At 71.0% G+C, this 452,069-nt stretch carries 421 protein-coding genes and 30 pseudogenes (1 of these 451 running past the window's edge); 157 read left to right on the top strand and 294 right to left on the bottom strand.

Annotated features, from left to right (window positions below):
- Window positions 1-144 precede the first annotated feature (144 nt).
- Together C6376_RS40290 and C6376_RS40285 are read left to right on the top strand one after the other, a co-directional pair.
- Window positions 145-1,518: an FAD-binding oxidoreductase gene (locus tag C6376_RS40290; protein ID WP_107448108.1), complete on the top strand. Its 1,374-nt coding sequence runs from the start codon at window positions 145-147 to the stop codon at window positions 1,516-1,518.
- A gap of 66 nt (window positions 1,519-1,584) precedes the next feature.
- Window positions 1,585-3,159, top strand: coding sequence for an acetolactate synthase large subunit (locus C6376_RS40285; RefSeq protein ID WP_107448106.1), 1,575 nt, complete (start codon window positions 1,585-1,587; stop codon window positions 3,157-3,159).
- 370 nt (window positions 3,160-3,529) lie between these two features.
- On the opposite strand, the gene C6376_RS40280 is transcribed toward C6376_RS40285, so the two are convergent.
- Window positions 3,530-4,276, bottom strand: coding sequence for an IclR family transcriptional regulator (locus C6376_RS40280; RefSeq protein WP_107449452.1), 747 nt, complete (start codon window positions 4,274-4,276; stop codon window positions 3,530-3,532).
- Window positions 4,277-4,475: 199 nt separating this feature from the next.
- On the opposite strand from C6376_RS40280, the gene C6376_RS46010 reads away from it, so the two are divergent.
- Both C6376_RS46010 and C6376_RS40270 read left to right on the top strand, forming a co-directional pair.
- Window positions 4,476-5,267, top strand: coding sequence for a respiratory nitrate reductase subunit gamma (locus tag C6376_RS46010; protein WP_367881076.1), 792 nt, complete (start codon window positions 4,476-4,478; stop codon window positions 5,265-5,267).
- A gap of 346 nt (window positions 5,268-5,613) precedes the next feature.
- The gene (locus tag C6376_RS40270) at window positions 5,614-7,065 is read left to right on the top strand and encodes a nitronate monooxygenase (RefSeq protein ID WP_107448104.1); all 1,452 of its coding nucleotides are present in this window, start codon (window positions 5,614-5,616) and stop codon (window positions 7,063-7,065) included.
- 218 nt (window positions 7,066-7,283) lie between these two features.
- Here the strand turns inward: C6376_RS40270 and C6376_RS46005 are convergent.
- The 7 genes and pseudogenes from C6376_RS46005 to C6376_RS40240 form a co-directional block, all read right to left on the bottom strand.
- A pseudogene (locus C6376_RS46005) lies at window positions 7,284-7,754 on the bottom strand (MarR family winged helix-turn-helix transcriptional regulator); the annotation flags it as partial.
- A 264-nt stretch (window positions 7,755-8,018) separates the two neighbouring features.
- A pseudogene (locus C6376_RS46000) lies at window positions 8,019-8,423 on the bottom strand (hemerythrin domain-containing protein); the annotation flags it as partial.
- Window positions 8,424-8,811: 388 nt separating this feature from the next.
- On the bottom strand, window positions 8,812-9,078 hold the full coding sequence (locus C6376_RS40260; RefSeq protein WP_107448101.1) for a hypothetical protein: 267 nt from the start codon (window positions 9,076-9,078) through the stop codon (window positions 8,812-8,814).
- A gap of 460 nt (window positions 9,079-9,538) precedes the next feature.
- Window positions 9,539-10,819: a phosphatase PAP2 family protein gene (locus C6376_RS40255; RefSeq protein WP_107448099.1), complete on the bottom strand. Its 1,281-nt coding sequence runs from the start codon at window positions 10,817-10,819 to the stop codon at window positions 9,539-9,541.
- Between the two features lie 74 nt (window positions 10,820-10,893).
- A complete protein-coding gene (locus tag C6376_RS44885; RefSeq protein ID WP_216825661.1) occupies window positions 10,894-11,052 on the bottom strand; it encodes a hypothetical protein in 159 nt (52 codons plus the stop codon).
- Between the two features lie 664 nt (window positions 11,053-11,716).
- Window positions 11,717-11,911: a hypothetical protein gene (locus C6376_RS40245; protein WP_107448097.1), complete on the bottom strand. Its 195-nt coding sequence runs from the start codon at window positions 11,909-11,911 to the stop codon at window positions 11,717-11,719.
- 336 nt (window positions 11,912-12,247) lie between these two features.
- Entirely contained in the window at window positions 12,248-12,976 is a 729-nt protein-coding gene (locus C6376_RS40240; protein ID WP_107448096.1) for a thioredoxin domain-containing protein, read from the bottom strand.
- A 126-nt stretch (window positions 12,977-13,102) separates the two neighbouring features.
- Here C6376_RS40240 and C6376_RS45995 point away from each other — a divergent pair.
- The 3 genes and pseudogenes from C6376_RS45995 to istB form a co-directional block, all read left to right on the top strand.
- A pseudogene (locus C6376_RS45995) lies at window positions 13,103-13,244 on the top strand (IS256 family transposase); the annotation flags it as partial.
- Between the two features lie 13 nt (window positions 13,245-13,257).
- A pseudogene (locus tag C6376_RS40230) lies at window positions 13,258-13,641 on the top strand (IS21 family transposase); the annotation flags it as partial.
- On the top strand, window positions 13,638-14,399 hold the full coding sequence (gene istB / locus C6376_RS40225; RefSeq protein WP_107448094.1) for an IS21-like element helper ATPase IstB: 762 nt from the start codon (window positions 13,638-13,640) through the stop codon (window positions 14,397-14,399). The pseudogene C6376_RS40230 and the gene istB, both read left to right, overlap by 4 nt.
- Before the next feature lie 73 nt (window positions 14,400-14,472).
- Here the strand turns inward: istB and C6376_RS40220 are convergent, their stop codons facing one another.
- Entirely contained in the window at window positions 14,473-14,823 is a 351-nt protein-coding gene (locus C6376_RS40220; RefSeq protein WP_107448092.1) for a hypothetical protein, read from the bottom strand.
- A gap of 127 nt (window positions 14,824-14,950) precedes the next feature.
- On the opposite strand from C6376_RS40220, the pseudogene C6376_RS40215 reads away from it, so the two are divergent.
- Window positions 14,951-15,614: pseudogene (locus C6376_RS40215) on the top strand (transposase); the annotation flags it as partial.
- A gap of 10 nt (window positions 15,615-15,624) precedes the next feature.
- Here the strand turns inward: C6376_RS40215 and C6376_RS40210 are convergent.
- Window positions 15,625-16,287: a maleylpyruvate isomerase N-terminal domain-containing protein gene (locus C6376_RS40210; protein WP_159083420.1), complete on the bottom strand. Its 663-nt coding sequence runs from the start codon at window positions 16,285-16,287 to the stop codon at window positions 15,625-15,627.
- Between the two features lie 145 nt (window positions 16,288-16,432).
- A pseudogene (locus C6376_RS40205) lies at window positions 16,433-16,573 on the bottom strand (IS110 family transposase); the annotation flags it as partial.
- Between the two features lie 1,424 nt (window positions 16,574-17,997).
- Between C6376_RS40205 and C6376_RS40200 the strand changes: the two are divergent.
- Entirely contained in the window at window positions 17,998-18,342 is a 345-nt protein-coding gene (locus tag C6376_RS40200) for a hypothetical protein (RefSeq protein ID WP_159083419.1), read from the top strand.
- Window positions 18,343-18,417: 75 nt separating this feature from the next.
- On the top strand, window positions 18,418-19,182 hold the full coding sequence (locus C6376_RS40195; RefSeq protein WP_107448087.1) for a helix-turn-helix transcriptional regulator: 765 nt from the start codon (window positions 18,418-18,420) through the stop codon (window positions 19,180-19,182).
- A gap of 268 nt (window positions 19,183-19,450) precedes the next feature.
- Here the strand turns inward: C6376_RS40195 and C6376_RS40190 are convergent.
- From C6376_RS40190 to C6376_RS40180, 3 genes and pseudogenes are all read right to left on the bottom strand, one after another.
- Window positions 19,451-19,606 (bottom strand): annotated as a pseudogene (locus C6376_RS40190) (transposase); the annotation flags it as partial.
- A 52-nt stretch (window positions 19,607-19,658) separates the two neighbouring features.
- Window positions 19,659-20,672, bottom strand: coding sequence for an ABC transporter permease (locus tag C6376_RS40185; RefSeq protein WP_173985822.1), 1,014 nt, complete (start codon window positions 20,670-20,672; stop codon window positions 19,659-19,661).
- Window positions 20,673-20,712: 40 nt separating this feature from the next.
- Window positions 20,713-21,747: a substrate-binding domain-containing protein gene (locus tag C6376_RS40180; RefSeq protein ID WP_173985821.1), complete on the bottom strand. Its 1,035-nt coding sequence runs from the start codon at window positions 21,745-21,747 to the stop codon at window positions 20,713-20,715.
- Window positions 21,748-22,044: 297 nt separating this feature from the next.
- On the opposite strand from C6376_RS40180, the gene C6376_RS40175 reads away from it, so the two are divergent.
- From C6376_RS40175 to C6376_RS40145, 6 genes and pseudogenes are all read left to right on the top strand, one after another.
- A complete protein-coding gene (locus C6376_RS40175) occupies window positions 22,045-22,812 on the top strand; it encodes an ATP-binding cassette domain-containing protein (RefSeq protein WP_107448086.1) in 768 nt (255 codons plus the stop codon).
- A gap of 599 nt (window positions 22,813-23,411) precedes the next feature.
- Window positions 23,412-23,789, top strand: coding sequence for a DUF302 domain-containing protein (locus C6376_RS40170; RefSeq protein ID WP_254076453.1), 378 nt, complete (start codon window positions 23,412-23,414; stop codon window positions 23,787-23,789).
- Window positions 23,790-24,097: 308 nt separating this feature from the next.
- Window positions 24,098-26,254 (top strand): MMPL family transporter, encoded by a 2,157-nt coding sequence (locus C6376_RS40160; RefSeq protein ID WP_107448083.1) that lies wholly within the window; start codon window positions 24,098-24,100, stop codon window positions 26,252-26,254.
- A gap of 85 nt (window positions 26,255-26,339) precedes the next feature.
- The gene (locus C6376_RS40155) at window positions 26,340-27,596 is read left to right on the top strand and encodes an SDR family NAD(P)-dependent oxidoreductase (protein ID WP_367881075.1); all 1,257 of its coding nucleotides are present in this window, start codon (window positions 26,340-26,342) and stop codon (window positions 27,594-27,596) included.
- Between the two features lie 502 nt (window positions 27,597-28,098).
- Window positions 28,099-28,770, top strand: a pseudogene (locus C6376_RS40150) (amidase family protein); the annotation flags it as partial.
- 86 nt (window positions 28,771-28,856) lie between these two features.
- The gene (locus C6376_RS40145) at window positions 28,857-30,101 is read left to right on the top strand and encodes an NADH:flavin oxidoreductase/NADH oxidase family protein (protein WP_107448080.1); all 1,245 of its coding nucleotides are present in this window, start codon (window positions 28,857-28,859) and stop codon (window positions 30,099-30,101) included.
- Between the two features lie 352 nt (window positions 30,102-30,453).
- Here C6376_RS40145 and C6376_RS40140 read toward each other — a convergent pair whose 3' ends face one another.
- Complete coding sequence (locus C6376_RS40140; RefSeq protein WP_107448079.1) at window positions 30,454-32,403, bottom strand: hypothetical protein; 1,950 nt, start codon at window positions 32,401-32,403, stop codon at window positions 30,454-30,456.
- 217 nt (window positions 32,404-32,620) lie between these two features.
- Here C6376_RS40140 and C6376_RS44225 point away from each other — a divergent pair, with 217 nt between their 5' ends.
- Window positions 32,621-33,322 carry a histone-like nucleoid-structuring protein Lsr2 gene (locus C6376_RS44225; protein ID WP_159083418.1) on the top strand — a complete coding sequence of 234 codons (702 nt, stop codon included), beginning with the start codon at window positions 32,621-32,623 and terminating at the stop codon, window positions 33,320-33,322.
- A 334-nt stretch (window positions 33,323-33,656) separates the two neighbouring features.
- On the opposite strand, the gene C6376_RS40130 is transcribed toward C6376_RS44225, so the two are convergent.
- From C6376_RS40130 to C6376_RS40115, 3 genes are all read right to left on the bottom strand, one after another.
- Entirely contained in the window at window positions 33,657-34,103 is a 447-nt protein-coding gene (locus tag C6376_RS40130) for an Ig-like domain-containing protein (protein WP_107448078.1), read from the bottom strand.
- 480 nt (window positions 34,104-34,583) lie between these two features.
- The gene (locus C6376_RS40125; RefSeq protein ID WP_159083417.1) at window positions 34,584-34,856 is read right to left on the bottom strand and encodes a hypothetical protein; all 273 of its coding nucleotides are present in this window, start codon (window positions 34,854-34,856) and stop codon (window positions 34,584-34,586) included.
- A 612-nt stretch (window positions 34,857-35,468) separates the two neighbouring features.
- A complete protein-coding gene (locus C6376_RS40115) occupies window positions 35,469-36,275 on the bottom strand; it encodes an IPT/TIG domain-containing protein (RefSeq protein WP_107448075.1) in 807 nt (268 codons plus the stop codon).
- Window positions 36,276-37,021: 746 nt separating this feature from the next.
- On the opposite strand from C6376_RS40115, the gene ccrA reads away from it, so the two are divergent.
- Entirely contained in the window at window positions 37,022-38,356 is a 1,335-nt protein-coding gene (ccrA, locus tag C6376_RS40110; RefSeq protein WP_107448074.1) for a crotonyl-CoA carboxylase/reductase, read from the top strand.
- Window positions 38,357-38,393: 37 nt separating this feature from the next.
- Here ccrA and C6376_RS40105 read toward each other — a convergent pair whose 3' ends face one another.
- Together C6376_RS40105 and C6376_RS40100 are read right to left on the bottom strand one after the other, a co-directional pair.
- Complete coding sequence (locus tag C6376_RS40105; protein WP_107449448.1) at window positions 38,394-45,113, bottom strand: type I polyketide synthase; 6,720 nt, start codon at window positions 45,111-45,113, stop codon at window positions 38,394-38,396.
- Window positions 45,110-46,873 (bottom strand): fatty acyl-AMP ligase, encoded by a 1,764-nt coding sequence (locus tag C6376_RS40100; protein WP_301554731.1) that lies wholly within the window; start codon window positions 46,871-46,873, stop codon window positions 45,110-45,112. Before C6376_RS40100 ends, C6376_RS40105 begins: the two co-directional genes overlap by 4 nt.
- A 694-nt stretch (window positions 46,874-47,567) precedes the next feature.
- On the opposite strand from C6376_RS40100, the gene C6376_RS40095 reads away from it, so the two are divergent.
- A complete protein-coding gene (locus C6376_RS40095) occupies window positions 47,568-48,989 on the top strand; it encodes an MFS transporter (protein ID WP_107448072.1) in 1,422 nt (473 codons plus the stop codon).
- A 160-nt stretch (window positions 48,990-49,149) separates the two neighbouring features.
- On the opposite strand, the gene C6376_RS40090 is transcribed toward C6376_RS40095, so the two are convergent.
- From C6376_RS40090 to C6376_RS44215, 6 genes and pseudogenes are all read right to left on the bottom strand, one after another.
- On the bottom strand, window positions 49,150-49,653 hold the full coding sequence (locus C6376_RS40090) for an Ig-like domain-containing protein (protein ID WP_107449447.1): 504 nt from the start codon (window positions 49,651-49,653) through the stop codon (window positions 49,150-49,152).
- 42 nt (window positions 49,654-49,695) lie between these two features.
- Window positions 49,696-49,908 (bottom strand): annotated as a pseudogene (locus C6376_RS46630) (hypothetical protein); the annotation flags it as partial.
- On the bottom strand, window positions 49,805-52,570 hold the full coding sequence (locus C6376_RS40085) for an Ig-like domain repeat protein (RefSeq protein WP_159083416.1): 2,766 nt from the start codon (window positions 52,568-52,570) through the stop codon (window positions 49,805-49,807). The gene C6376_RS40085 and the pseudogene C6376_RS46630, both read right to left, overlap by 104 nt.
- A 130-nt stretch (window positions 52,571-52,700) precedes the next feature.
- The gene (locus tag C6376_RS40080; RefSeq protein ID WP_107448070.1) at window positions 52,701-53,447 is read right to left on the bottom strand and encodes an IPT/TIG domain-containing protein; all 747 of its coding nucleotides are present in this window, start codon (window positions 53,445-53,447) and stop codon (window positions 52,701-52,703) included.
- Between the two features lie 1,726 nt (window positions 53,448-55,173).
- Window positions 55,174-55,776 (bottom strand): ATP-binding protein, encoded by a 603-nt coding sequence (locus tag C6376_RS44220; RefSeq protein ID WP_254076266.1) that lies wholly within the window; start codon window positions 55,774-55,776, stop codon window positions 55,174-55,176.
- 260 nt (window positions 55,777-56,036) lie between these two features.
- Window positions 56,037-56,750, bottom strand: coding sequence for a hypothetical protein (locus tag C6376_RS44215; RefSeq protein ID WP_159083414.1), 714 nt, complete (start codon window positions 56,748-56,750; stop codon window positions 56,037-56,039).
- Window positions 56,751-59,436: 2,686 nt separating this feature from the next.
- On the opposite strand from C6376_RS44215, the gene C6376_RS40065 reads away from it, so the two are divergent.
- From C6376_RS40065 to C6376_RS40055, 3 genes are all read left to right on the top strand, one after another.
- Window positions 59,437-60,459, top strand: a complete 1,023-nt coding sequence (locus tag C6376_RS40065; RefSeq protein ID WP_107448066.1) for an IPT/TIG domain-containing protein — start codon at window positions 59,437-59,439, stop codon at window positions 60,457-60,459.
- Between the two features lie 711 nt (window positions 60,460-61,170).
- Window positions 61,171-62,190 (top strand): alpha/beta hydrolase family protein, encoded by a 1,020-nt coding sequence (locus tag C6376_RS40060; protein ID WP_159083413.1) that lies wholly within the window; start codon window positions 61,171-61,173, stop codon window positions 62,188-62,190.
- A gap of 43 nt (window positions 62,191-62,233) precedes the next feature.
- Window positions 62,234-63,505 (top strand): glycosyltransferase, encoded by a 1,272-nt coding sequence (locus C6376_RS40055; protein ID WP_107448062.1) that lies wholly within the window; start codon window positions 62,234-62,236, stop codon window positions 63,503-63,505.
- Window positions 63,506-63,811: 306 nt separating this feature from the next.
- Here the strand turns inward: C6376_RS40055 and C6376_RS40050 are convergent, their stop codons facing one another.
- The 4 genes from C6376_RS40050 to C6376_RS40035 are packed head-to-tail and all read right to left on the bottom strand — an operon-like array spanning window position 63,812 to window position 68,036.
- A complete protein-coding gene (locus tag C6376_RS40050; protein WP_107448060.1) occupies window positions 63,812-64,483 on the bottom strand; it encodes a response regulator transcription factor in 672 nt (223 codons plus the stop codon).
- Window positions 64,480-65,787, bottom strand: coding sequence for a sensor histidine kinase (locus tag C6376_RS40045; protein ID WP_107448059.1), 1,308 nt, complete (start codon window positions 65,785-65,787; stop codon window positions 64,480-64,482). Before C6376_RS40045 ends, C6376_RS40050 begins: the two co-directional genes overlap by 4 nt.
- 25 nt (window positions 65,788-65,812) lie before the next feature.
- A complete protein-coding gene (locus C6376_RS40040; protein ID WP_107448057.1) occupies window positions 65,813-67,042 on the bottom strand; it encodes an acyltransferase in 1,230 nt (409 codons plus the stop codon).
- Window positions 67,035-68,036: an alpha/beta fold hydrolase gene (locus C6376_RS40035; protein WP_107448055.1), complete on the bottom strand. Its 1,002-nt coding sequence runs from the start codon at window positions 68,034-68,036 to the stop codon at window positions 67,035-67,037. The genes C6376_RS40040 and C6376_RS40035 overlap by 8 nt, the downstream gene beginning before the upstream one ends.
- 454 nt (window positions 68,037-68,490) lie before the next feature.
- Between C6376_RS40035 and C6376_RS40030 the strand changes: the two genes are divergently transcribed.
- Window positions 68,491-69,111 (top strand): MBL fold metallo-hydrolase, encoded by a 621-nt coding sequence (locus tag C6376_RS40030; RefSeq protein ID WP_107448053.1) that lies wholly within the window; start codon window positions 68,491-68,493, stop codon window positions 69,109-69,111.
- A gap of 124 nt (window positions 69,112-69,235) precedes the next feature.
- Here C6376_RS40030 and C6376_RS40025 read toward each other — a convergent pair whose 3' ends face one another.
- Both C6376_RS40025 and C6376_RS40020 read right to left on the bottom strand, forming a co-directional pair.
- Complete coding sequence (locus C6376_RS40025) at window positions 69,236-69,676, bottom strand: hypothetical protein (protein ID WP_107448052.1); 441 nt, start codon at window positions 69,674-69,676, stop codon at window positions 69,236-69,238.
- A gap of 309 nt (window positions 69,677-69,985) precedes the next feature.
- On the bottom strand, window positions 69,986-70,471 hold the full coding sequence (locus C6376_RS40020) for a MarR family winged helix-turn-helix transcriptional regulator (RefSeq protein ID WP_107448050.1): 486 nt from the start codon (window positions 70,469-70,471) through the stop codon (window positions 69,986-69,988).
- A 134-nt stretch (window positions 70,472-70,605) separates the two neighbouring features.
- Between C6376_RS40020 and C6376_RS40015 the strand changes: the two genes are divergently transcribed.
- Together C6376_RS40015 and C6376_RS45990 are read left to right on the top strand one after the other, a co-directional pair.
- Window positions 70,606-72,045, top strand: a complete 1,440-nt coding sequence (locus tag C6376_RS40015) for a DHA2 family efflux MFS transporter permease subunit (RefSeq protein WP_107448048.1) — start codon at window positions 70,606-70,608, stop codon at window positions 72,043-72,045.
- A gap of 149 nt (window positions 72,046-72,194) precedes the next feature.
- A pseudogene (locus C6376_RS45990) lies at window positions 72,195-72,504 on the top strand (TIM barrel protein); the annotation flags it as partial.
- A gap of 114 nt (window positions 72,505-72,618) precedes the next feature.
- Here the strand turns inward: C6376_RS45990 and C6376_RS40005 are convergent.
- The 5 genes and pseudogenes from C6376_RS40005 to C6376_RS39985 all read right to left on the bottom strand — a co-directional run bounded on the left by C6376_RS40005 (window position 72,619) and on the right by C6376_RS39985 (window position 76,784).
- A pseudogene (locus C6376_RS40005) lies at window positions 72,619-73,242 on the bottom strand (hemolysin III family protein).
- Between the two features lie 276 nt (window positions 73,243-73,518).
- Window positions 73,519-73,803 (bottom strand): annotated as a pseudogene (locus C6376_RS45985) (MerR family transcriptional regulator); the annotation flags it as partial.
- 1,182 nt (window positions 73,804-74,985) lie between these two features.
- Window positions 74,986-75,081: a DUF6207 family protein gene (locus C6376_RS45980; RefSeq protein WP_254076265.1), complete on the bottom strand. Its 96-nt coding sequence runs from the start codon at window positions 75,079-75,081 to the stop codon at window positions 74,986-74,988.
- A 74-nt stretch (window positions 75,082-75,155) separates the two neighbouring features.
- A complete protein-coding gene (locus tag C6376_RS39990) occupies window positions 75,156-75,428 on the bottom strand; it encodes a hypothetical protein (protein ID WP_107448046.1) in 273 nt (90 codons plus the stop codon).
- 138 nt (window positions 75,429-75,566) lie between these two features.
- Window positions 75,567-76,784 (bottom strand): annotated as a pseudogene (locus C6376_RS39985) (RNA-guided endonuclease InsQ/TnpB family protein).
- A gap of 28 nt (window positions 76,785-76,812) precedes the next feature.
- Between C6376_RS39985 and C6376_RS39975 the strand changes: the two are divergent.
- Entirely contained in the window at window positions 76,813-76,971 is a 159-nt protein-coding gene (locus tag C6376_RS39975; protein WP_107448041.1) for an Arc family DNA-binding protein, read from the top strand.
- Window positions 76,972-77,269: 298 nt separating this feature from the next.
- On the opposite strand, the pseudogene C6376_RS45975 reads toward C6376_RS39975, so the two are convergent.
- From C6376_RS45975 to C6376_RS39955, 3 genes and pseudogenes are all read right to left on the bottom strand, one after another.
- A pseudogene (locus C6376_RS45975) lies at window positions 77,270-77,353 on the bottom strand (MerR family transcriptional regulator); the annotation flags it as partial.
- Window positions 77,354-77,728: 375 nt separating this feature from the next.
- Window positions 77,729-78,541, bottom strand: a pseudogene (locus tag C6376_RS39960) (transposase); the annotation flags it as partial.
- A 486-nt stretch (window positions 78,542-79,027) separates the two neighbouring features.
- A complete protein-coding gene (locus C6376_RS39955; protein ID WP_107448039.1) occupies window positions 79,028-80,404 on the bottom strand; it encodes a serine hydrolase in 1,377 nt (458 codons plus the stop codon).
- Between the two features lie 105 nt (window positions 80,405-80,509).
- On the opposite strand from C6376_RS39955, the gene C6376_RS39950 reads away from it, so the two are divergent.
- Window positions 80,510-81,205: a TetR/AcrR family transcriptional regulator gene (locus C6376_RS39950; protein ID WP_107448037.1), complete on the top strand. Its 696-nt coding sequence runs from the start codon at window positions 80,510-80,512 to the stop codon at window positions 81,203-81,205.
- Window positions 81,206-81,369: 164 nt separating this feature from the next.
- Here the strand turns inward: C6376_RS39950 and C6376_RS39945 are convergent, their stop codons facing one another.
- From C6376_RS39945 to C6376_RS39935, 3 genes are all read right to left on the bottom strand, one after another.
- The gene (locus tag C6376_RS39945) at window positions 81,370-81,924 is read right to left on the bottom strand and encodes a GNAT family N-acetyltransferase (RefSeq protein WP_107448035.1); all 555 of its coding nucleotides are present in this window, start codon (window positions 81,922-81,924) and stop codon (window positions 81,370-81,372) included.
- A 263-nt stretch (window positions 81,925-82,187) separates the two neighbouring features.
- Window positions 82,188-82,406 carry a hypothetical protein gene (locus tag C6376_RS39940; protein ID WP_107448033.1) on the bottom strand — a complete coding sequence of 73 codons (219 nt, stop codon included), beginning with the start codon at window positions 82,404-82,406 and terminating at the stop codon, window positions 82,188-82,190.
- A gap of 178 nt (window positions 82,407-82,584) precedes the next feature.
- Window positions 82,585-83,505 (bottom strand): hypothetical protein, encoded by a 921-nt coding sequence (locus C6376_RS39935; protein WP_159083411.1) that lies wholly within the window; start codon window positions 83,503-83,505, stop codon window positions 82,585-82,587.
- A 153-nt stretch (window positions 83,506-83,658) separates the two neighbouring features.
- Here C6376_RS39935 and C6376_RS39930 point away from each other — a divergent pair, with 153 nt between their 5' ends.
- The 4 genes and pseudogenes from C6376_RS39930 to C6376_RS46625 all read left to right on the top strand — a co-directional run.
- Window positions 83,659-83,988 carry a hypothetical protein gene (locus C6376_RS39930; protein WP_107448030.1) on the top strand — a complete coding sequence of 110 codons (330 nt, stop codon included), beginning with the start codon at window positions 83,659-83,661 and terminating at the stop codon, window positions 83,986-83,988.
- 32 nt (window positions 83,989-84,020) lie between these two features.
- A complete protein-coding gene (locus C6376_RS39925; protein WP_159083410.1) occupies window positions 84,021-85,196 on the top strand; it encodes a hypothetical protein in 1,176 nt (391 codons plus the stop codon).
- On the top strand, window positions 85,193-87,568 hold the full coding sequence (locus tag C6376_RS39920) for a lanthionine synthetase LanC family protein (RefSeq protein ID WP_159083409.1): 2,376 nt from the start codon (window positions 85,193-85,195) through the stop codon (window positions 87,566-87,568). The genes C6376_RS39925 and C6376_RS39920 overlap by 4 nt, the downstream gene beginning before the upstream one ends.
- A 69-nt stretch (window positions 87,569-87,637) precedes the next feature.
- Window positions 87,638-87,733, top strand: a pseudogene (locus tag C6376_RS46625) (helix-turn-helix domain-containing protein); the annotation flags it as partial.
- Window positions 87,734-87,759: 26 nt separating this feature from the next.
- Here the strand turns inward: C6376_RS46625 and C6376_RS39910 are convergent.
- Together C6376_RS39910 and C6376_RS39900 are read right to left on the bottom strand one after the other, a co-directional pair.
- Window positions 87,760-89,658, bottom strand: a complete 1,899-nt coding sequence (locus tag C6376_RS39910; RefSeq protein WP_107448024.1) for a hypothetical protein — start codon at window positions 89,656-89,658, stop codon at window positions 87,760-87,762.
- Window positions 89,659-90,266: 608 nt separating this feature from the next.
- Window positions 90,267-90,815 (bottom strand): ABATE domain-containing protein, encoded by a 549-nt coding sequence (locus C6376_RS39900; RefSeq protein ID WP_216825659.1) that lies wholly within the window; start codon window positions 90,813-90,815, stop codon window positions 90,267-90,269.
- 37 nt (window positions 90,816-90,852) lie between these two features.
- Here C6376_RS39900 and C6376_RS39895 point away from each other — a divergent pair, with 37 nt between their 5' ends.
- Window positions 90,853-91,800, top strand: a complete 948-nt coding sequence (locus C6376_RS39895) for an NAD(P)-dependent oxidoreductase (protein ID WP_107448019.1) — start codon at window positions 90,853-90,855, stop codon at window positions 91,798-91,800.
- 329 nt (window positions 91,801-92,129) lie between these two features.
- On the opposite strand, the pseudogene C6376_RS39890 reads toward C6376_RS39895, so the two are convergent.
- A pseudogene (locus C6376_RS39890) lies at window positions 92,130-92,378 on the bottom strand (transposase); the annotation flags it as partial.
- 11 nt (window positions 92,379-92,389) lie between these two features.
- On the opposite strand from C6376_RS39890, the gene C6376_RS39885 reads away from it, so the two are divergent.
- Window positions 92,390-92,581 (top strand): amidohydrolase family protein, encoded by a 192-nt coding sequence (locus C6376_RS39885; RefSeq protein ID WP_107449445.1) that lies wholly within the window; start codon window positions 92,390-92,392, stop codon window positions 92,579-92,581.
- A 95-nt stretch (window positions 92,582-92,676) separates the two neighbouring features.
- Window positions 92,677-93,519 (top strand): PhzF family phenazine biosynthesis protein, encoded by an 843-nt coding sequence (locus C6376_RS39880; RefSeq protein WP_107449444.1) that lies wholly within the window; start codon window positions 92,677-92,679, stop codon window positions 93,517-93,519.
- 10 nt (window positions 93,520-93,529) lie between these two features.
- Here the strand turns inward: C6376_RS39880 and C6376_RS39875 are convergent, their stop codons facing one another.
- Complete coding sequence (locus tag C6376_RS39875; protein WP_107448016.1) at window positions 93,530-93,973, bottom strand: Lrp/AsnC family transcriptional regulator; 444 nt, start codon at window positions 93,971-93,973, stop codon at window positions 93,530-93,532.
- 154 nt (window positions 93,974-94,127) lie between these two features.
- Between C6376_RS39875 and C6376_RS39870 the strand changes: the two genes are divergently transcribed.
- The 3 genes from C6376_RS39870 (at window position 94,128) to C6376_RS39860 (ending at window position 98,242) form a co-directional block, all read left to right on the top strand.
- Window positions 94,128-95,309, top strand: a complete 1,182-nt coding sequence (locus tag C6376_RS39870) for a PLP-dependent aspartate aminotransferase family protein (protein ID WP_107448014.1) — start codon at window positions 94,128-94,130, stop codon at window positions 95,307-95,309.
- Window positions 95,310-95,554: 245 nt separating this feature from the next.
- Complete coding sequence (locus tag C6376_RS39865; protein ID WP_254076451.1) at window positions 95,555-96,865, top strand: amino acid permease; 1,311 nt, start codon at window positions 95,555-95,557, stop codon at window positions 96,863-96,865.
- An 84-nt stretch (window positions 96,866-96,949) separates the two neighbouring features.
- Entirely contained in the window at window positions 96,950-98,242 is a 1,293-nt protein-coding gene (locus C6376_RS39860) for an amidohydrolase family protein (protein WP_107448012.1), read from the top strand.
- Between the two features lie 520 nt (window positions 98,243-98,762).
- Here C6376_RS39860 and C6376_RS39855 read toward each other — a convergent pair.
- The 5 genes and pseudogenes from C6376_RS39855 to C6376_RS39840 all read right to left on the bottom strand — a co-directional run bounded on the left by C6376_RS39855 (window position 98,763) and on the right by C6376_RS39840 (window position 101,735).
- Window positions 98,763-99,014 carry a hypothetical protein gene (locus tag C6376_RS39855; RefSeq protein WP_254076264.1) on the bottom strand — a complete coding sequence of 84 codons (252 nt, stop codon included), beginning with the start codon at window positions 99,012-99,014 and terminating at the stop codon, window positions 98,763-98,765.
- 113 nt (window positions 99,015-99,127) lie between these two features.
- Window positions 99,128-99,250 (bottom strand): annotated as a pseudogene (locus C6376_RS39850) (bifunctional 5,10-methylene-tetrahydrofolate dehydrogenase/5,10-methylene-tetrahydrofolate cyclohydrolase); the annotation flags it as partial.
- Window positions 99,251-99,580: 330 nt separating this feature from the next.
- Window positions 99,581-100,513: a 5,10-methylenetetrahydrofolate reductase gene (locus C6376_RS39845; protein ID WP_107448010.1), complete on the bottom strand. Its 933-nt coding sequence runs from the start codon at window positions 100,511-100,513 to the stop codon at window positions 99,581-99,583.
- A gap of 128 nt (window positions 100,514-100,641) precedes the next feature.
- Window positions 100,642-100,812, bottom strand: coding sequence for a hypothetical protein (locus tag C6376_RS44205; RefSeq protein ID WP_159083408.1), 171 nt, complete (start codon window positions 100,810-100,812; stop codon window positions 100,642-100,644).
- 89 nt (window positions 100,813-100,901) lie between these two features.
- Window positions 100,902-101,735 carry a DUF6308 family protein gene (locus tag C6376_RS39840; RefSeq protein ID WP_107448008.1) on the bottom strand — a complete coding sequence of 278 codons (834 nt, stop codon included), beginning with the start codon at window positions 101,733-101,735 and terminating at the stop codon, window positions 100,902-100,904.
- 186 nt (window positions 101,736-101,921) lie between these two features.
- Between C6376_RS39840 and C6376_RS39835 the strand changes: the two genes are divergently transcribed.
- From C6376_RS39835 to C6376_RS39820, 4 genes and pseudogenes are all read left to right on the top strand, one after another.
- Window positions 101,922-103,835, top strand: a complete 1,914-nt coding sequence (locus C6376_RS39835; protein ID WP_107448006.1) for a hypothetical protein — start codon at window positions 101,922-101,924, stop codon at window positions 103,833-103,835.
- Window positions 103,836-104,228: 393 nt separating this feature from the next.
- Window positions 104,229-104,630: pseudogene (locus C6376_RS39830) on the top strand (IS5/IS1182 family transposase); the annotation flags it as partial.
- Window positions 104,627-105,025, top strand: a complete 399-nt coding sequence (locus tag C6376_RS39825; protein ID WP_173985820.1) for a hypothetical protein — start codon at window positions 104,627-104,629, stop codon at window positions 105,023-105,025. The pseudogene C6376_RS39830 and the gene C6376_RS39825, both read left to right, overlap by 4 nt.
- A 307-nt stretch (window positions 105,026-105,332) precedes the next feature.
- A complete protein-coding gene (locus C6376_RS39820; protein WP_107448004.1) occupies window positions 105,333-106,094 on the top strand; it encodes a hypothetical protein in 762 nt (253 codons plus the stop codon).
- Between the two features lie 636 nt (window positions 106,095-106,730).
- Here C6376_RS39820 and C6376_RS44200 read toward each other — a convergent pair.
- Window positions 106,731-106,895, bottom strand: coding sequence for a hypothetical protein (locus tag C6376_RS44200; protein ID WP_159083407.1), 165 nt, complete (start codon window positions 106,893-106,895; stop codon window positions 106,731-106,733).
- A gap of 214 nt (window positions 106,896-107,109) precedes the next feature.
- On the opposite strand from C6376_RS44200, the gene C6376_RS39810 reads away from it, so the two are divergent.
- Window positions 107,110-107,505: a hypothetical protein gene (locus C6376_RS39810; RefSeq protein WP_107448002.1), complete on the top strand. Its 396-nt coding sequence runs from the start codon at window positions 107,110-107,112 to the stop codon at window positions 107,503-107,505.
- Here the strand turns inward: C6376_RS39810 and C6376_RS39805 are convergent.
- From C6376_RS39805 to C6376_RS44195, 3 genes and pseudogenes are all read right to left on the bottom strand, one after another.
- Window positions 107,502-107,984 (bottom strand): annotated as a pseudogene (locus C6376_RS39805) (transposase); the annotation flags it as partial. The gene C6376_RS39810 and the pseudogene C6376_RS39805 overlap by 4 nt on opposite strands.
- A gap of 334 nt (window positions 107,985-108,318) precedes the next feature.
- On the bottom strand, window positions 108,319-108,705 hold the full coding sequence (gene gcvH, locus C6376_RS39800; protein WP_107447997.1) for a glycine cleavage system protein GcvH: 387 nt from the start codon (window positions 108,703-108,705) through the stop codon (window positions 108,319-108,321).
- 89 nt (window positions 108,706-108,794) lie between these two features.
- Window positions 108,795-109,034 carry a hypothetical protein gene (locus C6376_RS44195; protein WP_159083406.1) on the bottom strand — a complete coding sequence of 80 codons (240 nt, stop codon included), beginning with the start codon at window positions 109,032-109,034 and terminating at the stop codon, window positions 108,795-108,797.
- Window positions 109,035-109,182: 148 nt separating this feature from the next.
- On the opposite strand from C6376_RS44195, the gene C6376_RS39790 reads away from it, so the two are divergent.
- Window positions 109,183-109,596, top strand: a complete 414-nt coding sequence (locus C6376_RS39790) for a hypothetical protein (protein ID WP_107447993.1) — start codon at window positions 109,183-109,185, stop codon at window positions 109,594-109,596.
- Between the two features lie 168 nt (window positions 109,597-109,764).
- Here the strand turns inward: C6376_RS39790 and C6376_RS39785 are convergent, their stop codons facing one another.
- Window positions 109,765-110,178, bottom strand: coding sequence for a hypothetical protein (locus C6376_RS39785; RefSeq protein WP_107447992.1), 414 nt, complete (start codon window positions 110,176-110,178; stop codon window positions 109,765-109,767).
- On the opposite strand from C6376_RS39785, the gene C6376_RS39780 reads away from it, so the two are divergent.
- Window positions 110,157-111,140 carry a hypothetical protein gene (locus tag C6376_RS39780; RefSeq protein WP_159083405.1) on the top strand — a complete coding sequence of 328 codons (984 nt, stop codon included), beginning with the start codon at window positions 110,157-110,159 and terminating at the stop codon, window positions 111,138-111,140. The two genes, C6376_RS39785 and C6376_RS39780, sit on opposite strands and share 22 nt — an antisense overlap.
- Before the next feature lie 451 nt (window positions 111,141-111,591).
- On the opposite strand, the gene C6376_RS44875 is transcribed toward C6376_RS39780, so the two are convergent.
- The 3 genes from C6376_RS44875 to C6376_RS39770 all read right to left on the bottom strand — a co-directional run bounded on the left by C6376_RS44875 (window position 111,592) and on the right by C6376_RS39770 (window position 112,743).
- Complete coding sequence (locus C6376_RS44875; protein WP_216825719.1) at window positions 111,592-111,744, bottom strand: hypothetical protein; 153 nt, start codon at window positions 111,742-111,744, stop codon at window positions 111,592-111,594.
- Between the two features lie 18 nt (window positions 111,745-111,762).
- On the bottom strand, window positions 111,763-112,119 hold the full coding sequence (locus tag C6376_RS39775) for a hypothetical protein (protein WP_216825718.1): 357 nt from the start codon (window positions 112,117-112,119) through the stop codon (window positions 111,763-111,765).
- A 138-nt stretch (window positions 112,120-112,257) separates the two neighbouring features.
- A complete protein-coding gene (locus tag C6376_RS39770; RefSeq protein ID WP_254076263.1) occupies window positions 112,258-112,743 on the bottom strand; it encodes a thioesterase II family protein in 486 nt (161 codons plus the stop codon).
- Between the two features lie 370 nt (window positions 112,744-113,113).
- Here C6376_RS39770 and C6376_RS39765 point away from each other — a divergent pair, with 370 nt between their 5' ends.
- A complete protein-coding gene (locus C6376_RS39765) occupies window positions 113,114-113,935 on the top strand; it encodes an IS5 family transposase (protein WP_254075816.1) in 822 nt (273 codons plus the stop codon).
- Here the strand turns inward: C6376_RS39765 and C6376_RS39760 are convergent.
- Window positions 113,862-114,419 carry a hypothetical protein gene (locus tag C6376_RS39760; protein WP_216825569.1) on the bottom strand — a complete coding sequence of 186 codons (558 nt, stop codon included), beginning with the start codon at window positions 114,417-114,419 and terminating at the stop codon, window positions 113,862-113,864. The genes C6376_RS39765 and C6376_RS39760 overlap by 74 nt on opposite strands.
- Before the next feature lie 606 nt (window positions 114,420-115,025).
- Here C6376_RS39760 and C6376_RS39755 point away from each other — a divergent pair.
- Window positions 115,026-115,241, top strand: a complete 216-nt coding sequence (locus C6376_RS39755; RefSeq protein ID WP_107447989.1) for a DUF5988 family protein — start codon at window positions 115,026-115,028, stop codon at window positions 115,239-115,241.
- Between the two features lie 358 nt (window positions 115,242-115,599).
- Here C6376_RS39755 and C6376_RS39750 read toward each other — a convergent pair whose 3' ends face one another.
- The 3 genes from C6376_RS39750 to C6376_RS39740 all read right to left on the bottom strand — a co-directional run bounded on the left by C6376_RS39750 (window position 115,600) and on the right by C6376_RS39740 (window position 117,567).
- On the bottom strand, window positions 115,600-115,995 hold the full coding sequence (locus C6376_RS39750) for a hypothetical protein (RefSeq protein ID WP_107447987.1): 396 nt from the start codon (window positions 115,993-115,995) through the stop codon (window positions 115,600-115,602).
- A gap of 1 nt (window position 115,996) precedes the next feature.
- Complete coding sequence (locus C6376_RS39745) at window positions 115,997-116,239, bottom strand: hypothetical protein (protein ID WP_107447986.1); 243 nt, start codon at window positions 116,237-116,239, stop codon at window positions 115,997-115,999.
- A 200-nt stretch (window positions 116,240-116,439) separates the two neighbouring features.
- Window positions 116,440-117,567, bottom strand: a complete 1,128-nt coding sequence (locus C6376_RS39740) for a phosphorylcholine phosphatase (RefSeq protein WP_107447984.1) — start codon at window positions 117,565-117,567, stop codon at window positions 116,440-116,442.
- 291 nt (window positions 117,568-117,858) lie between these two features.
- Between C6376_RS39740 and C6376_RS39735 the strand changes: the two genes are divergently transcribed.
- The 3 genes and pseudogenes from C6376_RS39735 to C6376_RS39715 form a co-directional block, all read left to right on the top strand.
- Window positions 117,859-118,080, top strand: coding sequence for a hypothetical protein (locus tag C6376_RS39735; protein ID WP_159083404.1), 222 nt, complete (start codon window positions 117,859-117,861; stop codon window positions 118,078-118,080).
- Window positions 118,081-119,431: 1,351 nt separating this feature from the next.
- A complete protein-coding gene (locus tag C6376_RS39720) occupies window positions 119,432-120,430 on the top strand; it encodes a serine protease (protein WP_107447974.1) in 999 nt (332 codons plus the stop codon).
- A gap of 363 nt (window positions 120,431-120,793) precedes the next feature.
- Window positions 120,794-121,772 (top strand): annotated as a pseudogene (locus C6376_RS39715) (aldehyde dehydrogenase family protein); the annotation flags it as partial.
- 325 nt (window positions 121,773-122,097) lie between these two features.
- On the opposite strand, the gene C6376_RS39705 reads toward C6376_RS39715, so the two are convergent.
- The 15 genes from C6376_RS39705 to C6376_RS39635 form a co-directional block, all read right to left on the bottom strand.
- Complete coding sequence (locus C6376_RS39705) at window positions 122,098-124,218, bottom strand: PQQ-dependent sugar dehydrogenase (protein WP_107447972.1); 2,121 nt, start codon at window positions 124,216-124,218, stop codon at window positions 122,098-122,100.
- 117 nt (window positions 124,219-124,335) lie between these two features.
- Window positions 124,336-125,499, bottom strand: coding sequence for a sugar phosphate isomerase/epimerase (locus C6376_RS39700; RefSeq protein ID WP_107447970.1), 1,164 nt, complete (start codon window positions 125,497-125,499; stop codon window positions 124,336-124,338).
- Between the two features lie 53 nt (window positions 125,500-125,552).
- A complete protein-coding gene (locus tag C6376_RS39695; RefSeq protein ID WP_107447968.1) occupies window positions 125,553-126,935 on the bottom strand; it encodes a nucleotide pyrophosphatase/phosphodiesterase family protein in 1,383 nt (460 codons plus the stop codon).
- Window positions 126,932-128,101 carry a metabolite traffic protein EboE gene (gene eboE / locus C6376_RS39690; RefSeq protein ID WP_107447966.1) on the bottom strand — a complete coding sequence of 390 codons (1,170 nt, stop codon included), beginning with the start codon at window positions 128,099-128,101 and terminating at the stop codon, window positions 126,932-126,934. The genes C6376_RS39695 and eboE overlap by 4 nt, the downstream gene beginning before the upstream one ends.
- 3 nt (window positions 128,102-128,104) lie before the next feature.
- Window positions 128,105-128,953, bottom strand: coding sequence for a TatD family hydrolase (locus tag C6376_RS39685; RefSeq protein WP_107447965.1), 849 nt, complete (start codon window positions 128,951-128,953; stop codon window positions 128,105-128,107).
- On the bottom strand, window positions 128,953-129,591 hold the full coding sequence (locus C6376_RS39680; protein ID WP_107447964.1) for an EboA domain-containing protein: 639 nt from the start codon (window positions 129,589-129,591) through the stop codon (window positions 128,953-128,955). Before C6376_RS39680 ends, C6376_RS39685 begins: the two co-directional genes overlap by 1 nt.
- Window positions 129,588-130,466, bottom strand: coding sequence for a sugar phosphate isomerase/epimerase (locus tag C6376_RS39675; protein WP_107447962.1), 879 nt, complete (start codon window positions 130,464-130,466; stop codon window positions 129,588-129,590). The genes C6376_RS39680 and C6376_RS39675 overlap by 4 nt, the downstream gene beginning before the upstream one ends.
- Window positions 130,463-131,344, bottom strand: coding sequence for an SCO3242 family prenyltransferase (locus C6376_RS39670; RefSeq protein WP_254076450.1), 882 nt, complete (start codon window positions 131,342-131,344; stop codon window positions 130,463-130,465). The genes C6376_RS39675 and C6376_RS39670 overlap by 4 nt, the downstream gene beginning before the upstream one ends.
- 101 nt (window positions 131,345-131,445) lie before the next feature.
- Entirely contained in the window at window positions 131,446-132,597 is a 1,152-nt protein-coding gene (locus C6376_RS39665; protein ID WP_254076262.1) for an inositol-3-phosphate synthase, read from the bottom strand.
- 503 nt (window positions 132,598-133,100) lie between these two features.
- A complete protein-coding gene (locus tag C6376_RS39660) occupies window positions 133,101-134,108 on the bottom strand; it encodes a sugar phosphate isomerase/epimerase (RefSeq protein WP_107447958.1) in 1,008 nt (335 codons plus the stop codon).
- 31 nt (window positions 134,109-134,139) lie between these two features.
- Entirely contained in the window at window positions 134,140-135,354 is a 1,215-nt protein-coding gene (locus C6376_RS39655; RefSeq protein ID WP_107447956.1) for a Gfo/Idh/MocA family protein, read from the bottom strand.
- 68 nt (window positions 135,355-135,422) lie between these two features.
- Window positions 135,423-136,472, bottom strand: a complete 1,050-nt coding sequence (locus tag C6376_RS39650; RefSeq protein ID WP_107447954.1) for a substrate-binding domain-containing protein — start codon at window positions 136,470-136,472, stop codon at window positions 135,423-135,425.
- 102 nt (window positions 136,473-136,574) lie between these two features.
- Window positions 136,575-137,603, bottom strand: coding sequence for an ABC transporter permease (locus C6376_RS39645; protein WP_107447953.1), 1,029 nt, complete (start codon window positions 137,601-137,603; stop codon window positions 136,575-136,577).
- Window positions 137,600-139,123 carry a sugar ABC transporter ATP-binding protein gene (locus tag C6376_RS39640; protein ID WP_107447951.1) on the bottom strand — a complete coding sequence of 508 codons (1,524 nt, stop codon included), beginning with the start codon at window positions 139,121-139,123 and terminating at the stop codon, window positions 137,600-137,602. Before C6376_RS39640 ends, C6376_RS39645 begins: the two co-directional genes overlap by 4 nt.
- Window positions 139,124-139,414: 291 nt before the next feature.
- Window positions 139,415-140,596 (bottom strand): ROK family transcriptional regulator, encoded by a 1,182-nt coding sequence (locus C6376_RS39635; RefSeq protein WP_107447950.1) that lies wholly within the window; start codon window positions 140,594-140,596, stop codon window positions 139,415-139,417.
- A gap of 745 nt (window positions 140,597-141,341) precedes the next feature.
- On the opposite strand from C6376_RS39635, the gene C6376_RS46620 reads away from it, so the two are divergent.
- A complete protein-coding gene (locus tag C6376_RS46620) occupies window positions 141,342-142,148 on the top strand; it encodes a helix-turn-helix domain-containing protein (protein WP_216825656.1) in 807 nt (268 codons plus the stop codon).
- Window positions 142,149-142,729: 581 nt separating this feature from the next.
- Here C6376_RS46620 and C6376_RS39620 read toward each other — a convergent pair.
- Window positions 142,730-143,332 (bottom strand): sugar O-acetyltransferase, encoded by a 603-nt coding sequence (locus tag C6376_RS39620; RefSeq protein ID WP_107447948.1) that lies wholly within the window; start codon window positions 143,330-143,332, stop codon window positions 142,730-142,732.
- Between the two features lie 319 nt (window positions 143,333-143,651).
- On the bottom strand, window positions 143,652-145,745 hold the full coding sequence (locus C6376_RS39615) for a HEAT repeat domain-containing protein (RefSeq protein WP_254076261.1): 2,094 nt from the start codon (window positions 145,743-145,745) through the stop codon (window positions 143,652-143,654).
- A gap of 734 nt (window positions 145,746-146,479) precedes the next feature.
- Here C6376_RS39615 and C6376_RS39610 point away from each other — a divergent pair.
- Window positions 146,480-146,638, top strand: coding sequence for a hypothetical protein (locus tag C6376_RS39610; protein ID WP_159083402.1), 159 nt, complete (start codon window positions 146,480-146,482; stop codon window positions 146,636-146,638).
- 173 nt (window positions 146,639-146,811) lie between these two features.
- Here C6376_RS39610 and C6376_RS39605 read toward each other — a convergent pair whose 3' ends face one another.
- Window positions 146,812-147,378, bottom strand: coding sequence for a class I SAM-dependent methyltransferase (locus C6376_RS39605; RefSeq protein WP_173985819.1), 567 nt, complete (start codon window positions 147,376-147,378; stop codon window positions 146,812-146,814).
- A gap of 132 nt (window positions 147,379-147,510) precedes the next feature.
- On the opposite strand from C6376_RS39605, the gene C6376_RS39600 reads away from it, so the two are divergent.
- The gene (locus C6376_RS39600) at window positions 147,511-148,791 is read left to right on the top strand and encodes a sensor histidine kinase (RefSeq protein WP_107447943.1); all 1,281 of its coding nucleotides are present in this window, start codon (window positions 147,511-147,513) and stop codon (window positions 148,789-148,791) included.
- Window positions 148,788-149,486, top strand: a complete 699-nt coding sequence (locus C6376_RS39595; RefSeq protein ID WP_107447941.1) for a response regulator transcription factor — start codon at window positions 148,788-148,790, stop codon at window positions 149,484-149,486. The genes C6376_RS39600 and C6376_RS39595 overlap by 4 nt, the downstream gene beginning before the upstream one ends.
- 192 nt (window positions 149,487-149,678) lie before the next feature.
- Here C6376_RS39595 and C6376_RS39590 read toward each other — a convergent pair whose 3' ends face one another.
- From C6376_RS39590 to C6376_RS39580, 3 genes are all read right to left on the bottom strand, one after another.
- On the bottom strand, window positions 149,679-150,419 hold the full coding sequence (locus C6376_RS39590; RefSeq protein ID WP_107447939.1) for a ferritin-like domain-containing protein: 741 nt from the start codon (window positions 150,417-150,419) through the stop codon (window positions 149,679-149,681).
- A gap of 319 nt (window positions 150,420-150,738) precedes the next feature.
- Window positions 150,739-151,440: an SMI1/KNR4 family protein gene (locus C6376_RS39585; RefSeq protein WP_107447937.1), complete on the bottom strand. Its 702-nt coding sequence runs from the start codon at window positions 151,438-151,440 to the stop codon at window positions 150,739-150,741.
- 176 nt (window positions 151,441-151,616) lie between these two features.
- Window positions 151,617-152,618 carry a YafY family protein gene (locus tag C6376_RS39580; protein WP_107447936.1) on the bottom strand — a complete coding sequence of 334 codons (1,002 nt, stop codon included), beginning with the start codon at window positions 152,616-152,618 and terminating at the stop codon, window positions 151,617-151,619.
- 101 nt (window positions 152,619-152,719) lie between these two features.
- Here C6376_RS39580 and C6376_RS39575 point away from each other — a divergent pair, with 101 nt between their 5' ends.
- Window positions 152,720-153,118, top strand: a complete 399-nt coding sequence (locus tag C6376_RS39575) for a VOC family protein (protein WP_107447935.1) — start codon at window positions 152,720-152,722, stop codon at window positions 153,116-153,118.
- A gap of 58 nt (window positions 153,119-153,176) precedes the next feature.
- Here the strand turns inward: C6376_RS39575 and C6376_RS39570 are convergent, their stop codons facing one another.
- Together C6376_RS39570 and C6376_RS39565 are read right to left on the bottom strand one after the other, a co-directional pair.
- A complete protein-coding gene (locus C6376_RS39570) occupies window positions 153,177-153,479 on the bottom strand; it encodes a hypothetical protein (protein ID WP_159083401.1) in 303 nt (100 codons plus the stop codon).
- Window positions 153,480-153,783: 304 nt separating this feature from the next.
- Window positions 153,784-154,413 (bottom strand): helix-turn-helix transcriptional regulator, encoded by a 630-nt coding sequence (locus tag C6376_RS39565; protein ID WP_107447931.1) that lies wholly within the window; start codon window positions 154,411-154,413, stop codon window positions 153,784-153,786.
- Window positions 154,414-154,555: 142 nt separating this feature from the next.
- Between C6376_RS39565 and C6376_RS39560 the strand changes: the two genes are divergently transcribed.
- Complete coding sequence (locus C6376_RS39560; RefSeq protein WP_107447929.1) at window positions 154,556-155,545, top strand: alpha/beta fold hydrolase; 990 nt, start codon at window positions 154,556-154,558, stop codon at window positions 155,543-155,545.
- 679 nt (window positions 155,546-156,224) lie between these two features.
- Here the strand turns inward: C6376_RS39560 and C6376_RS39555 are convergent.
- From C6376_RS39555 to C6376_RS39545, 3 genes are all read right to left on the bottom strand, one after another.
- A complete protein-coding gene (locus C6376_RS39555; protein WP_107447927.1) occupies window positions 156,225-156,944 on the bottom strand; it encodes a GDSL-type esterase/lipase family protein in 720 nt (239 codons plus the stop codon).
- Entirely contained in the window at window positions 156,941-157,414 is a 474-nt protein-coding gene (locus C6376_RS39550; RefSeq protein ID WP_107447925.1) for a cupin domain-containing protein, read from the bottom strand. The genes C6376_RS39555 and C6376_RS39550 overlap by 4 nt, the downstream gene beginning before the upstream one ends.
- 82 nt (window positions 157,415-157,496) lie before the next feature.
- Complete coding sequence (locus C6376_RS39545; RefSeq protein WP_173985962.1) at window positions 157,497-158,333, bottom strand: AraC family transcriptional regulator; 837 nt, start codon at window positions 158,331-158,333, stop codon at window positions 157,497-157,499.
- A gap of 151 nt (window positions 158,334-158,484) precedes the next feature.
- Between C6376_RS39545 and C6376_RS44185 the strand changes: the two genes are divergently transcribed.
- From C6376_RS44185 to C6376_RS39505, 9 genes and pseudogenes are all read left to right on the top strand, one after another.
- Window positions 158,485-158,646: a hypothetical protein gene (locus tag C6376_RS44185; protein ID WP_159083400.1), complete on the top strand. Its 162-nt coding sequence runs from the start codon at window positions 158,485-158,487 to the stop codon at window positions 158,644-158,646.
- Between the two features lie 210 nt (window positions 158,647-158,856).
- Complete coding sequence (locus tag C6376_RS39540; protein WP_107447924.1) at window positions 158,857-161,094, top strand: VCBS repeat-containing protein; 2,238 nt, start codon at window positions 158,857-158,859, stop codon at window positions 161,092-161,094.
- A gap of 158 nt (window positions 161,095-161,252) precedes the next feature.
- Complete coding sequence (locus C6376_RS45970) at window positions 161,253-161,984, top strand: hypothetical protein (RefSeq protein WP_254076260.1); 732 nt, start codon at window positions 161,253-161,255, stop codon at window positions 161,982-161,984.
- A gap of 82 nt (window positions 161,985-162,066) precedes the next feature.
- Window positions 162,067-163,260: a sensor histidine kinase gene (locus C6376_RS39530; RefSeq protein ID WP_107447922.1), complete on the top strand. Its 1,194-nt coding sequence runs from the start codon at window positions 162,067-162,069 to the stop codon at window positions 163,258-163,260.
- 13 nt (window positions 163,261-163,273) lie between these two features.
- A complete protein-coding gene (locus C6376_RS39525) occupies window positions 163,274-163,951 on the top strand; it encodes a response regulator transcription factor (RefSeq protein WP_107447920.1) in 678 nt (225 codons plus the stop codon).
- 449 nt (window positions 163,952-164,400) lie between these two features.
- A pseudogene (locus C6376_RS39520) lies at window positions 164,401-164,756 on the top strand (cellulose-binding protein); the annotation flags it as partial.
- Between the two features lie 89 nt (window positions 164,757-164,845).
- The gene (locus C6376_RS39515; protein ID WP_107447919.1) at window positions 164,846-166,144 is read left to right on the top strand and encodes a ricin-type beta-trefoil lectin domain protein; all 1,299 of its coding nucleotides are present in this window, start codon (window positions 164,846-164,848) and stop codon (window positions 166,142-166,144) included.
- A 466-nt stretch (window positions 166,145-166,610) separates the two neighbouring features.
- Window positions 166,611-167,258, top strand: a pseudogene (locus C6376_RS39510) (dihydrofolate reductase family protein).
- Window positions 167,259-167,495: 237 nt separating this feature from the next.
- Window positions 167,496-168,701: an alpha/beta fold hydrolase gene (locus C6376_RS39505; protein ID WP_107447917.1), complete on the top strand. Its 1,206-nt coding sequence runs from the start codon at window positions 167,496-167,498 to the stop codon at window positions 168,699-168,701.
- Between the two features lie 139 nt (window positions 168,702-168,840).
- Here C6376_RS39505 and C6376_RS39500 read toward each other — a convergent pair whose 3' ends face one another.
- Entirely contained in the window at window positions 168,841-169,314 is a 474-nt protein-coding gene (locus C6376_RS39500) for an NUDIX hydrolase (protein ID WP_107447915.1), read from the bottom strand.
- Window positions 169,315-169,387: 73 nt separating this feature from the next.
- Window positions 169,388-169,843, bottom strand: a complete 456-nt coding sequence (locus C6376_RS39495; RefSeq protein WP_107447913.1) for a MarR family winged helix-turn-helix transcriptional regulator — start codon at window positions 169,841-169,843, stop codon at window positions 169,388-169,390.
- 69 nt (window positions 169,844-169,912) lie between these two features.
- Here C6376_RS39495 and C6376_RS39490 point away from each other — a divergent pair, with 69 nt between their 5' ends.
- Window positions 169,913-170,740, top strand: coding sequence for an alpha/beta fold hydrolase (locus C6376_RS39490; protein WP_254076259.1), 828 nt, complete (start codon window positions 169,913-169,915; stop codon window positions 170,738-170,740).
- 105 nt (window positions 170,741-170,845) lie between these two features.
- On the opposite strand, the gene C6376_RS39485 is transcribed toward C6376_RS39490, so the two are convergent.
- Window positions 170,846-171,136, bottom strand: a complete 291-nt coding sequence (locus tag C6376_RS39485) for a hypothetical protein (RefSeq protein WP_107447910.1) — start codon at window positions 171,134-171,136, stop codon at window positions 170,846-170,848.
- A 137-nt stretch (window positions 171,137-171,273) separates the two neighbouring features.
- Entirely contained in the window at window positions 171,274-173,538 is a 2,265-nt protein-coding gene (locus tag C6376_RS39480; protein ID WP_159083399.1) for a fibronectin type III domain-containing protein, read from the bottom strand.
- Between the two features lie 501 nt (window positions 173,539-174,039).
- Between C6376_RS39480 and C6376_RS39475 the strand changes: the two genes are divergently transcribed.
- From C6376_RS39475 to C6376_RS39465, 3 genes are all read left to right on the top strand, one after another.
- Window positions 174,040-174,240, top strand: a complete 201-nt coding sequence (locus C6376_RS39475) for a hypothetical protein (protein ID WP_107447907.1) — start codon at window positions 174,040-174,042, stop codon at window positions 174,238-174,240.
- Window positions 174,241-174,362: 122 nt separating this feature from the next.
- A complete protein-coding gene (locus C6376_RS39470; protein ID WP_107447906.1) occupies window positions 174,363-174,911 on the top strand; it encodes a DUF4262 domain-containing protein in 549 nt (182 codons plus the stop codon).
- A gap of 247 nt (window positions 174,912-175,158) precedes the next feature.
- The gene (locus C6376_RS39465; protein ID WP_107447904.1) at window positions 175,159-175,746 is read left to right on the top strand and encodes a DinB family protein; all 588 of its coding nucleotides are present in this window, start codon (window positions 175,159-175,161) and stop codon (window positions 175,744-175,746) included.
- Between the two features lie 10 nt (window positions 175,747-175,756).
- Here the strand turns inward: C6376_RS39465 and C6376_RS39460 are convergent, their stop codons facing one another.
- A complete protein-coding gene (locus C6376_RS39460) occupies window positions 175,757-176,722 on the bottom strand; it encodes a YafY family protein (protein WP_107447902.1) in 966 nt (321 codons plus the stop codon).
- A gap of 92 nt (window positions 176,723-176,814) precedes the next feature.
- Between C6376_RS39460 and C6376_RS39455 the strand changes: the two genes are divergently transcribed.
- Window positions 176,815-177,183 (top strand): VOC family protein, encoded by a 369-nt coding sequence (locus C6376_RS39455; RefSeq protein WP_107447900.1) that lies wholly within the window; start codon window positions 176,815-176,817, stop codon window positions 177,181-177,183.
- A 116-nt stretch (window positions 177,184-177,299) separates the two neighbouring features.
- Window positions 177,300-177,731, top strand: coding sequence for a cupin domain-containing protein (locus tag C6376_RS39450; RefSeq protein ID WP_107447898.1), 432 nt, complete (start codon window positions 177,300-177,302; stop codon window positions 177,729-177,731).
- 73 nt (window positions 177,732-177,804) lie between these two features.
- On the opposite strand, the gene C6376_RS39445 is transcribed toward C6376_RS39450, so the two are convergent.
- Window positions 177,805-178,611, bottom strand: a complete 807-nt coding sequence (locus C6376_RS39445) for an MMPL family transporter (protein WP_254076258.1) — start codon at window positions 178,609-178,611, stop codon at window positions 177,805-177,807.
- Window positions 178,612-178,682: 71 nt separating this feature from the next.
- On the opposite strand from C6376_RS39445, the gene C6376_RS39440 reads away from it, so the two are divergent.
- Complete coding sequence (locus tag C6376_RS39440; protein WP_107447896.1) at window positions 178,683-179,489, top strand: maleylpyruvate isomerase family mycothiol-dependent enzyme; 807 nt, start codon at window positions 178,683-178,685, stop codon at window positions 179,487-179,489.
- Between the two features lie 90 nt (window positions 179,490-179,579).
- Here the strand turns inward: C6376_RS39440 and C6376_RS39435 are convergent, their stop codons facing one another.
- The 5 genes and pseudogenes from C6376_RS39435 to C6376_RS44180 all read right to left on the bottom strand — a co-directional run bounded on the left by C6376_RS39435 (window position 179,580) and on the right by C6376_RS44180 (window position 183,919).
- On the bottom strand, window positions 179,580-181,025 hold the full coding sequence (locus tag C6376_RS39435) for an amidase (protein ID WP_107447895.1): 1,446 nt from the start codon (window positions 181,023-181,025) through the stop codon (window positions 179,580-179,582).
- Window positions 181,022-181,246, bottom strand: a complete 225-nt coding sequence (locus C6376_RS39430) for a hypothetical protein (RefSeq protein WP_107447894.1) — start codon at window positions 181,244-181,246, stop codon at window positions 181,022-181,024. The genes C6376_RS39435 and C6376_RS39430 overlap by 4 nt, the downstream gene beginning before the upstream one ends.
- 206 nt (window positions 181,247-181,452) lie before the next feature.
- Window positions 181,453-182,197: pseudogene (locus C6376_RS39425) on the bottom strand (asparagine synthase-related protein); the annotation flags it as partial.
- A 166-nt stretch (window positions 182,198-182,363) separates the two neighbouring features.
- Window positions 182,364-183,590, bottom strand: a complete 1,227-nt coding sequence (locus C6376_RS39420) for an MFS transporter (protein ID WP_173985818.1) — start codon at window positions 183,588-183,590, stop codon at window positions 182,364-182,366.
- A 35-nt stretch (window positions 183,591-183,625) separates the two neighbouring features.
- Window positions 183,626-183,919: a hypothetical protein gene (locus C6376_RS44180; RefSeq protein ID WP_159083398.1), complete on the bottom strand. Its 294-nt coding sequence runs from the start codon at window positions 183,917-183,919 to the stop codon at window positions 183,626-183,628.
- Here C6376_RS44180 and C6376_RS39415 point away from each other — a divergent pair.
- A complete protein-coding gene (locus C6376_RS39415) occupies window positions 183,918-184,979 on the top strand; it encodes a helix-turn-helix domain-containing protein (RefSeq protein WP_319594806.1) in 1,062 nt (353 codons plus the stop codon). The genes C6376_RS44180 and C6376_RS39415 overlap by 2 nt on opposite strands.
- Here C6376_RS39415 and C6376_RS39410 read toward each other — a convergent pair.
- Together C6376_RS39410 and C6376_RS39405 are read right to left on the bottom strand one after the other, a co-directional pair.
- Entirely contained in the window at window positions 184,923-185,666 is a 744-nt protein-coding gene (locus tag C6376_RS39410) for a hypothetical protein (protein WP_159083397.1), read from the bottom strand. The two genes, C6376_RS39415 and C6376_RS39410, sit on opposite strands and share 57 nt — an antisense overlap.
- A gap of 183 nt (window positions 185,667-185,849) precedes the next feature.
- A complete protein-coding gene (locus C6376_RS39405; protein WP_107447890.1) occupies window positions 185,850-187,097 on the bottom strand; it encodes an MFS transporter in 1,248 nt (415 codons plus the stop codon).
- Between the two features lie 551 nt (window positions 187,098-187,648).
- On the opposite strand from C6376_RS39405, the gene C6376_RS39395 reads away from it, so the two are divergent.
- Window positions 187,649-190,177, top strand: coding sequence for a glycoside hydrolase family 32 protein (locus C6376_RS39395; RefSeq protein ID WP_107447887.1), 2,529 nt, complete (start codon window positions 187,649-187,651; stop codon window positions 190,175-190,177).
- An 89-nt stretch (window positions 190,178-190,266) separates the two neighbouring features.
- On the opposite strand, the pseudogene C6376_RS39390 reads toward C6376_RS39395, so the two are convergent.
- The 4 genes and pseudogenes from C6376_RS39390 to C6376_RS39375 form a co-directional block, all read right to left on the bottom strand.
- Window positions 190,267-191,057 (bottom strand): annotated as a pseudogene (locus C6376_RS39390) (class I SAM-dependent methyltransferase).
- 67 nt (window positions 191,058-191,124) lie between these two features.
- A complete protein-coding gene (locus tag C6376_RS39385) occupies window positions 191,125-192,087 on the bottom strand; it encodes a hypothetical protein (protein WP_107447885.1) in 963 nt (320 codons plus the stop codon).
- Window positions 192,088-192,270: 183 nt separating this feature from the next.
- Window positions 192,271-193,062 (bottom strand): maleylpyruvate isomerase family mycothiol-dependent enzyme, encoded by a 792-nt coding sequence (locus C6376_RS39380; RefSeq protein WP_107447883.1) that lies wholly within the window; start codon window positions 193,060-193,062, stop codon window positions 192,271-192,273.
- Between the two features lie 339 nt (window positions 193,063-193,401).
- A complete protein-coding gene (locus tag C6376_RS39375; RefSeq protein ID WP_254076257.1) occupies window positions 193,402-194,493 on the bottom strand; it encodes a PAS domain-containing protein in 1,092 nt (363 codons plus the stop codon).
- Between the two features lie 458 nt (window positions 194,494-194,951).
- Between C6376_RS39375 and C6376_RS39370 the strand changes: the two genes are divergently transcribed.
- Genes C6376_RS39370 through C6376_RS39360 form a run of 3 tightly spaced genes read left to right on the top strand, consistent with a single transcriptional unit; the run spans window position 194,952 to window position 199,833 of the window.
- On the top strand, window positions 194,952-196,325 hold the full coding sequence (locus C6376_RS39370; RefSeq protein WP_107447879.1) for an acetyl-CoA carboxylase biotin carboxylase subunit family protein: 1,374 nt from the start codon (window positions 194,952-194,954) through the stop codon (window positions 196,323-196,325).
- The gene (locus C6376_RS39365) at window positions 196,322-198,328 is read left to right on the top strand and encodes a PEP/pyruvate-binding domain-containing protein (protein ID WP_107447877.1); all 2,007 of its coding nucleotides are present in this window, start codon (window positions 196,322-196,324) and stop codon (window positions 198,326-198,328) included. Before C6376_RS39370 ends, C6376_RS39365 begins: the two co-directional genes overlap by 4 nt.
- Entirely contained in the window at window positions 198,325-199,833 is a 1,509-nt protein-coding gene (locus C6376_RS39360; protein WP_254076256.1) for an MFS transporter, read from the top strand. The genes C6376_RS39365 and C6376_RS39360 overlap by 4 nt, the downstream gene beginning before the upstream one ends.
- 80 nt (window positions 199,834-199,913) lie before the next feature.
- Here C6376_RS39360 and C6376_RS39355 read toward each other — a convergent pair whose 3' ends face one another.
- Together C6376_RS39355 and C6376_RS39350 are read right to left on the bottom strand one after the other, a co-directional pair.
- The gene (locus tag C6376_RS39355; protein WP_107447875.1) at window positions 199,914-200,552 is read right to left on the bottom strand and encodes a hypothetical protein; all 639 of its coding nucleotides are present in this window, start codon (window positions 200,550-200,552) and stop codon (window positions 199,914-199,916) included.
- Between the two features lie 313 nt (window positions 200,553-200,865).
- Window positions 200,866-201,564: a GAF and ANTAR domain-containing protein gene (locus C6376_RS39350; protein ID WP_107447873.1), complete on the bottom strand. Its 699-nt coding sequence runs from the start codon at window positions 201,562-201,564 to the stop codon at window positions 200,866-200,868.
- 318 nt (window positions 201,565-201,882) lie between these two features.
- Here C6376_RS39350 and C6376_RS39345 point away from each other — a divergent pair, with 318 nt between their 5' ends.
- The 4 genes from C6376_RS39345 (at window position 201,883) to C6376_RS39330 (ending at window position 205,227) form a co-directional block, all read left to right on the top strand.
- A complete protein-coding gene (locus tag C6376_RS39345) occupies window positions 201,883-202,113 on the top strand; it encodes a hypothetical protein (RefSeq protein ID WP_254076255.1) in 231 nt (76 codons plus the stop codon).
- A 52-nt stretch (window positions 202,114-202,165) separates the two neighbouring features.
- Window positions 202,166-202,813, top strand: a complete 648-nt coding sequence (locus C6376_RS39340; RefSeq protein ID WP_107449440.1) for a dihydrofolate reductase family protein — start codon at window positions 202,166-202,168, stop codon at window positions 202,811-202,813.
- Window positions 202,814-203,132: 319 nt separating this feature from the next.
- Window positions 203,133-203,495, top strand: a complete 363-nt coding sequence (locus tag C6376_RS39335) for a DUF1330 domain-containing protein (RefSeq protein WP_107447872.1) — start codon at window positions 203,133-203,135, stop codon at window positions 203,493-203,495.
- Window positions 203,496-204,261: 766 nt separating this feature from the next.
- A complete protein-coding gene (locus C6376_RS39330) occupies window positions 204,262-205,227 on the top strand; it encodes a hypothetical protein (RefSeq protein WP_107447871.1) in 966 nt (321 codons plus the stop codon).
- A gap of 221 nt (window positions 205,228-205,448) precedes the next feature.
- Here C6376_RS39330 and C6376_RS39325 read toward each other — a convergent pair whose 3' ends face one another.
- From C6376_RS39325 to C6376_RS39295, 6 genes are all read right to left on the bottom strand, one after another.
- Entirely contained in the window at window positions 205,449-205,835 is a 387-nt protein-coding gene (locus tag C6376_RS39325) for a DUF4440 domain-containing protein (RefSeq protein WP_107449439.1), read from the bottom strand.
- 258 nt (window positions 205,836-206,093) lie between these two features.
- A complete protein-coding gene (locus tag C6376_RS39320) occupies window positions 206,094-207,818 on the bottom strand; it encodes an acyl-CoA dehydrogenase family protein (protein ID WP_107447870.1) in 1,725 nt (574 codons plus the stop codon).
- A 72-nt stretch (window positions 207,819-207,890) separates the two neighbouring features.
- Window positions 207,891-208,448 (bottom strand): PadR family transcriptional regulator, encoded by a 558-nt coding sequence (locus C6376_RS39315; RefSeq protein WP_107447869.1) that lies wholly within the window; start codon window positions 208,446-208,448, stop codon window positions 207,891-207,893.
- A 401-nt stretch (window positions 208,449-208,849) separates the two neighbouring features.
- A complete protein-coding gene (locus C6376_RS39305) occupies window positions 208,850-209,386 on the bottom strand; it encodes a 2'-5' RNA ligase family protein (protein ID WP_107447868.1) in 537 nt (178 codons plus the stop codon).
- 358 nt (window positions 209,387-209,744) lie between these two features.
- The gene (locus tag C6376_RS39300) at window positions 209,745-210,317 is read right to left on the bottom strand and encodes a dihydrofolate reductase family protein (protein ID WP_107447867.1); all 573 of its coding nucleotides are present in this window, start codon (window positions 210,315-210,317) and stop codon (window positions 209,745-209,747) included.
- A 470-nt stretch (window positions 210,318-210,787) separates the two neighbouring features.
- Window positions 210,788-211,534, bottom strand: coding sequence for a class I SAM-dependent methyltransferase (locus C6376_RS39295; protein WP_107447865.1), 747 nt, complete (start codon window positions 211,532-211,534; stop codon window positions 210,788-210,790).
- Window positions 211,535-212,086: 552 nt separating this feature from the next.
- On the opposite strand from C6376_RS39295, the gene C6376_RS39290 reads away from it, so the two are divergent.
- On the top strand, window positions 212,087-213,847 hold the full coding sequence (locus C6376_RS39290; RefSeq protein ID WP_107447863.1) for a S8 family serine peptidase: 1,761 nt from the start codon (window positions 212,087-212,089) through the stop codon (window positions 213,845-213,847).
- Window positions 213,848-214,386: 539 nt separating this feature from the next.
- Here C6376_RS39290 and C6376_RS39285 read toward each other — a convergent pair.
- Complete coding sequence (locus C6376_RS39285; protein ID WP_173985961.1) at window positions 214,387-215,808, bottom strand: family 43 glycosylhydrolase; 1,422 nt, start codon at window positions 215,806-215,808, stop codon at window positions 214,387-214,389.
- A 300-nt stretch (window positions 215,809-216,108) separates the two neighbouring features.
- Here C6376_RS39285 and C6376_RS44865 point away from each other — a divergent pair.
- From C6376_RS44865 to C6376_RS39270, 3 genes and pseudogenes are all read left to right on the top strand, one after another.
- Window positions 216,109-216,297 (top strand): annotated as a pseudogene (locus tag C6376_RS44865) (SpoIIE family protein phosphatase); the annotation flags it as partial.
- A 327-nt stretch (window positions 216,298-216,624) separates the two neighbouring features.
- Complete coding sequence (locus C6376_RS39275) at window positions 216,625-217,974, top strand: glycoside hydrolase family 43 protein (RefSeq protein ID WP_107447862.1); 1,350 nt, start codon at window positions 216,625-216,627, stop codon at window positions 217,972-217,974.
- Between the two features lie 412 nt (window positions 217,975-218,386).
- Complete coding sequence (locus C6376_RS39270) at window positions 218,387-220,606, top strand: beta-L-arabinofuranosidase domain-containing protein (protein WP_254076254.1); 2,220 nt, start codon at window positions 218,387-218,389, stop codon at window positions 220,604-220,606.
- Here the strand turns inward: C6376_RS39270 and C6376_RS39265 are convergent.
- From C6376_RS39265 to C6376_RS39080, 43 genes are all read right to left on the bottom strand, one after another.
- Window positions 220,564-220,941, bottom strand: a complete 378-nt coding sequence (locus tag C6376_RS39265) for a hypothetical protein (protein ID WP_107447861.1) — start codon at window positions 220,939-220,941, stop codon at window positions 220,564-220,566. The two genes, C6376_RS39270 and C6376_RS39265, sit on opposite strands and share 43 nt — an antisense overlap.
- 111 nt (window positions 220,942-221,052) lie before the next feature.
- Window positions 221,053-221,496, bottom strand: a complete 444-nt coding sequence (locus tag C6376_RS39260; RefSeq protein ID WP_216825655.1) for a hypothetical protein — start codon at window positions 221,494-221,496, stop codon at window positions 221,053-221,055.
- Window positions 221,493-221,858 (bottom strand): hypothetical protein, encoded by a 366-nt coding sequence (locus C6376_RS39255; RefSeq protein ID WP_107447821.1) that lies wholly within the window; start codon window positions 221,856-221,858, stop codon window positions 221,493-221,495. Before C6376_RS39255 ends, C6376_RS39260 begins: the two co-directional genes overlap by 4 nt.
- Window positions 221,761-222,696 carry a phage major capsid protein gene (locus C6376_RS39250; protein ID WP_254076253.1) on the bottom strand — a complete coding sequence of 312 codons (936 nt, stop codon included), beginning with the start codon at window positions 222,694-222,696 and terminating at the stop codon, window positions 221,761-221,763. Before C6376_RS39250 ends, C6376_RS39255 begins: the two co-directional genes overlap by 98 nt.
- Window positions 222,636-223,382, bottom strand: coding sequence for a hypothetical protein (locus tag C6376_RS39245; protein ID WP_107447859.1), 747 nt, complete (start codon window positions 223,380-223,382; stop codon window positions 222,636-222,638). Before C6376_RS39245 ends, C6376_RS39250 begins: the two co-directional genes overlap by 61 nt.
- Complete coding sequence (locus tag C6376_RS39240; protein ID WP_107447819.1) at window positions 223,379-224,200, bottom strand: HK97 family phage prohead protease; 822 nt, start codon at window positions 224,198-224,200, stop codon at window positions 223,379-223,381. Before C6376_RS39240 ends, C6376_RS39245 begins: the two co-directional genes overlap by 4 nt.
- A gap of 1 nt (window position 224,201) precedes the next feature.
- Window positions 224,202-225,533, bottom strand: coding sequence for a phage portal protein (locus C6376_RS39235; RefSeq protein ID WP_107447818.1), 1,332 nt, complete (start codon window positions 225,531-225,533; stop codon window positions 224,202-224,204).
- Entirely contained in the window at window positions 225,530-225,775 is a 246-nt protein-coding gene (locus C6376_RS39230) for a hypothetical protein (protein WP_107447817.1), read from the bottom strand. The genes C6376_RS39235 and C6376_RS39230 overlap by 4 nt, the downstream gene beginning before the upstream one ends.
- Complete coding sequence (locus tag C6376_RS39225; RefSeq protein ID WP_159083394.1) at window positions 225,765-225,968, bottom strand: hypothetical protein; 204 nt, start codon at window positions 225,966-225,968, stop codon at window positions 225,765-225,767. The genes C6376_RS39230 and C6376_RS39225 overlap by 11 nt, the downstream gene beginning before the upstream one ends.
- Window positions 225,950-227,518, bottom strand: coding sequence for a terminase (locus C6376_RS39220; RefSeq protein WP_107447815.1), 1,569 nt, complete (start codon window positions 227,516-227,518; stop codon window positions 225,950-225,952). Before C6376_RS39220 ends, C6376_RS39225 begins: the two co-directional genes overlap by 19 nt.
- Window positions 227,515-227,820 carry a hypothetical protein gene (locus C6376_RS39215; protein WP_107447813.1) on the bottom strand — a complete coding sequence of 102 codons (306 nt, stop codon included), beginning with the start codon at window positions 227,818-227,820 and terminating at the stop codon, window positions 227,515-227,517. Before C6376_RS39215 ends, C6376_RS39220 begins: the two co-directional genes overlap by 4 nt.
- Window positions 227,821-228,133: 313 nt before the next feature.
- Complete coding sequence (locus C6376_RS39210) at window positions 228,134-228,574, bottom strand: AAA family ATPase (RefSeq protein ID WP_107447811.1); 441 nt, start codon at window positions 228,572-228,574, stop codon at window positions 228,134-228,136.
- A gap of 6 nt (window positions 228,575-228,580) precedes the next feature.
- Window positions 228,581-228,766: a hypothetical protein gene (locus C6376_RS39205; RefSeq protein ID WP_159083393.1), complete on the bottom strand. Its 186-nt coding sequence runs from the start codon at window positions 228,764-228,766 to the stop codon at window positions 228,581-228,583.
- A 19-nt stretch (window positions 228,767-228,785) separates the two neighbouring features.
- Window positions 228,786-229,124, bottom strand: a complete 339-nt coding sequence (locus tag C6376_RS39200) for a hypothetical protein (RefSeq protein ID WP_107447807.1) — start codon at window positions 229,122-229,124, stop codon at window positions 228,786-228,788.
- Window positions 229,125-229,126: 2 nt separating this feature from the next.
- The gene (locus C6376_RS39195; RefSeq protein ID WP_107447805.1) at window positions 229,127-229,378 is read right to left on the bottom strand and encodes a hypothetical protein; all 252 of its coding nucleotides are present in this window, start codon (window positions 229,376-229,378) and stop codon (window positions 229,127-229,129) included.
- Window positions 229,375-229,659: an HNH endonuclease gene (locus C6376_RS39190; RefSeq protein WP_107447803.1), complete on the bottom strand. Its 285-nt coding sequence runs from the start codon at window positions 229,657-229,659 to the stop codon at window positions 229,375-229,377. Before C6376_RS39190 ends, C6376_RS39195 begins: the two co-directional genes overlap by 4 nt.
- A gap of 14 nt (window positions 229,660-229,673) precedes the next feature.
- Window positions 229,674-229,928, bottom strand: coding sequence for a hypothetical protein (locus tag C6376_RS39185; RefSeq protein ID WP_107447801.1), 255 nt, complete (start codon window positions 229,926-229,928; stop codon window positions 229,674-229,676).
- Window positions 229,929-230,078: 150 nt separating this feature from the next.
- Complete coding sequence (locus C6376_RS39180; protein ID WP_107447799.1) at window positions 230,079-230,330, bottom strand: MerR family transcriptional regulator; 252 nt, start codon at window positions 230,328-230,330, stop codon at window positions 230,079-230,081.
- A gap of 87 nt (window positions 230,331-230,417) precedes the next feature.
- A complete protein-coding gene (locus tag C6376_RS39175) occupies window positions 230,418-231,158 on the bottom strand; it encodes a hypothetical protein (RefSeq protein WP_107447797.1) in 741 nt (246 codons plus the stop codon).
- Window positions 231,155-231,670: a hypothetical protein gene (locus C6376_RS39170; RefSeq protein WP_107447796.1), complete on the bottom strand. Its 516-nt coding sequence runs from the start codon at window positions 231,668-231,670 to the stop codon at window positions 231,155-231,157. Before C6376_RS39170 ends, C6376_RS39175 begins: the two co-directional genes overlap by 4 nt.
- The gene (locus C6376_RS39165) at window positions 231,667-231,978 is read right to left on the bottom strand and encodes a hypothetical protein (protein ID WP_107447794.1); all 312 of its coding nucleotides are present in this window, start codon (window positions 231,976-231,978) and stop codon (window positions 231,667-231,669) included. Before C6376_RS39165 ends, C6376_RS39170 begins: the two co-directional genes overlap by 4 nt.
- Entirely contained in the window at window positions 231,975-232,199 is a 225-nt protein-coding gene (locus C6376_RS44175) for a hypothetical protein (protein WP_159083392.1), read from the bottom strand. The genes C6376_RS39165 and C6376_RS44175 overlap by 4 nt, the downstream gene beginning before the upstream one ends.
- A 113-nt stretch (window positions 232,200-232,312) precedes the next feature.
- Window positions 232,313-232,798 (bottom strand): hypothetical protein, encoded by a 486-nt coding sequence (locus C6376_RS39160; protein ID WP_107447792.1) that lies wholly within the window; start codon window positions 232,796-232,798, stop codon window positions 232,313-232,315.
- 15 nt (window positions 232,799-232,813) lie between these two features.
- A complete protein-coding gene (locus tag C6376_RS39155; RefSeq protein WP_107447790.1) occupies window positions 232,814-233,329 on the bottom strand; it encodes a hypothetical protein in 516 nt (171 codons plus the stop codon).
- Window positions 233,326-233,601, bottom strand: coding sequence for a hypothetical protein (locus C6376_RS39150; protein ID WP_107447789.1), 276 nt, complete (start codon window positions 233,599-233,601; stop codon window positions 233,326-233,328). Before C6376_RS39150 ends, C6376_RS39155 begins: the two co-directional genes overlap by 4 nt.
- Entirely contained in the window at window positions 233,598-234,251 is a 654-nt protein-coding gene (locus tag C6376_RS39145) for a hypothetical protein (RefSeq protein WP_159083391.1), read from the bottom strand. The genes C6376_RS39150 and C6376_RS39145 overlap by 4 nt, the downstream gene beginning before the upstream one ends.
- Entirely contained in the window at window positions 234,239-234,592 is a 354-nt protein-coding gene (locus C6376_RS39140; protein WP_107447786.1) for a hypothetical protein, read from the bottom strand. Before C6376_RS39140 ends, C6376_RS39145 begins: the two co-directional genes overlap by 13 nt.
- Before the next feature lie 15 nt (window positions 234,593-234,607).
- Window positions 234,608-234,763: a hypothetical protein gene (locus tag C6376_RS44170; protein WP_159083390.1), complete on the bottom strand. Its 156-nt coding sequence runs from the start codon at window positions 234,761-234,763 to the stop codon at window positions 234,608-234,610.
- A gap of 43 nt (window positions 234,764-234,806) precedes the next feature.
- Window positions 234,807-236,240 (bottom strand): helix-turn-helix domain-containing protein, encoded by a 1,434-nt coding sequence (locus C6376_RS39135; protein WP_107447785.1) that lies wholly within the window; start codon window positions 236,238-236,240, stop codon window positions 234,807-234,809.
- Between the two features lie 6 nt (window positions 236,241-236,246).
- Window positions 236,247-236,489, bottom strand: coding sequence for a hypothetical protein (locus C6376_RS39130; protein WP_107447783.1), 243 nt, complete (start codon window positions 236,487-236,489; stop codon window positions 236,247-236,249).
- On the bottom strand, window positions 236,486-237,019 hold the full coding sequence (locus tag C6376_RS39125) for a hypothetical protein (protein WP_107447781.1): 534 nt from the start codon (window positions 237,017-237,019) through the stop codon (window positions 236,486-236,488). The genes C6376_RS39130 and C6376_RS39125 overlap by 4 nt, the downstream gene beginning before the upstream one ends.
- The gene (locus C6376_RS39120) at window positions 237,016-237,240 is read right to left on the bottom strand and encodes a hypothetical protein (RefSeq protein ID WP_107447779.1); all 225 of its coding nucleotides are present in this window, start codon (window positions 237,238-237,240) and stop codon (window positions 237,016-237,018) included. Before C6376_RS39120 ends, C6376_RS39125 begins: the two co-directional genes overlap by 4 nt.
- Window positions 237,241-237,246: 6 nt before the next feature.
- Window positions 237,247-237,375 carry a hypothetical protein gene (locus C6376_RS46285; protein ID WP_301554729.1) on the bottom strand — a complete coding sequence of 43 codons (129 nt, stop codon included), beginning with the start codon at window positions 237,373-237,375 and terminating at the stop codon, window positions 237,247-237,249.
- Window positions 237,376-237,460: 85 nt separating this feature from the next.
- Window positions 237,461-238,033, bottom strand: a complete 573-nt coding sequence (locus C6376_RS39115; protein WP_159083389.1) for an HTH domain-containing protein — start codon at window positions 238,031-238,033, stop codon at window positions 237,461-237,463.
- On the bottom strand, window positions 238,030-238,806 hold the full coding sequence (locus tag C6376_RS44165; RefSeq protein WP_159083388.1) for a hypothetical protein: 777 nt from the start codon (window positions 238,804-238,806) through the stop codon (window positions 238,030-238,032). The genes C6376_RS39115 and C6376_RS44165 overlap by 4 nt, the downstream gene beginning before the upstream one ends.
- The gene (locus C6376_RS39110; RefSeq protein WP_107447775.1) at window positions 238,803-239,417 is read right to left on the bottom strand and encodes a hypothetical protein; all 615 of its coding nucleotides are present in this window, start codon (window positions 239,415-239,417) and stop codon (window positions 238,803-238,805) included. The genes C6376_RS44165 and C6376_RS39110 overlap by 4 nt, the downstream gene beginning before the upstream one ends.
- An 87-nt stretch (window positions 239,418-239,504) precedes the next feature.
- Entirely contained in the window at window positions 239,505-239,726 is a 222-nt protein-coding gene (locus tag C6376_RS39105) for a hypothetical protein (RefSeq protein WP_159083387.1), read from the bottom strand.
- Window positions 239,723-240,244, bottom strand: a complete 522-nt coding sequence (locus C6376_RS39100) for a hypothetical protein (protein WP_107447772.1) — start codon at window positions 240,242-240,244, stop codon at window positions 239,723-239,725. Before C6376_RS39100 ends, C6376_RS39105 begins: the two co-directional genes overlap by 4 nt.
- Complete coding sequence (locus C6376_RS39095) at window positions 240,241-240,930, bottom strand: hypothetical protein (RefSeq protein ID WP_107447770.1); 690 nt, start codon at window positions 240,928-240,930, stop codon at window positions 240,241-240,243. The genes C6376_RS39100 and C6376_RS39095 overlap by 4 nt, the downstream gene beginning before the upstream one ends.
- Window positions 240,927-241,409, bottom strand: a complete 483-nt coding sequence (locus tag C6376_RS39090) for a hypothetical protein (protein ID WP_107447768.1) — start codon at window positions 241,407-241,409, stop codon at window positions 240,927-240,929. Before C6376_RS39090 ends, C6376_RS39095 begins: the two co-directional genes overlap by 4 nt.
- Window positions 241,406-242,614, bottom strand: coding sequence for a hypothetical protein (locus C6376_RS39085; RefSeq protein ID WP_107447767.1), 1,209 nt, complete (start codon window positions 242,612-242,614; stop codon window positions 241,406-241,408). Before C6376_RS39085 ends, C6376_RS39090 begins: the two co-directional genes overlap by 4 nt.
- Window positions 242,615-242,704: 90 nt before the next feature.
- Window positions 242,705-242,878: a hypothetical protein gene (locus tag C6376_RS44160; RefSeq protein ID WP_159083386.1), complete on the bottom strand. Its 174-nt coding sequence runs from the start codon at window positions 242,876-242,878 to the stop codon at window positions 242,705-242,707.
- Window positions 242,875-243,096: a helix-turn-helix domain-containing protein gene (locus C6376_RS39080; RefSeq protein ID WP_107447765.1), complete on the bottom strand. Its 222-nt coding sequence runs from the start codon at window positions 243,094-243,096 to the stop codon at window positions 242,875-242,877. Before C6376_RS39080 ends, C6376_RS44160 begins: the two co-directional genes overlap by 4 nt.
- Window positions 243,097-243,266: 170 nt before the next feature.
- Here C6376_RS39080 and C6376_RS39075 point away from each other — a divergent pair, with 170 nt between their 5' ends.
- Window positions 243,267-243,731 (top strand): hypothetical protein, encoded by a 465-nt coding sequence (locus C6376_RS39075; RefSeq protein WP_159083385.1) that lies wholly within the window; start codon window positions 243,267-243,269, stop codon window positions 243,729-243,731.
- A gap of 430 nt (window positions 243,732-244,161) precedes the next feature.
- On the opposite strand, the gene C6376_RS39065 is transcribed toward C6376_RS39075, so the two are convergent.
- From C6376_RS39065 to C6376_RS39055, 3 genes are all read right to left on the bottom strand, one after another.
- Window positions 244,162-245,673 carry a recombinase family protein gene (locus tag C6376_RS39065; RefSeq protein ID WP_107447759.1) on the bottom strand — a complete coding sequence of 504 codons (1,512 nt, stop codon included), beginning with the start codon at window positions 245,671-245,673 and terminating at the stop codon, window positions 244,162-244,164.
- Window positions 245,674-245,862: 189 nt separating this feature from the next.
- Entirely contained in the window at window positions 245,863-246,525 is a 663-nt protein-coding gene (locus C6376_RS39060; RefSeq protein WP_107447858.1) for a hypothetical protein, read from the bottom strand.
- A gap of 106 nt (window positions 246,526-246,631) precedes the next feature.
- The gene (locus tag C6376_RS39055) at window positions 246,632-247,195 is read right to left on the bottom strand and encodes a hypothetical protein (protein ID WP_107447856.1); all 564 of its coding nucleotides are present in this window, start codon (window positions 247,193-247,195) and stop codon (window positions 246,632-246,634) included.
- A 105-nt stretch (window positions 247,196-247,300) separates the two neighbouring features.
- Here C6376_RS39055 and C6376_RS39050 point away from each other — a divergent pair, with 105 nt between their 5' ends.
- A complete protein-coding gene (locus C6376_RS39050) occupies window positions 247,301-248,347 on the top strand; it encodes a helix-turn-helix transcriptional regulator (RefSeq protein WP_107447854.1) in 1,047 nt (348 codons plus the stop codon).
- Here the strand turns inward: C6376_RS39050 and C6376_RS39045 are convergent.
- The 59 genes from C6376_RS39045 to C6376_RS38785 form a co-directional block, all read right to left on the bottom strand.
- Window positions 248,344-248,799 (bottom strand): hypothetical protein, encoded by a 456-nt coding sequence (locus C6376_RS39045; RefSeq protein ID WP_107447852.1) that lies wholly within the window; start codon window positions 248,797-248,799, stop codon window positions 248,344-248,346. The two genes, C6376_RS39050 and C6376_RS39045, sit on opposite strands and share 4 nt — an antisense overlap.
- A 152-nt stretch (window positions 248,800-248,951) precedes the next feature.
- Complete coding sequence (locus tag C6376_RS39040; protein WP_107447850.1) at window positions 248,952-249,620, bottom strand: collagen-like protein; 669 nt, start codon at window positions 249,618-249,620, stop codon at window positions 248,952-248,954.
- Window positions 249,617-249,880 carry a hypothetical protein gene (locus tag C6376_RS39035; RefSeq protein WP_107447849.1) on the bottom strand — a complete coding sequence of 88 codons (264 nt, stop codon included), beginning with the start codon at window positions 249,878-249,880 and terminating at the stop codon, window positions 249,617-249,619. Before C6376_RS39035 ends, C6376_RS39040 begins: the two co-directional genes overlap by 4 nt.
- Window positions 249,881-249,909: 29 nt before the next feature.
- Window positions 249,910-250,233: a hypothetical protein gene (locus tag C6376_RS39030; RefSeq protein ID WP_107447847.1), complete on the bottom strand. Its 324-nt coding sequence runs from the start codon at window positions 250,231-250,233 to the stop codon at window positions 249,910-249,912.
- Window positions 250,234-250,247: 14 nt separating this feature from the next.
- Entirely contained in the window at window positions 250,248-251,330 is a 1,083-nt protein-coding gene (locus tag C6376_RS39025; protein ID WP_107447845.1) for a peptidoglycan-binding protein, read from the bottom strand.
- 64 nt (window positions 251,331-251,394) lie between these two features.
- Window positions 251,395-251,961, bottom strand: coding sequence for a hypothetical protein (locus C6376_RS39020; RefSeq protein ID WP_107447843.1), 567 nt, complete (start codon window positions 251,959-251,961; stop codon window positions 251,395-251,397).
- A gap of 9 nt (window positions 251,962-251,970) precedes the next feature.
- Entirely contained in the window at window positions 251,971-252,696 is a 726-nt protein-coding gene (locus tag C6376_RS39015; protein ID WP_107447841.1) for a hypothetical protein, read from the bottom strand.
- Window positions 252,696-253,505: a hypothetical protein gene (locus C6376_RS39010; RefSeq protein WP_107447840.1), complete on the bottom strand. Its 810-nt coding sequence runs from the start codon at window positions 253,503-253,505 to the stop codon at window positions 252,696-252,698. Before C6376_RS39010 ends, C6376_RS39015 begins: the two co-directional genes overlap by 1 nt.
- Window positions 253,498-254,571: a DUF5047 domain-containing protein gene (locus C6376_RS39005; protein WP_254076449.1), complete on the bottom strand. Its 1,074-nt coding sequence runs from the start codon at window positions 254,569-254,571 to the stop codon at window positions 253,498-253,500. Before C6376_RS39005 ends, C6376_RS39010 begins: the two co-directional genes overlap by 8 nt.
- Before the next feature lie 10 nt (window positions 254,572-254,581).
- The gene (locus C6376_RS39000) at window positions 254,582-256,057 is read right to left on the bottom strand and encodes a hypothetical protein (RefSeq protein WP_107447836.1); all 1,476 of its coding nucleotides are present in this window, start codon (window positions 256,055-256,057) and stop codon (window positions 254,582-254,584) included.
- Window positions 256,054-258,828, bottom strand: a complete 2,775-nt coding sequence (locus tag C6376_RS38995; RefSeq protein ID WP_107447834.1) for a hypothetical protein — start codon at window positions 258,826-258,828, stop codon at window positions 256,054-256,056. Before C6376_RS38995 ends, C6376_RS39000 begins: the two co-directional genes overlap by 4 nt.
- 136 nt (window positions 258,829-258,964) lie before the next feature.
- Complete coding sequence (locus tag C6376_RS38990) at window positions 258,965-259,408, bottom strand: hypothetical protein (RefSeq protein WP_107447832.1); 444 nt, start codon at window positions 259,406-259,408, stop codon at window positions 258,965-258,967.
- A gap of 13 nt (window positions 259,409-259,421) precedes the next feature.
- Complete coding sequence (locus tag C6376_RS38985; RefSeq protein WP_107447831.1) at window positions 259,422-259,928, bottom strand: hypothetical protein; 507 nt, start codon at window positions 259,926-259,928, stop codon at window positions 259,422-259,424.
- Window positions 259,929-259,930: 2 nt separating this feature from the next.
- Entirely contained in the window at window positions 259,931-260,416 is a 486-nt protein-coding gene (locus tag C6376_RS38980) for a hypothetical protein (RefSeq protein ID WP_107447830.1), read from the bottom strand.
- Window positions 260,416-260,577, bottom strand: coding sequence for a hypothetical protein (locus C6376_RS44155; RefSeq protein WP_159083396.1), 162 nt, complete (start codon window positions 260,575-260,577; stop codon window positions 260,416-260,418). The genes C6376_RS38980 and C6376_RS44155 overlap by 1 nt, the downstream gene beginning before the upstream one ends.
- Window positions 260,578-260,585: 8 nt before the next feature.
- Window positions 260,586-260,915 (bottom strand): hypothetical protein, encoded by a 330-nt coding sequence (locus C6376_RS38975; protein WP_107447828.1) that lies wholly within the window; start codon window positions 260,913-260,915, stop codon window positions 260,586-260,588.
- A gap of 12 nt (window positions 260,916-260,927) precedes the next feature.
- A complete protein-coding gene (locus C6376_RS38970) occupies window positions 260,928-261,386 on the bottom strand; it encodes a hypothetical protein (protein WP_159083395.1) in 459 nt (152 codons plus the stop codon).
- Window positions 261,387-261,944 (bottom strand): head-tail connector protein, encoded by a 558-nt coding sequence (locus tag C6376_RS38965; protein ID WP_107447824.1) that lies wholly within the window; start codon window positions 261,942-261,944, stop codon window positions 261,387-261,389. It abuts the gene before it with no gap.
- Between the two features lie 10 nt (window positions 261,945-261,954).
- On the bottom strand, window positions 261,955-262,377 hold the full coding sequence (locus C6376_RS38960) for a hypothetical protein (RefSeq protein WP_107447822.1): 423 nt from the start codon (window positions 262,375-262,377) through the stop codon (window positions 261,955-261,957).
- Entirely contained in the window at window positions 262,374-262,739 is a 366-nt protein-coding gene (locus C6376_RS38955; protein ID WP_107447821.1) for a hypothetical protein, read from the bottom strand. Before C6376_RS38955 ends, C6376_RS38960 begins: the two co-directional genes overlap by 4 nt.
- A gap of 65 nt (window positions 262,740-262,804) precedes the next feature.
- Window positions 262,805-264,262, bottom strand: a complete 1,458-nt coding sequence (locus C6376_RS38950; protein WP_107447820.1) for a phage major capsid protein — start codon at window positions 264,260-264,262, stop codon at window positions 262,805-262,807.
- On the bottom strand, window positions 264,259-265,080 hold the full coding sequence (locus C6376_RS38945) for an HK97 family phage prohead protease (protein ID WP_107447819.1): 822 nt from the start codon (window positions 265,078-265,080) through the stop codon (window positions 264,259-264,261). Before C6376_RS38945 ends, C6376_RS38950 begins: the two co-directional genes overlap by 4 nt.
- 1 nt (window position 265,081) lies before the next feature.
- Window positions 265,082-266,413 carry a phage portal protein gene (locus tag C6376_RS38940; RefSeq protein ID WP_107447818.1) on the bottom strand — a complete coding sequence of 444 codons (1,332 nt, stop codon included), beginning with the start codon at window positions 266,411-266,413 and terminating at the stop codon, window positions 265,082-265,084.
- Entirely contained in the window at window positions 266,410-266,655 is a 246-nt protein-coding gene (locus C6376_RS38935; RefSeq protein WP_107447817.1) for a hypothetical protein, read from the bottom strand. The genes C6376_RS38940 and C6376_RS38935 overlap by 4 nt, the downstream gene beginning before the upstream one ends.
- Entirely contained in the window at window positions 266,645-266,848 is a 204-nt protein-coding gene (locus tag C6376_RS38930) for a hypothetical protein (RefSeq protein ID WP_159083394.1), read from the bottom strand. Before C6376_RS38930 ends, C6376_RS38935 begins: the two co-directional genes overlap by 11 nt.
- On the bottom strand, window positions 266,830-268,398 hold the full coding sequence (locus tag C6376_RS38925) for a terminase (RefSeq protein ID WP_107447815.1): 1,569 nt from the start codon (window positions 268,396-268,398) through the stop codon (window positions 266,830-266,832). The genes C6376_RS38930 and C6376_RS38925 overlap by 19 nt, the downstream gene beginning before the upstream one ends.
- On the bottom strand, window positions 268,395-268,700 hold the full coding sequence (locus C6376_RS38920) for a hypothetical protein (protein ID WP_107447813.1): 306 nt from the start codon (window positions 268,698-268,700) through the stop codon (window positions 268,395-268,397). The genes C6376_RS38925 and C6376_RS38920 overlap by 4 nt, the downstream gene beginning before the upstream one ends.
- A 314-nt stretch (window positions 268,701-269,014) precedes the next feature.
- Window positions 269,015-269,455, bottom strand: a complete 441-nt coding sequence (locus C6376_RS38915) for an AAA family ATPase (RefSeq protein ID WP_107447811.1) — start codon at window positions 269,453-269,455, stop codon at window positions 269,015-269,017.
- Window positions 269,456-269,461: 6 nt separating this feature from the next.
- Complete coding sequence (locus C6376_RS38910) at window positions 269,462-269,647, bottom strand: hypothetical protein (RefSeq protein ID WP_159083393.1); 186 nt, start codon at window positions 269,645-269,647, stop codon at window positions 269,462-269,464.
- 19 nt (window positions 269,648-269,666) lie between these two features.
- Window positions 269,667-270,005: a hypothetical protein gene (locus C6376_RS38905; protein WP_107447807.1), complete on the bottom strand. Its 339-nt coding sequence runs from the start codon at window positions 270,003-270,005 to the stop codon at window positions 269,667-269,669.
- A 2-nt stretch (window positions 270,006-270,007) separates the two neighbouring features.
- Window positions 270,008-270,259: a hypothetical protein gene (locus tag C6376_RS38900; RefSeq protein ID WP_107447805.1), complete on the bottom strand. Its 252-nt coding sequence runs from the start codon at window positions 270,257-270,259 to the stop codon at window positions 270,008-270,010.
- Complete coding sequence (locus C6376_RS38895; RefSeq protein WP_107447803.1) at window positions 270,256-270,540, bottom strand: HNH endonuclease; 285 nt, start codon at window positions 270,538-270,540, stop codon at window positions 270,256-270,258. The genes C6376_RS38900 and C6376_RS38895 overlap by 4 nt, the downstream gene beginning before the upstream one ends.
- 14 nt (window positions 270,541-270,554) lie before the next feature.
- A complete protein-coding gene (locus tag C6376_RS38890) occupies window positions 270,555-270,809 on the bottom strand; it encodes a hypothetical protein (protein ID WP_107447801.1) in 255 nt (84 codons plus the stop codon).
- A 151-nt stretch (window positions 270,810-270,960) separates the two neighbouring features.
- Window positions 270,961-271,212, bottom strand: a complete 252-nt coding sequence (locus C6376_RS38885; RefSeq protein WP_107447799.1) for a MerR family transcriptional regulator — start codon at window positions 271,210-271,212, stop codon at window positions 270,961-270,963.
- Between the two features lie 87 nt (window positions 271,213-271,299).
- Window positions 271,300-272,040: a hypothetical protein gene (locus C6376_RS38880; protein ID WP_107447797.1), complete on the bottom strand. Its 741-nt coding sequence runs from the start codon at window positions 272,038-272,040 to the stop codon at window positions 271,300-271,302.
- Window positions 272,037-272,552 carry a hypothetical protein gene (locus C6376_RS38875; RefSeq protein WP_107447796.1) on the bottom strand — a complete coding sequence of 172 codons (516 nt, stop codon included), beginning with the start codon at window positions 272,550-272,552 and terminating at the stop codon, window positions 272,037-272,039. Before C6376_RS38875 ends, C6376_RS38880 begins: the two co-directional genes overlap by 4 nt.
- Window positions 272,549-272,860 (bottom strand): hypothetical protein, encoded by a 312-nt coding sequence (locus C6376_RS38870; protein ID WP_107447794.1) that lies wholly within the window; start codon window positions 272,858-272,860, stop codon window positions 272,549-272,551. Before C6376_RS38870 ends, C6376_RS38875 begins: the two co-directional genes overlap by 4 nt.
- A complete protein-coding gene (locus C6376_RS44150) occupies window positions 272,857-273,081 on the bottom strand; it encodes a hypothetical protein (RefSeq protein WP_159083392.1) in 225 nt (74 codons plus the stop codon). The genes C6376_RS38870 and C6376_RS44150 overlap by 4 nt, the downstream gene beginning before the upstream one ends.
- Window positions 273,082-273,194: 113 nt before the next feature.
- Window positions 273,195-273,680, bottom strand: a complete 486-nt coding sequence (locus tag C6376_RS38865) for a hypothetical protein (RefSeq protein WP_107447792.1) — start codon at window positions 273,678-273,680, stop codon at window positions 273,195-273,197.
- A 15-nt stretch (window positions 273,681-273,695) separates the two neighbouring features.
- Entirely contained in the window at window positions 273,696-274,211 is a 516-nt protein-coding gene (locus C6376_RS38860; RefSeq protein ID WP_107447790.1) for a hypothetical protein, read from the bottom strand.
- Complete coding sequence (locus C6376_RS38855) at window positions 274,208-274,483, bottom strand: hypothetical protein (protein ID WP_107447789.1); 276 nt, start codon at window positions 274,481-274,483, stop codon at window positions 274,208-274,210. The genes C6376_RS38860 and C6376_RS38855 overlap by 4 nt, the downstream gene beginning before the upstream one ends.
- On the bottom strand, window positions 274,480-275,133 hold the full coding sequence (locus C6376_RS38850) for a hypothetical protein (protein WP_159083391.1): 654 nt from the start codon (window positions 275,131-275,133) through the stop codon (window positions 274,480-274,482). Before C6376_RS38850 ends, C6376_RS38855 begins: the two co-directional genes overlap by 4 nt.
- Entirely contained in the window at window positions 275,121-275,474 is a 354-nt protein-coding gene (locus tag C6376_RS38845) for a hypothetical protein (protein ID WP_107447786.1), read from the bottom strand. Before C6376_RS38845 ends, C6376_RS38850 begins: the two co-directional genes overlap by 13 nt.
- A gap of 15 nt (window positions 275,475-275,489) precedes the next feature.
- The gene (locus C6376_RS44145; protein ID WP_159083390.1) at window positions 275,490-275,645 is read right to left on the bottom strand and encodes a hypothetical protein; all 156 of its coding nucleotides are present in this window, start codon (window positions 275,643-275,645) and stop codon (window positions 275,490-275,492) included.
- Window positions 275,646-275,688: 43 nt separating this feature from the next.
- Window positions 275,689-277,122: a helix-turn-helix domain-containing protein gene (locus C6376_RS38840; protein ID WP_107447785.1), complete on the bottom strand. Its 1,434-nt coding sequence runs from the start codon at window positions 277,120-277,122 to the stop codon at window positions 275,689-275,691.
- A 6-nt stretch (window positions 277,123-277,128) separates the two neighbouring features.
- On the bottom strand, window positions 277,129-277,371 hold the full coding sequence (locus tag C6376_RS38835; protein ID WP_107447783.1) for a hypothetical protein: 243 nt from the start codon (window positions 277,369-277,371) through the stop codon (window positions 277,129-277,131).
- Window positions 277,368-277,901, bottom strand: coding sequence for a hypothetical protein (locus C6376_RS38830; protein ID WP_107447781.1), 534 nt, complete (start codon window positions 277,899-277,901; stop codon window positions 277,368-277,370). The genes C6376_RS38835 and C6376_RS38830 overlap by 4 nt, the downstream gene beginning before the upstream one ends.
- A complete protein-coding gene (locus tag C6376_RS38825) occupies window positions 277,898-278,122 on the bottom strand; it encodes a hypothetical protein (RefSeq protein WP_107447779.1) in 225 nt (74 codons plus the stop codon). Before C6376_RS38825 ends, C6376_RS38830 begins: the two co-directional genes overlap by 4 nt.
- 6 nt (window positions 278,123-278,128) lie before the next feature.
- Window positions 278,129-278,257, bottom strand: a complete 129-nt coding sequence (locus C6376_RS46280) for a hypothetical protein (protein WP_301554729.1) — start codon at window positions 278,255-278,257, stop codon at window positions 278,129-278,131.
- Between the two features lie 85 nt (window positions 278,258-278,342).
- Entirely contained in the window at window positions 278,343-278,915 is a 573-nt protein-coding gene (locus tag C6376_RS38820) for an HTH domain-containing protein (protein ID WP_159083389.1), read from the bottom strand.
- A complete protein-coding gene (locus tag C6376_RS44140) occupies window positions 278,912-279,688 on the bottom strand; it encodes a hypothetical protein (protein WP_159083388.1) in 777 nt (258 codons plus the stop codon). The genes C6376_RS38820 and C6376_RS44140 overlap by 4 nt, the downstream gene beginning before the upstream one ends.
- On the bottom strand, window positions 279,685-280,299 hold the full coding sequence (locus C6376_RS38815; protein ID WP_107447775.1) for a hypothetical protein: 615 nt from the start codon (window positions 280,297-280,299) through the stop codon (window positions 279,685-279,687). Before C6376_RS38815 ends, C6376_RS44140 begins: the two co-directional genes overlap by 4 nt.
- 87 nt (window positions 280,300-280,386) lie before the next feature.
- Entirely contained in the window at window positions 280,387-280,608 is a 222-nt protein-coding gene (locus tag C6376_RS38810; protein ID WP_159083387.1) for a hypothetical protein, read from the bottom strand.
- The gene (locus C6376_RS38805; protein WP_107447772.1) at window positions 280,605-281,126 is read right to left on the bottom strand and encodes a hypothetical protein; all 522 of its coding nucleotides are present in this window, start codon (window positions 281,124-281,126) and stop codon (window positions 280,605-280,607) included. The genes C6376_RS38810 and C6376_RS38805 overlap by 4 nt, the downstream gene beginning before the upstream one ends.
- Window positions 281,123-281,812: a hypothetical protein gene (locus C6376_RS38800; RefSeq protein ID WP_107447770.1), complete on the bottom strand. Its 690-nt coding sequence runs from the start codon at window positions 281,810-281,812 to the stop codon at window positions 281,123-281,125. The genes C6376_RS38805 and C6376_RS38800 overlap by 4 nt, the downstream gene beginning before the upstream one ends.
- Window positions 281,809-282,291, bottom strand: coding sequence for a hypothetical protein (locus tag C6376_RS38795; protein ID WP_107447768.1), 483 nt, complete (start codon window positions 282,289-282,291; stop codon window positions 281,809-281,811). Before C6376_RS38795 ends, C6376_RS38800 begins: the two co-directional genes overlap by 4 nt.
- The gene (locus C6376_RS38790; RefSeq protein WP_107447767.1) at window positions 282,288-283,496 is read right to left on the bottom strand and encodes a hypothetical protein; all 1,209 of its coding nucleotides are present in this window, start codon (window positions 283,494-283,496) and stop codon (window positions 282,288-282,290) included. The genes C6376_RS38795 and C6376_RS38790 overlap by 4 nt, the downstream gene beginning before the upstream one ends.
- 90 nt (window positions 283,497-283,586) lie before the next feature.
- Window positions 283,587-283,760, bottom strand: a complete 174-nt coding sequence (locus tag C6376_RS44135; protein WP_159083386.1) for a hypothetical protein — start codon at window positions 283,758-283,760, stop codon at window positions 283,587-283,589.
- On the bottom strand, window positions 283,757-283,978 hold the full coding sequence (locus C6376_RS38785) for a helix-turn-helix domain-containing protein (RefSeq protein WP_107447765.1): 222 nt from the start codon (window positions 283,976-283,978) through the stop codon (window positions 283,757-283,759). Before C6376_RS38785 ends, C6376_RS44135 begins: the two co-directional genes overlap by 4 nt.
- 170 nt (window positions 283,979-284,148) lie before the next feature.
- Between C6376_RS38785 and C6376_RS38780 the strand changes: the two genes are divergently transcribed.
- Window positions 284,149-284,613 (top strand): hypothetical protein, encoded by a 465-nt coding sequence (locus C6376_RS38780; RefSeq protein WP_159083385.1) that lies wholly within the window; start codon window positions 284,149-284,151, stop codon window positions 284,611-284,613.
- 430 nt (window positions 284,614-285,043) lie between these two features.
- Here C6376_RS38780 and C6376_RS38770 read toward each other — a convergent pair whose 3' ends face one another.
- On the bottom strand, window positions 285,044-286,555 hold the full coding sequence (locus C6376_RS38770) for a recombinase family protein (RefSeq protein WP_107447759.1): 1,512 nt from the start codon (window positions 286,553-286,555) through the stop codon (window positions 285,044-285,046).
- Window positions 286,556-287,077: 522 nt separating this feature from the next.
- On the opposite strand from C6376_RS38770, the gene C6376_RS38765 reads away from it, so the two are divergent.
- From C6376_RS38765 to C6376_RS38755, 3 genes are all read left to right on the top strand, one after another.
- Window positions 287,078-287,947 carry a universal stress protein gene (locus C6376_RS38765; protein ID WP_107447757.1) on the top strand — a complete coding sequence of 290 codons (870 nt, stop codon included), beginning with the start codon at window positions 287,078-287,080 and terminating at the stop codon, window positions 287,945-287,947.
- Between the two features lie 719 nt (window positions 287,948-288,666).
- Complete coding sequence (locus C6376_RS38760) at window positions 288,667-289,311, top strand: DUF4142 domain-containing protein (RefSeq protein WP_107447755.1); 645 nt, start codon at window positions 288,667-288,669, stop codon at window positions 289,309-289,311.
- Window positions 289,312-289,585: 274 nt separating this feature from the next.
- Window positions 289,586-291,847, top strand: coding sequence for a fibronectin type III domain-containing protein (locus tag C6376_RS38755; protein ID WP_107447754.1), 2,262 nt, complete (start codon window positions 289,586-289,588; stop codon window positions 291,845-291,847).
- A 109-nt stretch (window positions 291,848-291,956) separates the two neighbouring features.
- Here the strand turns inward: C6376_RS38755 and C6376_RS38750 are convergent.
- From C6376_RS38750 to C6376_RS38740, 3 genes and pseudogenes are all read right to left on the bottom strand, one after another.
- Window positions 291,957-292,786, bottom strand: a pseudogene (locus tag C6376_RS38750) (IS5 family transposase).
- 44 nt (window positions 292,787-292,830) lie between these two features.
- A complete protein-coding gene (locus C6376_RS38745; protein ID WP_107447753.1) occupies window positions 292,831-294,009 on the bottom strand; it encodes an acyl-CoA dehydrogenase family protein in 1,179 nt (392 codons plus the stop codon).
- A 273-nt stretch (window positions 294,010-294,282) separates the two neighbouring features.
- The gene (locus tag C6376_RS38740) at window positions 294,283-294,657 is read right to left on the bottom strand and encodes a ferredoxin (RefSeq protein ID WP_107447751.1); all 375 of its coding nucleotides are present in this window, start codon (window positions 294,655-294,657) and stop codon (window positions 294,283-294,285) included.
- A 141-nt stretch (window positions 294,658-294,798) separates the two neighbouring features.
- On the opposite strand from C6376_RS38740, the gene C6376_RS38735 reads away from it, so the two are divergent.
- Complete coding sequence (locus C6376_RS38735; RefSeq protein WP_107447749.1) at window positions 294,799-295,164, top strand: DUF6479 family protein; 366 nt, start codon at window positions 294,799-294,801, stop codon at window positions 295,162-295,164.
- Window positions 295,165-295,276: 112 nt separating this feature from the next.
- Here C6376_RS38735 and C6376_RS38730 read toward each other — a convergent pair whose 3' ends face one another.
- The gene (locus C6376_RS38730) at window positions 295,277-297,658 is read right to left on the bottom strand and encodes an excinuclease ABC subunit UvrA (protein ID WP_173985959.1); all 2,382 of its coding nucleotides are present in this window, start codon (window positions 297,656-297,658) and stop codon (window positions 295,277-295,279) included.
- A 273-nt stretch (window positions 297,659-297,931) separates the two neighbouring features.
- Between C6376_RS38730 and C6376_RS38725 the strand changes: the two genes are divergently transcribed.
- A complete protein-coding gene (locus C6376_RS38725) occupies window positions 297,932-299,962 on the top strand; it encodes a PAS domain S-box protein (RefSeq protein WP_254076251.1) in 2,031 nt (676 codons plus the stop codon).
- Here C6376_RS38725 and C6376_RS38720 read toward each other — a convergent pair.
- The 4 genes and pseudogenes from C6376_RS38720 to C6376_RS38705 form a co-directional block, all read right to left on the bottom strand.
- The gene (locus C6376_RS38720) at window positions 299,946-300,923 is read right to left on the bottom strand and encodes a RimK family alpha-L-glutamate ligase (RefSeq protein ID WP_107447745.1); all 978 of its coding nucleotides are present in this window, start codon (window positions 300,921-300,923) and stop codon (window positions 299,946-299,948) included. The two genes, C6376_RS38725 and C6376_RS38720, sit on opposite strands and share 17 nt — an antisense overlap.
- 373 nt (window positions 300,924-301,296) lie before the next feature.
- Window positions 301,297-303,681, bottom strand: a complete 2,385-nt coding sequence (locus tag C6376_RS38715) for a phosphoketolase (protein ID WP_107447743.1) — start codon at window positions 303,679-303,681, stop codon at window positions 301,297-301,299.
- 343 nt (window positions 303,682-304,024) lie between these two features.
- A pseudogene (locus C6376_RS38710) lies at window positions 304,025-304,459 on the bottom strand (RpiB/LacA/LacB family sugar-phosphate isomerase); the annotation flags it as partial.
- A 232-nt stretch (window positions 304,460-304,691) separates the two neighbouring features.
- Window positions 304,692-305,588, bottom strand: coding sequence for a hypothetical protein (locus tag C6376_RS38705; protein WP_107449436.1), 897 nt, complete (start codon window positions 305,586-305,588; stop codon window positions 304,692-304,694).
- Between the two features lie 318 nt (window positions 305,589-305,906).
- Between C6376_RS38705 and C6376_RS38700 the strand changes: the two genes are divergently transcribed.
- Window positions 305,907-308,897, top strand: coding sequence for a glycosyl hydrolase 115 family protein (locus tag C6376_RS38700; protein ID WP_107447739.1), 2,991 nt, complete (start codon window positions 305,907-305,909; stop codon window positions 308,895-308,897).
- A gap of 268 nt (window positions 308,898-309,165) precedes the next feature.
- Entirely contained in the window at window positions 309,166-309,831 is a 666-nt protein-coding gene (locus C6376_RS38695) for a hypothetical protein (RefSeq protein WP_107447737.1), read from the top strand.
- Window positions 309,832-309,861: 30 nt separating this feature from the next.
- Here C6376_RS38695 and C6376_RS38690 read toward each other — a convergent pair whose 3' ends face one another.
- The gene (locus C6376_RS38690) at window positions 309,862-310,701 is read right to left on the bottom strand and encodes an NAD(P)H-binding protein (RefSeq protein WP_107447735.1); all 840 of its coding nucleotides are present in this window, start codon (window positions 310,699-310,701) and stop codon (window positions 309,862-309,864) included.
- Window positions 310,702-310,890: 189 nt separating this feature from the next.
- Between C6376_RS38690 and C6376_RS38685 the strand changes: the two genes are divergently transcribed.
- Both C6376_RS38685 and C6376_RS38680 read left to right on the top strand, forming a co-directional pair.
- Entirely contained in the window at window positions 310,891-311,568 is a 678-nt protein-coding gene (locus tag C6376_RS38685) for a TetR/AcrR family transcriptional regulator (protein ID WP_107447734.1), read from the top strand.
- A gap of 208 nt (window positions 311,569-311,776) precedes the next feature.
- A complete protein-coding gene (locus C6376_RS38680; protein ID WP_107447732.1) occupies window positions 311,777-312,295 on the top strand; it encodes a hypothetical protein in 519 nt (172 codons plus the stop codon).
- A gap of 163 nt (window positions 312,296-312,458) precedes the next feature.
- On the opposite strand, the gene C6376_RS38675 is transcribed toward C6376_RS38680, so the two are convergent.
- Window positions 312,459-313,022, bottom strand: a complete 564-nt coding sequence (locus C6376_RS38675; protein WP_107447730.1) for a hemerythrin domain-containing protein — start codon at window positions 313,020-313,022, stop codon at window positions 312,459-312,461.
- 475 nt (window positions 313,023-313,497) lie between these two features.
- On the opposite strand from C6376_RS38675, the gene C6376_RS38670 reads away from it, so the two are divergent.
- From C6376_RS38670 to C6376_RS38655, 4 genes are all read left to right on the top strand, one after another.
- Window positions 313,498-315,969 (top strand): Orn/Lys/Arg decarboxylase N-terminal domain-containing protein, encoded by a 2,472-nt coding sequence (locus tag C6376_RS38670; RefSeq protein ID WP_107447728.1) that lies wholly within the window; start codon window positions 313,498-313,500, stop codon window positions 315,967-315,969.
- A gap of 1,381 nt (window positions 315,970-317,350) precedes the next feature.
- Window positions 317,351-318,343 (top strand): dihydroxyacetone kinase subunit DhaK, encoded by a 993-nt coding sequence (gene dhaK / locus C6376_RS38665; RefSeq protein WP_107447726.1) that lies wholly within the window; start codon window positions 317,351-317,353, stop codon window positions 318,341-318,343.
- Window positions 318,344-318,389: 46 nt separating this feature from the next.
- On the top strand, window positions 318,390-318,989 hold the full coding sequence (dhaL, locus tag C6376_RS38660; RefSeq protein WP_107447724.1) for a dihydroxyacetone kinase subunit DhaL: 600 nt from the start codon (window positions 318,390-318,392) through the stop codon (window positions 318,987-318,989).
- A gap of 7 nt (window positions 318,990-318,996) precedes the next feature.
- Complete coding sequence (locus tag C6376_RS38655) at window positions 318,997-319,410, top strand: PTS fructose transporter subunit IIA (RefSeq protein WP_107447722.1); 414 nt, start codon at window positions 318,997-318,999, stop codon at window positions 319,408-319,410.
- Window positions 319,411-319,764: 354 nt separating this feature from the next.
- On the opposite strand, the pseudogene C6376_RS38650 reads toward C6376_RS38655, so the two are convergent.
- Window positions 319,765-320,457: pseudogene (locus tag C6376_RS38650) on the bottom strand (glycoside hydrolase family 75 protein); the annotation flags it as partial.
- Between the two features lie 426 nt (window positions 320,458-320,883).
- On the opposite strand from C6376_RS38650, the gene C6376_RS38645 reads away from it, so the two are divergent.
- Together C6376_RS38645 and C6376_RS38640 are read left to right on the top strand one after the other, a co-directional pair.
- Window positions 320,884-321,243 (top strand): fibronectin type III domain-containing protein, encoded by a 360-nt coding sequence (locus C6376_RS38645; RefSeq protein ID WP_107447718.1) that lies wholly within the window; start codon window positions 320,884-320,886, stop codon window positions 321,241-321,243.
- Between the two features lie 179 nt (window positions 321,244-321,422).
- Window positions 321,423-321,962, top strand: coding sequence for a hypothetical protein (locus C6376_RS38640; RefSeq protein ID WP_107447716.1), 540 nt, complete (start codon window positions 321,423-321,425; stop codon window positions 321,960-321,962).
- Between the two features lie 22 nt (window positions 321,963-321,984).
- Here C6376_RS38640 and C6376_RS38635 read toward each other — a convergent pair whose 3' ends face one another.
- The 4 genes from C6376_RS38635 to C6376_RS38620 form a co-directional block, all read right to left on the bottom strand.
- Window positions 321,985-322,536: a PadR family transcriptional regulator gene (locus C6376_RS38635; protein ID WP_107447714.1), complete on the bottom strand. Its 552-nt coding sequence runs from the start codon at window positions 322,534-322,536 to the stop codon at window positions 321,985-321,987.
- Between the two features lie 66 nt (window positions 322,537-322,602).
- The gene (locus C6376_RS38630; protein ID WP_107447712.1) at window positions 322,603-324,618 is read right to left on the bottom strand and encodes an NADPH-dependent 2,4-dienoyl-CoA reductase; all 2,016 of its coding nucleotides are present in this window, start codon (window positions 324,616-324,618) and stop codon (window positions 322,603-322,605) included.
- 143 nt (window positions 324,619-324,761) lie between these two features.
- A complete protein-coding gene (locus C6376_RS38625) occupies window positions 324,762-325,130 on the bottom strand; it encodes a hypothetical protein (protein WP_107447710.1) in 369 nt (122 codons plus the stop codon).
- Between the two features lie 123 nt (window positions 325,131-325,253).
- On the bottom strand, window positions 325,254-326,156 hold the full coding sequence (locus C6376_RS38620) for a hypothetical protein (protein WP_107447708.1): 903 nt from the start codon (window positions 326,154-326,156) through the stop codon (window positions 325,254-325,256).
- Window positions 326,157-326,399: 243 nt separating this feature from the next.
- Here C6376_RS38620 and C6376_RS38615 point away from each other — a divergent pair, with 243 nt between their 5' ends.
- A complete protein-coding gene (locus C6376_RS38615; protein WP_107447706.1) occupies window positions 326,400-328,463 on the top strand; it encodes a SpoIIE family protein phosphatase in 2,064 nt (687 codons plus the stop codon).
- A 152-nt stretch (window positions 328,464-328,615) separates the two neighbouring features.
- On the top strand, window positions 328,616-329,290 hold the full coding sequence (locus tag C6376_RS38610) for a hypothetical protein (RefSeq protein ID WP_107447704.1): 675 nt from the start codon (window positions 328,616-328,618) through the stop codon (window positions 329,288-329,290).
- On the opposite strand, the gene C6376_RS38605 is transcribed toward C6376_RS38610, so the two are convergent.
- Entirely contained in the window at window positions 329,283-330,119 is an 837-nt protein-coding gene (locus C6376_RS38605) for a putative protein N(5)-glutamine methyltransferase (protein ID WP_216825654.1), read from the bottom strand. The two genes, C6376_RS38610 and C6376_RS38605, sit on opposite strands and share 8 nt — an antisense overlap.
- A gap of 261 nt (window positions 330,120-330,380) precedes the next feature.
- Here C6376_RS38605 and C6376_RS38600 point away from each other — a divergent pair, with 261 nt between their 5' ends.
- The 4 genes from C6376_RS38600 to C6376_RS38585 all read left to right on the top strand — a co-directional run bounded on the left by C6376_RS38600 (window position 330,381) and on the right by C6376_RS38585 (window position 333,962).
- Window positions 330,381-330,836 carry a MarR family winged helix-turn-helix transcriptional regulator gene (locus C6376_RS38600; RefSeq protein ID WP_107447702.1) on the top strand — a complete coding sequence of 152 codons (456 nt, stop codon included), beginning with the start codon at window positions 330,381-330,383 and terminating at the stop codon, window positions 330,834-330,836.
- Window positions 330,837-330,972: 136 nt separating this feature from the next.
- The gene (locus C6376_RS38595; RefSeq protein WP_107447701.1) at window positions 330,973-331,560 is read left to right on the top strand and encodes a hypothetical protein; all 588 of its coding nucleotides are present in this window, start codon (window positions 330,973-330,975) and stop codon (window positions 331,558-331,560) included.
- A gap of 87 nt (window positions 331,561-331,647) precedes the next feature.
- Window positions 331,648-332,616, top strand: coding sequence for an acetylxylan esterase (locus tag C6376_RS38590; RefSeq protein WP_107447699.1), 969 nt, complete (start codon window positions 331,648-331,650; stop codon window positions 332,614-332,616).
- 179 nt (window positions 332,617-332,795) lie between these two features.
- Window positions 332,796-333,962 (top strand): serine hydrolase domain-containing protein, encoded by a 1,167-nt coding sequence (locus tag C6376_RS38585; protein ID WP_107447697.1) that lies wholly within the window; start codon window positions 332,796-332,798, stop codon window positions 333,960-333,962.
- Window positions 333,963-334,079: 117 nt separating this feature from the next.
- Here the strand turns inward: C6376_RS38585 and C6376_RS38580 are convergent, their stop codons facing one another.
- Both C6376_RS38580 and C6376_RS38575 read right to left on the bottom strand, forming a co-directional pair.
- Entirely contained in the window at window positions 334,080-334,850 is a 771-nt protein-coding gene (locus C6376_RS38580) for a class I SAM-dependent methyltransferase (RefSeq protein WP_107447696.1), read from the bottom strand.
- A 5-nt stretch (window positions 334,851-334,855) separates the two neighbouring features.
- The gene (locus C6376_RS38575) at window positions 334,856-335,419 is read right to left on the bottom strand and encodes a PadR family transcriptional regulator (protein WP_107447694.1); all 564 of its coding nucleotides are present in this window, start codon (window positions 335,417-335,419) and stop codon (window positions 334,856-334,858) included.
- 80 nt (window positions 335,420-335,499) lie between these two features.
- On the opposite strand from C6376_RS38575, the gene C6376_RS38570 reads away from it, so the two are divergent.
- Window positions 335,500-335,907, top strand: a complete 408-nt coding sequence (locus C6376_RS38570) for a nuclear transport factor 2 family protein (RefSeq protein WP_107447692.1) — start codon at window positions 335,500-335,502, stop codon at window positions 335,905-335,907.
- Between the two features lie 7 nt (window positions 335,908-335,914).
- Here C6376_RS38570 and C6376_RS38565 read toward each other — a convergent pair whose 3' ends face one another.
- Window positions 335,915-336,817, bottom strand: coding sequence for a hypothetical protein (locus tag C6376_RS38565; protein ID WP_173985815.1), 903 nt, complete (start codon window positions 336,815-336,817; stop codon window positions 335,915-335,917).
- A gap of 368 nt (window positions 336,818-337,185) precedes the next feature.
- Between C6376_RS38565 and rho the strand changes: the two genes are divergently transcribed.
- Window positions 337,186-338,331: a transcription termination factor Rho gene (gene rho, locus C6376_RS38560; RefSeq protein ID WP_107447690.1), complete on the top strand. Its 1,146-nt coding sequence runs from the start codon at window positions 337,186-337,188 to the stop codon at window positions 338,329-338,331.
- 86 nt (window positions 338,332-338,417) lie between these two features.
- Window positions 338,418-339,791 (top strand): D-alanyl-D-alanine carboxypeptidase family protein, encoded by a 1,374-nt coding sequence (locus C6376_RS38555; RefSeq protein ID WP_107447689.1) that lies wholly within the window; start codon window positions 338,418-338,420, stop codon window positions 339,789-339,791.
- A 213-nt stretch (window positions 339,792-340,004) separates the two neighbouring features.
- Here the strand turns inward: C6376_RS38555 and C6376_RS38550 are convergent, their stop codons facing one another.
- The 13 genes from C6376_RS38550 to C6376_RS38490 form a co-directional block, all read right to left on the bottom strand.
- A complete protein-coding gene (locus C6376_RS38550) occupies window positions 340,005-340,943 on the bottom strand; it encodes a glutaminase (RefSeq protein ID WP_107447687.1) in 939 nt (312 codons plus the stop codon).
- Window positions 340,944-341,047: 104 nt separating this feature from the next.
- Window positions 341,048-342,460: an aspartate ammonia-lyase gene (gene aspA, locus C6376_RS38545; RefSeq protein WP_107447685.1), complete on the bottom strand. Its 1,413-nt coding sequence runs from the start codon at window positions 342,458-342,460 to the stop codon at window positions 341,048-341,050.
- Window positions 342,461-342,717: 257 nt separating this feature from the next.
- A complete protein-coding gene (locus C6376_RS38540; protein ID WP_107447683.1) occupies window positions 342,718-343,734 on the bottom strand; it encodes an asparaginase in 1,017 nt (338 codons plus the stop codon).
- Between the two features lie 44 nt (window positions 343,735-343,778).
- Window positions 343,779-345,218 (bottom strand): amino acid permease, encoded by a 1,440-nt coding sequence (locus C6376_RS38535; protein ID WP_107447681.1) that lies wholly within the window; start codon window positions 345,216-345,218, stop codon window positions 343,779-343,781.
- Entirely contained in the window at window positions 345,215-345,892 is a 678-nt protein-coding gene (locus C6376_RS38530; RefSeq protein WP_107449434.1) for a FadR/GntR family transcriptional regulator, read from the bottom strand. The genes C6376_RS38535 and C6376_RS38530 overlap by 4 nt, the downstream gene beginning before the upstream one ends.
- Before the next feature lie 164 nt (window positions 345,893-346,056).
- Complete coding sequence (locus C6376_RS38525) at window positions 346,057-346,893, bottom strand: undecaprenyl-diphosphate phosphatase (protein ID WP_107447679.1); 837 nt, start codon at window positions 346,891-346,893, stop codon at window positions 346,057-346,059.
- Window positions 346,894-346,988: 95 nt separating this feature from the next.
- Window positions 346,989-347,354: a fluoride efflux transporter CrcB gene (gene crcB / locus C6376_RS38520; RefSeq protein WP_107447678.1), complete on the bottom strand. Its 366-nt coding sequence runs from the start codon at window positions 347,352-347,354 to the stop codon at window positions 346,989-346,991.
- Window positions 347,351-347,803, bottom strand: coding sequence for a DUF190 domain-containing protein (locus tag C6376_RS38515; RefSeq protein ID WP_107447676.1), 453 nt, complete (start codon window positions 347,801-347,803; stop codon window positions 347,351-347,353). Before C6376_RS38515 ends, crcB (C6376_RS38520) begins: the two co-directional genes overlap by 4 nt.
- A complete protein-coding gene (crcB, locus tag C6376_RS38510; RefSeq protein ID WP_107447675.1) occupies window positions 347,800-348,255 on the bottom strand; it encodes a fluoride efflux transporter CrcB in 456 nt (151 codons plus the stop codon). Before crcB (C6376_RS38510) ends, C6376_RS38515 begins: the two co-directional genes overlap by 4 nt.
- Before the next feature lie 326 nt (window positions 348,256-348,581).
- Window positions 348,582-349,553 (bottom strand): SMP-30/gluconolactonase/LRE family protein, encoded by a 972-nt coding sequence (locus C6376_RS38505; protein ID WP_107449433.1) that lies wholly within the window; start codon window positions 349,551-349,553, stop codon window positions 348,582-348,584.
- 152 nt (window positions 349,554-349,705) lie between these two features.
- Window positions 349,706-349,993, bottom strand: coding sequence for an ArsR family transcriptional regulator (locus tag C6376_RS38500; protein WP_107447673.1), 288 nt, complete (start codon window positions 349,991-349,993; stop codon window positions 349,706-349,708).
- 210 nt (window positions 349,994-350,203) lie between these two features.
- Window positions 350,204-351,772: an arabinogalactan endo-1,4-beta-galactosidase gene (locus tag C6376_RS38495; protein ID WP_107447671.1), complete on the bottom strand. Its 1,569-nt coding sequence runs from the start codon at window positions 351,770-351,772 to the stop codon at window positions 350,204-350,206.
- Between the two features lie 104 nt (window positions 351,773-351,876).
- The gene (locus tag C6376_RS38490) at window positions 351,877-353,913 is read right to left on the bottom strand and encodes a beta-galactosidase (protein ID WP_107447669.1); all 2,037 of its coding nucleotides are present in this window, start codon (window positions 353,911-353,913) and stop codon (window positions 351,877-351,879) included.
- A 159-nt stretch (window positions 353,914-354,072) separates the two neighbouring features.
- Between C6376_RS38490 and C6376_RS38485 the strand changes: the two genes are divergently transcribed.
- From C6376_RS38485 to C6376_RS38460, 6 genes are all read left to right on the top strand, one after another.
- Window positions 354,073-355,392 (top strand): ABC transporter substrate-binding protein, encoded by a 1,320-nt coding sequence (locus tag C6376_RS38485; protein ID WP_107447667.1) that lies wholly within the window; start codon window positions 354,073-354,075, stop codon window positions 355,390-355,392.
- Window positions 355,389-356,312, top strand: a complete 924-nt coding sequence (locus C6376_RS38480; RefSeq protein ID WP_107447666.1) for a carbohydrate ABC transporter permease — start codon at window positions 355,389-355,391, stop codon at window positions 356,310-356,312. Before C6376_RS38485 ends, C6376_RS38480 begins: the two co-directional genes overlap by 4 nt.
- Complete coding sequence (locus C6376_RS38475; RefSeq protein WP_107447664.1) at window positions 356,309-357,214, top strand: carbohydrate ABC transporter permease; 906 nt, start codon at window positions 356,309-356,311, stop codon at window positions 357,212-357,214. Before C6376_RS38480 ends, C6376_RS38475 begins: the two co-directional genes overlap by 4 nt.
- Window positions 357,211-358,251: a LacI family DNA-binding transcriptional regulator gene (locus C6376_RS38470; protein WP_107447662.1), complete on the top strand. Its 1,041-nt coding sequence runs from the start codon at window positions 357,211-357,213 to the stop codon at window positions 358,249-358,251. Before C6376_RS38475 ends, C6376_RS38470 begins: the two co-directional genes overlap by 4 nt.
- Before the next feature lie 461 nt (window positions 358,252-358,712).
- Window positions 358,713-359,060, top strand: coding sequence for a VOC family protein (locus C6376_RS38465; RefSeq protein WP_107447659.1), 348 nt, complete (start codon window positions 358,713-358,715; stop codon window positions 359,058-359,060).
- A gap of 81 nt (window positions 359,061-359,141) precedes the next feature.
- Window positions 359,142-359,534 carry a MarR family winged helix-turn-helix transcriptional regulator gene (locus C6376_RS38460; protein WP_107447658.1) on the top strand — a complete coding sequence of 131 codons (393 nt, stop codon included), beginning with the start codon at window positions 359,142-359,144 and terminating at the stop codon, window positions 359,532-359,534.
- Between the two features lie 49 nt (window positions 359,535-359,583).
- On the opposite strand, the gene C6376_RS38455 is transcribed toward C6376_RS38460, so the two are convergent.
- Complete coding sequence (locus C6376_RS38455) at window positions 359,584-359,982, bottom strand: SseB family protein (RefSeq protein ID WP_107447656.1); 399 nt, start codon at window positions 359,980-359,982, stop codon at window positions 359,584-359,586.
- A gap of 145 nt (window positions 359,983-360,127) precedes the next feature.
- Window positions 360,128-360,745, bottom strand: a complete 618-nt coding sequence (locus C6376_RS38450) for a MerR family transcriptional regulator (RefSeq protein ID WP_107447654.1) — start codon at window positions 360,743-360,745, stop codon at window positions 360,128-360,130.
- Between the two features lie 118 nt (window positions 360,746-360,863).
- Between C6376_RS38450 and C6376_RS38445 the strand changes: the two genes are divergently transcribed.
- The 7 genes from C6376_RS38445 (at window position 360,864) to C6376_RS38415 (ending at window position 368,083) form a co-directional block, all read left to right on the top strand.
- Window positions 360,864-361,265: a DUF3291 domain-containing protein gene (locus tag C6376_RS38445; RefSeq protein ID WP_107447653.1), complete on the top strand. Its 402-nt coding sequence runs from the start codon at window positions 360,864-360,866 to the stop codon at window positions 361,263-361,265.
- A 28-nt stretch (window positions 361,266-361,293) separates the two neighbouring features.
- Window positions 361,294-362,751 carry an MFS transporter gene (locus tag C6376_RS38440; protein WP_107447652.1) on the top strand — a complete coding sequence of 486 codons (1,458 nt, stop codon included), beginning with the start codon at window positions 361,294-361,296 and terminating at the stop codon, window positions 362,749-362,751.
- A gap of 172 nt (window positions 362,752-362,923) precedes the next feature.
- Window positions 362,924-364,369, top strand: a complete 1,446-nt coding sequence (locus tag C6376_RS38435; RefSeq protein ID WP_107447651.1) for a glyceraldehyde-3-phosphate dehydrogenase — start codon at window positions 362,924-362,926, stop codon at window positions 364,367-364,369.
- A 167-nt stretch (window positions 364,370-364,536) separates the two neighbouring features.
- Window positions 364,537-365,271 carry an NAD(P)/FAD-dependent oxidoreductase gene (locus tag C6376_RS38430; protein WP_254076250.1) on the top strand — a complete coding sequence of 245 codons (735 nt, stop codon included), beginning with the start codon at window positions 364,537-364,539 and terminating at the stop codon, window positions 365,269-365,271.
- Window positions 365,268-365,801, top strand: a complete 534-nt coding sequence (locus tag C6376_RS45955; protein WP_254076249.1) for a MaoC/PaaZ C-terminal domain-containing protein — start codon at window positions 365,268-365,270, stop codon at window positions 365,799-365,801. The genes C6376_RS38430 and C6376_RS45955 overlap by 4 nt, the downstream gene beginning before the upstream one ends.
- Before the next feature lie 30 nt (window positions 365,802-365,831).
- Complete coding sequence (locus C6376_RS38420; RefSeq protein WP_254076248.1) at window positions 365,832-366,572, top strand: cupin domain-containing protein; 741 nt, start codon at window positions 365,832-365,834, stop codon at window positions 366,570-366,572.
- A gap of 20 nt (window positions 366,573-366,592) precedes the next feature.
- Window positions 366,593-368,083: a glycoside hydrolase family 43 protein gene (locus C6376_RS38415; protein ID WP_107447650.1), complete on the top strand. Its 1,491-nt coding sequence runs from the start codon at window positions 366,593-366,595 to the stop codon at window positions 368,081-368,083.
- Between the two features lie 163 nt (window positions 368,084-368,246).
- Here C6376_RS38415 and C6376_RS38410 read toward each other — a convergent pair whose 3' ends face one another.
- Window positions 368,247-368,873: a TetR family transcriptional regulator gene (locus tag C6376_RS38410; protein ID WP_173985814.1), complete on the bottom strand. Its 627-nt coding sequence runs from the start codon at window positions 368,871-368,873 to the stop codon at window positions 368,247-368,249.
- A gap of 355 nt (window positions 368,874-369,228) precedes the next feature.
- Window positions 369,229-370,053 (bottom strand): SDR family oxidoreductase, encoded by an 825-nt coding sequence (locus C6376_RS38405; protein ID WP_216825653.1) that lies wholly within the window; start codon window positions 370,051-370,053, stop codon window positions 369,229-369,231.
- 140 nt (window positions 370,054-370,193) lie between these two features.
- Here C6376_RS38405 and C6376_RS38400 point away from each other — a divergent pair, with 140 nt between their 5' ends.
- Window positions 370,194-371,081, top strand: coding sequence for a helix-turn-helix domain-containing protein (locus tag C6376_RS38400; RefSeq protein WP_107447649.1), 888 nt, complete (start codon window positions 370,194-370,196; stop codon window positions 371,079-371,081).
- Between the two features lie 67 nt (window positions 371,082-371,148).
- On the opposite strand, the gene moaA is transcribed toward C6376_RS38400, so the two are convergent.
- The 8 genes from moaA to C6376_RS38360 form a co-directional block, all read right to left on the bottom strand.
- Window positions 371,149-372,150, bottom strand: coding sequence for a GTP 3',8-cyclase MoaA (gene moaA / locus C6376_RS38395; RefSeq protein WP_107447647.1), 1,002 nt, complete (start codon window positions 372,148-372,150; stop codon window positions 371,149-371,151).
- Window positions 372,147-373,301: an XdhC family protein gene (locus C6376_RS38390; RefSeq protein WP_107447646.1), complete on the bottom strand. Its 1,155-nt coding sequence runs from the start codon at window positions 373,299-373,301 to the stop codon at window positions 372,147-372,149. Before C6376_RS38390 ends, moaA begins: the two co-directional genes overlap by 4 nt.
- Before the next feature lie 133 nt (window positions 373,302-373,434).
- Complete coding sequence (locus tag C6376_RS38385; protein ID WP_107447644.1) at window positions 373,435-375,648, bottom strand: xanthine dehydrogenase family protein molybdopterin-binding subunit; 2,214 nt, start codon at window positions 375,646-375,648, stop codon at window positions 373,435-373,437.
- Window positions 375,645-376,625 carry a xanthine dehydrogenase family protein subunit M gene (locus C6376_RS38380; protein WP_107447642.1) on the bottom strand — a complete coding sequence of 327 codons (981 nt, stop codon included), beginning with the start codon at window positions 376,623-376,625 and terminating at the stop codon, window positions 375,645-375,647. The genes C6376_RS38385 and C6376_RS38380 overlap by 4 nt, the downstream gene beginning before the upstream one ends.
- 12 nt (window positions 376,626-376,637) lie before the next feature.
- Window positions 376,638-377,291, bottom strand: coding sequence for a (2Fe-2S)-binding protein (locus C6376_RS38375; protein ID WP_173985813.1), 654 nt, complete (start codon window positions 377,289-377,291; stop codon window positions 376,638-376,640).
- Window positions 377,292-378,022: 731 nt separating this feature from the next.
- Window positions 378,023-378,295 (bottom strand): hypothetical protein, encoded by a 273-nt coding sequence (locus tag C6376_RS38370; RefSeq protein WP_159083383.1) that lies wholly within the window; start codon window positions 378,293-378,295, stop codon window positions 378,023-378,025.
- 20 nt (window positions 378,296-378,315) lie between these two features.
- A complete protein-coding gene (locus C6376_RS38365) occupies window positions 378,316-378,855 on the bottom strand; it encodes a YbhB/YbcL family Raf kinase inhibitor-like protein (protein WP_107447638.1) in 540 nt (179 codons plus the stop codon).
- A gap of 121 nt (window positions 378,856-378,976) precedes the next feature.
- Window positions 378,977-379,612 carry a YbhB/YbcL family Raf kinase inhibitor-like protein gene (locus C6376_RS38360; protein WP_254076247.1) on the bottom strand — a complete coding sequence of 212 codons (636 nt, stop codon included), beginning with the start codon at window positions 379,610-379,612 and terminating at the stop codon, window positions 378,977-378,979.
- 130 nt (window positions 379,613-379,742) lie between these two features.
- Here C6376_RS38360 and C6376_RS38355 point away from each other — a divergent pair, with 130 nt between their 5' ends.
- The gene (locus C6376_RS38355; protein ID WP_107447636.1) at window positions 379,743-380,426 is read left to right on the top strand and encodes a GntR family transcriptional regulator; all 684 of its coding nucleotides are present in this window, start codon (window positions 379,743-379,745) and stop codon (window positions 380,424-380,426) included.
- A 228-nt stretch (window positions 380,427-380,654) separates the two neighbouring features.
- On the opposite strand, the gene C6376_RS38350 is transcribed toward C6376_RS38355, so the two are convergent.
- Window positions 380,655-382,874 (bottom strand): xanthine dehydrogenase family protein molybdopterin-binding subunit, encoded by a 2,220-nt coding sequence (locus C6376_RS38350; RefSeq protein ID WP_107447634.1) that lies wholly within the window; start codon window positions 382,872-382,874, stop codon window positions 380,655-380,657.
- Between the two features lie 1,069 nt (window positions 382,875-383,943).
- Here C6376_RS38350 and C6376_RS38340 point away from each other — a divergent pair.
- From C6376_RS38340 to C6376_RS38330, 3 genes are all read left to right on the top strand, one after another.
- The gene (locus tag C6376_RS38340; RefSeq protein ID WP_107447630.1) at window positions 383,944-386,148 is read left to right on the top strand and encodes an MMPL family transporter; all 2,205 of its coding nucleotides are present in this window, start codon (window positions 383,944-383,946) and stop codon (window positions 386,146-386,148) included.
- A 91-nt stretch (window positions 386,149-386,239) separates the two neighbouring features.
- Complete coding sequence (locus tag C6376_RS38335) at window positions 386,240-387,433, top strand: sensor histidine kinase (RefSeq protein ID WP_107447628.1); 1,194 nt, start codon at window positions 386,240-386,242, stop codon at window positions 387,431-387,433.
- Between the two features lie 14 nt (window positions 387,434-387,447).
- Window positions 387,448-388,125: a response regulator transcription factor gene (locus C6376_RS38330; protein ID WP_107447626.1), complete on the top strand. Its 678-nt coding sequence runs from the start codon at window positions 387,448-387,450 to the stop codon at window positions 388,123-388,125.
- A 164-nt stretch (window positions 388,126-388,289) separates the two neighbouring features.
- On the opposite strand, the gene gndA is transcribed toward C6376_RS38330, so the two are convergent.
- From gndA to C6376_RS38285, 9 genes are all read right to left on the bottom strand, one after another.
- Complete coding sequence (gene gndA, locus C6376_RS38325) at window positions 388,290-389,729, bottom strand: NADP-dependent phosphogluconate dehydrogenase (protein WP_107447624.1); 1,440 nt, start codon at window positions 389,727-389,729, stop codon at window positions 388,290-388,292.
- Between the two features lie 154 nt (window positions 389,730-389,883).
- On the bottom strand, window positions 389,884-390,390 hold the full coding sequence (locus C6376_RS38320; protein ID WP_107447622.1) for a MarR family winged helix-turn-helix transcriptional regulator: 507 nt from the start codon (window positions 390,388-390,390) through the stop codon (window positions 389,884-389,886).
- 239 nt (window positions 390,391-390,629) lie between these two features.
- Window positions 390,630-392,252: a cellulase family glycosylhydrolase gene (locus C6376_RS38315; protein WP_173985956.1), complete on the bottom strand. Its 1,623-nt coding sequence runs from the start codon at window positions 392,250-392,252 to the stop codon at window positions 390,630-390,632.
- A gap of 332 nt (window positions 392,253-392,584) precedes the next feature.
- On the bottom strand, window positions 392,585-393,157 hold the full coding sequence (locus C6376_RS38310; RefSeq protein WP_107447618.1) for a MarR family winged helix-turn-helix transcriptional regulator: 573 nt from the start codon (window positions 393,155-393,157) through the stop codon (window positions 392,585-392,587).
- A gap of 144 nt (window positions 393,158-393,301) precedes the next feature.
- Entirely contained in the window at window positions 393,302-394,243 is a 942-nt protein-coding gene (locus C6376_RS38305; RefSeq protein ID WP_107447617.1) for a TIGR03619 family F420-dependent LLM class oxidoreductase, read from the bottom strand.
- 30 nt (window positions 394,244-394,273) lie between these two features.
- Window positions 394,274-395,971 carry an amidohydrolase gene (locus C6376_RS38300; RefSeq protein ID WP_107447616.1) on the bottom strand — a complete coding sequence of 566 codons (1,698 nt, stop codon included), beginning with the start codon at window positions 395,969-395,971 and terminating at the stop codon, window positions 394,274-394,276.
- Between the two features lie 86 nt (window positions 395,972-396,057).
- Window positions 396,058-397,065, bottom strand: a complete 1,008-nt coding sequence (locus C6376_RS38295) for an ABC transporter permease (RefSeq protein WP_107447615.1) — start codon at window positions 397,063-397,065, stop codon at window positions 396,058-396,060.
- Window positions 397,062-398,786: a sugar ABC transporter ATP-binding protein gene (locus C6376_RS38290; RefSeq protein ID WP_107447614.1), complete on the bottom strand. Its 1,725-nt coding sequence runs from the start codon at window positions 398,784-398,786 to the stop codon at window positions 397,062-397,064. The genes C6376_RS38295 and C6376_RS38290 overlap by 4 nt, the downstream gene beginning before the upstream one ends.
- 11 nt (window positions 398,787-398,797) lie before the next feature.
- The gene (locus C6376_RS38285; RefSeq protein WP_107447613.1) at window positions 398,798-399,835 is read right to left on the bottom strand and encodes a sugar ABC transporter substrate-binding protein; all 1,038 of its coding nucleotides are present in this window, start codon (window positions 399,833-399,835) and stop codon (window positions 398,798-398,800) included.
- Between the two features lie 238 nt (window positions 399,836-400,073).
- Between C6376_RS38285 and C6376_RS38280 the strand changes: the two genes are divergently transcribed.
- Both C6376_RS38280 and C6376_RS38275 read left to right on the top strand, forming a co-directional pair.
- On the top strand, window positions 400,074-401,111 hold the full coding sequence (locus C6376_RS38280) for a LuxR C-terminal-related transcriptional regulator (RefSeq protein ID WP_107447612.1): 1,038 nt from the start codon (window positions 400,074-400,076) through the stop codon (window positions 401,109-401,111).
- A 282-nt stretch (window positions 401,112-401,393) separates the two neighbouring features.
- The gene (locus tag C6376_RS38275) at window positions 401,394-402,062 is read left to right on the top strand and encodes a YceI family protein (RefSeq protein ID WP_107447610.1); all 669 of its coding nucleotides are present in this window, start codon (window positions 401,394-401,396) and stop codon (window positions 402,060-402,062) included.
- A gap of 69 nt (window positions 402,063-402,131) precedes the next feature.
- Here the strand turns inward: C6376_RS38275 and C6376_RS38270 are convergent, their stop codons facing one another.
- Window positions 402,132-402,512 (bottom strand): helix-turn-helix domain-containing protein, encoded by a 381-nt coding sequence (locus C6376_RS38270; protein ID WP_107447608.1) that lies wholly within the window; start codon window positions 402,510-402,512, stop codon window positions 402,132-402,134.
- A gap of 132 nt (window positions 402,513-402,644) precedes the next feature.
- On the opposite strand from C6376_RS38270, the gene C6376_RS38265 reads away from it, so the two are divergent.
- Window positions 402,645-403,298, top strand: coding sequence for an FMN-dependent NADH-azoreductase (locus C6376_RS38265; protein WP_107447606.1), 654 nt, complete (start codon window positions 402,645-402,647; stop codon window positions 403,296-403,298).
- Between the two features lie 110 nt (window positions 403,299-403,408).
- Here C6376_RS38265 and C6376_RS38260 read toward each other — a convergent pair whose 3' ends face one another.
- Window positions 403,409-406,594 carry a glycoside hydrolase gene (locus tag C6376_RS38260; protein WP_254076246.1) on the bottom strand — a complete coding sequence of 1,062 codons (3,186 nt, stop codon included), beginning with the start codon at window positions 406,592-406,594 and terminating at the stop codon, window positions 403,409-403,411.
- A gap of 221 nt (window positions 406,595-406,815) precedes the next feature.
- On the opposite strand from C6376_RS38260, the gene C6376_RS38255 reads away from it, so the two are divergent.
- Both C6376_RS38255 and C6376_RS38250 read left to right on the top strand, forming a co-directional pair.
- Window positions 406,816-407,556: a class I SAM-dependent methyltransferase gene (locus C6376_RS38255; protein WP_107447604.1), complete on the top strand. Its 741-nt coding sequence runs from the start codon at window positions 406,816-406,818 to the stop codon at window positions 407,554-407,556.
- 207 nt (window positions 407,557-407,763) lie between these two features.
- A complete protein-coding gene (locus C6376_RS38250; protein ID WP_107447603.1) occupies window positions 407,764-409,926 on the top strand; it encodes a SpoIIE family protein phosphatase in 2,163 nt (720 codons plus the stop codon).
- A gap of 144 nt (window positions 409,927-410,070) precedes the next feature.
- On the opposite strand, the gene C6376_RS38245 is transcribed toward C6376_RS38250, so the two are convergent.
- Together C6376_RS38245 and C6376_RS38240 are read right to left on the bottom strand one after the other, a co-directional pair.
- Window positions 410,071-411,255, bottom strand: a complete 1,185-nt coding sequence (locus tag C6376_RS38245) for a polyketide synthase (protein WP_107447602.1) — start codon at window positions 411,253-411,255, stop codon at window positions 410,071-410,073.
- A 523-nt stretch (window positions 411,256-411,778) separates the two neighbouring features.
- A complete protein-coding gene (locus C6376_RS38240) occupies window positions 411,779-412,324 on the bottom strand; it encodes a TetR/AcrR family transcriptional regulator (RefSeq protein WP_254076245.1) in 546 nt (181 codons plus the stop codon).
- 107 nt (window positions 412,325-412,431) lie between these two features.
- Here C6376_RS38240 and C6376_RS38235 point away from each other — a divergent pair, with 107 nt between their 5' ends.
- The 3 genes and pseudogenes from C6376_RS38235 (at window position 412,432) to C6376_RS38225 (ending at window position 414,996) form a co-directional block, all read left to right on the top strand.
- The gene (locus tag C6376_RS38235; protein ID WP_107447599.1) at window positions 412,432-413,289 is read left to right on the top strand and encodes an alpha/beta fold hydrolase; all 858 of its coding nucleotides are present in this window, start codon (window positions 412,432-412,434) and stop codon (window positions 413,287-413,289) included.
- A 178-nt stretch (window positions 413,290-413,467) separates the two neighbouring features.
- Window positions 413,468-413,976 (top strand): annotated as a pseudogene (locus tag C6376_RS45950) (helix-turn-helix domain-containing protein); the annotation flags it as partial.
- A gap of 123 nt (window positions 413,977-414,099) precedes the next feature.
- Complete coding sequence (locus C6376_RS38225) at window positions 414,100-414,996, top strand: SDR family oxidoreductase (protein WP_107447597.1); 897 nt, start codon at window positions 414,100-414,102, stop codon at window positions 414,994-414,996.
- A gap of 34 nt (window positions 414,997-415,030) precedes the next feature.
- Here C6376_RS38225 and C6376_RS38220 read toward each other — a convergent pair whose 3' ends face one another.
- Entirely contained in the window at window positions 415,031-415,672 is a 642-nt protein-coding gene (locus C6376_RS38220) for a TetR/AcrR family transcriptional regulator (RefSeq protein ID WP_254076244.1), read from the bottom strand.
- A 282-nt stretch (window positions 415,673-415,954) separates the two neighbouring features.
- On the opposite strand from C6376_RS38220, the gene C6376_RS38215 reads away from it, so the two are divergent.
- The 4 genes from C6376_RS38215 to C6376_RS46615 all read left to right on the top strand — a co-directional run bounded on the left by C6376_RS38215 (window position 415,955) and on the right by C6376_RS46615 (window position 419,650).
- Window positions 415,955-416,914, top strand: coding sequence for an enoyl-CoA hydratase/isomerase family protein (locus C6376_RS38215; RefSeq protein WP_107447595.1), 960 nt, complete (start codon window positions 415,955-415,957; stop codon window positions 416,912-416,914).
- Window positions 416,915-416,921: 7 nt separating this feature from the next.
- Window positions 416,922-417,845: an alpha/beta hydrolase gene (locus tag C6376_RS38210; RefSeq protein ID WP_107447594.1), complete on the top strand. Its 924-nt coding sequence runs from the start codon at window positions 416,922-416,924 to the stop codon at window positions 417,843-417,845.
- Between the two features lie 35 nt (window positions 417,846-417,880).
- A complete protein-coding gene (locus C6376_RS38205) occupies window positions 417,881-419,356 on the top strand; it encodes a class I adenylate-forming enzyme family protein (RefSeq protein ID WP_107447593.1) in 1,476 nt (491 codons plus the stop codon).
- A gap of 111 nt (window positions 419,357-419,467) precedes the next feature.
- Window positions 419,468-419,650, top strand: coding sequence for a hypothetical protein (locus C6376_RS46615; protein WP_107447592.1), 183 nt, complete (start codon window positions 419,468-419,470; stop codon window positions 419,648-419,650).
- 359 nt (window positions 419,651-420,009) lie between these two features.
- Here C6376_RS46615 and C6376_RS38195 read toward each other — a convergent pair whose 3' ends face one another.
- Window positions 420,010-421,023 carry an NADP-dependent oxidoreductase gene (locus tag C6376_RS38195; RefSeq protein WP_107447591.1) on the bottom strand — a complete coding sequence of 338 codons (1,014 nt, stop codon included), beginning with the start codon at window positions 421,021-421,023 and terminating at the stop codon, window positions 420,010-420,012.
- A 434-nt stretch (window positions 421,024-421,457) separates the two neighbouring features.
- Window positions 421,458-421,976, bottom strand: a complete 519-nt coding sequence (locus C6376_RS38190) for a helix-turn-helix domain-containing protein (RefSeq protein WP_173985812.1) — start codon at window positions 421,974-421,976, stop codon at window positions 421,458-421,460.
- A gap of 120 nt (window positions 421,977-422,096) precedes the next feature.
- On the opposite strand from C6376_RS38190, the gene C6376_RS38185 reads away from it, so the two are divergent.
- The 5 genes from C6376_RS38185 to C6376_RS38165 all read left to right on the top strand — a co-directional run bounded on the left by C6376_RS38185 (window position 422,097) and on the right by C6376_RS38165 (window position 429,568).
- Window positions 422,097-423,008, top strand: a complete 912-nt coding sequence (locus C6376_RS38185) for an alpha/beta hydrolase fold domain-containing protein (protein ID WP_107447589.1) — start codon at window positions 422,097-422,099, stop codon at window positions 423,006-423,008.
- Window positions 423,009-423,185: 177 nt separating this feature from the next.
- A complete protein-coding gene (locus tag C6376_RS38180; RefSeq protein WP_107447587.1) occupies window positions 423,186-425,075 on the top strand; it encodes an AMP-binding protein in 1,890 nt (629 codons plus the stop codon).
- A gap of 283 nt (window positions 425,076-425,358) precedes the next feature.
- Window positions 425,359-426,972 (top strand): membrane-associated oxidoreductase, encoded by a 1,614-nt coding sequence (locus C6376_RS38175; RefSeq protein ID WP_107449425.1) that lies wholly within the window; start codon window positions 425,359-425,361, stop codon window positions 426,970-426,972.
- Between the two features lie 273 nt (window positions 426,973-427,245).
- The gene (locus tag C6376_RS38170) at window positions 427,246-428,463 is read left to right on the top strand and encodes an IS110 family transposase (protein WP_107442753.1); all 1,218 of its coding nucleotides are present in this window, start codon (window positions 427,246-427,248) and stop codon (window positions 428,461-428,463) included.
- A 532-nt stretch (window positions 428,464-428,995) separates the two neighbouring features.
- A complete protein-coding gene (locus C6376_RS38165) occupies window positions 428,996-429,568 on the top strand; it encodes a TetR/AcrR family transcriptional regulator (protein WP_107447586.1) in 573 nt (190 codons plus the stop codon).
- Window positions 429,569-429,981: 413 nt separating this feature from the next.
- Here C6376_RS38165 and C6376_RS38160 read toward each other — a convergent pair whose 3' ends face one another.
- On the bottom strand, window positions 429,982-430,851 hold the full coding sequence (locus tag C6376_RS38160) for an alpha/beta fold hydrolase (RefSeq protein WP_107449424.1): 870 nt from the start codon (window positions 430,849-430,851) through the stop codon (window positions 429,982-429,984).
- Window positions 430,852-431,679: 828 nt separating this feature from the next.
- Here C6376_RS38160 and C6376_RS38155 point away from each other — a divergent pair.
- On the top strand, window positions 431,680-432,306 hold the full coding sequence (locus C6376_RS38155; protein WP_107447584.1) for a TetR/AcrR family transcriptional regulator: 627 nt from the start codon (window positions 431,680-431,682) through the stop codon (window positions 432,304-432,306).
- Between the two features lie 91 nt (window positions 432,307-432,397).
- Here C6376_RS38155 and C6376_RS46275 read toward each other — a convergent pair whose 3' ends face one another.
- Both C6376_RS46275 and C6376_RS38145 read right to left on the bottom strand, forming a co-directional pair.
- Window positions 432,398-432,631, bottom strand: coding sequence for a hypothetical protein (locus C6376_RS46275; RefSeq protein WP_107447582.1), 234 nt, complete (start codon window positions 432,629-432,631; stop codon window positions 432,398-432,400).
- 143 nt (window positions 432,632-432,774) lie between these two features.
- Window positions 432,775-433,398 (bottom strand): TetR/AcrR family transcriptional regulator, encoded by a 624-nt coding sequence (locus C6376_RS38145; protein ID WP_107447580.1) that lies wholly within the window; start codon window positions 433,396-433,398, stop codon window positions 432,775-432,777.
- A gap of 392 nt (window positions 433,399-433,790) precedes the next feature.
- Here C6376_RS38145 and C6376_RS38140 point away from each other — a divergent pair, with 392 nt between their 5' ends.
- Window positions 433,791-434,627 (top strand): oxidoreductase, encoded by an 837-nt coding sequence (locus C6376_RS38140; RefSeq protein WP_107447579.1) that lies wholly within the window; start codon window positions 433,791-433,793, stop codon window positions 434,625-434,627.
- Window positions 434,628-434,660: 33 nt separating this feature from the next.
- Window positions 434,661-434,852: a hypothetical protein gene (locus C6376_RS38135; RefSeq protein ID WP_159083382.1), complete on the top strand. Its 192-nt coding sequence runs from the start codon at window positions 434,661-434,663 to the stop codon at window positions 434,850-434,852.
- 115 nt (window positions 434,853-434,967) lie between these two features.
- On the opposite strand, the gene C6376_RS38130 is transcribed toward C6376_RS38135, so the two are convergent.
- Window positions 434,968-436,461: a long-chain fatty acid--CoA ligase gene (locus C6376_RS38130; RefSeq protein ID WP_107447575.1), complete on the bottom strand. Its 1,494-nt coding sequence runs from the start codon at window positions 436,459-436,461 to the stop codon at window positions 434,968-434,970.
- 159 nt (window positions 436,462-436,620) lie between these two features.
- Here C6376_RS38130 and C6376_RS38125 point away from each other — a divergent pair, with 159 nt between their 5' ends.
- Both C6376_RS38125 and C6376_RS38120 read left to right on the top strand, forming a co-directional pair.
- Window positions 436,621-437,787, top strand: coding sequence for a CdaR family transcriptional regulator (locus C6376_RS38125; protein ID WP_254076243.1), 1,167 nt, complete (start codon window positions 436,621-436,623; stop codon window positions 437,785-437,787).
- A 311-nt stretch (window positions 437,788-438,098) separates the two neighbouring features.
- Entirely contained in the window at window positions 438,099-438,731 is a 633-nt protein-coding gene (locus tag C6376_RS38120) for a response regulator transcription factor (protein WP_107447573.1), read from the top strand.
- Window positions 438,732-438,878: 147 nt separating this feature from the next.
- On the opposite strand, the gene C6376_RS38115 is transcribed toward C6376_RS38120, so the two are convergent.
- The 4 genes from C6376_RS38115 to lnt form a co-directional block, all read right to left on the bottom strand.
- Window positions 438,879-439,694, bottom strand: a complete 816-nt coding sequence (locus C6376_RS38115; RefSeq protein ID WP_107447571.1) for a hypothetical protein — start codon at window positions 439,692-439,694, stop codon at window positions 438,879-438,881.
- Between the two features lie 64 nt (window positions 439,695-439,758).
- Complete coding sequence (locus C6376_RS38110) at window positions 439,759-440,487, bottom strand: hypothetical protein (RefSeq protein WP_107447570.1); 729 nt, start codon at window positions 440,485-440,487, stop codon at window positions 439,759-439,761.
- A gap of 1,011 nt (window positions 440,488-441,498) precedes the next feature.
- Window positions 441,499-441,978 (bottom strand): NUDIX domain-containing protein, encoded by a 480-nt coding sequence (locus tag C6376_RS38100; protein WP_107447566.1) that lies wholly within the window; start codon window positions 441,976-441,978, stop codon window positions 441,499-441,501.
- 26 nt (window positions 441,979-442,004) lie between these two features.
- On the bottom strand, window positions 442,005-443,618 hold the full coding sequence (gene lnt, locus C6376_RS38095) for an apolipoprotein N-acyltransferase (protein ID WP_107447564.1): 1,614 nt from the start codon (window positions 443,616-443,618) through the stop codon (window positions 442,005-442,007).
- A 299-nt stretch (window positions 443,619-443,917) separates the two neighbouring features.
- Between lnt and C6376_RS38090 the strand changes: the two genes are divergently transcribed.
- Window positions 443,918-444,946, top strand: a complete 1,029-nt coding sequence (locus C6376_RS38090) for an O-antigen ligase (protein ID WP_254076242.1) — start codon at window positions 443,918-443,920, stop codon at window positions 444,944-444,946.
- A gap of 35 nt (window positions 444,947-444,981) precedes the next feature.
- Here C6376_RS38090 and C6376_RS38085 read toward each other — a convergent pair whose 3' ends face one another.
- Both C6376_RS38085 and C6376_RS38080 read right to left on the bottom strand, forming a co-directional pair.
- Window positions 444,982-445,572 (bottom strand): hypothetical protein, encoded by a 591-nt coding sequence (locus tag C6376_RS38085; RefSeq protein WP_254076241.1) that lies wholly within the window; start codon window positions 445,570-445,572, stop codon window positions 444,982-444,984.
- Window positions 445,573-445,692: 120 nt separating this feature from the next.
- Window positions 445,693-446,478 (bottom strand): glutamate racemase, encoded by a 786-nt coding sequence (locus C6376_RS38080; RefSeq protein WP_173985955.1) that lies wholly within the window; start codon window positions 446,476-446,478, stop codon window positions 445,693-445,695.
- 39 nt (window positions 446,479-446,517) lie between these two features.
- Here C6376_RS38080 and C6376_RS38075 point away from each other — a divergent pair, with 39 nt between their 5' ends.
- Window positions 446,518-447,711: a glycosyltransferase gene (locus tag C6376_RS38075; protein WP_107447558.1), complete on the top strand. Its 1,194-nt coding sequence runs from the start codon at window positions 446,518-446,520 to the stop codon at window positions 447,709-447,711.
- A 26-nt stretch (window positions 447,712-447,737) separates the two neighbouring features.
- On the opposite strand, the gene C6376_RS38070 is transcribed toward C6376_RS38075, so the two are convergent.
- Window positions 447,738-449,069 (bottom strand): TerD family protein, encoded by a 1,332-nt coding sequence (locus C6376_RS38070; protein ID WP_107447556.1) that lies wholly within the window; start codon window positions 449,067-449,069, stop codon window positions 447,738-447,740.
- Window positions 449,070-449,369: 300 nt separating this feature from the next.
- Here C6376_RS38070 and C6376_RS38065 point away from each other — a divergent pair, with 300 nt between their 5' ends.
- The 4 genes from C6376_RS38065 to C6376_RS38050 all read left to right on the top strand — a co-directional run.
- Window positions 449,370-449,798 (top strand): DUF6643 family protein, encoded by a 429-nt coding sequence (locus C6376_RS38065; protein ID WP_107447555.1) that lies wholly within the window; start codon window positions 449,370-449,372, stop codon window positions 449,796-449,798.
- 42 nt (window positions 449,799-449,840) lie between these two features.
- Window positions 449,841-450,665, top strand: coding sequence for an MOSC domain-containing protein (locus C6376_RS38060; protein ID WP_107447554.1), 825 nt, complete (start codon window positions 449,841-449,843; stop codon window positions 450,663-450,665).
- Window positions 450,666-450,863: 198 nt separating this feature from the next.
- Window positions 450,864-451,469: a hypothetical protein gene (locus C6376_RS38055; RefSeq protein ID WP_107447553.1), complete on the top strand. Its 606-nt coding sequence runs from the start codon at window positions 450,864-450,866 to the stop codon at window positions 451,467-451,469.
- Window positions 451,470-451,576: 107 nt separating this feature from the next.
- Window positions 451,577-452,069 carry the 5' portion of a right-handed parallel beta-helix repeat-containing protein gene (locus C6376_RS38050; RefSeq protein ID WP_107447552.1) on the top strand. Its footprint extends 1,955 nt past the window's final position, so 493 of the gene's 2,448 nt are visible here — the first part of the coding sequence; its start codon is at window positions 451,577-451,579; its stop codon lies beyond the right edge, outside the window.

Genomic DNA, 452,069 nt, shown 5'->3' with positions numbered 1-452,069 from the left:
CGAGCCGTGTGGCGGGCGGACCCGGGCCCGCCCGAGTGGCGTCGCGGGGACCGTAGGGCCCTGGGGTGAGGGCCGGACGGCCCCCTCCCCCCGGGGAAGGTGCGCGGCCAGGATCGGCGTGGAACCCATGTCGAGGAGGGCGCGATGGCGGACGCGGAGGTGTTGTTGGCCAGGGCGGTCGGTGAACGGCACGTCCTGAGCGGGGATCAAGTCCCTGCCGAGTACGCCGGCGACGAGTCCCTGGCCACTGCCCGGCAGGCGCCCGCATACCTGGTGCGGCCCGCCGCGACTGCCGAAGTGGCGGAGGTACTGAGGATCGCCGGCGAGACCGGGATCCCGGTGACCGCCCGCGGATCGGGGACCGGGATGTCGGGAGGGTGCGTGCCCCGGCCGGGCGGGATCGTGGTCTCGTTCGAGCGGATGGACCGCATCCTGGACATCGACGCGGTCAACCACGTGGCCGTGGTGCAGCCCGGCGTCACGCTGGCCGATCTCGATCGCCGGGCGGCCGAGGCCGGACTGTGCTACCCAGTGCGGCTCGGCGAGCCCAGCGCCAGCGTCGGCGGCACCATCGCCACCAACGCCGGCGGCATGCACGCCGTCCGGCACGGGGTCACCCGTCATCACGTGCTCGGTGTCGAGGCGGTCCTGGCATCCGGCGCGACCGTGCGCAGCGGCGGCCGGTACGTCAAGACGTCCACCGGCTACGACCTGGCCCAACTGCTCGTCGGTTCCGAGGGCACGCTCGGCCTGGTCACCGAGGCGACCCTCCGGCTGCGGCCCCGGGCCGGCCACTCCACCACCGTGCTGGCGGCGTTCGAATCGGTCGAAGACATCTTCCGGGCGATTCCGTCGCTGGCGGGCAAAGGCCTGGAACCGGCCGCTCTGGAGTACGTCGATCTGCTGGCCATGGCGGCGATCGCGGACGACCACGGCATCGGGCTGGGCGTCCCCGAGGCCATGCGCGCTACCGCGCTCGGCTACCTGCTCGTCGTGCTGGAAGGCCACGTGGCGCAGCGGGTCGAGGAAGACGCCGAGGCGGTGGGCGAGCGGTTGCTGGGGCTCGGCGCGGCGGACGTGTTCGTGCTGCCCGCGGGTGTCGCGAGGAAGCTGGTCGAGGCCCGTGAGCGGGCCTTCTGGACGGCGAAGGCGGCCGGCGCCGACGACATCGTGGATATCGTCGTACCCCGTGGCGAGCTGTCCGGCCTGCTGAGCGCCGCCCACGCCGTCGCCGAGGGCACCGGGTCGCTGGTCACCGGTTGCGGTCACGCCGGCGACGGCAACGTGCACCTGTCGGTCTTCCAGCAGGATCCGGTCCTCCGCGACGAGGTGCTGCGTCATCTGTTCCGGGCGGGCCTGGACCGCGGCGGTGCGCTCTCCGGCGAACACGGGATCGGGCGGGCCAAGAAGCCGTACTTCCTACGGCTGGAGGACCCGGCCCGGGTCGAGCTGATGCGCCGGATCAAGCACGCCTTCGACCCCGGCGGCGTCCTCAACCCAGGTGTCCTCTTCGACTGAGGCCACCGGCCCCGGTTCTTCTCCCCCTGTCAGCATGACGATCACCACGCGAGAACGGGATGCGACATGAACGGTGCGGAAGCGGTCGTGGCCACCCTGCGGGCGTGCGGCGTGCAGGTGTACTTCGCCAACCCCGGCACATCCGAGATGCACCTGGTCGCCGCGCTGGACAAGGAGCCGACAGCCAGGGCTGTGCCCTGCCTGTTCGAGGGCGTCGCAACCGGGGCGGCCGACGGGTACGGCCGGATGACCGGCCGCCCCGCCGCCACCCTGCTGCACCTCGGCCCGGGCCTCGGCAACGGCCTGGCCAACCTGCACAACGCCCGTCGCGCGGCAAGCCCGCTGGTCAACCTGATCGGCGACCACGCCACGCACCACAGGGCGCTCGACGCCCCACTCGAGTCGGACATCGACGCGGTAGCAGGCACCGTGTCCGGCTGGGTGCGCCGCTGCACCGACCCGGCGGCCGCCAGCCACGACGCGGCCGCCGCGGTGGCCGCGGCCGCCCACGGCCAGGTGGCCACCCTGATCCTGCCCGCCGACGTCTCCTGGTCGCCGGGAGCGTCCCCGGCCTCGCCGCTGCCGTCCTGGCGACCCGCACCTGTGGCCGACGACGCCGTGTCCGCCGCAGCCACCGCCCTGCGCTCCGGCGAACCGGCCGCGATCCTGCTCGGCGGCCCGGCAACCCGCGCCCCGTCGCTGCGCACAGCGGCCCGCGTCGCCGCCGCCACCGGCGCCCGCCTGCTCTGCGAGACCTTCCCGTCCCGCCTGGAACGCGGCGCGGGCCTGCCCACCGTCGAGCGGCTCGGCTACCTGCCCGAGGGGGCGCGCGCCCAACTGCACGGCCTGCGGCACCTGATCCTCGTCGGAGCCCGCTCCCCCGTCTCGTTCTTCGCCTATCCCGGGCAGCCCGGTCGACTCGTCCCCCAGGAATGCCACGTCCACGTTCTGACCGAAGCGGGCGGCGCCCCCGAGGACGCCCTCGCCCATCTCGCGGATCTGCTGCCGCCCGCACAGCCGGCTCTCGCAGCCCTGGCCACGCCGGATCCGCCGACGGGCGAACTGACCGGTGAGACGGTCGCCGCCGCCGTCGGCGCGCTGCTTCCCGAGGGCGCGATCGTGGTGGACGAGGCCAACACCTCCGGCCTGTGGCTGCCCGCAGCCACCGCCGGCGCCCCGCTCCACGACTGGCTCACGCTCACCGGCGGTGCCATCGGGCAGGGCCTGCCGCTGGCCGCCGGAGCCGCGCTCGCCTGCCCCGGCCGGCCGGTGGTGTGCCTGGAGGCCGACGGCAGCGCCATGTACACCCTCCAGGCCCTGTGGACCATGGCCCGCGAGGACCTCGACATCACCACCGTCGTCCTCGCCAACCGCTCGTACTCCGTTCTGGAGATGGAGTACGACCGTCTGATCCCTGCGTCGACCGCGGCGGGCCATCGGCACGCCCGCCGGGACCTGCTGGACCTGTCCAGGCCCGGTCTGGACTTCGTCGGACTCGCCCAGGGCATGGGCGTGCCCGCCTCGCGCGCCACCAGCGCCGAGGACTTCACCACCCAGTTGGCCAAGGCCCTCGCCGAGCCCGGTCCCCACCTCGTCGAGGCCCGCGTACCCGCGCTCTTCGGCCCCGCACGCCCGACCTGACGGCCCTGCACGCGGCCCACGGCACCTCAAAGGCCACCCAGGCCCGCCCGCGGCTCCCACGATGCCGGTGAAACAACCGGCCATGCCGGCGGGGGTGGGCAGGGCCACCAAGGCGAAGACGGCGCCGCTGCCCGCGCCGAGGGCCGCCGCGGCCATGGGCAGGAAAGCCGGCACGGGAGGACTGGCGGGCCCTGAACCCCAGGTGGAGGACTCCGCCAGGAATCCTCGCCGGCTCGTCCTGCGGAATCAGAGTCGGCGCAGTCCCCGGTCGGCCTTCACAAAGAGCCGGGTCCTGTGGACCCCCTGATCGTCCAGCCCTGCGCCTCCGCACTGCAGGCCTTGGGCCTCCCCTCATGAGCCGATCGGACGCTCAACCCAGGTAGCCCATCCCGTGGCTGATCTCCTCCGCTGCCTTGAGCAGAAGCGGCGCGAGCTCGTGCATGCGCTCCTCGGTGAAGCGATACGCCGGCCCTGACGCGCTGAGCGCGGCGACGACCTCGCCATCTCGGGAGCGGACCGGGGCCGCCATAGCGTGCAGCCCGACCTCGAACTCCTCCAGTGTCACCGCGTAGCCGCGGTCCCGGGTCTCGGCGAGGTGCCTCTCCAACTCCCGCCGGTCGGTAAGAGTGTTCGGCGTCACCCATTCCATCTCGGACGCCGCGAGCAGCGCGGCGCGGTCCTCCCCCGGCAGGTGGGCCAGCAGGACCTTGCCACTGGAGGTGGCGTGCAACGGGGTGAGCTCGCCGACCCGGCCGTGCGTGCCGATCGCGGCCGGGCCACGGAGCACGTAGAGGTTGACCGCGTAGTGCTCCTGCAGGACGGCGACGCTGACGGTCTCACCGATCTCCCCGGTGAGCCGCTCGCACACCGGCCGGCCCTGCCGGGTGATGTCGAGGCGGTCCACGACCGCGCCCGCCAGGGGCACGAGCCCGAAGCCAAGCCGGTACTTGCCCCGCCTGGCCGTCTGTTCGACCAGGCCGCGCGCCTCCAGCGCCCCGAGCAGACGGAACGCGGTCGACTTGTGGACGCCGAGCTCCGCGGCCGCCTCGCCGGCTCCCGCCTCGCCGCGCTGAGCAAGGATTTCCAGGACGCTGACGGCACGGTCGACGGACTGCACCCCGTTCGCCACGCGACCTGCTGTCGAATCCTGTGACATATGGCTCCCATCGCGCAGGTCAGCCGCTGTTCAGGCTGGGGAAGGAGGCGGCCGGGCACGTCAGCGCAACGGTGAGTGCGGCCGGGGCCGACCGCCCGGGGGCACACTCACGGGATCGCAGCGCCCCCGAACGGCACCGGTCCCGCCGCCTGAGGACACGGTGGATGAGACAGGCGGCCGGACAGCGACCGACTCGAGCGGTACGCAACGTACGCCACGCCTGGCTGGGCCGGAGACGGGGGAATGCGCCGACCCACGACGTGGCGGAATCGTCGGGTACCGCCGGTTCGATCGCCGCCAGCATGAAACACCGACCGCGTCGGTTTCCTCGGCCGATCGGCCCCGGTATCGGGACCATTGGTCCCTGTTACCGCGCTGCACAGTGGGCCGAAAGGTCACCCGGTGGGGACCGCAGGCCTCAGGTGCCCGTGGCCGTGCCCGCCTAGCGTTCCGAACCCATGGCGAACAACCAGCCGCCACCGAGGCGATCACCGGCGCCCCGCTGCTGTTCCGACTGCGCGCCGGCGCCGCCCGATTGCTCTTCGCCACCCGGCCGTTCACCCGACTCGTCCACGTCTGGAGCACCTCATCGGCTACCTCGTCCGGCCCTACCTGGTCCACCGACGCCGCACCACGACGCCCGTACCGGCGCGGCGCGGCACCTCGGCGGCCGATCCGCTACCCGTCACGCCGAATGAGAACGACCCCGTGTGCCGGTGCCGGACGCCTGTTGCTGACGGTCACCGGCTTCATCGGCCGGCTCGCCGCCTTCCGACTCACCGTCGACGACTGGCGTCGGCTCAAGGACCCAGCCTGTCAACCGGCGTGCAACATCAGCCCGGTGGTCAGCTGCGCCGGCGTCATGTCCGGTCGGGCCTCGGGTCCAGCCGGCAGGGCAGCCTGTTCGGCTTCCCCAGCATGCTGCCCGGGCTGGGATCCTTGGCCTCGGTGACCGTGCTCGGTATGACGCCGGCCGCGGGAGCACTTGCCGGCTTTCCGCTCGTGCACTCGCTGATCCGCCGGTCGCTTCTACGACCCGGCCCGGATCTGCCCGTACTACGTCGTCGTGTGGGTCATCTGCTTCGCCCTGTTCTGGTACGTGACGCTCCGCAACTTCCACCACAGTGCCGTCTCGCCGCCACGTCGCCCTTACTGGAGCAGCCCGCTCCGACGCAACAGGCCTACTGCGCCCGCAGATCGACCGGACCAGGACGTTCTGCAGCATCCACGTACGCCACCGTAGGTTACGGAACCGGAAGTTCGCGTGCCGGATCCGGCGACAACCCTTGCGAGGTCCCATGAGCACATCCCGGACGACAACGAAGCTGCCGTGGCTGATCCAGGGCGGGATGGGCGTGGGGGTGTCCGGCTGGCGCCTTGCCCGGGCCGTCGCCCGCACCGGCCAACTGGGGGTGGTGTCCGGTACCGCCGTGGACACGCTGCTGATCCGGGTGCTGCAGAGCGGTGACCCCGGCGGTCACCTGAGGCGGGCGCTGGCGGCCTTCCCCGTACCGGAACTCGCCGATGCCATACGGGAGCGCTACTTCGTCGAGGGCGGGATCGGAGCCGGCGAGCGGTTCGCAGCCACGCCCCGGCTGACGGCCGACGAAGCCTGCCCGGCCCGGTCACTGACCGTCGTGGGCAACTTCTGCGAGGTGTGGCTCGCCAAGGAAGGCCACGGCGGACCGGTCGGCGTCAATTTCCTGGAGAAGGTCCAGCTCGCCACAGTCCCCGCCATGTTCGGGGCAATCCTGGCCGACGTGGACTACGTCCTGGTCGGTGCGGGCATCCCCGCACAGATCCCCCAGATCGCCACCCGGCTCGCCCGACTCGAGCCCGTCACCGCACGGTTGGATGCCGAGGGCGACGACAGGCCGGTCGCGCTGCGTTTCAACCCTGCCTCGCTCCTGGGCGAATCCCAGCCCGGGCGCCTGCGCCGCCCCGCCGTCCTGGCCGTCATCTCGCTGCCGGCGCTCGCCTCGTACCTGGGCCGTTCCGCGCAGACCACGCCGGACGGCTTTGTCGTCGAGGGCCATCGCGCAGGCGGCCACAGCGCGCCGCCGCGCGGGCCAATGCACCTGGACGAGCGGGGCGATCCCGTCTACGGCTGCCGGGACATCCCTGATTTCGCGAAGATGGCGGCCCTCGGTCTGCCGTTCTGGATCGCCGGCGGCCAGTGCGATCCCGAACACCTGCGTCAAGCCCGGGCCGTGGGCGCAGCCGGCGTCCAGCTCGGCAGCGTCTTCGCGCTCTGCGAGGAGTCGGGCCTTGAGCCACGCCTGCGGCGTGAACTGGTCGAGCGCGAGCTTCGATCCGAGCTGACGGTGCGCAACGACCCTGCGGCCTCCCCGACCGCCTTCCCGTTCAAGGTCGCTGATCTGCCCGGCACGCTGGCCGACCCGGACGTGAGCTCTGCTCGCAGCAGGGTCTGCGACCTGGGCTATCTGCGCACCCCGTATCGCACCGAGCGCGGCGCCATCGGCTATCGCTGCCCGGCGGAACCCGACGCGATGTACCTCCGCAAGGGCGGCGCCGCCGAGGAGACCCAAGGGCGCAAGTGTCTGTGCAACGGGCTGCTGGCCGCCGTCGGGCTCGGCCAGCGCCGCCCTCATGGCGTGGTGGAACCTCCCGTCGTCACCATCGGCCAGGACCTCGGTTTCCTCCGGCAGATCACCCCCGAAGGCAGGCCGTACAGCGCGGAAGCTGTGGTGCGCTGGCTCTCCGAGGGCCTGGCGGAGGCGTCGGCGTGAGCGCCGCGCCGTGTCCCGAACGACCGGGAGCCTGGCGGCGATCCAGTGGGGTGCGACTCTTCGCGGGCGGTTCAACAGATTGAGGGAGTGTTGACTTTATCCGTCCTGCGGCGGACTGCAGACGTCAAGGCCGCAGGGCGGCCCGTGTCCGTTCCCTTCGCACGACGTGCTGCCCTTGCCTGCCCAATCCGACGGCAAGGCCCCTCAGAACGCCGTCCTCACGTCTTCCGCCGTCGTCCGCCCCGGCGCGGAGCCGGCGGGGCGCCGGCCAACAGGGCGCGGCGGCGTTGCGCACCCTGCTCCTCGACCTGGAGCACCACCTGGCGCAGCCCGTCCACGAGGCTCCGGCATTCCTCGTCACTGAGCCGCGCGGCCACGAACGTCTCCTCCTGGTCGAACGCCGGGAACAGCCGCCGCATCAGTGCCTCGCCCTCCTCGGTCAGGCTCAGCAGCACCAGCCTGCCGTCGCCGGGGTGCGCGGAACGCCTGATCAGCGCTTTCCGCTCCAGCGTCCGCGAGACTCCGGTGAGCGTCCCCTTGGAGATCCCCGCCCCCTGCGCGACATGGCGTGTCTCCGACTCACCCCGGGCCCAGACGACCCAGAGCACCACGAATGCCGTCCAGGTCAGATCGGCGCCGCGCAGTACGGAGTTCTCCAGGTGCTGCCGGATCACCGAGGCGGCGCGATGGGTGGTGGCGACGAAGGCAGTCTGGGCCCCGAAGACCGTGCCGTGGTGCATTTCCCACTCGTCCGGTTCGCGCACGCCGTGCTCGGCCGCGCCGCCGCACGCACATCCTCCGCTCTCCTGGTGGTGGGCCGCGCCCTGTTCCCCCTTGCCGCGCCGGATACCGTCGCCGCAAACCAAGTCCATGTTCTGCGCAACCCGGTGTTCCAGGTCCGTGAGCAGCGTGGTCAGGGAGACATCGGGCGCTGCGGCGAGCAGGGGGAGCACGAAGCCGCGGTCCTTGGCCAGGTGCTCCACGAGGCACACCTGCAGAGCCCGGGCATCGGCTGCCGCCCGAGCGGGGGTGGACGCTCCGCGCAGGGCGTCGACGAGCACGGCCAGGCAGCCGTGTTCGTCGACCAGGCTCTCGACGAGCAGGCGAGCCTCGGGCACGGCATGCGCGGCGCGATAGAGCGTCCGCTCTTCCGCGGCCACGTGGGGAAGGAGTTCACGGTCGCAGAAGGCCACAAGGTCGGCGCGAACGCTCTCGGTAGCGCTCGGGGCGTCCTCCACCGCGCTGAGCAGCGCCTCCACTCGCTCGGTCAACACCCCGGCCAGATGGGCGTGGTGGGCCGCTGCGGCTTCGACAGCCGTGGCCTCGTCGGGGATCGCCAGGTGAGTGGGCGCGCTCATGTGCAGTGTCTCCCATGGGTCATGGCCGGCCGGGGCAGCCGGTACGGCCGTGTCTGGGGGTCGGCCGAGTACCTGCACGTCGGGCACCTCCACCAGTAGGCCGGTGCTGTCGAGAGTGAACGGGCTGGGAGGACGCCGCGCCCATTGCGCGCCACGGCACGCACGTCGTGGTCGAGCAGTCGACGCAGCGCTCCCTTGGCGCCTGCAGTCCGGCCACAGGCCAGCATGGTGACACCCCTCGCACCCGGGCCTGGGCCCAATGGGCTCCGTTGAACGGCCTGTTGGTCCTGTTTCAGCCGCCTCACCCAGGGCCGAACGGCCGTACGAGAGTGGCTGGGCATGACCAGCCTGTCAGCGCCGAGTGGGTGCTGTATGTTCCGGCAGGGCGTCACCGGACGATAGGACCAGCCAGGCGGAACAGGACCCGGGCGTACACGAGGGTCGCCGCCGTGATGATCGTCGGGATGACCGCCAGCGCGAGTATGCCCACCAGCGCGCGGCCGCCTTCGGCGGGTTCGAAGTGTCCCCGGTCGTCGTCCAGCAGGAACCGGTAGCCGAACCACGCCCACAGTGCCAGGGACAGCAGCATCCACCCGACCGCCCACTTCTCGATCCGGTGCCCGTCCTGGCGGAGCTGCTCTGCGCCTGCCGTCATCTTTCCCCCTGTTTCGCCGGTGATCCGTAGCCCGTTCATCACAACGCGCGAGTGCCGAACGGACGCCGACCCTTTGAGGTGTTTCGGCCGAATCACTTCCTGCACTCGCGTTCGGAGCGGGTGATGTCCACCAAGTGGTTCGGTCGAACCGGTTCCTGTACTCCCGTTCGGGACGACGTGCCGCACCGCAGGGGGCGCGGGAGCACGCGCGCTCTGTCCTCGCGCACGCGAGCTGGGCTGCACAGCGCCGGCCGCCATGGCCCGATCTGCCGACGCCTCCCGCATCGACGAGGTCCCCCTTGGCTCGCACGCAAGGGGGGTGCCGCCGGCGGCGCGCCATGCCGGCGGCGGCATCGTGAGGCCCTCGGCATCGGCGACAGGTGCGTCAGCGCGCCTCGCCACCCAGGTTGACCTGCACAGCCGGTGGTGCCCTGTCTCGCTCCACCGGTCGCACATCGGATCAGACCGGTTCGGGCTGCGGTTCGCGTCGCGGTTCCGGGTGGGCCGGTACCGCCGTCCGTTGCGACAGCCTGGTGATCCGTGCATAGCCGTAGACCACCGAGGCCGTTGCCAGCATGAGCAACGGGCCGAACACCCACGGATGGGCGGCCATCTGAGTCGAGAGACAGCGGTACGACGCCAAGAACGCGGTGAAGACCGCCGCGCCGTAGACGACGAACCGCTTCGCCGACCGGTCCCAGCCACGGTCGAACGAGCGCAGCGCCATATCGATCGTGAGGGTGAACACCACACCGGCGATGATGTCCGCGCCGTAGTGGTAGCCGAAGCCCAGCGTCGCGCCCAGCGTGGCGATCAGCCAGAACGCGCCTGCGAACCGCAGCACCCACGGGCCCTTGAGGGCATGGATGAAGATCGCGGTGGCCCATGCCGTGTGCAGACTGGGCATGCAGTTGCGCGGGGTGACCCCGTCGAAAGGCACCGGCTGCGGAGTGCCGACCGGCGGCGGCGTGTGCGGCCACAGGTTGGCCACGGCCCAGTGTCCTCCGTCGGCACCGTAGGCGAAGACCGGTCCGACCACCGGGAAGATCATGTAGATGCCGGGTCCCAGCAGGCCGATGACCAGGAAGGTGCGCACCAGATGATGGCCCGGGAAGCGGCGCTCGACCGCCACATGGCGCAGTTGGTACAGCGTGACCGCGACCGCCGCGACCGCGAGCTGGATGTAGACCCATTCGAGAATGTGGGCGCCGACCGTGCCGGTGGCCGCGACGATCCGGCCCGCCAGCCACGACGGGTTGCCCAAGGCGTGATCGGCGGTGGCCACGTACTGGTCCAGCACCGTCGGGCGGGTCTTCGACGTGATCAGCAGCCAGGCGAAGCCGGTCTTGCGGCCGGCCACCAGTAGCAGGGCCAGTCCCACGCCCTTCAGCAGCAGGACACGGTCCCGGCCGGTTCGGCGCGTGACGGCGATGACACCGCAGGCCAACGTCACCCACAGTGCGCCGTTGCCGAACATCATCTCGGCGTCGACAGCCCGTCGCACGAGCCAGAAGACGACGTCGATACCGACCGCCGCACCGAGCGCGATGAACCGCTGGCGCCAGGTGAGCACCACCATCATCAACGTCATGCTGGCGTACAGCACGGTCCCTGATCTGGGTGCGAAGATCACCTCTCGCGCCTGGTCGGTGATCGGCCCCCGCTCGCCGTATCGACGCGAGGCGATCTCCAGCGCGATGAGGAATCCGAGGCCCACCACGGTCACCGCGGCCCACAGCATGCTGCGTGGTTGACGCCATGGAACCGCCCGAAGGCTACCGCTTATTCGCGAGGACCCTTGTACTATCCGAGATATCAATTTTTCAGCCGATTGTCATATTTCAACATAATTGCTGCGAGCTCGAATATGTTAGCGGAGCGGGCGGCTTCGCTGATCCCGGTACGCCGAATACAGCGATCGGCGCCATCCGCCCGCGACTCGAAGGTGACCGGACCGCCCACCGCGTCCGTCATGTCCGAGGGATACCGCCGAACACGTTCCACGCGATCAGCCGCGTTCCCGAACCGGTGAGCGACACAATCACACGGCGGTGCAGCCGAGTTGAACTCCGCCGGCGCGAGCACGTACAACCGCGGCGACAGGGTCTCCTGGATCTCGGTTGGCTTCGCAACCCCGAGCCACCAAGAGGCCCTGCCCTGCCTTCATGCCCGCGGCCGGTGGCGATCGCCCGATCGAGACTCCCGATCGATGCACAACCCTCAAGATCGGAACGACAACAGCTACTGAGGTGCTGAAGTCCGCGCGACGGCCCGCGAACCGGGGTGAGCCTGAGCTCGCGCCGCTGCCGGTCGAAAAGCGTCGTCAGCCGTTGGTCCGGTGCGTCATGCGGGCATCGCGTCCCAGCAAACGTTTCGGTCAGCCCGCCCACCGGGAGTCGAGTGCGACGGCCTGCAGGCGGCCGAGTGTGAGCGGGGGCTGCGTTCGCGTCACCGGACCGCTTTCGGCGTAGGAGTTCACTTCCTGGACGATGACCCGGCGGCCGTCGCGGTGGAGGGTGTCGACACGGTGTCCGGTCGGCGGGCCTGCGCGGCCTTCAGGTGCTGCTGGGACAGGAGACGGGACGCGCTTGGCCAAACGGGCACCCCGTCCGGCGTGCTCCGCCTCGTCCCGCTTCGCTCAGGAAACGGGCTCGGGAACTTCGCCCGGCCTGACCTGCACGATCTCGACGCGGGTGCAGCCCACCGCTTTCAGCTCGGTGCGGCGATGCTTCGCCGACCGTTTGTCGTACCTGCCGGCCGACGCCTGCGGGGTGCCGTCCGGGTCGGTCCACAGGAGACCGTAGTACTGCATCACGCTCGTCATGGAGATCATCACTTCCCCTCCCGCGACGGCGGTAAGCACGCCGCAAGGTGGCCGTGGACGACCCCGCGGCTGCCGATGCCTCAAGAGCGGCCCCAACCCGGCCACCGCTTCAGGGGTGCGGAGCGGAACCGGCCGTGCTCGGCCGTTCGCCAGGCGCTCCCATCGCTTCATGCTGCGCGCCGTGCAGGGTCCGGAGGTGCTGTGCGCGGAGTGAGGCAGGCGCTGATGCGGCGGCACAAATGGTGGGTCACCAGTGCCGGCAGCGCCGCCGGCACCTCGTCGCCCCTCCGGGCGCGGGGCGGGTTCGACCGTGCGCAGAGATTTGCGGCGCATGGCCCGGTGGTTTCAAAGCTTGGTGTCCTGCCACTCTCCGGGCTCGTCGTGGATCTCCTGCAGCAGTTCGGCGAAAGCGTCGCTCTCCAGGAGCAGGGCGTTGTACTCCAACGGGATCCGCTTGCCGTTGATCACCGCGGTGGGCGTACCGGGGCCTTCGGGCTCCTGTGTTCCCCCGGCCTTCTCGTAGGCCTTCTGAGAGGAAGTCACGAAGGAGCGGTATTTCATGGATTTCACGGCTGCATCGAATTCCGGGCCGCGCAGGCCCTCCACCTGGCCGGCCAGCTCCAGCAGGTAGGCGTCGGTGTAGCCATCGACGCTCTCATCGGGCTGGTTGGCGTACAGCACCTCGTGGTACTCCACGAACTTGCCTTCCTCCAGCGCGGCGCGCAGCGCGTTGACCGCCTTCTTCGACCCGGTGCCGCCGACCCGGTCGTCCAGGAAGGAGGCGAGAGTGTATTCGACTCTGGCCCAGCGGTCGAGCATTGCCTTCTGCAGGTGCGCACTGCCGCCGGTGGTCTCGAACTCCTCGCAGTACGGGCAGCGGGGGTCCTCATACAGGTGCACTGTCACCGGCGCGTCGGGATCACCGACCGTGATGGTGATGCCGTTCGTACCGAGCTTTTCCGGCAGTTCCTCGGCGCTGGTGTAGTCAGGGCCGTACTGCGCCTGGCGCTGCCCGCACCCCACCACCAGTAAGGCAGCCGCGCACACGACAGCCCATCGGCCCATACGCCCCATGCGTCATCCCCTCCCCTGAGAACAGCGCGAGGCTAGATCATCCGTACGACGACCGCATCACCAAATCCTTCACGGACCCGCCCGCAGACGTGTCGTCAGCCCGTTCGCCGGCCGGGCGCGGCCCTGGTCACTCGCGGCGCTGGCAGCCCCGCCGCGCTTGCGATGGTGTTCAAGCTCGTCGAGTCCGCCCAGACCCGCCGGCGGGTGATCACCGGAGCCCACCTGGCGCCTGGTCCGCGATGGCGCCCGGTTTGAGAACGGCGTCCTCGCCGGGCGAGCAGAGGACGCCGATCTGGTGCCGCGGCCAGGCATCCCAGGTCGGGGACGCCTGCCGGGAGGTGATCGACCAGCTCCTGGAGGTCAACGCCCTCTACCGGCTCCGGGCCGCCCAGGGGGTGCTCGGGCTGCGGAAGAAGTACGGCGACACCCGCCCGGAGGCCGCCTGCCGCAAGGCGATCGCGGTCGGCGACCCGTCCTACCGCACCGTCAAGGGCATCCTGGTCGCCGGCACCGAGACCGACCCGGAACCCGAGACCGGCGACGCCGGAGCCTCGGCCTTCCTGCACGGACCCGAGGGCCTGTTCGCCGCTACCGTCCCCGCCCAGATCCCCGGCAGCGTCCACGACGACCAGGGTCACGATGACGCCGAGGAGGCTGCCCGATGAGCGTGATGGCCACCGCCCTGCGCGACTCCCTCAAGACCCTGCGGCTGTCCGGGATGCTCGAAACCCTCGACGCCCGCCTCACCCAGGCCCAGAACGGCGAACTGGGACACCTCGACTTCCTCCAGGTCCTCTGCCACGACGAGATCCCCCGGCGTGAGTTTGTCGCGCTCGAACGCCGCCTGCGCAAGGCCAAGTTCGAGCAGCAAGCCACCCTGGAGGGCTTCGACTTCAACGCCGCCCCGAAGCTGCCCGCCGCCCAGATCCGCGACCTCGCGGCCCCGCGCTGGCTCCACTCCGGCAAGTCCGTCATTCTGTTCGGTCCCGTCGGCGTCGGGAAGACACACGTCGCCCAGGCCCTCGGCCACCAGGCTGTCCGCCAGGGCGCAGGCGTCCGCTTCGCCAAGACCGGCCGCATCCTCGCCGAACTCGCCGGCGGCCACGCGGACCGCACCTGGGACAAGCGCATGCGCGAACTCATCCGCCCCGACCTGCTCATCCTCGACGACTTCGCCATGCGCCAGCTGTCCGCATCCCAGGCCGACGGCCTCTACGAACTTGTCTCCGAGCGGCAGGGCCGGTCCCTGATCATCACCAGCAACAGGGCGCCGAGCGACTGGTATCCCCTCTTCCCCAACCCCGTCGTCGCCGAGTCGCTCCTGGACCGGCTGATCAACTCCAGCCGCCAAGTCATCATGAACGGCCCCGGCTACCGGCCCGACAAGCGGCCGAAGGGAACCACCGAGCCCCCGGCCAAGTAGGCGAACCCACCCCAGGAGCTGGGGGATTACGCGACCACAGCTCCTGGAGAAGACGCCGTCGACACGCTCTGGCTCACAGCCACCGCTTGGCTGCTTCGACGCTGTCGCCGCCGCTCGTGTTGAACGCGATCGCCGCCTTCGGCGCGTGACGGCGGACCAGATTCACCACCTGCTCAAAGAGCGGCAGAAGCGGTTCCGGCTTGCGGATCCCACCCCCAATGACAACGACGTCCCAGCTGTGCTCGGACAGTGCTGCAACGATCGCCGGCTCGGCCGACTCATCCAGCTCGATCAGCGTCATGGACGCATCGATGGCATGTTCGCCGAATCGGGCCAGTTCCTGACCGAGGGCCGCTCGAAGGGCGTCTCCGTCCATACCGGGCACTGCACGCGGGTCGATTCCAAGAACGAGAACACGGGGCATGCCCAAGAAGACGATCAGCCGTCAAGCCAAGTTCCCGAGGCGCGAGGTCGGCGTCCGACAGGAGGAGCGACGCACTGGGGAATTAGCTGAACACGGAGGGTGGGGAATTGTTTGACCGTCGACAGGCTCCCGCGACCCCGACTACGCGGCCAGGAAGGCCCGGGTCGAACACCTCTGCGCGATCGCCGACGGTGAGGTCATACCCGAGGAAGGCGAGCCCGAAGTCATCCTCTGCATGGATGAGTTCGGGCCGCTCAACCTCCATCCGCACCCCGGCCGGCATTGGGCCGAACGCGGCGGCAGACACCAGGACCCCGACCGCGATCCCCGGCCCCCTCCGCCGGGCGAACTACACCCGCCCGCACGGAGTCCGCCACCTGTTCGCCGCCTACGACCTGGCCAAAGACAAGCTCTACGGGCACATCAAGAAGATCAAGAACAGGTCGAAGTTCCTGGAGTTCTGCCGCTACCTGCGCTCGCTGCACCCGGCGAGCGTGCGCATCGCCATCGTCTGCGACAACTACTCACCGCACCTGACGACGAAGCGGTGCCAGCGGGTCGGGACGTGGGCGGCGGCGAACAACGTGGAAATCGCCTGCACCCCGACCAACAGCTCATGGCTCGACCGGATCGAGGCCCAGTTCACCGCCCTACGCTACGTCGCTCTCGACGGCACCGACCATGCCAGCCACAAGGAGCAGGGCAGCATGATCCGCCGCTACATCATCTGGCGGAACAAGCACGCCACAGACGACCGCCTCCGCGAGGTCGTGTACAGGGCGAACGCTGCCTGGTGCGGCACTAGAAAGCTGCGATCGGATCGGTGGAGCGTTCACGGCGGGCCAGGGTGCGCATCACCGGAAGGACGCCGTGACGAGCCACGGCGATGCGGGTGAGGCAGGCGATGACCGCGTCGGTGGCCTCGACGGGCACCGACGGCGTGGGTGCCGCCAGGCTGACGGCCAGGTCGTCGAGGTGGACGACGAGTTCCACGAGCCGGGTGAGCAGACACTGATCGAGCGGCAGTACGTGGGCGAACACGCCGACATGCCGGTCGAGCGGCATGGTCGGCAACTGTGCTGCGAGCCGGGCGCGAGCGGCGTCGAACGCCTCGACCAGGACGGCAGGCCCACCGGCCGCCTCCTGCTCGCCCACCTCGCGGATTCGACGCGGAACGGCATTCTCCAGATGCGGCGCCGGGCCGGTGCCGGACAGGAAGTACACGACAGCATCGATGGGTGTCCCGCCCGCCTGCGGCGGCTCGGCCAGCCAACGCTCGACGTTGAAGACCGCTCGGGCAAGATGCCCGGCTAGACCGCTGACCCGGAACTGAGCCAGCGCGCTCGGCTGTTCCCAACGTTCGGCCAGCACTGGCGAACGCAGCAGCCGGGATGTGACCTCGGCTGTGTCGAGAAAAGCGGCGATCACACCGGGAGGCTGGCGGCCATCCTGCTGCGTTGCCATCCACTGTCCGAGATCACCACGGCGCCACCGTCCGGCTCTGCGCATGATCTGCCGGACAGGCCCTGATCACGAGGCACACGATCCACAACTCTTGACCATGACCCGTGATCGGCACCGGCCCCCTGAGCTCCACGCCCACGGCCGCGAGTCTGCGGCGACCGGCCTTTCGCAAGCCGGCTGGGGATCCGTAGCGTTCCTGCAGCCGGGTCACGGCCCGGCGGTCCAGGCGCGGGCCGAGGAGGCGCTCCGGGCTGGGGTGGAACTGGGTGAGCAGGCCACGGAGCTGCGCGACGGTTTCGTCCGGATACCGGGCCGAAGCGGCCGGGGTGCTGCGCTGCACGGACGGTGCGGCTGCCGGCCTGTCCGGGCAGCAACGGCCATCCGGGCGCAGACCAACGACGCCGCCTCGACGCGGTGCGCAAGGCCACGCGGCCGACGCCGTCGCCGCTCTCCCTCCCGCCACCGGGTCCCTCGCGGTGCCGCACGTGAAGGAGCCCGCCGACCTGGTGGTCGGCGGGCTCCTGAGGACGATGGATGTGATGCCCCCCGCACAGCCCCAGGGGCTGAGCACTTCGTCGACTCGCGGTCGGGCGGTCGCGCCCCGCCGCACTGCCGGCGCAAGCAGTTACGCGTGGGGAGATCCGCTCCGTCGCCGCGTGCAGCCCAAAGTCGGCCGAACGACAGCGCCCCGCGTGTCCTGCCCGCCTGAGCAGCATGGACCACCAGATGGTGGCAGCAGGAACGTCACACCGTCGGTAGCGCCGTAACGCCACTCAACGAGCTGCTCGAACCCTGCCGACGTGGGCACCGGAGCACGGGTTACGAGCAGTTCCACCGTCTACCTCCTCAAGCTGGGCGCGGCACGCAGGAACCCCCACGCACCGCGTTGTCCCGAGGCCGCGGCAACGGCCGGATAGGACGGGATACCTGCCTGGGTCAGAGACAAGGCACCTCTCGGCCGCCCCCCGAGGAGTCCCCTCCCCGAAGAGCTGCCAGGTTGAGTGTGCCCAGACCTGGCCTCGCATACCACCCGACCAGTCCTTTTTGTCACAGCGCCGTATGCCTTTGGAAAACCCGTCCCGCCCGGCGGCCCTGACCTCGGGATTCCGGTTGTCTTTTCTCTCGACATTTCGATCTTTAGCGCACCGGGAACTATCTTTTCACGTCCCCTTCCGCCCAGGATAGCCGGTAATTAACCGAGAGACTCGAGTTCTGAATGCACGACCACCCAATCCCTTCACGCGCAACCCCTATCCGACGGTCATTCCCGGCACAAAAGACCCCCAGCGTCGCCATGAACGAATGTTCGCACATGGCGCATGCGTTCACCTTACCTTCCGGTCAGTATGCATCTCCTGGTCCGAACCAATCCCAACTCTGCTTACCCGTACCGCCACCAGGCGGGCCCGCCGGCAATGATCACCCTGACTTAGGGCTGCCTATGTGTATTCCTTAAGAAAATAGACGTGCATGATCCGGGCTTGGAGGGTGATTAGTCTTCGGACGAGTGCCTGACCCGACTCGTGGTTCCTGTGGTAAAGCGCAGGAATATCTTCGCTTGATGACGCGCGTCGCGTAGGGCATTCTTTCTAAATCCGGGCGGCAACCCGGATGCGTTTGCAGCACCAGCACCACCAGCACCACCAGGACGGAAAAACAGCCTGGGTCACATGCACCACGAGACAAGGCACTTCTTAGAAAGGTTCAAAGATGAACCGGTTTTCTCGCCTCGGGCCCGAGGGCCCTTTCGGCCCGGGCTGCGTGGTCTCCCCGCAGCAGAGCGGATCCTTCGGGCTCCAGGCAGGCCCGCTGCCCGCTCCCGGCGGCGTGCGCCGTTCCACGGGCCTGAGCAGGATCAGGCTGAATCTCGCCGCCTTCACGATCGCCGCGGGCGCGACGTTCGGCTTCATCCAGACCGGCTGCGACGCTCCCACCGCGGCAAGCGTCTCCCTGTCCTGCACCCTCGCCGCCGAGCGGCTCGTCTCCGGGATGGCCTCCCGTAAGCCGGGTCCCTCGCGCGCCGCGGCGGCCGACGCCCAGGAGACGCAGGGCTGACCGCGCCCTGGGCGGGGGGGGAGGCTGCCCGCCTCCCCCCGCCCAGGCGCAGCGGGGCCCGGAAGGGAGACCGTCATGAATCACCGGGAGCCCGGCCGGCCGACCACGCAGGTCGACCCGAGCAAGGGCGCACTCGAACAGCTCGCCGTGGACCTTCTGCGGCTGCGCAAGTACAGGGAGCTGACGCTCGAGCAGTTCTCCGACGTGTCCGGCCTGTCGCGGGCGACCCTCTCAGCTGCGACGCAGGGAACCAAGTGCCCGTCCTGGGACACCATGAAGCGCTACCTGGCCGCGGCCGGCGAGGACCCTTCCGCCTGGCGTCCGCGCTGGGAGATGATCGCCGACCCCAAACAGCGTGAAGCAGCCGGACTCCCCGATGCTCCTGAACAGCGGGCCGCGGTCAAACGGCTCCTGCCCTGCGAGGTCATGACTGTCCAGGCGTTCGCCGTAGCCCTGCGCCAGCTCAAGGTGTGGCAGCGCAACCCGACGTACCAGAAGATCGCGAATGTGTCCGCGCGGCACAACCTGGCCGTGGGCCAGACAACGATCTGCAACGTCTTCCGGGGAGCCAAGCTCCCCACCGAGAACGCGCTCATGGGGGTACTCATCGGCATGGGGCTCTCACCACGAGATCCGGAGTTCTCCGAGTGGGTCGAGAAACGCCGCGAGCTTGAAGCCGCTCGCGTCGAAAGCTCCCTGGATCCGCCGCCCAGCGACGACACCTCGCACACGGGCGGCTTCACTCCCCTGCACAAGAAACGGGCCCCCATCCCGAGACAGCGGCCCCACGGAAGCCGCAACCGTCTGCTGCACCGCCGCCGGGAACAGATCATTTCCTGAAGCAGGACCGGTACCTTGCAGGTCAGCCCCGGTCGGGACAGCAGTTCGTGGTGCTCGATGCGGCGTTGCACCGCGAGGGGCCCGCACGCCCCTCGCTCCGGGCCCGCGCGGCTTCCCCCGATCCCCCGTCACCATGCGTGGTCGCGCGTTGACATGCTCCTCGGGCTGAAGCCCGAGGATTCCGCCGCCGTCCCCACCTGTTGCTGTGCCGCTACGCGGCACGGCTTTCGACAGGGATTCCGTGGCTTCCTGTTTCGAACTGGGCCCGCCCCGCATCGTGCACGCTCTTGGCCGGCCGGGTGCGCGCGAGTCCGGATACCGCCAGGTCCTCCACCGCAATGGCTTGGTTGTCGCGGATCAACCGGGTGGAGAGCTGGTGGTGGAACTCCTTGCGCGCATCAGCCACACCCGCGTGAGCGCGGGCGGGGACGGACGGCCGGGCCGGGGCTCACCCGGTGGGCGGTCGTTCGTCGGTGTCAGCGTGTGCCGCCTCTGCGCAGGACCTTGTCCATGCCGACCGCGACGATGACGAGGGTCCCGGTCGCGATGTCCTGGTAGAGGCTGTCGATACCCGCCTGGGTGAGTCCGGAGCGGAGCACGTTGACGATGAGCGCTCCGATCAGTGTTCCGACGACGCTTCCCCGGCCGCCGAAGAGGCTGGTCCCGCCGATGACGACGGCGGTGATGCTCTCCAGGTTCGCCGTCTGGTACGAGTTGGGGTCGGCGTTGGGGATGCGGCCGAGGGCCTGCCAGGCGGCGATGCCGTACAGGAGACCGGCGATGACGTAGACCGACAGGACGGTGCGCCGGACGTTGATGCCGGTCAGGCGGGCGGACTCGGGTGCGTTGCCGACAGCGTAGATGTGCCGTCCCCAGCCCGTCTTGGTGAGCACGTACCAGAAGAACGCGTACAGCCCCAGGAGCAGGAACGTTCCCCAGGTGACGAGTACGCCGCCGAGGTGGACGCCGTGCCCCCAGAAGTCGAGCAGATCACTGGTCACGGGATAGCTGCGGGAGTCGGAGTAGAGCCTGCTCGCGGCGTAGACGACGCTCAGTGCGCCGAGGGTGACGATGAAGGGGGGCAGGCCCAGACGGGCCACGAGCACGCCGTTGACGAACCCGAGGAAGGTCGCCACGACCAGGCCGAGCAGCAGCGCCCCCGCAGGGCTGCCTCCCTCGAAGACGAGCTTGGCCATGACGATCGTGCCGAGGACCGCGATGGCCCCGTTCGCCAGGTCGATGCCCGCGGTGAGGATGATCAGGGACTGCCCCAGCGCCAGGGTGCCGATCACGATGGTCTGCTGCAGCACCAGGGAGAGGTTCCGCGGCGTCATGAACGTGTCCGTCGTCAGGGAGAAGACCAGTACGGCGACGGCCAGCGCGACGAGGGGGCCGACCGTCGGTGTGCGCAGGACGTAGCGCAGCGCCTCCCGCAACGGGGCGCCCTGCTCTGTCTCGGCGGTGGCGCCGGTGGTGCCGGGAGGTCTCATGATCCTTTGCCGGTCCCTTCCACCGGTCGGCGCCCCGGGGTCATCCCCAGCAATGCCGGAGTCCCCAGTCCGTGTCGTGGGACGCCAGTGCCCGCACCGGCTTGTCGGTGATGAGGTCGGTGCCGGTGTCGGTGAAGCCGGACGGTTTCTTCCCGCTCCTGGCGAACTCCATGACCGCGGCCACGCCCCGGTCGGCCATCCTGACCGGGAACTGCATGACGGTGGCCGCGTACCTCCCGGCTTGGACGGCCCGCACGCCGTCGCATCCGCCGTCGATGGTGCCGATGGTCACCTGCCCGGTGAGGCCGCGTTCGGCGATGGCCGTGGAGGCGCCGTCGGCCACCGGTTCGTTGATGGTGTAGACCGAGTTCACTTCGGTCGTGCGCTGCAACAGGTTCTCCGTCGCGGTCTGCGCAAGGTTGCGGTCGCCGTTGGCGTTCGCCCGCCCGCGGATCGCGGGTGAGTCGTTCTTGATCCCGAAGCCGGCGAGGAACCCGTCGTGACGCTGCCGGCTGACCGAGGAGCCCTCCGTGCCGTCCAGCATGAGCAGCTCGGGGGCCTGGCCCGCGAGCACGGCTCTGACGTAGGCGCCCTGGAGGCGTCCGGCCTTGAAGTTGTCGGTCGCGTACGTGGCGTCCACGGCGTCTTCGGGGTCCGTGGCGCTGTCCAGCGCGATCACCAGGATGCCCTGCCGCCGGGCTTCCGCGATGGCGCCCAGGACTCCTGTCGTGTTCGACGGCGTGATCAGGATTCCCTGCACGTCGCGGGCCACGAGGCTCTCCACCGCGGCGACCTGGCCCTCGTTGTCGCCGTCGAACTTGCCGGACAGCGCGATGAGCTCGGCGCCGTCCTTCTTCGCAGCGTCCGCGGCGGCCTTGCGCATGGTCACGAAGAACGGATTGGTCTCGGTCTTGGTCACCAGACCGATCGTGACCTTCCGCGTCCCGCCGCCCGCGGAGTCCTGACTCCCGCCACAGGCGGCGGCGAGCACCAACGTGCCCGCCAGAAGCAGCACGGCCCCCTGCCTGGGGTGCCGTCGCCGGCTGTGCTTGCGGACGGTGTGATGGTGCGCCATCGGTGACGCCCTCCTCCGGCCGGGTCCAGTGTGTTTCCGCGATCCAGATATATGTCCGTATTGTTAATAAATATCGCATCCCATGCTCCGGAGCCCGCAGTGTGGCGCGCTGCCTTGGAGCACGCGGTGCGGTGTCGGCCGCACCGGAACCGGCCGAGGGTTTGCGTTCGTCCCGGGAGGAGCGAAAGATGGTGATCCGGTACACGGAGTCCTGATCGTGCCAGGGGGTGCGCTCCCCCGCGGTCAAGGGATCCACCGAGGCGGTGCGGCGTCACCGCGATCGGCGGAGAGGGTGAGATGCGCGTGACTGGGCCGCCCTTGCTGTCACTGCGCGGCGTCTCCAAGCGATTCGGTGCCGTCCAGGCCCTCAGGGATGTGGACCTCGAGCTCCGCAGCGGCGAGGTCGTCGCCCTTCTGGGCGACAACGGCGCCGGCAAGTCCACCCTCATCAAGGTCATCGCGGGGGTCGACCCCGCCGACAAGGGCGTCATCGAGTGGGAAGGCCAGGTCGTCCACATCAAGACCCCCCGGGTCGCCCGGCGCCTGGGCATCGCGACCGTGTACCAGAGCCTGGCCCTGTGCGACGACCTCGATGTCGCCGAGAACCTCTTCCTGGGACGGGAACGGCGGTGCCCGGGGGTCCGGGGGCGCCTGTTCCGGCTGATGGACGACAGCCGCATGCGCGGGGAGGCGCGACGGCAGCTCGACGCCCTGGGCATCCGTGTTCCCGACGTGTGCGCCCCGGTCGCCTCCCTGTCCGCGGGCCAGCGGCAGACCGTAGCGATCTCCCGCGCGCTTCTCGGCCGGCCGAAGGCCGTTCTCCTGGACGAGCCCACCGCAGCGCTGGGCGGCCCCCAGACCGGCCATGTCCTCGACCTCGTCGACGAGCTCCGCGAACAGGACATCGGGGTGATTCTCATCAGCCACAACCTGGGAGACGTCAAGGCCGTGGCGGACGAGGCGGCGGTGCTGCGGCTGGGCCGCAACAACGGCTTCTTCCATGTGCCGACCACAACGCAGGACAGGATCTTCTCCTCCATCGTCGGCGCCACGGGCAGCGACTGACCCGCGGGGGTCGGGCAGGTCGGCGGCGGCGGCCGGTATCGCCTCGGCCGCCGACCGCGGGCATCACGCCGCACCGAACGCGTCCTCACGGACCACGCCGGGGATCCCCGCTCGGCGGCGTCGTCCTGGACGGCGTACGCGGACTTGAGCCTTTTCCCCGCCACGGGCCGACGCCGCACGCGAACGGCGGCCTCCCGGACATCCGCTTGCGCTCGGCACGGGCCGGCACGCCGAGCGGGAGGAGACCTCCTGCCGCACGGCCGGGCAATGGCGTACGGGCCGGAACGGGCCGCGCGACCGCCAGGCCGAGAACGGCGACCCGCGGACGCGATCGCCTCCGGAGCTCTCGCGGGACGCTCACCGCCGGGCCGTACCCGAGAAGCGGGGAAGCCGCCGGGGAGCAGGCCGGTCGGGGTGATCGCGCCCTTCAGCCGGCCCTCCGCACCCGCCGCCGAGCCGGGACCCACCGGCCGACTCGATACCCCCCATGGTATGTTCAATACCCCTGGGGGTATCCCGGGTGTCCGATGGAGGAGGAAGTGATGTCGACGAGTCCGGGACTGTCGCGCGCGTACGCCGGCAAGCCGTTCGACGAGGTGATGGAGGGGACGCGGGCCGCTTTGGCGCAGTGCGGGTTCGGGGTGCTGACCGAGATCGACATGCAGGCGACGCTGCGGGAGAAGCTCGGCGTCGCGTGGGAGCGGTACGTGATTCTGGGGGCGTGCAATCCGCCTCTGGCCCACCGTGCGCTGGAGGCGACCCGGCAGATCGGACTGCTGCTGCCGTGCAACGTGGTGGTCCGGCAGGACGCTGCGGATCCCTCGGTGACCGTGGTCGAGGCGGTCGATCCGGCTGTCATGGCCGAAGTCACCGACGCCACCGGCGTGGCGGCCGTCGCGCAGGAGGCCGCGGAACGCCTGGAGGCCGCTCTGGCGCTGCTGGACGAGGAACTCGGGTGCGGGACGGGTGAGTTCTGATGTGCCAGGCGAAGAAGTGCCGCACCTGCGGCAAGACCACCTGGGCCGGATGCGGGATGCACGTGGACCAGGTCAAGGCAGCCGTACCGGCCGGTCAGTGGTGTGACGGCCATCCACGGCAAGCCCGGTCCGACTCCGTGCGGTGGTGGCCGTGGAAGTCCCGCAGCACCCGCCCTTGACCCCCCAAGCCCCTGCCGTTCCCTCCCGGGCGTTCCCGCCCGTACCTGCGGCGGCGCGCGGACGGACCACCACGTCGGCGAGACGTGTGTCCGGCGTGCCGGCAACGATGAAAGGCTGACAGCTCTGTCATGGTGACCTCACCCGAAACCGTCCGGCACACGTCTCCTCCTCCTCGTCCCCCGGGCGGGCTGCTCGGCCGCTGGGGCGTCGCGATGGCCACCCGTGCCCGCTGGGTGTTCCTGGCGTGGGGCATCGTCGTCATCGCGCTGGGCTCCCTGGCGCCCAGCGCTTTCTCCTCACTGGCGGGGGCCGGCTGGCAGGCCGACGGCTCCGAGTCGGTGAAGGTGCGTGAACTGGCCCGCGAGCACTTCGGCGGCCAGGGGTCCACCGCGCTGCAAGTCGTCGTCCACTCCGACCGGTTCACCGCCGACGACCCCGCCCTGCGCGAGGTGACCGCCGAGGTGACCCGGGTGCTCCGCCAGGACGAGCGCATCGCCTCGGTGGTTCCGCCTCAGCCGGGGGCGTCGATCAGCCGGGACGGCCACACCGCCATCGTGCTCGGCGGGGCGGCCGGCGACAGTGATGCGATGGTCCGCGCGGTGGACGATCTCAAGGACCGTCTCACCGGCCTGTCCACCCACGACGTCCAGGTCAGCCCGACCGGCGCCTCCGCGCTGTGGAGCGACTTCAACGAGGCCAACCACGACGCGATGATCAAAGCCGAGATGCTGTCCTGGCCGGTGACGCTGGCCGTCATGGTCCTCGCGTTCGGCTCCCTGGTCGCCGCCGGCCTTCCTCTGCTGCTCACTCTGGCCGGTCTGGTCGCCTCGGCTGGCGGGCTGGTCCTGCTGAACGAGGTCACGCCCATCTCGGTATGGGCGATGAACTTCGCCATGATGTTCGCCCTCGCCCTGGGCATCGACTACGCCCTGTTCCTCGTCGTACGTTTCCGCGCCGGCCTGCGCCGCCACGGCGACCCGCTGGCGGCCGTCGCCGAGACCTTGCAGACCGCGGGCAAAGCGGTCCTGCTGTCCGGGCTGACCGTGCTGGTGAGCCTGTCGGCGGTACTCCTCGTACCGGCGCCCGCGGTACGGACGATGGCGGTGGGCATCATGCTCGCGGTGGTCTTCGTCCTGGCCGCGACCCTCACCCTGCTGCCGGTGGTGCTGGCCAGGCTCGGGCACCGCGTGAACGCGGCCTCCCTGCCCTGGTCCAGGAAGCAGGAGCACCGTTCCCCGGCCTTCGCCCGCTGGGGCGAACTGCTCCACCGCAGGCCCTGGCCCTTCGCCGCCGGCGCCTTGGCCGTGCTGGTGCTCCTGAGCGTGCCGGTCTTCGGACTGAAGGTGGGCATGCCCTCCATCCAGGTCCTCCCCGAGGACGCACCCGTACGCCAGGGCTACGCGACCGTCCAGCAGGCGATGGGCAGGGGCGCCCCGGGCATGCTGCAGATCGTCACCCCGAGCGAGGCCGCCGGCCCCGTGCTGCGTACGGCCCGGGACACTCCGGGCGTGGCCGCGGTGATGCCGGCACAGCCCGCCGCCGACCACAGCGGCTACAGCATGATCCAGGTCATGCCCGCCGACGACCCCTCCAGCCCCCGCCTGGCACACACCCTCGACCGGCTCCGCACCGGCCTGCCCTCCGGGGCGCTGGTCGGCGGAGCCGCCGCGGAGAACCTCGACCTGCAGACCACGCTCGACGACTACCTCCCCCTGGTCGTCGGCGTCGTCCTGACCCTGGGCTTCCTGCTCCTGCTCGTCGCACTGCAGGCGCCGCTGATCGCCCTGCTCGGCACAGTGGTCAGCCTGCTGTCCACGACCGCGGCGTTCGGCACCGCCAAGCTGATCTTCCAGGACGGGCACGGGGCCGGTCTGCTCGGCTTCACCCCGCAGGGGTTCCTCGACGGCTGGGCACCGGTGTTCTTCTTCGCGATGATCTTCGCCATCGCCATGGACTACACCGTCTTCCTCCTCTCGGCCGCCAAGGAGCACTACGAGACCACCGGCACACCGCGTGCGGCGCACGTCGAGGGCCTCGCCCACTCCGGCCGGGTGATCCTGGCCGCCGCCGGCGTCATGGTCGCCGTGTTCTTCACCTTCGCCCTCGCCGACCCCCTGCCGCCCAAGGAAATGGGGATCATCCTCGGTATCGCCGTCCTGCTCGACGCACTGCTGATCCGCCTGGTACTGCTGCCGGTCCTGCTCCGGATCACCGGACACAGCGCCTGGCGCAGCCCGGTCTGGCTGCGCCGGATCCTCCCCCGCATCAGCTTCTCGCACGACTGAACCCGCCGGGGCACGGCGATGACAGCCGGGGCCCGGTATACCCACCGGGTATGCCGACCGCAGGCATCGAGCAAGGAGCGCCGGCATGATCGGCGACCACGTGGGCTCGCCCGCCTCCCGCGATCTCCGAGCCGGCCGCCCGGCCGGGCAGCCGTGCCGGGCAGCCGCGGGCCGAGCGCAGGCGCGCCCCCTCGGCGGCGCGGCGCCCTTCGCGGCGGGCGGGGCCGGCCCCGAGGGCCCCGCCGGCGCGGCTTCGGCACAGCGCAGGACCGGACCGCGGGCACAGAAGCCTCTGCGCCGCCGCCGGCCGCCGCTCCGCTCCGGCCGGCGTGGAGATGGTCCCCCGCCGGCACAGCCGCTCCGGCCGCCGCGCCCCCTCTGGCCAATGCCTTACGTTCATAATATTATGCCCGGGAGAAGGCTCGGCCGGCCCGTCGGCGTTTCGCCCCAGGGTCTGGACAAGGATGTTCAGGAGGGCGCTATGGCAGGGACGCGGCGGAACGCCTCGACAGCGGGGAAGGTCGCACTCGTGACGGGCGGCTCAAGGGGGTTGGGCGCTGCGACCGCACGCCGCCTGGCCGACGAGGGCGCCCGGGTCTTCGTCGCCGATCTCCACCCCCCGGGCGCCGGCCACGGCATCGACGAGAGGATCACCGTGCTGCGCGGCGATGTCACCGACCTTGCCGACATGTCACGGATCGTCGAGGAGGTGGCGGGGAAGGAGGGCCGCCTCGACATCGTGATCGCGAATGCGGGAGTGGCGGCCCGGGGGGCGACGCTTCGGGCTTCGTCGCCCCCCAGGATCGATCAGCTCTTCGATGTCAATGTTCGCGGTGTGCTCAACACCATCCATGCCTCGCTGCCGCGCGTCATCGAGAGCAAGGGCCGCCTCGTGCTGCTGTCATCGGTGTTCGCCTATGTCAACGGCACGGAGACGATCCCCTACGCGATGAGCAAGGCGGCTGTCGAGCAGCTCGGCAGGGGACTGCGAGTCGAACTCGCCGCCCATGGGGTCAGTGTCACGACGGCTTACTTCGCAATGATCAACACGGACATGATCCGGCAGAGCGTCGATGAGGATCCCGCGGCGCGAGCACTGCTCAACGGCCTGCCGAAGGTACTCCACAAGCGAATCAGCCCCGAGGAGGCGGCGCGCGCCATCGTCGCCGGACTGCGCCGCGGGGACGCACGCGTCGTCCGCCCGCGCCGGTGGTCCGCGGTCTCAGCCCTGCGAGGCGTCCTGGCCCCCGTGATGGACTCCCGCATGGCCGGCGACGGCAAGGTCCAAAGGATCGTCGCAAGCCTCGACGCCCGCGAAGGCGAAGACCTCTTGACCTCCTGAGGGCGGCCGCACGTTCCGCGCCGGGCCGCTGCCGGCCGCCGGCGCCGGAGACGGGCGCCCCGAGCAGGCATGTGCCGGCCACCGGCGCCGGCCCGCCCAGGATGCCCGCGGCGGGGGCGGCCGCCCCGGCAAGGCGCTCACCACGGATGGCCCCCTCCCCGCAGGAGGGCGAGGCGGCGCCGGTCACCTCCACGCCCCGCCGGCCGGAGCGCCGCCGGGCCGGCGGCATCCGGTGGCGGTTGCCGCGAGGACGGGGTTGAAGATTGACGTATGCTCGTAATATTATTTTCATACGTCAATGGTGGGGGCGCGACCGATTACCCACCTGAACCCCTCCGACCAGCGCGTACAGAAATGAGGCTCTCCGTGCGTGACCTCCCGTTCCAGTCAGCCGCGGACCAGTTGAGTGCGCTGGCCTCGGGTGAGATTTCGAGCGCGGAGCTGCTCGAGGTCTACCTGAGCCGGATCGGCGCCCACAACGACCGGCTGCGACTTCCGGGTCGCGGTGTGGACCGAGGATGCGCTGTGTCCCGTCGACCACGATGTCGAAGCCGCGGTGGACGACGCCCTGACCGCCCTCAAGGCGGCGGGCGCGAAGGTCCAGCGGCAGCCCGCCGGCCTCCCCGTCTCCCTGGCGACCAGTCACGACGTCTTCCTGCGCCTGCTGTTCGGGGCGTTCACCTACGACCGGTCCGGGCTGACGGCGGCCTCCAACGCCGCGCTCCTCGCGCGCGTCGCCCGGCGTCCCCGCGGGGAAGCGCTGTATGCCTTGCGAGGAACCTTCCAGTCGCACTGCAGCTGGCTGCAGGCGGACGTCGCACGCCATGAGATCCGGGAGCGATGGGTGGAGTTCTTCCGGGAGTTCGATGTCGTACTCATGCCGGTCACGCCGACCACGGCACCGGCCCATCACAACGAACCGATCGACAGGTTCGGGCGTCGGATCCGGGTCAACGGGCAGTCCCGGCCCTACTGGGACCAGGTCAAGTGGAGCGCTGTCGCCAATGCGGCCGGCTCTCCGGCGACGACCGTCCCGGTCCGAACGGCACGCGACGGTCTGCCCGTCGGGCTGCAGGTGATGGGTCCCGGCGGCGGCGACCTCACCACGATCAAGTTCGCCGAGCTCCTCGGCCGGGAGCTCGAGGGCTACCGGCCCCCGCCGAACTGCGCATGAGGGTCCACGGCCTGTGCCGCCCCGCACCCGAGCCGGCGGGCAAACCCTGCCCGGCGCCGACCACACATCCAAGGAACAAGTCCCCGATGAACACCCTGGACACCCCCCTCACCCTCCCGAACGGCCAGGTGCTGCCCAACCGTCTGATGAAGTCGGCGCTGAGCGAGACGCTGGGTGACAGGAACAACGCGCCCGACGATCGGCTCGGCCGTCTGTACTCGACGTGGAGCCGTGGCGGGTACGGCCTCCTGATCACCGGCAACGTCATGGTCGATGGAGCCCACCTGGGTGAACCGGGCAACATCGTCATCGAGGACGAGCACCACGTCGACGCGCTCTCACGCTGGGCCAGGACAGCCCAGGACGCCGGTGTCCCGATCTGGGCGCAGCTCAACCACCCCGGGCGCCAGACCAATCCCCTGGCGCTCGGACACACGCCGGTGGCCCCCAGCCCGGTCGCACCGAAGCTGCCCGGAGCCAAGACGCCCCGCGAGCTGCGACCGGCGGAGATCGAGGAGATCATCGAGCGTTTCGCGACGGCCGCGGCCGTGTGCGAGCGGGCCGGTTTCAACGGAGTGCAGGTGCAAGGAGCCCACGGGTACCTCATCTCACAGTTCCTGTCACCGCTGTCCAACCGGCGCGACGACGACTGGGGCGGCGACCCCGGGCGGCGGATGCGTTTCGTCCTCGAGGTCGTCCGGCGCATCCGGGCCCGCGTCGCACCCGGCTTCGCGGTGGCCGTCAAGCTCAACTCCGCGGACTTCCAGCGCGGCGGCTTCAGCGAGGACGAATCCCGTGCCGTACTTTCCGCGCTGGCTCGCGAAGGCATCGACCTCATCGAGGTCAGCGGCGGCAGTTACGAGTCCAGGGCCATGAGCGGCGAGGCGGCACCCAGCACCAGGGCACGCGAGGCGTACTTCTTGGAGTACGCCCGTACCGTGCGTGAACTCGTGGGCGGCATCCCGCTCGCCGTCACCGGCGGATTCCGCACCCGCGACGGCATGCGGCAAGCCGTACGGGCCGGTGAGTGCGACGTGGTCGGCATCGGCCGGCCGGCGATCACCACGCCGGACGCCGCCCGGCTCATCCTCGAGGGGCGCGCCGAGATGCTCACCGCACACCGGATGCGCTACGGCATGAGAAGCCTGCTCGGCAGAATCGCCGACATCAAGGCACTCGACGGGGCGCTGGACCTGAGTTGGCACACGGACCAGATGCATCGCCTCGGCGACGGCCTGCTCCCCGACCTGAGGCGCGGTCAACTCGCCACCACCATCGCGATGGTGCGCAGAAACGGCCGTACCTCGTTGCGCTCCAAGCGAGGCGCGTGAGGACCTTCTGCCGCCGCCAGGCGGCCCGGTGCCGCGCCGGCTGCACGGCAACGGTCCCCGAGAGGCAGGAGAGGGGGAGGATGCACAGGTCGATCCGGGGACGTGTCCCGGCTGCCGGCCGGCTCCGGATCCCGGTATCCGGAGCGCACGGCTGCCATTCTCGGTGGGAAGGCGCGGAGCCGACGCACCGCGGGATGTGCGGGCACGTGCGCGCCGGCACCCCTGTGTTCGAGGCCGACCCGCAGCGCCCCGGCGCCTGGCTGTGCGTCGTAGGGTCCGGGAAGGGGAACCCCGCGTCGGATCGACCGCACTGCCGGCGGTGAAGTGCGTCCCTTCCCCCCGGGGGCCTGCGTCAGTCCAGCCGGAGGTTGCCGTGCGCGTCGAGGCGGGCCGCGTCCAGGAGCGGTCGTACCGAGCCGTCGCCGGCGAACCGGAAGCTGAGTGCCCACTTGCTCAGCTCGCTGGTCACGGGGTCGGGGTGATGCTCCAGTCGGCCCAGCAGGACCTGAGCGAAGTCCGGCTCTGCGGGGCGGCCGGCCTGTGCGGTGAACGTCAGCAGATAGGCGGCGGCCCGGGCGGCCGGCCAGGTCGGTTCGTCGGCGAGGAGTCCTCCTTCGACCAGCTTCTCCAACGTGGACCGTAGGGGCTCGCGCACCTGCCGCGCGAGGTCTTCCGCGCCGCGGGCGCCGAAGCAGTCGCCCACGGCGAAGAGCGCGGCGTGCAGTTCGGTGACCATCGCGGGACTCTGCTCCTGGGGCTCGGCGACGGACAGCCTGTGCGCGGCCCGCAGGCACGCCTCGACGAGGGCATCTCGTACGTACCTGTTGCGGCACTGCAGGAATCCCAGGGCGAACAGGGCCCGTATCCGCAGCCAGGACTCCCCCCGTTCGTGCTTGAGGACTTCGCTCAGCGCGTGGGCGACCTGATCGGCCCAGCCCGCGGCGACGATCGTGTCGATCGCCTGGCGGCGCGGGACACCGGCGTTCTGGAGCAGCGCGTGCTCGAACAGTTTCCTCGTGGCCGACCGTACGTGCGCGGGTATCGTCACGTCCTCGCCCAGGTCGCGGGCGGCATCCATGACGGTGGCGAACCACGCTTCCCCGTTCTCGGGCCAGGCGTTGCACACCTCCACGTCCTCGGCGATGACGGCCCTCAGGGTGGCCGCGGTCCAGTGCAGTCCGGTGGCTACGTCGGGACGGTTCTCGGCAGCCTCGAACTCGTCGATCAGTTCCTGCAGCTGGACTTTGACGGTGTCCTTGTCCCGGCCTTTTCCCTGGACGGCGCGCTGCCACAGTCCGTGCGCGGCGGTGGCGCGCTCCCGGAGGGTGGCGGAGTCGCTCTGGGCCCGCTCCAGCAGCACCTCATAGACCCAGTCGCCCTGCTCGTCGGTGGGTGCGGACCAGGCCCCCGGCAGGGCGATGGCCAGTTCGAGGTCGAGGGAACGGCCGGGGTAGAGGCTCTTGTCGCGCAGTGTCCCGGCGTCCTTCAGCAAGCGCCGCACGCTCACCCGGAGGGAGTTGATCGTGGCCCGGTCGGTCCTGATCTCCTTTCCCCTGGCCGGTTTCACCGTGTTCAGCAGCACGCTCTTGGTGACCGCCCGCCAGACGCGGAAGCCGAGCGGGGTGGTGCGCACCGCCTCGACCAGCTGGTCCTGCATCTGGTCGAACGCGTAGCCGGAGAGGGTGCCCAGCCAGATCAGCGCCTCGACGTTGCGCTGGGTGGGCGGCGCGGCGCCGATCAGGATCAGCCTGCTGACCACCCGGTTGATCTCGTTGCTTCGCGCAGACGGCTCCGAGCGGCCCAGCCGGGAGGCGAGCCGCAACCGCGAGACGAGCGCGTCGGCTTGGAGCAGCACGGTGTCCTCGTCGTTGGAGAGGCGGCGCAGCAGCTCCTCGTGGGTACTGGCCGGCGAGTGCGGGTCCACCGCGCGGCTCTCCGCGTCGTGCGCGCCCCGCAGCCGGACCGCCAGGGCCCGCAGGCCGCCCGCGTGGTCCAGGCCGAGCACGGACATGATCAGGTCGAACCGCTTGAGATGCGCGTCGTCGAACGGGGCGGTGCCGTCGCCGAGGGCATGGGAGAACGCGGACTCGGCCATGCCCATCTCCTTGGCCACGGCTTTCTGGTTGAGGCTGAGGCTCGTCCCCAGGCGGCCCCACTGGGAGGCGACGGCGTAGCGGATCAGGTCGCGTGAATTGCTGATGTCGGTCAGCTCGTGAATGTGCGGTGGCGGCGCCATCGTGTGAACGTAGCAGCTCTTCTTGAGGGCGGTGCCCCTCTTCTTGTAATTGCGTTTGCCATTCATGCATCGATCAAGAAAGAAAGTCTCTCACCTGCGAAAACAATCAAAGAATCAAGGCGGTGCAACTTGCTTCGCAATCATTCGTTCCGCCATTCTTGGCGCAGTTGAAGTAATCGACCCCCTGATATGAGGTCAGGGGGTCGATTGCGAGAGAAGAAGACGAGTCCGAGTCGCATTCGGTCTCGATCTTGAAACCACTGAGCGTGCAAAGGACGCTGACATGGCTCTCTCCTGGTTCAAGGGTACGCGCGCGGAGGGCTGGGCCGTGCCCATTCCGTGGTGGCAGGACAGCAACGGCAAGCCGAACAGCTGGTGCGGCCGGCGTCCGAGCTGGCACGGCATGATCTTCTTCGTGGCCGCGGCGGGTCCCACCCGCGCCCTTCTCAACATCGTCGCTCCGGCCGGCCCGCTCTGGTACGGCGTCGGGTACGGCGTCTGCCTCGCGGTCGGCCTGGTGATCGGCCACGCGATCCGCGTCAGGGCGGACGACGAGCTGTCCCGCAAGTGCAGCGCAACCCTCGGTGTCACCGGTGTCGCCCTCACCGGGATCATCGTCGTGACCTCCACGGCGCACGCCCCGGCGGCCACGCAGCCGATGGCGGGCTACGCTCCGCTGGCGGCCAGCGCGTTCCTGCTGCTGCTCACCCTGGGCGGCACGCTGCTGGCCCGGCTGTTCCCGCACCGTGCCGTTCCCTGCGCGCAGGAGCTGGAGACCCGGATCGAGGAGCTGACCGGGCAGTTGCACAGGGCCCACGAGCAGCGTTCGGCGCTCGGGCAGGGCTCCGCGGCCGAGGCCCACGGGCACAGTCCCAAAGCCGTACGGGCCTGGGCCCTGCGGTCCGGGTACAGCGTGCCCGCCCGCGGCCGTATCCCCGTCCACATCCTCGAGGCGTGGCGGGCGGCAGGCGGCCCGACGTCCTGACCGGGACCGTCGCCCCGGCCGGCCGCTCGCCCCCTTCGCATTCGGCCCCCGCCGGCTCGCCGCGGGGCCCGCCGCCGGACCGGCCGGCCACCGCGGGACCGTCGGCGTGGCCGCCGAAGTCCTCACCGGCCTTGCCGCCACCGGGTGCGGGCCCCGCGGCGAGCGCGGCACAGCGGTGCTCGTGAGGCGCCGGCCGGGCCGGTGCGGCGCGCTGCCGCCTCGAGGACGGGCGGCCGTGCGGGAATGCCGCACCGGCGGGGGCCGGCCGGGACGGTACGGCCCTGCCGGCCCCCGCCGGTGCGCGACGCCGGTTTGCGGGCCGGCGCCCGTATGCCTAGGCGCCGAAGTTGTTGTTGATGTTGCCGACGGAGAAGTTGACGAGGGCCCCTGCGCACAGGAGGAAGCAAGCCCCGTTTCCCGCAGGGGGGGTCGGCGAGGCGGACACCTGAACCGCGGCCGTGCCGTTCGAAGCGCTGCAGTTGTCGTTGCCGTTGTAGGCGCCTGTGATCGAGTGTGTGCCGGGCGCCGTGAACGTGGCGTAGTAGTGCGCGGTGCCGTCAGCAGCGACGGGAACGGTGTCCAGCAGGGTGGCGCCATCGAAGAATGTCACGCCCAGGCCGCCTGCAGGGCCGGCCCCGCACGTCACTGTTGCCGTCAGGTGCACCAGTTCGCCGGTGCCTGCCGAGGAAGGCGCTGCCTGGACCGACGTCGTCGAGGCCTCCGCAGCAGCCGCCGGAGAAGCGAAGGCCCCGGCCGCGGCCAGTGCCGCGGGGACGACCATGAACCATGCTTTCCATCCTTGCTGACGTAGCACTGCCGCTCCTCATGGATTGATCGTTGGACTGGTCCACCCCGACCCGATTAGAACATCACATGTTTCACGAAATGCTCCTTTCTTTTGCTGTTTGCCTCTTATGCACTAATGGGTGTCGGGAATGCGCCCGGAACGGGGTGCCGTCCGTGCCGGTCGCGGCGCCGGGGTCTGCCGGGCGGCGGCCGCGGGGCGGGCCGGCTGTGTGAAGCGTCTGCGGGCGGGGCGGCGCGGGCGCGAAAGCGCGGGGGCGGGCCCGTCCCGGTGCGGGAGGGCCCGGCGGTGCGCTTGCACAGACGGCCACGCCGTCACGCGTCCGTGTGAGATCCGCCGCAGCGGCGGCTCTGCGCGGGGTGAAGGCCGCCCGCTTTCACCCCGCGCGCAGGCCCTGTCGTGACCGAGTCCGGTCGGCGGCAGTCACGCTCGTGATCAATGCCTTCGGTGCCGCTCCTACTCGGCAACGCGCTGCAGGCGCAGGCTGCGCAAGATCCTGCGCACCTCGGCGTCCATCACCGACCACGAGGCGAACCGCCAGTCCGGGTCCGCGGCGCCGGGCAGTACCGCGCCTCGCGCCTCCCACTCGCGGGCCAGCGCCGCATACAGCGGTGTGAGATGCAGGTCCGCGAAGGGACGCGGGGCGGCGTGGCGGGGCGCGGTGGGCCGTCGGCAGGGCAGCGGTGGCAGCGGCTCTGCCGCCGTCGGCTCGCTTCGCGGGCCGGGCACTGTCACGTCCTTGCCGTCCCAGTGCGCGGTCCCGACCAATGCCCCCCAACTCTCAGACGTAGCGGCGCTGTCAGCCGAAGGCATCGGACGGAGATTCATGCACTGGGAACGAAGGACTCATGCCGAGAGACACTCCGAACCGTAAGCCCGTTGGGCCACTGGAGTGAGCGGGGTGCACGACCTCACGGCCCTGCGTGAGCCGCGGCCGCAACAGGCGCGGCCGGCCGCGCACGGAGGAAAGGGGCCGACGGTGGACGCCGGCACGGATCGGGGCCGGTGAGCGGTGGGATCCGTGTCCGGCGTGCACACGGCCGAGGAGCCGCTGGAGCACGAGCGGTGGTCCTGCCCTCAAGGTGCCGCGACGGGATGCGGCCGGGTGTGCACGTCGTGCGGCGGCACGGACAAGGCGGCTCGTCCTTCGGGGACGAGCCGCCTTGTCCCCGAAGGCGCCGCTGGGCACGAGCGGTGCGGCCCGGCGGGACGGGGCGCGCGATCGCGGCGGGGCCGGCGCACGTGCCGCCGGGCCGGCACCGGGGGGTGCGTCTTCGCGGCGTTCTGCGCACCCGGGCGGGCCCGGACCGCTCACGCCGTCCGGGCCCGCCCGCGCGTCGATCAGACGTAGGTGAATCCGCCGCTGACGGTCACGCTCCCCGCGGGAGTCGTCACGACGACCTCCGCGTTTCCGACCGCTCCTGCGGGAGTGACGGCTGCCAGCACCGTGCCGGTGACGTCGACGACCACGCCGGTCGCCGGGACTCCGCCGATGGTCACGGTGGCCCCGGCGAGGTTGGTGCCGATGATGGCGATCGGCGTGCCGCCGACGGCGGCGCCGACCGCCGGGGTGATGGAGACTGCCGTGGGCAGGGGCAGGCCGACGTAGGTGTATCCGCCTGCCACGGAGGCGCTGCCGGAGGCGGTGGTCACGACGACGGCGACATTGCCGGCCGCGTGCGGCGGCGTGACGCCGGTCAGTACCACGCCCGCGATGACGTTCACTCCGACGGCGGGTACGCCGTCGAAGGTGACGCTCGCGCCGGTGAGGTTGGTGCCCACGATCGTGAAGGGGGTGCCGCCGGCCGTCGGCCCGGAGGGCGGACTGAAGGCGAGGACGCTCGGGGGTGCGGGCACCACAGGTCCCACGTAGGTGTAGTTCGCCGGGTTGCTGGCGCCGGCCGCGGTGGTCACCACGACGGGCACGTTGCCGGCGGCGTGCGGCGGCGCGACCACGGTGATCAGGAGGCCGAAGAGGTCCTGGGAGACGATGGTGGCGGGCGTGCCCGCGAACGTGACCGAGGTGGCGCCGCCGAGGTTGGCGCCGAGGAGCAGGACGGAGTTGCCGCCGGTGGTCGGCCCGAAGCCGGGGACCGCACCGATCAGCGTGGGCTGCGTCAGGACGGGAAGCAGAGCGGTTTCAGACATGGGTGTCCTCCTGGACTTCGTTGCTGTCGTGTGAGAGGCGTCAGCCTTTGGCCGCGGGCGCGTGGCGCGGCTCGTGTCGAGACCGCACGACGGCACCGGCGGGGGGGTGACCCGGATGTGGCCGTGGACGGTCACAGTGCCGGGAGGAATCGCGGGGTCTTCGGCCGACTCCGGCGGACTGCCGGGGACCTGTGGTGCAACTCTCGCCATGGGCGGCGGCCGAGCTGCATGTGCCGCTGATGTGCACCGGAGGAGTTCGCGAGCGCCGGCTCTGTGCGCTACCAGAAGGGATGGGCCGCCTACCGGTATTTCCATTGATCCATACGGGTGACGGGATGACAAGAGGCCTTGCGGAACATCACCCGTGTGGGGGGCGCGAACAGCTTTCGCGCCGGGCTGCTCCCCCGGGTCTCGCGGTTGCTGCGATGTGCGGTGCGGCACGTGTACGCCCGCGCCCGTGCGGGCGCATGACGTGCCGTCACGACGCCGGCCGGCCCGTCGCCGGCACCGGTCGGGCGATTACTCCCTATGGTCGACGCCGTGTTCCGTGTGCGTAGTGCTCACACGTCTGACCTGCACGCCTTCAGCGATCGAGGAGGGTGCGGTGTTCGTGCGGTTGCGAAGCACGCGGCGGCAAAGCTTGCTTGATACAGACGTCCCGAGAGGTTTGGTGTCAGGCGTCTGGGGCGGCCTGATCCATGACGGCACAGGTCGCCTTCCATGACCGAGCAGGAGGCCAGTCACCTATGAACAGCACCTTGTCGGAGGCCGTGGTCGCTGGAGCAGACGCACAGGACCTCAAGGCCCTGCCCGTCCCCGAATCCTTCACGGCAGCCGTGGTGCGTGCCTGCGACGTCGGCATGTTCGAGGGTGTCGAGGACAAGGACGTACGCAAGTCCTTGTTCGTCGAAGAGGTGCCGATGCCGGAACTGGCCCCCGATGAGGCACTGGTCGCCGTCATGGCGAGTGCGATCAATTACAACACGGTGTGGACGGCGATGTTCGAACCGCTGCCGACGTTTCAGTTCCTGAAGCAGATGGGGAGGGCCGGCGGGTGGGAGTCCCGCCACGACCTGCCCTATCAGGTGGTGGGATCGGATGCGTCGGGCGTGATCGTACGCACCGGTTCTTCGGTGCGCAGGTGGAAAGTCGGGGACCATGTGGTCGTCGCCCCCGCCTACGTCGATGAGCAGGATCCCGACACCCACCGCGACGGCATGCTGGGAGCCGGGCAAAAGGCGTGGGGCTTCGAGACGAACTTCGGCGGCCTGGCCCACTACGCGGTCGTGCGGGCGAGCCAGCTGATGCCCAAGCCGGCCGTGCTGACGTGGGAGGAGGCCGCCGCCAACCCGCTGTGTGCCAGCACCGCCTACCGCATGCTGGTCAGCGAACGCGGGGCGCGGATGAAGCAGGGCGATGTCGTCCTGGTGTGGGGGGCGACCGGTGGCCTCGGCTCGTACGCCGTCCAGTTGGTGCTCAACGGCGGCGGCATTCCGGTCGGCGTGGTCAATTCCGAGGAGAAGGCCGCCGTGTTGCGGTCGCTGGGCTGCCAGGCGGTCATCAACCGCTCCGACATCGAAGACGGCGCCCCGGGCGCACTCGAGCGGCCCGACGGGTGGAAGAAGCTCGGTGCCGCCATCCGTGACGCGGTGGGTGAGGACCCGCACATCGTGTTCGAGCACACCGGACGCAAGACGTTCGGTGCGTCGGTCTTCCTCGCCCGTCGCGGAGGCACCGTCATCACCTGCGGCTCCAGCACCGGATACGAGCACACCTACGACAACCGCTACCTGTGGATGCGTCTCAAGCGGATCATCGGAAGTCACGGCGCCAACCTGCACGAACAGTGCGAGGTGAACCGGCTGTTCAGCCTGGGCCGTCTCGTGCCGGCGCTGTCCAGGACGTACACCCTGCGCGAGGTGGGGGCGGCCACCAGGAGCGTGCAGACCAATCAGCACATCGGCAAGGTCGGTGTGCTGTGCCTCGCGCCGAGCCCCGGGCAGGGCGTGACGGACCCGCAGGCCCGGGCGAAGGTGGGCGAGGACCGGCTGCGGGTCTTCCGCAGACGAGCCGGCCGCTGACCGGTCCGGCGCCGCCGCCGTTCGCGGCGCCGGGCCGTCAGCCGCTGCCTGCTTCGAGGGCCTGGGTGAGGTGCTCGGCGATGACTTCGACCTGGGGCGGGTCGATCAGCGACAGATGATCGCCCTGGACGGGGACGACCTCGAGCGAGGGGCACAGCGGCGCCCATCCCAGGTCCGCCTCGGAGCGCAGATAGCGGGGGTCCAGGGCCGTCGTCAGCGCCTGCGCCTCCTGCGCCCGGTAGAGCACCACGTGCCCTTCGTAGGGCCTGGGCCGGTAGCGCTCCCCCACCCGTGCGTCGATGTACGAGGTCCGCTGATGCTCGAGGATGCCCTGGCTCATGCTGATGCCGGCCTCGGTCAGCAGCCGCATGACGACGTCGATCTGTTCCTCGTCGGCGGTGCCGGCGAGTTCCTCGTAGGGAAGTTCCAGCCGGTGTCCGTAGGTGTGCTCGATGTATTCGACGAATCGGCCGAAGCGCTCGAGCAGCATCTGTGAGTCCAGGCCGGGCAGCGCCGCGGGCAGGATGGTGTCGATCAGTCCCAGGAAGCCCACCTCCTGGCCCTGTTCGCGGAGCTGACAGGCCACTTCGTAGGCCAGGCAGCCTCCGAAGGACCAGCCCAGCAGACGGTAGGGGCCTTCGGGCTGAAGGTCTTTGATGATCCCCAGGTACCGGGTGGCCTTCTCCTCCAGCGAGGCGGCCTCGTCGACGCGCTCGAAGCCGTAGACGCTCTGATCGGCGCGGAGCAGCTGGACCAGGGGGCGGTAGACCGAGGTGGGCCCGCCGGCGGGGTGGAAGGTGAACAGGGGCGGGCGGCGGCTGCCCTGCGGGGCCTGGCGAAGCGTGCGCACGATCAGGTTGCCGGTGCCGTTGACCGCGGGCCGGATGAGGTCTGCGATGGCGGCGACGGTGGGACCGTCCAGGACCTGTTCCTCGGTAAGGGCGACGTCGGTGTCGCCCAGGCGCCGGCGGATGCCCTCGGTGAGGGCGCGCACCGCGTGCGGGCCGCCGCATACGGCGACGAAGTCGTCGTCGACGCTGTCGGGGCGAACGCCCAGGACGTGACCCCACACACTCGCCACGAGGCGTTCGGCTGCGTCCCGGGGGCCGATGGCGGTGGGCAGCGGCGGAGGGGTGCCGTGGGCGGCAGGGCGCGGCCGGTCCTGGGCCGCGGGGGGCGGCTGTGCGGGCGACGCCGGGCCGGCAGGCCGCAGTTGGAGTTCGCTGAGCACCGCGGCACCGAGGTCGCGCAGAGTCGCCCCGCGCAGCAAGAGCGTCGGGGGTACTTCCACCGCGAAGTCGTGGCGGGCCGCGTTCTGGATACGCACCGTCATCAGGGAGTCCAGGCCGAGGTCCGTCAGCGCGACGTCGTCGTTCAGGTCGTGTGCCGCGAATCCCATGACCGCCGCCGTGCGTTCGGCCAGCCGTTCCAGGACTCTTCGGGCGGCTGCGTCGCCGAGTCCGGCGATGCCCTGGGGGCCGACCCAGTCCTCGCCGGGGCCGGCCTCGTCCGACAGCACGTCGGCGAAGAACGGCAGGGCTTGCAGGCCGGGGAAGGCCTGGAGGGCCTGGAGGGCGTCGAGGTGAACCACGCCCGTGTAGGGCCGCCCGCAGGTGAGCAGTGCCTGCAGGGCGTCCAGCCCCTCGGCCAGGCCGATGGGTTCCAGCGGCAGTGCCGGGTTGTCCGGGGCGCCACCGACCTGCGCCCACGGCCCCCACGCGATGGCGGTCGCGGGGCGGCCGGCGGCTCGCCGCCGGTGCGCCATGGCGTCCAGCCAGGCGTTGGCCGCCGCGTAGGCCGCCTGTCCGGGCGAGCCGAACAGGGCGGCAGCGGAGCTGTAGGAGAGCCACCAGTCGAGGTCGTGATCGTCTGTAGCGGCTTCGAGCCGCAGCGCGCCGATGACTTTGGGCCTGAAGACCTCGGCGATGTCGCGGGGCTGCAGGTCGGTGACAATGCGGTCGTGAAGGACGCCGGCGGCGTGGGCGACGCCCCGCAGCACGTGGCCGTCGGCCTCAGCGGCCGCCACCAGGCGTGGTGCCACGTCGAGGTCGGCGATATCGCCCTGGACGACGCTCACCGAGGTGCCCAGGTCGGCCAGTTCCCTCAGGGCCTGTTCGGCCTGCGGACCGGGGGCGCGGCGGCCGTTGAGCACGATACGGCCTGCTCCGTGTTCGGCCAGCCGCCTGGCCGTGGCCAGGCCCAGCCCGGTGAGTCCGCCGGTGAGGATGTAGGCGCCGTCGGGACGGGCGAAGGGCACGTTGTCGTACGGTTCGCTCAGGTCGGCCGGTGACAGGCGGGCCACGAGGCGGGTTCCGGCACGCCAGGCGACCTCGTCGGCGTCGCCGTCGGCGAGGAGTTCTTGGACGAGGTCGTCCACCAGGGCGTCCACCAGGGCGGGCTGCGCGGCGATGTCGACCAGGCAGGCCCGGAGTTCGGGGCGTTCAAGGGCCATGGCGCGAATGAGGCCGCGCAGACAGGCCTGGTCGGGATGCGGTGCTTCGCCCGGTGCCGCGCAGACGGCATTGCGGGTCACCAGCCACAGGCGGGGAGGCGGTGTCTGCGGCGGCGCCGAGAGCAGAAGGCGTGCCACGTGTGCGGCCGCCTGCACTTCGTGCAATGTCGTCTCGGATGCCGGCGGGCGGCTGTTGAAGAGCATGGCGACGGCTGTCCGGCCGGTGCCGGCCCGGTGCCGCCAGTCGTCCAGGAGGGCGGCGATCGTGTCGTCGTGGTACTCGCCGGTGGTGACGTTCATGTCTTTGGCGTCGAGGGCTGCCGCGAGGGGGGCGGCGAGCTGATGGCGATCGGCGTCCCGGGGGTCGGTCAACAGCAGGAGGGAGTGCGGCGGGCGCGGTACGCCGGCGCCGGTCTTCGTCCACTGGATGTCATAGGTGATGTGGTCCAGGGGGGCCGGCACTTCGCTGCGCTGGACGGGCCGCATCTGCACCCCGCGGGCCTCGATGTCCGCCTGGCCCGACCCGCTTGCCGCCCGGATGTCCCAGCAGCCGTCCTGGGGGTGGGGGTCGTGTTCGTCATCTGCGGGGCCCTGGCCGGATGCCGAGAGCTCGCACCGGATGTGGTACTCGTCGTCGACCGCGGTGCGCTGCAGCTGCAGCGATCGCAGTGAGGAGGGAGCGTGCTCGCCGGCCGGTACCGGCTCGCGGGGATTGCGGTCCGCTGCGGCCGGCTCCATGGCGGCCGGTGCGTGCAGCAGGACGTCGAGGAGGTGTGCCAGCGCACGCCGGCCCGGCGCCGGCTGCGCGTCGGTGCCGGCCTGCCAGTGAAGAGGGGGCGCGGTGTCCGCGTCGTGGGGGCGGTCGTCTTCGAGGCGGTGCGGTGCGCTCACCACGCGAGCCGAGGCGTGGCACAGCCACGTGCCCGCGGCGGACCGGGAGTGGATGGAAACGGCTGCCCGGTGGGGGCCGGCCGGCTGCCACACGGTCGTGATGGGGGTGCTGGCGGACAGCGCCAGCCACCGGTGCACGACGAGGTCTTCGATGCGCACCGCCGTCAGATCGCTGCGGCTCATGTCCACGGCCGCGGCGAACAGCAACTGCGCGCAGTCCGACAGGCTCAGTACGGGCCGTCCGTGCAGCTTTCGGGGCTGCTGCCGGTCCTGGGCGGTACCCACGTCCCCGTGCCACAGGGTCCGTGCGGTCACCGGGTCGTCCACCCGCAGGCCGATCAGTGCGTGGCCGCCGCGGGCGGGCGTGCCGCTGGACGCTCTGCCGGCGGTGAACCAGTGTCTGACGTGGCGCCACGGCGGGGTGGGCACCGGTGCGCGCTTGCCGCTGGGCCACAGTGCCTGGCCCGGACCGGTGACACCGGCGAGGTGGAGCCGGGTCAGTGCGGTGAACAGGCTGACCGTGTCGTCGCCGTTCTTGTGCAGGGTGGGCACCACGAGGGCGTCGTGCGGGGATACGGCGGCGAGGGTTTCGGCGAGCGGGACGGCCGCGACGGGTTGCGGGGCGATCTCGACGAAGAGATCGTGGCCGTCCGCGGCAGCGGCCGTCACCGCCTGCTCGAAACGCACGGGCCGGCGTGCGTTGGCGCACCAGTAGTCCGCGTCGGGGCGGACCGGCGCGCGGGGGTCGTCGAGCACGGTGCTGTACCAGGCGAGGGCGGGTGTACGCGCCTCAAGGGGGCCGAGGGCTTCGCGCAGCGCCGGCAGGATGGGGTCGACGGCGCGGGAGTGGCCGGCTCCGCCCACGGCGAGCAGGCGGGCCAGTCGCCCGTGCGCCGTGAGGTCTTCGGTCAGCTGCCGGACGGGGCCGCTCGGCCCGGCGACGGTGCACCGGCGGGGTGAGGCGTGCACCGCGATGTCGACGCCGGGGTAGCGGCTGAGGACTTCGGCGCGTTCGTCGTCGGGCAGTTCGATCGCTGCCATGGCGCCTGCGTGTTCCTCGTCGATGCCGGTGAGGTGCAGCGAGCGGTGATGCATCACCCGCAGGCCGTCGCGCAGCGTCAGTGCGCCGGCGATGACGGCCGCGCCGACCTCTCCCATCGAGTGGCCGATCACTGCGGCCGGTGTGACGCCGTGCGCGCGCAGGGTGTCGGCGAGCGCGATCTGCAGTCCGAACAGGAGCGGCTGGACGCGGTCCACGCTGGTGCTCTGTTCCTGCGTGATCAGGTCGGTGAGGGAGGTGCCCAGCTCCGCTGCGAAGGCAGGGTCCATCCGGGTCACGGAGGCGGCGAAGGCCTGTTCGTCCTGCAGCAGGCGGCGTCCCATGCCGCTCCACTGGGAGCCGTAGCCGGAGAAGACGAAGACCGCACGGCGCGAGCCGGGCCGCTGGGCCCTCGTGCCGGCCTCGATGACGCCGGGCACGGACTCCTCCCGTACGAGTGCGGCCAGCGCGCCCACCAGGTCACCGGTGGTTCTTCCCACGACGGCCGCGCTGACGGGGCCGCGGCCGAGGTGCGCGAGGGTGTGGGCGAGGTCGGTGAGAGGGGGTGCGTCCTTGGACGCCAGCCGGTGTGCGAGGCTCGTGGCGACGTCGCGCAGGCGGTCCTTGGAGCGCGCGGTGACGAGCAGGACGTGGGGAGCGGCGCTGTCAGCGGTTTCGTCGTGCGCGGTCGGGTTCTCGTCACGCGCTGTCATGGCCTGTGGTGGTGCCTGTTCCAGGACGACGTGTGCGTTGGTGCCTCCGAATCCGAAGGCGGACACTCCGGCCAGGGCCGGCCGGTGCGGGCGGTGGGGCCAGGGCGTCGGCTCGGTGACGACGCGCAGTGCCAGGGCTGTGAAGTCGATGTGCGGGTTGGGGCGGTGGAAGTGCAGGGTGGCGGGCAGTCGGCCGTGGTGGAGGGAGAGCACGGTCTTGATCAGGCCGACGATGCCTGCCGCGCCTTCGAGGTGTCCGAGGTTGCTCTTGACGGATCCGATCAGCAGCGGACGGTCGCTCGTGCGTCCCTGTCCCAGCACGTCGCCGAGGGCGTCCGCCTCGATGGGGTCGCCCAGGAGGGTGCCGGTGCCGTGGGCCTCGACGTAGTCGACGTCGGCCGCCTGGACCCGGGCGTCGCGCAGGGCGCTGCGCAGCAGGGCGCGCTGGGCGTGGGGGTTGGGGGCCATGAGTCCGGCCGAGCGGCCGTCGGAGTTGACGGCGCTGCCGCGGATGACGGCGAGGATGCGGTCACCGTCGCGGTGGGCGTCGGGCAGTCTCTTCAGGACGACGACGCCGCAGCCTTCTCCTCTCGTGATGCCGTCGGCGCCGGCGTCGAAGGGTTTGCATCTGCCGTCGGCGGCCAGTGCGCCGGCCTGGTCGAAGGTGGCGGTGGTGGCCGGGGACAGCATCACGTTGATGCCCGCGGCCAGCGCCGTGTGGCTCTCTGCGCTGCGCAGGCTGCGACACGCCTGGTGAACGGCGACCAGGGACGACGAGCAGGCGGAATCGATGGTCATGCTCGGCCCGCGCAGGTCCAGCAGGTAGGACATGCGGTTGGCGACGATGCTGCCTGCTGCTCCGGTGCTGGTCCAGGCCGTGACGCGGCGGACGTCCGCGGTGGTCAGCTGCCCGTATTCCAGTGCGCTGATGCCGACGAAGACGCCGGTGGCGGTGCCTTGCAGGGTTTCGGCGCCGATCCCCGCGTGGTCGAGGGCCTCGCAGCCCACCTCGAGCAGGAGGCGCTGCTGGGGATCCATGACTTCGGCTTCGCGCGGGGTGATGCCGAAGAAGTCGGCGTCGAAGCCTTCGACGTCGTCCAGGAATCCCCCCCATCGGCAGGTGCGTTCCAGTACGGCGGCGGTGTCGGCTGTGCCGTTGTCGAAGTCCCGCCAGCGGCGGTCGGGAACCCGGCCCACCGCGTCGGTGCCGGCGAGCAGCTGCTGCCAGAACGCCTCAGGGCCGTTGATCTTGCCGGGAAGGCGGCATCCGATGCCCACCACCGCGATCGGTACGGCATCGGCGGCCGGTGTGTCGTCCTCGGGCGCGGTCCGCCGGTCCTGGCCCGGTTCTTGCGGTGGGGCCAGGTGGTGAAGGAGTGCTTCGATGGTGGGGTTCTCCCACAGCAGCGTGGTGGGAAGCGAGGTGTTCAGTAAGTCTTCGAGACGGCCGCTGAGGTCGACCGCGTCGCGTGAGGTGAGGCCGTACTCGGGCAGCGGGCGTGTGTCCTGGAGTTCGCCGGCCGGCACGCCGCACATGCTCGCGACGAGTTCGCGCAGCACGACGCGCAGCTCTGCCGGGTCGGGTGGGGTGTGGGGGGTGCCGGCGCCGGGAAGCGCAACGTGTGCCGCCGGGGTGTCGTCCTGTCGACCTGCTGCGGTCATGCGCCGTCGGTTCCCTTCCGCTGTGCCGGCTTCGCCGGCCACTGGCCTCGCAGGTACCTTTCGCGGCAGGCCGGGCGGGCGACCTTGCCGCTGGTCGTGTGCGGCACGGTGTCGGGTGCCGCGAACACGAAGTCGTGGACGGCGATCGCGTGGCTGCGGGCGACGGCTGCGCGCACGGCGCGGGCGACTTCCGCGCGCACGGAGTCGGGGTCGGTGAGGTCGCGCGCGTGCTCGGCGACGATGACGAGCTTTTCTGTCTCGTCGGTACTGACGGCGAAGGCCGCGCAGTGGTGGCGGCGGATGGCGGTGTGCGCGTTCTGCACGGTTTCCTCGATGTCGTGCGGGTAGTGGTTGGTGCCGTCGATGATCACCAGGTCCTTGGTGCGGCCCGTCACATAGAGCTGCTTGTCGTGCCACAGTCCCAAGTCGCCGCTGCGAAGCCAGTGTTGGTCCGGCCGGTACGGGTCGTCTCCGTCCAGAACGGCGTGGAAGATCTCGCCGGTCTCCTTGGGGCGGCCCCAGTATCCGCGTCCGACGTTGGGCCCTTTGATCCAGATCTCGCCGACCGTGCCGTCTTCCTGGCGGCGGCATGTCACGGGGTCGACGATGGCGATGTCCTGAGTGACCGGCCGGCCGCAGGCGACCAGCTCGCTGGTGGGCGAGCCTTGTGCGGGCTCGACGACACGGGCCGTGCCCTGCGCCAGCATGTTGCGGTCGAAGACGGTGACCGTGGGCTCTTCCTCCTGGGGAGAGGTGGAGACGAACACCGTCGCCTCCGCCAGGCCGTAGGAGGGGCGCATGATCACGGTGCGCATGCCGTGGGGGCCGAAGGCCTCCTGGAAGCGGGCCAGCGTCCGGCTGCGGATCGGTTCGCTGCCGTTGACCATCGCGGCCACGGACCCCAGGGACAGGCCGGCGCGCTCGCTGTCGGGTACGCGCTGCACGCAGTAGTCGTAGGCGAAGTTCGGCGCCGCCGTCAGGGCGCCGCTGTGCCGGGTGAGCAGGCGCAGCCAGCGGACAGGCTGCTGGACGAATGCCGCCGGATCCATGAGGACCGAGGAAACACCGCCGATCACCGGCAGCACGACCATCAGTACCAGGCCCATGTCGTGGTAGAGCGGCAGCCATCCGACGGTGCAGTTGCGGTGGGGGCGGATGTCGTAGGCTTCCAGCGCCTGGCGGGCATTGGCGCAGACGTTGGCGTGTGTGATCTCCACCCCGGACGGGATGCGTGTCGATCCCGACGTGTACTGCAGGTAGGCGCAGTCCTCGGGTCCGACGGGCGGGTGCGGCTCCTGCCCGCCGTCGGCGGCGTATTCCTGAAGGTCCGACAGGGTCGTGATGTGCATGCCTGGGGGGACGCTGTGCTCGGCGCCGAACGCTTCGACCGAGGCGCGCTGCTCCTGGGTGCACAGGGTCAGCATGGGAGCGGCGTCGTTCAGGGAGGAGGCCAGCTTTTCGCTGTGCCCGGGCAGGGAGGGCGGGAACAGGGGGACCGCGATCGCTCCGGCGCAGGCAGCCGCGAGGAAGCCGACGACGTAGTCCAAACCCTGGGGGGCGACGATGGCCACTCGCTCACCGGCCGCCCCCATGTGACGCAGACCCTTCGCGGTTGCCCGGACCTTGTCCTCGAGCTGTCTCCATGTCAGCTCGTGTGCAGTGCCGTCCCTGTCGGCGCTGAAGTCCACGAAGGTGAAGGCCGTCATGTTGGGCGCCTGCGCTGCCGACTGAGCCAGAGAGTGGCTGAGCGTATCTCCCACAAATGACGGCACTGAGTCACCAAGCCTTCGTTGTGTCGGACAGGAGCGAAGGATGTCTGGTCGGCCCCGGGGCAGACATGCATCTGCGAGGTGCTTGCACGAGCCGGCCGTACGAGTCGCGGTCCACACCTACCTGCAGCGGTCGCGCGTAAAGATCAGGGAAACACACCCGTGAGCCGGGACCCGGGTGACACGCCACAGGGGCGCAGCGAGCACCTGTCATTCCGTCGCTGCCCTCGTGGGGTGCGGTTTTCCTCCGTGTCGGGTCGATTGCCGGTCGGCCGGTCCTGCCGGCTGGGGCCGGGGGTCCGGCCGGGGTGAGGGGCCTGTTCGCGACAGGCGTCGGCAGCGGCCGGAAGATGAGCACAGGTGTGCTCCGGCATCCGCCGGGTCAGTGCTCCTGGCCGCCGGCGCACATGCTGCCCGGGCTCTCGCGGCAGCTGCCACCCGGGCGCGTAGCGGTTGCCTGTGCTGTCACCGGATTTCACTGCCCCGGGCCGGGGCCGGCCGGTCGGGGGGCAGGCGCGGGACGGGGGGTGTCCGACGGCTTCTCACTGGCGGGTGGCGTCGGACGCGGGCACGGTCTTCGGCGTGTCGGTTTTGAGGGCCGGTGATCTCTCACCGAGGATCGACTGCACCGGTTGAGCTGCGGCGATCGTCGTCATCGGGCCGGGCCGACTCACGGGGCTGATCAATGAGCCGACTGCGCCATATCGGCATGCTTGCGGCCGTCGTCCTGCCCTCGTTCATGACGGCCCTGGACAGCACGGTCGTCAACGTCGCCCTGCCGCAGATCCAGAGGGAATTGGGCCTGGACGAGTCGGGTCTGAAGTGGGTGGCGGCTGTCTACCCGCTCACGTATGCCAGTTCTCTTCTGTTCGGAGGTCATCTGACGGACAGGCGAGGCCGCCGGCTGACCCTGATCGTCGGCGTGGCCGTTTTCACGCTGTCGTCGGCGGTGTGCAGCGTGGCGGAGCATGCGGGGGCGCTGATCGCGGGCCGGGGGTTGCAGGGGGTGGGAGCCGCTTTGGTTTCACCGGCGTCCCTGGCCGTGCTGTCGCACGACCTTGCGCCGCGTTCCAGAAGCGGCGGCATCGCCGCTCTCACGGTCGCTCTGGCCTCAGCTCTGGCGAGCGGTCCCATCCTGTCCGGACTGATCACGGAGCGGCTGGGATGGAACTGGCTGTTCGCGATCAACATTCCCGTCGGGGTCGTGTGTGTGCTCTTCGCCGTCGTGTGGGTGCCTTCGCTGTCGTCTTCTTCGACGGGGCCGGCCGTTGACGTGCCTGCCACTCCTTTGCGTATGGTGGCGCTGTTCTGTCTCCCCCTCGGCGGACTGTCCTACTGCCTGATCGAGGGGCCCCGTGACGGGTTCACCGCTCCCCGTGTCGCCATCGTCGGCGTGCTGTCCGTCCTGTCGTTGCTTCTGCTCGGGTTGAAGCCGTCGTCTCACCGGCGGTCCACCGTCAAAGTGCTGTTCGGCCGGCGCGCCTTCACCGGCGGCATCATCAGCCAGCTGCTCTGGGGGTTAGGGGTCAGCGGCGTCTATTTTTTCACCACACTGTTCATTCAAAATGTGCTGCGCCTGAGCCCCACATCCGCCGGGCTGCTGTTCACGCCGGTGGCTCTGGCTCTGTTGGTGACCGCTCCGTTCGTCACTCGGCTGGCTCGCCGCTGGGGGGACGGGCGGGTGTCCGCCGCGGGTCTCTTCTTCGTCTCCGCGGGACTGCTGCTGGTGGCGCTGGGGAGCGGGCGCCGCGACGCCGTGGCGCTCCTTCCCGGGCTGGCGGCGATCGGCGTCGGCTCGGCCCTGGCCGTTCCGCTGACCACCCGGGCTCTGGAGGCCTCTCCGGAAGGCCTTTCCGGGATCGCCGCCGGACTGTTCAGCGCCACACGTGAGGCCTCGGGGGTCTTCGGCATCGCCGCGGTCGGTCTGATCGTGACGTTGGTGCAGCGTTCGGTGTCGTCGACCAGCGTTGACGCCGAGCACGCCTTCCTGACGGGTTATCAGGCAGGGCTGTGCACCGCTGCGGCACTCGTGGCCACCGGGGTGCCGGTCGCCCTGTGGGCACTGCGCAGACAGGTATGCCCGCGGCACGGCTGCTCCACGGCGTGAGTGCGGCCGTCCCGGCGGCGGGGCCGGCCGGTGCGGCTCGGCGGCCGCTTCGTTGATCGGGGTGCGGTTCAGGGGGTGACGGTGTGGGTGTCGGTGCCGGTGGACGTGGCGAAGTCGGCGCTGCCGGTGTAGGCGACGGTGATGGGGTGGGTGCCGACGTTCAGGGGGTGATGGTGGTGCTGGCGGCCCCGTTGACGAGAGGGAGGGTGAGCGGGGTGCGGTTGCCGATGGTGAAGCTGACGGAGCCGGTGGGGGTGCCCGCTCCCGGCGAAACGGCGGTGACGGTCGCCGTCGCGGTCGCGTTGTGTCCGGGGCGTGAGGGGTCCGGGGAGGAGACGACCGTGGTGGCTGACAGTGCCCGGTGCACGGTGTGGGGGCCGGTTGTGCTGGACCCGGCGAAGCTGTTGCTGGCGTTGTAGGCGGCGGTGACGGTGAACAGGCCGCTGGATCTGGTGGTGTAGGGGCGGGTGACGGTGGCGGTGCCGTTGATGAGGGGGGCGGTGAGCGGGGTGGCGGCGTCACCGAAGTCGAAGGTGACGGTGCCGGTGGGGGTGCCGGCCCCGGCGGTGACGGGGGTGACGGTGGCGGTGAAGGTGACCGGCTGGCCCACCACGGACGGATCCGGCGACGAACCCAGCGCCGTCAGGGTCGGCGCCCGGTTCACGGTGTGCGTGTCCGTGCCGCTGGAGCCCGCGAAGTCGGTGTCTGCGCCGTAGGTCGCGGTGAGGGTGTAGGGGGCGTCGTTTCGGTCGGTGTAGGGGCGGGTGACGGTGGCGGTGCCGTTGGTGAGGGGGGCGGTGAGCGGGGCGGCGGCGTCACCGAAGTCGAAGGTGACGGTGCCGGTGGGGGTGCCCCCCCCCGGCGGTGACGGGGGTGACGGTGGCGGTGAAGGTGACCGGCTGGCCCACCACGGACGGATCCGGTGCGGAGACCACCTCGATCGTGGTCGGTGCCTGTTGCACGGTGTGGGTGGCCGTCGTGGTGGAGCCGGCGAAGTTGTCCCCGTCGTCGAAGGCGGCGGTGACCGTGTACGGGCCGCCGCTGGCGGTGTAGGCGTGGACGATCACGGCCGTGCCGTCGTGGACGGGGGCGGTGGCCGGCGCCGTACCGTCCCCGAAGTCGAAGATCACGTTGCCGGTCGGCAGGTCCGCCCCGGCGGTGTCCGGTGTGACGGTCGCGGTGAAGGTGACCGGCTGGCCCGTCACGGACGGCTGGGGTGAGGAGCCGAGCACGGTGGTGGTGGGGGCCTGGCCGACCGTCTGCAGGGCGTGCCCCGTGGAGGAGCTGAACGCTGCGTCGTCGCTGGTGTAGAGGGCGATGACCGGGTAGGGGCTGCCGGTCGCGGAGGTGTAGGTGTGGCTGACGGCGGCGGTCTGGTCCGCCACGGGTACCTGCACGGTGGGTGTGCCGTCGCCGAAGTCGAAGGTGACGGTGCCGGTGGGGGTGCCCGCCCCGGCGGTGACGGGGGTGACGGTGGCGGTGAAGGTCACCGGCTGCCAGGCCGTCGGGGTGTCGGGGGCGGCCACGACGGTCGTGGTGGTGGCCTGGACGTCGGCGCGCACCCGGTGGGTGTGGACGTCGCTGGAGGGGGCGTAGTCGGTGTCTCCGCTGTAGGAGGCGGTGATCGTGTAGGTGGCCTCGGTGGCGGGGTAGGTGTGGGTGACGGTGGCCAGGCCGTTCACCACCGGCTCGACGGCGGCCGGGGTGCCGTCGCCGAAGTCGACGCTCACCGTGCCGGTGGGCTGCCCGGCGCCGGGGGCGGCCACGATGACCTGTGTGGTGAGGGAAGCCGGCGTGTCGGGGCTGGAGGGTTCCGGGGAGGACAGGACGGTCGTCGCGGTCGTCGCCTGCGCCACGGTCTGCTCGGCGGTGTCCGACGAGGGGGCGAAGTCGTCGTCGCCCCGGTACGCGGCGGTGACCGTGTACGGGCTGCCGCCGGTGGTGGTGTAGGTGTGCCTCGCCTCTGCCAGCCCGTCCACCGCCACGGCGGTGACCGGGACGGTGCCGTCGCCGAAGTCGAACCAGAGCGTGCCCGTGGGTGTGCCGGTCTGGGGAGCGACGGGAGCGACGGCCGCGGTGAAGACGACCGGCTCACCGACGACGGGCAGCGCCGGGGAGGAACTCAGCACCGTGGTGGTGGGCGGATCGAGGTAGGTGTAGGCGGGGCCGGTGGCGATGCCGCCCAGGGTGGTCACCACGGCCGGAGCACTGATGGTGCGCCCGGGCGGGGCGGGCGGCGCGGGGGGCGCGGGGGGTGCGGTGAGGACGAGCCGGGCGTCGGAGACGACGGTCGGGTACACGCTGACGGGTCCGATCCGCACCTCTTGGGTGGTGTACAGGCCGATACCGGTGACGGTGACGGTGTTGCCGCCCTCGTTGGGCCCGGTGGTCGGGGAGATGGCCCGGATCCGTGGGGGGAGCAGGTAGAAGAACGTCCCGATCGTGTGGGCGACGCCGGCGAGGGTGACGGTGACCGCGACGGCACCGGTGCCGGCGGGGGGGACGGCGGTGATGGTGAAGTCGTCCACCACCGAGAACGATGCGGCCGGGCGGCCACCGAAACGCACGTGGGTGGTGCCGGTGAAACCGCGTCCGCTGAACAGGACCGTGATGCCGCCTCCGGTGGGCCCCTGGTCGGGTGAGACAGCCACCGGATTGTTCAGGACGGCGACCGTGTCGCTGTCGCTGTCGGCCACGTAGATGTGGCGGCTGTCGCGCGTGACGGCGATTGCGCCGGGCCGGCCGAGCCCGGTGACGGTGGCGGCGCGGGCGTTGGTGGCCAGGTTGATCGCCGTGACCGAGCCGGAGCCGCTCTCGGTGACGTAGGCCAGCGCGCCGCGGGGGCCGACGGCCAGGGAGACGGGAGCGTTGAACCCGCTGATGGTGGTGGCCGTCCGGTATGTGGTGGTGTCCACGACGTGGACCAGGCCGCTGCCGCGGTCAGCGACGTACAGCCGCTGCCCGTCGGGGGTGACGGCCACACCCTGCGGCTGGGCGAACCCTTCGATGGTGGCTGCGGCCGTGTGGGTGCCGGTGTCGACGACGGTGACCGTGCCGTCACCGGCATTGCTGACGTAGGCGTAGGGGGCGTCCGGGGAAAGCGCGACCTGGTAGGGAGTGCTGCCCACCGCCAAAGACGCGACGGCCGTGCCCGTGGCGGTGTCCAGCACCACCAGGCTGTCGGTGTCCTGGCTGACGACGTAGGCGCGGGTGCCGTCCGCGGAGAAGGCGATGCCCGCCGGTGCGGAGATGCCGCCGATCGTGGCGGTGACGGTCTGCGTCGCGGTGTCGATCACACTGACCGTCCCGGAGACGGAGTTGCCCGCATACGCCTGCGTGCCGGCGGGGTTGACGGCTACTGCCCACGGGCCGGAGCCCACGGTGACGGTGGCGGTGACGGAGCGGGTGACGGTGTCCAGGGCGCTGACCGTGCCGGAGCCGAAGTTCGTCACGTATCCGGTGCGCCCCAGGCGGGCGAGGGCGATCCCGGTGGGGCTGTCACCCACGGGGATGGCGGCGATCGGGGCGGCGGCGGCTTCGGCGCTCGCAGCACGCGGCCGCGCAGGCAGATCGACGGACACGGGCAACTGCCTTCCTTCGGCGGAGGAGACCTGGGACCTTGAGGTTCGCGCGGATCGCCGGGCGGGCCGCTGACGCGGGTCCCGCCCGCCACCCGGCGGTGGCGTGCGGGACCCGTGACCGCGGGGCGGATCAGATACCGGGGCCGGCGACGTAGGTGAACGCCCCGACCGCCGTGTCCGACCCGGCAGGGTTGGTGACGACCACGTCGACCGCCCCTGCCGTGCCGGGCGGGGTGACCGCCGACAGGGTGGTGGAGTTGATCACCGAGAACGGAGCGGGGGTGCCGTCGAAGGTGACCGATTCGGTGGTGTCGAGGTTGGTGCCGGTGACGGTCACCGCGGTGCCGCCCGAGGTCGGACCGGAGGTGGGGGTGAGGGAGACGACCGTCGGGACGTCGACGTAGGTGTACGTCAGGCCGTTGTTGGTGCCGCCCGCGGTGGTCACGCTGACCCCGACCGGACCGGCCGCGGCACCGGCCGGGACGGTGACGCTCAGGGAACTGTCGGAACTCACCGTCGGGGTGGCGGTCACTCCGCCGAAGGACACACTGGTGGCCGTGGACAGGCCGGTTCCGCTCAGGGTGATGGTGTTGCCGCCGGCCAGCGGCCCGGAGCTGGTGCCGAGGGAGGACTTGAACGGGGCGCCGACGTAGAAGAAGGACACCGGGTTGCTGGTCCCGCCGGGCGTGGTCACCGTGACTCCGACCGTGCCGGTCCCCGACGGGGATACGGCGGTGACCTGGGTCGGGGAGACCTGGGTGACGGTCGTGGCCGACTTGCTGCCGAACTTCACCGCGCTGGTGTTGGACAGGTTCACGCCGGTGATGGTCACCAGCGTGCCGCCGCCGGTGGAACCCTGATTGGGAGAGATGGGCATGGCAGTACTCCTCGTTGCGCTCAAAGGGACGTGACGAGGAACCGGACAGGACCGACCAGCAGGCACCAGGGTCATGAAGACACGACCATCACGGGGTTCAGGCTGCCGGTTTCGAGGAGGGGAACAGAGGCGGTGCGCGGCCACAGACAGGGGCCGAGCACTCAGCAACACTCCCGGCGTCTCCTCTGGGCAAAGAGAAAGCCGGCAACAGCTGCCCGTCTGCATGTCCCCCGGCACGGGATGGGCAGCCCGCCGGTTCGCACTCTCAGTGACCCACACACCCAATCGGGTGACAAGAGCCCCATCGTCTCAATCACCCGAAAGAAGTAGCCACCCCGTCGCGCCGCACCTCGACGCCGGCCCGCGCAGCACCCGCGAACCGGCCGTGACCTGCGAAAAAGCCTCTGGGAAAGCCCGGTTGCCCGTTCCGTCGCCGAATAACGATCGTCACGCAGAAGCGTCACGAAGAACGGCAGGGCCGCATCCACGGCGGGACACGGACGCGCAGGCACCTGACAGCACTCCGGCCCGGGGAGCCCGCGCCGCCCCTTTCCGGCTCCCCCGGGACCGCGCCCGCCGGAGCCGGCCCGGGCCACCGGGCACACCCGGAGCCGCGCAGACCCTCCCCCTGCAACGCCCATGACGCAGTCCCGCTGCAGGCCGGCGGCGCCCATCAGCCCGGCAGGCGGGGGCGGCGGGGCCGGCAGGCGGGGTCAGCGGGACCACAGGCGGGCCGGCAGGCCCGGCAGGCGGGGGCGGCGGGGCCGGCAGGCGGGGGCGGCGGGGCCGGCAGGCGGGGGCGGCGGGACCACAGGCGAGCGCGCGTGCCCGCAGGCGGGGCAGCGGGCCGACAGGCGAGCGCGGCATGCCCGCAGGCGAGCGCGGCATGCCCGCAGGCGAGCGCGGCATGCCCGCAGGCGAGCGCGGCATGCCCGCAGGCGGGGGCGGCGGGCGCGCAGCTCGCCGAGGCGGCGGGCCCTCACCCTTCGGGGCGCCGTCGGCGAACGTCCAGCACCAGCCTCCAGGGCCTCGGGCAGGCGTGCGGTGGGCGGGCGGGCCGTGCGGTGCCTCCGGCCCGGCGATCTGGCCGCGGCGCCACCCCGCACGGCTGCGGAGCGGGCACAGCCCGATCCGCCCGTCGTGCGCACGGAACCGGGCGAAGCCACGCCCGGCGACCCGGCGCCGCCGGGAGACACGCCGGGGGAAATCTCCGCCGCGCGGCCGGCCTCTGCTGCCCCTCAGGGCGAGTGCGGAGCCCGTCCGGGGACCGGCCGGCCGGGCAGCGGTGGAAACGTCGTGCCGGAAGCGGCAAGGGCCGCAGGCCCAGCGGGCCGACCTCCCGGCAAAGGAAGCCGCCGAGATCACGGAGCGTTGCGGCCCCCGCACCGTGGCCTGCCCGGGTGGACGCGCCACACGCGGCTGACGGCGGACGGGACGTCCATGGGCCCGGGGCCGGCCGCCGCTACGCCGTGGCGGGCCCGCTCGCCCGGGCCCGCCACGGCGTAGCGGCGGCCGGCGGCCCGGAGAGAACCCTCTGGAGATGCTCACGCGCACAGACGGCCGGCAGCGTGGTCCCGTACAGCCTGTGCAGGGCGCTGCCCGCGCTACGTGCCCGTCCGCTACCGGTCCGTGCCGCCGCTCCGGGCGCTCCGGGCCGCTCCCGGGCCGTGCGAGGGCCTCACCCGGCGTGTGTCCGGGCCCGGCCCCGGGCCGCGCGGGGGACGGATCATCCGGTGCTTCCCGCTGCCGTGACGAGGGCGCCGCCGACGCGCGAGGGTTCGGGCAGGCCCACCTCGCACCAGACCACCTTTCCGGTGCAAACCCTTCGGGCTCCCCAACGCACCCCGCAGAACTGGATGATTTTCATGCCTCTTCCAGTCTCCGCATACTCATGGGCTTCGACGTCCACCGGCAGGCGGCGTTCTTCGTCGTACACCTCGACACGCACATGCTTCGCCGTCAAGCAGACCGCCAGATCGAAGTGCCTGAGGTGATCATCTCGTTGCGGCGGCAGATGTCGCCCGACGGAATGCCGTACAGCATTCGTGACCAGCTCGGAGACCACAAGCGCGATCGTATCGGTCACCGGCGGGGCGATCCGCCATGACGACGTCAGTTCACGCGTGTACCGCCGCGAGGCGGGAACCGCCGCCGGTACGCAGGGCAACCGAAGGATGAGCGCTTCGCTTTCATAATCCCGCGGGGGCGGGCGGCGCCGGCTGCAGAAGTGGACAGGCCGGCAGCCGAAGGACGGGAGAGGGCAATTCCTTGCGCTTGAGCGGCAGCCGCGAAAATTTTCTTCATTCACTGGGATTCCCGATGCATTCATCGCCCGCCAGTCATTTACCGGCGGGAGAGACCCGTCGCCGACGAGCAGCCTGACCGTACCCGGGGAACACGCAGAAGGAAGAGCGGAACCGGGGAGTCCTTCAGGGGCACAGAGGGGGCGGAAATGATCAGCCATTTCTCTGCAAAGCCTCAGTGCGCTCCACGGAGGAGTGGATTTTCACGCATGGCGTTGACACGGCCGGGTGCGGTTCGTCGGCGTGCACCGGCAGGCACGGCCGCCGCCGCACGGGCGGGCCTGGGTCACCGGAGCGGCCCGGCAGCTGCCGGGCCGCTGTTCCCCGTCTGCGCGGTGGGTGCGTGCCTGGCCTCGCATCGCCCCGGGGAGAGCAGAAGGATGCAGGTGAGGGCCGCCAGAGGGGGAAGTCCCGCGGTGACGAACCCGGCCGGTGTCCTGGGGGCGCCGATCAGGCACAGCACCACGGTGAGACCTGTGAAGACCAGCAGGACGCACCACCCCGCTGTTCTTCGGGCGGGCAGACCGCGGCAGGAAATCGCCAGAACTCCCGTCAGCCAGGGGCCGAAAACAAGGAAGGGCCACCAAAGCGCCAGGCCGTGCGCGGCCGGGGTGGCCAGGCGCCGGAGCGGCTCGTAACTGAGCATGCCGCTGAGCGTGCTCACCACGGCGAAAACAGCCAGGGACACCAAGCGGTTAAGGGCAGCAGCAAACACATTCCACCAGTGGACGCCGGCAGGCCGCTTGCACGCATGACGTCGCCCCACCGGGCCGCGCCGCGGTGCATGGGCCGATGTCTCCTCAGCGGCTCCTGAAGCAGCCTGCCCCAGGAGAATACTGAGTTCCTGATCGAGGACATCACCGGAGAAACCCGCGGCAACAGAAGGCGACACCTGCCCCACCCAGGGCGGGTCGGCCTGCTGCCAGGGAAAATCACTCGCGGCCGGACAGGACCCTTCCCTTTTCCATTGCGGTTCAAAAATCTGGCCGTACTCGTTCATCCGACCACGCCGTCCCAGCGTGCATCAAGATCCGTCTTGATCTCCTGCAGCCTGGAGAGAAGATCGTCGAGAGGGTTTTCCGGCCACGTCCTCACGATCGAAGCGGCCGGACCCCAAAGGGTCCGGAGGCTGAGGGCGCCGACGATTTGATGGTCCCCGAGTGAGCGATTCAGCACATATCCACTTGGTTTATCCACGTCGGTACAACGACACCAGGGGCCGTCCAGAGCAAGGCCGAACGGGTGAATTATAATGCGCCTTATCCGAAGGTGATCCTTTCCCGTCCTCAGCCCGAGCCCGTCACCGCGCCGGACGGCGTCCTGCGGCGCGTCCTGCGCATGCCGCACGAAGGGACACAAGCCCTGCGAACCCGACGCACGCACCCCCCTCCTGCGACGATGACCTGGCCACCGCTCCCCCAGAACAACCGCCGCCCGCCCCGGGAACCTCAGCACCGGCACGGCACACCCCCTGACAACCGCAGAGCCCTCCAACAGCCCGCCCCGCACACACCGCCACCACCCACCCACCGCCCACCCACCGCCCACCGACGGACACCGACGGACAGACCCCGGCACTCACCTGACCCGCCCCGCCCCTCCGGCGGACCGCCCGCCCCGCCGGACACATGAACGCATCGGGCCCGGCACGGCGGCCGCCCCACCGCCCCGCACCCTCCCGCACCGCACCGCCGCACCGCCGCCCCGCCGCCCCGCCGCCCCGCCGCCCCGCCGCCCCGCCGCCCCGCACCGACGCGATACCGCACACACCGCGTCCGCGGCCCGTCCCGCTCTGACGCGATACCGCACGCACCGCGTCCGCGGCCCGTGCCGGCTGTCCGCCGCTGTCCGAGGCCCGGGAAGCGCGCCCCTCGGTGCGCCCCGCCGATCGGGTGACTAAGAGTCACATCCCTTGCGGCATATGCCACATTCCTGCCTCACTGGAGATATCCAACCGGTGGGCAGCCCAGCCTCTCGGGGGGCACGGTCTTCGGTGTAGCCGCTGCCTGCCCTGCGCGCAGGGCAGGGCCAGCGACGAGCCCGATGCCGCGATGGGCACCCCTGAGAGGAGTGGATCCCCCAGCCGGCGCCTCCATGGCGCCGGCTGGGCGGTTGCCGGACCCTGTCCTGTCACGGCCGTTCAGCCCGGCGCACACCGGCAGCACACCTCGGCACCACGCTCCGCGCACTCTCACGGGCCGGTCCGCACAACTGCGGCCGGGCCAGGGGACGCCCGCTCAGGTCACCAGGCCCCCGTACCCGCTCACCGGGCCCACCCGGACACGGGCCCGTGGGTGACGACACCCCGCGCAAGCCCCCCGGAACCGCCGGCTCACACCGGCCCGCCCCCCGCCGTCAGCCGGCGCCCGCCCCCAGCACAGGCCCCGCTCCAGCAGCCGATCCTGCAACGGCCCCGGTGCAAGCCGAACCGGACGGCGTCACCCCCCGCGTGCTACCGCCGCGTGCTCACCCTGAAGGCGATACCGGAAGAGAGCGCAGCCGGTGGTGAACGAACCGGGTGAGGAACACAGGCCCCGAACCGGGAGGGCACCGGGAGATCGCGCCCGGGCAGCGGGCTCCGCGCGGCGGCCGTCCTGCGTGTGTTCACCCCTTCGGGTGACACCCGACAATGACGCCTTGTCAGCAGTAGGCCTTTGTGGGTCACTCTACATAGCGAACCGGTGGGCCGCCCATCCCCACCCGGGGGATCGTGATAGAGGCGGCGCCTGCCGGTCGTTTGCTGTGCGCACGAACTCCGGTCGCGTCCGGGAGCGCGCTCTCGCCGCCCGTCCGGCCAGGCCAGGACGACGACCACGGCCAGCAGGACTGACGTCGCCCTCTCCCCCACAGCCGTCGCGGGCATACACCGCCCGGCGGGGCCCGCCGGCTCGATGTGTCCCTATCCCCTCAGCAAGGAGCGTGGTCATGCCGGCCTGCGCGCACCCCCGACGTTTCACCAGCGGCGCCCCGTTCGTGACCGCCACGGACACGAACCTGCCAAGGACCAGCACGGCGACCTCCGGCAGCACCTCCGCAACCGACGACTGCCCCGCGCAGGTCACCGCGGCAGGGCCCCACGGCTCCGCCACCGCGCCCTGCCGCACCGGCCGCCCCGTTCCGCAGGCGCACGCCTGCGGAACGGGACCGCCCGCGCCCGCCCGCGCCGCCTGCCGGCGGAGGCGAGGGCGATGCCCCGGACGGGCGGCTCCACCACGCCCGCGCCCTGCCGCACCGGCCGCTCCTGCAGGGATGCGCGACGCCGAGCCGAGTGCCACCGCGCCCGCACGCCCGCACGCCCGGCCGGCCGGCGTGAACACGGCAACGGCCGGCGGTCCACGCACCGGTGCCGTCACCGGCGGTCAGCTGCACGACACTGCCGGCGAACACTGCCGCACCTCGCCGGAGCCGGCGGCGTGCACGTCACCCACACACCGGTACCCGGCACCGCCCGAAAAACCCCCTCCTGCCCCGCGGGCCCCCACAGGTGACGGCCGCACCCCGGCCTCCGCACGGGCATCCACACCCGCCCCTTCTCCCAGCACACCTGCTGCCCGTGCCGGCCCGCGACACCCGGCGGCACGACCCGCAGGAAGGAACACCACCCCTCATCACCCCCCTCGCACCAGCAGTCCCCCTCAGCCGGCCGAACCGGCCGAGCGCCACGCCAGTTGTCATAGGAGCACTCCATGGCCCCCACGGTCAGCACCGTCAGCCCCTCGCAAGGCCTCACAACCGGCGGGAACACCGTCACCATCACCGGGGCCGGCCTGGCCGGTGCCACGGCCGTGCGCTTCGGCACCACCCCGGCCGCCTCGTACACCGTGAACTCCAGCACGCAGATCACCGCCGTCGCCCCCGCCCACAGCGCAGGCCCGGCACCCGTGACGGTGATCAGCCCCACAGGCACCAGCAACGCGGTCTCCTACACCTTCATCACGGCCGCGCTGCCCACGATCACAGCAGTCACCCCCTCCAACGGACCGGCCTCCGGAGGCACCACCGCCACCCTGACCGGAACGGGGCTCACAGGCACGACAGCAGTGACATTCGACGGCACACCCGCCTCGTCGTTCACCGTCAACTCAGCCACCCTCATCACAGCAGTCACTCCCGCGGGCAAGGCCGGAGCCGCCGCCGTTGCAGTCACCACCCCGAGCGGCCAAAGCGCCACCTCACCGAGCGCGTACTTCTTCTACGCAGCACCCCCCCAGCTGCACAGCGCCACCGCCACCGCCGGCCCCACAACCGGCGGCCTCACCCTGACCCTGACCGGCAGCAACCTGCTCAACACCTCCGCCGTCCTGTTCGGCCCGACCAACGCCACCGCCTACACCGTGGTATCCGACACCCAGATCAACACCACCGCGCCCGCCGGCACCGGAACAGCACCGATCACCGTCATCACCCCCGGAGGAACCAGCAACCCCCTGCCCTTCGCCTACATCCCACCCCCCACCCTCAGCACACTGGCCCCCACCACCGGACCCACCTCCCCCGGCACCCTCATCACCCTGACCGGAACCGCACTCACGACAGCCTCAACCCTCCGATTCGCCACCAGCGCCGCACCGTTCACCGTCATCTCCGACACACAGATCACCACAACCGCCCCGAACGGCCCCACAGGACCCGTGACCGTCACCGTCACCACCCAAGGAGGAACCAGCAACGCCCTGACCTACACCCGCACCCCGCAACCCACCATCTGACCCCCCACCCCCGCAGGTCCCGCACCACGCAGACACCACCACTCCGTCGCACCCTGCAAGCCCAGCTCCCACTCCCACCCCTCCAAGAACCCACCCCAGACACCCCCACCACTTCCAGCTAAACGCGCACCGCCCAGCCCAGCATCCGGCCCCCTGAGCCCTGCGGGTGCAGCGCCGGACTCATGCCCGCACGAACGGCTTCCCCCTACCCGGCCGTCCACGACATTGACAGGCCGCCCACACCGCAATCGGACCCCACCACCTAGCACTTCCCCACCCACACAGCCACCCCCCACACCACGCGCATTACAGAACAAAACGGTGTGTCGCCTGGCACTTTTATCTCCGCCTCGGCATCGTCGACCCCGTCCAACCCGATCTCACTCATGCAAGCACGCGGAAGGAGCAACCGTGCCCGCACCCCGCACAACACCCCGCTGAATTCGACGCCCTCCGTGCCGAGAACCCCCGAGGGCCCGAGTGCAGCCCAGGCCCCTCACCGCGAGTTCGCCGTAACCGCCGGGCACCACGGCGCCGGCTCGCCACCCCCCAGCCCGGCCGCACCAGTCACCCGCTCGATCGTCGAGACGAGCCTGCCGCGTAGCGCACCACCGCACATCACCACGGTCGAAGGTCGACACACGGTGCCCGATGCGGGAGCACCGCTCCGCTCCCGGGCCTGCCGCCTCGCTAAGGAGAACCCCGCAGCTCATGTCATCTCTCCACATTTCCGCTTCGACCGGCCGCGCGCGGCGCATCCGACGCGGCCGGCTTTCGGCCTGCTCCCTGCTGCTGGTCACGGCGATGCTCGGGGCCACGAACGCGCATGCCCGCGCGGGCGACGCGGCGCGTTCCGGCGACAGCAGCGCCACGATCACCGCTGTGCGGCAAATCGACGCCCGCACCCGGGATCTGACGGTCAGCTCGCCTGCGATGCACCAATCGATTCCGGTCAGGGTCATTCTGCCCAAGAACTGGACAACACACCGGCGGGCCACCTTCCCCGTGCTGTACATGCTGCACGGCGGGGACGACGACTACACCTCCTGGACACGGGAGACAGACGTCGAGGCCCTGGCCAAGAATTCCGACGTTCTGGTGGTGATGCCCGACGGCGGCAGAGCCGGCTACTACACCGACTGGAAAACCGGCGCCCCCCGCTGGGAAACCTTCCACACCCGCGAACTGGTCCGGCTCATGGAGAAGAGCTACCGGGCCAGCTCCTCCAGAGCGATCATGGGTCTGTCCATGGGCGGATTCGGCGCACTCAACTACGCCGCACGCCACAAGGGCATGTTCCGCTACGTGGCGTCCATGAGTTCCTACGTCGACCTCAACGACGGCGCGGCGCGTCTGGCTCTGGCACTCGGCGCCAACAGGGAAGGCACCGACCTGCGAAAGGTGTGGGGTGACCCAGGCACGGACGCTCGCATCTGGCAGGCTCACAATCCCGCCGCGATGCCGGCCGCCTTCCGCGGAACAAAGGTCCACCTGTCCGCGGGCGACGGAACGCCCGGCCCCCTGGACACAACCCACACACTCGATGTCGTGCTTGTCGGTGCCCTGGCCGAAGCGGCACTGCCGCAGTCGATGAAGAAATTCGCGGGGGCCCTGCGCTCCTCAGGCGTCCAGACGACTACCCACTTCTACCGGCCCGGCACACACTCGTGGCCGTACTGGAACCGCGAACTGCACACGCTGTGGCCCGCCGTTCAACGCGCCCTGAAGTGAACCAACCAGCCCCGGCATGCACCGACGGCAGAAAGGCGCTGCCATGGGCCGCACCGTGATGATCTTCGCGGCAGGATCCCGCGGGGACGTCCAGCCCTGCCTGGCACTCGGCCACGCACTCACCCAGCAGGGCGACACCGTACGCCTACTCGCCAGCACCCGCTACCAACACCTCGACCACAGTTCGGCAGTGGACTTTCACCCCCTGTCCGCCGACCCGGCCGAGATCATGGAATCCAGCCAGGGCCAACAGCTCCTGGCCAGCCGCCGCAACCCGGCCGCGTTCATTCGCGGCCTCAACCGCGTCCTGCGCCCCCGCATCACGCAAGTCCTCGAGGAGACCCGAGCCGCGGCCGAAGGCGCAGACCTGGTCCTTGCCCCCACTTTCGGATTCCTCGGGCTCCACCTGAGCCAGTACCTGCACGTGCCCCACGCCGTCATCCACTTCCAGCCCAGTCAACCCACCACCGCATTTCCCCACCCCATGACGCCCGCAACGCGCCTCCTGGGAAGACTCGGCAACCGCCTCAGCTTCGACGCCGTCGACGCCGGATCCTGGCTCATGTGCCGGCCCTTCATCAACCAGTGGCGCCGCGAACACCTCGGCCTGCCACCCCTGTCCCCCCTCGGCCCCTTCCGCCACATCCGCCGCGCCCCCATCCTGTGCGCATTCAGCCCCACCATCGTCCCCCGGCCACCCGACTGGGGACCCAACGTTCACCTCACCGGCTTCTGGCAGCATCAACAGCCCTCGTGGAAACCACCACAGCGACTCCTCGACTTCCTCGCCGACGGCCCCCCACCCGTCTACATCGGCTTCGGCAGCATGAAACCCCCCGACCCCCAGGCCACCGACCACGTCATCCGCACCGCCCTCAAACACGCCGGACTACGAGGCGTCATCGCCGCGGACCCCGCCACCAGCGAAAGAAACATCCTCGCCATCAACGACACCCCCCACGACCAACTCTTCCCCCACATGGCTGCCATCGTCCACCACGGCGGCGCCGGCACCACCGCCACCGCACTACGCGCCGGCAAACCCTCCCTGATCTGCCCCTTCTTCGGCGACCAGACCTACTGGGCCTCACGCGTCCACCAACTCGGCGCCGGCCCCCCACCCCTGCCCTTCCGCCAACTCACACTCTCCACCCTCACCCAACGTCTACACCAACTCACCCAACACCCCACCTACACCACCGCCACCCGCCAACTCGCACACGCACTCAGGAACGAACACGGCGTCACCCACGCATGCCACATCATCAACCGGGTCGGTGAAACGAAGGGCGCAACCGGAGTTGACCTTTCCTGACGGGCTGCGGATCCACCGACCTTGCCGGCGTGACAACCCCGCCTCGCGCACGGCCGCCTCTTCCGCGTGACGCCGCGCGACACGTTCGGCCACGGCGCGCCCTTACCCGGAGAGATCATCAAGGTGAACCGTTCCGGGTTTGATCGAGACTCTAGGTGCTGCCCATCCTGCGCGTCGTCCACGGCGCGTCCCGGCACGGCTTCGTCTGCCTCGCGGTCGGCTCCTTCGGCTTCGGCGGTCACAACGCGGTCGTGGTCCCTCGGCGGTGTCTGCCGCGGCGTCCGGCCGCGGCGTCCGGCCGCGGCCTCAGTAGCCGGCCGGACGCACCAGACCCGTCTCGTACGCGTAGATCGCGGCCTGTGTCCGGTCGCGCAGGTTCAGCTTGACCAGGATCCGGCCGACATGCGTCTTGACGGTCTGCTCCGCCACCACCAGCCGCTGTGCTATCTCCCCGTTCGCCAGGCCCTGCGCAATCAGTGACAGGACCTCCGTCTCACGCTCGGTCAGATTGCCGTTCCGGCCCTTGAGCGGTGTGTGCGGAGAGTCGGTCACCCGGGAGAACTCGGCGATGAGGCGCTTGGTGATGTTCGGTGCGAGCAGGGCCTCGCCCTCCCCCACCACCCTTACGGCGTGGGCGAGTTCCGTGGCGGACGCGTCCTTCAGCAGGAAACCGGACGCGCCGGCGCGCAGCGCCTCGTACACGTACTCGTCGAGGTCGAAGGTGGTCAGGACGAGGACCTTGGTGGTGGCTTCCGGCGGTGCCGTGATGCGGCGCGTCGCCTCGATGCCGCCGAGCCCGGGCATCCGGATGTCCATCAGGACGACGTCGGGGTCCAGTTCGCCGACCTTGGCCACCGCGTCATTACCGTCCACGGCCTGCCCGACGACTTCGATGCCTGGTTCGGCGTTGAGCAACACCGTGAATCCCTGGCGGACCATCATCTGGTCGTCGGCGATCAGCACGCGGATGGTCGTCATGCGGTGTCCTCCACAAGGTCGGCCTGTTGAGCGGGGAGTTTCGCGGGCAGCTCCGCGATCACTTCGTACCCCCCGTCGGGGGTGGCGCCGAAAGCGAGCGTGCCGCCCAGCATCGCGGTGCGCTCGCGCATGCCCAGCAGACCGTGGCCGGCGCCCGGCGAGGGCGGGGTGGGCCGGTCCGGTGCGGTGTTGGCGACCCTGATCCTGACGGCGGTCGGCCGGTGGTCGATGTCCACGCGTACCTCCGCTCCCGGCGCATGCCGCATCGCGTTGCTCAGTGCCTCCTGGATGATACGGAATGCCGACAGCTCGATGCCCGAGGTCAGGCGGCCCCGCTCCCCCGTGGTGTGCGTGGTCACGGTGAGCCCGGCACCGCGTACATTGCCGACGAGTTCGTCCATCCGGTCGAGGGTGGGCTGCGGGGCGTGCCGCTCGTTCTCCGGTACGAGGTGCTCGGAGCGCAGTACGCCGAGCACCTGACGCAGTTCCGTCAGCGCCTCCTTGGCGTTCTCCCGGATGCTCGCCAGGTTCTCCTTCAGCTCGTCGGACGGGTTCTCGACCAGGTGCGGGGCCACCTGCGCCTGGATCGAGATGACCGACATGTGGTGGGCGACCACGTCGTGCAGTTCTCGGGCGATCCGGTTGCGCTCCTCCAGGAGCGTGCGCCGGGCCCGCTCCTCGGCGGTGAGTTCCTCCAGCTCGACCAGTTGGGTACGGGCCACCTGGCGGCCGCGCAGCAAGGCGCCGACGACCGTGGCGATCACGAGGACCGAACCGGTGAGGGGGGCTCGGTCGCCGTTGCCGGTGGCGAACGCGAAAGCCAGACCCGGCACCGCCCCGATCACCAGCGTCTCCACCGCCGTTCTGGGGCGGGTTCGCAGCGCGACGAGGAACAGCACCCATGCCTGGAGGACGAGTTCGGATCCGGTCCAAGGGAACATTCTGCCGCCGGCGATGTCGGCCAGCTCGAACCACGCGACCAGGAGCGCCAGCTGAATCATCGTCGACCCCCACCAGGCGGGGATCGGGCGGTACAACGCGACGACGAGCATCGCCGCCTGGGCAACGGCGAGTACGTAGCCGAGTTCGCCCAACTGGTAGCCCCGGGCGTACTTGTTGCCGTCGGACGCGATGACGGCCGCGCCCAGCAGCACCGCCACCGTCGCCGCGAGTCCCCGCTGCCACCGCGAACCCCCGGCTGTGGGCCTCAGCTCGGTGGTCCCCGTCCAGAGGTCCTCCTGCAGTGCGCGCGGCAGCGCCCGCAGGCCCGCCGCGAACCGCTGTGCCCTTTCCGAGGTCGTCATGCCCGACACAGTAGGACGTGTCTGCTCAAGTCGTGTCTCCCCAGGGGGTGTCCGGCGCAGGGTGCCGGACTCGCGATGCCCCATGGGCGCTCCGCGAGAGCTTCGCCGGGTCCGGGCGTCCCTCGCGAACGATCAGGCCGCTCTTCAGTGCCTTTGCGGGCCGGCCTCGTTCGTACGTGTGGAACGCGGCCACGCAGATCGCCAGCGCCATCGCGAACACGGGCAGCCAGGCGAGCCTCGCGAGCACCCAGCCGCCGCCGTCCGGCACCGTGTGCAGTCCCGGCAGCGCCCTGCCCGCCGCGACGCCGGTCGCGGTCACCATCAACATCGCGGTCTGGTGCCACAGGAAAACGGTCATGGCACAGAGGTTCACCAGCGCCACCGCTGCCCAGGCGACGGGCCGCTCCAGCACCCGTCGCAGCGGGTCAAGCAGCAGGAGGGCCGCCCCGCACTGGGCGAGGCCGAACGTGACCGCCGCCAGGTTGGGCGGGTCCAGGTTGGAGATCCTCGTCCCGGGCACGCCGACCATGGAAGCCGGATAGCCGGCCCACAGGATCAGCCCCGCGGCGGTGACGGCCCCGCCGAGCAGCAGCGACCAGCGCGTCGCGCGGCTGCGCAGACCGCCGCGGGACCAGGCCGCGCCGAGGCAGTACGGGACCAGCCAGCCGGCCACGACGTTGACCGAGGAGAGCCAGTCCGGGCCCTGCAGCCCGAACCGGATCACGTCGATGTGCAGCACGACGGCGAGCGGCCAGAGTGGATGGAGCTTCGCCACCAGCGGGGTCATCGCCGTGAGCGCCGCGAACACCAGCAGGAACCAGAGCGGAGACCACACGAGCTTGAACAGTGCGCGCACCGTCTTCTCGTCCACTCCGGCGCCGAGCATCGCGACGGCCGCCACGGCCCACACCAGCAACACGACGGCGGCCGGCCGGAACAGTCTGATCATGCGGGCGCCGACCCACTCCCGGTATGTCGTGCCGCGCGCCTGGGCGGAGGCGTACCCCCTCGCCCCCACCATCCCACCCACCAGGAAGAACACCGCGAGTGTCTGGAACACCCATGATACGGGGGCAAGTTGGGGCATGAACGTGAGCGGACTGGCGCCCCGCAGGGTGCCGCTGTCCTCGATCAGGGCGGTCACAAGCCAGTGGCCGAGCACCACGCCCACGATGGCGAAGGCGCGCAGGGCGTCGACGGCGCGGTCGCGGTCGGGAGGGGTCGAGGATTCGACGCGCCGGACGAAGTCACGCATGACGGCCTCCCGATGTGCTTGTGGACGGATCTTCGGGGTCTTGTCCGCAGACGATCCGGGCGATGTTCTTCAGCGGTACGGAGCCCGGCTTCAGATAGTCGCTGTGGCCGCCGTCGCCCGCCGGGAACCGCTTGGCGCCGAACTCCTCCGACATCGGATCGGTCCCGAACCCGATTTCGGTGACGAGCAATGGGACTTGCAGGTGCGGCGTATCGGCGATCCAGTCGCCGGAGCTGCGTCCCGCCCATACAGTGGCCCGGGTCTTCAGCGCTGCTGCGTTGTCATAGCCGGTGCCGGGGCTGCCGAACAGGACGACGTCGGCGAGCCCCGGGGTGGAGGCGGCGCGGGCGCAGACGACGCTGCCGTAGGAGTGGCAGACGAGGGAGACCCGGGCAGCGGGCTTGAGCTTCTCCAACTCCGCGAGGAACTTACGGAGTTCGTGAGCAGCGCTGTCGGCACGCCCCGAGGTCGCCGCCGCCAGGCTGACCGTGGGCGGCGTTTCGTAGCCGAGCCAGGCGACGACGGCGGACCGGTCGCCCAGCTCCCTGTGCAGCGCTCTCGCGCCGCCCGACAAGCGCCAGTAGTTGTCGACGAGCACACCGGCGCCCGGCACCACCACGGCGATCCGTTCGGCGCGGGCGAGGTCGCCGACGACCTCGACGGTCCGGCCTCCCTCACGGCCGTCGAAGGACAGGAACTGGCGTGCCGGATGCGCCATGACGCGCAACGCGTCTGCCCGCTTGCGATCGCCGTGGTCGGCGGCCATGCGCCGGGCCGCCCCTATGTCGCGGCGCGACGCGGCGTACCGCTCGGCGAGCGCGGTCGGGGTGGCGGCCGCCGGCGGTCCGGAGACGGTCGGCGCGGGCGCCGGGACGCTCGCGGGACGCGCCGCGCCCGCTATCGGAACGGCCACCGAGGCGGCCACCAGGGTGGCGACCAGGGCGCGGCGCAGACGACCTCTGCGAGTACGGCCTCTGCGGGTACGGAGCGCCATGGCAGACGGTGTTCCTTCCGTGCCGGATGTCTGTCGTTCTTGCCGCACCGAAGCTACGGACCACGCCTTGTCGCCTGCGTCCCGCCAGGGAGTGAACCGTCCCTGTAGCTCTGAAGTACTACGGGTAGGGGGTGGGTTGGCGTCCTCTCGGCGCCAACCCCCTTGACCGAGGGCCGGTTCGTCCCCGATCGGCCTCGGCACACCCCCGAGCCGCCCGCCGGGAGCCTGCAGACGGCGAAGCCCCTCGGTGAGTGGCCGTGGTGACGCCACAGCCGCCTGCCGTGAACGGTCAGCCGGGCACTCCGGCGGGCACGAAGACCTTCGCGCGATGTGCTCCCAGAGGTCCCAGTGCTCCAGCCGTAGATCGTGATCTTGGCTGCGAGCCAGGCCGGGCGGAAACGCGGTGACAGCTCAGGGCGTGGATTCACCCGGCGTTGCTCGATAGGTTGATCGAATGCGTCTGACGAAGTTTGGCCATGCCTGCGTCCGCCTCGAAGCCGGTGATCGTGCGCTGGTGATCGATCCCGGCACGTTTTCGGAGATGGAGGCCCTGTCCGGCGTCGCGGCCGTTCTCATCACCCATGAGCACGAAGATCACATCGATGTCGACAAGCTGAAGGCTGCCCGTGACGGCAATCCTCAGCTGACTGTCCATACCCACGCCGCGCTGGCCTTGGCTCTGGGCGACGGTGTGGCAGGGGTGGCACCTGGCGACACCTTCACCGCGGCAGGGTTCACGGTGGACGTCGTCGGCGGCGAGCACGCCGAGATCATCGACGGTCTGCCGGGCTGTCCCAACATCGGCTTCATCGTGGACGGCGTCTACCATCCCGGCGATTCACTGGTCGTTCCCGAGCAAGCTGTCGATACGCTGCTGGTCCCGGCGTCCGGTCCGTGGCTGAAGACCGGCGAGGCCATCGAGTTCGTCCGGGCGGTCCGCCCGGTTCGGGTATTTCCCATCCACGACGCGAACCTCAGTGAGCTGGGGCAGGAGAACTTCGACAGCTGGCTGGAGGACGAGGCCGGGATCGACTACGCGCGCATCCCCCTGGGCACATCCGTCGATCTGCACTAGTCAGGGGTGAAGCGGCACCCTTCCCGTTCGAGCGCCGGCTTGCCTGCGGTGGTGACAGGTACGAGCCCGGTCTTGGCGGCGGCGACGGTTCGGCTCGACGCGAGGTTACGCTGGTGCGCTCCGGTCAGCGGCGACCGGTGGCCAGGATGACGAGGAACTGGCCGCCGCCCGCCTCGATGTCGGCGGTCACCGGCAGTCCCGGTACCAGTCGGGAGAAACGGTCCACCAGCCACTCCGCCGCTTCCTGGGCGTCCTGCCTGGTCGGACAACGGCCCACCATCTCCCGGCCGCCCTTGCGCTCCAGCCTCCCGGCAACGGTGATCAGCGGCGCGGGTTCGACCACGTACAGGCGATCCGGCCAGGCGATGACCGCCTTGACCGCACCCTTGCGGGTGTTGCACCCGCGGTGCGCGAGCCGCTCGGCGACCTTGGCCTTCCGATCGGCGGTCCGACTGTCAACGCTGGGCCCCAGCGGGTCGTTCACCGACTTGTCGGGGTCGACCGGTTCGTCGCACACCCAGCACCGCCAGCCGTCGCGTTCAGCCACATCATCGAGAAGACTCATCCGGCCAAACTAGCCTGCCGGGACGCCACTCCGTGCACCAAGGGCTCGGCATCGGGTGAATCGTGGTCCATCTGGTTGGGCGGACGACATGAGAACGATCAAGAAGCTCCGGCCGCCTTCATCGGCCTGTAGCGGGTGGGCAGGATGACGGAGAGGGCCGTGTCGCGCACAACACGTCTGCTCTGCGAGGCCACCGGGAACGGGAGCCGGTGCCGGTGCCGTCGGCGGTGCCGGACGCATCCATGCCGGGGCCCCAGGACGGCCAGAACGCCTTGAGGATGTCGGCGAACATGCCTGCGCGGGGCGAGGTCAGTGCGGCGCCTGCGGAGCCGTGTCGCGGGTGCGGGCGCGGGCCGAGGTGCGCGGTGAGAGGTGGCGGGCCAGTACCTCCAGGGCGTCCGCGACCTCCTTGCGGTCCTCGGGTGTGCTGTCGCTCAGGGCGGCGGCGAGCGCGTCCTCGATCGTGCCGGCTCTGACCTCCCTTACGCGGGCGGAGAGTTCGGGTGCCTGGCGGACGAGGAGGCGGCGACGGTCCGCGGGGTCGGGGGTGGTGATGACGGCGCCGGCTTCCTTGAGCCGTGCGACGGAGGTGGACACCTGGCTCTGGGGCAGGCCGGTGCGGGCGGCGATCTCCCCCACGGCGCTGTCCGGGTGGGCGGCGACGTCGCTGGCGACGATGAGTACGGCGCGGGTGCTGCCACCGTACCGGCCGCCGCCACCCTCGGGTTCGGGCATCGAGGCTTCGCCGATCTTCATCAGGGTGCGTCCGAGAAGGAAGAGGTCGACTCCGTTCATGGTCGCAGGCTACCTCAGATACATCGCGAAGGATGCATCGCTACTCGATGTATCACTATTGATGTATCGAGAATGATTGGTTACCTTCGTTGCAGGCACCCGGAGACCGCCGGGCCGAGAAGAGGAGCAGGACCGTGCGAAAGTGGCGAGCGAACCCCTGGGCCGTGCTGGTGACGCTGTCACTCGGGTTCTTCATGACCCTGCTGGATCTCACCATCGTGAACATCGCGATCCCGGACATGATGGACGGCCTCGGCGCCACGCTCGGCCAGACCCTGTGGACGGTCAGCGGTTACGCGCTGACTCTCTCGGCCCTGATCATCACGGCCAGCCGGCTCGGCGACCTGCACGGACCACGGAACCTGTTCGCGGCCGGCCTCGCCGTCTTCACCCTGGCCAGCCTCGCCTGCGGCCTCGCCCCCACTCCGACGGCCCTGATCGCCGCCCGCGTCGTCCAGGGCATCGGCGCGGCCCTCCTCACCCCGCAGACGATGACGCTGATCGTCGCGGTCTTCCCGGCCGAACGGCGCGGCACCGCCATGGGCGTCTGGGGCACGGTCGCCGGTCTCGCCACCCTGTCCGGGCCGACGCTGGGCGGCTTCCTGGTCTCCGCCCTCGACTGGCGCTGGATCTTCTTCGTCAACCTGCCGATCGGGGTCGCCGCCCTCGTCCTGACCTTTCTTGTCGTGCCCGACATCCGGCCCGGCCGGGCCCACCGCTTCGACCTCACCGGCGTGGTGCTCGCCACCGGCGCCCTGTTCTGCCTCGCCTTCGGCCTGCAGGAGGGCGAGAACTACCACTGGGGCGCCGGGATCTGGGCGCTGCTCGCCGCCGGGGCCACGCTCGCCACCGCCTTCCTGCTCCACCAGCGTCGGCACCAGGACCGCGAACCGCTCGTCCCCTTCGCCCTGTTCCGCGACCGCAACTTCACCTCGATGACCGTCCTGGTCGGTCTGGTCTCCGTCGCGATGCTCGGGCTGGTCCTGCCCTTCAACCTCTATCTGCAGTCGGTGCTCCACCTCAGCGCGGTCAAGGCCGGCCTGGTGCTCGCGCCGTCGTCGCTGGTGTCCATGACCGTCGGCCCGTTCGCCGGGCGCCTCGCCGACCGGATCGGCGGCAAATACGTCCTGCTCACCGGGCTCGTCTGCTATGCCGCCGGGATCGTCGCCATCGCCTGCATCGCCGCACCGGGCACCGCCTGGTTCGCGTTCGTACCCGCCACCTTGCTGACCGGCCTGGGCGTCGGCTGCATCATCGCCCCCATGTCCACCGAAGCCATGCGGAACGTGCCGCGCCACCTCGCAGGCGGCGCCTCCGGCGTGAACAACACGGTGCGGCAGACCGGTTCGGTGATCGGCGCCGCCGCGGTCGGCGCGCTGGTGCAGGGCCGCCTCGCGGCCGAGCTCGCCACCGGCAAGACCTACGCCGCAGCCTTCACCGCCACCCTGCACACCACCGCGATCCTGCCGGTGGCCGTCCTGGTCGTCGGCGCCCTGGTCTGCCTCCTGCTGCCCCGCACCGCCCGCCCCGCCGCCGCCCCGGCCCCCGCCGCGCAGCCCGCCACCACAGCCTGACCCGCACCCCCCTCCCCGGACGGGCCGGTGCCCGACGCCCACGACAGGCGTCGAGCACCGGCCCGTACATGTTCCGCGCCCTGCCGATCGACGACATGGTGCGCACGGTGGCCGAACTCGACTACGAACAGGCCGAGTTGTCACGGACGGACCCAACAGCGGACATCGCGGCGATGATGCGCCACGCGGGCGACAAGCTCCAGCACGTGCACATCGCGGACTCCTTCAACCACAAGGGATCCAGCGGCCTGCGCCACATCCTCGACCCGCCCGGCACCCCGGCCCGTATCCACCAACCTCGACATCGGCCAGGGCGAGGTCGGCTGGGGCACCGTCTTCGGCACCCTGCGCGAACTGGACTTCGACGGCGTCGCCACCGCCTGCGTCCTCGCCTGGGAGGAACGCGCCAAGGGGTCCTCGCCCTCCATGCTGAACCGCATGAGGAAGGAACTGGCCTCGTCACAGGCGCGCGGTTCGTGGCCGGCAGCCCCGTGGGACGCCCTCCCCGGGCTGCCCGGGTTCGACCCCACTCGGCCGAGTCTTCCCCGTGCGCCCTGCGCGGGAGCATCCGCGTCAGGTGGCTGCCAGGAGAATGGCGGTGTTGTGCGCGGTGAAGGCGGTGATGGTCAGGGCGTGGAAGACCTCGTGGAATCCGAATCAACGCGGAAGGGGGTCAGGGCGTTTGAGTCCGTAGACGACGGCGCCCGCGGTGTAGAGCAGACCACCGGTGATGACGAGGACGACGACCGCGGCGCCGCCGGCTCGCGCGAAGTCGGGCAGGTTGAGGACCGCTGCCCAGCCCAGAGCGATGTAGCACAGGGTGTAGAGCCAGCACGGTGCCGTGATCCACCAGACGCGGAAGGCGATGCCGGCCACCGCCCCGGCCACACCAGCATCAGGAGGACCGCATGCTGACGCGCCGACAGCAGCAGCACCGCCAGAGGCGTGTACGTGCCGGCGATGATCAGGAAGATGTTCGCGTGGTCCAGCAGGCGCAGCACGGCTTCGCCTCGCGGGCCCCAGACCCCGCGGTGGTACACCGCGCTCGTGCCGAACAGCAGCAACGACCGACACCGCATACACGGAGCACGCGACGGCGATGGCGGCCGAGTGTGCAAGGGCGACCAGGATGACGCCGCCGGCCCGTGCGAGCGGGAACATGCCCGCGTGCAGCCACCCGCGCATCGCCGGTTTCATCAAGGCCACCGCGCGCTCCACCCCGCCGCCCGGACCGGCCGCGGGGCCGTCCGCCGGTCCGGTGAACCCGCGGCCGGACCACCGTCGCTACCGGGGAGAACGTCGGACGTGGTCTCGCTGCCCAGCTGTGTTTCCTGGCCGAGTGCCGGTGACTGAGCGTCTTTGGCGATCATGCGCACATATTACGAGAATCGATGCAGAATATGCCAAATCGCCCGCCCAGAAAGGATGTTCAGGCGGTAGCCCGGTCGCGAGCCGGGAAGGGCGCAGCGTTTCGTTCAGGCGCTGGACTTCTTCGAGTTGGTCTTCGAGGGGACGACGCGGCAGACAGCCTCAATGGAGGGTCCCTGGTCGGCAAGTTCCCGGGCCCGGGCCGCGGCGCGCAGGCGCTAACGGAAGTAGCGGGCGTTGTCCGCCTCCGGAGCGCAGCGGGGTGACGAGGCGGACTTCGCCGAAGGCGCGCAGGAAGTTCCGGGTGGTGCCGAGCCCCTCGGCGGCCCGGGCCATGGTGCAGGCGGGGCAGTCGTCGTCGAGACGGCCGAAGGCATCGCCTGCTGCCATCGCACCTCTCTGCGAACCATGCTGGAGGGGCCCTGGTGCCATCTCGCACCAGGGCCCCGAAGGAACTGCTACACCATCTGCCGGCCCCAGTAATGCGCCGGCTCTCTGTTTCCGCGAGCCCGGCCTGAACACTGCCGGGGGTACGGGGATCGCGGTTGCGTGACCGGAGACCACCTCACTATCGATGTCCTGCGGTACCCGGACCCACTGCTCGTCCGGGCGATCCAGATGGCGCGGGCTCCTCCGTTCTTCCCTCTGATCGATCACTTGCCGAGCCGGTACTGCCGGCGGCCTGGAACAGCACCGCCCTTCGACAGTCAGCCCCGTCGCCCGTCCTGCGTCTGCTCTGGCTTGGAACCCCACTGCCGAACTTCCCGGCGCGCTCGCCCGCAGTCAGACGCCTTCACCGGGGTACCTCTCGAACTGCACTGCAAGTACTGCCGTCCCGCTGATGGCGGCCCCTGATCACTGCGGGCCACCCGGTCCGGCCGTCAGTCCCGTCGCCGTCCTGCAACAGCCCTGGCTTCGGAACTCCACCGCCGCACCGCCCTACGCACTGCAACTGCGTACCGCTACCCAGCAGTTCATCTCTGCCGGGGCCTTTCTCGATCTCGACTACGAGAGAAACCATAACTGGCTCGCCACTCAATGTCTACTACAGCCAACACAGATTTTCGTTGGTCCGGCTGCAAGGTAGTCACCCGCGAACGGGACAGCGGACAGGCGGACCGCGCCCCTTGCCGCTGGGCAGCTGCTCCGGTCCGGCGCTCTCTACGCCTCACCGGGCATCGCCACACCTCAACGCGGCCTCACTCGCCTTCGGCCCCGCACTCTGAAGACCCGGCCCGACGTGTTGAGTGAGCTTGTCGGGTTGCCTTCGGGACGCGCGCCCGAGCGCGACGAACACGCCGCCGGGCCGCGGAAGAGGACGTGTGGCCGCCGGTGACCGCAGGTGGAAGCACCGCGCGGCGCTCGAGACCTGGATTCCTCGGCCGCGGCACCGGCGTGCAGGTCGGCCGAGTCGCCGTCGACCCCGTGGATGCCGTCGGAGCCCGGAAAAGGGTGCGGCTACAGACGTGTCCGCCGGCGACGGCCTCGGCCGGGTCGAACACGCCGCGGTTCGCCGCGAACGTCATGCGTCGTACGCTCCGCTGACGAAGTCGCCGACCGGTCGGCGAGCAGCTACTGGAAGGCCGGCGCGGTGGCGTCGCCGGCGGCCGCGACGTCGACGACCAGGAGGCCGGGCTCGCTCACGTGCACCTCGTTGATCGGGTCCATGTACGGCACTACGCCCCGGCGCCCGGGGAGAGTTCCGCCGCTGCCGTGCCTTCACCCGACCGAGCGGCAGGCCGTCAGGGGCTGTCGCCACCCCAGTCCCAGCGGGCCGGATCACCGGGGCGCGGATTGTACAACGCCCGCCCGCCAGGGCCGAACTGCCCGAGCTCCGTGAGGAGGGAGACACCGGCATCGATCTCCTCCGGCCTCCAAAGGGTGACGTCGAGCAGCAGTCCGTCCAGCGGCCCGCCCACCAGTTCGGCATAGCTGCGTCCCGGCTTCGGGCCGGGGTGGTCGTAGTCGGTGCCGTAGATCCGGCCGCGCAACAGCTGCTCATCGCCGCTGTCCATGCCCTCCAGCCTCGCAGCCGCCACCGACAACGAGGGCCTGCTCAGGGGCTGTTATGCAAGCCCTCGCGCGACCGGGAGATCTATCTTGCTGATGGGGATTCTTGACATCCTCCCCCAGCTAAAGCTGGGGATTCTAGCTCATGCAGCCTGGCGGACCGGCGGTCCGTCAGGTCTTCCGCAATCAGCACTAGCCGGGTTGAGAGCAGCCCGGACGAGCATCACGCGGGCGGAGTTCTTGTCCCGGGGGGACCCGGCTCCGCACGCGGTGCACGCATACGTTCGTTCAGAGAGGGGAAGTGCGTGCTTGGTTCTCGCACCGCACTGTGCGCAGTCCATCGTGGTGTGGGCCGGGTGCACCAGGTGCACGATCCGGCCGTGCTTGCGGGCCATCTCGGTCAGCGCGGTCTTTGTCGCGCCGATCGCGGCGTCGGCGGCCTTGCGGGCCATCGTCGACCTCGCGAGGAACTTCGGCTTGAAGTCCTCGACGGCGAGCTGGTCGAAGTCGCGCACGACCGTCTTGGCCCACTTGCGGGCGGTGTCCTGGCGCTGCCGGGCGACCTTCTTGTGGACCTTGGCCGCCGCGCGGGACGCCGCCCGGTAGCCCTTCGACGCGGCCTTCCCACGCGCGGGCTTCCGCCTCGCCGTCTGCCTCTGGTAGCGGGCCAGCTTCGCAGCGGCGCTCTTCCCGTACTGCGGGTGGGGAAGGTCGTGCGGGTCGCTGGTGGTGGCGGTCTCCTTGATGCCCCAGTCGACACCGATCGACCGGCCGGTCTCCGGCAGCGCCTCGGTGACCATCTCGACGACGAACGAGGCATACCAGTGGCCGAGGCTGTCGCGGTACACCCGGACCGATGTGGGATCGGCGGGCAGGTCGCGGGGCCACACCACGGTCAGGGCGATGTCCCCGGCGAGGTGGAGACGGCCGTCCCCCAGCCGGAACCCGCGCCGCGTGTAGTTCAGCGACGGCAGCGCATCGCGCTTGCGCTTGATGCGCGGCATCCCGGCACGCTGCCGCATCGGCAGCCCGGCCTTGATGTCCTTCAAGGCTTTGGCGCGGGACTTGCCGAAGTCGCGGACGGTCTACTGCTGCGGCACCGAGGAGCCCCCACGCAGCCATCCCATGGCGGTAAGGGCCTCGGTCAGCATCTTGTCGAGCTGCACCGGACCACACGTCACCTTGCCGACGGCGTCCCTGTCCAGGCCGTGGACCTTGCGGGACATGGCCACACATTCGTTCCACACCCACCGGCACCGCGCCCACTCGGACTCCAGGCCGGTGCGCGCGGTCGACGACACGCGCAGCCGGTAGGTGCACCGGGCATGCCCGGCTCCCTCGGCTTCTCGCGCAGTCGTCATGCCACCACTCTACTACTACGATAGGGGCATGAATGAAGAAACAAAGATCACTCTCAGGCTTCCCGCAGACCTCCATCAGTGGCTCACCGCTCAGGCCAGGTCCGCCCGCAGGTCCCTCAACTCCGAGATTGTCTACCGCCTGGAGGCCGAGGTCGACACCGCTGCGGCAGACGCCGAATCGCCCTGACGGCGATTCGGCTTTCCCTGCCCTGCTCCGCAGGAGTCCGATTCCCCCCGGCCTGAAGGCCAGGGCATCCTCGGATGAATCAGGTGAAAACGGCCAGGGATGCTGCTGGCATCACTCGCTCTGGTGTTCAACGAAGTGGGGAGTTTCAAGGAGCGTGGCCCGGGTCGTCAGCTCGGGTTTCCCGCTCGTGGAGTGTGCGGGCCGTGTCGAGACGTCGAGACGCTGGCTTCGTGTCGGTGGCCGATCCGGGATCCTCACCCACGGCCACACCAGCGTCTGTGGAGAGGAGCCCGGCAAGGAGCTGTCCTGTGAGTTCCACGCACCGTGTCCGGGCCGCGGAGAAGCCGTAGGGCATCTTGGTTACCGCTTCGAAGGCGCTCATCCACACGGTGAACGGCCGGTGTGCCGTCGCGGCCGACACCCCGAACGTCTCCGGCAGATACCGCCAGGCACACCCGCCGGTTAGTACGTACACGGGCGACCAGTTCCCACAGACCGTCAGGAACCAGCCGCTGCGACAGATCGGCACCCATGTAATGACATCATGCCGCAGCTCGCACCATCACCACGTGAGACATCCTCCTAGCCTCGATCTTGCATGAGGGGTCGTGAGTTTGGTGACGGATGCTTTCGGCTCGTTCGGGGTGAAGATTTCTGCGGGTGGGCAGGTTGGTGGCCCGTCTGTCGCGTCGGGTGGGCGCCGGGTTCCACGGCTCCGGTTGGGCAGTGCTGGCTCGTAGGGGCGGGAAGCTGCTGGTCAGCCGGGGTTCGGCAGGGCCGTGAGCCGTTGCAGGGCATCGGTGATCACGCCGGTCCAGGGCCGGTGTCCGGCGAGGCGGGGGATGCGGTGGCGTCCGGTGGTGACGAGCTGGGCGACCGCGGAGAACAGCCGCAGTCGCAGGCGGCGGTGCTCTCATCGGCGGGCCTGGCCAGTGAGGGCGAGCAGGGTCATCCAGGCCAGGATGTCCAGCGCGATCTGGACGATCTCCAGCCAGATCTGGTTCTGCGCGGCGTCGTGGAGGGGGAGGTTGCGCAGTCCGGTGGCGCGGGCGGCGCGGATGCGGTCCTCGGCGCGGGCCCGCTGGCGGTGGCGCAGCTCCAGCTCGGCGATCGGAGCGTTCTTGGTGTTGGTGGCGAAGCAGGTCAGCCGCATGCCGTCGGCGTCGGTGAAGCGCAACTGGGCGCCGGGGTGCGGCCGTTCCTTCCGCACGATCAGCCGCATCCCCTTGGGCCAGGCCTTGAGGCAGTCGCCGGCGAGTTCGGCGACCCAGGCGCCGTCGCGGATCTCGCTGCCAATCTCGACGGCCGCCGTCCGGGCCGATGCCGGAACCTTCAACACATGCTGGTGGATCGCCTCGGTGATCACCATGCCGACCGAGTAGGACAGCCACCGTCCCCGCCGGGCCAGCCAGCCGACGAATTCGTGGGTGCCGCCCGCGGAATCGGTGCGGACCAGGGTCCGGCGCCGGCGCCGGTACTTCTTCAGCAGCTGGTCCAAGGCCAGTCGGGCGGCGGTGATGTGGTCAGCTGCCGTGTTCGATCCCGCGTTGCCTGGGCGGAGGAGAGCCGCCTGACCTGGAGAGTGCTTCTTTCCTTGCAGCTGACAGGACCCTCGACAAGTCCCATCGTTGCAGGTCAGCAGCACTCTCCATGTATTTGATCAATACCCGGACAGAACCGCAGGGGGCACGCAGGGGAAACGACAGGGACAATCACAGGGAGCCGGTGCGTCGTGTGCCCGGACCCCCTGCACGTCCGGGCCCCCGGCGGGCTGTGCCCATGCCGCGCCGCACCGGCCGCGATCTCCGCGTAGCGGGCCGGGCTGACGCTGCCGACCTTGTCTGCGGTCTCGATCTCTTCCGGCATGGCCTTCACCACCCACTGCGGGCCGGAGCACGGCCCCGCGGCCGTGGCGAGACCCGTCCCGCTTCCCAACCTCGTAGGGATGAGGATGCGCCAAAGTTGATGCGGTGACGAGTCGTGTCAGTGAGCCTGCTGTCGTCGGTTCGCGGTGCCGGAGGAGCGGCCGCTCGGGACCACCCCTGCCTCCGCCGGCTCAGGATGCTTCCATGGCCCGGTTGAAGAGCCGGCCGGCGAGATCGACGCCTACGACCGCACCGTCGGCGTCGCGGGAGAAGTAGCCGCGCTGCCCCTTGAGGCCGCCTTCAGTGACGATGTACTCGTCGCCGTCGCCGGGAAGGAAGCCGATGGCCGCGGCCGGGTGGTCCGGGGGCATCTCCTCGTCCGATGCATCGCGGATCTCCGGCTTGATTCCGACCGCCAGGGTGAGGCGGGTGCCGTCGGCAGCGATGTCGAGAGTGATGGCGTCGATCTCGTAGCGGCCGACGACCTGTTGGGCCCGTCCCTCGTCGTACGGGAGTGGCTCCGGCGTCTTCTCGACGACGCCGAGGTAGTGCTCGAGCACCCATCGCACGGCGGACTGGTTGAAGGGGTAGCCGTCCGGACCGGCGTTAGCCAGGGAGACCACGGCGAAGTTGCGCTCGGGCACGATGAGCAGCTCGGCGAACTGGCCGTTGCCCGAGCCGCCGTGCCCGATTGCGTGGAGGCCGTCCAGGTCGTGCAGGAACCAGCAGATGCCGAAGCCGTCGCCGAGCGTGCTGGCACGCAGCTCGACCGTCTGCTCCCGCATGCGGTGCAGCGCGGCGGCGGGCAGCACGCCCTCGCCGTCGCCGAGTTGGAACCGTGCCCAGCGCAGCAGATCGCTCACCGAGGAGGCGAGGCCGCCGCCGGGGTTGTCGCCGCGCGCGCCCTCCTTGAATCCGGCCCAGGGCCGGGCGGGGCGCATTTCGCCGTCGTCGCCGCGGTTGTAGCCTACGGCGAACTTGCGGACCATCACCTCGGACAGGCCGTAGACGGTGTCCGCAAGGCCCACCGGCTCCAGGACGAGCCGGGCCATGGCCTGCTCGAAGGGCAGGCCGGTGACCTTCTCGATGATCCGCCCGGCCAGGTTGTATCCGGCCTGACTGTACGAGGCGCGGGCACCGGGCGGTGCGATCAGCGGCAACTGCGGCAGCTTCGCCACAAGCCCGGCCAGGGAGCGGTCGCCTTCGCCGTCGTCGATCAGGTTCCAGTCCAGGCCTGCGGTGTGGTTGAGCAGGTTCAGGACGGTGATCTGTGCCGCGGTCTGCTCGTCGGCGAGCTCCAGCTCGGGCACGTAGCGCCGCACCGGCGCGTCCAGGTCCACCTTTCCCTCGGCGACCAGGCGCATCAGCGCGGTCGCGGTGAGGGTCTTGGACACCGACCCCAGGGAGAACAACGTCTTCTCGTCGACCGGCAGCGGGTTGTTGAGGCTGGTCACACCATGCGACGCGTAGATCTCCTGGCCGTCCAGCAGCACCCCGACGGCCACACCGGGAACGCCGAACTCCTGGGCCTGCGCGGCGACGATATCCGACAGCTTCTCCTGCGACATTGCTCCCCCTTCAAGAACTTGAACTAAGTACGAGGAGGAGCGTAGAGGCACTCCTGAACAAAGTGCAAGCGTCTTCTCGCACTAAGTTCAGGTAAGGTGGCGGCCATGCCGCGAGACACACTGACCGCAGACCGGATCATCCGCGCGGCCATCGAGCTCCTGGACGACGAGGGCCTGGACGGCCTCAACATGCGCAGCCTGGCCAAACGGCTCGGCTCGGCCGCCACGGCCGTCTACTGGCACATCAAGACCAAGGACGACCTGGTCCGGCTCGCCGGCGACGCGATCTGGGACGAGGTCGCGCTGCCCGATCTCGATGCCATGGACTGGCGTGCGGCCGCCACCGCCCAGGCCACCGGCATGCATGCGATGCTCACCCGGCACCCCTGGCTCGGCCAGGCGTTCGGCAGCCATCTCCTGTACGGACCCGGCCGGTCCCGCCACAACGACCTCAGCCTCGCCATCTACGAGAAGGCGGGCTTCGCCCCTGCCGACGCGGACCGAGCGGCCGGCACCATGCTCGTCTACGTGCTCGGCAGCGCCCTCGGACCCGCCGCGCAGGTCTCCCTGAACCGCCGGCTGAGCATGAACGGCGCGAGCGCCGAGCAGGCGCTGGCCGAGGCCCTCTCGAGCGCCACCGAGATCGCCATGCAATTCCCGCGGCTGCGCAAACGCCTGGACGCCAGCGCCGCCTCGGAGTACGCCGCGGCGCCCGACAACACCTTCGAGTTCGGCCTCCAGTCCCTCCTCGACGGCTTCGAGGCCCGCCTCACCGCCGACCGCACCAGTCGCCGCGAGTGACGGGATACGGCGGCCGAAGGTTACACCTGGAGGCCCCCCCGAAGCTCGATAAGATCGACTACCGCGAGCGCCACGCGCTCGAGCACGGCAACAACCGCCTCAAGAGGCATAGGGATACGACGGCGACCCGCCGTCCGCGACGAGGCGACCATCCTCGCCGCCACCTATGAATGGCTGCCACCAGCGTCATCGAGGGCAATCCAGTAGCGGCGCTTCACCCCGATTTCGGTGCTGCGCACATCCTCCAGAACGCCGCCATTGCTCTCGATGGTGCGCGCCGAACCGACGTTGCCATCGTCACAAGTGAGAAGGACCCGGCCCAGACCGAGGGCGGGCGCCTTGAGCAGCACCGCTCCCAGCGCCCACGTGGCCAGTCCGCGTCTTCTGGCAGAAGGCCGAATGCTGTAGCCGATGTGTCCGCCGGCTTCCAGCAGAAAGGCGTTCAGATAGTGACGAAGGTCGATAGCTCCGAGGTAGGTCTCACCGTCGACGATCCACCAGTGGGTGGCGTGAACGCGCCCTGGCCCGACAGGCATAGACCGGTCTGACTGCTGGCGCAGTCGCTCGACCCATGAGGCGAAACCTTCCGGACTGTTGAGGTCCTCATCAACAACCAGCCGCAGGCCGGCCCCGTCCTGGTGAGCACCAGGCTGCCACTCGTCACGCGCCGCCAGCCACGAGGAATGCAGCCGTACCGTGGGAGCGATCAGGTCAGCCATACGAAGGACGATACCAATCGCACTCCGACTGATCAGGCACTTTGCGCTGGATCGAGCCTCTGGCTCGTCGAGTGGAAGGCACTTTCGCAACAGACCTCAAGCGGTGCACATGACTCTGTACTTGCTAGTGCCGCTTCTGAAGGCGCGCAGGTTCCAGGAATCCTGGACGCCCGGACACCGGAACCCGCGCGCGAGCACCCGAAATCATAGGGCCTGGCGTACGGGTTGACGGCTGCGGATCAAACGTCACTGGGTGCGTCCGGTCAGCAGGCGATGCGCTCGACGTGAGCGAAGGTCACGGTCTCTACAGCATCGCGGTCGAAACCGCGTTCCCCGGAGTGGTTGATAAACCGGCACGTCCCGGGCGGAACTTCCACGACGGTGTCACTCCAGCCGAGATTGGCGGGATCGCTGCCCTGTGACTTCCAGTGCTCAAGGTCTGCGATGGAGTAGGCCCACAGGTCGGTACAGATGCTCGCCAAGCGAGCACTTCGGGGAGCGACGGATTGTCGTCATCGTCGTAGCGCGGACTGGCAATGATGTAGGTGTCCGGGCCGGTGCGGTACAGGCCGGGGCAGCTATTGCCCACCGGGCCGTAGGCACAGCCGACCGAGCCATGGCTTCGACCGCCCGGGTCTGGCCAAGAGTCGGGGACAAACGTCACCCGAGCACCTTCAGCAGCCGCTTGGACAGGCTTCCGAAAGCTCGGGGGAGACGCTGTGGTCCGAAGGGGAAGAACGCGGCACAGCTCGTCAGGAAAGCCTCAAGGTCTCCTGACGCATCGGCATGCAGTGCCTCGGCGAAGCAGCGGGCGCGGGCGGCCCATGGGCTCGTCGCTTCTCCGTCCGGCCAGGCGACTAAAGCGGCAACCTGGCCGAGAGTCTTGAGGTCGAGCCTCGTCAGGACTGCGAGGGCTTGGTCCGTCAACTCCCACCGCACGTCGTCGTCCAGCCGGTCGGGCTCGCTGTCGTACTCGAGGTGCGGGTAGGGCCAGTAACGTCGATCCGAGGTGTCGATCAGGTTCAGCAACTGTGCCAGTACGACTGAACTCTCTTGCGTATGGCCCGCTGCGACTCGTACGCGCTCGATGTTACAGGCGATATGGATGCGGCGGCCCTCGACAGGATAGTTCCAGGAATCACGAAGCTCCCGGCATCGGTCGAGCGCGAGCAGCATCGAGGAGACCGCCGCGTCGGTCCGGCCCGATGTGAAGTGCACGAAGCCCTCGGCCGCGCAGAGGAAGGAGTCGGCCAGCACGAACGCCTCTCTGCTGATCTTCGCCCGGGTCAGCATCCCTCTCGTGTGCGCCATCAAGGAGCCACCGTCCTGGATCCGGCCGGCCCGGCAGAGCGCGAGGCCCCTCTCCCGCAGGCCGGAGATCGACTCGAGCAGGCGAGCCTCGCCTTCGGTCAGGTCGCGTCTGATGCGTTCTGTGTAGTCCGCCGCGATGTCGGCTTCGGCGTCTCTCCGCGGCAGCGAGGGGCGCGCGATTCCGCTAGCCAGTGCTTCGGCCGCGTCCCGAAGCAGCGGGTGCGGCAGCACGGCGCCGACGCGAGAAGCAGGCGGATCCGGCTGTGTCATGGCGAGTCAGGCTCCAGGCAGTGGTCCGGTGCAATGCCCGCGTATGCGCCCTGTAGTGCATTGAAGTGATTAGCGGGCCATCGTAAGCAAAAGCGTCGATCATGTGCTTCTGTATATCTTGTCAAATATGGTTTCACTTGAGGAGGATTGGTCGTGCGTTTCCTATTCAAGGACCTGATGATCACAGTGACGGACGTCGCCGGTCCGCACTGTGGAGGTTGCTCGGTCATCTCATGCGACCTGCCGACCGTCGGCTGCGGTGGCGTCACCTGCGGCATTACTTCGGTGATCCAGATGGAGGAGTTCGACGCGATGAAGCTCGAGCTGGACCAAGCCCTCCAGGTCGTCCGCGCCACGGCCGAGGTGGAGTCGCAGACCCGCCTCGCGCCCGAGACGGTCGAGGAGGCCGACGAGCTCGAGCAGAAGCTCACCGCGGTCCTCGAAGCGGTGCGGAGTGCGAAGGCGGAGCTCGAGAAGCGCTGAGGGTGCTGCCAAGCGGCCAGAGCGTTCGGTGCGTGAACGGCAGACCAGGAGTCGATGTGGGCGAACCGGCGAGTGATCGGCGCCTCTATCGGTCGAACCCGCGCTATGTCCTGCGTGGACTGGACGATCTCGACCCCTCGCAGCGTCAGGCAGTGGCCGGCACTTCGTCCAGCCCCATCCTGGGCGGACTGCTCGTTCCGGCCGCCTCTGAGGACGGCACGATCAAGGTCGTGAGTCGGTCACTGAGGAGTTTGTTCGAACAACTCGCTGTTCCGTGCCGGCTGCCCTCGCCGGCGTGGCCCGCTCTCTACGGCGAGGAGCTCGGCGACCTCGTCGGCGCCGAGGTGCTCGAAGTCCAGATCGCCGACCGGTTCGTGACCGGCGTGGAAGCGATCGCCGAGCTGGCCACCGGCCGGCCTGCCCCGCCCGTCGGTCGCCTTGCCACCCTGTCGTGCGACGCGATCGCCTACGCGGAGTCGCTTCAGCTCGACGCCCAGGCCGACATCGCCGCGCGGCTGTACACGTTTCACAGGGTGGCGATCCGCCCCGCGTGGCGCACCACCGAGTACGGCGACGCCTTCCGCACGAGGATGCGGCGTGCGATGCCGCACCGACCGGGAAGCGGTCCACGATGGATCGAGGGCCCGAACCACCCATGGCGCACCTGCCGCCGCCGTGACCTCCCGGCACGGGCCGAGCGGTCGACTCCGAAGCTCTACGTCAGTCCCACCCCGGAACACCTGGCGGACACCGTGGCCGCCTCGGTCCCGCTGATCGCGGAGGCTCCCGGTGTCATTGGCTGGAAGGTGGCCGACACCATCGGCGCGATGGTCCGCCCCGACAGGTTCGTGGTCTATCTCGAATCCGAGCGGGCCCTGCAAGACCTGGCCGCGGCGCTTGCGCCAGTCCTGGCCGGAACCGACGTGCACGGCGTTCCGTTCACCTGTGACACCGGCCTCGACGGGCTTCTCTCGTGGGGGCTCGACCCCGCGGCGTCACCGGACAGGCACCACGCACTCGTCGACAGCTGGCGGACCTGGGTCACCGCGCGACTGGCCGGCGGACTGGAGCAGGCACGACGCGCCGGGCTGACCGGCCGTCAGGCGCACTTCGCCGCGCTGCAGCGCATCCAAGCGGCGGGGGTCGACCCCTCCACATGGCAACCGACGGCGGAACCCGTCCGTGCGGGGGAACGGAGCGCCCTGTGAAGGTGACGACCGACAGGCTGATCCTCCCGGCCGACGTCACATTGGCCCCCGTCGGAAACTTCGACTCCGCCGGCCTTGCCGGCCTGGATGTCGGCGAGGGCGACTGGCTCGTCACCCGGCCGGGATCGCGCGCGCGATCCATGGTCCTCTCTCCGGATCTGGCAGAGCTGTTCCTGGGCTTTCGCACCCCCGGCACGATCCCCGACGTCATCGGACGGTACGCCGGAATGCACGCGCTCGACCCGCAAGGAGTCCTCGACGCGTCCTGGCCGGTTCTGACCCGTTTCCTCCATGCCAAATGGCTGGTCCTCGAAGACTCCTATCTGAGTCGGGAGCTCGCAGCCTGGTACGCCCCGGGAATCTCACTCATGGGTCACAGGGTCGAGGCCTGCGTCCACATCACCGACGACACACAGGTCTACCGCACGCGCACGGCCATGGGAGGTCTCTGCGCGATCAAGGTGGTCGACGCGACGAGCAGCCGCTGCGTCGCCGCGTTGGAGCGGGAAGGGCGCATCCTTCAACGTCTGGACGGCTCCCCGAGTCCCCGCTACCTGGGGCTCGGCCACGACGGGCGACGCCGGTTCCTGGCCATGGAATGGTGCGAGGGCACAGACGTCACCAAAGCGGTCGCTCCCGTCGGCGGGGACACAGGATCACGTCAGGTGACGCGCGACGTGCTCTCCGCGGTTCTGTCCGCGTACGCGACGCTGCACGATCGCCAGGTGCTCCACGGCGACGTACACCCCGGAAACGTGCTGGTCGACGCCCAAGGAAAAGTCAGAGTCCTGGATTTCGGGCTCGCTCGGCTGTTCGACGAGCCTGACACCCGCGTCCCCCGCGGAGGAGCGCCGGAGTACTTCGACCCGGACTACGCCAGAGCCGCACGCGCGGGCGGGCCACCACCTGCCGCCACCGCCGATGCGGAACAGTACGCGCTGGGAGCGCTCTGCTACCGGGTGGCGACCGGTCGGGACTACGTGCGCTTCTCCCCCGAGGCGGACCGGTTCCACGAGCAGATCGTGCGGACACCGCCCCTGTCGTTCGCCGAGGCGGGTGTCGTCCCGTGGCCGAAGTTGGAGAGCGTGCTCCACCGGTCGCTGTCCAAGTCCGCGAGCGCCAGGTTCCCTTCGGTGGCCGCGATGGCGACGGCGGTCTCCCGAGTGGGGCTCGACGAGCGACCCGCCACGCGTTCCCTGGTGCCCGTCGTCAACCGCGCGGATCGTCTGATCGAGAGCGTCGGCAAGCTGGTCGACCCGGACCACCGTCTCTTCGCCGAGGGACCCACGACCGGTCCGCGGGCGACCTTCACGAACGGTGCTGCGGGGATCGCCTACTACCTTCTGCGCCTGGCCCTGCTCGAAGGCGACCCCGCGCCGCTCGCCGCGGCCGACCAGTGGGCGGAGCGCGCCGCGCGGTTGGCCCGGGAACCGCGGGGCTTGTACGACGAGAGCGCTGGCGTCGGACGGAACGTCGTCGGCTCTGTGTCTCCCTACCACACCGGGTCAGGTGTCGAATTGGTGCGAGCTCTGGTTGCTCACGCCCGTGGCGACACACGGACCCTCGTCGGGGCTGCCCGCGCCTACCTGCAGTTTATGGACGAGCCGGACCGCGGAGTGGACCCGACCTTCGGAACGCCCAGCGTGCTCGCCGGCTGCAGGCACCTCGTACGGTGCCTGCGAGAGGCCGAGTACCCGGATGACGCCACGGCGTCCGTACTCGAGCAACTGGCGGTCCGCGCCGACGCGTTCGCCGATCATGTGCTCCGGCATGCCCTACGGCGTGGACATGGGGACCGCCACCCGCTTCCCCGCTACACAGGTGCTGCGCACGGGTCGGCCGGCCTGCTGTACACGCTCATGACGTGGTGGGAGGTCGCGAACCACGACGTGGACGGCGATGCCGTGAGGCACCTGGTTGAGCTGGCGAACCTTGGTGTACGGCGCGGGCGGGGACTGAGGTGGCCCATGCACACCAACGAGGCGACGCCGTCGTACATGAACAGTTGGTGCCACGGATCTCCCGGCCATGTATATCTGTGGAACGCGGCACACCGTCTCCTGGGCGATACGGCCTACCACGACATCGCTGCCGCGGCCGCGTTCGCCACCGTCGATGACCGGGGAGCCAACACCTCGCTGTGCTGTGGCCAGGCCGGACATGTCTTCGCGATGCTTCACATGTATCGCTGCACGCGGGAGCGGGCCTGGCTCAGGCTCGCTTCGGAACGACTGCACAGCGCCCTCGTCGACCGGGAGTCCATGCCGGGGGTCGGGTGGAGCCACAGCCTCTTCCGCGGCGATGTCGGGCTTGCCCTAGCGGCGGTGGAGGTCGAATGCCCTGAAGAGGCGAGATTCCCGCTCTTCGAGTAACGACCGAGCGTCGCTGCGGCCGTCCCGCTCCGGAAGTTCACACGCTCAGTCGCGCCGTCACGGGTCGAGAACGGGACGAACAACATCTCGCTGGACAAGATCTTTGCGCTGGCCGATGCCCTGGACGTCGATGTGGCGGAACTCTTCCGCGGTCTCGATCCCTGACGGCAGGTCTCGCCCTGTAGCGGGGTCTACCGGGGTAGCTTCGCGGTGCGTTCGGGGTGGGCCGCGGTGATGTGCCGCATCGCGGTCTGAGAGGAGATGCCGAACAGGCGCATCAGGTGAAGGGGGTCGTCAACCTCGAACGCCTCGTCGCGGATCCGGTCCTGCCGTAGCGTCGGCATCGTGATTCCGGTGGGCCGGAAGATGGCGGTGAACGTGGTACCGATGGGCGAGCGAGTGGTGTCTACCGCGGTCCATCGGTTGATAAGCAGATGCGGGTTGGACGTCACCGGCCAACGGCGGTGACGTTCACGGAGCCACGCGGAGGCGCAGCGGTAGGTTAGTTCGTCCAGGTAGATGATGTGCCGTTTGCCGGGACGTCGGACGATGAGCCGTGCACGGGACAGGTCGAGGCCGGTGAGCAGCAGTCGGCGGATGTCGGTGCCGCTGAGTGCATGGACGCAGACCAGCACCATCACGAAGCGCTGGAAGTCGTTCTGCGCATGGCTAAGGACACTGGCCAGCCGGTCCGAGGGCACGGAAGGCGGGGTCTTGTTGATCCCGGCGAAGACGAGGCCGCGGGTGGGATCGCGGAAGATCACGCCCTCTTGCCGAAGGGCCCGGAAGACATTCCGCAGGACGATGTGGATCGAGCGGGCCGGCGTCCCCTTGCGGGTGGCGATGGCCCGCTTGACGTCGTCGCGGGTGATCTCGCGCAGGCTCTGGATGCCGTCCGCGAGCCACCCCTTGAGGATCGGGTCGAGGACATGCCAGTAGCGGGCGATGCTCCGGTAGGTGCGGCCTGTGTGCTCCCACTTGCCCTCTCCGCGCACGGCCTTGATCCAGACCGAGAGTTCCTGCGCGATCGTCTTGGGCAGTGCGGCGAGCTCGGCCTCCAAGCGCTTCTCATGCGTGTCCCGGCGGAACTCGGCATCCGGGATCAGCAGCCCTCGGGTTTCAAGGAACTGTGTGACCCGCCGTCCGCTGAACTTCAGGGGACGGTTGTCGACGAGCGCCCGGATGTCAGTCTCCAGCAGCGGGGCCTCGGCGCCGAGCCAGGACACCAAGACGGTCAGCGTGTGCCGGGTCTTGGTGGCGGGGACCTTGGACCACATCTCCTGCTTCATCACGCTGTCGAGGTCGGTGAGCAGCCGCTTGGCCGAGTCCGTGAGCGTCGGCATATCCTGCCGCGGCAACTCGGCCACCGGGCGCCAGTCTCGCCGGAGCTCGAACAGCCTCTCCTGCCCAGGGGCCGCCACGTGCTCGGAGACAGGGCGGCGCGGGGTAGGCGGGGCCACGTCCGAGTGACGCAGGCTTGTGGGTGCCGGGACCGGTGAGCCGAGCCACAGCTGCGTTCCGAACCGGGCGATGTCTCCTGGGCCGTAGTTGGCTACGTGCCAGCGGCAACTGCGGCAGTGTCCGCCGGCGAGCGGCACGTCGATTTGGTGGCAGCGGTCGCACGCTCCCGTGGAGACTGCGAGGTTGCCTCTCTTCCGGCAGGCGAAGGAGGCGCAGGGCTCGCAGGTGTCCTTCGTCTTCGCAGTGAACCAGCAGCCGCACTTCTGGCAGGACCTCGGTGTCATCGTCCGGGGCGGCCAGAGACGGCGCGCAGTCCGCGGCGTCCGTGGCCGCTGGGGGCGGTCAGGTTCGCGGGGCTCTGGCAGAAGCCTGAGCATCTCCGCCCGCAGAAGGACCGCTCGGACGGACCGGCCGTAGTTGGGGATGTCGTCGAGGACCAGTTCATCGACGAGGTCGTCGCCGTCTGCGTCGCGTACGGCGAGCGCGAGGCGCAGCATCTCGTGCAGCTTGCGCTGCATGGGTTTGCTGATGCCGGTCTCCGCCGCGAACGCCGCGGTGTGCTCGACGACGTGGCTGTAGCCGGCGAGCGGCCTTTGCAGAATGCGTCGGCAGACATCGATGGACAGCATCCGGCGGACCGGGAAGAGCGGCAGCTGCCCCGGGACAGTGGGTGGGAGGACCGCAGGGTCGTCCCGCGCCGGGGCCGCGGCCGCGCGTATGTGTTCCACCCAGTGCAGCCGCTCGCGCTGATCGACGCCCGTGCGGCCGGTGCGCCTGCCGTACTTCTTCAGAGGTTGGGCGTGGGTGGGGGCGAGGCCGTAATATCGAAGCAGCGGTCAACCGGATCAAGATGCTCAAAGGGCAGATGTTCGGCCGGGCCGGATTCCCGCTTCTCCGAAAGCGTGTTCTCCTGGTGTGACGCTCCGTCACCGGTCCACACACCTTGGGCCAGACCCTTGAGTTGGCCCCGACTTCCGGCTCGGAGTGGCCTCGTCAGTGACGGACCGGCCCACGAGGACTTGGCTGTGCTGTCGTGTCGGATCAGAGCGGGTCGTCGTCCGAGACTCGTGCCCATTCCTCGCACGGCCGCAGACGCGAGAGGATCCTTTTGGCCTCGTCCGGTGTTGCGGGTCGTGAGGTTGTTGACAGGGTGCCGGCGGTCCATGGCTGGCGACCCGCCTCTGACATGAGCGCGAGGCGGCACCGGAGAGCTACAGGGGGGCAGTTCCTGTAGTCGTTACTTGTCGGCGAGCCGGGCTTTTTTGACCCTGTTGCCGCAGGTGTTCATTGAGCACCAGCGGCGGTTTGTGCCGCGACTGGTGTCGAGGAAGAGGCCGGCGCAGCCGGGGCCTTCGCATGCTTTGATCCGGCTGCGGTCGGGGCCTCCGAGTATGTGGATGGCGTCGGCGGCAAGCACTCCGAGCGCGTCCGGTACCGGTGCTTCCTTGCTGAGGCGCCAGACTGCGAGCCCGTTCTCGAGGCCGGGCCTTGGCTGTCCTGCGGCCGCGGCCCCGTTCAGGATCGCGGCGTCACCCGGATTGGGGCGCTGGCCGGCGGCGACGGCCAGCCCGGCACGGTAGATCGCTTCTCTCAGCGTTAGCGCATCCTGGAGCTCGGTGGGCGAGACGTCAGGCACGCCGAGCCCCGCAGCATGCAACCAGAGCTCTAGTCGGCCGAGGTCGGAGAGCCGCTCCTGGGGCTGCGCGCCGGCCCGGTCGCTCATCGTGGCGGTGAAGCGGAACGCCAGCACCTCGTTGTCCAGCCGGAACAGGCGACCGACCTCCACGGGCACCCCCTTTCCGCATGTACCGCCATGGACCTGCATGAACCATCTTAGCCAGTTCGACACGGGCGTCGAATCGCGTCATAGTGTGAACCCTCTTAGACGGTTCACAGGAGGTTGCGCGATGGGCGAGGTTGCAGTCATTGGGCTGGGCGGGATGGGGCGGGCGATCGCGCGCAATCTGGTGCGGGCAGGCCATGAGACTGTGGTGTGGAACCGTTCAGCGGGGCCTGCGGAAGAGCTCGCGGAGGCCGGCGCCCTCCGCGCCGCATCGGTCGCGGAGGCCCTCCAGTGCCCGGTGGCGTTCTCGGTCCTGTCCGACGACACCGCCTTCGCGGAGGCCTTCCTCGACTCCGGGGTCCTCGGACAGGCCCCGCCTGGGGCGGTGCACGTCAACGTGGCCACGGTGAGCGTCGGGCTGGCCCGTCGGGCCGCAGAGGCGCACGCTGCACACGGGATCGGATATGTCGCCGCCCCGGTGTTCGGCCGGGTCAGCGTCGCGAAGGCCGGTGCGCTGAACATCCTCGCCGCAGGACGGCCCGGGCTCATCGACCGGGTCCAGCCGTTCTTCGACGTGATCGGATCGCGCACCTGGCGCCTGGGCGAGCGGCCCGAGCAGGCCAACACCGCCAAGGTCCTGGGCAACTACCTGATCGCCTGCGTGATCCAGTCGCTCGGCGAGGCCGTCAGCGTCGCCGACGCGGCTGGCGCCGACCCGGGTCAGTTCGTCGAACTGCTGGCCTCGACACTCTTTCCCGGACCCGTCTACTCCGGATACGGGTCGATGATCGCGCAGCGCAGATACCGGCCGGCCGGGTTCACCGCAGCACTTGGACGCAAGGACCTCCACCTCGCCCTCGATGCAGCAGCCGGTCAAGCGGTCTCCCTGCCTTTCGGCGAACTGCTCAGAGGCGTGTTCGACCAGGCAATCGCCGATGGCCGCGCAGCGGATGACTGGGCTGTGATTGCCGAGCAGCAGCCGCGGTGAACACCGATGCTCGTACGGTCGTCGGCGGGCGGCACCCAGCGCCGGGCAGGGCGGTCCGCGTGCTGTTCGTGCCGCTGATGATGCTCGCCGGAGGACTCCTTGCTGCCCAGTCCGAGGCCAGTGCCTGTGTCAGATCCGGTGATCTGTGACGTTCCGTGAGGTGTGGTAATCCTGGGGACACCATCCACAGCGCCCAAGCCTTGGGCTTTCACCAGGCATGGCACCCGGCACTCACCCTGCAGATTGCAGTGGTCTCTGATCAGCGAGGATGAGGTTCGTCGTGGTCATTGTTCCCACGCCCGTCGGGTCCACGACCTGGGTGCGCCGGGCACGGTCTTGAGGGCGATGCCGAGGAAGGCGTGGGACCAGTGGATGAGGGTTCCGCCGTAGGCGGAGTCGGCCCGGGCGACAGTGAGTTCGGGGTGGGTCAGGCGCAGGCGGAAGAGCTGGTCGCGGGCGGGGCTGCTGTCGTGCGGGGAGGCTGGGGTGACCATGACGGCGAGCGGCATGCCGCGCATGTCGACGGCCAGGTGCCGTTTCCTGCCGTTGATCAGCTTCCCGGCGTCGAAGCCGCGGGTGTCATGGCTCCCTGCACACCGCGGGCACCGCTCGCCTGACCGGCGAAGCGCACCTGCGCGGCACCCTCACCCCCGGGTGCCTCGCCGATCTCACCGTCTGGGCCCAGGACCCCGCCCAGTGCCTGGGCGACGCCCTGCATGACCTCAGGCCCACGCACACCTTCGTCGGCGGCCTCCTGGTCACACCGACCGGCACGCGGTAATCAGTCCACTCACCCGGGACTGGCTCTGTCCTGGTAGCGCGAGCGGCCGTTGAGATGGACCTCTTGGCGGCCGCTGCCGAAAGGTGTCGATGACCATGTCGCGTACCCGAGAGTTCGTTCAGGTCGACGTGTTCTCCACGAGCCCCTACTCCGGCAATCCGGTCGCGGTGATCCTGGACGGGACGGACCTGAGCGATGAGCAGATGCAGCAACTGGCGCGCTGGACGAATCTGTCCGAGACCACGTTCGTGCTGCCCGCGACGGTGCCGGAGGCTGACTACCGGCTGCGGATCTTCACGCCGGGAGGCGAGCTGCCGTTCGCCGGGCACCCCACCCTCGGCTCCGCGCGTGCCTGGCTGGACGGCGGCGGCACCCCGCAGCACGCCGACCGGATCGTGCAGGAGTGCGCGGCCGGCCTGGTCGCCGTGCGCCGCGGCGAGGACACCTTGTCCTTCGCCGCCCCGCCCCGCATCCGTACCGGCGTACTCGACGAGGACTATCTGAGCCAGGTCGTGGCCGCGTTCGGCATCACGCGGGAGCGGGTCGTGGCTCATCAGTGGGTGGACAACGGGCCCGGCTGGGCTGTGCTCCAACTGGCCACCGCCGAGGAGGTCCTTGCCCTCGAACCCGACCTGGCCCTGATCCCGGACGCGATGGTCGGCGCGATCGGCGCGTATTCCGAGGGATCCGAGTACGCCTTCGAGCTGCGTACGTTCGCCCCGGGCGCCGGCGTTCCCGAGGATCCTGCGTGCGGCAGCATGAACGCCGCCGTGGGGCAGTGGCTCACCTCCACCGGCGCCGCCCTCTCCACCTACCGGGTTTCCCAGGGCGCGAGGGTGGGACGGGCCGCGAGGATCGAGGTCGCCGCCGATCCGGACGGCACGGTCTGGGTCAGCGGCGCCGCCGTCATCTGCATCCGCGGCGCCATCACCCTCTGACCGCCGCACCTCATGGGCTGTTAGGGGAGAGCGTCTTCATGGTGACGTAGCTGGTCACCGTGGCCACGCCGGGCAGGGCGGCCAGCTGGTTGGCGTGGAAGTCCTCGTAGGCGGGCAGGTCGGCGACCTCGACCTGGAGCAGGTAATCGAAGTTGCCGGTGATGTGGTGGCAGGCGACCACCTCGGGCAGCTGGGTGATGCCGCGTTCGAACGCGACCACGTCCGCGCGGGTGTGCCGCATCAGCCGGACCCCGGCGAACACCCGCAGGCTTCGGCCGACCGCGGCGGGATCGATCAGCGCCCGGTAGCCGCGGATGACCCCGGCCTCCTCCATCTGGCGCACGCGCCGCAGGCAGGGTGACGGAGACAGCCCGACCCGGGCGGCGAGCTCGTTGTTGCTGATCCGACCGTTCTGTTCAAGTACGGCCAGAATCGACCGATCCACATCATCCATGGCGGCAGATTATTGCGCCTGTTGGCCGACTACCACAATCGTGTACCTTCACTGAGCGCAATTTGCTGCCAAAGTTGCCATGATCCACCCATATCCGGGAGATGGTCAGCCACGCTTCATGGCGTCGTAACCGACATCCATGGAAGGGCTGGCCATGCCGGGCAAGAGCACCACCACCGTTCACGCCGATCGCGGGATCCATCCCACTCGCACGGTGGCACCGCCCATCTACCAGACGGCGACGTTCTGGGCCGAGGACGGCGAGACGTTCGCGCAGGGCGCCGTCGAACCGCGGGGAAAGGACTTCTACACCCGCTTCGGCAACCCCAACCACGCCCAGGTCGCGGCCGTCGTCGCGGAGCTGGAGGGCACTGAGGCCGCCATGGTCACCGCGTCCGGGATGGCCGCGCTCACCACCGCCGTCCTCGCCGTGGTCTCTGCCGGTGACCATGTCATCGGGCAGAGGTCCACCTACGGCGGCACCGGCTCGGTGCTGATGAACCTGCTCCCGCGCCTTGGCGTGTCGACCACCCAGGTCGACCAGACCGACCCGGAAGCGTTCGCGAAGGCGTTGACCCCCCAGACCCGCCTGATCCTGGTCGAGACACCGAGCAATCCGCTGCTGCAGATCACCGATCTGCGCGCGGTCGCGGACCTGGCCCGCGCGCACGACGTGCTGACCATGGCGGACAACACCTTCGCCACCCCGCTCAACCAGCGGCCCGCGGACCTCGGCATCGACCTGGTCTGGCACAGCGCGACCAAGTACCTCAACGGCCACTCCGACGTCTCCGCCGGAGTGATCGCCGGGCCGGCCGAACTCCTGGATCGGATCTGGGACGTCGGCCTGCTCACCGGCGCTACGCTCGGCCCGATCGATGCCTGGCTGCTGCTGCGCGGGATGCGCACCCTGCCCCTGCGCGTGCCCCGGCACAACGCCAACGGCCTGGCCCTCGCCGAGGCGCTCAGCGAGCATCCGGCCGTGGCCTGGGTTCACTATCCCGGCCTGTCGTCCCACCCTCAGCACAAACTGGCGGCCGACCAGATGAGCGGCTTCGGCGGGGTGCTCGGCATCGAGTTCACCGGTGGCTTCGAGACGGCCGACGCGTTCCTCGGCAAGCTGCGCTACTCCCTTCGCTCGGCGAGCCTCGGGGGCGTGGAATCCCTGGCCGTGCACCCGGCGTCCATGTGGCGCGGCATGCTCAGCGAGGACCAGATCGCCGAGTCGGTTCCGCTGGGCCTGGTCCGGCTGGCCGCGGGCACCGAGGACACCGCCGACCTGGTGGCCGATGCACTGGCCGCCGCCGACGCGGTCCACGCCACGGCAAGCGCCTGAACCACTACCAGTGCGCCAGCCGCGCGCTGCGGCGACGCCACCTGCCCGTGCCTCCACTCGTGACCGGTGCGGGTCCGGCCGCAACCGGCCCTTGAGATTGCAGCAGCTCAACGAAGAGGTGCATGTCCATGTCCCACCTGCAAAACCGCGGCCTCGCCGACGCTGCGTTCGCCCACGAATCCGAGGGTGACGCACCCGGCCGCGGTGCCCCGCTCGCGCGCGGGCTCAAGCAACGCCACCTGTCGATGATCGCCCTCGGCGGTGTCATCGGCGCGGGCCTGTTCGTCGGCTCCGGCGCCGGCATCGCGGCCGCCGGGCCATCGATCGTCCTCGCCTACGCATTGTCCGGCGTGCTGGTCATGCTGGTGATGCGCATGCTCGGCGAGATGTCGGCGGCGAACCCGGCCTCCGGATCGTTCTCGGTGCACGCCGAACGTGCGATCGGGCCGTGGGCGGGCTTCACGGCCGGCTGGATGTTCTGGACGCTGCTGTGCGTGGGCGTCGGTGCCGAGGCGATCGGCGCCGCGGGCATCATGATCGGCTGGTTCCCGGGCACCCCGTCCTGGATGTGGGTCCTGCTGTTCATGACCGCGTTCTGCGGCACGAACCTCGCGGCGGTCCGCAACTTCGGTGAGTTCGAGTTCTGGTTCGCGGCACTGAAGGTCGGCGCGATCTCCCTCTTCCTGGTCCTGGGCGGCCTCGCGATCTTCGGCATCCTGCCCGGCACTCAAGCCCCCGGCACGGCGCACCTCACCGGGGACGGCGGCTTCCTGCCCCTCGGTACGAACGGCCTGGTCATCGGCCTGCTCACCTCGGTGTTCGCCTACGGCGGCCTGGAGACGGTCACCATCGCCGCCGCCGAGTCCGAACACCCGGTCCGCGGTGTGGCCACAGCGGTGCGCACCGCGATGTGGCGTATCGGCGTCTTCTACGTCGGGTCCATGCTGGTCATCGTCACGCTCATCTCGTGGAGCGACCCCGCCGTCACCACCAGCGGCCCCTACGTGGCGGTCCTCGACCACCTCGACATCCCCGCCGCCGGCCAGCTCATGAACGTCATCTTGCTCATCGCCCTGCTGTCCGCGATGAACGCCAACATCTACGGCTCCTCCCGCATGGCCTACTCGCTGACAGCCCGCGGACAGGGCCCGAAAGCACTCGGCACGGTCACCAGCGGAGTGCCGCGGCGCGCGGTGATCGCCTCCTCCGCCTTCGGCTTCATCGCGGTCCTGCTGAGCTACTGGTGGCCGGAGACCGTTTTCACCTGGCTGCTCAACACGGTCGGCGCGGCCGTGCTGGTGGTGTGGGGCTTCATCGCCGCCGCCCAGCTGCGGATGCGCCGGAAGCTGGAGCGGGAGGCGCCCGAGACTCTGGTCGTGAAGATGTGGGCCTTCCCCGCCCTGACCTGGGCGGCGCTCGCGGGAGTGCTGGCGATCCTGGCCCTCATGGCCCGCGAGGGCGACACCCGCGTGCAGCTGTACTTCACCGGCGGCCTGACCCTTGCCCTCTCCCTCATCGGCTGCCTGCGGCAGAAAACCCAGACCGCCCGTGCCTGACCGGCGCCCAGCCGCGCGGAGCCGCTACGGCCGCCACACCACGATCTCGCCCCATACGAAGAAATCCGTGAAGGAGTGCATCCGATGAAAACCCTGCTCACTGGCGGCACCGTGGTCAGCATGGACCCGGCTGTCGGCGATCTCGCCCGCGGTGACGTGCTCATCGAGGACGGCGTGATCGTCGAGGTCGCCGAACGGATCGACGCACCGGACGCCGAGGTGATCGACGCGACCGACCGGATCGTCATGCCCGGCTTCGTCGACAACCACCGCCACACCTGGCAGACCGCATTCCGAGGCATCGGCGCGGACTGGACGTTCGCAGAGTGGGCGGCGGCCATGCACGGCACGGTCAAACCCCACTACCAGCCCGAAGACGTCTACGCGGGCACCCGCCTCGGCCGCCTGGAGGCCCTGAACTCCGGCGTGACCATCATGCTCGACTGGTACCACGTCGCGCAGACTCCCGAGCACGAGGACGCCGCCCTCTCCGCGCTGCGCGACGCGCCCGGGCGGTCGATCTTCTGCCTCGGCGCCGGATGGGGCACCACCGACCCCGTCGACACCGCCATCCGCCGCGTCCGCTCCCAGCTCGGTGACGGCGGCCCGGTCTCCATGGCCTTGGGACTCCGAGGCCCCGAAGCCGCCGGAATGGACGCCGTCGCCCATGAACTGAAATTGGCCGCCGAACTCGGCCTGCGCACCAGCCTGCACGTCGACATCACAGCCGGGGCCGTCGCCGATCTGCGCGGGCACGGCCTGCTGCGGGACACCACCACCTTCGTGCACGGCAACGGACTCAGCGATGACGAGCTGCGCATGCTCGCCGACGCGGGCAGCTCCCTGTCGATCAGCCCTGACGTCGAGCTGAAGATGGGCTTCGGCTGGCCGATGACCGGCCGGGCGCTGGCCGCCGGACTGCGCCCGACCCTATCTGTCGATGACGTCCCCTCGGCCGCCGGTGACATGTTCTCCACCATGCGTACCGCCTTCGCCGTGCAACGCGGCCTGGACGGCGGCCTGCGCTCCCGCGATCTGCTCGCCTTCACCACCATCGACGCCGCCGCCTCATGCGGTCTCGACCACAGGAGCGGCAGCATCACACCCGGCAAGGACGCCGACATCATCCTGCTCCGCGCCGACGACCTGACCGTCTTCCCGGTCACCGACCCGGCCGCCACCATCGTCAGCGCCGGCCACCCCGGCCTGGTCGACACCGTCCTCGTCGCCGGCCGCGTGGTCAAACGCGACGGCGTACTGCTGGACGTGGACCTGGCGGCACTCCGGACCCGACTGCTCGAATCACGCAACCGGATCGCGGCGGCCGCCGGCATCCGACTCGACGGCACATGGCGCCCCGAGGCGGTGTCAGAGTAGGCACGCTCGGTGTCGAGTGCCTCTGCGTCTCGCCTGCGTCCACACCCGTGGGGGCCACAGGCGTGGACGCGGTGCGTACGCGTTGCGCTCCTCCGCTGCCGCGGCGTACTGACGCCGAGAACTCAGTTGGCGAACGGCGGCACGTCACCGGGTGTGAGGTCCTCTCGAAGCCGCAGGAAGCGCACCGGGTGACGGCAATGCCCCTCGTCGACGGCGGAATCAGCTTGGAACTCGGCCACCGGATCGGAACGCACCGGGTGGGCGCCCCAGCCCGCACTGAAGTGGCGCCGGAGACGCAGGGGGTCGTGCGCCTGACGGTCATGGGTTCCCGGACACCGAGATCGCCGAGCAGCTGAACCTCACCCACGCGACCGTCCGTCAGCGCAGGTCGCGCTTCAGGACCGCTCTCTAACTCACAGCGTCACCGTCGGGCCGACGCTGAACGAGTACCGGGCCGGGAAGAGCGGCCTCCGGCGCGGGAAAGGACGACTGGTCCAGCGGGCCTATGAGTTCGGTCGGTTCACCGGACGATCCGTCCGCGCAGGATGATCCTGCTCGGGTGGGGGATCGCCTGCGGGGTGAGGGTGGGATCGGTGTCGTAGGCGACGAGGTCGGCAGGGGCGCCGTCGGTGAGGCTGGGCAGGCCGAGCCAGGCGCGGGCCCGCCAGGCGGCTGCCGCGAGGGCGTCCTCGGCAGGCACTCCGCAGCGGTGCAGCCAGGCCACCTCGTCGGCGACGGTGCCACATGGGTGACTGTCGGTGCCGGCAAGCACGGTCGCTGGACCGGATCCAGGACGCCGCGCCCACCGTGGAGACCGCCACGGCCTCCCTCTGACCGTCGCTCGACGCCGCCTCCCCCGTCGGCTCCGGGCGGCCGCCAAAAGCCTCCGGCGTCGATCACGACGGCCCCCGGCTTGACGTCTTCGCCGCGAATAAGCCGAGGCCTTCCCATGGCCGCCACAACAACGTCCGCTTCCCGCACGGTCGCGGCCAGATCAGTCTTACGGGAGGAACGATGTCGCTGAGTTTCGACGCCACCGGAGTGCTCTGCGCAGTGAGGGGGCGCCCATGCCGCCGAAGGCCACGGTCGATCTGCACACAGCGATCCGCCGTGATCGCTGTGGGGAACGAGTTCTGTATCCGTCTGGGCATGGCCGGGTACGACGCCGAGAACGCTGCAGCGTGCTGGGCGCCGCCGTCGCGGCCGCGATGGCCGCGGGCATGTGATCCGGGATCCTCGAGTGCAACCGGACCGGCGGCACGGTGAAGCAGATCCACACCGGGTGGGCGGCCCGCTCCGGGATCGCGGCCGCGCAGCTGGCCGCGTCCTGACGATGATTCAGCCCAGCAGGTCCCGGATCTCCCGGACGAGGTCGATGGAGGCGTCGATCTCCAGCTTGCGGTTGGTGAGGCTCTCGACGTTGATCCCGAAAGGCAGGCCGAGGCGGCGGCAGTACGCGATCAGGGCCCGGGCGTTGAGGAGGCACTGCTCGTACGACGCGGCGAGGGGGTCGCCGCGAGTGATCTCGGCTTGGAGCCATCGCGGGACCTCGATGCCGAGCCAGGTCATGAACTCCAGGGTCTTCACCGACCCGCACGGGGCCAGGGTCAGCACCACCGGCTTCGGGTCCAGGCCCTGGTCACGGCAGCCGAGGGTGTAGTCGGAGAGCAGGTTGCGGGTGTGGTCCAAGTCGTAGCAGACCTGGGAGACGAAGAACTCGCAGCCGACGTCCTGCTTGTGCAGCATGCGTGCGTGCTCCGTCCCCGAGGCGGCGTGCCGTTCGGCGATGACCACGCCGCCCATCCGCGGCGGGAGGGAGAGCCCGGCATGCCGGCGGTAGGCCTCGGGAAGACTCGTCCGGACCACCTGGTGCCGGGAGGCCGCGCCGACCAGGACGGTCAGCACCCGGTCGCGGTCGGCCTGCGACCACCACCGATCCAGCTGGTCGCCGGTGTACTTGCCCACGGCGCGGTAGACGATCACCGGGCCGGCCCAGTCGGCGAGGTGGCCGTCGAGGAAGTGGGCCGGGTCCATCATCGGCATGAACGGGAACGGTCGCGGGGCCTCGGACCGGTCGGCCTCGGCGTCCACGTCGTAGAGGATGAGCCCGTCGACCTGCACCGACCGGAGCCGGGTCAGGGCCGCGGCGGCGACGGCGTCGGCCTGCTCGGGGGTGGTGGTCCGCCGTGGCGGGGTCAGGCCGAAGAGCAGGACGCCGTCACGGGTACGGTCCATGAGCTCGGCGGCCGTCACGGTCTCGGGGGAAGCCATGCGTGCATTTTGTCATCCCACTCACGGCAGGAACCGCACCCGGCCTTCAGGCGCGGACCCGGTTCGCCGGGCGACGCCCGCAGGCGCGGAGCAGACCGGCTCGGCCCGGCACCTCGCCGGGTCCGGGATCACCGCGAACACGTGAGCCCCGCGGTGATCGTCACCGGCGGGATGCGGCAGACGGTCGAGGACGAGACCAGCTGGTGCGGCCGGCCGCAGGAGTGGTCGCAGCTGGAGCCGCGCGTGGTGGCCGAGTACGCGCCGAACCCCACGGGGCGGCTGGGCACGGGGGAAGACATTGCGGCCTCAGTGTCCTTTCTGGCCAGCCCGCTTGCGGTCCGTCACCCTCACACGCCAGAACGCCGGAAGGGTAACTCCGCTGCCGAAGTCAGCGAGGACGGGCGTGACCCTCCGCCCGGTGCCTCGTCCACACCGCCACGTCGCATACCCGCAGCGCACTCACCGTCTCCGGCACCCCCGCGCTCTGGAGCAGCTCGAGCAACTGGCGATGCAGGGCATGATCGTCCTCGCGGAGCGCGGCATGCAGCGCAAGCCAGAGCGAGGGATGCGGGCGGCCCAGTGTGCCGGGCCGGTCCGTGATGACGCTCGGGCCGGGATCGGGATGACGGCCCATGACCTGAGTGAGACTGAACAGAGCGCCGATGACGTCGCCGTCGGGGAGGTGCTCCGGCACCGTGTCCGGGGATACCTCCATGGCCCTGCGGGCCGGCGGCATGAGGGTCTGAGGAACGAGCAGCCTGCGGGTCTCGTCCCGAAGCAGGTTCCGGACACGGCTGCGGACCGGCTCATCCAGCCACTCACCGGTGAAGTGCGCCTCAACGGCCTGCACGGACACGCCGGGCAACTCCAGGGCGTTGAGCACCTGGGCGCAGAACCGTATGACGCCTTCAAGCGGGAGACGTTCCAGCTGGCGCACGGCGTAGTCGGCGGGCAGGTCGAACCCGAAGATCTCATCCGGCGTGAGATACGCCGCGCCCAGGTCTATCGGCGCGGGCGGCTGGATGGTGGCGGGCACCAGCAGGCCGCAGGGGTGCTCGTTCCAGCGGGGCACGAGAGCCGTCGCGGTGGATCCCTGCGGCACCGGGCACCCGGCCGAAGGGGTGGCGGCCAGATAGCCGGTACGCAAAGACGCGGGCTCGGCCTCCGTGAACATCCTGCTCAGCGTTTCGATCTTCTGGGCGAGGCGCTCTGCGGCGTCCACCGGATGACTGCCGCACCCCTTCACGAGAATCTAATTCTCATATAGAAAGAGTCATGATTGCCTGACTGCGCAGCTATGTCATCGTCATCATGGCATGCCCACGTCCATCTCTGACCTTTCAGTGATCAATGCCGACCGGGAGTCGGAGATTCCCCCACAAGAGCACAGACGATCAAAGGGAGATTCATGCGTACAAGGACCAGGGGCCTGGCCGCCCTGGTGGCTCTGGTAGGCGTCACCGCCTTCCTGTCACCGGCTCAGGCCGCCCCGGACCCTCATGCCGTGCCGCCTCCGCCCGCTCCCGAACGGATTCGGACCGAGAGCCTGCCGCTGCCGCCGACCGCGCCCTCGGAGGCGGTCGGGTCGTGCACGAGCGCCGTCAACCCCCGCGGTACGGGGTGCATGGCGGCCGACTGGGGTTTCGGCATGCGTGCCGGAGGCTTCCTGCCGGACAGCCGCACGGTCACCGTCAGCGTACGGTTCACCGGTGCCCCGGCTGCTCCCGACCCGGCCGGCGTGTACAGCGGAACCCAGCTTCTCCTGGTGCGGACCGACGGCAGAACCTTCCCGAACGGAGACGCCTGGAAGTGCCTCACCTGCGGCACCCTGCCCGCGAACCGGCAGGGCATGAACCAGGACATCAGCTACCCGCAGCCGTTCGCCGACGGCAAGCGGGTCCTCTACGGGACGAACATCGTCGACTGCGGCCCTCACCTGCTGGCCTCGTCCGCCTGCACCCCAGCCCGTCTGCACATCTACCCGATCCGCTGGAACAACGCCGCGGACGGTTCCGGGCCCGGCGGCTCCATCCGGGAACTGCGCCTGCACCCCGACCAGGTGCACCTCGGCTTCAACGCCACCACTGTCACCGGCGGACGCCTTGACCAGTACGGCTACTTCGGCCGTCTGCGGTTCGACCCCACCCCCGAGACCGGCGCTCCCCTCGTCCCACGCTACGAGGTGGAGCGGGTCTCGCGCCTCTTCGACGCCTCCCCCACCGCGCAGCCGGTGCACGTCGACCCTCGTGACGGATCGAAGCTCGTCTTCGACCCCCAGCTCGCCGGCTTCGGTGAGCTGCGCGGCTTCTCCAAGGACGGCAGGGAGGTCTTCTACGTCGGCTACCCGGTGGAATCGTCCAACATCGACCTGATGGCCATCGACCTGCGTACCGGAAAGGTCCGCCGGATGACCGCCGACCCCGGGTACACCGACCCCGGGGACTCCTCCCCGGACGACCGGTGGATCGTGGCCCTGGACACCCGCGGCTACGACCGCATGTCGTTCGCCTCCGGCATGACCGGAATTCCGGCGATCACCGATCTGCTCACCACCTCCGTGGTCTCCTCGTTCCGCAACAACGGCCAGCGGCGCTTCTTCCAGCCCTATCTGATCGACCGTTACGGCGACCGCGGCTCCTACTCCGGGCAGCGGCTCAACTACTCCAACACCTCCCCGGACTGGAACGCCTCCGCAGACCCGCGCTGGTCCCCTGACGGCACGGCGGTCGTCTTCAACGAACGGCTGATGTCGGCGCCCTCGTGCGGCGGAGCCAACCCGCTGCCGTGTCCGGTCTCCACGGAACCGGGCGGTCGCCGCACCCGGCTGATGATCTCCCGCCTGGTGGACCGGGAGCCGGTGCACACCCGCCCGGTGAAACCCCACTCCGACACCATCCCCTGGGGCAGCGCCTATGTGCCGGGCAGCGCCGCACCACAGCGGCCCTACCCGCCGCAGGGCGCCTACACCCTGCGCGGCAAGGCGACCGGCAGCGCGAAGGTCGACATCGTGTGGGACGACGCCACGAGCACCGTGAAAACGGTGTCCGTGCGCTACCGGCACTACTCGGACGACGCCAGGAACTTCCTCGACGGCTCCGAGAACGTCACACGCACGAGCACCAGCACGACCCTGACCAGCCTCGACTGGGACTCGGATCTGGTGAAGACCGGCCGGAGCGGCAAGGTGCTGGCCACCAAGAAGACCAGCCCGGACGGCTTCCACGTCACGATCGACCTCTGGCAGACCGTCTTCCGGGCGACCGGCACCCTCACCACCACAGTCGGCTCACGGACGTACCACCAGCCCGCCAACGGGACCTGAACGGACCCCACCGGGTTCGGGTGGCACGACCCGAACCCGCGGTACGGGCCACCCGAACCCTCCGGCGCCAGATCGCCTCCTCCAGACAGGAGTCAGCATGCCGACCCGGACGACCAGGCATCCGATCACCAAGCACTACCGCCTCGCGACAGCCCTGTTCGCGGTCCTGGCCCTGTGGCTGGGCGCGATGCCGGGAGCGTCGGCGGACTCGCGGGCACCGGCGCCGCGGCCGCCGTCCGTGTCGCCCGCGCCGAAGCCCGAGCCGATCGCCGTCAGGGAGCTGCCGGTACCGCCGACAGCCCCACCGGGCGACGCCGGGGCCTGCACCAGCGCCACAGGCTGCGTCAGCGCGGTCACGGCAGGCGGCTTCCTTCCGGACGGACGAACCGTCACGTCGGCGTCGTCGTCCTGGCCGCATCCGCTCATGACAACGCCGCTGGCATCGCCCTGCTCGACCAGGCCGCCGAACGCTGCGGGATGCGCCTGGAGAAAGCCCTGGTGGACCAAGGCTTCAAGGACGAAGTCGTCATCCATGGCGTGTTGTTGGACATCGACGTCGAGGTCGTCCGCCGCAACCCCGAAGACCAGGGCAAAGGCTTCGTTCCGCAGCCGAAGCGGTGGATCGTGGAGCAGGTCAACGGCACGTTGATGTTGCACCGGCGTCTGGCCCGTGAGTACGACCACCGGCCCGACACCTCCGCCTCGCGTGTCTACTGGGCCTCGATCGCGAACATGACTCGCCGCCTCACCACCCCGAGCCCGGCCTGGCGCGACACCCTCGAGCTGGCCGCATGAACATCACCGAGCTCCTGGCCGATCTCCAGGCACAGCACGATGAGACCACCGTCCGGGCCGGTGAACTACGAGACCAGATCGAGCACTTGACCGCCGCCCTGGCCGAGGCCGAAGCACGACTGGCGGACCTGGCCACCACCCGGAAGGTCATCGCCGAACTCGCACCGGCAAGAGAGGACTCTGAACCGCCCGAGACGAATACCGCCTACCAGGCCATCGTGAACGCCTTCAACCAGTACCCCGACCAGGAGTGGCGAGCCCGTGAGCTGCATGAACTCCTCGGCATGCCCACCGACGAGGCCGCCGTCAACGTCACCCGCGCTCGCCTCGGACGCCTCACCCGCCAAGGCTTCCTCACCCAGCCCGGACGAGGCCGCTACCAGAAACGGACTTAACGTCCACTGAGGAGGAGCTGTTCGCGTCCGTCGACGCTCCGTTGATCGGGAAGCCGCGCCTGCCGCCTCCGGCGGAGCGTGCCCCGGCTGCGTGAGGAGGCCGCCGGGGTCACCAGGCCCGCCTCGCCGCCGCGTTGAAGACCACGACCCGGTCGTGGACGGTCACATGATCCCCCAGGCTGCCGTCCCGTCGTCCCGGAGGGGCATCCGAGGCCGACGTGCCTGAAGGCGGCCCGAACTGCCGCCCAAAGCGGAGGCCACGCGAATTCACATGACAGTTGCGAGCCGGCTCCGCGATCATTGGCCGATGACCACGAGAGCGGACCTTCTCAGTCTGAGCATCGTGTGCCCTCCGCCCGACGAGGGCGGCGTGGAGGTCCGCCCGATCGTCAATGGCCGGGATCTTCTGGCCGAGGTACTCCCCGGTGGCGTGGGAGGCTCCCGGTACCTGGGAGCAGGCCCCAGGCGCCTGCTGGGCCAGGAAGGGCCGTTGCATGCCACGGCGACGCCCCACGAGGTTCGTCTCGCTTGGTCCGGGTGCGGCGTGGAGGAGTGCTGCGGCGCGCTGTACGTGACGGTCACGCGTGACGGGGATCATGTCGTCTGGGCGGGCTGGCGCGACCTTGCCAACCAGGACTTCGACCTGCCGGAGCTTCGGTTCACCGCGGACCGTTACGAGGCCGAGGTCCTGCGAGCCGGAGAGGACCGGGGTTGGGAGCGGCCGGCAGAAGCGGTCGCGCGGCTGCTGGAGGCGGGGCTGAGGGGATGCGGGGACTGGCTCGTAAGGTGGGACTGCGAGTTGGAAGGCGTCTGGGCCTCCCGCGGGGAACCCGATCGCATCCACGTCGTCCTGGGGCATCCCCGTAACCGGGCCAATGCGGATCTGCCCTGGCTCCAGTTCGGGGTGACCCTCCTGATCTCCGCGGACCCCCCGTCGGACCAAGCCGAGCGCCTTGAAGCGCGGCTGACCGCAGGCGATCCCCGGGCGGGCGCCGAGGTCTGGGGAGGTTCGCATGACGCCGAGCAACTGGGCTACCCATGGCCCCCGGTCGACCCGCTGTTCCTGTGAAGGGCGGGGAGAGGCGGGGTCGGGCCTTTCCTTTGCCGTCGGGCATCCACTCGCAACCGCCGTCCCCGTGGGGAGGTGTGACCGTGCGGGTGCGGAATTGCGTGCCGCCGATCATGTGGATCGTGGGGAAAGGCGCGACCGCCGACACCAGTCGGTGAAGAACTGGGAGAACGGCCGCAGTGCCTGAAGCCCGCACGGCTGGATGCCTATCAGCGCTGCTAATTGGATGTGCGGCGAAGTACCCCGGCCCCGGCGCGGCTTCGACAGCCTCGGTTGCGGCAACGGCGCCCGCGGCGTCCGCCGAACCGGCCGCGTCCAGGGCGGAGACGGCAGACGCCCCGCAGGCTCCCGTCACGACGGCTGCGGCGCCGGCGCGCCCGCCCTTCGGACCCGCTGCGGCATCGCGGCGTCCCGCCGCGAAGAGGGCGACGCAGCGCGCAGCCGACCCCCCCTTCCCGCACGGCCCCCTCGCGGTCCTGGACGGCGACGGCTGCGCGTACGGCGTGGACGGGATCGTGCTGGACTGCCCGGCGACCGCGATGGGGGATCTGGTGGAGCGGACGCTGCATGAGTGCGGCCTCGGCGCGCCGCAGCACGAAGCGGAGGGCGCTGCCTGTTCGGGTCCGCTGTGGATGGTCAGCGGCTGCCCCACGCCAGGAACGGGGTGACGGTCGCCGAGGGAAGAGTGACCGGCGCGGGCCTCGCGCCCTCCATTCGGTGGCCTCGACAGCCGACGACGACGCGCAAGGATGCGGCGGGATGTGCGCTGTACTCGCCGGGCTGGTCGATCGGTTCGGTCACTGCTGTCGTTCCTCCGCTGTGATTGCGCTTTCGTACAAGACTCCCGGCCGTCGGTGCCGAAGGTTAGGACCTGCTCGGTCATCCGGGCAGCCAATGAGAAGAAGCCTGCAACTGCCGGCGGGCCGGCTCAGGCTCACTCTGCGTCGACGGCGACGACCGACCGCCGACGGGACGGGCCGCGGCACCGCGGCAACGAACAGGGGGAGATGGACCCATGCTCACACGAACGAAACGAAGCGGACTCCTCGCCGTGCTGGCGACAGCCGGACTGCTCGCCGGCGCCTCCCAAGCGGCGGCCTCCCAACCGGAATCGGCCGCCCCGACCGCAGCGCGCCAGACTGCCTCACTGGTCTACTTCAACACGGTGATCGACCAGTGGAGCCACTGGACCCCCGACTGGCACAACGACTCGCACGCCGGCACGTTGTACGCGGGCCGGAGCTACTTCTACTGCTACACGTACGGTGTCACCTACACGGGCAACGGCCATACGAGCTCGGTGTGGCTCCGCACGGACGACGACACGGGCAACCGGAACGTGTGGGTGAGCGACGTGAACCTCGACCCGTACGGGTTCAGGTACGACGTCAACCTGCTGCCCCACTGTTAGGCCGTTTCCTTCAAGTGATCTCGCTGACCAGATGAAGACGGCGGCGAGACAGACGGCGGCGGCCTTGTCGTAGCGACCAGGCCGCGCCACTGCTTGAACGTGTCGATGGACCGCTCGACGGTGCTGCGCCGCTTGTGCGCCTCGCGGACGAAGGCCGGCGGGCGGCCGCCGGATCGGCCTGTCTTCTTGCGCCTGGCGATTTGATCGGAGGATCGAGGAATCACCGCCCCAACCCCGCGTCGGCGGAGATGGTCCCGATCGCGCGGGACGAGTAGGCCTTGTCGGCCAGGGCAGCGTATGGCGGGCTCCTGTCCGATGGACCGGGGCACCCGAAGCCGGGTCATGACCTGGGCGGACGCGGGTGCGTCGCCTGCTTGGCCAGGTGTGAGCACGAAAGCGAGCGGTCGGCAGTTGCCGTCCGCGGCGAGGTGGATCTTGGCGGTCGGCCCTCCGCAGGACCGTCCGAGGGCATGGTCGACCGGCTCGCGGTCAGGGCCCCTTTGTTGACGGGCACCGGCGGCGCGCTGGTGAGCTCGGACGATGGTCCTGGGCAAGTCCTTCGCCGCCGGCCACGACAAGATCGCCGAAGCAGCGCTCATGGCCCTCAGGCACGGCGGGTCCGTCGCTCAACTGACCCGCTCATCCGGACACCGAAACCTCTGGCCACTACAGCCCAACGCCTTTCGCGCACTGTGGACATCTCGTTGAGCCGCCGAGCTGCTCCACCCCGCGTCGGCGTCCACGGCAGCTCTGATCGCTTCCGTCGTACGACGGTGAGGGGCGCCCGATGATGATCGGGCGCCCCTCGGGCGTTCACTCGCCGCTGACCAGCTTCTCGTAGGCCTTGGAGTCGAGCAGGCCGTTGGAGGAGGCTTTCCCGTCCGTCCTGATTTTGAAGAGCCACGCGTCGTAGGGCTCGGAGTTGACCAGTTCGGGCTCGTCGGTGACCTCCTCGTTGACCTGGACGACCTCTCCGTTGACCGGGCAGAAGATCTCGGACGCCGCCTTGACCGACTCGACCGTGCCGACGGGATCACCCGCCTCGACCTTCCGGCCGACCTCGGGCAGTTCGAAGAAGACGATATCGCCCAGGTTCTTCTGGGCGTGGTCGGTGATGCCGACGGCCACGATTCCGCCGGTCTCGATACGGATCCACTCGTGGTCGTCGGTGTACTTGAGTTCAGCGGGCACGCTGGTCATGGCTGCTCCATCAGGCAGGGCGTCGGATTGCGGTGCAGGGACAGCCTGAAGGGTGCGGCACCCAGAGTCGTGCATTTCAGGCATGACGGTCAACCGTGTGGATGACGACCAGCCGGTCGGGTCCGGACCTGCGGAGGGCGTCCGGTGTCGGGCGCCGCCTGGTCGACGATGGGCGCGAGGTCGTCGAGTTCCTCGGGGGCGACAGGGCCGGTCTGCTCGGCGAGGAGGCGGATGCCTGGTACGCGATCGGGGATCGGGCCGATGGTGAAGTCTGCCCATGAGGTGGGTGGGCCTTCCCCCGTGATGGTGGGCACGCGGTCATTGATCACGCGGCGAGTGTGATCTCAGCGGCGTGGTGTCGGCGTTCGTATGCGTTGGGGCTGAGGGGCCCTGTCCCGTCGCACGATGGCGCAGGCGCTCTATCGGCTTGCCGGGCAGCTGATGTGTACTGGAGGCCTGCTGCATCGAGGGGGAGGCATGCCGAGCTCACCGGAGCCGGGGACACGGGAGTCAGCGCATGAGGAGGAGCCCTGGCTCAGCAGTGACGAGGTCGCGAAGCTGTGGCCGGTGCGCAAGGACTGGCTGCCGGGTGTCGCCCATCGTGCGGACGTCCGCGTCCGCAGATCCGGCGGGGCAAGCCGGGGCACATGGGGGGCGGAGCCGACCTTCTACCACTTCCACCCAGGAGACGTCCGCAGGGCCGCGCCGGCCATCGCCGAGGGACACCTCGACATCCCGTCGAACTGGCGCACCGACACTCCCGACGGTCGGCGGACAGAGTTCTGGGGCACGCTGATTGCCCGTGTCGCCGGCACGCTCCTCCTCGTGGCCGTACTGTGCGGGCTACTCCTCATCCTGGGCACAGCGGTCTTCTTACTGACCGTGGAATGATCACCGGCGCCGCAGCCGACGCGCAGCGCTTCTCGTGACGCAGCCAGGGCCGGCGCTGGCGGCGGAAGGGCTGTCGCATGGGCATTTTCGACAAGCCTCTGCCCGGCGTCTGTCGCTTGTGTCGACGACGGGCGCCGCGCTGCGCTGAAGCTCACCGCTGCCCAGGAGTCATTTGGTCAGCGTCAGGGTCGCTATCGCGACGAGGAGGATGAGGGTGAGGAGGGTCGTAGCGGCCGTGCGTATGAAGCGGTCGCGGCGCAGGAGGCCCAGAGGCTGGCGGGGCCGGTTGAGCAGTTGGGCGATCTTGAGTCGGGTTCGGGTCTGGTGCCAGGCCGTCCAGTCGTCTGCGTCGCATCCGTAGGAGTGGAGGAAGGCGTGGAGCAGTTCGGTGCTGGTGAGCTCTTGGGGTTTGAGCAGGTCGCGCAGGTCGCGCTCCTGACCGCCGTCGGCGGCGGCCTTGTCCAGGCGTGCGACGCTGCGGAGGGCGCCGGCTTCGTCCTCGCACGGCAGGGCCGGGTGGAGAATGGGCCGCGGCTGCGGCAGGGAAGGGGAGCTGATCGATGGGACGCATGACCAACCCATATCTGCCCGACACGGACCGAGGGGCACTGATCGTCCTCGACACCGACCAGCTTGAACTGGCCGGCTTCCCTGACGGGGGCGTGTTCAGGATGCTGCACACGACGGCTCACCTGCACGGGCACACCCTCGCAGTGCCCCAGGCAGTGGCGACCGAGCACCTCGCGCACCACCGCTTCGAGGCCCGGCAGCCGACGGGGCACTCACCGCAAGACGCCGCCCGCCGCCGACGTGAGGCTCTCCACGCGTTCTTCGCGATCCTGCCGACGCCCGAAGGCGCCGCGGAGGAGGCCTTGGACCGAGTGGCCGAACGCCGTCTCCCCGCCCGCGCCGCATCGGGCGACGGAGACGACGGCAAGGCCGAAGCCCACGGCATCCGGGACACCGTGGTCTGGCTGACCCTGCTCGCCGCCTTCGAAGACCGCAACCAGATGCTCTGGTTCCTCTCCGGCAACCAGAACTTCGCCGCGCGCACCGCGTTCCACCCCGACCTGCGTGCAGAAGCACAACATCGTCTGGGCACGGACAGATCACTCTTCCTGGGTCTGATGCAGGACGGCATTCCCGCGCTGTTGAAGCGTTGGGGCACCAAAGTGACGGTAAGCGCCGAGGACTTGAACCTTCTGGCGCGGTCGGAGCCGGTTGCCCAGCAGGTGCAGGCAGCCGTACTCACGGGACCTGCGCGACCTTTCGCCCCGGACTTCCCGGCGCCCGGCACGGGTCCCCTGGCCTTCGACGGCCGGCTCGGCAGACCTCTGGCCTATCACGTCGACGACAGGCTGTGGGTGCCCAGCCGAATCCGCTGGAGAGCCCGGGGGGAGGAACACGCCTGTTCCGGCTCCCCGTTCATCATCACGCGAGTGCTGCTGGAGGTCAGCGTCGAGCCGATGCACGTGCTGGGCGTGACGGTCCTGGACGTCAGCACCGCCGAACCGCCCGCTGCGAGAGGGCGGCATGAGACCTGATGCTCGATCGAGGCCCTGCACGGCGATGGCCGCGTCCGTTCCACGCGGCGAGATCCGCCTCGTGGACGGCGCTGCTGCGGGTGCGCGACGGGCTGGCGTTCAGCGAGCGCGGGGAAGCGACATCGGCGTCGACGCCACCCCGATCCCGTCCTGGCACCACCCGCCCAGCCGCCGCGAGCTCGCCTCCGTCGGTCACTCTCGTGGGCGACGATGAGCACGGAACAGCGTCACGAGCGCCAGGGAGCGCGCCTCGAATCGCAGGCCCTCGCGGCTGGCGGCGCCTGGTGAGGAAAGCGGCGATGGCCTGCCCAGACAACTCAGCTCTCCGCTGCTGGCTCCGCGGTCATGTGGCCTGCGGGTTGATCATCACTCGACGCCCCCGGCAGGGCAGCAAGTGCGGCGAGCCAATACGTCCCGTGGCTTCGGCACAGACCGAACGTTGCACGCCCGCCTATGCCTGCGTGCAGCGTGGTCGCAGGATCGGGTTCCAGGCAAACCAGTCCAGGTTCTCGGCACCCAGTTTCCACGGCGACTCCAGCAGCAGTTCCCGGGTCGCCTCGAGGTCCGCGGTGACGGCAGCCGGAGCTGGGCCCATCTGGGTCATCCAGTCGCCCTCCACGCGTCAGAACTCCTCGTCCTTGCCGCGCAGCCGACACACCGCTGCCTCCACGCAGGCAGGCCACCTCGGCATCCCGTAGTGGTCGTCGCGGGCCCCGAACCATGGTGCGCTGGCGAAGACAAGGAAGTCGTCCGGCGACAGACTCTGCTCGAAGTGCGCGAGCATGTCGATGCGCTGTTTCGCGTGCTTCTCGATGTCCCCGAGGAACCCCCAGCCGAAGTCCGTCAGGGTTCCCTCGCATCCCGGCCAGACCATGTCCCGGTCGAGGACCAGGTCCTCCAACTCGTAGAGACGGAACTGATCGTCGGAACCCAGAATGTCGAACGCCCACCGGGTGAGCCAGGTGTTGCGGGCGAACATCGTCCCGTCGTGCAGTGCCTTGCCGCGCCGAGCGGCTTCGCCGGATCCACCGCGAGAACGAGGAGCAGCCCGCCACGACGCGGCGGCGCAGCGGTGACCGACGCGCCCAGCCGAGCCTGACGGCGTCCTGCTGCGGAGTCAGGAAGAAATGCCCGCCCGGGAACTGCGGAACGTGAACGGACCGCTGGTGAAGTCCCGCCACGCCATCGCCTGCTCCACGCCGACCCGCGGATCGGACTTCCCCGTCAACACGCTCAACGGGCAGCTCAGCGGAACCCCCGGACCGTCCGGCCGGTAACGGTAGGTCTCGACGGCGGTGAAATCCGCACGCAGCGCCGACAGCACCATCCGCAGAACCTCTTCGTCGGCCAACACCCCCGGATCCGTGCCCGACAACGCGCTCATCTCCGCGATCAACGCCTGATCGCCACGCGTGTGCACATCGTCCACGGCATCCACGTCAGGAGGACGACGCCCGGACACGATCAGCCCCAACGGCGGCCAGCCCGCCCGCTCCATCCGCCGAGCGACCTCGAACCCGAGGATCCCGCCCATCCTGTGACCGAACAACACCACCGGCAGATCGCCGAAAGGCCGCAACACCTCGAAGACCCGGTCCGCCAAACACCCACCGACGTCAACGCCGGCTCATGACGCCGATCCTGACGCCCGGGATACTGCACCGCCAACACATCCGCGCATGCCGAGAGAACCCGCGCATAAGAAGCCGTATGCCTATCGATCATGAGCGCGGTTCTGATCGAACGGGGTCCCAGGTCGAGTGATCTTGGCCGCGCGGGCGCATGAAAGCAGGACCTCCGGTGCAGCACGAGGGTTGCGAAGCCAACTCGAGCGCCAGGAGGCCCTGTTGTCCCAGTCTTGCGTGACGGACCTGTTCCCGTCCAACTCCCGCGTGTCGGCGTGCGATTGCCTCGCTCACCGGTTCGGGAACGCGGCCGACCGCCCGGAGAGGGCGCCGGTGTATCCCTCCGACATGACGGATGAGGAATGGGCGGTGGTGCGCGACGCGATGCCGGTCCCGGCCTGGCTGGAGGGCCGGGGCGGACAGCCGGAGGGCTACTGCCACCGGCAGATGCTGGACGCGATCTTCTACGTCACCGACAATGGGATCAAGTGGCGCTCCCTGCCTGTCGATTACCCGGCATGGGACCGCGTGTACGCCTACTTTCGCAGGTGGCGACGGGCGGGCCTGGCCCGGGAGTTCCACGACCGGCTGCGCGGAAGGGTCCGTGAGGCCGAGGGCCGTCAGCCAGAGCCGACGGCAGCGATCATCGACTCGCAGTCGGTGAAGGGCGCCTCCTCGGTGCCCGCCGCCTCACGCGGCTACGACGGCGGCAAGAAGATCAACGGAAGGCGCCGGCACGTCATCACGGACAGCATCGGCCTCGTCTTGATGGTGCTGGTGACGGCCGGACACGTGACCGACCGGCAGGCCGCCCGCGTCATGCTGCCCCATCTGCGGGCGCGGTTCCGCACGATCACGCTGGTGTGGGCCGACGGCGGCTACACCGGCTGCCTGGTCGACTGGGCGAAGGAGAAACTCCAGCTCACGCTGGAGATCGTCAAACGCAGCGACGACATGAAGGGGTTCGTGGTGCTGCCGAGAAGGTGGGTGGTCGAGCGCACCCTGGGATGGCTGATGCGCTCGCGGCGCCTGGTGCGCGACTTCGAGACACTGCCCGCCTCCAGCGAGGCGTTCATCTACTTCTCGCAGGCCATGCTCATGAGCCGCCGTCTTGCCCGGACAGCCTCCCGGCCCCGGCAGGAGCGGTCACAGTGGACTGCCGCGGCGTGAACCGTCCAGACGGCGACACCGCCAGCCAGCCCCGCTCGGCCAGGCGCCTCGCCTTGGACCGCACCCCCTCGATCTTCGCCGGCACCAACTCCAGCCCCAGCCCGGACGCGATCTCCTTCGCCGGCACCCCCTCACCGCCTCCCGGACCGGACTCCACCACCTCCACGATCCGCCGGTAATCCGGCGCGAGCGCCTCCACCGTCGTCCCCTCCCCGAAGTGCGGCACGATCGACCCCGCAACCGGGACCTTCACCGCTGTGGTCTCCGGCACCGGTTCTGGCGCCTCCCGCACGGCCGCATCCGCCGCATCACCAGGGGCGGCCAGGGCCTCGGCCAGCTCCGCCCGAGCGATCGCCCGGCGTTCCAACACCGCCTCGGCCGCGGCGAGTTCGGACAAGATCCGGTCCGCCTCCACCTGAAGTTCCTCCACCCGCACCCGGGCAACGGCCTCCCGCTCCTCCAGCAACCCCATCACCGACGCCACCGGCCACCTCCGCATCATCCAGGACGAACTGATCGCCCGAACGCTCCCACGACGACACCGGAACCATGCCTGAGCAGCGGAAACTCAGTGATCACATCCGGAAAGACAACGGCTTCTAAGAGAAGAAGACCGACGCCGTCCCACCCGCATGCAGAAGACACACCAACCGCACCCCCTCACCCCCGCACCCCCGCACCCCCCGACGGATGAAAACGCCGAACCCACAACTCACCATCACGATCAACGCCAGTGCCATGAACGCTCATACGCCCAGACGGTGAACCCACGCCATAAAGCCACACTAGCGCCCGCCACACCCCCACCCGGCTCGGCCAACTCCCCGGGGACCACACCGGAGCAGCTGGCGCCACTCGCTGGAACAACTCCCGCAAACCGTCCGGCACCAGACGCCCCACCATCGCCATCACGGCCGCCAGCCTAGTGATAAACCCAGTTTAGACGGTTCCTTAAGAACCGGTTTAGGACCCCCTCCTATCCTGCTCACACCACAACACCCCCACAACCAAAGCAGACCCACACCCCACACCCCGCACCCGCACCCGCACCCGCACCCGCACCCGCACCCGCACCCAAAGGAGACACCCCATGAACCAACCCAACGCCATACTCAAAGGCGGACCCGCCTTCCAACTCACCGACGAAGACCGCATCCGCTACATCGCCGACACCACCACCAAAATCAAACTCCTCAAAGGCAACCGCTACGAACACTTCGAACCCACCCACACCACCATCACCCACAACAACGACCAACAACTCCACGTCTACACCTGGACCGGCTATACCTGCGTCGCCGAATAACACACCCCCAGCACACACCAACACCGAACGCCGCCACGACCAACACACCACACCACAGCTCATGCTGGAAACCGAAACAACGGAACGGGTCACCCCCGACCGAACCACCCGCACCACACTCCCCGACAACCCCCCTCACCTCATGCCGGAAAGCCCGCCCGGCGACGCGACCGGAAACCAGACCAACGACCGCACCCGACACTGACACACCCGACCCACACCCACCCGCAGGGCCCACAACACCACAGCCCACACCCCCACCGCTCCGCCAGCGTTGCCTCGCCGACGACTCCCGGCCCTCTCACCGGAGCACTGACCCCGCCGGGGAACGCGCTCACCCGCCCCCGGCAACCCACCTCTACGCCGGTTTCCACACCTGGCTGGAGGCAGACACCACGAGGTCCGGCCCGACCCCCAGCGGGCGACGCCCACCACCACCGCGATCCAGGCCCGGCACGCCGACACCCCGCACCGCCGCCCAGACACCCGTCGGCGGCCCGGGCTGCGCTGCGTGCTTGCAACTGTCACACAAATGCGGGTGGGAGTCCTTCGAGGCTCCCCAGTCCTTCGCCTGTCCCTGTGCCGCCTCCCACCGTTCGTCGGTGAACTTCGCCCCGCAGCCGGTGCAGACGGGACGACGGGCCTCCCGCTCGGCTGCCTGCTTCGCCGCCTGCTCCTGAGCCGCCCGGCGCGCCTGTGCCTGGAACTCCTCCTCCCGGACCCTGACCACTACGCGGGCACGGGCATCGGCCACCTCACAGCGGGGATTGCCGATCGCCTCCCGCAGGGGGCTGCGTGTGGTCGCGGCCGAAGCGGAGGAAAACCGATCCTTTCGGACCGTGCTCGCGCAGGTTCTTCAGCCCAGTCACGATGATCGGAATGCTCCCGTAGTAGTCGTGGAAGCCCGTATGCCGCTGCCCCTGGCACAGTTGACGGGTCATCTCTTGCAGGCGCGGGAAGATGCGGTTGGGGTTGCGCTCGCCGATGCGGTTGAACACCAGCAGGACGGGCAGGCGCTTCTTGTCGCCGCACCAGGTGTCAGGCGCGCTCCAGCGGGTGCGCTACCCGAACGGCTACACCTGACACTTCCCCCGCCCGGGCTGACGACTGCCCAGCCGCACGGAGGGCTGACGCCGAGCCCCGGCCGGCCGGGGTGGGTCGTGGTGCGGTCGATGTGCGGTAGTGGTGCGGCCGTGGGTCAGCGGATCTCGTCCGGCTTGACCACGAGCCAGTTCTTGTCGGCGGTCACCGGCTGGCCGAGCTCCTCCTGCCGGGCCGCGTTCGCCTTCTGCATGTCCTGGATCTGCGTGAGGTACTTGTCCTTGCGGTTCACCCAGATCCTGGCACCGCCGTGCTCCACGTCGAGGGACTGGAAGAGCATGGGGCCGTCGCTGACCGGAGTGTCGCCCGCGACCAGGATCGGCTTGCGCCACTGGTCGATGTACGTGCTGATGGCGGCGGGCTTGCCCTGGAACCAGGTCAGCGGGGCCCACAGGCTCGAGGTCAGCTTGTCGTCGGCCAGTTCACGCGGGTCGTAGCGGCCCTCGGAGATCTCCTTGCGGGCGGTGGTGAGCTTCCCCGTGACCGGGTCCTTGAGCAGCATGGAGACGCCGATCACGTTCTGGGGCTCGGCGCCGTAGCCGTGTGCGGGGTCGGACAGGACGTCCCGGACCAGCTCCTCGCCGGCGGCGCTGACGACGTAGACCTCGATGCCGTTGTCCCGCAGGACGTGGTACAGCTCCTGCATGCCCCGGTAGAACTGCGGCGGCTGCACCTGGGTCTGCGTCAGTCGGTCACCGTCGTAGTACTCGGCCGGGACGGGCTTGCCGTACGCCAGGAGGTCGTCGACGTACCCCTTGAGCTGCTTCAGCGTGAATCCGGAGAAGACCTGGGCGACCCAGGGGTAGCAGACCTGGTCGTCGATCTCGCAGAGCCGGTTGTAGTAGCTGTAGAGGCTCTCCTTGTGGTGCTTCGTGTCCTTGAAGGGGATGAGCCTCAGGGACGGGTCCATCGTGGAGCGCTTGAGCTTGCCCCGCATCTCCAGGTAGGGGAGCAGGGACTCCTCCAGGTCGTAGCGGTAGGTGGTGTTGTCGGCGTCGAAGACCGCGTACTCGCCCTGGTGGGCGTGGTCCGCGATGACCTGGCCGAGCTTCTCGGCGACCGGAGCGGGCCAGTGGCGCAGCTGGTCCACCACGGCCTTCCCGTGCGGGCTCGCCGCCGTCGCTTCCTGGGGTGGCCACAGCCCGACGACGCTCGCGATCAGCAGCACCGCCAGTGCGCTGCCCATCGCCGACAGACCGAACCGTCTTCCCCTGCGTGCTGCCATCTGGCCTCCCTGGTAACGAGGTCCGAACACCGGGCCGTCCGAACACCCCGTCAAACGCGGCAATCATGAACCCGCCATTGCTTGATACGCAACATGCTGCGCAATACGAAATTCACTGGGCGACTCTGGTCACCCGTCAGCCACGTCGACCTGCAGGGACGACCGAACACGTTTGGCCGATCGTGTTCTTCGGCGAGTGGACAGGCGAGACACTGATTGCCGGCCAGAGCCTTCCGGTCACACCTGGCTGCGGGGACAACCGGGCCGGCCCCCGTACGTCCACAGATGCCCATGTCCCCGATCGTTCCCTCACTGCCCCCGCACCTGGTCCAGCACGGCTTCGATCACGTCCCGGCGGTGGAGGCCGCAGACGGCGCCACCGCGGCGCAGCTCGCGCCCGAGGCAGAGCAGCTGCCGGGATTACTGCCGGGCATCGCGGAACCGGTCGTCTTCCCCGTGACCGCACCGCCCGACGACTCCGCCCCCTGCGCCCACGCCTTCGTCCTGGACTAGGTCGGCGTCACCTACCCGACGGCGATCCGCGAGTAAGCCACGCACGCCCCCGCGACTGCCGCGCCGGGGATCGCCCGCACTATCGCGCACTTCGTCGGCCAGATCCTCGCCAACGCCCCCACGGACGCCGTCCAGGCTCTGCAGGCGCTACGCGATGAACAGGCGGCGCGGGCCCGTTGACAGGCCGCACAACGAGCCGATCGCAGTGGTGGCTCTGTCGTAAGCGTTCACGACGCGGGCGAAGCAACCGCCCGGTGCGGGTCGTGACCGCTCTCGCCGAGCAGGACCCGCCAGCGGTGGAGAACGTGGCGGCTCTGCACCGCTGACCGCACCACCGCACCGGGTGGGCGCACACCGGTGCGGCCGAGCGCACCGATCCGGTGCGGTGGAGACGCACCGAGCCCATCCGGTGCGCCTCCACTCAGCGCGGTGGTGCGCGCACCGGTGCGGTCGGTGCGCGGGAGTGAGCCTCCGCCAACCTGAAAATCGCTGGTCAGCAGGGCTGGTGTGACCGTGTTCCGGGGCGCTCGTGCTGGTCATGGGCGGGAGTCTGGGCTGTAGATCGTCCGTCAGCGGGCGGCTTGCCGGTTCCTGCTCACGGCGGGCCGACGGCCTTCTGCGATCCGGTGTACGGATCCCGAACTGCTGGAACGGATCACCGCGCGGCGTGCGGAACCGGACGAACTCGAAGAGCAGCTGGCCGAGCAGCCGGCGGGGGTCCGGGCCGAGCGCGACGAACTCACCGTCGCCGAGAAAGTTCTCGAGCGGATGAGCGAGCAGCCTGCCGAGGAGCGGACCTCGGCCGGGCCGACGCCCGGTCAGGCGGGCGGCCGGGCGGCCGGGCGGTGATGACGATCCCGCACCGCACGCCCGACGTGGAGGAGACGATGCTCCCGCCGGACTGCCAGCGCATCCTGGCCGTCGTGCGGGAGGCTGCTGGGCCGGTCACGGCTCGGCACGTCCGCGAGGTGCGGCCATCCGGTCCCGGTGGCGGATCCTGCCGCCCGGGAAGATCGCGGTGATCGTCCTGGCCGTACTGCGCCACGACCACCGCCTGGCCGACATGGCTGGCGGCAACAACATCTCCGAGTCTTGGTGACGGCAGTCTGCGGCGCATCGCGGGCAGCTTCCCAGGCGGGAGCAGCATCATGCCCAGCTGGTGGCTGTCGCGATAGTGGTTGATGAGCATGGCCTCGGCTCGTTCAGCGTCCTGGGCTGACTCGACAAGGATGGTCTCGACCGGGACTTGGGTGTATCGCCGCGCCCCCATCCGGCATATATTTCGATTATCGAGTGATCGCCCCTATCGTCGGTTCATCATGTCCGGTCACCCGTCGGGGGAACACATCGAGTGAACAGACGCACCAAGGCGCTCCGCTCTCTGGCCACCACCAGCGCGATCGCCGGGCTGATCACAACGACCGCCGTGGTCGACACGGCCAGTGCATCGGCGGCCGGTCCGACCGCATCGCGCTGGACGGCTGCGGCAGCGCAGCAGTTCTGGACCAACGAGCGTATGGCCGAGGCGAAGCCGTTTCCTGATGTCTCGGGGATGCCCTCGTCACCGCGTACTCTTTCCGGCCGCCTGAAGGGCGGACGCCTGACGAGCTCGCCCTTCGGCGGGTTGGCGATGATCGGGCGGATGTATATGCGACGCGGCAGCGGCTCCTACTTCTGCACAGCAAGCGTGATCAAGAGCCCGCACCACAACATCGTGCTGACCGCCGGACATTGCCTGGACGCCAAGACCAGGAGCAGTTCGATGGCTTTCGTGCCGCAGTGGACCGCGGCCAACCCGCGACCGCACGGAATCTTCCCTGTCCGCACCGACTCCGCAAACCGCAGCCGGATCTGGATCGATCAGCGCTACTACGACCGCGGGCATATCAAGGGCGCGCCATGGGATGTGGCGTTCGTCCAGGTCGATGCCCGCGACGACGGCCAACAGGTACAGGACGTCGTAGGCGGCAACACCCTGGCCACCAGGCGCGGTTACGCCTTTGCCCGTGTCAGGCTGGTCGGCTATCCGGGCGCGGATCGGCAACCATTGACCTGCACCAACTCCACGACCCGGTTCACACCCACGGACCACACGCCCGGGTCGTATCTCCGCATCGCCTGCAACGACTACAGGCCCGGTACCAGCGGCAGCCCCTTCCTGGCCAACTTCAATACGCGCACCGGGACGGGCGAGGTGGTGGGGAGCATAGGCGGCTGGAAGACGGGTGGGCCCACCGCCGACGTCTCCTACAGCCCGAACTTCGGCCCCGACGTCCAGCATCTGTACGACGCGGCGGTGGCCGGCTCCCCGCCGGCCCGGCCCCGCACACTGCCGGGCGCGCCACACTGAGGCGGAACGGGCATCCCCTCGGCCTCCGTGCCGTCCCGTGGGCTTGACCCACTTCGAAGGCCGCACCTGGAGAGGCTGGCACCACCAGGTCAGCCTCTTCTCCGTCGCACACGCTTTCTCTGCACTCTTGGACTTGATCCACTTTGACGGATATTCGAGATCAGGGGTTCTGCCCCGGGAGGATGTCCATCATGGAGAGCATGGGGAAGAAGAAGCCTCGCCCTCGTCGCTCGTTCACGCCGGAGTTCAAGCCCGAGATCGTCGAGCTGTGCCGAGGCGGTGACCGCTCGACCGGTCAGATCGCCGCTCTCGCACGGGCCGCCGGAGGGTGCGGCCCCACCTCTCGACCACGGACGCACACCCATGACCCGCCACGACGACCGCACCGCGACCAGGGCCACCGCCGAGGCGCCGTCGGACACCGTCATCGCCGTTGGCCAGCTGACACCAACGGGCTCAAGGCCTCGGCGGACTACGAAGCCCTGGACCAGGAACAGGTCGACCACATCTCAAGAAGGTGTCGGTCGCCGCTCTGGACCAGCACACCGCGCTGGCCCGCCTCGCGGTGGAGGAGACCGGACGGGACGTCTTCGAGGACAAGGCGGCTAAGAACATGTTCGCCTGCGAGCACGTCACCCACAGCATGGCTCCCATGAAGACAGTGGGCGTCATCGCCCGCAACGACATCGAGGACATTGGTGTGCGCGGTCACTCCTGCGCGACGCCGCCCTCGCCTCGGGAGCCCCCGAGCACTGCATCCAGTGGATCGAGGCTCCGTCCGTCGAGGCGACTGGCGCCCTGATGCGCCACCCGGGTGTGTCGCTGATACCCGCCACGGGCGGCAACGCGATGGTCAAGGCGGCTACTCGGCGGGCAAGCCCGTCCTGGGGGTCGGGGCCGGCAACGTCCCCGCGTGCGTCCACAGGAGCGCCAGGCTTCGCCGCGCCGTCAACGACCCGGTGCTGTCCAAGTCGTTCGACAACGGCATGATCTGCGCCTCCGAGCAGGCCGTCATCCTGGACGACGAGATCTACGACCCGGCGCTCGCCGAGTTCCGCACGCTGCACGCCGCGTGGCGACCGCCGAGGAGCAGGCGAAGCTGGGGACCTTCCTGTTCCCAGCGGACACCGCGGGTGCGGGTTGTGAGCCCAAGGTCAACGCCGCCGCTGTCGGGCAGAGCCCCTAGTGGGTCGCGGAGCACGCTGGTTTCCGGGTGCCCGCCGGCACCTCGCTCATCCTGGTCCAGACGGACCGGGTCGGCCCGGAGGAGTCGCTGACCAGGGAGAAGCTCTGCCCGGTGCTCACCGTGCTGCGCGCCCGCTCGGAGCAGCAGGGTTTCGACTGGCCGCCGACATGGGCGTCCAGGCGCCATGGGATCGGGTGCAAGACGGGCTACCGGTGGCGAGCGGAGAACGGTGGCCTGCAACCGGACTACCTTACGGAAGCCTCGCGTTCGGGCCGGTACCTGTCGCTGCTGGAGCGTCGGAGGTGGGCGATCTGTCCACGCTGAGCCCCGAGTTCCGCACTCGATGGGCCGCGCACGACGTCCGTATGCCCTCCCTCGGCCGGGAGGGCCGCAAGGCCCCACCGAGAGAAGAGGTCGCTGGAGCGGCGACGGGGCGCCGCCCTCCTCAGGTGGGGCGCCCCGCATCTGTTTCTCCGCCAGGTCAGCCGGCCGGTGTCAGGGCGACCTCGGCGCTGCCCGAGAGGGGCGGCAGGCCGGCCGGGGGTGTGTCGGTGTAGGTGGCGTTGAAGACCGCCTTGAGGTTGCCGGAACCGGAGTGGCCGCCGTCCACGAAGGTCTTGAACGAGCCGGAGCACCCGTTGCTCGTGGACAGCGGATGTCCGTGCGCGTCGTGGCCGAGGATGAACGAAACGCTCACCTTCGCGCAGTCCACCGGCTGGTCGTCGGTGACGGTGACCTGCCAGGTGACCGTGTCACCCCAGTGGAACGGCGTACCGCCGTGCGGGGCCGGGTCGGTGGTGAGGGAGACGACCGGCGCCTTGTTGCCGACCACGACCGGAACCGAGGCGGAGGCCGAGCGGCCGGTACTGTCGGTGACCTTCAGCGTGGCGTCGTAGACGCCGTTCTTGTCGAAGGTGTGCTTCGGGTTGGCTTCCCTGGAATCGACGGCGCCGTCGGCGTCGAAGTCCCAGGCGTAGCGCAGGGCGTCGCCGTCGGCGTCCTTGGTGCCGGCACCGGAGAACTCGACCGTCAGCGGGCTGGTGCCGTTGACCACGTCCGCGGCGACCTTGGGCTCGGGGGTGCGGTTGCCGCGCGTGAAGTCGATGCGGGAGAGCTGGGCCTCGGGCAGTTCCGCGAAGTACCCGGTGCCGTACTCCAGGACGTACAGCGCGCCGTCCGGGCCGAACTCGGCGTCGATCGGGCCGTCCGTGGTGATCGAGGGAATCGCGTCCTCGATCTTCTGGACCGCGTTGTTCTTGCCGAGGGTGATGGCCTTCATCTGGTCGCGGGTCCACTCGTAGAAGAGCGGCTTGCCGTCGAAGTACTGAGGCCAACGGTTGGCGGCCTTGTTGTGCTTGTCGTAGCGGTAGGCCGGGCCGCCCATGGGGCCGATGCCGCCCGTGCCGAGTTCGGGGAACTCGGCGGAGGCGCCGTAGCCGTAGACGATCTCCGCGTTCTCGACCGGGGGCAGTTCGCTGCGACCGGTGTTGTGGCGCGAGTCGTTGACCGGCTTCGAGCAGTTGAACGCGCCGCTCGAGGTCTGGGTGGCGAAGTCGTAGTCCTGGTACGGCTGGTCCCGGGTCACGCAGAACGGCCAGCCGTAGTTGGCGGGGCGGTCGATGACCATCCAGCGCCCCTGGCCGGCGGGCCCGCGGTTGGGGTTGGCCTGTTTGGCGTCGGGCGAGTAGTCGCCGACGTAGACCTCGCCGGTCTTGTCGTCCACTCCGAAGCGGAAGGGGTTGCGCAGGCCCATGGCGTAGATCTCGGGGCGGGTCTTCGCCGTGCCCGGGGCGAAGAGGTTGCCGTCGGGTATCGCGTAGCCGCCGTTGCGTTTGGCCTTGATGCGCAGGACCTTGCCGCGCAGGTCGTTGGTGTTGCCCGCGGTGCGCCGTGCGTCGTAGGCGGGGTTGCGGTCGGCGCGGTCGTCGAGCGGGGCGTAGCCGTCGGAGGAGAACGGGTTGGAGTCGTCGCCGGTCGACAGGAACAGGTTGCCCTTGTGATCGAAGTCGATCTTGCCGCCGACGTGGCAGCAGATGCCGCGGTCGGCCGGCACGTCGAGGATCTTCTGCTCGGTGCCGTAGTCGAGCTTGTTGCCCACGAGCTTGAAACGCGACAGCCGGGTGACGCCCTTGTACTTGGCGAAGTCCGCGGCCGTGCCGAACTGCGGTGCGTCCCCCTCGTTGACGCCCGGGGTGGCCGGGTCGTCCATGGGGGTGTCGAGGCGGGGCGAGTAATAGAGGTAGACCCAGTGGTTCTTGGCGAAGCTCGGGTCGACGGCGATGCCCTGCACGCCCTCTTCGTCGTGCTGGTAGAGCCCGGCGGGGCTCTTCTTCATGTCGGCGGCGATGAAGTTCACGCCGCTCTTGGGGTCGTGGATGCGGACCTCTCCGGTGCGCGCGGTGTGCAGCACGCGCCGGTCGGGCAGGACAGCCAGGGCCATGGGCTCGCCCGGGCGGTCGTTGAGGGTGACCTTCTGGAAGTCCGACGAAGTCGGCGGTGTGGGGTCCGACGGGTGGGCCTGGGCTGCGGGGAGGGGCAGCAGCCCGATGGCTCCGGCCAGGGCGGCCGTCCCGATGAAGGTGGCGATCCGTCTGTTACGCACTCAGAACTCCTTTGGTCTGGCCAGCGGGTGAAAAGCCAAGCGGAATAAGTGAGTTGGACGCTTAGCACCCCCGCCCGACCGTCAAGCTGGCGGGCGGGCACCACAAGTGACGTTAAGTCAGTTGCAGGCGCGCAGGGCCGCGAGGTTGTCGTAGCCGACCTTGGCGAACTCCAGGGACTGGCCGGGGGCGGTCGTGCTCGGCGCGTTGTCCTGCTCGACCATCGGGTTGTGGTAGTTCTTCGCGCCCACCCGGGTGAAGAACTTCCGGTAGTCGATGTCGCCCGTGCCGAACGGCACCATGTCGTAGCCCAGGCCGCTCTGGAGGTTGACCACGCCGTCCTTCGCGTGGAAGAGCGGGAAGCGGTTGGTGTTGCGGACCACGAGCGCGGCCGGGTCGAAGACCTTCTCACGCTGCGAGCCGTCGTGGGCGGTGTAGGTGTGGAACTTGTACTGGGCCACGTGTGCCCAGAAGACGTCCAGCTCCAGATAGACGTTCTTGCGGTCCGTCACGCTCAGGAAGTACTCCAGCTTCCGGATGCCGGAGCTGCGGGTGGGCTTGCCCTGGGCGTCGAGCGGACCGCCGTCGAGCAGGAAGTCGTAGGCCGCGTCGTGGTTGTGGGTGTAGAGCTTGATGCCCTCACGGCGGGCGATGCCGCCCAGGGTGTTCCACTTCTGAGCGGCGACGTCCCAGTCGGCCCGGTAGCGGGTGTTGGCGGGGTCGGCGCCAGTGCCCATGTGCTCCATGCCGAGGATGTTGGACATCTCCAGGAAGCGCTTGAAGGTGTCCAGGTCGGAGGTGGTCAGCGGCCAGGACGGCGGGATGTAGCCGTGGCTGCCCTGGGCCCGAAGCCCGTAGTCGTCGAGCCAGGAGCGCAGGAGCTTCGCGCCCTGGACGGTGCCCAGATCGGCGCCGCCCGGCGCGTTGGCGTGCTGGCCGTAACCGGCGAACTCCACCTGGCGGTAGCCGAAGCGCGACAGCTGCCGGAACACCTCGCGGAACCCGGAGGGCAGGTCGGAGGCCAGCGGGTCGCGGCCGATCGCGTCACGGACGGTGTAGAGGATGATGCCGCGCTTGTGCGGCGGGACCAGAGCGGAACGGCTGCGGTCGTTGCCGGCCGCTTCGGAGCTGCTCTGCGCCAAGGCGGGCGCGGCGCCGAAGACCGGAGCGGCGATCGACGCCGCGGAAACGGCCGTGCAGGTGCTGAGGAAGCGGCGGCGGCTGACGCCGAGGGTGCGGCGCAGGGCGTCGCCGGTGACGGCTTCGTCGTTGAACGCGGTCACAGTGGTTCTCTCTTTCGTTGTCGCGGTGCTGCGGGCGCCCGACGGCTGCCGCCTCAGGAGAGGCCGGCGAGCCGCAGGAGAAGGGACTTCACTTCGGTGGCCGCTACGCGGCCGGATACTGCGCGGGGGGTGGAGACCAGGACGAGCGGACCTTCTTCGTCGCTCGAGGGGCGGCGACCGTGGCTGCCGCGTATGGGTGAGGGGTCGAGGGGGACGACGGCGAGCCGGTAGCGCAGGCCGAGCTTCTTGCGGGCCACCGCATTGGCCGCCCTGAGCCGCACGTAGGGATCCTCGGGATCCATGAACAGCTCGACGGGGTCGTAGCCCGGTTTGCGGTGGATCTCGACGAGCTGGGCGAAGTCGGGGGCGCGGGCGTCGTCGAGCCAGTAGTAGTACGTGAACCAGGCGTCCGGTGCGGCGAGCGCGATCAGTTCCCCGGAGCGCGGGTGGTCGAGCCCGTTCGCCTTCTTGCCGTCGTCGTCGAGGATCTCGTCGATGCCCGGCAGGTCCGTCAGTGCCTCGCGGGTGGCTGCCAAGTCCTCGGGTCGGCGGACGTAGACGTGGGCGATCTGGTGGTCGGCGACGGCGAAGGCGCGGGACGCCATCGGGTCCAGGTACTCCATGCCGTCCTGGGTGTGGACCTCGAGAAGCCCGGCCCGCCGCAGGGCGCGGTTGACGTCGACCGGACGGCTCACGCGGGTGATGCCGTACTCGGACAGGGCTACGACCGAACGGCCCTCCGCGCGGGCGTCGTCGAGCAACGGGCCGATGACGGCGTCGAGTTCTGCGGCGGCGCGGTGGGAGCGGGCGTCGTCGGGGCCGTACCGCTGCAGGTCGTAGTCGAGATGCGGCAGGTAGCACAGGGCCAGGTCGGGCCGGCGGGTGCGCATGACGTGGCGGGTGACGTCGGCGATCCACTGGCTGGAGACGATGTCCGCGCCCGGTCCCCAGAAGTGGAAGAGCGGGAAGGTCCCGAACTTCTCGGTGAGTTCGTCGTGCAGGGCTGCCGGGCGGGTGTAGCAGTCGGGTTCCTTGCGGCCGTCGGAGTAGTAGATCGGACGGGGGGTGACGGTGAAGTCGGTGTCGGCGCCCATGGCGTACCACCAGCAGATGTTGGCGACCGTGTAGCCGGGGTGGGCGCGGCGGGCGGCGTCCCACAGCTTGTCTCCCGCGACCAGACCGTTGTGCTGCCGCCACAGCAGTACGTCTCCCAGCTCACGGAAGTACCAGCCGTTGCCGACGACGCCGTGCTCGGCGGGCAGCTCGCCGGTGAGGAAGGTGGACTGCGCGGTGCAGGTGACGGCCGGGAGCACGGTGGACAGGTTCGCCTGCGAACCGGACACCGCCAGCGCCTTGAGACGGGGCATGTCGTCCAGGAGACGGGGGGTGAGGCCGACCACGTCGAGGACCAGGAGCGGAGTGGGGCCGCTGCTCATGGCAGCTCCTTCAGGCCGAGGTCCGTCAACAGGTCGCGGGCCAGGGTGAGTTCGGCGGCGATGCCGTCGACGAGCTGGGTCCTGGTGCGGGGGCGCAGCTCGGGCGGGAGGGCCTGCCAGGTGTAGGTCTCGACCTCGAGATGACGGGTGCGCGGCTGCGCGCCTCCCACCAGCAGGGCGAGGGCCTCCTGGAGTACGTGCAGGGTGGAGGTGAGCGGTGGGGCGGGCGGGGCGTGCAGGGGGACGTGGAAGTGGGCGCGCCAGGGTGCGTCGTCGGGCAGGGCATCGCCGGCCAGGGCCTCGCCGAGGTCGTCGGTGCCGCGCAGTCCCCCGGGCGTCAGGGTGCGGGTCTGATGCAGGAAGCGCGGTTCGGCGAAGGCGGCGAGGGCGGTACGGACCTCGGGGAGGTGGGGGTGCTCGGCGTGCAGGGCTGCCGACAGCTGCGCCTTGGGGATGCCGACGCCGGCTGCCCCGAGCGCGGTCAGCGCCGTGGCCGGGTCCTCGAACGACGTGGCGAGGTGGCAGGTGTCGATGCACACGCCGATACGGTCGCCTGGCAGGGCGGCGAGCGCTCCGATCGCGTCCGCGGTTGTCTCCACCGTGCACCCGGGCTCCGGTTCGAGGGCGATGCGGATCGACTTGCCGGTCAGCTCCTCCAGCGCTTCGAGCCGCCCCGACAGGGTGGTCAGCGCCGCACCGGCGGTGGCGGCAGTGTGCTCGTCGAAGTCGGTGCGCCAGGCGAGCGGAAGTGTGGAGACGGTCCCCTCGGTGACGTCGTCCGGCAGGAGCGCCGTCAGGAGCCGGGCCAGGTCGGTGGTGTGCGCGAGGCGTTCTGGATCGGCCCAGTCGGGCTGGTAGACGCGGTACTTGACCTCCTGCGCGCCGAACCCCTCGTAGGGAAATCCGTTCAGAGTGACTACTTCGAGGCCGCGCCGGTCCAGCTCGGCGCGCAGTCCCCGCAGCGTCACCGGGTCGGTGATCAGCGCGCGTGCGGCGTCCTTGGCGAGCCACAGGCCAATGCCCAGGCGGTCGCGTCCCAGGCATCTGCGGACCGGTTCGCAGTGGTCGCGCAGCTGGGCGAGGACGCCGTCGAGGGTCTCGGCGGGGTGGACGTTGGTGCAGTAGGCGAGGTGGACGGTGGAGCCGTCGGGGTGGCGGAAGCGCATGCCCTACTGACCCCCGCGCAGGATGGAGTTGCCCTCGTGCAGGCCTTCCGCGTCGGGGACGTCGAGCTGGAGACGGCCGCTGAGTCCGTAGAAGGCGACCGGGTTGCGCCACAGCACCTGTTCGACGTCGTCCTCGCCCAAGCCGGCCGCGAGCATGGCGTCGGCGACCTTGCGGGTCTTGAGGGGATCGCTTCTCCCCCAGTCAGCCGCCGAGTTGACGAGGACTTTCTCCGTTCCGTAAGTCCTCAGGATCCCGACCACGCGGTCCTCGTCCATCTTGGTGTCCGGGTAGACGGAGAAGCCGAGCCAGCAGCCGTTGTCCTTCGCGTCTTTGACGGTCGTCTCGTTGAGGTGGTCGAGCAGCACCCGCTCCATGGGCAGGCTCGACTCGCGGACGACGTCCACGGTGCGGAGCAGACCGGCGAACTTGTCACGGTGGGGCGTGTGGACCAGGGCGGGCAGGCCGTGGTCGGCTGCGAGCTGGAGCTGGGCGGCGAGCGCGGTGTCCTCGGCCGGTGTCATGGAGTCGTAGCCGATCTCGCCGACGGCGACGACGCCGTCCTTGACGAGGTAGCGGGGCAGGGCGTCCAGGACCGGCGCGCACCGTGGGTCGTTGGCCTCTTTGGGGTTGAGGGCGATGGTGCAGTGGTGGGCGATGCCGTACTGGGCGGCGCGGAAAGGCTCCCAGCCGAGGAGGGCGTCGAAATAGTCGAAGAAGCTGGCCGGACAGGTGCGGGGCTGGCCCAGCCAGAAAGAGGGTTCGACGACGGCGCGCACACCGGCGGCGTACATGGCCTCGTAGTCGTCGGTGGTGCGGGACGTCATGTGGATGTGCGGGTCGAAGATGCGCATCACAGCTCCTTGGGCTCTTCGCCCGTAAGGGTCAGCAGGCGACCGAGGTCGTCGGGGAGGTCACGGCCGGCGGCCGTTCGCTCGGCGGCGAAGTCGGTGAGCATGCGGGCCAGTTCGTCGTCTCCGGCCGCCCGGTGCGCCAGGCCCGCGACCGCGTCGAGGGGGACGCCGGTGAACAGGCACTTCAGGACGGCATGCCGCCAGGCGTGCGGATCGAGGTGGGCGGCCGCGTACGGGCCGACGGCGGCGGCGATCAGCCGGGTGTCGTTGCTGCGCAGCGCGTCCTCGACGAGGTGCACGGCATGAGGCCCTGCGACCAGGGCGGGCAACGCCCGCAGCACGGGGCGGCGTTCGGCAGCGCTGCCGTGCCGGTAGAGCCGGGTCAGGGTTTCGAGCCCCGCCCGGGCCTCGATCAGCAGCAGAGTCCGGACGGCGTCCGCGTTGTCGTTGCCGCAGTGCCGCCCGGCGGCGGCGAACCGCAGTTCCCAGGTGTGGGCGAGGTACGGGGACGGGGTGGTCGGCGGGGCCTGGGCCGCGCGTGCCGCGTCGGTCAGCGCTTCATCGAACCAGGTGCGTGCGGTGTCTGCGAGAAGCGCCGCGGTGACGGTGTCACGGGTCCAGGGCGCGGATCGTGTCATGCTGCCGGCGCTCCCTTCGTAGTGGTGGCCGCCGCGGCCTGGAGGAACTCGAAGGAGGATCGGGCCAGTTCGGGTCCAGCGTGGGAGTGGCGGGGCAGTTCTACGACGGTCAGGCCCTGGTAGCCGGTGGCGGCGAGGGCCTCCAGCACGGGCGGGAAGTCGATCTCGCCGTCGCCGAAGGGCAGATGCTCGTGCACTCCGCGGCGCATGTCCTCGATCTGCACATGCCGCAGCCATGGTGCGGCGGCACGGACGCACTCACCGGGCGGCTCTGGTTCCAGGCACTGGCAGTGGCCGATGTCGAGGGTCAGGCCGAGCGGCTCCGGTTCGTCCAGCATCCGGCGGAGCCGGTGGAAGTCGGCGACGGTGGCGAGGAGATGGCCCGGTTCGGGTTCGATCGCCAGCGGCACGCCGACGGCGTCCGCGGCGTCGAGCACGGGCGCGAGCGCCTCCCTCAGGCGCTGCCACGCGGTGCCGTCGTCGGTGCCGGCAGGCGTGACGCCGCTGAAGCAGTGCACGGCGTGCGCTCCGAGTTCCGCGGCGACGTTGACCGCCGTGAGCAGCAGCCGGGTGCGGGCGGCACGCCCCTCGAGGTCCGCGTCGAGCAGCGAGGGGCCGTGCTTGCGGCGCGGCTCGAGGACGTAGCGGGCGCCGGTCTCGACGGTCGTGGTGAGGCCGAGGGCACCGAGCCGACGGGCGACCTGGGCGGTGCGGGCGGCGAGATCGGGGGCGAGTGGGTCGAGGTGCATGTGGTCGAGGGTGAGCCCGACGCCGTCGTAGCCGAGGTCGGCGAGCAGGCCGAGAGCGTCGTCGAGGCGGAGGTCGGTGAGGCCGTTGGTGCCGTAACCGAGGCGGAGTCGCTGTGGGCGGCTCATGTGACACTCACCTTCCGTGCCAGCGTGCGGGCCACGGGTACCAGCCCCAGCACGGCGAGGGCGCTGACGTTCGCTCCGGACCTGGCGGCGAGTGCGGCCTGGAGCGGGATCAGGGCGCGGATCCCGCCGCCGACGGCACGCTGGGTGAGGGGCGGGGACGGGTTGAGGGCGGCGTGCAGACAGGGAAGCGCGGTGGTGCGGACGTATGCGGCGGCCGTCATTGCCGGGAGGGGCCCAGTCGTCGCGGGTGTCCGTGCCAGCAACAGGCCGAGCGTGGTCGTCGCGCCGAGGGCGGCGAGGGAGGTGAGCGGGAAACCGCCGTGCGTCTCGTGCCGTGAGACGGCGGTGACGGCGTAGGTGTGGGCGGCCAGGGCGAGGGCGGGGGCCGTTGCGCGGAGGACGGCGTCGGAGGGTGGGGGGACCGGTCCTTGACGGGATCTCATGGTGGCCGCGGCGCCGAGTAGGAGGTCCAGGGCGCGGGCCGCGGCCATCGCCGCCGGGGCCGCACGGGTGTGCTTCAGTCGGAGGTCGTACGCCCAGACCGTGGCGGTCAGTGCCGACGCCGCCGCGAGTGCGGGGCGGCCCGCGCGGGCGGCGAAGGCGAGTCCTGCGGCGCTCAGGAGTCCGGCGGCGCCCAGGGCGGCCGTCGGGGTGATACGGCCGGACGGGACGGGCCGGTGGGGACGGTCGAGGGCGTCCTCGTCGCGGTCGGCCCAGTCGTTGAGCGCCATGCCGGCCTCGTAGAGGCAGAGCGAGGCGCCCACGGCGTACGCCGTGCACAGGTTGGGTCGCAGACCGATGGCCGCGGCTCCGGCGACGGCGTCGCCGGGCACGGTGAACAGCGCGGAGACGCGGAGCAGTTCGGCCCAGTCCCGCAACTGCGTCCTCGGTGCGGCGTTCGCGGGGCGCCGACCGCTCCTGGGCCGGGTGGGCTTCGGGGTGCGCGCCGGCGGTGCGAGGCGGGACAGGACGGAGCGGATCACCGCGCCCCCCGCAGTCGGTCGGCGAACGACAGCAGGGCGGTGAACTGCTCCGAGAGGCCCGACGGGCCCTCGTCGGGGTCCTTGAAGTAGAAGCCCAGTTCCGGGAGAGGGCCGGACAGGCCCGCCTCGTGGGCGCGGGCGACCAGCCTGGCCAGGTCCAGGACGAGCGGTGCGGCCAGGGCCGAGTCGCAGCCCTGCCAGATGGTCTGCAGGATCATGCGCGAGCCGAGGAAGCCCTCGAAGGCGACGTGGTCCCAGGCGGTCTTCCAGTCGCCGAGCGCCGGTACGTCGTCGATGTGTACCTCGCCCTGCGGTGTGTGCCCAAGGGTCTCGGTCAGGACGCGCTCCTTGCCGGCGTTCTTGGCCGCGGCCGCGGCCGGGTCGGCCAGCGCCGCGCCGTCGCCTCCGCCCAGCAGATTGGCGCCGGACCAGGCCCGTACGTCCAGGGCGCGTTGGACGAACATCGGGGCGAGCACGGACCGCAGCAGCGTCTGGCCGGTCTTGCCGTCACGGCCCGCGTGGGGAAGCCCGCCGGCTGCGGCGGCGTCCGTGAGGGCCGGGGTCCGCAGCCCGGTGGACGGCGTGAAGTTGACGTAGGGGCAGCCGGCTCGCAGGGCGGCGGCCGCATAGAGCGAGCTGGGCGGCAGTCGTACGGCCTCGGGCGCGGGCAGCGGCTCCGTGGAGGAGACGTTGACGACGACCGTCCGTGCCAGTGCGTTGCGCGTGCGGAAGGAGAGGAGATCGGCGGCGAAGTCGCTGATGAGTTCCTCGTCGCCGCGGGTGTCACCCGGGAGGGGGCCGCCGGGCCGTATCTCGTCGTCCGCGGCCTGCAGTTCGGCGTGCACGGCGGAGGCGAGCCCGTGCGGCAGGACGCCCGCGTCGGTGAGGTGTTCGGCCCGCTTGGGCAGCGGGCAGTGAGCGGTGTCGTGGCCGCCGAAGACGAGCGAGGACAGGGACGGCAGGCCGGTGCCGGCGAACGGTGGTGTCTCGGTGACCATGCCGGTCGGCGGATGCAGTCCGGCAGTGAGCGCTGCGCATCCGGCGACGGCGGTGGTGGCCACCGATCCGCGGGCTCCGACGAACCAGACTCCGGTGCGTGCGGTCTGCCCGCCGGCCCGGGGCTGCGATGCGTTCCCGTCGTTGTTCACGGGTGCCTCCCTGCCATGTCGATGTTCCGATGCGGTTGGAGGACGGTGGGCGGGAGCGGGGCTGACTTCCCCGCCCACCGTCGGCATAGGGCGGACTCTGGCCGCGGCCCAGGAGGACGGCTTCGTGGTCGGCGCGGTTACGGCGAACGAGTCGGCGGCGAGAACGTCGCCGGTGAGAAGCGCGGGATCCTTGGCGGCGGTTGGCCTTGTGCTGTGCACAGACGTCCTCCGTCGTCCGGTCGGACGAGCGGTGGGCTGTGCAACCGGTGGGGTGTGCGCCGTCACTGTCGAACCACCGTGTGGCGGCGGTGCACGAGACGGGACCGTAGCCCGGTTTGTCCTCGACGGAAAGACCTTATGCAGAAGGAAGTCGAACTTTTTCCAGGCTCAGGACAAAGGCGTGTCCGGGCATCCCGGACCGGCCCGGCGGCCTTGCCGCCGCCGGGCCTCGGCCTGGCTCATTCCAGGGAGCGAGCTCCGTGTCGGGGTGCTTGGGGCCTGCCCTAGTTGTCGCCGCTTCCGAAGGCGGCGTCGAAGGACGCCGAGGGCGGGTCGAAGTCGAACCGCTTGAGATGGGCGAGTGCTTGCGGCGCACCCACGAGGCGGTCCATGCCGGCGTCCTCCCACTCCACGGAGATCGGACCGTCGTAGCCGATCGAACGCAGCATCCGGAACACGTCCTCCCAGGGGACGTCGCCGTGCCCGGCGGAGACGAAGTCCCAGCCGCGCCGCGGGTCGCCCCAGGGCAGATGGGAGCCGAGCCGGCCGTTGCGCCCGTCCAGCCGCTTGCGGGCCTCCTTGCAGTCGACGTGGTAGATCCGGTCCCGGAAGTCGTACAGGAAGCCGACCGGGTCCAGGTCCTGCCAGACGAAGTGGCTGGGGTCGAAGTTGAGCCCGAAGGCCGGCCGATTGTCCACCGCCGCCAGCGCGCGGTGGGTGGTCCAGTAGTCGTAGGCGATCTCGCTCGGATGGACCTCGTGGGCGAAGCGGACGCCCTCGGTGTCGAACACGTCCAGGATCGGGTTCCAGCGCTCGGCGAAGTCCTCGTAGCCGCGCTCGATCATTCGCTGCGGCACGGGCGGGAACATCGCCACCAGATGCCAGATCGACGATCCGGTGAAACCGACGACCGTGTCGACGCCGAAGGCGGCCGCGGCCCGCGCCGTGTCCTTGATGTCGGCCGCGGCCCGCTGCCGTACGCCCTCCGGGTCGCCGTCGCCCCAGATGCGGGCGGGCAGGATGCCCTGGTGTCGTTCGTCGATGGGGTTGTCGCAGACGGCCTGGCCGACGAGATGGTTGGAGATCGCCCAGCACTTCAGGCCGTACTTCTCCAGCAGTGCGTGCCGACCGGCCAGGTAGGACGGATCGGACAGTGCCTTGTCGACCTCGAAGTGGTCGCCCCAGCAAGCGAGTTCGAGTCCGTCGTAGCCGAACTCGGCGGCCAGTCGGCAGACCTCCTCCAGCGGCAGATCGGCCCACTGACCGGTGAACAGGGTGAACGGGCGTGGCATGGCGCCTCCGAGCGGGGTTCCTGCCGGATCTCTACCGGACTTCGGCCTGGACGGCCTGGACAGGGGTGTAGACGGAGTTCTTCTGCGCGCTCTCCTCCACCGCGGCGAGCACCTGCTGCACCTGCAGACCGTCGGCGAACGACGGCATCGGATCGGTGCCGGACGCGATGGCCTCCACCAGATCCCGGGCCTGGTGGACGAAGGTGTGCTCGTAGCCGAGCCCGTGGCCCGGCGGCCACCAGCCCTCCAGGTACGGGTGCTCGAGCTCGGTGACGACGATCCTGCGGAACCCCGCCGTGGCAGCGGGCTCCCCGTGGTCGTGGAGGGACAGCTCGTTGAGCCGCTCGAGGTCGAAGGCGAGCGAACCGAGCTCGCCGTTGAGCTCCAGCCTCAGGGCGTTCTTGCGCCCCGACGCCATCCGGGTCGCCTCGAACACGGCGAGCGTCCCCGAGGAGAACCGGCCGGTGAAGACGGCAGCGTCGTCGACTGTCACCGGACCGCGCCGGTTGCCGCCGGAAGCGGTCAAGCCGGAGGAGGCGCCGGCGGGGCGGGGGCGTTCCCTGACGAAGGTCTCCATCTGAGCGGAGACGCCGACCAGCGCCTCACCCGCCAGGTACTGGGCGAGGTCGACGACGTGCGCGCCGAGGTCGCCGAGCGCCCCCGACCCCGCGTGCTCCCGCTGCAACCGCCACGTCAGCGGAAAGTCGGGGTCGACCAGCCAGTCCTGGAGGTAGCTTACCCGCACGTGGCGCAGCGTGCCGAGCCTGCCGTCGGCGATCAGCCGGCGTGCGTAGGCCAGGGCGGGAACGCGGCGGTAGTTGAAGCCCACCATGGCCAACTGCCCGCGCGAGCGCGCCTCTTCGGCGGCCGCCACCATGGCCTCCGCCTCGCCGACCGAATTGGCGAGCGGCTTCTCGCACAGCACGTGCTTGCCCGCCTCCAGCGCCGCGATCGCGATCTCCGCATGGCTGTCGCCCGGTGTGCAGATGTCGACGAGTTGCACGTCGTCGCGGGCTACGAGGGCGCGCCAGTCGGTCTCCGCCGCCGCCCAGCCGTGCTTGTCGGCCGCCGCCCGCACGGCGTGCGCGTCGCGGCCGGCGATCGCGGCCAGCACCGGTCGCAGCGGCAGGTCGAACACGTGCCCTACGGTGCGCCACCCTTGTGAGTGCGCGGCGCCCATGAACGCGTAGCCGACCATGCCCACGCCGAGTGCCGGCGGTGCGGTTCGACTGTCCCTCTGTTCCATACGGATTCCTCCTCGTCGGAGTGTCACTGACTCATCGCTGTCTTCGCGAGGCCCGCGGCCCGTGCCGGTCAGATGAATCCGGTCGGCAGGTACTGGTCGACGTTGTCCTTGGTGACCACGGCCGAATAGAGCGTCAGCGAGGACGGGATCTCGAACTCGGCGAGGCCGCCGACGCCCTTGCCCTGGCCGAGCGCCCGGGCGAGGTCGATGGCGGAGGCGGCCATCGTCGGCGGGTACAGGACGGTCGCCTTGAGCACGCTGTTTCCGGCCTTGATGGCGTTCATCGCGGACTTGGCGCCCGCGCCGCCGACCATCAGGAAGTCATCGCGGCCGGCCTGGTCGATGGCGCGCAGCGCGCCCACGCCCTGGTCGTCGTCGTGGTTCCACAGTGCGTCGAACTGCGACTGGGCCTGGAGCAGTTGCGCCATCTTGGCCTGACCGGACTCGACCGTGAAGTCGGCCGCCTGGCGCGCCACCTTTCGGATGTTCGGGTAGTTCTTCAGGGCGTCGTCGAAGCCCTTGGTTCGCTGCTGGGTCAGTTCGAGGTTGTCGAGGCCGGCGAGTTCGACGACCTTGGCGTTCTTCTTGTCCTTGAGCTTTTCGCCGATGTAGCGGCCGGCGTTGAGGCCCATGCCGTAGTTGTCGCCGCCGATCCAGCAGCGGTACGCCTGCGGGGAGGCGAACACACGGTCCAGGTTCACGACGGGGATACCCGCCGCCATGGCCTGCAGGCCGACCTGGGTGAGCGCCTTGCCGTCCGCCGGCAGGATCACCAGGACGTCGACCTTCTTGTTGATCAGTGTCTGGATCTGGCCGATCTGCTGGGCGGTGTCGTTGGAACCCTCGGTGATCTGCAGCGTGACGTCCGAGTACTTCTTCGCACGCGACTTGGCGTTGGAGTTGATGGCGTTGAGCCAGCCGTGGTCGGCCTGCGGGCCGGCGAAGCCGATGGTGACGGCCTTGCCCGGCTTGTCGTCCGCGACCGGGGCGGCGTTGTCCGCGGCCTGTTCCTGGTCCTTGGACTCATTGCTGGTGCAGGCCGTCAGCAGCGCGCCGGCGGAAACGGCTGCGGTGCCGAACAGCAGTGCTCTGCGGCTGGTGGCGGGGGTTCTTGCCATGGCGGATCGACCCTTCGACTGGGCGGTGTGCGTCAGATGGAGGATGTGGGGGCGCCGGACGCCGATGTCAGGGGCCGCCGTCCGGCGGTGTGGGGCACGGCGTCAGGCGTCGCCGTGCGGCGAGCGGCGCTGGACCAGGACGGCGGCGACGATGATGGCGCCCTTCGCGATCTGCTGGACAGCGGTCTCGAGGTTGTTCAGGGCAAAGATGTTGGTGATCGTGGTGAAGACCAGGACACCGAGGACGGAGCCGACGACGGTGCCGCGGCCTCCGCTGAGCAGCGTGCCGCCGATGATCGCCGCGGCGATGGCATCCAGCTCGTAGAGGTTGCCGTTGGTGTTCTGGCCCGAGCCGGCGAGCACGATCAGCATGAACGCGGCGATACCGCAGCACAGTCCGGACAGCAGGTACAGGTACAGGCGCTGGCGGCGGACGTCGATGCCGGCCAGGCGGGCTGCTTCCGCGTTGCCGCCGACCGCGACGGTGCGGCGTCCGAAGGTGGTGCGGTTGAGCAGCAGCCAGCCGATGACGGTGACCGCGGCGAATATGAGAACAAGGGGCGGGATGCCAAGGACGTAGGCGTCCCTGGCACCCAGATCGAGCACCGATGCGACGCTCACGATCTGGGTGCTGCCGTCCGTGATCTGCAGCGCCAGGCCACGGGCGGAGGCGAGCATGGCCAGCGTCGCGATGAACGGCACCATCCTGCCGTAGGCGATCAGCAGACCGTTCACGAGACCGCAGCCCACACCGACGACCACGGCGGTGAAGAGGATGCCCGCGAAGCCGAACTCCTGCGTGGCCACGGTCGTCGCCCACACCGAGGCGAGCGCCACGATCGCGCCGACCGACAGGTCGATCCCGCCGCTGGTGATGACGAACGTCATGCCGACGGTGACGACGCCGATCACGGACGCCTGGGTGAGGATGAGCTGCAGGTTGCTCGTCGCCAGGAACTCGTCCGGTGCGGTGATCCCACCGACCGCGACGAGGACGGCGAGGACTCCGAGCAGGGACAGTGTGCGCACGTCCCACCGCACACCGAGTCGGCGGGAACTCTCCTGGTCCCCCGCGGACTCGGCGGCGGACATCGGCGCTTCCTTCTGCGCCGCAGCGGCCGGCTGCGTCATGGCGTCAGGCTCCCTTCCATCACAAGATCGAGTACACGGTGCTCGTCGAGCTCCCGGGCGTCTGCCGTGTGCACGACGCTGCCTTCACGGAGCACCAGCACCCGGTCGGCGAGCCCCAGGACCTCGGGCACCTCACTGGACACGAGAAGTACGGCCAGGCCCTCGTCGGCCAGCCGGCGAATCACTGCGTAGAGCTCCGCCCTGGCACCGATGTCGACACCCCTGGTCGGCTCGTCCAGCAACAGCACCTTGCAGCCCCGCAACAGCCAGCGTGCGAGCACCGCCTTCTGCTGGTTGCCGCCGGACAGCGTCCTGATGGCGGCATCGGGATTGTCCGGCCGAAGCGACAGTTCCCGAACCGCCTGGTGCGCCGCGGCTCGCTCGGCACGCCGGTCGATCCAGCCCGCGCGGGCGAACCGGGACAGGGTGGAGACCGACACGTTGCTGCTGACGGACTCCAGCATCAGCAGGCCCTGCGCCTTGCGTTCCTCGGGCGCGAGGCCGATGCCGGCGCGAACGGCGGCACGGACGCTGCCGGGGCGCAGAGGCGTGCCGTCGACGAGGACACGGCCGCCGTCAGGCTTGCGAGCCCCGTAGACCGTCTCCAGGATCTCGCTGCGCCCGGACCCGACGAGCCCGGCCAGACCGACGATCTCACCGGGCCGCAGCTCCAGATCGACGGGCGCGAACTCCCCTCGCCTGCTCAGCCCTTCGACCTTCAGCACCGGCTCCCTCCCCGCGGCGAACCCCGCCGCGGGACGCTCTGGGAAGACGTACTCCACATTCCGCCCGGTCATCAGGGCCACGACCTCATGGGTGGGTGTGGACTTGGCAGGCAGACCGCCCGCGACGGACCGACCCTCCTTGAGAACCGTGACCCGGTCGCCAATGCGCCGGATCTCCTCAAGACGGTGGGAGATGTAGATGACGGCGACGCCTTCAGCCGTCAGGTCGCCCACGGTCCTGAAAAGGTTGTCCACCTCTTCGGGGTCGAGCGCCGCCGACGGCTCGTCCATCACGATCAACCGAACCTCGTGGGACAGTGCGCGGGCCATCGAGACGATCTGCTGCTGCGCCGCGGACAGGTCGCCGACGAGCCGCGCGGGATCGATCTCCGAGTGCCCCAGACGTTTCAGCAGTGCCGCGGTCGCCGTACGGGCGGCGGAGCCGCGCACGACGAACCCGGCGGAGGTAGGTTCGTGCCCGAGGAAGACGTTCTCCGCGACGGACAGCCCCTCGATCAGGTCGAGTTCCTGGTAGATGGTGGCGATCCCGAGACGCATGGCGGTGATCGGCGACCCCAGGGCCACGGACTCGCCCTGCCAGGTGATCTCACCGCCGTCGGGCTGGTGGGCTCCGGCGAGCACTTTGATCAACGTGGACTTGCCGGCGCCGTTCTGGCCGAGGAGGCAATGGACTTCGCCGGCCTGGACGTCGAGGTCCACACCGTCCAGGGCGCGGACGCCCGGGAACGACTTGGTGATGCCGGACATGGTGAGCAGGGGTGGTCGTGGTGCCATGAAGGATCCCCTCGGCGGATGCGGGCCGTGAGCGGGCAGGCTGGACAGGGCGGTTCGGGTAGGTGGGCAGCGCTGGGGAGCCCCTGGCGTCGTGTGCGCCGGGGCGTACGGGGTGAGCGGCAGATGGCCTGGCGGCCATGCGACCAGGGCGCGGCAGCCGGACCCGGTCGCCGAAGCGTCGTGCGGTGGTACGGCGGTCTATGGGGTGCGGCGGCGCCCTGGGGTTATGGCGATGCCACCGGGTTGCGGTGGCGCTCATGGTGATCCGTGTCCGACGGGGCCCGGTAGCCGTCAGGCCGGTGAGAAGACGTGATCGCTGCTGAGCCGGGCCGCGCCGATGACTCCGGCGGTCGGCCCCAACTCGCCCAGCACGATCGGCAGGTTGCGCGTGGCCAGCGGCAAGGACTGCCGGTAGACCTGGGTCCGGACACTGGCCAGCAGCGTGTGCCCTAGCCCGGTCACACCGCCGCCGATCACCACCAGCCCAGGATTGAAGAAGCTGACAAGCCCGGCGATGACCTGCCCCAGACGCTCCCCGCCCTCCCTGATCAGCTCCAGAGCCACTGCGTCCCCCGCCGCCGCAGCAGCCGACACATCCGCGGCCGTCAGACGCCCGGCCGTCTCCAGGCGAGCGGCAAGCTCCACCGACCGGCCCGCACGCGCGGCCTCCTCCGCATCAGCGGCCAACGCGGCACCGCTGAAATGCGCCTCCAGACAACCTCGGTTGCCACACGCACACGCACGGCCTCCCGGCTCCACCAGGATATGACCGATGTCGCCGGCGCTGCCCGTCGTCCCCCTGTAGACCTCGCCACCGACCACGATCCCGCAGCCGATGCCGGTGCCGATCTTGATGCACAGGAAGTCACGCACGGAACGCGCCACGCCCGCGTGCTGCTCCCCCACGGCCATCAGGTTCACGTCGTTGTCGACCATGACCGGACAGCCCAGTTCCTGACTGAGCGCCTCCCGGACCGGGAAGCCGTCCCAGCCCGGCATGATAGGCGGCGCGACCGGCACACCCTCCGGAAAGCGGACCGGCCCCGGGACCCCGATGCCGGCGCCGTCGAAGTCCTCCGCGACACCGGATGCCTTCAGCTTGGCGGCCAACGACAGCACCTGCTCGAAGACCGCCACCGGGCCGTCCCGGACATCCATCGGATGATTCAGATGCCCCAGGACCTCCAGCTCCGCGTTCGTCACGGCGACATCGATCGACGTGGCGCCGATGTCGACGCCGAGGAAACGCAGCGTCGGCGCGAGCCGAATGTTGTGCGAACGCCGGCCGCCCCGTGAGGGGGCGAGTCCGTCCGCGACGACCAGCCCCGTCTCCAGCAGACGGTCCACCTCGACAGCCAGCTTCGAACGCGACAGGTCTACTAGATCACCCAGCTGGGCACGGGAGTTGGACCCGCTGTCACGCAGCAGACGAAGCAGCCGCGCCTGATGCGTGTTCTCAGGTCGGGCAGTCATACGTCTCACGAACCCCTCCCTTCCCCGCGCCCTTGGCTGGGGATCCAGGCCCCTGCCTCCGTCGGCGGAGTCGTCCGGCTTCTGGTAAGGAACGTAGCAGCGATTTACTGAACCGAGAAGAACTTAGGAACAGATCCGCAGATCTTTTCCCACTCCCAGGACAAAGTCCGGATGGATGTCCACTTGGAGCCATGCACGAGGGTGACGGAGCCGGGGAGGCAGGCTCAGGCCCGCCGAGCAGCGGCAAGGGCAGCGCCAGGCTCGTACGCTGTGGAACATCGGGCCGGGGGCAGGCGCCCCAGAACACGCGTCATCGCCATCGACACACTCTCGGGCAGGGCTTGATCCGCTTTGACGGACATCGGAGATCAGGGGTTCTGCCCCGGGGGGATGTCCGTCATGGAGAGCATGGGAAGCAGAAGCCTCGGCCTCGCCGTTCGTTCACGCCGGAGTCCAAGGCTGAGATCGTCGAGCTGTCCCGCGCGGTGACCGCTCGGTCGGTCAGATCTTAGATTCAACCGGTCAGAGCAACAGTGCTGGTTGAGGGCGGTATACGTGGCGAGATTGGGTCGGCCGGGGATGTTTGATGAGATGAAGGCCGACCTGTGGCGGCGGTGGAGGTCCGGGGAGTCGATCAGCGTCGTCTCGAGACAGATCGGCAAGCCGCCCGGCTCGGTGTTCACCGTCCTCAAGCATCGGAGGAATCGCTCCCGCGCCTCGCAGGGCACGCGCTGGAAGCCTGACCTTGAGTGAGCGGGAGGAGATCTCACGCGGGCTTTGCGCCGGCCGTTCCTGCCGGGCGATCGCCGGCCTGCTGGGGCGTGCGGTGTCGACGATCAGCCGTGAGGTGGGCAACAACGGCGGACGGGACGTCTACCGGGCAATCGCTGGGCAGGAACGGGCACTTGACCGCGCCCGGCGCCCCAAACAGTGCCTGCTCGCCGCCAGACCGGCGCTCAGGCAGACGGTCCTGACCCTCCTCTGCGAGGAGTGGTCACCCGAGCAGATAGTCGGCCACCTCCGTCGCCATCACGGCAGTGACCGGAGCGCTCGGCGTCGCCCGGATCGCCCGGCAACTGCGCGACTGGACCACCGCCTGACCCGGTACGGGACCAATCGCAGAGGCCGGAGGGCGAGCGGCAGGCCCGCCTGCGGCAGGGCGGTGCATCCAGGTGCCCCGCAAAGGGTTCGACCAGGTGAGGAAGGGCACGCCCCCTGCCCCGCAAAGCGCGGGCGGACCCGTAATGCCGGGACGAAGCACCAGCGGTCCGGCTGGAGTTCGAGCTCGACGGAGCGTCCTGGCGCGGGGCCGGTGAGCCGGCCGAGGTTGCGCCAGAGGTGGAACCAGTCGGCGGCTTGGACCGCGGGTGGGTGCCCGATCCTGGCACCCTCGGCGAAGAACGGGGCACGGTCACGCGGACGACCGCGATGCCCGGGTGCTCGGCCAGCCCCCGCGGGCCGGTGTTCGTCACGCACCGTCGTCCGGGGCCGGGCAGCCGAGGCGATCGCCGAAGTCACCAGCCTGCTCGCACCCGGCGACGCCCGGCGTTGATCCACTCAGTCAGCCGGAACACCGGCCCTCACACGCGGTGGGGTATGGGCGAGGATCGCCGCCTTCGGCGACCACACCTCGGCCGTCGACCGCGCGTCGCGGGCCCCGATGCGGGAAGGTCTTGTCCGTTCACAACGGACGGCAAAAAGCAAAGGCAAGGAGGTTACCCACTCCTTGCCACTCTCAACTTATAGCGCAAGGGGGGCCTTGCGGCAAGGCCCCGGTCGTGGCGCAGAATCGTCGACCGAGGCCAGAACTCAGGGAAATCAGGGATTCGCGAAGTACGTGCGCCTTTCTCGACTGTGGGTTCCGCGGGAGGTGAATCCGCCGGTGGGACTCGCGGTGTGGTTGCGGGCTCGCGCCGCGGAGGTCCGGGTCTGCGCGCCGCCGGACGGCGGAGGTTGGCCTGGCTCTTGATCTGCCGCCGGTAGCCGGGCTCGTCGGCCAGCAGCACCACCCGCCGTGCAGCCGCCCGGACCAACTTCCACAGCCCGGGCGGCCGAGCCCCGTCCCGATCTGCCTCACACCGTCTTGTCCGTCCCCGAGTGGCGGTGCTGGCGTCGTGGACTCCGCAACCAGCCCTAATGCCCGGCGGTACGTGTGGTGAGGTCTTCGTCCGTGATGGGGCGGGCCACCCGGCAAGGGGTTCCGACCGCGACGGTCATGGGGGGAATGCTGTGACTGACGACGCTGCCGGCGCCGATGACCGACCCATATCCGATGCGAACGCCTGGCAGGACCACCGCGTTGCTACCGATCCACACCTTGTCCTCGATCACGATCGGTTCCGAGAACCGTCCGAAGTCAGCGCGTCGTGAGGGATGCACCGGGTGTCCCGTCGTCGTCAGTGTCACGCTGGGCGCGATCATGACTCCGTCGCCTATGCGGATGTCCACGTCGTCGACGAACGTGAGGCTCACGTTCCCGAAGAAGTCGTCGCCGACATGGACGTTGCTGCCGAACCCGGCGTGGAACGGCGGCAGCAGCACAGTGCGTTCACCGACGGAACCGAAGATCGCGACGAGCAGCGATCGCCGCTTCTGCGTTTCGCTCGGTGGTGTGTGGTTGTACTCGAAGATCTGCTCGGTGCGGCGCCGAGGACCCTGGAAGGCGGCCTCCGACTCGGTGTACACAAGCCCCTTGGCGATCCGGGCCAGGACTTCTTCCTCGTGATCACGTGTCACTGCGGAACGCTCCCTTCGTCCAACTCCTCGGGCTCACGCCCGGCGCGCCCTGGGTCGACCGCGCGCATCCCGAGCGTACGTGCCCCGCGAAGAGACCATGATCTCGGTCAGCGCCTGATGGGACCTCGCGGGTCATGCGCAGGTTTGGCAGTCTTCCTCGCCGGAGTTCGCGCTCACCAGTGATTTCGAAGCCGTGGCGTCGGTAGAACCGGACCGCGCGTTCGTTGTAGTCGGAGGCCCGCAGGTATACACATGCAGACTCAGCCCAGGTGAGGAACTCGGTCACTCGGTCATCATGCGGCCACCGATTCCGTGGGCCCTAGGCATCGTTCAGCCGGGTGATGAGGGTGCGGCCGATCCGCTGGAGTTCTTCGTCGTGGTCGATGCTCTGGAATCTGCCGCCCCGCCGGGGCAGGGCCAGTTGCTCGCGGAGCAGGGGCAGGGCGGGCGCCGCGAGGGGGCCCATACGGTCCAGGCAGGCCACGACGCGGTTGGCCGTCGCGGGGTTCTCGGCCATGGCCTGCAGCAGGGTGTCCAGGACGGCCGGTGCCTCGGCCTCACCGCCGATCTCCCACAGAGCGGCCGCGCACGGCACCCGCACCCATTCGTAGTCGTGCGCCAGGAGGCCTCGCAGGCGCGGCAGCGCCACGGAGGCGGGTGGGCCTATCTCGCCGAGCAGTTCAGCCGCGTCACTGATGCGGAAGGTGATCGGGTCGTCGAGGAGGCCGAGCAGGAGCGGCATGACCTCGGTCAGGTCTTCGCCGACGGCCCACAGGGCGGCGACGGCGGCGGGCCGTACGTGTGCGTCGGTGGCGGTGGTCAGCCACCGTATCGTGTCCAGCACTTCGGCTGACGCCGGGCCGAACGCCCCCAGTGCCTTCAAGGCTGATTGCGTGACGCCCTGCTGCTCATGGCGCACCGCGGCGCCGAGCGCGTCCACCACTGCGGGAACTGCGGCCGGGTCGCCCAGCGCGGCCAGCGCGGCCAGGATCGCGTTGGCGCTCATCTCGGTCCACTGCTGGGAGAGGTCGATCCGGCGCAGGTGGTCGCTGAGCCGGGGCACCAACTGGTCTGCTACCTGCGGCAGATGACCTGCGACCTGGACCGCGCGCCAGGCGTCGGCGTCGCCGTCCAGCGCGGCCAGCAGACTCGGCACGGCACGCAGGTCACCGAGGCGCGCCAGGGCCCGGACGGCCTCCTGATGGCTTCTGCGCAGCCGCGCCTGCGGTGCGGCCCACACATCGAGGCCGTGGGCCGCGCGTTGGGCGTCGATATGCGCGGCGAGTGCCTCCCGGGCCGGGGCGGCGATCGGGTGGCAGGCCTCGATGACGGCCGCGGCCTCGGCGGCGACCTCCTGGTCGGCCGTGGTGAGCTGGCCGGCGACCAGCAGGAGGAGCCGGGTGTGGTCTCCGCGCCAGGTTCCCATCAGCTCCCCGCTCATCCGGACCGCGTCCAGGCGCGAGCCGGGGTCGGGGCTGCTCAGCTGCTCGGCCAGCAACGCGGTCCGCTCGGGCGCCCGGGCCCCCAGGGCTTCGTGGAACGTGCGCAGCAGGGCGGTGGTCGGTGCGTACACGCGCGTGTGCCGCTCGAGCCCCTCGAAGGCGGCGACGATCTGGGGCGCAACGGTGTCCGTGGGCATCGCCGGACGGCTCGGGGCCGGTGCGATCGGCTGCACGGGTAGGGCGCGGGCGGTCTCGCGCAGCAGTCCCACGGCGGCCGGTACGACGTCCTCGCCGATCTCGTCCGGGGCGCAGCGGGCCCGCTGGACCAGGGCCGCGAGCCGAGTCACCGGGTCCTGCGCCGGGTCGGCGGCCAGCCCGGCGAGCCAGTCCGTCACCCGGTGCGCGGCCGCAGGCAGGCGCAGTGCGAGGGTGGCCGCCGCCTCAACGGTCCGCAGCCGCGCCGCGATACCTTGCTCGGCGGCCAGCCGCTCGCGCAGCACGGCGACGGCCCGGTCGGCGTCGTCGAGGAAGAGCCCGAGCCCACCGATCGCGGCCAGGCGCACGTCCGGGTCGCTGTCGCGGGCGAACTCGGCGAACTCCCCACCCCGCTCGCGCAGGAAAGCGACGGCCTGTGTGCATCCCGTCGGAGGGTAGTACTCGATCTCGGCGCCGTCGTCCTCGAAGCCCCGGTCCAGGGCCTCCCGGCCGATGCTGACCATCAGGGCGACGACGGCAGCCCGGTCGGGCGTGGCGCCGTCCGCGGCCAGCTCGCACAGGAAAGGCAGGCTGGCCGCCGTGGGCGGATACACACTTCCCTGATGGTGGACCGCGCCGTAGAAGCGCTCGAGGGCCTTGCGGCGCTCCTCGGCCTCCGGAGAACGCAGTGCCCACAGGAGCGTCGGCACCTCCTCGGCCGTGCCGTACGCGTGCTCCATCGAAGCCCAGTCGATGTCATGAAGTCCCTCGAACATGATCCAAACCATGCCAGGCAGCACTGACATTCAGCTTTTCCGGTGGCTTCCCGGGAGGGCGGGGCCGGACGACACCATCGGCGGTGACGGCCGGCCAGTTGGAGAGCCGACGGCGGGCGGGGCTGCTGCCGCGTCACCGGCGCCACTGGTTCCAGCGCGGGCAGGGATCGGTGGTGGATGCGGTCGACCCGGTCGTGATGAGAGCGCGGCAGTGGGGCAGGGGCGGGACCGGTGGATGGCGGTGCTGGAGTGATTCGCCGGCGGCGGTTCAGGTGCCGGAGCCCTCGGTCGGCTCCGTGCGTGACGCCCTGGTGTGGGTGCCGGAGGGATCGGTGATCGCCGCGAGCACGGCGGCCGGGATCGATACTTCGAGTTGCTCGCCTTGATCGACAGTGGGCCCGCTCCCGAAGGTCTGGCGCACCCGGTCGCGTAGTCCGTCACGGCGCTGCGGGCCGTCACCCGCAGCGGTGCGAGGGAGTAGGTGGTCTACGTAGATCTGCGGATGTCCGGTGCTTCCCTCAGCGGCACCATGGCGGGCATGACCACGCCGGAAGCGCCGCTCCCGAACCTCAGCCGGGTGACGGCCGACAGGGCCGCCGCTCTCTGGACGGTCAGAAGGAAGTACGTGCCCCAGGTGGCCTCCGCCCACGGGGGTGGGCACGACAGAGCGGAAGAGTTACGGAACTTTCGGCGAGAGCACCTCCACGGTGTACTTTTACGCGCAGGTTCAACGGGTGGCGGCACTCGAGTCCGGCGAGGTGGTCCTCGACCCGTCCTGGCGGGCGGACACCGAAGAGGGAGCCAGGGGCGCCCGGCGCGACACGCTGACCACCTGCGGCTGCGTGGTGCTGATGCTCGCGGTGGTCATCGCCGTCGCCCTGCTGTCGGCTTGAGCCCGAACGAGGGGCGCGCTCCCCGGCAAGTGCCGGCTTCTTCCGCAGACGACGTTCTCGTCTCGCGTGACGTCTGTCGGGGCACCTCGGACGGCGTGTTCAGCTCGCGGCCTCCCCCTCCCCCACCGGCGCGCGGATGGTCCCGTCCCACTCCCGGATCCTCCAGGTCGCAGTCACGGCCTCTTGGTGGCCCGGTGGGCGAAAGCAGGCGGGAGGTTCGCCCACACCGCTTTCGAGCGCTCCAGCCGGTCGAAGCGGCAGGCGAGTTCGGCGGTGAAGTGACGGGCGGGCGGGGTCCAGGCCGCGTGCAGATAGGCGAAGGTGGTGAACCGGCCGCCGGGCGCGAGGACTTCGGTCACGGCGTCCAGGATGTGCCGGCGCCGGTCCTGCGGCATCACCGTCCACGGAAGCCCGGAGACCACGGCGTCGACCGGTTCGCCGACCACGGCGGCCAGCTCGGCGGCCGTGTCCTGGACCACGGTCAGCCGAGTGTCGCGCCGAGTGGCCGAGAGCCGGGCCGCGAGCACCGGGTTGAGCTCGACCGCGACGAGCCGTGCGCGGGGTGCGAGCCGGGCGAGGATCGCGTCGGTGAACACCCCGGTTCCCGGGCCGAGTTCGGCGACGAGGCGGGCCTGCTCCAGGCCGATGCCGTCGGTCATCGCGTACGCCAGCCGCCGTGAGCTGGCGGCCACGGCGCCGGTCATGAGGGGCCGTCTGAGGAACTCGGTGGTGATCGACATGCCGGCCATGCTGGAAGAGCTCGGGGTGGCCGCACGTCGTATCCCCGGCCGGTGTCCGTACGACTGCGGGAGGACCCCGTGACGCCCGCCAGGACGATGCCGGGGAGCGGGCCCCGGTCGTAGCGTGAGGCGGTGCAACGGCTGATCGAGACACTCCCCCGTCTGCGGCGTGGGCATCCGTGGCTGGCGGACCTGCTGCTGGTCGTACTGGTGGCCGTGCCCCCGGTGATCCGTCCGCAGCCGGGCTGGCGGCCCGTCTGGGTGCAGGCAGGCGTGTACATGGCCCTGGTGCTGCCTCTGCTGTGGCGCCGCCGCCGGCCGGTGCTCGTCGCGGCTCTGGTGACGGCCGGGTTCTGGGCGCAGTACCTCGGCCAGGTGTGGGGGCAGGAACCGGGGCGCGGCGCCGTCGCCCTGGCCGCGGTCCTGGCAACGCTCACGGTGCGCGGCCTGCGCGGGGCGGCCGCGGCGACGGTGCTCTGCGCCGCGGGCTGTGTCGTGCTGTGGATTCCGGACTGGCAGCGGGACTACGGGGGCCCGGGCGCGCGCGGCGCCTGGCTCACCCCGCTCGCGGTGGGCCTGCTGCTGGCCGGGGCGTGGGTGTTCGGTGAGTACGTCCGTGCCCGGCGCGCCTACGTCGCGGAGTTCGAGCGGCGGGTCTCGCTCGCCGAGTCGGAGCGCCTCGCGCTGGCCCGGGTGGCCGTCGTCGAGGAGCGGGCGCGCATCGCCCGCGAGATCCACGACGTCCTCGCGCACAGTGTGAGCGTGATGGTGCTGAACGCGGAGGGCGGCAGGCTGATGCGGCACGCCGACCCCACCGTCGTCGACCGGACCCTCGGCGTCATCAGCGCGACCGGTCGCGACGCCTTGGGCGAACTGCGCCGACTGCTGGACGTGCTGCGCGCCCCCGACACGAAAGGTTCAGCCGACGGCCCCGGACCCGGCCCCGGATCCGGTGGGTGTGTGGACCGAGAGTCCCTCTCGGGCGATCTGCGGCGGCTGGTCGGGCGCCTCAACACCAATGGGACGCGCGCCCGGCTGGACCTGCGCGGAGAGCCGGGCGGCCTTCCGGCGGATCTCACCGTGCACGCGTACCGCATCGTGCAGGAGGCGCTGACCAACGTCGTCAAGCACGCGCCGCCGAACGCCACGATCGACGTACGGGTCGACACCGGCGCCGAGGGGCCCGGTCGGCTGGTCCGCATCCGGGTGGAGAACTCGGCCGGAGCGGGAGCGGCAACCGTATCGGAGCACCCCGCTCGAGAGCTTTCCCGTGGTCACGGGCTCGCCGGCATGCGCGAACGCACCGCCCTGTGCGGCGGGAGCGTCGACGCCGGACCCACACCCGACGGGGGCTACCGGGTCACCGCCACTCTGGGTCCCACCGGGCCCGAGTCCAGCGCGGCGACCCCATGAGCGGCCCGACCCCGACCCCGACTCCCGCTCCGGCATCGTCCCGGGTGCTGATCTGCGACGACCAGGAACTGATCCGAATGGGACTGCGCATGGTCGTCGACAGCCAGCCCGACCTCACCGTGGTGGGCGAGGCCGCCGACGGCCACGCGGCGATCGCGGGCGTGGCCGCTCTGGAGCCGGACCTCGTCCTGATGGACGTACGCATGCCCGGTCTGGACGGGCTGGCCGCGACCGAACACCTCTGCGCGCAGGCCCATGGGCCCAGGATCCTTGTCGTCACCACCTTCGATCTGGACGAGTACGCCTACGCGGCTCTGCGGGCCGGTGCGAACGGCTTCCTAGTCAAGGACGCCCCCGCCGAGGAGATCCTGGTGACCGCCCGGGCGGTGCTGCGGGGTGAGGTCATGGTGGCTCCCTCGCTCACTCGGCGCCTGGTCGAACGTTTCGTCCTCGATTCCCCCGCGCCCGTGCCGGCCCAGCGCAGTCGCCTGGCGGCGCTCACCGACCGGGAACGGGAGGTCCTCGTCCTGGTCGCGCGGGGGCTGGCCAACGGCGAGATCGCCGGCCGTCTCTTCGTCGGAGAGACGACCGTCAAGACCCACCTCGGCCGCATCCTGACCAAACTCGGCCTCCGCGACCGCATCCACGCGGTGATCTTCGCCTACGAGAGCGGGCTGATACGGGCCGGGGACTGAACGGCGACGGGCAGAGCGCCAGGCGGCCCGTATCGCCGTGGTTGCACAACTACCTTTGATAGGCCCCGCTTTGGCGGGCGTCGCGTTGTTCGTGGACGCCAGTCAAGGTCCCAACGCGTGACGTGCAGTCAGTGTCGGAGTCCAGCCACCGCAACGTGCTGACCGGCAGCGGTAGGGGTCCTGCTGTCCATTTCAGCCATATCTCGGCTGATCCTGCCGTTCGAAGCCAGAGGTTCCGAGGATCGCCGCGACCACCGGACCGCCCGACCTCAACACGTCCGCCACGAAGCGTCCTCGCCCGACCCCGAGCCGCCGCAGCGCCCGCCCGTGGTCGGCCGCTACGACCACAACCGCGCCGAGGAGCATCACCCGCCAGCCCGCCAGCAGGGGCCGCCGGGCTGCGCGCGGCAGCTCCGCGACGGACACGCGCAGCCGCGCGCAGTGGAACGGGACATGCCTCTCCTCGTCTGCCAGGATGCGGCCCGCGACCTCCGACGTCAGCGGATCGTCGGTCCCGTCACGCAGCGCCCGGTAGTAGCGCAGGGCCACCACCTCCGCGACCATCAGAAGCAGCAGCTCCGTCTGCAACCCCGGCACGCGACGCAGTCGCGCGAAGGCCGTGTCGCTCCAGTGCCCGGCCTGCGTCGTCGCCCCGCCCGCCCTGAGCAGCAGAGCGAGGAGCCTCGCGTGGTTCTGCTCCTCGGCGACGAACAGTCTCAGCGCTGCCGCGTACTCCGGATCGCCCGCCGCGTCCGCCTTGGCGAACAGGGCCGAGCTGTCGCCGTCCTCGCCGGCTTGGAATCGCTGGACGCTCGCCCGCACCGCCGGGGGCAGTGAGGCGCCCGCCTCCCAGCGTGGGTCGGGCCGGGCTGCGCGGCGGTCCCGTTCGGTCTCGAAGTGACGGGCCCATTCGGCGAATCCCGATGCGCTCATTCCGCTCTCTTCCATCCCCCGCCCCGCCTGGACGGGGCGGGGTCTCCTCGGCCGTGGGGACGCGGCGGGGGAGGGCACAGTTCCCGTCCCGAACCCGTTACCCGAAGCGGCGGGCGGAGATGCCGGTGATCGTCCTGACTGCTGGCCGGCGGCGCGGGAGCACCGGAGCGCCTGCTTCTGCCCGGTGTCCTACGGCAGTCGGGCCCGGCACCACGCAGCCCGGGAGGCGCGAAGAGTTCCGAGGGTGGCGGGGTCCCTGAGGGGCTGAACTCACCCGAAGCGCATACGAGTTCTCCCAGCGCTCCCCAGCACGCCTCGCCTAGCGCGGACGACGGGGCGGACGACGCGCGGCGGTCTCGGCGCCCTCCACCCAGTGGAGGTACCAGCGTGCGAATCCGACCGGCGTCCGGGGTTCGCCGAGTGGGCGGAACTCACCACCAGCCGGGCGGTCGTCCGCCCACACACGGCCACTCTCCGGGCCTGTCAGGACGAGCCAGTCGCAATAGCCACAGCCCTCGTGACTGAGCCTCAACGCACCGCGCGTGACCCAGTCGAGGAGTTCGTCACCCGCGGTCATCCAGGCGCTGTACGCCGCGAAGTACGCCTCTTCTTCGTTGAAGCCGGACAGCAGTGGCTGCCTGTCATCGTGCTCCGCCAGAACCTGCCACCGTTCCCCCTCCGTCAGAAACGGAAGCCGCAGGTAGTCGTGGCGCAGGTGGCGGTCCACGTTGCTCCACAGCCATCCCGCGTCCGTCCGGCGCAGGATGCTGAGCCCGTATCCCGGCCCCGCACCGCCGGCGCTGACCTCGAGCAGGAAGCCACGGTATTCCGCTGGCAGCGAGACACCCCACTGGGCCTCCGCCTCGGCGACCTCCGGCTCCGACAGCGGATCCGCGAACCGGAAGTGATGACCGGATCCCCCCGCCAGGTCCCAGGCTCCGAAGACCTTCTGTGCCTCATCTACGTGGGCCAGCGCCTCTACCCTCTCTCGGACCCCACTCCACATGGACTTCTCCCCCATGAACCGAACTGTAGGCCAGGGCAACGGCGCTCTCACCCATTTGAAGGTGTTCCCATTGCGCTGCCGTTCCTCGGCGGCCTCGTACCGTCGGCGTTCGTCGATGCCTTCGTCGACCGCGGCGGAGAAACCGGGCGTTTGCGCGGCAGGGCTGACCGGTACGGAAGCTGACCGATCCGTCATTCGTGAGGTGGGCTTCGTCGGGCGGACTCCGTGAGCCGTTCGGCGAGAGCTTCGACAAGCCCGCGGAGCTCATCCGGGCGTTCGATGACGAAGGGCCGGTCCAGCGAGGCGAGTACAGCAGGCAGCCAGTCGAGCCGGTTCACACGCAGTTCGACGCGGAACCAGCGCTCGGTCTGCGGATCTGCGCCGTGCGGGCACGTCAGTTCCTCCACGATCGCGACGCCGGCGGGAAGCCGGGTGCGGATGTGCTCGGGCGTTCCCTGGATCCGGAGGGTCACCTCGTGCTGGTACGGGGCAGTGGCGAACCCGGTCAGGACGCGCTCCGCCGGGTCGAGTCCGGCGGGTGGTTCGAACGAGCCGGGCAAGGCCCTCACACCGGTGATGCGATCCAACCGGAATGTCCGGTCCTGGCCGGACGTGAGATCCGCAGCCGTTACGTACCACCGGCCCGAGTGGGCGACGAGCCCGTGCGGGTGCAGTGTGCGTTCGCTGCGCCGGCCGTCGGCGGCGGTGTACCGGATCGAGATCGGCCGGTGATGGTTCACGGCGTCGGCGATCGGGAGCAGGACCGTGGAATCCGGGACGGCTGTCTCGCCGGGCGGGGTCGTGAAGGCAAGGGAGCCGAGCACGGCGTCGAGTGTGAGGCGCAGCCGCTCGGGCAGCACTCGCCGGATCTTGGCCGCCGCTGTCTCGCTCGCCGCACCCGTGGCCGTCATCAGGCCTGCCCGCCGGCCCGCGAGCAGGCCGAGCAGCACGGCGAGCGCTTCGTCGTCGCTCAGCATGAGCGGAGGCATGCGGTAGCCGGGGGCGAGCCGGTAGCCGCCGTGGCGGCCGCGCACCGATTCGACGGGCACGTCGAGGTCGAGGAGGTGGTTGACGTAGCGCCGCACGGTGCGTTCGTCGACGCCGAGCCGGTCGGCCAGTTCGGTCACGGTCCGGATGCCTCCCAACTGCAGAAGCTCCAGCAGGGTGAGCACACGGGCGATAGGGCGAGGCATGCCCTGAAGTCTTCCGCATATACCGGGCGGGTTCCGCCCGGTATTCGTCGTAGCGTGCGACCAGAAGCACCGACCTGCACCGATCTGCCAGGAGAAGAGCCATGGATTTTGTCTCTGTCCGCGTCATCACGGGCGACGTCGCCCGTCTCGTCGAGTTCTACGAGCGTGCCACCGGCGTATCCGCCACCTGGTCCACCGACGACTTTGCTGAGCTCAGGACCGCCTCGGCCACCCTCGCGATCGGCAGTACCCGTACGGTCCCTCTGTTCGCGCCCGGCTCCGCCCGCCCGGCCGACAACCACAGCGTCATCCTTGAGTTCCTTGTCGACGACGTGGACAGCGTGCACCAGAACCTGATCGGTTTCGTGGAGGACTTCGTCAACGAGCCCACCACGATGCCTTGGGGCAATCGCGCACTCCTGTTCCGCGATCCCGACGGCAACCTCGTCAACTTCTTCACCCCAGTCACGCCGGCCGCCGTTGAGAAGTTCGCTCGCTGAGAACTACACGGCCGCCCGGAAGCCGGCCTGCTGGAGGGCGGCCAGCATGTGGGCGCGGTCAGGCAGCTCGTTGGAGTGCAGCGCAGCCACTCCTGGGCTGCCGCTCCAGCTCCATGTCGCGGAGTTCGTCCTCGGCTTCCGCGGCTGCGGCTGCGGCTTCGGCGGCGAGCTCGTCCTGGACGGCGGCGTCGGCGGCCGGGTCGTACGTCCTGCCGGTGGTGGCGGGCAGCTGCGCGATGCGTTCCCACTCTGCGACTTCGGCGGGGCCGCGTTCGTCGTCGGCCAGGTCTTCGCGGTCGCGGTCGAGGTGCTGATGCAGCCGGGCGTCCTCGAGCCCGGCCGCGGCCTCAGTCGCGGTCATGCCGGTGGCGCGCCTTCGGACCGAGCTGCGGCCGACCTCCGCCCGGTCGACTGGCTGGCGGGGCGCGGCCACGCCGGGCGCGGGAACGCAGGGACGGCGACCGGATCAGGGCGCAGGGATGCTCGCACAGGCCTCTCAATCGTCACGGAAAGGACGGGGTATCGGGCACCGCGTCTCGGGTGCGGCGGTCACCGATGAGCCGAAGCTCAGCAGTTGTCACCGGCAGAGCCGGATGACGTGGTGCATGAGACCGAATGAAGCAACGTGGTTGTCGCCGATGAGGCACGCGGCTTGTCGCGCAAGATCATTCAGGGGCCTTTCTCTCACCACTCCCGCGACCAGCGGCGCGAGGGGTGCGCTGTCGTAGACGTTCTCCCTGCGGCCCGTACAAGATCAAATACTCGACCGGTCCGCCGGATCCGGCGTTCGCGACTGCGTGGGGGATGCGGGTGTCGAACTCGGCGGCGTCGCCGGAAGCCAGGACGAGGTCCTGGTCAGCGAGTGCGAGCCACAGCCGCCCGTACAGGACGCACAGCCACTCGTAGCCCTCGTGGGAGACCTGACGTGGCCGCGCGGGCGGCCCTTCAATGGCAGGCAGGACATGCTTGTGGGCGTGCAAGCCGCCGACGTATCGGGTGAGCGGCAGCACCACCTTGCTGTCGCCGAAGCTCAGCGGCGCCGAGGTGCGCGGCTCGACCGCTGGGACGGGTGCGATACCGGCCAGCTCGTCCAGCGAGACGCCGTACTCCTTCCCCAGCCGCAGCACCACCTCCAGGGTGGGCTTGCGCCGGCCGGTCTCGATCCGCGACAACGTGCTCGGTGAGATGCCCGTCGCGCAGCTGATACCGGCGAGCGTGGCGCCGTGCTGCTCGCGTGCGGATCGCAGCCTGGGCCCCATCGCCGCCAACGTGCCGTCCGCCTCGTCGACTGCCACCGTGACCGTTCCTTCCGACCGCGCCGCTCCACCGTCCGTCCTGCGAGTTTGCCAGGATGGCAAGTCCGATCGCATCGGGTGGGCGCCGCGCCGCATGATCGATGGGTAGCCGCGTCTGCCCGCGAACCGAGGAGAAGCCCCCATGCAATCCGAGCCGACCGCCGAACTCCGCCACCGCACCGTCGGGGCCCCGGCCGGACGCCTGCACCTGGTCGAGCAGGGCGCTGGCCCGCTGGTCCTGCTCGTGCACGGCTTTCCCGAGTCCTGGTACTCCTGGCGCCGCCAGATCCCGGCCCTCGCCGCGGCCGGCTACCGGGTGGCAGCGATCGACGTGCGGGGCTACGGCCGTTCTTCCAAGCCGGAGGCGACCGGCGCCTACCGGATGCTCGGCCTGGTGGAGGACAACGTTGCCGTCGTGCACGCCCTCGGCGAGGAGAACGCGGTGGTCGTCGGCCACGACTGGGGTTCCAACATCGCCTCCGCCTCCGCCCTGCTCCACCCCGAGGTCTTCCGCGCCGTCGGCCTGCTGAGCGTTCCCTACGCGGCGCCCGGCGGCCCCCGCCCCACCGACGTCTTCGGCCAGATCGGCGGCCCTGAGCAGGAGTTCTACGTCTCCTACTTCCAGGAGCCGGGCCGCGCCGAGGCGGAGATCGAGCCCGACGTCCGAGGTTGGCTCGCGGGCTTCTACGCGGCCCTGTCCGCCGACACCATGCCCGCCCAGGACGAACCCGACCCGCACTTCGTTGCCCGCGCCGGCGGCCGGCTGCGCGACCACTTCCCCACGGGGGTCCTCCCGGCCTGGCTGAGCAAGGACGACCTCGACGTCTACGCCGACGAGTTCGAGCGCACAGGGATCACCGGCGCACTCAACCGCTACCGCAACATGGACCGAGACTGGAAAGACCTCGCCCCGCACCGCGGAGCCCCGATCAAGCAGCCCGTCCTGTTCATCGGGGGCGCCCTGGACGCCTCCACCACCTGGATGGCCGACGCCATCGACGCCTACCCCACCACCCTCCCCGCCCTGGCCGCCTCCCACCTCTTGGACGGCTGCGGCCACTGGATCCAGCAGGAACGCCCCGATGAGGTCAACAGCCTGCTGACCGACTGGCTCGCCACCATCCACGGCTGAGTCAGGCGGGCTACCTGGGTAGCTTGGCGTTCGTTCGGGGTGGGCGGCGGTGACGTAGCGCGTGGCGGTCTGCTCGGTGATGCCGAACAGCCGCATCAGCCTGAGCGGGTCGGCGATTTCGGCCGCCTCATTGAGAATGCGGTCTCGTCTCAGGCCCCTCAACTGAGCCCGCGGGGACGGGCCCCGCACCCCGTCAACGCTCCTCCGGAACCCGCGTGCTCCACATGGAGGGCGGTGTCCGTCGCACTCGCTTCCGGTGCTGCCAGGATGAGGGCCGCGTGGGAGGGCGACACGGCGATGCTGAGGTCCCGTACCCGGGGCGCCGTCCGAGGATCCGTTGATTCCGTGATCTCCGTCGGTGCCCGACTGTAAGAAGTGCGGCCGGTCCGTGCCCTCGCTGGTGTTGTCGTAGGCGTTGACATGGGCGAGGCAGTACGCGGTGCTATACGCCACCTGCCTGTAGGTATCCGAGAACAGGGCCAGAACGAAAGGAACGGAAGGCGCCGCCGGTACTCGGCGAAGGCGGGACGGGGCCGCATCCTCCACCCGTGGTCAGCGCTTCTGTCCCGCGCCTCAGACGAGCAGCACCCGGCGTCGTACCGATCGCACCGAGCCACTGCCCGAAGCCATGCCACCACCGCGCGGTAGATGGCTTCGGCTGGTCAGGCGCCGGAACCAGCTACGCGCTCTGGGTCAGCAGACCGGCGTCGATGACCTCAGCGATGAGGGTGGCGCCGCGGCTGTTCTGGTGGATGTGGTCGGTCGTGAGCACGAGACCTCGCCGCCGCGAGATCGTGTCGAGGCTGCGGCGCAGCACTGCGTGCTGGACGAGGACGCCGACGCCCTCTGCGGGCGTCACCTCCCGGTAGGAAATCGGCGGCGGGTCCGCTTGGCGCAGTTCCTCGATCTGGCGTTCGTGGAGCGGCAGGTAGGCCACCTCGTCGGTGGCGGCGACCTCGGCGATCATCCGGCTGTACGCCTGCGATGCCTGTGCCGCTGCTGCGTCGAGTTGTTGGCCGAGTACCGGTAGCGACAGCAGACCGATCGTCGCGTCGGTCTCCGCTCGCAGCCGTGCGACGACGGCTCCCAGGCACTGTTGGAACCAGCCTGCCGACGGGCGATCGGGGAGCTTTTTGCGCTTCATGGCCTGCTCGACGGGGTAGCCGGCAAGGCTCGCTCGGGCGTCGTTGGTCCCGATCAACACGGTGATCACATCGGGTGGGTTCGTGACGACAGCGTCAAGGCGCTGCAAGAGGTTGTAGGCGAAGTCGCCGTTGGCGCCGAAACGGGCAAGCCGCACGTCGCCGGGAGGGAGGCGTCGTCCGAAAAGTTCCAGGTAGTCGACGCTGAACTGCGCGCGGGTGAGGCTGTCGCCCAGGCAGGCGATGCGTGTCGTCACGGCGCTTCCTCCGTGGGTGTGCCGACGCGTTCGATCGGGCCGGTCCGGATGCCGGTCCGAGGACGGTGGTCGGTGCCGAGGGGCGCAGTGATGGCCAGGATGGACGTCGGCCCCTCCATGTCGACCACGTGCCATACCCCGGCCGGGTTGATGGTGGCCTCGCCCGGCCCGAGCAGAACGTGGTCCTGCAGCCCGTCCACGTCGCGAGTGACCGTCACGGACCCGCTGAGGCAAACGACCAGCTCGTCGCCTGCAGGGTGGCTCTCCCAATGGTCTCCGAGCCCGTCGCCGTCGAAGATCATCACCATCCGACCCTCGGTGCCGTCTGCCGCGACCGCGGCGCTGTAGGCCTGGAGCGCCTCCGGGTCCCAGGTGAATCCCTCGACGGGTTTCGCTCTCGATCCCAGTCCGAGGTGCACGGGGGTGGTCCGCAGGTCCATGGCATCGCGTTCGTGGTTGACGAGTCTCATGCCGACGATCGTCCACGACAGCGATCGGGCGGTCTTGAAGAAAAGGGAAGAGAAGCCGACGCGAAAGGCACGCGGTTGGCGGCTACCCGGCTCCGAGGAGGACTTCGCCGCGACGCCAGGCCGTCGGCGATCGGCCCGTGAACTCGCGCCAGTCCCGGACGAGATGGGCCTGGTCGGCGTAGCCGGAGACGGTTGCCAAATCGCCCCACGGGGGCGCGTCCTGCGCCGCCGCCAGCTCGTGCGCGTGCTCGAAGCGCAGGACTCGGGCGACGGTCTTCGGCGACAGGCCCACCTCACCGCGAAACCTCTCGGTGAGGTACCGACGGCTCCAGCCGAGTTCCGCGGCGACCGCACCGACCTGGACGCAACCCCGCGCGGCGACGAGACGGCGCCACGCCTCGGCGACCTCGGGGCGCACCCGACGCGCAGGGTCGCCACAGGCCCCACGGCCGACAGCTCGGAGGAGCAATTCGTCCAGCGCGGTGAACCGCGCCGCCCATGTCGTCGCCGATCGGAGCCGGTCGACCAGCTCGACGGCAAGCGCTCCGAGAAGCTCGTCAAGTGGGACCAGCCGGTGGGCGAGCTCGGCGGACGGCATGCCGTAGATGGCGCGGGCCCCGAGCGGTGTCAGCGATACCCGGACACCTTGCTGGCGTCCGTCGTGGTGAACCGCGACGGACCGGCACATCAGACCGCCGGCCACGCTGCCGAATCGGGTGACCGGTGACCCGTCGTCAACGCCCGCCGCCACCTCCAAAGGATCTGACAGGCTGATCACCGCGTTGAGCGCGCGGCCCGGCGGGCCGCAATGCACCCCCGTCGGAAACCCGCGGAGGTCGAAGCCGACATAGGAGTCGACGTACTCCCGCAAGACGGGCGCCGGACGTGCACCGATCCCGGTGGCCATGTGGTTCAGCAGCGGTGCACTGTACGTCTCCCGCCGTCCTTCGGCGAGTTCGTACGGGATGTTGCGCTGGTTCTCGTCGAAGAACCGCTGAGGGTCCCGATCCGCCACTAAAGCTCCCTAACTCCCCTGACATGCACCGCAGTTACCCGTTCGCAGGCTACAGGTGGGGTCTGACAGACCCCCGTACACCTTCGCCGGCAGCGGCGAGTTCAATGGCGACGGCGTCCACGACGCCGTCAGCGACGATGCCACCGGCATCTTGTGGCTCTACCCTCGCACCGCCCCGCTGTTCGGCACCCGCCAACAGATCGGCAGCGGCTGGTAAGCACCCCTGTGGCCCCGGGACATGGCGATCCACACGACACCCGCCCCGGGGCGGTATGTTGCGACCTGGGTTCGCTCCAGCAGTAAGTACCCCGCCGCCAAGAGCACGGACGGTCGGCAGGGCCAATTCGCCGGCCGCGCCCTGGTCAACGCCCGCCTCTCCGAGATCTGCACCTTGCGACCTCGTCGCCTCAACGAAGGAACCCACTCCTTGTTCCCCATACGCGACGCCCGGCGACGCCTCGCCGCGGCCGTCACCGTCGTCCTCGCCCTCACCGCCACCGGCGCCGCCCTGCCCTCCCCCGCGACGGCCGCGCCCACCGCCGGCCTCGCGGCCACGGGAGCCGAGGGCCAGTCGGTCGTCGCCTTCCCGAAGGGGAACGTCATCACCGGGGCCACCGCCTCGGGCTACCTGACCCACAACCCGGCCACCGGCCGAAGCTGGCTTCCCGCCGCGGGCGGCGCCCCGACGAAATGGCCGTCGAGCTTCACCGTCCTGGGTACCGGGTCCGGCGACCTCGTCGCCACCTACGCCGCCCCCGCCAACACCACCGGCATGATCACGGACATGGCGACCGGATCGGTCGTCTACTCCTACTACCCCGGCCCCTCCACCTCCGGGGTCACCTTCGCAGGCGCCGCCGGCCTCTGCCTCTTCACCACCCTGGACAACGCCGCGGGCGGCAAGACGCTCCGAATGCACACCAAGGACATGCCGCTGCGCACAGTGCCCGGCCTTCCGGACACGGCCACCGAGGTGAAGGTCGCGCCCGCCACCGCCGCCCACGCCCAGGTGACCTACGCCACCGGCACCGGCACGGACACACGGCGCTTCCTCGGTCTCCTCGACCTTTCCGCCGGCACCGTGACCGAGACCTACGAGCTGCCGGCCGCCGACGTGGGCACGGACATCGCGGCCTCGCCGACGCGCGTGGCGTGGGTCGAGTACGACCCCACGTCCGACGCGGCGTACGAGGCGACGGTGGCCGTCACCGACCGCTCCACCGGAACGCGGCAGCACATCCCCGTGGGCAAGGTGCGGACCAAGGGCGTGGAGATCGGCCTGCAGGGCGACTGGGTGACGTACGGCGGCCGAAGCGCCCTGGACGCCGACGGCACGTACTCCTCGGACGCGCTGACCGCGTACGACCTGACGAGCGGCGCCACCCACAAGCTCCTCGACCACCTCACCTCCGCCGCCACCGCCCCCGACGGCACCGTGTTCGCGCGCGGCGGCACGGTCGCCGACAACGAGGGCGTGTACCGGATCGCGCCCGGCCAGGACGGCCTCCCGGCCGCGACCCTGGTCGCCGGCACGGGCGAGCCCACCCGGGTCACACTGACCGGCTCCAACGTCCCCACCGTGATCGACCTCGATCCACGCGGCGGCGATGCGGCGATGGCGTGGCAGCTGTCCCGGAAGAACGTCTTCGTGACGCTCGCACTACGGCATGTCCGCACGGGCAAGACCGTCACCGCGTACTTCACCCGTCCCCTGCAGTCGTCCGTCACCTTCAACTGGGACGGCGAACTGGGTTCGCCGGAGCGAGGCAACGCGTACAACGGCGCCTACACCTGGACGCTCGTGGCCAAGCCCCTCAACGGCATCGGCCCCGACCTCACGTCTTCAGGCACGTTCACGGTCGTGCGCACCGCCAAGCCGCACGACTTCGACGACAACGGCGCGCCGAACGTGCTCGCACGGGACGCCACCGGGCGTCTGTGGAGCAGCGACACCTATTACGACCCCTACAACCCTGGGCAGTTGGCGGAGCACGAGAGAAGGCTCATCGGACCGGGCTGGAGCATCTACAACCAGCTCGAGGTCGCCGGCAACGTGGGCGGCTCCCAGCACGCCGACCTGATCGCCCGTGATGCCAGCGGTGTGCTGTGGCTGTACCTCGGCACCGGCGCCGGCGGCTTCTCGAGCCGCACGAGAATCGGCGGCGGCTGGCAGATCTACAACAAGATCACCGGCGGCAGCGACTACACCGGGGACGGACGGCCCGACCTGCTCGCCACCGACACCTCCGGGGTGCTCTGGCTCTACAAGGGCACCGGCAACTACGCCGCTCCGTTCGCGACCCGGACGAAGCTCGGCAGCGGCTGGGGCGCCTACAACAAGATCACCGCTGTGGGGAACGTCGGCGGCACCGCCGCGGGCGACCTCGTCGCCCGGGACGCCGGCGGTGTGCTGTGGCTGTACCTCGGACACGGCAACGGCACCTTCGCCTCACGCGTCAGGATCGGCAGCGGCTGGAACGTCTACAGCGACCTCGTCGGCATCGGCGACGCCGACCACGACGGCCGACCCGACCTGCTCGCATACGACAAGAGACAGAACATGACGTACCTCTACCGCGGCACCGGCAACTCGTCGGCACCGTTCGCAACGCGGATGTACTACACCCCCGACAACCCCACCGTCGCGTACAACCGCCTGGCATGACACATGCCTGATCGCCGCGCAGCCCGTGTCCAGAGTTGACGTTCAAGGCCCGACCGTCGGGTCTTGGCCCCCGTCGATGCAGGGACCGCCTCCCCCGGCCGCGGAACCGGGAGCGCGATCTACGCTGGGCGCTCCTTCCGCCCCGTCCGAGGAGTAGCGTGCCGCCGGCCTTCGTCCACCACGGTGTGGAGGCGCCGGTTGAGGGGCACGGCCTCGACGGGCTCTTCCCGCCCGACCTGACCGGCTACCACGATGGGGCCGAGGTCTCTCTTCCGATCGCCCTGGAACTGGTCCGGGCCATGCTCCGGGCCCAAGGCGCTTGGTGTCGAGTAGAGTTGGAGGATTGGTTCACCGTGCATGTCGGGTGGGACCAGTATGTGTACGTGGGCAGCGACCAGCCCTGTGCGGACGCGGTGGCCCGTACACGGGAACTCGGCCTCTTTCCGGAACCGCTTACCGCCTCGCCCTACGCGGCCGAGGCCGACGAAGCGGAAGTGACGGAGCCAGCCGACGAGCACTTTTGGGCACGCGTGAACGCCGCGCTGGCCTCACGACATGCGCTGCTCCTCGAGGAAGGCTACGTCCGCAACGCCTCACGCTGGCACCGAATCACACCGGAGCGACGGCGACCGCGAGGCTCACGCCGAACTCGGAGATCACCCGCATGCCGCCGAACACGAAGGAACCGAAGACGCACAACCCTCGACGCGCTGCTGATCCGGATGGTGGTCGTCCCCGCCCTCATGCACCTGTGCGGCCGGGCCAACTGGTGGCTGCCCCGGCGCCTGGACAAGGCCCTGCCGAACGTGTCGCTGGAGGGCCCCGGGGACGCGCCGGCAATCACGTCGCCCCCGGTACGCGAGCCCCAGCCCGCGGGCCGCGCCGGCTGACCTGACCCACGACGCCCACGCGGATCGGCGAGAGCCGGGCAGACCCCGGCTTTCGCCGGCCCGCGTTCCTTAGAGTGAGGGAATGGACGTGAGACGGATGTGGCGACAGTGGCTGTCCCGGCACGACCGGGTCAGGGACGCGCTCCCCGGCGTGCCGCTGGTGGTGATCTCCGTGGCGGCCACGGCCGTCGGCGACAACAGTTGGCACGAGCCGTACTGGTTCGACGGAGTGTGGACGGCGCTGTCGTGCCTGCCTCTGGCGGTCCGCAGTCTGCGACCGCTGCAGGTCGTCCTTGTCACGTTGGCGGGCGACCTCGCCCTCATGGCCTTCGCCCCGCACATGGTCGCCGCCCCGGCCGCGAGCCTGATCGCCCTGTACACCCTCGCCGCCCTCGGCGACCGGCGCACCGCGTGGACGGTCGGGGTCATCGCCGCCCTGATGATCACGGGTGTCTACGCCGGCTCCCACACTGAGTCCCTGGTAGGAGGGGCCAGCCTCGTGCGGTTCGATCTCGCGATCGCGGCCACCGCCCTGGGCCGCGCGGTCCGCAGCCGCCGTGACCATCTCGCGGAGGCCGCGGGACGCGTGGAACTCGCCGAGCGCACGCAGGAGGAGGAGGCCCGGCGCCGGGTCACCGAGGAACGCGTGCGCATCGCCCGGGAACTCCACGACGTCGTCGCCCACCACATCACCCTGGTCAACGCCCAGGCGGGCGTGGCCCATCACCTCATGCGCACCAACCCGGACCGGGCCTACGAGGCACTGGCCCACATCAAGGACAACAGCCGGACGGCGCTCGACGAACTGCGGGCCACGGTGGGCCTGTTGCGCCAGTCCGACGACGCGCCCGACGTTCGCGCCCCGATCCCCCGGCTGACCGACCTCGACGCCCTGATCGGCGGTTTCCAAAGCAGTGGCCTCATCGTGACCGTGACCCGGCTGGGCGCCCCACGCCCGCTCTCGCCCTCCATCGAGCTGACCGCCTACCGCATCGTCCAGGAAGCCCTCACCAACACGCACAAACACGCGTCCGCCACCCGGGCCGCGATCCTTTTGGACTATGGTCCGCACCTGCTGCGGGTCATGGTGACGGACGACGGACGCCCCGGCGCCCCCAAGGGCGCGGGCACCGGCCACGGGCTGATCGGCATGTACGAACGTGCCGTGGCCGTCGGCGGATCCGCCACCGCCGGCCCACGCCCGGAAGGCGGCTTCCAGGTCGTCGCCGAGTTGCCGCTCGCTCTCGCCCCCGCCACCGTCCCAGGCGCCTCGTGAGGACGACGCGCCCATGAGCATTCGGGTCCTGCTCGCCGACGACCAAGCCCTGCTCCGGGGCGCCTTCAGGCTGCTCATCGACGCGCAGCCGGACATGGAGTTGGTCGCCGAGGCCTCCAACGGCGCTGAGGCCGTACGGCTGGCCCGGTCCGAGCGGGCCGACGTCGTGTTGATGGACATCCGGATGCCCGAGGTCGACGGCATCGAGGCGACCCGGCTGATCGGCCGGGACCAGGACCTGGCCGGGGTCAAGGTACTCGTCCTCACCACCTTCGAGGAGGACGAGTACGTCATCGAGGCGCTCCGAGCCGGGGCCAGCGGATTCCTCGGCAAGGGCATCGAACCGGCGCAGCTCCTCGACGCGATCCGCCTCATCACCGCGGGCGAGGCACTGCTCTCCCCCGCGGCCACCAAGGGCCTCATCGCCCGAGTCCTCACCCAGCCCTCGCCGGGCGACCTCGTCGACCATGCCCGCCTGGCCGCACTCACTCCCCGGGAACGCGAGGTACTGACACTGGTGGCCGCCGGCCTGTCCAACGGCGAGATCGCCGAGCGGCTCTTCGTCACTCCGGTCACTGTGAAGACCCATGCCAACCGGGCCATGGCCAAACTCGGCGTCCGGGACCGCGCTCAACTCGTCGTCATCGCCTATGAGACCGGCCTGGTCCGTCCGGGAGAACGGCAGGTCTGACGGCGTCGATCGCCCCGCCGACGTCCCCGTCTCGCTCTCGCGTGTGAATGCACGCATCCACAGCAAGCCAAAGTGGAAACCCGTCGCGTCAATACTCTTGCCGCTCTCACTCGCTCAGGGCTCAACGTCTGGGAGCGTTCACAACCTGGCACCGTCCCGACCGCACTCTTGCCCGCCAACTCGCGCACAGAGCCGAACTCACATCAGAAGAAAGCAGAGCACCGCTCCTCGACTTGACGCCGCAACAGCCGCTTCCTAGTCTCCCTGGGAGCGTTCCCATGCGTCGACGGGAGAAATGTCTTTCCTCCCACCCGAGACCCGCTCACCTGGCATCCCCACGCATCGGAGGCCACCGTGATCGACACGCACCGTCGCACCGCGCTCGCGGCGCGCTCCTGTAACCCAAGAGGCCGCCCAGGCGCTGCCCGACCTGCGGGAGCACCACCGCCATGGCGCCGACCGCCGCCGCACTCCTGGCCACACTCCTTGTCGCGCTCGGCGTGACCCTCGCCCCAGCGGTCACCGCCGCCGCCCCCGCCGCCGCCCCGTGCGCATCATGCCGCTGGGTGACTCGATCACCGGCTCGCCCGGGTGCCGGCGGGCCGCGCTGTGGAACCGTCTGCTGAACACCGGAAACAGGAACACCGATTTCGTCGGCGCCCTCAACCAGCAGGGCTGCTCCCAGGGGCTGGACGGCGACAACGAAGGCCACGGCGGTGAGCGTGTCACCAACGTGGCGAACCGAAACCTGCTGCCCGGACGACTCGCCGCCACCCGTCCCGACATCGTTGTCATGCACTTCGGCGCCAAGCAGGCCGGCGAACCCGCCTGAATCTTGATCGTCACCCGATCCAACACCCCGCAGGCACGACGAAGGCATGGAGGAACAGGACAATGCATCCGAGCAACAGGTTGCGGACGACCGTGGTCGCGGCCGTGACCGCACTGATCGCCGCACTCATGGCGATCCAGCCGGCCTCGGCCCGGCCGACGGGCGCGCAGGACAATCCCTACCAGCGGGGCCCGGACCCCACCGTGAGCAGCGTCGCGGCCCAGCGGGGCGCCTTTGCCACCGCTGAGCTGACGGTGCCGCCCGGCAACGGCTTCAACGGCGGCAAGATCTACTACCCGACCGACACCAGCGGGGGCACCTGGGCCGCCGTGGCCGCCGTACCCGGTTACACCGCCAAGTGGGCGTCCGAGGGCGCCTGGATGGGGCCCTGGCTGGCGTCCTTCGGGTTCGTCGTCATCGGTATCGACACCAACAGCCCCAACGACTACGACACCGCGCGCGGCACCCAGTTGCTGGCGGCCCTGGACTACCTCACCCAGAAGAGCCCGGTGCGCGACCGCGTCGACCCCAACCGGCTGGGCGTGATCGGACACTCCATGGGCGGCGGCGGCGCCATCAGCGCGGCCGAACGGCGTCCCTCACTGAAAGCCGCCCTGCCGCTCGCGCCCTTCTCCCCCTCGCAGAGCCTCTCCACGCTCCGGGTCCCGACAATGATCATGGGAGCCCGCGACGACGGAACGGTCACCCCTTCCTACCTCAACGGCCTCCACGCCGGCATGCCGACCGCCACACCGAGCGCCTATGTCGAGCTCACCAGCGGCGGCCACGGCTTCCCCACCTGGGGCAACTCCAACGTGACACGCCGTACGATCCCCTGGCTCAAGATCTTCCTCGACAACGACACCCGGTACACGCAGTTCCTGTGTCCGTCGCTGCCGGACCGCACCGGCGTCTCACGCTCCCAGGTCACGTGCGGGTCCGTGCCCGGCGGCGGCACGACGCCGCCTCCGACGACCGGTGGCCAGGTCGTCGGCGCCCCCTCCGGCCGCTGCCTGGACGTCCTCAACTCGTCGCAGACCAACGGCGCCCAGACCCAGCTGTGGGACTGCGCGGACAGGACGAGCCAGAAATGGGCCCGCACGGACGCCGGGGAACTGCGCGTCTACGGCGACAAGTGCCTGGACGCCGAGGCCTCGGGAACGTCTCCCGGCACACGGGCCGTGATCTGGGACTGTCACGGCGGGCAGAACCAGCGCTGGAGCGTCAACTCCAACGGCACGGTCACCAGCGCCCGGTCCGGTCTGTGCCTCGACGCGTACAACGCCGGCACCGCAAACGGCACCCAGGCCGTCCTGTGGACCTGCAACGGCGGCTCCAACCAGCGGTGGACTCTGCGTTGACGGAGTCCTGAACCCGACACTCGAAAGGGTCCGGGCCGAAGTACCGGGTGATGCCCGGTACTTCGGCCCGGATTGCGAGGACGCTCAGCCGACGCTGGCAGGTGTCCACTCACCGTGCAGGTGCACAGAAGGCTGGTCAGTTCAGAACCAGTCCTTTCGGAGATGCCGGGACTGACATATCGACGCCCAGGATGCGACCAGGAACCGCCGGTGCGAGGCGGCCCTGCGTACCGCTGCCCCGGCCGACGGAATCATTGAAGCGAGCGACCGAGGGTCCCAGGGCTCACGCCCCTGTGCCGCTCCAGCGAGCGGCGGGATGCCGCCGAATGGCGCAGGCGAACGGTCGCGCGGGGCACGCTTCGGAAGAACTCGGGTGCCGCTGTCGCTTCCGCCACGTCCCGTTCGACATCCTGATGTAGGACGCATCGCCCGTACGAGGAGGCGACAGAACCTGATGAGGGAGCACGTGGAACAGCTGCTGCGAGTACAGAACTTCACCGTCTCGAGCGACGGTATCGCCGCCGGCGAGGACCAGAGCCTGGAACGGCCTTTCGGCCACGACATCGACCCGGGAAAGCTCTTCGCCTGGGCCGGCGCCACGGCGAGCTGGCCCAACCGCACCGAGCCCGGGGGCAGCCGGGGCCTCGACGACTACTTCACCCGCGACTTCAGCCACAACATCGGTGCCGAGATCATGGGCCGCAACAAGTTCGGACCCCAGCGCGGCGAGTGACGCGACCACGAATGGCGCGGCTGGTGGGGTGACGAGCCGCCCTTCCACACGCCGGTGTTCGTCCTGACCCACCACAAGCGTCCATCGTTCACCCTCTCCGACACCACGTTCCATTTCGTGGACGGCGACCCCGCCACCGTTCTCACGCAGGCACGGGAGGCCGCGCACGGCAAGGACGTCCGGCTCGGCGGCGGCGTGACCACCATCCGGGAGTTCTTGGACGCCGACCTCGTCGACACCCTGCACGTGGTCGTCTCACCGGTGAAGCTCGGGTCCGGGCTACGTCTGTGGGACTCGCCGGAAGACCTGCTGGACCGGTTCCACATGGAGATCGTGCCCAGCCGGAGTGGCGTGACGCACCACCTCTTCTGGCGTAGATGACAGGAAAAGCGGCGCGGTGACCTCGGCACGGTCGACGCGAGCGCCTTCGCAGACAGACGCCGTGGTGGGCGCGCTCCCCCGGGTGCGCCCCGCCGATCGGAGGAGCCGCGCCCACCCGATCAGTCAGCATCCGAGCGCCCCGCCGTCCCGGCTCCCCGTACCGCTCGGGGCCGGCGGAGATGCTGAGCCCTCCTGGGAACAACCGTTCCTCAGGGCGAACAGCGATCGGAGGCGGCCATGCCACAACTGAATCTCGTCGACCACAAGGTGAAGCACAAATCGACCATCCCGGCGAACTCCGGCGAGGAGATCGAACTCTTCGTCCGGGAGTACAAGAAGGCCACCGGGCCCGCCGGCACGCCCAAGCCGGTCCTCATGCTCCACGGCAGGAGCGTTCCGGCCCTTCCCGGCTTCGACCTCGTGCTCCCTCCCAAGGGCAGCTCCCCCAACCCGGACACCAGCTACAGCTGGGCGCAGTTCCTGGCGGGCAAAGGCTACGACGTATACATCATGGACCTCCAGGGCTCAGGGCTCTCGCCCCGCCCGAAGATGGAGGACCCGTGCAACGCAAACCCCGCCCAGCGGGGGCTGCTGGAAACCAATCCCGGCACCGGGACCTGCTCCCCGACGGCGCCCTACCCGCACCAGCTGGGCAACTCCCAGAGCGAATGGGACGAACTGGCCACCGTCGTCAAGTTCATCAGGGGCCGGTGCAACAACGAGAAGGTCTCCTTCGTCGGCTGGTCCGCGGCCTCGTTCGTCATGGGCCCGTACGCGCTGCAGCATCCCGGGGACGTGGCGGGCATGTTCCTTCTCGCGCCCATCTTTCCCCCGGCCGGCCGCTGGTCGACACACCCCGAAACGCCCTTCGCCCCGCCTCCCGGGACGGGACTGCCGACGCAGCCCGAGTCCAAGCCGCCCGCGGTCTTCGGCTTCCCGATGAACCTGACCAGCAAGGGGAGTCTGCAGGCCACCGTCAGCGACAAGGAACTCGCCGGCCACGTGTGGCAGACCATCATGGACTGCGACAACCTCGGCCAGAAGTGGGGCGGCACCACGGCAGGGGCACCTGACGGCGTCATGCGGTGGCGCAACACGTACTGGTGGGGCTGGAACACGAGCACCGTGCCGTACGGCTCCACGCTCGGCACCGCTGTGCCGGTGTGCATCGTCTACGGAGACCACGACACCACGGCCAACACGGCTGTGGAGTTGGGACCGGTGCTGCACTTCTCCGTTCCGGACCTCTACCAGGCGATTCCGGGCGCCGACAAACTGATGATCCGGGTCGAGGGCTGGGACCACCAGCCGGTCTGGGAACGCAGGCCCAACCAGATGCTGCAGCAGATGTCCTGGAAATGGCTCGAGGACAAGAAGGTGTACGGCGTCGAGAGCGGAAGCTGGGTCATGGACGCGGACGGCGTGGTGAGCGAACTGGAATGAAGCCCTCGGGTCACAGCGACACGCAGGGACGAGCCGGTTCCGGGCCGCGGAGCAATGCGTGCGGCCCGGCGCCGACGGGCAGGACCGAAGATCAGTGATCATCACCGCTCTGCGGCTCGGCTCGGATGTCGATGAAGCCTCAGTGCTGGATCAGACCGCCGACCGGGACGGCGGCGACGTGGCCGGTCGCCGGAAGCGTCTGAGCCAGGGCAAGACCGATGTCGACCAGCGATGACCGGCGCAGGCAGGCGACTTCGGGAATCGGAGTCCAGGCCGACTCAGCGACCCCTCCGTTCGGCTCCGGCCGCAGCTGGCCTCCGGTGATACGAACCTGGTAGAAGACGCCGACATTCTGATGCTCGGGTCCGCCGGGGACCGCACGTTCGGCCGCGGGAATCACCCGGGAGTCCACACCCAACAGGCGCTCGACCACCGCGTCGCAGCCGGTCTCCTCCGCGACCTCCCGGATCACCGCGTCGAACGGATCCTCAGCATGCTCGACCCTGCCACCCGGCAGGCTCCAGTTGCTCTCGCCGTTGGCCAGCACGTTACGGGCGAGCAGCATCCGCCCACCCTCGATGCACACGGCATACGCCGCCAGCCGAAAACTCATGCCGGCACCTCCCACCGGACCCTATCCCGACGTCCAGAATCCATGCAGTGCCATGAACTCGGAGTGGAGTTCTTCAGCCCGCCCCCGCCCGCCCGGCGGACTCCAGTACCGCAGCCAGAAAACGACGCACCGTCTCCAACTCGCCCGCCTCGAACCCCTCCGCGGCCGCCACCACCTCGCCGATCACCGGGCCGAAGAACGCCCACCCGAGTTCCGTGGCCTTCTCCTGCACCTCCAGCAGAACGCGCCGCCGGTCAGCCGAGTCCCTGCTGCGCCGGACGAGTCCGAGCCGCTCCAGCCGATCCACCAGGGCAGTGGTCCCAGCAGAGTTCAAGCGAAGTTGCTCGCCGAGCCATCCAGGCGTGGCCCGCGTACCGGCGCGAGCCGCGTCCAACAGGTGGATCAGCGCGCGCACATCAGTGGGATGCAGCCCGTGGCGTGCGGCGAACTCGGCGCCGAGCTGGTCGAACTCCACGGTGACCGCGCGCAGCAGGTGCACCAGCCCCATCACCGGGTTCTGATCATCCATGCCCACTCCTCGAAGACGTTGCCGTAATATCTCGCTGAACGAGATTATCGCCCGGCGAGAGGAATGCCCGTGCCCCTGCCCGCCTTCGGCCGTGCCTACGACGAACTCCGCGCCCGCTGGCCCGAGTCCACACAGGAGCGCGACGTCGCCACGCCGTACGGGCGTACCCGGGTTCATGTGTACGGCCCGGCGGACGGCAGGCCTCTGGTGCTGCTGCCCGGCGGCTCCGCCACAGGCCTCACCTGGTTCGCCAACGCGCCCGCCTTGGGTGAGCGATACCGGGTCCACGCGGTGGATCTCCTGGGTGACGCCGGCCGCACCGAACGCCGAGGGACGCCACTGAGGAACGTCAACGATCTGACGGCTTGGCTGGACGCGCTGCTGGACGGTCTCGAGCTCGCCCGCACGCACCTGTGCGGTCACTCGTACGGCGCCTGGCTGGCCGCCGGGTACGCGCTGCACGCACCGCGGCGGGTGGACCACCTCGCCCTCATAGACCCCACCCAGGTCTTCACCGGATTCCGGCTCGGCTACCTGCTGCGCGCGCTGCCCGCTCTGATCCGCCGCAGCGAGGCCCGCGCCCGCGCCTTCCTGGCCTGGGAGACGGCAGGCACACACCCGGACGAGACCTGGCAGCGCCTCTACTCGCTGGCCACCACCGTCCCCGGTCGGAAGCTGGTCACCGGTGCCCGTCCACGGACCGCCGACCTCCTCATGCCGGTCCTGGTCCTGCTCGCGGAACACAGCCGCGCCCACAACGCTGTCAAGGTCGCCGACCGAGCCCGCAAGTCGCTCTCGCAGGGTGAGGTGGCGGTGCTGCCAGGAGCCACCCATCACTCTCTGCCGCTCACCGAGCCCCAGCAGTTGAACGACCGGCTCCTGGCCTTCCTGAACTGACAACCCGCGGGGGCCGTAGCACCCGCACACCTGGCGGACCAGCGGAAGGTGCGAGCGGGTGCACCCACTGCGACCGGGTCTGGAATTCCCACGCGCTCGCGTCGATCACTTGCCGGCGGCGGTGCTCGCGTCCCCGGTCGACGTCCACCAGTCGATCACGCGGACGGCCATCGCGTCTGGCAGCAACCCCAGAGGGTCGACACCGAAATGATCTTCCAGCTCGTGCTTCAGGAAGTCACCGATCTCAGTCCGATCGGCACCGGCGCGGAGCCGCTGGAGCAAAGGAGCGAGCATGCAGTCGTACTCGTCCTGCACATCGTCGGCCACACCGATCGGGTCCCACTCGTTGAGCAGATGCCGGAGGCCGTCCTCGGTGGAGGAGTTGCAGGGTCTCATCGCCCAAGGCTGCCACGCACGAAGGACCGACATCACCCGCCTCTCGATCCTGTTGAGCGCCCTCCGAAGGGAGGCCCCCGCCGTCCGGAGGTGTGAAGGCTTCCGGGCGGCGGGGGCCTGCGGGTTGGAGCGGGGCGTCAGGGCGCTTGGGTCGAGATCTCGAACGGCTTGGACTGCGGGGGCGATTCGGCGCCGTCGGCGGCCACGGCGGTGACGACGTAGTAGTAATACGCCGGAGCCAGGCCGGGATCCGTGTACGTCAGCGCCGTCACACCCGAACCGATGCGATGCTCAGGGGTGAAGACGTCCGAGGCGGACGTGGACCGGTAGACGTTGTACGAGACGGTGGCATCCTGGTCGCACGAACCGACCTCCCAGTCGAGCCGGACGAAGTCCGCTCCCCTGCCGCCCCCGGTGATCCGGGGAGTGGCCGGTGCCGTCATGACCGGGCAGGGCACGGTGACCTCGGCCATCGGTGAGAAGTCGGACCACAGGCTGTGCGTGCTGACGGCGCGCACCACGTAGTGCCACGCCCTGCCGGCGGGCACGTTCTCGTTCGTGAACGTCGTGCCGGTGATGAGCGGGGAGACCGAGTAGGCCGACGCGGGGTCCGAAGCGGTCGTGCGGTAGACGTAGTAGCCGGCCACATCGGTCGACGTGCTCGCGGTCCACGCCACCGTGACGTTGCCGTTCTCGGCCGTCGCGGTCACCGAGGCGGGCGCGACCGGCTTCTCGTACACCGGCAGGCGCTTGCCGTAGACGGTGCCATAGCCGGGCTGGGGCATGGGCGAGGTGTTGCCGGCGGCGTCGACGGCGCGGACGGTGTAGCCGAACTGCACGTCGACCGGGACTTCGGCGTCCAGGTACTTGACGTCCCGCACCACGGCGATCTGCTCCCACGCACCGAACATCGACTTGCGCATGACGAGGTAGTGGTCCGTGTCGTCGGTGTTGGCCGTCCAGACGAGGTGCACGCCGTCGGTGCCGTTCCACGCGTTCAGGCCGTACGGCATGTGCGGCGGGGTGACGTCGCCGGTGCGGGTGGCCGAGGCCGTCGCTGACGGGTTCGACTCCGTGCCGTGTGTCGTGACCGTCCTGACCTGGTAGTAACGCACCTGGCGGACGGGCGCCGTGAAGTCGTCGTAGGCGAGGCCACTGACCGGCGTTCCGGTCAGCCGGGTCCACGGGCCGGCAGCCGACTCGGCGGCGTAGACGTGGAACCGGTGGGACGCGTCACCGTCGTATCGCCAGCCGACGGTGTTGCGGTCGACCCAGCCGTTGGCGGAGACCTGCGTCGGCGGCAGAGGCTTGAGCTCGGTCGCGTCGAGCTGGGTGGGGGCAGAGTACGGGGAGGTGTTGCCTGCGCTGTCTGCGGCTCGCACGCGGTAGTAATAGGTCGTGCCCAGGGCGGCGTTGAGGTCGGTCAAGGCGGTGCCCTGAGTGGGCGTGGAGACGGAGGAGAACGGCCCCTCGGGTGCGAGGGACCGCTGCACCTCATAGGAGGTCGCCCCGCTCACCGCGGACCAGGAGAGCCGGGTGCCGAAGTCGTCGTGCGTGGCCGTGAGTCCGGTGGGGGCGGCTGGGGCTGTTCTGTCGGCGCTGACGATGCGCGTCGGGGAGGACTGCGGGGAGAGGTTGCCCGAGCGGTCGCCGGCACGGAGGGCGTACTCGTGGGTGGCGCCGGTGGCCGGGGGTGTGTCGGTGAAGGCGCTGCCGGTGATCGGGGTGCTGTTGAGCGGGCTCCAGACGCCGGTGCTCCCGGTGCGGCGGTAGAGGCGGTAACCGGCCAGGTCCAGTTCGTAGTTGCGGGACCAGACCAGGGTCGTCTTCAGGGTGGCCGCCGAGTAGGCGGCCTTCAGGCCGACCGGGGCCAAGGGGGCGATCCTGTCGTAGGCGGCGCCGATGACGGGCTTGTAGGCGAACGCGACATTGGCAGTGCCGGTGAAGGCGGCGAAGTCCACGCGCAGGGTGTGTGTACCGCGCGGGACGGTGAGGCGGAGGGTCTTCTTCTGGGTGGCGTTGACGTTGCGCCACAGATCGATCTTGCGGTTGCCGTCGAGGTAGACGCGGGCGCCGTCCTGTACGGCGACGGTGAGGTCGAAGGGGCCGCCGGAGCCGAAGTTGCGGGTGGTGCTCCAGCGGACGCCGAAGTCGTCCCGCGGCAGGGTGACGCCGGCCGGGTCGCCGAGGCCGTAGTTCTCGGCGATGGAGGCATCGCAGACGGTGGCCCTCGGGGTGCCGGTGAGTGCGGTGTTGGCGTAGTACTGGGCCTTCCACACTCCGGCCGAGCAGGTCACGGCCGCCTGAGCGGTGGCGGGGAAGGCGAGTCCGGTCAGAGCGGTCGCCAGAGAGAGCACGGCTGCGCCGGCCGTACGGCGCGTCACGTGTAGGGGTATGCGCATCTGCTGACGGTCACACTTTCGATCGGAAATAGGGAGAAGGCGCGTACGCCGCCTCGATCGTGTCATTCGAAAGATCGCTCACGTAAGGGGGTTTGTGCGGAATCACGTCAACCACTTCCCGGCTGCCGCGTGCCAGGCGGCAGGCAGCGTGTCATGGAAGCTCAGGCATGACCGTCACCGGCTGAGGAGTCGCCGCCCCGTCGACCGCGACGAAGCCTGAGGCCCCTTGGGCGGAGCGTGCCGGCCCGGTTTCACGAGACCGCCTGAAAGCCGCTCCGGCCCGATGCACGTTGCCTTGCCTTGCCGGGCCGTGTCCGGAGCGTCGTCCGTCATTCGTGCTGATCCTGCAAAAGAACGCCGTGCACCCTCAACGAACCTGGCTTGCGGGCTGCGTGCACAGCGAGACTCGGCCACAGCGAGACTCGGTCACACGCGGCGGCCCGCCCGGGGAGTGCGTCGGCCGCCGAGCCTCAATGGCCCGCCATCGTTCGAGGAGTCCAGATGCGTCTGCGCAACCGCGCGATAGCCGCCGTGTTCATGAGCCCCGCGGCCTTCACCGCCCTCACCCCCCAGGCCATGGCCGTCCCGATGCCCTGGGAGACCAGCAAGACCCCCACAACCACCACTCACCACGCCCCCTCCCCCGCGGTCCACGACAGCGGCACGGTCACCGTGCTGTGCACGGGCGGCTGCTACCAGTAGAGGGCCCTGCGGAGACATGGCTTCGGGGGGCTCGCCTCCCGGGCCCGTCTCCGCCAACAATGTCGTTCGGGTGAAAGGGTGGTCACGACCCCCGGCCGCCACTCACCTCGTAGCCTCCGGACATGACTGATGACCCGTTCCAGTGCCGCTGCGTCCTCTGCCATGACTACGGTGACCAGGACGAGGCGGACCGTGCGGATCTGAAGCTGATCGAGAATGTGAAGCAGCACGGATGGCACGTCATGATGGTTCCCGAAGATGAGATCGGCCCTGGATTCGCCTACACGATCGGCCTCGCGCACACCCACGGCGGACCTGACCTGGCCATGTTCGGACTTGATGTTCACGCCATGCACCGCATGCTCAACAGGCTCGGAGCGAAGTCCGCCAGGGGCGCGGAACTGGCGGACGGCCAGAGCCATCCGGATGTTGTCGAGGGTCATCAAGTTGGGCTCAGGCAGATCGATCTCCGCTGGTACCGGACATTCTTCGGACGGGCCATCAGGTTCTACCGACGACCGCCTTTCCCTGTGCTGCAAGTCGCGTGGCCCGATGTGGACGGCCGCTTCCACTGGGAAGAGCAGGTGGAGGAGAGACATCGTGAGTCACAGCCCCAGTTGTGGCTGCCGCCGAGTGAGCACCCTGCCGACATCTGGACGGTCGAACTCTGAAGCGCGAAGTCGCCACGTACGACAACAAGCCGGCAAGCCGGATGCGGCTCACTTCCAAAGGGCCGACGACCTGTTGCGCCCGCTCGCGCTGAAGGTCGTCGGCGTGCTCACCCGCCGCCACCGGGACTTCGCCCCGCCGAGTACGCCGTCCAGGAGGCGGTCTCGGCCATGTCTCGGCTCTGACGGTCGTTGTGGACCGCAGGTGGGATCTTGAGACCGCGGGCAGCCCGTGGCAGGCTCATGCTGCATGATCGATGAATTCGCGAAGAACGACCTCCACGGGAGACTGCGGCGGGATCGCAAGGCGCTGCTCTGGAAACTTGACGGCTTGTCGGAATACGACGCCCGCCGACCTCTGACAGTGACCGGGACCAATCTCCTCGGCCTGGTCAAGCACGTGGCCAACGTCGAGGCCAGATACTTCGGCGAAGTCTTCGACCGCCCTTCCCCGGAATCGCTGCCCCGGTGGCAGGACCACTCCGACGGCAGCGACATGTGGGCGACCGAGCACGAGACCCGCGATCAGATCATCGGGTTCTACCGGCGTACGTGGGAACACTCGGACGCGACGATCAACGAGCTTCCCCTCGACGCCCCCGGCCACGTGCCGTGGTGGCCAGAGCCTTATCTCAACACGAACCTGTTCGCCGTCATGGTCCATGTGCTCAGCGACTCCGTCCGGCATGCGGGGCATGCCGACATCCTGCGCGAGGGCCTCGACGGCCGGACCGGGTTGCGCGCCGAACACGAGCGGCAGATCGACGAGGAGGCCCGCGCAGCTTATTGCGCGAAGATCGAGCAGGCTGCCAGGGCAGCCGCGTCAATCACTGCTTAGCCGTTGTGCGTCAGAACGTTGGTGACACCGCATAGTGGTGGGCGAGGTCGGCGGCGAGGTCGCTGAGGTGAGCCCTGGCTTCGGAGGGGCCGTGCACGGTGACGGCGCTGCCGAACGGCAGTAGTGCGCGCAGGTCCTCCAGATGCGGGAAGCGGATCGTCACCTTGTGACCGGCGGCAACTTCTTCATCGTCGTCCCGGACGAGTCGTCGGCCGAAGATGCGTTGCGCGCGCTCGATCTGGACCTGGTCGATGGTGGCGCTGACCTCGATCGCGTGGTCGTGTTCCCACTGATCGACGAGTGCTGCAGCGACGGTGGCCAGGGGCTGGCTCTCGGGGATCCGCCGTGGCTGGTCGACTTCTTCCCACGCCGTGATCCGTTCGAGTCGGTACAGCCGTGGCACTCGGGCGCAGTCGGCGACGAGGTACCAGATGCCGGCCTTGGCGAACAGCCCGTAGGGATCCACGACCAGGTCGCGCGGGCATGATTGGCGTGGGCTGTCGTACTCGATCCGCAGTCGGCGGCCTCGCCGCACTGCGCCGATCAGCGAAGCCGGAGTCGTGTCGGAAGCTCGTGCCGGACGCCAGGGACGGCTGTCCACGTGCACTACGTCGGTGAGCGGCAGGACCTCATGGACTCGACGTGACCGGGTAGCGGCGATCTTGGAGAGCGCGCGCCGGCTTTCGACCGATGCGTCGAGCTCCGCACGTTGCCTCTCGTCCAGCCCGGTGAGCGACAGAAGATCACGCTCGCCCGGTGTGAGTCGCGTGAGGTCGAGCCCGGACCCGGGCAGCATCGTCACGCCTCCGAGGCGGCCCCGTTGCGCGGTCACCGGCAGGCCGGCGTCGCGGAGCCAGTTCAGGTCCCGGGTGATGGTTCGAAGGGACACCCCGAGCGCTGAGGCAAGTTCCTGTGTGGTCACGGCATCCCTCGCTGCGAGGAGCAGCATCAGGGAGAAGAAGCGGTCTGGGGTCACCTACCAAGGTTTTCAGGAATTGCGACACGATGCGGCGCATATCCCGGTCAGGCTGGCGGATGCGTACCTACGACCTGTGAGAAGGAACAGCTATGGCCACCACATCCGTCATGTCCATCGTCTACGTGAACGACGCTCCCGCCGCAGCTCGTTTCTACGGCGACCTCCTCGGCATGAGGCCGTCGTTCGAGACTCCGGGATACATCACCTTCGACCTCGGGCCAGGCGCTGACCTCGCTCTGTGGTCCGGCCGGTTCGAGGACCTGTCACCGGAGGTCCCGCGTACCGGTGAGGTGTGCCTGGCCATCGACGGTGGACCCGACGAGCTCAACGCGATCTTCAAGCAGTGGAAGTCCAGGGGGGTCACGATCCTTCACGAACCTCATGATGAGGGGTTCGGGCTGACCTTCCTCGCAGCTGATCCTGACGGGAACCGTGTCCGCGTGGCACCGCGGGACTGAAAGGCCGCAAGGCCGCAATGTGGCAGGCGCGCACGACAGGTGTAGCGCCGGCCGCCGTCGGTGGATCAGGGGGATGACGGCGCGGACACGGATCTTTGAGAGCAAAATGGCTGCACATGAATGAGATCTCCGAGCTGGTCGGTCATCTGGGGCTGGAGCCGCACGTCGAAGGCGGGTGGTTTCGGCAGACGTGGCGGACCGGGCCGAGCGCGGTTCCGGACGGGTACGCGGGGCCTCGCCCCTTCGCGACGGGCATCTACTTCCTCCTCCATCCCGGCGAGGTGTCCCGTTGGCACCGGGTGCGTTCGGACGAACTGTGGCTGTGGCACCGGGGCGGCCCGCTGACACTGCGGCTCGGCGGAGACGGAGCCGCTCCGCAGGAGGCGGCCGTCGCTTCGATGGGGCCGGACATCGAGCACGGGCAGCAGCCGCAGCTCCTTGTGCCTGCCGGCGTCTGGCAGACCGCCCGACCAGCCGGTGACGAGTCGGTCCTGGTGTCCTGCATCGTCGCTCCGGGCTTCGAGTACGAGGACTTCGAGATGCTGTGAGCCGTACGAGCCCGGCTTGCCGAGAGCGGGTCCGTGAAGGGGACGGGTCGAGCCCATATACGTTCCCTCCCGTTCACCGCGAGCGAGGCCGAACGGGAGGGAACGTGCCTGTACGGCAGGCTCCGTCACTCCATGGCGAAGGGGCGGCCGGCTTCCACCGCCGCGGGCTGCGGAGGAAGCTGCGGCTCGGGCCGGTGAGGCGCGGTGTGCAGCTGGGTGAGGCGTTCGCCTTCGACGTCCACCTCGGGCACCAAACGCTGCAGAGCCCGGGGCAACCACCACGCCTTGTGGCCGAGGGCGGCCATCCCCACTGGAGGACCGCGACCACTGCTCCGAGGGAAGAGCCCACGGAGAGCATGAAGTCCAGCGCGGCCTTGAGCGGGACGGCGATGGAGCGGAAGACGATGACGAGCAGCACCAGGGCCAGGCCCATCACCAGCAGGCGGTACAGCGGAAGGGCGGCGGACAACTTGTCGGCCACGTCGATGTTCACCGCGGTCTCACCCGTGACGTTCAGGGTCGTGTCGGCACGCTGCTCGACATCGCCGCGGATCTCGCGGATCTCGGACAGGAGGCTCTTGGTTCCCTCCGATTCCGGGCCGCCTGCGGGCATGACGTCGATGACGGCGACGTCGCCGGAAGAGGCAGGTATTGCAGGGGAGGCCGAGGACATCTCCGGCAGGTTCTTCACCTGTGCGGCGATGTCGGTCGCGGCCGCCCTGACACTGGCCTTGTTCTCACCCTGGGCGAGGACCACCAGGGTGCCGCTGCAGCCCGGGCCGAAGCCCTCGTCGACGAGTGCCTGGGCGCGGCCGGCGGAGCTCTGCGGGTCCGTTTCGCCACCGAGACCGAGCCGCAGGTCCGCAACTGGCGCAGCCATGATGCCGAGTCCGACTACACAGGTCAGGGTCGGGGACCGGGGCCCCGGTATACCCGAAGAAGCGCAGGGTCGTGTCTTCGACCGCTTCTACCGCGCGGACAAAGGGTGAGGCGATACGGGAGACCGCCGGCGCCATCGCCGCGCTCCTGGACGACGCGCCGGACATGACCGTGCCGGTACCGGGGTTGGAGTGGACCGTCGGCGAGACGGCCGCCCACCTGGCACTGGCCAACCGCCTGATGGCCGATCTCGCGTCCGGCCAGGAACGCGTCTACGGAGACGGCACGCCGCAGAGTCTCGCGGCGGCCAATGCACAGAGCCTCGTCGACTTCCCCGAGCGCGCGGCAGAACCGCTGGCCGCGATGATCGTGGAGCAGGCCGACGTGTTCCTGGACGGGGTGGACCGAGCCGTGGCGGACGGGACCGCGGGCCGGAAGCTCGCGACCCCGCTCGGCCCCATGGACCAGGACGTTCTCGCCTCGTACTTGCTGACCCACATGCTGGGCCACGGTTACGACCTCGCCCGCGGGCTGCGTCAGGCGCACATGATCAACGAGATGCGGGTCGGGTTGTGCCTGCCGTTCCTGAAGGCGGCGATGCCGCGCGTCGCGACCGCCTCCGCGCTGACGGCCCGTTACACCGTCCGCGTAAGGGGTGGCGCGGCATTCGGCGTCGCGTTCGCCGACGGCAGGGTCGAGGTGCTTTCTGATCCGCCGGAGCGTTCGGACTGCACCATCCTCACCGAGCCGGTCGCCTTCCTTCTCATCGCGCTGGGGCGTCTGGGCCCGTGGCAGGCCATGGCACGCGGGGCCGTGCTCGCCTGGGGCCGCAAGCCCTGGCTCGCCCCCCGCTTCCCGACCCAGTTCGACGCGCCGTGATCAGGGCGTTCTTTTGATCTTGGAATGGCGCCGGTGGCTGACCCGAGGAGGGTCAGTGGTCGTCGGCGTGCTGCCGGGCCCGGGGGCTGTTCACCCTCCCTGCGCCCGCTCCAGGGCGAACGCGCTCGACAGGGGTGACCGGCGTCGGGTGGCCGCGTCCGTGCCGTTGCCGAGAGCCTCTTCGTAGATCTCGCCCATGCGGAGCAGGTCCGGTTCGGCCAGTCGGTCGCCGATGAGCTGCATGCCGATGGGGAGGCCGGATGAGTCCTCTCCGATCGGCAGGGTCAGGGCAGGCAGTCCTGTGACGTTGGCAGGGGATGTCAGCCGCAGGAGGCCGTCGGTTACGTCCTCGGTGAATCCGTCGCTCCACCGGAATTCCGATTGGGAGCGGAGCAGTGCCGTGGTGGCGACCGTGGGTGTCGCGAGGACGTCGATCGTGGTGAACATCTCCCGCCATGCCCGGCGGATGAGGGTGCGGCAGCGCTGGGCTCTGAGGTAGTCGTCGGCGGCGATCATCCGGCCGGCCTCCAGGAGGGTCCGCAGGCCGTCGCTGAAGAGGTCGGGGCGCCGGCGCAGGTGATCCTCGTGGGCAGCGGCCGCCTCGGGGGCCACGTGGCCCCACAGTGCGGGCACCAGGTACGCGGTGAGTGGGGAGGTCACCGTGATCGCGATGGCGCCGAGTGCGACGAACTGGTCCGTCGCCCGTCGGACTGCGTCCGTCACCTGCGGTGCCACGTGTTCGAAGAAGTAGTTGGCCGGGACGCCGATTCGCATGCCTCGCAGATCTCCGGAGCCCTGACCGGTCCGGTGGAGGTGAGGTGAGACGACGCTTGCCGGGTCCCGGGGATCTCGGCCGGCGATGACCTGGAGGACGAGGGCGGCGTCCCGGGCGCTGCGGGTGAGGGGGCCCACGTGGTCCATGGACCACGACAGGGGGGCAACTCCGTGGCGGGAGACGACGCCGTAGGTGGGCTTGAGACCCACGAGCCCGTTGAACGACGCGGGGACGCGGATGGAACCGCCGGTGTCGGTGCCGAGCGCGAAGGCGGCCGATCCGACGGCGACGGCGGCCGCCGACCCTCCGCTCGAGCCGCCGACGACCCTGTCACTCGCCCATGGGTTGCGCGTCTGGGGCGTGATGAGCCCGTAGGCGAACTCGTGCATCTGGGTCTTGCCGACCAGAATGGCGCCCGCGGCCGTGAGACGGTCCATGACCGCGCTGTCGTGGACGGGGACGCGATCGGCCCAGACCGAGGAGCTGGCTGTGGTCGGAACGCCGGACGCGTCGATGTTGTCCTTGAGCGCGAAGGGAATGCCGTGCAGCGGTCCCCGGGAGCGCCCTGCCATCGCCTCTCGCTCCGCCTCGATCGCTCGTGCTCGCGCCGCCTCGGGTGTGCGGGTCACGAAGGCGTTGAGGGCGCCTTCGGTCTCCGCCGCGCGTTGCAGGACGGACTCGGTCAGTTCGACCGGGGAGAGCTCTTTCGCTGCGATGGCGTTTGCCGCGGCGGCGACGGTGAGTTCGTAGGGCTGCGTCACAGCGGTCTCCCGGTCGCGCCGTGGTCGGTGAGGGTGAGGACCGGCGCCAGCGCGACGCCGGTGAGGTCGAGCTCCTCGAGGATGCGGATGGTCCGGGTGATGCGGTCCGCGAGTTCCACGGCCTCGCGGTGCCGTGAACTGCGGGCCGCTTCCTCGGGTCGGGCGTCCCCCGGCGTTTCGACGGGCCTGCCGGAGTCGTGGTGTGAGGGCGGCGGCGGCATACTCGTGTCCTCTCAGGATCTTCGGCGCGAAGGATCGACGCCGGCGGGCGGTCGGCTGCAGCAGGGCCGGCGGACGCCCGACGGCCCTGCTGCCCGCGGACGCCCGACGTCGTCTGCGGCCGGGGGATGAACGCGCAGAGACGCCGGGCGGTCTTGGGGGCTCGCCGAGCCGGGTTCGGCGCGGCTGCGGGGCCGTTCGTGAAGGGCTACAGGTCGAGGGTGACGTCGTACGACTCGAGCCAGGCGTTGAGCGACAGGGGCACTTCCAGGTCGATCCGGGTGATCTGCGTGCTCTCGGCACTGACCGGCCGGGTCAGACGGTCCTGGACCCGGCTCAGATCGAGCAGCGGAAGGATGGGGGCGGTTCCGCTGGAGAGCACTTCGGCGAACCTGTCGCGCAGCTTCTTCTCGTAGCCGGAGTCCTGGGTGCTGGGGTAGGGCGCCTTGACACGTTCCGCAATGGACTTCGGCAGGACGTCGCGGGTGGCGGCCCGCAGCAGGCTCTTCTCCCGTCCGTCGAACTTCTTCATCGCCCAGGGGGCGTTGAAGACGTACTCCACGAGCCGGTGGTCGCAGAAGGGGACGCGTACCTCCAGGCCCACGGCCATGCTCATGCGGTCCTTGCGGTCCAGGAGGGTGTTCACGAAGCGGGTGAGGTTGAGGTAGCTGAGCTCCCTCATCCGCTTCTCCAGTCCGCTTTCGCCGGGGAGCACGGGGGTCTCGGCGATCGCGTCGTGGTAGCTGTCACTGCGTCGGCCCGGCAGGTCGAGTCGGGTGCAGGTCACCGTCGAAGAGGGGGGTGCCGTCGTAGAACGGTCCGGGTGTGCTGGTGAGCCAGGGGAAGGTCTCGGCGGTGAGCACTTCGGGGTCGTGGAACCAGCTGCAGCCACCGAAGAGTTCGTCGGCCGACTCTCCTGAGAGGGCGACGGTCGAGCGCCGGCGTACGGCCTCACGGGGCAGGTCGCGTTCGAAGTCCACCCATCCGGCGATTCCGCACATGTGGGTTGTCCTCTCCATGGTGTGTTGGGGACCGAAGATCCGAGTTCGGGCGCCCCGGCCGTACGCGGTCGGGCCGGGCCCGGGGCGCGCCGGGCGGTTCACAAGCGGCCGTGTGGGATCAGGCGTTGTCGGGCCAGTTCAGGCGTCGGGCGTAGTGGGCCCATACGGCGATGACCATGAGTGCGGCTGTCATGCCGCCCAGGGTCATGACCGTCGAGGGTGAGCTGGCGTCGACGACGAAGCCGCCGAGCAGGGCGCCGAGGGAGATCGTGGCTTGGAAGGAAGCCGTGAACATGACGGACGCGGCTTCGGGGGTGCTGGGGCTCGCCTTGGTGAACCAGGTCTGGGACGAGACGGGTACGGCCCCGTAGCCCACGCCCCAGACGATGAGGAGGGCGATGGCTCCGGCTTTCCACTGCCCCAGCACGGGAAGGAGCAGGGTGGCGGCCGCGATCATGCCGGCGGCGGCGCCGAAGGTGGCGCGCGGGTGGCGCGCGACCAGTGAGCCACCGAGGAAGTTGCCGAGGATGCCCGCCGCGCCGTAGGTGAGCAGGAAGACGGTGATCAGCCCGGAGCCGACGTCGGTGACCTGCTCGAGGAACGGTGTGACGTAGGTGTAGGTCCCGAAGTGCGCCAGGACGACCAGAACGGTCAGCAGCAGGGCGAAGCGGGTGGCGACGCTGTTGAGCATGCCGCGCAGCACGGTCAGGCGGGTGGTCTGACGGGGCGGCAGCGGCGGCATGACGATCAGCAGCATGATCAGCACCGCGACGGTGAGGCCGCCCATGGCGACGAAGGCGGTGCGCCATCCGGCCAGGTCGCCGATGAAGGTGCCGGCCGGCACGCCGAGTACGGAGCCGAGGGGTACGGCGGAGAAGATCACGGCTGTGGCCCGGCCGACGGATTCGGCGGGCACCAGGCGTTCGGCCAGGGACGCGCCGATGGACCAGAAGCCTCCGATGACGATCCCGACGAGGACGCGGGAGAGCAGGACCATCCAGTAGGCGGGTGCTGCCGCGGCCAGGAAGTTGGCGCCGGCGAGAAGGATCATGAAGACGCACAGCATCAGGCGGCGGTCGATCCGCGCGGTCGCCACCGTGACGACGGGCGCGGCGATCGCCGCGAGGAAGCCGGGCATGGTCATCATGAGACCGGCCATGCCGTCGGAGATGGTGAAGCTGGCGCCGATCTTGGTCAGAAGTCCGATCGGAAGGATTTCCGTGGTGACGATGGAGAAGATGCCCAGCATCACCGCGACGACGGCCAGCCATCCGATCACCGGGGAGCGCGGCGGTGAGGCGGCCCCGCCCAGGTCGTGCGTGGTGGCGGTGGTGGATGCAGCCATGGATTCCGTCCTGTGACGAGTGTGCTCTTGCGTGATCAGTTCAACAGGCGGAGCGGGACAAAGGCTGGCAGATCTGCGACATCAACGCTGTGCGCGACGGTGACGTCGCAAAGTCGCCATGTGTTTTGCGGTGGTTCTCGCAGGTCACGGGTTTGAGTGGGGATCTCGCGGCGAATTCCCGCAGCAGCGCAGGTCGTGCGCGACTTGGGCAAGTCCCTGGCCGATGCCCACGCATTGCCGCACAGACGTCCGACATGGGCGTACTCGTGTGCGACTTCGGCAAGATGGCATTGACTGGGCGCGGACACCCGGATGACGGTGTCGTCCATGCCCATATCCGTGGCTCTGCTTTTCCCGTCAACCGTTCCTGGGCTGGACGTCTCGGCAGCTCGTGAGGTTTTCGGCGTCGACCGGTCGTATCTGGTCGACCCGTGGTACGAATTCGCAGGCTGGGCCCCGAACGGCGCCCAGAGCTGTGACGCCTGCCGTGCGGAGCGGTTGTGGAACACCGATCAGCTGGCGGATGCGCACACGATCGTGGTGCCGGCGTGGCCGGACGCGCATCAGGCGCCGCCCGCCGCCCTGGTGCGGGCGATCCAGGCAGCCCACGGCGCCGGGGCCCGGGTGATCGCCGCGTCGACCGGGGTCTTCGTGCTCGCGGCGGCCGGGCTGCTCGACGGCCGCCGGGCGAGTGTGCACTGGGCGCACGCCGACGCGCTGGCCGCCCGGTACCCGCGCGTCGAGCCGGACTCGGCAGCCCGGTACGTCGACGACGGCGAGCTGCTCACCTCGGTGGGCGGCGCCGCCAGTCTCGACCTGTTCCTCCACGTGGTCAGCCTTGATCACGGGCCTGCCGTCGCCGAGGCGCTGGCGCGCCGCCTCGTGGCTCCGTTCGCCGAGCCGGCGTCCGACTCCCCCGCGCTCGCCGAGCCCGACAAGGACGAGGTCCTCGCCCAGATCCTGCCGTGGGCCTCCGAGCGGCTCGAGTGCCCGCTGACCGTGGAGGACATGGCCCAGCAGGCCCGCGTGAGCCGGCGTACGCTGACGCGCCACTTCCGCTCGACCACCGGAATGGCGCCGCTGCAGTGGCTGCTGTCGCAGCGCGTGCACCGCGCTCAGCGGCTGCTGGAGACGACGGCGCTGAGCATCGAACAGATCGCCGCCCAGACGGGAATGGGACCGGAGCGACCCTGCGCCGGCACTTCAGCCGGACCACGGGCCTGCCGCCGGACGCCTATCGTCGCTGGTTTCGGGCGCACGGTGCAGAACGGCACGTACAGACGGATCCGACCGGCCCCAGGCCGTGAGCGGCGGCGTCACGAGTGCCGCCCATCACCGGCGGGCAGCGGCGTGCCGCCCGCCGTTCACACAGAGGAAGGAAGCACATGACGGACCACCCCCGAGGGCGTGCACCAGGTCGCTGTCGAAGCGGAGCAGACCGAGGACGTTGCTCTCGCGAGCGGCCAGCAGCCTCTCGCTCGGCAGTCGCCCGCCCCACTCCCACTGCCGGTAGTGCAGTCGGCGCTCCTCGGCGGCCCGTTCGGCCCGCTCCGCTGCGGCCTGTTGGAACAGCTCGCGAGTATGGCGTTCGGCCTCGGCGAGCTGCTCGGGCGTACGCGCCGTCGCGCGTGCGTACCCGTGCAGGTGTCCGGCCGTCCGCGCGGTGTGCCGGACGACACGGTCGGGGCTCGGCGGGGCGGGCCAGAACTGCAGGAGGTAGCTGTCCGCCTCGGGCTCCCCCGTCACCCTGGTGGGGAGTTCCTGTGCCTCGTCCATTCCCCGGGCGCAATACCGGACCCGGTAGTCGGTCCGGACGAGGCCCAGGTCCCACGCCTCCTCGCCGTCCCACTGCACCAGACGTGTGCGCTCCGACGCCGGCCGGAAGGACGCCTCCATCACGTCCTCCCAGAGCGGGTCCAGCGCGGGGGCTTCGTCGTGGACTTCCGCGACGAAGCCGACGTCGCCCGCGTACCGCCCGGTGGACAGGAGGATCGGAACCGCAGCCCCGCACAGCCCGCCGTTCTGGCCTGCCAACGCCTTGGCGAGGTCCGGTCTGGGACCGTCCGGGTCGCTCACGACATAGATCTGACGGTCGTGAACCCGCACCTCGCCTGCGACCGACCTGCGCACAGCACTCCCCCGTGTCGAGGACGGCCCCGGCGCCCCTGTCGGACAGGCCGTCACATGCCTCGCATCATGCCGCAGAGCACTGACAACCCGTCGTGTCGGCGAGCGCGGGATCGCGCGTAGGGGTCGCGCTCAGCCAGGGACCGGATCCTCGGAGGCGCGCTGCGGTTCCGCGGTCCTCGGGGCCAGCGCGCGAACGGACGGGGTGGCGACCATGGCGAGGGTGGCGAGGAGGATGAGCGCGGCGGCCGCGTAGAGCGTGGTGCGGAGGCCGAGGAGGAGCACGGCGGGCCCTGCGGCGAACTGCGCGAACGGGAGCGCGAGGTAGGAGCCGAGGTCGTCGTATGCGTAGACGCGGGCGAGGCGGTCCTCGGGAATCTGCTCGTTGAGGGTCGAGTACCAGGCGACGCCGGCCTGCTCGGCGCCCACGCCGGCCACGAAGTTGGCCACGACCAGCAGCCAGGTGTACGGGGCCAGCGCGAGGAGCAGCGGAATCGTCGCCGTCAGGCCCATCAGCGCGCAGCCGACCAGGATCGCGCGCCGGGGCCGCCAGCGCAGCGACAGAACGCCGCCGGCGACCGCGCCGAGCGAGCCGGCGGCAAGGGCCAGGCCCCAGCCGCTGCGGCCGATGCCAGAGGCGTCGGCGACGGCCGGGCCGAGGACGGTGAACGAGGCGGTGAGACCGGCGTTGAGGAAGCAGAAGGCCACCACGATCACCCACACCCAGGTGCGGGAGGTGAACTCCCGCCAGCCCAAGCGCAGTTCGTACACCACGCCGGGACTGGGCCCGGACGGCGCGACCTGGACGCGGACGAGTGCGAAGGACGCGGCGGCGAGCGCGAAGCTGAGCGCGTCGACGGCCAGGCCCAGGCCGGGACCGACCGTGGCGACCAACACGCCGCCCAGCGAGGCCCCCACGATCATCGCGCTGCTGCCCGCGATCCGGGAGAGCGCGAGGGCGGCGCGGCGGGACTCGGCCGGCACGGTCTGGGGCAGCAGGGCCTGGGCTGCGGGCTGATAGCAGGAACCGGACGCCCCGTTGACCGCGGCGAGCGCCATCAGCAGGGGTATCGCGGTGTTGTGGGTGAGGACCAGGGCGGCGACCACCGCCTGGCTCGCGGCGCTGACGGCGCTGCTCGCGACCAAAAGCCGGCCGCGTGGCAGCCGGTCCGCCAGCACCCCGCCGAAGAGCAGGAAGAGGGCGCCGGTGAGGGAGTGGGCGCCGACCACCAACCCGAGCGAGCCGACCGAGCCGGTGGCGTCCAGCACGGCGAAGGCCAGGGCGATCGGCGCCACCCCGTTGCCGAGCAGGTTGGCCGTCGTGCCGATGAAGAGGTGCCGGAACGGGCGGTGGCTCCAGGGCGTCAGGGCGTCGGGCATGCGCCTGATCGTCGAGACCCGGCGGCGAACCGTCAACGTGTTTTCCACTCGCCCTGCGCCGGCAGGCGACCATCACGACGGCGTGCCGAATCTTCGTACTCACCCGTCATGTGGACGAAGGGGACATGCGGCCCGGCCACGCGCGGTTCGTCGCGAGGAAGCCGAGTGAGGACCGCGGACTTCTCGACGGCCGCCCACCGGTCCGAGCGCCTCGGGGCGGTGGCGCAAGCCTGCCGGTTCGCCGCTCGGACAGCGGCTCCGACCTGCGCGGTCTCCGGCTCCGACCCACTGTGACACGACAGTTGGCACAGCTCGCGACAGCCGATCGCAGGCAGACCGGCGGACGGGCCGGGCCGGGCAATCACGTCCGAACCGTTGACGCGTTGGCCGGATGACGCTCATCATCAGGCCACCCGATGTCAGCGTTGACACAAGTCAACGATGACATCCTCCGGCCGACGGTGTGGACGACATCGCGGGCCGGGGAGTCACATTTTCGGGCCGCTCGCCGCAGGCTGTGCTGCGTGAACGGCCGCAGCACAGGAGGCACCATGAGCTTTGGACGTGTATCCCGGCATGCCCGCGTACGGACGACCGCCGCGGCGGTGGCCGTCTGCGCCCTGTCCGCCGCCGTACTCGCTCCTCAGCCCGCCGCGGCCGACGCCCCGCTGTACTCCGAGACCTACCGTCCCCAGTTCCACTTCACTCCGGAGAAGAACTGGATGAACGATCCCAACGGCCTTGTGTACTACAAGGGCGAGTACCACCTCTTCTACCAGTACAACCCGAGCGGCAACTCATGGGGCGACATGTCCTGGGGCCACGCGGTGAGCACGGACCTCGTCCACTGGCAGCAGCTGCCGCTCGCCCTGCCGCACGACGACAAGGAGATGATCTTCTCCGGCAGCGCCGTCGTCGACGAGAGCAACACCACCGGTTTCGGCACCAAGAAGAACCCGCCCATGGTGGCGATCTACACCAGCAACGACAACAGCACCGGCATCCAGTCGCAGGCCCTCGCCTACAGCACCGACCGCGGCCGCACCTGGACCAAGTACCAGGGCAATCCCGTCATCGACATCGGCTCACGAGACTTCCGCGACCCCAAGGTCCAGTGGTACGCGCCGACCAAGAGCTGGTTGATGACGGTGTCGCTGTCCGCCGAACACAAGGTGCGGTTCTACTCCTCCAGGAACCTCAAGGACTGGACGCAGCTCAGCGAGTTCGGGCCGGCCGGAGCGACGGGCGGTGTGTGGGAGTGCCCCGACCTGTTCCCCCTGGCCGTCGACGGGGACACGAACAACATCAAGTGGGTCCTGGTCGTCAACATCAACCCCGGTGGCATAGCGGGCGGTTCGGCAGCCCAGTACTTCGTCGGCGACTTCGACGGCACGAAGTTCACCGCCGACGACAACGGCGCCTACACCCCGCCCGCCGGAGCGGTCATGCAGGACTTCGAGGGCGCCGGCTTCGGTTCGTGGACGGCCACGGGCGCCGCGTTCGGCCCGGGACCGGCTGCAGGGACGCTGGACGGCCAGCAGACCGTCTCCGGCTTCGACGGCAAGGGCCTCGCCAACAGCTTCCACTCCGGGGACGCCACCACCGGCACCCTCACCTCGCCCTCCTTCACCGTGAACAGCCCCTACCTGAACTTCAAGGTCGGCGGCGGCCGGCACCCGCACCAGCCCGGGAAGCTCCTCGCCGGCTTCGACGGAGGCAGTTACGGCGACTGGACGACGACCGGTGACGCCTTCGGCCCGGCGCCGGCCACCGGCGCCCTCCCCGGCCAGCAGCCGGTCTCCGGCTTCCAGGGCAGCGGCCTGGTCAACACCTTCCGCGACGGCGATGCCACCACCGGCACGCTCACCTCGCCCGAGTTCACCCTCGACAAGCGCTACGTCAACTTCCTCATCGGCGGCGGCAACCACCCGGCCGACTCCGCCGACCCCACTGCACTCGAACTCCTCGTCGACGGCCAGGTCGTGCGCAGCGCCACCGGAAAGGACGCCGAGGCACTCGAGACGGCTTCCTGGGATGTCCGTGACCTCGCCGGGAAGAAGGCGCGGATCAGGGTGGTCGACGGCAACACGGGCGGCTGGGGGCACATCAACGCCGACCAGATCGTGCTGTCCGACACCCAGGCCCAGCCCGGCGCCCAGGAGACCGCCGTCAATCTCGTCGTCGACGGCCAGGTCGTCCGCAGCGCGACCGGCTCCGACGCCGAGACCCTGGACTGGGCCTCCTTCGACACCCGTGCCTACGTCGGCAAGAAGGCGCAGATCCAGCTCGTCGACATGAACACCGGCGGCTGGGGGCACATCCTCGCCGACCAGTTCACCGCGGCCGACTCCCCCGCCCTGTCCGTCCTGCGACGCGCCGGCTGGGCCGACTACGGCAAGGACTACTACGCGGCCGTCTCCTGGGAGAACGCCCCCGGCGGCAAGCGGTACATGATCGGCTGGATGAGCAACTGGGACTACGCGGGCGCCGTCCCCACCTCGCCCTGGCGTGGAGCGCAGAGCATTCCCCGGCAGATGGCGCTGCGCACCGTCGACGGCCGCGTCCGGCTGACCAGCGAGCCGGTGAGCAACGTGAAGTCCCTGCGGCAGGCCTCCCCGGCGACCGCGACCGCCGGCGTCGTGACGAACACGTCGAAGCCGCTGGCCGGCCCCGCCGCAGAGGGCAAGGCGCTCGACATCGAGGCTGTCTTCTCCCTCAAGAACGCCGAACGCTTCGGGCTCAAGGTACGCACCGGCGCCGCGGGCGAGGAGACCGTCATCGGCTACGACGCCACGACACAGGAGTTGTACGTCGACCGGACCCGGTCCGGCGCAGTGAACTTCAACGGCACCTTCCCCGGAGTCCAGACCGCGCCCCTGAAAGCGGCGAACGGCAAGATCAAGCTGCGGATCCTGGTCGACTGGTCGTCCGTCGAGGTGTTCGGCGGCAGCGGGGAGGCCGTGATCACCGACCAGGTCTTTCCCGATCCCGCCAGCCAGGGAGTCCAGGTCTTCGCCGAGAACGGCTCGGTGAAGCTGGACAAGGCCACCGTCTGGCACCTCGACGCCACCCACGACTGACGCAACGGCCGCCCGCCGCAAGGGACATGGCGCAAGGGCAGGGCTGCGTGACGTGGCCCTGCTCCCGGGCCGAGAGCCGGAGTCGGCGCTTACTCACCGGCGCGGGCCACGAGCAGCGGCTGGAAGAAGCCCGTCTGCTGCGGCATCCGCCACTCGGCGTCGACGAACCCGGCCTCGGCTGCGAGACCGGTCAGTCGTGCCCGGCCCAGTGCCCAGTGCCCAGTGCCCAGTAAGCGGTACGGCGGACCTGGACACGCCATTCCCCGCCTGCCGGGAGGAGTTGGAAGTGCTCCAGGTCGTAGTGCTCGCCGTCGTCGTGCCAGTGCCAGAGTTGGAAGGTGACGGTTCGCTCCTCGCCGTCGGCGCGGTCGGCGGTCCTGTGGACTTGCGGAGGCGCGGAAGCCGGGCGGTCGCGCAGCAGGTCGTCGTAGGGGCGTGTGCTGACCAGCAGCAGGCCGCCGGGCCGCAGCACGCGGCGCATCTCGGTCAGGGCAGCGTGCACGTCCTGCTCGGTCAGCAGGTGGGGCAGCGAGTTGCCGGCGCAGACGACCGTGTCGAACCGGCCGTCGGGAAACGGCAGGCGTCGCATGTCGGCAGCGGCCGTGCGCAGGCTCAGGTTCCGGCGGGCGGCCTCACGGGCTGCGCGGGCGGCGGCGCGGCGACTGAGGCCGGTTCCCGTGACCCGGTGCCCGCGCAGCGCCAGACCGATGGCCTGCGTGCCGATGCCGCAGGAACAGTCGAGGACCGACGCGCGGTCTCGGCCGATCAGGGCGTCGAGCGCGTCACCCTGCCGACGGACGCTCGCGTCCCAGTCCGCATAGATCAGGTGGTAGTCGTCGGCCAGTTCGTCGTAGAAACGCGCCACCGATTCCTCGAGCACCGTCCCACGTTACCGCGCCTGTTTCCTCTCGGACCTGTCTCTTGGGTTGCTCGACCTGTGGCGGGAGTCAGGCGCCATCGGGCGTTCCCGGCCTCGGCGCCCTCTCTCCCGCGCTCTCGTCGTTCAGGCGGCCGACTGCCCAGGGCAGGAGTTCCTTCGCCAGAGCGAGGCTGAACGGCCTGACCAGTGAGCGCAGTTCGACACAGTCCGTGGGACCGAGCGTGCGGTACGGGAGAGCGGCCAGCCTGTCGGTGGCGTGCTCGATCTCCGCCCTGCGCCGCGCACCGTCCTCGGTCAGCGCCAGGTCCGGTCCGTCGTCGAGCCATCCACGCTCACGAAGGCTCTGCACTGCCTCGGTCCAGTGCTGCGGCGTCCACGCCCGCGAGTCGCGCAGGACCCCCGCATCGACGTCTCCTGCGGCGGCATGCGTGACGAGAGCTTCGATCCCGCTCAGTCCGGCGGTCAGCAGCGCCCCCACATGGCCGTCGCCGCGGAACTCCCGCAGCAGGGTCTGCGCGTGCCAGAGCACGAGGTGGGGCTCGCTCGGCCACGGCTGTGCGGCGTGCGCGGCGAAAAGAGGGCGGCCCTGTGGGTGATGCACAGTCACTTCCGCTGCGGCACGGGCCAGTTCCGCCGCGCGGGCCATCGCCGGTGAGGAGACCTCCGCGCCGAGGATGCGGCGGAGCGTGGCGTCGATCCCCGCGAGCCGGGCAGCGGTGAACTGCTGCGGCGCAGCGGCCTCCCATGCCGCGGGTATGGCCCGGCGCACCAGTTGTGGATTGAAGTTGTAGAACGTGGCGATGACCACCTCCGCCGAAGCCGCGCCCAGCACGGCCGAACGGGACGCGAAGTACCCGGTCCTGGCGTCCACGCCCAACTCGCCGTACAGGCCTGCCGCTTCGGGCGAGAAGTAGACCGCCCCGTGGTAGGGCTCGAGGGTTCTCCAGGTCTCGCGCGCGTAGGCGAGGCTGTCGCGCGTCGGGTCCTGCGCCTGTGCTTGCGTCGGGTCCTGCGCCTGCGCGTGCGTCATGAGCGGCTCTCCGTCCTGTTGCGGATGAAACGTTGGCGTTCATCGAGCACATGAAGGCGGGTGGGACGCCTCGCGAAGCGTACCGCCTGGTCGGTACGCTACTGGAACGCAGCTCCGGCGACTACTGCCCTGCTGCCGGTTCCCCGCGCCGGTCCACGATGACCAGGACGACGTAAACCCGCCCTAGAAAGCGGAGTTGGCGAACCAGTGAGTCAGCAGGTCGTCGTCTCCGTCATGTGCGAAGACCGCCGCGTCTCGGTGCAGCCGGCCGTAGACGAGCAGCAACAGATCGGCGGCGGTTCCCTGAACGGTCGCGTCGGCGGGTTCGGCAGCACCGGGGTTCGCGTCGAGCCCGAAGCCGTCGGGCCGCAGGCGGACCAGCCAGTCTTCCTCGCCGTCGGTCGCCTGGAAGCGGAGGGTCCTGTCCGGACCGCGCAGGTCGGCGACGCGGGGCGCGAAGGAGGCGGCGAAGGGCAGATTGACGAGGAACTCGTCGACGCCGTCCACGGCCGACGGGCGGTCGATGATGGGCCGACGGCCGAGGGCCAGTTCGGCGTCGACCCGGTGCACCAGGGTCTCGAAGAGCATCCGGCGTGCCCAGAAGCGGGCGTGCTGGTCGACGCCCCATGCCCACATGGGCAGGTCCGGGTCGGTGGCCGCGAAGGCTTGAGCGGCCACGGTCGCACTGTCGGCCAGCCAGTCCGGGTACTCCTCCGGCCGCTCCGGGAGCCGCAGGTCCACGTCCCGCGTACGCGGGGGCTCCTGGATGCGCGCGTGCAGAAGACTCGAGAACCAACGCTGGACGCCACCGGTGTGCTTGACCAGGTCTGCCAGCGTCCAACCGGGACAGCTCGGGACGGCGGTCGTCAGGTCGGCAGTCTTGACGGCTGCGACGAGTCGGGCGGTCTCCACCGCGATCTCGGCGCGGTGGTCGACCGAAGCGGGTCCGTGTGCGGGGATGTCCGACAGGTTCATCGCGGGAGCCTTTCTCTGGGTGACGGCTTGGGGTGACCGCTTGGGGTGACGGATTGGAGTGATCCGGGGTCCGCCGCCGGCGACGGGAGGCGGCGCGCTGGAGGCGGCAGAACCTGCCGCGCTGCAGTCGCTGAGCGGCGGGCGCCGGCCGCCTCCGGCTTCACGACCCTCCCGATGGTCGCACCCGTACTCCCACCTCACCCACGCGGGGACCCTTCGCCGTCCGTCCGACCCACTGCCCACGGGAGGCCCGCACCGGCACGCCGCTCGCCGACGCCCGGCACCCGGCACCCGGCACCCGGCACCCAGCGCCGGCACGCGTGTGCCCGTCCGCGGAGGTCACGCGGTGCTGAGGGGATGGGTCGCCGTGGCCGAGCGTGGGGGCCAGGCGTGGGGGGCGAGTATGCCGAGGACGTACGCGCGGGCCACCAGCGCCGGACGGGTCGCGGCGCCCAGCAGGTGTCGCAGGCGGCTGAGGTGGTAGTCGAGCGTCTGCCGCGACAGTTTCAGCGAGGCGGCAATGTCGCTGTTGCTGCTGCCCTGCGCCAACAGCGACAGGATGCGGATCTGCGCGGCGGTGAGGGGCGGATGGGCCTCGTGGGCGAGGCTCTGATGGGTGATCACCGCCCAGACGTGCCGTGCCCGGCTGGCGGAATGGCCGATAGTCGTCAGGTGGAGTTCGGCCCGCCGCTGCAGTCCATGGGCATCGACGAGCACGGCGGTGGTCTCGACACGTCGGGTACGGCGGGCTATCAGACTGTTCCAGTGACGGTGCAACCGGTCGAGATCAGGCCCTGGTTCGGGGGCCAGCAGCGTGTGTGCGCGGCGGCCCACGAGGTCGGGCAGGCCGAGGTGGAAGAGTTCGGCGGCCGCCACGCTCGCCTCGATCACCCGCCCGTTCGCCGACAACAGGGCACACGGCAGCCCGCTGTGGTCACGCAGAGCGCTGAGGTTCTCCTCGGCCTCCTGGCGCTGCGCCGTGGCCCGCAGGTGATCGGTGATGTCCACGTAGATGCCGGCGATGCACGTACGGGACTGTTCGCGCACCGGGAAGCGGTGGCCGACCGCGCGGCCCGTGGTGCCGTCCTGACGCAGGTAGCGCAGAGTGTGGCGGACGGGCGTGCCCCGGGTGAGTATCTGCTGGTCCAGGGCCCGGAACCGTTCGGCCTCGGCCGGGGCGTCGAAGTCCTCGATGTATCTGCCGACCAGTTGCCGCGGCACGGTGCCGTAGAGGTGCGCGTAGGCGTGGTTGGCCCACAGGTAGCGCCCGTCGTGGTCCCGGATGAAGGCGGCCGCCGGAGCGAGGTCCACGAGATCCGCGAAGGCGGCGTAGCCGGGTGGCACCGCGAGCCCTGCTCCCCGACTCCGCAGGTCCGGGGCGTGGCGGGGACCGGCCGGGTCGCCGGCGCCGGTCGGCTCACCTGTGTGCAAGAGCCCTTCTGGGCCCCTCTCCCCCGCCTGCCACGGCTCGTCGACTTCCCTCCGGGACACGGAAAGGTTCTCGAGCAGTGTCTTGAGGCTTGGGTCGCCCACAACGGTCTCCGTCCGTACAGGACTGGCTGACGCACAGTCACACGACGTTGGACATCCCGCCCGGAACCGCACAAGCTCCATTCCCGGCCGATTGCCGGAAGTGGACGGTGGCCCCGCCGCCTTACCGATCGGCCCGAGATCCGGGGACGGACGTCCGCCCATCACCCCCGCGACTCAGGCATTTGCCTGAGTCGCGAGCGCCCTCTGCCGCGATACGGACGGTTACGGCCTGGTCCCCTGGAGTGTGCGGGCGGATCCGACGGACGCCGTTCCCCGCACGCGATCCCCGGGCCCGTCACCGCGCCACCGGCGCCGAGGACGGCCCCTGCCGACCAGATGAATGGAGACGGATTTCTGTGAGCACGGTGCTGTTGGTGCATGCCAAGGGTGGTCCGCCGCTCGGCCATGTCCTGTCCCGGACGGCTGCGAGGGCGGACGTGCACCTGCTGGCGCTCAGCGCTCTTCCTCCCGCCGTGGCGGGTTCCGCCGCCAGACTGTGCGCCTCGGTCACCACGCCGGGCGACGCGGACCGCCGCGACCTGGTCTCCCTGATCGTCTCGCGTGCCCGGGAGGTGGGCGCGGACGCTGTGATCACCTTCTCCGAGTACGCGGTCGTGGCGGTCGCCGAGGCCTGCGAGGAGCTCGGTCTGCGGGGCGCGGGCGCAGCCGCCGCACTCGCGCGCGACAAGCGGCTGATGCGCGGCACCTGGCAGCGGAGCGGCCTGCCGCAGCCCGCGTTCCGCCCCGTCGCCACGGAGGCGGACCTCCAGGCGGCGGTGAGCTCCCTGTCCTGTCCCCTGCTCCTCAAGGCGGCCTGGAGCGCGGGCTCCACCGCTCACCAGATCATCGACTCCCCCGGCGAGGCGTCCGCCGCCTGGGCCCGCTCACGCCAGGTCATGGCGGAGTCCGCCCGGTTGGGGTACGCGGAGCTTCATGTCGCCGAGGCGAACGCGGACTTCGTGGTCGAGGAGATCGTCAGCGGCACGGCGGCGGACTGGTTCGACGAGCCCGGCTGGGGCGACTACCTCAGCGTCGAGGGCGTCGTCGCGGACGGTGTCTTCCACCCCGTCTGCCTCAGCGGCCGGATGCCCACCGTCGAGCCCTTCACCGAGCGCGCCGGCATCACCCCCGCCCTGCTCTCGCGGGACGCGCAGGACCGCGTCGTGGACCTGGCGCGCCGCGCCGTGGACGCGCTGGGCCTGCGGGACTGCGGGACGCACACCGAGATCAAGCTCGGCCCCGACGGCAGCATGTGGCTGATCGAGACCGCCGCCCGGTTCGGCGGCGCGATGACGGTGCCGCAGATCGAGGAGGTCTTCGAACTCGACCTGGTGGGCATGCTCGTCGACCATCTGCTGGGACGCCCGGTCGCCTGGCCGGAGCGGGCTCTGACACCGGCGCAGGCCCGGGGTGCGGCGGGCTCCCTGGTCGTCCTCGCGGTGGACGGCCGTGGCGAGGCCTGGCAGGACCGCAGGGTCTGGGACTTCCCCGTGGTCGAGTCGGACGTCCCGCTGAGCCCGGACAGCGAGCTGTCGGTGGTGGCGGAGAGCTCCCTGCCCGACGGCAGTGTCGTGCCGGTCTACGACCCCGCCGCGGGCGCCAACACCATGGCGGCCCTGTGCCTGCTCTCCGCCGCCGACCCGCGGACGGTGCTGCGGGACTTCGAGACTCTGGTGGACGCCCTCCCCCGGGTGCTGCCCGCAGCGCAGTGCGAGGAGGTTCCCGCATGAGCACCCACCTGGCCACCGGAGCCGCCGCGCCCGCCACGGACCGCACGGTCGTCGGCGAGAACCTCTCCCTGCCGCTCTTTCGGACGCTGTCGGGAGTCCTGGCCGGTCACCCCTACCTCAAGGTCGTCGTCGACCGTGCGGAGAACACCTGGCACCTGCTCGACACCGGCGTGCATCCCTTCCACGTCGACTACGTCGCCACCCGGGTGCTGGGGATGGACCTGGCCTCGCTGGACGCGGAGCTGGACGCGTTCAACGCCTCCGTCTACACCGATCCCGAGCGGCGGTTCCTGCTCGGTGTGCTGTCCCTGCACACCGAGCAGGAGGAGGGCCGGGAGCGGCCCTTCCTCGTCCTGGAGACGACCGAGGCCGACACCATGCACGGCGAACTGCTGGCGTTCTTCTACGAGTTCGTGAGGGCCCGGGTCGACAGCAGCCTGCCGCTGCTGCTCAAGCCCGCCAACCACGGGCAGGAGGAAGGGCTGTCGGCGGTCAGCGAGCGGCGTGTGCCCCGCATCCTGGGCCACGAGCTGTTCGGCTCCCGGGAGCGCACACCACTGAACCCCGGCGAGGCCACCGGGCGTCTGCGCTTCTTCCGGACGGCGCAGGAGTACACGGCGGCGGAGGCCGGCCTGGGCTGGGCGGACATCGTGGCGATGCCCTGCCTGCCCGACGACGTCCCGCGCGTCGCCGGCTTCATCAACACCGCCCCGATCACGCCGCTTTCGCACACCAACGTCCTCGCCTCCGGCTGGGGCATTCCCAACGCGATCGTCCGCGACCTGGAGCAACTCGTCGACGGGGAAAGCCTCGACGACGCGTGGGTGCGCTACCGGGTCGACGAGGACGACATATCCCTGCAGCGTCTCGACCACGAACCCGACCTGCGGGCGCCGGCGTGGCATCAGCAGCGCATACGCCTCGAACCGCCGCTGCTCGAAGACGCCCCCGTGCTCTCCCTGCACCGGCTGCGCGGCGCCGACCGCGACCGCTACGGCACGAAGGCGGCCAACCTCGGCGAACTGCACCACGTCCTGGACAGCCGCACGGTGGACCTGACCTCCTTCTACGGCCGACCCCGGCCGCCGCGCGAGGACCTATACGGCCACCTCGCCGCCCGCCTCGGCCTCACCGCCTCCGGACCCGAGCAACTCCGTGCCAGGTCCGCCGAGTTCGTGGCCGAAGCCGTCGGCGCCCCGGAAGGCGTCGCACTCCCGTTCGCGCTCCAGCAGCGGTTCCTCGCCTCCTCCCCGGCCCTCCAGCAGGGCATCGGCAAGCTGAAGATGGCGCTGGAACTCGACGCCACCGAGGTCCTGGACTCGCTGTGCCTGCACCTGCAGCACCTGATCCGGCACACCCCCGTCCCCGAGGCGGTCACCCGGCAGATCGACCAGGCCTTCCCCGCCGCGGCGGCCTCGCGCGGACGGCTGGTGGTGCGCTCCTCCTCCAACGCCGAGGACCTCCCCGGGTTCTCCGCGGCGGGCGTCTACGACTCCGTCACCACCGTCCGCGGCACGGGTGAACTCCTCGACGCCGTACGCCAGGTGTGGGCCTCCCTCGTGTCGCCCCGCAGCGTGCGGCTGCGCCACCAGGTCGGCATCTCCCTCGACGACACCTACATGGGTGTGATCATCCAGGAGTACCTGCCCGCCTCCCTGGGCGGTGTCCTGGTGACCTGCAATCCGACCCGACGGGAGGATTTCCGCAACGTCTACCTCAACTGTTCCCCCGGCTCGCCCGAGCAGGTGGTCGACGGGACGGTGCTGCCGCAGCAGTATCTGTACAACACCGTGGAGGGCGGCGGCCGTACCGTCGCGCTGGGCTCGTGGGGCGAGGAGCTGTCCGTCGCCGTCCGTGCCCGGCTGGCCGACCTGTCCCTGACCGGACGGCTCCTGCAGTCCCACTTCAGCGGAAGCGACGTGGACAAGCCCCTAGACATCGAGTGGCTGATGACCGAGCAGGGCGATTTCCGGCTGGTCCAGATCCGCCCCTACGCGCTGTGACGGCGCGTCCTGGCCGGCCGCGAACCGGCCCCGGCACCGGCACCGGGGCGGCCACGGGCCTGACCGACACCGCCCGCCGGATCGTCCGGCTCAACTACGGTTTCCAGCTGCTGTTCAACCTGCTGTGGTGGATGCCGGTGTTCTACGCCTACCAGAAGGCGGCCGGCCTCTCTGACGGGCAGATCTTCGGCATCCAGAGCATCTACTACGTGGCCTTCTGCCTGCTGGAGATCCCGACCGGGCTGATCGCCGACCGGATCGGCACCCGCAACTGCCTGCGGGCCGGCGCGGTGGTGATGACGGCCGCGAACCTGGCCCCGGTGCTCAGCGCCTCCTACACGGGGTTCCTCATCCACTTCCTGGCCATCGCCGCCGGCCGGTCGCTCACCTCGGGCGCGGCGAGCGCCTACCTGTACGACGGGCTGCTGGCGGAGCGGTGCGACGAGCACTACCTGCGGGCGGAGGGCACCGCGCGGGCACTGGGGCTGGCGGCGAAGGTGGTGTGCTGGCCGCTGGTCGGGCCGTTGATGGCTCTCGCGCACCCGGCCCCGTACCTGCTCAGCGCCGCGAGCGCGGCAGGATCTCTCGTCTGCGCCCTGCTGCTGCCCCGCCTCGCCGGGGCGGAAGCCGGAGCGGACACGGGCCTGAGGGACGGCGCGCGCCGGGGCGGCGCCTTCCTGCGGGACGCGGGGACCGCGCTGCGCTGCGTCGCCTCCTCGCCGTGGCTGGCCCTGGTGATGATGCAGGGCGTGGCGGTCTTCACGCTGTCGCGCATCTGCCAGGTCAACCTCTTCCAGCCGATCCTGCTGGACCACGGCATCGGCGAGGCCTCGCACGGTGGAGTGCTGGCCGCGATGACCGTGGCGGAGGCGGTGGCGTCCGCGCGGCCCCAGTGGCTCGGCCGCAGACTGCCGCCGGTCGCCTGGGTGTCCGTCCTCAGTCTCGCGCTGGCGGGCACCCTGGCGGCCATGACCTTCGGCGGGCCGTGGGTCGTCGTCGTCCTGCTCTGCCTGTTCGCCGCCGCCACCGGGTTCGCGTTCCCGGTCCAACGCAAACTGGTCAACGACGCGATCCCCGCGCACGCGCCGCGGGCCACCCTGCTGTCGGTGGAGAGCATCGTGGACCGCGCGGTGTGCGCCCTGGCCGCGATCGCCGCGGGCGCGTACCTGTCGGCCGGGCATCTGGACGCCCTGCTGTGGCACAGCGCGCTGGCCACGGTGGCGCTGCTCGCGGTCTTCCAACTGCTGCTGCGCAGCGGGGTGGTCGCCCGCGGGGGCCGGGACGGGGATAGGGCGGTGTCGCCTCGGGTGAGCGGCACCGCGGGAGCCGGTGGCCCCGCGACGGCGGAGGTCGGCGACGGTGCTCCCGACCCGGTGGAGGCGAGGGGCGCCGCCCGCAAGGAGGCCCACGAACCGGACCGGGCCGGGGACGCCGGCCGCAAGAAGGCCCACGAACCGGACCGGGCCACGGGTGGATCAGCTCTTCGAACGCCGCCCAAACGATGACCGTGCCCAGGCGCCGATCCGTCGTGGTACGCCCCCTATCAAGGGCGTACGACGACGGGCGGTCCGAGCCTCGTCTGCTTTCAAGCGTTGCGGCGGCCGAGGAGTTCGATCAGGCCCGCCGGCAGGAACGCGGGCCGGTGCGGCAGACCGACCTGGTACGACACGAAACCCTGCGAGGAGGCCACGGACACCTCCTGGGCCGTCTCCGCCTGGTAGACGACCCGGCAGCGTGCCGAGTCCTCCTTGGCGCGCTGCCACAGGACCGGGGACGGCTTGCGTTCGGCCTCGGTGCGCGGCGTACGGATCCGGTCGCCGAAGTCTGCCCAGGCGAAGGCCGCCGGACCCCGCCATGTCGTGTCGACCTCCCGCCGGAGCCGGGCGGCGCGCTCAGAGTCGGTCGTGCCCCAGGAGGGCGGGACATTGGTGATCAGGCCGACCCTGATGTGGCGTTCCCGCAGGTTCCGCAGGTACGAGGCCGCCCCGGGGAGGTAGGTGGTGCTGCCGTCGTCGGCGGTGTGCACCAGGGTCTCCCCCAGGTCGAAGTACACGACGGGACAGGCCCGTTCGCGGTGCGCGGGCATGGTGGCGGCCGTACCCTGGCCCTTCCCGGCCTCCTCGGCGGCTGCTGCGGTCGCCGGAGTGCAGAGCACCGTCGACACGAGGGCCGCGCCCAGCGCGAGGGCCAGGCGGGTCGAACTGTTGCAGGCGGATCCGTTCATTTGCACCGTCCCCTTCAATGGCAGAGAAATGTCATAGACATGACACGTTAACGCTCCTGTGGTCCATCGGTGGGGCGAGCCCACCACCGTGGGGACTCGATCGCCACCCTGTCGCCACGCGCCGGAGGACGCCGCCGACCTTGACGACGATGATGTCGCCGACGCGGGCATGGACTCGTGCGGCGGCGGTGTCACGAAACGCGGTGAGCCGTTCGACGGTATGCGCGCGCCACGGAACTTCTCCGGGCCGGCCGAGTCCATGGACCGTGTGCGTGCCCGGGCTGCAGCACGGGCACGTCAGGCCGGCTGCTGGTCAGGCCGAGTCGGTGCGGTCGGTGCGGACCCGCTGGGCGACGTCGCGCAGTTTGACGTTGTGGTGCTGGGAAATGCGGCGCAGCACGTTGAAAGCGTCTTCCTCGCTGAGCTTGTGGCGTTCTCTGAGGATGCCGATGGCTTCACCGATGGCGTGGCGGGTTTCCATGGCGTGCTCGAGCTGGTCGATGGTGCGGGCGCTGTCCAGGGCGACGGCGGCGTGCGAGGCGAGAAGCCAGCCCGCGGTCTCTATGTCCTTGCTGAAGGCGCCGGGGCGGCGCCCGTACAGGTTCAGCGCGCCGAAGTCGTCGTTGTCGGTGTAGAGCAGGACGCCGGTCATGCTCCCCACGCCCAGGGTGCGGGCCGCCGCGGCGAACCGTTGCCAGGCCGGCTGCGGCTCGTGCATGTCGGCGATCCGGTAGAGGCGCGCACCGTCCTTGCGGCGGGCGAGGTCGAAACAGGGGCCCTCGCCGTACTCGGCTTGCAGGCGGTCGCACTCGTGGACCATGTCTCCGCAGGCGGCCAGGGTCACCGCACGGCCCTTGCGCACCGCGAGGATCCCGGCCGCGTCGCAGCCCTCGACCAGTCTGACCGCCGAGGCCGCGATCTCGTTGAGTGTCGCCTCCACCGATTCCTGGGCCAACAGATCGCGCGCCAACAGCGCCATCTGCTCCGCGTACTCCCGCCACTGCACCGTCATCACCCACCCGCCTCGATCAGCGATCGAGTCACAGTACCCCCGCCCTCATCCCCCCAGGGAAGGCACCGGTGCCCCGACCGAACAGGTTCGCCGGGTTGGACGATAAAGCCCTGGTAGCGGACGGTGGGCATCCTGATCGGCGGCTCAGCACGTTGGCGACGGGGTACCCGGAGTCGCGGCGGGTGAACGGTTCGTCGAACCGGAGCTCGCCCTGCGGGCGCTCAGCTCCGCGGAGAGCCCGTTGTCGCCCAGGGAACCGGCGGTGCTGCGGCGGACGGAACACCGACCCGAGAGATTGCCGAGCGGCTGTCGTTGACGGTGGGGACGGTCAGCAATCACCTCAACGCCGTCCCCAGGAAGACCGAGGTACGCAACCGCGTCGTCGCCATCCGGATCGCCGGGGAGGCCGGGCGGTCTGCCGCTCCGGTGGGCGGCGGGATGCCGCCGAACGGCGCAGGCGAACGGCGCAGGCGAACGGCCGCGCGGGGCACGCTTCAAAAGAACTCAGGTGCCGCTGTCGATCCTGCCGCGTCCCGTTCGACATCCTGATGTAGGACGCATCGCCCGTACGAGGAGGCGACAGAACCTGATGAGGGAGCACGTGGAACAGCTGCTGCGAGTACAGAACTTCACCGTCTCGAGCGACGGTATCGCCGCCGGCGAGGACCAGAGCCTGGAACGGCCATTCGGCCACGACATCGACCCGGGAAAGCTGTTCGCCTGGGCCGGCGCCACGGCGAGCTGGCCCAACCGCACCGAGCCCGGGGGCAGCCGGGGCCTCGACGACTACTTCACCCGCGACTTCAGCCACAACATCGGTGCCGAGATCATGGGCCGCAACAAGTTCGGACCCCAGCGCGGCGAGTGGCGCGACCACGAATGGCGCGGCTGGTGGGGTGACGAGCCGCCCTTCCACACGCCGGTGTTCGTCCTGACCCACCACAAGCGTCCGTCGTTCACCCTCTCCGACACCACGTTCCATTTCGTGGACGGCGACCCCGCCACCGTTCTCACGCAGGCACGGGAGGCCGCGCACGGCAAGGACGTCCGGCTCGGCGGCGGCGTGACCACCATCCGGGAGTTCTTGGACGCCGACCTCGTCGACACCCTGCACGTGGTCGTCTCACCGGTGAAGCTCGGATCGGGCCTGCGTCTGTGGGACTCGCCGCAAGACCTGCTGGACCGGTTCCACATGGAGATCGTGCCCAGCCGGAGTGGCGTGACGCACCACCTCTTCTGGCGTAGATGACAGGAAAAGCGGCGCGGTGACCTCGGCACGGTCGACGCGAGCGCCTTCACAGACAGACGCCGTGGTGGGCGAGTTGCAGTTGCTCGCCCCGGTACTCGCCCACCGCCACGGATCAACCACGCGTGCGGCGGACGTACCGGCCGCCGTGCGCCTGCGAACCGCGGGCGTCTCCACCGCGACTCGGCGTGACCTTTACGGAACCGTTGAACCGACGCCGGCGTCGGCGATTACTCCCGAGGTAATCGCCCTACCTCCTCGCCCCCGGCTACGTTCCGGTGGTCGCCCCACCTTGGGACGAACGGAACGAAGGAGCCCGATCGTGTCCGTTTACGGCTTCGCCCATCTTCGCAGTCGCCGCCATCACACCGACATCATCGAGTACCTGGAGCGCATCCAGGCCACCCTCGACCCCTTCGCAGGCCGCTTCCTCATCCACGGACCGCCGCTCGAGGTGCTGGAAGGCATGTGGCCCGGGAGCATGGTGCTGATCGAGTTCCCCGGCGTGGCGGAGGCCCGTGCTTGGTACGACTCGCCCGCCTACCAGGACATTTTGGCACTGCGTACCGATCACATCGAGGGCGATGTGCTGCTGATCGAGGGTGTCGGACCTGATTACGACCCGGCCGAGCGGGCCGGCAAACTGCGTGCCGAGGCCGAGGGGCAGGGGCAGTCAGCCGCATAGTCGCTGGTCCTCAACGCGGTGGCCGGATCCCCCGGGCCCGGTGAGCGACGGCCGCCCTCAGCTCACACAGGCCCCGGACTGCTGACGGCCATGGTGATGGGCACCCCACGGGTCCCGTGCTCACGCAGACACGTTCCCGCGTGGACCACTCCACCTGCTGCCCGATACTCACCGCCATGAAAAACCCAGCAGCGCGTCGCCCGGGGTTCCTCCCTCTCGGGACCCTCGCAGCTCCTCCTGCCCCGGCCTCCCGGCCTCCCGGCCGACGCGCCCTGGCGATGATCAAGGATGTGTCAGGCCGGACGTCCGAAACTACGCCACCCGCTCATGTCGCCCCGCTCCCGCCCCCCGATCGACAGCGCCCGGCCGGCCCGCGCACAGCCCGCCGGGGCGACGCAATGAGGCGGTCAGAGCCACCCGGCGCTGCGTCACGGCGCGCCCCGCGGTGGTCGAACGACCGCGCGGCCTGCACGGCAGGCGGCGGGCCGGCCGCACCGAGCGTCTCCACACGTGTCACACGTGCCCACCGGACACCGAAGGTCAGCCTGCTCCACCCGAACGGACGGCCCGGTGCCGGGGCCTGGTCAGCCGTGGCAGCAGGCGTATTTCCGAGCAAGCCGGCAGCGTCCCGGTCGCGCTGCCGCAAGCGATCTGGGCGATCGTCCCGCAGGATGGTGCCGGTGGCCCCGGCACGGCGAGTTCGTGAGGGCTGCCCCCTTCCGTGTGCGGCGGGACCGCCACCCGCCCTTTTCTCAGGGAGCACCTCATGGCAGTGACGACGGAGGAACTCGTACCGGTGCTGGAGGATGCCCGCCAGGCGCATGCGGCGCTCCTCGACCGGTTCGGGGCGGATGCAATGATCACACCGCCGGGCCCACACCGTCAGACGCTCGAGCGCCGGGCCGCCGAGGTCCACATCAGTCTTGAGCGCATCCACCGCCTTCAGCGCTCCCTCCGCCCCCGCGGCCTCCTGGAATCCGCTCTCGGTGCGACGCTGTTCGTCTCGCGCGGCGCCGTCCGTACGGCGTTGCTGCCGCTGACCATCGGATCGGTCGTCGTCCGGGGACTGCTCCCCGGCGGAGGCCCGGCCGATCCACGACACCTCCTGAGGAACACCGAGGACGAGTACGCGGCCGTCGCGCGGGCGCTGGCGACCTGTCGGGCCGGGGAGGTTCTCGCCGAACAGATGGACGACCAGCCCACCGCCGACCTGCTGGGCTCGCTCCGCCGCCAGGACGAGGAGCTGCTACAGGAACTGGAGGGCCTCCTCACCGATCACGCCCACGCTGTGGCACAGGTCGTCGCCGAGCGTGGCATCAGGCAAGCCCGAGGCACGCTCGAGGACGCGGCGCGTGGGAGACCCGAGCCCGGCCCCATGGCCGAGGAAGTCCTGGGGGCGGTCAGACAGGAGGAAGACCTGCCGATTCCCGGGTTCGGCCGGCTCAGCACGAAAGAGATCGCGGGGCTGCTGCCGACCCTGTCCCAGCTCGAGCTGACCGTGGTCGAGGGCTACGAGCACGCACACGCCCGCCGAAAGGCGGTCCTGAGCGCCATCGAGCGGTTGCGCGCACCCGAGCCGTGGACCGGATACGACGCCCTGGACGCGGCCGGGATCGCCGAGAGCCTGCGGGACGCACCCACCGAAACGGCGCGCCAGGTGCTGGAATACGAACAGCGCCACCGGCGACGCCAGGAGGTGGTCGCCGCTGCGGCGGCGCGCGCCTCCGCCTGACCATGGCCCGATCAGGCGGTCGCCGAGCCGAACCGGGCCGCCGACGAGCTCCGGTGTCCGGTCCCGTTCCGCTCTCTACGTGTCCATGCCGCCCGACGGTTCGTCACCGGTTCCGATGACGGCGAGCACCGTCTGCTCGGAGGCGCCGAAGACAGGGGGAAAGCCGCCTCCGTGTGCACCCTGTCGTGGCGACGTGAACGACCGCCGTCCGAGCCACACAGTTACACGCTGCCGGGTGGGATGGGCGTGGCCTGGTGGTAGTACATCTGCCAGCTTGCGTCCGCGCCCCGCTTGCGCCAGAGCGAACTGCGCCGTGCCCGGTTTCCCTCCAGCGAGGTCTCGTAGGTGAGGTGCACCAGCCCGGGAGCCAGCAGGACACCGGTGAACTCCGAGGGCTCGTGGCGCGGACCGCTTGCCGAGGCACCGTCCATCTCGGGCATCGCGGCAAGCATCTCGTCATACGTCCACCGTCGCCCCGAAGCGCCGACCTCTGTGAAGTCCGGGTCCAGTAGCTGTCGGGTAAGGGAGCGTGAACTGCGAACGCCGGGGTCCATGAGGCGCAACTCGCCTGCGATCGCCTCATGCACCTCATCTGATTCATAGCTCATGCAGACATCTTCGCCCACGAAGCCGAGTTCACCGCAACCGAGCTACCACCCGCAGAGCACAGCCCGGCTTCCGGCCGGCTGCTCGCCACCTGTCGAGACGAACCGCTGATGCTCGTGACACGATCCTGCGACCAGCGTGCCGGCACGACCGGCACACCGTACTCACGAACGGCGAGAACGAGCAGCACTCCACCGGCGGCGACGCCGAACACCTGGGTCAGAGCACTGAAGCCGAGACGTGCCCAGCGCCCGCGGGTCTCAGAGCATCATCTCGTACGTGCCCGACAGAGCCTCGACGCTCTGCCAGACGCGTTCGGAGCGCGTCGCGTCGACCACCGGTCGCCTGACCGCGCCGAGCGCCCACAGCTGCTGCCCCTCGGTCGCGGAGTCCTTGCCGTGCAGCTCCACCGCATGCGCGGAAAAGTCGCGTACGAGGACGGCGAACAGCTCGTCGAGCACGTCCTCGTCGAGGCCCGTCAGGGCTGCCTGTTCCAGGACCAGCTGACCGTGGACGACAAGCGCGAACAACTGCCCGACGGCGAGGAGCAGGTCGAGGTCCCGGCTCTGCTCCTCGTCAGGAGCGGCCGTGCGTACGAACTCGCAGAGCGCGTCGGCCTGTTCGCGGAATCGGCTCACGTTGGGGAGGTGGGCGTACGCGTCGAAGGCCGGCCGCCAGTCATGGAAGCGCACCGAGCCGAGACCGCGGGCCGGGCCCTGGCGGAAGAGGAAGTCGTCGTCGGCCGCGTCGAGGCGGGTGGGGACGGGCGGGTAGGCAACCGGGTCGAGGAGGTGGTTGCGCATGAACTTCAGGATCAGCGCCAGGTTGACGTGGACGGTGCCCTCCAGCTTCGGCAGGCCACGGATCTCGACGGCGGCCTGGGCGAAGTAGTTGTCCTTCTCGAAGCCCTTGGCGGCAATCACGTCCCACATCAGGTCGATGACCTTCTCGCCCTCGGTGGTCACCTTCATCTTCGTCATCGGATTGAAGAGGAGGTAACGGCGGTCGTCGGGGCCGGCGGTACGGAAGTAGTCGACAGCGCGGTCGCTGAACAGCTTCATCCCGACGAGCCGGACGTAGGCGTCGGTCAACTCGCGTCGCACGTGCGGGAAAGCGGTGACGGGACGGCCGTACAGGATGCGGTTCCGGGCGTGAGTGACCGCCTCGTACATCGCGTGCTCGCAGATGCCGATCGAAGCGGTGCACAGATTGAACTTGCCCACGTTGACGGTGTTGAGGGCGGCGTCGAACGCGGCACGGCCGGTGTGCAGGACGTCCCCCGCTGCCACGGGGTAGTCCTCGAGACGGAACTCGCTGACGAACTTCGAGGAGTCGACGACGTTCTTGACCAGGTGGTAGGCCGGATGGCGGCTGTCGGCGGCGAAGAACACGTAGCCGTCGGGGCCCTCTACGTCGGAACGTCGCCCGAATACGGAGACGAGTCCCGCGGCGTTGCCGTTGCCGATGTAGTACTTGGATCCGGTGGCCCGGAAACCGCCCGCGCCATCGGGCTCCAGAAGCATGTCGGTGGAGTAGATGTCGGCGCCATGAGCCTTCTCCGACAGACCGAAGGCGAACACCTCACCCTGCGACAGCAGCTCCGCGGCGCGGGCACGGGCGGCTCCGTTGTCGCTCTGCCAGACGGGCCCGAGACCGAGCACGGTGACCTGCCAGGCGTACCAGTAGTCCAGGCCGTAGAAGCCCAGGATCTCGTTCAGAGCAGCAATGCGGGCGGTGTCCCAGCGTTTGTCGCCCTCTCCCTCGGCAGCGGCGTCGGAAGGCGTGAGGAAGGTCGCGAAGAGCCCCTCCTTGGCGGCGAAGGCCAGGAAGTCACCGAGCCAGACGCGGCTGCGGTAGTCCTCGATCAAGCGGCGCTTACCGCGCTCCTCGAACCAGTCGACGGTGGCGCGCAGCAGCCTGCGGGTCTCCGGGTCGAAGTGCGCGGGGTCGTAGGTGCGCGGGTTGAACAGCAGCGCGTCGGCCATGTCTGCCGCCTTTCGGCTGGGAAGAGTGAGGTTGGACTGTGAGCAGGGGGTATCGGAAGACTGTTCGGCCGGTCAACGACCGTCGGCGACCCCGGCGAGTGTGACGAGGACGTCGTCGAGCCAGGCGATCATCATGCGCTCGTACGCGATGCCGCCGCGCAACACGACGTGCTGAAGCTCCTGTTCGGCGTCGGGCGCTCGGTCCGTCAGCGGCTGTGGGAAGTCGCGCGCCCGGCCCGCGAGATAGCGGGCGAGACGGTGCTCGTGCGCCTTACGGTGACGCTCGACCTCGTCGATGAGGGCGGTCGGGTCGCCGAAGGCCGCACCACGGACCTTCACCGCCAGGTCGTGCCGCACGCTCTCCGGTTCGGTGCGCTCCTGGAGCCACGCGCGGAGGGCGTCCCGTCCCGGGCCGGCGACGGAGTACTCCTTCTTGTCCGGCCGCCCCTGCTGCGGGACGTCCCGGACGTCGATCCAGCCGTCGCTGCCCATGCGCTTGAGCACCCGGTAGATCTGCTGATGTGTGGCCGTCCAGAAGTACCCGATGGACCGCTCGAACCGCCGGGCCAGCTCATATCCGGAGCCGGGCTTCTCCAACAGGGAGACGAGGATCGCGTGCTCGAGCGCCATGCGCACGATGCTCCTATGCACCTCGTTGCATAGCAACGCTGCCGTGATGAGAAACAGCTCACCCTGCGCACGTCAGGCAGGTCACAGGCCCCACGGCCTCGCGCGCCCGTCCCGGCCCGACTCACCGTGGCCGAGCCGCGCCGAGTGTGTGCGGCGCCCTGACGAACGGCAGCGGCGGGAGTTCACGCCGTCCAGTTCCCCGACGGCGACGGGCGCGCGGCGTTATGTGATCGGCGGCGCGATCCGGCACTCCGCAGCACGGCCTGCAGAGTGATCCAGTAGCGCCGCTCGACGTCGGCGTCCGTGGAGCGGACGTCCTCCAATACACCACCGTTGCGCTCGATACTGCGCGTCGATGCGATGTCGGGGAGCGGCGCGCCGACCGATGGGCGACCGAGGGATCACTGGAGCCTGAACGACGCTCGCTGCTGCCACCTTGTTCCGTTGTGGACCAGCAGATCGACCGACGACACGCGGGCAGTGACCGGAAGCCGGCTGCGAAGGTCGGCCTCGACCTCCTCAAGCACGGCGTCGTCCTGCCCCTGGGCGACGGTCAGGTGCGGGACGACCTCGTCGAACTGCCCGCCGAACGGCGGGGTCTGCGGCCACCGGTCCGCAATCGCCTCGGTGAGCCGGCGGAACGGAATGTCCGGTTCGGGCGCGAGATACAGGATTCCCGGAAATCGCCCGCAGTGCTCGAACCGCGTCTCAAAGGGTCGATGACGCCCGATCACCTCTCCGACAACCGCACAGGCGTCGTCGTCGAGGCGGCTCTCGTCGAGGAACGGGAAGAGGACGGTGACATGAGCCGGAACCCCCGCACTGGCTGACGGGTCCAGCCGGTCACGCCACGCTCGAACAGCAGGTTCTGCCTCGGGGATCCTCACGACGAGCCCCGACCGCCCCGCCTGCAACTCACCGGAGTCGTCACCTGCCATCGCACATATGTATCAGCGAGCCCGGATCGGCAGCGACCGGATTACGGCGCGAGCGGTTGAACACGCGACCGACACCCGACTCATCCCTCGCTGAAGCGCGGCAAGATGCGGGAAGGTTCCCCTTCCACCTTCCTGTCCCGCCTGGTCAATCCGGCCTACTGGTGGGCTCGTTGCGCCAGGGGCTGTTCGCGCGTTTCCCGTCTTGGCGCCGGCCGAGCTGAACAGCGTGCGTCACTCCGGGCTCCACAGCGCGAGCGTCTTTCTCCGACCGCGCGTTGGTCCGGCCTCCGCCGGGCCGGTTCTTCCGGCGGGTGCCAGGTCCGTGGGGCGTGACGGGACGGCCGGCGTGGGAGTCCCGTCAGCGGACGACGGCGAAGACGTTCTTCTGCAGGCCGTTGGCGTAGACCTCGTGCTCGACCAGCTTCAGCTTCTGGGTGTCCTTGTCCGAGGTGCTGAACAGACGCTTGCCCGCGCCGAGCAGGAGCGGGAAGACGAGCAGGTGGTAACGGTCGATCAGACCGGCGTCCGAGAGGCTCTGGTTCAGTGCGGCGCTGCCGTGGATGATGATCGGTCCGCCCTCGGTCTCCTTCAGCGCGGCAACCTCGTCGAGCGAGCGCAGAATCGTGGTCTCGCCCCAGTTCGACACAAGGTCGTCCTCGGTGAGGGTGGTGGAGACGACGTACTTCGGCATCAGCTTGTAGTCGGCGAAATCCTCCATGTTCGGCCACACCGGGCTGAACGCCTCGTAGCTGGCCCGGCCCATCAAGACGGCGGTGGCTTCCTTCTGCTCCCGTCCCTTGATGTCGAATGCCTCGGGGAGGAAATCAACGTCCTTGAAGGTCCACCCCGAGTTCCGGTAACCGGGCTCGCCTCCCGGGCCCTCCACGACACCGTCGAGCGAGATGAAAGCGGTGCTGATCAGAGTGCGCATGTAGGGTTCCTCGGCTTCTCGTGTCCGGTGCTCAGCAGATTCCGTCGGTGCGGGCTGCGGCCACTCTCGTGGCTGCGGCCGCACCAATCATGATCTATGACTGTGGATCACGGAGAAACTCATCGGCCGTCACCGTTCCCCTCGGAGGCTCCGCCATCCGGATCTTCCCCGGGAGTCATGCAGGTGTCTCACGACAAGACCTGCCTGCAGCGCAACGGCGGCCTTCGGGGTGCGGCCCGCCTCGACCGGTGGCGCCGACTTGGTGCGCTGCGGACCGGGTGATCCAGATGAAGCACCCTGGCCGACGCCAGGCGCAAGCGGCCCTGGCGGGCCGCGCGCCAGTACGCGGGACCAGCGCGGCGAGCAGGCCGGCGCCTTCCGCCCATCGTGTGACCTTCCGACGCCATGCCCACTCTCACGCTGCACGGGGTGCGTTTCTCAGCGGCCGAAACAGTCACCTGTTCCGGAAGCTACCGGGTCGCGGGCGGAAGCCGGTAGACCGAAACGTGAGAACGCGACTCGGCGGTGAATTCGGTACCGGCCCAGTCCGCATGTCTGCTCTCCAGTTCGAATCCGGCCAACTGGGCCATGAGATCGAGTTCGGACGGCCAGATGTAGCGGTGTGGACTGCGGAACAGCCGAGCCTGCCCGGCCTCGTCGAACGAGAAGTGGTGCGATACGACCTGCTGCCGCAGGACGTCGTAGGTGCCCAAGTTGACGTACCCGGGGACGGACCGCCGGACCACGGCTGTCTGGCCCGGTGGCAGCCTGCGCAGCTCGGGTACCCCGAGCTCGATCACAAACCGCCCACCAGGAGTGAGGTGACGGGCAGCGTTGCGGAAACAGTCGACCTGCTCCGCCTGAGTGAGCAGATTGGAGAGTGTGTTGTAGACGAGATAGACGAGGGTGTACTCCCCGGGAGCGACAGCGGTCGCCATGTCACCCATGATCACAGGAATGGCGGCTTCATCAGCCTTGGTACGCAGCTGCTCCACCATCGGCCGTGACAGTTCGATGCCGGTGACGCGGACTCCTCGCCGAGCGAGGGGAACCGCTACCCGACCGGTTCCGACGGCGAACTCGAGTGCCGCTCCGTGGCCTGCCAGTTCAGTGAGCCGGTCCACAGCCGGCTCCACGACCTCGGGTGCGAACATTCCGGTGCCGGGCGTGTCATAGCGCTGGGCGGTGTCGGCGTCCCAGATCATCTCCTGGTCCATTCCGTCAAAGCTCCCCGCTCCCCTACGTGGTGTCCAACGAATTTCGTCCGCCCCGCGCGGCGCCACCTGGCCCTGGGATACACGGAGTCACCGGACGCCGAACCGCTCCCCTGCTGAACCCTCACGATTCGGGCCTGTTGAGCAGTCGCCGGCAGATGCGGCTGCGGCGCGGTCCGCTCCACGAATTGCAGCCGCACCTCCGGGGCCGGCACGTCGCCGACGGCCGGGCGCGGGCGGTGTCGGTCGCCGCGCGGGGCCGGCGCTCTGGTGCGGGCCGCGCGGCCGGCAGCAGGCCGACGGCGTACGCCAGGGCTCGGTCGACATCGCCGAGCTCCTGGTGGATCCCGACCCCGATGCCCGGAGTACGTCTCTTTTCAGCCAGACCCCCATAACGTCCCGGCGCGGAAAGGTACTTCCGTACAGGAGCACGCGTCTGACATCTTGCATCCACCACTCGTTTCGTACGGCCCGGCCGGTGCACTCAGCACGGCCGGGCCGTCTCCGGAGGACGCATTGATACCCCACATATCCAGCCGACCTAGACGCACGCTGGTGCTGGCGGCCACGCTCGGCGCCGCCCTCGCGTTCGGCGCCCCGGGCGCCCTCGCGGGCACCCTCCCCGTCGCCTCCTCCACCGCGCCGGCCGCCAGGGCCCACGCTCCGGCCGCCGAGTCGGCATCCCTGAGTGCGGCCTGGGTGGCCGGCACGCGTGCCTACCTCGTGATCACCTCCCCTGGTGACAGTTCGGCGGTCCGCTCCGCGATCACGGCCAACGCCGGCACCGTCTTCTCGGCCTTCGACTCCATCGGCGTGATCGTCGCCCACTCGGCGTCCAGCGGATTCGCCGCCACCATGCGCGGCGTCACCGGCGTGCAGCAGGTCGGCGCCACGCGTACCTCTGATGTCCCGGCCGACGCCTACACCCCGGCTCTCCCGGCAAATCCGGCACAGGCCTCGACCCCGGCCGGAGAACCGGTCCGGGCCGACATGAGCCAGATCAAGGCCGACCAGGCCTGGGCCGTGAATCCGGGCTCCGCCTCCGTCACCGTCGGCATCCTGGACACCGGTGTGGACGACCAGCACCAGGACCTGGCGCCCAACTTCGACGCTGCCGACTCGGTCTCCTGCGCCTACGGCAAGCCCGACACCCGTGCCGGCGCCTGGCGGGACGTCGACACGCACGGCACCCACGTGGCGGGCACCATCGCCGCGGCCAAGAACGGCAAGGGCGTCGTCGGCGTGGCTCCCGGGGTGAAGATCGCCGCGGTCCGGGTCGCCGAGCCGGGCAACTCCTTCTTCTTCGCCGAGAACACCATCTGCGGCTTCGTCTGGGCCGGTGACCACGGCTTCAAGGTCACCAACAACAGCTACTACACGGACCCGTGGCAGTTCAACTGCCCGGACAACATCGACCAGGCCGCCATCATCGAGGGCGTCAAGCGCGCCCAGGAGTACGCCGAGGGCAAGGGCTCTCTCCAGATCGCCGCCGCGGGCAACGAGAACTACGACCTCGCCCACAAGACGACCGACTCGGCGAGCCCGAACGACTCGACGCCGGTCACCCGCACCATCACCAACGCCTGCCTCGACATCCCGACCGAGCTGCCGGGCGTGGTCACGGTCGCGGCCAACGGCACGGGCGTCACCAAGGCCTCGTTCTCCAACTACGGGCAGGGCGTCATCGACGTCGCGGCACCGGGCAGCAACGTATATTCCACCGTCCCCGGCGGCGGCTACGGCAGCAAGAGCGGCACCTCGATGGCCACCCCGCACGTGGTCGGCGTGGCGGCTCTCATCGCCAGCGCCGACCCGGGCATCACCCCGGCGCAGATCCGCGCCAAGCTGGCCACCCAGGCGAACGACATCGCCTGCCCCTCGGACAGCCGCTGCACGGGTACGACGGCCAACAACTCGTTCTTCGGCGAAGGACAGGTCGACGCCCTCAAGGCCGTCGGGACCACCCCGCCGCCCGGCAAGTACTTCGAGAACCTCGCGGACTTCGCCATCAACGACAACGCGACCGTGGAGAGCCCGATCGCCGTCACCGGTGTGACCGGCAACGCCCCGACCACCCTCAAGGTGGGTGTGGACATCAAGCACACCTACATCGGTGACCTGAAGGTCGATCTGGTGGCGCCAGACGGCACCGTCTACACACTGCACAACCACACCGGCGGCGGCGCCGACAACATCGCCCAGACCTACACCGTGAACGCCTCCTCGGAGGTCGCGAACGGTACCTGGAAGCTGCGCGTCAACGACAACGCCGCCTCCGACACAGGCAAGATCGACGCCTGGAACCTGACCTTCTAGCGCAGGGGCCCGGCAGCACTTGCGTAGAGCATGCACTGCGTCGGCTGCAGCTCCCCGCCCGCGGCCGCGGGCAAGGCGGGCCGCGCCGGTTCGGGCAGGGCCGCGAACTGCTGGGCGGCAGAGGGCATGTGGGCCTCGGCTGCGGTGTACGCCGCGGTCGGGGCCACATGCCGGAGGCGTCCAGGAAGGCCGCCGACGGCCTGGGGCCGGTGTCCAGCCCACCGCGCCTTCCTGCGGAAGCCAGGGCCGTGATGAGGCCTCCCTTGAGGGCGGAACACAGGGCCTGGCCCGGACACGCCGACGATGCCCAGCAGTGGACTGACGCAGACGAACGAGCCGCCAGAGGTGCTGTCCGTTTCCGGCCGGGGTGGAGCAGGGACGCTGGTGGAGGTTGCGTCGGCCAGCGCTCCCTGACGACGTTGCCGGTGTCGGCCTCGGAGAGGATCCCGAGCAGCCTGACCAGCCTCACCCCGGAGGCAGCTCCCCCGCCCGCGGGGGGCGTCGGAGCTGCCCGAGGTGCAGCTGGCTGCGGCAGGGGTCTACTGGGTGTAGAAGGTGGCGTCGGCCCGGTCGAGCGCCGTGCTGGGGGTCTGGACGTACAGCAGGTAGTTGTAGTGGCGGATGTAGCGGCCCGGGAAGTTGTACGACTCGTACGAGATCCCGGCGGAGTCGCTGAGGCCGGCCCGGGCCGTGAAGGAGGCGTCACCGGCGAACTGTGCCGTTCCGTCGTTCTTCTCCACCCACACCTCCGAGTTCTTCTGCCGGAGGAAGTAGCCGGGGAAGTTCGCCGACTCCAGGGAGACGGTGCCGCTGCCGGTGAGTCCGGTGACGACGCGGAACTGCGAGTCGGCGAGTGGGGAGACGTTCGGCTCGATCTTGGCGCGGAACTCCCAGTGCCGGATGAACCGGTCGGGGAAGTTGTAGGAGGAGAGCCGGATCGGGGTGACGCCGTCCGCGACCGGAATGCCGAAGTCGGGCGTGCCGTCGGCCTTCCAGTAGATCTTCTGCACGCGGGTGCGGCGGTTGGGGTCGTTGAGCGGGGAACCGCTGATGTCCTTGTAGCTGCGGTCGTGGTAGACGAGGATGTCGGACTTGCCGTCCTCGGAGACCGTGAACTGGTTGTGTCCGGGGCCGTACTGGCTGGTGGCGGCGAAACTGGCGAAGACCGGGCCGGCGCTCTTGGTCCACGACGAGGCGCTGAGCAGGTTGGCCGAGGCGGACGCGGTCAGCATGCCCATGCAGTAGTTGGCGTCGGTGGCACTGGCCGAGAAGGTCAGGAAGACCTTGCCGCCCCGCTGGATCACGGCCGGTCCCTCGTTGACCGTCTCACCTCCGGCGGTCTCCCACGAGGCGGTCGGCCGGCTGATCATGACCGGGGTGCCGGTGATGGTCCATGGGCCGGCCATCTGCGCAATGTAGATGTTGGTGCCGGCGCCGACGGCCGGGTCGTTCTGCGCCCAGGCGAGGTAGCGGGTGCTGTTCACGACGAAGGTCGTCGCGTCGAGGGAGAAGGTGTCCAACGGCAGCGCGATGCGCCCCTTCTCCGTCCAGGTCCCCGTGATCGGGTTCGCGGCGGCGCACTCCAGGACGTACGGCCGGATCTTCCAGATGTTGTTGGCGTCGCCCGCGGCGAAGTAGATGTACCACTTGCCGTCGATGAAGTGGATCTCCGGAGCCCAGATGTGGGCGCCCATCGTGCCGCTGGCGTGCTTGGTCCAGATGGTCGTCTCGGTGGCTGAGGAAAGTCCCTGGATCGTGGCGGCTCGGCGCAGAACGATGCGGTCGTACTCCGGCACCGTGGCGGTGAAGTAGTAGAAACCGTCGGTGTGCTTGAAGATGTGCGGGTCGGCCCGCTGCGCGGCGATGCTGTTCGTGTACGTCACACCGGGTGACGCGGGCACGGCGGCGCGGGCGGTGCCGGCCGCGACGCCGGTGAAGGCGGCGGCTGCCGAGCCGGCCATCAGGCCGAGGACCGTTCGACGGGTGAGTTCGGGTCTCACGGAGTACTCCCTTGGTGCTCGCGGCGACGCGGAAATACCATTCTCCCCCTCGCCGGTATTTCGAACATCGTTCGTAAGTTCGGCCAAAAGGTAGGTTCTGTGCTTGCCATAGTCAATGCTTCTGCCCAAAGGCATTCTCTGGCGCTGTCGACCCGGCCGAAACCTGTGGGTGATCTCCGGGTTGGTCAAGCCGAGAAGAGCCGCCCGTGGGGATCGCGTGCTCCACCTCGCCGGCGGCCTCCGGCCCGACCAGTCACCTTGCAGCCGACGGGCGAGTCCGGCGACACCTGTTTGTGCACCGTCTACGACCCCGTTTCCCGGCGCTTCACGCCGGTGAGCGCCGGCCGTCCCCTGCCGCCGATCATCTCTCCCGACGGCACGAGGACCCCCGCCCATCCGGGGCCGCCGCCGGGCATCGGCGGCCTGCCTTTCGAGGCCGCGGAGTTCGACCGGGGCCCGTGCGTTCGAGGAGGACGGTCGGGGCCTGCCGCTCGTCGCCCAACTCACCCAGGGTGGGGGACGAACGTGGGTCGACATGCGGAGAAAGTCGCCTGGACCTGAAGGGCGCCCGGTGCACAAGTCAACCCGGGCGACAGGCATTTCCGAAAGCGGGGCGGCACGAACCGCGCCGGAACGGAACCCGCCGGAAAGATTGACGGAACGATGGCGCAAACTTATCTTTTGGTCGAACTGCCGCACATTGTTCGCAATTTCGAACAATCATATCCTTCAGCACGGCGCTCGGCCCAGCGGACGGGCCGAAGTCCGGAGGAAGAGTTGAACAGACCCGTAAGAACCCTGCTCGCCCTGCTCGGCCCGCTCCTTCTCCTGCTGGGTGTCCCCGCCCTTCAGGGAACCGCCTCCGCCGCCGCCCCGCCGGCCGGGCAGACCTCGCGGTACACGATGACCGCTTTCACCAACAGCAGTGAGTCGAACCTGTACGTGTACGACTCACCGGACGCCACGGCGTTCACGCTGCGGAAGGGCCCCGCCTACACCCCGCCGTCCGGGCTGATCCGGGATCCCAGCATCTTCAAGCACACCGACGGCTTCTACTACCTCACTTACACGACCAACTGGACCGGGAACACGATCGGGTTCGCCCGGAGCTCCGACCGGGTGAACTGGACGTTCCTGTACAACTACACGATCCCGATCAGCGGGCTGACCCGCACCTGGGCACCCGAGTGGTTCATCGACACCGACGGCAGCGTCAACGTCGTCGTGAGCCTGTCCTCGGCGAGCACTGCCACCCACTTCACCCCCTTCAGGATCACGGCGACCAACTCCGCGCTGACCACATGGTCCGCGCCCACCCAACTGGCCGGTATCGGACCGAACAACATCGACACCTTCGTCGTCAAGGTCGGCTCCACGTACCACGCCTTCACCAAGAACGAGACGACGAAGTACATCGAGTACGCCACGGCCTCCAGCCTCACCGGCCCCTACACCATTACGAAGACGGGCGACTGGGCCGGATTCGGCAGCTGGGTCGAGGGCCCGGCCCTGGTCAGGCTCGACGACGGCGGCTGGCGTATCTACTACGACGGCTACAGCGCCGGGAAGTACTGGTACAGCGACAGTCACGACGGCTTCGCCACCTGGTCCACGCCCACCGAAGTGCCGGCGCTGTCCGGCTTCATTCGCCACGCCACCGTGCTGAAGGAGACGGTCGACGTCACCCTGCCCGTCAACACCACCCAGTCGCTGCGTTCGGTCAACTTCCCCGACCGGTACGCCGTGGTGCGCTCCGACAGCCTCGGCTACATCGACCCGGTGAGCTCCGCCGGCAGCACCGCCGTCAAGCAGAGCGCCACCTTCACCGTCGTGCCCGGCCTCGCCGACGCCAAGTGCTACTCCTTCCGCGACTCCGCCGGCCGCTACATGCGCCACTGGGACTTCCGGATCCGCTTCGACGCGAGCAACGGCACCGACATCTTCAGCAAGGACGCCACCTTCTGCGCCCGCACCGGCAGCACCTCCGGTTCCGTCAGCCTGGAGTCGTACAACTACCCCGGCCGTTACATCCGCCACTACAACTACGCCCTGCGCGTGGACACCTTCCAGGACACCGCCACCTTCCGTGCCGACAGCTCCTTCACCTCGGTCAGCCCCTGGGCCTGACCTGTTCGGCCCCACCCCTGCTGCGCCGCCGCGGACCCGTCCGCGGCGGCGCAGCCTTTGGGGCGGCCCGGGAGGGGAGAGATCCCCGGCAACAGATCGAGCCGCTCTCGTCCAGTCGTCCCACCCCACAAGCGCCCACGCGGCACATCCAATGTCCGACGGGTCGCCAAGTCACCAACGGGCGCGAACCGTTCGTAAAAGATCAGAGATTTCGTGTCGCAGGACTAGACACAAGCGATGCTCGTGTCCGTTAATCCATCCCATGTATCAGCGGACCGGATCGCCGGGAACGAGACCCCTGGCGCCGCATCGGCGGCAGACCAGCCCGTGACGTGCCGCATCCGGCCGCCGGCCCTATGAGCCGACACACCGACGACCAAGCTGCCGCTCTCTCCTCACCGAAGGGTGCATCATGGCTTCCTCCGTCAGCAGACGGCGTCTCCTGCAAGCAGCCGGGGCGGCCGCCGCCGCCTCTGCCACCGGACCCTTCCTCGGCGCAACTCCCGCCCACGCTGCCGTCCCTCCCGCAAGGGCCGACATCGGGGTCACCGCGTATCCCTTCGGCCTCGGCCAGGTCCGGCTCACCGCGAGCCGGTGGCTGGACAACCAGAACCGGACGCGGAACTACCTGCGGTTCGTCGACGTCGACCGCCTGCTGTACAACTTCCGCGCCAACCACCGGCTGTCCACCAACGGCGCAGCTGCCACGGGCGGTTGGGACGCGCCGACGTTCCCCTTCCGCACCCACGTCCAAGGGCACTTCCTCACGGCGTGGGCTCAGCTGTACGCCGTGACCGGGGACACCGTCTGCCGGGACAAGGCGACCACCATGGTCGCGGAACTGGCCAAATGCCAGGCCAACAACGGCGCCGCCGGTTTCGGCGCCGGATACCTCTCCGGCTACCCCGAGTCGGACTTCACCGCTCTCGAGCAGCGGACCCTGACCAACGGCAACGTGCCGTACTACACCATCCACAAGACCCTTGCCGGCCTCCTGGACGTATGGCGCCTCCTCGGCAGCACCCAGGCCCGTGACGTGCTCCTCGCCCTGGCCGCGTGGGTCGACGGGCGTACCGGCCGGCTGAGCGGCCAGCAGATGCAGGCCATGCTGGGGACCGAGTTCGGCGGCATGAACACCGTGCTGACCGATCTCTACCAGCAGACAGGCGACGCTCGGTGGCGCACCGTGGCCCAGCGGTTCGACCACGCCGCGGTGTTCGACCCCCTGGCGTCCGGCCAGGACCAGCTCAACGGGCTGCACGCCAACACCCAGGTACCCAAGTGGATCGGGGCCGCCCGGGAGTACAAGGCCACCGGCACGACCCGCTACCGGGACATCGCCACCAACGCCTGGAACATCACCGTCAACGCGCACACCTACGCCATCGGCGGCAACAGCCAGGCGGAGCACTTCCGCGCCCCGAACGCCATCGCCGGCTATCTGAACAAGGACACCTGCGAAAGCTGCAACACCTTCAACATGCTCACCCTCACCCGGGAACTGTTCGCCCTGGACCCGAACCGGGCCGCGCTGTTCGACTACTACGAGCGGGCATGGCTCAACCAGATGATCGGCCAGCAGAACCCGGCCGACGACCACGGCCACGTCACCTACTTCACCCCGCTCAACCCGGGAGGCCGACGGGGTGTGGGCCCGGCGTGGGGCGGCGGAACCTGGAGCACCGACTACGGCACCTTCTGGTGCTGCCAGGGCACGGGCCTGGAGATGCACACCAGGCTGATGGACTCCATCTACTTCCGCACCGACAACACGCTGATCGTGAACCTGTTCGTGCCTTCGGTGCTCAACTGGTCGGAGCGCGGAATCACGCTCACCCAGACCACCTCGTTCCCCGACAGCGACACCACGACCCTCCAGGTCACGGGCAACGTCAACGGAACCTGGGCGATGCGCGTCCGCATCCCGAGCTGGACCACCGGGGCCACCGTCAGCGTCAACGGCGTCGCCCAGGCCATCACCGCCACCCCGGGCAGCTACGCCACCCTGAACCGCTCCTGGGCCTCCGGCGACACGGTCACCGTCCGCCTGCCCATGCGGATCGTGATGCGAGCGGCCAACGACAACGCGAACGCCGCCGCGATCACCTACGGCCCGGTGGTCCTGTCCGGCGACTACGGGAACTCCTCGCTCGATTCCCTCCCGTCCCTGAACACGTCCTCGATCACACGGACCAGCGGCAGTACGCTCGCCTTCACCGCCACGGCCAACGGCTCCACCGTCAACCTGGGGCCGTTCCACAACGCGCACGGCCACAACTACACCGTCTACTGGAACACCGGCGCCGCCACGGTTCGGCTGGCCAACGTGGGCAGCGGTCTCGTGCTGGGCATCCAGAACATGTCCACGGCCGACGGCGGCCGCGCCCTGCAGTGGAACGACTCGGGCACCGCCGACCACAACTGGGAAATGATCACCGACGGAAACGCGTTCCGCTTCCGCAACGCCAACAGCGGCAGGGTGCTCGGCATCCTGGAGATGTCCACGGCAGACGGCGCCACCGTGCTGCAGTGGTCGGACAACGGCACCGCCGACCACCGATGGACGCTGCTCGACCAGGGCGACGGAACCTACAAGATCCGCAACGTGCACAGCGGCTGGCCGACGCTGTAGTCCTCGCCGCCGCCGGCCAGCCCGCCGCTGCGGGGCGGGCGCTGGGTGCGCCACAGGTGCTGAACGAGCATCCGTGCCGCCAGGTTGACCGTCGTCGGCGTCTGGGCCCGCCCGGCCTGCACGGTGAGCAGCAGCAGGCCGCGGAACCATCCCCGGTCCCGGCGGCGCACTTCCCCGGTGTCCGGGTCCAGGACCAGACCGTCGACCGGGTAGGCGACGTCGCCGTCGAGGAGCGGTTCCACCGACGTCAGCGACAGGACCGGCGTTGTGCGCAGCACCAGGATGCGGCGCCCGGATTCCGCGTCGTGCCGCTCGGCCACCTCGCGCGGCTCCACCGGACCGATGTACTCCTCGATCGGCGCGGTGACCGCGTCGACGTACGTCTGCAGCTCGGGCGTCGTCGGTGTCGGTGGTCAGGTTGAGCTGGGCCTTGGCCTCGGCCAGAGTCAACAGCGCCACGCCGGCCCCCTCATGTGCGGGGAGGGGAACGACGTTGGGGAACCCGAGCAGGATCGTCGCCCCGTAGACGCCGCCCGTGGTGGTGCCGACGCGGTCGTCACCGCCCGCAGGTAGCGCTTGGTGCCGGTGTAGCCGACCTCGTAGATCTTGTCGTCGTCGGAGGAGCCGATCGAGGGCAGCGAGCCCTGTACATCGGAGGCGTCCGCGGCCGTCCAGTCGCTGTTGTTGTCGGACACTTCCAGGGTGATGGCGTGCGTGCCATCGGTGATGGCTCCGGTGTGGACCAGCAGCGTCGCCGACTGGAACCACTCGTTGGTTCCGGACGCGCCGGACAGCTTCCGGTCGACGGCCGTGCCGTTCGCGGTCGCAGTCCGCGCAACGATGGCCAGCGTTGCCTTGGCGCGGACGTGGTTGTAGACGGTGCGCTTCACTTCGCGTCGCCTCCTGCAGGCTTGCGCGGGGCGGTGGTCTTCTTCGCCGCGGTCTTCTTGGCGGCCGCGGCCGCCGGGGGCGAACCGCCGTCGTCCGCACCGTCGGCCGTGGGAGCCTGCGTGGGCTCCTGGCCGGGGCCGGATGCCTCGGGCGTTTCGTCGGCGGGGCGGGAGTCGGTGGCTGCGGGCTCGCTTTCCTGCTGCGCTGCGTCGGCCTCGGCGGGCGGGAGTGCCTGCGGGATGACGACGGCCTCGAACAGGTCCTCACGGCCCTTGATGACGGCGTCGTGCGCGGCGACCAGATCGCCCTTGACGACGTGCCGGTTGCCCGGCGCCCAGAACGTTTCCTTCGCTCGGTACACGGGTGCTCCTGGAACGAGGAGGGGCGCGGCCGCTATGTGCAGGCCGCGCCCCGGGGGTGGGTGGAATCAGGTGACGTTCAGGAGCCGGAAGGCGTCGGCGTTGACGACGTCGGCGCCCACACGCCAGTAGGCGAACCAGCCCGCCTCGCCGGTCGGCCGGCCGCTCGCGCCCTTGACGAGCGGCTCGTAGACCATGGTCATCCCGACCCGGTCGACGATGTAGTAGTTGCGGAAGTCCGCCGAGCAGCAGCGTGTAGTTCTCCGCGCCGGCGTTGATCGTGCCGTCCATCGCGGACGCCTCGTAGATCGGCGCGCCGAGCAGCTGCTCGGGCTGGCCCATCCCCAGGTTCGCCCAGAAGCTGGAACCGCCGGCGGTGTCGAACTGCCGGGTCTTGTTGATGATCGGCTTGGCCGCCATCCACGACGGCTTGCCGGTGATCCGGTGACGCGGCGGCAGCGACTGCTCGACGGCGTACACGTCGGCGACCGCGTACGTGTCGGTGGTCGCCGAAGCCACGACCGACCCGGACACCGCGGCGACCGCGGGGACGACGCCCTTCGGCTTGCCGCTGCCGTCGCCGGTCGCGAACGCCGTGGCCTCCAGGCGGTCCTTGGCGTCCGCCAGGAGCGGCCCGACCTCCGCCCCGAACCCGGAGTCGGCCAGGACCTCGAACGAGCCCTGAACCCATGCCGAGGCCTTCTCCGGCTTGATGGACGGCTGGGCGAACGTCGGCGACCCGTCGGTGACTTCGTCGGCCTCGGCGAGCCACGCCGCGGTCACGCCCGCGGAGGAGACGCCGTTCCACGTGTCCGTGGTGATCGTCTTGATCGTCGACACCTGCCGGAACGGGTTCGCGCTGCCGGCGTTCGTGAGGATGATCGTCGGGTCGAGGTGAACGGCACCAGGAAGCCGCCCGCCGCGTCGGTCAGGGTCATCGCCCGCCGGTGCGCCTCGGCCAGCCGGTAGGCCGCGTACTCGTCCTCGTCGAGGAGCGCGGCGTTGCCCGCGTTCTCCAGCAGCGACTCGAACGCCCGCATGTACTCGTCGGAGCCGGTCAGCAGCAGGTGCTGCGCGATCCGGCCGCGGCGGTCGCTGCGCACCAGGCGCTCGACGCGCTCCTGCTGGTCCTCGCTGATCATCTCGGCCGCGAGCTCCACCGCGTACAGGGCGCGGCTGCGCAGATCGCCGCGGGTGGCCCGCTCGTTGAGGTTCGCGCCGCGCACGCGGTCGAGCTCCTCGTAGGGGTTGCCGCGCGAGCGCATGAACTGCGGGCCCTCGCCGTCGCCCCGCTCCTGGCCGCCGGGCACGGCGGCGGCCGCGCGGACGGCGTCCACGCGCCGCTCGTGCTCGAGCTGCTCGTTGAACGCCTCCTGCGCGGTGTCGAACTCGCCGAGCAGCTCACCGGCGCGGGTGGCCTGCTCCTCGGTCGGCTCCTCGACCTCTTCCAGCTCCAGGAGCTCGGAGCGGATCGCCTCGAGCGACTCCTTGAGCTTGTCGCTCTTCTTCTTCCTCTTGGTGGTCACAGGGCCCTCCTGGCCTTGATCTCAGCGCGGACCTTGGCCCACGCGATCTTCTGCCGAGCGGAGTGCCCTTGGGCGGGCGGGTCCTCGGCGGCGGGCCCCGGGTTGGGGCCGCCGGCGGCCGGCGGGTCCGTCGGAGTGCCCTCGGCGGGCGGGTCCAACGGAGTACCGGTCCGAAGCATGAGCGCGAGCTTGTCCCGCTCTTCGGGAGACAGCTCGGAGAGCAGCGGCATGATCTGCTCGGCACGGACGCCGATCACCGCGGCGTCCGGGTAGGCGGGGAACGGAGTCGGCCCGTACTCCTTCAGCGCGATCTCCTGCCGGCGCACAGTCTTGAGCTTGCCGTCACGGTCGGCCCGGAAGCCGCCACGCGGCGGACGGCCCGGATCGGAACGCGTGAACCGGCCCGAGAACGACTGCCCGGTGATGGCACCCTCGCGGATGTTCTCCAGGACCTCGTCGGCCAGCTCGGTCTTGTTGTACCGGGTCACCGACAGCAGGCCGCGGGCGTCCGCCTTCAGCTCGACCGGCGTCCCGATCGGCATGCTGCCCCGCTCGGACGGTGTGCCCCACAGCGTGCGGCCGTGGTTGTAGAACACCCCGACGCGCCACGTGCTGCGGCTGCCCGCGGGGGCGAGCTGCTGCAGGGTGCGGTCGAACGCGCGGCGGTCGATCTGCTCGAGATAGTCGCCGTCCTGGTCGTGGATCTCGACGGGGGTGTCGAACACCGCGGCGTACGCCTCGACGGTGCGGCCGTCCCCGCCGGCGCGGACATGGATGTCCTCGAGCGGGAAGTAGCGCAGGAACGCTGCGTCGTCCATGTCAGGTCACCTCCGGTTTCGTCGTCGGGTCCGGCACAGCCGCCGGGCCGGCCGTTGCACTGCCGGGCTTTTGCAGCTGGACCGAGTACAGGCCGGTGTGCCGCAGCAGGCTGTAGTCCTCGGCCTCGACCGCCGCGACGACGCTGGCGGGCTCGTAGCCGGCGTCGACGAGCTGGCGGATCGTGCGGGACTGCAGCCCCTGGATCTCGGCCGCGTCCTTGCGGTCCTCACGCAGGAACGCGATGTCGCGGTCGTCGTACCAGAGCTCGGAGCCGGCCGGGACATCGATGAGCGGGGCGAGGGATCCGGCGGCCTCACGCCACAGCGGCCGCATCGTGGCGTCCGCCAGGCGGCGCCTCGAGCTGGCGTAGTTGCCCGCGTTCAGCGACGACCCGGCCAGCCCCTCGGAGAACCCGACGATGACCGGGGGGACGCCGGCCGCGGCCGCCAGACGCGTCTCACCGGCGCCCTGCGTGGCCTTGAAGTCGAGCTGCTGCAGATCCTTGCCGACGACTGTGGCGTCCGCCCCGCCGCCCAGATAGAGCGTCTTGTAGGCCCGGTCGACGCCGGCGTGCTCGGAGTTCATCAGCGTCGCGAACTTCTTGACCTTGTCCGCGGTGACGCTCGCGTCGAAGCTGACGATGACCTGCGGTGTCGCCCCGTTCTCGAAGAACTTCAGCTTGTGCCGGGTCGCCGCGGTGTCCCCGACGATCTCCCGGATCACCGGTGTCAGCCACGACATGCCGCGGAACTGGAACTCCGGATCCGGGTACGGCGCGAAGTGCCCCACCTGCTCGGGCAGCAGGAACCACGGTTCGCTGCCGGTGGGCGGGTCGTACATGAAGCCGAGCAGCTCGGAGTCGATCGCCTCACTCGGCAGCCCCGGCTCTTCACGCGACCCGGTCACGATCGTCACCCAGTCCGGCCGGAGCATCTTCAGTCGGCCCGGGTTGTAGTTCGTGACGTACCCGTTGCCCTCAAGGTCGGCGTTCTGGATCCACCGCGAGAGCAGGTTCCCCGTCGTCCCGCCGGGCCACGGCGTCTCCAGCGGCGCCAGGGCCGGCGTGCCGAACAGCTCGCCGGGGCGGCCGTTGCGGATCTGCCGGAACTGGAACCGCGCCTCGCTGAACAGCAGCTGCCGCACCATCATCAGCGCGAACACCGGCCCGTTCGCCTTGTAGGCGTGCCGGACCTTCGCCTCGAAGTCGTAGGTGAGCGGCCGTTCCTTGCCGTCGACGGGGCGGCCGGTGCCGTAGTAGACGTTCCCGTCCACCGACCATGACTCGTCGTCGCGCGTGACCGGGCGCCGCGCGTGCTGCCACAGACTCGTCAACGCTCCCCCTCGGTCTTCGGCCGTCGGTCCTCGAGCAGCGCGACGGTCAGCCCGGGCGGCGAGGCCTGCCAGGCGGTCACCTGGTAGACGACCTGGTCCGCGATCGTGATGCAGTCCCCGTGCACCTGCACCGCGTGGCCGCAGGCCGCGGCGAGCACCTCCAGCGAGATGCACGTGAGCCGCGGCGCGTGCAGGATCCGGATGCCGCCGGGCACCTTCTGCAGCGTCAGGTCACCGTCCATCGCCCTCTCCTTCCTCCTCGTCGACGTCGACGAGGAGCAGGAACGAGGCGCCCGCCAGAGCCCCGCCCGCCATCAGCCCCAGGCCCACCCCGAACTGCACCCCAGCGCCCACGGAGAACCCCGCACAGCCCGCCCAGTAGCCGGCCCTGGCCCGGGCCAGCCGTGACCACCGGGTCACCCGTAGAAGCCCCACGGCTCCGCCTCCTCCGGCTCGACGTCGTGGTACATCGCCCACCCCCACAGCGCGTTCGTGGACGCCACCAGCGGGCTGATGTCCACGCCTTCCGACTTCCGGGACCAGGCCCACGCGTCGCCGATGTCGCGCTTACGGGCGCCCGCCAGCGCAGCCGTCATCGGCGCCTGACCGAGGTGGTACAGGGTGCCGGTGTCCATGACGTGGTCGTAGAACATCCCGCAGGCCTGCGTCACTTCGCGGACCTTCGGGCAGCGCAGGAACTCCGACCGGTCCTCCCGCTCGGGATCGTCCTCGTACGCCAGCGCCTTGCGAATGGCCGGCACGAGCGAACCGGCGGGTCCGCCCTCGTCGACGACCCAGGCACACGGATTCCACTTCTGATCGCGCTCAACGACGTAGTCGACGACCCAGTCCGTACCGGGCCGGTGCGCGACCACTTCGGCGTGCACGCCGTCACCCGAGGCGCCGACCACCGAGATCGCCGTCCAGGTCCGCTCAGGGTTGGTGTCGATGGCGAACGCCACCGGATCACCGGGCTTCGACTTGACGTCCTCGCAGGCCTCCCACTTGGCCTTCGGGATGACCTGCCACGTCTCGTCCGTGACCTCGGGGTAGTCGCCGTCGCCCAGGCGCTCACGGTCGAACAGGTCGGGCCGCATGCTGCGCATCTCCTGCAGCACGTAGGCGGTGCGGATGCGGATGCCCAGCGCCGGGTTGGCCCGGGCGAACGAGCGCTCGTCGCCGCGGTCGTCGTGCAGCTCGCACACGATGCAGCCCTCGGCGTCCGTCGGGCACTCCTTGACGTGCGGCGCGATGGAGTGCTCGAGGTAGCACAGCGACGGGTCGGGGCTCTCGCCCTCGACGAGCGCCCGGGCGCGCAGCAGCGCCAGCTGCTCGCTCTCCTGGCCCAGGCCGGCGCTGCCGGTGTACACCAGCTGCGGGTTCGGGCGGGCGGACAGCACGGGCATCAGGGCGCCGATCGGCGCTGCGCGCAGCTTCATCGCCTCGTCCATGAGGACCAGGTCGCCGGAGAACCCTCGTCCCGAGTCGCCGCCGCGTGCCAGGAAGCGGATCCGGGCGCCGTTGAAGAACTCGAACCCCTCCTCGCCGTGCGAGCGCCGTACGCGCTTCACGCGGCGGCTCAGGCTGTACGACCCCTCGATCACCTGGTCCAGGCGCAGAAAGGACTCCTGGGCGGTGTTGAACTGGTGGGCGGTATGGATGACCAGTCGTCCGCCGAACAGGATGACCTCGCCGAGCTGACGGGCCTCGAGAAACCCGCCCTTGCCGTTCTGCCGGGCGACGTTGAGGACGACGTCCAGGGACAGCCAGCGCCCCTCGTCGTCCTCGACGAGGCTGTGGTGCAGGGCGAGCTGCTGCCACGGATCGAGATGCAGGCCTGCGTCCTCGGCGAGGTCGATGCACTCCTGGCCGGAGGGCGACGTGAAGTCCAGCGCCTCCCGGTCCTCGGCGCCGTCCCAGCGCCCGGTGCCGGCGTACCGCCGCCAGGGGACGGACAGGATCCGGGGAGTCTGGCAGCCGATCATCCGGTGCCCTCGTCGGCCTGAGGGGAGAGCCGCCGTTCGCGCCGCTTGGCGATCTCGTCGACCTTGTCGCCGCGCTCCCTCGGGGGCGCGGCCGCGACGACGACGGCCATGGCCTGACGCAGCTCGCGCGCGGCGGTCGCCGTCGCTTTCGGGTCCGGCGACGAGTCGACCTCGGCGGCCAGGCGCAGCGCTACCGCGGCGAGCGCGTGCGACGCCGGGTCGACTCCGAGGGCGTGCAGCTGCGCCGTGGTCGCGGCCGCCACCGCGCCACGGCGCAGCCGACGCTTCGGAGCGTCACCCATCGGACATCACCCCCTGTAACCGGTCGTAAATCACTTAACGTAACTAAAGGGTGATTACGGAGCGTCACAGACAAGTGATGGCAGAGCGTCACTAAATCGCTGGAGTGAAGGCCGGCGGATTAAGTGCACCGCCGTGGGGAGAGAAACGGGCGACAAGGGCTTTTGGGTCGCCCGCCTCCTCGATCCACGTGGTCCCACGGCCCCCTCCCCCTGCCGGCCGAACGCCTCGCCAAGCAGGGCGAATCGGACACGACCGAGGGCCGTGCACGCCCGCGGCCCTGCCCGCCGCGCCTGCCGTGCCGAGCGTGCTCGGTCACCAGGCCCGCGACGTCTGGGTGGTGACGGGGCGTGAGCCACCCTTGCGGTAGTCCCGGTACCAGCGGGTGACCACCGCGTCCATGGCCGGCGACCGCATGGCGGCGACGCGCTCGCGCACGACGTCCTCGCCCGGATCCACGGTGACGATCTCGGCGCCGGCGCTGCGGTACCTGGCCCGGGCCTTGGGGCTGGGCATGGTGTGGATCAGGTAGACGTCGACGTCGTCGACGTGCTTGACGGCCTCGTCGATGGCCGCGAACCGCGCGCGCTGGGCGATGCGCTGGACCAGCGGATCATGGTTCCACTGCGGGGCGCCCGGGCCGGTGAGCGCCGCGGCGATGCGGTCCAGGTCGATGACGATGTCACGCGCTGTGGCGCGGCTCTGGATCCACGTGCTCTTCCCCGAGGCTGGCGGCCCGGTGATGACGTACAGCACGCGGCGTCACCTCCGTTGCGGGCACCAGGAGTTACCGCAGTCGACGATGTCGGGGTCGTGGAACTGGTCGACCAGGCTGGCGGGCGGCGGGCTGGGCTCCATGCCCAGCTCGTCTTCGAGTCGGCGCGTCTTGCTGTAGGAGGCCCGGTCGTGCGTCTCGCAGCGCTGGGCGATCCGGTGCAGCAGCCCCACGGTCACCGCCTCTCTGGTGTCAGCGGGTGCGCTCGTCGAGCAGCTGGCCGCCGACGGCGAACACGGGCTCGGGCAGGTAGCCGTCGGCCATGGCGCGGGCGACGCGCGCCCACATCTCGGCGAGCTTGAGCGCCTCGGTGGACCGTACGCCGTGGAACTGGGCCTGCCTGCGCTCTTCGGCCATGCGGTCGCGCTGCCAGGCGCTGTCGGCGTTCTGGCGGGCGCGGGCGTCGTCCTCGTGGCGGATGGCCTGGCCGTACTCGGTGTGGGCGCGTTCTGCCCAGCCGAAGGCGTGGGCCTGGGCGCGGCGGTGCTGCTCGGCGCGCCACGCTCCGTAGTCCTGCTCTCCGTTGCTCATGGTCACCATCTCCTCGGGTGATCGATCCTGCCGACACAGGTGAGGTTGTGCCGATCGAAGACGCGGCAGGCGAGGCGGCGCGGCACGACGTAGACGAACTCCCGCGGCTCACCGAAGAGGAGGCGCAGCCAGTATTCAAGGCCGGTGGCGGTGTGGCTGTACTCGTACCACCGTGGCGGCGGCGGTGGCTGACGACGATGCAGCCGGGCTCGGGGATCGCTGCTGTCGAGCGGGCCGAGATCGACCACGGTCACCACCTCCTCGAGGCTCGGGCTTGCGGCAGGGCGGTGCGGTTGCCGCGGGCGCTGTTGCACTTGCGGTGCGCGCTGCGGGCGTTGGCGGGGTCGAGGAGGTCGCCGCCGCGGGTGAGCGGGATGGCGTGGTCGAGGGTGAAGGCCCAGCGGCTGCGTTGTGCGGCGTAGCCGGTGAGGGTGTAGTCGATCTCATGGCCGCAGATCCAGCAGGGCAGGCCGAGGCTGCGTTGCTGAACGCAGAGGGTGCGGTAGGGGCGCCCGTTGCGGGGGTTGCCGGTCACGGGCGCCTCCGGGCTTACACGTCGTCGCCGAGGACTTCCCTGCGCTTGGCGGCGGCCTTGCGGTTGAGGGCGTTGATCATGCGTACCGCGGTGACGCTGAGCAGGGCGAAGGCGATCACGCCGAGGATCTGGACGATGATGTTGACGACGTCGAGGTTCCGCACGGCTCTGGCGATGATCAGGATGATGATGGTGCCGGCGAGCCAGGCGAACCAGATGCGCAGTTTCTCGACGCGTACGGCTGTCTGTACGTCGCGGTAGTCGCTCACGTGTCCCCCAAGGACGTTCGGTTGCTGAGGGGCATCATGCCGTCGCGTACGCGTCGTGTGGCGGCTGCGTGGCTGTTCTGTGACGTGTGGACCCGCTGCCCGGGCGCTCCGCGGCCGTTGGGGCGCCCGCGGGGCCGCGGGCAGCGAGGGTCAGGGTGCGCCGATGCCGACGAGGCGCAGGGCGCGGCTGCGGGTCTTCTTCTCGGCGCGGGCGAGGTCGGGCAGGGCGTAGAGGGGGTGGCCGTGGTCGTCGAGGCCGCAGGGGGTGAGGTGGCCGCGGCTGGCCCATTTGCGGATGGTGGCGGGGGTGACGGCGGCTGCGCCGGCGGAGACCAGGCGTCGCCAGTGTGTGGCGTGCTCGGCGGCCTGAGCGGTGGTGTAGCGCGGGGGTGTGACGTCCATGGTCGCCCCCCTGTCATGCGAAAGCCCCGCTGGTGGGCGGGGCTGTTGCTCGGTGGGCACACGTGTGGTGCTGGCACGAGTGTGACGCTAGGTGGCGATCTTGTCCAGCTCGAACGCGCGTGCGGTCTTGTCCTGGAGGGTGCTCCGGTACGTGTCGGCGTGCTGGTCGTAGTCGTCGGGTGTGAGGGTGAGGCGGCAGGCGGTGCAGTGGATGTGCCATCGGCCGTCGGTGCGGGCGAGGGCGTACGCGTCGCATCGGGGGCAGGGCGCGTGGAGCGGGTGGGTGCGGGGTTCGGTGTGGGTGAGTCCGCGGATGCGGTGGACGAGGTCGCCGAGTTGCTCGTGCAGGCCTGCGGCGGCCGGGAGGGTGAGGGTGTAGGGAAGGTAGGCGGTGAGCCACGTGCACCAGGCGGTGATGGTGGTGCCGTCGTCGGGCCAAGCCTGGTCGCAGGGCTGGGTGTGGGCGGTGCCGTGGCGGTCGCGGTAGACGGCGGGGTAGGTGTAGGCAATGTGGCCGGCCCATCCGGCGAGGAACGCATGGATGGGGACGCTGGGGTCGGTGTCGTCGTGGGGGTCGCCGACGGGGCCGGGGTGGCCGGGGGCGAGGAGGACCAGGACGCGGAGGTCGACGGGCACGGGCGAGTGGGCGCGGCCGGTCCCGCCGATGCGCCCCTGCCGCGGGGCGGCGCCGGGGGTGAGGAACTCGGCGGCCAGGAGCTCGGCCTGTCCGGGGAGCTCGGCGAGCCAGCCGCGGACGTCGTCGGCGCACAGCGGGCACAGGCGCTGCCCGTCGGGCGCGGTGCGGGGGCAGACGGTGCACGCGGTCATCGCTGCACGCCCTGCAGCTGCTCGAAGATCGCGTTGACGTCGCCGGCGGTGAGACTGGGGTGCTCGCCGAGGACGTAGCGCAGACGGGCGTCGATCTGCGCGGCGACGGCGGCCTCGGTCCAGTGGCCGGCCATCTGCCGGGCCTCGTCGGGGTCGAGTTCGGCCTTGAGGGAGCCTCGGCCGATGTGGACCAGGGGCTTGCCGGTCTTGGCTCCGGCGACGGCGTGGATGCGCAGCGCGGGCCGGGCGGCGGTGGGCACGGGCCGACGGGCGCGTACGGCCTCGAGGAGGCCGCGGACGACGGCGTCGTCGGCGTGGACGTCCTCGCGCAGGGAGCGGATGAGAGCCACGTCGGCCTCGGCGGCCGCCGCCGCGGCGGTCAGGTCGCGCGCGGTGGCCAGGGCGGCCTCAGGGGTGAGCAGGGCGGTGCCGGCACTGCCCCAGGTGAGGAGGCAGGCCGCCTTGCGGGTCTCGGGGTGGACGGTCGAGCGGATCCAGATGGCGTCGGTCATGGGGTGGGTGCTCCGGTGTAGGCGTGGCAGTTGGCGCAGTAGCCGTAGCGCTTGTCGTCGGGGTGGTGGGAGGTCTTGCGGCAGCGGGGGCAGGTGAAGGGGAGCGGGCCGTAGTGCTGTTCGAGGCGGGCGACGATGTCGGCTTCGGTGCGGCCGGCGATGAGGGCGATGGTCAGACCGGGGATGCCGAGCTCGGCGAGGTCGACCTTGATGGGCTCGTCGGCCATGAGGCGGGTGACGTTCTCGCCGGAGAGTCCGAGGAGGACGACGGGCGCACCGGTGCGGCCGCGCAGGCGGGCCTTGATCACGGGGTGACCTCGATCTTGTCGAGGGGCGTTCCGTCGCGCAGCTGGTCGATGAGCTCGCGCAGGCGTGGCAGGGCGAGGCGGTCCCGCCGGGTGAGGGACGCACGGGCCCGGGCCGGGAGCGCGCGCCAGCAGGTACGGCAGAGGTAGTGGCCGGCCTCTCGCGGGTGGTCGCACGCGAGGCAGACCAGGTTCCCGTCGGTGTCGGCTCCGAATCGCTTCATGATCGTTCTTTCCGGCCCCGGGTTCGGGGCCATGTGTACTGGCGGGTAGGGGTGGTGGGGTCTCGCGCGCGCCTGCGATTGCGCGCGCGTGATCGCAGGCGCGCGCGCGAGGGCTAGTCGTGGTGGGTGAGGGTCTGGTGGATGGAGTTGCGCCAGGTGGCGCGGACGTGGTCGGGGGCGTCGCCGGTTTCGGGCCAGAGGCGGCCGTCGACGACGGCGCGGGCGCACAGGAATGCGAGCTCGCGGGCGCGGGCGTCGGTGGTGGTGACCTGCTCGACGATGTTGACGGGGGTCAGGAAGCGCAGGGGCTCGTCGGGGAGGTGGCGGGCGTCGTAGGGGCCGCCCTCGGGGTCGAGGGCGACGAGGGTGAGTTCGTGCGTGACGCCGGGGCGGTGCAGCTTGGCCGGGGGTAGGCCGGGGGTGTCCGCGAGGGAGACGATGCCGAGGTTGTACTGGTACCAGACGGGGTGCCAGCGGGGGCCGGTGAGGATCCAGCTGTCGAGGCCGGCGGGGTGGCTGTTGAGGAAGCGGCCGGAGACGACGCGGCGGGCGGTGCCGTACGCGCCGGCGAGCTGGTCGCGTTCGGGGGATGTGGCCATGGGGGCTGGGCTCCTTCAGGGGTTGGGGGTGATGCAGTAGCCGCTGCTGCGCAGGTACATCTCGACGTAGGCGGCGAGGTGGGGTCCGGTGGCGATGTCTGCGGCGGGGTCGGTGGTGCGCCACCAGTCCTCGACGGCGGCCGCCATGACCTCTTGGTGGGGTCTGGGGGGTGCGGGGTCGGGGGGTGCGCCGTGGCGGTCTTCGCAGCCGGGGCTGCAGGGCGCTCCGGCGAGGAGGCACAGCGGGTGGCAGGGCCAGACGGTGCCGCAGGCGTCGCATCGGCCGTCGGGGCCTCGGTCGTGGCCGTGGCGGACGCGGGCGATCGCCGCGGCGGCGCGGTCGAGGGCGCGCCGGTGGCGGGTGGCGTGCCAGCGGATGCGGCGGACGCCAGCGGCGCCGGCGGCGGCCAGGAGCACCGCGGCGGCTGCGAAGAGGGCGACGCCGAGGATGCCGACGGCGGCGAGGAGCCAGGACCAGGGGGCGTGGGGGTGGTCGGGGCAGAAGGATCCGGGCTCGCAACTGCTGCTCATCGGGGGTTCCTGGGGTCGTGGGTGGGAAGGGCGGTGATGGCGTCGAACGCGCGGCGGGTGTCCTCGGCGGCGCGTACGGCCTGCTGCAGCGCGCGCCGGTCGTGCTCCTGCTGGCGTCGGTCGTGTCGCTGCTGTCGCCATTCGGTCGCGCGTTCGAATGCCTTGTTGCCGAGGATGCCGGCGGCGGCTGAGAGGGCTGCGATGGCGGCGATGGTGAGGACGCCGAGGGCTCCGCCGAGGGCGGCGACGGTGAACACCTGGTGCGGGGTCATGGGGCATTGGTCCCGAAGATGGCGTCGAACTGGGCGTTGAGGCGTGCGTCTTCTGCGGCGGCCTGGCGGATGGGCTCGTCGGCGAGGTGGGGGCCGGCGATGCAGCCGGGGTAGGTGCAGGTGGCGGTGACGGGGCCTTCGGGGGCGCGGTGGTGGTGGGCGCGGAAGGCTTCGCGGCGTGGGGTGTGGCGGCGGTTGTGTGCCCAGAGGCGGGGCTGGCCGGTGCCGTCGGCGCGGGTGGTGGGCCCGGTCCAGCGGGCGTGTCCGTCGCTGGTCGGCTCGGTGTAGCGGGCAAGGGCCTCGGCGACGGTGCCGGCGCGGCGCTCGCCGGGCGTCTGCAGGACGGCGCGGACCTTGTAGACGGTGCTGCGCGACGCTATGCCGGCGGCCATGATCTGGCGGGGGGTGGTGCCCTCACGGAGCATGGCGGCCACGCGCGGGTAGCGCGCTGTGATCGCGGCGCGCTGCTGCTCGGGTGGGAGTTCGTCGATCGCGCGGGGTGACACGGGGACCCCGTACGCCTCGCGTGCCTCCTTGATCGCCCTGCTGCTGACGTGCAGCTGCTCCTTGACCTGCAGGTAGGTGGCGCCGTCGCGGAGCATGTCGGCGATCTGCTGGAGGCTGGCGCCGCGGGGGCTCACCACTGCCACCGGACGGGGCGTACGCCGGTGGTGGCGCGGCCGGCGGTGCGGCGGGCGGCGGCCGCGCGGGCGGCCGCCGCGGCCCGGGCGAGGGCGACGGGGCAGGTGGCGAAGTGGGGGCGGCGCAGGGTCTCGCCGGGCTCGAGGCCCGGGCGGTCCTTGGACAGCTGGCGGGTCCAGTACGTGGTGTCGCGGATGCTGACGGCCTGGTTGCCGTCGCGGTCTTCGGGCGGGTCGACGGGGATGATCTTGCGGTGCTTGGTCGTGAGGGCGTACAGGACGCTGCGGCCGCAGTCGTCGCAACGGCCGTAGCCGGTGGTGGTGCGGCGGGGGGCGGGGCGGTCGTACACGGGGTCGGCTCCTTTTCAGCTGGTGCGGCTGTCGGCGCAGTGGGGGCACTGGGGGCAGCGGCCGGGTTTCATGAGCTCGGCCTGGGCAGCGGCGAGCATCTCGGCCAGGTCCACCTCGTTGAAGCCGTGCAGGAGGCTGAGCGCGGCGGGGCTGACGTCGTCGTGGTCCATGAGGCGGGTCCTTCCGGGCGGTCAGGCGGTGATCGGTGCGGGGTCAGGCGCATGCGGCGTGGCCGGGGGCCGTGGGGCCGTGGGCGGGGTTGTCGTGCCAGGTGGGGCGGTGGGGGTCGGACAGGTCCCAGCCGTGCCAGCGCTCATCGAGGAGCTCGCCGGTGTCGGGGTTGAGGACCCCTTCGGGGACCAGCCGCAGCCGCGGCCCGGGCCCGGCCCGATGCTGGGCGCGTTCTTCCAGGTAGCGCTCATAGACGGCGCGTTCGTGGGCGTGCCGGTGGCGGCGGCGGGCCGTGAGGCCGGTGGTGCCGCGCCGGTCGGCGGCACGGGTGAGGAGGGCTTCGTCGGGGTGCAGGCGGACGTGGCCGGCGAGTTCGGGGGCGAGGTAGTACAGGCCCTCGCGCTCGAGGACGAGTCCGTCGGCGGTCAGGCGCTCGAGGCGGCGGGCGACGGTGGTGCGGTGCAGGGCGGTGGCATCGCGGATCTGGGCGGCGGCGAGGCCTTCGGCGGGGTCGAGGCAGGCCAGGATGCGGGCGCCGCTGGTGCCGTGGGCCCAGTGGTGGCAGGCGTCGTGGGCCATCACCGACGCCAGGGCGGCGGTGTCGACCGCCGTGCCGTCGCCGTCGTGGACGGCAGCGGCTGTGGCACGGCTGACGCCTGTGGGGTTCGGGGCGGTGTGCGCGTCCGGGACAGTCGCCAGCTGCTGGCCTTGGGGGGGCAGGGCCTGTCCCGGAACTGCACGCGTGAGGAGCTCGCGGACGTGCGGGGGGATCGCGAGGCGCCAGCGTGAGGGGCGCTCGCGGCCGGTTCCGGCTTCCAGCAGGACGAGCCAGCCGTCGCGGGCGAGGCGGGCGTTGCTGGCCTCGGCCGTGGAGCGGGCGCAGCCCATCTGCTCGGCGAGCGGCCGTACCGCGCTGAGGTGGTCGAGGCCGCCGGCCGCCTCGGCGAGGCGCAGCCGGGCGGCGAGGTTCTTCTGGTCGACCGCTTTCCCGCCGCGTGCGGGCCAGGCGAGGGTTTCCACCGCGCGGCGCACTTCGGTGATCTTCTCGAAGGCGTCCTGGCGGTCGGTCACCGCGTCCGTGCCGCCGACGAAGGCGCGGGCCTTGGCCAGCATCGCGGTGAGTTTGCGCTCGGCGTGCTCGGCGCCTTTGCGCTCACGCAGGCGGCGCGCCCACCAGCCGCCGCGCGTGGGGGTGTAGATCAGCGCCTGGTGGAAGTCGGCCGGCGCCCACTCGCGGCCGGGCTGCGAGCACGCCACGGCGAGCGCCATCGTGAGCCGGTAGCCGGAGTCAGCGTCGTCGCGGCCGGTGTAGCGGCCCGCGTCGTCGCCGTCCAGGAGGAGGCGCAGCGCACGCCCGCTGACCGGCCGCCGCTCCCACACCGGCGACTGCCCTGGCGTGGCCCGGGCCGGGGCCGCGCCACCGGCCCCGCCACGGCTGTGGCGGGGCTCGGCGCAGGCCTCGGGCTGGCGGGTCACGGTGTCCTAGCTCGTGTCGGGGGCGGGGTCGTCGGGGTCGGGGACGGTGTAGGTGGCGCCGCACGGGGCGGTGCGCACGCCGGGGCTGATGTGGCGGTGGACCATGCCGCAGCCGGTCTCGCCGTCGCAGCGGACGGCGAACTCGATCCGGTTACGGGTCTTGATCGGGCCGGCGGGCACCGCGGCGGGGCCTCCCCAGCGGGGCGGGTCGGCGGGCAGCAGCGGTAACTGCCCCGCGACGCCGGTCACCGCGTCTCGCCGGGATGGGCCGGCTCGGTGCGCGCCGCGCCCTCGGCGGCCGCCGACCCGGGCCGGGCGGGCGGCATGGAAAGGGCGACCCGGGCGGGCGGCGTGGAAAGGGCGACCCGGGCGGGCGGCGTGGTGAGGGTGAGCGGGCGCACGCCCTTGCGCGGGTCCCAGCCGTGGATGGGGGGGCGGGAGACGAACCCGTACGCCTCGAGGTGGGTGAGGCTCTGGCGGACGAGCCGGCTGGTCAGGCCCGTCGACGCGGTGAGCGAGTCGACGTGCTGCGGGCCGCCCGGGGGCAGGTATCCGGCGTCGTCGGCGAAGTGGGCGAGCAGCAGAGCGACGTGACGGGGGTTGTGGTGCAGGCTCGAGGTGATGACCGCGCGCTCCCACTGGTGGCGGTCGAACGGCTCCCGGGTCGGGACGGCGGCCGCCGCGGCCGGGCCGTCGGCGGGCGCCGTGCACCGACCGCCGGGGACGGGAGTCCCGCAGCGCGGTGCGGAGGGGGTGGGCGTGGTGTCTCTGGTCGTCAAGGTGTCTCCTTCGGTGGCCCGGGGCAGGTCCGGGCGTGTCTGTCGGCGATGGACTGGGTGAGGTCGGCGACGTCGGCCGCGCCGACCGCGGTGTGCTCGCAGCCCCAGCGGCACGTGAACGCGGCGGCCGGCAGCGCGAGCCACACGGCGCGCTTGGTGTGGTAGTCGCCGAGGTCGACGTGCAGGCCGAACAGCTCGGCGGGCGGCCAGCGGCCGGCCACCGGCGCTCAGCCCTCGACGGCCGCAGCCGCGGCCGCGCCCGGGCGCGGCTCCGGCTGCGGATCGGACGCCCGCGGGGCGAGGCCGAGGAACGCGACCAGCAGCGCCACGGTCAGCAGGAGCCAGATGCGGTACACGAGCGGCCTCCGAACGGGATAGGTGGGTGGGTGGTCCGGCCGCCCCTCGCGGGGTGGGTGAGCGGCCGGGCGGCCGGACCGGTTCTCAGGCGCCCTCGGGCGGGGCGGGCCTGCGGGGGACGAGCCGGGCGGGCTGCAGCGGGCCAACCGTCATGCCCCGCACGACGAACGGGCCGGGCACGATCCGGCGCTGGGCGAGGCCCTGCCTGTAGCCGGCCGCGAGCACACCGACGGCCTGCGCGATCGCCTCCTCGAGGGCGAGGCCGGTCGACGCCAGGACCGCCAGGTCCCGGCGCAGCGCGGGCCACTGGCGCAGGTCGATCTCGAGGCGCTGGGGCGACACCCGGCGCGGGAGCTGCGCCACCGGCTCGGCCGGCGCATCCGGCGCAGCGTCATTCGGCTCGTCGTCGCTGTCCGGCTCAGCCGGTGGCGCATCCTGCGGCGCACCGTCCGGCTCGTCCGGGTCGCTGACCTGCGGCGCATCCGGTTCGTCCGGCGCATCGTGCGGCGCACCGTCCGGCTCGTCCTCGCGCGCGATCGCCTCCAGGTCGCGGCGCACCGTGTCCTTGCTGACACCGAGGCGCTCGGCGATCGCGCGCCGGGTCAGGCCCTGCTCGCTTAGCTGGCGCACCAGCGTGCGCCGGTCCGTGCGCGTCACTGCGCCACCTCCGAAGACGGCGCAGACCCGGCAGCCGTAGCGGCCTCGGCGGCCGCCGCGAGCTGCTTGCGGTGCTCCTGGCGCGGGCCGAGCAGGACGAACCCGAGGGCCTGGCGCAGGAGATTGCCGTACGCGTAGGCAGCGTCCGCGGTGCCCTCGGCGATCGCCCAGCACTCGGCCGCCTCGGCGTCCTCCTGCTCGGTGACGCGCTCCTGGTCGCCGATGTCCTCGGCGTACCGGCCCGCGGCGAGGCACTCCAACAGCCGGTCGTAGACGGCCTGCAGCTTGCGGGCGTTGCTGTAGCGGTCGGCCTCGAAGGCGTCGACGTCGACGCCGAAGTCTCCGGGCACCAGGTCGCGCTGACCGTTGTCCCCTTCGTCGTCGACGCCGAAGACGACGCGGGCGGGCTGCTCGCCGGCGCGCACCCGGCACACCGCCCACGCCGCGCCGGAGGCATACAGCAGGGCGGCGTGCTCGTACTCGGCGCGCGCCCGGTACATGGCCTCCGTGTAGAGGCTGTGCAGGGCGTAGACGGCTTTGGAGTGCGGGGAGCGGGTGAACGGCTTCGCGTTCCAGCCGACCGCTTCCGGGCCCGGCTGCCCGGTCACCTTGCCGTCGTGCAGGATCCGCCGCATCGGGTCGCTCTGCTCGTACGCGAGCTCGGCCGTCCGGTGCGCGAGCCCCCATTCGCGGGCGGCGTTGCCGAGGGCGTCGACGCTGTCCGTGAGGTGCTCGAACCAGGGCGCGTTGTCGGGGGCGAGGTTGTAGGTCATCGGGCGCCCCCGACGTGGACGGGGCGGCCGTCGCGGACGATGGTCAGCAGGTGCGGGCCCGCCTCGAACCACAGCTCGTACAGCGGCTGGTCGGAGGCGTCGGAGGCGAAGCAGCCGGTCATGCCGTCCACGTCCTCGGTGGCGGGCAGCGTGTGGGCGAGGAGCTGCAGGCTCAGCAGGCCGTCGCCGGCGTCGCCGACGATGTACGTCTCCCCGAACTGGGGGACGTCGCCGGAGGCCGGGTAGTGCAGGTGGACCAGGTCGCCGGGACGGGCCGGCTGCCAGGGCGCGGACTCCAGCCCGATACCGGCCGCCATGAGTGCGCGCGTCTCGCCGTCCAGGTCCCCGGCACGCCTGGCGTCATCGGCCTGGACGAGCGGTGAGCGCGGCTCCTCGGTGCGGGGGCGGCCGTACAGGGCGGTGAACACCTTGGTGGCCAGGCCCTCGGGCTTGCCGCTCCAGGTGTTCACCCTCGTCTCGCCCGTGCCGGGCAGCTGCTCGACAACGGTGACGAGGAGGAAGGCGGGCGTGGCGCCGGGGATGAGGCGCTCGATGGCCTCGGTGATGATCTCGAGTCGCGGGTCGCGACGGTGTACGACGGGGCGGTGCATGGTGTCCTTCGGTGTGGTGGTGGCCGGGCGGGCGGGACGGTTGTGAGGGCACGTGCCGCCCGCCCGGGGACTGGGCGGGGCGGTGGGTCAGGGCTGCTGTCGGCGGCGGGCGCGGGCAGCGCGGACGCGGCGGCCGCGCTGCAGGTGCAGGCCGGGGTGCCACGGCCCGGGCCCGGCCTGCGGCAGGCTCGGCGCTTGCGGCCGCCGCTGGGTCACCGGAGGCAGGCGGCGGTGCCCCCAACGGGTGTCGTCGGCGGCGAGGGCCACGAGAGCGGCGAGGACCGCGCAGAGCAGGACGAGCCACATCATTCGGCCACCCCGTCCACGCGTTCGTCGTAGGCGACCAGGGCGATGTCGAGGTACACGGCCTGCTCCCACCGGCCGTCGGCGTCGGGCTTCTCGCAGGCGCAGCGCAGACCGTGCAAGGCGGCGTGCATCGCGGCGTCGGCGACGAGAGCCGGGTTGGCGAGGTCGGCGATGGCGAGGGCGACCAGGTCGTCATCGGCCCGGGCCGACCAGCCGGCCAGGTGCGACCACTGCACGACCAGACCGCTCGCGCATATGGCGTCGGGGACGAGGTCGTCGTGGCCGGGCAGCCACTCCAGCCGTAAGAACAACTCGCGCTGTCCGGACGGCCCGGGTTCCTTGCGCATGCCGGTCTCGATGGTGTCCGGGAGGAACTCCATCGCGGCGAGGGCGCGGTCGACGGCGTCGGCGTAGGGCAGGTGCGGCAGGGTGGCCCGGGTGGCTCCGTCCACAGACAGCCGGCCGCTGTCGTGGATGCTCTGCCCGGACACGCCCGCCGCCCGCTCCTCGATGGCGGTCACCGCGCACCGCCGGCAGCGAGCTCAGCGGTCGGCTTCTGCTCGGCGAGGCGGGCGCCGATCCAGCGGGCGGCCGCCACGACCGAGCGCAGCGGCGAACCGCCGCGGCCGCGCCCGTCGTTGGCGTGCGCCCACCGCAGGTACTGCCCGTACCCGAACTGGCCCTGCGGGTCTGGCACCGCGAGTGCCGTCCACACGACGCCACCGCGCCCGCCGCGGGACTGCGTGATCTGACCGACCACGACGTCCTGCGTGACGGCCTTCACCTTGGGACGGGTCACGACGAAGTCGTGCAGCTCGCCGCCTCGCAGTTCGTCGCCCCAGCCGTCGCCGCCGAGCCACGGGTGGCCGGCCCACAGCAGGAGGCCGGCGGTCTGACGCGGGGGCAGGCCGTAGCCGAGGGCGGCGGTGGTGGTCGCAGCAGTGCGGGTGTCGGTGCCGGTCTGCTCGCCGCTGATGACGTACGCCGATCCGCAGGAGTGGCACACCAGGCGCACGGTGAGCTTGTCGTAGCGGGGGCCGTGGCCGCAGTTCTCGTCCGGGCAGGAGTGCCGGCGCTGGGGATCGCCCCCGCCGCGCCGGAACTCGTCCCGCTCGGTACGCGTGCCGACGTCCCAGGCGGGCCGCCTGCAGCCGGTGAAGTGCTCCGGCTTGTCCCACCCCAGGTAGGTGTCCAGCGGCGAGATCACGCGGCACCGCCCTCGGCGTCGCCCCGCTCGTCCTCGGTCCCCTGCTCGGTCGCCTCGGTCTCGGCGAGGGTGATCCGGGCGGCCCAGTGGGCGTCGTCGCCGTGCAGCGGGCCGGGGTCCTGCTCGTCGGCGCTCAGCAGGCGGGTCCCGGAGACGGACACCTTCACGCCGTCGCGGGCGACCTTGGCGCTGTGGAACTCGAAGGCGCCCGAGTCCTCGTCGGCGTCGTGGAACCTGACGGCCGCCGTCGTCCCGAGCGCGCCGGCCCAGGCCGCCACGTGCTCGGCGTCCATGACCGAGATCTCCAGCTCTGCGTTCATGAACTCGGCGCGCGGGTGCGCGTAGACGCTGAGGCGCACCTCCCACAGCGGCAGCGCGGCGTGTTCGGCCAGCAGCGTCCGGGCGACGTGGGCAGCGCGGAACGCCGCGGCCTCGAACCCCTCGATCGTCTGCAGCGGGGTCCGCTCGATGCCCGTCACTCCAGCCCCCTGGTGGCGACGGCGAGCTCGGCCGGGCTGGCGCAGCGGCTGCACAGGTCGGCCATCTGGTGGTTCGCCACCCAGTGGCAGCCGCCCTCGCACGCGGCGGCGTCGGTGCAGCCGCACCGCGCGCACCGCGCCATGTCGTCGACCGGGTCCTCGCCGTCGGCGGCGTCGGTCTGGGCGAGGCGGATCCGGCCGGCCCAGTGGGCGTCGTCGCCGTGCAGCGGACCGGGGTCCTGCTCGCCGGGGTTGCCGGCGGCGTCCCGGTCGGCGGCGGCGAGGTCGTGGCCGGCGCGGGCGAGGGCGTCCATGACGCACATGTCGCTGCAGTACCAGCGCGCACCCTCGCCGACGGAGGCGACCTCGAGGCGGGACCAGCCGAACATGTCGCCGCTGTCGAGGTCGTGATCGGTGCCGCACATCGCGGTCGCGCACGGGGCGTGCGGGTCGCGGAACTCCAAGGCCAGCTGGCTCGCGAGGCGGCGGCGGGCGTCGCCCTCGACGACCAGGTCCGCGCGACCGCCGTACGAGGACATGCACCCGATGACGGCCTTGGTGTGGGTGTCGCGCGGGCCGGGGATGCTCACCTCGCCGGTCCACCCCAGCGTCATCGGGGCCGAGTCGAACGGGGTGGTGCCGTACTCGGCGGCCGCGGCGATCTCCGCGACGGTCAACAGGTGCGTGCCCGGGCGGCCCTCGAGGAGACGCATCACCGCGGTGAGCTTGCGGTGGTCGCCGGCCAAGGCGGCCAGCTGGCGGCCGCGCTCACCGATCGCCGCCTGGGCCTCGGCGTGGGCCTGCTCGGCGGCCGCCGCCGCGATGTCCTCAGCGGCCTGCGCGTCGAACAGGAGGCCGGTCTCGTACTCGGCCTGCGCGAGCTCGCGCGGCGTCGCCGCTCCGGCCTTCATCGCCGCGGCGATGACGCCCTCGGCGGCCACCACCGGCGCGGGCGGGGGCAGATGTTTGGCGCAGTAGAGGACGCGTGCGCCGGACGGGTAGAGGCGGCCCTTCGGGTCCGGGGTCAGCCGGCCCTCGCGGGAGCTGCACAGGCAGCACTCGGGCTGCTCCGGCTCCGGGTACGGGGACCGCAGGCGGTGCGGGATCTCGGGGTCGATCGGCGTGGCCGCGAGGACCTCGCTCTGCGGCGGGACGTACGGGACCTCGGGGGGCAGTGCCCCGGGGGTCTGGGATGCTGTGGTCACGGTTCTGCCACTCCAGGTTCGGATTTGGGTGTGGTCTGCCGAGGGGTCGCGATCCGGGGTCGAGCCGGGCGCGGCCCCGTTCTTGTGTGATCAGGCGGCCGTCTTGCGCCTCGACTGGGGCCTAGGTCGAGAGACCGACCTCTCGGCGGCGAGCCGGGACTTGAGCGGGACCAGGGCGCGGACGCGGTGCGCGTCCTCGGCGGACAGCGGCGGCGCGGCGTCGACGATGCGGCGGATATACGCCTGTCGGGCGTCGTCGCTCATGCCGCGTCCTGGGTCTCGTCGACCAGGTCGGCATCGTGCGCGCCGAGTGCTGTCTTGAGTGCGGCATACACCTGGGCGGACGGCTGACACTCGCCCTGCTCGATCTTGTAGATGTTCCATCGCGAGCACCCGGCGGCGGTCGCGAGATCGGTGACCTTGAGGCACCTGTCTTCGCGGACGCGCCGAAGCTTTGCTCCGGAGATCCTGCGGCTCAACATGGACTCCAACGTACTCCACTTATTGGATTCCTCAACCCTTACCATGGAGTAACTTGGACACTCATTGGTGCATATTGGAGTTACCGAGCGGCACGCCTGCCGCAGACCCCAAGCTCAGGGGCCCTAGGGCAACCTTGGAACGCATTGGAGTGCGCATGTACGCTCGGCCCATGACAGTCCGGGAGGCGCGCATCCGGCTTGCGCAGTACATCGAGCGCCGCATCAGCACATTGGCCTTGGAGTACGCCGAGGTCTGCCGACGCGCGGGCATCTCGGACGAGACGCTGAGCAAGGTCCGCAAAGGCGCGGGGGCGCGCAGCTCGACCTACACCAAGCTCGAGCACGCTCTGGACTGGACCCGCGGAAGCATTGCGGCCATCCTCGACGGCGGCGAGCCGACCCCCCTCGACACCCCGCCCGACCGGGTGCCTGCCGGGCGCGCTCCCGAAGCGTCGCCTCTCGGCCGGGAGTTGACGTTTGCTCAGCGCCTTCTGGCCACATTGATCCGCGAGTTGGACCTGTCCCCCGAGGAGGCGGACGAGGTGTGGCGGCAGGTGCGGCCGGAAATCGAGGCTACTCACCGGTCACATACAGACCGATCTGTCCAGAATGAGACGGAACGACCGACCGGATAGTTACGTTCCGGTCACGGTCCGACCGATCTTGATGGTGTGTGACCGTTAAATTACGGACAGTGGTCCCCCATGCATGCCGCAGACACGGAGTTGGGGGACAGGAGTGTCCACTATGGGTCTGGTCGTCACGGCCGTAGCCGGAGGTGCACTGCTAGGGATCGCGGCAGCGGTCGGGCTCAGGCTGTGCGCCATCGAACGCCGGGCCGCCCGGCAGGACAGAGTCGAGACCGCAGTACGCGCCGTGCTCAACGGTGTTGAAACGTTTCGTCAGGAGGGTCTGGACCGGTCGCCTGAGCCCGGCCTGGCGACCGATATGGATGCCGACTCGGCGGTCGAGGTGCGCGCCAAAGCTCACCTGCGCCTCATGATGGAGGGGCCGCGGTACAAGGCCCCTCGGCGGGGCGGGCCACGCTCCTCCCGTCCGGCACGGTCAGCGTCGGTACGCAGGTTCTGACGGTGGCGGGGCTTTGCGCCACTCGATCCGCTCGGCGACTGGCGGCTGTGCCCGCCCGGTGATGGGGCTGGGCACGATGCAAGGCCTACCCAGGTAGCGAGGGCTCAGGATGAGTGCGGCCGTCTCCCTCTGCGCACGGATCGGCGCGGCGTGCCAGGACTCCCAGATGTCGACGCCAGGACGGACGATGCTCAGCACCGCCGACGGAACAGTGAGCTGACGTTCCTGCTGTTCCAACTCGTCGACCTCGGCCTCCTTGGCCTCAAGGGAGTTGGCGAGGAGCCGCACTTCGGCAAGCGTGTTGCCCTTGGCTCCGCGCAGCTCGTCACGCTCGAGGCGCGCCGCGGCGACCCGCGCCCTGATCTCGCGTACCGCCGCGGCGTCGCTGCCCGGCGTCTGCAGGACGGCATAGATGTCCTCACGCGCGAGGTAGGCCAGGAGAATCCCCAGCCGCCCGCGCTCACCGATGAACAGGTCGTCGACGCCGTGCTTTCTGATCTTCAGCCCGCACTGGTAGCAGCGATAGACGGTGTAGACCCATGGGCCCTTCTTGCTCTTCAGCTCCCGGGGGGACAGGTTCCTCTCGCAGCGGGCGCACCACAGACTCGACGTGAGGGGGTGCAGCATGAGGCCGGCGCCGACGGCGCGGCCCGGGGCGGTGAGTCGGCGGTGGACATCCCAGAACACCTCTTCGCTGACCAGGCCGTCCCAGACGCCCGGGTAGACGGTGCCCTGGTAGGAGCGCAGGCCTGCGTACGAGTGCCTGAGAGCCATCGTGCGCAGGTGTCCATCGGTGAAGGGGCGTCCGGAGCGGTTGCGGTATCCCTGCTCTTTGAACGCGCGCTCGACGGCCATCATGGAATGGCCGGCCGCCAGCATCTCGAAGAGGAGCCGGACGACGCCGGCGCGCGGCTCGTCGGCCACCCACGTTGTCAGCTTGCCCGTGGCTGCGTCGTACACGGGCTTGAGGCCGTAGGGTGCCTGGCCGTGCGGCCGCCCCTTGCGTGCTTCCTTCGGCGTTGTCCGCGAGACGCGCCGGTGAGTCTTGTAGGACTCGTACTCGCTGTCGACCGCGTCGTCGATCAGGGCTTTCCGGTCGCGGCCGTTCGCCGGGTCGTAGAGACGCTCGTGGGTGGTGACCCAGATCTTGACGCCCTTCTCTTCGCACAGCTCGATGAAGGACACCCACTCCCCCACACGACGCGAACCTCGGGAGGACTCCCACAGCATGAGGATGTCGGCGCCGAACGCGGAGTCGCGTCCGGTCGGGCCGCTCTTCAGATCTGCAACCATCTGGTCGAAGTCATCGCGCCGCTTACGGGCGTAGCGGCTGGCGCTCAGGCCGTCGTCCACGTACGGCTCGCCGAGGTCCCATCCCTGCTCGGCGGCCGCGTCCTCGTTGTCGACGCCCTGGTCCTCGATCGAGGTGCCGCCCTTGGCGTCGGACAGCCGGCGGTAGTCCCGGGCGCGCGGTCTCTCGGTACTCATGGCACTGGTGTATCAGGAATGGGACCTATGAGTCGTGCATCTGCCAGGAGATGCAACCTTAAAGGGCCTGTTGCGACTGCTGGTCAGGCAGCAGCACGTCGGCTGCTCTGCCCCGGAAGCACAGAGCAGCCGACGGTCCGCTACCGGCCTGGCCGGCGCTCGGGCCGGGAGCGGAGATCGGGAGAGCCGCTACCTGCCGGCGGCCGCGGGCTGGTCTGCGAACCCGTCGACGTCGACGGGTTCGACACCCTGCAGGCTGACGAGCAGCCGGGCGGCGAGGAGCCAGCGTAGAGCCGTCGCGTCCGCGTACGGCACCTGGTGCAGGCCGCTCCCGCCGGCGCCCGGGCCGGGCAGCGGCGTGAGCGTGCGGGGGTCGTAGGCGACGCCTGCGACGCCCCAGAGCGGGGCGCGGCGTACGAGAGCGGCCACCCATCCCCTGCGCAGGTGCGGGCACTCCCGCACGGCCCTTCTCGCACACGCGTCGTGGGCGGGCGGGACGGCCGTGACCTCGCCCTCACGGATTGCGTCGCCGGGGCGGGAGTGCATGAGGAACAGAGACTGCTCGCCGCCGTCGACGGCCGTGCCGCAGACCTGGCACAGCATGTGCGTCATCGCCTGACGCTGGCGCAGGGGGTGCATGCTGCGCAGGTCGGGCCGCCCGACGCCGGGGGTCGCGGCGCGGCGTACCCACAGGGCATCGAAGCGGCGGTCGGTGTCGACCTCGTCCGCGTAGCCGAGGCCGACACCGCCCCTGCCGTGTCTGATCTCGACCTCCGCCATGGGGCGCACCTCGCCGGACCACGGCGTGATCCACGGCACCCGGATCCCCTGCCAGAGCAGCGGCCGCCTCATGTCCCCTCCGGGCATCCGCAGTTGAGGATGCCCCACACTAGTGCGACCGCCAGGACGAGCAGCACCCCCAGGTAGGTCACGGCGCGCCAGTCGATGCGTCGTCGGTTCATCGGGGCGGCTCCCGGTGGGTGACGGCGCGGTAGAGGTCATCGCCGAGGCGGGCCACGGCCAACGGGTCGCACGGCATGGGCGGGTCGGCGAGGGGGACTGCCCAGTACAGGCTGTAGGTATCCGGGTCGAGGACGTCGCGCGCCGGACCGGGCGCGCCCATCCACGAGCCCTCGCCCTGGTAGATGATGCCGACCTCTCGCCACGCGGCGGCGGCCCGGTGCCAGGCGGCGGGCAGGCCTGACGGGACGATGACGTAGTAGTGCAGGCTGGCGGGGTCGCAGATGACGGGGCCGCCCTCGAGGACACGGGCGAGGTACTCGTCGATGGCGGCGGACGGCGTCTCGGGCTGGCCCGTCAGCGCGCGGAGTGGCGCGCTCGGGATCCTCACCGCGGACAGCCCCTCGCCGAGCGGCAGCATGGCCGTCAGCTTGCGCTGCCACAGCGCGAGGATCCGCGCCTGGGCCTGCTCGGGCAGGGTCCTTAGCAGCCAGTCCGCGGCTGTCTCTTCGGGGTCTGTGCTGGGGTCCATCTGCACCGACGACGGTGTGTGGTGGGACATTGCGCTTTCCTTCCGACCCGACTCGGGATGGCTGAGTCGTCATGGTCGGCAAGGTCTGTGAGCGATCCGATACACACTGTGTATCACCCGGCGTATCGTCCCCTTATGGCCAGTCGGGAACCATGGGCAGACGTCCGTCTCCGTGCCGCGTGGGCACGCCAGGACTGGGCTGCCATTTTCCGCGAGTACCGGCGCGCTGCAGGCCTCTCTCAGCGGGGCCTCGAGCCGATCGTGGGCATGCCGCAGCCCCACATCTCCGCGATCGAATCGGGCCGCCGGCAGGTCACCTCAGCCGAGCTCATGGCCCGCCTCACCGAAGGGCTGCACGTGCCGGAAGAACTGACTGGTGCCCCGAGACCACAGGGGCCCGATGCGTGGGCGCCGCCAGCCGAGCTCCGCGAGCGCATCGCGCATGCCCACTCGGTGGGCCGCGCCGATCTGCGCACCGCCGACTGGATCGGCCTGGTGCTCGCCCAGCATCGCCGCGCAGAGGACGAGGTCCTGGGCACAGCACTGTGGGGCATCGTGCGCCAGCAGCTCGACGCGGTGACCGGGCTCATCCCCCAGGCGGCCGGGGCCGCTGCGGACCGGCTCATGCTGCTCGCCGCCGAGCACGCGCATTGGCTGTCCTGGGTGGCGTGGCAGTCCGAACAGCGCGGGTCGGCGCTGGCGTGGATCGACCTCGCGCACGGATGGGCCGTCGACGGCGGCCATGCCGACATGGCTTCCTGGGCGCAGCGCATCCGGGCCTACTACTCCCTCAGCCACGGCGACCCGGTCCGTGCCCTGCGCACCGCCGAGGCCGCGCGCTACGTGGGCCCGCGCACGCTGTCTCCTGCAGCAGAGGCCGCGGCGGTGCACCAGGAGGCGATGGCGGCCGCGCAGGTCGGCGAGCGGGACCGGGCCCGCAGGCTGGCCGAGGAGGCCTGCAAGCTGGCGCTGCGGGTGCCGGCCGAGGAGGAGCGGCCGGGCTGGCTGTACTGGCTCGATCCGACGCGCGCTCAGCTGCAGGTCGCCGACGCGGCGTACGCGTGCCAGCGGTGGGCGGACGCCGCCGACGGCTTCCGCACTGCGCTGCCGTCGCTCGTGGCCTTCCCCCGGGATCACGCCTACTACCAGGCGCGGCTGGACGACGCCGCGCGGCGGGCCTAGTCCGCGGTCGCCTTGAGATCCACGCTCCGGATGGTGCCTTCACGGCCGTCGTCCAGACGCCGGCGGACCGCCAGCTGCAGGTACCCCAGCGCCGGGCTGCCGTAGGAGGCGACGCCCTGAGCGTTCACCCTCGTCTCGAAGAGCCGGGCGGGCAGGTGGAACACCTCGCGCCGAGGAGGCTCAGCCTCGCCGGCGTCCGGGTCCGCGTCCGGCCGGTACGGCACGTACGTGATCCACAGCGGGATGGTCGGGCCACCCTCCAGCGGATCCTCGCCAGGCTCGTCGTCGACCAGGAGCACGGCCTCCCGCAGAGTGCCGGCGCCGCCGCTCACCCGGCGGACGTACTCGTGCGCGGCTGCGATGCCCTCGCCGAGGAGGTCGTCGAGCTCGGCGTCAACATCCCGTGGGCGGTGTGGCGTGCCGAGGTAATACTGCAGACTCCAGCGCGCCATGACTCCAGCTCCAGCGATCTCGACAGCACGACGCCCCCGGGTGTCGGGCCTCGGGGGCGTGTGCCACGAGGATAGCGGCCCCCACCGACAGCGACGCACCGAACGCGAGAAAGCCCCCTGCACGGCCACGTGGGCCGTGCAGGGGGCGTCTCTCATGGGTACTGGCGGCGTGGGTCGAGGCCTGCGGCGAGCGGCCCGGCTGGTGTGCTGCCGCCTGGGTCGGGGACGTCGTCCTTCCGGCAGACCAGCGCGTCCGGATCCCACGCAGGCACCTGCAGGCTGTAGCCGGCTTGGCACGACGGCCCGGGCGGTCCCTGCTCGCCGCGAGGACCTGTCTCACCGCGTGGGCCCTGCTCGCCCGCCGGCCCCTGCTCACCCTGCACGCCCGGTTCCCCCTGCACGCCCTGCGCGCCGTCCGTCCCGGGTGCCCCGTCCTTGCCCGCCGCGCCAGGGGCGCCGGTGGCGCCGGCGGTGCCCGGGGTGCCGTCCTTGCCCGGGCGGCCTGGGTCGCCCTTGGGGCCCGGGATCGGCACGGGTACCTCGGCCCGCGCCGGGAGGTCCTCGACGGCCTCGGACGGGTCCGGAGCCACGGGCGTCTGGCCCTCGCCCGACACCTGCGTCCGCAGCTGCCGTACGTCCGTGGCGAGCGTGCTGACGGCCTGGCCCCGCCGGTCGGCCTCCGCGGCGAGCTCGTCGGCACGGGACGTCTCGGCGTCGATGCGCGCCCAAATAATGATGACCGCGCCGGACAGCGCGATCAGCCAGCACAGCAGCGTCAGCGGACGCCAGCGTCGGGCCAGTGCCCGTTCGGTACGGGTCACGGGATTCCTCCGGGTGGGATCAGGGCGCGGAGCCGAGCGATCTCCGCCTGGTCTGCGGCCCGCAGCGCCGCCTGCTGCGCGATCTCGGCGTGCAGCTCGCCCACCTTGCGGTCGAGCCGGTCACGCTCTTCCTGCAGGTCGCCTGTGAGCGAGCTGTAGCCGGTCAGGGCGGTCTCGCCCCGCTTACCGAGGTACGTCACCACCGCGCCGACGACCGCCCCCACACCGACGAGCAGGGTCCCGAGGGTGGTCGCGTCCAAGGTGGCTCCTCAGGTCGTGCGATGGAACGTCAGGAACCGCTGCTCCGGTCCCCGCCCTGCGCCCGCTGCAGCGCGGCGCGCAGATCGTCGTCCTTGCCGCCGTACGCGGGCGGCTGAGCCCACCCGAGGAACACGCCGGCGGCGCGCTGCAGCGGCGCCCAGGACAGGCGCGCGGCCAGCCACTCCAGACCCCGGAACAGCAGGTAGTAGGCGGCGGCGAGGCCGAGCGCCACGGCGCTCGCCGCGGCGTTGCTGTCGACCGGGATCCCCAGGCGTCCTGTCCAGCTGATGACCAGGGCGGCGACGATCGGGACGAGGGTCCGCATCATCGAGACGAACAGGTTGCTGGGCATGGCGGGTCTCGCTTTCAGGAGAGGAGGAGCTTCCAGGTCAGCGGGCCCGGGTAGCCGTCGGCGTCGCCCGCGAGAGCCGGGGTGGCGCGCTGGAAGTCCCGGACGTTCAGGCGCGTGTTCTCGCTGAACAGGGGCCCGGGCGTGTAGGCCGCGCCCGCGTGGTGGCGGGCGTAGCCCTTCCGGATCAACCCGTTGTCCAGCGTCGTGACGGCGGGGTTGGATTTGCCGAGGACGAACGCGCTCCGGCCGGGGAACGGCGGCAGCGTCGTGGTGCTCGTCGCGCCGGGGAGGTGGCCGAGGAGCTTCTGCAGGCTGACCGGGCCGGGCACGCCGTCGGCGTCCTCGTGCGGGGCCGTCCCCTTGTAACCGAGGCTCACCTGAAAATCGCTGAAGCACTCGGTGTCGGCGTCGGTCCACCGCGGCCCGGGCCCCTCGGCGTAGTGCCGGCCGAACCCTGCGGCGACGAGCGCCCGCCCGACCGCGGTGACGTGCGCGCCCTCGGCGCCGTACCCGTACGGCAGCTTGTTGATGACGACCTGGTAGCGGGCGATCCCCGACCCGCCGCCGGCGCTCGTTCCGTCCGGGCGGTGCGCGCCGGCCTTCACCCACGCGTACAGCGTGGCGCCCGGGCACTCGGTCGCGTACCCGTCGCGGTGTCCGAGGATCTCGCTGCCCGCACCGCCCCCGGACCGCAGCCACTGGACGGCGTCGACCAGGCCGTCGAGCATCGCGTCAGTGGGCTGGACCAGGCCGGAGTTGCCGAGCATCGCGCACACCGCATAGTCCCGCTTGTTGAGGGTCTGGTCGCCGTTCGCGGCGGTCTTGCGGTGCTGGCCACGCCCCTCGAACGTGAAGCCGTGCGGGCAGACCAGCGCCGAGTACGCGATGTCGCTGTAGTCCTCCTTCACGTTGGCGAGGTGGCTGGCCTGGATGTCGCGTACGTGGCCGGCGCAGGAGCCGTGCGCGTCCGCGGCCGCGAGGGACTTCGGGACGTAGGTCCCCTCGTAGTGCACCTTCACACCCTGCGTGCCAGCGATGTACACGAGGTCGTAGCGGGGTGGGCGCGCACCCCAGGCCGCTCTGGTGATCAACTTCATGGGCCCTCCCGGGCATGAGAAACGCCCCGGCCATCAGGCTCAGGGCGGGCGGGGTGGGGTGGGGTCAGGCGGCAGGGGCGGGCACGTAGTGCTTGGCAATGAGCTGCCCGTATCCGGCGTCGGCGGTCAACGTGTCGTTGCCCCCGTTGTAGTTCCAGGCGGTCGAGTGGGCGTCGGCGCGCAGGACGACGACTGGGCGGTGTCCGTCGGTCCAGTCGTCGGGAACCTCGGCCAGGGTGGTGACGGCCAGCGTCATGTGGTGCATGTCCACGGTGACGTTCTGACCGCGCAGCTGGGAGATCTGCCACCACGGGCCCGCCGTCTTCAGCGGGTTGCTGTAGTCGTAGATCCACAAGTGCCAGCCGACACCGACGGTGTACCGCTTGCCGTTGGGGATACCGACCCCGACGTCGTTGGTGACGCGGGCCTCGCCGGTCACCTTCAGCATGTCGCCGCGTGAGACGGGGCCCATGACGACCCGGTACAGGGTGCGGTAGCTGGACGACGACAGGTCGACGGGGATCTCGCTGGTCTCCAGCGCGCCCAGCAGCAGGGGCGGCGCGGGGGGCTGGAACGGGTCGGTGGCGTTCTCGCAGCACTTGTGCAGGTCGGTGGTGGACAGGTAGGGCATTGCTACTCCTCAGAAAAATGTGATGACGATGACGACGCCGTCACCGCCGGCTCCGCCTCCGCGCTGGACTTGGGAGGCGGTGTTCGCCGCGCCGGAGCCGCCGCCGCCGTAGGTGAAGCCCGTGACTCCGGTGCCGTTGGTGGCGACACCACGGGCGCCGCCGCCGAGGACGGCGTTGCCGCCGGCCCCGCCCATCGCGCCCGCGGTGCCGAACTTGGCTCCGGCTCCTCCTCCGCTGCCGGACACCCGAATGCCGCCGGTGAGGGTCTGGGTCGAGGACCCTCCTGCTGTCGCGCCCGGGGTGCCGTCGGCGGCGCTGGCTGTGCCGCCGCCGCCGCCCGTGGCCGACACCAGCGACCCGAATGATGAGGTGCCGCCGGAGCCGCCGCCGCTCGCACCGCCCGCCCCGACGGTCACCGCCTGGGAAGCGCCAGCGGCGGACGCCAGAAGGTACGACTCGGCATAGCCGCCGCCCTGCCCGCCGCCGCCGCACGATGTCTGCGAAGCACCGGTGGCGACAGCGTTGTGCCCGCCTCCCCCGCCGGCCTGCACCATTACCCGCACCCACTTCGCGTCATCGGGCCGGGTCCACGTGCCGGAGGAGGTGAACACCTGCACGTCGGGCGGGCTGAGCTGCGGGTCGATGGACTCGGCCATCGTCTGCCAGTGCTCCCACGTCCGGGTGTGGTCGGTGCTCTCGGGGTAGACGATGCCGTTCGACGTCTCCTGGCTCATTAGCCGCGCCTCCAGTAGATCGTGAGGGTCCAGGCCGCGCTCCAGCTGCCTCGGCCCGCCAGGTGGATGTAGGGGGTGTCCGAGCCGATGGAGATGGCGAGACCTCCGCGGGTGCCGTCGACCATGGCCTGCGCCCACGCGGTGGGAATCGTGAAGCTGGTCGTCGTCGCGTTCACGGCCAGAGATGGGCCGGCGGTGGTCTCGTTGAGGGTGGGGGCCCCGCTCGGCCGCGTGGACTGCGACACCAGCCGCAGGGTGGGTGTGCGGGCGGCGAAGTCGCCGCCGGACAGGCGCCGGGCCTTGAGCGTGGCCTTGGTGACAGTGGCTCCGCTGAGGCTGCGGGGCTTGGTGCCGTAGAAGGCGCAGCCCGTCATCCGGCCGAACGACGAGCCGGCGTAGCGGCCCTGGTAGGTGTCGAACCCGCTCACGGGGTCGCCGTCGGAGCGCCAGGAGCCGTCCCGGTAGGTGGCTGTGGCGACCGGCGGGCAGGTGAGGACACCGGTAGTGATGTCCGGCTTCGGTGCGGGTGCCGGGTCACCGGTGGACGGCGGCGCGGTGTCGGGGGACGGCGGCGACGGCGCGACCACCGGGGCGGCGCCGAGCGTGGCGATCGCCCAGTACGTGGACCCGCGCCGCAGGATCAGCAGCACATTCCCGGCGGCCACGCTCAGCCCGGCCACGATCCGCACCGTCACCTGCAGGCCGGCCACGTTGGCGAGGCAGGCGCCGCCGGACCCGGCGGTCTGCGCGATGGCGACGAGGGTCCCCTGCCCGGTCAGGGATACGCGGGTATCGGCGAAGTCACCCATTGAGCACCCTCAGGGTCAGGGACATGGAGCCCGGCGTGTAGGGCAGCGACAGGCCTTCGACCACGCACGCCCTGGCGGTGAGTCCGGCACCGGTCACCGAGACGACGTCGCCGGTGACGATCCCGGGGTGCGGGACCAGGGTGGCCTTCAGCTTCCGGAAGGCGGTGCGACGCAGGGTCTGCAGGCGGGCGCTGGCCGCGGCACGGCACTGGGCCACGGTGGTGAGCAGGGGGGAGGAGACCCGGGTGGGCACCGGCAGCGGGCTGAACGGGCCGCCGGCGCGGAACGGGCTGCTGCCGTCGGTGTCGTAGGCGACGCCCTGCACCTGGCTGCCGGTGCTGTCCTCGCCCTCGGCGACGACCACGTTGAACGCCCCGTCGCGGGAAGTGTCTCCGGACCAGCGGATCACGGTGCCTCCCTGCCCGTCGGTGATGTCGAGTACCGGGGTGCCGCCGTCGGTGAGCAGCTCGACGAGCAGGTGCCCGTCGGCGGTGACTTCGGCTACGGCCGGCCACGCGTCGAGGACCTCCGTCAGTGCGGCCATCCGGTCGCCGTCCCACTGCATGCCGAGCGGGATGGCCCGGTCGATAAGGCTGCCGTCGAAGACGGCGGTCAGAGCGGGTTCGACGAGGCTGCGCACGGTCGAGACGAACGTGCCGGACGGCTGGAACGGGCCGACGAACTTGGCCTCGTCGATGAGAGTGAGCAGACCCTCGGCGGTGACGGAAACCGTGTCACCATCCACGCCGGAGTCGGTGATGAGGAACCAGCCGCGGTCGATCCACTCGAAGCCCCCGCCGACGTCGACGCCATAGGAGATCCGCAGCTGCTGCCCGTAGGCGGCAAGCGGATGCTCGGGGTCGATGCTCGGATCCCACGTGATGCCGCGGTCGCGGCGCGGCACGGTCAGGGTGACCCGCTCCGGGACCGCCAGCGAGCGGTCCCGGTCCTCGCTCCCGGCGGCGACGGGAATGTCCGCGGCGACGAGTTCGCCGTTCAGCCAGGCGTCGGCCCGGATCTTCATGGTGAAGGATCGCTGCACGATGCTCAGCGCCTCGTCCGACATGTCCAGCACGTCACACCGTCCCAAAGTCGAACAGCGCGATGTCCAGGAGCGTGCCGGGCGTGAAGTCGTCGGCCAGGTCCTGAAGGCTGGTGTAGTTGTCGGCGATGTCCTGCAGGGTGAACCCGGCCGCTTCCAGGACGTCCGCCCAGGCTTCGGTCTCGATTGTGTCGAGCGCCCAGTAGCGGATCGGGTTGTACCAGGTGCGGTTCTCGCTGTCGGCGAGGACCGCGAGGTAGTTGTCGACACCCGGCAGGGACACCTGCTTGCGGATGAGGAGCACGCCCTCGGTCGCCCCGTCGAGGGCCTCCTGCAGGGCGTCCCCCTCCTCGTCGGTCATGGTGCGCACGGTCACGGTGGCCTGCGCTGAGGAGCGGGGACGGGACACGGCGACCATGCGGCCGCCCACGTTGAACACCGTGGCGTCGCGGTCGCGTTTCTTGTCGGGCCAGGTCTGGATGATGACGGCGGCCCCGATGCCGCGTACCGCGTCGGACAGGACGTCGCTGTCGACGCTCGAGGTGATCGAGCCGGAGGTGATCCGCCATACGTTGCCGTTGACGTCGACCAGGTCGGCGGCGTAGTTGAGGCTGACTCCGAACGGCTGCTCCGCGTCGATGCGCAGCAGATCGTCGGCGCCGGTCACGTCGACGCCGCTGGCTGCGCGGACCGGGGTGAGGGTGGTGCCGACCTGCCGGTACAGGGTGGCGGTCACGATGTCGTCCGCGGCGAGGCTGGTCGCGGCCACCAGGTTGCGGGGCGGGAACACCGACTGTGCGCTGACGGTGAGGGTGCTGGACGCCTCGCGGACCCGCAGCACGCCGGCCACGCCGGTGGATGCGGCGGACAGCGTGGCGGTCATGGTCGGCGCCTGGGTGCCCGCCCCGGAGGAGACGGCCCCGGTGGCGGTGACGAACCGGGAGTCGTTGCCGGCGGTGATGCTGTCGTCGGCCTGCTCGGTGACCGTGCCGAAGGTGATGCCGCTGGCGGCGACGCCCTCGGCGCTGAACGTGGCCGTCGACAGGGGGATGCCGTAGCCGATGACGGCGAAATCCCCTGCCTTCCAGGTGAGTGCGATGGCGGAGGCGGCGGAGAAGCCGGTGCCGCTCGAGGTGTCCTCGGCGAACGCGGCCGCCCACCGCCACCCGGTGCCCGCCGACCGGGAGAGGGTGTAGATGCGGGCGGCGATCGTGGACCCTGTCCCGCCGGTGGGGATGGCCACGGTGGGTGCGCTGTTGGAGGCGAGGAGCTCGCGCACGAAGAACGTGATCCGGCGCGGCCCGGTGCCTGCCCCGAAGCTGCCTCCGCCCCCGCTAAACGAGCCGGCCAGCAGCCATCCCGACGGGGTCGCCGGGGTGGGGTCGTCCTGGTGGCCGGAGACGACCTGGAGGACGGCGAGCATGCCGGCGCTCGCCCCGGCGGGCAGGGCCGGGGTCACGCTCTCGGCGGCAGACGCGGATGCGCCCGCCGCGCCGTAGGAGATGGTCACCTGCGTCCCACCTTTGCTCTGAACGCGGCCTGCTGTTGGGAGTCGCGGATCATCGGCTGCAGGGTGCCGCGGACGACGCCGAGGAACTGGCCGCTGTCGAGGACGAGGGTGCCGGTGAACTCGCCGCCGCCCGCGCCCTGCTGCGGGGAAGCGGCGGCCGCCGCCGAGGCCGTCGCCGGCAGCCCGGGGCGGGTGTCGCGGCCTGCCGGCAGCTGTCCGTCGTTCAGGGCGTTGAGGAAGGCCAGACCGTATTTCGCGACGCTGGCGGCCTGGATCACGTATTCACCGTCGGACGCCATCAGCGGGATGCTGTCCGAGGTGCTGGTGCCCGGGCCCCGGATCAGGCCGCCGCCTGCCCGCTCGAAAATGCGGCCGCTCCCGGACGTCGACACCGCGGCCTGGGCCTGCGACGACCCGGTGACGTACATGTGCGCATTGATGTACACCGTTTTGTCGTGCAGCTGACCGAGCCCAAGCTTCGCTAGGTCGATCTTGTGCTGCAGGTCGCTGATCTCGCCCTTGATCTTCGCGGTCTTCGAGGACGGCGCTTTGGCCAGCCGCGCCTTGGCGTCGGCCAGCTTCGCCTGCAGGTCCTGGAGATCGCCCTTGAGATACGTCGTCTTACTCGGCGGCGTGCCCATGATCTGGTCAGCCAGCTTCTTGGCCTCCACCCGGGTCAGGCCCATCGTCTCGGCGCTCTTGATGAACGCGGCCCGACCCCGGTCGTAGATGCCGGACACCTCCGACCAGGACGCACCGGACTCACGCGCGGACGCCGTGGCCGCATCCGTCTTCGCCGCAAGGTCGTTGAGGGCCGATGCGGCGTTGCGCTGCTTCTCGCTGTTGAGGACGAGCTTGCCGCCCTGCATGTCGAGAACGCCGGCGTTCTCCGACGCCGCCTTGCTGGCCGCGTCGATGGCCGCCTCGAACCCGATCATCCCGGACAGGCCCTGCCGGTTGACCTCGTTCAGCGCCTGGATGCTCTGCCGCAGCCCGTCGGCGGATTGCTTCTGCGCCTCGAGCTGGCCCTGCACCGTCTGCGCCTGCTCGCCGAACAGACCCATTGATTCGGCGGCCAGCTGCTGCTCGAGGGCCTGCCCGGCCAGCGCGTCCGAGTAGTCGCCCAGCTCCGCGCGGAGCTCGGCGGCCTCCTTGCTGGTGAGCCCCATCTTCTTGATGGTCGCGTCGAGACCCGCGGCCGCGAGGTCGGCCTTGCCGCCGGACACCAGACTGGCGAGGGACTTGTCGAGCGCGTCGATGTCCTCCTTGGCGTTCTTCACCGGCGTCGAGTCCGTGCCGAAGAACGAGATGATCGCCTGCTGGACGCGGTCGATCCCCTGCGGGTCGGTGATCTTCTGCAGGCTGTCGGACAGGCCGCCGAGGTCGGCGCCGTATGCGCGCAGCGCCTCGCCGCCCACCTTGCCGGACCTGCCGAGTTCCGCGATCGACGTCGACAGCTTGTCGACGTCCGGCTTCGGCCGCTGACTGCTTGAAGACAGCTCCGAGAGGGTGAGGAGCAGCAGCCCGAGGCCGGTCCCGGCCATCGCGAGTTTCGCGCCGCGCGACAGCCCGCCGATCGCCGCGGTGACGCCGCCGATGGCGCCGGGTGCGCCGGCGGCCGCCGCGCGCATCGCCCCCACCTGCACGCCCAGCGCGAGGAGTGCGGCCTTGGCCGCGTCCGTCCCGACCGCCGCCAGGCGCACTGCCTTGACGGCGATGGCCAGCTGCAGCATGGTCGCGATCGCCTCGGGCGGTACCGCGGAAACGATCCCGGACAGGGCGTTGATGACGTCGAGCATGCCGACGCCGACGTCGGAGCCGGCCTCGAGCACGTTCAGCAGGGCGTCGCCGATGTTGTGGAGGGTCTCCCACACGGCGGGCCCGTTGGCGTGCGCGTAGTCGAGGAACTCCTTGAAGTCGCCGCCGACCTCGCCGGCGTCGAGCTTGGCCAGGAAGATGTTCAGCTCGTCGACCGCGTGGTCCATCGTCCGGTCAGCGAAGTCGGTGAACCGGCTGTTCAGCTTGTCGAACCCTGGGGTGGAGATCGCGCCGCCGACCATGGTGACGAGCCGGTCGACCTGCGTCGACGCGCTCTTGGCCAGGCCCGTCGTCTTGGGCAGCAGGGCGTTGGCGATCGCCACGCCCTTGTTGAACGGGCCCATCACGTCGCCCGCGAGACTGTCGGACCAGTCCTGGAAGTTGTCGTGCAGGAGCCCCACCGCGACCGCTGCCTCACGGGTGGCGGGCGGCATCTTCTCGAGCTGCTGCTGATACGCGGCCTGCGCCTGAACGGCCTCCTGGGAGGTGGCGCCCGAGGTGCGCACCGCCTCCTCGTAGGCGTCCTGGGCTTTGACCGCCTCGCTGATCGCGGCGATCTGCGGCTTGAGCGCGAGACCGTAGGCGGCCGCGGCCACGGCCACGGCACCGAACTGCCCGGCCAGCTGCAGGGCGGAGCCTGCGAGAGCCGCGGAGGCGGGGATCGCGGCCGGCGCCAGGCTGATCAGGTTGGCCTTGAGGGATTCGCCGACCTTGCCGGCCGCCACGGACAGCTCGTCGAAGCGGCTGCGGACCTGCCCGGTGTGGTCGTCGACACGGCGCTGCGCGTCGGCCACCGTGAGGAGCCGGCCCTGCAGGTCGCGCAGCCGGCCGTCGGCGTCGGCAGTGATGCCCGCCATGCGCAGCCGGAGGCGGTCCGCGGAATCCGCCGAGCCGTCCAGGACCCGCGACAGCTCGTCCCGCCCGGCGAGGGTGAAGGTGAGACGCGTAGTCAACGGTCACCTCCTCACCTCGTAGCGATGTGCCGGTCGATCCACGCGACCAGTCGCAGGAACCGGTCGACCTTGAGCCGGTCGATCTCGGAGGGCTGCATTTTCAGGTAGAACATCAGCAGCGGTTCGTACTCGTGGATCAGTCCGCGGAGTCCTGGAGGCCGGGAGCCAAGTGGCCTTTTCCCAGCGCGTCGAGTGCCGCGTCCACGTCCGCCCGGTCGTGGGCGAGCTTGCGCAGGTGCGGCAGCATCGCGTCGATCGCCGCGTCCTCCGACTTGGCGAGGGCCTCGGACATGATCGTGGTCAGCACGTCGTCGATCTCGTGGCGTTCGATGCGGACCGTGAGGCGGCGCCGCCAGCTGGGCACGTCGAATGCGGCGAACTGCAGCCCGGGGTCCTCACGCCGGCGGAACGCCCACAGCACGGCGCGCATCGCGGTCGGGTCCTGGCCGCGCAGCCGGTCCTCGACCGTCCGCCATTGCAGGCCCATTTCCTCCTCGACGGCAGCCGCCTCGATCGCCGACAGATCGTCGGTCGTCATGCGCTCCGGCGTGCCGTCGTCCTGCGTGTACGTGATGATCATGCGTTGTCTCTTCTCACTGAAGGTCCCGGCGGACATCGCCGAGGACCCGTTCGATTTCGGCCCGCATCCGCGGCATCCCGGCCTCCACGGTGTTCGACCACCAGCCCGTCGGCCGCGCCCACTGCGTCGCCCACCGCTTGCGGTTGTTGAACACCGGATGGCGCACCCTGCCCTCGTCGATGACCCCGGGCATGTTCCTCAGGTCCGCAGGAAGGCGTGAACGGTCCACCCAGACGCGGGCGCCGGGGCTGGCGCCGGAGCGGACGCTGATTCGCACAGCGCCCGCCAGCGTCGCCCGCAGCGGGCGTTCGGTGGGTGACGGCCCGCCCCGCGTCCTGCGGCCGGAGCCGGGCAGCTGCACGCTGCGGATAGCGCGCTGCAGGTCCGCGTGCAGCGGCTCGGCAGCACGCCTGATACGGCGGGCGGTGTTCTGCCGCAGCCGCGGCCCGCCCGCCATACGCAGGCGGCGCGACAGCTCCACCAGTTGGCCCGTGCCGAGGATCTGTACCGAGCCGGTCATGGTCAGGCCGCGGGGATCGCGACGTTCTCGGCCGGCTCGCTGGTAATCGCGAACTGCGCCATGATCTGCGCCGCCTGGTCCAGCTCGCGGACCTTGGCCTGCGAGGTGACGGTGACGGGGAAAATGTCCATCGTCTGCGCCTCGATGTCGCCCTCGTCCATCCACACGATGTAACCGCTGTCCTCGCGGTTGAGGAGGGTCCGCACGTCGTCGCCGTCCTTCGACGCCCAGAACGTCAGCGACGAGTCGGCGGCGGTGATCTCGCCGCCGACGACCGGTGTGAACCGCGCGCCGAGGGCCGGGGTGGGCACGGTGGCAGACGTGGTCTGCCATCCCGCCATGGCGCCCGTCTCGCCCTCGAGGGCCGTGCCCGCGTTCAGCTCGACGCGGCTCGGCGCGGACTTGTTCGCGATCGTCGGCACCCACAGCACCTTCGTGGTGCCTCGCCGGTAGTAGCGGATCGACGCGTTGATCGGCGTAGCGGACATCAGCTCTCATCTCCCTTCGGGGTCGGCCGGCGGCGCTTGACCACGGCCTTCGGTTTCGGCAGGTCCTCGGCGACCTGCCAGCCCGCCGCCAGGTGCCCAGGCACCGAGGCCTCGGCGACGTCGATCGGCTGGTCGGGCAGATCGGGGTGGGTCATGCTCACGCGGCCCATCAGACCGGCACCCGCACGACCGCCACGGTCACCGACGTGACGCCGTCGTAGGTGATCGCGGCCCGGCCGGTCGTTTTGTTGCGGTAGTCGCTCGTAACCGGGATCGCCACCTCAGCGCCGGCCGCCACGACGATCGCCCGGTCGGCGATCGCCAGGCCGTTCACGGTGTCCGGCGTCGCCAGCGTCACCGTGTGGCTGCCGGCGTCGCCGTTCTTCACCAGCAGCAGCACGCCCGCCCCGGTCTGGCAGGTGTCCCCGCCCCCCGCCGCCGCGCCGTACGTGACCGTCGCGCCGGTCAGCCCCACGACGGTTGTCGTCAGTGCAGCCATGTCCGTCCTTCCTTACGTGAATGCGCGGCCGGCCACCGTCAGCAGCAGCCGGGCCTGCGCCCCGTCATCGGTCTGGTCCTGCACCAATCGGGTCGCCTCGACGGCGGCCTCCAGCGAGCGAAGCCCGATGCTCGGGTCCTCCCTCAGCCACGCCTCGACGCGCGCCGCGATCTCGTACACGCGCTGGCGGGCGGCCACGATGTCCGTGTCACCGCGGGTCGCGACGGCCGCCACCGTGACCTGGAACGCCTCTTCGCGGCCACTGCTGAGATCGGACCAGCCGCCGACGGACTGGGCCGCCTCGAAGTCGCCGGACGGGTCGCCGTCGAAGCCGACGATGAGCCAGTCCGGGGCGGCCGAGTCCGTCACCTCCGGCCCGTCCGCGATGGCCACGCCCGACAGCTCGCCGTCGGCCTCGGACTTGCCCAGCGCCACCAGCGCGTCAAGCACTTCGGGAACTCTCGAACCCATCTACGCCACTCCTGGGGGAAGTCGGTACGGGGCGAGGAGCTCGAGCACCCGGTTGGGAACCGCGTAGCCGAACCCCGGGATGGGCTGGCCGACGCTGTAGTCCTCGCCGCCGCCGGCCAGCCCGCCGCTGCGGGGCGGGCGCTGGGTGCGCCACAGGTGCTGAACGAGCATCCGTGCCGCCAGGTTGACCGTCGTCGGCGTCTGGGCCCGCCCGGCCTGCACGGTGAGCAGCAGCAGGCCGCGGAACCATCCCCGGTCCCGGCGGCGCACTTCCCCGGTGTCCGGGTCCAGGACCAGACCGTCGACCGGGTAGGCGACGTCGCCGTCGAGGAGCGGTTCCACCGACGTCAGCGACAGGACCGGCGTTGTGCGCAGCACCAGGATGCGGCGCCCGGATTCCGCGTCGTGCCGCTCGGCCACCTCGCGCGGCTCCACCGGACCGATGTACTCCTCGATCGGCGCGGTGACCGCGTCGACGTACGTCTGCAGCTCGGCGTCGTCGGTGTCGGTGGTCAGGTTGAGCTGGGCCTTGGCCTCGGCCAGAGTCAACAGCGCCACGCCGGCCCCCTCATGTGCGGGAGAGGGGAACGACGTTGGGGAACCCGAGCAGGATCGTCGCCCCGTAGACGCCGCCCGTGGTGGTGCCGGACGCGGTCGTCACCGCCCGCAGGTAGCGCTTGGTGCCGGTGTAGCCGACCTCGTAGATCTTGTCGTCGTCGGAGGAGCCGATCGAGGGCAGCGAGCCCTGTACATCGGAGGCGTCCGCGGCCGTCCAGTCGCTGTTGTTGTCGGACACTTCCAGGGTGATGGCGTGCGTGCCATCGGTGATGGCTCCGGTGTGGACCAGCAGCGTCGCCGACTGGAACCACTCGTTGGTTCCGGACGCGCCGGACAGCTTCCGGTCGACGGCCGTGCCGTTCGCGGTCGCAGTCCGCGCAACGATGGCCAGCGTTGCCTTGGCGCGGACGTGGTTGTAGACGGTGCGCTTCACTTCGCGTCGCCTCCTGCAGGCTTGCGCGGGGCGGTGGTCTTCTTCGCCGCGGTCTTCTTGGCGGCCGCGGCCGCCGGGGGCGAACCGCCGTCGTCCGCACCGTCGGCCGTGGGAGCCTGCGTGGGCTCCTGGCCGGGGCCGGATGCCTCGGGCGTTTCGTCGGCGGGGCGGGAGTCGGTGGCTGCGGGCTCGCTTTCCTGCTGCGCTGCGTCGGCCTCGGCGGGCGGGAGTGCCTGCGGGATGACGACGGCCTCGAACAGGTCCTCACGGCCCTTGATGACGGCGTCGTGCGCGGCGACCAGATCGCCCTTGACGACGTGCCGGTTGCCCGGCGCCCAGAACGTTTCCTTCGCTCGGTACACGGGTGCTCCTGGAACGAGGAGGGCGCGGCCGCTATGTGCAGGCCGCGCCCCGGGGGTGGGTGGAATCAGGTGACGTTCAGGAGCCGGAAGGCGTCGGCGTTGACGACGTCGGCGCCCACACGCCAGTAGGCGAACCAGCCCGCCTCGCCGGTCGGCCGGCCGCTCGCGCCCTTGACGAGCGGCTCGTAGACCATGGTCATCCCGACCCGGTCGACGATGTAGTAGTTGCGGAAGTCGCCGAGCAGCAGCGTGTAGTTCTCCGCGCCGGCGTTGATCGTGCCGTCCATCGCGGACGCCTCGTAGATCGGCGCGCCGAGCAGCTGCTCGGGCTGGCCCATCCCCAGGTTCGCCCAGAAGCTGGAACCGCCGGCGGTGTCGAACTGCCGGGTCTTGTTGATGATCGGCTTGGCCGCCATCCACGACGGCTTGCCGGTGATCCGGTGACGCGGCGGCAGCGACTGCTCGACGGCGTACACGTCGGCGACCGCGTACGTGTCGGTGGTCGCCGAAGCCACGACCGACCCGGACACCGCGGCGACCGCGGGGACGACGCCCTTCGGCTTGCCGCTGCCGTCGCCGGTCGCGAACGCCGTGGCCTCCAGGCGGTCCTTGGCGTCCGCCAGGAGCGGCCCGACCTCCGCCCCGAACCCGGAGTCGGCCAGGACCTCGAACGAGCCCTGAACCCATGCCGAGGCCTTCTCCGGCTTGATGGACGGCTGGGCGAACGTCGGCGACCCGTCGGTGACTTCGTCGGCCTCGGCGAGCCACGCCGCGGTCACGCCCGCGGAGGAGACGCCGTTCCACGTGTCCGTGGTGATCGTCTTGATCGTCGACACCTGCCGGAACGGGTTCGCGCTGCCGGCGTTCGTGAGGATGATCGTCGGGTCGAGGGTGAACGGCACCAGGAAGCCGCCCGCCGCGTCGGTCAGGGTCATCGCCCGCCGGTGCGCCTCGGCCAGCCGGTAGGCCGCGTACTCGTCCTCGTCGAGGAGCGCGGCGTTGCCCGCGTTCTCCAGCAGCGACTCGAACGCCCGCATGTACTCGTCGGAGCCGGTCAGCAGCAGGTGCTGCGCGATCCGGCCGCGGCGGTCGCTGCGCACCAGGCGCTCGACGCGCTCCTGCTGGTCCTCGCTGATCATCTCGGCCGCGAGCTCCACCGCGTACAGGGCGCGGCTGCGCAGATCGCCGCGGGTGGCCCGCTCGTTGAGGTTCGCGCCGCGCACGCGGTCGAGCTCCTCGTAGGGGTTGCCGCGCGAGCGCATGAACTGCGGGCCCTCGCCGTCGCCCCGCTCCTGGCCGCCGGGCACGGCGGCGGCCGCGCGGACGGCGTCCACGCGCCGCTCGTGCTCGAGCTGCTCGTTGAACGCCTCCTGCGCGGTGTCGAACTCGCCGAGCAGCTCACCGGCGCGGGTGGCCTGCTCCTCGGTCGGCTCCTCGACCTCTTCCAGCTCCAGGAGCTCGGAGCGGATCGCCTCGAGCGACTCCTTGAGCTTGTCGCTCTTCTTCTTCCTCTTGGTGGTCACAGGGCCCTCCTGGCCTTGATCTCAGCGCGGACCTTGGCCCACGCGATCTTCTGCCGAGCGGAGTGCCCTTGGGCGGGCGGGTCCTCGGCGGCGGGCCCCGGGTTGGGGCCGCCGGCGGCCGGCGGGTCCGTCGGAGTGCCCTCGGCGGGCGGGTCCAACGGAGTACCGGTCCGAAGCATGAGCGCGAGCTTGTCCCGCTCTTCGGGAGACAGCTCGGAGAGCAGCGGCATGATCTGCTCGGCACGGACGCCGATCACCGCGGCGTCCGGGTAGGCGGGGAACGGAGTCGGCCCGTACTCCTTCAGCGCGATCTCCTGCCGGCGCACAGTCTTGAGCTTGCCGTCACGGTCGGCCCGGAAGCCGCCACGCGGCGGACGGCCCGGATCGGAACGCGTGAACCGGCCCGAGAACGACTGCCCGGTGATGGCACCCTCGCGGATGTTCTCCAGGACCTCGTCGGCCAGCTCGGTCTTGTTGTACCGGGTCACCGACAGCAGGCCGCGGGCGTCCGCCTTCAGCTCGACCGGCGTCCCGATCGGCATGCTGCCCCGCTCGGACGGTGTGCCCCACAGCGTGCGGCCGTGGTTGTAGAACACCCCGACGCGCCACGTGCTGCGGCTGCCCGCGGGGGCGAGCTGCTGCAGGGTGCGGTCGAACGCGCGGCGGTCGATCTGCTCGAGATAGTCGCCGTCCTGGTCGTGGATCTCGACGGGGGTGTCGAACACCGCGGCGTACGCCTCGACGGTGCGGCCGTCCCCGCCGGCGCGGACATGGATGTCCTCGAGCGGGAAGTAGCGCAGGAACGCTGCGTCGTCCATGTCAGGTCACCTCCGGTTTCGTCGTCGGGTCCGGCACAGCCGCCGGGCCGGCCGTTGCACTGCCGGGCTTTTGCAGCTGGACCGAGTACAGGCCGGTGTGCCGCAGCAGGCTGTAGTCCTCGGCCTCGACCGCCGCGACGACGCTGGCGGGCTCGTAGCCGGCGTCGACGAGCTGGCGGATCGTGCGGGACTGCAGCCCCTGGATCTCGGCCGCGTCCTTGCGGTCCTCACGCAGGAACGCGATGTCGCGGTCGTCGTACCAGAGCTCGGAGCCGGCCGGGACATCGATGAGCGGGGCGAGGGATCCGGCGGCCTCACGCCACAGCGGCCGCATCGTGGCGTCCGCCAGGCGGCGCCTCGAGCTGGCGTAGTTGCCCGCGTTCAGCGACGACCCGGCCAGCCCCTCGGAGAACCCGACGATGACCGGGGGGACGCCGGCCGCGGCCGCCAGACGCGTCTCACCGGCGCCCTGCGTGGCCTTGAAGTCGAGCTGCTGCAGATCCTTGCCGACGACTGTGGCGTCCGCCCCGCCGCCCAGATAGAGCGTCTTGTAGGCCCGGTCGACGCCGGCGTGCTCGGAGTTCATCAGCGTCGCGAACTTCTTGACCTTGTCCGCGGTGACGCTCGCGTCGAAGCTGACGATGACCTGCGGTGTCGCCCCGTTCTCGAAGAACTTCAGCTTGTGCCGGGTCGCCGCGGTGTCCCCGACGATCTCCCGGATCACCGGTGTCAGCCACGACATGCCGCGGAACTGGAACTCCGGATCCGGGTACGGCGCGAAGTGCCCCACCTGCTCGGGCAGCAGGAACCACGGTTCGCTGCCGGTGGGCGGGTCGTACATGAAGCCGAGCAGCTCGGAGTCGATCGCCTCACTCGGCAGCCCCGGCTCTTCACGCGACCCGGTCACGATCGTCACCCAGTCCGGCCGGAGCATCTTCAGTCGGCCCGGGTTGTAGTTCGTGACGTACCCGTTGCCCTCAAGGTCGGCGTTCTGGATCCACCGCGAGAGCAGGTTCCCCGTCGTCCCGCCGGGCCACGGCGTCTCCAGCGGCGCCAGGGCCGGCGTGCCGAACAGCTCGCCGGGGCGGCCGTTGCGGATCTGCCGGAACTGGAACCGCGCCTCGCTGAACAGCAGCTGCCGCACCATCATCAGCGCGAACACCGGCCCGTTCGCCTTGTAGGCGTGCCGGACCTTCGCCTCGAAGTCGTAGGTGAGCGGCCGTTCCTTGCCGTCGACGGGGCGGCCGGTGCCGTAGTAGACGTTCCCGTCCACCGACCATGACTCGTCGTCGCGCGTGACCGGGCGCCGCGCGTGCTGCCACAGACTCGTCAACGCTCCCCCTCGGTCTTCGGCCGTCGGTCCTCGAGCAGCGCGACGGTCAGCCCGGGCGGCGAGGCCTGCCAGGCGGTCACCTGGTAGACGACCTGGTCCGCGATCGTGATGCAGTCCCCGTGCACCTGCACCGCGTGGCCGCAGGCCGCGGCGAGCACCTCCAGCGAGATGCACGTGAGCCGCGGCGCGTGCAGGATCCGGATGCCGCCGGGCACCTTCTGCAGCGTCAGGTCACCGTCCATCGCCCTCTCCTTCCTCCTCGTCGACGTCGACGAGGAGCAGGAACGAGGCGCCCGCCAGAGCCCCGCCCGCCATCAGCCCCAGGCCCACCCCGAACTGCACCCCAGCGCCCACGGAGAACCCCGCACAGCCCGCCCAGTAGCCGGCCCTGGCCCGGGCCAGCCGTGACCACCGGGTCACCCGTAGAAGCCCCACGGCTCCGCCTCCTCCGGCTCGACGTCGTGGTACATCGCCCACCCCCACAGCGCGTTCGTGGACGCCACCAGCGGGCTGATGTCCACGCCTTCCGACTTCCGGGACCAGGCCCACGCGTCGCCGATGTCGCGCTTACGGGCGCCCGCCAGCGCAGCCGTCATCGGCGCCTGACCGAGGTGGTACAGGGTGCCGGTGTCCATGACGTGGTCGTAGAACATCCCGCAGGCCTGCGTCACTTCGCGGACCTTCGGGCAGCGCAGGAACTCCGACCGGTCCTCCCGCTCGGGATCGTCCTCGTACGCCAGCGCCTTGCGAATGGCCGGCACGAGCGAACCGGCGGGTCCGCCCTCGTCGACGACCCAGGCACACGGATTCCACTTCTGATCGCGCTCAACGACGTAGTCGACGACCCAGTCCGTACCGGGCCGGTGCGCGACCACTTCGGCGTGCACGCCGTCACCCGAGGCGCCGACCACCGAGATCGCCGTCCAGGTCCGCTCAGGGTTGGTGTCGATGGCGAACGCCACCGGATCACCGGGCTTCGACTTGACGTCCTCGCAGGCCTCCCACTTGGCCTTCGGGATGACCTGCCACGTCTCGTCCGTGACCTCGGGGTAGTCGCCGTCGCCCAGGCGCTCACGGTCGAACAGGTCGGGCCGCATGCTGCGCATCTCCTGCAGCACGTAGGCGGTGCGGATGCGGATGCCCAGCGCCGGGTTGGCCCGGGCGAACGAGCGCTCGTCGCCGCGGTCGTCGTGCAGCTCGCACACGATGCAGCCCTCGGCGTCCGTCGGGCACTCCTTGACGTGCGGCGCGATGGAGTGCTCGAGGTAGCACAGCGACGGGTCGGGGCTCTCGCCCTCGACGAGCGCCCGGGCGCGCAGCAGCGCCAGCTGCTCGCTCTCCTGGCCCAGGCCGGCGCTGCCGGTGTACACCAGCTGCGGGTTCGGGCGGGCGGACAGCACGGGCATCAGGGCGCCGATCGGCGCTGCGCGCAGCTTCATCGCCTCGTCCATGAGGACCAGGTCGCCGGAGAACCCTCGTCCCGAGTCGCCGCCGCGTGCCAGGAAGCGGATCCGGGCGCCGTTGAAGAACTCGAACCCCTCCTCGCCGTGCGAGCGCCGTACGCGCTTCACGCGGCGGCTCAGGCTGTACGACCCCTCGATCACCTGGTCCAGGCGCAGAAAGGACTCCTGGGCGGTGTTGAACTGGTGGGCGGTATGGATGACCAGTCGTCCGCCGAACAGGATGACCTCGCCGAGCTGACGGGCCTCGAGAAACCCGCCCTTGCCGTTCTGCCGGGCGACGTTGAGGACGACGTCCAGGGACAGCCAGCGCCCCTCGTCGTCCTCGACGAGGCTGTGGTGCAGGGCGAGCTGCTGCCACGGATCGAGATGCAGGCCTGCGTCCTCGGCGAGGTCGATGCACTCCTGGCCGGAGGGCGACGTGAAGTCCAGCGCCTCCCGGTCCTCGGCGCCGTCCCAGCGCCCGGTGCCGGCGTACCGCCGCCAGGGGACGGACAGGATCCGGGGAGTCTGGCAGCCGATCATCCGGTGCCCTCGTCGGCCTGAGGGGAGAGCCGCCGTTCGCGCCGCTTGGCGATCTCGTCGACCTTGTCGCCGCGCTCCCTCGGGGGCGCGGCCGCGACGACGACGGCCATGGCCTGACGCAGCTCGCGCGCGGCGGTCGCCGTCGCTTTCGGGTCCGGCGACGAGTCGACCTCGGCGGCCAGGCGCAGCGCTACCGCGGCGAGCGCGTGCGACGCCGGGTCGACTCCGAGGGCGTGCAGCTGCGCCGTGGTCGCGGCCGCCACCGCGCCACGGCGCAGCCGACGCTTCGGAGCGTCACCCATCGGACATCACCCCCTGTAACCGGTCGTAAATCACTTAACGTAACTAAAGGGTGATTACGGAGCGTCACAGACAAGTGATGGCAGAGCGTCACTAAATCGCTGGAGTGAAGGCCGGCGGATTAAGTGCACCGCCGTGGGGAGAGAAACGGGCGACAAGGGCTTTTGGGTCGCCCGCCTCCTCGATCCACGTGGTCCCACGGCCCCCCTCCCCCTGCCGGCCGAACGCCTCGCCAAGCAGGGCGAATCGGACACGACCGAGGGCCGTGCACGCCCGCGGCCCTGCCCGCCGCGCCTGCCGTGCCGAGCGTGCTCGGTCACCAGGCCCGCGACGTCTGGGTGGTGACGGGGCGTGAGCCACCCTTGCGGTAGTCCCGGTACCAGCGGGTGACCACCGCGTCCATGGCCGGCGACCGCATGGCGGCGACGCGCTCGCGCACGACGTCCTCGCCCGGATCCACGGTGACGATCTCGGCGCCGGCGCTGCGGTACCTGGCCCGGGCCTTGGGGCTGGGCATGGTGTGGATCAGGTAGACGTCGACGTCGTCGACGTGCTTGACGGCCTCGTCGATGGCCGCGAACCGCGCGCGCTGGGCGATGCGCTGGACCAGCGGATCATGGTTCCACTGCGGGGCGCCCGGGCCGGTGAGCGCCGCGGCGATGCGGTCCAGGTCGATGACGATGTCACGCGCTGTGGCGCGGCTCTGGATCCACGTGCTCTTCCCCGAGGCTGGCGGCCCGGTGATGACGTACAGCACGCGGCGTCACCTCCGTTGCGGGCACCAGGAGTTACCGCAGTCGACGATGTCGGGGTCGTGGAACTGGTCGACCAGGCTGGCGGGCGGCGGGCTGGGCTCCATGCCCAGCTCGTCTTCGAGTCGGCGCGTCTTGCTGTAGGAGGCCCGGTCGTGCGTCTCGCAGCGCTGGGCGATCCGGTGCAGCAGCCCCACGGTCACCGCCTCTCTGGTGTCAGCGGGTGCGCTCGTCGAGCAGCTGGCCGCCGACGGCGAACACGGGCTCGGGCAGGTAGCCGTCGGCCATGGCGCGGGCGACGCGCGCCCACATCTCGGCGAGCTTGAGCGCCTCGGTGGACCGTACGCCGTGGAACTGGGCCTGCCTGCGCTCTTCGGCCATGCGGTCGCGCTGCCAGGCGCTGTCGGCGTTCTGGCGGGCGCGGGCGTCGTCCTCGTGGCGGATGGCCTGGCCGTACTCGGTGTGGGCGCGTTCTGCCCAGCCGAAGGCGTGGGCCTGGGCGCGGCGGTGCTGCTCGGCGCGCCACGCTCCGTAGTCCTGCTCTCCGTTGCTCATGGTCACCATCTCCTCGGGTGATCGATCCTGCCGACACAGGTGAGGTTGTGCCGATCGAAGACGCGGCAGGCGAGGCGGCGCGGCACGACGTAGACGAACTCCCGCGGCTCACCGAAGAGGAGGCGCAGCCAGTATTCAAGGCCGGTGGCGGTGTGGCTGTACTCGTACCACCGTGGCGGCGGCGGTGGCTGACGACGATGCAGCCGGGCTCGGGGATCGCTGCTGTCGAGCGGGCCGAGATCGACCACGGTCACCACCTCCTCGAGGCTCGGGCTTGCGGCAGGGCGGTGCGGTTGCCGCGGGCGCTGTTGCACTTGCGGTGCGCGCTGCGGGCGTTGGCGGGGTCGAGGAGGTCGCCGCCGCGGGTGAGCGGGATGGCGTGGTCGAGGGTGAAGGCCCAGCGGCTGCGTTGTGCGGCGTAGCCGGTGAGGGTGTAGTCGATCTCATGGCCGCAGATCCAGCAGGGCAGGCCGAGGCTGCGTTGCTGAACGCAGAGGGTGCGGTAGGGGCGCCCGTTGCGGGGGTTGCCGGTCACGGGCGCCTCCGGGCTTACACGTCGTCGCCGAGGACTTCCCTGCGCTTGGCGGCGGCCTTGCGGTTGAGGGCGTTGATCATGCGTACCGCGGTGACGCTGAGCAGGGCGAAGGCGATCACGCCGAGGATCTGGACGATGATGTTGACGACGTCGAGGTTCCGCACGGCTCTGGCGATGATCAGGATGATGATGGTGCCGGCGAGCCAGGCGAACCAGATGCGCAGTTTCTCGACGCGTACGGCTGTCTGTACGTCGCGGTAGTCGCTCACGTGTCCCCCCAAGGACGTTCGGTTGCTGAGGGGCATCATGCCGTCGCGTACGCGTCGTGTGGCGGCTGCGTGGCTGTTCTGTGACGTGTGGACCCGCTGCCCGGGCGCTCCGCGGCCGTTGGGGCGCCCGCGGGGCCGCGGGCAGCGAGGGTCAGGGTGCGCCGATGCCGACGAGGCGCAGGGCGCGGCTGCGGGTCTTCTTCTCGGCGCGGGCGAGGTCGGGCAGGGCGTAGAGGGGGTGGCCGTGGTCGTCGAGGCCGCAGGGGGTGAGGTGGCCGCGGCTGGCCCATTTGCGGATGGTGGCGGGGGTGACGGCGGCTGCGCCGGCGGAGACCAGGCGTCGCCAGTGTGTGGCGTGCTCGGCGGCCTGAGCGGTGGTGTAGCGCGGGGGTGTGACGTCCATGGTCGCCCCCCTGTCATGCGAAAGCCCCGCTGGTGGGCGGGGCTGTTGCTCGGTGGGCACACGTGTGGTGCTGGCACGAGTGTGACGCTAGGTGGCGATCTTGTCCAGCTCGAACGCGCGTGCGGTCTTGTCCTGGAGGGTGCTCCGGTACGTGTCGGCGTGCTGGTCGTAGTCGTCGGGTGTGAGGGTGAGGCGGCAGGCGGTGCAGTGGATGTGCCATCGGCCGTCGGTGCGGGCGAGGGCGTACGCGTCGCATCGGGGGCAGGGCGCGTGGAGCGGGTGGGTGCGGGGTTCGGTGTGGGTGAGTCCGCGGATGCGGTGGACGAGGTCGCCGAGTTGCTCGTGCAGGCCTGCGGCGGCCGGGAGGGTGAGGGTGTAGGGAAGGTAGGCGGTGAGCCACGTGCACCAGGCGGTGATGGTGGTGCCGTCGTCGGGCCAAGCCTGGTCGCAGGGCTGGGTGTGGGCGGTGCCGTGGCGGTCGCGGTAGACGGCGGGGTAGGTGTAGGCAATGTGGCCGGCCCATCCGGCGAGGAACGCATGGATGGGGACGCTGGGGTCGGTGTCGTCGTGGGGGTCGCCGACGGGGCCGGGGTGGCCGGGGGCGAGGAGGACCAGGACGCGGAGGTCGACGGGCACGGGCGAGTGGGCGCGGCCGGTCCCGCCGATGCGCCCCTGCCGCGGGGCGGCGCCGGGGGTGAGGAACTCGGCGGCCAGGAGCTCGGCCTGTCCGGGGAGCTCGGCGAGCCAGCCGCGGACGTCGTCGGCGCACAGCGGGCACAGGCGCTGCCCGTCGGGCGCGGTGCGGGGGCAGACGGTGCACGCGGTCATCGCTGCACGCCCTGCAGCTGCTCGAAGATCGCGTTGACGTCGCCGGCGGTGAGACTGGGGTGCTCGCCGAGGACGTAGCGCAGACGGGCGTCGATCTGCGCGGCGACGGCGGCCTCGGTCCAGTGGCCGGCCATCTGCCGGGCCTCGTCGGGGTCGAGTTCGGCCTTGAGGGAGCCTCGGCCGATGTGGACCAGGGGCTTGCCGGTCTTGGCTCCGGCGACGGCGTGGATGCGCAGCGCGGGCCGGGCGGCGGTGGGCACGGGCCGACGGGCGCGTACGGCCTCGAGGAGGCCGCGGACGACGGCGTCGTCGGCGTGGACGTCCTCGCGCAGGGAGCGGATGAGAGCCACGTCGGCCTCGGCGGCCGCCGCCGCGGCGGTCAGGTCGCGCGCGGTGGCCAGGGCGGCCTCAGGGGTGAGCAGGGCGGTGCCGGCACTGCCCCAGGTGAGGAGGCAGGCCGCCTTGCGGGTCTCGGGGTGGACGGTCGAGCGGATCCAGATGGCGTCGGTCATGGGGTGGGTGCTCCGGTGTAGGCGTGGCAGTTGGCGCAGTAGCCGTAGCGCTTGTCGTCGGGGTGGTGGGAGGTCTTGCGGCAGCGGGGGCAGGTGAAGGGGAGCGGGCCGTAGTGCTGTTCGAGGCGGGCGACGATGTCGGCTTCGGTGCGGCCGGCGATGAGGGCGATGGTCAGACCGGGGATGCCGAGCTCGGCGAGGTCGACCTTGATGGGCTCGTCGGCCATGAGGCGGGTGACGTTCTCGCCGGAGAGTCCGAGGAGGACGACGGGCGCACCGGTGCGGCCGCGCAGGCGGGCCTTGATCACGGGGTGACCTCGATCTTGTCGAGGGGCGTTCCGTCGCGCAGCTGGTCGATGAGCTCGCGCAGGCGTGGCAGGGCGAGGCGGTCCCGCCGGGTGAGGGACGCACGGGCCCGGGCCGGGAGCGCGCGCCAGCAGGTACGGCAGAGGTAGTGGCCGGCCTCTCGCGGGTGGTCGCACGCGAGGCAGACCAGGTTCCCGTCGGTGTCGGCTCCGAATCGCTTCATGATCGTTCTTTCCGGCCCCGGGTTCGGGGCCATGTGTACTGGCGGGTAGGGGTGGTGGGGTCTCGCGCGCGCCTGCGATTGCGCGCGCGTGATCGCAGGCGCGCGCGCGAGGGCTAGTCGTGGTGGGTGAGGGTCTGGTGGATGGAGTTGCGCCAGGTGGCGCGGACGTGGTCGGGGGCGTCGCCGGTTTCGGGCCAGAGGCGGCCGTCGACGACGGCGCGGGCGCACAGGAATGCGAGCTCGCGGGCGCGGGCGTCGGTGGTGGTGACCTGCTCGACGATGTTGACGGGGGTCAGGAAGCGCAGGGGCTCGTCGGGGAGGTGGCGGGCGTCGTAGGGGCCGCCCTCGGGGTCGAGGGCGACGAGGGTGAGTTCGTGCGTGACGCCGGGGCGGTGCAGCTTGGCCGGGGGTAGGCCGGGGGTGTCCGCGAGGGAGACGATGCCGAGGTTGTACTGGTACCAGACGGGGTGCCAGCGGGGGCCGGTGAGGATCCAGCTGTCGAGGCCGGCGGGGTGGCTGTTGAGGAAGCGGCCGGAGACGACGCGGCGGGCGGTGCCGTACGCGCCGGCGAGCTGGTCGCGTTCGGGGGATGTGGCCATGGGGGCTGGGCTCCTTCAGGGGTTGGGGGTGATGCAGTAGCCGCTGCTGCGCAGGTACATCTCGACGTAGGCGGCGAGGTGGGGTCCGGTGGCGATGTCTGCGGCGGGGTCGGTGGTGCGCCACCAGTCCTCGACGGCGGCCGCCATGACCTCTTGGTGGGGTCTGGGGGGTGCGGGGTCGGGGGGTGCGCCGTGGCGGTCTTCGCAGCCGGGGCTGCAGGGCGCTCCGGCGAGGAGGCACAGCGGGTGGCAGGGCCAGACGGTGCCGCAGGCGTCGCATCGGCCGTCGGGGCCTCGGTCGTGGCCGTGGCGGACGCGGGCGATCGCCGCGGCGGCGCGGTCGAGGGCGCGCCGGTGGCGGGTGGCGTGCCAGCGGATGCGGCGGACGCCAGCGGCGCCGGCGGCGGCCAGGAGCACCGCGGCGGCTGCGAAGAGGGCGACGCCGAGGATGCCGACGGCGGCGAGGAGCCAGGACCAGGGGGCGTGGGGGTGGTCGGGGCAGAAGGATCCGGGCTCGCAACTGCTGCTCATCGGGGGTTCCTGGGGTCGTGGGTGGGAAGGGCGGTGATGGCGTCGAACGCGCGGCGGGTGTCCTCGGCGGCGCGTACGGCCTGCTGCAGCGCGCGCCGGTCGTGCTCCTGCTGGCGTCGGTCGTGTCGCTGCTGTCGCCATTCGGTCGCGCGTTCGAATGCCTTGTTGCCGAGGATGCCGGCGGCGGCTGAGAGGGCTGCGATGGCGGCGATGGTGAGGACGCCGAGGGCTCCGCCGAGGGCGGCGACGGTGAACACCTGGTGCGGGGTCATGGGGCATTGGTCCCGAAGATGGCGTCGAACTGGGCGTTGAGGCGTGCGTCTTCTGCGGCGGCCTGGCGGATGGGCTCGTCGGCGAGGTGGGGGCCGGCGATGCAGCCGGGGTAGGTGCAGGTGGCGGTGACGGGGCCTTCGGGGGCGCGGTGGTGGTGGGCGCGGAAGGCTTCGCGGCGTGGGGTGTGGCGGCGGTTGTGTGCCCAGAGGCGGGGCTGGCCGGTGCCGTCGGCGCGGGTGGTGGGCCCGGTCCAGCGGGCGTGTCCGTCGCTGGTCGGCTCGGTGTAGCGGGCAAGGGCCTCGGCGACGGTGCCGGCGCGGCGCTCGCCGGGCGTCTGCAGGACGGCGCGGACCTTGTAGACGGTGCTGCGCGACGCTATGCCGGCGGCCATGATCTGGCGGGGGGTGGTGCCCTCACGGAGCATGGCGGCCACGCGCGGGTAGCGCGCTGTGATCGCGGCGCGCTGCTGCTCGGGTGGGAGTTCGTCGATCGCGCGGGGTGACACGGGGACCCCGTACGCCTCGCGTGCCTCCTTGATCGCCCTGCTGCTGACGTGCAGCTGCTCCTTGACCTGCAGGTAGGTGGCGCCGTCGCGGAGCATGTCGGCGATCTGCTGGAGGCTGGCGCCGCGGGGGCTCACCACTGCCACCGGACGGGGCGTACGCCGGTGGTGGCGCGGCCGGCGGTGCGGCGGGCGGCGGCCGCGCGGGCGGCCGCCGCGGCCCGGGCGAGGGCGACGGGGCAGGTGGCGAAGTGGGGGCGGCGCAGGGTCTCGCCGGGCTCGAGGCCCGGGCGGTCCTTGGACAGCTGGCGGGTCCAGTACGTGGTGTCGCGGATGCTGACGGCCTGGTTGCCGTCGCGGTCTTCGGGCGGGTCGACGGGGATGATCTTGCGGTGCTTGGTCGTGAGGGCGTACAGGACGCTGCGGCCGCAGTCGTCGCAACGGCCGTAGCCGGTGGTGGTGCGGCGGGGGGCGGGGCGGTCGTACACGGGGTCGGCTCCTTTTCAGCTGGTGCGGCTGTCGGCGCAGTGGGGGCACTGGGGGCAGCGGCCGGGTTTCATGAGCTCGGCCTGGGCAGCGGCGAGCATCTCGGCCAGGTCCACCTCGTTGAAGCCGTGCAGGAGGCTGAGCGCGGCGGGGCTGACGTCGTCGTGGTCCATGAGGCGGGTCCTTCCGGGCGGTCAGGCGGTGATCGGTGCGGGGTCAGGCGCATGCGGCGTGGCCGGGGGCCGTGGGGCCGTGGGCGGGGTTGTCGTGCCAGGTGGGGCGGTGGGGGTCGGACAGGTCCCAGCCGTGCCAGCGCTCATCGAGGAGCTCGCCGGTGTCGGGGTTGAGGACCCCTTCGGGGACCAGCCGCAGCCGCGGCCCGGGCCCGGCCCGATGCTGGGCGCGTTCTTCCAGGTAGCGCTCATAGACGGCGCGTTCGTGGGCGTGCCGGTGGCGGCGGCGGGCCGTGAGGCCGGTGGTGCCGCGCCGGTCGGCGGCACGGGTGAGGAGGGCTTCGTCGGGGTGCAGGCGGACGTGGCCGGCGAGTTCGGGGGCGAGGTAGTACAGGCCCTCGCGCTCGAGGACGAGTCCGTCGGCGGTCAGGCGCTCGAGGCGGCGGGCGACGGTGGTGCGGTGCAGGGCGGTGGCATCGCGGATCTGGGCGGCGGCGAGGCCTTCGGCGGGGTCGAGGCAGGCCAGGATGCGGGCGCCGCTGGTGCCGTGGGCCCAGTGGTGGCAGGCGTCGTGGGCCATCACCGACGCCAGGGCGGCGGTGTCGACCGCCGTGCCGTCGCCGTCGTGGACGGCAGCGGCTGTGGCACGGCTGACGCCTGTGGGGTTCGGGGCGGTGTGCGCGTCCGGGACAGTCGCCAGCTGCTGGCCTTGGGGGGGCAGGGCCTGTCCCGGAACTGCACGCGTGAGGAGCTCGCGGACGTGCGGGGGGATCGCGAGGCGCCAGCGTGAGGGGCGCTCGCGGCCGGTTCCGGCTTCCAGCAGGACGAGCCAGCCGTCGCGGGCGAGGCGGGCGTTGCTGGCCTCGGCCGTGGAGCGGGCGCAGCCCATCTGCTCGGCGAGCGGCCGTACCGCGCTGAGGTGGTCGAGGCCGCCGGCCGCCTCGGCGAGGCGCAGCCGGGCGGCGAGGTTCTTCTGGTCGACCGCTTTCCCGCCGCGTGCGGGCCAGGCGAGGGTTTCCACCGCGCGGCGCACTTCGGTGATCTTCTCGAAGGCGTCCTGGCGGTCGGTCACCGCGTCCGTGCCGCCGACGAAGGCGCGGGCCTTGGCCAGCATCGCGGTGAGTTTGCGCTCGGCGTGCTCGGCGCCTTTGCGCTCACGCAGGCGGCGCGCCCACCAGCCGCCGCGCGTGGGGGTGTAGATCAGCGCCTGGTGGAAGTCGGCCGGCGCCCACTCGCGGCCGGGCTGCGAGCACGCCACGGCGAGCGCCATCGTGAGCCGGTAGCCGGAGTCAGCGTCGTCGCGGCCGGTGTAGCGGCCCGCGTCGTCGCCGTCCAGGAGGAGGCGCAGCGCACGCCCGCTGACCGGCCGCCGCTCCCACACCGGCGACTGCCCTGGCGTGGCCCGGGCCGGGGCCGCGCCACCGGCCCCGCCACGGCTGTGGCGGGGCTCGGCGCAGGCCTCGGGCTGGCGGGTCACGGTGTCCTAGCTCGTGTCGGGGGCGGGGTCGTCGGGGTCGGGGACGGTGTAGGTGGCGCCGCACGGGGCGGTGCGCACGCCGGGGCTGATGTGGCGGTGGACCATGCCGCAGCCGGTCTCGCCGTCGCAGCGGACGGCGAACTCGATCCGGTTACGGGTCTTGATCGGGCCGGCGGGCACCGCGGCGGGGCCTCCCCAGCGGGGCGGGTCGGCGGGCAGCAGCGGTAACTGCCCCGCGACGCCGGTCACCGCGTCTCGCCGGGATGGGCCGGCTCGGTGCGCGCCGCGCCCTCGGCGGCCGCCGACCCGGGCCGGGCGGGCGGCATGGAAAGGGCGACCCGGGCGGGCGGCGTGGAAAGGGCGACCCGGGCGGGCGGCGTGGTGAGGGTGAGCGGGCGCACGCCCTTGCGCGGGTCCCAGCCGTGGATGGGGGGGCGGGAGACGAACCCGTACGCCTCGAGGTGGGTGAGGCTCTGGCGGACGAGCCGGCTGGTCAGGCCCGTCGACGCGGTGAGCGAGTCGACGTGCTGCGGGCCGCCCGGGGGCAGGTATCCGGCGTCGTCGGCGAAGTGGGCGAGCAGCAGAGCGACGTGACGGGGGTTGTGGTGCAGGCTCGAGGTGATGACCGCGCGCTCCCACTGGTGGCGGTCGAACGGCTCCCGGGTCGGGACGGCGGCCGCCGCGGCCGGGCCGTCGGCGGGCGCCGTGCACCGACCGCCGGGGACGGGAGTCCCGCAGCGCGGTGCGGAGGGGGTGGGCGTGGTGTCTCTGGTCGTCAAGGTGTCTCCTTCGGTGGCCCGGGGCAGGTCCGGGCGTGTCTGTCGGCGATGGACTGGGTGAGGTCGGCGACGTCGGCCGCGCCGACCGCGGTGTGCTCGCAGCCCCAGCGGCACGTGAACGCGGCGGCCGGCAGCGCGAGCCACACGGCGCGCTTGGTGTGGTAGTCGCCGAGGTCGACGTGCAGGCCGAACAGCTCGGCGGGCGGCCAGCGGCCGGCCACCGGCGCTCAGCCCTCGACGGCCGCAGCCGCGGCCGCGCCCGGGCGCGGCTCCGGCTGCGGATCGGACGCCCGCGGGGCGAGGCCGAGGAACGCGACCAGCAGCGCCACGGTCAGCAGGAGCCAGATGCGGTACACGAGCGGCCTCCGAACGGGATAGGTGGGTGGGTGGTCCGGCCGCCCCTCGCGGGGTGGGTGAGCGGCCGGGCGGCCGGACCGGTTCTCAGGCGCCCTCGGGCGGGGCGGGCCTGCGGGGGACGAGCCGGGCGGGCTGCAGCGGGCCAACCGTCATGCCCCGCACGACGAACGGGCCGGGCACGATCCGGCGCTGGGCGAGGCCCTGCCTGTAGCCGGCCGCGAGCACACCGACGGCCTGCGCGATCGCCTCCTCGAGGGCGAGGCCGGTCGACGCCAGGACCGCCAGGTCCCGGCGCAGCGCGGGCCACTGGCGCAGGTCGATCTCGAGGCGCTGGGGCGACACCCGGCGCGGGAGCTGCGCCACCGGCTCGGCCGGCGCATCCGGCGCAGCGTCATTCGGCTCGTCGTCGCTGTCCGGCTCAGCCGGTGGCGCATCCTGCGGCGCACCGTCCGGCTCGTCCGGGTCGCTGACCTGCGGCGCATCCGGTTCGTCCGGCGCATCGTGCGGCGCACCGTCCGGCTCGTCCTCGCGCGCGATCGCCTCCAGGTCGCGGCGCACCGTGTCCTTGCTGACACCGAGGCGCTCGGCGATCGCGCGCCGGGTCAGGCCCTGCTCGCTTAGCTGGCGCACCAGCGTGCGCCGGTCCGTGCGCGTCACTGCGCCACCTCCGAAGACGGCGCAGACCCGGCAGCCGTAGCGGCCTCGGCGGCCGCCGCGAGCTGCTTGCGGTGCTCCTGGCGCGGGCCGAGCAGGACGAACCCGAGGGCCTGGCGCAGGAGATTGCCGTACGCGTAGGCAGCGTCCGCGGTGCCCTCGGCGATCGCCCAGCACTCGGCCGCCTCGGCGTCCTCCTGCTCGGTGACGCGCTCCTGGTCGCCGATGTCCTCGGCGTACCGGCCCGCGGCGAGGCACTCCAACAGCCGGTCGTAGACGGCCTGCAGCTTGCGGGCGTTGCTGTAGCGGTCGGCCTCGAAGGCGTCGACGTCGACGCCGAAGTCTCCGGGCACCAGGTCGCGCTGACCGTTGTCCCCTTCGTCGTCGACGCCGAAGACGACGCGGGCGGGCTGCTCGCCGGCGCGCACCCGGCACACCGCCCACGCCGCGCCGGAGGCATACAGCAGGGCGGCGTGCTCGTACTCGGCGCGCGCCCGGTACATGGCCTCCGTGTAGAGGCTGTGCAGGGCGTAGACGGCTTTGGAGTGCGGGGAGCGGGTGAACGGCTTCGCGTTCCAGCCGACCGCTTCCGGGCCCGGCTGCCCGGTCACCTTGCCGTCGTGCAGGATCCGCCGCATCGGGTCGCTCTGCTCGTACGCGAGCTCGGCCGTCCGGTGCGCGAGCCCCCATTCGCGGGCGGCGTTGCCGAGGGCGTCGACGCTGTCCGTGAGGTGCTCGAACCAGGGCGCGTTGTCGGGGGCGAGGTTGTAGGTCATCGGGCGCCCCCGACGTGGACGGGGCGGCCGTCGCGGACGATGGTCAGCAGGTGCGGGCCCGCCTCGAACCACAGCTCGTACAGCGGCTGGTCGGAGGCGTCGGAGGCGAAGCAGCCGGTCATGCCGTCCACGTCCTCGGTGGCGGGCAGCGTGTGGGCGAGGAGCTGCAGGCTCAGCAGGCCGTCGCCGGCGTCGCCGACGATGTACGTCTCCCCGAACTGGGGGACGTCGCCGGAGGCCGGGTAGTGCAGGTGGACCAGGTCGCCGGGACGGGCCGGCTGCCAGGGCGCGGACTCCAGCCCGATACCGGCCGCCATGAGTGCGCGCGTCTCGCCGTCCAGGTCCCCGGCACGCCTGGCGTCATCGGCCTGGACGAGCGGTGAGCGCGGCTCCTCGGTGCGGGGGCGGCCGTACAGGGCGGTGAACACCTTGGTGGCCAGGCCCTCGGGCTTGCCGCTCCAGGTGTTCACCCTCGTCTCGCCCGTGCCGGGCAGCTGCTCGACAACGGTGACGAGGAGGAAGGCGGGCGTGGCGCCGGGGATGAGGCGCTCGATGGCCTCGGTGATGATCTCGAGTCGCGGGTCGCGACGGTGTACGACGGGGCGGTGCATGGTGTCCTTCGGTGTGGTGGTGGCCGGGCGGGCGGGACGGTTGTGAGGGCACGTGCCGCCCGCCCGGGGACTGGGCGGGGCGGTGGGTCAGGGCTGCTGTCGGCGGCGGGCGCGGGCAGCGCGGACGCGGCGGCCGCGCTGCAGGTGCAGGCCGGGGTGCCACGGCCCGGGCCCGGCCTGCGGCAGGCTCGGCGCTTGCGGCCGCCGCTGGGTCACCGGAGGCAGGCGGCGGTGCCCCCAACGGGTGTCGTCGGCGGCGAGGGCCACGAGAGCGGCGAGGACCGCGCAGAGCAGGACGAGCCACATCATTCGGCCACCCCGTCCACGCGTTCGTCGTAGGCGACCAGGGCGATGTCGAGGTACACGGCCTGCTCCCACCGGCCGTCGGCGTCGGGCTTCTCGCAGGCGCAGCGCAGACCGTGCAAGGCGGCGTGCATCGCGGCGTCGGCGACGAGAGCCGGGTTGGCGAGGTCGGCGATGGCGAGGGCGACCAGGTCGTCATCGGCCCGGGCCGACCAGCCGGCCAGGTGCGACCACTGCACGACCAGACCGCTCGCGCATATGGCGTCGGGGACGAGGTCGTCGTGGCCGGGCAGCCACTCCAGCCGTAAGAACAACTCGCGCTGTCCGGACGGCCCGGGTTCCTTGCGCATGCCGGTCTCGATGGTGTCCGGGAGGAACTCCATCGCGGCGAGGGCGCGGTCGACGGCGTCGGCGTAGGGCAGGTGCGGCAGGGTGGCCCGGGTGGCTCCGTCCACAGACAGCCGGCCGCTGTCGTGGATGCTCTGCCCGGACACGCCCGCCGCCCGCTCCTCGATGGCGGTCACCGCGCACCGCCGGCAGCGAGCTCAGCGGTCGGCTTCTGCTCGGCGAGGCGGGCGCCGATCCAGCGGGCGGCCGCCACGACCGAGCGCAGCGGCGAACCGCCGCGGCCGCGCCCGTCGTTGGCGTGCGCCCACCGCAGGTACTGCCCGTACCCGAACTGGCCCTGCGGGTCTGGCACCGCGAGTGCCGTCCACACGACGCCACCGCGCCCGCCGCGGGACTGCGTGATCTGACCGACCACGACGTCCTGCGTGACGGCCTTCACCTTGGGACGGGTCACGACGAAGTCGTGCAGCTCGCCGCCTCGCAGTTCGTCGCCCCAGCCGTCGCCGCCGAGCCACGGGTGGCCGGCCCACAGCAGGAGGCCGGCGGTCTGACGCGGGGGCAGGCCGTAGCCGAGGGCGGCGGTGGTGGTCGCAGCAGTGCGGGTGTCGGTGCCGGTCTGCTCGCCGCTGATGACGTACGCCGATCCGCAGGAGTGGCACACCAGGCGCACGGTGAGCTTGTCGTAGCGGGGGCCGTGGCCGCAGTTCTCGTCCGGGCAGGAGTGCCGGCGCTGGGGATCGCCCCCGCCGCGCCGGAACTCGTCCCGCTCGGTACGCGTGCCGACGTCCCAGGCGGGCCGCCTGCAGCCGGTGAAGTGCTCCGGCTTGTCCCACCCCAGGTAGGTGTCCAGCGGCGAGATCACGCGGCACCGCCCTCGGCGTCGCCCCGCTCGTCCTCGGTCCCCTGCTCGGTCGCCTCGGTCTCGGCGAGGGTGATCCGGGCGGCCCAGTGGGCGTCGTCGCCGTGCAGCGGGCCGGGGTCCTGCTCGTCGGCGCTCAGCAGGCGGGTCCCGGAGACGGACACCTTCACGCCGTCGCGGGCGACCTTGGCGCTGTGGAACTCGAAGGCGCCCGAGTCCTCGTCGGCGTCGTGGAACCTGACGGCCGCCGTCGTCCCGAGCGCGCCGGCCCAGGCCGCCACGTGCTCGGCGTCCATGACCGAGATCTCCAGCTCTGCGTTCATGAACTCGGCGCGCGGGTGCGCGTAGACGCTGAGGCGCACCTCCCACAGCGGCAGCGCGGCGTGTTCGGCCAGCAGCGTCCGGGCGACGTGGGCAGCGCGGAACGCCGCGGCCTCGAACCCCTCGATCGTCTGCAGCGGGGTCCGCTCGATGCCCGTCACTCCAGCCCCCTGGTGGCGACGGCGAGCTCGGCCGGGCTGGCGCAGCGGCTGCACAGGTCGGCCATCTGGTGGTTCGCCACCCAGTGGCAGCCGCCCTCGCACGCGGCGGCGTCGGTGCAGCCGCACCGCGCGCACCGCGCCATGTCGTCGACCGGGTCCTCGCCGTCGGCGGCGTCGGTCTGGGCGAGGCGGATCCGGCCGGCCCAGTGGGCGTCGTCGCCGTGCAGCGGACCGGGGTCCTGCTCGCCGGGGTTGCCGGCGGCGTCCCGGTCGGCGGCGGCGAGGTCGTGGCCGGCGCGGGCGAGGGCGTCCATGACGCACATGTCGCTGCAGTACCAGCGCGCACCCTCGCCGACGGAGGCGACCTCGAGGCGGGACCAGCCGAACATGTCGCCGCTGTCGAGGTCGTGATCGGTGCCGCACATCGCGGTCGCGCACGGGGCGTGCGGGTCGCGGAACTCCAAGGCCAGCTGGCTCGCGAGGCGGCGGCGGGCGTCGCCCTCGACGACCAGGTCCGCGCGACCGCCGTACGAGGACATGCACCCGATGACGGCCTTGGTGTGGGTGTCGCGCGGGCCGGGGATGCTCACCTCGCCGGTCCACCCCAGCGTCATCGGGGCCGAGTCGAACGGGGTGGTGCCGTACTCGGCGGCCGCGGCGATCTCCGCGACGGTCAACAGGTGCGTGCCCGGGCGGCCCTCGAGGAGACGCATCACCGCGGTGAGCTTGCGGTGGTCGCCGGCCAAGGCGGCCAGCTGGCGGCCGCGCTCACCGATCGCCGCCTGGGCCTCGGCGTGGGCCTGCTCGGCGGCCGCCGCCGCGATGTCCTCAGCGGCCTGCGCGTCGAACAGGAGGCCGGTCTCGTACTCGGCCTGCGCGAGCTCGCGCGGCGTCGCCGCTCCGGCCTTCATCGCCGCGGCGATGACGCCCTCGGCGGCCACCACCGGCGCGGGCGGGGGCAGATGTTTGGCGCAGTAGAGGACGCGTGCGCCGGACGGGTAGAGGCGGCCCTTCGGGTCCGGGGTCAGCCGGCCCTCGCGGGAGCTGCACAGGCAGCACTCGGGCTGCTCCGGCTCCGGGTACGGGGACCGCAGGCGGTGCGGGATCTCGGGGTCGATCGGCGTGGCCGCGAGGACCTCGCTCTGCGGCGGGACGTACGGGACCTCGGGGGGCAGTGCCCCGGGGGTCTGGGATGCTGTGGTCACGGTTCTGCCACTCCAGGTTCGGATTTGGGTGTGGTCTGCCGAGGGGTCGCGATCCGGGGTCGAGCCGGGCGCGGCCCCGTTCTTGTGTGATCAGGCGGCCGTCTTGCGCCTCGACTGGGGCCTAGGTCGAGAGACCGACCTCTCGGCGGCGAGCCGGGACTTGAGCGGGACCAGGGCGCGGACGCGGTGCGCGTCCTCGGCGGACAGCGGCGGCGCGGCGTCGACGATGCGGCGGATATACGCCTGTCGGGCGTCGTCGCTCATGCCGCGTCCTGGGTCTCGTCGACCAGGTCGGCATCGTGCGCGCCGAGTGCTGTCTTGAGTGCGGCATACACCTGGGCGGACGGCTGACACTCGCCCTGCTCGATCTTGTAGATGTTCCATCGCGAGCACCCGGCGGCGGTCGCGAGATCGGTGACCTTGAGGCACCTGTCTTCGCGGACGCGCCGAAGCTTTGCTCCGGAGATCCTGCGGCTCAACATGGACTCCAACGTACTCCACTTATTGGATTCCTCAACCCTTACCATGGAGTAACTTGGACACTCATTGGTGCATATTGGAGTTACCGAGCGGCACGCCTGCCGCAGACCCCAAGCTCAGGGGCCCTAGGGCAACCTTGGAACGCATTGGAGTGCGCATGTACGCTCGGCCCATGACAGTCCGGGAGGCGCGCATCCGGCTTGCGCAGTACATCGAGCGCCGCATCAGCACATTGGCCTTGGAGTACGCCGAGGTCTGCCGACGCGCGGGCATCTCGGACGAGACGCTGAGCAAGGTCCGCAAAGGCGCGGGGGCGCGCAGCTCGACCTACACCAAGCTCGAGCACGCTCTGGACTGGACCCGCGGAAGCATTGCGGCCATCCTCGACGGCGGCGAGCCGACCCCCCTCGACACCCCGCCCGACCGGGTGCCTGCCGGGCGCGCTCCCGAAGCGTCGCCTCTCGGCCGGGAGTTGACGTTTGCTCAGCGCCTTCTGGCCACATTGATCCGCGAGTTGGACCTGTCCCCCGAGGAGGCGGACGAGGTGTGGCGGCAGGTGCGGCCGGAAATCGAGGCTACTCACCGGTCACATACAGACCGATCTGTCCAGAATGAGACGGAACGACCGACCGGATAGTTACGTTCCGGTCACGGTCCGACCGATCTTGATGGTGTGTGACCGTTAAATTACGGACAGTGGTCCCCCATGCATGCCGCAGACACGGAGTTGGGGGACAGGAGTGTCCACTATGGGTCTGGTCGTCACGGCCGTAGCCGGAGGTGCACTGCTAGGGATCGCGGCAGCGGTCGGGCTCAGGCTGTGCGCCATCGAACGCCGGGCCGCCCGGCAGGACAGAGTCGAGACCGCAGTACGCGCCGTGCTCAACGGTGTTGAAACGTTTCGTCAGGAGGGTCTGGACCGGTCGCCTGAGCCCGGCCTGGCGACCGATATGGATGCCGACTCGGCGGTCGAGGTGCGCGCCAAAGCTCACCTGCGCCTCATGATGGAGGGGCCGCGGTACAAGGCCCCTCGGCGGGGCGGGCCACGCTCCTCCCGTCCGGCACGGTCAGCGTCGGTACGCAGGTTCTGACGGTGGCGGGGCTTTGCGCCACTCGATCCGCTCGGCGACTGGCGGCTGTGCCCGCCCGGTGATGGGGCTGGGCACGATGCAAGGCCTACCCAGGTAGCGAGGGCTCAGGATGAGTGCGGCCGTCTCCCTCTGCGCACGGATCGGCGCGGCGTGCCAGGACTCCCAGATGTCGACGCCAGGACGGACGATGCTCAGCACCGCCGACGGAACAGTGAGCTGACGTTCCTGCTGTTCCAACTCGTCGACCTCGGCCTCCTTGGCCTCAAGGGAGTTGGCGAGGAGCCGCACTTCGGCAAGCGTGTTGCCCTTGGCTCCGCGCAGCTCGTCACGCTCGAGGCGCGCCGCGGCGACCCGCGCCCTGATCTCGCGTACCGCCGCGGCGTCGCTGCCCGGCGTCTGCAGGACGGCATAGATGTCCTCACGCGCGAGGTAGGCCAGGAGAATCCCCAGCCGCCCGCGCTCACCGATGAACAGGTCGTCGACGCCGTGCTTTCTGATCTTCAGCCCGCACTGGTAGCAGCGATAGACGGTGTAGACCCATGGGCCCTTCTTGCTCTTCAGCTCCCGGGGGGACAGGTTCCTCTCGCAGCGGGCGCACCACAGACTCGACGTGAGGGGGTGCAGCATGAGGCCGGCGCCGACGGCGCGGCCCGGGGCGGTGAGTCGGCGGTGGACATCCCAGAACACCTCTTCGCTGACCAGGCCGTCCCAGACGCCCGGGTAGACGGTGCCCTGGTAGGAGCGCAGGCCTGCGTACGAGTGCCTGAGAGCCATCGTGCGCAGGTGTCCATCGGTGAAGGGGCGTCCGGAGCGGTTGCGGTATCCCTGCTCTTTGAACGCGCGCTCGACGGCCATCATGGAATGGCCGGCCGCCAGCATCTCGAAGAGGAGCCGGACGACGCCGGCGCGCGGCTCGTCGGCCACCCACGTTGTCAGCTTGCCCGTGGCTGCGTCGTACACGGGCTTGAGGCCGTAGGGTGCCTGGCCGTGCGGCCGCCCCTTGCGTGCTTCCTTCGGCGTTGTCCGCGAGACGCGCCGGTGAGTCTTGTAGGACTCGTACTCGCTGTCGACCGCGTCGTCGATCAGGGCTTTCCGGTCGCGGCCGTTCGCCGGGTCGTAGAGACGCTCGTGGGTGGTGACCCAGATCTTGACGCCCTTCTCTTCGCACAGCTCGATGAAGGACACCCACTCCCCCACACGACGCGAACCTCGGGAGGACTCCCACAGCATGAGGATGTCGGCGCCGAACGCGGAGTCGCGTCCGGTCGGGCCGCTCTTCAGATCTGCAACCATCTGGTCGAAGTCATCGCGCCGCTTACGGGCGTAGCGGCTGGCGCTCAGGCCGTCGTCCACGTACGGCTCGCCGAGGTCCCATCCCTGCTCGGCGGCCGCGTCCTCGTTGTCGACGCCCTGGTCCTCGATCGAGGTGCCGCCCTTGGCGTCGGACAGCCGGCGGTAGTCCCGGGCGCGCGGTCTCTCGGTACTCATGGCACTGGTGTATCAGGAATGGGACCTATGAGTCGTGCATCTGCCAGGTCACGCTGCGCGGGGTGAACAAGCCCGGGTCGCCCGTCATAACGGCAGTGTGGCAGGGATCGGAGGCCGACACCGAGAGCGTCGGCCTCATTGCTCCCGAAGCCGACCGTCGTTCGTCAGCCCGTGCGTTCCCAGCCTCGGCACGGGCCCGGGCACCGGTCCCGGCGTCTCCGCCTCGGCACACGACGTGGTCACCGCCGACGGCGACCACGCCCGTCCGCCCACCGGCGTACCCGGCGACGAACCGCCGCGCACCACCGAGATCGAACCCGGCGGAACCCGGCCGAGTCGCTGCCGCACTCTCCCCGAGCCGGATCCCGCCGTCCCTGCGGTCCACATGCGCCGCCGAGGGAACTGGGGTACTCCTCGAAGGGAGAGAACCCCCGACGTCCGGCATGTCGACGATGTCTCACCAGGCTCCACCTCACTCGTTCACCGTCGCGTCCGGCTTCGTACAAGACGGAGGCCGCTGCCATGCAACCTGTCGTCACCGTGGGCCTCGACGGCTCACCCGCGAGCCTCAAGGCCGCCCGCTGGGCCGCCGAGGAGGCCGAGAAGCGCAAGCTGACCCTGCGGCTGCTGCACGCCTGGCCGCTTCTGGTGCCGGAATCCGCGCGGCTGCCCTCCGAGGTCGACCAGAACTACTGGGCGAGGCGTCTGGTCCACACCGCGCAGGCGGAGCTGCAGGCCCGCCACCCGGGCCTGACCGTCGTCGGGAGCCTGGTCGCCGGGGACGCTCACGAGGCCCTGCTCCAGGCGGCCTCGGAGGCCGAGATGCTGGTGCTCGGTTCGCGGGGGATGGATGCCTTCGAAAGCTACTTCATGGGCGAGGTCAGCCTGCCGGTCGTGGCACGGGCCGAGCGGCCCGTGGTCCTCGTCCGCGCGGAGCCGGCGGACGAGGAGCACGCCTCCGCACCGTCGGCCCGCGTGGTGGTGGCACTCAAACTGCACACGCCCGGGGACGGGCTGCTCGACTTCGCCTTCCACACCGCCGCGGCCCGGGGTGTTCCTCTCGTGGCCGTCCACAGCCGCAGCGTGCCGCTCCACGCCCGCATGCCGTGGGGCGCCGACCATGCCGTCACCGAGGAGATGACGAAGGACGCGCGCAAGGCGATGAGCGATGCTCTTCGGCCCTGGCAGGAGAAGTACCCGCAGGTGGAGGTGGCGGAAAGCATCCGGCTCGCGAGTCCTGCCAAGGCCGTCGTGCGGGCCGCCGAGGGCGCGGGGCTGCTGGTCGTGGGCAGACGCGCGCATCGGCGCGGTACGGGACACCACCTGGGACCGATCGCCCAGGCCGCCATCCATCACGGACGCTGCCCCGTCGCCGTCGTCCCCCATGACTGAGTCGGGCCCCGCCCATCGGATCCGCCGGCGTCGTTGACACCGGGGCCGCGCGAGGGCGCAGCCGGCATGCACCCAGCACCGATGCGGGGCACCGCTGCGCCGGCCACGTCACCGCCTGACGACGCGGTCGGGGTCTCGGCACCCGACGCTCGCCGCCCTGCCGCGACTTCCGGCGCAGGTGGTTGCGATCGACGCCTCGAAAGTCTGTTTCGCCTGGTTGCCGACGAGCCGGGAAGCGCCATGTGTGCGGGAATGGATGTGGCCCTTCCCGGCCGCCGCCACATGATCGCCGCAAGGGCACCCCGTCCCGATAGGGGCGAACGGCCCATGCTTCAGCTTCCGGTTGGGACCAACGGCCCCTTTTCGCGCCGCCGGGGACAGCCAGCGCGTCGCTGTCGCCAGGACCGGGAAGACCGGCCACGAGGGACCGTGCCGGTGAGCTGAGCCTCGAAACGACGCTCCCGCAACGGTGCGGAAGCCGTGCGCATTGCGCACACCGGCGCATTCACCGACCCGGGCCGTCCCGAACGGACGACCGGTCGATTTTACGAACCCATTGCGAAACCGAGAGATTTCGCGGGGGTCCGTATCCGTACTCCTGCGCGTGCGGGATCCGATTCGGATCAGGAGACACGGTGCTCGTTTCACGGAAAGTCGCGGGAGCTCTCTTCCTTGGCGGTGGGATCGCCTTCACTCTGGGCTCTCTCCTCTACCCCTCCATGCTCGGAGTCCAGAAGGTCAGCAGCGCACCCGACCGGATCATCGCCCGTCCGGCGACCGGGCCGTTGACGGAAGCCGACCGGGACTTCGTGGTAAAGGTGCGCGCGGCCGGGCTGTGGGAGTACCCCGTCGGTCAGATGGCGATACAGAAGGGCACGACCAAGGCGGTCAAGACCGCCGGGGAGCACCTGATCGCCGGGCACGGCTCGCTCGATGCCGCCTGCCGCGGCGTCGCCGGCGAGCTCGACATCACGCTGCCCAACCAGCCCTCGCCGCAACAGCAGGGCTTCGTGGCCCAGCTGATCGCCGACAGTGGCAAGCAGTTCGACGCCGACATGGCGAACATCCTGCGTGCGACACAGGGCCAGATCCTCTCCACGATCGCAAGCGTCCGCACCACCACGAAGAACTCGCTGATCCGTGCCCTGGCCGACAAGACCAACGACACCGTCATGGACCACATCACGATCGTCGAGAAGACCGGCCTGGTCGACTTCGACCGGGCGCTTTCCCAGTCGACCAACCCGCCCGGCCTCCCGGCCCAGGACACCACCCCCCCGCCCCCGGTGGCGGGCCAGCCGCAGGTCGTCCTCCCCTCACCGGCGAACCGTACGGCCTCGCCCGGGTCCGTCGGCGGGGAGTGAGGACGCCGGCCGAACCTCCTGACAGGGCCAGGCCGTCATGTCCGGCCTCAGCCGCGCGCCGCCTCCGGCGGTGCGCGGCTGATCCGTACCTCCCCGGGCGGCACCACCGCCGTACCGGCGGTCTGCGCCCGTCGGGGGCCTGAAGTCGGCTGCGGGGAAGTGGTTGACGTGATTCCGCGCAAACCCTCTTTCGTGAGCGATCTTGCGGGTGGCACGATCGAGGCGGCGTACACGCCGTGTCCCCGTTTTCCGATCGAAAGTGTGACCTGAGCAGATGCGCATATCCCTCGGTGTGACGCGCCGTACCGCCGGTGTGGCCGTGCTCTGCCTGGCCACCGCCGTGACCGGACTCGCCTTCCCCGCCACCGCTCAGGCGGCCGTGACCTGCTCGGCCGGAGTGTGGAAGGCCCAGTACTACGCCAACACCGCACTCACCGGCACCCCGAGGGCCACCGTCTGCGATGCCTCGATCGCCGAGAACTACGGCCTCGGCGACCCCGCCGGCGTCACCCTGCCGCGGGACAACTTCGGCGTCCGCTGGAGCACCACCCGCAACTTCGGCTCCGGCGGCCCCTTCGACCTCACCGTCGCCGTCCAGGACGGCGCCCGCGTCTACCTCGACGGCCACCGCAAGATCGATCTGTGGCGCAACGTCAACGCGACCCAGAGGAAGACCCTCCGCCTCACCGTCCCGCGCGGGGTCCACACCCTGCGCGTGGACTTCGCCGCCTTCACCGGCACCGCCAACATCGCCTTCGCCTACCAGCCCGTCACAGGTGCCGCCCACGACAGGACCGCACCCCTGGCCCCGGTCGGCCTGAAGGCCACCTATGCGCCGGCCACCCTGAGGACGACCCTGGCCTGGTCGCGCAACTACGAGCTGGACCTGGCCGGCTACCGTCTCTACCGGCGCACGGGCAGCACCGGTGCCTGGAGTCCGCGCAACAACACCCCGGTCACCGCCGCCTTCACCGACACACCCCCCGCCACCGGCGCCACCTACGAGTACGCCCTGCGCGCCGTCGATCGCTCCGGCAACCTCTCCCCGCTGTCCTCGCTGACGCGCGTCGTCAGCGCCGACAAGACGGCCCCGACCGCCCCCACCGCACTCACGGCCACGCACGACGAGTCCGGCGCCCGGCTCTCCTGGTCCGCGGTGAGCGGGGCGAGCTCCTACGAGGTGCAGCGCTCCCTCGCGCCCGCGGGGCCGTTCTCTGCCGTCTCCACGCCCACGCAGAGCACCGGCCTCACCGACGTCAGCGCCTCCGCGGACACCACCTACTACTACCGGGTGCGGGCCCTGGACAGCGCGGGCAACACCTCCCCGTACAGCACGCCCGTCCAGCTCGAGGCGACCGAGTCCAAGCCTCTGCCGCCGAGCGACGTCTCCGCCAACGGCTGGGCCGACCGCAACACCGTCGGCTGGCACTACGACGGTGACGCCTCCCACCACTTCCACGTCTACGCCGCCGAGTCGGCCACCGGCCCGTGGACGCGGCTGACCGAAACGCCGGTCACCGGCCCCGCCTACGACGACGTCACGGCGCCCGTCGGCCAGGTGCGGCATTACCAGGTCAGGACGGTCACGACGCACGGCACGGAGTCGAACCCGTCAGCGACGGCCTCGGCCACCCGCACCGGCGACGTCACCCCGCCGCACATGCCGTACGGCCTGAACGCGTGGAACGGCACCGACGGCGTGCACCTCGGCTGGACGGCCAACACCGACGACACGGATCACTACCTCGTCATGCGCAAGCCGATGTTCGGCGCGTGGGAGCAGATCGCCGTGGTGCGGGACGTCAAGTACCTGGACGCCGACGTCACGGTCGACGTGCAGTTCGGCTACACCGTCCGCGCCGTCGACGCCGCCGGCAACATCTCCCCCATGCCCGAGCCCGGCTACGGCACCGTCTACGGCAAGCGCCTGCCGGTCCACGAGAAGCCGGTCGCGCCCGCCTCGGTGACCGCGACGGCCGGTAACGGCAACGTCACGGTGGAGTGGACCGTGAGCCCGTCGACCGATGTGGCCGGCTACTACGTCTACCGCACGACGTCTTCGGACCCCGCGTCGGCCTACTCGGTCTCCCCGCTCCTCACCGGGACGACGTTCACGGACGAGAACGTGACCGCCGGCAGGACGTGGCACTACGTGGTGCGCGCCGTCAGCACGCACAGCATGTGGTCCGACTTCTCGCCGATGGCCGAGGCCACCGTGCCCTGCCCGGTCATGACCGCCCCGGCCACCCCCCGGATCACCGGGGGCGGCAGGGGCGCCGACTTCGTCCAGCTCAAATGGGAGGTCGGAGCGTGTGACCAGGGTGCCACCGTCTCCTACAACGTCTACCGTGCCACGTCCGGCTCGGACGTCTTCACCCCTGAGCACCGCATCGCTTCGGGTGTGACGGAAGTGACGTACACGGATCCCGGCCTGGCTCGGGCGTACTACTACTACGTCGTCACCGCCGTGGCTGCCGACGGCACCGAATCGGCCCCGCAGGCCAAGCCGTTCGAGATCTCGACGCAGGCGCCCTGACGCCCTGTCCGATCCCTCGGGCCCCGCCGTCCGCACGTCTTCACGCCTTCGGACGGCGGGCGCCTCCTTCGGCGGGCCGTCACACGGGCCTAGGAGCTGTCTTCAAATGTCACGCCCACATCAGGAGCGAGGCGAGGGTGACGGCTGCCTGGTAGGACTCGGCGGTCTTGTCGTAGCGGGTCGCGATGCCGCGCCACTGCTTGAGGCGGTTGAAGCACCGTTCCACGACGTTGCGCCGCTTGTAGAGCTGTTTGTCGAAGGCCGGCGGGCGCCCGCCTCGGCTGCCGCGCCGCAGCCGGTTGCGGATCTGGTCGGCCCGCTCGGGGATGGTGTGAGCGATGCCGCGGCGTCGCAGCCAGGTGCGTATCGCGCGGGAGCTGTAGCCCTTGTCGCCCAGCACATGAGCGGGCCGCACCCGCGGCCGTCCCGGACCGAGGCGGGGCACCCGGATTGCCTCCATCACGGTGGTGAACTGGGTGCAGTCGTTGGTGTTGCCGCCCGTGAGCACGAAGGCGAGCGGACGCCCGAAGGCATCGCAGGCCAGGTGTATTTTGCTGGTCAGGCCGCCCCGGGAGCGTCCGAGCGCGGGGCTGCGGCGCCCCCTTTTCGGGCCCCGGCGGCATGCTGGTGGGCGCGTACGACGGTGGAGTCGACCGACACCAGCCAGTCGATCTCTCCCGCCGCGTCCGCCCGGGCCTGGGCGGCCTGGAGCATCCGCTCGAAGGTGCCGTCCAGGGCCCACCGTCGAAAGCGGGTGTGCAGTGTGTGCCAGGGGCCGTACCGCTCGGGCACGTCCCGCCAGGCGGTGCCGGTCCGGAACTTCCACACGATCCCGTTGAGCACGGTGCGGTCGTCCAACCGCTTCCGCCCACGCAAGGACTCGGGCAGCAGCGGACGGAGGAACTCCCACTCCTCATCGGACAGTTCATGGCGACGTATCACCCGACCATGATCCACCACTCAAGATCAATTGAAGACACGACCTAGCGCCGTACCCGCGGCATCCCCAGACCGATCCACGAGATGATCTCCCGCTGGATCTCGTTGTTGCCGCCGCCGAAGGTGAAGATCACGGCGGAGCGGTAGCCGCGTTCCAGTTCGCCGTGGAGCACCGCGCCCGCGGAGCCCTCCTGGAGTGCGCCGGGCGCCGCGACGACCTCCAGCAGCCAGGCGTAGGCGTCGCGGCGGGCCTCGGAGCCGTAGACCTTGACGGCTGAGGCGTCCTGCGGGGTGAGGGTGCCGTTCTGCAGGGCTCCGACCATCTGCCAGTTGAGGAGCTTGAGGGCGTCGAGCTTCACATGGGTCTGGGCCAGCCGGCGGCGCACCCAGGCCAGGTCGATGACGCGGCGGCCGTCGGCGAGCTTGGTCTCGGTCGCCCAGCGCTGCACGTCGTGCAGGGCCCGGATGGCCATCGTGCCGTGTGCGGCCAGGGTGACGCGCTCGTGGTTGAGCTGGTTGGTGATCAGCCGCCAGCCCTGGTTCTCGGCGCCGACGCGCCGCGAGACGGGGACGCGGATGTTCTCGTAGTAGCTGGCCGTGGTGTCGTGGGACGCGAGGGTGCGGATGACGGTGCAGGAGTATCCGGGATCGGTGGTCGGCACGAGGAGCATGGAGATGCCCTTGTGCGGCGGGGCGTCGGGGTCGGTGCGCACGGCGAGCCACACCCAGTCGGCGGTGTCGCCGTTGGTCGTCCAGATCTTCTGCCCGTTGACGACGTAGGTGTCGCCTTCACGTACCGCGCGCGTCCTGAGGGCGGCCAGGTCGGTGCCCGCGTCGGGTTCGCTGTAGCCGATGGCGAAGTCGATCTCCCCGGCGAGGATCTTCGGCAGGAAGTACGCCTTCTGCTCGTCGGTGCCGTACCGCATGATCGTCGGTCCGACGGTGTTCAGCGCCATCAGGGGCAGCGGTACACCGGCCTGGGCGGCTTCGTCGAAGAAGACGAACTGCTCGATCGGGGTCAGGCCGCGGCCGCCGTACTCCTCGGGCCAGCCGACGCCGAGCCAGCCGTCGGCGCCGAGTCGGCGGATGGTGGCGCGGTAGAAGGCCTTCGCGCCGACCGGGTCCGAGTGCCGGGCGTAGGCGTTGTCCGGCACCAACTCGGCGAAGTAGGCGCGCAGTTCCGCGCGCAGCCGCAGTTGCTCGGGCGTGTGGTCGAGGTGCACGGCGCCTCCTGGCTCCCCAAAGCCGGTGTCCTGACGGCGCACACCGTAGAACGTGTTCCAGAAATTGGGAATGGACAGGGCACGGCGCAAGACGACGGAACTCCGGCCGATCGCCGAGGCCGCCACGCTCGGCGCAGCCACCGTTCGAACCGGTCACCGTTCGCCGCAGATGCCCTTCGGCACCGACACCGTTCGACCCGGTCACCGCTCGCCGCGCCCTTCGGCACCGAGGGCTCGGTTCAGCGGCGCAGGCGATTCAGCGGTGCGGGGTGTTCAGTTCAGCGTCCGGATGAACTCCGTGCAGGCCCGCGCGCACGCCCGGCACGCCGCCGCGCCCGCCTCGGCGCCGGGGTACCCGTCGAAAGCGTGCGCGCACTCCAGGCAGACGGTGCGGCACCACTCCAGCTGGGCGCGGATGCCGTCCTCGTCCATTCTGTTCTCCTCGGACAGTACGCGGCAGGTCGCGTCGCAGACCTCCGCGCACATGATGCCCTTGCGGCGCACCAGCGCCTGCCGGTCGGTTCCGTCCGGATCCACCAGGCTCGCGCGCAGCGCGGACGCCTGCGCGCACTCGGTGCAGGCCTGCGCGCACGCGAAACGGTCCTCCAGGAATCGGAAGAGCTCCTGCTGGGATGTCGTCGAAGTCACGTCTGAGCGGGTAGCCGGTGCGCGCCGAGCCAAACCGCCCGCCGGTCACGCGGACGGCACCGGTCCCGGAGCGCCCCGGATACCGGCGAACTGGATGCAGAATGTCTGGTTTGCGGCGTATTTCATGGGTATTTTCCAGATATGAATACCGCAAGCCAGCAGCTGGCCGCCCCGAGCGGCCTGCTCAGCCTCGGGCTGTTCATGGTCCCCGTGCTCCTCGTGATCATTCTGGGCGGGAGCTTCTGGCTGGGCGCGCGTGTCAAGTCGCGCGAGTCGGACCGGCCGCGCCCCGAGGAGCAGCCGCATCTCCCGCCCGGCGGGGCGGTGCACGAGATCCGCGAGCACCGGGAACCCGAGGAGGTGCCCCGGACGCCGGACGGCGGACGCCCCCTCACCCCCTACGAGCTGACCAACATGCAGACCAGAGCGAGCACGGACCAGAAACGGCCGCGCTGGAGCCGCGGCAGCAGCGGGTCCTTCGGCGGCGGCGGACTCGGCGCGCACTGACGCGAACCGCGCCGGACGCCGGGTGGTCGGAGCGCCCCGGCAGCGGTGCTCCGTGCGGAGCCCCCGCTGCCGGGGAGAGGCGTGTCGGGGCAGCCGCGCCGACCCGGGGGTGTCAGGCGCCGACGTAGTCCGCCAGGTGCTCGCCGGTGAGGGTGGAACGGGCGGCGACGAGGTCGGCGGGGGTGCCCTCGAAGACGATGCGGCCCCCGTCGTGGCCGGCGCCGGGCCCGAGGTCGATGATCCAGTCGGCGTGCGCCATCACCGCCGGGTGGTGCTCGACCACGACGACCGACTTGCCTGCGTCGACCAGCCGGTCGAGCAGTGCGAGCAGTTGCTCCACGTCGGCCAGGTGAAGACCGGTGGTCGGCTCGTCGAGGACGTAGACACCGCCCTTGTCGGCCATGTGCGTGGCCAGCTTGAGCCGCTGCCGCTCGCCGCCGGAGAGCGTGGTGAGCGGCTGGCCGAGGCTGACGTAGCCGAGACCGACGTCGGCGAGCCGCCCGAGGACCCGGTGCGCGGCGGGCGTGGCCGCCTCGCCCGCGGCGAAGAACTCCTCGGCCTCGGTCACCGGCATCGCCAGCACCTCGCTGATGTCGCGGCCGCCGAGACGGTACTCCAGCACCGAGGCCTGGAACCGCTTGCCCTCGCATTCCTCGCACGTCGTGGCGACGCCCGCCATCATCGCCAGGTCCGTGTAGACGACGCCGGCGCCGTTGCACGTCGGACAGGCTCCCTCGGAGTTGGCGCTGAACAGCGCCGGCTTCACACCGTTCGCCTTGGCGAACGCCTTGCGGATGGGGTCGAGCAGTCCGGTGTACGTGGCCGGGTTGCTGCGCCGGGAGCCGCGGATCGCCCCCTGGTCGACCGCCACCACCCCCTCCCCGGGCGGGATCGACCCGTGCACGAGTGAGCTCTTGCCGGAGCCGGCCACGCCGGTGACCACGACCAGCACCCCGAGCGGGATGTCGACGTCGACGTCCTGGAGGTTGTGCGCCGACGCGCCCCGGACCTCCAGCGCGCCGGTGGGCTTGCGCACCGCCTTCTTGACCGCCGCCCGGTCGTCGAGGTGGCGGCCGGTGATGGTGTCGCCGGCCCGCAGCCCCTCCACGGTGCCCTCGAAGCAGACGCTGCCGCCCGCCGTGCCCGCGCCGGGCCCGAGGTCGACGACGTGGTCGGCGATGGCGATGGTCTGCGGCTTGTGCTCCACGACGAGCACCGTGTTGCCCTTGTCCCGCAGGCGCAGCAGCAGGTTGTTCATCCGGCTGATGTCGTGCGGGTGCAGACCCGTGGTGGGCTCGTCGAAGACGTAGGTGACGTCGGTCAGCGAGGAACCGAGATGGCGGATCATCTTGACGCGCTGCGCCTCGCCGCCGGAGAGCGTGCCCGAGGGCCGCTCGAGCGAGAGGTAGCCGAGGCCGATCTCCGCGAACGAGTCCAGCGTGTGCTGCAGCGCGGTGAGCAACGGGGCCACCGACGGCTCGCGGACGCCGCGGACCCACTCGGCCAGGTCGCTGATCTGCATGGCGCAGGCGTCGGCGATGCTCACCCCGTCGATCTTCGACGCCCGGGCGCCCTCGCTCAGCCGTGTGCCGTCGCACTCGGGGCAGACGGTGAACGTCATCGCCCGCTCCACGAAGGCGCGGATGTGCGGCTGCAACGCGTCGATGTCCTTGGACAGCATCGACTTCTGGATCTTGGGGATCAGGCCCTCGTAGGTGAGGTTGATGCCGTCGACCTTGATCTTGGTCGGTTCCTTGTGGAGGAGGTCGTGCAGCTCCTTCTTCGTGAACCTGCGGATCGGCTTGTCCGGGTCGAAGAAGCCGCAGCCGCCGAAGATGCGGCCGTACCAGCCGTCCATGCTGTAGCCGGGGATCGTCAGCGCGCCCTCGTTGAGCGACTTGCTGTCGTCGTAGAGCTGGGTGAGGTCGATGTCGGAGACCGTGCCGCGGCCTTCGCAGCGGGGGCACATGCCGCCGGTGCGGGAGTACGTCGCCTTGACCGCCTTCTTGGTGCCGCGCTCCACGGTGATCGCGCCGCTCGCCCGGACGGACGCGGTGTTGAAGGAGTAGGCGCTGGGCGGGCCGATGTGCGGCTCGCCCAGCCTGCTGAAGAGGATGCGCAGCATGGCGTTGGCGTCGGTGGCGGTGCCCACGGTGGAGCGGGGGTCGGCGCCCAGCCGCTGCTGGTCGACGATGATCGCGGTCGTCAGCCCGTCGAGCACGTCCACCTCGGGCCGCGACAGGTTCGGCATGAAGCCCTGCACGAAGGCGCTGTAGGTCTCGTTGATCAGCCGCTGCGACTCCGCGGCGATGGTGTCGAAGACCAGGGAGCTCTTTCCCGAGCCCGAGACGCCGGTGAACACCGTCAGCCGGCGCTTGGGGATCTCGATGCTCACGTCCTTGAGGTTGTTCTCGCGCGCGCCGTGCACCCGGATCAGGTCGTGGCTGTCCGCGACATGAGACGCGGGTGACTGCGCGTCCGTCCTCCTGGCCATGCTCATCGCTTCTCCCTCACTCGCTCGGGAGTACCTGTGCACTCCCCCGTTGCCCGGCCCGATCGACTCGGCCGCCCGGCCCGCCCGGCCCGCCCGGCCTTCCGACGTCCGACGCCACGCTATCCGCGGGCCGGGGTCAGCCGCTTCTCGAATAGTGATGGGTGCGGTGGCGTTCAGGTTCGAACAGGGGACGGACAGTAAACGACAACCCACAGCGGAGCCGGGCCGGAGGCGCTGAGATGGCCTGATTCGTCGTGCAGGATGAGGTGGAAGATGGCCGACGTGATGCGGGCGGAACCGGCGCGACGCGCGAAGGCGGGGGCGGGCGCTGCGAAGCAAGGCGCTAAGCAGGACGCGAAACAGGACGCGAAGGGCGCGCAGCAGGGCGCCCCTCGCAAGAGCGAGCAGAAACGGTGCGCCTGCCAGACGGCGGACGACGCGGTCGGCGGGGCGGAGGAACGGTTCCGGGGCTTGCTCGAGGCGGCGCCGGACGCCATGGTCATCGTCGACGACACGGGTGCCATCCGGCTGGTCAACGCCCAGACCGAGGCCCTGTTCGGGCACGGCCGTGAGGAACTGCTCGGCCGCCCCGTCGAGTTGCTGATCCCGCACCGGTTCCACGCCCAGCACACCGCGCACCGGAGCGGGTACACGACCAACCGGCAGGTGCGTCCGATGGGCGCCGGCCTGGAACTGCACGGGCTCCGCAAGGACGGCACGGAGTTCCCCGTCGAGATCAGCCTGAGCCCGCTGGAGACCCCGGACGGGCTGCTGGTCTCGGCGGCCGTGCGCGACGTCAGCGACCGCAAGGCGGCCGAGGCGCGCATCAACGAGCTCGCCGCACTGGTGGAGTCCTCGCAGGACGCGATCCTCGCCAAGACCCTCGACGGCTACATCACCTACTGGAACGCGGCCGCCCAGCGCCTGTACGGGTACACCGCCGAGGAGGCCATCGGCCGACACGTGTCGATGCTGGCCCCGCCGGAGCGGCGCGGGGAGGTCAGCGACCTGCTCAAGCGGCTGCGGCACGCCGAGAAGGTCGAGCACTACGAGACGCTGCGGCTGACCGCCACCGGGCAGCTGCTGGACGTGGACGTCACGCTGTGGCCGACCCGCGACACGAACGGCAGGGTGGTCGGGGCCTGCGCGATCGTGCGGGACATCAGCGACCGAAAGCGCGCGGAGGCGGAGCTCACGGCTCTGTACGAACAGCAGCGGCACATCGCGCTGACACTGCAGCGCAGTCTGATGGGGACACCGCCCGCGCTGCCCGGACTGGCCACCGCAAGCCGCTACCGGCCGGCGACGCAGGGCGCCGGCGTGGGCGGCGACTGGTTCGACCTGATCCCGCTCGGCGCCGACCGGGTCGGTGTGCTGATAGGCGATGTCATGGGCCGCGGGCTCGAAGCGGCCGCCGTGATGGGCCAGTTGAGGTCGGCGGCGCACGCGCTGGCGAAGACCGGCATGCAGCCGCGGCAGCTGATGCGGGCACTCGACACCTGTGTCGCCGACCTCGACGTGCCGGACCAGCTCGTCACCTGCTGTTATCTGGTGATCGCCCCGGACGCGGGCACGGTGACGGTCTGCTCGGCGGGGCATCTGCCCGTCCTGGTGGCCGGCGTCGGCGAGGGGATCAGCGCTCTGCCCTGTCCGGTCAACGCCCCGCTCGGCGTGGGTGACGTCCTGTACGAGCAGGCCAGTTCGGAGATACCGCCGGGTGCGACGCTGGTGCTCTACACCGACGGCCTGATCGAGACGCCGGGCTGCGACATCGAGGTGCGCATCGGTGAACTGAGCCTGCTGCTGGACGATCTGTTCGTCGGCACGCCGTGTCTGGAGGCCGCCGCGGACCACGTCCTCGAGGGTCTGCTGCTGGACGCGGACAGCCACAACGACGACGTCACCCTGCTGCTGGCGCAACTGCCGGCCGCGCCGCTGGCAACCGTGACCACCCACTTCCCGGCCGTCCCCGCCTCCGTGCCGGAGGGGCGTGCCTTTCTGCACAAGGCGCTGACGTCGTGGAACTGCGCGGACAACGCCGCCGACGCCCTCCTGTTGCTGTCGGAGACGCTGACCAACGCCGTCCAGCACGCCTCGGGCCCGGTCGGCCTGCACCTGCACCGGACGGCGACCGACCTCACGGTGGAGGTCAGCGACGGCAGCGCGCAGCTCCCCCAGCCGCGTTCGGCGGTCGAGGACGAGGAGTCGGGCCGTGGTCTGCTCCTGGTCCGCGCCCTGGCCGCCAGCTGGGGCGTACGGCCGACCGACGAGGGCAAGACGACGTGGTTCACGCTGAGGCTGTGAGCCCCCGGGGCGGGCCGTCACAGCCTGAGGCGAGGGCGTCGAGGTGCGCCCGCACATAGGGAACGGCCACCGCGTGCAGTTCGCGCTCCCCGTCGACGAAGGCCGGCTGGACGTTGACCTCGAAGACGACTCCGCCGTTCTCCACGGCCAGGTCGACGCCGGCGAAGGGCAGCCCGACCGAGGCGGTGGCGGCGACGGCGAGCTCGCCCAGCCGGGGGTCCAGGTCCGGCGGGGCGATGTGGACGGCGGTCGCGCCCCGGCAGGTGTTGCAGGGGGTGTCGGTCTCGGGCTGGAGGTGTTCGCGGGCGTGCACGACGCGGTCACCGAGGACGAAGACGCGGAACTGGTGGCGCCGGCCGTCGGCGGTCACGTTGCCCGCGTCGCGGGAGAGCAGCCAGTCGGTGTCGCGCTCGGCGTAGTAGGAGGCGGCTTCCTCCAGCTGGGCGGGGGTGGTGACATGGAAGGTGTCGTTGCCGCCGGTGCCGACCACGGGCCGGGCCCAGGTGTCCCGGCCGAGCCGGTCGAACACGTCGGCCGCCTCCTGCGGCGCGGGACGCGACAGCACGGCGGTCTCCATCTGGGCGACGCCGTCCCGGCGGAAGCGTTCGACGGTGAGGTTCTTCTCGGTCGCCGTGCGCCAGGCGTCGGGACCGGCGGCCAGGGTGACCACGCCCTGGGCTTCCAGGAGCTCCTGGAAGCCGGCGAGGCCCCGCCGGCGGTGCGGCGGAATCTCGTAGAGCAGGACGACGTCGGGCTCGACGTCGAGCCGCTCCTCGGGGACCCGCAGCCGTAACCGGTCCTCGTGGCGGGTCGCCCGCCCTGTTCCGCCGGTCGCGAAGTGCCGGGAGTCGATCCGGACGGGCGGCGCGCCGGTGAGCAGTTCCACGGCGTCGGCGAGGTACTCGCGGCACCCCTCGGCAGAGGTGGGGTCGGCGATCAGGGCGATGCACGGTCGGGACACTGCGGCCTCCAGGGGCTCTCTCGACGCGCGCTCGTACCGCGGACGGCCCTCGCACGGCCCGAGCGGTGTCACGGATGGTGCCTGTCGCGCGGGTGGTCGCGCACCCGTCGCCGCGGAAGCCGCGCCGGTGTGCGGGCCGTCGCCGGGCCGGACGTGCGCCGGGCCGGACGGCCGGTGACCAGGGGTGGTGGGGCGGGCCCCGGGGATCCGTGTGCGGGGCCGGCCGACCACTGTAGGCACCGGGTGCGGCGGCGTGCCAGGGCGCACGACGGCCCGGCGCCCGCCCCTTCTCCTGCGCCGTCCGCCCCTGCCCGTGCGCCCTGACCGGGCACGCCCGCCACGGCCCCCGGAAGGCGGTGGCCGTGCCCTCGCCTCAGCCGTCCCAGGCCCAGTCCGCCACCTCGGGAAGGTCGGTGCCGTGGGCGCGGATCCAGTCGTGGTGACGCAGTCGCGTGTCCTCCATCCGCTGGCGCACCGCCGCGGCACGCACGGCGAGGCCGGGGACGCGGTCGATGACGTCCATGACGAGGCGGTAGCGGTCGAGGTCGTTGCGGACGACCATGTCGAACGGCGTGGTCGTGGTGCCGATCTCCTTGTAACCGCGTACGTGCAGGTGCCGGTGGCCGGTGCGGCGGTAGGCGAGGCGGTGGATCAGCCACGGGTAGCCGTGATAGGCGAAGATCACCGGCTTGTCGGTGGTGAACAGGCCGTCGTACTCGAAGTCGCTCATCCCGTGCGGGTGTTCGCCGCTCGGCAGCAGCCGGGCGATGTCCACGACGTTGACCACGCGGACCGCCAGCTCCGGCAGGTGGCGGCGCAGCAGCTGGGCGGCGGCCAGCACCTCCTGGGTGGGTACGTCTCCCGCGCAGCCGAGGACCACGTCGGGTTCGCGGACGCCGTCCTCGCTGCCGGCCCACTCCCACACGCCGGCCCCCCGCGCGCAGTGCGCGCGGGCCTGGTCCATCGTCAGCCAGTCGTAGCAGGGCTGTTTTCCGGCCACGATGACGTTGACGTAGTCGCGGCTGCGCAGGACGTGGTCGGCCACGGACAGCAGCGTGTTGGCGTCCGGTGGCAGATAGACCCGTACGACCTCGGGACTCTTGCTGAGGACGTGGTCGACGAAGCCGGGGTCCTGGTGGGAGAAGCCGTTGTGGTCCTGGCGCCAGACGTGCGAGGTCAGCAGGTAGTTGAGGGAGGCGACGGGCGCCCGCCAGGACAGCCTGCGGGTGACGCGCAGCCACTTGATGTGCTGGTTGACCATGGAGTCGACGATGTGCGCGAACGCCTCGTAGCAGGAGAACAGTCCGTGCCTGCCGGTCAGCAGATAGCCCTCCAGCCAGCCCTGGCAGGTGTGTTCGGACAGGATCTCCATCACCCGGCCGTGCCGGTCGAGGTTCTCGTCCACCTGGAGGGTCTGCGCCTGCCAGGCCTTGCCGGTGGCTCCGTAGACGGCCTGGAGCCGGTTGGAGGCGGTCTCGTCCGGGCCGACGAGCCGGAAGTCACGCCGGTCGGCGGTGGAGCGCATCACGTCCTCGAGCAGGTCGCCCAGCACGGCGGTCGGTTCGTGCAGGGCGGCGCCCGGCTTGTCCACGCCGACGGCGTACGCGTCCAGGTCGGGCAGCGGAAGTTCGCGCAGCAGCAGCCCGCCGTTGGCGTGCGGGGTGGCGCCGAGCCGGCGGTCCCCCTCGGGGATCCACGCCTGCACGTCGAGGCGAGGCGCGCCGCGTTCGTCGAAGAGCTCGTGCGGCCGGTAGGAGCGCAGCCACGTCTCCAGCTGCCGCAGGTGTTCGGGGTTGTCACGGACGGCGGACAGCGGCACCTGGTGGGCGCGCCAGGTCCCCTCGACCGGGTGGCGGTCGACGTGGGCGGGGCCGGTCCAGCCCTTCGGGGTGCGCAGCACGATCAACGGCCAGCGGGGGCGTTCGCCGGAGCCCTCCTCGCGGGCGGCGTGCTGGAGGGCCGCGATGCGGTCCAGTGCGGTGTCCATGGCCTGCGCCATCGCGCGGTGGACGGCGCCGGGCTCGTCGCCGGTGACGTGGATCGGGTCGTGGCCGTAGCCGCGCAGCAGGTCGTCGAGCTCGGGCTCGGGGATGCGGGCCAGCACCGTCGGGTTGGCGATCTTGTAGCCGTTGAGGTGCAGGATCGGCAGGACGGCGCCGTCGTGGACCGGGTCGAGGAACTTGTCGGAGTGCCAGGAGGCGGCCAGCGGACCGGTCTCCGCCTCGCCGTCGCCGATCACACAGGCGACCAGCAGGTCGGGGTTGTCGAAGGCGGCGCCGTAGGCGTGGGAGAGCGAGTAGCCCAGTTCGCCGCCCTCGTGGATGGAGCCGGGGGTCTCCGGGGCGACATGGCTGGGGATGCCCCCGGGAAAGGAGAACTGTTTGAACAGCCGGGCCATGCCGGCCGCGTCCTGGGTGACGTCCGGGTAGATCTCGGAGTAGGAGCCCTCCAGCCAGGAGTTCGCCACCACCGCGGGCCCGCCGTGCCCGGGTCCCCAGATGCACAGGGCGCGCAGATCGCGGGTGCGGATGACGCGGTTGAGGTGGGTGTACACGAGGTTCAGCCCGGGCGAGGTGCCCCAGTGGCCCAGCAGTCGCGGCTTGACGTGCTCGGGCCGCAGCGGCTCGGTGAGCAGCGGGTTGGCCATGAGGTAGATCTGGCCGACGGCCAGGTAGTTCGCGGCGCGCCAGTGGGCGTGCAGCGTCCTGAGCTCGTCGTCGGTGAGCCGGGCGGACGTCGCTTGCGGGTCGACGGGCATCTCGGGTTCCCTTCCGGATCGGGTTCGCTCGGAGGTGCGTGCCGGTCCGTACCCTGCCCACCCTCCCCGCCGGCCGGGTACCCCACACGGCCGAGCGACCCATACGGAGCAGCGAAGCCGTCCATAGGGGGCCGTCCGCGAAGGAGCGTCCGTGAGGGGGCGCCAGTACGGGGTGCCAGTGCGGGAGCGCCAGTACGGGGGCGCCAGTACGGGGGCGCAGATCCTACGAGCCCGAGTGCGCCCGGCCCACGCCGAAGCCGTCGGGGGCGGGGACCGGACCGCGGGAGGCGTCCGACACGTCCGCGGCACCCGACGCACCCGACGCACCCGACGAAACACCGCCGTCGAGCGCCGCGACGTACGCGAGGTTCTGCCGGTCCTCGGCGTCCTGCTCGGCCTCGGCGGCGAACCAGGCGTCCAGGATCTCCTTGAGCAGCGGCTCGGAGGTCAGACGCAGGCTGAGCGCGAGGACGTTGGCGTCGTTCCACCGCCGGGCGCCCCCGGCGGTGCCCGCGTCCGTGCACAGGGCGGCCCGGACGCCGGCGACCTTGTTCGCGGCGATGGACGCGCCCGTTCCGGTCCAGCAGCACACGACCGCCTGCTCGGAGGTCCCGTCGGCCACGTCCCGCGCCGCCGCCGCCGAGCAGATCGCCCACCGGGGGTCGTCGCCCGAGCGCAACGCGCCATGCGGCACCACGTCGTGCCCGCGGCCGCGCAGTTCCGCGACGAGGGCGCGGGCCACTGGTTCGTCCATGTCCGAGGAGACGGAGATCCGCATGCCCGCGAGCCTACCGACGGCAGGACCGCGCTGTCGCCCCTGACGCCTCGACGACGGCGGGCGCGCGGAACGTCGCGCCGACGGATGGGCGCCCCAACGACCCGGCTCCGCCCGCCCGGATCCCGTGCACCGAATGCACCTCATGCACCTCGCACATCCCGTCCGCGTACGCCTCGCGTCCGGCCGCCCGCGTCGATCGGACGATCACCTCGCGGAAGCAGGAAGCGCGCGGCTACCCGCTCGTCGACCGGCCCGTGACGCCGCCGCTGAACGCGCCCGTGAGCCCGGCCGGATTACCGGCCGGGACGATCCCCGAGTCCAGGACGGTGCGGGCGAGCGGTTCGAGCAGATGGGCGAGGCGGGCGGTGGCCGCGGACCCCAGCGCCGTCCACGGCGTGACGGCGGCCGCGTCCGTGTCGGCCTCGACCCCGGTCCGGACGGCCGCTCCCCCTTCGGTGAGACGTGCGTCCTCGTCGAGCCAGCCGCGCTCGCGGAGTTCCGTCTGCGCCGCCTGCCAGGCCGCGAGGTCCCACCTGCGGGTCTGCCGCTGGAACTCCGCGTCCGCCTCGCCCGCCGCGCACTTGAGCACCATGGCCCCGACCGGCCCCAGGCGGCGGCCGACGAGGGCGGCGACATGGCCGTCGCCGCGGTGTTCCCGCAGGGTGGTCAGCGCCTGCCACAGCCTGACGTGCGGCTGTTCCGGGCGGGGCAGAGCCTGGTTGGCCGCGCCGAGCACGCGCCCCGCGGTGTCCGCCGCCCGCGCCGCCTCCCAGGCCAGCTCCGCGGCCTCGGCCACCTCGGGCGAGTGGACGACATCCGGACCGTGGAGGGCGGTCATGGCGGCGTCCACCGCCCGCTCACGCGCCGCGAGCACGGCTTCGGCCGTCGCCGCACGCCACGCGTCCGGCAGCGCACGCGCCACGCGGTCGGGATGAAACACGTAGAAACAGCTGGTGACGACCGCGGCGGGAGCGGGGCCGAGGGGCGCCGCGCGGAGGGCGAAGTAGCCCATCCAGTACCCGCGCATACCGAGGCGGTCGGCGGCGGCGCGCACCTCGGGCGCGAAGTACACCACCTGGTGGAGCGGTTCGAACCTCTCCCACATCGCGCGTGCGACGGTGTCCTTCACCCAGTCCTCCCGACCGGTCGGCGGCTGCACCTGCACCTCTATCTGTATCTGTTTCTGCTCCCGCTTCGACCCCCGTGTCCCGGCCGTTCCACTGCGGCGTGAGTCCGCGTCGCGGCGGGTCGGCGGAGTCGGGCGCCGAGAGGCAGCATCCGTCATGACCGCGGTCATAACAACCCCGCCCGCCGAAGCCGGCATGCGTGCGGACCGCGCCGCAGTCGCCCTGCCGCGCGGTTATGGACGTCGATGTCCGCCCTGGCCTAGGGTGCTGGAGAAAGCGCTTTCTAGCATGGTCATGCCAGTGTCTAGTCGGGAGCGTCGATGCCGCACACCGCACCACAGGACCCCTCGCAGCCGTGGAGCCGAAAGGCGTTTCTGCGGGGCCTGACGGCCGTGGGAGTGGCCCCGCTGCTGCCGGCGGCGCTGCCCTCCGCCGCCCGGGCCGCCACGGCCGGCCGGGCTTCCGCCCGGCCCGACTTCGACCTGGTGCGGGACGGTGTGGCCGTCGACGTGTTCGTGGACTCGGGCGCGGACCCCGCCGTGCTCCGGGCGGCCGGCGACCTGCTGGCCGACGTGGAGCGGGTCACCGGAGTCCGGCCGGCCCTGCGGCGCACCCTGCCGGCTCGCGCAACGGCGCTGATCGTGGTCGGCACGCTCGGCTCGAGCCCGGTCGTGGACCGACTCGTCGCGCGCGGGCGGCTCGGCGTGCGGCAGGTGACGGGGCGCTGGGAGGCCTCGGTGACCCAGGTGGTCGAGCGTCCGGCGCCCGGGGTGGACCGCGCCCTGGTGATCGCGGGCAGCGATCCACGCGGCACGGTCTACGGGGTCTACGACACCTCGGAGCGGATCGGGGTCTCGCCCTGGTACTGGTGGGCCGACGTGCCGGTCGAGCGGCGGGACGCGGTCGCCGTGCCGGCGGGGCCCTTCGTGCGCCGCGAGCCGTCGGTCCGCTACCGGGGCGTCTTCATCAACGACGAGCAGAACCTGACCACTTGGTCGCACCGCACGCAGGAGCCCGACAAGAACATCGGCCCGCGGACGTACGAGCGCCTCTTCGAGCTGCTGCTCCGGCTGAAGGCGAACTACCTGTGGCCGGCCATGCATCCGTACTCCGACTTCTTCAACAAATACCGGGAGAATCCCGAACTGGCCGACCAGTACGGCATCGTGGTCGGCTCCAGCCATCCGGAGGCACTGCTGCGCAACGGCGTCCACGAGTGGGCACCGTGGGCCGAGGACCACCGGGGTGCGGACGGCGCTCTGCCGGTCTACGACTACACGGTGAACCCGGCGGTGATCTCCGACTACTGGCGGGCCCGGGCCCGGGAGAACGCCGCGTACGAGAGCAGTTGGACGCTCGGCATGCGCGGCCTGCACGACAGCGCGCTGGAGACGAAGAACGCCACCACGATCCCGGAGAAGGTGGCGGTGATGAACGACATCATCGCCGACCAGCGCCGGATCCTCGCGGAGGAGGTCGGGGCGGCGGCCGAGCCGCAGATCTTCATCCCGTACAAGGAGGTGCTGGACCTGTACAACGCGGGGGTCCGGGTGCCCGACGACGTCACGCTGATCTGGCCGGACGACAACCACGGCAACATGCGCCAGCTGCCGACCGGGACGGAGCGCGCCCGCCCGGGCGGCAACGGCATCTACTACCACCTCTCCTACTGGGGCCGTCCGCGCAGTTATCTCTGGCTGGACACGACGCAACCGGCCAAGGTGTGGCAGGAGTTGCGCAGGGTGTACGAGCACCGGGCCGACCGAATGTGGATCTTCAACGTCGGTGACCTGAAGTCGATCGAGACGGGCCTGTCCTTCTCCATGGACGTGGCCTGGGACGTGGACCGGTGGACGGCCGAGAACGTCGAGGGCTTCCTCGCGGAGTGGTACGGCCGGCAGTTCGGCCTGCGGCACGGCCGGGAGATCACCTCGATCCGCACCGAGTACTACCGGCTCGCGGCGGAGCGGCGGCCGGAGTTCATCGACCGCGGCGTCTTCTCCGTGGTCCACCACGGGGACGAGGCGGGACGCCGCATGGCCGCCTACGATCGTCTGCTGCAACGGACCACGGCGCTCGGCGAAAGACTCCCCGCACAGTTGCGGGACGCCTTCTTCGAACTCGTCCACTATCCGGTGCACGGCGCGTACCTGATGAACCTGAAGTACTACTGGGCGGACCGCAACGCCCTGGCGGCACGGCAGGGACGCGGCGCCGGGACCAACCGCTTCGCGGACCTCGCCGATGCGGCGCACGCCCAGGAGGCCGCGCTGACCCAGCGGTACAACACCGAGGTGGCGGGCGGGAAGTGGAACGGCTACATCAATCCGTACCCCTCGCAGATCCCGAAGGCGCCGGGCCGTCCGGCAGTCACCCGGGTCACCCGGCGGGAGACGTCCGGGCTGGGGATCGCCACCGAGGGGAACGAGGTCGGCGCCGCACGGCCACTGTCGTTCTCCTCCGCGACCCGGGACCGGCGTTTCGTGGACGTCTTCAACACCGGTTTCCTCGCGGTTTCCTGGGTCGCCGAGGCGGACCGGCCCTGGGTCCGGCTCAGCACCGCGGGCGGTTCGCTCACCGAGCAGACCCGGGTCTGGGCCGAGATCGACTGGCCGCTCGTACCGGAGGGCACACACGCCGTCACGATCGCGTTCACCGGCGGTGACCAGCGTTTCGAGGTGCCGCTGACGGTCGTCAACGAAGGTGAGCGGGCACGTCGGCGGGCGCGCGGCTTCGTCGAGGCGAACGGCTGGGTGTCGATCGACGCCCGGCACACCGAGCGCCGGGTGGCGCGCGGTGGGGCCCGTTGGCGGACCGTGCGCGGGCTCGGCCGTGGCGCGGCCGCGGTGGAGGCCGCGCCGTCGACGGCGGCCCCGGTGACCACCGATCTCGCCACTCGCGCGCCGGAGCTGCGCTACCGGGTGCGATTCACCAGCACCGGGACGTTCCCGGTCACCGTCTTCCGGCTGCCCTCGCTCGACGAGCGGGGCGCACGGCGGCTCGCCGTCGCCCTGGACGACCAGCCGCCCGCCGTCCTGTCGGGGCAGTCCGTGGCCACCGGCAACCGTGGTGACGCCTGGGCGCGCAACGTCGAGGAGGGAGTGGAGAAGCTGACGGCGTCGGTGACCGTCGCCGAGCCCGGTGAGCACGTCCTGCGGGTCTTCATGGTCGACCCGGCGATCGCCGTGGACCATATCGTCATCGACACCGGCGGTCTGCCCGCCGCCTACCTGGCACCGCCGGAGAGCTACCACCCGGTGTTCAACCCGGACCCGGACACGTCACCGGGACTGGACGCGCCGAGCCGGTAGTGCCGTGGCCGGAAAGGGTCTGCCGAGAAGCTCGCGGCGTCCGGTGCGGTGGATCGCAAGGCGGAGCATCCCCCGTGTACGGGATGTACTCGGGTGATGCGCCAACGCGGCGGAGGGGCGCCTCCCGCGCGAGCGAAGCCGAGCGTGGGGGGGCGTGCCGGGCGTCGCGAGCCGGTGAACCTTTCCGGTCACGGCGCCGGCCTGCCCATCCCGGGTGCCGCCCACCGGGGCGGCGCCCGTTGTCGGCGGGGTCGGCTTGGATGGGCCCATGACCGTCATCGACGTGGCCCGCCGCCTCCCCGCCATCCCGGACCTGCGCGACCTGTGCCGCTCCCTGGCGATGCTCGACGCCGTCCTGAGCCCGGACCGGGAGAGCCGCCGTCACTCTTTCGGCCCGTGGGCGCAGGGCGAGGAGGCGGCGTCCATGCACAACGGGTCGGGGGACGAGTACGCCATCGTGTTCTCGTCCGCCGGCGCCTACGTACGCGGCTTCAGCCACGAGTCACCGATGAGCCAGTACGCCCAGGACGGCGAACCCTGGCCGGGGGTGATCGACGAGGTCCCCGAGGTCTTCACCCGCTTCGTAGCAGAGCCGGCGTTCACCGACGAGGACGGCACTCCCGTCGTGACGGTCTGCCTGTGGCGGGAGACGACGGACGAGCGCTGGCGTCACGGCACGATCGACTTTCCCTCCGGCTTCGCCGACCCCGACGGTTCGGCGGATCTGTTCGGGCTGCTGGTGGATCGTTCGCCCGAGGCCTTCCGGCGTTCCGCCGAGGACTACTACGAGGTTCCCGTGGACCTGGAGGCGGTGCGGGACGTCTACGCCCTGCGACCTCTGAGTCAGGAACTGGTGTCGTCCCTGAACGCCGAGGTCTGCCTGGCGGATCTGGCGGCGGACGTCTCCGCGATCGGGTATCCGCGGGCGCGCTGAGGGGTCCGTGGCCTCACCGCCGTCCGCCGGTCAGGCCGTGGTGAAGTCGGCGGCGTGGTCGGCCGCCCAGACGGTGAAGGGGCGGGCGGGGTGGCCGGTGAGTTCCTCGACGGTGGAGGTGAGCGCGACCGGCTTGCCGTCGTTCGCCTCCCACCAGTTCAGGAGGGCGTCGGCGTACACGCCGGGGATGTGGTCGGCCATCTCCCGCTTCCACTCCTCCCGGGTGACCCGCTCGGCCTTGACGGGACGGCCGATGACGGCGGCGAGCTGATCGATCTGCTGGGTGAAGGTCAGCGACCGGGGGCCGCTGAGGGTGAAGCGGCCCCCGCGGTGTCGGGGGTCGACGAGGACGGCGTGGGCGGCTTCGGCGAGGTCCGCCTCGTGCACGGGGTCGGTGTGGGCGTCGGGGAAGGGCAGGCTGATCGGCCGTCCGGCCTTCACGGGCCAGGCCCAGGCCGAGGCGTTGGAGGCGAAGGATCCCGGCCGCAGGATCGTGGTGGTGAGCGGTGAGGCGAGCAGGGCGTTCTCGACGTCGAGGTGGGACCTGGCGAGCGGGTCGTTCTGCGCGTCGGGTCCGAGCACGCCGGCGGAGGACAGCAGAACGACGTGTTCGACCCCGGCAAGGTGGGCGTGGTCGACGAAGTCCGTGATGCGGTCGGAGCTGGCGTAGAGGAACACGGACGTGACGCCGGCCAGTGCGGCCGGGAAACACTCCGGGTCGGTGAGGTCCAGCCGGACGGTGGTCACGCCCGCGGGCGGTGAGAGGTCCTCGGGGCGGGCGGAGCCGAGCCTGACGGGCAGGCCGGACCGGTGCAGCAGCGTGGTCAGACGGGTGGCGACCGCGCCGCGTCCGCCGGTGATCAGGATCATGATGACGTGGGTCTTTCTGCTGGTCTCGGGTGTGTGGCACGGAATGCCCGCGGCAGACCGAACGCGACTGCGAATCACGTTCGTGACGAACAGTGTTCGACACTGCCGTTTCACCGTAGGGAACGAACAATGTTCGTGTCAAACGTTGTTCGTTCCAAACGGCGTTCGCCCGGGACTACGCTCTCCCCCATGAGCTCGCAGCCGATCAGCCGCCGCGCGCGGCCCGCCAAGGCCCCCCTCAGCCGCGACGCCGTCGTGCGGACCGGTCTGCGGATCCTCGATCGCGACGGACTGGAAGCACTGACCATGCGTCGCGTCGCCGGGGAACTGGACACCGGCCCGGCCTCGCTCTACGTCTACGTGGCCAACCGCGACGACCTGATGGCCGCCATGCTCGACGCGGCCCTCGCCCAGGTCCCCCTCCCCTCGGATGCCGCATCCGAGGGGTCCTGGCAGGAGCGACTCCGTGCCCTGGCCGCCGCCACGATCGAGGCCATGAGCCGTCACGAGGGCCTGGCCGCCGTCGCCCTCGGGGCCATCCCCACCGGTGAGCACGCCCTGCTCGTCCTGGACCGCATGCTCGCGCTGCTCAAGCAGGGCGGCCTCGACGACATCACCGCCGCCTGGGCCGTCGACCTGCTCTACCTCCACATCGCCGGGTCCGCCGCCGAACAGAGCGTCCACAACGGCCAGGCGACGGGCGAGGAGAGCGTCGTCGCCGCGGCCGACCGCCGTTACGCCTCACTGCCCGCGGACCGCTACCCGATGGTCACCTCACTGCGCGAGGCGCTGCTCTCGCCCGGCGACCGCGACGCCTGGGGTCTGAACGTCCTCATCAACGGCCTCCTCCACACCCCCGCCGGCTGACACCGAGCCGCCCCGCACAGCCTGCGAAGAGCCAGCGCCCGCCGCGCTCCCGGCCGCAGGGGGCAGCCGACCGCTGTCTCCCGCCGCGGTCGACGTGTGGCCGAGGCCACCTCTCCTGCGAGTTCCGCTCCGTGTCGTCGCCCGGGAGCCGCAGGCTACGGTTCACGCAGCTCCCCGCTCCCCCGCCGCAGACCCCGGACGGCCGCCCGTGCTCGCAGACCTCTCCCCGCTCGTCGCCGCAACCGCCGAATGGCTGACCCGGGCGTACCCGGCGTGCGGGGGCGCGTTCGCCTCCGCCCTGTGCGAGGCGCAGGCCCGGCAGGCGGCGACCGTCGCCGCCTGGCTGCGGTATCCCACGGCGACGGACGCCGCACTGGTCGGCATGGCGGGTCCGGGCGGCTCGGCACGCCTCGACCGGATCAGCGGCGCGGACGCGGCAGACACGGCCGACGAGGCCTGGCGCAGCTGGGTGGACGAGATCGTGGCGAGCTGGGCGGCCGCCCTTCTCGCCGATCCGGCGCTCGCGGCGGACGCGGTGGCCGCTCTCGCCGGGGGCGACCACACCCGAGGGACGACGCCGGACTTCAGACGGCTGCTCGCCCCCGACGAGGCCGACCGGCGTGCGGCGGCGCTGCTGCGCCACCCGGACCTCCTCGCCCCGGTGGACCGGCTCCACCGCGCCGAACTCCTCGACCGGCTCGGGCGGGGCCCGGCCCTCGTCGCCTGACGCCGTCCACAGGGAACACCGGCCCGCCGGGCCCGCCGCCCGGCCGGGCATGTCGGACTGCCTCGATCCGCCTGTCGGGCAGGCGGACTCCGGTCGGTCCGGTCCGTCGGTCCGCCCGGCTTGCCGCGGCCGGTCGGTCAAGTCCGGCCGCTCGGGCAGTCGGTCAGCCCGGCTTGCCGCGGCCCGTCAGGGCGTCCCGCAGCCGGTCGACCAGTCCGGCGCCCGGGTTGAGCATCCTGTTCGCCGGAGGCTTGTCCGGGGCGGCGGGGTGCGGACGCGTCGGGGCGGTCTTCTTCGCCCTGCGGACCTTGTCCCCCAGCTCGTCCAGGGCCTCTGCCGGGCACGCCGCACGCAGTCGGGGGAACAGGTTTCGCTCCTCGTCGGCCACATGGGCGCGGACCTCGCTCATCAGCATGCCGATCAGCCGGTCGAACTCGGGGTCGTCCGGCCGTCGGCCCTCCAGGTCCTTCATCAGCCGTTCGGCCTGCGCGTGGTCCTGGAGTTCCTTGTCGGCGAGCGCGTCCCCGCCCGGGACGTGCTCGCGCACGGCCGGGTAGAGGTACATCTCCTCCGCCACCGAATGCCGGACCAGCTCCATCGTGGCCTGGTCCGCGTAGAGCCTGCGGTCCTTCGCGCCGGCCGGCAGCGCCTCGATCCGGCCGAAGAACTCCTCGACCTCGCGGTGATCGGTCACCAGCTCGTCGATGACGTTCCCACCATGGCCCATGTCCTCCACCTCCTGTCCGAACGTGACGGCCCCGAGAGGAGCCCGCCACGGCCCGAGTGCCCCACGCCGGCGTGCCGACACGGGGTGCTTCGGCGAGCGTCGTCGGCGGCCCGGTTCCAGAGAGAGCCGGGGAGGCGTCACGGGTGGGCGGCTGCCGGACACGTTTGTGTGGCGCGTGGTCGGCGGGGCCCGGTCGGCACGGGCGAGCCGGCGCGGAACGCCCGCCGGGGTGACAACCGCGGGCCGGGGCGCGCGTTCCTCCCGCCCCGGCGGGCCTGCCGCAGCGGACGCACCGGGGTCGGGGGCGGCGTCCCGCGCGCGGCTCCCCCGCGATGGGCGGGCCGGCCCTCGCGGTCAGCCGCGGTGGACGGCGTTTCCGTCCTGCGGGTGGTTTGCCGACGTGCGGCCGCGTCCGCGGCCGGGACCGCTCGGAGACTTGGCGGGCGCGGCACGCTGCCGCCGGGAGGAGGGCCGCATGGCGGACAGCAGGGTTCTGGTGGCGGTACGGGAGCACCCGCGCGACGAGGGCGCCGGAGCCGAGCAGCTGGTGCGCATCCGCGACGCGATCGAGGCGCGGGGTTTCGAGGTCCGCTGGGCGGTCGACGCTCGGGACGCGGAGGCGGTCCTGCGGACGGAGGCAGGGCTGACCGCGGCGCTGGTCGCCTGGGAGCTTCCGCGGCGGACGGCCGCCGAGGACGAGCCCGGCGGCGCCGGGGTGCTGCGGGCGATCGGTCGGCGGTTCCGGGACCTGCCGGTCTTCCTCGTCATGAGCGACCACGGCGTACGGGATCTGCCGCTGTGGGTGTCCGAGTCGGTCGTGGGCCACGTGTGGCCGCTGGAGGACACCCCCGGATTCATCGCGGGCCGGATCACCACCGCGGCGGCCTCCTACCGGGAAGCCGTCCTGCCGCCGTTCTTCCGTGCCCTGCGCCGCTTCGACGACGCGCACGAGTACTCCTGGCACACCCCGGCCCACTCCGGCGGCGTCGCTCTGCTGAAGTCGCCCGCCGGGCGGGCCTTCCACGACTACTTCGGGGAACGGCTGCTGCGCAGCGACCTGTCGATCTCGGTCGGCGAACTCGGCTCGCTGTTCGAGCACACCGGCCCGATCGGCGAGGCGGAGCGCAACGCCGCCCGCGTCTTCGGCTCCGATCTCACCTACTTCGTGCTGCACGGGGACAGCACCTGCAACCGGGTGGTCGGCCACTTCAGCGTCACCCGTGACGAGATCGCGCTGGTGGACCGCAACTGCCACAAGTCGGTGCTGCACGCGATGGTCGTCTCCGGCGCACGCCCCGTCTACCTCGTCCCCACCCGCAACGGCTACGGGCTGGCGGGGCCGCTGCCTCCGGCGGAGCTCGCGGCGGACTCCGTCGCGGCCCGCATCGCGGCGAACCCGCTGACCGGCGAGGCCCTGTCGCCGGACGCCCGGTACGCCGTCTTCACCAACTCCACCTACGACGGCCTGTGTTACGACGCCTCGGTGGCGGCCCGGGCGCTCGCCGCGAGCACGCCACGGCTGCACTTCGACGAGGCGTGGTTCGCCTACGCCCGCTTCCATCCGCTCTACGCGGGCCGGTACGGCATGTCGGTGGACGAGGAGTCCTTCCCCGGCCCGGACCGGCCGACGGTCTTCTCGACGCAGTCCACGCACAAGCTGCTGGCGGCGCTCTCGCAGGGCGCCATGGTGCACGTGCGGTCCGCGCCCCGGGCGCCCGTCGAACACGACCGGTTCAACGAGGCGTTGATGATGCACGGCACCACCTCCCCCCTCTACCCGATGATCGCCTCCCTGGACGTGGCGACGGCCATGATGGACGGGCCGCAGGGCCGCTGGCTGGTCGACGAGGCGGTGACCGAGGCGGTCCGGTTCCGTCAGGAGACGGTCCGCATCCGGCGCCGTATCGAGGAGGCGGGCGACCGGCCGCCGTGGTTCTTCGGGGTGTGGCAGCCCGAGACGGTCACCGACCCGGCCACCGGTGTCCGCCTGCCGTTCGAGGAGGCCTCCGCCGACCTGCTGCGCGGCGATCCGTCGTGCTGGCACCTGGAACCCGGCGCCGACTGGCACGGGTTCCCGGGGCTGACCGACGGCTACTGCATGCTCGACCCGATCAAGGTGACCCTCACCTGCCCCGGCGTCGACGCGACCGGGGAGACGGCCGACTGGGGGATCCCGGCGCGGGTGCTCACCGCGTACCTCGCCGCACGGAACATCGTGGTGGAGAAGACCGACAGCTACACCACGCTGGTGCTGTTCTCCATGGGCATCACGAAGGGCAAGTGGGGCACGCTCCTCGACGCCCTGATGGACTTCAAGGCCCTCTACGACCAGGGCGCCCTCCTCGACCGGGTGCTGCCCGCGCTCGTCGCCGAGCACCCCCGGCGGTACGCCGGCCTGACCCTGCGCGAACTGTGCCAGGAGATGCACGACCACCTGCGCACGGCCCGCCTCGTCGACCTGCTGGACACGGCCTTCCAGGAGCTGCCTGAGCCGGTCGCGCCACCGCAGCTGTGCTACCAGCGGCTGGTGCGCGGCGGCACCCACCGCGTCAGGCTCGCCGACGCGGCCGGCCAGGTGGCCGCCGCCATGGTCACCGTCACCCCGCCGGGCATCCCCGTCCTGATGCCGGGCGAGAGCGTCGGCGGTCCCGACGGCCCGCTGTTGCGCTATCTCGGTGCCCTGGAGTCCTTCGACCGCCGTTTTCCCGGCTTCCGCAGCGAGACCCACGGCGTGACCCTCGATCCCGACACCGGCGACTACCTCATCGAATGCCTGCGCCCTGCGGCCGACGACGCGACGGCCCCGGCCGCACCCGGCCGACAGGCCGCGGCGCCCGCCCAGCGCGGTCCGGCCGAGGAGGACCGCCCGGGCGTTCGGCAGCCGGCGCCGGTGTTGGACCAGGGGGCCGCACGTGCGCTGCCTCAGCACCCGGCCCGGCCACGATGAAGGCGGTCGCGGGCGAGCCGGGAAGGCCGGCGGGACGGCGGCGTGTGACGCGGGCCGGTGCCTGTGCCCACCGCGAGCTGTCAGGGCGCTTGCCTCGCGCCGTGGTGGCACTGGGCGAGCCGGGGCAGGGCCACCACGCCGGGCAGGAACCCCGAAGTCACGCAGCGTGATGTCCGGGTCGCTCGACGCCGACCGCGACTGGTCGGCGTTCGGCGACAACGGCGATCACCCCGCGCATTCCACCGCCGGCCTCCCCCGGCTTCGGGGCCGCTCACGACGGAGGTCACCCGCAACACCCGCCGTGCGGCCCGCAGGCACGCGGCGGCCGTCGCCCGGCTCCCACGTGGGGAGGAGCTGGGCGACTTCGCGGAGGAGGTCGCGGGGCGGGTGGACGACGCCGCCCGGCTGCCCCTGGTGCGGGCCGCGTTCGTGAAGCCGCGGCGACCCGAGCAAGAGGTGCCGGCGCTGGGCCCGTCGACGCCCTCGGGCGGCACGGCGTCGGCGTCGCGCGCCTGGACGCGGGGTCATCGGTCAGGACCGGGTGGATCCTCGACGCGAAGACGTACGCGTTCCTCGGGCAGCGGAACACCCTCGCCAAGGACCGGGACGGCCTGAGGAAGGGAACGGTGTTCGGCGGCACCGCCGTCCCGCGCCGAGCCGTCGTCGACAAGGCGGGCGAACGGCCGTAGGACCCGCGTCGCCGTCAACGCGGGCGTCGTCGCGGGCCCGCCCTACGACGGCGCCCGCGGATGCCGTGGACGGCCGGCCGTCCCGCCCCGCCACTTCGGCCGCCGCCGGCCCATGGGCTGCGGCGGCCCTCGGCGTCCCCGGGAGTTCGACGCGGGTGATGGCCGCCGGATCGTCTGCGCGGCCCTCGTCCGGGCCGCATGGATCGCTGCGCAGGGGCCCCGGTTCCGTCGCGGGCGGTCACCGTGGCACCGCACGGCGCTCGCCGCCGGCACTCCGAGCCGCTCACCGAGCGCCCGGACCCATCAGTCGCAGCGAACGCCCGGCGCGATCTCCGCTCCCGTGGGGAGCGTCCACACCACGAACCGGACGAGGCCCGGTGCCCGGAGGCACACCGCCCGCCGACCACGACCGGATGCGTCCCGGCTCGGACGGGGCGCGCCCATGACGTTCTCGCGCGTGCCCTCGGCTGCCTCAAGGCAGATACTGCCGACAGGAGCAGATCAGCCGATACGCACCCCACCGCCCGGCCGGCCTGACAGCCTGTCACCACGGTCGGCGGTGAGTCGGCGCCCCACGCCACAACCCCCTCACGACCGCCCCGGACAGCGAGGATCACGAACTGCCCATAGTCGTTCTGAACAGCGAAAACGCAGGACATCGACCCACCTGCTAGCCTCCTTAGGAGATACTCATGAAGATGCTGATCAACGTTGCGGAGACCGTGGTCGCCGACGCGCTGCGCGGTATGGCGGCCGCCCATCCCGAGCTGACGGTCGACGTCGAGAACCGGGTGATCGTGCGGCGGGACGCGCCGGTGGCCGGGAAGGTCGCGCTGGTGTCGGGCGGCGGGTCCGGGCACGAGCCGCTGCACGGCGGGTTCGTCGGTCCCGGGATGCTCTCGGCCGCCTGCCCGGGCGAGGTGTTCACCTCGCCGGTTCCCGATCAGATGCTGCGTGCGGCGGCCGCCGTGGACAGCGGGGCCGGTGTCCTGTTCATCGTGAAGAACTACACCGGCGACGTGCTGAACTTCGACATGGCCGCCGAACTCGCCGAGGACGAGGGCATTCAGATCGCGAAGGTGCTGATCGACGACGACGTGGCGGTGACCGACAGCCTGTACACGGCCGGGCGGCGCGGCACCGGCGCGACGCTCTTCGTGGAGAAGATCGCGGGCGCCGCCGCCGAGGAGGGCCGGCCGCTGGAGCAGGTCGAGGCGCTCGCCCGGCAGGTCAACAAGAACTCCCGCAGTTTCGGCGTGGCGCTCAGCGCGTGCACGACGCCGGCCAAGGGCAGCCCGACCTTCGAGCTGCCGCCCGGCGAGCTGGAGCTGGGCGTCGGCATCCACGGCGAGCCGGGCCGGGAGCGGCGGGCGATGATGACATCCGGTGAGATCGCCGACTTCGCCGTCCACGCGATCCTGGACGATTTCACGCCCCGTAACCCCGTCCTGGTGCTGGTCAACGGCATGGGCGCGACGCCGCTGCTGGAGCTGTACGGCTTCAACGCGGAGGTGCAGCGCGTGCTGACCCAGCGCGGGGTGCCGGTCGCCCGCACGCTCGTCGGCAACTACGTGACGTCCCTCGACATGGCCGGCGCCTCGGTCACCCTGTGCCAGGTCGACGAGGAACTGCTGCGGCTGTGGGACGCGCCGGTCAGGACCCCGGGGCTGCGCTGGGGCGCGTGAGGCGCAGACAGCAGTCCGGCAGACACCGACCACGCAAGGAGATCCAGTGCTCGACGCCGACTTCTTCCGCCGTTGGATGACGGCGACCGCCGCGTCCGTCGACCTCGAGGCGGACCGGCTCACCGCCCTCGACTCGCCGATCGGGGACGCCGACCACGGCAGCAACCTGCGGCGCGGCTTCACCGCCGTGACCGCGGCGCTGGAGAAGGAGGCGCCCGGGACGCCGGGCGGCGTCCTGGTCCTGGCGGGACGGCAGCTGATCTCGACGGTCGGCGGCGCCTCCGGCCCCCTGTACGGCACCTTGCTGCGCCGTACCGGCAAGGCTCTCGGGGACGCCGCCGAGGTCGACGAGCAGCAGTTCGGCGAGGCGCTGCGCGCGGGCGTCGACGCCGTGATGCAGCTCGGCGGCGCCGCGCCCGGCGACAAGACCATGATCGACGCGCTGGTACCGGCCGTGGACGCCCTCGCCGAGGGCTTCGCGGCCGCCCGGTCGGCCGCCGGGCAGGGGGCCGTGGCGACGACGCCGCTGCAGGCGCGCAAGGGCCGGGCCAGTTATCTGGGCGAGCGCAGCATCGGCCACCAGGATCCGGGTGCGACCTCGGCGGCGCTGCTCGTCGCCGCCCTCTGCACGGCCGGCGGGGAGTGAGGCGACGATGAGCGACGACGACAGGACGGTGGGCGTCGTGCTGGTCTCGCACAGCGCGGAGGTGGCCGTGGCCGTGGCCGAGCTGGCACGAGGGCTCACGGGCGGCGGCGCGGCCGTCCCGGTCGCCGCGGCGGGCGGCACGGAGGGCGGGGGGCTGGGCACCAGCGCCGAGCTGATCTCCGCCGCCGCGGCGTCGGTCGACCGGGGCGCCGGGGTCGCCGTCCTCGCCGATCTGGGCAGCGCCGTCCTCACGGTCAAGGCGCTGCTCGCCGAGGGCGGCGAACTGCCGGACACGGCGCGCCTGGTGGACGCCCCGTTCGTCGAGGGCGCGGTGGCCGCGGTCGTCACGGCGGCTGCGGGCGGCGACCTCGACGCGGTGGAGGCGGCGGCCGCGGACGCGTACACGTACCGGAAGGTGTGACAGGGGCGAGTCGAGCAGGGGGCGGGCGGTGTCCGCGGCCCGCCCCCTTGCCGCTCACTCGCCCCTCTGGCCTTTCTCGCCCCTCTGGCCTTTCTCGCCCCTCTGGCCCTTCTCGCCCCTCTGGCCCTTCTCGCCCCTCTCCTGTCCCTTGCCGGTCCCGCCCGTCACGGATTCCCGGCCCGGCCGCGGTCCCGAGGCGTTCCGCTCCGGTGGTGTCCCGAGGCCGCCGGTGACGTCCGGGCCCCAGTCGTCCTCACCGCCCGACGGCCGGACGGCCGTCGTGTCGTCCCCGCCGTCCTCGCCGTCCCACTCCGTGGCCGGCGGCGATCCGCCCGCGCCCGCGTCCGCCGGCTCGACGAACTGCCGGGCGAGCCGTTCCCCGACCGCCACGGCCGACGCGTGGCTCTCGATGGGGGTCGCCCTGGAGTTCTTGAACACGATGTACGTGACGCCGGAGGGCGCGCCGCCGCCGCGCGGGTCCGGGCGGATGCCGAGCGCCTCGGCTGCGGCGTACGAGGCCTCGCCGATGATCTCGCGCGGTCCGGTGTCGCCCACCACCGCGTACGCCACCCGGTCGCGGTAGACGACGGCGGCGACGGATCCGCCGCGCACCCCGTGGTCACGGTGGTCCCAGACGTCACTGGCGCCCGGCACCACGATGTAGGGCAGGGAGTCGGCGCTGAGGTAGCGGCCGTCGGACTGCTGGAAGGCCGTGGTGCCGGAGAACAGCGGGTCGGTGCCGCTGTTGCAGTGCGGCCCCGGCCGGCCGTCGCAGTCGATGTCCATGTCGGCCGTCCAGAAGACCGCCTCGTCGGTGCCGCAGACCGGGATCGTGGCGGCCGCGCCCTCGTCCGCGCGGTAGCGGCCTCGGGAGACGGGAGCGCAGTCGCGGACCCGGGACAGCAGGTCGGCGGCGCGGACGGAGCCCTCCTGGCGCGACGCCGGGGCCCCGGGGGCGCCCGCGGACGGCCGCACGGCGGTGGGCGGGGTGGTCGGGGCCAGCAGGGCAAGGCCTGCCACGGCCAGTGTCAGCGACTGGACGCGCACGGTTCGGGACCCTCTCGTGGGGGCGTGGACGGACGCACTTCGACGGGCACTCGGAACAATCTGGTGTCGACTTGAGCACGCGGCCACTCCGAGAGGGCCGTACGGGGACGACTGCTGACGGACCGACAGCGCGACAGGGCCCGGGGGGCCGGGGCGCCGCTGTGCGGTTCCGGGCCCCCGGGCCACCGCGCCGGCGCGGGAACAGCGACGACAGCGGACCGCGCCGTCGGCGTGAACTCGTCCGACTGGAGGGAGAGTTCGGCCGGGACGGACCTCAGCATACGTACTTTCCGCGGGCGGCCGTTGAGGCCGGCCCGGACGGCCGCCCGCCACCGCCCTCTTGATGTGCTCGCACCGCCGCGCCCTGTTGGTCCGGACCACTGCCGCCGTCCGGGCAGGGGGCGACGCCGTGCGACGTGTCGCGCCGTGGGTGACGGACTGCACCCCGGTGTCGGTCCTGTCGAGCGGCTGCGCCGTCGGCGCGGCCCCGACGCCGGTCCGGCGCCCGGCGCCCCGACCGGTGTGACCGCGGCGGCCGGCGGCGCGACGAGCGTCCATGTCATATGGAACGCGGTCGCGGCCGATCCCGGGATCGGCGCGTACGAGGTGTACCCGGGCGCGGAGAAGGCCGGGAACGTGCCCGGCGCCGCGCCCCCGCCGGACGTCGTCCGGCTCGCGCCGTCCACCGCGTACGTCTTCACGGTGCGGGTGCGGGCCCGCCTGCCGGACGGAGGCTGGGGCGCGTTCTCCGCGGAGTTGACGGTGCCGACCGGCCCCGGGGCGTGACGCGCACCGGGGCCGGTCGGCACCGGGCCGTCCGAAGGAGTCCCTCACCCAGTCGGCGGCGATCCGCGTGCGGGGCGCCTCCGGAGGGCGTTGGCTGCCACTGAGGCAGCACGGACGAACCCGATCCTCGGCGGCGCAAGGGATGTACCGCCAACCGTGCCGCCGCCGGAGGACATCCCATGCGCATTTCCCGTCTGTTCGTCAGCTCAGGACTGGGCGTGGCGGCCGCCGCCGCGCTGCCCCTCGCCCTGGCCGCCGGGCCCGCCGCCGCCCGGGCGTCGGGCATCTCGGTCAGCACCACCGGCTCCATGGTGTCGGTGGTGACCAGCGCCTGCACCCAGATCAACGGCAGTTGGGGCACCGCGGCACTGCTCACCAGCGGCCAGGGGAGCTTCGCCCAGGGGCGCCAGGTGGCCCTGTCCGGGACGGCCGCGAGCCAGTCGGCCGCCTGGTCGGCGGTCTCCCCGGGCACGTACACCGTCGTGGTCATGTGCTCCAACGGCAGTACCGCGGGCACCCAGTCCGTGATCGTCTCAACGCCGTCCACACCGGCGCCCACCCCGACGACCTCGCCCTCGCGCGGCGTCATGGGCGGCCTCGGTGGTGCGGCCCGTGACTACGGCACCGTCACCATGGCGGTGGGCGGGGCGCTGGTGGGGGCCGGCGTCATCGCGGTCGCCTGGTTCCTGCGCCGGCGCTCGAAGCCCTACCGGCTGTAGTCCGAGGTCTTCGGAGCGGGCCTCAGCCGGGTTCGCCGTCCACGACGGGCAGGTTCGCCAGGGCCTCGGTGAGCCACCCGGTCCAGAAGGTCTCCAACTCGATGCCGGCGCGCAGGACCAGGTGCTGCAACCTGGCCTGCGCGCTGTCGGCGTCGGCCGGGAAGTCGCGCTGCTCGATCTCGTGGTACTCGGCCAACTGCCTTCGGTGCAGCTCGAGATGACGGCGCAGATCGGCGTCGAGACCGGCGGTGCCGACGACGGCCGCGGCCCGCAGCCGCAGCAGCAGGGCGTCGCGGAGCGGCTTCGGGTCCTGCGCGGCGGCCGTCCACCGGGCGAGTTCGGCACGGCCCGCGGGCAGGACCTCGTAGGCCTTCTTCTGCCCGCGGGCCGGCTGCTCCGCGGGCAGGGCCCGGATGTGCCCCTCGGCCTCCAGTCGTCCCAGCTCGCGATAGATCTGCTGGTGCGTCGCCGACCAGAAGTAGCCGATCGACTTGTCGAACCGGCGGGTCAGATCCAGCCCCGACGAGGAGGGCCGCTCGAGGAGGGCGGTGAGGATCGCGTGCGGGAGTGACATGCAGTCATCCTAGGGACGGCCGAGGACGGTCCAGGACACTCCCGGACCGTCCCGCGCGGTCCGGGCCTACAGCGCCGCCGCCAGTTCGGTGCCCTGCTGGACGGCGCGCTTGGCGTCCAGTTCGGCGGCCACGTCCGCGCCACCGATGAGGTGCACGCTGCGGCCGGCGGCCACCAGCGCGTCGTAGAGATCGCGGCGCGGGTCCTGACCGGTGCACAGCACGACGGTGTCGACCTCCAGGACCGTGCTCTGCTCGCCGACCGTGACGTGCAGCCCGGCGTCGTCGATCCGGTCGTAGCGCACGCCCGGGACCATGGTGACGCCCCGGTGCTTGAGCTCGGTGCGGTGGATCCAGCCGGTGGTCTTGCCGAGGCCGGCGCCGACCTTGCTGGTCTTGCGCTGGAGGAGGTGGACGGTGCGCGGCGGGGCGGGACGCTCGGGGGCGGCGAGACCGCCGGGGGCCCGGTAGTCCATGTCCACGCCCCACTGCCGGAAGTAGGCCGCGGGGTCCTCGCTCGTCGTGTCGCCGCCGTCGGTGAGGAACTCGGCGACGTCGAAGCCGATGCCGCCCGCCCCGAGGATCGCGACGCGGTCACCGACGGGCGCGCCGTCGCGCAGCACGTCGAGGTAGCCGACGACGCTCGGGTGGTCGACCCCGGGGATGTCTGGGGTGCGGGGGCTGACGCCGGTGGCGACGACGACCTCGTCGTAGCCGGCCACGTCCTCGGCGGCGACGGACGTGTCCAGTCGTACGTCGACGCCGTGCGCGTCGAGCTGGTGGCGGAAGTAGCGCAGCGTCTCGTCGAACTCCTGCTTCCCGGGGACCCTGCGGGCCACGTTCAGCTGGCCGCCGATCTCGCTCGCGGCGTCGAAGAGGGTGACGTCGTGGCCGCGTTCGGCGGCGCTCACCGCGCACGCCAGACCGGCCGGGCCCGCGCCCACCACGGCGACCCGCTTGCGCAGCCGGGTCGGGGCGAGGACCAGCTCGGTCTCGTGGCAGGCGCGGGGGTTGACCAGGCAGGAGGTGATCTTCCCGCTGAAGGTGTGGTCGAGGCAGGCCTGGTTGCAGCCGATGCAGGTGTTGATCGCCTCGGGCGTGCCCGCAGCGGCCTTGTTGACGAAGTCGGGGTCGGCGAGCATCGGACGGGCCATCGACACCATGTCCGCGCAGCCGTCGGCGAGCAACTGCTCGGCCACGTCGGGGGTGTTGATGCGGTTGGTGGTGACGAGGGGCACCGAGACCGCGCCCATCAGCTTCTTCGTCACCCAGGTGTAGGCGCCGCGGGGCACCGAGGTGGCGATGGTGGGGATACGGGCCTCGTGCCAGCCGACGCCGGTGTTGATGATGGTCGCGCCGGCGGCCTCGACCGCCTTCGCGAGGGTGACGACCTCGTCGAGGGACGATCCGCCGGGCACCAGGTCCAGCATCGACAGCCGGTAGACGACGATGAAGTCCTCGCCGACCGCCTCGCGCACCCGCCGGACGATCTCGACCGGGAACCGCATCCGGTTCTCGTAGCCGCCGCCCCAGCGGTCGGTGCGGTGGTTGGTCTGCGCCGCGATGAACTCGTTGATGAGGTAGCCCTCGGAGCCCATGATCTCGACGCCGTCGTAGCCGGCCTGCCGGGCCAGACGGGCAGTGCGGGCGTAGTCGTCGATGGTCCGTTCGATCTCGGCGTCGGTCAGCTCGCGGGGGGTGAACGGGCTGATGGGGGCCTGGAGCGGGCTGGGCGCGACCAGGTCCCGGTGGTAGGCGTACCGGCCGAAGTGCAGGATCTGCATCGCGATGCGGCCGCCCTCGCGGTGCACGGCGTCGGTGACGAGCCGGTGCTGATCGACCTCGGCGTCGGTGGTGAGCTTGGCGCCGCCCTCGCCCGGCCGCCCTTCGTCGTTGGGGGCGATGCCGCCGGTGACGATGAGGCCGACTCCACCGCGGGCCCGGGCGGCGTAGAAGGCGGCCATGCGCGCGAAGCCGTTCTCGGCCTCCTCCAGACCTATGTGCATCGAGCCCATCAGAACGCGGTTGGGCAGCGTGGTGAAGCCCAGGTCGAGGGGGCTCAGCAGGTGGGGGTAGCGGCTCATGGCAGGCCTCCGTGCGCGGCGGTTGGTCCCTCAGTTCTAGAGGACCGCGCACGGTTTATGCAACTAGTTGCACAATCAGGTCCGGGTGATGTGCCGCAGGTCACCGGCGACGCAGTCGCGGCGGGCCGGCGGCGGACTCCGCCTCAGCGGCTCCCGAGCAGGACGTGCAGCTCGCGTTCCTGGTCCCCGGAGGCCGAGGAGAGGTCGCGCACCGCGAACACCGAGTCCAGCGTGGAGCGCAGCCGTTCGATCGCCCAGTAGCTGCCCTGCGCGTCGGCCTCGACCGTGGACGAGAGCCGGGCCGGCTCGGCGCAGTCGCGCGCCTCGGTCACTTCGAAGGTGCCCAGCCAGACCATCGGCCGGCTCTCGTGGAGCTGCTGCGGATCCTCGCCGCTGCCGCGGTCCGACTCGAAGCAGGCGTTCAGCGTGTCGAACACGATCCGGGCGTCCTCCTTGGTGCATCCGCTGATCTCGACGGAGACGGATTCCTCGTGCGATCGCTCGCGATCCATCGTGATCGCTCCTCTCGTGGCGGTGGCGCGGCTGTGCGGGTTCCCCGCGAACCGCGCCACATCCCCAGAAAAGCACCACTTTCCGAGCGGGACCAGCGACGGAGGAGGTCGCCGGCCCCGCGCTCAGCCGCGGGTGAAGCGATAGGTCTTGCTGTCGGTGAGCACGCAGAAGCCCGGTGAGACGACGATCACCCGCAGGGTGCCTGTCCTGCGGTCGTAGTCGATCCCCTCGGCCTCGAAGGACCCGGAGCACGAGCTGCGCAGCGGCAGCTGGCGCAGGGCCGTGACGTGACCGGTGACGTCCGAGGCGCCGCCGGGCGCGGCGGACAGATCGATCCGCAGGAGGGGCTTGGTGATGCCGAAGAGCGTGCCCGCGGGGTCGTCGGAGGCGCACAGCAGGGTGGTGGGACCGGTGAAGTCGCACCCCTGGACGTCCCGCACCGCGTGGTCCAGACGGACCGTCGACGCCTGGGGCAGGTTGGCGGAGGGCGAGGTGGCGGCGTTGGCGCCGGGGGTCGGGAAGACGAGGAAGCGGGTCATGGTGCCCCACTCGCCCGACAGCATCCACTGGCTGTCCGGGGTGATCGCCACCCAGGAGTTGTTCAGCGCCTCGCCCGGGCTCAGCGCGTGGACGTACTCCGACCACGCGCCGCCCGGCGCCTGGACGCGGTACATCTTCGAGCCGGACGAATCGCTCTGGTACGGCTCCACGTAGTAACCGCCGTAGGAGGCGTCCGGGTCGCCGACGTGGTTCCAGCCCCGCACGGACAGACCGATGGGGATGGTGCCGATGCCGGTGTAGCGGTTGGCGCTGTTCGCCGGCGCCTCGACGGAGGTCAGCCCCTGACTCTCGGTCAGCGGATCGGCGCGATCGGAGCCGACCTCGGTCCAGGTGTCGGCGGCCGCGGCGGGCGGGGCCGCCGAGAGGGCGGCGACCGTCGCGACGGCCAGCGCGAGAGCGGCGACGCGGGCGGTGCGGGCGGTGCGGGCCAGGGGGGTGCGGCGGCGGGCAGGGCGCAGGGGCATGGGTCTCCTCGTCGAGGGGGGTGGGCGCGCTCGGCGGACAGTCTGACCCGGCCTCGATGGGCATGTACAGACCAAACGCAGGGACGGGTCCGGACCCTGAGGAGAACAGCGCGCGAAGCCGTACTGGAGGAGCATGGAGAAGGGCCGCCGAAGGCGTGGGAGAAATGGGTTGAGCACGGTAGAACAGGGGGAGTCGGCACGGGGGACGGCGTGCCGCGTCGACGTGCGGAGGCGGTGCGTGGCATGAGCGAAGCCGGATCGTCCGCAGCCCACGGCGGCCCGAGCGGGCCCAGCGGGCTGCTGGACATCCTCAACGTGGCCTCGGTGGTCCTCGACACCGAGGGCCGTATCGCGCTCTGGAGCCCCCAGGCGGAGGAGCTGTTCGGCTACTCGGCGCAGGAGGCGCTCGGGCGCTTCGCGGCCCGGGTGATGGTCCACGAACGGCACGTGGACCTCGTCGTGAAACTGTTCGCGGACGTGATGGCCACCGGCCAGAGCTGGGCGGGCGCGTTCCCCATCCGGCGCAAGGACGGCACCACCCGGCTCGTGGAGTTCCGCAACATGCGGCTGATGGACGACCGGGGCCGGGTCTACGCCCTCGGTCTCGCCGCCGACCAGACGACGGTGCGACGGCTGGAGCGGGACGTCGCCCTGTCCACCCGCATGGTCGCGCAGTCCCCCAACGGCCTCGCCGTCCTGGACACCGACCTGCGGTACGTCTCCGTCAACCCGGCCCTGGAACGCATCAACGGGCTGCCGGCCGAGGAGCACATCGGCCGGACCGTCCGCGAGGTGCTGCCCCGGCTGGACGCGGACGCCCTGGAGGCCGCGGCCCGCCAGGTGCTGGAGACCGGGGAACCCCTCGTCGACCGGTCCACGACCGGCCGCACCCCCGCGGACCCGGACCAGGAGCACGCCTGGTCGCTCTCCCTGTACCGCCTGGAGGACGCCCGCGGCACGGTGCTGGGTGTGGCCGTCTCGGTCAGAGACGTCACCGACCGGCACCGGGCCGCCGTGGAGGCCGAGGCGGCCCGTCGCCGGCTGGCCCTGATCGCCGACGCCTCCACCCGCATCGGCACCACCCTGGACCTGGAGCGCACGGCACGCGAGCTGGCCGACGTGGCCGTGCCGGAGCTGGCGGACGTGGCCGCCGTGGATCTGCTCGACGCCGTGGTGGCGGGCCGGCGCACCAGCCTCGGGCCCGCCGAGTCGGCGGTGATCCGCGCCCTCGCGGTACGGGCCGTCGACGAGCCGGACGCGCTGCGGGCGGCCGACCAGCCCGGACAGGTGGCCCATTACGCGCCCGACCGCCTCGTCACCGAATGCGTGCGCTCCGGCCGCCCGGTCATGGTGGCCCACGTCGAGGAGGACGATCTCGGGCGCATCGCCCGCTCCCCCGACGCGGTCGGCCCGCTGGCCCGGGCCGGCGTGCACTCCTACCTCGCGGTGCCGCTCATCGCGCGGGGCGAGGTGCTGGGCGCCCTCGATCTCAAACGCACCCGCAACCCGCTGCCGTTCAGCCGCGACGACCTGCTGCTCGCCCGCGAGCTGGCGGCCCGCGCGGCCGTCCAGATCGACAACGCCCGCTGGTACCAGAACGCCCGCACCACCGCGCTCACCCTCCAGCGCAGCCTGCTGCCGAGCCATCCGCCCGTCACCGGCGGCCTCGAGGTCGCCTCCCGCTACCAGCCCGCGGACGCCACCACCGAGGTCGGCGGCGACTGGTTCGACGTCATCCCGCTGCCGGACGGCAAGACGGCGCTCGTCGTCGGCGACGTGATGGGCAGCGGCATCGACGCCGCCGCCGCGATGGGCCGGCTGCGCACCGCGACGACGACGCTGGCCTCGCTCGCCCTCGACCCGGCGGTGCTCCTGGAACACCTGGACCGGATCACCCAGGGCCTCGACCACTCCATCGCCACCTGCGTGTACGCCGTGCACGACCCCCGGCTGGGGAGGTGCCGGATCGCCAACGCCGGGCATCTGCCGCCGGCCCGGGTGCGCCCCGGGCATCCGCCGGAGCTGCTCGACCTGCCGACCGGCGCGCCGCTGGGCGTGGGCGGCGTGGCCTTCTCCACGACCGACGTCGACTTCGCCGCCGGTGACCAGCTCGTGCTGTACACCGACGGCCTCGTGGAGACCCGCACCCACTCCCTGGACGAGCGTCTGGAGGCGCTGCTGGCACTGCTCGACGACCCCGCGCGACCGCTGGAGGAGGTCTGCGACCTGCTGCTCAGCGCGTTGCACCACCCCGACAACCATGACGACGTGGCCCTGCTGGTGGCGCGGGCACTGCCTCGGCGGTAACGGCCCGGGGTGGCCGCGAGCGGAGGGACCGGGCGCCCCCCGGCCGCGCCCGATTTCAGCTTTTCGTTACCGGCTCCTTACTCGTCTCCCCGGACAATCACAGGGAGGCGTGTCCGAGACGCCGCCGTCGTGGCCGAGGAGCGTGAGCCGTGATGCAGCAGCCCGACAAGCCGGATGAGACCGAGGTGCTCTCGGGGCAGGCCGACGCCGACGAACACAACCACTCCGGCCTGAGCACGCCGTGGCGGCGCCGGTCGCCCCGCGCGCGGGCGGTGATCGCGGCGACGGGCGTCGCGGTGCTGGCGCTCAGCGGCACCGTCGCCTACGCGGCCGCCTCGGGCGACTCCGGCGGCCCGCCTTCCGCGTCGCCGCACTCCTCCTCGCAGGGGCCCGGCGAGCGGCACGGCCACGGCGGCCGGTGGTTCGGCTCCGGCGGCGACGCGGCCCACGGCGAGGCGACCGTGAAGGACCCGGACACCGGCGACTGGGTGGTACGCGTCTGGCAGCGGGGCACGGTGCAGAAGGCGGACGCCGACCGGATCACCGTCCGGAGCGAGGACGGCGCCTCGTGGACCTGGAAGCTCGGTCCCGGCGCCACCGCTTCCCCCCACGGTTCCCCGGGAGCCGCCGCGCCGAAGACGGGGGACACGGTGTCCGTCGTCGGGTCCCGCTCCGGCGACGCCTACACGGCCGACCGCGTGCTGTCCGGCTCCCCCGGCGAACATCGCCGGGACGACCGGCACGGCGGCTTCCCCGGGCACGGCCCGTGGGGCCGCGGGGGCGACGACCGCTCCCCGGGCCCCGTGGACCGTGGAACGGCTAACTGACCCGGGTCCCGACGACGACTTGGGCGTACCGCTCCTCGTCCCGCGCCACCCGCACCGTCAGACCGCCGCGGGCGAACGCCTCGACCGCGGCCGGCGCCTGACGCTCACCGGTCTCCACGAGCAGGCAGCCGCCGGGGGCCAGCCAGCGTCGCGCCTCGGCGGCGACCCGGCGCAGCACATGCAGTCCGTCGTCGCCGCCGTCGAGGGCGGCGAGCGGCTCGTGCTCGCGGGCCTCGGCCGGCAGCAGCGGGACCTCGCCGGTGGGGACGTACGGCACATTGGCAGCCAGGATGTCGATCCGGCCGCGCAGCCCGTCCGGCAGCGCCATGAACAGGTCCCCCGTGTGCACGTGTCCGCCGTGGTCCGCGATGTTGCCGCGGGCGCAGCGCACCGCCGCCGGATCGATGTCCGCGGCGTGCAGCTCGACCTGCCCGAGTGACGCGGCGAGCGCGGCGCCGACCGCGCCGGAGCCGCAGCACAGGTCGACGACGACGCGGGCGTGCGGCGCCGCGGCGAGCGCCTGGTCGACGAGGAACTCCGTGCGACGGCGGGGCACGAAGACGCCCGGCTCGACGCGGACGCGCAGACCGTGGAACTCGGCCCAGCCGACGACGTGTTCCAGGGGCAGCCCCGCGGCGCGCCGTCGCGCCATGGCGGCGGCCTCGTCCGGTGTCCGGGCGGCGGCGAGGATCAGCTCCGCCTCCTCCTCGGCGAAGACGCACCCGCCGGCCCGCAGAACGGCGACGAGGGCGTCACAGGAGAGGACGGGCGACGAAGGGGAAGAGGAGAGCGGCGAGGAAGCCGCCTCGGGCGGGAGGGACGAAGACATGGGAGGCATGAAGCCAGGGAGCCTTTCGGGATCCGAAGGGCGCTCCCTCGACCGCCTACGAACGGCGGCTGACGCCGTCACGGGAGGAGAGCACCCGACCTGACACTGCGGTAATGGGTCTCACCCCCTCGCCCTCGCGCGACTGGGGACCTCCGCAGCCGGACGGCCACCCTACCCCAACGACGAGCCGCTCCCCGGAGCGTCGGGCCCACTCCGAGTTGTACTGTGCAACCAGACGGTGCGGGAGCGTGGGGAGTGGCCATGCAGGAAGCCGAGGCCGTGGAGACCATCCAGCGCGAGATGACGGTCTTCGCGCGGCGGGCGCGGGCCTCGGCGGGCCGGCTGCACCCCGAACTGTCACTGGTGTCGTACACGCTGCTCGGTCATCTCGAGGAGAGCGACGGCTGCCGGGCGACCGACCTCGCCGCGCACCACGCGCTGGACAAGTCCACGGTCAGCCGCCAGGTCGCCGCCCTGGAGCGGGCCGACCTGATCGAGCGGCGTCAGGACCCCGAGGACCACCGCGTCCTGGTCCTCCACCTCACCGACGCCGGCCGCCGCATCCTCGCCCAGGTCACCGAGAGCCGCCGCACGGCCTTTCGCCGACGGCTCGCCGACTGGCCGCGGGAGGACCTGGAGCGGTTCGCGGAATACCTGGAGCGGTACAACGCGTGGACCGCCCCTGACCCGGCTCGGACGGGCGGAGCGGGCGCGTGATCGAGCGCCGCGCGTTCGCGCCCGTGCGGGGGCGGGCCGTCGGCGAGCCGACGTGAACGATGCGTGAAACCATATACTCCAAACGGGGCATACCCCCCATGGGGGCACTCGTCCGCGTGACGGCGAGGAGGTCGACATGCGAACCCGGGTGCGTGGCTGGCGCTGGCGGCACAATCCGCTGCGGCGCCGTTCGGACGTGGTGGAGGCGTGGACGACGCTCGTCGTCGCCGTGCTGCTGCTCGTCGCCGCGCCCCTGGCCGGAGCGGTGGCCGGCCAGTGGGCCCACGACGACGCTCAAACGGTCGCGGCCCGGCAGCAGGCCGACCGCCACCGGGTGCGGGCCCAGGTCGTCGGCGGCGTGCCGCAGACGATGCCGTCGGTGGAGGGCGGCCGGCAGCAGACGGTCCGGGCGACCGTGCGCTGGACGCCGCCGGGCGAGCCGGTCCGCACGGCCGCCGCACGGGTGCCGGCGGGCACGCGCCAGGGGCAGACGGTGGACGTGTGGTTCGACGCGCACGGCCACGGTGTCGCCCCGCCGCCGAACGGCACCATGGTGTGGCAGCAGACCCTGACCATGGGCGTGTGCGTGGCCGGGTGCACGGCCGTCACGGTCCTGCTCGGAAACGCCGTGGTCCGCCGGCTGGCGATGCGGCGCCGGCTGGGCGAATGGGAGCGGGAATGGGCGCGCACCGAACCGCAGTGGAGCCGGCGCAGGCCCGCCTGATGCGCGCGGGCGGGGGCTGGCGAGCCTTCCCGCCGCCACCGTACGGTGTGATCATTCGTACGGGCACTTAACAAAAGGCGGTCCTTCATGCCCCTGTTCGACCTGTCGCTCGAAGAGCTCCGCGCGTACCGCAGCACCTCCGCCGAACCGGAGGATTTCGACGCGTTCTGGTCCAAGACCCTCCAGGAAGCCCGCGAGCACGACCTGGACGCCCGCTTCGAGCCGGTCGACACGGGCCTGGCCACGGTGCAGGTGTACGACGTCACGTTCGCCGGGTTCGGCGGTCACCCGGTCAAGGGCTGGCTGACGCTGCCCGCCGGGACGGCGCAACCGCTGCCGCTGGTGGTGGAGTTCGTCGGCTACGGCGGCGGGCGCGGCCTGCCGCACGAGCACCTGTTGTGGGCGTCGACGGGCCGCGCGCACTTCATCATGGACACCCGCGGGCAGGGCAGCGCGTGGGGCGGCGGGGGCGGCACCGCGGACCCGGTGGGCGGCGCGCCCTCGTACCCCGGATTCATGACCCGGGGCATCGACGACCCGGAGAACTACTACTACCGCCGGGTGTTCACGGACGCGGTGCGTGCGATCGAGGCGGCCCGCTCGCACCCGCTGACCGACGCCTCACGGACCGTGGCGGTCGGCGGGAGCCAGGGCGGCGGCATCACGATAGCCGTGGGCGGTCTGGTGCCGGACCTCGCGGGCGTCGCCCCGGACGTGCCGTTCCTGTGCGACTTCCCACGAGCCGCGACGCTGACGGACCGTCACCCCTACCGCGAGATCGGCCTGTTCCTCAAGACGCACCGCGGTCGCACACAGGACGTGCTGCGCACCCTGTCGTACTTCGACGGCGTGCACTTCGCCGCCCGCGGAACGGCGCCCGCGCTGTTCTCGGCGGCCCTCGAGGACCAGACCTGCCCGCCGTCGACCGTGTTCGCCGCCTTCAACGCGTGGGCGCACGACGACAAGGCGATCGAGGTGTACGACTTCAACGACCACGAGGGCGGCGGCCCCTACCAGGAAGCGGCCAAGCTGCGCTGGCTGCGCGCGTACGCCTGAGCGGGCCGGGCCCGGGCCTGCCGGCGCGCCGGCGCAGATCCGGGCCCGACCGGCGGCGGGCGGCGATTCCGCCGGGGAGTCGCTCCGACCGCTTCCCTCCAGTCCGACCAGTCGGTATGTTCGATGGGTCCGGACCGCACCATCGCGATCCGGGGTTTCCGGCGGACCACGGAGGACCCATGTCCGAGCACGTGCCACAGGTTCACGGTCACTGCGACCCGTGGTTCGCCGCGCTGCGCACCGCCTTCGAGGAGAACTTCCGGGAGCGCGGCGAACTGGGCGCCGCGGTGAGCGTCACGGTCGACGGGGCGACGGTGGCCGACCTGTGGGGAGGCTGGGCCGACGCCGCCCGCACCCGGCCCTGGGAGCGGGACACCCTGGTCAACGTCTGGTCCACCTCGAAGGGGCCGACCGCGCTGTGCGCGCACATCCTCGCCGACCGGGGTCTGCTCGACTTCGACGCGCCGGTGGCCGACTACTGGCCGGAGTTCGCCGCGGCGGGCAAGGAACACGTCCTGGTACGGCATCTGCTGTCCCACCGCGCGGGCCTCGCGGGGCTGCGCGAACCGCACTCGCTCGACCAGCTCTTCGACTGGGAGCTGACCACCGGGCGTCTCGCCGCCATGGAGCCCTGGTGGGAACCGGGCACCCGGTCCGGCTATCACGCGCTCACCTACGGATTCCTGGTCGGGGAGGTCGTACGACGGGTGTCGGGGCTGCTGCCGGGGGCCTTCCTGGAACGGGAGGTGACCGGCCCGCTGGGTATCGACTTCACGATCGGGCTGCCCGAGAAGGAGTCCGCCCGGGCTGCCGAACTGGTGCATCCGCCGGCCGCCTCGTCCAGCGAACAGGCGGCTGTCTTCAGCCAGTTGTCGCCCGCGGCCATCGCCGCGCTGACCAACCCGCCGGCGGGTGCGGCCGAGGCCAACACGGCCGCGTGGCGGGCCGCTGAGATCCCGGCCGCGAACGGCCACGGCACCGCCCGGGCAGTCGCCGCGCTCTACGGGATCCTGGCCGGCCGGGGCACGTACGACGGCCGGCGCATCCTGTCCCCCGAGGCCGCCGAGCGGGTGCGCGAGGGCCAGGGCAGATGCCGGGACCTGGTGCTGGGGGCCGGATTCGCGCACGAGACGGAGATCGGGCTCGGGCTCTGGCTCAGCGGGCCGAACGGCTCCTACGGACCCAACCCGCGCGCTTTCGGACACGACGGCTTCGGCGGTTCCTGCGGGCTCGCGGACCCCGAGGCCGGCGTGTCGCTCGGATACGTCATGAACCGCATGGGCCCGCACATCGCCGACGACCCGCGCAAGACGGCGCTGGTGGACGCTCTCTACGGCGCGTTGTGAACGGCGGCGTCCTTGGCCGGCCGCGACACGGTCGCCCGAAGAGCGGCGCACGGGAGGATGCCGGGACGGCCCGCGGCCCGGCGGTGGACACCCGGCGGGAGGCGCTGGTCCGGGCGTTCACGCTCCCGGCGGCCGGGTGACCCCGTCCGGAGCGTCGTCGGCCGGTCCGGTCCGTCGCGCCTCGACCAGGCGGACCCGTGGGCTGCCGTCGCTCCGCGCCCCGAACTCGGGCAGGGCGCGCAGCTCCACGTGGAATCCGGCCCGCGTCAGTTCGCGCCGCACCTCGCCGAGCCGGAAGGCCCGGTAGTACATCACGAACGGCGGCCGCCACAGGGCGTTGCGCACCCGCATCGCGGCGTCGAAGCCGAGAAGCGCCCAGTACAGCGGGGAGGACGGCGCGGGCGGGGCGAGGACCGGGAAAGCGAAGCGACCGCCCGGCCGCAGCGCGGTGTGCACCTGGGCGAACAGGCCCGGCAGCTCCCGGGGCAGGAAGTGGCCGAACGCGCCGAAGCTGACGACGAGGTCGAAGCGGGCCGTGAAAGGCAGGGCACGGGCGTCCGCGCGCACCCAGGACACCCGCGGGCCGGCCGTCGGGGGCCGTCGGCGCGCCTCGTCGAGCATGCCGGCGCTGAAGTCGACGCCGGTCACGCTGGACCGGCACACCGTCGCCAGGACGTCCACCCCGGCGCCCGTGCCGCAGCACAGGTCGAGGCCGTCCTCGTAGGGGCCGGTGTCCTTCAGCGCCGCGGCGACCGCGTCGAGGACGGAGTCCGGGGTGCGGAACGGCGTGTGGTCGAACTTCGGCGCGAGGAGGTCGTAGCCGTGCTCGACGGACGACAGGGCCTGGACGGCGAGTTCGCGCAGCGTGGGGCCTTCGGGGCTGAACATCGGCGTCAGCCTACGGCCGTGCGCCGTTCGAGAAGACCGAGGGCCCGCTCGCACCAGCGCACATTCGTCTCTTCGAGGGCGATGCCGCCGAGCAGCGTCAGATAGGGCCCGATCCGATCGGCCTCGCTCAGGTACTCCTCCTCGGTGCGCCCTGCGAGGAGGCGGTCGCGGAGCCGTTCGTAGCGGTCGAGTTTGCCGCGCGACCAGCTCATGCGCTTCTCGATCAGCTCGCGCGTCGCCCCGGGGTCCGCGCCGTCCATCGCCTGGATCTTGACCATGAGCTCGTCGCGCAGTGCGGCGGGGCGGCGGGGCGGGACGGCGGCGAAGGCGCTCAGATCCTCGCGGCCCGCCCCGGTCAGGGTGAACATGCGCTTGTCGGGCCGGCGCTCCTGCCGTACCACCCGTGCCTCGATCAGGCCGTCCTGGGCGAGGCGCTCCAGTTCGCGGTAGAGCTGCTGCGGGGTCGCCGGCCAGAAGTTCGCCAGGGAGACGTCGAAGATCTTCGACAGCTCGTAACCCGAGGCCTCGCCCTCCAGAAGAGCGGCCAGGACGGCGTACTTGAGGGACATGTGGACACGGTAACACCAGGTGATTATTCTCGGACGCACCTAATCAACAAATTTACTATCACTGAGAACGAGGAGATCCGATGCGCGCATTCCGCGAGGCGGTCGAGGCCGGCGATCTCGAGGCCGTCGAGGCACTGCTGTCCGACGACGTGGTCTTCACCAGCCCGGTGGTCTTCAAGCCCTACCCGGGCAAGGCGATCACGGCGGCGATCCTGCGCGCGGTCTCGCAGGTCTTCGAGGACTTCCGGTACGTACAGGAGCTGGAGGGCGGCGAAGGGCGCGACCATGCCCTGGTCTTCACGGCGCGGGTGGGGGAACGCCGGCTCAGCGGCTGCGACTTCATCCACGTCGACGACAACGGCCTCATCGACGAACTGACGGTCATGGTCCGCCCGCTGTCCGGCGCGCAGGCCCTGGCGGCGGCCATGGGCGCGCGGTTCGACGACATCGCGAAGGAGGCGCAGGCGTGGGCGGTCTCCGCCTCCTGAAGCGAGGTCAGTCCCTGAGCTCGGCGAGCGTGGCCCGGGAGTCGGTCTTCAGCCAGCCCGAGACCTCGTCGAGCGTCGGCGGGTCCTTGTCCGTGCTGTACGAGGAGTAGTAGGCGCTGTAGCTCATCGTGTAGGTCACCCAGCCGTCGCGCACGGCGAGCGTGGCGTAGAGCGAACCGCTCGACGAGGAGGACGTGGTGTCGTTACTGACGAGATAGGCCTCGTCGCCGATGCCCGCCACCGTGTCCACGTCGTAACCCGAGTGACTCTCGCCGTAGTTCTTCCAAGTGGCGGTGAACTCCGGTCCCGGGTCGGTCTTCTTGTGCAGGTCCAGCTGGACGTACAGGTACGCGTCGGCGTAACTCGAACCGGTCTTCTTCAGACTGAGGTTGCACAGCACCTCGTCGAGGGCGTCGTCCCCGAGGCTGTTGTGGGTCGGGGTGCTGTCGTTCGCCGCGTACTCCGACTGGAAGGACGCGTAGTCGGTGGAGTTGCACAGGTTGGCCGGCGCCGAGTAGCCGCGCAGGTCGACGTCGGACCCGGCGGGGATCAGGAAGACGCCCGCCGCCCACGCGGCGGACGCCGCCACCGCGCCGACGACGGCCCACAGGACCGCCCGTCCCGCACGGCCGCCGGTCGGCGGCGGCGGCGGTCCGACGGCCGGGTACGGGCCGGGCTGGGCATACGGGTTGCCGGGCTGCGGCTGCGGCGGCTGCACCAGGGGTCCGACCAGGGTCGGCTGGGCGTAGACGCTCTGCTGGGCGGACGGGGCGGCGGGCGCCGCCGGGGGGAACCCCAACGGCCCGCCGGGGGCGGGTGACTGCGGATTCGGATAGGGATACGCGCTCGGCTGGGCCGGCGCCCCGGACGGCGGCTCCGGCTGCTGCGGAGGCTGAGACGGCGTGGACATGACGTGAAGATAATGCACACATAGCAGTCAAGTCCCTTGCCGTCACGGATCGTTACCCTCTGAGGACATTCGCGGCAAACCACGGAAGAATCAGTGCACGCCGAAGAGCGTGCTATATTGCGAGTGGCATTTGTGTACGCCCCGCTTCGAGGCGCCGGTGCCGATTCCTTCTCTGCCCGTCGAACCACCCGCCCTTCCCGGCCGGTGCGGCGGCTTTCCCGCACCACCTCGTCGACGGCGGACAGCTCCGTCGTGACAGGTGTCGTTCCCGCCGCCCGCGGCGCGTCACGCGCCGCGCCCTTCTCCCGCGGCTGCTCCCTCCCCTCTCGCACGTCCCCGTGCCTCCGTCCGTGAAAGGACACACCACCATGACCGCCCCCACCCTCGAACAGCCCTCCGTCCACCAGCAGCCCCCGGTCCGGACCGCCGTCGGCGTCCTCGACGTCGACGCGGGCGGCAAGGGCCGCCTGCGCCCGCTCGACTGCCTGCCCACCCCGGACGACGTGCAGGTGCCCGCGGCACTGATCCGCCGTCACGGCCTGCGCGGCGGTGACCTCGTCGAAGGGGTGCGCGGCGCCCAGCGCACCCTGACCGAGGTGGCCCGCGTCGACGGCCGCACGCCCGGCGAACTGCGCGGCCGCCGCCACTTCCGCGACCTCACCCCGCTCCACCCCCACCGACGGCTGCGCCTGGAACACCCCGCGGCCGGCCTCGCCGGGCGGGTCACCGACCTCCTCGCGCCCGTCGGCAAGGGCCAGCGCGGACTGATCGTCGCCCCGCCCAAGACCGGCAAGACCGTGCTGCTCCAGCAGATCGCCGCCGCCGTCGCCGGCAACCACCCCGAGGCCCGGCTGATGGTCCTGCTGCTCGACGAGCGCCCCGAGGAGGTCACCGACATGCGGCGCTCCGTGCGCGGCGAGGTGTACGCCTCGACCTTCGACCGGGCGCCCCGGCAGCACATCGCCCTCGCCGACCTGGTGGTCGAGCGGGCCAAACGGCTCGTCGAGGCCGGCGAGGACGTCGTGATCCTCCTCGACTCGCTGACCCGGCTGTGCCGGGCCCACAACAACGCGGCCGCCGCCGGGGGCCGCACTCTCAGCGGCGGCGTCGACGCGACCGCGCTGATCGGCCCGAAGCGGTTCTTCGGCGCGGCGCGCGCGGCGGAGGAGGGCGGGTCGCTCACCATCCTCGCCACCGCCCTGGTCGAAACGGGCTCCCGCGCCGACGACTTCTACTTCGAGGAGCTGAAGGGCACCGGCAACATGGAGCTCCGCCTGGACCGCGAGCCGGCCTCCCGGCGGGTCTTCCCCGCGGTCGACGTCAACGGCTCCGGCACCCGTCGCGAGGAACTGCTGCTCTCCCCGGCCGAGTCCACCGCCGTGCGCGGTCTTCGCCGGGCGCTGCAGACCGCGCACGGTCAGGCGAACCTGGAGACGCTCCTGGAACGACTGCGCCAGACCCCCGACAACGCCGCCTTCCTGCGGTTGATCCAGCCGACCCTGCCGACCGGCTGAGGAGCGGTACCCCATTGGGGTGCTCGCGGGGCCGCCTTCGGCACGGGCGACCCGAGGGACAGGGCGATCATTCCTAGGTTGATCGTATGACGATCGGATTCTCCTCTCGGGTCGCTGTCTCGGCCGGTGTGTTCTGTGCGGCAGGCGCCCTGACCCTCGGTCCCGTCGCGGCCCTCGCCCCCGCCGCGGCCGACCAGGGCCCTCCCGGCTCCCCCGGCAGGCCTCGCCCGGTCCCGGCAGCGGCCGGCGCCCGTGCCGGTGGCGCGGGGCCTCACGCGACACGCGCGCAGGCGTTGCGGAGCGCGGTGCTGTACCGCTCGGGCGTCCAGGTGAGGCCGCACGACGGCGTACCCGGCGTGCCGGACGTCTCGGCGCTGTCCTGGCTCGTCTCCGACGCCGACACCGGCGAGGTCCTCGCCGCGTCGAACGCCCACCGCGAGCTGCCCCCGGCGAGCACGCTGAAGACCCTGTTCGCCCTCACGGTGCTGCCGGTGCTGCCCGCCGGCCTGCGGCACCGGGTCACCGAGGAGGAACTCTCGGGCATCGGGCCGGGCAGCAGCCTGGTCGGGGTCGCCGAGGGGCAGACGTACTCGGTCGCCGACCTGTGGCGCGGGGTGTTCCTCAACTCGGGCAACGACGCCGTGCACGTGCTGGCGGCCCTCAACGGCGGCTGGAGCACCACGACCGCCCGCATGCAGGAGAAGGCCCGCTCCCTCGGCGCACTGGACACCCACGTGCGCTCGCCCGACGGGTACGACGCACCCGGCCAGGTGTCCTCCGCGTACGACCTGGCGGTCTTCGGCCGGGACGGGCTGCGCAACGCCGACTTCGCACGCTACTGCGGCACGGCGGAGGCGACGTTCCCGGGCGGCGACGGATGGTCGTACGGCATCGCCAACACCAACCGGCTGCTGACCGGGCACGACGGCGTCGAACCGTACCCCGGGCTCGTCGGGATCAAGAACGGCTACACCAGCAAGGCCGGCAACACCCTGGTGGCCGCCGCCCGCCGGGACGGACACACCCTCGTGGTGACGGTGATGAACCCTCAGGCGGGCGGCGGCCACGCGGTCTACGAGGAGGCTCGGAAACTGCTCGACTGGGGGTTCGAGGCGGCCGGCCGGGTCGACCCGGTGGGCTCGCTCGACGCACTGCGCACCGCGCCCCCTCCCCTCGCGGGACCGGAGGCGGCGCCCGCCCAGGAGCCCACGCGCACTCCCCCGCGGGCGTCCACCGCGGTGCCGGGCTCCACGGCGACGCCCGGCACGACGCCGGCGCCCACCCCGCCCCGGACGCAGACGCAGACGCAGACGCAGACGCAGACGGCGGCCGCCACCGCGGACCTGTCACGGCGTCCCGGCTGGCCGGCCGTCGCGGAAATCGCCGGCGCGGCCGTCCTGGGCGGTGCGGCGGTGGCGCTGGTGCTGTGGATCGCGCGCCGCCGGTTCACCCGCGACTGACCCGTGACGGCCCCGCCGCCCGCCCGGAAGCACGCGGGGGGAGCGACACGTTCCCCGCGCCCGACGGGTCTTCCCGTATCGGAGCCGGCCGTCCTGCCCGCAACGCGCACAGGGCGGTGATACGGCGCACCACCCCGCTGCCGCCGCGGCTGACCGACTTCATGGACCGAGCCCGCACACGGTCACGCGAGGCGGGGTCGCGACGGCGCGGGGTCAGAACACGGACAGTCCCGTGAGCGTCGTGAACCGGTCGAGCGCGGCCACTCCCGCCACCGAGTTGCCGTGCTCGTCCAGGCCCGGACTCCACACGCACAGCGTGCAGCGGCCCGGCACCACGGCGATGATGCCGCCGCCCACGCCGCTCTTGCCGGGCAGACCGACCCGGTAGGCGAACTCACCGGCGGCGTCGTACGTGCCGCAGGTCAGCATGACCGCGTTGACCTGCTTGGCCTGGCTCCGGGTGAGCAGCCGGGCGCCGTCGGCGCGCACGCCGTGCCGGGCGAGGAAGCCGGTCGCCAGGGCGAGGTCGGCGCAGGAGGCGGTGAGGGAGCACTGCCGGAAGTACTGGTCGAGCAGGACCGGCACCTCGTTGTCGATGTTGCCGTACGACGCCATGAAATGGGTGAGAGCGGCGTTGCGGTGGCCGTGCGCGGCCTCGGAGGCGGCGATCTCCTCGTCGAAGTCGAGGCCGGGGTTGCCGCTCTCGGCGCGCAGGAACTCCAGCAGCTCGCCGGCCGCGTCTCCGCTGCGCGTCTGCAGGCGGTCGGTGACGACCAGCGCGCCCGCGTTGATGAACGGGTTGCGCGGGATGCCCCCCTCGTACTCCAGCTGCACCAGGGAGTTGAAGGGGTTGCCCGAGGGTTCCCGGCCCACGTGCTCCCAGAGTTCGTCGCCCTCGCGGGCGAGGCCGAGCGCGAGGGTGAAGACCTTGGTGAGGGACTGTGTGGAGAACGGCTGCCGCCAGTCCCCCACGCCGTACACCGTGCCGTCCAGCTCCGCGACGGCCATGCCGAAGCGGCGCGGGTCGAAGGCGGCGAGCGCCGGGATGTAGTCCGCGGGCCGGCCGCGGCCGGGGGTGCGCTCCATCTCCTCGGCGATCTGCTCCAGGACCGGCTGGAAGGCGAGGGACGACGTCGTTGTCATGATCACCATTGTGCCTCCGCACCGGTCCTGGCGCGTTCGTCGCAGGTGGTAGGGGGTCGACCGGGAGCCGACCGACGGCCGCGAGTCGGTCGGCGACCGGCAGCCGGCCGCGTTCACGCCAGGGCGTGCCCGCTGTTGGCCAGCACCTCGGGGCGCAGCAGACCGGCGAGGCGTTCGGCGGGCAGCAGTCCCTTCTCCAGGACGAGTTCGGCGACGCCGCGGCCGGTCACCAATGCCTCCTTGGCTATCTCGGTGGCCGCCGTGTACCCGATGTGCGGGTTGAGGGCGGTCACCAGGCCGATGGAGTTCTCCACGCTCGCGCGCAGCGCCTCGGTGTTGGCGGTGATGCCGTCCACGCAGCGTTCGGCGAGGGTGAGGCAGGCGGCGCGCAGGTGGGTGACGGACTCCGACAGGGAGTGCAGGATGATCGGCTCGAAGGCGTTGAGCTGGAGCTGTCCGGCCTCGGCGGCCATGGTGATGGTGACGTCGTTGCCGATCACCTCGAAGGCGACCTGGTTGACGACCTCGGGGATCACCGGGTTGACCTTGCCGGGCATGATCGACGAACCGGCCTGCACCGGCGGCAGGTTGATCTCCCCGAGGCCGGCGCGCGGCCCGGACGACAGCAACCGCAGGTCGTTGCAGCTCTTCGAGAGCTTGACGGCGATCCGCTTCAGGACGCCGGACATCTGCACGAACGCGCCGCAGTCCTGGGTTGCCTCGACCAGGTTCGCGGCGGTCACCAGCGGCAGCCCGGTGATCCGCGCGAGATGGCCGCGGGCCGACTCGGCGTAGCCGGCGGGCGCGTTGAGGCCGGTGCCGATCGCGGTCGCGCCCAGGTTGATCTCGTGGATCAGCTCGACGGCCTCGGCGAGACGGCTGCGGTCCTCGTCGGTCATGACGGCGTACGCGGAGAACTCCTGACCGAGCGTCATCGGCACCGCGTCCTGCAGCTGGGTCCGGCCCATCTTGAGCACGTCGCGGAACTCGACGGCCTTACGGGCGTAGGAATTCTGCAGCACGGCCATCGCGTCGAGCAGTCCGCGCACCGCGAACACCGTCGCCACCTTGACGGCGGTCGGGTACACGTCGTTGGTGGACTGGCCGAGGTTGACGTGCTCGTTGGGGTGCAGGAACCGGTACTCCCCCTTCGCGTGGCCCAGCAGCTCCAGCGCCCGGTTGGCGATCACCTCGTTGGCGTTCATGTTGGTCGAGGTGCCCGCGCCGCCCTGGACGACGTCCACGACGAACTGGTCGTGCAGCCGGCCGGCGCGGATCTCGCGGCATGCGGCGACGATCGCGGCCGCCTTCTCCGGCTCCAGCAGGCCGAGCTCCTCGTTCGCGAGGGCGGCGGCCTCCTTGACGGCGGCGAGGGCGTCGACGAGATGCGGGTGGGCCGAGATCGGCGTGCCGGTGATGGGGAAGTTCTCGGTGGCGCGCAGGGTGTGCACGCCCCAGTACGCCTCGGCGGGAACGTCCCGGTCTCCGAGCAGGTCGTGTTCGCTGCGGGTGACGGCGGTGGTCATGAGGGGGCGACCTCTTTCTGAGGCTGGCGCTGAGGGTGAGGGTGGGGGTGCGAAGGAGACGGGTCCCGGTGGCGGCCGGCTCGGGCGGTACGGGGTGAGGTCCGCCCGAGCCGGCCGGGTGCCGTCCGGTGGTGACCGGAGCGGCGGTCAGGCGGCCGGACGCGGGGCCCGGCCGGGTCTGCGGTGGGAGGAGCGGCCGGTTGACGGCCGGCGTTCCGCCGGTGGCCACCGCGCACACCCGGTGGCCACCGGAGCCCTCAGGCGCAGGCCCGCACGGTGACCGGGTCCAGTGCCCGGACGGGTCGGAGGCGGCCCACGGGTTCGCCGCCGCCGAGGAGGGGCTCGCCCGCGAAGCCGGTGAGAACGCGCGGGTCGACGCCCGCCCGGACGAGGGCGGCCGCGGTGACCGGGACCCGGGCGCGGTTCGCGCCGTCGGAGATCTTGACGGCGACGGCGCGGCCGTCGGGGAGCGCGGCGACCTCGACGCCCTCGAAGCCGTCCTTGGCGAGCAGTCCGGGCACGGCGTGCATCAGGGCCGCGACGTCCCGGCCGGCCCCGGAGGCCATCTCGGCGTGGGCGCGCATCGCGTCGGCCACGCGTGCCTCGGGGGTGCCGGGCGCGGAGGCGGTGACGCGGGAGACGGCCCGGGCGAGGCCGTGCAGGGAGACGGAGAACAGGGGTGCGCCACAGCCGTCGACGGTGACCCGGGCGATGCGCTGCCCGGTGAGGTCCTCGACGATCTCGGCGATCGCCTGCTGGAGCGGGTGCGCCGGGTCGAGGTAGCCGTCGAGGGACCAGTCGTTGAGCTTGCAGGTGTAGAGCATGGCGGCGTGTTTGCCGGAGCAGTTCTGGGCCAGGCGGGAGGGCTCGCGGCCCTCGCGTATCCAGTTGTCGCGGACCGCCGGGTCGTACGGCAGGTCCTCGACGTTGCGCAGGTCGTCCTCCGTGACGCCCGCCAGTTCGAGGATGCGCCGGGTCCCGGCGAGGTGGCGTTCCTCGCCGGAGTGGCTGGCCGCCGCGAGCGAGAGGAGCTCTCCGTCGAGCGGCAGCCCGGCCCGGACCATGGCGACGGCCTGGACCGGCTTGAGCGCCGAGCGCGGGTAGAAGGCGGCCTCGACGTCGCCGAGCTGGAGCTCGACGGCGCCGCCGGCGCCGAGGACGACGACGGAGCCGTAGTGGACGCCCTCCGTCACCCCGCCGCGGACCAGGTGGGCGACGGGCGCGTGGAGGGGTTCGCGGATCACGGGGGCGTCGGCGAGGGAACTGCTGTACATCACTGCCTGCATCACTGGTGGGTGGTCGGCGGCCGGCGAAGGGATCACGCGTCGGCCTCGGAGGAGGTGCGGGCGAGGTTGCGGCGGATGGCGTACCACCCGGCGACCAGGGCCGCGGCGATCAGCGGCAGGCACAGCACGGTGGTGCGTCCGGCGCCGCCGTCGGCGTACATGAGGACCAGGACCGAGGCGAGGAAGAACAGCGTCACCAGTTCGGTCCAGGGGGAGCCCGGCAGCCGGTAGCCGGGGCGGGTCAGCTCGCCCTTCTGGGTCTTCTGCCAGAAGAGGAGGTGACAGATCATGATCATGCCCCAGGTGGCGAGGATGCCGATCGCCGCGAAGTTCAGGACGATCTCGAAGGCGTCCGCCGGGACGACGAAGTTCAGGCCCACGCCGAGGACGCAGATGCCGCTGGTGAGCAGGATGCCGCCGTAGGGGACCTGACTGCGGCTCATGACCGAGGTGAACTTCGGAGCGGAGCCGGACATCGCCATGGAGCGCAGGATGCGGCCGGTGGAGTACAGGCCGGAGTTGAGCGAGGACATGGCGGCGGTGAGGACGACGAGGTTCATGACCCCGCCCGCCGCCGGGATGCCGACGTTGGACAGGACCGTCACGAAGGGGCTCTCGGCGGAGGTGTACTTGTTCCACGGCAGCAGCATCGACAGCAGGACCACCGAGCCGACGTAGAACAGGCCCACCCGCCACATGATCGAGTTGATCGCCTTCGGCATGATCTTCTCGGGGTTCTCGGTCTCGCCCGCGGCGACGCCGACCAGTTCGACGGAGGCATAGGCGAAGACCACGCCCTGGATGATCAGCAGCATGGGCAGCAGGCCGCTCGGGAAGATGCCGCCGTTGTCGCTGATGAGGGAGGGGCCCGGGGTGGCGCCGTCCACCGGGTGCTGGGTGACCAGCAGGAAGATCCCGATACACATGAAGATCACCAGGGCGCTGACCTTGACGATGGCGAACCAGAACTCCAGTTCGCCGAAGATCTTCACGGAGATCAGGTTCACGGTGAGGACCACGGCCAGGGCGACGAGCGCGATCACCCACTGGGGTATGTCGGAGAACATGCCCCAGTAGTGGGTGTAGGTGGCGACCGCGGTGATGTCGGCGATGCCGGTGGTGGCCCAGTTCAGGAAGTACATCCAACCGGCCGTGTACGCGCCCTTCTCGCCCATGAACTCACGGGCGTAGGACACGAAGGCGCCTGAGGAGGGGCGGTACAGGACGAGTTCGCCCAGGGCGCGCACGACGAGGAAGGCGAAGATCCCGCAGACCGCGTAGGCGATGAAGAGGGAGGGTCCGGCGTCGGCGAGCCGGCCGCCGGCGCCGAGGAACAGGCCGGTGCCGATGGCCCCGCCGATGGCGATCATGTTGACGTGGCGGGACTTCAGCGACTTGCTGTAGCCCTCGTCTCCGGCGTCGACGTGAGGGGTGGAGGGGCGCGTCTCGTCTTTGAGGTGCTGGTCGCTCACGCCTCGGGTCCGCCTTCCAGGGGGGCGTCCGTGCCGGCGGCGCGGACGATGTCGGTGAGGGTGGTCTCGACGCGGTCGAGGTGGTGGCTCATGGCCTCCACGGCGTCGGTCTCGGAACCGTCGATCAGCGCTTCGACGATCGCCCGGTGCTCGCGGTTGGACTGCTCGCGCCGGCCGCCCAGTTCGTTGAGGAAGGCCGACTGACGCGCCAGTGCGTCCCGGATCTCCTCGATGACCCGGCGGAAGACCGGGTTCTGGGCGGCTTCGGCGACGGCCAGGTGGAAGAGGGTGTCCATCGCGACCCACGCGGTGGTGTCCGTCTCCCGCTCCATGCGCTCGAGCAGATGGGCGAGGTGGTCCAGGTTCTCCGCGGTGCGGCGCCGGGCCGCGTACCCGGCGACCGGGACCTCCACGTGGCGGCGCACCTCGAGCAGGTCGCTGGCCGCGTAGTCGCCGAAGGTGGGGTCCTCGACGGTGTTGGCGATCACGAAGGTGCCCTTGCCGGTCTTGGCGACCGTCAGGCCCATGGTCTGCAGGGCGCGCAGGGCCTCCCGCAGCACGGGCCGGGACACCTCGAGGGTGCGGCAGAGCTCCGCCTCGGAGGGGAGCTTGTCGCCGATGGCGTACTCGCCGCGTTCGATGGCGCCTCGGAGGTGGGTGAGGACCGCTTCCATGGCGCTCACGCGCCGCGGCATCCGACCACCTGTCTGGCTGTCTGACAGGTTCACGGGACAGATACTCCGGGTGGCCGGAGGCCGCTGTCAAGACGCCCGAAAACAAAAATTCAGGGGGCGGGGCGCCTGAATGGCGACTTCCCGCCCCCTGGGGGGTCGGCCGGTCAGCTGTCGAGGACCCCAGTGGCGAGCAGTCCGAACAGGGCCAGTCCGACGACGATCCGGTAGACGACGAACGCGTTGAAGGAGTGCTTGGCGACGAACTTCAGCAACCAGGCGATGGAGGCGTAGGCGACCACGAAGGACACCGCCGTGCCGACGGCCAGGGGCGCCGCCCCGGCGCCGGTGCCCAGGGCGTCCTTCAGCTCGTAGATGCCGGCGCCGGTGAGAGCGGGAATGCCGAGGAAGAACGACAGGCGGGTGGCGGCGACCCGGTCCAGGTCCAGGATGAGCGCGGTGGACATGGTCGCGCCGGAGCGGGAGAACCCGGGAAAGAGCAGCGCGAGGATCTGGGAGCTGCCGACGAGCATCGCGTCCTTGAACGAGGTGTCGTCCTCACCCCGCTTGTGCCGGCCCATCTGGTCGGCCGCCCACATCACGCCGCTGCCGACGATGAGCGAGCCCGCCACCACCCACAACGAGGCCAGCGGCCCCTCGATCAGCGGCTTGGCGGCGAGGCCGACCACGACGATCGGAATGGTCGCGTAGATCACCCACCAGGCGAATTTGTAGTCGTGGCCGTGGCGCTCCCCCCGGTCGCGGAGCCCCCGGAACCACGCCGACACGATCCGCACGATGTCCTTGCGGAAGTACACGAGCACGGCGGCGATCGCCCCGACCTGGATGACGGCGGAGAACCCGACGACCGCGTCGTCGTCGACCGGAATGTGCATCAGCCCCTCGGTGATCTTCAGATGACCGGTGGAGGAGACGGGGAGGAACTCGGTCACTCCCTCGACGGCTCCGAGGACGACGGCCTGGCCGACGGAGATGGCGCTCATGGAATCCAGTTCTGAGGAGACGAATCGGTGGACGGCGTGCTGGACGCCCCGGTGTCGGAGACAGTCCTACCAGGCCCGGGACCTGGTGGACGTCGTCACGACCACGCCCACTGCCCGAGGGCGACCCCGGCGAACGCGGCCCCCAGACCCACGACCACGCTCCCGACGGCGTTGGCGACCGCCTGCAGTCCGGCCCCGGTCTCGGTCAGCCGCAGCGTCTCGTACGAGAACGTGGAGTAGGTGGTCAGCGCCCCGCACAACCCCGCCCCCAGGAACAACCGCAGGTCGGGGCCGACCGTCGCGGCGCCGGTCAACGTACCGAGGATCAGGCAGCCGACGACGTTGACGACGAAGGTGCCCCAGGGGAAGACGGAGTCGTGCCGGGACTGCACCGCGCGGTCGGTCAGGTAGCGCAGCGGTGCGCCGATCATGCCGCCGGCGACGACCACCAGCCAGTTCACAACGAGTTCTTACCCTTCATGCCCGAATCGTCTGGTTCGTCGCCACGGCTTTCCTCGGCGTCTCCGTCTCCGTCTCCGGCTCCGGTTCCGGCTCCGTCTCCGGCCGCGTCGGCGCTCCGGCCGGCGTGTCGGAGGACACGGCACTCGTCGAGGACCACCAGCCCCTCGGTGACCAGCTCGTCGAGCTGCGGCAGGAAGGCCTCCACCTGTTCCCGCGTGTCGACGATCACGACGGCGACCGGCAGGTCCTCGCTGAGCGAGAGCAGTCGCGAGGTGTGGATCAGCGAGGACGCGCCGAAGCCCTCGACGCCGCGGAAGACGCTGGCCCCCGCGAGACCGGCCGCGTGGGCGCGGTGCACGATCTCCGAGTACAGGGGCCTGTGCCGCCAGGTGTCGTTCTCGCCGACGAAGACGGTCAGCCGCAGGGCGCCGCCGGTGAGCCACGTCATCGCCGCCCCCGCGAGAGAACGCCGCGGGTCGCCGTGGCCGCCAGCCACACCGCGGCGAGCGCCGCGGCCAGGGTCGCGGTGAGGTAGGCCAGGGCGGTGCCGGCGCGGCCCGCGTCGAGCAGCTTCTGGATGTCTACGGCGTACGTCGAGAAGGTGGTGAAGCCGCCGAGCACCCCGGTGCCGAAGAACGGCCGCACCAGCCGGTGGACCGTCATGACCTCGGTGATCACCACCAGGAAGACGCCGATGACCGCGCAGCCGACCACGTTCACCCAGAACGTCGTCCAGGGGAAGCCACCGGTCCCGGTGGGCCACCGCATCGCGGCGGCGTAGCGGGCGGCGGCGCCGATGCCGCCGCCGAGGGCCACGACGGCGACCACCGGGAACTGACCCGGGCGGGCGGTCCTGCGGGGTGCCCCGGCGCGAAGGCCCTGGGCGTGTGGGGCTGTCATGTCGTCACGTCTCCTGCCCGGTCCGCCCGCCCCGCCGGATCCCGAGTGATCACGGCCGGGCACCAGCGTAGCGCCGCCGCACCGGGGCCTTCCGGCGGATCACGCCGGTGGGAGCCGGTGGGAGGAGAACCGCGACGGCCTGTCGGCCACGTGAGCGGGGCATCGCGCGGTCGACGGGGAAGGAGGCGGAGGGGTGCGGATCAGGGCGCCGACGTGGCGCGCCGGCCTCCTGCGACTACGCGACGGTGACCGTGCCGCGCCTGCACCAGTGCCTGTGCTGCGGCACGATCGGGTCCGGCGGCCTCTCCGGCGCCCGTCGCTCGTGATCAGTACCCCTGGATCACCGGTGCCTCGCAGATCGCGATGCCCCGCTCCCACAGGCTGCCCAGGACCAGCCTGCCGCCGGTCTCGCAGACGCCGGTGACCATGCGGAAACCGGAGCGGCGCCGGGTGAGCCGGTGCAGGACCCGGCCGTCGTCGTCGATCGCGAGCACGCCCGTCGTACCGGAGGGGCGGTAGGGGACGTGCAGGGCGAGGCGGGCGGCGCGGCGGCGTACGGCGGGGCCCGCGCGGTGCAGCAGGCCGAGCGGGGGCATGCGCGGCCCGGCCAGGGCCACCCAGACCGGGCCGTCCGGCGCGCCGCGCCACATGTTGTCCGGGAAGCCCGGCAGGTTCCCTGCGAGCGGTTCGGCCTGTCCGGCCCGGGGGCCGGTGAGCCGGAAGCGGGTGAGGCGGCGGGCGCCGGTCTCGGCGACGATCAGGCATGAGTCATCGCCCCCGCGCACCAGGCCGTTGGCGAACTGCAGTCCTTCCAGGACGACTTCGGCCTCGCGGGCGCCTGGTGCCAGACGCAGCAGTCGTCCGGTGCCGCTGTGCTCGACGATGTCGCCCATCCAGTCCCGCAGGGGGTGGACCCGGCTGGAGACGGTGAAGTAGACCGTCCCGTCGGGCAGGGCGACGACGTTGCTGCAGAAGCGCAGCCGCTCCCCCGCCGCCGTCTCGGTCAGCACCTGCACCCTGCCGGAGCCGCCGAGGTCCACACGCAGCAGCGCACCGTCGGCGGAGCACACCAACAGGTCGCCGTCCGGCAGGAGTTCGAGGCCCAGCGGGCGGCCGGTGATCTCGGCGAGACGTTCGACGCGGGCGGCGGACGGATCGTCCAGTCCATCGACGCGCAGGATCCGTCCGTCCGCCACCCCGGTCAGGATCCGCCCCTCGGAGTCGGCGACGACGTCTTCGGGGCCGTGGCCCGGGAGTGCGACGTAACGGAGCGGGACGAGAGCCGTCCGGCGGTCCACGGGATCCGCCCTTCGTCGGGGAGGGCTGCCCATCTCGCCGGCGGCGGGCCCGGGCCGGCGGTTCGTCACCGGATCCGTCTCCGGGGTGCTCGCCGGGGTGCTCGCCGTGGCCTTTCCGTGCGGCGGTCCCTGCGCCTCCTCCCCCACGTCCGTCACCAGCCCTTCTCGAACATGCGGGCCACTTCGGCTATGCGCATCTCGTCGCGTCGGTAGTAGGTGCGGCTTCCGACGCGCTTGGCGCGCAGCAGGCCGATGCCGGCGAGCAGGGCGAGGTGGCTGTCGGCCACGCGACGGCGCACGCCGAGTTTCGCCGCGAGGACGTCCGCGGCCACGCCGTCCTGGACGAGGTCGCCGTGGAGCGGCCGCGGAAAGTGCCGGTCCGGCTCCTTCAGCCACTCCAGGATGTCGAGTCGCCGCTCACTTGCGGGAGTCCTCAGCATCGTCCCCTCCGTCCGAGCCTCCTCGTACCGCGTCGTCCCACTCTTCCGCAGTCGGGCCCGCCGTGTCCCGAACTCCGTGAGCCTTGTCCCGGATCGAACCCCCCGCCGGAAAACGCTGTTGGGGGGGCCGGCCGGACCGGGCGGGGAGGAGGGGCGGGGGCCTCGGTCGCGGGAGTGCGGCCGAGGCTCCCCGCTGCGCGAGGCCGAGGATCAGCGGTGCCGGAACCAGGACATCGACGACAGCGCCCTGTCGTCGTAGCCGAACAGGGCCTGGTTCTCCCAGCCGTTGCCGGAGGAGGCGTCGGTCGGGTCCCAGCCGTTGCCGGTGACGGCCGTCCAGGTGGACTCCCAGTAGAAGACGCCGAGTCCGCGGCCGTTCGGGACGGCCTCCACGATGCTCGCCACGTCGTTCATCCACCGGGTCTGGCCGGAGACGGAGGCCGGGTATCCGGACACCAGCTCGCTCGACAGGTCGATGATGTTCTCGTGCGCGTCCTTACTGTCCAGCCGGAAGGGGTAGGCCGTCTCGGCGACGTAGACCGGCTTGGCGTAGCGGGCGGCCGCGTCGTCGAGGGTGGTCTGGAAGTCGGCGAGCGTGCCGTGCCAGTAGCCGTAGTAGGACAGGCCGATGACGTCGAACTTCACGCCGTGGGAGACCGCGTTGTCGAACCACCAGCGGGTGCCGGCCAGATCACCGCCCTTGGCGAGGTGGAGCGCCACGGGGGTGGCGGAGTCGACCGCCTTGACCGCCGCGTAGCCGGAGTTGAGCAGTCCGGCCAGCTGTGACCAGTTGTCGGTGGAGCCCGCCGACCACAGCATGCCGCCGTTGATCTCGTTGCCGACCTGCACCATGTCGGCGGTGGTGCCCTGCGCCTTGAGGGCGTCGAGGACGTCGTGGGTGTGCTGGTAGACGTCCGTCTTCAACCGGCTGTAGGAGTGTCCGGTCCAGGCGGAGGGCACGGTCTGCGCACCCGGGTCGGCCCAGGTGTCGGAATAGTGGAAGTCCACCAGGAGCTTCATGCCGCGGGCCTTGACGCGCTTGGCGGCCGCCAGGACCCGGGCCTTGTCGTTGTAGCCGTCGGCCGGGTTCACCCAGACCTTCAGCCGGGCGTAGTTCTGTCCGGCGTTCCTGAGGACGGCGAGCGGGTCCTGGGCGGTGCCGGAGCTGCTGCGGTAGACGCCGCCGAGGGCTTCGCTCTTGACGAGCGACGACACGTCCGAGCCCTTGACGGTGAGGCCGGTGGAGCCCGGCGCGAAGGTCAGGTCGTCGACGTTGATCCAGTTCCCGGCGTCGGCGTCGGAGGTGATGCCGATGGTGCACTGGTTGTTCGTCACCGCGACGGAGGTGACGATCCGGATCCATCCGCTGGAGGAGACCGGGATGTCGGTGCGCTGCTCCGCGCCGCCGCAGTTCTTCAACGCGATGTACGCGGACTTCTGGCCGCCGCCGGAACGCACCCAGGCGGTGAGCTTGTAGGTGCCGTTGGCGAGCCCGGAAAGGTACTGGTACGTCTCGACCTTGTAGGCGGCCGCCGAGTAGTGCGAGAGGCGGTAGCCGCCGCCGTGGCCACCGGACTCGGTGAAGGAGGCGGAGTTCTGCCCGGTCGCCGAGTACGTCGACCAGCCGGCCGGCTTCGCGGTGCCGGTGCCGTCCGTCTCGAAGCCGCCGTTGGTGAGCGTGGCGGCAGCCTGCGCGGTCTGCGCGGGCAGGGCGGTGAGGGCGAGTCCCGCGGCGAGCGGCAGCAGCAGGGCCCTGAGCGTGCGTCTGGGATGGAACATCGTCGTCCGTCGTCCCTTCGACGTGATGGGTGGGGGTCCCCTCGTGAGGTGAGGGGCCCCCTCCGCCCGCGGCTCGTGGCTCCACGGGCGAAGGGGGAGTCGGCTCAGCCGTCGAGTCGCACGACCCGTACGGCTCCGGCCGGGACCGCGAGGCGGCCGGTGGCCCGTTCGCCGGTCAGCAGTTCGACGCCGGGAGTCTCCAGCGGCACCTTGACGTCGGCGGCGGTGTGGTTGATCGCGAAGAGGTAACTGCCGGTCTCGCCGGAGCGGCGCACCACCTCGACGTCCCGGGGAAGTTCGGCGCGCGGGGCGATCGCCGCGTCCTCGGCGGCACGGCCGATCAGCGCGTCGAGGCCGTCGGCGCCGAGGCGGGTGGAGACGTACCAGGCGGTCCCCTCGCCGAGGCGGTGCCGGGTGACGGCGGGACGCCCGGCGGCGAGGCCGTCCGCGTACGTCCACACGGTCTCGGCGCCGCGCGGGGTGACGAACTCCGTCCACACGTCGCTCTCGAACCCGAAGCCGTCGGACCCGGAGCCGTCGGGGCCGGCCACACGCACCCGCTCGCCCCGCAGCAGCGGCGAGAACTCCTCGACGGTCAGGCCGAGGACGTCGCGCAGCGGGCCGGGGTAGGCGCCCTCGTGCACGGCGTCGTGCTCGTCGACGATGCCGGAGAAGTACGACACGACAAGGGTGCCGCCGTTCTCGACGTACTGCGTGAGGTTGCGGCCGGCCGCCTCCGTCATCAGGTACAGGGCGGGCACGACGACCAGCGGGTACCGAGACAGGTCGGCCTCGGGGTGGGCGAAGTCGACCGTGAGGTGGCGGTCGTGGAGCGCCTCGTAGTAGGCGTCGGCGCGCTCGCGCGGGTCGGCGTCCTCGCTGGGCCGCCAGTCGAGGTTCTGCGCCCACCAGGAGTGCCAGTCCCACAGGACGGCCGCGTCGGCGACGGTACGGGTGCCGCGGACGGCGCCGAGGGAGTCGAGGGCCGCGCCGAGTTCGACGACCTCGCGCCACACCCGCGTGTCGGTGCCGCCGTGCGGGACCATCGCCGAGTGGAACTTCTCGGCGCCGCGCCGGGACTGCCGCCACTGGAAGAACATGGCGCCCTCGGAACCGCGTGCCACGTGCGCCAGCGAGTTGCGGGCCATCTGGCCGGGGGCCTTGGCGGGGTTGCGCGGCTGCCAGTTGATGCCCGAGGTGGAGTGTTCGAGCAGGATCCAGGGGGCGCCGCCCGCGACGGACCGGGTGAGGTCGGCGGCCATCGCGAGGTTGACGTGGGTGCGGCGGCCGTCGGTGATCAGGTAGTGGTCGTTGGTGACGATGTCGACCTCTCGGCCCCAGGCCCAGTAGTCGACGGAGTCGCACTGGCTGAGGGCGGTCATGAAGTTGGTCGTGACCGGGACGCCGGGGGCGAGGCGGTGCAGGAGGTCCCGCTCCGCGCGGAAGTTCTCGCGCATGGTCGCGTCGGCGAACCGCTTGTAGTCGAGGGCCTGGCCCGGGTTGCCGACGGTCGGGGTGGCGCGCGGCGGGTTGACGTCCTCGAGGCTCGCGTACCGCTGGCCCCAGAAGGCGGTGCCCCAGGCCTCGTTGACGGCGTCGACCGTGCCGTACGTCGTCTCCAGCCAGCGGCGGAAGTGGGCGGCGCAGCAGTCGCAGTAGCAGGCGGAGACGGGGACGCCGTACTCGTTGTGCACGTGCCACATCGCGAGCGCCGGGTGGTCGCCGTAGCGCTCGGCGAGGCGCGTGGTGATGTTCGCCGCGGCCGCGCGGTAGTCCGCGTTGCTGTGACAGATCGCGCCGCGGGAGCCGAACTCGTAGCGCACGCCGTCGGCGGTCACCGGCAGGGCGTCGGGGTGGCGGCGGTAGAACCAGACCGGCGGCGACACCGTCGGGGTGCCCAGGTCGACGCGGATGCCGTGCTCGTGCAGCAGGTCGATCACCCGGTCGAGCCAGCCGAAGTCGTACTCCCCCGGCGAGGGTTCGAGGAGGGCCCAGGAGAAGATCCCGACGCTGACCATGGTGACCCCGGCCTCCCGCATCAGCCGGACGTCGTCCTGCCAGACGGATTCCGGCCACTGCTCGGGGTTGTAGTCCCCACCGAAGGCGAGCCCGGTGAGGCCCTTGGGGGTGGTCTCCGGCATGGATCTCTCCCGTTTGGTCGATCATTTGGGAACGTGCACACACATTCTCAGCGGTGCGAGGCCAACATAACCGCACAGCAACAACCATTGACAAGTGTCCAGGATGTTTCTCTACTGTGAACGCTCACAGACACCGGAACCCAGGTCAGGGAGAGATCCATGTCCATCACGAAGCGCCGACGCCTCGTGGCAACTGCTGTTGCCGTCGCTCTGGGCAGCACCGCCCTCGCCGCCTGCGGCTCGTCCGACGAGGACGGCGGCGCCGAGTCCGGGCCGGTCTCGCTCACGTACTGGACGTGGACGCCCGGCATGGACAAGGTCGTCGACCTGTGGAACAAGGGCCGCGGCAAGAAGGACCGGATCACGGTCACGGTGAAGAAGCAGGCGTCCGGCGACACGCTGATCACCAAGATCCTCACCGCGCACAAGGCCGGCAAGGCCCCCGACCTGGTCCAGGCCGAGTACCAGGCGCTGCCGACGCTGGTCAGCAATGACGCGGTCGCGGACATAGGCAAGGACGTCGGCGACGCGAAGAGCAAGTTCGCGGACGGCGTCTGGCAGCAGACGACCCTGGGCACGGACGCCGTCTACGCGGTGCCGCAGGACATCGGGCCGATGATGTTCTACTACCGCGCCGACCTCTTCAAGAAGTACGGGCTGACGGTCCCCACGACCTGGGAGCAGTTCGCCGAGACCGCCCGCGCGCTGAAGAAGAAGGCCCCGGACACGGACCTCACCACGTTCTCCGCCAACGACTCCGGTCTCTTCGCCGGCCTCGCCCAGCAGGCCGGCGCCAAGTGGTGGACCACCGCCGGCGACAAGTGGAAGGTCGGCATCGACGACGCGGCCACCAAGAAGGTCGCCGACTTCTGGGGCGGCCTGGTCAAGGAGGGCGCCGTCGACAACCAGCCCATGTACACCCCGGCCTGGAACAAGGCACTCAACACCGGCAAGCAGATCGCCTGGGTGTCCGCCGTGTGGGCGCCGGGCACGCTGACCACCGCCGCGCCCGACACCAAGGGCAAGTGGGCGATGGCCCCGCTCCCCCAGTGGTCCGCCGGCGAGAACGTGACCGGCAGCTGGGGCGGATCGTCCACGGCCGTGACCACGGACTCGAAGCACAAGGCGGCCGCCGCGAAGTTCGCCGCCTGGCTGAACACCGACGGCGACGCCCTCAACGCGCTGGCCAAGGAAGGGGGCATCTACCCGGCTTCCACGTCCGCCCAGCTCAGCGGTGCCTTCATCACCCCGCCCGACTACTTCTCCCAGCAGGCGGACTTCTACACCACCGCCGCCAAGATCGCGAAGACCACGGCGCCCTCGGCCTGGGGCCCGAACGTGAACGTGGCCTACACGAGCTTCAAGGACGCGTTCGGCGCCGCCGCCAAGAACAAGTCGGACTTCTCCGCCGCGCTCGCCACGATGCAGTCGGACACGGTCGCCGACATGAAGAAGCAGGGCTTCGAGGTCTCCGAGTGACCACCGCACGCCGGACGTCGTACGGGGTCAAGGGCGCCCCGTACGCGTTCCTCGTCCCCGCCGCCGTCCTCTTCGCCCTGTTCTTCGCGCTGCCCATCGGGTACGCGGTCTGGCTCAGCTTCCACAAGGTGCGCGTCTCGGGCCTCGGCCTGGGCTCGGGCGCCCGCAAGGAGGTCTGGGCCGGCCTGGAGAACTACACCGACGCTTTCACGGACAGCGAACTGCTCGCCGGCGCGCTGCGCGTCCTCGGATACGGCTGCATCGTCGTCCCCGTCATGCTGGGCCTGGCCCTGCTGTTCGCGCTGATGCTCGACTCCGAGAAGGTGCGCCTCGCCCCCTTCACCCGGCTCGCGATCTTCCTGCCGTACGCCATCCCCGGCGTCGTGGCGGCGCTGCTGTGGGGCTTCCTCTACCTGCCCGACGTCAGCCCGTTCTCCTACGTGCTCGAGAAACTGGGGCTGCCGCAGCCCGACCTGCTCGACGGCGGACCGCTGTACCTCGCTCTGTCGAACATCGCGGTCTGGGGCGGCACCGGCTTCAACATGATCGTCATCTACACCTCGTTGCGGGCCATCCCGGCCGAGGTGCACGAGGCCGCGAAGCTGGACGGCGCGACCGGGCTGCAGACCGCGCTGCGGATCAAGATTCCGATGGTGGCGCCCTCGCTGGTGCTGACCTTCTTCTTCTCGATCATCGCCACGCTCCAGGTGTTCAACGAGCCGACCACCCTCAAGCCGCTCACCAACTCCGTGTCCACGACCTGGAGTCCGCTGATGAAGGTGTACCGGGACGCCTTCGGCACGGGTGACGTCTACCAGGCGGCCGCCGAGGCCGTGATCATCGCCCTGGCCACGCTGGTGCTGTCCTTCGGCTTCCTGCGGGCCGCGAACCGCCGAAACAGGCAGGAAGCCCGGTCATGAGCGCACTCGCCGTCCACAAGGCCCCCTCCACGGCCGACGCGACCGGCGCCGCGCGCGAGCGTCCCCCGCGGCGCGGCCGGATCGCCCTGATCCCCACGATCACCCTGCTCCTGGGCGCCGTCTACTGCCTCCTGCCGGTCGCCTGGGTGGTCATCGCGTCCACCAAGTCCGGCCGTGAGCTGTTCTCCACGTTCACCTTCCTGCCCGGCACGGGCTTCGCCGACAACCTCCGGGACCTCGACTCCTACCGCGGCGGCGTGTACTGGACGTGGATGGGCAACTCCGCGCTGTACGCGGGCCTCGGCGCGCTGCTGTCGACGTGCGTGTCGGCGTTCAGCGGCTACGCCCTGGCCGTCTACCGCTTCCGCGGCCGGGAGTCGATCTTCAACATCCTGCTCGCGGGCGTGCTGATGCCGCCGATCATCCTGGCCGTCCCGCAGTACCTGCTGCTGGCCCAGGCCGATCTCACGGACTCGTACTGGTCCGTGCTGCTGCCGCAGATCCTGTCGCCCTACGGCGTCTACCTCGCCCGCATCTACGCCGCGGCGGCCGTGCCCGGCGACGTGGTGGAGGCCGGCCGGATGGACGGGGCGAGCGAGTGGCGGATCTTCAGCCGGATCGCGCTGCCGATGATGGTCCCGGGGCTGGTGACGGTGTTCCTGTTCCAGTTCGTGGCGGTGTGGAACAACTTCCTGCTTCCGTACATCATGCTCAGCGACGACGAGAAGTTCCCGATCACGCTCGGCCTGTTCACGTTGCTGGAGCAGGGGGCCAACCAGCCCGCGCTGTACACGCTGGTGATCACCGGCGCGTTCCTGGCGGTGATTCCGCTGGTGGCGCTGTTCCTGGTGGTCCAGCGCTTCTGGAGCCTGGATCTGCTGTCCGGAGCCGTAAAGTCATGACCATGAACAATGGTGCTGGGGGCCGGCGCAGACCGCCGACCATCCACGACGTGGCGCGCGAGGCGGGGGTGTCCCGGGGCACCGTCTCACGGGTGCTCAACGGCGGGCACTACGTCAGCCCGGCGGCGGCGGAGGCGGTCAACGCCGCCATCCGCAGGACGGGCTACGTCGTGAACCGGCATGCCCGCTCGCTGATCACCGGCCGGTCCGACTCGGTGGGTTTCCTGCTCACCGAGCCCCAGGAGCGGTTCTTCGAGGATCCCAACTTCAACGTCCTGCTGCGCGGCTGCACCCAGGCGCTGGCCGCGCACGACGTGCCCCTCCTGCTGATGCTGGCCGGCACCGAGGACGAGCGGCGGCGCATCACGCGGTACATCACGGCCGGGCACGTCGACGGGGTGCTGCTGGTCTCCAGCCACTCCGGGGACCCGATCGCCACCGAGCTGCGGGAGGCGGGGGTGCCGCTGGTCGCCTGCGGCAAGCCGATCGGGATCGGCTCCAACTCCAAGGTGAGTTACGTGGCCGCCGACGACCGCGACGGCGCCCGGGACATGGTGCGGCATCTGCTGGCGCAGGGCCGTCGGCGGATCGGCGTGGTCACCGGCCCGCTGGACACGCCGGGCGGCGTGGAACGGCTCGCCGGGTACCGGGAGGTGCTCGCCGAGGCGGGCGTCCCCTACGACGAACGGCTGGTCGTGTCCGGCGACTACAGCCGGGCCAGCGGCGAGGCCGGCGCGGAGCTGCTGCTGACCCAGGCGCCGGAGCTGGACGCGGTGTTCGTCGCGTCCGACCTGATGGCGCAGGGCGTGCTGACGGTGCTGCACCGCGCGGGGCGGCGGGTGCCGCAGGACGTGGCGGTCGGCGGCTTCGACGACTCCCCGGCGGCGACCGCCGCCAGTCCCTCCCTCACCACCATCCGCCAGCCCTGGGACCGGATCAGCAGCGAGATGGTCCGGGTCCTCCTCGCCCAGATCGGCGGCGAGGACCCGGCGGCGGTGATCCTGCCGACGGAACTCGTCCGGCGGGAGTCCGCCTGACCCCGGCCTCCGCGCGGCCCGCAGTCCCCTGGGTCCCGAGCCGCCGGCCCGGATTCCGCCGGGCAACCGGGGCCGCCGGGCAACCGGTCCGCTCGTCCGGAGTCAGCCGGGCATCCGGTCCCGCGCGGCCTCGCCCGGACGGCGGACCGGGGCGGGGTCTCCTCGTCGGGTCCGTGACGGATGCCGGGAAGGCCGCGTCCGACGTCTTCCGGCGGGGGCCCGAGGACGCGAGGAGGCCGTGACGCGCCCGCCCCGGCTCGGCAGCCCCCACGGGCGAGGAGCCCGTGGGGGCTGCCGGCCGTCGTCCGCGGCCCGGCTCTCCGGGCGCCGCCGCATCGCGGCCGCGGAGCCGCAACCGGTCAGGATCGGAGAAGCGGTCCGCCGCGTCCTCGTCCTAGCGTGGGACCACGAGGACACGAGGGTGTTCCCGGGTACCGCATCACTTCACCGAGGAGAGCGTCATGGCCGCCGGACTGCAGACGATCATCTACCCCGTCAAGGACGTCGACCGGGCGAAGGCCCTGTTCACCGCACTGCTGGGGGTCGAGCCGTTCGCCGACGAGCCGTACTACGTCGGCTACAAGGCCGCCGGCCAGGACATCGGCCTGAACCCGAACGGCCACGCCCAGGGGCTGACCGGGCCGGTCCCCTACTGGCACGTCACCGACATCCGGGACCGCCTCGCGGCCCTGCTGGCGGCGGGCGCCGAAGTGCTCCAGGACGTCCACGACGTCGGCAACGGCCGGCTCATCGCCTCCGTCAAGGACGCGGACGGGAACCTGGTGGGGCTCCTCCAGGACCCCGCGTGACGCCGGACCGCCGAGGCCACTGCATGCACTCGCACTAATTGCGTCGTCAACAAATGCCCCGGACGGCGTTACCATGCGGGTATGGCAGCGAAAACGGCCGGGACGGGCCTCGAGGAGCGTTGGCGGGACATCCTGTCGGTGCACGCCCGCACGATGTGCGAGATCGACCGCGCACTGCATCCGCACGGCCTGGGAGCAAGCGACTTCGAGGTGCTCGACATCCTCGCCGCGGAGGCTCCCCGCGCGGGCGACCAGTGCCGGGTGCAGAACCTCGTCGGACGCGTGCACCTCAGCCAGAGCGCGCTGTCCCGGCTCATCGGCCGCCTGGAGAAGGAAGGCCTGGTGGAACGCTCGATCTGCGCGGAGGACCGGCGCGGGGTGTGGGTCGCCCTGACCCGCAAGGGCCGCGATCTGCACACCGAGGTCCTGCCCCTGCAGCGGGCGGTGCTGGAGCGGATGCTGACCGGGTCCTGAGGCCGGCCCCGGATCCGATCCGGGGCCGGCAGGGCCCGGTCGGCGCCGCTCAGCGGACCAGCAGGGTGCGCACCCCCTCGGAGGTGAGCGTCAGCGGATGGTCGCCTGCCGCGTCGATGGACAGGGACAGCTCGCCGGCCGGCCACTGCGCGGCGAGCGCGCCGAGCGGCACCAGCCGGTAGCGGTCGATCTCGGGCAGCAGGTCGGCCATCTCCGGCTCGGAGGTGAACACCGGCACCACGGCCGCTCCCCCCGGCTGTTCGAGAACGGGCAGGGCGACGGTGGCCGGGTTGGTGATGTCCTCGTCGACGGCGTCGTCGGGCACCGGCACGAGCACGTCGCAGTGCGCGAGCGTGTCCAGTGCCGCGGTGTCCTCGGTGTCCCGGGCCAGCGCGTCCAACGCCAGTGCGGCCGGGTTGTGGTTGCGGTCCTGTGCGGGCGTCTCCATGGCGTCTCCCCTGGTAGCGGCGGTTCGGCTCGCGTACCCGAGGGGGCGGGGCTCAATCCCCCGGGCGAAGCCCGGAGCCGTCTCCTTCGGTAAGGCGGCGGCCCTGCTGCTGCGGGAGCCGGGCCGGTAGGTCGCGAGGGTGCGGCTAGGGCGTGTGCCTGCGGGCCGACTCGTTCTCCTGGGCCATGCGCCGGAGCGCCATCAGCGCGGGCTCCAGGAGCACGGTCAGCAGCAGGGCGCGCTCGGCCGCCTGCAACGGGTCCTGCAGATGCTCGAGTTGGTCGAGATCGAGGACGGCGGTGCGCTCGGCGAGCCGCGCGTAGGGCAGCAGGGTCCGCCAGTCGAGCGGGACTCCGAGGTCGCGCAGGGAACGCAGGGTCTCGGCGAGGGCGGCGCGAGCGGGCGCCGACCGGTGTACGTCCCAGTCCAGCTCCTCGACGAGTTCGTCGACCTCGGCCGCCTCCGGTCCGTCCTCGGCGGGCTTCCCACTAACCCGGACGGATCCCAGGGCGAGGCCCAGCAGCCGGTGGGTGTCACCCGTGTGCTCGGCCAGGGCGTCGAGCACCTCGCGGGTGGTGCTGACCGACAGGCCCCGTACGCCGGTCAGCGCACGGACCAGGCGAAGCCGGCGCAGGTGCTGGTCGTCGTACTCGGCCTGGGTGGCGGCGGTCTGACGACCCGGCGGGAGGAGGCCCTCGCGGAGGTAGTACTTGATCGTCGTCACGGAGACGCCACTGCGGCGGCTCAGTTCGGAGATGCGCATGCGATCGGCTCCGGTTCGGTGGTCGGCCTTGCCCGAAAAACTGGATACCTCTACTGTCTAATATAGATAGTGAAGGTATCCAGTATTCCCTCGCGCCGCCGGAGAGAAGGCATCAGCCATGCCCACCCTGCGCTGGACCACCATCAGCACGCCCGCCCCCGACGCCGAGTCGTTCGTCATGGCGTCCCGGTTCGAGGTCCGCTCCTACATGGACGTCCCTCGCTTCTTCCTCAAGTCGCTGGCCGCGTGGAAGCAGGTGTCCGGCGCGCCGGGCGCCCACGGCGCCTCGCTGATCGCCCAGCCGCTGAAGCGCACCTTCTGGACCCTGTCGGCCTGGGAGGACAGGGAGGCGCTCTACACGTACGCGCGGACCGAACCGCACAAATCGATCATGACCGGACTGCGGTCCACGACGAAGGACTCGGTCTTCACCTTCTGGCAGGTCCCGGCGGCGGACCTGCCCGTCGACTGGACCGACGCCCGCCGCCGCCTCGCCGAGCAGTCACGCACCGGTGCCTGATCCGCCTCGACCAGGAGAGATCCCCGCCATGACACTGTCCGAAAAGAGCCCGGTCCTCGACCGGCCGACCGCCTCCGCCCCGCCGGCCGAGCGCCACCGCACACCCCTGTGGCTCGCGATCGTCGCCGCCAGCGTGCCCATGTTCATGGTCGCGCTCGACAACCTCGTCGTCTCCACGGCCCTGCACACGCTGGCCGTCGACCTGAAGGCGAACACGCAGCAACTGCAGTGGTTCGTCAACGCGTACGTGCTGAGCTTCGCCTGTCTGCTCATGACCGGCGCCGCGCTCGGCGACCGGTTCGGGCGACGGCGGGTCTTCGTCGCCGGCATCGCCCTGTTCACGCTGGCGTCCATCGGCTGCGGCCTCGCCGACACCAGCGCCCAGCTGATCACCTTCCGGACGGTCCAGGGCTTCGGGGCGGCGGCCGTCATGCCGCTGTCGTTGACGCTGCTGTCCCAGGCGGTGCCGGACCGGCTGCGCGGCATGGCGCTCGGCGTGTGGTCCGGGGTCAGCGGGCTGGCCGTCGCGATGGGCCCGGTGGTGGGTGGCGCGGTGGTGGAGGGTCTGGACTGGCGGTGGATCTTCTGGATCAACGTCCCGGTGTGCCTGATCGCGATCCCGCTGGTGCTCTTCGCCCTCCGGGAGAGCTCACTGCCCGGCGTGCGCCTGGACCTGGTCGGCATGGTGCTGGCGGCGGCCGGGCTGTGCGCCGTGGTCTGGGCGATCGTGCACGGCGAGCCGGACGGGTGGACGTCGGCGAAGGTGCTCGGCGCGTTCACCGCGGGCGCGGTCCTGCTGGCCGCCTTCGTCGGCCGGGAGTCCCGGGTGCCGGAGCCGATGCTGCCGCTGTCGTTCTACCGCGTCCGGTCCTTCACCCTCACCAACGTCGTCTCGGCGACGATGTACTTCGGTGTCTTCGGCTCCCTGTTCCTGCTCGCGCAGTACCTCCAGATCGTGCCGGCCCGTACCCCGCTGGAGGCCGGTGTACGCACCCTGGCCTGGACGCTGATGCCGATGTTCGTCGCGCCCGTGGCGGGGCTGCTCACGGACCGGGTGGGCGGCGGCCGGCTGATGGCCCTCGGCCTCTTCCTCCAGGGGGTCGGCCTGGGCTGGATCAACCTGGTCGCGGACGTCGACACGGCGTACTCCTCGCTGGTCGGACCGATGATCGTGGCCGGCGTCGGCATGGGCTTCGTCTTCGCGCCGACGGCGGCGGTGGTGCTCGGCTCGGTCGCCAAGGAACACGCCGGCAAGGCGTCCGGCGCCAACTCCACGGTCCGCGAGATCGGGGGCGCCCTCGGGATCGCCGTGCTGAGCACGGTGTTCGTGGCCCACGGCAGCACCATGGGCCCGCAGCAGTTCGTGGACGGGCTGCACCCCGCGGTCTGGACGGGCGTGGCGGTCGTCCTCGCCGGCGCCGTGTGCGCGCTCGGCATCCCGCGTCGGCAACAGCAGCCCTGCGAACAGCCCTCAGAGCAGTCCTGACGTCCACCGGCCGGCGGCCCGGGGCGGACGCCTTCACCTTCCCCGCCGAGGCGCCCGCCCCGGCCTGCCCCCGCCGCGCACAAGCCCCGCCCACCTGAGCACGGACCCGCTGGAATGATCAAAAAACGGAAGGGTTAGCATATGAGCGCCACCTAGCTCGAAAGATAGGCCCGTGACGCTCAACGACGATTCGTTCACTGACTGGAAGAACCGCGAGGAGATCGCGGAGTCGATGATCCCGATGATCGGGAAGCTGCACCGCGAGCGGGACGTGACGATCCTGCTGCACAGCCGCTCCCTGGTGAACAAGTCGGTGGTCAGCATTCTCAAGACCCACCGGTTCGCCCGGCAGATCGCGGGCGAGGAGCTCTCGGTCACCGAGACGCTGCCGTACCTGGAGGCCCTCACCTCCCTCGACCTCGGCCCGTCCCAGATCGACCTCGGCATCCTCGCCGAGAGCCACCGTGCCGACGACCGCGGACTGTCGGTGCGGGACTTCACCGCGGAGGCCGTCGCCGGCGCCACCGGCGCCAACAAGATCGACCGGCGCGAACCGCGCGACGTCGTGCTCTACGGGTTCGGCCGCATCGGCCGCCTCGTGGCAAGGCTGCTCATCGAGAAGTCCGGCTCCGGCAACGGCCTGCGGCTGCGCGCCGTCGTGGTCCGCGGCGGTGGCGAGCAGGATCTCGTCAAGCGGGCGTCCCTGCTGCGCCGCGACTCCGTGCACGGCCAGTTCCAGGGCACGATCACGGTCGACGAGGCCAACAACCGGATCATCGCCAACGGCAACGAGATCACGGTCATCTACGCGAACGACCCGTCCGAGGTCGACTACACGGCGTACGGCATCGACAACGCCATCCTGATCGACAACACCGGCAAGTGGCGCGACCGCGAGGGCCTGTCCCAGCATCTGCGTCCCGGTGTCGACAAGGTGGTCCTGACCGCTCCCGGCAAGGGCGACGTGCCGAACATCGTGCACGGCGTCAACCACGACACGGTCAAGCCGGACGAGCGGATCCTGTCCTGCGCGTCCTGCACCACCAACGCGATCGTCCCGCCGCTGAAGGCGATGGCCGACGAGTACGGCGTGCTGCGCGGCCACGTGGAGACCGTCCACTCGTTCACCAACGACCAGAACCTGCTGGACAACTACCACAAGGCCGACCGCCGGGGCCGTTCGGCGCCGCTGAACATGGTGATCACCGAGACCGGCGCCGCGTCCGCGGTCGCCAAGGCGCTGCCCGACCTCGACGCGCCGATCACCGGCAGCTCGATCCGGGTCCCGGTGCCGGACGTCTCGATCGCGATCCTGAGCCTGCGGCTCGGCCGGGAGACGGACCGCGAGGAGGTCCTCGAGTACCTGCGCGGCGTCTCGCTGACCTCACCTCTGCGCCGTCAGATCGACTTCACCACGGCGCCGGACGCGGTTTCCATGGACTTCATCGGCTCGCGCCACGCCTCGATCATCGACGCCGGCGCCACCAAGGTCGACGGGGACAACGCGATCCTCTACCTCTGGTACGACAACGAGTTCGGCTACTCCTGCCAGGTCGTCCGCGTCGTCCAGCACGTCTCGGGCGTCGAGTACCCGACCTTCCCGGCGACCAGCGCCTGACAGGCGGTTACAGGATCCGCGGGTCAGTGCGCAGTGCAGGTGTGAGATGCGCACTGGATGCGCAATTCGGGCCTTCGTGCGCACTGACTCCGCCCCGTAACTACCTCTAGTCGATCCTTTGTGCTCTTCAGGTGCCTCGCGATGCCCAAGCCCCACACCGTCTGGGCATGGCGAATCAGACCTCGACCCAGGCTCGCCGGGGGCACGGCATTCCCACCACGTCGATCCGATATGAGACGAGACGGTGCGCAAAGCGTGCCGTCGGCCCTTCCCAGACGTACGTCATGCTCAACATCGGCATCCGGGAATCCGGCGACCGGCTCGACCTGGACCCGGCCAACATCTGGGCCCACGCCGGACCCGACATCGACGGCGACATCGCCGCGTTCGAGGCCGACCCCGAACACCGCGCCATGCCGACGTACTTCATCACCTTCCCCTCCGTGAAGGACCCGACGTGGGAGAGCCGCTACCCGGGACGCACCACCATCGACATCGCGGGACTCACCACCTGGTCGTTGTTCGAGCCGTACGCGGGAAGCGCCTGGATGCGCCGGGGCGCCGAATACGATCGCCTCAAGGACAGGCTCACCGAAGAACTGCTCGGCCAGGTCTTGCGGTTCTGCCCCCAGCTGGAGGGCCGCATCGACCACACCGAACTGGCGACGCCGCTCAGCTTCAACCACTTCCTCGGCAAGGAGAGGGGCGACTTCATGTCCCTCGCCCACACCCCGCAACGGTTCGCCGTGCGTGACCTCGGCGCCCACACCCATGTCCCAGGCCTCCTCCTCACCGGCCAGGACGTGGCATCGGCCGGCGTCAGCGGCGCCATCATGGGCGGCGTGGTCGCCGCCTCCGCGGCCCTGGAGCGCGACGCCCTGCAAGACCTCGCAACCGCGTGAACGGCGGCGGCGAGACAGCCGATGCCGCGTACCCGCGTTACCGGACCGACTCTCGGCTGTCGAGGGCCGAATCGCTGAGGCGAACGAACCCGGGCGCCACCACGGTCCTGAGCGACACCGACTTCGCCACCCCGATCGAGGACCGGTACTTCGAGGACTACGTACCGGGTGCCGTGTACGTCTACGGCAGCATCACCATGGCGAGGGAGGACATTCTCCGGTTCGCCGACGAGTTCGACCCACAGAGCATCCACAACGATCCGCAGGCAGCGCGGCAGGGCCCGTTCAGCGGTCTCATCGCCAGCGGCCGGCACACCTGCTCCGTCACGATGCGGATGTATGTCGACCACTACGTCGGCAAGGTGGCCTGCCTGGCCTCACCCGGCATCGACGAACTGCGCCGGGTCCGACCGGTCAGACCCGGCGACAGGCTGTCCCTGCGGGCAACGGTCCAAGAGGCTGGAACCCGGTGGGACCCTGTCCCTGCACCACCGCTTCGTGTTCATCGACCGCGTGCTGGGTCGTCGTGAACTCGAACCTCTCGTGCGGGAGTTCGCGCTGTGACCCCCCTGCCCGACTTCCCCGGAGCCGTGGGGCTCAGCCAGCTCGAGGTGTACCCCTGGCCCGCGGCGGACGACGCACACGGCGGCTCGCCCCACATGCACCTCGTCTGCGCGGAGTGCTATGTCGTCGTCAGCGGCCGCGGCCGACTGGAAACCCTCGACCACCAGGGGCCCACGACGACCGAGCTGCGGCCCGGCGACATCGTCTGGTTCACCCCGGGCACGATCCACCGCGCCGTCAACGACGAGGACCTGCGCGTGATCGTCGTCATGCAGAACAGCGGCCTCCCGGAGGCAGGCGACGCGGTCATGACCTTCCCACCCCCGTACCTCTCCCCCGACACCTACCCGGACGCGGCCTCGCTCCTCGACGCCGACGGCACGCCCGGCACCGACCGTGCGCGGGCTCGCAGGGATCTGGCCGTCGAGGGGTTCACCGAGCTGAAGCGGCAGTGGCGGCGCGGAAACCGCTCGGCGTACGACGACTTCTGCGCGGCAGCGGTACGGCTCGTCCGACCCCGCCTGGACACCTGGGAGAAGACGGTCAACGACGGTGCGCTGGCTGCCGCGCACACGGCACTCCGGCAGATCGGCGCGCTGAGGCGCGACGACTTCAACCATCTGTTCGACGCGCAGGTGTCGCGTATCGCCCAACCGCCCCGGCAGACCCTGGGCATGTGCGGCTTCCTGCGCGCCTATGACACGGCCCGCCGGGCCGGCGCACAAGTCGGTGCCTGAACCCGGGAATGTGGTGCGCAATGAGTCCGACACCGCCGGAACGCGGTGGGTACGCCGACGCGGCGACCGCCCCGATCCTCTCCGGGATGTACCCCGATCCTTCGATATGCCGGGTCGGCGAGGAGTACTTCCTGGCCAACTCGTCGTTCGAGTACAGCCCCGGCGTTCCGATCTGGCATTCGCGGGACCTGGTCTCCTGGCGTCAGATCGGCAACGCCCTCACGAGGGACGAGCAGTTCCCCGCCGGCCGTTCGCCGTCGAGCCGCGGCATCTACGCCCCGACGCTGCGCCACCACGACGGCCGGTTCTGGCTGATCACTACGAACATCGACGACGTTCGCGGCGGTCATCAGATCTACCACGCGAGCGACCCGGCCGGGCCGTGGTCCGCGCCGGTGTGCCTCTCCCAACTCGACGGCATTGACCCGGACCTGACCTGGGATGACGAGGGAACGTGCCTGGTCACGTACTGCTCGTGGTCGGAGACCGAGATCGGCATCAGACAGGTCGCGGTCGATCTTGAGCGGCGCTTGGTCCTCGAGAAGCCGCGGTGGATCTGGCACGGTACCGGCCTGGCACATTCCGAGGGGCCGCACCTGTACCGGCGCGGCGACCGGTGGTACCTGGTCATCGCCGAAGGCGGCACCGACCGGGGCCACGTGGTGTCGGTCGCACGCTCCCTAAGCCCCCGAGGGCCCTTCGAAGCCGCCGCGCACAACCCGGTCTTCACCCACCGCAGCACGGCTCATCCCGTCCAGAACGTCGGTCACGCCGATCTGGTCGAGCGTCCCGACGGGTCGTGGGCAGCGGTGTATCTCGGCACTCGGCCACGAGGCCGCAGTCCCCGCTTCCACGTCAACGGGCGTGAGACGTTCCTCGCCGACGTCCGTTGGGTGGACGACTGGCCACAGTTCGAACCGGCGCGACGCCATGTCCCCACGGAACAGCGGGACTTCGAGGATGACTTCTCCGCGCCCGCACTGGATCCCAGGTGGGTCTCACCAGGGCAGCGTCCCGACCGGTTCGTACACAACGCGCCGGAAGGGGTGGTCGTCGGCCACGTCCCGAGCGAGACCGGCGAGCCGTCGGGACTGTTCACGCGGGTCGGCGGAGACCACTGGGAGGCCGACTTCGTCGTCGATCCGGGCGAGGGTACGTTCACGGTCGCCCTACGGCTCGATGGTGTCCACTGGTACGGCCTGCACGTCGCCGGCGGCGAAGTCACCGCCGTCGCACAGATCGGACCGGTCCGATCGGTGCTCCGCGCCCGCCCGCTGCCCGGCTCCCCTGTCACCCTCCGCGTCCGCTCCACGGAGCCCACATGGAACGGGCCGGACGACATCGAACTGGGCATCGACGACGGAACCGACACGGATGTCCTCGCCCGCCTGGACGGACGCTATCTCTCCACCGAAGTGGCGGGCGGGTTCACCGGGTGCCTGGTCGGTGTGTGGACCGAGTCGCGGGAGGTCGTTGTCCGCAGGGTCCGCTACAGCGAACGGTGCGCGTGACAGCGCCCCGTAGCGGAGGTCCGGACTGCCGAGGACATGTCCCGCCGTGCCGCACACAGGCCTGGGCCGGCAGGCCCGTGCGGGCGCTCGTCGCGCCGGCAGCCGCTTCCTCCGTGGCACACCGGGCACGGAAGCGAAGCACGCGACGGAGCGGCGGGGCGGGCTACTTCGCCAGCGCGCCCATGGCCCGGTCGAGCAGCACAGCCAGCGGGACAGTGCCCTCACAGGCCACCCAGGCCGTGGAGGCTGCGTCCAGGCAGGCGAGCGCGGCAGCGGCCAGTGCGCTCGACCTGGTGTCCTCGGGCCGGTCGGGGTCGGCCCCCAGCCGCCGGGCGACCTCCGGCACCAGCAGCTTCTTCCAGCTCAGCTGCTTCTCGTGGTGCCGGGCGCGCAGGGACGGGGTCTCCTGGAGCATGCGCAGATAGCTGAGTACCTGCTCGGGCGGCGCCGCCTCGTTGCTCCGCGTGAGGACGTCGAAGGCCCGGCGCAGCGCCTCCCAGGGCTGCTCGTCGTCGGGGCGGGCGGCGAACTCCGCCGCGATCTGGCGGCCGGACTCCTCCAGGCGTCCGAGGACGATGTCTTCCTTGGTGCCGAAGTACCTGAACAGGCTGGCGCGTGACAGGCCCACCTCGGCGGCGATCTGGTCGACGGTGGTCCGGTCGAACCCCTGCTCGGTGAAGAGCCGGTGCGCCACCGCGACCACTTCCGCCTGAACTGTCGCACGCATGCGCTCGCGCAGGCCGGGCGGCTTGCGTGCGGACTGGTTGGCGGGACGGGCGGTGTCAGACATGTCCGCAGGATACAGCAAGGACTCACTTTGATACTCAGTATCAGAGTGCGGAGCGCTTGATGCATGCCCCTCCCCGCGGGTCACCCTCGCCCTCCCTGCCCGCGCCGAGCAAGGCGCATTCGATCGCCCCACCCTCCCGCACAGTCAGGGCCGACTGCGACAAGCCCGCTCAGCGAGTCCGTCGGCTCCCCCACGCCGCGCCGAGCGGCGGCGAGGACGGTCGCCTTCTCGTCGCCGCTCCGATGCCGACGGCCCGCGGGCGTGCGGTCTCCCGTCGAGGGACCGCACATGCCCGCCGGCCGTTCCCGGGCTGCTGCGACGAGCGCCGGCCCTGGCCGACGCCCGTGCCCTACGGTTACGCGGCGCCGCCCTGCGCCTCGGTGGCGACGTCGGCCCACTCCTCCCAGGTCTTCAGCCGCTCGGCGTAGACCTGCGGGACGAGCTGGAGCGGGGTGGTGCCGAAGAAGACCCGCAGGGGCGGGTTGTCGGCGTCCACGATCTTCAGCAGGGCCGCACCGGTGGCGGTCGGGTCGCCGGGCTGGAAGTTGCTCCAGTAGCCGGCCAGGGCCGTGCGCAGGTCGTCGTAGGCAGGCAGTTGCCCTGCGAAGGTGGCGGAGGAGCCGGACCAGTCGGTGGCGAATCCGCCGGGCTCGACGAGGGTGACCTTGATGCCGAACCCGGCGACCTCCTGGGCGAGGGCCTCGCTCGCGGCCTCCAGGGCCCACTTCGAGGCGTTGTAGACACCGAGGTTGGGGAAGGCGGTGACACCGCCGACGCTGGAGATCTGCACGATGTGACCACCGCCCTGGGCCCGCAGGAGGGGCAGGGCAGCCTGGGTGACCCACAGGGCGCCGAAGAAGTTGGTCTCCATCTGCTCACGGACCTGCTGCTCCGTCAGCTCCTCGACGGCGCCGAACAGTCCGTAGCCGGCGTTGTTGACGACGACGTCCAGGCGGCCGAAGTGGTCGTGCGCCCGCTTCACGGCCGCGGTGACGGCGGTCTTGTCGGTGACGTCCAGGGTCAGGGGAAGCATCGCCTCGCCGTGCGCGGCCACCAGGTCCGCCAGGGAGTCGGTGTCGCGGGCGGTGGCCGCGACCTTGTCGCCGCGCTCCAGGGCCGCCATCACGAACTGACGGCCGAAACCGCGCGAGGAACCAGTGATGAACCAGATCTTGCTCACGAGAAACACTCCCGTTTCGAGGTGAAGTCTTATGGAGAGACCTTATACCTCTTTGAGACTGAGTATCAAGATGACTCTTGAGCTCGATGCTGTACGCTGCTCCACATCAGCGAGGCACGTATGACAAGCGGGGGGCAGAGATGTCTTCACATGTGGCGCCTGGTGACCAGGAGACGTCCGGACTCGACCGGCGTGGCGAGTTGAGGGAGTTCCTGCGCTCGCGCAGGGCCCGGCTCAAGCCCGAGGACGTGGGCCTGCCCTCGTACGGGCGGCGGCGGGTTCCCGGATTGCGGCGCGAAGAACTGGCTCAGCTGGCGGGGGTGTCGTACGCGTATTACGCGCGCCTGGAGCAGGGATACGGCGAGACGATGTCGGCCGAGGTACTGGACGCAGTCGCCCGCGCCCTGCACCTGACCGTGGAGGAACGGGAGCATCTGGTCCGGCTGGCCCAGCCCGAGCGGCAGAGCGCGACGCACGCCACGCCCCCACAGGAGCGACTGCGGCCCGGCGTGCAGCACCTGCTCGACGCGCTCGGGGTGCCCGCCTACGTCGTCGACCGGCGCCTGGACATCCTGGGGTGGAACAGGCTCACCACCGCCGTCTTCGGGGACTGGGGCCTGTTACCGCCCGGGGAGCGCAACGCGGCCCGGCTGGCCTTCCTCTCGTCCGAGGCGCGCGAGCGATTCGCCGATGCGGACAGCAACGCTCTGAGAATCGCGAGAGCGTTGCGCATGAACGCCGCCAAGAGCCCCGGGGACCCGCACTTCTCTTCGCTGATCCGGGAGTTGTCGCAGAAGAGCGAGGATTTCCGGCAGCTGTGGGCACGGCACGAGGTGAGCTGCGGGACCGTCGGCGAAACCGTGCGGGTGCGGCACCCGCTGGTGGGAGAGTTCGACCTCGTCCACGAACCCATGGCCCTGCCCGGGGGCGCCCCCATGCGGCTGGTCACCTACCACGCCGAGCCCGGCTCCCGCTCGGAGGAAGCCCTGCGGATGCTGGCCAGTTGGGAGATGGAGCCGCTGCGCTGAGACGTGGGTCGTGGGCTCGGTCAGCCGACATGCCTTTTCGTACCTTCCGGACCTGCCTGTCACTGTGTCAGCCCCCGATCGCCGACATCGGCCTCTGCGGCCGCACGAACGAAGGATCGTCCAGACCCGCGCCCGCTTTCTTGCCCCACATCGCCAGGCGCCAGATGCGGGCGATCTCCTCGTCCGGGGCGCCCGAGCGCAGGACCGCGCGCAGGTCCGTCTCCTCCGTGGCGAACAGGCAGGTGCGGACCTGGCCGTCGGCTGTCAGACGGGTGCGGTCGCAGGCCGCGCAGAACGGGCGGGTCACCGAGGCGATGACCCCGACCACGTGCGGGCCGCCGTCGACCAGCCAGCGCTCGGCGGGGGCCGAGCCACGCTTCTCCGCACCCTCGGAGGTCAGGGCGAAGCGGGTGCGCAGGGAGGTCAGGATGTCGCCGGCGGTGATCATGCCGTCGCGCTTCCAGCCGTGCTGGGCGTCCAGGGGCATCTGCTCGATGAAGCGCAGTTCGTAAGTGTGCTCCACCGCCCAGGCAAGCAGGTCCGGGGCCTCGTCGTCGTTCAGGCCCGGCATCAGGACCGAGTTGACCTTCACCGGGGTCAGGCCGGCGTCGTGGGCGGCGTACAGGCCCTCGATGACGTCCTTGTGACGGTCGCGGCGGGTGAGGGTCTGGAAGACGTCCGGGCGCAGGGTGTCCAGGGAGACATTGACCCGGTCCAGTCCCGCCGCCTTCAGCGCCGTCGCCGTGCGCTTGAGGCCGATGCCGTTCGTCGTCAGCGACATCTGGGGGCGTGGCTCAAGGGCCGCGACCCGCTCCACTATGCCGACCAGGCCGGGGCGGAGCAGGGGTTCGCCGCCGGTGAAGCGGACCTCCTCGATGCCGAGGGAGGTGACGGCGATGCCTATCAGGCGGACGATCTCGTCGTCCGTGAGCAGGTCGGGCTTGGCCAGCCACTGCAGGCCCTCCTCGGGCATGCAGTACGTGCACCGCAGGTTGCAGCGGTCGGTCAGCGAGACCCTCAGGTCGGTGGCCACCCGGCCGTGGGTGTCGATGAGCGTCTGGGGCCTCATACGGCGAGCAGCTCGGCCGGTGACGACACCTGGGCCACGGGGACGGAACCGTGGATGGGGCCGGGGACACGGGACAGGGGCAGACCGGTGCCGTTGTGGGTGTGGGCGATGATCTCAGCGGTGATGGAGATCGCCGTCTCTTCGGGGGTGTGGGCGCCGAGGTCGAGTCCGATCGGTGAACGCAGGAGCGCGAGGTGCCTGGCGGGCACGCCGGCCTCGCGCAGACGTTCCAGGCGGTGTTCGTGGGTGCGTCGGGAGCCCATCGCGCCGATGTAGCCGACCGGGAGGCCGAGGGCCACGCGGAGCAGGGGGATGTCGAACTTGGCGTCGTGGGTGAGGACGCAGACAGCCGTACGGGAGTCCACGGACGCACGCTCCAGGTAACGGTGCGGCCAGTCGGCGACGACCTCGTCCGCGTACGGGAAGCGCTCCGGGGTGGCGAAGACGGGGCGGGCGTCGCAGACGGTGACCCGGTAGCCGAGGAAGCGGCCGGCCTGGCTGAGGGCGGCGGCGAAGTCGACGGCACCGAAGATCAGCATGCGGGGCGGCGCCGCGTGGGTGTGGACCAGGAGCGTCAGCTTCTCCGGGCAGGTGTCGGCATCCCCGCCGACCTCGACGCGGCCGGTCCGGCCCGCCCGCAGCAGCGCGCGGACCTGGGTGGCGACCGTACGGTCCGTCGGCTGGCTGCCCAGTGTGCCGTCGTACGTACTGCCGCCCCCGAAGACGGACAGGGTGCGGCCGAGAAGGCCCTGCGGCCCGTCGATCACCTGGGCCATGGAGACGGGCCCACCGGCCGACACCTGTTCCAGGCCGGTGGTGAGGTGCGGCTGGTCGGCGGGGTCGATCCGCTGGACCAGGACCTCCAGTTCGCCGCCACAGGTCAGGCCTACGGCGAAGGCGTCGTCGTCGGAGTAGCCGAACGAGGCCCGGATGGGGGGTTCGCCCGACTCCAGGACCTGTTGGCACAACTCGTAGACGGCGCCTTCGACGCATCCTCCGGAGATGCTGCCGACCGCTTCGCCGTCGGTGTCCACGGCCAGCGAGGTGCCGGGTGGCAGGGGTGCGCTGCCGCTGACCTGGATGACGGTGGCGAGGGCGAAGGGGCGGGCCTCGCGGCACCAGCGGTACAGCGTGTCCGCGATGTTCAGCATGAGAGGTGTCCTTCGGTGGGCGGGTCGTGGGGGGAGCCCGCCGCCGCGCCGGCATGGGGACAGAGCGGCGCGGCGGCGGGCCGACCGGATCGGCTGCGGGCCCCCGGGGGAGGGAAGCCCGGCCGTCCGGGGTTCAGAGCAGGGCTTCGGCGGTGATGGGCAGTTCGCGGACGCGGCGCCCGGTGGCGTTGAAGACGGCGTTGGCGATGGCCGGCGACACGCCGATCGCCACGATCTCGCCGAGTCCCTTCACGCCGATGGGGTCGGCGTGGTTGTCCGCCCCGTCCAGATAGACGGCCCGCAGGTCGGGGATGTCGGCGTTGACGGGTACGAGGTAGTCGGCGAGGTTGGCGTTGACGATCCGGCCGTCGCGGTGGTCGGTGACCGTGTGCTCCAGCAACGCCCCGCCGATGCCGCCCACCATGCCGCCGAGGGCCTGGCTGTCGGCGAGCTTGGGGCTGATGACCCGTCCGACGTCGTAGACGCCGAGCATCCGCCGCATCCGCACCAGGCCCAGCCGCCGGTCGACGGCCACCTCGGCGAACACCGCGCTGTAGGCGTACATGGAGAACCGGTCGTCCCCGGCCGGGGTGAAGGTCCCGGTCACCTCCAGGTGCGTACGGCCGTTGCGGGCCAGCAACTGCCGGTAGGTCTCGCCACGCGCCGGGTCGGCGGCCACGTGCAGCCGTCCGCCGCGGACCACCACGTCGGCCGCGTCGACGCCGTGCAGCGGCGACCGCTCGTCCTCGACGGCGAGCTTGATCGCCTCCTGCCGCAGCTTGTCGCAGCCGTCCTGGACCGCGGAGCCGACCCCGGCCATGGTCTGCGAGCCGCCGTGCGGCGGGGACGGGGCGAAGGTGGAGTCGCCGAGTTCGAAGCGGACGGTGCGCATGGTCAGGCCGAGGGCGTCGGCGGCGAGCTGGGTCATGGAGGTGTAGGTGCCGGGACCCATGTCGCTGGTCGACGCCTGCACCAGGGCGGTGCCGTCGGCGTCCAGCCTGACGCGTGCCTCGGACCGCATGCGCAGGGTGTCGTAGACCCCGCTGGCCATGCCCATGCCGATGAGCCAGTCGCCGTCCCGCCGGGAGCGCGGCCTGGGATTGCGCCGTTGCCAGCCGAACTCGCGGGCGCCGACCCGCAGACACTCCCGCAGCCGCCGGGTGGAGAACGGCAGCCCGCTCGCGGGGTCTTCCTCCGGTTCGTTGCGCAGCCGCAGTTCGACCGGGTCGACGCCGAGTTCGTGCGCGAGTTCGTCCAGCGCCGACTCCATGGCGAAGACGCCGGTGGAGTAGCCGGGACCCCGCATGAACGTCGGTGTGTTCACGTCCAGCGGCACGGTCCGGTACGCCTGGCGTACGTGGGGCGTGGCGTAGTGCATCTGCCCCGGCACCATCACGCCCTCGCCGAAGGTCTCGTACCTCGACGTCTCGCCCCGCACACGGTGAACGGCCGCGGCCAGGCGTCCGTTCCGGGTGCTGCCCACCTGCAGCCGGTACTCGTAGGCGGGCCGGAACCCCACCCCGTAGTACAGCTGCTCGCGGGTCAGGACGAGTTTGACCGGGCGGCCGGTCTCGCGGGCGGCGAGGGCCGCGAGGGTGGAGTGCGGCCAGGTACGCAGCGCGTTGCCGAACGCGCCACCGACGAACGGCGAGACCACGCGCACGTTCTGCGCCGGAATACCGAACACGGCGGCGAGTTCGTCGCGCGCTCCCAGCGTCCACTGGGTCTTGTCCCAGACGGTGAGCCTCTCGCCGTCCCAGCGGGCGACGGTGGCGTGCAGCTCCATCGCGTTGTGGTGGTTGCGGGCGAGCCGGTAGGTGCTCTCCACTCTCACCTCCGCGGAGGCCAACGCCTCTTCGGGGTTGCCGCGCGCGTAGTTCTGCTGGGGCAGGGACTCGTTCTCCGGAACTCCGGGTGCCGTCAGGTCGGTCGAGGGCCGCTCCGCGTCGTAGGAGACCTTCACCAGGTCCGCGGCGTGCTGTGCGGCCTCCAGGGTGCGGGCGACGACCACGGCGACAGGCTGTCCGAAGAAGCGGACCTTGTCGTCCTGGAAGACGTGCAGTCGTTCGCCGACGGCCGGGTCCAGCCAGGCCCCCTGGTTCTCGCGGTAGACCAGCTCGGGTTTGTCGAGGTGGCTGATGACGCCCAGGACGCCTGGCTGGGCGTCCGCGGCGCGGGTGTCGATGCCGGTGATACGGCCGCGCGCGACACGGCTGTCGACGACGACGGCGTGCACCATCCCGTGGGGGACGTGGTCGGCGGCGTACTTCGCCTGGCCGGTCACCTTCAGTCGCCCGTCCACCCGGGACAGCGGCGCTCCGACGGCTGCCTGTGGCTGCGGGCTCACTTGCCACCCCCTACGACGCGCAGTTGGCGCTCGACGGTCCGTTTGAGCAACTCGACCTTGAAGCGGTTGTGTCGGAGGGGCCGGGCCGCGTCCGCCGCTCGCTCGGCGGCCTTGGTCCACAGGGCGTCGGACGGCCGCCGCCCGATCAGCTCTCGCTCGACGGCGGGCAGTTTCCAGGGCACGGTGCCCACGCCTCCGGCGGCGACCTTGGCCTCGCGGATCACCCCGCCGCGGAGGTGCAGGGCGACGGCCGCCGAGGTGAGGGCGAACTCGTACGACTGCCGGTCACGCACCTTCAGATAGCCCGACCTGAGCGGGCGCGGAAAGGCCGGGATCTCGACGCCGGTGATCAACTCGTCCCGACGCAGGGCTTGTTCGCGGTGTGGTGTGCTGCCCGGCCTGAACAGGAAGTCGGCGAAGGGCACGCTGCGCTCTCCGTCCGGGCCGACCACGACCACGGTCGCCTCCAGTGCGGCGAAGGCCACGGCGACGTCGGAGGGGTGGGTGGCCACACAGTCGTCGGAGGTTCCGAGGATCGCGTGGGTGCGGTTGAATCCGTCGCGCGCCGCACAACCGGAGCCCGGCTCCCGCTTGTTGCAGGCGGCGGTCACATCACGGAAGTAGGTGCAGCGGGTGCGCTGCATGATGTTGCCGCCGATGGTCGCCATGTTGCGCAGCTGCGCCGACGCGCTCAGCTCCAGCGCCTCGGAGATGACCGGGTACAGGGCGCGTACGCCCCGGTGGGCGGCGGCTTCGGACATCCGCACCAGGGCGCCGATACGCAGGCCCCCGCGTTGGGTGACCACGATCTCGCGCAGGGGCAGGGCGCTGATGTCGACCAGTGTGCGGGGACGTTCGACGGTCTCACGCATCAGGTCGACGAGTGTTGTGCCGCCGGCGATGTAACGCCCGCCGTCACGGCCGGCGTCGAGGGCCTGCCGGGTGGTGGTGGCCCTGGTGTAGGAGAAGGGGTACATGGGGACCGTGCCTCATTTCCCGCGCGTGGTCTGCTCGACCGCCCGCACGATCTTCACGTAGCAGCCGCAGCGGCAGATGTTGCCGCTCATGAATTCCCTGATCTCCTCCGGCGAGCCGGTGTGCCCCTCCTGGATGCAGCCGACGCCGGACATGATCTGTCCCGGGGTGCAGTAGCCGCACTGGAAGGCGTCCTGGTCGATGAACGCCTGCTGCAGCGGGTGCAGCCGTTCGCCCTTGGCCAGGCCCTCGATGGTGGTGACCTCGGCGCCCTCCAGCCGCACCGCCAGCGTCAGGCAGGAGTTGACCCGGCGACCGTCGACCAGGACGGTGCAGGCGCCGCAGGCACCGGCGTTGCAGCCCTTCTTCGAGCCGGTCAGATCCAGGTGCTCACGCAGCAGGTCCAGCAGCGAGGTGCGGTTGTCGACCGTGACGGTGCGGCGCTCGCCGTTGACGGTCAGGGTGACGCGACTGCTGGGCGACGCCTCGGCGGCGTCCGCGCGCTCGGCGCCGAACACGGACGGCCCGGCTATGAGGCCGCCCGCCACGACCGCACCGCCCACGACGGTGGTGGTCGCGATGAACGTGCGCCTGGACGGGTCGGACGAAGTTGTCTCGGGAGATCCCTCGGGTGGAGCCACTGTTGACTCGGGGGGTTCGATGGACATGCCCACTCTCTCGGTCGGCGGAGGACGGGTGGTGGTAAGCACTGGTGCCGCGAGCGGCGGGGATCTCCTGGGTGGGGGGCGTGGGGGACCGCTGGTGGGACCAGTCCCGCCGGGCGGCGTCATGGCTGCCACATCCCGAGCGGCGCCGGTCGGGTCGGCGTCTCGGGACACGGTTCGCGCCGCGGCGGACGGGGCCGCCCATCGGCCCGGGAGGAGTCCGGCGGTCGGGGTGGAACACGATCGGCAGCCGTCTCACCGGACCAGCGGTGCGGTACGACATCCACCCTGCGGTATTCGGCGACGGACAACGAGCAGACGGTTTTGGGACGACGCGGGTATGTACCACTGCCGTTGGTACGTCTGGCAGTAGCAGGCAGAGCGGCCCGGCCGCCGCCGGAGGTCGTCATGCCGACACGGTGGCCGTACGGTTCGCGTACGGCCACCGTGTCCTTAGTCCGGTGGCGGAAGGGGAGAGCAGGGGAACTGCCGCACCTGGCCGGGCCCCCTGCGCGTCCTGGACGCCGCCCGCTACCGCGAGACGCTCGTCCCGGTCGCCGTGCCGGCCGGCGGGGCTGTCGCCACGGGGCTGATGTGCGCGGGATCGATGACGGCGGCCGACGGCGGCTCGTCGTTCGACGCACACGGCGCGACCGTTCTCGCGGCGTGCTCCGCCGTCGGCGTCGGCGGGATCCTGGCGGCCGGCGCGCTGAGCCGCCCTCTCCTGCGCGCGGTCATCCGGCAGGCGGGGGCGCGGGGAGAGTGAGCACTTCGGGGGCCCAACGGCCGTTCAGCCCCCGCGTCAGGAGTCCCGCCACCGGGCGTGCGGCGCGCCTGCCGTCGTCGGGCAGGTGCAGGCCGAGTACGAGGGGCCGGAAGCCGGGTGCCACCGCGTACGGCACGTCCAGGTAACTGCGCACTCCCTCGAACGGAGCGCTCGGCGTCGGGTGGAGCAGCTCCGGCCAGGGGCCCGGGTGCCCGACCGGCTCCGCCGTGACCGCGGACACGCGGCTGTCCTCGGGGTGCATCAGGCGGGTGTCTCGGCGGTGACGGTCAGGACCGCGCGGCCGAGGATGTGGCCCGCCATGGTGAAGCCGAGGTAGGCGGGGGTGCCGTCGGCCGGGACGCCGATGTGGTCCACGTCGAGGGCGTGCACCACGACGAAGTAGCGGTGCGGGCCGTGTCCGGGCGGCGGGGCGGCGCCCACGAAGCGGGCCAGACGTGCGTCATTGGGCAGTTGGAAAGCACCCTCGGGCAGGCCCGAGCCGGTGTCGTCGCCGACGCCCTCGGGCAGTTCGGTGACGGTGGCGGGGATGTCGGCCACGGCCCAGTGCCAGAATCCGGAGCCGGTCGGGGCGTCCGGGTCGTAGACGGTGACGGCGTAGCTCCTGGTGCCCTCGGGGGCACCGCTCCACGACAGCTGCGGGGAGATGTCCTTGCCGCCGGGGACACCGACGATGCCGGACATCTGTGCGGCGGGCCAGGTGCCTCCGTCGTCCACGGTCGTGCTGGTGACAGTGAAGCCCGGCACGTCGGGGAGCTTGGCGAAGGGGTCGTTGGCGCTCATTGCTTCGTTTCTTTCCTGGGTGGTGGGACGGGTTTCTCGGGCCGCCGTGCCCGATCGCTGGGGCGGCGGTCCGGGTCAGGTCAGGTCAGGTCAGCGTCGGGTCGGGTCGGGTCGGGTCGGGTCAGCGTCGGACGGTGGCCGTGATGCGGCCGTAGCCGATGACGTGGCCGCTCAGCGTGAAGGCGGCCACGGCCGGTGTGCTGGTGGCCGGCAGATCCAGGCTCGGGGTGTCCAGGGCGTAGACGGTGATCAGGTAGCGGTGGGTGATGTCCCCGGCCGGCGGGCACGGGCCCGCGTAGCCTGCGCGCCCGCCGTCGTTGGTGCCGGATGTCGCACCGGCCGGCAGTCCGCGGCCCAGGCTGGTGGTGTCCGCCGGGATGTCCCAGGCCATCCAGTGCCAGAAGCCGCTGCCGGTGGAGGCGTCCAGGTCCTGCATGGACACCGCGAAGCCGCGCGCGGTCTTGGGCGCCCCCTTCCACCGCAGCCGTATCGGCTGGTTGCCGCCGGTGCAGCCGAAGCCGTTCGCCCAGGCGGTCTCGGGGATGCGGCCCCCGTCGCGCACGTCCGGGCTGGAGAGCCGGAACCGTTCGGCGGTCACCGGAATCCCGCGGCGGATCTTGGTGTGGCCGTAGCCGTCATGGTGCGAGTGGTGAGCGGGGCCGCTCCCGCTCCCGGCGGCCGCCGTCGCACCGAGGCCCGCCACGAGGGCGGTTGCGGCGGCGGCCAGTGTGGCGAGTGCGCGAAGGGACTTTCTCACGGGGTTCTCCCTGGGGTGGTCTGCAAGAACAGGGCGACGTCGGCGTACGCCGCGCAGCGGCACAGCCCCGCTTCGGCATCGACGATTATAAAGATAATCGATTATCTCTTCTTCTGTCTATACTGAGCACATGGTTCACACGTCCGAACGCCCCCCTGCTTCGGGGAAGCAAATGCTGTCCGAGCAGGTCTACGACCAGCTGCGGGAGGGGATCCTGCGCGGCGAGTTCAAGCCCGGCGAGCCACTGAAGCCCCAGGAGCTGGCCGGCCGGTACGGGGTGAGCCTGGCGGTGGTGCGCGAGGCGTTGGTGCGGGTGGTGGGCGAGGGCCTCGCCGAGCGGCTGCCCAACCGCGGCTTCGCCGTCCCCGCCTTCTCCGACCACCGCTGGCAGGAGATCGCCGAGGCCCGCCGCACGATCGAACCCGTCGTGCTGAGGCTGGCGATCGAACGCGGGGACCTCGACTGGGAGGCACGCGTACGCGCAGCCCACCACCGCCTCGCCCGCACCCCTCTGTACGCGCCGGAGGAGGGCCAATACCTCAGCGGCGCCTGGTCCGAGGTCCACCGTGCCTTCCACCGCACCCTGCTGGAGGGATGCGGCAACCCCGTGCTGCTGGACACCTTCGACCGCATGTGGACCGCCAGTGAACTGGGCCGCCGCTGGTCGGCACATCACACACCCGGTCGTGACGCCGCCGACGAACACCGTCGGCTGGAGGAGGCGGCCCTGGCCCGCGACGCCGACACCGCGGCCGCCGTACTGACCCAGCACCTGACGGTGACCGCCGCCGTTCTGGCCGATCCCGGGGTGTAACACGCTCGTGGGTGGAGCGCATCGGGCAACGGCGCTTGGAGGCTCCTTCCATCCGCCGTCAGGACACCGCAGGCCGAGCCCTTGCCGTCGAGGATGAGGGCGAGCTCTGCCCGCAGGGCCGGGCCGCGCAAACGGCCTGCCGCCCTGACATCGCACCTGGAGCCGGCAGCGGGACGGCCCGGGACCCCCACGCGCGCGACGCGAGGGCTCCTGAGACCGTCCCGGGGCTCAGAGCAGGGCTTCGGCGGTGATGGGCAGGTCGCGGACGCGTCGTCCGGTGGCGTTGAAAACGGCGTTGGCGATGGCGGGCGCCACGCCGACGATCACGATCTCGCCGAGGCCCTTCACACCGATCGGGTCGGCTTCGTCGTCCCGGCCGTCGACGTAGACCGCCTTCAGGTCGGGTACGTCGGCGTTCACCGGTACAAGGTAGTCGGCGAGGCCGGCATTGACGATCCGGCCGTCGCGGTGATCGGTGACCGTGTGTTCCAGCAAGGCCTGGCCGATGCCGCCGACCATGGCACCGAGGGCCTGGCTGTCGGCGAGCTTGGGGTTGATGATCCGTCCGGCGTCGTACACCCCGAGCATGCGTCTGACGCGTACCGCACCGAGCCGGGCGTCGACCGCCACCTCGGCGAACGTCGCGGCGTAGGCGTACATCGAGTGCCGCCTCCGCTCCCCCGGCGTGTAGGACCCGAGCGCCTCCAGACGGGGACGGTTGAGGCGGGCGAGGAGCTGCCGGTAGGTCTCCCCACGCGTGGGGTCGTCCTTCACGTGCAGCCGTCCGGCGCGGACCACCACGTCGCCGGTGTCGACGCCGTGCAGCGGCGAGCGCGCGTCCTCGACGGCGAGCTTGACGGCCTCCTGCCGCAGCTTGTCGCAGCCGTCCTGGACGGCGGAGCCGACGCTGGCCATGGTCTGGGAGGAGGCGTGGACCGGGGCCGGGGGCATGTGGGAGTCGCCCAGCCGGAAGGTCACCTGGCGCATGCTCAGCCCGAGGGCGTCGGCGGCCACCTGCGCCATGGAGGTGTACGTGCCGGGACCCATGTCGCTGGTCGCGGACTCGATCACGGCCCTCCCGTCGGCATCGAGCCTGACCGAAGCCTGCGCCGCGGCGCGTGCGGTGTCGTAGACACCGGCCGCCATGCCCATGCCGATGAGCCGGTCGCCGTCACGGACGGAGCGGGGCTTGGGGTCGCGCCGGTGCCAGCCGAACTCGCGGGCGCCGATGTCGTAGCACTCGCGCAGCCGCCGGGTGGAGAACGGCTGCCCGGTGGACTCGTCGGCGGACGGCTCGTTGCGCAGGCGCAGTTCGATGGGGTCGATGCCCAGTTCGTGGGCGAGTTCGTCCATGGCCGACTCGATGGCGTACGCGCCGCTGCCGTAGCCGGGGCCACGCATGGACGTCGGTGTGCTCACGTCCAGCGGCACCGTGCGGTAAGTCTGACGGACGTTGGGCGTGCTGTAGAGCATCTGCCCGGGAATCAGCACCGGTTCGCTGTGCGTCTGGTACTGGGAGGTCTCGGCGCTGACGTCGTGCACGGTCGCCACCAGGCGCCCGCGCCGGTCGGCGCCCAGGCGCAGTCGGTACTCGTACGTGGGCCGGAAACCGACGCCGAAGAACAACTGCCGTCGGCTCAGGACGAGTTTGACGGGGCGTTGCACCTCGCGCGCGGCGAGGGCCGCGGCCACAGAGTGCGGCCAGGTCCGAGTGGAGTTGCCGAAGGCACCGCCGACGAACGGGGAGATGACGCGTACGTTCTCCCGCGGGATGCCGAACTCGCCGGCAAGGCTGGCGGCTGCGCCCCGCACCCCCTGGGACTTCTCCCGGACGGTGAGCCGGTCGCCGTCCCAGTGGGCGACGACGGCGTGCGGTTCCATCGCGTTGTGGTGGTTGCGGGCCATCCGGTACGTCATCTGGAGTTGCACGGCGGCGGCCTCCACGGCGCTGTCCGCGTCGCCGCGGGCGTACGTGCGGGGTTCGTCGCCGTCGGCTCCGGTGAGCTCGGTCGACGGCTTCTCGGCGTCGTAGGAGAGCTCCACCAGGCTCGCGGCGTGCTGTGCGGCCTCCAGTGTGGTGGCCACGACGACCGCGACGGGCTGACCGAAGAACCGGACGCGGTCGTCCTGGAAGACACGAAGCCGCCGGCCCGGCGGCCAGACTCCGTCGTAGGGCGGAAGCCTCGGCGCGTTGCGGTGGGTGATCACCGTCAGGACGCCGGGCTGGGCTTCGGCAGCGCGCGTGTCGATATCGGTGATGCGGCCGAGCCCGATACCGCTGTCGACGATGACGGCGTGGACGAGGCCGTCGATGACGGGGGTGCCTTCGCCCGCGGCGGTACGAGCTTGACCGAGGTCGGCGGCGTACTCGGCCTTGCCGGTGACCTTCAACCGCCCGTCGACCCGGGACAGCGGCGCTCCGACGGCCGACTGCGGTTGCCGGCTCATTCGCCGCCCCCTGCGACGCGCACGCGGGGGGTGGCGTGGTGGCGCCGCCTGGTGGTCATGCGGCTGGATCCCGGGCTGAGCCGGGGAGCGCAAGCCCGGCGAGCAGGATCAACTGCTGCTCGATGCCGGCGGGCAGTCGCGCGACGCACCGCCGGCGCGACCACCTTCCTGATGCCGTTGCTGCGGTAACTGCCGAGGAAGAAGAGGAAACGGCTGGACAACGTGGGGATCTCCTTGGTCGCGCGTGTGGACGGGGCGCGCGCGTGGACGACTGCTTCCGGTGAGCAGTCCCGTCGGGGTGGGGTCGGAGACGAGGACATGGTTCACGCTGTGGGGCGCAGGCCCGGGAGATGTGCGGTGGCCAGGGGTGACACGACCGGCGGCCGCCCTACTGGACCATCGGTGGGGCACGGCATCCACTGTGCCGCACGCAAGGCGACGCAACGAGCGGAGGCCCTTGGTACGACTTCGGTGCGTACCAATGCCGTTGGTACGTTCGGCAGTAACAGTCTGCGGACGGCCACCCGAGCTCCCCGGCCCGGTCGTCGCCACGAGCGAACACGAAGCCTGGGGCCCGAAACACCTCCGTAGCGGCTGCGACGGCGCTTGCCTGACGCTCCCTCCGAGCACGCACGCGACCGGAGCGAGCGTCATGCGTCGCCCGCCGGGCGCTCAGCCGGCGACGCGGCGTCCTTGTCCGTCCTCGCGGAAGGCATGACCGGCGCCGACCCGGTGTTCCCGACCACTTTCAGGGCCGACCGCGAGACGTTCACGGCACGCCGTCCGAAGTCACCGCGGACGCCGACGGCGCACGCATTCTGCACAGCTTCCTGATGAAGCCCGAGTCCGAACACCATGGGGAGAACCTTCACCGCCGGGTGGAGCCACTCGCCCGGCCCCGCTGGCCGAGGGCGCTCGGTGGCTGCCCCGCGGCAGCCTGTCTACTGCGAGCGCAGTAGGCGCAAGTGTCTGCGTACGGCCGACGACGAGAGGCCGGAGAACTGCGAGCGTTCGGGTGGGCCGTGTTGATCGGCCCGTACGCATGGCAGATCCCTGGAAAGGCTCGTCGATGTCCCCTCTCGCCCGCTGGTGCCACCGGCACCGGCTCGCCGTCATCCTGGTCTGGGTGGGCTTGTTGCTCGCGCTCGGCGCCGGAGTCGGTGCGGTCGGCAACGCCTTCGGCAACAGCCCGATCTCGCAGAACACCGACTCGGCCAAGGCGACGGCCCTGCTGCAGCAGGCCTCCGACAGCGCGGCGGGCAAGAGCGGCCGGATCGTCTGGCAGATGGACGGCGCCAAGGTCACCGAGCCCGCCGCCGAGCAGGCAATGACCGGCGCTCTGGAGGACATCGTCGACGCTCCGGGGGTCGCCTCCGTGACCAGCCCCTACACGCCCGAGGGCAGGGCGCAGATCAGCAAGGACGGCAGGACGGCCTACGCCACGGTCGCCTTCGACCAAGACGTGACGGACGCGCAGATCGACCACGTGAAGGAACTCGCCACCGACCCGGGGGCGGAGAACCTGCACATCGCGCTGAACGGGCAGGCGTTCACCGTGAACCCCGAACCGAACGCCGTCGCCGACGCCATGGGCATCGTTCTCGCCTTCGTCGTGCTGCTGTTCGTCTTCCGGGCCATCTGGGTCGCGGCGCTGCCCATCATCACGGCCGTGGTCGGCGTCGGCACCTCCGCCATCACGGTGATGCTGCTCAGCCATGTCATCACGCTCTCCGACACCACGCTCACCCTCGGCTCGCTGATCGGGCTGGGCGTGGGCATCGACTACGCCCTGTTCATCGTCAACCGGCACCGCGCCAACCTGATGGCCGGTATGAGCGTGGCCGAGTCGGTCGCCAAGTCCCTCAACACCTCCGGCCGGGCCGTGGTGTTCGCCGGGCTGACGGTCGTCGTCGCGCTGCTGGGCATGCTCACCCTGAACGTCGGCATCATCAACGGCATGGCGATCGGCGCGGCCGTCACCGTCGTCCTCACCGTGCTGGCCGCCCTCACTCTGCTCCCCGCGCTGCTCGGCATGATCGGTCCACGCGTCCTCAGCAAGAGCGAGCGCCGCGAGATGGCCGGGCAGGGCAGGCAACGCTCCTCGGGCAGGGTCGGGCTGTGGGCCCGGTGGGCCGAGCACGTCCAGTCACGGCCCAAGGCCCTGGGTGTCGCCGCCCTGACCGTGCTGGCGGCGCTCGCGCTGCCGACGCTGTCACTGCGGCTGGGCGCGTCCGACGACGGCAACCTGCCTACGACCTCGACGAACCGTCAGGCGTACGACATGATCGCGGACGGCTTCGGTCCGGGCTTCAACGGCCCGCTGGTGCTGGCCGTCCAGGCTCCGGGTGCCGCCGACAAGGCAGCCGCGGGAAGGCTCGTCACCGCTCTCAAGGAGGTCGACGGTGTGGCCAGTGCCGGAGCCGCGCCGATGAAGGACGGCCGGACGGTCGGGGTGATATCCGTCGTCCCGACCACGTCGCCCCAGTCGGCGGCCACCTCCGACCTGATCCACCACCTGCGCGACGACGTGATCCCCGAAGCGGAACAGGGCACGTCGATGAAGGTCTACGTGGGCGGTGTCACCGCGAGCAACGATGACTTCGCCTCCGTGCTGATGGGCAAACTCCCGGTCTTCGTGCTGGTCATCGCCGCGCTCGGCTTCCTGCTCCTGACCGTGGCCTTCCGCAGTCTGCTCATCCCCGCCGTGGGTGCGGTGCTGAACATCCTCAGCATCGGGGTGGCCTTCGGCGCCATCGTCGTCGTCTTCCAGTACGGCTTCGGCGCCGGGGCCCTCGGCCTCGGCTCCGCCGGACCGATCGAGTCGTTCGTGCCGATCCTGGTCGTCGGCATCATGTTCGGCCTGTCCATGGACTACCAGGTCTTCCTCGTCAGCCGGATGCGCGAGGAATGGGCCCACACCGGCGACAGCCGGCGCGCGGTCCGCGTCGGGCAGGCCGAGACCGGCAAGGTCATCGCCGTCGCGGCCACCATCATGGTCTGCGTCTTCGGCTCCTTCGTCTTCGGCGGCATGCGCGTCATCTCCGAGTTCGGCGTCAGTCTCGCCGTCGCCGTTGCCGTGGACGCCCTGCTGATCCGCATGGTCGTCGTCCCCGCGCTCATGCACCTGTGCGGACGGGCCAACTGGTGGCTGCCCCGCCGACTGGACAAGGCCCTGCCCCACGTGTCCGTGGAAGGCCCCGCCGACGAGCCGACGCACCCGCAGCACCCGCGGCACCCGGAGCGGGAGCCCGAGACCGCCGGTTGGGCCAACTGACCGTCAGTATGACGGACCGCATCCCACGCGGTGCCGGCGAAAGACAGGGTGACCTGGCCTTCCGCCGGCTCGCGCTGCTTACAGTGAGGGAATGGAACTGCCCATGGTGTGGCGACAGTGGCTGGCTCGTCATGACCGCATCAGAGACGCACTGCCCGCGGTACCGCTGATCGTGATCGCCACGGCGGCGACGGCCGTCGGCAAGAACGACTGGCACGAGCCGCGTTGGGACGAAGTGGTGTGGATGGCCCTGTCCTGCGTGCCGCTGGCCTTCCGGAGCCGTTGGCCGCTGGGAGTCGCTGTGTTCACCCTGGCGGGCGACCTCACGCTGATGGCCGTTGCCTCACACATCGCGCCGACCCCGGCGGCGAGCCTCGTCGCCCTGTACACGCTCGCCGTACACGGCAGCCGGCGCACGGCGTGGAGCGTCGGCGTGGCCGCGGGCGTGGCGATCACCGGTGTCTACGCGGCCACCCAGGCGGAGTCCCTGGTGGGAGGGGCCAGCCTGCTGCGCTTCGACTTCGTGCTCGCCGCCACCGCGCTGGGCCGGGCCGTCCGCAGCCGTCGTGAGAGCCTCGCTGCGGCCCGGGAACGCGTGGAGCATGCCGAGCGCATGCAGGAGGAGGAGGCCCGGCGCCGGGTCACCCAGGAACGCGTGCGCATCGCGCGCGACCTGCACGACGTCGTCGCCCACCACATCACCCTGGTCAACGCCCAGGCAGGGGTGGCTCACCACCTCATGCGCGCCAACCCCGACCAGGCGTACGAGGCGCTCGCCCACATCCAGGACAACAGCCGCGCCGCGCTCGACGAACTGCGCGCCACCGTCGGCCTGCTGCGCCAGCCCGGCGACGCGCCCGGTTCACGAGCCCCCATCCCGCGTCTGGCCGACCTCGACACCCTCGTCGACGGGTGCCGCGCGAGCGGGCTGTCCGTACGGGTGACCCGCACCGGCACCCCCTCGCCGCTGACACCCGCCACCGAACTGACCGCCTACCGCATCATCCAGGAAGCCCTCACCAACTCCCACAAACACGCCGCCGGCAGTGAGGCCGCCCTCGTCCTCGACTACGGTCCGCACACGCTCCGGGTGACCGTCACGGACGACGGACGTCCGGGCCCGCCGAAGGGCGCGGGCACCGGCCACGGGCTGGTCGGCATGCGCGAGCGGGCCACCGCCATCGGCGGGACGGTCACCGCAGGGCCGCTGCCCGGGCGCGGCTTCGAGGTCGTGGCCGAACTTCCGCTCTCACTCGCCCCCACCAGCGTTTCGAACCCCTCGTGAGGAACCACCCGCCCATGACCATTCGCGTCCTGCTCGCCGACGACCAGGCCCTGCTCCGCGGCACCTTCCGGCTGCTCATCAACGCCCAGCCCGACATGGACGTCGTCGCGGAAGCCTCCAACGGACGGGAGGCCGCCCGGCTGGCCCGCTCCGAGCGCACCGACGTCGTGGTCATGGACATCCGGATGCCCGAGGTCGACGGCATCGAAGCCACACGGCTGATTGCCCAGGACGAGGACCTGGCCGGGGTCAAGGTCCTCGTCCTGACCACCTTCGAGGAGGACGACCTCGTGGTCGAGGCCCTGCGGGCCGGGGCGAGCGGATTCCTGGGCAAGGGAGTCGAACCGGCGCAGCTCCTCGAAGCGATCCGGCTGGTGGCCGCCGGCGAGGCGCTGCTCTCCCCCGCGGCCACGAAGGGCCTCATCTCTCGCGTCCTCGCCCAGCCCTGCCCCGGCGACCTCGTCGACCCCACGCGGCTGGCCGCGCTGACACCCCGGGAACGAGAAGTGCTGACCCTGGTGGGCACCGGCCTGGCCAACGACGAGATCGCCGAACGACTCTTCGTCACCCCGGTCACCGTCAAGACACACGCCAACCGGGCCATGGCCAAACTCGGCGCCCGCGACCGCGCCCAACTCGTCGTCATCGCCTACGAAACCGGCCTGGTACGCGCGGGAGAGCGACAAGGCTGAGACACCGGCCGGCCGTGGCCGACCCAGATCGACACCGAAGGCCGTCACAGCTCCGGCGTTGCGTACGAAGGCGGGCACCCTACAGGCGGTCGCCGACACGGACACGGATGGAGCGGGGCACTCGTCGAGCGCCCCGCTCCGGCCGTGTCCGTGTCCGCGATCCGTCAGGCGGACGTCTCCGGGCGGCCCGGCTCGGCCCAGTGGGTGTGGAAGGCGCCCGGCCGGTCGGTGCGGCCGTAGGTGTGGGCGCCGAAGTAGTCGCGCTGGCCCTGGAGCAGGGCGGCGGGCAACCGCTCCGCGCGCAGGGTGTCGTAGTGGGCGAGCGCGGCGGAGAAGGCCGGCACCGGAATGCCGCGGCGGGCCGCGGAGGCCACGGTCTCGCGCCAGGGCACCTGCGCGTCGGTGATCTCCATGGCGAACTCCATCTCGCCGAGCAGGCTGACCAGGTCCGGGTCGGCCGCGTACGCGGCGCGGATGCGGTCCAGGAACGAGGCGCGGATGATGCAGCCGCCGCGCCAGATCCGGGCGACCGCGCCCAGGTCGATCTTCCAGCCGAACTCGCCGGCCGCGTCCTGGATCATCTTCCAGCCCTGGTCGTAGGCGATGACCTTCGAGGCGTACAGGGCGTGCTCGACCTGCGAGGTGAAGCGGGTGGCCTCGGTGCGGCTGAGCGGCGGCGTCGTGCCGCCGGGCAGGCCCGCGTACGCGGCGCGCAGTTCGCGCTGGCCGGAGGCGGCCCGGGCGAAGGTGGCCTGGGCGATGGCGGTGACCGGGGAGCCGAGGTCCAGGGCGGTCTGCACGGTCCAGCGGCCGGTGCCCTTCTGTCCGGCGGCGTCGGCGACGATGTCGACGAACGCCCGGCCGGTGGCGGCGTCCGTGTGGGCGAGGACCTCGGCGGTGATCTCGATGAGGTAGGAGCCGAGCCGGCCCTCGTTCCAGGTCCGGAAGATGCCGGCGATCTCGGCCGGTGTGTAGCCGGCGACCTGGCGCAGCAGGTCGTACGCCTCGGCGATGAGCTGCATGTCGGCGTACTCGATGCCGTTGTGCACCATCTTGACGAAGTGCCCGGCGCCGTCGGTGCCGATGTGCGTGGCGCAGGGCTCGCCACCGACCTTGGCGCTGATGGACTCGAACATGGGGCCGAGCACGTCGTAGGACTCGCTGGAGCCGCCGACCATGACGGCCGGCCCGTTCAGCGCGCCCTCCTCGCCGCCGGAGACGCCGGCGCCGACGAAGTGGAGCCCGCGCTCGCGCAGGGACTCCTCGCGGCGGCGGGTGTCGGCGTAGTGGGCGTTGCCACCGTCGATGATCATGTCGCCGGGCTCCAGGAGCGGGGCGAACTCCTCGATGACCGCGTCGGTGACGGCGCCCGCCTGCACCATGATCATCAGGCGGCGGGGACGTTCCAGCGCCGCCACGAAGTCCGCGGCCGACTCGGCGGGCACGAACGCGCCCTCGTGCCCGAACTCCTCGACGAGCGCGCGGGTGCGTCCGGCGGTGCGGTTGTGGACGGCGACGGTGTAGCCGTTGCGGGCGAAGTTGCGCGCGAGGTTGCGGCCCATCACGCCGAGGCCGGTGACGCCGATGGCGGCGGTTGCGTTCACGAGGTGTCCCTAGGATCGGTGGCGTGGCCGGAGGGCGGGCGCCGCCCCCCGGTACCCCCAGGTACGGACCGTCGGCCGGTTCTTCTCGATTCCCCGCCGAACAAGCCGAACGGCCGGCCGCCGGGGCCCCTGCGTCATCCGCGGCCGGGCCGGTCTACCGGCGTCGCCAGGGCAGCGCCGCGGGGTCGGCCTCGGTGCTCTCGGCCCGGTGCAGGGCCTCGCTGATCGCCTCGCCGATCTCCGCGAACTGCCGCACCTGCTCGGGGGTGAGCACGTCGAACACCACCCGGCGGACGGCCTCGACATGGCCGGGGGCCACCTCGTCCAGCAGGGCCCTGCCCGCGTCGGTGAGGAAGGCGAGCTGGCCGCGGCCGTCGGCGGGGTCCTCCCGGCGGTCCACGAGGCCGACGTCGCGCAGCCGGCTCACCGCGTGGGTGAGCCGACTGCGGGTGATCTTCAGCCGCTGGGCCAGGTCCGACATGCCGAGCGTGGTCTCCGGGGCCATGGAGAGGTAGGCCAGCAGGCTGTAGTCGGCGTGCGTCATGCCCGCGTCGCGCCTCAGCTGCCGGTTCAGGTGGTCGGACAGCAGCGTGGAGAACTCGACGTAGGCCAGCCAGGCTCGTCGTTCGTCGGCGTTGAGCCACCGGGGCGTCGTGGACATGCGCACACAGTACGGGGTGCTTTTGGACGATCGGTCCGCTCATCACGGGCGGCAGACCGCAGGGCGGCCGAGGCGTGCGGTGCGGGGCGGGGACGAGGCCGCCGGACGAGCGCCCGACGTCCCCGGGACCACACCTCCCGCGGCGCCGGGCGGCGGCTCCCACGGGAGCCGCCGCCCTCACTGCCGCCCTCACCGGCGCACCCACCGGCGAAGGTGACGGAAGGACTGATGACGTCACGTCAGGACGTGGCGCATGCACCGCCGTTGAGGCTGAACGCCGTCGGCGCGGTGTTGACCGCGCCCTTGGCGCCGATGAAGCCGACGGTGACCGAGCCGCCGGCGGGGACGGTGGAGGTGTAGGCCGCGGGCGTGACGCTCACCGCGGCGCCGCTCTGTACCGCGGTGCCGCCCCACATGTTGGCGACGGTCTGGCCGTCGGCGAAGGCGAAGGCCAGTTTCCAGCCGCTGAGGGGGGAGGCGCCGGTGTTGCGCAGGATGATCTCCCCCTGGAAGCCGCCCGGCCACTCCCCCGCCACGCGGTAGGCGACGGAACAGGCCACGGCGGGCGCGCTGCCCGTGGTGACGTTCACCGTCGCCGAGCGGGCGGAGCGGTTTCCGGCGGCGTCGCGCGCGTACACGGCGAAGGTGTACGCGGTGTTCGCCGTGAGCCCGGTGAGGGTGGCGGTGGTGCCGGTGGATGCCCCCACCTTGGTCTCGGTGGCGCCGCTGACCCGCACCACGTCGTAGCCGGCGACGCCGACGTCGTCGGTGGCCGCGGACCAGGAGAGGGTCGCGGAGGTCGCCGTCACCGCCGAGGCGGCCGGGGCGCCCGGGGCGGTCGGCGCCTGGGTGTCGCCCGTCGAGCCGCCGCCGAAGACGGTGGCCTCCTTCGCCGTCTGCGCGATGCCGTTGACGCCGTTGAAGATGCGCTTGCCCCACGAACTGAGCTGGGCGGGGTCGAAGTTGAGCGTCAGGTCGAGGATCGGGTCGGTGTTGCCGCTCCACGACCAGGCCAGGTAGCCGAGCTCGAGCCGCTGGGCGGCGGCCATCATGGTGTCCTCGTCGGGGTCCCCGTACTGGTCCGCGGGGCCGCCGAACTCCCCGATCAGAAGGGGCAGTTTGGCGTTGACGAAGGTGTTCAGGTAGTCGGTGACCTCGGCCGCCGTGTCGAAGACGCTGTACATGTGGATCGAGAAGATCAGGTTGCCGGTGGTGTCGGCGTCGTACACGGACCGGGCGTTGGCCTTCATCACGCCCTGCCAGTCCTGGCCCCAGTTGGGGGCGTCCACCATGATCGTGTGCTGGAATCCGGCGGCGCGCAGCTTCTTGACCGCGGCGATCGTGGGCGCCGTCCAGCCCGCCGGGTCGGTGTTGCCCCACGGCTCGTTGCCGATGTTGACGATGACGTAGTCCTCCTGGCCGGCCAGGACGCTCTTCAGGCCGATCCAGTAGTCGGCCGCGTGGTCCAGCGTGCCGGCCGCCGTCTCCTCGCCGTAGCCGGTGGTGTCGTGCACCTCCAGGACGCAGATGAGCCGGTTGGCCTTGCACTGGGCGATGACGTTCGCGACGTCGGCGGGGCTGTTGGCGCTCCACCGGTGGCCGTCGGCGAGGACGACGCGCACGGCGTTGGCACCCATCGCCTTGATGTCGGCGAGCGACTGCTGCGTCCTGCCCGGGTACCAGGTGTGGGCGTGGTTGACGCCGCGCATGACGAAGTCGTTCCCGTTGCCCTCGACGAGACGTCCGTCGCTGATGTGCAGGCCGGTCGCGAGGGCGGCGGCCGACTGCGGCTGCGCCTGCGCGGTCGCCGGGCACAGGGCGCCCAGCAGGACCAGGCCGAGGAGGGCCGCGAGCCTGGTCAGCAACCCGGCTAAGGGAAAGGTGCGAGGGGTGGGGACAGTGCTCACTGCGACTCCAGGGGTGAGGCCGAGGAACTCAGCCGACGGGAGGGGTGGGGAGGAACACGGAGCAGGTCGGGAGCGCGTGGGGGGCGACCGAGCATGGGAGCGCTCCCATGAAGCCACTATGCCCAGTACACGTCAAGACATCGCGCACAGACCGGCGCGGCCGGCGCGGCGTCACGCACCCCGGCGCCTCGCCTGCCGCCGTCACTCGGGCAGCCGTCCCGGGCGCCCGGGAGACGAGGAAGCCGTGGCCCCTCTCGTTGGCGCGCTCGGGGTTTCGGGGGTCCGGTTCAGGCCTTCGGACGACGCCCGCTGCGGCGCGGGGCCGGCTCGGCGCCGTCGAGGAGGACGGCGCGCCGCTCCTCGCCGTCCTCCTCGACCTGCCGCACGACGCGGCGCAGCCCGTCCGCGACGGTGCGGCACTCCTCGTCGCTGAGCCGGCCCGCGACGAAGGCCTCCTCCTCGTTGAAGGCCGGGAACAGCCGCCGCATCAACGCCTCCCCCTCGTCGGTGAGGCTGAGCAGCACCAGCCTGCCGTCGGTGGGATGCCCGGCCCGCCGGACCAGACCGCGCCCCTCCAGCGTGCGCGCCACGCCGGTCAGCGTCCCCTTGGAGATCCCGGCCTCCTCTGCGACGTGCCGGGTCTCCGACTCCCCCCACACCCACACCACCCACAGCACGACGAACGCCGTCCAGGTGAGGTCGGAGCCGCGCAGCACGGAGTTCTCCAGGTGCTGGCGTACCGCCGAGGCGGCGCGGTAGATGTTGGCGACGACGGCCATCTGCTCGCGGCGCAGCGGGATGCCGCCGAGTTTGGCCTCGGCGAGCTTCTCGGCTTCGGCGATGGATCGCTGGCCGGGCATCGGCACACTCCTTCGGCCACGTGCTGCGTGGGTCGCGGTGGATCGTCGTGTTGTTCGGGCTCAAATTGTACGAAACGACAGCCCGGCCGGGAGCGGGGGCGGGGCGGCGGGAGCGAGGCGCGGGGCGAGCAGGAGCGCGCGGGCTCAGCGGGTGAACGCTTCGACGCGGCGCATCACCTCACGGCAGAAGGCGCCGACCTCGGCCGGGTCGTCGGTGAACTGGTTCGGTTTGACGCAGAACGTGGTGAAGCCCTGCTCCAGTTGTTCCGGTATCCCGGCGAGCGCGGCGCCGAGGTCGGCGGTGGAGCGGTCGTCGGGGAAGACTCCCTGCGCGCCGCCGATCATCTCCAGGTCGGCGAGGTCCCGGCCGGCGGCGGTCATGGCCTCCTCGAGCGTTTTCAGGTCCTGCGGCGTCGGCCGCCCGAGGGGGTGGAAGCCGTGGCCGTGCCGCACGAGCCGGCGCAGCACCGGTCCGGCCAGGCGCTGTCCGCCGAACCAGAGCCGGGGCCCTTCGGGACGGAACGCCTTGGGCTCGAAGTAGACGTCCCGGAACGGGTAGTGCGCGCTCTCGTGCGAGATCGGCGACGGTCCCCAGGCCTTGGCCCAGACGTCGAGATGCTCGTCCAGCAGCCGGCCGCGACGGGCGAAGGGCACGCCCAGCGCGTCGTACTCGTCCCGGCTCCAGCTCACCGTCGGCTGCACCAGCAGCCGCCCCTCGCTGATCAGGTCGAGGGTGCCCAGTTCCCGGGCCATCAGCAGCGGATGGCGCAGGGGCGCGAGGACCGCGGCGGCGGCCAGCCGCAGCCGCTCGGTGACCGAGGCGACGGCGGCCAGCAGGAGCAGTGAGTGGGGCCAGGGGGTGTACGGGTCCTGGTTGCCCGGCAGGGCGTAGTCACGGGGGTTGCCCATGACCCCGTCGGCGGCCGCGTCCGGGCCGAGCACGATGTGCTCGCTGACCATGACGGAGTCGAAGCCGGCGTCCTCGGCCTCGCGTGCCCAGCGGATCGCGGCGGGCAGGTCGGCCCGGCCGCCGGTGAGCGTCCAGTTCTCGCTGAGGACGAGCAGCATGCGGGGTGCGGTGGTCATGTCGTCTCCTTACCTGTTCCGTCCTTCTCCTCAGCGCTCGTGGACGACGCGGCCGTCGAACACCGTCAGGTCCACCTCGGCGTCGGTGACGGTGTGCGGGTCCCGGTCCAGCAGCGGGCGGTCCAGGACGCACAGATCGGCGACCTTGCCGACCTCGATCGAGCCCTTCCACTCCTCGGCGAAGTCCTGACGGGCCGGGTGGACGGTGTACGCGCGCAGCGCCTCGGCGAGCGGCACGCACTGCTCGGGTCCGCTCGGGCGGCCGCTGGCCTTGGACTCCCGCAGCAGCATCGCGCTCACCCCCTGCCGCCAGTCGGGCTCGGTGATCGGGGCGTCGGAGCTGGCGCACACCCGCACCCCGGCTTCGACGGCGGACCGCACGGGCCACTGGTAGGCGGAGCGCTCGGGGCCGACGACCTCGTCCATCAGGTCGGAGATGGTCCACTTGATGGCCGGGTTCATGTTGACGCCGTAGCCGTGGGCGGCCAGTTTGGCGAGGCTGCGCGCGCCGACGAAGTCGCCGTGGATGACGTAGTGCCGGGCGTCGGGCCGCGGCGCGGCGGCGTTCGCGGCGACGAACGCGTCGACGACCTCGTCGATGGCCCGGTCGCCGGTGACGTGCACGCCGAGCTGGAAGCCGGCCTCGTGGGCGACGCGGATCATCTCGCGCAGTTCGCCGCTGCGCAGCGCGGGCGTGTCGCCGTGCACGCAGAGCGCACCGTGGCCGCCGCCGGAGTAGGGCTCGTTCATCCAGGCGGTGCGGTTGGGGGGCACGCCGTCGGCGAAGATCTTGACGCCGATGGCGTTGAGCAGGCGCGGGTCGGCGGACTCGGGGCGGTGCAGTTCGGCCAGTCCCTTGCGGACGTCGTCGGCCGAGCCGCCCATCGGCGCGGGCAGCAGCAGCACGCTGACCCGGGCCTCGAGTTCGCCGCTCGCCGCGAGATCGGCGTAGGCGGTCCAGTTGTCGGTGCTCAGCCCGCCGAAGAAGGAACCTGCGCCGCCGGGTCCGAGGCCCGGTTCGGTGTAGCTGGTGATGCCGCGGGAGTGCAGTTCGCGCACCACGCCCCGGATCGCCAGGCGGCGCTGGTCGACGGTGGGCGTGGGCAGACCGACGTTGACGAGTTCCTGGGCGGCTTCGCGCAGGATGCCCGCGGGACGGCCGTCGGGGTCGGCGTCGATGACGCCGCCGGGCGGCGGCACGCTGTCGGCGTCGACGCCGCAGTGGCGCAGCGCGGCGCTGTTGACCCAGACGAGGTGCGAGGAGAAGTGGGTCAGGCAGACCGGGTTGTCCGGCGCGACCGCGTCCAGGTCACGGCGGTGGGGGAAGCGCCGGGGGTCGGCGAGGCACTCCGCCAGGTAACCGGCGTCCCAGCCCAGTCCGACGATCCAGTCGCCGGGCCGGGCGGCGCGGGCCGCCCGGCCGACCGCGTCGGCGATGTCGGCGATCGATCCGACCGCCGGGTGGCCCACGTCGAGGGCGAACGGCGGCTTGGTCATGCCGTAGGCGGCTCCGTGGAGGTGGGAGTCGTTGATGCCGGGCAGCACGGTCCGGCCGCCGAGTTCGACGAGGCGGGTGCCGGGTCCGGCCAGGGCGCGCATCTCCGCGTCGCTGCCGACGGCGACGATGTCCCGGCCGCGCACGGCCACGCCCTCGGTCACGGTGAAGTCGCCGTCGACGGTCAGGACCTGGCCGCCTGTCAGGACGAGGGAGGGGGCGCTGTCGTTCACGTGGGTCCTCTCGGAGCAGGGGGAGCGGGTGGATCAGGGGAGGTGGTGCGCGGGCGGACGGGGAGTCGCGGGAGGGCCGCAGGGGCTCACCGGTTCAGCCGGGGCCCGAAGAAGGCGAGCGCCGCGCCGGCGACGAGCGCGGTGCCCTGGGCCATCTGCTGCCAGAACGTCGGCACACTCAGCAGTGTCAGCCCGTTCTGCAGACAGCCGAGGAACAGCACGCCGAGCAGCACGCCGAGAACGGAGCCGGACCCCCCGGTCAGCGCGACCCCGCCGAGGAGCACCGCGGTGAGCACCGTCAGTTCGAATCCGGCCCCCGAGGTGCCGGCGACGACGCTGTCCAGCACCGAGGCCTTGATCGCGCCGGCGAGCGCGGCCGCGACGCCCGTCACGACGAACAGCGCGAACGGGGCGCGGCGGACGCCGATGCCGGAGAGGTAGGCGGCCTCGCGGTTGACGCCGATCGCGAAGACGTGCCGGCCGGCCGGGGTGAGCGCCAGGAACAACGCGCCCGCCAGGAGGACGAGGGCGGCGATCACGACCGGTGCGTCGATCCCGGCGATCCGGGCCCCGCCGAGCCAGGCGAAGCCGGAGCCGAAACCGCTCAGCGGCAGCGGGAAGAGCTGCTGGGCGAATCCGCGCACCGCCGTCAGCATGCCGAGGGTCACGATGAACGCGGACAGTCCCAGATAGCAGCACAGCACGCCGTTGACGGCACCGACCACCGCGCCCGCCGCCAGCGCGCCGAGCACGGCGACGACCGGCGACTGGTGCTGTTCCCCGGCGAGCCAGCCGGCCACCAGACCGCCGAGGGCGAGCGTGGAGCCGACGGAGAGGTCGAGGTAGCCGCTGATGACCAGCAGGGCCAGCGGCACGGCCACGATGGCGACCGCGGCGGCGTCGGTGGCGATCCCCCGCAGGTTGCCGGTGTCCAGGAAGCTGCCGGTCGTCGACTGGAAGACGAGCACCATGACGGCGAGGACGGGCAGCAGCGGCTGCCGCCGTACGGCGTGGAGCGCGGTGTACGCCCGTGTGCGCGTGCGCGGGGCGGGCAGCAGACGGTCGGCCGAGGGGGCGCTGGTCGCGGTGGTCATGCCGCTCCGTTCGAGGTCGTGGTGGATGCCGGGGGCGACGTGGATGGCGGGGTCGAGGCGCGTGGCCGGGTCGAGGTGGATGCCGGGATCGACTCGGAGGACGGCGTGGGCTCGGGGGCCGGCGTCGGCTCGGGGGCCTGGGTCGTCGGCCGGGCGGCTTCGTGGACGGCCGAGAGCAGGGCGGTTTCGGTGAGTTCGGCGCCGGAGAGCTCGCCGGTCACCCGGCCGCCGGAGACGATCAGGCAGCGGTGGGCGAGCGCGACGACCTCCTCGGGGTCGCTGGAGGCGCACAGCACCGCCGTGCCGCGCTGCGCGGCCAGTGAGGCCACCACCTGGTAGATCTCCTGCCGGGCGCCGACGTCGACGCCCTGGGTCGGGTCGTCCAGCAGCAGGACGTCGACGTCGTGCGCCTCGTTGATCCACCGGCCGAGGACGAGTTTTTGCTGGTTGCCTCCGGAGAAGGCGGCCGCCGGTAGCCGGGGGTCGGCCGGGCGCAGTCCCACCGCGCCGGACAGTCCGGCGAAGACCCGCCGTTCCGCGCGCAGCGCCCGCAGGCCGCGCCGGGCCAGGCCGCGCACCGACGGGAGCAGGGCGTTGTCCTGTGCGCTCAGCGCGGCGAACACGCCCTGTCGGCGCCGGTCTCCCGGAACCAGGGCGATTCCCGCGGCGAGCGCGTCCGCGGGCCGGGTGACCGCGACGGCCCGGTCCCCCACCCGGACGGTTCCCCCTTCGGCGGGGCGTCTTCCGAACAGGGTCTCGAGGATGCGGGTGCGGCCCGCGCCGATGAGGCCGTACAACGCCACGATCTCGCCCTCGGCGACGTCCAGGTCCACGGGGCCGAAACCCGGTCCGCGCAGTCCCGTGACCGCGAGACGGGCCGCGCGCGGGCGTCCCTGACGCGAGGGCCGCGCGGCGCCGGAGGCACGCGCGGGCTCCCCGGGCCGGCCGCTCTGTCCGTCGGCCTCTCCGGGCCGGCGTCCGGGGCCGTGCGCGGTAACGGCCGCTCCGGCGACGGCCTCGACGAGCTCCTGCCGGGTCCGTCCCGCCACCGTCGAGCGATGGGTGACGCGGCCGTCACGCAGAACCGTCACCGCGTCCGCGAGGCGTTCCACCTCGCCGAGCAGGTGGGTGACGTACACGATGGCCAGGCCCTGGGCGCGCAGGTGCTCCACCCGTGCGGCGAGGGCGTCGCTCTCGGCCCCGGACAGGGCGGCGGTGGGCTCGTCGAGGACGAGTACCGAGGCGCTGCGGCTCAGCGCCTTGGCGATCTCCACCAACTGCCGCTGCCCCATGGACAGTTCGCCGAGCCGGTCGCGCGGTGAGCAGGTGGCGGCGACCCGTTCCAGCAGGCCCGCCGCCACCTCTTCCTGGGCGCGCCGGTGGACGGTCCCGTACCGGGTCCATTCCTGGCCCAGAAAGATGTTCTCGGCGACCGTGAGGGAGTCGACGACGCTGAGCGTCTGGAAGATGATCGCCACCCCGGCGGCGATGGACTCGCGCGGACTCAGCCGCGTGTGGACGGTTCCGTCGATCTCCATCGTGCCGGTGTCCGGCGGGTAGGCGCCGCCGAGGCATTTGATCAGGGTCGACTTGCCGGCGCCGTTGTGCCCGAGGAGCGCGTGCACCTGTCCCGCCGGGACGGTGAGGTCCACGTCGTCGAGGGCGCGGACGCCGCCGAACGACTTGCCGAGGCCGCGGATGCGGAGCGTGGGTTCGGTCATGGGGGCCGCGCCTAGGCGTTCTGGGCGAGCAGGACGTCGATGCGCGCGGTGTCGCCCGGCCCCACGAGGGTGATCGGCACCTGGACGCTCGGGTTCGCCTTCCCGGCGGCGACGGCGAGGGGCACCTCGACGACGGCGTCGGCGATGTCCTGCGGCGCGAGGGCGGCCGACGCCCGGTAGAAGGTGCCCTGTTTGATCGCCAGCAGGGAGGGGGCGGCGCCGTCCTGCCCGCCGACGAAGGTCTTGGCGTCGGTCGTGGCGCGACCCGTCTGCTGGAGCGCCTTGTACGCGCCGTACGCGGCGGCGTCCGTGACCCCGAGGACGAGGTTGAGGTCGGGATGCTTGGCGAGCACCGCCCGGGCCTTGGACAGGCCGGTGTCGGGGTCGATGGCCTGTTCCCGGGCGACGACGTCCACGCCGGGCGCGGCCTTGGTGAAGGCGTCGATCATGCCCTTGGTGCGCTCGCGGCCCAGCTGGATGGTGTCGTCGGTGAGGAAGGCGATCTTCCCCTTGCCGCCGAGCTGTTCCTGGGCCCACTTGGCGGCTGCCTCCCCGAGGAGGGTGCCGCCCTTGAGGAAGTTGAACTGGATGTCGGCGCTCTGGTGTTCCAGGGACCCTCCGTAGGTGACCCAGATCAGGCCGGCGTCCGTCGCGGCCTTCGCGACCGACTCGGTCGCCTCGAAGACCATGGGGAACGACACGATGGCGGGGATCTTCTGGGCGACCCAGGTGCGCAGGTTGGCGGCCTGGGCGTCGGCGCTCGCGGCGTCGTTGGTGGTCACCAGGGAGACGCCGCGCTTCTTCCCGGCGGCGGTGGACAGCTTGACGAGCGCCGAGTAGAGCGGGATCTGTGTGAACGGATAGTCCAGACCGATCTTCGTGAGGGTCTTCGCGCCGGAGCCCGACGCCCCCGCGGCCTGTGCCGAGCTCGCGCTCCCGCCGGGTGCCGAGCACCCCGCGGCGCCCAGCAGGGCGGCGGCGACGGTCCCTCCCGACAGACCGAGGAACTGCCGGCGCGAGGAGGGGGGCGGGGACGGGAATCTGTTCATGGCGGCGCTCTCCGAGGGTCGCGGCCCGGCCTCGCTGGCATCGGGCGTCGGGCTGTGCCGAACAGGAAAGACCCGTGCGGCCCGGCCCGCCATCCGTACAAATACCGACCGGACCGGCGGCGGGCGACCGTCGGCGCACTTCGGTCACGAAACGGCGAACGGCTTGTCGGACCGCCCGAAGGGCCCTACCGTTAGGGGCCAAACGACACTACCGGTCGTGGGTTCCCGGAGGCCCGCCATGATCAGCCACCAGCAGCTCGCGGCGGCCGCCCGCATCGGCATGCTCACCCGTGAACGGGACACCGCCTCGGCCTGCGCCCAGGCCCTGGACGAACTCGGCCGGGCCCTGCCCCTCGACGCCGCGACCCTGCTGGCGATCGACCCGCGCACCGGAGCGCACGTGCAGCTCGCGGGCATCGGCTACCCGGCCGGGACGTCCGAGTCGCTCGCCGCCGAGTTCACCTCGACCCCCTGGTACGCCAACGTCGTCCGGCAGACGCTGCCCCCGTCCATCACCGAGGACGTGGAGGACACGACGTCCGGCGGACAGCGTTTCCGCAACGGCTGGTTCTACGCCGAGCGGGTCCGCCCGGCCGGTTTCCGGGACGCGCTGACCGGGGCCCTGCGCCATCACGGGCGCCTGGTCGGCCTGATCAACCTGTCCGTCGAGGGTCCCGGCGCGTACGACACGGACGCACGGCGGCTGCTCTCCTCGGTGCTGCCCGCTCTGGGCGCCCTCGCCGACCCGGTCGCACACACCGGCGACATGCAGGACCTGCCGCCCGGAGCGGGCGCGAGTCTGGTGACGGCGGCGGGGGTCATCGATCTGCCCGGCCGTGAGCCCGCCGAGGTGCTGGCGGACGACGCGTTCGTCCGTCTGGTCGGGGCGTTCACGGCTGCCGGCGGCATGCGGCTGCGGGCCCTGTGGCCGGTGGGCCGCGAGTGGCGGCGTGTGGTGCTGAGCCGGTGCACCGCGGGGTCGCCGCTGGCCAGGGACGCGGTCCTGGTGACCGCGACGCCCACCGAGTTGCCGTACGGCCTGAGTCCGCGCGAGCTGGAGGTCCTCACCCGGGCCGCCCGCGGTCAGACCAACCAGGCCATCGCCCAGGCGCTGTTCCTGTCCCCGCGGACCGTGCACAGCCACATCGAGCACCTGCTCCGCAAGACCGGCAGCGCCTCACGCGCCGAGGCCACGGCGCTCGCCCTGCGCGACGGTCTGCTGCGGCCCACGACGGATGACCTGGAGCACTTCGTCGAACGCGCGCCGGCCCGCTGACGTTCCACCCCGGTGCCGCGGCGACGTCACGGGGCGAGCTCTCCGGGACAGGCGCGCGCGAACGGGCCGGCGCCCCGGCCGCCGCCCGGACGGTCCGCTCGCGCCGGGCCGCCCGGCAACCCGGCCGCAGAAGCGCCGGACCATTCGGTGACGGCCGTGTGTGGATGTTGTAGCCCCCCGGCCGACGATGGACGTCTATGAACCCTTCGGTACTGATTCGGACCGCCACGGCTCGGGGCACGGGTTTGCGGCGCCACCGGCCGTGCAGTAACCACGTGAGTCATGAACCTGTTCACCCGCGGCGCCTCCCTTCGGCGTTCGACGCCCTCCGCCGCATCTCAACGGCCCGCCGGACCGGCGGCGTTCACCCCCGCCGGCTCCGGCGGCCCGCCGGACCCCGCGCTGGCCGCGCTGACCGGCGAGTGGATGATCGACCCCGCCCACAGCCGTGTCGGCTTCTCCGTCCGGCACGCCCTGGTGACCACGGTGCGCGGGGCCTTCACCCGGTACGAGAGCCGCCTCTACTTCGACGGCCGCGACCCGGCCCGCTCGCGCGCGGAGATCGTGCTGTCCACCGCCAGCGTCGACACCGGTGTGGAACAACGCGACGCCCACCTGGCCGGCCGTGACTTCCTGGACGCGGCCACCTATCCGCGGATGCGTTTCACCAGCACCGCCGTACAGCTTTCGGGCTCCGACGTCTATCGCATGACCGGGGACCTCACCATCAGGAACGTGACCCGGCCCGTGGTCCTCGAGCTCACCTATCTCGGCCACGTCGTCGACCCGTTCGGGTACGAGCGGGCGGGCTTCGACGGCACCACCACCATCGACCGTTCCGACTGGGGTCTGACGTACAACGCGCGCCTGGCCGAGGGCGGCGCCATGGTGAGCGAGAAGGTGCGTCTGCAGTTCGACATCGCCGCGATCCGCACCCCCGACGCGGGCTGACCCGCACACTGCGCAACGGAGCCCGGCGTCACCTGCGCCGTCGGCGCCGCGCTCGCACCGCGGGCGGGCTCACTCCCCCGGGACGGCGGCCTCCGCGCCGCGGCATGCGCCGTGCCGCCCCTCGGGCAGATACCGCTCCGCCCAGCCCCGCAGCTCGGCCAGGGCCGGCCCGAGGGCGGCGCCGGCCTCGGTCAGCCGGTAGGCGACGCGCAGCGGCGGCCCCTCATCCACCTCGCGCACCACGAGCCCGGCGGCGCCCAGCTCGGCCAGCCGGTCCGACAGCATGCGCTCACTGATGCCCGGGATGGCCCGGCGCAGGTCGGAGAAGTGCACCGGCCGCTCCATCAGAACGGCCACGATCAGGCCGGTCCAGCGCTTGCCGAGCAACACGAAGACGCGCGTGATCCCGCCGTCCACCGTCTTGCAGGGCCCCATGGCCGATTCCTCCATGCCGGAAGTGTACGACAACCACCCTAGCAGCTGAGAAAAAGTAAGGGACTGTGCTATCAATAGGAACACACGGAACGGCAGCCCCTTACCGACGCCCAGTCATGCCGTCCCCCTCTCTTTGGAGACTTCTTCATGGCCACGCTGCTGCACCTCGACTCGTCCCTCTTCCCCGAGTCCGCCTCCACCTCGCGTTCGGTCACGGCGGCCTTCCGCCGGGCATGGGAGGAACAGCACCCCGACGGCACCGTGATCCACCGCGACCTGGACGCCGACCCGGTGCCGCACCTGGACGCCCTCACCGCGTCCGCCGGGTTCGCCGCCCCCGCCGACCACACCCCCGAGCAGGCCGCGGCCTTCGCGCCACGGCTCGAGCTGATCGAGCAGCTGGAGCACGCGGACGCCGTGCTGATCGGCGCGCCGATGCTCAACTTCACGGTCCCCTCGACGCTGAAGACCTGGCTGGACCAGGTGATCCTCATGGGCCGCACCGCGCCGGCCGAGGGGTCGTCGGTCCGGGGCACCCCGGTCTACGTGGTGGCCAGCCGCGGCGGCTCCTACGCCCCGGGCACCCCGCGCGAGGGCTACGAGTACGTGCAGAACTACCTGCAGGCGGTCCTCGGCGACATGCTCGGCATGACGGTCGAGTTCATCGTCCCCGAGCTCACCGCGGCCCACTCCAACCCGGCCATGGCCGAGCTGATCCCGCTGGCCGAGGCCTCGAAGGCCAGGGCTCACGAGGAGGCCGTCAGCAAGGGCAAGGCGGCCGCCGCGAAGGCCGCGGCCTAGCCAGGCCCGACGGTCGGCCACGGCTGCGGAACCGCGGCGCGTGAACCCCGGCGGGGGCCGGCGGCCACCCGCACGGCCACCCGGCCACCCGGTGCGCGCCCCGTACGGGCTCAGCGTCGGACGAGGCGGATCCGGTACGTCCGGGTCTGCGAGCCGTCCTCGCCGGTCACGGTGACGATCGCCGACCGTCCGCCACGCTCGTCGCGATACTCGACGGCGACCTTCGCGTAGGGGTCGCGGGCCGTCGCCGTGACCCGGCTGCGTCCCGGGGCGCCGGTGACGACCCGGTAGGCGGTGGTGTCCGGGTCGAACGACGCGATCGGCGTGCCGGCCACCTCGACGGACGCGGCGGCGGCGTCCGAGCCGACTCCCGGGGCCTTGGCGAACACCTCGATCTCGCTCGCGGTGAGGTAGCCCCCCGGGCGCGCGGTCATGACGACCCGTACCGCGGACGCCGCTTCGGCCGCCACCGGGACGTCGACCACCGGTGTGCCCTCGCCGCCGACCGCGACGGGGCCGCCGGCGTCCGCCCAGGCTCCGGTGCCGGCCTCCCGGACCTGCACCTTCAGCGTCTCGGGGAACGAGGCGCTGCTCCCGTCCCGGTAGAAGTGCGTGACGATCCGGCTCAGGTCGCGCGCCGCGGGCAGGGTGAAGGTGATCGTGTCGGAGGGGTTCTTGGCGGTCCCCGGTTTCCAGTTGGACCAGGCCTTCTCGGACAGGTCCCCGTTGCGCAGGCGCTCCGCGGAGTACCCGCTCTCGGTGAACGTGGCATCGACGGCGACACCGTCGTCCGCGGCGATGTTGGTCTGTACGGGTCGCGTGACCTGCACGCGCGCCGTCGCGTCGACCGTGCCGCCGCCGACGACCCGGGCGACGCCGCGCAGGACGACGACTCCGGTCCCCTCGAACGCCCCCTCGGGCGCCGGGTCCCACGTCACCGGCAGATCGACCCGGCCGCCGTGGCGGCCGACGCCGACGACGGTGGCCGGGAGGCCCGGCGTGCCGCCGACGTAGGTCTTGGCGCGCCCCGCGAGGGTCGAGGCGATCGTGTCGACGGTGACGACCGCGACCGCGGGGACCGTCCGTCCGAGGGGGTCGGTCGCCTCGCCCCTGACCCGCACCGTCCCGGGAGCGCGCCAGGTCCGGTCGGACGGGAGCTTCCACACGACGGGGAGCGCGCCGCGAGCGCCGCCGGGGAACACCGGTGTCACCGTCTTCGGCAGGTCGGGCCGCAGACCCGGGACGGTGAACGCGTCGGCGGCCTCGGTGCGCAGGACCGTCTCGTCGATGACGGACCAGCGCTGGTTCGCCGCGGAGGTCGGGGTGTAGGTGGACACCTTGGCGCCGTCCGCGGTCGACTGTCCGGCGACGTCGAGCAGTCGGCCGGTGGCGGCGTTGACGAACGTCCATGTGCCGTCGCCGGTCGTCGACATGATCCACTGTGCCGCTTCGGCGACCCCGCCCTTCTCCGGCTTCTCCAGAACGGCCTGGCCCTCGCGCACGGCGAGCAGTTCGCCGGTCCCCGTGCGGGCCAGGGCGTAGCGCTCACGGTTTCCGGTGCCGCGCGTCAACTTCCTTACGGACCAGAGCTGTTGCGCGCTGCCGGCATCGTCGGTGCGCAGCACGACGCCGCTGCCGGTGTCCGACGGGGCGAGCGACTTCCCGCTCTGCGTCCCCTGGAGCCGGTAGACGTGCCCCGGCTGGACGAGCGCGGCGTCGTGCGCCACGCCGCCGACCCCGTCGACGAGGAAGGTCGTGACGGACTTGGGCGGGACGACGAGCGTGGCCGACCGGTCGCGCACGCGGACCGGTGCGCCGCGCACGAGGGCGCCGTCGGCACTCGTCACGACGGGCGTGACAAGGGCGCCGCGGGCGATCGTGCCGAAGCGGGCGAGGTCGAGGGTCACCGAGCGTGCGGAGGCGCCGCCGTTGACGTGGACGACGGTCGCCGTTCGGCCGGACCTCTGCACCGCGGCGACGCTCGACGGATCGTCGGCCTTCACGAAGTGGTCGCCCGGGCGGATGTAGTGGGTGAAGTTGCGGATGGTGTGGAACTTGGAGTTGGTGCGGATCGGGCAGGTCTGCAGGGTGTCCTCGGCCGTGCAGTTGAACGGCACGTGGATGCTGCCCCAGTTCTTGCCGGCAGCGGCCTGCGGGATCGCGTCCTCGATCGGCTGCCAGAACACCCAGGCCGAGGGCTCCAGTTCACGCATGTCCTCGACCATCCGGGTGGCCATGCCGAGCCCCGGCTCCATGCCGGTGAAGTCGGTGCCGGTACCCCAGGTGCCCTCGACCTCGCTCATCCACAGCTTCTTGTCCGCGCCCTTGGCGATGTCCCGTGCGCTGGTGCGCATGCCCGTGCCGTAGGTGTGCACGTTGAGCTGGCCGACGGCGGCGCGGGCGGGAGCGCCGTAGGCGTTCCAGTTCTGGGTGAAGAGGGTGGGGTTGGTCTCGTCCATCGCGGAGATCCGGGCGTCCGTCCTCGCGCCTCGCAGTGCCTTGTCGAGTGCGAGGATCACCTTCTGCTGGAGCTCCGGCCCCGCGTGGGCGCCCTCCTGGCGTCCGCCCGTGGGCCGGCCGTCCGCGCCGATCTGGGTGCCCCAGTAGGGCGTGTTGGGCTCGTTGAGCGGGTCGATCGTGTCGAACTCGATCCCGTGCTCCTGCTCCAGACGCTCGGTCACCTTCGTCAGATACGCGGCGAAGTCGTCGACGCGGTCGGCGCGGATCTGGTCGGCGCTCGCGTCGAAACCTCCGGAGACGTATCCGCTGACGGTCTGGAACCAGGGCGGCGAGTTGCTGAACGCCTCCCACCGGCTGACCTTGCTCTTGATCTGGTCCACCCACCAGCGCTGGCCGGCGTCGGCGTCCCAGTTCCAGTGGCCGGGGTCGTTGGGGTCCCACCAGTCGACGTCCTGCCGGGTGGTCCCGTCGGGGGCCTTCCAGAAGCCCTCCATGGTGGCGCCCGGCTTCATGTAGTCCGTGCGGACGTCGGGAGCGTTGCCGCCGCCGATGTTGTACCGGGCGATGGTGAGGCCGAGGCCGTCCGCGCCGAACAGCATGTCCACGAGACGTCTTCGGATGGGGTCGGGGTAGCGGCCCGTGGCATTGGCGAACCAGACGAGGCTGGTGCCCCATCCCTCGAACTCCTGCTGCCGGTAGGACGGGTCGATGCGCACGGTGACCGCGCTCTGCGGTGCCGGATCAGCGCTCGCCGCGGGCGCGGCCACCAGACTCGCGCCGAGCGCCAGGGGAACCGCGGGCGCCAGCGCCCGGACGATGCGATGCCGAGGGGACACGACACTCCCTTTCACAACACAGAGGCGAACAGAACCCAACAGAAGGAATCGCGCTCTGGGCATGCTCAAGGATGGCCATGAACTCGTCAAGGCGGTGGACGAGTCGGGATCCCGGGCCCGGTCCCCGAGCGCCCGAAACATCCGGAAAGCGCTTACCCCCTGTGCGACGGACGCGGAAATCGGTCGACAGCGCTCCGGGGCGCCCGGCAGGGTGGCGGCCCATGACGAGCAGTGAGCTGTGGACGCGAGCGACCGCCGACCGCTACGACGCCGAGGAGAGCGAGCTGTTCTCGGCCGTCGTTCTCGGACCCACGCTCGACTTCCTGGCCGAGCTCGCCGGAGACGGCCGGGCGCTGGAGTTCGCCATCGGCACCGGACGGGTCGGCGTCCCGCTCCGCGAGCGCGGCGTGCGGGTCACGGGCATCGAACTGTCCGAGCACATGACGGCACGGCTGCGGAGCAAGGTCGACGAGGACACGCTGCCGGTGACCGTCGGAGACATGGCCACCACCGTCGTCGACGGCGAGTTCACCCTGGTCTATCTCGTCTACAACACCATCACGAACCTGCTCACTCAGGACGAGCAGGTCGAGTGCTTCCGCAACGCCGCACGCCATCTGGCGCCCGGCGGCCGATTCGTCGTCGAGCTCGGCGTGCCGCCGCTGCGGTCGCTGCCTCCCGGTCAGGTCGCCGTGCCGTTCGACGTCAGTGAGCGGCATCTCGGCTTCGACACCTTCGACCTCGTCGAACAGGTCCTCGTCTCCCACCACCTCACCCGCGACGGCGACGACGGCCGCTACCGCCGCGACGCCTCCCGGCACCGGTACGCCTGGCCGGCCGAGCTCGATTTGATGGCACGGATCGCCGGGCTCGAGCGGGAACGCCGCGTCGCCGACTGGGACGGGTCGCCGTTCACCCAGGACTCCGCCAAGCACGTCTCGGTGTGGCGCAGGCCGGCATGAGTCCGGCTGCCGGGCCGCCGACGCGAGCACGGGCTCCGCGCCCGCCGCGCCGCCTCACCCTCCGTGTTCGTCGCGCGATCCGCTGATGTGGGCGAAGCGACGCCCGGTGGTATTCAATGAGGTGTGCGATCAGGGATCTCGGGGCCCTCGTCGCACGGGTCCGAGTAACGCACCCGGCGCTGGGCCGGGGAATGCCGAGAGAGCAGCATGGACTCCACGCCGTCGCCCTCGTCCTCATCCCCGTTCGACCTGCTCAGCAGCGCCCTGGGACGCTACTCGCCGCGCGGTGGACCGGCGGCGGCCGCCGGTCCCGGCGGCGCGCAGGGCGGTCGCGCCGCCCGGCCGCGCCCGCCCGACGACCGGGCGGCCGACCGTCAGGAGCAGATCCTCGGGGTGGTCGGCCTGGACAGGGAACTGCGGATCACCCGCTGCAATCTGGACGCCGCCGTGTTCGCGGGTCTGGACGCCGTGATCGGGAGTCCGTTCGCGGATCTGCTGCCCGTCGGGGACGTGCCCACGGTCACCCGTCGGCTGCGGCAGGTTCTGGAGATCGGTGAGGCGCACGTCGCCCGGATCCAGCGCCTGCGCCGCCGCGACGGGTCGGAGCTGGTGGTCTCCATGAGCATCCTCCCCGCGGCGGCGCCCCAGGACGGCCTGACCGTCTCCCTGATCGCCATGGCCAGGCGGCTGCACCTGTACGCCGCCGAGACCGCGATCGGCACCTCCCTGGACATCGGCGAGACCGCGCAGTCACTGGCGGAATCCCTGCTGGCGTGGGGCGACGTCGCAGCCGTCGACCTCGACTTCGCCGTGTGGACGGGCGAGGGGGTCACCGAAGACGCACAGGGGCGCATCCGGCTGCGGCGGGCGGCCCTGGTGCCGGACCGGGTGTGGCCCGAGGGTTACACCACTCCCGGCGACGATCTTCCGAACGACGCGAGCCGCCTCCTGGCGCAAGCGGTGCGACGGGACGACGCGCCGCAGGCCATCGTCATACCGGACCGGGAGGCGGTCGAGCGGCTGCTCGGCAGTCCGCGGGTGATCCGGGCCCTGGTGCCCGGCGACCGGTCGGCGAGCGTGGCGTGCATACCGCTGGTGCTGGACGGCACGCCACCCGTCGTCCTGGGCGTGGCGGAGGTCTGGCGGCGGGCGGACAGCCCCTTTCACGACAGCGACCTGTTCGATCTGCAGGAGCTGGTGGCCAGGACCGCCCACCACGTCGACCTGGCCCGTCAGCACCACCGTGAGCACACTCAGGTACTGGCGCTGCAGCGCAGGCTGCTGCCCCGGACCAGCGGCCACACCATGGAGATCGCCAGCGTCTACCAGCCCGCCACCCCCGACAGCGCGGGCGTCGGCGGCGACTGGGTGAACAGCTTTCCGCTGCCGGACGGGCGTACCGCGCTGGTGGTCGGAGACGTCGTGGGGCACGGTCTGGGGGCCGCGGCGACCATGGGCCAGCTGAGCATGGAGGCACGCGCCCTGCTGTCCGCGGGGCTGGCGCCCGACGAGGTGCTGGAGCACCTGGACGAGACCGTGACGCTGCTGGACGACGCGGAGTCCGGGCTCACGGCCGGCTACAGCGCCCTCGGCTCCACCTGCTGCATCGCGCTCTACGATCCGGTCAGCCACCACGTGACGCTCTCCAGCGCCGGCCACCTCCCTCCCGTCCTGGTGCTTCCGAACGGCCACGCGGGCCCGCTCGCGGTCACCCCCCACCCGGGCCTGGGCGCCGAGTTCGCACTGCGGGAACCGTTCGACGTCCACGCCTTCGACGCGCCGCCGGGTTCCCTGCTCGCCCTCTACACCGACGGCCTGGTGGAGGATCCGGCCCTGTCGATCGACGAGGGGATCAGCAGGCTGGCCGACACCCTGTCCGCGGTGCACCCGTGGGACGCCCTGCAGCAGGCCGCCCGGCACGTCGTCGCCACGCTGGCGCCCGCGCGCCGCCGTGACGACGTGACCCTGCTGCTCGTGCGCACGATCGGCTACCGCAAGGAGGACACGGCGACCTGGCGGCTGCCCGCCCGCGACGACGCGCCCGTCCGGGCCCGCGCGCACGTCGACGCGCTGCTGCGGCAATGGCACACCAGGGACGACGTCCGGGACGACGTGACGCTGCTGGTCGGCGAGCTGGTCACGAACGCGGTGCGGTTCGCCGCGGGCCCCGTCACGGTACGACTGATCAGGGCCGGTCACGGCCTCCTGTGCGAGGTGGGCGACACCGGCAACGGCAGGCCGCGGCTGAGGAGGGGCGGCCTTCTCGACGACGGCGGGCGCGGCCTGCACATCGTGCACAGACTCACCACCCGGTGGGGGGTGCGGTGGACGGACACCGGCAAGGTGGTCTGGGCGGAGGTCTCGAGGTGAGGCGGCAGCCGGGCACGGCGGGGAGCGGTGCAACGGCGGCCGGGCGGGCGGGCGGTGACGCCGGGCCGGGAGCAGGTGGGGCTGAGCCGGTGACGTGGAGCGGGCGATCGCGGCGACTCGCACCGGTGGCAGGGACGGGGCGCCCTACAGCCATTCCCCTTCCAGGGCGGTGGCGGTGAGGCCCGGTGCCGCCGCGTACAGGACGGCGCGATCGCCCGACTTCCGCCCGGCGTCGTGCGCCCGCCTCAGGATGTCGAACACGGCGGCGCCTCCGCGGTTGCCGCTGGCGTAGCTCTCCCGGCTGTATTCCAGCAGACCCGACGGCCAGGTGTCGGGCATCGTCTGCTCCATGTACTCCAGCACCCGGGTCCCGCCGGGGTGCGCGAGCAGCACGTCGGGGTGCCAGGCGTCGGGGGCGTCCTCGTAACGTGCGCGCAGCCACTCCCACATCGCGGTGACCGTCTCCTGCACGGCGCGCGGCCCGCGCCGGTCCATCACGAAGTGGGTGCCGTCCGCCCGCGTCTCCAGACGGTGCAGGTCCTGGGTGCCGGGCAGGGTGTGGTGCCAGGCGGCGTCGAGTCGCAGCACCGACTCGCGCCTCGGGCGGCCCGTGACCACCGCGGCGACCGCGGTGTCCGCGAACAGCAGCCTGACGATCAGGGACTCCAGGGTGTCGTCCGCCGGCTGGTAGGTCGTGCTCAGCGCCTCCGAGACGACGACCAGCACCACCCGGTCGGGGTCGGCGGCCACCAGGTCCGCCGCCAGCGCCAGGGAGCGGGTCCCCGCGACACAGGCCCACTGTGTGGCCGGCAGCAGCATCACGTCGTTGCGGAGCCCGAGCCCGTTGGACAGGGCGAGGTCCAGACCCGGCAGCGCCGGGGTGGTGGAGTGACTGGTGATCAGGCAGTCGACGTCCGCGGCGTCCAGGCCGGCGATCTGCAGGGCCCCGCGGGCCGCGCGCTCCCCGTAGGACCGCACCGCCTCCCAGGCCGGCGCGGTGCGTTCCTGGACGGTCTGCGGCGCGGGTATCGCCTCCAGGGCGGCGATCACGCGGTCCACGTCCTGCGGGGTGAACCCCTCGCGTGCCAGCGCCTCTTGGGCGGGCCCGGCTCCGCAGGCCCGCAGGCCGCCGCCGACGCCGGGCGCGACGGCGGTCTCCAACGGCAGCATCCAGCCACGGGTCTCGATGCCCGTGCCGGCGGCGATGCCGTCGATCCGCGGCGCCCACGGCGCGTGCGGATGCCGGTCGCGGACCTCCGCCACGATCTGGCTGGTCCGCACGGTGTGCTCACCGTGTATCACGGCAGGGGGGCAGAGGTAAGCGGCCATGATGGGCACCTTTCGAGGGCGAGGAACGTCACGAGGACGGCGCCATGGGCCACTTCACGACTTCACGCCCATGCCGAGAGGCTCCGCTTCGGGAGCCGCTGTGTGTGTCGAGCATGGACGCCAAATGGACATTTCCGCTGTGACTCAGACAACTTGGTCAACACCCGAAGTGCGTGATTCGGCACACACCGCGACAACGGGAACTATCGGCGCGACTCCATGCCCGTGACCTGACCTACCGTCAGCCCCTCCGTCCCGGCCCCGCTTTCCCGCGGGTGGCGAGCGCTTGCGGACACGCGGCGGCGCCCCGTGTCCGGCGGGTTGTGCGGCGGCCGTCCCAGTGGCAACGGCTCGTCGTGCCAGAGCCGCTCATCCACAAGTGCGCGCGCTCGACCACCCAGCGCTCGCCGGCACCGGACGGCGTGGTGACGCCTTGCGGCGGTGCAGCAGCCCTCAAGCGCGTGGCGCCGGCCGTGAACCCGTACACCGCTCGGACACGGGCCGTTTTTCCCGCTGTTCGAGATCAGCCCTCGCCGGCCTCAGCGATGGCCGTGCACAACAACGTGGCCATCGACCGGCCGGCCACCCGCAGCGGTTCCGGATCACGGGCAGCCCGGCTGAGCATGAAAGCCCCCTCCAGCATCATGATCATCGAGTGTGCGAGGGACTGCGCCGTCTTCGGTTCGGCCACCCAGCGGCCGAACCACCGCGTCGCCGCGCCGACCCACTCCTCGAAAACCTCCGACGTCGCGACCCGCAACACCTCATTGCTGCTCGCGACCTCCAAGGCCACCGTCCCGATCGGGCACGCGTCGGCGTAATCGGCCGCCGCAAGGTCGTCCGCGGCCGCTTCGAATGCGCGCACGAGGGATTCCACCGGGTCCGGCACGCTGTCCAGCAGAGCCAGGACCATCCGGCCGTACTCGGTTCCGGACGTGCGGATCATGACCTCGGCCAGTTGCTGTTTGCCACCGGGGAAGAAGTGGTAGATCGAGCCGAACGGTGCGTCCGCCTCTGCCGCGATCCGCTTCAGGCCGGTGGCCGAGTAGCCGTGCCGGCGGAACAGCACTGTGGCGGCACCCTGGATCCTGGCTCGCGTGTCCGTCTTTCCCATTGCCCTCCACCCCTTCCCTCTCCAAGATTACAGTAGAACGATCTATCAAATAGGGGGCTGGGATGCCGAGAATCGAGTTGTCTTCCGGACCGATCGACTACCAGGACACCGGCGGTGAGGGGCCCGTGCTGGTGTTCGGCCACGGTCTGCCGATGAACGAGACCCAGTGGCGCAAGGTGGTCCCGCTGTTGGACGGATACCGCTGCGTCCTGCCCACGCTGCCCCTGGGTGGCCACCGTCAGCCGATGCACCCGGATGCCGACCTGTCCCAGCGCGGTGTCGCCCGCCTCCTGGGTGAGTTCATCGAGGGCCTCGGTCTGGGCCAGGTGACCCTCGTACTCAATGACTGGGGCGGGGGCCAGTTCCTGGTGTCGGAAGGGCAGGACCAGCACATCGCGCGCCTGGTGCTGGTGGCCTGCGAAGCCTTCGACAACTTTCCCCCAGGGCCGGCCAAGGCCATGGCGCAGGTGTGCAGGGTTCCGGGCGGCGTCTGGCTCCTGACGCGCCTCATGCGCGTCCCCGCCTTCCGTCACAGCCGGGGCGGATACGGCGGGATGAGCCTGCGTGGGGTCCCCGACGAGATCATGGACGACTGGTTCGCTCCCGCCACCCGCAGCAGGGCCATCCGCAGGGACCTCGCCAAGTTCGCCACCGGGGCACCCGAGCGCAAGACCCTGCTCGCCTGGAGCGAGCGGCTTCGTGACTTCGACCGCCCGGTACTGGTCGTCTGGGCGACCGAGGACCGGTTGATGCCGCGTGAGCACGGCCCCCGGCTGGCCGAGTTGTACCCGCAGGGTCGACTGATCGAGATCGCGGACTCATCCACCCTCATCCCCGAGGACCAGCCCGAACGGCTCGCCCGAGAACTCACCGACTTCCTGATCCAGACCGGAGCAGAACCGGTCCGACACGTCTCCTGAGCGCGGGAGCGACAGGCGGAGCCGACAGCCTCTACCGCCCACCCGCCAAGGCCGAAGCCACAAGTCGGGCCGGTGCCGCTCGGCGCCGGGTGAAGTGACGCATCGGATCACCCGACGGCGCCGGCTCGTGTACGAGGTCCCGCACCGGGCCGGACGCCCCGTCCCCATCAGCTCACCAGACGTCTGCCCGCATCTCATCCGCAGGGACCACGGCAGCGAGGTCGCCGACCAGGTCGCCCGCATGTGCGTCGTTCCCCCTCGGCGCGGCGGAGGGCAGGCGCCGTACATCCAGCACCCGGTACCCGAGCCCACCAGCACCGGGACCGCCGCCGCCCGCCAGGGGGCACTGGAGCACCTCCACGAGCCGATGACGTTGACGGACCTCGCGGAGCACTCCCCCATGAGCATGCGCACCTTCGCCCGCCGCTTCACCGAAGAAGTGGGCATGGTCCGGGACGCCGGCTGATCCAGCAGCGCGTCGACCGTGCACGGCACCTCCTGGAACCCACCGACCTGACGGTCGACGACGTCACCGGCCAAGTAGGTTTCGCCGGAGGCGCCTCCCTGCGCGAACACCCGCATGCCGCCATCGGCGTTTCCCACCTCGCTCACCGGCGCACCTTCCGCATGGCCCTGTCGCCCTATCCGCAGAACAAGCCCGGGAGCGCCGCCCTCCGCACGCGGTGACACACCGACCCCACCGCGCTGCGCGCCGCACCGGGCGTCGCTGATTCGACGGCAGCTTCCGCACACGGCCGAACCCGTGCGCGATGTCTTGTACTCTATCAATAACGAAGTTATCTTGCCGCCATGAAACGTGACTTGCGGGGCAGAAACCTGGTCGTGACCGGAGCGGCCCGTGGCATCGGCGAGAAGGTGGCACGCCTGGCCTCCGCCCGAGGCGCTCGGGTGACCCTGATCGGGCTGGAGCCCGATCGACTGCGTGACCTCGCCCGCGATCTGGGCCCCACCGCCGCATGGCGCGAGGCCGACGTGCGCGACGCCGCCGCCCTGCGGTCGGCGATCGACGACGCCGCGCGGATCATGGGCGGCATCGATCTCGTCGTCGCCAACGCCGGTGTGGTGGCGTACGGGACGGTGAGACAGACGGACGAGGCATCGTTCGAGCGGGTGCTGGACATCAACCTCAACGGCGTCTTCCGCACCCTGAAGTACGCGACACCGCACCTGGAGCGCAGCCGCGGCCATGTGCTGGTCGTGGCCTCCGCGCTGTCCTTCATGCCGCTGGCCGCGATGGCCTCGTACGGCGCGAGCAAGGCCGCGGCCGAACTGCTCGCCCTGACCTACCGTCAGGAGGTGGCGCACCTCGGGATCACGGTCGGTGTCGTCCACCCGTCCTGGATCGACACCGACCTCGTCCGGGGCGCCGAGGGAGACCTTCCCTCGTTCCAGAGCCTGCGCCGACGGCTGCCGTATCCGGGCAACGTGACCACGAGTGCCGACCGAGCGGCTGCCGCGATCGTCGACGGGCTCGCGCGCCGCCGCAGCCGCGTATACGTGCCGCGCGCGGTCGTCGTGGCCAACTGGGCGAAGGCGATGCTGAATTCGCCGTTGGCCTGGCCGTGGACGAGACGCTTCGCGGCCCGGGCGGTTCCCGCTCTCGAACGAGAGGTCGCGGCACTGGGGAGGCAGGACCAGCTCACACCCCGTTCCGGGGCCCCCGCCGCCGAGCCCGGATCGTCCTAGGGACGCACAGGGCAGCGCACGACCGTCCGCACGTTCAACCGCCCTGCACGATCGAGTCGTAAAGGCGCGCTCCGACCTCGTGCGAGGCCTCGGCACGTGCCCGGTCGTCGCCCAGCCCGACGGAGAAGTTCACTCCCATCGGCAACAGCACCTGCACCACCGCGTCGTCGAACTCGACGAAGTGCTCCGCCAACTCGAGGGTGATGTAACCGTGGACCACACTCCACAACTGGGCGGCCACCGCTTCAGGCTCCTGTCGAACGACCCGGCCGGAACCCACGAGCCGCTCACACGCCGCGACAACGTGAGCGTGGGCGGATCGGAAGGCCGGCGAATGCCCACTGAGACGAAGGTCGGTATCCGCCAGGGGCCGGTACGTCGCACGCGTGGACAGCCCGAACATCAGGTCGTAGAGGTGAGGGTTCTCGCGGGCCACTCGGCGACAGGTCAGGGCCATGGCGAACAGATCCGCGATCGGATCCTCCGTAACGGGCACCCGGGCAAAGGCGCTGCCCAGCTCGGTGAATCCGTGGTCGGCGACGGCACGCATCAGTTCGGGGATCCCGCCGAAGTGGCTGTAGACCACCATCGTCGACAGTCCGCTCGCGGTTGCCACCGCGCGTGCCTTGATGGCCGAGGGTCCCTGCTCGGCCAGCAGGCCGACGGCGGCCTGCACCAGCCGCTCCGGTGCGTCGTCGAGCCTTGCCCGTCCTGCCACGCCTCTCACTTCTCCCGACCCCGTGATTCACCGCGGACCTTCGCCCGAGTGATAGTTGCCACAGTCAAAATAACTTGGTTATGTAATTCGTCAGGGCAAGGATACACAGCATGAGCGACGTGCCGACTCGGGCACCAGCGCGCATCCATCGCCGCCGCACACATCCTCCGCTGTCCCCCACGCACTTTCCACTGCCCCGTGAACTCAGCACGGGACGAACTCAGCACGGGAGCAGAATCCATGCCATACAAAGACACGGGTCATCTACAGATCGAGGACCGCGGAGCGGTTCTGATCGTCAGGCTCGACGGCGGCCCGCACGGCGTGTTCGGCCTCGACATGGCCGGCCGGCTGGACAAGCTGGTGAAGCGGGTCGATCGCGACCCGGGTATCCGTGCCGTCGTCTTCACCGGAACCCATCCCGAGCGGTTCGTCAGCCACGCCGCGGTCCGGTGGCTGCAGGAGGAGGGCGCCGCCAGCCCCAAGGTCGGCCGACGCGGCGCCTCCGCGGTGGCTCGCCTGGCCCGGCGGACGCGCGCGCTGGCCCCCGTCGTGAGCAGGACCCCGATGCGCGGAGCCGCCCAGCTCGACCGCCTGCACGCCACGTTCCTGCGGATGAACGCGAGCGGAGTCGTCTTCGTCGCCGCCCTCAACGGCTCGGCGCTCGGTCTCGGCGCGGAGTTCGCCTGGGCCTGCGATCTGCGGGTCATGGCCGACGGTGACTTCTTCATCGGTCAGCCGGAAATCCTCCTCGGCATCATTCCGGGTGGTGGCGGCACCCAGCGGCTGACTCGCCTGATCGGCACCCACAAGTCGCTGGTGGCCATCCTCGAAGGCAAGCCGTTCACGCCCGAAGAGGCACTCGCCAACGGAGCCGTCGACGAGGTCGTGGCGCAGGACGAGGTCGTCGCGAGAGCGACCGCGCTCGCCCAGCACTTCGGAGCACGGTCCAAGGGGTCCGTCGAAGCCGCCAAGAGGTCCGTGTACTTCGGCGGCTCGCTGGGGTTGCCGGAGGGACTGCACGTCGAACGCACCGAGTTCTTCACGCGAGTCATGTCGAAGGACGGCCAGGAACTCATGCGCGACTACATCGCGACGGCTGAGGCCACCGGCGAGCTCCCGCTCTACAGGCCGGACACGTACGCGGAGGCCCTCGCCTCGGGCAGCGTGCCCGGGCTTCACCCGGCCGGCGGACGGTGAGGCGGCGATGACCACACCCCAGCCCTTCACCCGTTACGACGTCGTCTTCCCCTCCGGCGACAGCAGTTGCGCCGGGTGGCTCCATCTCCCCGCGGGCGTCGTCTCCCCACCCGTCGTCGTCCTCGGGCACGGTCTCGGCGCCACCCGTGAGATGCGCCTGGACGCCTTCGCCGAGCGCTTCGCCCAGGCCGGCATCGCCTCCCTGGCCTTCACCTACCGGCATTTCGGCGACAGCGGCGGCCGCCCTCGCCAGCTCCTGTCGATCAAACGCCAACTCACCGACTGGGACTCGGCAATCGACTACGTGAAGTCGCGCCACGACGTCGACCCCGACCGTGTCGCGGTGTGGGGCAGTTCGTTCGGCGGCGGCCATGCCATCTCCGTCGCCTCACGCCATCCCGAACTGCGCGCGGCCGTGGCCCAGTGCCCGTTCACCGATGGTCTCGCCTCCGCGCTCGCGCTCGGACCCCTCGCCTCACTCAGGATCACTCCCGTGCTGGCCCGGGATCTGGTGTCCAGGATGCGCGGCAGGGCGCCCGTGATGGTTCCCATCGCGGCCCCTCCCGGTTCGCCGGCTCTCATGAACGCTCCGGACGCACTGCCCGGCTACGAAGCACTGCAGCCGCCCGGAAAGACGTTCCGCAACGAGGTGGCGGCACGCGTCATCCCGACCATCGCCGCCTACCGGCCCGGACGTGCGGCGAAGAAGGTCGCCATCCCGATCCTCTTCTGCGTCAGCGACACGGACTCCGTCACGCCTCCCGCCCGGACCCTCCGCTACGCGGCAACCGCGCCCCAGGGGGAGATCAGGAGGTACGGCGCCGGCCACTTCGACTTCTACACCGGCGAGACCTTCGAGGCACTGGTGGGCGACCAGATCGAGTTCCTCACCCGCCAGTTGGCACCGACGCCCGCCGCGTCGACTCCATGACCGGATCGCATCACACCGAGACAGGTACGCTCGCCATGAATTTCGCTTCCCTGCCCGACCGCCGGGCCGATCTCGATCCCCACGGGTTCGCGGTCTCGGACGGGCGCCAGTCACTCACCAACACTCAGTTGCTGCACCGGGTCCGGGCGACGGCTCACCGGCTGCGGGACCTCGGCATCGGTCCCGGTGATGTCGTGGCGCTCAAGCTGACGAACCGTGTCGAGTTCGTGCTCCTGCTGTTCGGCGCCTGGCGGCTGGGCGCCACCATCACACCGGTCAACCCGAGTATGACCGACGTCGAGATCGCTCGGCAGCTCGACGACTCCGGTGCACGCCTGCTCATAGTGGAGGACGGGCCTGCCGGCGTCGCCGACGGTGTCGCCACGCTCGCCGTCGGCGACCTGTACGAAGAAGCGACACCGCCGGACCAGGAGCCGCATCCGGACTCGTCCGCTCTGGCGCTGCTCATCTACACCAGCGGCACGACCGGCGTTCCGAAGGGCGTGATGCTCGATCACGCCAACATCGACGCCATGGCGGAGATGGGGCGCCAGGCGCTCGAGTTGGGGCCGAGCGACCGCTGCCTGCTGATCCTGCCGCTCTTCCACGTCAACGGCATCGTGGTCAGCGTCCTGACGCCGCTGCTCGCCGGCGCCGGTGTCGTCATCGCGGGCCGCCGCTTCGATCCCCAGGGCTTCTTCGACCTAGTCGAGCAGGAGCGTCCCACCTTCTTCAGCGCCGTTCCCACGATCTACAGCATGCTCGCGGCACTCCCGGACGACGTTCGACCCGACACGTCCTCCCTGCGGTTCGCCGTCTGCGGGGCGGCACCCGCATCGGCCGAACTGCTGACCCGGTTCGAGGCGCGGTACGGGTTTCCGCTCGTCGAGGGGTACGGGCTGTCCGAGGGGACCTGCGGCTCCACCCTCAACCCGGTCGCGGGCCCTCGGCGTGCCGGAACCGTGGGACTTCCCTTTCCGGGGCAGGAGATCCGGATCGTCGACGCCGACGGCACCGATGCGGCACCGGGCACGGACGGTGAGGTACTCGTCCGGGGAGCCAATGTCATGCGGGGCTACCTCGGCCGACCGGAGGAAACGGCCCGGGTCGTCGTCGACGGCTGGTTGCACACCGGCGATGTGGGTCATCTCGACACCGAGGGTTATCTGACCCTGGTCGGGCGTTCGAAGGACATGATCATCCGAGGAGGCGAGAACATCTACCCCAAGGAGATCGAGGACGTCCTGGCGGCCGATCCGTCCGTGCTCGAGACCGCTGTGATCGGCGTGCCCGACGAGAAGTGGGGAGAGGCGGTCGTCGCCTACATACAGGCACGACCGGGCCTGACCGTCGATCCGACGACGCTGCAAGCCCGCTGCGAACGCAGCCTCACCGGCTACAAGCGACCGACCTCGTACGTCGTGGTGGACGCGATCGCGAAGAACGCGGTCGGCAAGATCGACAAGGCGTCGTTGCGGGCGGCCCACGCGGCGGCCTCCGCCGGTTCGTGATCAAGCCGGGTGGTCCCAGGCTGCGGTAACCGGACAGACCCTTCTGTCCGGTTACCGCACATACCACGACCTCACCGAAAGGTTTGATCCCCGCCGTCCGAAGAACACACCCTGCCCACCACCGCCCGCGCATGGCACCTGCAGTCCCGACCGGAGGGCCGGCCGACCCCGTCGAACTTCTCGCTGCACGAGGTGGAACTCCCCGCACCCGGCCCGGGGCAGATGCCTGCTCCGAGTCCACTGACAGGGCTGAGCGGGGGCCTGCCGTGCGCACGGCAGGCCCCCGCTCGTTGACGCGGCGCGAATCGCCGCACGAGAGGCGGTGGCGGGGCGATCCCGAACGTCCTGTTCACGACGACCTGGAGTGGACGGTCGCCCCGAGGCCCCGCCTGTCCCAGGCGCGAGCCCGCCGCGGTGAGCGCCTCACGGCCGGGTGGCAAAGGGTGCACTCAGATCGCCCGGCGGGCCAACGCCGCACCCGGCCCGACGGGCATCACGCAAGATGCTCAGCCGGGACGCCCTCGACATCCCGCGCCCACACAGGATGAGCGGATGACGGTCACCGCGATCGCCCCCGGTGTCCGACGGCTCGTCGGCGACTCCGTGGCCCGCTCCGGCGGGCCGGGCTCGCCGGAGGTCTGCGGCCGGCCCCCTCAGTGGGTGTCGGGCCCCATCGACACCACGACCTTGCCGGCCTTGGTACGGCCCTGCTCGACGTGCGCCATCGCCTCAAGAGTCCGGTCGAACGGAAAGACCTGGTCGATGACCGGGCGAAGCTGCCCGCCGTCGTACAGGGCGCCGAGTTTGCGCAGCTGGGAGCCGTCGGCCTGCATGAAGAAGAACTGGTAGCGCACGCCCAGCGCCTTGGCCTGCTTGCGGATCTTACGACTGAGCGTGTTCATGATCGGGCCCAGGAAGGAGGGGGCGCCGAGCTGCTTGGCGAAGGCGGCGTCCGGCGGCCCGACGACGCCCACGGCAAGGCCGCCGGGCTTCAGCACGGTCAGCGACTTCTCGAGATTGGCCCCTCCGACGGAGTCCAGCACGAGGTCGTAACCGGACAGGACCTTCGAGAAGTCCTCCCTGGTGTAGTCGATGACGATGTCGGCGCCGAGGCTCCTCACCAACTCCTCGGTCGCGGTGCCCGTGGTTGTCGCCACCGTGGCGCCGAGGTGCTTGGCGAGCTGGACGACCGTTGACCCGAGGCCACCGGCACCGGCGTGGACGAGGACTTTCTGGCCCGGCTTCACACGGGCACGGTCGACGAGGATCTGCCAGGCGGCCAAGGCCACCAGCGGCACCGCAGCCGCCTCCTCCAGGGTGAGCGACGTCGGCTTGGGTGCGACGTCGTCCTGGTCGATCGCGATGAACTCGGCGAAACCGCCGATCCGCAGGTCGCGCGGACGTGCGTACACCTCGTCGCCGACCTTGATGTCGCGTACGGCGGAGCCGACCCGTGTCACGACGCCGGCCACGTCGTGGCCGAGCACGAAGGGAGCCTTGTACTTCAGGAGTTGCTTGAACTCCCCGTTACGGACCATCTTGTCCAACGGGTTGATGCTCGCGGCGCTCACCTTCACCAGGACGTCTCGATCCCCGACGGTGGGCTCGGGTACGTCGGCGGCGGACAGGCCGTCCTTGCCGTACTTCTCGACGACGAATGCCTTCATGTCAGCCAGCCTTCTGCGTGATCTTGTCGGTCGTTTACTCAGCGGGCGAGGCGCCGGGCGGATCGGATCTCCCCGTCGAGCATCGAGCCGCCGCGGGAGCGGCCGAGAATTCGCCCGACAGCCGCGCACTGCGTGCGCCTCGGACGGCAATGCAGTCCGCGAGTCGGCGATCGCCGGTCGGATCAGCATGGACCGCGCAACTCCTGCACCCCAGGACTCACAGCCGTCGCAAGAGCGCTCAGGCATGCCGTCCTGACGGGACGAGACTATAGGCTGAGTATAGAAAAGTAAACTCAACAGAGATTCCGGCAGGGTGAGCGCCCACCGCCCACCGAGGCACACACGGCCGGATCACGTTCGCGTCGCCGCCTACGGGACGGACGTCCGGGAGCGCGCCGGGGAACACCGCCGTCGCGAACGCGGCCCTTCACCGCTCACCCGTCCCGCTCGACCGGCTTGGTGCGAAATCCAGGGCCGGGGACGCGGTCCAGTTCCTCCACAGGCACAGGGTGGCCTTCCAGGCAGCGCAGCCGGACCTCGACATGCGCGCCGCACGCGTGATGGCGCATCAGCAACGGGGACCCGTCCGGGGCGGAGCAGTGCCGGTCACCCCACCGCATGAGCCCGATCACCGCCGGCACCAGATCGATGCCCTCGGGGGTGATCACGCACTTCGGCCGACTCCGCGTGCCCGGCTCCTTGTACTTCTCGGTGGCCAGGACCCCTTCCTCCACCAGCTTCCGCAGTCGTGTCGCGAGCAGGTTGCGAGGACATCCGAGGACGCGTTCGAAGTCACCGAACCGGGACGAGCCGTACCAGACCTCCCGAAGGATCAGGATCGTCCATTTCTCCCCGACGATCTCCAAGGTCCGCGCGATCGAGCAGTTCGGCATGTCCCGCTCGAGGCCGGGGGCCGTCTCGGCATCCGCCCGGGCTTCATTCGGCACATCCATGGAGTGACACCAACCCAAGCTGAGTTTACTTTCTTATACCCAGTAGGTAGCGTCACCGGCACATCGATCCGGCTGCCGCACGGACACCGTCACGGCACCCCTCCGAGAAGGAGCGTCATCATGGGCGTCAGCAAAGAAGCGCAGGAGTTCGCGGAGTTCCTCGCCGGCGTGAGTGCGAAGGCGGCGACCCCGGGCCTCGACCTGGGCATCGTCCGCGACATCGTCGACTCGAACCACAAGGCGTCGACCGAACCGGAAGGCGTCACCTACGCCGAGGTCGACGCGGACGGCGTACCCGCCCTGTGGGCCATCCCCGAGGGCGCCGCCCCCGGCAAGGCGCTGCTCCACCTCCACTTCGGCGGATCGGTCACCGCCTCGATGCACTCCGACCGCAAGGCCGCCGGCCACATCGCCAAGGCTGCCGGAGTCCGCTCCCTGGTCGTGGACTTCCGCCTGGCGCCCGAGCACCCTTACCCGGCGCAGCTCGACGACGTCGAGACGGCCTACCGATGGCTGCTCTCCCAGGGATACGAGCCCCGGAACATCGGCAGCACCGGCCACTCCATCGGGGGCACGCTCGCGATCCTGCTGCCGCTGCGCCTGCTGGCCAAGGGCGAGCCCACCCCCGGTGCGATCGTCAGCGTGTCGCCCTGGACCGACCTGACCCTCCAGAACAGGTCCGTGGACGCCAACGAGGCGAACGACAGGATGCTCAGCCGCGCCATCCTCGAACTCTTCCGGGGGGCCTGGGTGCAGGACCCGTCCCTGGACGTCGCCGACCCCCGCGTCAGCATCGCCAACGCCGACCTGACCGGCCTGCCGCCCACGCTGGTCTACTACGGAGAGTACGAGACCCTCGCCGACGACGGTGCCGGACTCGGGCGCCGGCTCGCCGACTTCAAGGTCACCTCCGAGACCCACGGGGTTCCCGAGGGCCAGCACTCGTTCGTCCTGGGCGCGGGCCGCGTGCCCGAGGTGGACGAGGCGATCAGGCGGATGGGACAGTGGCTCCGCACGCACCTGGGCGCCTGACCAGCACCTGATGACGGGGCCTGCCTACAGGATTCGCCGACTCCACCGCTGTGCCGACGACCGGGAATCCGGTCTCCGGCATCCTGCTCGTTCCATCGGGCCGGCATGAGCATGCGTTTCGACAGCATGCCGCCTGCCGCCTCCCCCGGTCCCTGGACGCCACAAAGGAGTGCGCACATGGGAATGTACGAGGACGTCTTCCGCGCCGCCGCTGACGACCCGGAGAGCTTCTGGCTGACGGCGGCGGAGGGCATCGACTGGGATGTCGCTCCGAGGCGCGCCCTGGACTCCTCCGGCGCACCCTTCTACCGCTGGTTTCCCGACGGGCGGCTGAACGTCTGCTTCAACGCGCTCGACCGGCACGTCGAAGCGGGGCGGGGCGAGCAGCCCGCACTGATCCACGACTCACCCGTGACCGGCACCCGGCGCACCTACACCTACACGCAACTGAGGGACGAGGTGGCGGCCTTCGCGGGAGGGCTGGCGCAACTCGGTGTGGAACAGGGCGACCGGGTGGTGATCTACATGCCCATGGTCCCCGAGGCCGCCGTCGCGATGTTGGCCTGTGCGCGGATCGGCGCGGTCCACTCCGTGGTCTTCGGCGGGTTCGCCCCGCACGAACTCGCGGTCCGCATCGACGACGCCGCCCCCAAGGTGGTCGTCTCCGCCTCCTGCGGCATCGAGGGGAAGCGGGTCATCGCGTACAAGCCGCTGCTCGACCGCGCGATCGAACTCGCGGACCACAAGCCGGAGAAGAGCGTGATCCTGCAACGACCGCAGGAGCGGGCCGAGTTGGGGAAAGACGACGTCGACTGGGCCGACCTGGTCGCCGCGGCACCACCGGCCTGCTGTGTTCCCGTCCCCTCGAACGCGCCCCTGTACATCCTCTACACGTCCGGAACCACCGGCAAACCCAAGGGAGTCGTGCGTGACGGCGGCGGCTACGCCGTGGCCCTGCACTGGTCGATGGGCGCCGTGTACGACGTGGGCCCCGGTGAGACGATGTTCACCGGCTCCGACGTGGGCTGGGTCGTCGGGCACTCGTACATCGTCTACGGACCGTTGCTGGCCGGCGCCACGACCGTCCTGTACGAAGGCAAGCCGGTGGGCACCCCGGACGCGGGCCAGTTCTGGCGCGTCACAGCCGAGTACGGCGTCAAGACGATGTTCACCGCACCGACCGCTTTCCGGGCCATCCGCAAGGAGGACCCGGAGGGCTCGCTCACCGCGGACCACGACCTGTCCGGCCTGCGTCACCTCTTCCTCGCGGGTGAGCGCCTCGACCCCGAGACGTACCACTGGGCGAGCGCCCTTCTGGACATCCCGGTGATCGACCACTGGTGGCAGACGGAGACCGGCTGGCCGATCGTCGCCAACCCCGTGGGCATCGAAGCCGCGCCCGTCAAGCCCGGCTCAGCGACCCGCCCGCTGCCTGGCTGGGACGTGCGGGTCCTCGACCGGTCGGGCGATCCGGTGCCGGCGGGCGTCGACGGCGCCATCGTCGTCAAGCTGCCCCTGCCGCCAGGCGCGCTGCCCACTCTCTGGAACGACGACGACCGCTACATCGCCTCCTACCTCTCCGCCTTCGACGGGTACTACCTCACCGGGGACAGCGGGCACATCGACGACGACGGCTACGTCTTCGTCATGGGCCGCACCGACGACGTCATCAACGTCGCGGGCCACCGGCTGTCCACCGGCAGCATGGAGGAAGCCCTGGCGACCCATCCCGACGTCGCGGAATGCGCCGTCATCGGCGTCGCCGATGCGCTGAAGGGACAGGTGCCGCGCGGTTTCGTCGTCCTCAAGGCCGGCGTCAGCCGCGACGCGACCGAGATCGAGGCCGAACTCGTCCACATCGTGCGCGAACGCATCGGCGCCGTCGCATCGCTCAGGAGCGTCACGGTCGTGGCCGCACTTCCCAAGACCCGGTCGGGAAAGATCCTGCGCAAGACGATGCGCGGCATCGCCGACGGCCGCGACGAACCCATCCCCTCCACCGTGGACGACGCCGACGTCATCGAGCTCCTTCGCCCGGTGCTTCGGGGCGAAGACCTCACCCCCTGAACGACGCCTGACGGCCACCCCGACGTCGGTGGTGCAGCGGTGCCACCACCGGCCGTCATGCCCGGCAGCCCGTATCTGCAGCGCGCCCTCGCGTCCCTCGCCCCCGCCTGTCTGCATATCGGCCACGGTGGTTTCGTAAGCGAGAACCTGCAACGTTTGCCAACGGTTTCGGGCAACACTTGGCGATCACACAGCTCGGAAATGTCGATGAGAAATGGCAACACTGGCGTGCTGTCGTCATTTGGGTTTGACGCCCGGCCTGGCCGCGAGCCAGAGTCCTGCGGTGGAGATCACCGAGCTCACCGCTGCCGAACGCCGCGTCTGGGACGCCTTCCCGCGTGGCGAGGCCGTCGACTTCCGCTCCTCGCCCGACGATGATCCAGCGGAGGGGGCGAGTTGGGGACCGGAAAGGACCGTGCGGGGTGAGGTACTGCGCGCCATCGTGCTCGGCTGCCCGCGCGCGGAAGGCGAGGTCGCGATGCTCGCGATCGAAGGCGCGCGGATCTCCGGGCCGTGGAATCTGCGGCACGGGAGCGTCGACTCACCCCTGCTGTTGACGGGCTGCTTCTTCGACTCCGCTCCCGACCTGTATGCGGCTCAACTCGTACAGGTGGACCTTGCCCGATCCTTCCTGCCGGGGCTGATGGCCATCGGAGCCGAGTTCGGCGGAGGGCTGGGGCTGGCTGAGTGCCATGTCAGCGGCATGGTGGCTCTGGGGTCCGCCCGGGTTTCCCGGGTCCTCTCTCTGGAGCGGGCACAGTTGGGCACGGAGGACGGCGAAGGACAGGGGTCCGTGTTGGCGTTGAACCACTGCGTCATCGACGACGACATCCTGGCGAGCGGTTTGGTGGCCCATGGCGAGGTGCGCCTGGACGGTGCCACCGTAAGCGGGCTGATCGATCTCGAGGCGGCGGTAGTGCGGGCTGTCGGCGGGACCGCTCTGCGTTGCGAGTCTCTCTCCCTCGGTGGCGACTTCCTGGCAGCACGTCTGGTGGCCCGCGGCGGCATCCGCCTCGAAGCCGCACGCATCGATGGTTCGGTCAACCTGGAAGACGCTCAGGTCAAAAACGCGCGAGGCGATGCCCTTGACGCTGCTCACCTTGCTGTCGGAACAGTTCTCAACGCAGGCGGCCTCACTGCTGAGGGCAGGGTGAGGCTCACCGGCGCCAAGGCCACCGGGTGGATCTCCTTCATCGAGGCCCGGCTCCGCAACCCAGGCGGCGTCGCGCTGGGGATCAGCAACTGCGAGGCCGCCCTGCTGACACTTCGTGACGCCGACCCGATAGTGGGCGACGTCAAGATGCACTACTCCACTTTCAAGGTCATCGAAGCTCATCCTCGGGTCTGGCCCGACCGCATACGGCTGGAGGGGCTGAACTACGAGGCACTCGCCCCACGCCTGTCGGCCGCCCAACGACTGGCTCTGCTCAGACGCGATGCCGACGGATTCGTACCGCACGCCTATGAGCAGCTCGCGGCCTCCTACCGCCGGGTCGGGGACGACGCGGCCGCGCGTACTGTCCAACTCGCCAAGCATCGTCGCCATCGTGCCACCCTCCCCGCCCATGCGCGCTTGTGGGGCTACGCACAGGACGTCACCGTCGGCTACGGCTTCCGCCCGATACGGGCCGCTGGCTGGCTCTTCTCCCTGTTGCTCATCGGCACGCTCGCCTTCGCGCTGCACTGCCCCACTCCACTGAAAGCGGGGGAGGCGCCCGACTTCAAACCTTTCATCTACACCCTCGACCTGCTCCTGCCGATCATTGACTTCGGGCAGCAGAACTCCTACTCCGCCCACGGCTGGTACCAGTGGCTCGGCTACGCGTTGATCATCACCGGCTGGCTACTCGCGACAACGATCGCAGCCGGTATCACCCGTACCCTCAGCCGTTCCTGAATATCGTCACCCCCGTTATGTTCTTCGCGGTCCTGCAAGAGGGCCGCTGGCCTCCGGGCCCGGCATGACTGTGTCCCCCTGTCGAACGGATGACCTGGGGGGTGGTGTCACCGGGCTCGGGAGGTGCCGTCGGAGACGCTGATGAGAGGTCCGGCCACCGCCCGGTCCGGCGCAATGCCGGACAGCTCGCGGGCGGCAGGTCTGCATAACGTGGATGCGCGCGCACGACACCACTGCCGAGGCCGGCACGCTCAACACCCTGGAAAGGGCGCGATGTTCGACACCGAAGACGTGGGCGTGTTCCTCGGCCTGGACGTCGGAAAGAGTGCTCACCACGGCCACGGGCTCACCCCGGCCGGGAAGAAGGTCCTCGACAAGCAGCTGCCCAACAGCGAGCCGAAACTGCGGGCCGTCTTCGACAAACTCAAGGCCAAGTTCGGCACCGTCCTGGTGATCGTGGACCAGCCCGCCTCCATCGGCGCCCTCCCGCTCACGGTCGCCCGGGACACCGGCTGCAAGGTCGCCTACCTGCCCGGACTCGCGATGCGGCGGATCGCCGACCTGTATCCGGGCGAGGCCAAGACCGACGCGAAGGACGCAGCCGTGATCGCGGACGCCGCCCGCACCATGCCGCACACCCTGCGCTCGCTGGAGCTCACCGACGAGATCACCGCCGAACTCACGGTTCTCGTCGGCTTCGACCAGGACCTCGCGGCCGAGGCCACCCGCACCTCCAACCGCATACGCGGCCTGCTCACCCAGTTCCACCCGTCGCTGGAGCGCGTCCTGGGCCCCCGCCTCGACCACCAGGCCGTCACCTGGCTGCTGGAGCGCTACGGCTCCCCGGCCGCACTGCGCAAAGCCGGCCGCCGCAGGCTCGTCGAGCTCATCCGGCCCAAGGCCCCACGCATGGCCCAGCGGCTGATCGACGATGTCTTCGAAGCGTTGGACGAGCAGACCGTCGTGGTCCCGGGCACCGGCACCCTCGACATCGTCGTGCCCTCCCTGGCCCGCTCGCTCGCCGCTGTCCACGAACAGCGCCGGGCCCTGGAAGCCCAGATCAACGCCCTGCTGGAGGCCCACCCTCTTTCCCCGGTCCTGACGTCGATGCCCGGCGTCGGCGTCAGGACCGCCGCCGTCCTGCTGGTCACCGTCGGCGACGGCACCAGCTTCCCCACCGCCGCCCACCTCGCCTCCTACGCCGGCCTCGCCCCGACAACGAAGTCGTCCGGCACCTCGATCCACGGCGAACACGCACCCCGAGGCGGCAACCGCCAGCTCAAACGCGCCATGTTCCTGTCCGCCTTCGCCTGCATGAACGCCGACCCCGCCTCCCGCACCTACTACGACAAGCAACGCAACCGCGGCAAGACCCACACCCAGGCCCTCCTCCGCCTCGCCCGCCAACGCATCAGCGTCCTGTTCGCCATGCTCCGCGACGGCACCTTCTACGAATCCCGCACACCCGCGGACGTCGAGCTCGCCGCATGACCCCAGCAAGACCGAATCACCCCAAAACCGACAGGGGCGCCTTGACGAAGGACATAGAGGCACCCCCCGGATGTGACCACGCGTTCCGGCTTGCCGGACGGGTCCGCTGTGACGGTGCTGGCGCAGCCACACTGCAAGAGAAGATGGCGAGCTCATGGAAACCGCCTACGACGATCTATGGCAAGGCCAGCGACGGATGGCCGAAGCTCCCCCTCCCCTGACAGATCATCGCGCACGTGACACGGCGCGCGCACCGCGTCGGCCATCGCAGCCTCATCCCGCAGAGCACGTCCATGCTCCCACCGCAAGCCCCCGGGCGTTGCTAGAACTCACAGACATCGCCCTCCGGCGAAACGAGGCGTTCTCGACCCTGAGCGACGACGGTGACTCCGGGCTCGGTGACTCCGGGGCTCGGCGGGTTCGCGGGTTCGCGACCCGAAACCTGTCTGTCGATCGTAATATTACACGCGTCAGACAATGGATTAGTATGGGCGCCTGACCATGGCCCCACGGAGCGACTGGAGGGAACCCTGTGGCGCGCTACAGCAAGGAGCACAAGCAGGTGACGCGGCAGCGGATCATCGAGAAGGCCGGCCAGCGGTTCAAGCGGGACGGGATCGACGGATCCGGTGTCTCCACGCTCATGTCGGATGCCGGGCTGACCAACGGAGCCTTCTACGCCCACTTCGACTCCAAGGACGACCTCGTCGCGAACGTCGTAGCAGACCAACTGCGGACACAGGTGGCGCGTTACAACTCGCTGCGGCCCGGCCACGCGGGGCTCGAGGACCTCGTTCGCGAGTATCTGTCGCCCGAACACAGGGACAACCCCGGCGAGGGCTGCCCCTCCGCCGCCCTGCTCGACGAGATCGTCCGCTGCGAGGACGGGGCCAAGACGGCCTACACCGACGGAGCGAGAGCCATCGTCGACGAGATCGCCGCCCGACTGTCACCCGAGGATCCGAAGTCCGCTCGCGGCGAGGCGCTCGGACTCTTCACCATGCTGGTGGGCACGTTGCAACTCTCCCGCGCGCTCTCCGACCGGAAGTTCGCCGACGAGGTCCTCGAGCAGGGCATCGCGAACGCGCTCACACTCATGCGGTGAGCCTGTCGGCCGATCGGCGCGAGGCCGGCCGGTGACCGCCGGAGCCGTGCCCTGCGCGAGGGGGTGCTCATCGGCCCGGTCACCAGGACGACTGGTTCGACGGGTGCCGAGCCCAACAGGACGACCGTGCGTAACGGCTGATGACCTCCCGTGGGTTCACAGGGTGGGCCGGAGCGATCTCGCCAGGCCCCGCCACGGCGACCACCGGGGCCGACACGGCGGACTTCGACCCCACCGGGTCTCAACTGGCCGCGTCGCAAAGGCCGTTCTTCGCGCCTGGCGCACCCCGCGCCCGACCGGCGGGCTCGACGTCCGAGGCCCCCACCGCCACATGCCTCCTCACGACGGGGAGCCGATGAGCGTCACGGCGCAGCGGCGGCGTCCTCGATCCGGGCAACAGCCGCACTCCGCACCTACTTCCTTTCGAGGAACTCGAGCGCCGTCTCCACGAACTGCTGATGGAATTGGAAGATGCCGCCGTGGCCGGCGTCGGGGTAGATCACCAACTCGCCGTTCGGCACTCGTCGCGCCAGGTCGTACGAGTTCTTCGAGGGCACCATCCGGTCGCTCTCGCCGTTGACGACGAGCACGGGCTGACCGATGACGGCGAGGTCCTGGGGTCGTTCCAGCCCCCAGCGGTGAATAGCCTTGAGCTGGGACCTGTAGGCGGTGAGGGAGATCGCCCTGTCCCGGTCCTCGGTGCGCTCCTTCAGGCGGGCCAAGAACTCCTTGCCGGCCCGACGCCCGTTCGCGGTACGGGTGAAGAAGAGGAACTGCTTCGGATCCTGCAGGGTGAACAGCGCTCGGACGGTGTCGATGTTGGACAGCCGGGTGACGTCCTTGATGCCCTCGCCGCCGGCCGGACCGGTGCCCGAGAGGATCAGCCTGCGGACGAGCTTGGGGTCGGTCTGCGCGACCACCTGGGCGATCATGCCGCCCATCGAGAAGCCGTGGATGTCCACGAGCTCGAGCCCGAGCGCCCGGATGAACGTGACGGCATCCTCGGCCATCTCCCGGATGGACTTCGGAGTGGAGCCGTTCGTGGCGCCGACACCCCGGTTGTCGAACGTGATGACCCGGCGCTTCGCCGCGAAACCGTCGACGACGCGGGGGTCCCAGTTGTCGAGAACCCCGGCGAGGTGGTTGAAGAAGACCACCGGCGTACCGGTCCTGGGGCCGAGATCGCGGTAGGCGAAGGTCAGCCCGCCGACGGTCACGGTGCGGTTCGGTGCGAGCTTGTACGACGTCACCACGTCGCCTCGCGCACCCTGTGCGTCATGCATGGTCGTGCCCTTCAACGTGCGGTTTCTGCCACCTGCGACGCCCCTTCCTTCCCTGACGGGGTCGACACAGGGCAGTTGCCTGGTCTCTCGACTGCGGCTGCAGTCTGCGGGATCGACGACCGAAGACCGTGGGAGCGGAAACCTTGCGAGCTCGGGCCCCTCGGTGACGCCGACCATTGAAGTATGACCATAATTCTATGGAGGGGCAAGCTGTGCGCCTATGACGTCGGCATCGACGTCGGCGGTCCCTGTCCACCGCAGGCCTCGGCCCTTCACCTCGCGGAGCGGGGATCCCCCACCGACCGCGGACCCAGGCAGGGACACCGTCGCGGTTCGCGGGTCCAGCGCGTCACTGACGCATTGCCGTGCACGCCCGCAACCGGGAGGCGAGCCACGCCCCGATGGCGCACATACGCCTCGCGACACGCCAATGGCCCGCGCCGGGATCACCGAACGGAGTTCGCCTCACTGCCGCCCGACGTGCACAGCCGGCGGCGCCGGCCGAGCCGTCGGCCCGGCCGAATCGGTCGAATCGGTCGACCAACCGCTCGACCGCGTTGCCGACCGAGGGGCATCGGCCGCATTGAGTGCATGGAGCCCGGAAAGGTCAACCGTCGCACAGAACGGCACAGCCTTCATCCCGCCCCGGCCTGCGCGAAGTCCAATTTGCCGAACGCGAGGACGGCCACGCCGGGCCGACCCGAACCAGCTCACCCTTGACCGAGCGGCCATCACCACCCACCCGTCATTGAATTACGTTCACAATACAATATAGTGGAGACGTCGACCCGAGGACGAGCGGCTCTTCCGGCGAGTGAAGGGGCACGAATGCGATACAGGAGTGAGCACAAGCAGGCGACCAGGCGGCGGATCATCGAGGCGGCGGGACGCCGGTTCAAGCGTGACGGCATCGACGGTTCGGGCATCTCGGCACTCATGAAGGAGGCGGGCCTGACCAACGGCGCCTTCTATGCGCACTTCGCATCCAAGGACGACCTCGTGGCCACCGCGGTCGCCGACCAACTGCGGGCACAGAACGCGAACATCGTCGCGCACGCGGCACCCGGTCGCGCCGGGGTCGAACAGATCGTGCGATGGTATCTGTCCGCCCGGCATCGAGAGAGCACCGATGACGGTTGCCCTTCCGCCGCCCTGCTGGACGAGATAGGACGCTGCACGGACCCGACCAAACAGGCCTACACCGACGGCGTACTGATGGTCACCGACGGCATCGCCGCCCGCCTGGCACCGGACGATCCGGCGTCGGTCCGCACCAGGACGCTCAGCGCCTACGCCATGATGGCCGGGACGCTGCAGCTCTCCCGAGCCCTCGCCGACACGCACCTCTCCGATGAACTCCTCGAGCAGGGCATCCACAACGCTCTCGCACTGCTGGACGTCGAGCATGAAGCCTCCGGCCAGCGGCAGACCGACTCACCCGCAGGAGCGGCCTGAGGGACGAAGCCCGGCCTCCGTCACGTCGACTCCCGACCATGGCAGCAGCCAAGAGGCCGGTCCCGAAAACGACAGTTCGGCCGACCATGGCTCAGTGTGATCGTCCCGCGTCCGGCGCGAGGTGATGACGCTTCCCGTCGTCCGCGTCGTCGTAACCGCTTGCGGCATGAGATCCCCGAGCGGACCGCCAATCCGGTTCCCGCAACAGGACGAAGGCGCGTGAGCCGAAGGCGTGGGCGACGGCGTGGGCGACGGCCGGGGCGATGGCGAGGCCGCGAACCGCGCCGATGTCGGTGCCGGTGCCGGTGTCGGTGTCGGTGTGCATGATCAGGGGCCCTTTCAGGGCATGATCGAGTACCCGCCGATTCGGGACAGGCGGCGATCTCCGGCCGACCAGGTCCAGGGCGACGGACGTGTCGCCTACGGCTACGGCTACGGCTACGGCTACGGCTACGGCTACGGCTACGGCTACGGCCGAACCTGCGGGACGACGGCTGCCATTGCCATGTCCAGGGCATCGGCAAAGGTGCCGCTGGAGCCGCTTTCGAGCCATGCCTGCTGGGCCGCGACGAGGCAACCGAACGCGGCCGCCGTGATCGCGCGCAGGGTCGGGTCTCCGGCCGGGCAGGGGGTTCCGGTCTCGGCGGCGCGTTCGCTCAGTGCGGCGACGACCACCTCCTGCATCTGCTGCTGCTTCTCCAGGTAACTGCCGAGCAGGTTCGGCGTGTTGAAGATGACCCGTTGGATCGGCGCAGCGACGGAGTCCTTGTCTAGGTCGTCGACGTGCGGCACCAGCAGGTCGAAGATCGCGCGCAGCGACTGCCAGACGGGTTCACCGGCCGGGCGGGCGCGCAGCCCCTGGAGCATTTCCTCGGCGAGGTAGTCGACCTTGCCGACGACGAGGTCCTCCTTGGTGGGGAAGTAGCGGAACACGCTGCGCTTGGACATGCCCACCGCGGCGGCGATGTCGTCGATGGTCGTCGTCTCGTAGCCGCGCTCGATGAACAGGGCGTTGGCGGCCTCCGTGATCTCGCGCCGCACCGCCTGCCGCGTGCGCTCCCGCAGCCCGGGCCTCGTCTTCTCCGTCGTCACCGCCTCAGATTATCACTCACGGCCAAAGTTGACACTCGATGACATGTTTGTCATTGTGTGATGACAGTCGGAGGCCGACCCCGCCGCGAAGAAGGGCAGATCAACATGCGCAGGACGTGGTTCGTCACGGGCGCAGGACCTGGTTCGGCGACGGGCGCGGCTTCGGCAAGGAGTTCGCGAAAGCGGCCCTCGGGCGCGGCGGCCATGTCGCGTCTCGGCCACGCCGAGGGACACCAGGACACCTCCCGAGCTCTGACCGAGGGCCGCTGAGCCCGGCCCCACCTCTCAGTACGTCGAAGGCGCCTGTCCAAGAGCCCCCAGGCCCCGAAGACCCCCGATTACAGCTGAGACAGCTGAGACACCGAAGAACCACGGAAAGCGAAGGAATCGACATGTCCAGCACCACGAAGGTCGCCCTCGTCACCGGCGCCTCCTCCGGAATCGGCGCCGACGCCGCGCTGCGCCTGCGGGAAGCGGGCTACGTCGTCTACGGCGCCGCACGCCGCGTCGAGCGGATGACCGCGCTGCGCGACGCCGGGGTGAACATCCTCGGCCTCGACGTCACCGACGAGGACTCCATCCGCAAGGCCATCGACCAGATCATCTCCGAGTCGGGGCGCATCGACGTCCTGGTCAACAACGCCGGTTACGGCTCCTACGGCTCCCTCGAGGACGTCCCCCTGTCCGAGGCGCGTGCCCAGATCGAGGTCAACGTCTTCGGCCTGGCGCACCTGACCCAGCTGGTGCTGCCGCACATGCGCCGCCAGCACAGCGGCACCATCGTGAACATCAGCTCCATGGGCGGCAAGCTCGTCACCCCGCTCGGCGGCTGGTACCACGCCAGCAAGTACGCCGTGGAGGCGCTCAGCGACGCCCTGCGCATGGAGACCAAGCAGTTCGGGATCGACGTCGTGGTCGTCGAGCCCGGCTCGATCCGCACCGAGTGGGGCGCCATCGCCGCCGAGACGCTCAAGGAGACCTCCGGCAAGGGCGCGTACTCGACCCTCGCCGAGGGTGTCGCCAGGACGCTCGCCGCAAGCTCACGGCCGGACGCCCGCATGACCTCCGCGCCGTCGGTCATCGGAAAGACCATCGTCAAGATCGCAAACGCCCGCCGGCCGCGCACCCGCTACCGGGTCGGCTTCGGGGCCGCCCCCACCATGTTCCTGCGCTGGCTGCTCCCCGACCGCGCCTTCGACTTCGTCGTCCGCGGCGCCTTCGGCGTCTGACCCGACATCAGGAACACGGTGAAGGACCCGGCCGTGCCTGAACTGAGCAACACCGTCGCGGTCGTCACGGACGGACGCAACGGAGTCGGGCACGCCCTCGCCCTCGAGGCCCCCCGCCGGGGCGCCACCGTCGTCATCGCATCCCAGAACGACGCCGACGGCACGGTCGCCGAGATCCGGGCGGCAGGCGCCCGTGCCGATGGAATCGGGCGGACGTCTCCGTAGGGACGAGCCGACCGCTCGACGAATGACAACGCCAGGCGGCTGTACGGCCGCGATCCATTCCTGTTGCCACATCTCCGACTGGCCTTGTGAGCACGGGGCGTTGGGGATGCTCAGCTCAGCACGACGGTGCCGTGATCTCGCGCTTCAGGATCTTGCCGCTCGGGCCCATCGGCAGAGCGTCAGCCAGCCAGACGCGGCGCGGGTACTTGTAGGCGGCCACCCGCTCGCGGACGAACTCCTGGAGTTCTTCGACGGTCGTCCCGGCCCCCGGCCTGAGGACGACCGCTGCCGCCACCTCCTCGCCGAGGCGCTCGTCGGGCAGGCCGAGGACGGCGGCGAGGGCGACGGCGGGATGCTCGTGCAGGACTTCCTCGATCTCGCGCGGATAGACGTTGTAGCCGCCGCGGATGATGAGGTCCTTCTTGCGGTCGACGATGTAGAGGTAGCCGTCCTCGTCCTGCCGGGCCAGGTCGCCGGTGCGCAGCCAGCCGTCGGGGATGGCGGCGGCGGTCTCTTCCGGGCGGTTCCAGTAGCCCTTCATCAGGTTCGGTCCGCGCACCACCAGTTCGCCGACCTCACCCGGTGCCGCCTCCAGGCCGGCGTCGTCGAGCAGTCGTACCTCGACGTCGCGGATCGGAGTGCCGATGGATCCGGCTTTGCGCGGGCGGTCGGGGTGGTTGAAGGAGACGACCGGGCTGGTCTCGGACATGCCGAAGCCCTCCAGCACCATGCAGCCGAAGCGCCGTTCGAAGGCGTGCAGGATCTCCACCGGCAGGGATGCGCCGCCCGAGATGCACATACGCAGGGTGGACAGGTCGGCCTCGCCGGCGCCCGGATGCTGAAGCAGCGCCGCGTACATGGTGGGCACGCCCTCGAAGACGGTGGCCCGGTCGCGGGCGATGGCGTCGAGCACTGTTTGCGGATCGAAGCGGGGAACGATGGTGAGCGAGGCGCCACTGAACACGGCGGTGTTCATCGTGCAGGTCTGCCCGAAGATGTGGAACAGCGGCAGGCAGCCGACGATGACATCGTCGGCGGTGAGCTGCTCCACGTGTACGGCGCTGACCTCGGTGTTGTGGCGCAGCCCGCCGTGAGTGAGCGCAGCGCCCTTGGGCCGGCCGGTGGTACCGGAGGTGTAGAGCAGCACAGCGACGTCGTCGTCGGCCGCGGCGGCGACCTCGTACTGCGGCTCGTGCCGCGCGAGCAGGTCCGCGAAGGCTGCGGGCTCGACCGGACTGTGCCGCACCCCGGCGGCGGCCGCTCCCTCGGCGCCCTGGCCGGGCGCGGCGTGCCACTCCCAGAGCAGCACGGCACCGGAGTCCCGCAGGTGGTAGTCGGTCTCCCGGGACTTGAGCAGCGGATTCATCGGCACCACGATCCCACCGGCGCGCAGGATGCCGTAGTACAGGACGACGAACTCAGGCACATTCGGCAGCATCAGCGCGACACGGTCGCCGGTACGAAGGCCCTCGGCCCGCAGCAGCGCGGCGGCCTGCGCGCTCAGCCGGTCCAGTTCGGCGTAGGTGGTGGTCACCGTGCCCAGCCGCAGTGCCGGGCTCTCGGGCTGCCGACGTGCCGTCTCCGCCAGGAATTCCGCCAGATTGGCCATGATGCCTCCTTGCACACATGCTCCATGGCGCCGGCCAGGTTCGCCTCCGACGCTCATCGCATGGTGGCGTCCGCGTTTTCGGCCGTCCATGGCGGCGCGGACAGCGGGCGCGTGCCGGGATTGTTCCGCAGCACAAACAGGACGTCGTACGCTGCGAGGATGGATCTGTCAGGTGTGGGTGCCGCCCTGCGCGAACGCCTTCCTCAACTGGGTGAGCGGATGGCTCAGCGCATCCGCGCGGAGGTCGAGTCCTACACGGACGACTCGCTCACACCCTTCGCCTCGCTGCGGGATTCCTGTGACAGCAACGCCGACCTGGTGCTGAGGCATTTCGCCTCCGGGGCGGAGCCCGACGTGCGGCCCGCGCAGGAGACCGGGCGCCTGCGCGCCGAGCAGGGCGTACCCCTGGCCGACACACTGCACGCCTACCGGGTCGGCTTCGAGTACCTCTGGTCGCAGTTGGTCGAGGAGGCCCACAGGCATCCCGAGGTCACGGACGCTGATCTGGTGGCCGGATCGTCGCGGGTCTGGGCGCTGTTCGGCCGCTACGCCGAGGCGGTGGCGGCCGCCTACCGGGAGACCAGCGCGGAGTTGGCGCTGCGCCGCGAGGCGCGCCGTTCGGCGCTGGTCGAGGCGCTGTTCACGGGCGCGCTCGCCGACCGTACGACGCTGTGGGAGGCGGCCCGGCAGCTCGGCCTGCCCGAGCGGGGCCCGTACGCGGTCGTCGCCGCATCCGTGCCGGACCCGGGCGAGGAGCCACTGCCCGGCATCGAGGCGGCGCTGCGCCGGGTCCAGGTGCCCTCGGCCTGGCGGCTGTTGCCCGACCAGCAGATCGGGCTGGTCTCCCTCCTGCACCGGGACGCGGAGACGGTGAGTCTGCCGGCGCTGCGCCGAAGCCGCGCCCGGGTGGGGGTCAGTCCGCGCTTCGACTCGCTGCGGGAAACTCCGCAGGCACTGCGGTTCGCCCGGCTGGCGCTGGCCGGGCTGCCGGGCGACGGGCCCGGGGTGGCCCGCTTCGACGACAGCCCCCTGGCCATGCTGGTCGCCGCGGCGCCCGCGGAGGCGACCCGCCTGGTGGAGGTCGTCCTCAGGCCGGTCCTGGACCTGCCGACAGCCGAGCGGGCGCGGCTGCTGGAGACCCTGGGGCACTGGTTCGCCGCGGGGGGCGTCGCCTCCGAGGCGGCCGAGCTGCTCTTCGTCCATCCCAACACCGTGCGCTATCGGTTGCGCCGCGTCGAGAAGCTGACCGGCCGCTCGCTCTCCGAACCCAGGACACTGGCCGACCTGGGCGCGGCTCTGCACGCGCTGCGGATCCTGCCACGGTGAGCCGGCGACCGGCCACGGCGTCGGACTCCTCCACGTTCTCGCGTGGGAGAGGCGACCTAGCCCCGCCGGCGCGACACCGTCGACGTTCCCGTCGGCGGCCCGGCTGATGAAGGCAGCACTGCGGGTCACCGCCTCGGTGGGCCTCGGGAAGGAAGCCGGCGACCACCTGCCAGGAGTGGAACCGCTCCGGTAACAGGCCCCGGCACGCAGCACTTCTTGAAGAATTGAACATCTTCACGCCGATCGCCGTATGCACCGACGTACTGACGTAGACGTACGCCCGTACGGCTTCGGCGGAAGGACACGACGACGTGCGCACTTCCCGGAAACTCACCGTCGCTCTCGCCTGCCCCGAGGGCGCCTGGCCGCACCCCCACTGGCCTGCCCCGGACGACCCGTATGTCGGACGGGTGGTGCCCCTGACGGAGCCGCGGGGGGCGCGCGAGGCGACGGACGTGGCGATCCTCTACCGCGAGGACCCCTCCACGGCCTTACGGGAACTGCTCACCACCGACATCCCCGTGATCGTGATCAGCCCGTGCCGGGACACCGAAGTCATCGTCGAGGTGTTCCGCGGCGGCGCGGGCTATCTCGTCGAGGGCGACTACTGCACCTGCATGCTCTCCTCCGCCGTCGTGGGCGCCACCGTCGGACACACCTACCTCTCCCCGGCGGCCTGTGCCGCACTCCAGGAGGCGGCCCGGCGGCTGTCCACCGCCGGGGAGGCGATGGAACGGCTGCGGGAGCTGCTCTCGCCGCGCGAGCGGCAGATCATGGAGCTGCTGTCGACCGGCTTGGGCGTGCAGGAGATCGCTCTGCGCTTACAGCTGAGCGAGAAGACCGTCCGCAACAACCTCAGCAACGTGTACGCCAAGCTGGAGGTCCGGGGGAGCACCGAAGCGGTCCTGACGTGGTTGGGGGCCACCCCTGCCGTCCGGGCCTGAGTTCCCTGGTTCGCGTAGGGGAACGGAGAACGAGCCCCCGCGCGGGATCCACACGAGGGCTCGTTCCGATGACGCGACCGGTCGCCGCCTCTGATCCGGCCGGCGCTCTCGCCGGTCGCGCGGGATATCGCGAGAATCGCTGCGGAGCTAGGGTGTGACAACCTGCGAGAGAGGGATTTCGACGTCGATTACGTCGGGGCCGCCCTCTTGGAATCCGGGTTGCGTTCCGGCATCGGATCCGGGGCGCTCCCCGGCGCCGTCCGACGCGTTCTGGAGCTCGCTCGCCTGCGGGGTTTCGCACTTCACGTTGCGCAGCCAGAGCCGGCCGTCGGGGGTGCCGCCGTCCAGGAGTTGCGGATAGAACACGTGCACGCTCGTGCCCCCCTCCTTGGGGGAGAAGAACACCTTCTGGCCGTCCTGTGCGTCCTGGTAGGTGGCCTTGAGGTAGCCGCTGACATCGGTGCGCTTGTCCGACCACATGAAGAAAGCGATGTGGCCGGCCTTCACGGTGTCGGTCCTGGAGAAGTCGAACCCTACCGTCTTGTCGTCGCGCTGGATCTTGTATTCCGTCGTGTTGAACTTGGCGCCGATCTCAAAGAACGAGTTTCCCAGCTTCGAGTCGGCTGAGGCGGTGAACCCGTCCTCCAGGGTGATGGACCTCGTCACCGAGGCGGACACGCTGAAGTTCTTCGTGGCGTCGGATGCGGATCCACAGTTGTCCGTCACCGTGGAAACGCGTTTGTTCGGTCCCAGGTTGTCCCTCTTGAACTGGACATCGACGAATTCACAGTTCTCCAGCTTGGAGGAGTCCTGCGCACAGTCCTTGGACACCTCGGAGGGGGTCGCGGCACCCGCCTGGTTCATCAGCGGAACGGCCACCGCGACGGCCGCCACCGGGGCCAGTATGAGGCCTATGCGCTTCTTCTTGCTCCGGTGGTTTCCCTTGCGTCCGGTGCGGGTCATCGTGCGTCTCCTTGAGGGGACCGGGGATGAGAGGGGAGTGCGAGTTGCCTGGTCACGAGGACTGTCAGCAGTCGGTCAGGACGGGCCTGGACGTCCCGTCCGCGATGCCGGGAGCGCCGGCGGCGCCGTCCAGGACGACAGCGCCCTCGACGGCTTCGGGCGCGGCGTAGTTCTGTTCCTCGACGGGATTGATGACCGTGCTCCCCGGCTTGGCATTGATCTTCACCCGCCATTCGCCCGTCATACGCTGCATCTTCGGCGTGAATTCCATGTGGAGGACCTTGCCGACGGGGACGTCTCTCGTTTCCGTGTCGCCGGCGGTCACCGACTTGAGGGTCAGGTCCGTCGTCGCCTTGTGCTTGAGCCAGGCCCCGCTCAAGGCACCGAAGAGCCCTCCACCGGCACCCTGTTGTGTCGCGGTGTACTTGCCCTCGCCCTGGAGGACGCCCGCCTTCCAGGTAATCGACACCTTTGCCGGATCGGTGGCATTCGACTCGCAGTTCGGGAAGTCGATGGAAGCCTTCTTGGTGGGGCCCTCAAAGGCCTCGAACTTCGTCTCGACGAAATCGCAGCTGTCGGCGAGAAAAATATCCTGGACGCCGCTTCCCGTTTTCTGCTCCTTACCGTTGATCACCTTGGCCTTCTGACACATGCGCATGATCTCGTCCGGCGTTTTCTCCGGCTGGGCGGCGTTCGCCGACGGCAGCAGGGTGATAATGGCCGCACCAGTGGCGAGTGCGGAAACGACGGCGACGATCCGGACCTTCGTGCCCTTCAGGGCCCTCTTACCCATGTCTTGCTCCTTCCTTGAGGGCTTCTTTGTCTCACCGGCACAGAATTATTCGGCCGAACCGAGAGAGCCGACAGAGTCAAATGTCCCTACCGGCCGGTTGTCGATGTGTGCATTGAGACACATTCAGGGGTCCGCCCCCTCGCCCGTCCGTGCGCCGGCCATGTCCACGGATGCCTCGTCGCAGGCGCGAACGACGTGGGTCGGTGTCGCCGTCGGAGACGGGGGAGCCGGGTGCCCGCGACCTGAGCGAGATCGTGACGCGCTGCTCCACCAGAACCGGACGGGCTGCCAGTGGTGGCTCCTGGCACCCGGTGGCGCCAGGACCGCCTCACCCGACATCCCTCTGAGGAGGAAGCGTTGGATCTTGCAGCTCGGCGTCCTCGGAAGACGCTCGACGAAGTGCACTCTGCGCGGGTACACATGCGCGCCGTACTGGCCGCGCACCAGCCCTGCCCCATCGACCCGGACGAACGTCGCGCGGCAGCCTCGGATCCCAGGCGTTGACGATCACCATGCCCTGCTCGGTCTGGCCGAACCGGTCGCGGACCTGTGTCCCGAGAGCATCCGGAGCCCACGCGGTGACATCGCGAGTCAGGGGTCACCGGCCTCGCGCACTTGAACAGGAACTCGTCACTCTGCACGCGCTGCGCGGCAGCCGGGAGGAACCGGACATGGATCTCGGAAGCCTGCGAGATCGCGTTCGGGAGGCGTACACCGAGCTACGGGCCCTCGGCCGACGCCCCTCGGCCCTCGCGATCCGCAGGGGAGCATTCCATGGCTGAAGTGAGAGGTGGCCGGCCTCATCGCCCAGCTGCCGAACGTCCGGGGCAGGTTGTGCGAGCGGACGGGGAGCTGCTCCGCAGGCGCGGTAGTCGGCAGGTCCGCAGCGGGCAGCAAGCCCGTCTGCGGGTCGGTCGTGATCGTGATCGAGAACTGGACGGCCTGGGGCGAGGTCGTGCCTCGACCCCAGGCAGGGCCCCGCGCCGGGCCCATGTGGTCAGTACCCGTACTTCATGGTGACGTCGTGGTCTCGAACCATGTGGGTTCGTCGGAAAGTGCCTGCTTGATGCGGAACAACTGCCGGTCACGCAGCGGCGGCAGGGCGTCCAGCGCGAACCAGCCCACGTCGACGGACTCGTCGTCGTTGACCCGTGCCGCCCCGCCCACGGCCCGGCAGCGGAAGGTGATGTCCATGAACTGGCAGGTGTCACCGTTGGGGTACTCCACCCGCTTACCGGCGCGCACCAGGACGACGCGCTCGGGAACGCAGTGCACCCCGGCCTCCTCGTACACCTCGCGCACGGCGCAGTCCGCGGGCTGCTCCCCCGGGTCCGGGATGCCGCTGATCACGGTCCACTGCCGGTTGTCCGCGCGCTGCCCCAGCAGCACCCGCCCCTCGTCGTCGAAGACGACGGCGCTGACGCCGGGAAGCCAGAGAAGTTGGTGTCCCGCACTGGCCCGGATCTCGGTGATGAACTCTGGAGTCGGCATGGTCCGACCCTATCCGGGCGTCCCGGTCAGCCCGCCGTGTTCCGGCGGCTCCGCACCCCGGCGCCGATCGCCCATCCGAGGCCGCCCGCCGCGACGAGCACCAGAGCCGCCTCGGGGAGGATGCCGAGCTTCGTCGCGGGGGTCTGTGAGGAGCGCAGGGGCACCTTCTGCACCAGGGAGTCCGCCACGAACATGCCGGTCTTCTGGGTGATCCTCCCGTCCGGCATGATGATCGCGCTGACACCGCTGGTCACCGGCACCGTGACGGTCCGGCTGTGCTCGACCGCGCGGACCCGGGACATGGCGAGCTGCTGGTAGGTCATCTCACTGCGGTCGAAGGTGGCGTTGTTGCTGGGCACGGAGATCAGCTGGGCGCCGTCGGTGACCTCGGAGCGCACGGCCCAGTCGAACGCGGCCTCGTAGCAGGTGACCAGGCCGACCTCGGCGTCGCCCATGTCGAACACGCCCGGCTTCGTGCCGCGGCTGAAGTCCTTGCGGACCATCGACGTCCAGTCGCTGTTGATCGCCCCGATGAGCGAGCGCAGCGGAAGGTACTCGCCGAACGGCTGGACCTGCCGCTTGTCGTACGTCTGGGTGGGGCCCTTCACCGGGTCCCAGAGGATCTGCTCGTTGTAGAGCCTGCCGTCCCGCTCGACGACGCCGCCGACCGAGATGGGCACGCCGATCGCCTTGGCGGCCCGGTCGATGACGGCGGCGGCGTCGGCGTTGGCGAAGGGGTCGACGTCGGAGGAGTTCTCGGGCCACAGCACGAAGTCGGGCCTGGCGACCTTGCCCGCCTTCACCTCGGCGGCCAGCCGCTTCGTCTCCCGCGCGTGGTAGTCGAGCACGGCCCGGCGCTGGGAGTTGAAGTCCAGGCCGAGGCGCGGCACGTTGCCCTGGATGACGGCGACGGTGGCGGTGCCGTCCTGCGCCTTGTCGCTGACCAGGGTGCGGGCGGCCAGCGCGCCGACGACCGGGACGGCCACGCTGAGCAGGGCCACCGCGGCGGCCGACCGGCGCACCTCGCCCGAGCGCCGCCGCTCGAGCACGAGCCGCACGATCTCGTACAGGCCGAAGCCGCACAGCACGACGCCGAAGCCGAGCACGGGGGTGCCGCCGACCGCCGCGAGGGGCAGGAAGACGCCGTCCGCCTGGCCGAAGGCGATCTTGCCCCACGGGAAGCCCCGGAAGGGCACACGCGCGCGTGCCGCCTCGCCGGCGATCCAGAGCGCGGCCGCCCACACCGGCCAGGCCGGCAGCTTGGACACGGCGGCGACGCCCATGCCGACCAGCGCGACGAAGATCGCCTCGATGGCCACCAGGGCGAGCCAGGGGCCGGGCCCGACCTCGACGCCGGTCCACACCAGGAGCGGCAGCAGGAAGCCCAGCCCGAAGAGGTAACCGAGACCGAAGGCGGCCTTGCGGCTGCGCCCTCGCAGCACCCAGCCGAAGACGGCGAAGGCCGGCAGCGCCAGCCACCACACGGTGCGCGGCGGGAAGCTGACGTAGAGCAGCACTCCGGAGAGCGCCGCGGTGGCGGCCGGGACGAGGCGGCGCAGGAGCCGGGCGCCGCGCGAAGCCGGCGCGGTCGAGGGCTCCAGCCGGTCCGGCCGGCCTACGGAAGTTGCGGTGACGGTCACTCCGGGAGTGTACGGCGAGTGACCTTTTGGCCGACAGCTCGGTCCGCGGGGCCGGGGACCGCGTCCGCCGGGATCCCGCGCCCGGCGCACAACCCGGCGCAAGTCATCCACAAACCGCCCATCAGCGGTTACGGTGTGCCAGAGCTTCGGTCGTATGCGGCCGGGGTCCTTCACGGTTCAGGTCCGTCACGGTCGGGGGGCGACCGGGTTCGGGGGGCGGGGTGGGTTCCACCGGGATGTCGTCCACGGCAGGCGAGGCCGCGGAAGGAAACAGCCGAAACGTTTCGGACGCGCTCGGCGTGACCGCGCTCGGGGCCTGCGCGGTCTGGTCCCTGATCACCGCCGCGGTGCACGGCGGACGCCCCGAGGGCGTCCTGCTCGCCGTACTGGCGCTGGCCGCCGGCTGTGCGGCGGGGCGGATCACCGGTGTGCTGCTGCCGGTCGCCGCGCCCTGCGCCGGAGCCCTGGCCGGGCTCGCGTCGACGGTGGCCCTGCCCCGGCTCGGCCCCGGAGCGGGGATCGCCGCGCCCCTGGGGCACGCCGGCGCCACCGCCGCGGTGCTGGCCCTGTCGGCCGGTGCCGCGTGCTGCGCCGCCTGGGCGACGCCCGTACCCGCACGGCGGCTCGCGCTGTGGCTGCTCGCCGGGGCCGTGACGGTTGCCGCGGCCCTCCTGGAATCGACGGCGGGCGTGGTGACCTGCTGCGTCGTGCTGGGCTGTTCACTGGTCTCCGGACAGATGCGCCACCGGGGCCCGGCGCTCGCCGCGTCGGCCGTGGCGGCCGCCCTGGTGACCGGCCTGACCTGGGCCGTCGCCGGGAACGCGCTGCCCGGCGGACTCGCCGACCGGCTCACGGACCGGTTGACGCCGCACCGCGTCGGCCTGTGGCGCGACGCCCTCGGCATGGTCCGAGGCCAGAGCGCCCTCGGTGTGGGCCCGGGACGCTTCGGCGAGCTGAGCACGACGGCGGCTCGGTCGACGCTGACCGACGGCAGGCCGCACTCGGCGCCGCTGCAGACGGCGGCGGAGCAGGGCGTCGTCGGCCTGCTGCTGCTTTCGGCGGTCTTCTGCTGGGTGCTGTTCGCGCTGTGGCGGTCGCAGCGTCCGACACCGGTCGTCCTCACCGCGGGGTTCACGCTGACGGCGGTCGCCGCCATCGCCGCCATCGGCAACGCGCTGAGTTTCACCACGGTGTCCGTGGGCGCGGGACTGCTGGCCGGCCTGGCCACGGCCCGGCCGCTCGCCGAGGCGCCCGCGCTGCCCGCGGCGCCCGGAGCTCCGTCGGGGTGCGAGCGCGACCTCCACCACGGCGGCCGCCCGGCGGTGTGACGCGATGACGCGGGGAGGCGGGGACCGGCGGACTGTCAGCGCGCCGGGCCCGGGGCGCCGGCGCGCAGCCGCTCCCGGATGACGCGGACCGCCGACTCGGCGTCGTCCACGGTGATCGTGAACGTGTGGCCGTCCCACAGCCGCAGCACCACGCCCTCGCCCTTGCGCACGACGACCGCGGTGCCCTTCTCCGGCCGCCAGCGATAGCCCCAGCCGCCCCAGTGGCGAGGGGTGACGTGTGGTTCGAAGTCGGCGCCGGCGACATGCGCCAGCGGGATGCGGCGGCGCGGCACCCCGATGTGGCCGCAGCGCACCTCGAGGGACTCCTTGTCGAGCCTGAGGTCGACGTGGACGAAGGCGAGAGTGCCGAAGAGCACCAGCAGCCCGGCGGCGATACAGCCGACGACGGACATCACGAGGGGGGCGACGCCCGAAGTCCAGGCCGATTCGACGGCGAGTTCGACGCCGAGCGCCATGCAGGCCGCCCCGATCAGGGCGAGCACCCACTGGAAGCGGTTGGTGGCGCGCCCCGTCCAGACGTCGGCATGCGGAGCGGCGGACGGCGGGGCGGCGCGATGCGGGACGTCGGGAAACGGGATGCTCTCGTCGTGGGGGTGGTCCCTCATATCCATGAGGTTACTCAGGTTTCGCTGCGCCGGTAGTCCGTAGCGCAGGGTGACTGCTCCGCCCGGGTCCCCCTCGGGGCTGCCCGCCGCGGGCGGGTCACGGGCCGGGGCGCGGGACGGTCACGGAGCGGGGCTGACGGCCTGGAGCAGGCGGCCTTCCGCGTAGGCCAGCGCCGGCTCCGGCAGAGCGCCCGGGCGACCGCTGAGCAGAACCGTCACCGCGCCGAGCGCCGCACCCTCCGGCTCGGGGCGGGCGCCGATCCTGCGCATTGCCTGCGCGACCACCGCGCCGGCCGAGCCGTGCAGCACGAGCGGTGGCCGGCCGGGGCGCTGCACGGCGGCACGGATGCGGTCGGCGACGAGTTCGTAGTGGGTACAGCCGAGGACGACGGTCGTGACGTCCTCGGGGGTGAGCGCCGCGGCCGCGGCGACCGCCGCGTCGATCGCCGTCTCGTCGGCGTGCTCCACGGCCTCGGCCAGCCCCCAGCAGGGCACCTCCGCGACCGTGACACCGCCGGCGAAGTCCTTGATCAGACCCCGCTGGTAGGGGCTTCCCGTGGTGGCGGGCGTGGCCCAGATCGCGACGGGGCCGCCGCCGGACGCGGCCGGCTTGATCGCCGGAACGGTGCCGATCACCGGGATGCCGGGTTCGAGGGTGGCCCGCAGCGTGGGCAGGGCGTGCACGGTCGCGGTGTTACAGCCCACGATCAGGGCCTCGGGCCGGTGCGCCGCGGCGGCCTCGGCGACGGCCAGCGCACGCGCGGTGAGGTCCTGCGGGGTGCGCGGCCCCCAGGGCATGCCGTCGGGGTCGAGGGAGAGCACGAGATCGGCGTCCGGTCGCAGGCGTCGTACCGCGGCGGTGGCCGCCAGCAGGCCGATTCCGGAGTCCATGAGCGCGATCTTCACCCGGCCACCATAGACGATGTGCGCCTGCCGCCCCTTGGGGTGGGGAAGACTGCGCACGTGAGCGCCATCGTGTGGATCGCCGCCCTGTCCCTGGCCGCCTGGCTGTGGCTGCTGCTGTGTCAGGGGTTCTTCTGGCGCACGGACATCAGGCTGCCGGACCGGACGGCGCCGCGGGAGTGGCCGTCGGTGTGTGTCGTCGTCCCCGCCCGCGACGAGGCGGCGGTGCTGCCCGCGAGCCTGCCCTCGCTGCTCGCCCAGGACTATCCCGGACCGGCCGAGGTCTTCCTCGTCGACGACGGCAGCCGGGACGGCACGGGAGACCTGGCGCGCGCCCTCGCCCGGCGTCACGGCGGGCTCCCGCTGACCGTGGACTCACCCGGCGAACCGCCCGCGGGCTGGACCGGCAAGCTGTGGGCGGTGCGGCACGGGATCGGCCTGGCACGCGCGCGCGAGCCCGAGTACCTCCTGCTCACGGACGCCGACATCGCGCACGCGCCCGACAGTCTGCGGGAGCTGGTGGCGGCGGCCCGAACCGGCGGCTTCGACGCCGTCTCCCAGATGGCGCGGCTGCGGGTGGAGAGTCCGTGGGAGCGACTGGTGGTGCCGGCGTTCGTCTACTTCTTCGCCCAGCTGTACCCGTTCCGCCGGATCGGCCGGCGCGGTGCGCGCACGGCGGCCGCGGCGGGCGGCTGCGTCCTGCTGCGCGCCGAGACGGCCGAGCGGGCGCGGATCCCGGACGCCATCCGGCAGTCCGTCATCGACGACGTGGCGCTCGCGCGGGCCGTGAAGGGCGCGGGCGGGCACATCTGGCTGGGGCTGGCCGACCGGGTGGACAGCGTGCGGCCGTACCCGATGCTGCACGACCTGTGGCGGATGGTGTCGCGCAGCGCGTACGCGCAACTGCGCCACAGCCCGGCCCTGCTGCTCGCAACGGTGATGGGCCTGGCTCTGGTGTACCTGGTCCCGCCGCTCGCGCTCCTCTTCGGACTGACGGCCGGCAGCGCGCCGACGGCGGTGTGCGGTGCACTGGCCTGGCTGGTCATGGCGGGGACGTACATCCCGATGCTGCGGCACTACCGGCAGCCGCCGTGGCTCGCTCCCCTGCTGCCGTTCACCGCGTTCCTCTACCTCCTGATGACGGTCGACTCCGCGGTGCAGCACTACCGGGGCCGCGGTGCGGCCTGGAAGGGCCGCACCTACACGCGTCCGGACGCCGTCGCCGACGAGGGCTGAGCCCGGCTCGGGCCGCGGCCCGGCCCCTACTTGCGGCCCGGCGTCCAGTTCATGCCCCACCCATAGGCGTGGTCGACCGTCCGCTGTGGGCTCACGCCGCGCTCGGGCACCAGATAGCGGGCCTCGCGCTGGACGACGAGGTCGCCGCCCTGGTTGGTGATGAGCGCCAGCGCGCAGACGGTCGACGGGACCGTGCACTCGTCCAGGGAGAAGTCGACCGGTGCGCCGAACTGGGGTTGCAGGGTGACCGTGGCGTGCAGGTCGGCGAACGAGCGGGCGCCCTCGTAGATGGTCACGAAGACCAGGATGCGCCGGAAGTCGTTCTTGCGGTCGAGGTTGACCGTGAGGTTCTCGCCGCTCGACACGGCGCCGGTGCGGTCGTCGCCGTCGAGGTGGATGTACGGCGGCTGGTGCAGCGAGCCGAAGGCGTTGCCGAGGGCCTGGACCACGCCCTTGCGGCCGTCGGCGAGCTCGAACAGGGCGCACAGGTCGAGGTCGAGGTCGTTGTGCAGCGCGACCGCCCGCCCGCGCTTGCTGCCCCATCCGGAGAACTGCTTGCGCACCTCCCAGTTGAGGTTGACGCGCAGGGCGCCCGACGTGCCGCCCTGTTTGGTCAGCGACACCGAAGGGGCGGCCTTGGTGAGCGTCACCTTGGTGAGCCTGACCGGCGTGCCCGGCACCGCGGGCGGGGCGGGCGGGGGCGGCGGGGCCTGGTGGACGGGCGGGGGCACGGTGACCGGGAAGGCCGGCATGGTCGGCTGCTGAGGCGTGGGGGTCACGGCGGGCGGGACCGGCGGGACGGGGGCCGTGGCCGGCGCGACGGGGGCCGCGGCGTGTTGCGGCTCGTCCACGGTGATGCCGAAGTCCGTGGCCAGGCCCTCGAGGCCGCTGCCGTAGCCCTGTCCGACGGCGCGGAACTTCCAGGCGCCCTGACGGCGGTAGAACTCGCCCAGCACGAATGCGGTTTCGACCGTGGCGCCGGCGCTGTCGAACCGCGCCACGACCGCGCCCTGCGCCGCGTCCCGCACCTCGATGTAGAGGTCCGGGATCTGCCCGAACGAGCCGCCGTCCGACGAAGCGGCCAGGACCACGGTCTCGATCGAGGGCTCCACGCGCGCGAGGTCGACGAGGACGCTGTCGGTCACCCGGCCCCCGGCGTCGCGTTTGCCCTCGTGGCGTACGGCGCCGGAGGAGTGCGCGGGCTGGTTGTAGAAGACGAAGTCGGCGTCGGAACGGACCTTTCCGCCCAGCAGCAGCAGCGCCGACGCGTCCGCGTCGGGAACGCCGGGTCCGGAACGCCATCCCAGCTCGACCCGCAGCGCCGTGGTCGGCACCGGGACATTGGACCCCTTGGACATTGACATGTACGCCCCCCATCGCGTGTCGGTGCACCGGGCCGTGGGTCCCGGCGCCCCTCGGGTTGTCTACCGGCCAACCTATTCAAAGGGACGGCGCACGCCCATCGGGAGCGCAGGATCAGCCCTGTCCGACTCCCGGGTAACCCCCTCGGAACTCGGCTTTTACACGATCTACGCGTCGTTCGCCGTCCCTTTTTCCCATGTTCGCTCGCATTGGGGGTCCGAGGCTCCTACCGACACGGAAATCAACCCTCTTATCGGTCTCCCCAACCAGCACATCGTGGGCTTACCTTATGTGCCATGACCTCCCCCCGCTCCACCTACGGAGGCGGCTACTACTCCGCCTTCCCGGACACTCCGATCTACGACTCGCTCGTGGCCGAGCGGGGCACCCCGCAGATCGCCCCGATCCGGGTCCCCGCCGCGTACGACATGGGCAGCAGCAACCTGCCCGCGTTGCCGTCGGCGCTGCCCGCCCTTCCGGCGGGTCCGCAGCAGTCCTACGGCTACCCGCAGGCGCAGCAGCCCGCGCCGCTGCAGCAGGCTCCGGCGGCCTACATCCCGCCGCAGGCCGTCGCGCCGCGCGGCTACCCCGGCCCCCAGGCGCAGCAGCAGCCGCGCCCCGCGGGTCCCGGAATGAACTACGAGGCGATGCGCCCGGCCGCGCCCCGGCCCGCGGCGCCGCAGTACCAGGATCCGTACAACCAGCAGCAGTACCGCGGTTACTGAGCCGACCCGGGGTCACCGGCGCCACCTGGCAAAATGACCCCCATGCCTCTCGCGGAACTGCTGTCGATACACGTCCATCCGGTCAAGGCGTTTCGGGGCCAGGCGCCCCGTGAGGCCGTTGTGGAGCCCTGGGGGCTGGCCGGGGACCGACGCTGGGCGCTGATCGACGACGGGGGAAAGGTCGTCACCCAACGCCAGCAGCCGCGCCTCGCACTGGCCGCCGCCGAGCTCCTGCCCGGCGGCGGCGTGCGTCTGTCCGCGCCCGGGCTACGACCACTGACGGTCGCCGTGCCCGATCCCGCGGCCCCGGTGTCACTGGAGATCTTCCGCGACAAGGTGCAGGGGGTCCTCGCCGACGCCGACGCGCACGCCTGGTGCAGTGCCTACCTCGGCGCGGACGTACGCCTGGTCCACATGGACGACCCCGCCACCCGCAGGCCCGTCGACCCGGCGTACGCGCTGCCCGGCGAGACCGTCGCGTTCGCCGACGGATATCCGCTGCTGGTCACCACGACCGCGTCCCTGGACGCCCTCAACTCGCTCGTCGCGACGGGCGAGCACCCCGCCGAGGGGCCGTTGCCGATGAACCGTTTCCGGCCGAACCTGGTCGTCTCGGGCACCGAGGAGTGGTCCGAGGACGGCTGGTCGCGTCTGGCGGTCGGCGAGGTGCGGTTCCGGGTCGCCAAACCGTGCGGACGGTGCGTGGTCACCACCACCGACCAGGACACCGCGGCGCGCGGCAAGGAGCCGCTGCACACCCTCGGACGGCATCGGCGCATCGGCGGCGCGCTGGTCTTCGGCCAGAACCTGGTGCCCCTGTCCCGCGGCACGATCAGCGTCGGCGATCCGGTGCGCGTCACCGGCTGAGACCCGTCGTGGTCCGGCCCGGTCCCCCGGTCACGGGCGGACCGCTCGGCGGGAACCCCTGCCCGGCTCCAGGGCGTTGGGAGGGCGTGCGAGGTTCATGCGGTCCTCGGCCCTGGTGATTTCGCTCTCTCTTTCACGGGACGCGCGTGCGAACGGCCCCGACGGGGGTTGTCTCGGAGCGGGAAGGGGGTGCGGTCGATGCGAGCGATCGGCGGAATCTGGCGTTGGCGACACAACCCACTGCGCCGTGGAACGGATCTGGTCGAGGCGTGGATGGCCCTGTCGGCCCTGCTCCTGATCCTCCTCGTCGCGCCCGTGGTGGGCTCCGTGGTCGGCGCCCTGGCCCAGGGCGCTCTGCAGCAGTCGGTCCGTGCGCAGCACGCGTCGCGCCACGGGGTCACGGCCACCGTGGTGCGCAGGGCGACCGGTTCGCCGCTGGACGTGGATCCGGAGACGGCCAACGGCCGGGAGGCGCGGACGCGGGTCGTCGCCGACTGGACCGCGCCGGACGGCACCGCGCGGCGCGGCACGGTCCTGGCGGGCCTCAGGACCCCGCACCCCGGCGACCGCTTCGCGATTTGGACGGACGGGCACGGCCGTCCGGTGGCCCGTCCCCTGGACCCCGCCACCGCCACGACGCACGCCGTGCTCGCCGGCTTCGGCGCGGCCCTGTTCAGCGCGGGCGCCGTGGAGGGCGGCCGGCGGCTGGTCGTCTGGCACATGGTCCGCCGCCGTTACGCCCGTTGGGACCGGGCCTGGGAGCGTGCGGGGCCGGACTGGGGGCGCACCGGCGCCGGCAGCTGACGGCCTTTCGTCTCTGGTCAACCCACTGCCCGCGCGCACGCTACGGTGGTCCGGCCGAAGCTTTCGGCATCAACCCGCGTACCACGAGGTGGGGGCACAGCAACGCCATGGCACAGGGCACGGTCCAGGTGACGCACACCGGCACATCGCGGTGGCGTCGCCGCACGGGTGAGTACGCATCGCTCGCCGCAGCCCTGGAGGCCGCGGCGGAAGGCGACGTCCTCACCATCGCTCCCGGCACGTATCGGGAGAACCTGGTCGTGGAGCGGTCGGTGACCCTGCGGGGCCCCGAGGGCTCCCCCGGCTCCGTGCGCCTGGCTCCGGTGGACGGAGTGCCGCTGACCGTGCGGGCCTCGGCCGTGGTGCAGGACCTGCACGTGGAGGGTCAGGACGCGGCGGCGCCCGCGGTCCTCGTCGAGGAGGGCACTCCGGAGCTGCTGGACCTGCGGATCGTCACCCGGTCAGCGGCGGGCGTCGAGGTGCGCGGCAGCGCCCGCCCCACGGTGCGGCGGTGCACCGTCGACAACCCGGCGGGCATCGGCATCGCCGTGGTGGACGGCGGGGGCGGCGTCTTCGAGGAGTGCGAGATCCTCGCCGCCG

The organism is Streptomyces sp. P3 (assembly GCF_003032475.1).
In the GTDB taxonomy this organism is placed as follows: domain Bacteria; phylum Actinomycetota; class Actinomycetes; order Streptomycetales; family Streptomycetaceae; genus Streptomyces.
Note: the sequence above shows the minus strand (reverse complement) of the source record. Positions and strands in the feature narration are given on the sequence as shown.

What these genes read in the sequence shown, in the direction of transcription:
- C6376_RS40290 (WP_107448108.1), top strand. Translation starts at nt 145, where the DNA reads ATGGCGGACGCGGAGGTGTTGTTGGCCAGGGCGGTCGGTGAACGGCAC.
- C6376_RS40285 (WP_107448106.1), top strand. Translation starts at nt 1,585, where the DNA reads ATGAACGGTGCGGAAGCGGTCGTGGCCACCCTGCGGGCGTGCGGCGTG.
- C6376_RS40270 (WP_107448104.1), top strand. Translation starts at nt 5,614, where the DNA reads ATGAGCACATCCCGGACGACAACGAAGCTGCCGTGGCTGATCCAGGGC.
- C6376_RS40260 (WP_107448101.1), bottom strand. Translation starts at nt 9,078, where the DNA reads ATGACGGCAGGCGCAGAGCAGCTCCGCCAGGACGGGCACCGGATCGAG.
- C6376_RS40255 (WP_107448099.1), bottom strand. Translation starts at nt 10,819, where the DNA reads ATGCTGTGGGCCGCGGTGACCGTGGTGGGCCTCGGATTCCTCATCGCG.
- C6376_RS44885 (WP_216825661.1), bottom strand. Translation starts at nt 11,052, where the DNA reads ATGACGGACGCGGTGGGCGGTCCGGTCACCTTCGAGTCGCGGGCGGAT.
- C6376_RS40245 (WP_107448097.1), bottom strand. Translation starts at nt 11,911, where the DNA reads ATGATCTCCATGACGAGCGTGATGCAGTACTACGGTCTCCTGTGGACC.
- C6376_RS40240 (WP_107448096.1), bottom strand. Translation starts at nt 12,976, where the DNA reads ATGGGGCGTATGGGCCGATGGGCTGTCGTGTGCGCGGCTGCCTTACTG.
- istB (WP_107448094.1), top strand. Translation starts at nt 13,638, where the DNA reads ATGAGCGTGATGGCCACCGCCCTGCGCGACTCCCTCAAGACCCTGCGG.
- C6376_RS40220 (WP_107448092.1), bottom strand. Translation starts at nt 14,823, where the DNA reads ATGCCCCGTGTTCTCGTTCTTGGAATCGACCCGCGTGCAGTGCCCGGT.
- C6376_RS40210 (WP_159083420.1), bottom strand. Translation starts at nt 16,287, where the DNA reads ATGGCAACGCAGCAGGATGGCCGCCAGCCTCCCGGTGTGATCGCCGCT.
- C6376_RS40200 (WP_159083419.1), top strand. Translation starts at nt 17,998, where the DNA reads ATGAACCGGTTTTCTCGCCTCGGGCCCGAGGGCCCTTTCGGCCCGGGC.
- C6376_RS40195 (WP_107448087.1), top strand. Translation starts at nt 18,418, where the DNA reads ATGAATCACCGGGAGCCCGGCCGGCCGACCACGCAGGTCGACCCGAGC.
- C6376_RS40185 (WP_173985822.1), bottom strand. Translation starts at nt 20,672, where the DNA reads ATGAGACCTCCCGGCACCACCGGCGCCACCGCCGAGACAGAGCAGGGC.
- C6376_RS40180 (WP_173985821.1), bottom strand. Translation starts at nt 21,747, where the DNA reads ATGGCGCACCATCACACCGTCCGCAAGCACAGCCGGCGACGGCACCCC.
- C6376_RS40175 (WP_107448086.1), top strand. Translation starts at nt 22,045, where the DNA reads ATGCGCGTGACTGGGCCGCCCTTGCTGTCACTGCGCGGCGTCTCCAAG.
- C6376_RS40170 (WP_254076453.1), top strand. Translation starts at nt 23,412, where the DNA reads ATGGAGGGGACGCGGGCCGCTTTGGCGCAGTGCGGGTTCGGGGTGCTG.
- C6376_RS40160 (WP_107448083.1), top strand. Translation starts at nt 24,098, where the DNA reads ATGGTGACCTCACCCGAAACCGTCCGGCACACGTCTCCTCCTCCTCGT.
- C6376_RS40155 (WP_367881075.1), top strand. Translation starts at nt 26,340, where the DNA reads ATGATCGGCGACCACGTGGGCTCGCCCGCCTCCCGCGATCTCCGAGCC.
- C6376_RS40145 (WP_107448080.1), top strand. Translation starts at nt 28,857, where the DNA reads ATGAACACCCTGGACACCCCCCTCACCCTCCCGAACGGCCAGGTGCTG.
- C6376_RS40140 (WP_107448079.1), bottom strand. Translation starts at nt 32,403, where the DNA reads ATGAATGGCAAACGCAATTACAAGAAGAGGGGCACCGCCCTCAAGAAG.
- C6376_RS44225 (WP_159083418.1), top strand. Translation starts at nt 32,621, where the DNA reads ATGGCTCTCTCCTGGTTCAAGGGTACGCGCGCGGAGGGCTGGGCCGTG.
- C6376_RS40130 (WP_107448078.1), bottom strand. Translation starts at nt 34,103, where the DNA reads ATGGTCGTCCCCGCGGCACTGGCCGCGGCCGGGGCCTTCGCTTCTCCG.
- C6376_RS40115 (WP_107448075.1), bottom strand. Translation starts at nt 36,275, where the DNA reads ATGTCTGAAACCGCTCTGCTTCCCGTCCTGACGCAGCCCACGCTGATC.
- ccrA (WP_107448074.1), top strand. Translation starts at nt 37,022, where the DNA reads ATGAACAGCACCTTGTCGGAGGCCGTGGTCGCTGGAGCAGACGCACAG.
- C6376_RS40105 (WP_107449448.1), bottom strand. Translation starts at nt 45,113, where the DNA reads ATGACCGCAGCAGGTCGACAGGACGACACCCCGGCGGCACACGTTGCG.
- C6376_RS40095 (WP_107448072.1), top strand. Translation starts at nt 47,568, where the DNA reads ATGAGCCGACTGCGCCATATCGGCATGCTTGCGGCCGTCGTCCTGCCC.
- C6376_RS40080 (WP_107448070.1), bottom strand. Translation starts at nt 53,447, where the DNA reads ATGCCCATCTCTCCCAATCAGGGTTCCACCGGCGGCGGCACGCTGGTG.
- C6376_RS44220 (WP_254076266.1), bottom strand. Translation starts at nt 55,776, where the DNA reads ATGAATGCATCGGGAATCCCAGTGAATGAAGAAAATTTTCGCGGCTGC.
- C6376_RS44215 (WP_159083414.1), bottom strand. Translation starts at nt 56,750, where the DNA reads ATGAACGAGTACGGCCAGATTTTTGAACCGCAATGGAAAAGGGAAGGG.
- C6376_RS40065 (WP_107448066.1), top strand. Translation starts at nt 59,437, where the DNA reads ATGGCCCCCACGGTCAGCACCGTCAGCCCCTCGCAAGGCCTCACAACC.
- C6376_RS40060 (WP_159083413.1), top strand. Translation starts at nt 61,171, where the DNA reads ATGTCATCTCTCCACATTTCCGCTTCGACCGGCCGCGCGCGGCGCATC.
- C6376_RS40055 (WP_107448062.1), top strand. Translation starts at nt 62,234, where the DNA reads ATGGGCCGCACCGTGATGATCTTCGCGGCAGGATCCCGCGGGGACGTC.
- C6376_RS40050 (WP_107448060.1), bottom strand. Translation starts at nt 64,483, where the DNA reads ATGACGACCATCCGCGTGCTGATCGCCGACGACCAGATGATGGTCCGC.
- C6376_RS40045 (WP_107448059.1), bottom strand. Translation starts at nt 65,787, where the DNA reads ATGACGACCTCGGAAAGGGCACAGCGGTTCGCGGCGGGCCTGCGGGCG.
- C6376_RS40040 (WP_107448057.1), bottom strand. Translation starts at nt 67,042, where the DNA reads ATGCGTGACTTCGTCCGGCGCGTCGAATCCTCGACCCCTCCCGACCGC.
- C6376_RS40035 (WP_107448055.1), bottom strand. Translation starts at nt 68,036, where the DNA reads ATGGCGCTCCGTACCCGCAGAGGCCGTACTCGCAGAGGTCGTCTGCGC.
- C6376_RS40030 (WP_107448053.1), top strand. Translation starts at nt 68,491, where the DNA reads ATGCGTCTGACGAAGTTTGGCCATGCCTGCGTCCGCCTCGAAGCCGGT.
- C6376_RS40025 (WP_107448052.1), bottom strand. Translation starts at nt 69,676, where the DNA reads ATGAGTCTTCTCGATGATGTGGCTGAACGCGACGGCTGGCGGTGCTGG.
- C6376_RS40020 (WP_107448050.1), bottom strand. Translation starts at nt 70,471, where the DNA reads ATGAACGGAGTCGACCTCTTCCTTCTCGGACGCACCCTGATGAAGATC.
- C6376_RS45980 (WP_254076265.1), bottom strand. Translation starts at nt 75,081, where the DNA reads ATGGACCCGATCAACGAGGTGCACGTGAGCGAGCCCGGCCTCCTGGTC.
- C6376_RS39990 (WP_107448046.1), bottom strand. Translation starts at nt 75,428, where the DNA reads ATGGACAGCGGCGATGAGCAGCTGTTGCGCGGCCGGATCTACGGCACC.
- C6376_RS39975 (WP_107448041.1), top strand. Translation starts at nt 76,813, where the DNA reads ATGAATGAAGAAACAAAGATCACTCTCAGGCTTCCCGCAGACCTCCAT.
- C6376_RS39955 (WP_107448039.1), bottom strand. Translation starts at nt 80,404, where the DNA reads ATGTCGCAGGAGAAGCTGTCGGATATCGTCGCCGCGCAGGCCCAGGAG.
- C6376_RS39950 (WP_107448037.1), top strand. Translation starts at nt 80,510, where the DNA reads ATGCCGCGAGACACACTGACCGCAGACCGGATCATCCGCGCGGCCATC.
- C6376_RS39945 (WP_107448035.1), bottom strand. Translation starts at nt 81,924, where the DNA reads ATGGCTGACCTGATCGCTCCCACGGTACGGCTGCATTCCTCGTGGCTG.
- C6376_RS39935 (WP_159083411.1), bottom strand. Translation starts at nt 83,505, where the DNA reads ATGACACAGCCGGATCCGCCTGCTTCTCGCGTCGGCGCCGTGCTGCCG.
- C6376_RS39910 (WP_107448024.1), bottom strand. Translation starts at nt 89,658, where the DNA reads ATGCTGTCCATCGATGTCTGCCGACGCATTCTGCAAAGGCCGCTCGCC.
- C6376_RS39895 (WP_107448019.1), top strand. Translation starts at nt 90,853, where the DNA reads ATGAACCATCTTAGCCAGTTCGACACGGGCGTCGAATCGCGTCATAGT.
- C6376_RS39880 (WP_107449444.1), top strand. Translation starts at nt 92,677, where the DNA reads ATGTCGCGTACCCGAGAGTTCGTTCAGGTCGACGTGTTCTCCACGAGC.
- C6376_RS39875 (WP_107448016.1), bottom strand. Translation starts at nt 93,973, where the DNA reads ATGGATGATGTGGATCGGTCGATTCTGGCCGTACTTGAACAGAACGGT.
- C6376_RS39870 (WP_107448014.1), top strand. Translation starts at nt 94,128, where the DNA reads ATGCCGGGCAAGAGCACCACCACCGTTCACGCCGATCGCGGGATCCAT.
- C6376_RS39865 (WP_254076451.1), top strand. Translation starts at nt 95,555, where the DNA reads ATGATCGCCCTCGGCGGTGTCATCGGCGCGGGCCTGTTCGTCGGCTCC.
- C6376_RS39860 (WP_107448012.1), top strand. Translation starts at nt 96,950, where the DNA reads ATGAAAACCCTGCTCACTGGCGGCACCGTGGTCAGCATGGACCCGGCT.
- C6376_RS39845 (WP_107448010.1), bottom strand. Translation starts at nt 100,513, where the DNA reads ATGGCTTCCCCCGAGACCGTGACGGCCGCCGAGCTCATGGACCGTACC.
- C6376_RS44205 (WP_159083408.1), bottom strand. Translation starts at nt 100,812, where the DNA reads ATGTCTTCCCCCGTGCCCAGCCGCCCCGTGGGGTTCGGCGCGTACTCG.
- C6376_RS39835 (WP_107448006.1), top strand. Translation starts at nt 101,922, where the DNA reads ATGCGTACAAGGACCAGGGGCCTGGCCGCCCTGGTGGCTCTGGTAGGC.
- C6376_RS39825 (WP_173985820.1), top strand. Translation starts at nt 104,627, where the DNA reads ATGAACATCACCGAGCTCCTGGCCGATCTCCAGGCACAGCACGATGAG.
- C6376_RS39820 (WP_107448004.1), top strand. Translation starts at nt 105,333, where the DNA reads ATGACCACGAGAGCGGACCTTCTCAGTCTGAGCATCGTGTGCCCTCCG.
- C6376_RS39810 (WP_107448002.1), top strand. Translation starts at nt 107,110, where the DNA reads ATGCTCACACGAACGAAACGAAGCGGACTCCTCGCCGTGCTGGCGACA.
- gcvH (WP_107447997.1), bottom strand. Translation starts at nt 108,705, where the DNA reads ATGACCAGCGTGCCCGCTGAACTCAAGTACACCGACGACCACGAGTGG.
- C6376_RS39790 (WP_107447993.1), top strand. Translation starts at nt 109,183, where the DNA reads ATGCCGAGCTCACCGGAGCCGGGGACACGGGAGTCAGCGCATGAGGAG.
- C6376_RS39780 (WP_159083405.1), top strand. Translation starts at nt 110,157, where the DNA reads ATGGGACGCATGACCAACCCATATCTGCCCGACACGGACCGAGGGGCA.
- C6376_RS39785 (WP_107447992.1), bottom strand. Translation starts at nt 110,178, where the DNA reads ATGGGTTGGTCATGCGTCCCATCGATCAGCTCCCCTTCCCTGCCGCAG.
- C6376_RS44875 (WP_216825719.1), bottom strand. Translation starts at nt 111,744, where the DNA reads ATGACCCAGATGGGCCCAGCTCCGGCTGCCGTCACCGCGGACCTCGAG.
- C6376_RS39775 (WP_216825718.1), bottom strand. Translation starts at nt 112,119, where the DNA reads ATGTTCGCCCGCAACACCTGGCTCACCCGGTGGGCGTTCGACATTCTG.
- C6376_RS39765 (WP_254075816.1), top strand. Translation starts at nt 113,114, where the DNA reads ATGACGGATGAGGAATGGGCGGTGGTGCGCGACGCGATGCCGGTCCCG.
- C6376_RS39755 (WP_107447989.1), top strand. Translation starts at nt 115,026, where the DNA reads ATGAACCAACCCAACGCCATACTCAAAGGCGGACCCGCCTTCCAACTC.
- C6376_RS39740 (WP_107447984.1), bottom strand. Translation starts at nt 117,567, where the DNA reads ATGGCAGCACGCAGGGGAAGACGGTTCGGTCTGTCGGCGATGGGCAGC.
- C6376_RS39735 (WP_159083404.1), top strand. Translation starts at nt 117,859, where the DNA reads ATGTCCCCGATCGTTCCCTCACTGCCCCCGCACCTGGTCCAGCACGGC.
- C6376_RS39695 (WP_107447968.1), bottom strand. Translation starts at nt 126,935, where the DNA reads ATGAGCAGCGGCCCCACTCCGCTCCTGGTCCTCGACGTGGTCGGCCTC.
- eboE (WP_107447966.1), bottom strand. Translation starts at nt 128,101, where the DNA reads ATGCGCTTCCGCCACCCCGACGGCTCCACCGTCCACCTCGCCTACTGC.
- C6376_RS39685 (WP_107447965.1), bottom strand. Translation starts at nt 128,953, where the DNA reads ATGCGCATCTTCGACCCGCACATCCACATGACGTCCCGCACCACCGAC.
- C6376_RS39680 (WP_107447964.1), bottom strand. Translation starts at nt 129,591, where the DNA reads ATGACACGATCCGCGCCCTGGACCCGTGACACCGTCACCGCGGCGCTT.
- C6376_RS39675 (WP_107447962.1), bottom strand. Translation starts at nt 130,466, where the DNA reads ATGAGCCGCCCACAGCGACTCCGCCTCGGTTACGGCACCAACGGCCTC.
- C6376_RS39660 (WP_107447958.1), bottom strand. Translation starts at nt 134,108, where the DNA reads ATGCCACGCCCGTTCACCCTGTTCACCGGTCAGTGGGCCGATCTGCCG.
- C6376_RS39655 (WP_107447956.1), bottom strand. Translation starts at nt 135,354, where the DNA reads ATGGAACAGAGGGACAGTCGAACCGCACCGCCGGCACTCGGCGTGGGC.
- C6376_RS39650 (WP_107447954.1), bottom strand. Translation starts at nt 136,472, where the DNA reads ATGGCAAGAACCCCCGCCACCAGCCGCAGAGCACTGCTGTTCGGCACC.
- C6376_RS39645 (WP_107447953.1), bottom strand. Translation starts at nt 137,603, where the DNA reads ATGACGCAGCCGGCCGCTGCGGCGCAGAAGGAAGCGCCGATGTCCGCC.
- C6376_RS39640 (WP_107447951.1), bottom strand. Translation starts at nt 139,123, where the DNA reads ATGGCACCACGACCACCCCTGCTCACCATGTCCGGCATCACCAAGTCG.
- C6376_RS39635 (WP_107447950.1), bottom strand. Translation starts at nt 140,596, where the DNA reads ATGACTGCCCGACCTGAGAACACGCATCAGGCGCGGCTGCTTCGTCTG.
- C6376_RS39615 (WP_254076261.1), bottom strand. Translation starts at nt 145,745, where the DNA reads ATGTTCGAGGGACTTCATGACATCGACTGGGCTTCGATGGAGCACGCG.
- C6376_RS39605 (WP_173985819.1), bottom strand. Translation starts at nt 147,378, where the DNA reads ATGTCGATCACCACCGAGTTCCTCAGACGGCCCCTCATGACCGGCGCC.
- C6376_RS39595 (WP_107447941.1), top strand. Translation starts at nt 148,788, where the DNA reads ATGAGCGGCCCGACCCCGACCCCGACTCCCGCTCCGGCATCGTCCCGG.
- C6376_RS39590 (WP_107447939.1), bottom strand. Translation starts at nt 150,419, where the DNA reads ATGAGCGCATCGGGATTCGCCGAATGGGCCCGTCACTTCGAGACCGAA.
- C6376_RS39585 (WP_107447937.1), bottom strand. Translation starts at nt 151,440, where the DNA reads ATGGGGGAGAAGTCCATGTGGAGTGGGGTCCGAGAGAGGGTAGAGGCG.
- C6376_RS39580 (WP_107447936.1), bottom strand. Translation starts at nt 152,618, where the DNA reads ATGCCTCGCCCTATCGCCCGTGTGCTCACCCTGCTGGAGCTTCTGCAG.
- C6376_RS39575 (WP_107447935.1), top strand. Translation starts at nt 152,720, where the DNA reads ATGGATTTTGTCTCTGTCCGCGTCATCACGGGCGACGTCGCCCGTCTC.
- C6376_RS39570 (WP_159083401.1), bottom strand. Translation starts at nt 153,479, where the DNA reads ATGACCGCGACTGAGGCCGCGGCCGGGCTCGAGGACGCCCGGCTGCAT.
- C6376_RS39560 (WP_107447929.1), top strand. Translation starts at nt 154,556, where the DNA reads ATGCAATCCGAGCCGACCGCCGAACTCCGCCACCGCACCGTCGGGGCC.
- C6376_RS39550 (WP_107447925.1), bottom strand. Translation starts at nt 157,414, where the DNA reads ATGAGACTCGTCAACCACGAACGCGATGCCATGGACCTGCGGACCACC.
- C6376_RS39530 (WP_107447922.1), top strand. Translation starts at nt 162,067, where the DNA reads ATGGACGTGAGACGGATGTGGCGACAGTGGCTGTCCCGGCACGACCGG.
- C6376_RS39525 (WP_107447920.1), top strand. Translation starts at nt 163,274, where the DNA reads ATGAGCATTCGGGTCCTGCTCGCCGACGACCAAGCCCTGCTCCGGGGC.
- C6376_RS39515 (WP_107447919.1), top strand. Translation starts at nt 164,846, where the DNA reads ATGCATCCGAGCAACAGGTTGCGGACGACCGTGGTCGCGGCCGTGACC.
- C6376_RS39505 (WP_107447917.1), top strand. Translation starts at nt 167,496, where the DNA reads ATGCCACAACTGAATCTCGTCGACCACAAGGTGAAGCACAAATCGACC.
- C6376_RS39500 (WP_107447915.1), bottom strand. Translation starts at nt 169,314, where the DNA reads ATGAGTTTTCGGCTGGCGGCGTATGCCGTGTGCATCGAGGGTGGGCGG.
- C6376_RS39495 (WP_107447913.1), bottom strand. Translation starts at nt 169,843, where the DNA reads ATGGATGATCAGAACCCGGTGATGGGGCTGGTGCACCTGCTGCGCGCG.
- C6376_RS39485 (WP_107447910.1), bottom strand. Translation starts at nt 171,136, where the DNA reads ATGAGACCCTGCAACTCCTCCACCGAGGACGGCCTCCGGCATCTGCTC.
- C6376_RS39480 (WP_159083399.1), bottom strand. Translation starts at nt 173,538, where the DNA reads ATGCGCATACCCCTACACGTGACGCGCCGTACGGCCGGCGCAGCCGTG.
- C6376_RS39475 (WP_107447907.1), top strand. Translation starts at nt 174,040, where the DNA reads ATGCGTCTGCGCAACCGCGCGATAGCCGCCGTGTTCATGAGCCCCGCG.
- C6376_RS39470 (WP_107447906.1), top strand. Translation starts at nt 174,363, where the DNA reads ATGACTGATGACCCGTTCCAGTGCCGCTGCGTCCTCTGCCATGACTAC.
- C6376_RS39465 (WP_107447904.1), top strand. Translation starts at nt 175,159, where the DNA reads ATGATCGATGAATTCGCGAAGAACGACCTCCACGGGAGACTGCGGCGG.
- C6376_RS39455 (WP_107447900.1), top strand. Translation starts at nt 176,815, where the DNA reads ATGGCCACCACATCCGTCATGTCCATCGTCTACGTGAACGACGCTCCC.
- C6376_RS39450 (WP_107447898.1), top strand. Translation starts at nt 177,300, where the DNA reads ATGAATGAGATCTCCGAGCTGGTCGGTCATCTGGGGCTGGAGCCGCAC.
- C6376_RS39445 (WP_254076258.1), bottom strand. Translation starts at nt 178,611, where the DNA reads ATGGCTGCGCCAGTTGCGGACCTGCGGCTCGGTCTCGGTGGCGAAACG.
- C6376_RS39430 (WP_107447894.1), bottom strand. Translation starts at nt 181,246, where the DNA reads ATGCCGCCGCCGCCCTCACACCACGACTCCGGCAGGCCCGTCGAAACG.
- C6376_RS39420 (WP_173985818.1), bottom strand. Translation starts at nt 183,590, where the DNA reads ATGGCTGCATCCACCACCGCCACCACGCACGACCTGGGCGGGGCCGCC.
- C6376_RS39415 (WP_319594806.1), top strand. Translation starts at nt 183,918, where the DNA reads ATGCCCATATCCGTGGCTCTGCTTTTCCCGTCAACCGTTCCTGGGCTG.
- C6376_RS44180 (WP_159083398.1), bottom strand. Translation starts at nt 183,919, where the DNA reads ATGGACGACACCGTCATCCGGGTGTCCGCGCCCAGTCAATGCCATCTT.
- C6376_RS39405 (WP_107447890.1), bottom strand. Translation starts at nt 187,097, where the DNA reads ATGCCCGACGCCCTGACGCCCTGGAGCCACCGCCCGTTCCGGCACCTC.
- C6376_RS39395 (WP_107447887.1), top strand. Translation starts at nt 187,649, where the DNA reads ATGAGCTTTGGACGTGTATCCCGGCATGCCCGCGTACGGACGACCGCC.
- C6376_RS39385 (WP_107447885.1), bottom strand. Translation starts at nt 192,087, where the DNA reads ATGACGCACGCGCAGGCGCAGGACCCGACGCAAGCACAGGCGCAGGAC.
- C6376_RS39380 (WP_107447883.1), bottom strand. Translation starts at nt 193,062, where the DNA reads ATGAACCTGTCGGACATCCCCGCACACGGACCCGCTTCGGTCGACCAC.
- C6376_RS39365 (WP_107447877.1), top strand. Translation starts at nt 196,322, where the DNA reads ATGAGCACCCACCTGGCCACCGGAGCCGCCGCGCCCGCCACGGACCGC.
- C6376_RS39355 (WP_107447875.1), bottom strand. Translation starts at nt 200,552, where the DNA reads ATGAACGGATCCGCCTGCAACAGTTCGACCCGCCTGGCCCTCGCGCTG.
- C6376_RS39350 (WP_107447873.1), bottom strand. Translation starts at nt 201,564, where the DNA reads ATGACGGTGCAGTGGCGGGAGTACGCGGAGCAGATGGCGCTGTTGGCG.
- C6376_RS39330 (WP_107447871.1), top strand. Translation starts at nt 204,262, where the DNA reads ATGGCAGTGACGACGGAGGAACTCGTACCGGTGCTGGAGGATGCCCGC.
- C6376_RS39325 (WP_107449439.1), bottom strand. Translation starts at nt 205,835, where the DNA reads ATGAGCTATGAATCAGATGAGGTGCATGAGGCGATCGCAGGCGAGTTG.
- C6376_RS39320 (WP_107447870.1), bottom strand. Translation starts at nt 207,818, where the DNA reads ATGGCCGACGCGCTGCTGTTCAACCCGCGCACCTACGACCCCGCGCAC.
- C6376_RS39315 (WP_107447869.1), bottom strand. Translation starts at nt 208,448, where the DNA reads ATGGCGCTCGAGCACGCGATCCTCGTCTCCCTGTTGGAGAAGCCCGGC.
- C6376_RS39305 (WP_107447868.1), bottom strand. Translation starts at nt 209,386, where the DNA reads ATGGCAGGTGACGACTCCGGTGAGTTGCAGGCGGGGCGGTCGGGGCTC.
- C6376_RS39300 (WP_107447867.1), bottom strand. Translation starts at nt 210,317, where the DNA reads ATGCGCACTCTGATCAGCACCGCTTTCATCTCGCTCGACGGTGTCGTG.
- C6376_RS39295 (WP_107447865.1), bottom strand. Translation starts at nt 211,534, where the DNA reads ATGGACCAGGAGATGATCTGGGACGCCGACACCGCCCAGCGCTATGAC.
- C6376_RS39285 (WP_173985961.1), bottom strand. Translation starts at nt 215,808, where the DNA reads ATGGCCGGCTCGGCAGCCGCCGCCTTCACCGGCGTCGCGGCCGGCACC.
- C6376_RS39270 (WP_254076254.1), top strand. Translation starts at nt 218,387, where the DNA reads ATGGCTTCCTCCGTCAGCAGACGGCGTCTCCTGCAAGCAGCCGGGGCG.
- C6376_RS39240 (WP_107447819.1), bottom strand. Translation starts at nt 224,200, where the DNA reads ATGGACGACGCAGCGTTCCTGCGCTACTTCCCGCTCGAGGACATCCAT.
- C6376_RS39230 (WP_107447817.1), bottom strand. Translation starts at nt 225,775, where the DNA reads ATGGACGGTGACCTGACGCTGCAGAAGGTGCCCGGCGGCATCCGGATC.
- C6376_RS39220 (WP_107447815.1), bottom strand. Translation starts at nt 227,518, where the DNA reads ATGATCGGCTGCCAGACTCCCCGGATCCTGTCCGTCCCCTGGCGGCGG.
- C6376_RS39215 (WP_107447813.1), bottom strand. Translation starts at nt 227,820, where the DNA reads ATGGGTGACGCTCCGAAGCGTCGGCTGCGCCGTGGCGCGGTGGCGGCC.
- C6376_RS39200 (WP_107447807.1), bottom strand. Translation starts at nt 229,124, where the DNA reads ATGAGCAACGGAGAGCAGGACTACGGAGCGTGGCGCGCCGAGCAGCAC.
- C6376_RS39180 (WP_107447799.1), bottom strand. Translation starts at nt 230,330, where the DNA reads ATGGACGTCACACCCCCGCGCTACACCACCGCTCAGGCCGCCGAGCAC.
- C6376_RS39175 (WP_107447797.1), bottom strand. Translation starts at nt 231,158, where the DNA reads ATGACCGCGTGCACCGTCTGCCCCCGCACCGCGCCCGACGGGCAGCGC.
- C6376_RS39170 (WP_107447796.1), bottom strand. Translation starts at nt 231,670, where the DNA reads ATGACCGACGCCATCTGGATCCGCTCGACCGTCCACCCCGAGACCCGC.
- C6376_RS44175 (WP_159083392.1), bottom strand. Translation starts at nt 232,199, where the DNA reads ATGAAGCGATTCGGAGCCGACACCGACGGGAACCTGGTCTGCCTCGCG.
- C6376_RS39160 (WP_107447792.1), bottom strand. Translation starts at nt 232,798, where the DNA reads ATGGCCACATCCCCCGAACGCGACCAGCTCGCCGGCGCGTACGGCACC.
- C6376_RS39155 (WP_107447790.1), bottom strand. Translation starts at nt 233,329, where the DNA reads ATGAGCAGCAGTTGCGAGCCCGGATCCTTCTGCCCCGACCACCCCCAC.
- C6376_RS39150 (WP_107447789.1), bottom strand. Translation starts at nt 233,601, where the DNA reads ATGACCCCGCACCAGGTGTTCACCGTCGCCGCCCTCGGCGGAGCCCTC.
- C6376_RS44170 (WP_159083390.1), bottom strand. Translation starts at nt 234,763, where the DNA reads ATGGACCACGACGACGTCAGCCCCGCCGCGCTCAGCCTCCTGCACGGC.
- C6376_RS44165 (WP_159083388.1), bottom strand. Translation starts at nt 238,806, where the DNA reads ATGACCTACAACCTCGCCCCCGACAACGCGCCCTGGTTCGAGCACCTC.
- C6376_RS39110 (WP_107447775.1), bottom strand. Translation starts at nt 239,417, where the DNA reads ATGCACCGCCCCGTCGTACACCGTCGCGACCCGCGACTCGAGATCATC.
- C6376_RS39105 (WP_159083387.1), bottom strand. Translation starts at nt 239,726, where the DNA reads ATGATGTGGCTCGTCCTGCTCTGCGCGGTCCTCGCCGCTCTCGTGGCC.
- C6376_RS44160 (WP_159083386.1), bottom strand. Translation starts at nt 242,878, where the DNA reads ATGAGCGACGACGCCCGACAGGCGTATATCCGCCGCATCGTCGACGCC.
- C6376_RS39080 (WP_107447765.1), bottom strand. Translation starts at nt 243,096, where the DNA reads ATGTTGAGCCGCAGGATCTCCGGAGCAAAGCTTCGGCGCGTCCGCGAA.
- C6376_RS39075 (WP_159083385.1), top strand. Translation starts at nt 243,267, where the DNA reads ATGACAGTCCGGGAGGCGCGCATCCGGCTTGCGCAGTACATCGAGCGC.
- C6376_RS39065 (WP_107447759.1), bottom strand. Translation starts at nt 245,673, where the DNA reads ATGAGTACCGAGAGACCGCGCGCCCGGGACTACCGCCGGCTGTCCGAC.
- C6376_RS39060 (WP_107447858.1), bottom strand. Translation starts at nt 246,525, where the DNA reads ATGAGGCGGCCGCTGCTCTGGCAGGGGATCCGGGTGCCGTGGATCACG.
- C6376_RS39055 (WP_107447856.1), bottom strand. Translation starts at nt 247,195, where the DNA reads ATGTCCCACCACACACCGTCGTCGGTGCAGATGGACCCCAGCACAGAC.
- C6376_RS39050 (WP_107447854.1), top strand. Translation starts at nt 247,301, where the DNA reads ATGGCCAGTCGGGAACCATGGGCAGACGTCCGTCTCCGTGCCGCGTGG.
- C6376_RS39045 (WP_107447852.1), bottom strand. Translation starts at nt 248,799, where the DNA reads ATGGCGCGCTGGAGTCTGCAGTATTACCTCGGCACGCCACACCGCCCA.
- C6376_RS39030 (WP_107447847.1), bottom strand. Translation starts at nt 250,233, where the DNA reads ATGCCCAGCAACCTGTTCGTCTCGATGATGCGGACCCTCGTCCCGATC.
- C6376_RS39025 (WP_107447845.1), bottom strand. Translation starts at nt 251,330, where the DNA reads ATGAAGTTGATCACCAGAGCGGCCTGGGGTGCGCGCCCACCCCGCTAC.
- C6376_RS39020 (WP_107447843.1), bottom strand. Translation starts at nt 251,961, where the DNA reads ATGCCCTACCTGTCCACCACCGACCTGCACAAGTGCTGCGAGAACGCC.
- C6376_RS39015 (WP_107447841.1), bottom strand. Translation starts at nt 252,696, where the DNA reads ATGAGCCAGGAGACGTCGAACGGCATCGTCTACCCCGAGAGCACCGAC.
- C6376_RS39010 (WP_107447840.1), bottom strand. Translation starts at nt 253,505, where the DNA reads ATGGGTGACTTCGCCGATACCCGCGTATCCCTGACCGGGCAGGGGACC.
- C6376_RS39005 (WP_254076449.1), bottom strand. Translation starts at nt 254,571, where the DNA reads ATGTCGGACGAGGCGCTGAGCATCGTGCAGCGATCCTTCACCATGAAG.
- C6376_RS38990 (WP_107447832.1), bottom strand. Translation starts at nt 259,408, where the DNA reads ATGATCATCACGTACACGCAGGACGACGGCACGCCGGAGCGCATGACG.
- C6376_RS38985 (WP_107447831.1), bottom strand. Translation starts at nt 259,928, where the DNA reads ATGACCGGCTCGGTACAGATCCTCGGCACGGGCCAACTGGTGGAGCTG.
- C6376_RS38980 (WP_107447830.1), bottom strand. Translation starts at nt 260,416, where the DNA reads ATGTCCGCTACGCCGATCAACGCGTCGATCCGCTACTACCGGCGAGGC.
- C6376_RS38975 (WP_107447828.1), bottom strand. Translation starts at nt 260,915, where the DNA reads ATGGCTGCACTGACGACAACCGTCGTGGGGCTGACCGGCGCGACGGTC.
- C6376_RS38970 (WP_159083395.1), bottom strand. Translation starts at nt 261,386, where the DNA reads ATGGGTTCGAGAGTTCCCGAAGTGCTTGACGCGCTGGTGGCGCTGGGC.
- C6376_RS38945 (WP_107447819.1), bottom strand. Translation starts at nt 265,080, where the DNA reads ATGGACGACGCAGCGTTCCTGCGCTACTTCCCGCTCGAGGACATCCAT.
- C6376_RS38935 (WP_107447817.1), bottom strand. Translation starts at nt 266,655, where the DNA reads ATGGACGGTGACCTGACGCTGCAGAAGGTGCCCGGCGGCATCCGGATC.
- C6376_RS38925 (WP_107447815.1), bottom strand. Translation starts at nt 268,398, where the DNA reads ATGATCGGCTGCCAGACTCCCCGGATCCTGTCCGTCCCCTGGCGGCGG.
- C6376_RS38920 (WP_107447813.1), bottom strand. Translation starts at nt 268,700, where the DNA reads ATGGGTGACGCTCCGAAGCGTCGGCTGCGCCGTGGCGCGGTGGCGGCC.
- C6376_RS38905 (WP_107447807.1), bottom strand. Translation starts at nt 270,005, where the DNA reads ATGAGCAACGGAGAGCAGGACTACGGAGCGTGGCGCGCCGAGCAGCAC.
- C6376_RS38885 (WP_107447799.1), bottom strand. Translation starts at nt 271,212, where the DNA reads ATGGACGTCACACCCCCGCGCTACACCACCGCTCAGGCCGCCGAGCAC.
- C6376_RS38880 (WP_107447797.1), bottom strand. Translation starts at nt 272,040, where the DNA reads ATGACCGCGTGCACCGTCTGCCCCCGCACCGCGCCCGACGGGCAGCGC.
- C6376_RS38875 (WP_107447796.1), bottom strand. Translation starts at nt 272,552, where the DNA reads ATGACCGACGCCATCTGGATCCGCTCGACCGTCCACCCCGAGACCCGC.
- C6376_RS44150 (WP_159083392.1), bottom strand. Translation starts at nt 273,081, where the DNA reads ATGAAGCGATTCGGAGCCGACACCGACGGGAACCTGGTCTGCCTCGCG.
- C6376_RS38865 (WP_107447792.1), bottom strand. Translation starts at nt 273,680, where the DNA reads ATGGCCACATCCCCCGAACGCGACCAGCTCGCCGGCGCGTACGGCACC.
- C6376_RS38860 (WP_107447790.1), bottom strand. Translation starts at nt 274,211, where the DNA reads ATGAGCAGCAGTTGCGAGCCCGGATCCTTCTGCCCCGACCACCCCCAC.
- C6376_RS38855 (WP_107447789.1), bottom strand. Translation starts at nt 274,483, where the DNA reads ATGACCCCGCACCAGGTGTTCACCGTCGCCGCCCTCGGCGGAGCCCTC.
- C6376_RS44145 (WP_159083390.1), bottom strand. Translation starts at nt 275,645, where the DNA reads ATGGACCACGACGACGTCAGCCCCGCCGCGCTCAGCCTCCTGCACGGC.
- C6376_RS44140 (WP_159083388.1), bottom strand. Translation starts at nt 279,688, where the DNA reads ATGACCTACAACCTCGCCCCCGACAACGCGCCCTGGTTCGAGCACCTC.
- C6376_RS38815 (WP_107447775.1), bottom strand. Translation starts at nt 280,299, where the DNA reads ATGCACCGCCCCGTCGTACACCGTCGCGACCCGCGACTCGAGATCATC.
- C6376_RS38810 (WP_159083387.1), bottom strand. Translation starts at nt 280,608, where the DNA reads ATGATGTGGCTCGTCCTGCTCTGCGCGGTCCTCGCCGCTCTCGTGGCC.
- C6376_RS44135 (WP_159083386.1), bottom strand. Translation starts at nt 283,760, where the DNA reads ATGAGCGACGACGCCCGACAGGCGTATATCCGCCGCATCGTCGACGCC.
- C6376_RS38785 (WP_107447765.1), bottom strand. Translation starts at nt 283,978, where the DNA reads ATGTTGAGCCGCAGGATCTCCGGAGCAAAGCTTCGGCGCGTCCGCGAA.
- C6376_RS38780 (WP_159083385.1), top strand. Translation starts at nt 284,149, where the DNA reads ATGACAGTCCGGGAGGCGCGCATCCGGCTTGCGCAGTACATCGAGCGC.
- C6376_RS38770 (WP_107447759.1), bottom strand. Translation starts at nt 286,555, where the DNA reads ATGAGTACCGAGAGACCGCGCGCCCGGGACTACCGCCGGCTGTCCGAC.
- C6376_RS38765 (WP_107447757.1), top strand. Translation starts at nt 287,078, where the DNA reads ATGCAACCTGTCGTCACCGTGGGCCTCGACGGCTCACCCGCGAGCCTC.
- C6376_RS38760 (WP_107447755.1), top strand. Translation starts at nt 288,667, where the DNA reads ATGCTCGGAGTCCAGAAGGTCAGCAGCGCACCCGACCGGATCATCGCC.
- C6376_RS38755 (WP_107447754.1), top strand. Translation starts at nt 289,586, where the DNA reads ATGCGCATATCCCTCGGTGTGACGCGCCGTACCGCCGGTGTGGCCGTG.
- C6376_RS38735 (WP_107447749.1), top strand. Translation starts at nt 294,799, where the DNA reads ATGAATACCGCAAGCCAGCAGCTGGCCGCCCCGAGCGGCCTGCTCAGC.
- C6376_RS38730 (WP_173985959.1), bottom strand. Translation starts at nt 297,658, where the DNA reads ATGGCCAGGAGGACGGACGCGCAGTCACCCGCGTCTCATGTCGCGGAC.
- C6376_RS38725 (WP_254076251.1), top strand. Translation starts at nt 297,932, where the DNA reads ATGGCCGACGTGATGCGGGCGGAACCGGCGCGACGCGCGAAGGCGGGG.
- C6376_RS38715 (WP_107447743.1), bottom strand. Translation starts at nt 303,681, where the DNA reads ATGCCCGTCGACCCGCAAGCGACGTCCGCCCGGCTCACCGACGACGAG.
- C6376_RS38700 (WP_107447739.1), top strand. Translation starts at nt 305,907, where the DNA reads ATGCCGCACACCGCACCACAGGACCCCTCGCAGCCGTGGAGCCGAAAG.
- C6376_RS38695 (WP_107447737.1), top strand. Translation starts at nt 309,166, where the DNA reads ATGACCGTCATCGACGTGGCCCGCCGCCTCCCCGCCATCCCGGACCTG.
- C6376_RS38690 (WP_107447735.1), bottom strand. Translation starts at nt 310,701, where the DNA reads ATGATCCTGATCACCGGCGGACGCGGCGCGGTCGCCACCCGTCTGACC.
- C6376_RS38685 (WP_107447734.1), top strand. Translation starts at nt 310,891, where the DNA reads ATGAGCTCGCAGCCGATCAGCCGCCGCGCGCGGCCCGCCAAGGCCCCC.
- C6376_RS38675 (WP_107447730.1), bottom strand. Translation starts at nt 313,022, where the DNA reads ATGGGCCATGGTGGGAACGTCATCGACGAGCTGGTGACCGATCACCGC.
- C6376_RS38670 (WP_107447728.1), top strand. Translation starts at nt 313,498, where the DNA reads ATGGCGGACAGCAGGGTTCTGGTGGCGGTACGGGAGCACCCGCGCGAC.
- dhaK (WP_107447726.1), top strand. Translation starts at nt 317,351, where the DNA reads ATGAAGATGCTGATCAACGTTGCGGAGACCGTGGTCGCCGACGCGCTG.
- C6376_RS38655 (WP_107447722.1), top strand. Translation starts at nt 318,997, where the DNA reads ATGAGCGACGACGACAGGACGGTGGGCGTCGTGCTGGTCTCGCACAGC.
- C6376_RS38640 (WP_107447716.1), top strand. Translation starts at nt 321,423, where the DNA reads ATGCGCATTTCCCGTCTGTTCGTCAGCTCAGGACTGGGCGTGGCGGCC.
- C6376_RS38635 (WP_107447714.1), bottom strand. Translation starts at nt 322,536, where the DNA reads ATGTCACTCCCGCACGCGATCCTCACCGCCCTCCTCGAGCGGCCCTCC.
- C6376_RS38630 (WP_107447712.1), bottom strand. Translation starts at nt 324,618, where the DNA reads ATGAGCCGCTACCCCCACCTGCTGAGCCCCCTCGACCTGGGCTTCACC.
- C6376_RS38625 (WP_107447710.1), bottom strand. Translation starts at nt 325,130, where the DNA reads ATGGATCGCGAGCGATCGCACGAGGAATCCGTCTCCGTCGAGATCAGC.
- C6376_RS38620 (WP_107447708.1), bottom strand. Translation starts at nt 326,156, where the DNA reads ATGCCCCTGCGCCCTGCCCGCCGCCGCACCCCCCTGGCCCGCACCGCC.
- C6376_RS38615 (WP_107447706.1), top strand. Translation starts at nt 326,400, where the DNA reads ATGAGCGAAGCCGGATCGTCCGCAGCCCACGGCGGCCCGAGCGGGCCC.
- C6376_RS38610 (WP_107447704.1), top strand. Translation starts at nt 328,616, where the DNA reads ATGCAGCAGCCCGACAAGCCGGATGAGACCGAGGTGCTCTCGGGGCAG.
- C6376_RS38605 (WP_216825654.1), bottom strand. Translation starts at nt 330,119, where the DNA reads ATGTCTTCGTCCCTCCCGCCCGAGGCGGCTTCCTCGCCGCTCTCCTCT.
- C6376_RS38600 (WP_107447702.1), top strand. Translation starts at nt 330,381, where the DNA reads ATGCAGGAAGCCGAGGCCGTGGAGACCATCCAGCGCGAGATGACGGTC.
- C6376_RS38595 (WP_107447701.1), top strand. Translation starts at nt 330,973, where the DNA reads ATGCGAACCCGGGTGCGTGGCTGGCGCTGGCGGCACAATCCGCTGCGG.
- C6376_RS38590 (WP_107447699.1), top strand. Translation starts at nt 331,648, where the DNA reads ATGCCCCTGTTCGACCTGTCGCTCGAAGAGCTCCGCGCGTACCGCAGC.
- C6376_RS38585 (WP_107447697.1), top strand. Translation starts at nt 332,796, where the DNA reads ATGTCCGAGCACGTGCCACAGGTTCACGGTCACTGCGACCCGTGGTTC.
- C6376_RS38580 (WP_107447696.1), bottom strand. Translation starts at nt 334,850, where the DNA reads ATGTTCAGCCCCGAAGGCCCCACGCTGCGCGAACTCGCCGTCCAGGCC.
- C6376_RS38575 (WP_107447694.1), bottom strand. Translation starts at nt 335,419, where the DNA reads ATGTCCCTCAAGTACGCCGTCCTGGCCGCTCTTCTGGAGGGCGAGGCC.
- C6376_RS38570 (WP_107447692.1), top strand. Translation starts at nt 335,500, where the DNA reads ATGCGCGCATTCCGCGAGGCGGTCGAGGCCGGCGATCTCGAGGCCGTC.
- C6376_RS38565 (WP_173985815.1), bottom strand. Translation starts at nt 336,817, where the DNA reads ATGTCCACGCCGTCTCAGCCTCCGCAGCAGCCGGAGCCGCCGTCCGGG.
- rho (WP_107447690.1), top strand. Translation starts at nt 337,186, where the DNA reads ATGACCGCCCCCACCCTCGAACAGCCCTCCGTCCACCAGCAGCCCCCG.
- C6376_RS38555 (WP_107447689.1), top strand. Translation starts at nt 338,418, where the DNA reads ATGACGATCGGATTCTCCTCTCGGGTCGCTGTCTCGGCCGGTGTGTTC.
- C6376_RS38550 (WP_107447687.1), bottom strand. Translation starts at nt 340,943, where the DNA reads ATGGTGATCATGACAACGACGTCGTCCCTCGCCTTCCAGCCGGTCCTG.
- aspA (WP_107447685.1), bottom strand. Translation starts at nt 342,460, where the DNA reads ATGACCACCGCCGTCACCCGCAGCGAACACGACCTGCTCGGAGACCGG.
- C6376_RS38540 (WP_107447683.1), bottom strand. Translation starts at nt 343,734, where the DNA reads ATGTACAGCAGTTCCCTCGCCGACGCCCCCGTGATCCGCGAACCCCTC.
- C6376_RS38530 (WP_107449434.1), bottom strand. Translation starts at nt 345,892, where the DNA reads ATGGAAGCGGTCCTCACCCACCTCCGAGGCGCCATCGAACGCGGCGAG.
- C6376_RS38525 (WP_107447679.1), bottom strand. Translation starts at nt 346,893, where the DNA reads ATGAGCGCCATCTCCGTCGGCCAGGCCGTCGTCCTCGGAGCCGTCGAG.
- C6376_RS38515 (WP_107447676.1), bottom strand. Translation starts at nt 347,803, where the DNA reads ATGACGTGGCTCACCGGCGGCGCCCTGCGGCTGACCGTCTTCGTCGGC.
- crcB (WP_107447675.1), bottom strand. Translation starts at nt 348,255, where the DNA reads ATGACAGCCCCACACGCCCAGGGCCTTCGCGCCGGGGCACCCCGCAGG.
- C6376_RS38500 (WP_107447673.1), bottom strand. Translation starts at nt 349,993, where the DNA reads ATGCTGAGGACTCCCGCAAGTGAGCGGCGACTCGACATCCTGGAGTGG.
- C6376_RS38495 (WP_107447671.1), bottom strand. Translation starts at nt 351,772, where the DNA reads ATGTTCCATCCCAGACGCACGCTCAGGGCCCTGCTGCTGCCGCTCGCC.
- C6376_RS38490 (WP_107447669.1), bottom strand. Translation starts at nt 353,913, where the DNA reads ATGCCGGAGACCACCCCCAAGGGCCTCACCGGGCTCGCCTTCGGTGGG.
- C6376_RS38485 (WP_107447667.1), top strand. Translation starts at nt 354,073, where the DNA reads ATGTCCATCACGAAGCGCCGACGCCTCGTGGCAACTGCTGTTGCCGTC.
- C6376_RS38475 (WP_107447664.1), top strand. Translation starts at nt 356,309, where the DNA reads ATGAGCGCACTCGCCGTCCACAAGGCCCCCTCCACGGCCGACGCGACC.
- C6376_RS38470 (WP_107447662.1), top strand. Translation starts at nt 357,211, where the DNA reads ATGACCATGAACAATGGTGCTGGGGGCCGGCGCAGACCGCCGACCATC.
- C6376_RS38465 (WP_107447659.1), top strand. Translation starts at nt 358,713, where the DNA reads ATGGCCGCCGGACTGCAGACGATCATCTACCCCGTCAAGGACGTCGAC.
- C6376_RS38460 (WP_107447658.1), top strand. Translation starts at nt 359,142, where the DNA reads ATGGCAGCGAAAACGGCCGGGACGGGCCTCGAGGAGCGTTGGCGGGAC.
- C6376_RS38455 (WP_107447656.1), bottom strand. Translation starts at nt 359,982, where the DNA reads ATGGAGACGCCCGCACAGGACCGCAACCACAACCCGGCCGCACTGGCG.
- C6376_RS38450 (WP_107447654.1), bottom strand. Translation starts at nt 360,745, where the DNA reads ATGCGCATCTCCGAACTGAGCCGCCGCAGTGGCGTCTCCGTGACGACG.
- C6376_RS38445 (WP_107447653.1), top strand. Translation starts at nt 360,864, where the DNA reads ATGCCCACCCTGCGCTGGACCACCATCAGCACGCCCGCCCCCGACGCC.
- C6376_RS38440 (WP_107447652.1), top strand. Translation starts at nt 361,294, where the DNA reads ATGACACTGTCCGAAAAGAGCCCGGTCCTCGACCGGCCGACCGCCTCC.
- C6376_RS38430 (WP_254076250.1), top strand. Translation starts at nt 364,537, where the DNA reads ATGGCGAATCAGACCTCGACCCAGGCTCGCCGGGGGCACGGCATTCCC.
- C6376_RS38415 (WP_107447650.1), top strand. Translation starts at nt 366,593, where the DNA reads ATGAGTCCGACACCGCCGGAACGCGGTGGGTACGCCGACGCGGCGACC.
- C6376_RS38410 (WP_173985814.1), bottom strand. Translation starts at nt 368,873, where the DNA reads ATGTCTGACACCGCCCGTCCCGCCAACCAGTCCGCACGCAAGCCGCCC.
- C6376_RS38400 (WP_107447649.1), top strand. Translation starts at nt 370,194, where the DNA reads ATGTCTTCACATGTGGCGCCTGGTGACCAGGAGACGTCCGGACTCGAC.
- moaA (WP_107447647.1), bottom strand. Translation starts at nt 372,150, where the DNA reads ATGAGGCCCCAGACGCTCATCGACACCCACGGCCGGGTGGCCACCGAC.
- C6376_RS38390 (WP_107447646.1), bottom strand. Translation starts at nt 373,301, where the DNA reads ATGCTGAACATCGCGGACACGCTGTACCGCTGGTGCCGCGAGGCCCGC.
- C6376_RS38380 (WP_107447642.1), bottom strand. Translation starts at nt 376,625, where the DNA reads ATGTACCCCTTCTCCTACACCAGGGCCACCACCACCCGGCAGGCCCTC.
- C6376_RS38375 (WP_173985813.1), bottom strand. Translation starts at nt 377,291, where the DNA reads ATGTCCATCGAACCCCCCGAGTCAACAGTGGCTCCACCCGAGGGATCT.
- C6376_RS38365 (WP_107447638.1), bottom strand. Translation starts at nt 378,855, where the DNA reads ATGAGCGCCAACGACCCCTTCGCCAAGCTCCCCGACGTGCCGGGCTTC.
- C6376_RS38355 (WP_107447636.1), top strand. Translation starts at nt 379,743, where the DNA reads ATGGTTCACACGTCCGAACGCCCCCCTGCTTCGGGGAAGCAAATGCTG.
- C6376_RS38350 (WP_107447634.1), bottom strand. Translation starts at nt 382,874, where the DNA reads ATGAGCCGGCAACCGCAGTCGGCCGTCGGAGCGCCGCTGTCCCGGGTC.
- C6376_RS38340 (WP_107447630.1), top strand. Translation starts at nt 383,944, where the DNA reads ATGTCCCCTCTCGCCCGCTGGTGCCACCGGCACCGGCTCGCCGTCATC.
- C6376_RS38335 (WP_107447628.1), top strand. Translation starts at nt 386,240, where the DNA reads ATGGAACTGCCCATGGTGTGGCGACAGTGGCTGGCTCGTCATGACCGC.
- C6376_RS38330 (WP_107447626.1), top strand. Translation starts at nt 387,448, where the DNA reads ATGACCATTCGCGTCCTGCTCGCCGACGACCAGGCCCTGCTCCGCGGC.
- C6376_RS38320 (WP_107447622.1), bottom strand. Translation starts at nt 390,390, where the DNA reads ATGTCCACGACGCCCCGGTGGCTCAACGCCGACGAACGACGAGCCTGG.
- C6376_RS38310 (WP_107447618.1), bottom strand. Translation starts at nt 393,157, where the DNA reads ATGCCCGGCCAGCGATCCATCGCCGAAGCCGAGAAGCTCGCCGAGGCC.
- C6376_RS38305 (WP_107447617.1), bottom strand. Translation starts at nt 394,243, where the DNA reads ATGACCACCGCACCCCGCATGCTGCTCGTCCTCAGCGAGAACTGGACG.
- C6376_RS38295 (WP_107447615.1), bottom strand. Translation starts at nt 397,065, where the DNA reads ATGACCACCGCGACCAGCGCCCCCTCGGCCGACCGTCTGCTGCCCGCC.
- C6376_RS38290 (WP_107447614.1), bottom strand. Translation starts at nt 398,786, where the DNA reads ATGACCGAACCCACGCTCCGCATCCGCGGCCTCGGCAAGTCGTTCGGC.
- C6376_RS38285 (WP_107447613.1), bottom strand. Translation starts at nt 399,835, where the DNA reads ATGAACAGATTCCCGTCCCCGCCCCCCTCCTCGCGCCGGCAGTTCCTC.
- C6376_RS38280 (WP_107447612.1), top strand. Translation starts at nt 400,074, where the DNA reads ATGATCAGCCACCAGCAGCTCGCGGCGGCCGCCCGCATCGGCATGCTC.
- C6376_RS38275 (WP_107447610.1), top strand. Translation starts at nt 401,394, where the DNA reads ATGAACCTGTTCACCCGCGGCGCCTCCCTTCGGCGTTCGACGCCCTCC.
- C6376_RS38270 (WP_107447608.1), bottom strand. Translation starts at nt 402,512, where the DNA reads ATGGAGGAATCGGCCATGGGGCCCTGCAAGACGGTGGACGGCGGGATC.
- C6376_RS38265 (WP_107447606.1), top strand. Translation starts at nt 402,645, where the DNA reads ATGGCCACGCTGCTGCACCTCGACTCGTCCCTCTTCCCCGAGTCCGCC.
- C6376_RS38255 (WP_107447604.1), top strand. Translation starts at nt 406,816, where the DNA reads ATGACGAGCAGTGAGCTGTGGACGCGAGCGACCGCCGACCGCTACGAC.
- C6376_RS38250 (WP_107447603.1), top strand. Translation starts at nt 407,764, where the DNA reads ATGGACTCCACGCCGTCGCCCTCGTCCTCATCCCCGTTCGACCTGCTC.
- C6376_RS38245 (WP_107447602.1), bottom strand. Translation starts at nt 411,255, where the DNA reads ATGGCCGCTTACCTCTGCCCCCCTGCCGTGATACACGGTGAGCACACC.
- C6376_RS38235 (WP_107447599.1), top strand. Translation starts at nt 412,432, where the DNA reads ATGCCGAGAATCGAGTTGTCTTCCGGACCGATCGACTACCAGGACACC.
- C6376_RS38225 (WP_107447597.1), top strand. Translation starts at nt 414,100, where the DNA reads ATGAAACGTGACTTGCGGGGCAGAAACCTGGTCGTGACCGGAGCGGCC.
- C6376_RS38215 (WP_107447595.1), top strand. Translation starts at nt 415,955, where the DNA reads ATGCCATACAAAGACACGGGTCATCTACAGATCGAGGACCGCGGAGCG.
- C6376_RS38210 (WP_107447594.1), top strand. Translation starts at nt 416,922, where the DNA reads ATGACCACACCCCAGCCCTTCACCCGTTACGACGTCGTCTTCCCCTCC.
- C6376_RS38205 (WP_107447593.1), top strand. Translation starts at nt 417,881, where the DNA reads ATGAATTTCGCTTCCCTGCCCGACCGCCGGGCCGATCTCGATCCCCAC.
- C6376_RS38195 (WP_107447591.1), bottom strand. Translation starts at nt 421,023, where the DNA reads ATGAAGGCATTCGTCGTCGAGAAGTACGGCAAGGACGGCCTGTCCGCC.
- C6376_RS38190 (WP_173985812.1), bottom strand. Translation starts at nt 421,976, where the DNA reads ATGGATGTGCCGAATGAAGCCCGGGCGGATGCCGAGACGGCCCCCGGC.
- C6376_RS38185 (WP_107447589.1), top strand. Translation starts at nt 422,097, where the DNA reads ATGGGCGTCAGCAAAGAAGCGCAGGAGTTCGCGGAGTTCCTCGCCGGC.
- C6376_RS38180 (WP_107447587.1), top strand. Translation starts at nt 423,186, where the DNA reads ATGGGAATGTACGAGGACGTCTTCCGCGCCGCCGCTGACGACCCGGAG.
- C6376_RS38170 (WP_107442753.1), top strand. Translation starts at nt 427,246, where the DNA reads ATGTTCGACACCGAAGACGTGGGCGTGTTCCTCGGCCTGGACGTCGGA.
- C6376_RS38160 (WP_107449424.1), bottom strand. Translation starts at nt 430,851, where the DNA reads ATGCATGACGCACAGGGTGCGCGAGGCGACGTGGTGACGTCGTACAAG.
- C6376_RS38155 (WP_107447584.1), top strand. Translation starts at nt 431,680, where the DNA reads ATGCGATACAGGAGTGAGCACAAGCAGGCGACCAGGCGGCGGATCATC.
- C6376_RS46275 (WP_107447582.1), bottom strand. Translation starts at nt 432,631, where the DNA reads ATGCACACCGACACCGACACCGGCACCGGCACCGACATCGGCGCGGTT.
- C6376_RS38140 (WP_107447579.1), top strand. Translation starts at nt 433,791, where the DNA reads ATGTCCAGCACCACGAAGGTCGCCCTCGTCACCGGCGCCTCCTCCGGA.
- C6376_RS38130 (WP_107447575.1), bottom strand. Translation starts at nt 436,461, where the DNA reads ATGGCCAATCTGGCGGAATTCCTGGCGGAGACGGCACGTCGGCAGCCC.
- C6376_RS38125 (WP_254076243.1), top strand. Translation starts at nt 436,621, where the DNA reads ATGGATCTGTCAGGTGTGGGTGCCGCCCTGCGCGAACGCCTTCCTCAA.
- C6376_RS38115 (WP_107447571.1), bottom strand. Translation starts at nt 439,694, where the DNA reads ATGACCCGCACCGGACGCAAGGGAAACCACCGGAGCAAGAAGAAGCGC.
- C6376_RS38110 (WP_107447570.1), bottom strand. Translation starts at nt 440,487, where the DNA reads ATGGGTAAGAGGGCCCTGAAGGGCACGAAGGTCCGGATCGTCGCCGTC.
- C6376_RS38100 (WP_107447566.1), bottom strand. Translation starts at nt 441,978, where the DNA reads ATGCCGACTCCAGAGTTCATCACCGAGATCCGGGCCAGTGCGGGACAC.
- C6376_RS38085 (WP_254076241.1), bottom strand. Translation starts at nt 445,572, where the DNA reads ATGAGGGACCACCCCCACGACGAGAGCATCCCGTTTCCCGACGTCCCG.
- C6376_RS38070 (WP_107447556.1), bottom strand. Translation starts at nt 449,069, where the DNA reads ATGTCCAAGGGGTCCAATGTCCCGGTGCCGACCACGGCGCTGCGGGTC.
- C6376_RS38065 (WP_107447555.1), top strand. Translation starts at nt 449,370, where the DNA reads ATGACCTCCCCCCGCTCCACCTACGGAGGCGGCTACTACTCCGCCTTC.
- C6376_RS38060 (WP_107447554.1), top strand. Translation starts at nt 449,841, where the DNA reads ATGCCTCTCGCGGAACTGCTGTCGATACACGTCCATCCGGTCAAGGCG.
- C6376_RS38055 (WP_107447553.1), top strand. Translation starts at nt 450,864, where the DNA reads ATGCGAGCGATCGGCGGAATCTGGCGTTGGCGACACAACCCACTGCGC.